This window comes from Paenibacillus sp. FSL R7-0313 (assembly GCF_037969885.1).
Taxonomy (GTDB): Bacteria; Bacillota; Bacilli; order Paenibacillales; family Paenibacillaceae; genus Paenibacillus.
The window spans coordinates 5,361,481-5,822,853 of record NZ_CP150219.1 but is presented as its reverse complement, the minus strand read 5'-3'; the positions used below and the strand labels follow the sequence as shown (position 1 = coordinate 5,822,853).

Annotated in this window: 433 protein-coding genes (2 of these 433 cut by a window edge); 383 read left to right on the top strand and 50 right to left on the bottom strand. The window is 45.1% G+C overall.

Annotated features, from left to right (window positions below; translation table 11 throughout):
- Window positions 1–420, top strand: partial view of a hypothetical protein gene (locus NSQ38_RS25275; RefSeq protein ID WP_339784674.1) — the 3' portion only. The gene continues 501 nt to the left of window position 1, outside the view; the window shows 420 of its 921 coding nt (coding positions 502–921); the start codon falls outside the window, past its left edge; the stop codon is at window positions 418–420.
- 156 nt (window positions 421–576) lie between these two features.
- On the opposite strand, the gene NSQ38_RS25270 is transcribed toward NSQ38_RS25275, so the two are convergent.
- A complete protein-coding gene (locus NSQ38_RS25270; protein WP_339784672.1) occupies window positions 577–1,497 on the bottom strand; it encodes an AraC family transcriptional regulator in 921 nt (306 codons plus the stop codon).
- Window positions 1,498–1,669: 172 nt separating this feature from the next.
- Between NSQ38_RS25270 and yicI the strand changes: the two genes are divergently transcribed.
- The 4 genes from yicI (at window position 1,670) to NSQ38_RS25250 (ending at window position 9,423) form a co-directional block, all read left to right on the top strand.
- A complete protein-coding gene (yicI, locus tag NSQ38_RS25265; protein ID WP_339784670.1) occupies window positions 1,670–3,988 on the top strand; it encodes an alpha-xylosidase in 2,319 nt (772 codons plus the stop codon).
- 75 nt (window positions 3,989–4,063) lie between these two features.
- Window positions 4,064–5,074: an aminoglycoside phosphotransferase family protein gene (locus NSQ38_RS25260; RefSeq protein ID WP_339784668.1), complete on the top strand. Its 1,011-nt coding sequence runs from the start codon at window positions 4,064–4,066 to the stop codon at window positions 5,072–5,074.
- 19 nt (window positions 5,075–5,093) lie between these two features.
- Window positions 5,094–8,039 carry a glycoside hydrolase family 3 C-terminal domain-containing protein gene (locus NSQ38_RS25255; protein ID WP_339784666.1) on the top strand — a complete coding sequence of 982 codons (2,946 nt, stop codon included), beginning with the start codon at window positions 5,094–5,096 and terminating at the stop codon, window positions 8,037–8,039.
- An 82-nt stretch (window positions 8,040–8,121) separates the two neighbouring features.
- Entirely contained in the window at window positions 8,122–9,423 is a 1,302-nt protein-coding gene (locus tag NSQ38_RS25250) for an MFS transporter (RefSeq protein WP_338593740.1), read from the top strand.
- A gap of 154 nt (window positions 9,424–9,577) precedes the next feature.
- On the opposite strand, the gene NSQ38_RS25245 is transcribed toward NSQ38_RS25250, so the two are convergent.
- The gene (locus NSQ38_RS25245; protein WP_339784664.1) at window positions 9,578–10,921 is read right to left on the bottom strand and encodes an MFS transporter; all 1,344 of its coding nucleotides are present in this window, start codon (window positions 10,919–10,921) and stop codon (window positions 9,578–9,580) included.
- Between the two features lie 30 nt (window positions 10,922–10,951).
- Window positions 10,952–11,398: a MarR family transcriptional regulator gene (locus NSQ38_RS25240; protein ID WP_338593743.1), complete on the bottom strand. Its 447-nt coding sequence runs from the start codon at window positions 11,396–11,398 to the stop codon at window positions 10,952–10,954.
- Between the two features lie 236 nt (window positions 11,399–11,634).
- Between NSQ38_RS25240 and NSQ38_RS25235 the strand changes: the two genes are divergently transcribed.
- From NSQ38_RS25235 to NSQ38_RS25225, 3 genes are all read left to right on the top strand, one after another.
- Window positions 11,635–12,108, top strand: coding sequence for an RbsD/FucU domain-containing protein (locus NSQ38_RS25235; protein WP_036609525.1), 474 nt, complete (start codon window positions 11,635–11,637; stop codon window positions 12,106–12,108).
- Window positions 12,109–12,128: 20 nt separating this feature from the next.
- Window positions 12,129–12,833, top strand: coding sequence for a GNAT family N-acetyltransferase (locus NSQ38_RS25230; RefSeq protein ID WP_339784662.1), 705 nt, complete (start codon window positions 12,129–12,131; stop codon window positions 12,831–12,833).
- A gap of 77 nt (window positions 12,834–12,910) precedes the next feature.
- The gene (locus NSQ38_RS25225; protein ID WP_339784660.1) at window positions 12,911–13,531 is read left to right on the top strand and encodes a TraX family protein; all 621 of its coding nucleotides are present in this window, start codon (window positions 12,911–12,913) and stop codon (window positions 13,529–13,531) included.
- 114 nt (window positions 13,532–13,645) lie between these two features.
- On the opposite strand, the gene NSQ38_RS25220 is transcribed toward NSQ38_RS25225, so the two are convergent.
- Both NSQ38_RS25220 and NSQ38_RS25215 read right to left on the bottom strand, forming a co-directional pair.
- Window positions 13,646–17,353, bottom strand: a complete 3,708-nt coding sequence (locus NSQ38_RS25220; RefSeq protein ID WP_339784658.1) for an amino acid adenylation domain-containing protein — start codon at window positions 17,351–17,353, stop codon at window positions 13,646–13,648.
- A 46-nt stretch (window positions 17,354–17,399) separates the two neighbouring features.
- Window positions 17,400–19,142, bottom strand: coding sequence for a methyl-accepting chemotaxis protein (locus tag NSQ38_RS25215; RefSeq protein ID WP_264930698.1), 1,743 nt, complete (start codon window positions 19,140–19,142; stop codon window positions 17,400–17,402).
- A gap of 510 nt (window positions 19,143–19,652) precedes the next feature.
- Here NSQ38_RS25215 and rpiA point away from each other — a divergent pair.
- From rpiA to NSQ38_RS25145, 14 genes are all read left to right on the top strand, one after another.
- Entirely contained in the window at window positions 19,653–20,324 is a 672-nt protein-coding gene (gene rpiA, locus NSQ38_RS25210) for a ribose-5-phosphate isomerase RpiA (RefSeq protein WP_047842431.1), read from the top strand.
- A gap of 1 nt (window position 20,325) precedes the next feature.
- Window positions 20,326–20,949 (top strand): GNAT family protein, encoded by a 624-nt coding sequence (locus NSQ38_RS25205; RefSeq protein ID WP_339790698.1) that lies wholly within the window; start codon window positions 20,326–20,328, stop codon window positions 20,947–20,949.
- A 15-nt stretch (window positions 20,950–20,964) separates the two neighbouring features.
- Entirely contained in the window at window positions 20,965–21,426 is a 462-nt protein-coding gene (locus NSQ38_RS25200) for a MarR family transcriptional regulator (protein WP_017689273.1), read from the top strand.
- Between the two features lie 286 nt (window positions 21,427–21,712).
- Window positions 21,713–22,801 carry a cobalamin-dependent protein gene (locus tag NSQ38_RS25195; RefSeq protein WP_339784655.1) on the top strand — a complete coding sequence of 363 codons (1,089 nt, stop codon included), beginning with the start codon at window positions 21,713–21,715 and terminating at the stop codon, window positions 22,799–22,801.
- Window positions 22,802–22,816: 15 nt separating this feature from the next.
- A complete protein-coding gene (locus tag NSQ38_RS25190; RefSeq protein ID WP_339784652.1) occupies window positions 22,817–24,526 on the top strand; it encodes an ATP-binding protein in 1,710 nt (569 codons plus the stop codon).
- Window positions 24,527–24,562: 36 nt separating this feature from the next.
- The gene (locus NSQ38_RS25185; protein ID WP_339784649.1) at window positions 24,563–25,525 is read left to right on the top strand and encodes an alpha/beta hydrolase; all 963 of its coding nucleotides are present in this window, start codon (window positions 24,563–24,565) and stop codon (window positions 25,523–25,525) included.
- A gap of 57 nt (window positions 25,526–25,582) precedes the next feature.
- Window positions 25,583–25,933: a hypothetical protein gene (locus tag NSQ38_RS25180; RefSeq protein WP_339784646.1), complete on the top strand. Its 351-nt coding sequence runs from the start codon at window positions 25,583–25,585 to the stop codon at window positions 25,931–25,933.
- A 17-nt stretch (window positions 25,934–25,950) separates the two neighbouring features.
- Entirely contained in the window at window positions 25,951–26,664 is a 714-nt protein-coding gene (locus tag NSQ38_RS25175; RefSeq protein ID WP_339784643.1) for a class I SAM-dependent methyltransferase, read from the top strand.
- Window positions 26,665–26,731: 67 nt separating this feature from the next.
- Entirely contained in the window at window positions 26,732–27,718 is a 987-nt protein-coding gene (locus NSQ38_RS25170; protein WP_339784640.1) for a BadF/BadG/BcrA/BcrD ATPase family protein, read from the top strand.
- A 63-nt stretch (window positions 27,719–27,781) separates the two neighbouring features.
- Window positions 27,782–28,219 (top strand): GNAT family N-acetyltransferase, encoded by a 438-nt coding sequence (locus tag NSQ38_RS25165; protein WP_036670273.1) that lies wholly within the window; start codon window positions 27,782–27,784, stop codon window positions 28,217–28,219.
- Between the two features lie 216 nt (window positions 28,220–28,435).
- Window positions 28,436–28,894 carry a MarR family transcriptional regulator gene (locus NSQ38_RS25160; protein ID WP_338593757.1) on the top strand — a complete coding sequence of 153 codons (459 nt, stop codon included), beginning with the start codon at window positions 28,436–28,438 and terminating at the stop codon, window positions 28,892–28,894.
- On the top strand, window positions 28,891–32,058 hold the full coding sequence (locus tag NSQ38_RS25155) for an MMPL family transporter (RefSeq protein ID WP_339784637.1): 3,168 nt from the start codon (window positions 28,891–28,893) through the stop codon (window positions 32,056–32,058). Before NSQ38_RS25160 ends, NSQ38_RS25155 begins: the two co-directional genes overlap by 4 nt.
- 202 nt (window positions 32,059–32,260) lie before the next feature.
- Window positions 32,261–32,887: a GDSL-type esterase/lipase family protein gene (locus tag NSQ38_RS25150; protein WP_338593759.1), complete on the top strand. Its 627-nt coding sequence runs from the start codon at window positions 32,261–32,263 to the stop codon at window positions 32,885–32,887.
- Between the two features lie 92 nt (window positions 32,888–32,979).
- Window positions 32,980–34,041, top strand: coding sequence for a phosphotransferase (locus NSQ38_RS25145; protein WP_339784635.1), 1,062 nt, complete (start codon window positions 32,980–32,982; stop codon window positions 34,039–34,041).
- A 120-nt stretch (window positions 34,042–34,161) separates the two neighbouring features.
- Here NSQ38_RS25145 and NSQ38_RS25140 read toward each other — a convergent pair whose 3' ends face one another.
- From NSQ38_RS25140 to NSQ38_RS25130, 3 genes are all read right to left on the bottom strand, one after another.
- The gene (locus NSQ38_RS25140; protein WP_339784633.1) at window positions 34,162–34,839 is read right to left on the bottom strand and encodes a tetratricopeptide repeat protein; all 678 of its coding nucleotides are present in this window, start codon (window positions 34,837–34,839) and stop codon (window positions 34,162–34,164) included.
- A gap of 14 nt (window positions 34,840–34,853) precedes the next feature.
- Window positions 34,854–36,842, bottom strand: coding sequence for a translation factor GTPase family protein (locus NSQ38_RS25135; protein WP_339784630.1), 1,989 nt, complete (start codon window positions 36,840–36,842; stop codon window positions 34,854–34,856).
- A 141-nt stretch (window positions 36,843–36,983) separates the two neighbouring features.
- The gene (locus NSQ38_RS25130; RefSeq protein WP_339784627.1) at window positions 36,984–37,859 is read right to left on the bottom strand and encodes an AraC family transcriptional regulator; all 876 of its coding nucleotides are present in this window, start codon (window positions 37,857–37,859) and stop codon (window positions 36,984–36,986) included.
- A 192-nt stretch (window positions 37,860–38,051) separates the two neighbouring features.
- Between NSQ38_RS25130 and NSQ38_RS25125 the strand changes: the two genes are divergently transcribed.
- Together NSQ38_RS25125 and NSQ38_RS25120 are read left to right on the top strand one after the other, a co-directional pair.
- On the top strand, window positions 38,052–39,569 hold the full coding sequence (locus NSQ38_RS25125) for a tagaturonate reductase (protein WP_339784624.1): 1,518 nt from the start codon (window positions 38,052–38,054) through the stop codon (window positions 39,567–39,569).
- Complete coding sequence (locus NSQ38_RS25120) at window positions 39,566–41,080, top strand: altronate dehydratase family protein (protein WP_339784621.1); 1,515 nt, start codon at window positions 39,566–39,568, stop codon at window positions 41,078–41,080. Before NSQ38_RS25125 ends, NSQ38_RS25120 begins: the two co-directional genes overlap by 4 nt.
- 101 nt (window positions 41,081–41,181) lie before the next feature.
- Here NSQ38_RS25120 and NSQ38_RS25115 read toward each other — a convergent pair whose 3' ends face one another.
- The 3 genes from NSQ38_RS25115 to NSQ38_RS25105 all read right to left on the bottom strand — a co-directional run bounded on the left by NSQ38_RS25115 (window position 41,182) and on the right by NSQ38_RS25105 (window position 45,325).
- Window positions 41,182–41,868: a hypothetical protein gene (locus tag NSQ38_RS25115; RefSeq protein ID WP_338593768.1), complete on the bottom strand. Its 687-nt coding sequence runs from the start codon at window positions 41,866–41,868 to the stop codon at window positions 41,182–41,184.
- A 34-nt stretch (window positions 41,869–41,902) separates the two neighbouring features.
- Window positions 41,903–42,859 carry a WYL domain-containing protein gene (locus NSQ38_RS25110; RefSeq protein WP_339784619.1) on the bottom strand — a complete coding sequence of 319 codons (957 nt, stop codon included), beginning with the start codon at window positions 42,857–42,859 and terminating at the stop codon, window positions 41,903–41,905.
- A gap of 438 nt (window positions 42,860–43,297) precedes the next feature.
- Window positions 43,298–45,325 carry a beta-galactosidase gene (locus NSQ38_RS25105; protein WP_339784616.1) on the bottom strand — a complete coding sequence of 676 codons (2,028 nt, stop codon included), beginning with the start codon at window positions 45,323–45,325 and terminating at the stop codon, window positions 43,298–43,300.
- 128 nt (window positions 45,326–45,453) lie between these two features.
- Here NSQ38_RS25105 and NSQ38_RS25100 point away from each other — a divergent pair, with 128 nt between their 5' ends.
- The 16 genes from NSQ38_RS25100 (at window position 45,454) to coaD (ending at window position 65,417) form a co-directional block, all read left to right on the top strand.
- Window positions 45,454–46,287 carry an AraC family transcriptional regulator gene (locus NSQ38_RS25100; RefSeq protein WP_339784614.1) on the top strand — a complete coding sequence of 278 codons (834 nt, stop codon included), beginning with the start codon at window positions 45,454–45,456 and terminating at the stop codon, window positions 46,285–46,287.
- Window positions 46,288–46,430: 143 nt separating this feature from the next.
- On the top strand, window positions 46,431–47,219 hold the full coding sequence (locus NSQ38_RS25095) for an alpha/beta hydrolase (RefSeq protein ID WP_091031985.1): 789 nt from the start codon (window positions 46,431–46,433) through the stop codon (window positions 47,217–47,219).
- Window positions 47,220–47,300: 81 nt separating this feature from the next.
- On the top strand, window positions 47,301–47,966 hold the full coding sequence (locus tag NSQ38_RS25090) for an SGNH/GDSL hydrolase family protein (protein WP_339784611.1): 666 nt from the start codon (window positions 47,301–47,303) through the stop codon (window positions 47,964–47,966).
- Window positions 47,967–47,978: 12 nt separating this feature from the next.
- Complete coding sequence (locus tag NSQ38_RS25085) at window positions 47,979–48,860, top strand: SMP-30/gluconolactonase/LRE family protein (RefSeq protein WP_339784609.1); 882 nt, start codon at window positions 47,979–47,981, stop codon at window positions 48,858–48,860.
- A gap of 423 nt (window positions 48,861–49,283) precedes the next feature.
- Window positions 49,284–52,334 carry a X2-like carbohydrate binding domain-containing protein gene (locus NSQ38_RS25080; protein WP_339790696.1) on the top strand — a complete coding sequence of 1,017 codons (3,051 nt, stop codon included), beginning with the start codon at window positions 49,284–49,286 and terminating at the stop codon, window positions 52,332–52,334.
- A 271-nt stretch (window positions 52,335–52,605) separates the two neighbouring features.
- A complete protein-coding gene (locus NSQ38_RS25075; protein WP_339784606.1) occupies window positions 52,606–54,153 on the top strand; it encodes a response regulator transcription factor in 1,548 nt (515 codons plus the stop codon).
- Window positions 54,154–54,171: 18 nt separating this feature from the next.
- Complete coding sequence (locus NSQ38_RS25070; RefSeq protein WP_338593779.1) at window positions 54,172–55,941, top strand: sensor histidine kinase; 1,770 nt, start codon at window positions 54,172–54,174, stop codon at window positions 55,939–55,941.
- A 351-nt stretch (window positions 55,942–56,292) separates the two neighbouring features.
- Window positions 56,293–57,576: an extracellular solute-binding protein gene (locus NSQ38_RS25065; protein ID WP_338594901.1), complete on the top strand. Its 1,284-nt coding sequence runs from the start codon at window positions 56,293–56,295 to the stop codon at window positions 57,574–57,576.
- Between the two features lie 141 nt (window positions 57,577–57,717).
- Window positions 57,718–58,608 (top strand): sugar ABC transporter permease, encoded by an 891-nt coding sequence (locus NSQ38_RS25060; protein WP_036610887.1) that lies wholly within the window; start codon window positions 57,718–57,720, stop codon window positions 58,606–58,608.
- The gene (locus NSQ38_RS25055) at window positions 58,601–59,431 is read left to right on the top strand and encodes a carbohydrate ABC transporter permease (RefSeq protein ID WP_062833750.1); all 831 of its coding nucleotides are present in this window, start codon (window positions 58,601–58,603) and stop codon (window positions 59,429–59,431) included. Before NSQ38_RS25060 ends, NSQ38_RS25055 begins: the two co-directional genes overlap by 8 nt.
- Before the next feature lie 157 nt (window positions 59,432–59,588).
- Complete coding sequence (locus NSQ38_RS25050; RefSeq protein ID WP_339784603.1) at window positions 59,589–62,636, top strand: glycoside hydrolase family 2 TIM barrel-domain containing protein; 3,048 nt, start codon at window positions 59,589–59,591, stop codon at window positions 62,634–62,636.
- A 169-nt stretch (window positions 62,637–62,805) separates the two neighbouring features.
- Window positions 62,806–63,111 (top strand): hypothetical protein, encoded by a 306-nt coding sequence (locus NSQ38_RS25045; RefSeq protein ID WP_127543817.1) that lies wholly within the window; start codon window positions 62,806–62,808, stop codon window positions 63,109–63,111.
- Between the two features lie 51 nt (window positions 63,112–63,162).
- A complete protein-coding gene (locus tag NSQ38_RS25040; protein WP_339784601.1) occupies window positions 63,163–63,438 on the top strand; it encodes a hypothetical protein in 276 nt (91 codons plus the stop codon).
- Window positions 63,439–63,565: 127 nt separating this feature from the next.
- Window positions 63,566–64,000: a hypothetical protein gene (locus NSQ38_RS25035; protein WP_339784599.1), complete on the top strand. Its 435-nt coding sequence runs from the start codon at window positions 63,566–63,568 to the stop codon at window positions 63,998–64,000.
- A 300-nt stretch (window positions 64,001–64,300) separates the two neighbouring features.
- On the top strand, window positions 64,301–64,909 hold the full coding sequence (rsmD, locus tag NSQ38_RS25030) for a 16S rRNA (guanine(966)-N(2))-methyltransferase RsmD (RefSeq protein ID WP_036609474.1): 609 nt from the start codon (window positions 64,301–64,303) through the stop codon (window positions 64,907–64,909).
- A 1-nt stretch (window position 64,910) separates the two neighbouring features.
- A complete protein-coding gene (gene coaD, locus NSQ38_RS25025; protein ID WP_085981453.1) occupies window positions 64,911–65,417 on the top strand; it encodes a pantetheine-phosphate adenylyltransferase in 507 nt (168 codons plus the stop codon).
- On the opposite strand, the gene NSQ38_RS25020 is transcribed toward coaD, so the two are convergent.
- Window positions 65,395–66,732, bottom strand: coding sequence for a nucleoside recognition domain-containing protein (locus NSQ38_RS25020; protein ID WP_339784598.1), 1,338 nt, complete (start codon window positions 66,730–66,732; stop codon window positions 65,395–65,397). The two genes, coaD and NSQ38_RS25020, sit on opposite strands and share 23 nt — an antisense overlap.
- Window positions 66,733–67,046: 314 nt before the next feature.
- Here NSQ38_RS25020 and NSQ38_RS25015 point away from each other — a divergent pair, with 314 nt between their 5' ends.
- On the top strand, window positions 67,047–68,087 hold the full coding sequence (locus NSQ38_RS25015; RefSeq protein WP_091031961.1) for a SepM family pheromone-processing serine protease: 1,041 nt from the start codon (window positions 67,047–67,049) through the stop codon (window positions 68,085–68,087).
- A gap of 343 nt (window positions 68,088–68,430) precedes the next feature.
- On the opposite strand, the gene NSQ38_RS25010 is transcribed toward NSQ38_RS25015, so the two are convergent.
- Window positions 68,431–69,663, bottom strand: a complete 1,233-nt coding sequence (locus NSQ38_RS25010; RefSeq protein ID WP_091031958.1) for a nucleotidyltransferase — start codon at window positions 69,661–69,663, stop codon at window positions 68,431–68,433.
- Window positions 69,664–70,195: 532 nt separating this feature from the next.
- Window positions 70,196–71,431: an NO-inducible flavohemoprotein gene (gene hmpA / locus NSQ38_RS25005; protein ID WP_339784595.1), complete on the bottom strand. Its 1,236-nt coding sequence runs from the start codon at window positions 71,429–71,431 to the stop codon at window positions 70,196–70,198.
- A gap of 462 nt (window positions 71,432–71,893) precedes the next feature.
- Here hmpA and NSQ38_RS25000 point away from each other — a divergent pair, with 462 nt between their 5' ends.
- The 21 genes from NSQ38_RS25000 (at window position 71,894) to NSQ38_RS24900 (ending at window position 92,076) form a co-directional block, all read left to right on the top strand.
- Window positions 71,894–72,400 carry a DUF177 domain-containing protein gene (locus NSQ38_RS25000; RefSeq protein WP_338593788.1) on the top strand — a complete coding sequence of 169 codons (507 nt, stop codon included), beginning with the start codon at window positions 71,894–71,896 and terminating at the stop codon, window positions 72,398–72,400.
- Window positions 72,401–72,467: 67 nt separating this feature from the next.
- Complete coding sequence (gene rpmF, locus NSQ38_RS24995; RefSeq protein ID WP_017689233.1) at window positions 72,468–72,641, top strand: 50S ribosomal protein L32; 174 nt, start codon at window positions 72,468–72,470, stop codon at window positions 72,639–72,641.
- A 372-nt stretch (window positions 72,642–73,013) separates the two neighbouring features.
- Window positions 73,014–73,562: a transcription factor FapR gene (gene fapR, locus NSQ38_RS24990; protein WP_047842457.1), complete on the top strand. Its 549-nt coding sequence runs from the start codon at window positions 73,014–73,016 to the stop codon at window positions 73,560–73,562.
- A complete protein-coding gene (plsX, locus tag NSQ38_RS24985) occupies window positions 73,559–74,554 on the top strand; it encodes a phosphate acyltransferase PlsX (RefSeq protein WP_017689231.1) in 996 nt (331 codons plus the stop codon). Before fapR ends, plsX begins: the two co-directional genes overlap by 4 nt.
- A gap of 8 nt (window positions 74,555–74,562) precedes the next feature.
- Window positions 74,563–75,552, top strand: coding sequence for a beta-ketoacyl-ACP synthase III (locus tag NSQ38_RS24980; RefSeq protein ID WP_338593790.1), 990 nt, complete (start codon window positions 74,563–74,565; stop codon window positions 75,550–75,552).
- A 25-nt stretch (window positions 75,553–75,577) separates the two neighbouring features.
- Complete coding sequence (gene fabD / locus NSQ38_RS24975) at window positions 75,578–76,519, top strand: ACP S-malonyltransferase (protein ID WP_339784593.1); 942 nt, start codon at window positions 75,578–75,580, stop codon at window positions 76,517–76,519.
- Between the two features lie 210 nt (window positions 76,520–76,729).
- A complete protein-coding gene (fabG, locus tag NSQ38_RS24970; RefSeq protein WP_017689228.1) occupies window positions 76,730–77,479 on the top strand; it encodes a 3-oxoacyl-[acyl-carrier-protein] reductase in 750 nt (249 codons plus the stop codon).
- A 152-nt stretch (window positions 77,480–77,631) separates the two neighbouring features.
- Window positions 77,632–77,865 carry an acyl carrier protein gene (gene acpP, locus NSQ38_RS24965; protein ID WP_024630176.1) on the top strand — a complete coding sequence of 78 codons (234 nt, stop codon included), beginning with the start codon at window positions 77,632–77,634 and terminating at the stop codon, window positions 77,863–77,865.
- A 177-nt stretch (window positions 77,866–78,042) separates the two neighbouring features.
- Complete coding sequence (gene fabF, locus NSQ38_RS24960) at window positions 78,043–79,281, top strand: beta-ketoacyl-ACP synthase II (protein WP_062833763.1); 1,239 nt, start codon at window positions 78,043–78,045, stop codon at window positions 79,279–79,281.
- A gap of 13 nt (window positions 79,282–79,294) precedes the next feature.
- A complete protein-coding gene (rnc, locus tag NSQ38_RS24955) occupies window positions 79,295–79,999 on the top strand; it encodes a ribonuclease III (RefSeq protein ID WP_091031948.1) in 705 nt (234 codons plus the stop codon).
- A 410-nt stretch (window positions 80,000–80,409) separates the two neighbouring features.
- Entirely contained in the window at window positions 80,410–83,979 is a 3,570-nt protein-coding gene (gene smc / locus NSQ38_RS24950) for a chromosome segregation protein SMC (protein WP_105598192.1), read from the top strand.
- Window positions 83,980–84,087: 108 nt separating this feature from the next.
- On the top strand, window positions 84,088–85,101 hold the full coding sequence (gene ftsY / locus NSQ38_RS24945) for a signal recognition particle-docking protein FtsY (RefSeq protein WP_091031943.1): 1,014 nt from the start codon (window positions 84,088–84,090) through the stop codon (window positions 85,099–85,101).
- A 147-nt stretch (window positions 85,102–85,248) separates the two neighbouring features.
- Window positions 85,249–85,896, top strand: coding sequence for a hemolysin III family protein (locus tag NSQ38_RS24940; protein WP_315936347.1), 648 nt, complete (start codon window positions 85,249–85,251; stop codon window positions 85,894–85,896).
- A 259-nt stretch (window positions 85,897–86,155) separates the two neighbouring features.
- Window positions 86,156–86,506, top strand: a complete 351-nt coding sequence (gene ylxM, locus NSQ38_RS24935) for a YlxM family DNA-binding protein (RefSeq protein WP_339784590.1) — start codon at window positions 86,156–86,158, stop codon at window positions 86,504–86,506.
- Window positions 86,507–86,568: 62 nt separating this feature from the next.
- Window positions 86,569–87,945 (top strand): signal recognition particle protein, encoded by a 1,377-nt coding sequence (gene ffh / locus NSQ38_RS24930; protein ID WP_062833767.1) that lies wholly within the window; start codon window positions 86,569–86,571, stop codon window positions 87,943–87,945.
- 53 nt (window positions 87,946–87,998) lie between these two features.
- On the top strand, window positions 87,999–88,271 hold the full coding sequence (rpsP, locus tag NSQ38_RS24925) for a 30S ribosomal protein S16 (RefSeq protein ID WP_017689219.1): 273 nt from the start codon (window positions 87,999–88,001) through the stop codon (window positions 88,269–88,271).
- Between the two features lie 23 nt (window positions 88,272–88,294).
- Window positions 88,295–88,525, top strand: coding sequence for a KH domain-containing protein (locus tag NSQ38_RS24920; protein ID WP_024630185.1), 231 nt, complete (start codon window positions 88,295–88,297; stop codon window positions 88,523–88,525).
- A 301-nt stretch (window positions 88,526–88,826) separates the two neighbouring features.
- The gene (gene rimM, locus NSQ38_RS24915) at window positions 88,827–89,339 is read left to right on the top strand and encodes a ribosome maturation factor RimM (protein ID WP_091031941.1); all 513 of its coding nucleotides are present in this window, start codon (window positions 88,827–88,829) and stop codon (window positions 89,337–89,339) included.
- A gap of 1 nt (window position 89,340) precedes the next feature.
- Entirely contained in the window at window positions 89,341–90,108 is a 768-nt protein-coding gene (trmD, locus tag NSQ38_RS24910) for a tRNA (guanosine(37)-N1)-methyltransferase TrmD (RefSeq protein ID WP_289391992.1), read from the top strand.
- 189 nt (window positions 90,109–90,297) lie between these two features.
- Window positions 90,298–90,672 (top strand): VOC family protein, encoded by a 375-nt coding sequence (locus NSQ38_RS24905; RefSeq protein ID WP_289391993.1) that lies wholly within the window; start codon window positions 90,298–90,300, stop codon window positions 90,670–90,672.
- A 156-nt stretch (window positions 90,673–90,828) separates the two neighbouring features.
- Window positions 90,829–92,076, top strand: a complete 1,248-nt coding sequence (locus NSQ38_RS24900; protein ID WP_339790693.1) for a hypothetical protein — start codon at window positions 90,829–90,831, stop codon at window positions 92,074–92,076.
- A gap of 3 nt (window positions 92,077–92,079) precedes the next feature.
- Here the strand turns inward: NSQ38_RS24900 and NSQ38_RS24895 are convergent, their stop codons facing one another.
- Window positions 92,080–93,045: a polysaccharide deacetylase family protein gene (locus NSQ38_RS24895; RefSeq protein WP_339784587.1), complete on the bottom strand. Its 966-nt coding sequence runs from the start codon at window positions 93,043–93,045 to the stop codon at window positions 92,080–92,082.
- A gap of 348 nt (window positions 93,046–93,393) precedes the next feature.
- On the opposite strand from NSQ38_RS24895, the gene rplS reads away from it, so the two are divergent.
- The 10 genes from rplS to NSQ38_RS24845 all read left to right on the top strand — a co-directional run bounded on the left by rplS (window position 93,394) and on the right by NSQ38_RS24845 (window position 102,120).
- Window positions 93,394–93,735 (top strand): 50S ribosomal protein L19, encoded by a 342-nt coding sequence (gene rplS, locus NSQ38_RS24890; RefSeq protein ID WP_024630190.1) that lies wholly within the window; start codon window positions 93,394–93,396, stop codon window positions 93,733–93,735.
- A gap of 357 nt (window positions 93,736–94,092) precedes the next feature.
- Complete coding sequence (gene lepB, locus NSQ38_RS24885; protein WP_017689211.1) at window positions 94,093–94,713, top strand: signal peptidase I; 621 nt, start codon at window positions 94,093–94,095, stop codon at window positions 94,711–94,713.
- Between the two features lie 30 nt (window positions 94,714–94,743).
- Window positions 94,744–95,607, top strand: a complete 864-nt coding sequence (ylqF, locus tag NSQ38_RS24880) for a ribosome biogenesis GTPase YlqF (protein WP_062833774.1) — start codon at window positions 94,744–94,746, stop codon at window positions 95,605–95,607.
- Between the two features lie 456 nt (window positions 95,608–96,063).
- Window positions 96,064–96,765, top strand: coding sequence for a ribonuclease HII (locus NSQ38_RS24875; RefSeq protein ID WP_339784584.1), 702 nt, complete (start codon window positions 96,064–96,066; stop codon window positions 96,763–96,765).
- Between the two features lie 30 nt (window positions 96,766–96,795).
- Window positions 96,796–98,847: a DNA ligase gene (locus NSQ38_RS24870; RefSeq protein WP_339784582.1), complete on the top strand. Its 2,052-nt coding sequence runs from the start codon at window positions 96,796–96,798 to the stop codon at window positions 98,845–98,847.
- Window positions 98,844–99,155, top strand: a complete 312-nt coding sequence (locus NSQ38_RS24865) for an EscU/YscU/HrcU family type III secretion system export apparatus switch protein (protein ID WP_289392000.1) — start codon at window positions 98,844–98,846, stop codon at window positions 99,153–99,155. The genes NSQ38_RS24870 and NSQ38_RS24865 overlap by 4 nt, the downstream gene beginning before the upstream one ends.
- Complete coding sequence (locus tag NSQ38_RS24860; protein WP_339784580.1) at window positions 99,149–99,547, top strand: YraN family protein; 399 nt, start codon at window positions 99,149–99,151, stop codon at window positions 99,545–99,547. The genes NSQ38_RS24865 and NSQ38_RS24860 overlap by 7 nt, the downstream gene beginning before the upstream one ends.
- 321 nt (window positions 99,548–99,868) lie before the next feature.
- Window positions 99,869–100,030: a paeninodin family lasso peptide gene (locus NSQ38_RS24855; protein ID WP_139331839.1), complete on the top strand. Its 162-nt coding sequence runs from the start codon at window positions 99,869–99,871 to the stop codon at window positions 100,028–100,030.
- Window positions 100,031–100,159: 129 nt separating this feature from the next.
- Complete coding sequence (locus NSQ38_RS24850) at window positions 100,160–101,287, top strand: carboxypeptidase-like regulatory domain-containing protein (RefSeq protein WP_339784577.1); 1,128 nt, start codon at window positions 100,160–100,162, stop codon at window positions 101,285–101,287.
- Window positions 101,288–101,568: 281 nt separating this feature from the next.
- Entirely contained in the window at window positions 101,569–102,120 is a 552-nt protein-coding gene (locus tag NSQ38_RS24845) for a nitroreductase (RefSeq protein WP_074094554.1), read from the top strand.
- Window positions 102,121–102,377: 257 nt separating this feature from the next.
- On the opposite strand, the gene NSQ38_RS24840 is transcribed toward NSQ38_RS24845, so the two are convergent.
- Window positions 102,378–103,988: a YifB family Mg chelatase-like AAA ATPase gene (locus NSQ38_RS24840; protein ID WP_339784574.1), complete on the bottom strand. Its 1,611-nt coding sequence runs from the start codon at window positions 103,986–103,988 to the stop codon at window positions 102,378–102,380.
- A gap of 478 nt (window positions 103,989–104,466) precedes the next feature.
- On the opposite strand from NSQ38_RS24840, the gene NSQ38_RS24835 reads away from it, so the two are divergent.
- From NSQ38_RS24835 to NSQ38_RS24315, 105 genes are all read left to right on the top strand, one after another.
- A complete protein-coding gene (locus NSQ38_RS24835; protein WP_339784572.1) occupies window positions 104,467–104,922 on the top strand; it encodes a MarR family transcriptional regulator in 456 nt (151 codons plus the stop codon).
- Window positions 104,923–105,165: 243 nt separating this feature from the next.
- Window positions 105,166–106,326, top strand: coding sequence for an ADP-forming succinate--CoA ligase subunit beta (sucC, locus tag NSQ38_RS24830; protein WP_036609384.1), 1,161 nt, complete (start codon window positions 105,166–105,168; stop codon window positions 106,324–106,326).
- A gap of 63 nt (window positions 106,327–106,389) precedes the next feature.
- The gene (gene sucD / locus NSQ38_RS24825; protein WP_036609382.1) at window positions 106,390–107,319 is read left to right on the top strand and encodes a succinate--CoA ligase subunit alpha; all 930 of its coding nucleotides are present in this window, start codon (window positions 106,390–106,392) and stop codon (window positions 107,317–107,319) included.
- 244 nt (window positions 107,320–107,563) lie between these two features.
- A complete protein-coding gene (gene dprA / locus NSQ38_RS24820) occupies window positions 107,564–108,694 on the top strand; it encodes a DNA-processing protein DprA (RefSeq protein ID WP_339784569.1) in 1,131 nt (376 codons plus the stop codon).
- 116 nt (window positions 108,695–108,810) lie between these two features.
- Window positions 108,811–110,910: a type I DNA topoisomerase gene (gene topA, locus NSQ38_RS24815; protein ID WP_124114065.1), complete on the top strand. Its 2,100-nt coding sequence runs from the start codon at window positions 108,811–108,813 to the stop codon at window positions 110,908–110,910.
- Between the two features lie 62 nt (window positions 110,911–110,972).
- Window positions 110,973–112,310, top strand: a complete 1,338-nt coding sequence (trmFO, locus tag NSQ38_RS24810) for an FADH(2)-oxidizing methylenetetrahydrofolate--tRNA-(uracil(54)-C(5))-methyltransferase TrmFO (protein WP_036609377.1) — start codon at window positions 110,973–110,975, stop codon at window positions 112,308–112,310.
- Between the two features lie 26 nt (window positions 112,311–112,336).
- Window positions 112,337–112,879: an ATP-dependent protease subunit HslV gene (hslV, locus tag NSQ38_RS24805; RefSeq protein WP_076208907.1), complete on the top strand. Its 543-nt coding sequence runs from the start codon at window positions 112,337–112,339 to the stop codon at window positions 112,877–112,879.
- A gap of 115 nt (window positions 112,880–112,994) precedes the next feature.
- Window positions 112,995–114,395 carry an ATP-dependent protease ATPase subunit HslU gene (hslU, locus tag NSQ38_RS24800; RefSeq protein WP_076208906.1) on the top strand — a complete coding sequence of 467 codons (1,401 nt, stop codon included), beginning with the start codon at window positions 112,995–112,997 and terminating at the stop codon, window positions 114,393–114,395.
- 981 nt (window positions 114,396–115,376) lie between these two features.
- Window positions 115,377–115,784 (top strand): flagellar basal body rod protein FlgB, encoded by a 408-nt coding sequence (gene flgB / locus NSQ38_RS24795; protein WP_036670359.1) that lies wholly within the window; start codon window positions 115,377–115,379, stop codon window positions 115,782–115,784.
- Between the two features lie 6 nt (window positions 115,785–115,790).
- Window positions 115,791–116,240: a flagellar basal body rod protein FlgC gene (gene flgC, locus NSQ38_RS24790; protein WP_017689191.1), complete on the top strand. Its 450-nt coding sequence runs from the start codon at window positions 115,791–115,793 to the stop codon at window positions 116,238–116,240.
- Between the two features lie 58 nt (window positions 116,241–116,298).
- Complete coding sequence (gene fliE / locus NSQ38_RS24785; RefSeq protein WP_338593804.1) at window positions 116,299–116,610, top strand: flagellar hook-basal body complex protein FliE; 312 nt, start codon at window positions 116,299–116,301, stop codon at window positions 116,608–116,610.
- Between the two features lie 137 nt (window positions 116,611–116,747).
- Window positions 116,748–118,331, top strand: a complete 1,584-nt coding sequence (fliF, locus tag NSQ38_RS24780) for a flagellar basal-body MS-ring/collar protein FliF (RefSeq protein ID WP_249911092.1) — start codon at window positions 116,748–116,750, stop codon at window positions 118,329–118,331.
- An 11-nt stretch (window positions 118,332–118,342) separates the two neighbouring features.
- The gene (gene fliG / locus NSQ38_RS24775; RefSeq protein ID WP_047842476.1) at window positions 118,343–119,359 is read left to right on the top strand and encodes a flagellar motor switch protein FliG; all 1,017 of its coding nucleotides are present in this window, start codon (window positions 118,343–118,345) and stop codon (window positions 119,357–119,359) included.
- On the top strand, window positions 119,352–120,215 hold the full coding sequence (locus NSQ38_RS24770) for a FliH/SctL family protein (RefSeq protein ID WP_091031907.1): 864 nt from the start codon (window positions 119,352–119,354) through the stop codon (window positions 120,213–120,215). The genes fliG and NSQ38_RS24770 overlap by 8 nt, the downstream gene beginning before the upstream one ends.
- Entirely contained in the window at window positions 120,202–121,521 is a 1,320-nt protein-coding gene (gene fliI / locus NSQ38_RS24765; protein ID WP_036609365.1) for a flagellar protein export ATPase FliI, read from the top strand. Before NSQ38_RS24770 ends, fliI begins: the two co-directional genes overlap by 14 nt.
- A gap of 11 nt (window positions 121,522–121,532) precedes the next feature.
- Window positions 121,533–121,985, top strand: a complete 453-nt coding sequence (fliJ, locus tag NSQ38_RS24760; RefSeq protein WP_091031905.1) for a flagellar export protein FliJ — start codon at window positions 121,533–121,535, stop codon at window positions 121,983–121,985.
- A gap of 43 nt (window positions 121,986–122,028) precedes the next feature.
- Entirely contained in the window at window positions 122,029–122,970 is a 942-nt protein-coding gene (locus NSQ38_RS24755; protein ID WP_091031903.1) for a DUF4088 family protein, read from the top strand.
- A 38-nt stretch (window positions 122,971–123,008) separates the two neighbouring features.
- Window positions 123,009–124,391, top strand: a complete 1,383-nt coding sequence (locus tag NSQ38_RS24750) for a flagellar hook-length control protein FliK (RefSeq protein ID WP_339784566.1) — start codon at window positions 123,009–123,011, stop codon at window positions 124,389–124,391.
- A 20-nt stretch (window positions 124,392–124,411) separates the two neighbouring features.
- Window positions 124,412–124,969, top strand: coding sequence for a flagellar hook capping FlgD N-terminal domain-containing protein (locus NSQ38_RS24745; RefSeq protein ID WP_339784563.1), 558 nt, complete (start codon window positions 124,412–124,414; stop codon window positions 124,967–124,969).
- Window positions 124,966–125,349 (top strand): TIGR02530 family flagellar biosynthesis protein, encoded by a 384-nt coding sequence (locus NSQ38_RS24740; RefSeq protein WP_047842481.1) that lies wholly within the window; start codon window positions 124,966–124,968, stop codon window positions 125,347–125,349. Before NSQ38_RS24745 ends, NSQ38_RS24740 begins: the two co-directional genes overlap by 4 nt.
- 81 nt (window positions 125,350–125,430) lie before the next feature.
- Window positions 125,431–126,246: a flagellar basal body rod protein FlgG gene (gene flgG / locus NSQ38_RS24735; RefSeq protein ID WP_074094563.1), complete on the top strand. Its 816-nt coding sequence runs from the start codon at window positions 125,431–125,433 to the stop codon at window positions 126,244–126,246.
- Window positions 126,247–126,314: 68 nt separating this feature from the next.
- Window positions 126,315–126,536: a flagellar FlbD family protein gene (locus NSQ38_RS24730; RefSeq protein WP_076208897.1), complete on the top strand. Its 222-nt coding sequence runs from the start codon at window positions 126,315–126,317 to the stop codon at window positions 126,534–126,536.
- Window positions 126,536–126,997, top strand: a complete 462-nt coding sequence (locus NSQ38_RS24725; protein ID WP_310334365.1) for a flagellar basal body-associated FliL family protein — start codon at window positions 126,536–126,538, stop codon at window positions 126,995–126,997. Before NSQ38_RS24730 ends, NSQ38_RS24725 begins: the two co-directional genes overlap by 1 nt.
- 40 nt (window positions 126,998–127,037) lie before the next feature.
- Window positions 127,038–128,036, top strand: a complete 999-nt coding sequence (fliM, locus tag NSQ38_RS24720) for a flagellar motor switch protein FliM (RefSeq protein WP_017689177.1) — start codon at window positions 127,038–127,040, stop codon at window positions 128,034–128,036.
- A complete protein-coding gene (fliY, locus tag NSQ38_RS24715) occupies window positions 128,026–129,300 on the top strand; it encodes a flagellar motor switch phosphatase FliY (protein ID WP_289392022.1) in 1,275 nt (424 codons plus the stop codon). Before fliM ends, fliY begins: the two co-directional genes overlap by 11 nt.
- A 28-nt stretch (window positions 129,301–129,328) precedes the next feature.
- Window positions 129,329–129,694, top strand: coding sequence for a response regulator (locus NSQ38_RS24710; RefSeq protein ID WP_017689175.1), 366 nt, complete (start codon window positions 129,329–129,331; stop codon window positions 129,692–129,694).
- Window positions 129,695–129,705: 11 nt separating this feature from the next.
- Window positions 129,706–130,242, top strand: coding sequence for a flagellar biosynthetic protein FliO (locus NSQ38_RS24705; RefSeq protein WP_338594905.1), 537 nt, complete (start codon window positions 129,706–129,708; stop codon window positions 130,240–130,242).
- Window positions 130,239–130,994: a flagellar type III secretion system pore protein FliP gene (fliP, locus tag NSQ38_RS24700; RefSeq protein ID WP_133384323.1), complete on the top strand. Its 756-nt coding sequence runs from the start codon at window positions 130,239–130,241 to the stop codon at window positions 130,992–130,994. The genes NSQ38_RS24705 and fliP overlap by 4 nt, the downstream gene beginning before the upstream one ends.
- A gap of 25 nt (window positions 130,995–131,019) precedes the next feature.
- Complete coding sequence (gene fliQ, locus NSQ38_RS24695) at window positions 131,020–131,289, top strand: flagellar biosynthesis protein FliQ (RefSeq protein WP_047842485.1); 270 nt, start codon at window positions 131,020–131,022, stop codon at window positions 131,287–131,289.
- Between the two features lie 10 nt (window positions 131,290–131,299).
- Window positions 131,300–132,088, top strand: coding sequence for a flagellar biosynthetic protein FliR (gene fliR / locus NSQ38_RS24690; RefSeq protein WP_338593817.1), 789 nt, complete (start codon window positions 131,300–131,302; stop codon window positions 132,086–132,088).
- A gap of 23 nt (window positions 132,089–132,111) precedes the next feature.
- Window positions 132,112–133,194, top strand: a complete 1,083-nt coding sequence (gene flhB / locus NSQ38_RS24685; protein ID WP_289392025.1) for a flagellar biosynthesis protein FlhB — start codon at window positions 132,112–132,114, stop codon at window positions 133,192–133,194.
- Between the two features lie 25 nt (window positions 133,195–133,219).
- Window positions 133,220–135,253, top strand: coding sequence for a flagellar biosynthesis protein FlhA (gene flhA, locus NSQ38_RS24680; protein WP_017689169.1), 2,034 nt, complete (start codon window positions 133,220–133,222; stop codon window positions 135,251–135,253).
- Complete coding sequence (gene flhF / locus NSQ38_RS24675; RefSeq protein WP_339784560.1) at window positions 135,250–136,602, top strand: flagellar biosynthesis protein FlhF; 1,353 nt, start codon at window positions 135,250–135,252, stop codon at window positions 136,600–136,602. Before flhA ends, flhF begins: the two co-directional genes overlap by 4 nt.
- Entirely contained in the window at window positions 136,599–137,486 is an 888-nt protein-coding gene (locus tag NSQ38_RS24670; RefSeq protein ID WP_017689167.1) for a MinD/ParA family protein, read from the top strand. Before flhF ends, NSQ38_RS24670 begins: the two co-directional genes overlap by 4 nt.
- A gap of 32 nt (window positions 137,487–137,518) precedes the next feature.
- Window positions 137,519–138,961, top strand: a complete 1,443-nt coding sequence (gene cheB, locus NSQ38_RS24665; RefSeq protein WP_339784557.1) for a chemotaxis-specific protein-glutamate methyltransferase CheB — start codon at window positions 137,519–137,521, stop codon at window positions 138,959–138,961.
- A 32-nt stretch (window positions 138,962–138,993) separates the two neighbouring features.
- Window positions 138,994–141,066 (top strand): chemotaxis protein CheA, encoded by a 2,073-nt coding sequence (locus NSQ38_RS24660; RefSeq protein ID WP_339784555.1) that lies wholly within the window; start codon window positions 138,994–138,996, stop codon window positions 141,064–141,066.
- A 41-nt stretch (window positions 141,067–141,107) separates the two neighbouring features.
- Window positions 141,108–141,569, top strand: coding sequence for a chemotaxis protein CheW (locus tag NSQ38_RS24655; protein ID WP_036609340.1), 462 nt, complete (start codon window positions 141,108–141,110; stop codon window positions 141,567–141,569).
- A gap of 10 nt (window positions 141,570–141,579) precedes the next feature.
- Window positions 141,580–142,200 (top strand): chemotaxis protein CheC, encoded by a 621-nt coding sequence (locus tag NSQ38_RS24650; RefSeq protein ID WP_338594906.1) that lies wholly within the window; start codon window positions 141,580–141,582, stop codon window positions 142,198–142,200.
- Window positions 142,193–142,690, top strand: a complete 498-nt coding sequence (locus NSQ38_RS24645) for a chemotaxis protein CheD (protein ID WP_017689162.1) — start codon at window positions 142,193–142,195, stop codon at window positions 142,688–142,690. The genes NSQ38_RS24650 and NSQ38_RS24645 overlap by 8 nt, the downstream gene beginning before the upstream one ends.
- 4 nt (window positions 142,691–142,694) lie before the next feature.
- Entirely contained in the window at window positions 142,695–143,138 is a 444-nt protein-coding gene (locus NSQ38_RS24640; protein ID WP_076208888.1) for a hypothetical protein, read from the top strand.
- Window positions 143,139–143,153: 15 nt separating this feature from the next.
- Window positions 143,154–143,942, top strand: coding sequence for a FliA/WhiG family RNA polymerase sigma factor (locus NSQ38_RS24635; protein ID WP_017689160.1), 789 nt, complete (start codon window positions 143,154–143,156; stop codon window positions 143,940–143,942).
- A 62-nt stretch (window positions 143,943–144,004) separates the two neighbouring features.
- On the top strand, window positions 144,005–145,414 hold the full coding sequence (locus NSQ38_RS24630; protein WP_339784553.1) for a FapA family protein: 1,410 nt from the start codon (window positions 144,005–144,007) through the stop codon (window positions 145,412–145,414).
- A 52-nt stretch (window positions 145,415–145,466) separates the two neighbouring features.
- Window positions 145,467–145,781, top strand: coding sequence for a hypothetical protein (locus tag NSQ38_RS24625; protein WP_339784550.1), 315 nt, complete (start codon window positions 145,467–145,469; stop codon window positions 145,779–145,781).
- A gap of 65 nt (window positions 145,782–145,846) precedes the next feature.
- On the top strand, window positions 145,847–146,431 hold the full coding sequence (locus NSQ38_RS24620) for a hypothetical protein (RefSeq protein ID WP_339784547.1): 585 nt from the start codon (window positions 145,847–145,849) through the stop codon (window positions 146,429–146,431).
- A gap of 3 nt (window positions 146,432–146,434) precedes the next feature.
- Window positions 146,435–147,061, top strand: coding sequence for a hypothetical protein (locus NSQ38_RS24615; RefSeq protein WP_338593828.1), 627 nt, complete (start codon window positions 146,435–146,437; stop codon window positions 147,059–147,061).
- Between the two features lie 295 nt (window positions 147,062–147,356).
- Window positions 147,357–148,055 (top strand): 30S ribosomal protein S2, encoded by a 699-nt coding sequence (gene rpsB, locus NSQ38_RS24610; protein WP_017689155.1) that lies wholly within the window; start codon window positions 147,357–147,359, stop codon window positions 148,053–148,055.
- A 115-nt stretch (window positions 148,056–148,170) separates the two neighbouring features.
- Window positions 148,171–148,821, top strand: coding sequence for a translation elongation factor Ts (tsf, locus tag NSQ38_RS24605; RefSeq protein WP_124114084.1), 651 nt, complete (start codon window positions 148,171–148,173; stop codon window positions 148,819–148,821).
- A gap of 232 nt (window positions 148,822–149,053) precedes the next feature.
- A complete protein-coding gene (pyrH, locus tag NSQ38_RS24600; RefSeq protein WP_338593831.1) occupies window positions 149,054–149,782 on the top strand; it encodes a UMP kinase in 729 nt (242 codons plus the stop codon).
- Entirely contained in the window at window positions 149,782–150,336 is a 555-nt protein-coding gene (gene frr, locus NSQ38_RS24595; protein WP_017689152.1) for a ribosome recycling factor, read from the top strand. The genes pyrH and frr overlap by 1 nt, the downstream gene beginning before the upstream one ends.
- 89 nt (window positions 150,337–150,425) lie before the next feature.
- Entirely contained in the window at window positions 150,426–151,193 is a 768-nt protein-coding gene (locus tag NSQ38_RS24590) for an isoprenyl transferase (protein ID WP_017689151.1), read from the top strand.
- Between the two features lie 16 nt (window positions 151,194–151,209).
- The gene (locus NSQ38_RS24585) at window positions 151,210–152,004 is read left to right on the top strand and encodes a phosphatidate cytidylyltransferase (protein ID WP_338593833.1); all 795 of its coding nucleotides are present in this window, start codon (window positions 151,210–151,212) and stop codon (window positions 152,002–152,004) included.
- A 70-nt stretch (window positions 152,005–152,074) separates the two neighbouring features.
- Window positions 152,075–153,214, top strand: coding sequence for a 1-deoxy-D-xylulose-5-phosphate reductoisomerase (locus NSQ38_RS24580; protein ID WP_339784544.1), 1,140 nt, complete (start codon window positions 152,075–152,077; stop codon window positions 153,212–153,214).
- Between the two features lie 113 nt (window positions 153,215–153,327).
- On the top strand, window positions 153,328–154,599 hold the full coding sequence (gene rseP, locus NSQ38_RS24575) for an RIP metalloprotease RseP (RefSeq protein WP_091031857.1): 1,272 nt from the start codon (window positions 153,328–153,330) through the stop codon (window positions 154,597–154,599).
- 62 nt (window positions 154,600–154,661) lie between these two features.
- A complete protein-coding gene (proS, locus tag NSQ38_RS24570) occupies window positions 154,662–156,116 on the top strand; it encodes a proline--tRNA ligase (protein WP_091031854.1) in 1,455 nt (484 codons plus the stop codon).
- A 382-nt stretch (window positions 156,117–156,498) separates the two neighbouring features.
- Entirely contained in the window at window positions 156,499–160,818 is a 4,320-nt protein-coding gene (locus NSQ38_RS24565) for a PolC-type DNA polymerase III (protein ID WP_339784541.1), read from the top strand.
- A gap of 256 nt (window positions 160,819–161,074) precedes the next feature.
- Window positions 161,075–161,536, top strand: coding sequence for a ribosome maturation factor RimP (gene rimP / locus NSQ38_RS24560; protein WP_091017262.1), 462 nt, complete (start codon window positions 161,075–161,077; stop codon window positions 161,534–161,536).
- 123 nt (window positions 161,537–161,659) lie between these two features.
- Entirely contained in the window at window positions 161,660–162,757 is a 1,098-nt protein-coding gene (nusA, locus tag NSQ38_RS24555; RefSeq protein ID WP_062833827.1) for a transcription termination factor NusA, read from the top strand.
- A gap of 25 nt (window positions 162,758–162,782) precedes the next feature.
- Entirely contained in the window at window positions 162,783–163,088 is a 306-nt protein-coding gene (locus tag NSQ38_RS24550) for a YlxR family protein (RefSeq protein ID WP_017689143.1), read from the top strand.
- The gene (locus NSQ38_RS24545) at window positions 163,081–163,410 is read left to right on the top strand and encodes a ribosomal L7Ae/L30e/S12e/Gadd45 family protein (protein WP_017689142.1); all 330 of its coding nucleotides are present in this window, start codon (window positions 163,081–163,083) and stop codon (window positions 163,408–163,410) included. The genes NSQ38_RS24550 and NSQ38_RS24545 overlap by 8 nt, the downstream gene beginning before the upstream one ends.
- Window positions 163,403–165,988, top strand: coding sequence for a translation initiation factor IF-2 (infB, locus tag NSQ38_RS24540; protein WP_339784538.1), 2,586 nt, complete (start codon window positions 163,403–163,405; stop codon window positions 165,986–165,988). Before NSQ38_RS24545 ends, infB begins: the two co-directional genes overlap by 8 nt.
- Window positions 165,989–166,013: 25 nt before the next feature.
- A complete protein-coding gene (rbfA, locus tag NSQ38_RS24535; protein WP_017689140.1) occupies window positions 166,014–166,373 on the top strand; it encodes a 30S ribosome-binding factor RbfA in 360 nt (119 codons plus the stop codon).
- 19 nt (window positions 166,374–166,392) lie between these two features.
- Window positions 166,393–167,370, top strand: a complete 978-nt coding sequence (locus NSQ38_RS24530; protein ID WP_339784536.1) for a bifunctional oligoribonuclease/PAP phosphatase NrnA — start codon at window positions 166,393–166,395, stop codon at window positions 167,368–167,370.
- On the top strand, window positions 167,364–168,287 hold the full coding sequence (gene truB, locus NSQ38_RS24525) for a tRNA pseudouridine(55) synthase TruB (RefSeq protein WP_076318528.1): 924 nt from the start codon (window positions 167,364–167,366) through the stop codon (window positions 168,285–168,287). The genes NSQ38_RS24530 and truB overlap by 7 nt, the downstream gene beginning before the upstream one ends.
- An 82-nt stretch (window positions 168,288–168,369) precedes the next feature.
- Window positions 168,370–169,296: a bifunctional riboflavin kinase/FAD synthetase gene (locus NSQ38_RS24520; RefSeq protein WP_339790690.1), complete on the top strand. Its 927-nt coding sequence runs from the start codon at window positions 168,370–168,372 to the stop codon at window positions 169,294–169,296.
- Between the two features lie 47 nt (window positions 169,297–169,343).
- Window positions 169,344–169,478: a hypothetical protein gene (locus tag NSQ38_RS24515; protein WP_256719971.1), complete on the top strand. Its 135-nt coding sequence runs from the start codon at window positions 169,344–169,346 to the stop codon at window positions 169,476–169,478.
- A complete protein-coding gene (gene rpsO / locus NSQ38_RS24510) occupies window positions 169,456–169,725 on the top strand; it encodes a 30S ribosomal protein S15 (protein ID WP_056700672.1) in 270 nt (89 codons plus the stop codon). The genes NSQ38_RS24515 and rpsO overlap by 23 nt, the downstream gene beginning before the upstream one ends.
- A 257-nt stretch (window positions 169,726–169,982) precedes the next feature.
- Complete coding sequence (gene pnp / locus NSQ38_RS24505) at window positions 169,983–172,085, top strand: polyribonucleotide nucleotidyltransferase (protein ID WP_249911080.1); 2,103 nt, start codon at window positions 169,983–169,985, stop codon at window positions 172,083–172,085.
- A 175-nt stretch (window positions 172,086–172,260) separates the two neighbouring features.
- Window positions 172,261–173,256, top strand: coding sequence for a polysaccharide deacetylase family protein (locus NSQ38_RS24500; protein ID WP_339784534.1), 996 nt, complete (start codon window positions 172,261–172,263; stop codon window positions 173,254–173,256).
- A gap of 99 nt (window positions 173,257–173,355) precedes the next feature.
- Window positions 173,356–174,639, top strand: coding sequence for a pitrilysin family protein (locus tag NSQ38_RS24495; RefSeq protein WP_062833834.1), 1,284 nt, complete (start codon window positions 173,356–173,358; stop codon window positions 174,637–174,639).
- Window positions 174,599–175,045: a dUTP diphosphatase gene (dut, locus tag NSQ38_RS24490; protein WP_017689132.1), complete on the top strand. Its 447-nt coding sequence runs from the start codon at window positions 174,599–174,601 to the stop codon at window positions 175,043–175,045. The genes NSQ38_RS24495 and dut overlap by 41 nt, the downstream gene beginning before the upstream one ends.
- A 157-nt stretch (window positions 175,046–175,202) precedes the next feature.
- Window positions 175,203–176,102: a dipicolinate synthase subunit DpsA gene (dpsA, locus tag NSQ38_RS24485; protein WP_076208873.1), complete on the top strand. Its 900-nt coding sequence runs from the start codon at window positions 175,203–175,205 to the stop codon at window positions 176,100–176,102.
- Window positions 176,099–176,695, top strand: a complete 597-nt coding sequence (locus tag NSQ38_RS24480) for a dipicolinate synthase subunit B (RefSeq protein WP_062833836.1) — start codon at window positions 176,099–176,101, stop codon at window positions 176,693–176,695. The genes dpsA and NSQ38_RS24480 overlap by 4 nt, the downstream gene beginning before the upstream one ends.
- 378 nt (window positions 176,696–177,073) lie before the next feature.
- Entirely contained in the window at window positions 177,074–178,291 is a 1,218-nt protein-coding gene (dapG, locus tag NSQ38_RS24475; protein ID WP_017689129.1) for an aspartate kinase, read from the top strand.
- Window positions 178,292–178,338: 47 nt separating this feature from the next.
- On the top strand, window positions 178,339–179,217 hold the full coding sequence (gene dapA / locus NSQ38_RS24470) for a 4-hydroxy-tetrahydrodipicolinate synthase (protein ID WP_124114093.1): 879 nt from the start codon (window positions 178,339–178,341) through the stop codon (window positions 179,215–179,217).
- 476 nt (window positions 179,218–179,693) lie between these two features.
- Window positions 179,694–181,373: a ribonuclease J gene (locus NSQ38_RS24465; RefSeq protein ID WP_076208870.1), complete on the top strand. Its 1,680-nt coding sequence runs from the start codon at window positions 179,694–179,696 to the stop codon at window positions 181,371–181,373.
- 221 nt (window positions 181,374–181,594) lie between these two features.
- Window positions 181,595–182,368 carry an ATP-dependent Clp protease proteolytic subunit gene (locus NSQ38_RS24460; protein WP_338593847.1) on the top strand — a complete coding sequence of 258 codons (774 nt, stop codon included), beginning with the start codon at window positions 181,595–181,597 and terminating at the stop codon, window positions 182,366–182,368.
- Window positions 182,365–182,595, top strand: coding sequence for a YlzJ-like family protein (locus NSQ38_RS24455; protein WP_339784532.1), 231 nt, complete (start codon window positions 182,365–182,367; stop codon window positions 182,593–182,595). Before NSQ38_RS24460 ends, NSQ38_RS24455 begins: the two co-directional genes overlap by 4 nt.
- Window positions 182,596–182,685: 90 nt before the next feature.
- A complete protein-coding gene (locus NSQ38_RS24450) occupies window positions 182,686–185,424 on the top strand; it encodes a DNA translocase FtsK (RefSeq protein WP_339784530.1) in 2,739 nt (912 codons plus the stop codon).
- Between the two features lie 198 nt (window positions 185,425–185,622).
- On the top strand, window positions 185,623–186,450 hold the full coding sequence (sleB, locus tag NSQ38_RS24445; protein WP_047842506.1) for a spore cortex-lytic enzyme: 828 nt from the start codon (window positions 185,623–185,625) through the stop codon (window positions 186,448–186,450).
- A 126-nt stretch (window positions 186,451–186,576) separates the two neighbouring features.
- Window positions 186,577–187,857 (top strand): pitrilysin family protein, encoded by a 1,281-nt coding sequence (locus NSQ38_RS24440; protein ID WP_074094590.1) that lies wholly within the window; start codon window positions 186,577–186,579, stop codon window positions 187,855–187,857.
- A 3-nt stretch (window positions 187,858–187,860) separates the two neighbouring features.
- On the top strand, window positions 187,861–189,141 hold the full coding sequence (locus NSQ38_RS24435) for a pitrilysin family protein (RefSeq protein ID WP_249911077.1): 1,281 nt from the start codon (window positions 187,861–187,863) through the stop codon (window positions 189,139–189,141).
- Between the two features lies 1 nt (window position 189,142).
- Window positions 189,143–189,913: a 3-oxoacyl-ACP reductase FabG gene (gene fabG / locus NSQ38_RS24430; RefSeq protein ID WP_026081137.1), complete on the top strand. Its 771-nt coding sequence runs from the start codon at window positions 189,143–189,145 to the stop codon at window positions 189,911–189,913.
- Between the two features lie 162 nt (window positions 189,914–190,075).
- On the top strand, window positions 190,076–190,339 hold the full coding sequence (locus NSQ38_RS24425; RefSeq protein ID WP_017689119.1) for a DUF3243 domain-containing protein: 264 nt from the start codon (window positions 190,076–190,078) through the stop codon (window positions 190,337–190,339).
- 197 nt (window positions 190,340–190,536) lie between these two features.
- Complete coding sequence (locus NSQ38_RS24420) at window positions 190,537–191,304, top strand: DUF3388 domain-containing protein (RefSeq protein WP_024630282.1); 768 nt, start codon at window positions 190,537–190,539, stop codon at window positions 191,302–191,304.
- 66 nt (window positions 191,305–191,370) lie between these two features.
- Window positions 191,371–192,423: a RodZ domain-containing protein gene (locus NSQ38_RS24415; RefSeq protein WP_339784528.1), complete on the top strand. Its 1,053-nt coding sequence runs from the start codon at window positions 191,371–191,373 to the stop codon at window positions 192,421–192,423.
- 73 nt (window positions 192,424–192,496) lie between these two features.
- Entirely contained in the window at window positions 192,497–192,661 is a 165-nt protein-coding gene (locus NSQ38_RS24410) for a hypothetical protein (RefSeq protein WP_167350848.1), read from the top strand.
- Window positions 192,662–192,816: 155 nt separating this feature from the next.
- Complete coding sequence (locus tag NSQ38_RS24405; RefSeq protein WP_017689115.1) at window positions 192,817–193,308, top strand: YajQ family cyclic di-GMP-binding protein; 492 nt, start codon at window positions 192,817–192,819, stop codon at window positions 193,306–193,308.
- Window positions 193,309–193,628: 320 nt separating this feature from the next.
- Window positions 193,629–194,216: a CDP-diacylglycerol--glycerol-3-phosphate 3-phosphatidyltransferase gene (gene pgsA / locus NSQ38_RS24400; protein WP_062833849.1), complete on the top strand. Its 588-nt coding sequence runs from the start codon at window positions 193,629–193,631 to the stop codon at window positions 194,214–194,216.
- A 107-nt stretch (window positions 194,217–194,323) separates the two neighbouring features.
- Entirely contained in the window at window positions 194,324–195,580 is a 1,257-nt protein-coding gene (locus NSQ38_RS24395; RefSeq protein WP_091017238.1) for a competence/damage-inducible protein A, read from the top strand.
- 244 nt (window positions 195,581–195,824) lie between these two features.
- Window positions 195,825–196,889 carry a recombinase RecA gene (gene recA / locus NSQ38_RS24390; protein ID WP_062833851.1) on the top strand — a complete coding sequence of 355 codons (1,065 nt, stop codon included), beginning with the start codon at window positions 195,825–195,827 and terminating at the stop codon, window positions 196,887–196,889.
- A gap of 281 nt (window positions 196,890–197,170) precedes the next feature.
- Complete coding sequence (locus NSQ38_RS24385) at window positions 197,171–197,908, top strand: regulatory protein RecX (protein ID WP_339784526.1); 738 nt, start codon at window positions 197,171–197,173, stop codon at window positions 197,906–197,908.
- Window positions 197,909–198,218: 310 nt separating this feature from the next.
- Complete coding sequence (rny, locus tag NSQ38_RS24380) at window positions 198,219–199,760, top strand: ribonuclease Y (RefSeq protein WP_036609258.1); 1,542 nt, start codon at window positions 198,219–198,221, stop codon at window positions 199,758–199,760.
- Window positions 199,761–199,914: 154 nt separating this feature from the next.
- Window positions 199,915–200,709 (top strand): TIGR00282 family metallophosphoesterase, encoded by a 795-nt coding sequence (locus tag NSQ38_RS24375; protein ID WP_339784523.1) that lies wholly within the window; start codon window positions 199,915–199,917, stop codon window positions 200,707–200,709.
- A gap of 117 nt (window positions 200,710–200,826) precedes the next feature.
- Window positions 200,827–201,087 (top strand): stage V sporulation protein S, encoded by a 261-nt coding sequence (locus NSQ38_RS24370; RefSeq protein WP_007430104.1) that lies wholly within the window; start codon window positions 200,827–200,829, stop codon window positions 201,085–201,087.
- A gap of 85 nt (window positions 201,088–201,172) precedes the next feature.
- Window positions 201,173–202,168 carry a dipeptidase gene (locus tag NSQ38_RS24365; RefSeq protein ID WP_339784521.1) on the top strand — a complete coding sequence of 332 codons (996 nt, stop codon included), beginning with the start codon at window positions 201,173–201,175 and terminating at the stop codon, window positions 202,166–202,168.
- A gap of 193 nt (window positions 202,169–202,361) precedes the next feature.
- On the top strand, window positions 202,362–202,934 hold the full coding sequence (locus tag NSQ38_RS24360) for a phosphate propanoyltransferase (protein WP_017689107.1): 573 nt from the start codon (window positions 202,362–202,364) through the stop codon (window positions 202,932–202,934).
- 312 nt (window positions 202,935–203,246) lie between these two features.
- Window positions 203,247–204,803: a tRNA (N6-isopentenyl adenosine(37)-C2)-methylthiotransferase MiaB gene (miaB, locus tag NSQ38_RS24355; protein ID WP_339784520.1), complete on the top strand. Its 1,557-nt coding sequence runs from the start codon at window positions 203,247–203,249 to the stop codon at window positions 204,801–204,803.
- A gap of 262 nt (window positions 204,804–205,065) precedes the next feature.
- On the top strand, window positions 205,066–205,515 hold the full coding sequence (locus NSQ38_RS24350) for a YlbF family regulator (RefSeq protein WP_036609251.1): 450 nt from the start codon (window positions 205,066–205,068) through the stop codon (window positions 205,513–205,515).
- 326 nt (window positions 205,516–205,841) lie between these two features.
- Window positions 205,842–206,246: a PaaI family thioesterase gene (locus NSQ38_RS24345; RefSeq protein WP_036670419.1), complete on the top strand. Its 405-nt coding sequence runs from the start codon at window positions 205,842–205,844 to the stop codon at window positions 206,244–206,246.
- A gap of 78 nt (window positions 206,247–206,324) precedes the next feature.
- The gene (locus tag NSQ38_RS24340) at window positions 206,325–207,128 is read left to right on the top strand and encodes an NUDIX domain-containing protein (RefSeq protein WP_062833857.1); all 804 of its coding nucleotides are present in this window, start codon (window positions 206,325–206,327) and stop codon (window positions 207,126–207,128) included.
- Window positions 207,129–207,195: 67 nt separating this feature from the next.
- On the top strand, window positions 207,196–207,753 hold the full coding sequence (locus NSQ38_RS24335; RefSeq protein WP_338593867.1) for an isochorismatase family cysteine hydrolase: 558 nt from the start codon (window positions 207,196–207,198) through the stop codon (window positions 207,751–207,753).
- Window positions 207,754–207,950: 197 nt separating this feature from the next.
- Window positions 207,951–209,405 (top strand): nicotinate phosphoribosyltransferase, encoded by a 1,455-nt coding sequence (locus NSQ38_RS24330; protein ID WP_339784518.1) that lies wholly within the window; start codon window positions 207,951–207,953, stop codon window positions 209,403–209,405.
- A gap of 384 nt (window positions 209,406–209,789) precedes the next feature.
- Entirely contained in the window at window positions 209,790–210,443 is a 654-nt protein-coding gene (locus tag NSQ38_RS24325; RefSeq protein ID WP_339784516.1) for a hypothetical protein, read from the top strand.
- 112 nt (window positions 210,444–210,555) lie between these two features.
- Window positions 210,556–211,575: an oxidoreductase gene (locus NSQ38_RS24320; protein WP_339784514.1), complete on the top strand. Its 1,020-nt coding sequence runs from the start codon at window positions 210,556–210,558 to the stop codon at window positions 211,573–211,575.
- Between the two features lie 116 nt (window positions 211,576–211,691).
- Window positions 211,692–212,204: a hypothetical protein gene (locus NSQ38_RS24315; RefSeq protein WP_339784512.1), complete on the top strand. Its 513-nt coding sequence runs from the start codon at window positions 211,692–211,694 to the stop codon at window positions 212,202–212,204.
- A 75-nt stretch (window positions 212,205–212,279) separates the two neighbouring features.
- Here NSQ38_RS24315 and NSQ38_RS24310 read toward each other — a convergent pair whose 3' ends face one another.
- Window positions 212,280–212,798 (bottom strand): MogA/MoaB family molybdenum cofactor biosynthesis protein, encoded by a 519-nt coding sequence (locus NSQ38_RS24310; protein ID WP_047842524.1) that lies wholly within the window; start codon window positions 212,796–212,798, stop codon window positions 212,280–212,282.
- 171 nt (window positions 212,799–212,969) lie between these two features.
- Between NSQ38_RS24310 and NSQ38_RS24305 the strand changes: the two genes are divergently transcribed.
- From NSQ38_RS24305 to NSQ38_RS24275, 7 genes are all read left to right on the top strand, one after another.
- The gene (locus NSQ38_RS24305) at window positions 212,970–214,088 is read left to right on the top strand and encodes a GTP-binding protein (protein WP_339784510.1); all 1,119 of its coding nucleotides are present in this window, start codon (window positions 212,970–212,972) and stop codon (window positions 214,086–214,088) included.
- A 73-nt stretch (window positions 214,089–214,161) separates the two neighbouring features.
- Window positions 214,162–214,497, top strand: a complete 336-nt coding sequence (locus NSQ38_RS24300) for a four-helix bundle copper-binding protein (RefSeq protein ID WP_036609230.1) — start codon at window positions 214,162–214,164, stop codon at window positions 214,495–214,497.
- 537 nt (window positions 214,498–215,034) lie between these two features.
- Window positions 215,035–216,765, top strand: coding sequence for an arginine--tRNA ligase (argS, locus tag NSQ38_RS24295; RefSeq protein WP_339784508.1), 1,731 nt, complete (start codon window positions 215,035–215,037; stop codon window positions 216,763–216,765).
- 75 nt (window positions 216,766–216,840) lie between these two features.
- Window positions 216,841–217,827, top strand: coding sequence for an ABC transporter ATP-binding protein (locus NSQ38_RS24290; RefSeq protein WP_339784507.1), 987 nt, complete (start codon window positions 216,841–216,843; stop codon window positions 217,825–217,827).
- On the top strand, window positions 217,824–218,534 hold the full coding sequence (locus NSQ38_RS24285; RefSeq protein ID WP_091031789.1) for a hypothetical protein: 711 nt from the start codon (window positions 217,824–217,826) through the stop codon (window positions 218,532–218,534). Before NSQ38_RS24290 ends, NSQ38_RS24285 begins: the two co-directional genes overlap by 4 nt.
- Before the next feature lie 99 nt (window positions 218,535–218,633).
- Window positions 218,634–219,179, top strand: coding sequence for a hypothetical protein (locus NSQ38_RS24280; RefSeq protein ID WP_339784506.1), 546 nt, complete (start codon window positions 218,634–218,636; stop codon window positions 219,177–219,179).
- Entirely contained in the window at window positions 219,176–219,802 is a 627-nt protein-coding gene (locus NSQ38_RS24275) for a YdcF family protein (RefSeq protein WP_249911067.1), read from the top strand. The genes NSQ38_RS24280 and NSQ38_RS24275 overlap by 4 nt, the downstream gene beginning before the upstream one ends.
- Before the next feature lie 183 nt (window positions 219,803–219,985).
- Here the strand turns inward: NSQ38_RS24275 and NSQ38_RS24270 are convergent, their stop codons facing one another.
- Complete coding sequence (locus NSQ38_RS24270) at window positions 219,986–222,076, bottom strand: ABC transporter ATP-binding protein (protein ID WP_339784505.1); 2,091 nt, start codon at window positions 222,074–222,076, stop codon at window positions 219,986–219,988.
- A 12-nt stretch (window positions 222,077–222,088) separates the two neighbouring features.
- Entirely contained in the window at window positions 222,089–223,834 is a 1,746-nt protein-coding gene (locus tag NSQ38_RS24265) for an ABC transporter transmembrane domain-containing protein (protein ID WP_091031779.1), read from the bottom strand.
- Between the two features lie 485 nt (window positions 223,835–224,319).
- On the opposite strand from NSQ38_RS24265, the gene NSQ38_RS24260 reads away from it, so the two are divergent.
- Together NSQ38_RS24260 and NSQ38_RS24255 are read left to right on the top strand one after the other, a co-directional pair.
- On the top strand, window positions 224,320–224,616 hold the full coding sequence (locus NSQ38_RS24260; protein WP_017689086.1) for a HesB/YadR/YfhF family protein: 297 nt from the start codon (window positions 224,320–224,322) through the stop codon (window positions 224,614–224,616).
- Window positions 224,617–224,690: 74 nt separating this feature from the next.
- Complete coding sequence (locus tag NSQ38_RS24255; RefSeq protein WP_339784504.1) at window positions 224,691–225,140, top strand: NUDIX domain-containing protein; 450 nt, start codon at window positions 224,691–224,693, stop codon at window positions 225,138–225,140.
- Window positions 225,141–225,235: 95 nt separating this feature from the next.
- On the opposite strand, the gene NSQ38_RS24250 is transcribed toward NSQ38_RS24255, so the two are convergent.
- The 3 genes from NSQ38_RS24250 to NSQ38_RS24240 all read right to left on the bottom strand — a co-directional run bounded on the left by NSQ38_RS24250 (window position 225,236) and on the right by NSQ38_RS24240 (window position 227,516).
- A complete protein-coding gene (locus tag NSQ38_RS24250) occupies window positions 225,236–225,748 on the bottom strand; it encodes an ADP-heptose synthase (protein ID WP_338593889.1) in 513 nt (170 codons plus the stop codon).
- A 320-nt stretch (window positions 225,749–226,068) separates the two neighbouring features.
- Window positions 226,069–226,512, bottom strand: coding sequence for a DUF441 domain-containing protein (locus NSQ38_RS24245; protein ID WP_036609212.1), 444 nt, complete (start codon window positions 226,510–226,512; stop codon window positions 226,069–226,071).
- Window positions 226,513–226,517: 5 nt separating this feature from the next.
- Window positions 226,518–227,516: a YpdA family putative bacillithiol disulfide reductase gene (locus NSQ38_RS24240; RefSeq protein ID WP_338593890.1), complete on the bottom strand. Its 999-nt coding sequence runs from the start codon at window positions 227,514–227,516 to the stop codon at window positions 226,518–226,520.
- A gap of 178 nt (window positions 227,517–227,694) precedes the next feature.
- On the opposite strand from NSQ38_RS24240, the gene NSQ38_RS24235 reads away from it, so the two are divergent.
- The 6 genes from NSQ38_RS24235 (at window position 227,695) to NSQ38_RS24210 (ending at window position 232,937) form a co-directional block, all read left to right on the top strand.
- On the top strand, window positions 227,695–228,288 hold the full coding sequence (locus NSQ38_RS24235) for a metalloregulator ArsR/SmtB family transcription factor (RefSeq protein WP_091034982.1): 594 nt from the start codon (window positions 227,695–227,697) through the stop codon (window positions 228,286–228,288).
- A 447-nt stretch (window positions 228,289–228,735) separates the two neighbouring features.
- A complete protein-coding gene (rsgA, locus tag NSQ38_RS24230; RefSeq protein ID WP_339784503.1) occupies window positions 228,736–229,845 on the top strand; it encodes a ribosome small subunit-dependent GTPase A in 1,110 nt (369 codons plus the stop codon).
- A 56-nt stretch (window positions 229,846–229,901) separates the two neighbouring features.
- Window positions 229,902–230,240: a L,D-transpeptidase gene (locus NSQ38_RS24225; RefSeq protein WP_036609207.1), complete on the top strand. Its 339-nt coding sequence runs from the start codon at window positions 229,902–229,904 to the stop codon at window positions 230,238–230,240.
- A gap of 113 nt (window positions 230,241–230,353) precedes the next feature.
- Window positions 230,354–230,893, top strand: coding sequence for a GNAT family N-acetyltransferase (locus NSQ38_RS24220; RefSeq protein ID WP_339790688.1), 540 nt, complete (start codon window positions 230,354–230,356; stop codon window positions 230,891–230,893).
- A 170-nt stretch (window positions 230,894–231,063) separates the two neighbouring features.
- The gene (locus NSQ38_RS24215; RefSeq protein WP_339784501.1) at window positions 231,064–232,539 is read left to right on the top strand and encodes an aldehyde dehydrogenase family protein; all 1,476 of its coding nucleotides are present in this window, start codon (window positions 231,064–231,066) and stop codon (window positions 232,537–232,539) included.
- Between the two features lie 245 nt (window positions 232,540–232,784).
- Window positions 232,785–232,937: a hypothetical protein gene (locus tag NSQ38_RS24210; protein ID WP_164783094.1), complete on the top strand. Its 153-nt coding sequence runs from the start codon at window positions 232,785–232,787 to the stop codon at window positions 232,935–232,937.
- 122 nt (window positions 232,938–233,059) lie between these two features.
- On the opposite strand, the gene NSQ38_RS24205 is transcribed toward NSQ38_RS24210, so the two are convergent.
- Entirely contained in the window at window positions 233,060–233,299 is a 240-nt protein-coding gene (locus NSQ38_RS24205) for a hypothetical protein (RefSeq protein ID WP_074094612.1), read from the bottom strand.
- A gap of 422 nt (window positions 233,300–233,721) precedes the next feature.
- Here NSQ38_RS24205 and NSQ38_RS24200 point away from each other — a divergent pair, with 422 nt between their 5' ends.
- From NSQ38_RS24200 to NSQ38_RS24150, 11 genes are all read left to right on the top strand, one after another.
- Entirely contained in the window at window positions 233,722–234,042 is a 321-nt protein-coding gene (locus tag NSQ38_RS24200; RefSeq protein ID WP_074094613.1) for a hypothetical protein, read from the top strand.
- A 54-nt stretch (window positions 234,043–234,096) separates the two neighbouring features.
- Window positions 234,097–238,101: a type VII secretion protein EssC gene (gene essC / locus NSQ38_RS24195; protein WP_339784499.1), complete on the top strand. Its 4,005-nt coding sequence runs from the start codon at window positions 234,097–234,099 to the stop codon at window positions 238,099–238,101.
- Between the two features lie 16 nt (window positions 238,102–238,117).
- Window positions 238,118–238,948: a hypothetical protein gene (locus NSQ38_RS24190; protein ID WP_074094615.1), complete on the top strand. Its 831-nt coding sequence runs from the start codon at window positions 238,118–238,120 to the stop codon at window positions 238,946–238,948.
- A 6-nt stretch (window positions 238,949–238,954) separates the two neighbouring features.
- On the top strand, window positions 238,955–239,503 hold the full coding sequence (locus NSQ38_RS24185; protein ID WP_017689072.1) for a WXG100 family type VII secretion target: 549 nt from the start codon (window positions 238,955–238,957) through the stop codon (window positions 239,501–239,503).
- Between the two features lie 186 nt (window positions 239,504–239,689).
- Window positions 239,690–239,965, top strand: a complete 276-nt coding sequence (locus tag NSQ38_RS24180) for a WXG100 family type VII secretion target (protein WP_017689071.1) — start codon at window positions 239,690–239,692, stop codon at window positions 239,963–239,965.
- Between the two features lie 158 nt (window positions 239,966–240,123).
- Entirely contained in the window at window positions 240,124–242,199 is a 2,076-nt protein-coding gene (locus tag NSQ38_RS24175) for a hypothetical protein (RefSeq protein WP_339784497.1), read from the top strand.
- A 39-nt stretch (window positions 242,200–242,238) separates the two neighbouring features.
- Entirely contained in the window at window positions 242,239–242,991 is a 753-nt protein-coding gene (locus tag NSQ38_RS24170; protein WP_076330724.1) for a vWA domain-containing protein, read from the top strand.
- Window positions 242,992–243,001: 10 nt separating this feature from the next.
- Window positions 243,002–243,844, top strand: coding sequence for a protein phosphatase 2C domain-containing protein (locus NSQ38_RS24165; RefSeq protein WP_338593902.1), 843 nt, complete (start codon window positions 243,002–243,004; stop codon window positions 243,842–243,844).
- A 223-nt stretch (window positions 243,845–244,067) separates the two neighbouring features.
- The gene (locus tag NSQ38_RS24160; RefSeq protein ID WP_017689067.1) at window positions 244,068–244,874 is read left to right on the top strand and encodes an SDR family NAD(P)-dependent oxidoreductase; all 807 of its coding nucleotides are present in this window, start codon (window positions 244,068–244,070) and stop codon (window positions 244,872–244,874) included.
- A 153-nt stretch (window positions 244,875–245,027) separates the two neighbouring features.
- Window positions 245,028–247,547, top strand: coding sequence for an ATP-dependent helicase HrpB (hrpB, locus tag NSQ38_RS24155; protein WP_339784495.1), 2,520 nt, complete (start codon window positions 245,028–245,030; stop codon window positions 247,545–247,547).
- 521 nt (window positions 247,548–248,068) lie between these two features.
- Window positions 248,069–248,671, top strand: coding sequence for a general stress protein (locus NSQ38_RS24150; RefSeq protein WP_339784493.1), 603 nt, complete (start codon window positions 248,069–248,071; stop codon window positions 248,669–248,671).
- A 177-nt stretch (window positions 248,672–248,848) separates the two neighbouring features.
- Here the strand turns inward: NSQ38_RS24150 and NSQ38_RS24145 are convergent, their stop codons facing one another.
- Entirely contained in the window at window positions 248,849–249,241 is a 393-nt protein-coding gene (locus NSQ38_RS24145) for a DUF202 domain-containing protein (RefSeq protein ID WP_339784491.1), read from the bottom strand.
- A 72-nt stretch (window positions 249,242–249,313) separates the two neighbouring features.
- Here NSQ38_RS24145 and NSQ38_RS24140 point away from each other — a divergent pair, with 72 nt between their 5' ends.
- The 7 genes from NSQ38_RS24140 to NSQ38_RS24110 all read left to right on the top strand — a co-directional run bounded on the left by NSQ38_RS24140 (window position 249,314) and on the right by NSQ38_RS24110 (window position 255,739).
- On the top strand, window positions 249,314–250,462 hold the full coding sequence (locus tag NSQ38_RS24140) for an acyltransferase (protein WP_339784489.1): 1,149 nt from the start codon (window positions 249,314–249,316) through the stop codon (window positions 250,460–250,462).
- A 515-nt stretch (window positions 250,463–250,977) separates the two neighbouring features.
- Window positions 250,978–251,352, top strand: a complete 375-nt coding sequence (locus NSQ38_RS24135) for a helix-turn-helix transcriptional regulator (RefSeq protein ID WP_017689061.1) — start codon at window positions 250,978–250,980, stop codon at window positions 251,350–251,352.
- 2 nt (window positions 251,353–251,354) lie between these two features.
- A complete protein-coding gene (locus NSQ38_RS24130) occupies window positions 251,355–252,362 on the top strand; it encodes a Gfo/Idh/MocA family oxidoreductase (protein WP_339784487.1) in 1,008 nt (335 codons plus the stop codon).
- A gap of 269 nt (window positions 252,363–252,631) precedes the next feature.
- Window positions 252,632–253,072 (top strand): ribonuclease, encoded by a 441-nt coding sequence (locus NSQ38_RS24125; protein WP_339784485.1) that lies wholly within the window; start codon window positions 252,632–252,634, stop codon window positions 253,070–253,072.
- Between the two features lie 14 nt (window positions 253,073–253,086).
- Window positions 253,087–253,362, top strand: a complete 276-nt coding sequence (locus NSQ38_RS24120) for a barstar family protein (RefSeq protein ID WP_339784483.1) — start codon at window positions 253,087–253,089, stop codon at window positions 253,360–253,362.
- Window positions 253,363–253,623: 261 nt separating this feature from the next.
- Window positions 253,624–254,913 carry an MFS transporter gene (locus NSQ38_RS24115; RefSeq protein ID WP_338593913.1) on the top strand — a complete coding sequence of 430 codons (1,290 nt, stop codon included), beginning with the start codon at window positions 253,624–253,626 and terminating at the stop codon, window positions 254,911–254,913.
- A 133-nt stretch (window positions 254,914–255,046) separates the two neighbouring features.
- Window positions 255,047–255,739, top strand: coding sequence for a helix-turn-helix domain-containing protein (locus NSQ38_RS24110; RefSeq protein ID WP_339784481.1), 693 nt, complete (start codon window positions 255,047–255,049; stop codon window positions 255,737–255,739).
- Between the two features lie 191 nt (window positions 255,740–255,930).
- Here the strand turns inward: NSQ38_RS24110 and NSQ38_RS24105 are convergent, their stop codons facing one another.
- Window positions 255,931–256,497, bottom strand: coding sequence for a TraR/DksA C4-type zinc finger protein (locus NSQ38_RS24105; RefSeq protein ID WP_036609176.1), 567 nt, complete (start codon window positions 256,495–256,497; stop codon window positions 255,931–255,933).
- 198 nt (window positions 256,498–256,695) lie between these two features.
- On the opposite strand from NSQ38_RS24105, the gene NSQ38_RS24100 reads away from it, so the two are divergent.
- The 25 genes from NSQ38_RS24100 to NSQ38_RS23980 all read left to right on the top strand — a co-directional run bounded on the left by NSQ38_RS24100 (window position 256,696) and on the right by NSQ38_RS23980 (window position 279,414).
- Window positions 256,696–257,073 carry a DivIVA domain-containing protein gene (locus NSQ38_RS24100; RefSeq protein ID WP_017689054.1) on the top strand — a complete coding sequence of 126 codons (378 nt, stop codon included), beginning with the start codon at window positions 256,696–256,698 and terminating at the stop codon, window positions 257,071–257,073.
- Between the two features lie 42 nt (window positions 257,074–257,115).
- Window positions 257,116–257,550, top strand: coding sequence for an Rrf2 family transcriptional regulator (locus NSQ38_RS24095; protein WP_017689053.1), 435 nt, complete (start codon window positions 257,116–257,118; stop codon window positions 257,548–257,550).
- Between the two features lie 36 nt (window positions 257,551–257,586).
- Window positions 257,587–258,084, top strand: a complete 498-nt coding sequence (locus NSQ38_RS24090) for a metallophosphoesterase (protein ID WP_339784479.1) — start codon at window positions 257,587–257,589, stop codon at window positions 258,082–258,084.
- 345 nt (window positions 258,085–258,429) lie between these two features.
- Complete coding sequence (locus NSQ38_RS24085) at window positions 258,430–259,344, top strand: sugar phosphate isomerase/epimerase family protein (protein ID WP_339790685.1); 915 nt, start codon at window positions 258,430–258,432, stop codon at window positions 259,342–259,344.
- Window positions 259,341–260,513, top strand: coding sequence for a Gfo/Idh/MocA family oxidoreductase (locus NSQ38_RS24080; protein WP_339784477.1), 1,173 nt, complete (start codon window positions 259,341–259,343; stop codon window positions 260,511–260,513). Before NSQ38_RS24085 ends, NSQ38_RS24080 begins: the two co-directional genes overlap by 4 nt.
- A 247-nt stretch (window positions 260,514–260,760) precedes the next feature.
- Window positions 260,761–261,858 (top strand): Gfo/Idh/MocA family oxidoreductase, encoded by a 1,098-nt coding sequence (locus NSQ38_RS24075; RefSeq protein ID WP_339784475.1) that lies wholly within the window; start codon window positions 260,761–260,763, stop codon window positions 261,856–261,858.
- 298 nt (window positions 261,859–262,156) lie between these two features.
- The gene (locus tag NSQ38_RS24070) at window positions 262,157–262,816 is read left to right on the top strand and encodes a hypothetical protein (protein WP_339784473.1); all 660 of its coding nucleotides are present in this window, start codon (window positions 262,157–262,159) and stop codon (window positions 262,814–262,816) included.
- Window positions 262,817–263,062: 246 nt separating this feature from the next.
- On the top strand, window positions 263,063–263,533 hold the full coding sequence (locus tag NSQ38_RS24065; RefSeq protein ID WP_339784471.1) for a hypothetical protein: 471 nt from the start codon (window positions 263,063–263,065) through the stop codon (window positions 263,531–263,533).
- A 120-nt stretch (window positions 263,534–263,653) separates the two neighbouring features.
- Window positions 263,654–264,484 (top strand): hypothetical protein, encoded by an 831-nt coding sequence (locus tag NSQ38_RS24060; RefSeq protein ID WP_339784469.1) that lies wholly within the window; start codon window positions 263,654–263,656, stop codon window positions 264,482–264,484.
- Between the two features lie 191 nt (window positions 264,485–264,675).
- Window positions 264,676–265,647, top strand: a complete 972-nt coding sequence (locus tag NSQ38_RS24055) for an HNH endonuclease (protein WP_339784467.1) — start codon at window positions 264,676–264,678, stop codon at window positions 265,645–265,647.
- Between the two features lie 191 nt (window positions 265,648–265,838).
- Window positions 265,839–266,711, top strand: a complete 873-nt coding sequence (locus NSQ38_RS24050; RefSeq protein WP_339784465.1) for an aminoglycoside phosphotransferase family protein — start codon at window positions 265,839–265,841, stop codon at window positions 266,709–266,711.
- A 430-nt stretch (window positions 266,712–267,141) separates the two neighbouring features.
- Window positions 267,142–267,582, top strand: a complete 441-nt coding sequence (locus NSQ38_RS24045; protein WP_339784463.1) for a hypothetical protein — start codon at window positions 267,142–267,144, stop codon at window positions 267,580–267,582.
- A gap of 567 nt (window positions 267,583–268,149) precedes the next feature.
- A complete protein-coding gene (locus NSQ38_RS24040) occupies window positions 268,150–268,611 on the top strand; it encodes a toll/interleukin-1 receptor domain-containing protein (protein WP_339784461.1) in 462 nt (153 codons plus the stop codon).
- A 688-nt stretch (window positions 268,612–269,299) separates the two neighbouring features.
- Complete coding sequence (locus NSQ38_RS24035; RefSeq protein ID WP_339784460.1) at window positions 269,300–269,767, top strand: M23 family metallopeptidase; 468 nt, start codon at window positions 269,300–269,302, stop codon at window positions 269,765–269,767.
- Window positions 269,768–270,144: 377 nt separating this feature from the next.
- A complete protein-coding gene (locus NSQ38_RS24030; protein ID WP_339784459.1) occupies window positions 270,145–270,864 on the top strand; it encodes a ferritin-like domain-containing protein in 720 nt (239 codons plus the stop codon).
- A gap of 237 nt (window positions 270,865–271,101) precedes the next feature.
- Entirely contained in the window at window positions 271,102–271,746 is a 645-nt protein-coding gene (locus NSQ38_RS24025; protein WP_339784457.1) for an HAD hydrolase-like protein, read from the top strand.
- A gap of 254 nt (window positions 271,747–272,000) precedes the next feature.
- Window positions 272,001–272,639 (top strand): hypothetical protein, encoded by a 639-nt coding sequence (locus NSQ38_RS24020; protein WP_339784455.1) that lies wholly within the window; start codon window positions 272,001–272,003, stop codon window positions 272,637–272,639.
- 203 nt (window positions 272,640–272,842) lie between these two features.
- The gene (locus NSQ38_RS24015; protein ID WP_339784453.1) at window positions 272,843–273,319 is read left to right on the top strand and encodes a GNAT family N-acetyltransferase; all 477 of its coding nucleotides are present in this window, start codon (window positions 272,843–272,845) and stop codon (window positions 273,317–273,319) included.
- Window positions 273,320–273,592: 273 nt separating this feature from the next.
- Window positions 273,593–274,219 carry a Type 1 glutamine amidotransferase-like domain-containing protein gene (locus NSQ38_RS24010; protein ID WP_339784451.1) on the top strand — a complete coding sequence of 209 codons (627 nt, stop codon included), beginning with the start codon at window positions 273,593–273,595 and terminating at the stop codon, window positions 274,217–274,219.
- 179 nt (window positions 274,220–274,398) lie between these two features.
- A complete protein-coding gene (locus tag NSQ38_RS24005) occupies window positions 274,399–275,235 on the top strand; it encodes a Cof-type HAD-IIB family hydrolase (protein ID WP_339784449.1) in 837 nt (278 codons plus the stop codon).
- Window positions 275,236–275,433: 198 nt separating this feature from the next.
- Window positions 275,434–276,204, top strand: a complete 771-nt coding sequence (locus NSQ38_RS24000) for a nucleotidyltransferase domain-containing protein (protein WP_339784446.1) — start codon at window positions 275,434–275,436, stop codon at window positions 276,202–276,204.
- A gap of 117 nt (window positions 276,205–276,321) precedes the next feature.
- Window positions 276,322–276,780: a VOC family protein gene (locus NSQ38_RS23995; protein WP_339784444.1), complete on the top strand. Its 459-nt coding sequence runs from the start codon at window positions 276,322–276,324 to the stop codon at window positions 276,778–276,780.
- A gap of 184 nt (window positions 276,781–276,964) precedes the next feature.
- Window positions 276,965–277,597: a hypothetical protein gene (locus NSQ38_RS23990; protein WP_339784442.1), complete on the top strand. Its 633-nt coding sequence runs from the start codon at window positions 276,965–276,967 to the stop codon at window positions 277,595–277,597.
- 155 nt (window positions 277,598–277,752) lie between these two features.
- Window positions 277,753–278,553 carry an inositol monophosphatase gene (locus NSQ38_RS23985; protein ID WP_339784440.1) on the top strand — a complete coding sequence of 267 codons (801 nt, stop codon included), beginning with the start codon at window positions 277,753–277,755 and terminating at the stop codon, window positions 278,551–278,553.
- Between the two features lie 207 nt (window positions 278,554–278,760).
- Window positions 278,761–279,414, top strand: a complete 654-nt coding sequence (locus NSQ38_RS23980; RefSeq protein ID WP_339784438.1) for a lysozyme inhibitor LprI family protein — start codon at window positions 278,761–278,763, stop codon at window positions 279,412–279,414.
- A 239-nt stretch (window positions 279,415–279,653) separates the two neighbouring features.
- Here NSQ38_RS23980 and NSQ38_RS23975 read toward each other — a convergent pair whose 3' ends face one another.
- The gene (locus tag NSQ38_RS23975; protein ID WP_339784436.1) at window positions 279,654–279,869 is read right to left on the bottom strand and encodes a hypothetical protein; all 216 of its coding nucleotides are present in this window, start codon (window positions 279,867–279,869) and stop codon (window positions 279,654–279,656) included.
- Window positions 279,870–279,894: 25 nt separating this feature from the next.
- On the opposite strand from NSQ38_RS23975, the gene NSQ38_RS23970 reads away from it, so the two are divergent.
- The 19 genes from NSQ38_RS23970 to NSQ38_RS23880 all read left to right on the top strand — a co-directional run bounded on the left by NSQ38_RS23970 (window position 279,895) and on the right by NSQ38_RS23880 (window position 291,935).
- On the top strand, window positions 279,895–280,116 hold the full coding sequence (locus tag NSQ38_RS23970; protein WP_179086413.1) for a helix-turn-helix transcriptional regulator: 222 nt from the start codon (window positions 279,895–279,897) through the stop codon (window positions 280,114–280,116).
- Window positions 280,117–280,302: 186 nt separating this feature from the next.
- Window positions 280,303–280,704, top strand: a complete 402-nt coding sequence (locus tag NSQ38_RS23965; RefSeq protein ID WP_076330751.1) for a GNAT family N-acetyltransferase — start codon at window positions 280,303–280,305, stop codon at window positions 280,702–280,704.
- Window positions 280,705–280,807: 103 nt separating this feature from the next.
- Window positions 280,808–281,020: a helix-turn-helix transcriptional regulator gene (locus tag NSQ38_RS23960; RefSeq protein ID WP_017689032.1), complete on the top strand. Its 213-nt coding sequence runs from the start codon at window positions 280,808–280,810 to the stop codon at window positions 281,018–281,020.
- A gap of 367 nt (window positions 281,021–281,387) precedes the next feature.
- Window positions 281,388–281,945 (top strand): HAD-IIIA family hydrolase, encoded by a 558-nt coding sequence (locus tag NSQ38_RS23955; RefSeq protein ID WP_339784434.1) that lies wholly within the window; start codon window positions 281,388–281,390, stop codon window positions 281,943–281,945.
- A 55-nt stretch (window positions 281,946–282,000) separates the two neighbouring features.
- On the top strand, window positions 282,001–282,402 hold the full coding sequence (locus NSQ38_RS23950) for an NUDIX hydrolase (protein ID WP_339784432.1): 402 nt from the start codon (window positions 282,001–282,003) through the stop codon (window positions 282,400–282,402).
- A gap of 299 nt (window positions 282,403–282,701) precedes the next feature.
- A complete protein-coding gene (locus NSQ38_RS23945) occupies window positions 282,702–283,229 on the top strand; it encodes a YfiT family bacillithiol transferase (protein WP_339784430.1) in 528 nt (175 codons plus the stop codon).
- Between the two features lie 31 nt (window positions 283,230–283,260).
- Window positions 283,261–283,656, top strand: coding sequence for a VOC family protein (locus NSQ38_RS23940; protein ID WP_339784428.1), 396 nt, complete (start codon window positions 283,261–283,263; stop codon window positions 283,654–283,656).
- Between the two features lie 79 nt (window positions 283,657–283,735).
- Complete coding sequence (locus NSQ38_RS23935) at window positions 283,736–284,290, top strand: helicase (protein WP_339784426.1); 555 nt, start codon at window positions 283,736–283,738, stop codon at window positions 284,288–284,290.
- A 40-nt stretch (window positions 284,291–284,330) separates the two neighbouring features.
- Window positions 284,331–284,987 (top strand): DUF4367 domain-containing protein, encoded by a 657-nt coding sequence (locus tag NSQ38_RS23930; RefSeq protein WP_339784424.1) that lies wholly within the window; start codon window positions 284,331–284,333, stop codon window positions 284,985–284,987.
- A gap of 29 nt (window positions 284,988–285,016) precedes the next feature.
- Window positions 285,017–285,499, top strand: coding sequence for a DinB family protein (locus tag NSQ38_RS23925; RefSeq protein WP_339784422.1), 483 nt, complete (start codon window positions 285,017–285,019; stop codon window positions 285,497–285,499).
- Between the two features lie 54 nt (window positions 285,500–285,553).
- Window positions 285,554–286,093, top strand: a complete 540-nt coding sequence (locus NSQ38_RS23920; RefSeq protein ID WP_339784420.1) for an AAA family ATPase — start codon at window positions 285,554–285,556, stop codon at window positions 286,091–286,093.
- An 85-nt stretch (window positions 286,094–286,178) separates the two neighbouring features.
- Window positions 286,179–286,976, top strand: a complete 798-nt coding sequence (locus NSQ38_RS23915) for an AAC(3) family N-acetyltransferase (RefSeq protein WP_339784418.1) — start codon at window positions 286,179–286,181, stop codon at window positions 286,974–286,976.
- Between the two features lie 33 nt (window positions 286,977–287,009).
- Window positions 287,010–287,489, top strand: coding sequence for a DinB family protein (locus NSQ38_RS23910; RefSeq protein ID WP_339784416.1), 480 nt, complete (start codon window positions 287,010–287,012; stop codon window positions 287,487–287,489).
- Window positions 287,490–287,573: 84 nt separating this feature from the next.
- The gene (locus NSQ38_RS23905) at window positions 287,574–288,509 is read left to right on the top strand and encodes an acetamidase/formamidase family protein (protein WP_339784414.1); all 936 of its coding nucleotides are present in this window, start codon (window positions 287,574–287,576) and stop codon (window positions 288,507–288,509) included.
- A 65-nt stretch (window positions 288,510–288,574) separates the two neighbouring features.
- Window positions 288,575–289,402, top strand: coding sequence for a methyltransferase domain-containing protein (locus NSQ38_RS23900; RefSeq protein ID WP_339784412.1), 828 nt, complete (start codon window positions 288,575–288,577; stop codon window positions 289,400–289,402).
- A 34-nt stretch (window positions 289,403–289,436) separates the two neighbouring features.
- Window positions 289,437–290,375 carry a hypothetical protein gene (locus NSQ38_RS23895; protein ID WP_339784410.1) on the top strand — a complete coding sequence of 313 codons (939 nt, stop codon included), beginning with the start codon at window positions 289,437–289,439 and terminating at the stop codon, window positions 290,373–290,375.
- A 182-nt stretch (window positions 290,376–290,557) separates the two neighbouring features.
- Window positions 290,558–291,004, top strand: coding sequence for a GNAT family N-acetyltransferase (locus NSQ38_RS23890; RefSeq protein ID WP_339784408.1), 447 nt, complete (start codon window positions 290,558–290,560; stop codon window positions 291,002–291,004).
- 45 nt (window positions 291,005–291,049) lie between these two features.
- Window positions 291,050–291,373, top strand: coding sequence for a hypothetical protein (locus NSQ38_RS23885; protein ID WP_339784406.1), 324 nt, complete (start codon window positions 291,050–291,052; stop codon window positions 291,371–291,373).
- Between the two features lie 37 nt (window positions 291,374–291,410).
- Complete coding sequence (locus NSQ38_RS23880) at window positions 291,411–291,935, top strand: GNAT family protein (RefSeq protein WP_339784404.1); 525 nt, start codon at window positions 291,411–291,413, stop codon at window positions 291,933–291,935.
- Between the two features lie 453 nt (window positions 291,936–292,388).
- Here NSQ38_RS23880 and NSQ38_RS23875 read toward each other — a convergent pair whose 3' ends face one another.
- Genes NSQ38_RS23875 through NSQ38_RS23865 form a run of 3 tightly spaced genes read right to left on the bottom strand, consistent with a single transcriptional unit; the run spans window position 292,389 to window position 296,753 of the window.
- Window positions 292,389–293,354, bottom strand: coding sequence for a substrate-binding domain-containing protein (locus NSQ38_RS23875; protein ID WP_339784402.1), 966 nt, complete (start codon window positions 293,352–293,354; stop codon window positions 292,389–292,391).
- A complete protein-coding gene (locus tag NSQ38_RS23870; protein ID WP_339790682.1) occupies window positions 293,347–294,936 on the bottom strand; it encodes a response regulator in 1,590 nt (529 codons plus the stop codon). Before NSQ38_RS23870 ends, NSQ38_RS23875 begins: the two co-directional genes overlap by 8 nt.
- A gap of 5 nt (window positions 294,937–294,941) precedes the next feature.
- A complete protein-coding gene (locus tag NSQ38_RS23865; RefSeq protein ID WP_339784400.1) occupies window positions 294,942–296,753 on the bottom strand; it encodes a sensor histidine kinase in 1,812 nt (603 codons plus the stop codon).
- A 243-nt stretch (window positions 296,754–296,996) separates the two neighbouring features.
- On the opposite strand from NSQ38_RS23865, the gene NSQ38_RS23860 reads away from it, so the two are divergent.
- From NSQ38_RS23860 to tnpA, 31 genes are all read left to right on the top strand, one after another.
- Window positions 296,997–298,019: an ABC transporter substrate-binding protein gene (locus NSQ38_RS23860; RefSeq protein ID WP_339784398.1), complete on the top strand. Its 1,023-nt coding sequence runs from the start codon at window positions 296,997–296,999 to the stop codon at window positions 298,017–298,019.
- A gap of 85 nt (window positions 298,020–298,104) precedes the next feature.
- Window positions 298,105–299,616 (top strand): sugar ABC transporter ATP-binding protein, encoded by a 1,512-nt coding sequence (locus tag NSQ38_RS23855; protein WP_339784396.1) that lies wholly within the window; start codon window positions 298,105–298,107, stop codon window positions 299,614–299,616.
- Window positions 299,617–299,620: 4 nt separating this feature from the next.
- On the top strand, window positions 299,621–300,664 hold the full coding sequence (locus NSQ38_RS23850) for an ABC transporter permease (RefSeq protein ID WP_339784394.1): 1,044 nt from the start codon (window positions 299,621–299,623) through the stop codon (window positions 300,662–300,664).
- Window positions 300,654–301,628, top strand: a complete 975-nt coding sequence (gene yjfF / locus NSQ38_RS23845; RefSeq protein ID WP_339784392.1) for a galactofuranose ABC transporter, permease protein YjfF — start codon at window positions 300,654–300,656, stop codon at window positions 301,626–301,628. Before NSQ38_RS23850 ends, yjfF begins: the two co-directional genes overlap by 11 nt.
- Window positions 301,629–301,736: 108 nt before the next feature.
- The gene (locus NSQ38_RS23840) at window positions 301,737–302,789 is read left to right on the top strand and encodes an ABC transporter substrate-binding protein (RefSeq protein ID WP_339784390.1); all 1,053 of its coding nucleotides are present in this window, start codon (window positions 301,737–301,739) and stop codon (window positions 302,787–302,789) included.
- 218 nt (window positions 302,790–303,007) lie between these two features.
- Complete coding sequence (locus tag NSQ38_RS23835; protein WP_339784388.1) at window positions 303,008–304,072, top strand: polysaccharide deacetylase family protein; 1,065 nt, start codon at window positions 303,008–303,010, stop codon at window positions 304,070–304,072.
- A 193-nt stretch (window positions 304,073–304,265) separates the two neighbouring features.
- Window positions 304,266–304,796: an AAA family ATPase gene (locus NSQ38_RS23830; RefSeq protein WP_339784386.1), complete on the top strand. Its 531-nt coding sequence runs from the start codon at window positions 304,266–304,268 to the stop codon at window positions 304,794–304,796.
- 29 nt (window positions 304,797–304,825) lie between these two features.
- The gene (locus tag NSQ38_RS23825) at window positions 304,826–305,176 is read left to right on the top strand and encodes a DUF952 domain-containing protein (RefSeq protein ID WP_339784384.1); all 351 of its coding nucleotides are present in this window, start codon (window positions 304,826–304,828) and stop codon (window positions 305,174–305,176) included.
- Window positions 305,177–305,250: 74 nt separating this feature from the next.
- Complete coding sequence (locus NSQ38_RS23820) at window positions 305,251–305,736, top strand: N-acetyltransferase family protein (RefSeq protein WP_339784382.1); 486 nt, start codon at window positions 305,251–305,253, stop codon at window positions 305,734–305,736.
- A gap of 12 nt (window positions 305,737–305,748) precedes the next feature.
- Entirely contained in the window at window positions 305,749–306,279 is a 531-nt protein-coding gene (locus tag NSQ38_RS23815) for an AAA family ATPase (protein WP_339784380.1), read from the top strand.
- 47 nt (window positions 306,280–306,326) lie between these two features.
- Window positions 306,327–306,794: a DUF2691 family protein gene (locus NSQ38_RS23810; protein ID WP_339784379.1), complete on the top strand. Its 468-nt coding sequence runs from the start codon at window positions 306,327–306,329 to the stop codon at window positions 306,792–306,794.
- 374 nt (window positions 306,795–307,168) lie between these two features.
- Entirely contained in the window at window positions 307,169–307,693 is a 525-nt protein-coding gene (locus NSQ38_RS23805) for a GNAT family N-acetyltransferase (protein ID WP_339784377.1), read from the top strand.
- 2 nt (window positions 307,694–307,695) lie between these two features.
- A complete protein-coding gene (locus NSQ38_RS23800; RefSeq protein ID WP_339784375.1) occupies window positions 307,696–308,238 on the top strand; it encodes a GNAT family protein in 543 nt (180 codons plus the stop codon).
- On the top strand, window positions 308,235–308,804 hold the full coding sequence (locus NSQ38_RS23795) for a hypothetical protein (RefSeq protein WP_339784373.1): 570 nt from the start codon (window positions 308,235–308,237) through the stop codon (window positions 308,802–308,804). The genes NSQ38_RS23800 and NSQ38_RS23795 overlap by 4 nt, the downstream gene beginning before the upstream one ends.
- Window positions 308,801–309,259 (top strand): GNAT family N-acetyltransferase, encoded by a 459-nt coding sequence (locus NSQ38_RS23790; protein ID WP_339784371.1) that lies wholly within the window; start codon window positions 308,801–308,803, stop codon window positions 309,257–309,259. Before NSQ38_RS23795 ends, NSQ38_RS23790 begins: the two co-directional genes overlap by 4 nt.
- A 155-nt stretch (window positions 309,260–309,414) precedes the next feature.
- Window positions 309,415–309,882, top strand: coding sequence for an NUDIX domain-containing protein (locus NSQ38_RS23785; RefSeq protein ID WP_339784369.1), 468 nt, complete (start codon window positions 309,415–309,417; stop codon window positions 309,880–309,882).
- Window positions 309,883–310,034: 152 nt separating this feature from the next.
- Window positions 310,035–310,568, top strand: coding sequence for a GNAT family N-acetyltransferase (locus tag NSQ38_RS23780; RefSeq protein WP_339784368.1), 534 nt, complete (start codon window positions 310,035–310,037; stop codon window positions 310,566–310,568).
- The gene (locus tag NSQ38_RS23775) at window positions 310,565–311,200 is read left to right on the top strand and encodes a hypothetical protein (protein WP_339784366.1); all 636 of its coding nucleotides are present in this window, start codon (window positions 310,565–310,567) and stop codon (window positions 311,198–311,200) included. The genes NSQ38_RS23780 and NSQ38_RS23775 overlap by 4 nt, the downstream gene beginning before the upstream one ends.
- A gap of 51 nt (window positions 311,201–311,251) precedes the next feature.
- Window positions 311,252–312,280 carry an alpha/beta hydrolase gene (locus NSQ38_RS23770; RefSeq protein WP_339784364.1) on the top strand — a complete coding sequence of 343 codons (1,029 nt, stop codon included), beginning with the start codon at window positions 311,252–311,254 and terminating at the stop codon, window positions 312,278–312,280.
- A 26-nt stretch (window positions 312,281–312,306) separates the two neighbouring features.
- Window positions 312,307–312,723, top strand: a complete 417-nt coding sequence (locus NSQ38_RS23765; protein ID WP_339784362.1) for a hypothetical protein — start codon at window positions 312,307–312,309, stop codon at window positions 312,721–312,723.
- A gap of 207 nt (window positions 312,724–312,930) precedes the next feature.
- Complete coding sequence (locus tag NSQ38_RS23760; protein WP_339784360.1) at window positions 312,931–314,118, top strand: glycoside hydrolase family 5 protein; 1,188 nt, start codon at window positions 312,931–312,933, stop codon at window positions 314,116–314,118.
- A gap of 204 nt (window positions 314,119–314,322) precedes the next feature.
- Window positions 314,323–314,862, top strand: coding sequence for a GNAT family protein (locus tag NSQ38_RS23755; protein ID WP_339784358.1), 540 nt, complete (start codon window positions 314,323–314,325; stop codon window positions 314,860–314,862).
- Between the two features lie 175 nt (window positions 314,863–315,037).
- A complete protein-coding gene (locus NSQ38_RS23750; RefSeq protein WP_339784356.1) occupies window positions 315,038–315,313 on the top strand; it encodes a hypothetical protein in 276 nt (91 codons plus the stop codon).
- Between the two features lie 11 nt (window positions 315,314–315,324).
- Entirely contained in the window at window positions 315,325–316,125 is an 801-nt protein-coding gene (locus NSQ38_RS23745) for a phosphotransferase (RefSeq protein WP_339784354.1), read from the top strand.
- Between the two features lie 237 nt (window positions 316,126–316,362).
- Complete coding sequence (locus NSQ38_RS23740) at window positions 316,363–317,244, top strand: AraC family transcriptional regulator (RefSeq protein WP_339784352.1); 882 nt, start codon at window positions 316,363–316,365, stop codon at window positions 317,242–317,244.
- Window positions 317,245–317,266: 22 nt separating this feature from the next.
- Window positions 317,267–318,538, top strand: a complete 1,272-nt coding sequence (locus tag NSQ38_RS23735) for a sugar ABC transporter substrate-binding protein (protein WP_339784350.1) — start codon at window positions 317,267–317,269, stop codon at window positions 318,536–318,538.
- Window positions 318,539–318,629: 91 nt separating this feature from the next.
- Complete coding sequence (locus NSQ38_RS23730) at window positions 318,630–319,535, top strand: sugar ABC transporter permease (RefSeq protein WP_338594050.1); 906 nt, start codon at window positions 318,630–318,632, stop codon at window positions 319,533–319,535.
- Window positions 319,535–320,359: a carbohydrate ABC transporter permease gene (locus NSQ38_RS23725; protein ID WP_339784348.1), complete on the top strand. Its 825-nt coding sequence runs from the start codon at window positions 319,535–319,537 to the stop codon at window positions 320,357–320,359. Before NSQ38_RS23730 ends, NSQ38_RS23725 begins: the two co-directional genes overlap by 1 nt.
- A 53-nt stretch (window positions 320,360–320,412) precedes the next feature.
- A complete protein-coding gene (locus NSQ38_RS23720; RefSeq protein WP_339784346.1) occupies window positions 320,413–322,920 on the top strand; it encodes a hypothetical protein in 2,508 nt (835 codons plus the stop codon).
- Window positions 322,921–322,955: 35 nt separating this feature from the next.
- Complete coding sequence (locus NSQ38_RS23715; protein ID WP_339784344.1) at window positions 322,956–324,026, top strand: glycoside hydrolase family 88 protein; 1,071 nt, start codon at window positions 322,956–322,958, stop codon at window positions 324,024–324,026.
- A 203-nt stretch (window positions 324,027–324,229) separates the two neighbouring features.
- A complete protein-coding gene (gene tnpA, locus NSQ38_RS23710) occupies window positions 324,230–324,703 on the top strand; it encodes an IS200/IS605 family transposase (RefSeq protein WP_307536646.1) in 474 nt (157 codons plus the stop codon).
- 143 nt (window positions 324,704–324,846) lie between these two features.
- On the opposite strand, the gene NSQ38_RS23705 is transcribed toward tnpA, so the two are convergent.
- Window positions 324,847–327,096 (bottom strand): FAD-dependent oxidoreductase, encoded by a 2,250-nt coding sequence (locus tag NSQ38_RS23705; RefSeq protein ID WP_339784342.1) that lies wholly within the window; start codon window positions 327,094–327,096, stop codon window positions 324,847–324,849.
- A gap of 152 nt (window positions 327,097–327,248) precedes the next feature.
- On the opposite strand from NSQ38_RS23705, the gene NSQ38_RS23700 reads away from it, so the two are divergent.
- From NSQ38_RS23700 to NSQ38_RS23640, 13 genes are all read left to right on the top strand, one after another.
- Window positions 327,249–328,016, top strand: a complete 768-nt coding sequence (locus NSQ38_RS23700; protein ID WP_339784340.1) for a helix-turn-helix transcriptional regulator — start codon at window positions 327,249–327,251, stop codon at window positions 328,014–328,016.
- Between the two features lie 247 nt (window positions 328,017–328,263).
- Window positions 328,264–330,084 carry a histidine kinase gene (locus NSQ38_RS23695; protein ID WP_339784338.1) on the top strand — a complete coding sequence of 607 codons (1,821 nt, stop codon included), beginning with the start codon at window positions 328,264–328,266 and terminating at the stop codon, window positions 330,082–330,084.
- Between the two features lie 31 nt (window positions 330,085–330,115).
- Window positions 330,116–331,120, top strand: coding sequence for a helix-turn-helix domain-containing protein (locus NSQ38_RS23690; protein WP_339784337.1), 1,005 nt, complete (start codon window positions 330,116–330,118; stop codon window positions 331,118–331,120).
- Between the two features lie 168 nt (window positions 331,121–331,288).
- Window positions 331,289–332,605, top strand: coding sequence for an ABC transporter substrate-binding protein (locus tag NSQ38_RS23685; RefSeq protein WP_339784335.1), 1,317 nt, complete (start codon window positions 331,289–331,291; stop codon window positions 332,603–332,605).
- 266 nt (window positions 332,606–332,871) lie between these two features.
- Window positions 332,872–333,753 (top strand): sugar ABC transporter permease, encoded by an 882-nt coding sequence (locus NSQ38_RS23680; RefSeq protein ID WP_339784333.1) that lies wholly within the window; start codon window positions 332,872–332,874, stop codon window positions 333,751–333,753.
- A 16-nt stretch (window positions 333,754–333,769) separates the two neighbouring features.
- Window positions 333,770–334,666 carry a carbohydrate ABC transporter permease gene (locus NSQ38_RS23675; RefSeq protein ID WP_339784331.1) on the top strand — a complete coding sequence of 299 codons (897 nt, stop codon included), beginning with the start codon at window positions 333,770–333,772 and terminating at the stop codon, window positions 334,664–334,666.
- Window positions 334,667–334,794: 128 nt separating this feature from the next.
- Window positions 334,795–335,274: a GyrI-like domain-containing protein gene (locus NSQ38_RS23670; protein WP_339784329.1), complete on the top strand. Its 480-nt coding sequence runs from the start codon at window positions 334,795–334,797 to the stop codon at window positions 335,272–335,274.
- Window positions 335,275–335,379: 105 nt separating this feature from the next.
- Window positions 335,380–335,928, top strand: coding sequence for a glutathione peroxidase (locus tag NSQ38_RS23665; protein ID WP_076216217.1), 549 nt, complete (start codon window positions 335,380–335,382; stop codon window positions 335,926–335,928).
- Window positions 335,929–336,008: 80 nt separating this feature from the next.
- Window positions 336,009–336,857: an AraC family transcriptional regulator gene (locus NSQ38_RS23660; protein ID WP_339790680.1), complete on the top strand. Its 849-nt coding sequence runs from the start codon at window positions 336,009–336,011 to the stop codon at window positions 336,855–336,857.
- 136 nt (window positions 336,858–336,993) lie between these two features.
- Complete coding sequence (locus NSQ38_RS23655; RefSeq protein WP_133384427.1) at window positions 336,994–337,248, top strand: hypothetical protein; 255 nt, start codon at window positions 336,994–336,996, stop codon at window positions 337,246–337,248.
- Between the two features lie 147 nt (window positions 337,249–337,395).
- A complete protein-coding gene (locus tag NSQ38_RS23650; RefSeq protein ID WP_036670536.1) occupies window positions 337,396–337,995 on the top strand; it encodes a nitroreductase family protein in 600 nt (199 codons plus the stop codon).
- A gap of 154 nt (window positions 337,996–338,149) precedes the next feature.
- Window positions 338,150–339,721, top strand: a complete 1,572-nt coding sequence (locus NSQ38_RS23645) for an S-layer homology domain-containing protein (RefSeq protein WP_339784327.1) — start codon at window positions 338,150–338,152, stop codon at window positions 339,719–339,721.
- A gap of 181 nt (window positions 339,722–339,902) precedes the next feature.
- On the top strand, window positions 339,903–340,814 hold the full coding sequence (locus NSQ38_RS23640) for an NAD(P)/FAD-dependent oxidoreductase (protein ID WP_339784325.1): 912 nt from the start codon (window positions 339,903–339,905) through the stop codon (window positions 340,812–340,814).
- Between the two features lie 127 nt (window positions 340,815–340,941).
- On the opposite strand, the gene NSQ38_RS23635 is transcribed toward NSQ38_RS23640, so the two are convergent.
- On the bottom strand, window positions 340,942–341,151 hold the full coding sequence (locus NSQ38_RS23635) for a hypothetical protein (protein WP_339784323.1): 210 nt from the start codon (window positions 341,149–341,151) through the stop codon (window positions 340,942–340,944).
- Between the two features lie 246 nt (window positions 341,152–341,397).
- Between NSQ38_RS23635 and NSQ38_RS23630 the strand changes: the two genes are divergently transcribed.
- From NSQ38_RS23630 to NSQ38_RS23610, 5 genes are all read left to right on the top strand, one after another.
- Window positions 341,398–341,751, top strand: coding sequence for a DUF3243 domain-containing protein (locus NSQ38_RS23630; RefSeq protein WP_338594080.1), 354 nt, complete (start codon window positions 341,398–341,400; stop codon window positions 341,749–341,751).
- Between the two features lie 654 nt (window positions 341,752–342,405).
- Complete coding sequence (locus NSQ38_RS23625; RefSeq protein ID WP_036609022.1) at window positions 342,406–342,972, top strand: hypothetical protein; 567 nt, start codon at window positions 342,406–342,408, stop codon at window positions 342,970–342,972.
- A 156-nt stretch (window positions 342,973–343,128) separates the two neighbouring features.
- The gene (gene cyoE, locus NSQ38_RS23620; protein ID WP_339784321.1) at window positions 343,129–343,986 is read left to right on the top strand and encodes a heme o synthase; all 858 of its coding nucleotides are present in this window, start codon (window positions 343,129–343,131) and stop codon (window positions 343,984–343,986) included.
- 196 nt (window positions 343,987–344,182) lie between these two features.
- A complete protein-coding gene (locus tag NSQ38_RS23615) occupies window positions 344,183–344,665 on the top strand; it encodes a tetratricopeptide repeat protein (protein ID WP_091031530.1) in 483 nt (160 codons plus the stop codon).
- Window positions 344,666–344,697: 32 nt separating this feature from the next.
- Window positions 344,698–344,895 (top strand): hypothetical protein, encoded by a 198-nt coding sequence (locus tag NSQ38_RS23610; protein WP_339784319.1) that lies wholly within the window; start codon window positions 344,698–344,700, stop codon window positions 344,893–344,895.
- Between the two features lie 1,559 nt (window positions 344,896–346,454).
- Here NSQ38_RS23610 and NSQ38_RS23605 read toward each other — a convergent pair.
- Both NSQ38_RS23605 and NSQ38_RS23600 read right to left on the bottom strand, forming a co-directional pair.
- Window positions 346,455–347,441, bottom strand: a complete 987-nt coding sequence (locus NSQ38_RS23605) for a hypothetical protein (RefSeq protein WP_339784316.1) — start codon at window positions 347,439–347,441, stop codon at window positions 346,455–346,457.
- Between the two features lie 20 nt (window positions 347,442–347,461).
- Window positions 347,462–348,493 (bottom strand): hypothetical protein, encoded by a 1,032-nt coding sequence (locus tag NSQ38_RS23600; protein WP_339784315.1) that lies wholly within the window; start codon window positions 348,491–348,493, stop codon window positions 347,462–347,464.
- Window positions 348,494–349,050: 557 nt separating this feature from the next.
- Here NSQ38_RS23600 and NSQ38_RS23595 point away from each other — a divergent pair.
- From NSQ38_RS23595 to NSQ38_RS23515, 17 genes are all read left to right on the top strand, one after another.
- Window positions 349,051–350,412, top strand: coding sequence for a nucleotide sugar dehydrogenase (locus NSQ38_RS23595; protein WP_339784313.1), 1,362 nt, complete (start codon window positions 349,051–349,053; stop codon window positions 350,410–350,412).
- Between the two features lie 18 nt (window positions 350,413–350,430).
- Complete coding sequence (cysC, locus tag NSQ38_RS23590; protein ID WP_339784311.1) at window positions 350,431–351,009, top strand: adenylyl-sulfate kinase; 579 nt, start codon at window positions 350,431–350,433, stop codon at window positions 351,007–351,009.
- A gap of 15 nt (window positions 351,010–351,024) precedes the next feature.
- A complete protein-coding gene (locus NSQ38_RS23585; protein WP_339784309.1) occupies window positions 351,025–351,486 on the top strand; it encodes an ATP-binding cassette domain-containing protein in 462 nt (153 codons plus the stop codon).
- A gap of 179 nt (window positions 351,487–351,665) precedes the next feature.
- Window positions 351,666–352,253 carry a polysaccharide deacetylase family protein gene (locus NSQ38_RS23580; RefSeq protein ID WP_339784307.1) on the top strand — a complete coding sequence of 196 codons (588 nt, stop codon included), beginning with the start codon at window positions 351,666–351,668 and terminating at the stop codon, window positions 352,251–352,253.
- A complete protein-coding gene (locus tag NSQ38_RS23575; protein WP_339784305.1) occupies window positions 352,235–353,053 on the top strand; it encodes a glycosyltransferase family 2 protein in 819 nt (272 codons plus the stop codon). Before NSQ38_RS23580 ends, NSQ38_RS23575 begins: the two co-directional genes overlap by 19 nt.
- A gap of 12 nt (window positions 353,054–353,065) precedes the next feature.
- Entirely contained in the window at window positions 353,066–354,115 is a 1,050-nt protein-coding gene (locus NSQ38_RS23570; RefSeq protein WP_339784303.1) for an Ldh family oxidoreductase, read from the top strand.
- An 89-nt stretch (window positions 354,116–354,204) separates the two neighbouring features.
- On the top strand, window positions 354,205–354,576 hold the full coding sequence (locus tag NSQ38_RS23565) for a VOC family protein (protein WP_339784301.1): 372 nt from the start codon (window positions 354,205–354,207) through the stop codon (window positions 354,574–354,576).
- A 3-nt stretch (window positions 354,577–354,579) separates the two neighbouring features.
- A complete protein-coding gene (locus tag NSQ38_RS23560) occupies window positions 354,580–356,040 on the top strand; it encodes a class I adenylate-forming enzyme family protein (RefSeq protein ID WP_339784299.1) in 1,461 nt (486 codons plus the stop codon).
- Between the two features lie 16 nt (window positions 356,041–356,056).
- On the top strand, window positions 356,057–356,323 hold the full coding sequence (locus NSQ38_RS23555) for an acyl carrier protein (RefSeq protein ID WP_339784297.1): 267 nt from the start codon (window positions 356,057–356,059) through the stop codon (window positions 356,321–356,323).
- Window positions 356,323–357,552, top strand: a complete 1,230-nt coding sequence (locus NSQ38_RS23550; RefSeq protein ID WP_339784295.1) for a hypothetical protein — start codon at window positions 356,323–356,325, stop codon at window positions 357,550–357,552. The genes NSQ38_RS23555 and NSQ38_RS23550 overlap by 1 nt, the downstream gene beginning before the upstream one ends.
- A gap of 57 nt (window positions 357,553–357,609) precedes the next feature.
- The gene (locus NSQ38_RS23545) at window positions 357,610–359,346 is read left to right on the top strand and encodes an ABC transporter ATP-binding protein (protein ID WP_339784293.1); all 1,737 of its coding nucleotides are present in this window, start codon (window positions 357,610–357,612) and stop codon (window positions 359,344–359,346) included.
- Window positions 359,346–361,073: an ABC transporter ATP-binding protein gene (locus tag NSQ38_RS23540; RefSeq protein ID WP_339784292.1), complete on the top strand. Its 1,728-nt coding sequence runs from the start codon at window positions 359,346–359,348 to the stop codon at window positions 361,071–361,073. Before NSQ38_RS23545 ends, NSQ38_RS23540 begins: the two co-directional genes overlap by 1 nt.
- Before the next feature lie 48 nt (window positions 361,074–361,121).
- On the top strand, window positions 361,122–362,051 hold the full coding sequence (locus tag NSQ38_RS23535; RefSeq protein WP_339784290.1) for a Gfo/Idh/MocA family oxidoreductase: 930 nt from the start codon (window positions 361,122–361,124) through the stop codon (window positions 362,049–362,051).
- Window positions 362,051–362,776, top strand: a complete 726-nt coding sequence (locus tag NSQ38_RS23530) for a hypothetical protein (RefSeq protein ID WP_339784289.1) — start codon at window positions 362,051–362,053, stop codon at window positions 362,774–362,776. The genes NSQ38_RS23535 and NSQ38_RS23530 overlap by 1 nt, the downstream gene beginning before the upstream one ends.
- Window positions 362,777–362,789: 13 nt before the next feature.
- The gene (locus tag NSQ38_RS23525; RefSeq protein WP_339784288.1) at window positions 362,790–363,638 is read left to right on the top strand and encodes a sugar phosphate isomerase/epimerase family protein; all 849 of its coding nucleotides are present in this window, start codon (window positions 362,790–362,792) and stop codon (window positions 363,636–363,638) included.
- Entirely contained in the window at window positions 363,638–364,420 is a 783-nt protein-coding gene (locus NSQ38_RS23520) for a sulfotransferase (protein WP_339784286.1), read from the top strand. Before NSQ38_RS23525 ends, NSQ38_RS23520 begins: the two co-directional genes overlap by 1 nt.
- 127 nt (window positions 364,421–364,547) lie before the next feature.
- Window positions 364,548–365,588 (top strand): hypothetical protein, encoded by a 1,041-nt coding sequence (locus NSQ38_RS23515; protein WP_339784284.1) that lies wholly within the window; start codon window positions 364,548–364,550, stop codon window positions 365,586–365,588.
- Between the two features lie 1,493 nt (window positions 365,589–367,081).
- On the opposite strand, the gene NSQ38_RS23510 is transcribed toward NSQ38_RS23515, so the two are convergent.
- Entirely contained in the window at window positions 367,082–367,957 is an 876-nt protein-coding gene (locus NSQ38_RS23510; RefSeq protein ID WP_339784281.1) for a LysR family transcriptional regulator, read from the bottom strand.
- A 165-nt stretch (window positions 367,958–368,122) separates the two neighbouring features.
- Here NSQ38_RS23510 and NSQ38_RS23505 point away from each other — a divergent pair, with 165 nt between their 5' ends.
- The 10 genes from NSQ38_RS23505 (at window position 368,123) to NSQ38_RS23460 (ending at window position 380,134) form a co-directional block, all read left to right on the top strand.
- On the top strand, window positions 368,123–369,070 hold the full coding sequence (locus tag NSQ38_RS23505; RefSeq protein WP_339784279.1) for a DMT family transporter: 948 nt from the start codon (window positions 368,123–368,125) through the stop codon (window positions 369,068–369,070).
- 189 nt (window positions 369,071–369,259) lie between these two features.
- Entirely contained in the window at window positions 369,260–370,291 is a 1,032-nt protein-coding gene (locus NSQ38_RS23500; RefSeq protein WP_339784277.1) for a LacI family DNA-binding transcriptional regulator, read from the top strand.
- Window positions 370,292–370,538: 247 nt separating this feature from the next.
- Entirely contained in the window at window positions 370,539–373,088 is a 2,550-nt protein-coding gene (locus NSQ38_RS23495) for a glycoside hydrolase family 2 protein (RefSeq protein WP_339784275.1), read from the top strand.
- A gap of 166 nt (window positions 373,089–373,254) precedes the next feature.
- The gene (locus NSQ38_RS23490) at window positions 373,255–373,698 is read left to right on the top strand and encodes a stalk domain-containing protein (protein ID WP_339784273.1); all 444 of its coding nucleotides are present in this window, start codon (window positions 373,255–373,257) and stop codon (window positions 373,696–373,698) included.
- 77 nt (window positions 373,699–373,775) lie between these two features.
- Window positions 373,776–374,480: a response regulator transcription factor gene (locus NSQ38_RS23485; protein WP_339790677.1), complete on the top strand. Its 705-nt coding sequence runs from the start codon at window positions 373,776–373,778 to the stop codon at window positions 374,478–374,480.
- Window positions 374,477–375,517 carry an ATP-binding protein gene (locus tag NSQ38_RS23480; RefSeq protein ID WP_339784271.1) on the top strand — a complete coding sequence of 347 codons (1,041 nt, stop codon included), beginning with the start codon at window positions 374,477–374,479 and terminating at the stop codon, window positions 375,515–375,517. Before NSQ38_RS23485 ends, NSQ38_RS23480 begins: the two co-directional genes overlap by 4 nt.
- A gap of 43 nt (window positions 375,518–375,560) precedes the next feature.
- Complete coding sequence (locus NSQ38_RS23475; protein ID WP_339784270.1) at window positions 375,561–376,277, top strand: cytochrome c biogenesis protein CcdA; 717 nt, start codon at window positions 375,561–375,563, stop codon at window positions 376,275–376,277.
- An 18-nt stretch (window positions 376,278–376,295) separates the two neighbouring features.
- Window positions 376,296–376,877: a redoxin family protein gene (locus NSQ38_RS23470; RefSeq protein ID WP_338594096.1), complete on the top strand. Its 582-nt coding sequence runs from the start codon at window positions 376,296–376,298 to the stop codon at window positions 376,875–376,877.
- 16 nt (window positions 376,878–376,893) lie between these two features.
- The gene (gene msrB / locus NSQ38_RS23465; protein ID WP_339784268.1) at window positions 376,894–377,988 is read left to right on the top strand and encodes a peptide-methionine (R)-S-oxide reductase MsrB; all 1,095 of its coding nucleotides are present in this window, start codon (window positions 376,894–376,896) and stop codon (window positions 377,986–377,988) included.
- A gap of 235 nt (window positions 377,989–378,223) precedes the next feature.
- Window positions 378,224–380,134, top strand: a complete 1,911-nt coding sequence (locus NSQ38_RS23460; RefSeq protein WP_339784266.1) for an AraC family transcriptional regulator — start codon at window positions 378,224–378,226, stop codon at window positions 380,132–380,134.
- Between the two features lie 134 nt (window positions 380,135–380,268).
- Here NSQ38_RS23460 and NSQ38_RS23455 read toward each other — a convergent pair whose 3' ends face one another.
- Together NSQ38_RS23455 and NSQ38_RS23450 are read right to left on the bottom strand one after the other, a co-directional pair.
- Window positions 380,269–380,940, bottom strand: a complete 672-nt coding sequence (locus tag NSQ38_RS23455) for a hypothetical protein (RefSeq protein WP_339784264.1) — start codon at window positions 380,938–380,940, stop codon at window positions 380,269–380,271.
- 44 nt (window positions 380,941–380,984) lie between these two features.
- The gene (locus NSQ38_RS23450) at window positions 380,985–381,506 is read right to left on the bottom strand and encodes a hypothetical protein (RefSeq protein WP_339784262.1); all 522 of its coding nucleotides are present in this window, start codon (window positions 381,504–381,506) and stop codon (window positions 380,985–380,987) included.
- A 228-nt stretch (window positions 381,507–381,734) separates the two neighbouring features.
- Here NSQ38_RS23450 and NSQ38_RS23445 point away from each other — a divergent pair, with 228 nt between their 5' ends.
- From NSQ38_RS23445 to NSQ38_RS23425, 5 genes are all read left to right on the top strand, one after another.
- Window positions 381,735–382,412 (top strand): SOS response-associated peptidase, encoded by a 678-nt coding sequence (locus NSQ38_RS23445; protein WP_091016984.1) that lies wholly within the window; start codon window positions 381,735–381,737, stop codon window positions 382,410–382,412.
- A gap of 186 nt (window positions 382,413–382,598) precedes the next feature.
- Window positions 382,599–383,729, top strand: a complete 1,131-nt coding sequence (locus NSQ38_RS23440; RefSeq protein WP_091031500.1) for an NADH-dependent flavin oxidoreductase — start codon at window positions 382,599–382,601, stop codon at window positions 383,727–383,729.
- Window positions 383,730–383,866: 137 nt separating this feature from the next.
- Window positions 383,867–384,634, top strand: coding sequence for a DeoR/GlpR family DNA-binding transcription regulator (locus NSQ38_RS23435; protein WP_339784261.1), 768 nt, complete (start codon window positions 383,867–383,869; stop codon window positions 384,632–384,634).
- Window positions 384,635–384,654: 20 nt separating this feature from the next.
- On the top strand, window positions 384,655–385,113 hold the full coding sequence (locus NSQ38_RS23430; RefSeq protein WP_076216163.1) for an OsmC family protein: 459 nt from the start codon (window positions 384,655–384,657) through the stop codon (window positions 385,111–385,113).
- A gap of 58 nt (window positions 385,114–385,171) precedes the next feature.
- Entirely contained in the window at window positions 385,172–385,762 is a 591-nt protein-coding gene (locus NSQ38_RS23425) for a DUF2062 domain-containing protein (protein ID WP_339784260.1), read from the top strand.
- Here NSQ38_RS23425 and NSQ38_RS23420 read toward each other — a convergent pair.
- On the bottom strand, window positions 385,740–386,669 hold the full coding sequence (locus NSQ38_RS23420) for an AEC family transporter (protein ID WP_339784259.1): 930 nt from the start codon (window positions 386,667–386,669) through the stop codon (window positions 385,740–385,742). The two genes, NSQ38_RS23425 and NSQ38_RS23420, sit on opposite strands and share 23 nt — an antisense overlap.
- Before the next feature lie 214 nt (window positions 386,670–386,883).
- Here NSQ38_RS23420 and NSQ38_RS23415 point away from each other — a divergent pair, with 214 nt between their 5' ends.
- The 13 genes from NSQ38_RS23415 (at window position 386,884) to NSQ38_RS23355 (ending at window position 403,032) form a co-directional block, all read left to right on the top strand.
- Window positions 386,884–387,966 (top strand): lactonase family protein, encoded by a 1,083-nt coding sequence (locus tag NSQ38_RS23415; RefSeq protein WP_339784258.1) that lies wholly within the window; start codon window positions 386,884–386,886, stop codon window positions 387,964–387,966.
- Between the two features lie 375 nt (window positions 387,967–388,341).
- A complete protein-coding gene (gene hxlA, locus NSQ38_RS23410; protein ID WP_036670570.1) occupies window positions 388,342–388,974 on the top strand; it encodes a 3-hexulose-6-phosphate synthase in 633 nt (210 codons plus the stop codon).
- A gap of 4 nt (window positions 388,975–388,978) precedes the next feature.
- Complete coding sequence (gene hxlB, locus NSQ38_RS23405; protein ID WP_339784257.1) at window positions 388,979–389,542, top strand: 6-phospho-3-hexuloisomerase; 564 nt, start codon at window positions 388,979–388,981, stop codon at window positions 389,540–389,542.
- 271 nt (window positions 389,543–389,813) lie between these two features.
- Window positions 389,814–390,173 (top strand): helix-turn-helix domain-containing protein, encoded by a 360-nt coding sequence (locus tag NSQ38_RS23400; RefSeq protein ID WP_036608849.1) that lies wholly within the window; start codon window positions 389,814–389,816, stop codon window positions 390,171–390,173.
- A gap of 462 nt (window positions 390,174–390,635) precedes the next feature.
- The gene (gene pepF / locus NSQ38_RS23395; protein WP_339784256.1) at window positions 390,636–392,438 is read left to right on the top strand and encodes an oligoendopeptidase F; all 1,803 of its coding nucleotides are present in this window, start codon (window positions 390,636–390,638) and stop codon (window positions 392,436–392,438) included.
- A gap of 110 nt (window positions 392,439–392,548) precedes the next feature.
- On the top strand, window positions 392,549–393,064 hold the full coding sequence (locus NSQ38_RS23390) for a DUF2500 domain-containing protein (protein WP_339784254.1): 516 nt from the start codon (window positions 392,549–392,551) through the stop codon (window positions 393,062–393,064).
- Window positions 393,065–393,300: 236 nt separating this feature from the next.
- The gene (locus tag NSQ38_RS23385) at window positions 393,301–394,794 is read left to right on the top strand and encodes a rhamnulokinase family protein (RefSeq protein WP_339784252.1); all 1,494 of its coding nucleotides are present in this window, start codon (window positions 393,301–393,303) and stop codon (window positions 394,792–394,794) included.
- A 1-nt stretch (window position 394,795) separates the two neighbouring features.
- Window positions 394,796–395,557 carry a DeoR/GlpR family DNA-binding transcription regulator gene (locus tag NSQ38_RS23380; protein WP_339784250.1) on the top strand — a complete coding sequence of 254 codons (762 nt, stop codon included), beginning with the start codon at window positions 394,796–394,798 and terminating at the stop codon, window positions 395,555–395,557.
- A gap of 271 nt (window positions 395,558–395,828) precedes the next feature.
- Entirely contained in the window at window positions 395,829–396,557 is a 729-nt protein-coding gene (locus NSQ38_RS23375; protein ID WP_133384450.1) for a (Fe-S)-binding protein, read from the top strand.
- Window positions 396,554–398,074, top strand: a complete 1,521-nt coding sequence (locus NSQ38_RS23370; RefSeq protein WP_339784248.1) for a LutB/LldF family L-lactate oxidation iron-sulfur protein — start codon at window positions 396,554–396,556, stop codon at window positions 398,072–398,074. The genes NSQ38_RS23375 and NSQ38_RS23370 overlap by 4 nt, the downstream gene beginning before the upstream one ends.
- Window positions 398,064–398,789 carry an LUD domain-containing protein gene (locus NSQ38_RS23365; protein WP_339784246.1) on the top strand — a complete coding sequence of 242 codons (726 nt, stop codon included), beginning with the start codon at window positions 398,064–398,066 and terminating at the stop codon, window positions 398,787–398,789. The genes NSQ38_RS23370 and NSQ38_RS23365 overlap by 11 nt, the downstream gene beginning before the upstream one ends.
- 216 nt (window positions 398,790–399,005) lie before the next feature.
- The gene (locus tag NSQ38_RS23360) at window positions 399,006–399,560 is read left to right on the top strand and encodes a glutathione peroxidase (protein WP_339784244.1); all 555 of its coding nucleotides are present in this window, start codon (window positions 399,006–399,008) and stop codon (window positions 399,558–399,560) included.
- Window positions 399,561–399,858: 298 nt separating this feature from the next.
- Window positions 399,859–403,032: a bifunctional cytochrome P450/NADPH--P450 reductase gene (locus NSQ38_RS23355; protein WP_339784242.1), complete on the top strand. Its 3,174-nt coding sequence runs from the start codon at window positions 399,859–399,861 to the stop codon at window positions 403,030–403,032.
- Between the two features lie 199 nt (window positions 403,033–403,231).
- On the opposite strand, the gene NSQ38_RS23350 is transcribed toward NSQ38_RS23355, so the two are convergent.
- A complete protein-coding gene (locus NSQ38_RS23350; RefSeq protein ID WP_036608832.1) occupies window positions 403,232–403,654 on the bottom strand; it encodes a hypothetical protein in 423 nt (140 codons plus the stop codon).
- 123 nt (window positions 403,655–403,777) lie between these two features.
- Here NSQ38_RS23350 and NSQ38_RS23345 point away from each other — a divergent pair, with 123 nt between their 5' ends.
- Window positions 403,778–404,122 carry a hypothetical protein gene (locus NSQ38_RS23345; protein ID WP_339784240.1) on the top strand — a complete coding sequence of 115 codons (345 nt, stop codon included), beginning with the start codon at window positions 403,778–403,780 and terminating at the stop codon, window positions 404,120–404,122.
- A gap of 179 nt (window positions 404,123–404,301) precedes the next feature.
- Here NSQ38_RS23345 and NSQ38_RS23340 read toward each other — a convergent pair whose 3' ends face one another.
- The 7 genes from NSQ38_RS23340 to NSQ38_RS23310 all read right to left on the bottom strand — a co-directional run bounded on the left by NSQ38_RS23340 (window position 404,302) and on the right by NSQ38_RS23310 (window position 413,978).
- A complete protein-coding gene (locus NSQ38_RS23340) occupies window positions 404,302–405,957 on the bottom strand; it encodes a hypothetical protein (RefSeq protein WP_339784238.1) in 1,656 nt (551 codons plus the stop codon).
- Between the two features lie 23 nt (window positions 405,958–405,980).
- A complete protein-coding gene (locus NSQ38_RS23335) occupies window positions 405,981–407,306 on the bottom strand; it encodes an extracellular solute-binding protein (protein WP_339784236.1) in 1,326 nt (441 codons plus the stop codon).
- A 38-nt stretch (window positions 407,307–407,344) separates the two neighbouring features.
- Window positions 407,345–408,184, bottom strand: a complete 840-nt coding sequence (locus tag NSQ38_RS23330; RefSeq protein WP_047844271.1) for a carbohydrate ABC transporter permease — start codon at window positions 408,182–408,184, stop codon at window positions 407,345–407,347.
- A gap of 5 nt (window positions 408,185–408,189) precedes the next feature.
- The gene (locus NSQ38_RS23325; protein ID WP_339790674.1) at window positions 408,190–409,104 is read right to left on the bottom strand and encodes a sugar ABC transporter permease; all 915 of its coding nucleotides are present in this window, start codon (window positions 409,102–409,104) and stop codon (window positions 408,190–408,192) included.
- Window positions 409,105–409,220: 116 nt separating this feature from the next.
- Entirely contained in the window at window positions 409,221–410,780 is a 1,560-nt protein-coding gene (locus NSQ38_RS23320; protein ID WP_339784234.1) for a response regulator, read from the bottom strand.
- The gene (locus NSQ38_RS23315) at window positions 410,752–412,569 is read right to left on the bottom strand and encodes a histidine kinase (protein ID WP_339784232.1); all 1,818 of its coding nucleotides are present in this window, start codon (window positions 412,567–412,569) and stop codon (window positions 410,752–410,754) included. The genes NSQ38_RS23320 and NSQ38_RS23315 overlap by 29 nt, the downstream gene beginning before the upstream one ends.
- Before the next feature lie 119 nt (window positions 412,570–412,688).
- Entirely contained in the window at window positions 412,689–413,978 is a 1,290-nt protein-coding gene (locus tag NSQ38_RS23310) for a Gfo/Idh/MocA family oxidoreductase (protein WP_339784230.1), read from the bottom strand.
- A 127-nt stretch (window positions 413,979–414,105) separates the two neighbouring features.
- Here NSQ38_RS23310 and NSQ38_RS23305 point away from each other — a divergent pair, with 127 nt between their 5' ends.
- From NSQ38_RS23305 to infC, 17 genes are all read left to right on the top strand, one after another.
- Entirely contained in the window at window positions 414,106–415,008 is a 903-nt protein-coding gene (locus NSQ38_RS23305) for an AraC family transcriptional regulator (RefSeq protein ID WP_339784228.1), read from the top strand.
- A complete protein-coding gene (locus NSQ38_RS23300; protein ID WP_339784226.1) occupies window positions 415,005–415,451 on the top strand; it encodes a RidA family protein in 447 nt (148 codons plus the stop codon). Before NSQ38_RS23305 ends, NSQ38_RS23300 begins: the two co-directional genes overlap by 4 nt.
- 8 nt (window positions 415,452–415,459) lie before the next feature.
- Window positions 415,460–416,050: a GNAT family N-acetyltransferase gene (locus NSQ38_RS23295; RefSeq protein WP_339784225.1), complete on the top strand. Its 591-nt coding sequence runs from the start codon at window positions 415,460–415,462 to the stop codon at window positions 416,048–416,050.
- The gene (locus NSQ38_RS23290) at window positions 416,037–416,897 is read left to right on the top strand and encodes an aminoglycoside phosphotransferase family protein (RefSeq protein WP_339784224.1); all 861 of its coding nucleotides are present in this window, start codon (window positions 416,037–416,039) and stop codon (window positions 416,895–416,897) included. Before NSQ38_RS23295 ends, NSQ38_RS23290 begins: the two co-directional genes overlap by 14 nt.
- A gap of 25 nt (window positions 416,898–416,922) precedes the next feature.
- The gene (locus NSQ38_RS23285) at window positions 416,923–419,148 is read left to right on the top strand and encodes a class I SAM-dependent methyltransferase (protein WP_339784223.1); all 2,226 of its coding nucleotides are present in this window, start codon (window positions 416,923–416,925) and stop codon (window positions 419,146–419,148) included.
- A complete protein-coding gene (locus NSQ38_RS23280) occupies window positions 419,145–419,723 on the top strand; it encodes a histidine phosphatase family protein (protein ID WP_339784222.1) in 579 nt (192 codons plus the stop codon). Before NSQ38_RS23285 ends, NSQ38_RS23280 begins: the two co-directional genes overlap by 4 nt.
- Window positions 419,724–419,784: 61 nt before the next feature.
- The gene (locus tag NSQ38_RS23275) at window positions 419,785–420,447 is read left to right on the top strand and encodes a 3'-5' exonuclease (RefSeq protein WP_339784221.1); all 663 of its coding nucleotides are present in this window, start codon (window positions 419,785–419,787) and stop codon (window positions 420,445–420,447) included.
- A 22-nt stretch (window positions 420,448–420,469) separates the two neighbouring features.
- The gene (locus NSQ38_RS23270; protein ID WP_339784220.1) at window positions 420,470–420,844 is read left to right on the top strand and encodes a hypothetical protein; all 375 of its coding nucleotides are present in this window, start codon (window positions 420,470–420,472) and stop codon (window positions 420,842–420,844) included.
- A 178-nt stretch (window positions 420,845–421,022) separates the two neighbouring features.
- Window positions 421,023–422,021 carry an ABC transporter substrate-binding protein gene (locus NSQ38_RS23265; RefSeq protein WP_339784219.1) on the top strand — a complete coding sequence of 333 codons (999 nt, stop codon included), beginning with the start codon at window positions 421,023–421,025 and terminating at the stop codon, window positions 422,019–422,021.
- A 299-nt stretch (window positions 422,022–422,320) separates the two neighbouring features.
- A complete protein-coding gene (locus tag NSQ38_RS23260) occupies window positions 422,321–423,787 on the top strand; it encodes an AraC family transcriptional regulator (RefSeq protein WP_339784218.1) in 1,467 nt (488 codons plus the stop codon).
- A 138-nt stretch (window positions 423,788–423,925) separates the two neighbouring features.
- Entirely contained in the window at window positions 423,926–424,243 is a 318-nt protein-coding gene (locus NSQ38_RS23255; RefSeq protein WP_339784217.1) for a hypothetical protein, read from the top strand.
- A 251-nt stretch (window positions 424,244–424,494) separates the two neighbouring features.
- On the top strand, window positions 424,495–426,768 hold the full coding sequence (locus tag NSQ38_RS23250) for a putative PEP-binding protein (RefSeq protein ID WP_339784216.1): 2,274 nt from the start codon (window positions 424,495–424,497) through the stop codon (window positions 426,766–426,768).
- Window positions 426,769–426,883: 115 nt separating this feature from the next.
- The gene (locus NSQ38_RS23245; protein ID WP_339784215.1) at window positions 426,884–428,821 is read left to right on the top strand and encodes an LTA synthase family protein; all 1,938 of its coding nucleotides are present in this window, start codon (window positions 426,884–426,886) and stop codon (window positions 428,819–428,821) included.
- Between the two features lie 235 nt (window positions 428,822–429,056).
- Entirely contained in the window at window positions 429,057–430,064 is a 1,008-nt protein-coding gene (locus NSQ38_RS23240) for an LLM class flavin-dependent oxidoreductase (RefSeq protein ID WP_036670607.1), read from the top strand.
- A gap of 99 nt (window positions 430,065–430,163) precedes the next feature.
- Complete coding sequence (locus NSQ38_RS23235; protein ID WP_339784214.1) at window positions 430,164–430,916, top strand: metallophosphoesterase family protein; 753 nt, start codon at window positions 430,164–430,166, stop codon at window positions 430,914–430,916.
- 256 nt (window positions 430,917–431,172) lie between these two features.
- The gene (locus NSQ38_RS23230; RefSeq protein WP_339784213.1) at window positions 431,173–432,105 is read left to right on the top strand and encodes a manganese-dependent inorganic pyrophosphatase; all 933 of its coding nucleotides are present in this window, start codon (window positions 431,173–431,175) and stop codon (window positions 432,103–432,105) included.
- A gap of 120 nt (window positions 432,106–432,225) precedes the next feature.
- Window positions 432,226–432,717: a translation initiation factor IF-3 gene (gene infC, locus NSQ38_RS23225; RefSeq protein WP_091031425.1), complete on the top strand. Its 492-nt coding sequence runs from the start codon at window positions 432,226–432,228 to the stop codon at window positions 432,715–432,717.
- 183 nt (window positions 432,718–432,900) lie between these two features.
- Here the strand turns inward: infC and NSQ38_RS23220 are convergent, their stop codons facing one another.
- Window positions 432,901–433,725 carry a protein-glutamine gamma-glutamyltransferase gene (locus NSQ38_RS23220; RefSeq protein ID WP_339784212.1) on the bottom strand — a complete coding sequence of 275 codons (825 nt, stop codon included), beginning with the start codon at window positions 433,723–433,725 and terminating at the stop codon, window positions 432,901–432,903.
- Window positions 433,726–433,997: 272 nt separating this feature from the next.
- On the opposite strand from NSQ38_RS23220, the gene NSQ38_RS23215 reads away from it, so the two are divergent.
- The gene (locus NSQ38_RS23215; protein WP_339784211.1) at window positions 433,998–436,745 is read left to right on the top strand and encodes a PAS domain S-box protein; all 2,748 of its coding nucleotides are present in this window, start codon (window positions 433,998–434,000) and stop codon (window positions 436,743–436,745) included.
- An 83-nt stretch (window positions 436,746–436,828) separates the two neighbouring features.
- On the opposite strand, the gene NSQ38_RS23210 is transcribed toward NSQ38_RS23215, so the two are convergent.
- Window positions 436,829–437,041, bottom strand: coding sequence for a hypothetical protein (locus NSQ38_RS23210; protein WP_076249592.1), 213 nt, complete (start codon window positions 437,039–437,041; stop codon window positions 436,829–436,831).
- A gap of 118 nt (window positions 437,042–437,159) precedes the next feature.
- On the bottom strand, window positions 437,160–437,807 hold the full coding sequence (locus tag NSQ38_RS23205) for a hypothetical protein (RefSeq protein ID WP_339784210.1): 648 nt from the start codon (window positions 437,805–437,807) through the stop codon (window positions 437,160–437,162).
- 709 nt (window positions 437,808–438,516) lie between these two features.
- Between NSQ38_RS23205 and NSQ38_RS23200 the strand changes: the two genes are divergently transcribed.
- The 16 genes from NSQ38_RS23200 to NSQ38_RS23125 all read left to right on the top strand — a co-directional run bounded on the left by NSQ38_RS23200 (window position 438,517) and on the right by NSQ38_RS23125 (window position 459,240).
- A complete protein-coding gene (locus tag NSQ38_RS23200; RefSeq protein WP_091031416.1) occupies window positions 438,517–440,211 on the top strand; it encodes a M3 family oligoendopeptidase in 1,695 nt (564 codons plus the stop codon).
- 246 nt (window positions 440,212–440,457) lie between these two features.
- On the top strand, window positions 440,458–441,609 hold the full coding sequence (locus NSQ38_RS23195; protein WP_339784209.1) for an iron-containing alcohol dehydrogenase: 1,152 nt from the start codon (window positions 440,458–440,460) through the stop codon (window positions 441,607–441,609).
- Between the two features lie 321 nt (window positions 441,610–441,930).
- Window positions 441,931–442,137, top strand: a complete 207-nt coding sequence (locus NSQ38_RS23190) for a hypothetical protein (RefSeq protein ID WP_338594174.1) — start codon at window positions 441,931–441,933, stop codon at window positions 442,135–442,137.
- Between the two features lie 39 nt (window positions 442,138–442,176).
- Entirely contained in the window at window positions 442,177–443,346 is a 1,170-nt protein-coding gene (locus NSQ38_RS23185) for a glucose-1-phosphate adenylyltransferase (RefSeq protein ID WP_339790671.1), read from the top strand.
- Window positions 443,347–443,372: 26 nt separating this feature from the next.
- On the top strand, window positions 443,373–444,476 hold the full coding sequence (gene glgD, locus NSQ38_RS23180; RefSeq protein WP_339784208.1) for a glucose-1-phosphate adenylyltransferase subunit GlgD: 1,104 nt from the start codon (window positions 443,373–443,375) through the stop codon (window positions 444,474–444,476).
- Window positions 444,477–444,833: 357 nt separating this feature from the next.
- Window positions 444,834–447,266, top strand: a complete 2,433-nt coding sequence (locus NSQ38_RS23175; RefSeq protein ID WP_339784207.1) for a glycogen/starch/alpha-glucan phosphorylase — start codon at window positions 444,834–444,836, stop codon at window positions 447,264–447,266.
- Window positions 447,267–447,531: 265 nt separating this feature from the next.
- Window positions 447,532–448,401 carry an effector binding domain-containing protein gene (locus tag NSQ38_RS23170; RefSeq protein ID WP_339784206.1) on the top strand — a complete coding sequence of 290 codons (870 nt, stop codon included), beginning with the start codon at window positions 447,532–447,534 and terminating at the stop codon, window positions 448,399–448,401.
- A gap of 41 nt (window positions 448,402–448,442) precedes the next feature.
- Window positions 448,443–448,901, top strand: a complete 459-nt coding sequence (locus NSQ38_RS23165) for a VanZ family protein (RefSeq protein ID WP_339784205.1) — start codon at window positions 448,443–448,445, stop codon at window positions 448,899–448,901.
- A gap of 329 nt (window positions 448,902–449,230) precedes the next feature.
- Window positions 449,231–450,922 carry an alpha-glucosidase gene (locus NSQ38_RS23160; RefSeq protein WP_339790669.1) on the top strand — a complete coding sequence of 564 codons (1,692 nt, stop codon included), beginning with the start codon at window positions 449,231–449,233 and terminating at the stop codon, window positions 450,920–450,922.
- 97 nt (window positions 450,923–451,019) lie between these two features.
- Entirely contained in the window at window positions 451,020–451,712 is a 693-nt protein-coding gene (locus NSQ38_RS23155) for a metal-dependent hydrolase (RefSeq protein ID WP_339784204.1), read from the top strand.
- Between the two features lie 238 nt (window positions 451,713–451,950).
- Complete coding sequence (dctA, locus tag NSQ38_RS23150) at window positions 451,951–453,306, top strand: C4-dicarboxylate transporter DctA (protein WP_133384482.1); 1,356 nt, start codon at window positions 451,951–451,953, stop codon at window positions 453,304–453,306.
- 284 nt (window positions 453,307–453,590) lie between these two features.
- Complete coding sequence (gene treC / locus NSQ38_RS23145) at window positions 453,591–455,312, top strand: alpha,alpha-phosphotrehalase (protein ID WP_339784203.1); 1,722 nt, start codon at window positions 453,591–453,593, stop codon at window positions 455,310–455,312.
- Between the two features lie 28 nt (window positions 455,313–455,340).
- Window positions 455,341–457,359, top strand: coding sequence for a PTS system trehalose-specific EIIBC component (gene treP, locus NSQ38_RS23140; protein ID WP_339784202.1), 2,019 nt, complete (start codon window positions 455,341–455,343; stop codon window positions 457,357–457,359).
- A gap of 228 nt (window positions 457,360–457,587) precedes the next feature.
- Window positions 457,588–458,436, top strand: a complete 849-nt coding sequence (locus NSQ38_RS23135; protein WP_339784201.1) for a chemotaxis protein — start codon at window positions 457,588–457,590, stop codon at window positions 458,434–458,436.
- A gap of 259 nt (window positions 458,437–458,695) precedes the next feature.
- The gene (locus tag NSQ38_RS23130) at window positions 458,696–458,959 is read left to right on the top strand and encodes a YkgJ family cysteine cluster protein (protein ID WP_017688873.1); all 264 of its coding nucleotides are present in this window, start codon (window positions 458,696–458,698) and stop codon (window positions 458,957–458,959) included.
- Between the two features lie 77 nt (window positions 458,960–459,036).
- Entirely contained in the window at window positions 459,037–459,240 is a 204-nt protein-coding gene (locus NSQ38_RS23125) for a hypothetical protein (protein ID WP_017688872.1), read from the top strand.
- Between the two features lie 129 nt (window positions 459,241–459,369).
- Here NSQ38_RS23125 and NSQ38_RS23120 read toward each other — a convergent pair whose 3' ends face one another.
- Entirely contained in the window at window positions 459,370–460,485 is a 1,116-nt protein-coding gene (locus NSQ38_RS23120; RefSeq protein WP_339784200.1) for an AbrB family transcriptional regulator, read from the bottom strand.
- Window positions 460,486–460,633: 148 nt separating this feature from the next.
- A protein-coding gene (locus tag NSQ38_RS23115; protein WP_338594202.1) for an MFS transporter crosses the window boundary here: on the bottom strand, window positions 460,634–461,373 show its 3' portion. Its footprint extends 571 nt past the window's final position; only the last 740 of its 1,311 coding nucleotides appear in the window; its start codon lies beyond the right edge, outside the window — the gene reads right to left on this strand; the stop codon is at window positions 460,634–460,636.

Genomic DNA, 461,373 nt, shown 5'->3' with positions numbered 1-461,373 from the left:
CAGTGGCAAGGAAATGTGGAGTACATTGTTGAGCGAGCATCACGGATGAAGATGCCGGTAGCGGCTGATCTGCCTTTCTGGCTCGATAACTACAAAATTCCGGGTTCCACGATGGCCGTAAGCAGTTGGATGATTCGCAAGTTTGATTCCATCACCATTATGGCTTACCGCGATACAGCTGCTGCAATCTATAGTGTAGCGAAGGATGAACTTGCAGAAGCAGCTCTGCTCGGCAAGACGATCTCGATCGCCGTGGAAACAAAGCAAAGCAAGGAAGGCGACTTCATTACTTTTTATGAAGAGGGATCTGCTTATATGGAAGCACAGTTGAAGTTGGTCGAAAAAATGGCTTCAGTACATGCATCCTTTAACGGTTTCTCCGTACATGAGTACACTTCATGGAAGACGCTGAAAAAGTGAGACACCAATAACTCCTTAGCGGAATGCTTGAAGTAGCAAATGAAATGAGTTCAAACGGAGAAAACGTGCCTCAGAACCGTATCTTGTTAGTTCTTGGGAATTGGAAGTGGATAAAGAAGGTGTTTGCAGCTGAGTAGCTGTGAGCACCTTCTTCTTTTACACCTGAACCAGGGCAGACTCCATTCCTACGTTCTCATAGAACATTTTGCGATACTGTGAAGGTGTGGTGGCTTTATGCTTCTTAAATGTAGTGATGAAGTAGCTTAGATGCTCAAAACCCACATCCATGGCGATATCAACAATCTTGTGGTCCGTATTCTCAAGCTGAACACAGGCCTGTTGAACGCGGTAATAGTTAATGTAATCAACCGGGGTTTTCTGCACCATCTGTTTGAAGAAACGGCAGAAGTGCCCTTCACTCATATTGGCCTCATCGGCCAGTTCTTTCAGCTTTAATGGTTCAGGATACCGTTTGTGAATATAACTGAGCACGGATTTCAGGCGCTCTACCTTGTCATGACTCCCTGTAGCTACGGTACCTTTGAGCGGAGCAGGTCTCATATGTTCGAACATTCGGGCAAATATGAGGTACAGGTACGCTTTTGTTGACATTTCACACGTTTCGGTTCGGGTAGCATGGTCCGCAAATATACGTTTCAGGAGATCCAGAATTTCTTGTCCCCAATCCTCATCTGCCTTGATATGACTGGGGGGAATCACCGTTTTGCGTACCAGTGGACCGATGAATTTCTCTTGGACCGTATCGAAGGTACGGCTGCCAAGCAGCTCGGGATTAAATACAATGGAAGAGAATACGCAGGGAACATCACCCTTCAGATACCCCGCATGAATCTCGCCTCTATTGATGAAAATGGCTTCTCCAGCTTGAACCTCAACGGTGTTCATATCGATCTGAAAGACGGCGCAGCCCTGGGTCACCATGGTGAACTCCATCTCATCATGCCAGTGGCAATCGAGAATGCTATCCCCGTTCAGTTGTTGAATATCCGGGTACACACTGACGGGATACATGGCATTGCCGTGAATCCGGTCTTCCCGTAATCGTTCACGTTCCATATCAGAGTCTCCTTTTGTATCATTATTAATGTAATCGTTTCCATAGATTGGTGGTGATGTTCAAGAATCGGATGTTTATTATCAAAATCGTGATATATTTGGTCAAAATAAGAAAAGAAATTCGTTATTAATATCAATATTATTATAATATAACCAAAGGGGGAAAGAAAACATGAAATTTACTGATGGATTCTGGATGACTCGTGAAGGGTACCAGATTCAAAACCCGACTGACATTCGTGATATTGTGCAAAAAGAGAATTCTGTGACCGTATATGCGGCAACTAAATATATTCGTACCAAAGGCGACACATTGAACGGTACATTGCTGAAAGCAACGTACAGCTCACCTATGCCTAACGTTATCCGTGTAACCTTGAATCACCATAAAGGCGGAGTGAAAAAAGGCCCTGTATTTGAGCTTAATACGCAAGATGCAAACGTTGAGATCTCGAAAAATGAACAAGGCGCTGTTTTGAAAAGCGGCAATCTGGAAGTTCAAATCGATAAAACAAACGGTTGGGACGTCAGCTTCCTATATGGAGGAAAACGGATTACAGGTAGCGGTCAAAGAGCTGCTGGTTATATTACAGGTCCAAGCAAGGAAGCGTACTTCCGCGAGCAGCTTGATCTCGGTATTGGTGAATACGTTTACGGACTCGGTGAGCGCTTCACACCGTTTGTTAAGAATGGCCAAATCGTAGATACCTGGAATGAGGACGGCGGTACAAGCAGTGAACAGTCCTATAAGAACATTCCATTCTACCTGTCCAATAAAGGATATGGTGTATTTGTAAACCATCCTGAACGCGTATCATACGAGATTGCATCTGAGAATGTATCAAAAGTGCAGTTCAGCGTAGAAGGAGAGACTCTGGAATACTTCATTATCGGCGGTGACAATCCTAAAGATGTACTTGATAATTATACAAAATTAACAGGTAAACCAGCGCTTCCACCGGCATGGACTTTTGGTCTGTGGCTGACAACTTCATTCACAACGGATTATGATGAAGCAACGGTTAACCATTTTGTAGATGGTATGGCTGAACGTGATCTTCCACTGTCTGTATTCCATTTTGACTGCTTCTGGATGAAGGAATACCAATGGTCTGATTTCGTATGGGATGAAGCAATGTTCCCGGATCCGGAAGGCATGCTTGCACGTCTGAAAGAAAAGGGTCTTAAAATCTGTGCTTGGATCAATCCATATATTGCAGAAAAATCCTACTTGTTCGATGAAGGTATGGAGAACGGTTATCTGGTCAAAACAGCCGATGGCAGCGTATGGCAATGGGATATGTGGCAAGCAGGCATGGCTCTGGTTGATTTCACGAATCCGGATGCTGTGAATTGGTATAAGAGCAAGCTGGAAGTCCTGCTGGATCAAGGTGTAGATTCCTTCAAGACCGACTTCGGTGAAAGAATTCCGACAGATGTTGTATACTTTGATGGTTCTGATCCGGTTAAAATGCACAACTATTATACACAGCTCTATAACAAAGCTGTATTTGAATTGCTCGAAGAGAAGATTGGCAAAAACGAAGCTGCCCTGTTTGCACGCTCTGCAACAGCAGGTGGTCAACAGTTCCCGGTTCACTGGGGCGGTGACTGTTCTTCCACTTATGAATCCATGGCTGAATCGCTTCGCGGTGGTCTCTCACTGGGGCTTTCCGGTTTCGGATTCTGGAGCCATGATATCAGTGGTTTTGAAAGCACAGCGAGCCCTGACGTATACAAACGCTGGGTACAATTCGGACTGTTATCTTCACACAGCCGCTTGCACGGAAGCACTTCGTATCGTGTGCCTTGGTTGTTTGACGAGGAGTCCGTGGACGTTGTTCGTGACTTTACCAAACTCAAAATCAGCCTGATGCCGTACCTGTACAATTCTGCGGTAGAGTCAACGGTAAAAGGTATTCCGATGATGCGTGCTATGCTGCTGGACTTCCCAGAGGACCCAACAACATACAGCCTGGATACTCAATACATGTTTGGTGACTCGATTCTGGTGGCTCCAATCTTCAACAAGGAAGGTGATGTGCGTTATTACCTGCCTGAAGGAACTTGGACGAACTATCTGACAGGAGCGAAAGTACAAGGTGGACGCTGGATCAGTGAAAACCATGACTTCAAAACACTGCCAATGATGGTTAAACCAAGTAGCTTGATCGCTGTGGGTGCGGTGGATAACAAACCGGATTACGACTTTGCGAATGATGTGTCCTTGCACTTGTTCGAACTGGCTGATGGTCAAACGGCTCAAGCTGTCGTTGTGAACCAAGCGGCAGAGCAGGAGCTGACAGTTAACGTTACACGTAATGGATCAGTGCTGGATGTTCGTGCTGAAGGTGCAGGTAAACCTTGGAACATCGTACTTCGCGGCATTGAAAGTGTATCCAGCGTTGAAGGTGGTTCCCAAGTGTCTGGTGCAAATGGTGTTGTCGTTACGGCAGCAACAGGCGCAAGCGCGCTTACAATCCAACTGTAAAATGATATAGTAAAAGAAAAGGACGGTGCCGAAAGGTGCCGTCTGTTTGTCTACGATGATAGGAGATTGAATGAAATGAGTACAATGAATTCCGGTTTGCACTGCACGATATCAACAGAGATGCTGCATCATCTGGTAGAACTTAATTTTGGAAGCGATACCAAAGTAAAGGCGTTTGGTCTCCTGCAAGGTGGACTTTTTAATACAACCTATCGGATTCACCTTGAACATACATCCTATACGGATGTGATTTTACGTTTGGCTCCAGAGCGGGGTGAGATGGCGGCTGGTTCTGTGAGTGATCCCCTATTTTCGTTTGAACGCACCATGATGGCGGCTGAACCGATTGTGTATGAATATTACCGTAAAGCAGGCATTCCTGCTCCAAACATTATCGCCTGTGATGATAGCGGATCCATCATTCCAAGAACGTACATGTTTATGGAGTTTATTCCGAGTAAGCAGCTGGATCACGCATCGATTTCAGACAGAGAAAAAGAGCGATTGTATCATCAGCTTGGCGCGTATACCGCCATCATGCATCAGATACAGGGTGCATCGTTTGGCTGGCCGCAAGGAGATGGGACGATTAAAGGCTCGGATCAATGGTCCGAGGTGCTGCACTCTTTTGCAGAAGAAACGGCACTTAAAGCTGCACAAGTCGATTATATGTCAGGTGTGGGAGAAGAAATCGCAGCTATTTTCATCCAAAATAAAGACTTATTTGATCAAGTGACCCGTCCGGTACTCGTTCATAATGACCTGTGGGAAGCCAATGTACTTGTTCATGAGGAAAATGGTGAGCTGAACATTGCAGCCATCATTGACGGAGATCGTTCCATGTTTGCCGACAGGGAGTTTGAAGCCGTATTGTCGTCAGAATCGGTGGCTTTTCATGAAGGATATAATCGTCCACTGGACTCATCCGCTGAAGGACAGGCACGCAGGCTTGCCTATCGAATACTGTCTTCATATTTTAATGCCTACGTTCATGAACATCAGGTCAATCAACCTGAAGATGGTCAGAAGTATCACCAGCGCACGCTGGATTTACTGGAGCATTGGAAGCAACTTGGACTTAACTAATTCGCAGGGGGAATGAAGGATGAAGGAGTATCATCAATACCCGATGTGGGATGTGTCACTTTCACTTGAGGAAAGGTTGGATGACCTGATTGCACGATTGACAACGGAGGAGAAGATCAGACTAATTCCTACACGCGAAGCAGCTGTACCAAGACTGGGCATTCCAGCCTACAACGTTGGGGGTGAAGCTGCCCACGGGGTTGCATGGAAAGGGGAGGCAACCGTATTTCCGCAACCTCTCGGTCTATCAAGTACCTGGAATACGAGGCTCATGCGGGAGATTGGTTCCGTCATTGGCGATGAAGCGAGGGCATACCATCACCGTAATCCTGAGGTTCATGGGTTAACCTTGTGGGCACCAACGGTTGATCTGGAACGTGACCCACGCTGGGGCAGAACGGAAGAGGGATATGGCGAGGACCCGGTCCTCACGGGAGAAATGTCGGCAGCTCTCGTCAAAGGTATGCAGGGAAATGATCCTTTTTATCTGAAAATGGTCGCGACATTAAAGCACTTTTTTGCCAATAATAATGAGAAAGATCGGCTGAATTGTTCATCCAGCATCGATCCGCGCAATCTGCGGGAATATTATTTAAAAGCATTTGAGACACCATTTGTGGAAGGCGGAGCCTTGTCCATGATGACAGCTTACAATTCCATCAACGGTACACCTGCCATTGAGAGTCCGTATGTGAATGATGTGGTTAAGGGCGAGTGGGCGATGCCAGGTTTTATTGTATGTGATGGAGGAGATCTGTCTCAGACGGTAGACTATCACGGTTATCATACCAGCCATGCTGAATCAGCAGCAGGTGCGTTGAAGGCAGGAGTGGATTGTCTTACGGATGAAGTTGATCTTGTCGTATCTGCTCTGGAGGCTGCTCTCGATCAGAATCTCTTGGAGATAGCTGATTTGGACCGAGCGATTCGTAACATCTTTGGTGTGCGGATGCGACTTGGACAACTGGATCGGTCTGGACTCAACCCCTATGCGTCTATTTCCGAGTCGGTATTATGTGCACCCGAGCACGCTAAACTCAGTTATCGTGCAGCTGCCGAATCCATTGTTTTACTCCAAAATGATGGATTGCTTCCTTTGAAGCCAGAGGCATTACAGAAGATCAGTGTCATTGGACCACTTGCCGGTGTTGTCTATACCGATTGGTACAGTGGCACACTGCCTTATCGTGTATCCGTCCTTGATGGACTGCGTAATCGACTACCCCAAACAGACGTAACGTATACAGATGGGAATGACCGTATTCAGTTGAAGACGGCAGACGGACAGGTTATAACCTTGGGTGCGGAAGGTGCACTCGTCGCTGTACCAGAGGCCAATGCACCTACGGTCACCGAATTTATACATCAGGATTGGGGTTGGGGAAGTCATACGCTGAGAAGTTTGAACAATAATCGATACGTTAGTTTAACCGAGCAAGGCATCTATCAGGCAAACGCCCCAGAGATTGGTGGCTGGTTTGTGAAGGAAGTTGTTCAATTTGATCCCCAAGAGGATGGCAGTAACATCTTGCGGACGTGGAACGGTATTCCCATTGGATTGAGCGAATATCAGGGACATTCTGCTTTAGCACCACTCCTGCCACAAGGAGAACAAGCCACGGGTACAAATCCGAATGATATTGGTGACTCTGGACACGCAAGTCAATCACCAGGCAATACACAGATACCTTCTGCATTCAATATTGATATTGTGACCAGCGGAATACAACAAGCCGTAGAAGCTGCACGTAGCAGTCAGGCATCTGTCGTTGTTGTTGGCAACAGCCCATATATCAACGGCAAAGAAGAAATTGACCGCCCAAGTCTGCTGCTTCCGCCGAGTCAGGTCGAGCTTGTCAAAGCTGTGTGTGAAGCCAATCCCAATACGGCGGTTGTGATTGTGGGCAGTTATCCATTTGCTTTGCAGGAGTTGAAAGGTATTGCCCGCGCAATCGTGTATATGACACATGCAGGTCAGGAATTGGGGAACGCTCTTGCAGATGTGCTGTTAGGTCATTATGCCCCGGCAGGCAGATTAAACATGACATGGTATGAAGATGAATCACAGCTTCCTGACATGATGGATTATGACATTATTCAGAGTGGCATGACCTATATGTATCATGAAGGACCTGTTCAATATGCATTTGGTCATGGCCTGACGTATTCTGAATTCGAATACGAAGCGATTCGTGTAAGTCGCAGTGCTCCGGCGGAAGCCACCACCACAGATCAATTGAAGATTGAAGTGGAGGTACACAATACAGGTGAACGTGACAGTGATGAAGTTGTACAGATCTATGGATCTTCACATACCTCGCGTGTGAAACGCGCTCAGAAGCAACTGCTTGCTTTTCGTCGTATCCATCTGAAAGCAGGGACGCGTGTTACGATACGTTTCGAGATTCCTGTTCAGAAGCTGGCGCTATGGGATGTTACCCGAGATCGATACTGCCTGGAGACAGCGACCTGGGCCATTCTGGCAGGGCGTTCTTCCGCAGATATCCGCCAGTCGGCTGATATTGAGATTGAAGGTGAGACGATTCAGGACCGTCCGCTGCACTTACTTACCTTTGCCGAGAATTACGATGCTTGTGCAGGTGTTCTGTTGGATGAATGTCTGGAAGGACGTTCGGCAGTTCGGGCAATCACTCAGAAAGAACCCTTATATCGAGATGGTCAGTCATCCTGGATCGCTTTTCACCATAATGCTGTTCAGGAAGTAAAAGGATTTGAAGCCAGAGTGGCAGCTTTTGGGGAAGAGGGCAGACTGGAGATTCGTTCTGGAGGACTGGAGGGCGAACTGCTCGGTGTGTGTGAAGTATCTGGACCTGGAGGGAGTGTGAACGGGAAAGATATCAAGTGGACAACGGTCCAGTGTTCGCTTGAGGCGTCACATAAGGTGAATGAGCTATATATTATTTTCAAAGGTGGAGCAGCGTTACGGCACTTTAGATTGTTGTAGTTGTAGCATGTCCTGCATAATCAACCTCCGAAACAAGCACAATAATGCTGTTGTGTGTAGAATCTGTAAAGGTGGTTGTGGTATGAACGATAAAAAGTGGGACCTCGTCGCACTTGCTTCCATCCCTTTAATTATGACCTTGGGTAATTCCATGCTTATACCGATCCTGCCACAGATTGAACGTGAGTTGAAGGTATCTGCATTTAAGGTCAGTATGCTCATTACAGTCTACGCTGTAGTTGCCATCCTGCTTATTCCTCTTGCAGGGTACTTGTCGGATCGTTTTGGCAGAAAAGCAGTTATCATTCCCAGCCTCGTTATTGCAGCCGTCGGAGGTGCTGTCGCTGGTGTGGCAGCATGGATGCTGAACGGAAACATAGCCTACTGGACCATTCTGGGTGGCAGGTTATTGCAGGGAATAGGTGCTGCCGGCGCATTTCCTATCGTTATCCCGTTGGTTGGGGACATGTTCAATGATGAAAACGAAGTTAGCAAAAGCCTGGGTATCATTGAGACCTCAAATACGTTCGGTAAAGTCATAAGTCCGATTCTGGGTGCAGCGCTGGCGGTCTGGTTGTGGTATGCGCCATTCATGGCTATTCCTATACTTTGTGTGCTTTCGCTGGTTCTTGTTATTTTTCTGGTGAAGACTCCCCGGAAAAAAGAAAAGCCTCCCACCTTTCCTGAATTTGTGGCATCGATTCGTGACGTATTGAAAGAAAAGGGACGCTGGTTGTATGCGTTGTTTGCAATCGGCGGTATTTGCATGTTTGTCATCTTTGGTGTGTTATATTATCTATCCGAGACACTGGAGAGCGAATTCGCCCTGAAAGGTGTTCTTAAAGGACTTGTCCTTGCGATTCCGCTGGCAGCGTTATGTCTGTCTTCTTTCCTGGCAGGGAAGTGGATTGGCAAGAACAAAACGCGGATGAAATGGCTTGGCTTCACAGGACTTGCGCTTCTGACGGTATCCCTTGGCGTTATAGGTTTATTCGATAATATCTATGTTGTAGTAGGTCTTTTCACATTGGGAAGTGCCGGAATAGGTGCCACGTTACCATGTCTGGATGCATTGATTACAGAAGGCGTGGACAAAAAACAGCGGGGCACAATCACGGCTCTGTTCAGCAGCATGCGATTCATTGGGGTATCTCTCGGTCCACCTGTCGTTTCTTTGCTGATCGGTTCTCATCATTTTTTGCTTTTTGGTGTGCTCGCTGCGTCTGGCGCAGTGGGCGGATTGCTCACATTATTCGCAGTTAAGCCGGATAAGGGAGACCAACCTACTTCAGGAAGCAAGCAGAAACAGGATGAAACATCTATGGATGTGATCGAGACGAGTAGAGGGTATGCTTCCATAGGTCGCAAGAGAAGTCCATTTTAGATAGATGGTGCTGTATGCTACATTCATTTCCATGGTGTCTTCACTTTAACATTCAGATCTGTTCCAATAAAAAAACGCGTTTACGCCTAAGAAAGCGGATGAATTTGCTTTCTCGGTGTAAACGCGTTTTTATGTTCAGAATGACGTTAACCAATCATTCGTGTTTGCTTATATTCGACTGGCTAGTTTCGGTGTTGTCGGCTCCAGATTCTGAATTCTTGAATTGATCTTGAGGTGGTTCCGTTGCAGTGATATGAGTATGAGCGAGCAGAGCATGAGGTTCAATGGAGAAGCTGCCGCTTCGTTTTCCCTGAATCAGATATATAAGCAAGAACAGAATCATAAACATTACGGAATATCGATACATATCGGTGTAACTGGTTATGGCCGCAATGGCGCCAAGAAGAAGGGCGCCGGTTGCAATACCCAGATCCAGCGAGTTCAAAAACATACCGTTAGCCATACCCCGCTGAGTAGGAGATACAACTTGAATCATCCAGGTCTGCAGAGACGACTGCATGGAACCATAACCGATCCCGTAGACAAAGGCAGCAATGAACAAGACGGACATGGAGGTTGCATACGAGAGCAGAATGAGGCCTACAGCAACGAATATTGCCCCTGGAATGAGCAGTGCTTTTGGACCTTTATTGTCATAGATCCGTCCTGCAAATGGTCTAACCAATAACACGGCGAGTGCATTGAACAAAAAGAACAGCGCAGGATTGGCCAGATTGGCTTCCTTACCATACAAAACGATGAATCCGACAAGCCCACCATAGGTGATGGATAACAGGCAGTTCAGTACACTTGGCAGAATCAGCTTACGATTGAAAGGTGTCTTCTGTTTTGGATTGGACTCTGAAGCACTTGTTGTAGCTTGTGGCATGATATTTTCACTGTTATCGGTTCTGACTGCTTTTTTGCGTGTCAGCGAATAACTCAGTGGATAGATCACAGCGAGTACACCCGCAGTACATAACATCAAGGTTACAAATCCAGCACCTTGTAGCAGAGTGACCCCAATGATTGGACCCATAGACATAGCCAGGCTAGTCGATAGACCAAAGTAACCCATACCTTCACCCATTCGTTTGACGGGCACAATGTCCGAGGCCATCGTTGGAAAAGCAGTGCTGCTCATACCAAACCCGATACCAAACAACATTCTCAGCAATAAAAGCACGGCTATGCCCGCAGCAAAATAATAGCCGAGCGTTGCCAGCAGGGCTACGGACAGGCCGATATAGATCATGGCGTTACGAAGGCCCTTCTCCAGTGCTTTCGCGGAATAGAGACGGGCTGCAATGGCACTTAGTGCAAACAGACAGGTGAATAAACTTACTTCAAATGCATTGGCGTGAAATCGCTCCTGAACGTAGGACGGAAGCGGAGAGACGATCATGTGCAGTTGCAAGAACAACAAGAAGTTGCACAGCATCAGCAGTATAAAATCGGTGGTCCATAGTCTAACTTGTCGTGTAGATTGTTCTTTCATGATGATGTATTCCCCCTGAGTTGTGATTCATTACAAGTTGCGGTTAATGAGGGAAAGAGTATGTTTAAATGCTTCCATCTGGTCTTCAGATATACCTTCAGCAAGTTCTTTATTCATTTCTCTTTCAATCGGAACGAGGATATCAATTAACGCTTTGCCTTCCATGGTGAGATATAACAGGTAGGCTCTGCGATCCTGTTCGCTGGTCCGGCGTTCTACCCAACCTTTTTTCTCAAGCAGATCAATAATCCGCGCAGTGGTGGGTTGGTCTTTGAAGACACGTGCAGCGAGCTCCTTCTGATTCACACCTTCACCGCGGTCAACATTAAAGAGAACAGAAAATTGCTCTGTCGTAATATCATAAGGTTTGAATCGCGTCGCAAGTAAAGCTACAGCTTTACGATGTGTGAAACCCAGCATGAATCCAACAGATTGTTCCAGTGTATAGTCCATGTGATTGCTAGACCTCGCTTCCATAATAAAATGTCCCAATTAATTAGTTGTTATAACAACTATATGTCAAACAAGTATTTTTGTCAAAATGAAATATTCTCATATCGAACGTACGTGTGCGCTGTGCAATGATCTAAAAATACTGTTAGAATGGTAATGAAATCGCTTTTATAGAATCAATGTCTAGCGTGCTTGAAGAATGGAGAAAACCAAACCAATTTGCTCTAACTGATGTTGGAGATGAACAAGGAGAGCTGTGTATGCTAAAGAATATACCCGCAATAATACCTCCAGAGTTACTCAAAATCATGTCCGAAATGGGTCATGGAGACGAGTTGGTTCTGGCGGATGGCAATTTCCCCGCAGCCAGTCATGCCAAGCGACTGGTACGCTGTGATGCACTGGGAGTCGTTGAACTGCTGGATGCCATCCTGCAATTATATCCACTGGATACCTATGCTGAGCGTCCCGCTGCTGTCATGCAGGTTGTGAAAGGGGATCAGGTGATCCCGATCATATGGGAAGACTACCGCCGGTTGATTGAAGAATATGAAGGCATCACGGATGCTTTTGATCATGAAGAGCGATTTGATTTTTATAAACGTGCTTCGAATGCCTATGTGATTGTTGCAACTGGTGAGCGCGCGCAATATGCCAATCTGATTTTGAAGAAAGGCGTCATTTTCCCCGATGCTGATCCTGGTCAGGAACAGCAGAATGCTGAATCAAACTGAATAATTACGGCGACGGAGCAGTGGATGCTTTGGTCGCCTTTTTATTTTTACCAATACGAAGTCAATATAACAAAACGTACAGAATTGGTATGGACTTAATAGCAAGAAGCATACTGGAAGCGCTCATGAACGAATGTCAGCTCACTGCTCAAGATACTACAAATTTTGATGCAGATGATGAATGGGGAAATGGAAAGGACTGTTATACAATTGAAAGAAATACAAACGAAGAGACGATGGTCTCCATTCCAGAGGAGTTGAGTGAAATGCAGCACCCAATCAGACAAGCGGATCTTCCTGATTGTAACGAAGTGGGACGTTTGTTTAATGAGTACAGGATGTTCTACAACCAAAATGCTGACATTGAGGCAGCACGTCAGTATATTAGAGAACGAATGGAACGCCATGAATCGGTGATTTTGGTAGCAGAAAAGCCAATCTCGAATGACTTAATTTGCACCGGATTCGTTCAGCTGTATCCCAGTTTCAGTTCAGTATCGATGGGGCCTGTCTGGGTGCTAAATGATCTATATGTGCATCCGGATTATCGTCAGCAAGGCATTGCCAGGAAGCTCTTGCAAGCAGCCAAGCAATTGGCATCTGAGCGAGGGGTTCTTCATATATCACTCTCAACTGAGTTAAGTAACAAACAAGCGCAAGCTTTATATGAATCCGAAGGATATGCACAGGATACCAAATTCATGTATTATGAACTTAATGTATAAGAGGTTGCTCAAAAAGACGCACTATATGAATGAATGGCACACTCGTGTCGTCGGCAACAAGGGAGGGGAGTCGCAACATGATGCAGTGGATTGCCATGATCACGATGTTAATTGATCATATAGGGGCTGTCTTTTTTCCACATATTATAGAACTGAGGATCATAGGTCGTATCGCTTTTCCAATCTATGCTTTTGCAGTGTATATCGGTTATAAACATACACGAGACGTACAAAAATACATATGGCGGCTGTTCTGGATCGCGATCATATCACAGGTGCCGTTCATGGCTGCGTTTAATCATTATTCTCTGAACGTGGTATGGACATTGTGGTCAGCCCTGTTGGTATTATTCGTTATTGATAAATTGCCATCCAAACTACTGGGGATTCCGATTGTAATTGGAGCAGGTTGGTTCATGGAAATTAGCCATATGGATTATGGGATGTACGGATTGTTATTGGTTCTGTTATTCCGTTATTTCCAGGGTCCTGTACTTGTCGTGGCACATGTATTGTTAAATGCACTATATCTTCTGCTGCATAACAGCTCTGTGCAAATGTATAGTGTGCTCGCAACCGCCGGCATTGCTATTGCTCAGTATTACCAAGCGGGATTCCGTATGAAGGGGCCACGTTGGGTCTGGCGTTATTTCTATCCAGCGCATCTTGCCATCATTGCAATTATCCGATGGGTCTAAAAGAATGATCCAAAAATGCAAAGAAAAGAAGCCATCTTATCGTCAGTGAATGACGATAGATGGCTTCTTTTCGTGTGACCTTATTTATTAATAAATGCTGATGATAGAGTGAACTTACTCCATTGCTGTAGAAGTGCCCTTATGGTCCCGAATTGCGGCGGGGAAGTACCCAATCTGAACAGCGTAGTCCAACATGGCGGAGATGAAGCGATCATCTGTTCTCGCACATGAGATACCGGCTGGTTCCACATAAGCCGTTGTGACAGGGCAGGCATAGACATAAGCTGAATCCTTCGCACCGTCGCCTTCAAGCTGTGCAATAGCCAACTGAAGAGCCTCAGGCTCCTTGCTAATGCTCGCATCGAACAACCAACGTGTGTAATCCGCAAAAGGTAGCGTTTCGACTTCATAACCAGCCCGATTCACAGAACGGATCAGCTCATCATAACGGATGGGCTCCGGATTACAGATGTGGAATACACGGCCGGCTGTATCCTGACGTAAGGCCAGATGAACGATAGCTTCACTTGCATAGTTAATCGGTGTAAAATCAACCATCCAGTCAGCCGCAGGAGCCTTGCCGAGCAATAACATCGCTTTGATCATACGATAGAAGGCGTTGCTATCAATATTGGACTGAAAACGTCCAGTTTCGGAGTGGCAAGTGAGATTACCTGCACGATAGATGCTGACAGGTACACCTTCCTCTGCCGCAATCATGAGCACTTTCTCGGCTTCAAGCTTGCTGTCCGAATACAGGTTGTCCACATGCAAGTCAGCCGGGAACCGATCATATTGCAGGGAGGATTCCCATTGTCCGCTGAGTGCCAGATCTTCCGGAATACCCATCGTGGATACATGGTGGAAGGAAGCACCCGGTTTGCTGCGAATCAAGTCTAACAATGCGACCGTTCCTTCCACGTTTGTTTTGGCGAACTGATCGGCATCGCCGAAATGACGTACGTCTGCAGCGCAGTGGATGACACGGTCAATTCGTTCCTGAACATAAGCCGTTTGTTCAGAGGACAGACCGAGATTAGGTTGTTCGAGATCCCCTTCAATAATTTCCACGCGAGTGAAGAGTTGGTCAGTCAGTTGTTTGCCGAAATAACCTTCCAGCACGTTAGTCAAACGTTCCATTGCAGTTATTCCATTGGATGGTCGACGAACAAGGGTGTAGATTCGTGTACTGGAATTCAGAATTAACTGTTGCAGCACATGAGAGCCCAGATAACCTGTTGCTCCGGTCAGTAACACATGCTCAGGTTCACGAATGAGCGGGTACCCCAACTGGGATGTTAGCTCCACAGGATGTTCGGATAATTGTGTAATCATACCGTCGGTCACCACTGAATTCGTAACTTCTGCAGCACTGAGAGACAATACTTCCACACGACGAGCGAGAGCGCGGACTGTTTTCTCGGCAAAGAAATCGGCAATTTTCAGCTGTGGATAATGTGGCTTCAGAATAACAAGTACATGAATGACCCGGAGTGAATCACCACCGATATTGAAGAAACTGTCTTCGACACCAAAGTCATCGTGCTGAAGGATTTCTTTCCATGCATCCAGGATAATGGATTCCGTCTCCGTCTCAGGCATGACCCGATCAGGACGATCTTCATGTCGTTCAACATGAGGCAGGGATACCATCGCTTTGCGATTGATTTTTCCAGTCGGTGCAATCGGCATTTCATCCAACTGACAGATCCACTTTGGTACAAAATAAGAAGGAAGTTTCTCCGTCAGTTCTGCCTTGATGTCCGAAACAGAGAGGGTACTGCCATCTTTCGATGTAAAGTAACCAACCAGCATATTTTGTCCATCGGATTCTTTCTTCGGAATGACAGCAACGTTCTGGATCTGATCAAGCCGTGCAAAGTGATCTTCAATCTCCCCGATCTCAATTCGGTGACCACGAATTTTTAGCTGAGAGTCACTGCGACCGACATATTCCAGCAACCCGGTATCCAGCAATTTGGCAATATCGCCAGACTTGTAGATTTTCTCACCCATCGCAAACGGGTTCTCAATGAATGCTTGCTCAGTACGTTCTGGCTGATTCAGATAACCTTTGGCCAGTGCAGGGGTAGCAATATATACCTCACCAGGTACACCTGCCGGACAGAGTTGTTGTTCTTCATTCACAATGTATACTTTGTAGTTATGAATCGGTTTACCGATAGGGATGTTCACCACATGTTCCGGAACCTGCTCACTGATGCGGTGAGTAGCTGTGGCTACTGTACATTCGGTAGGTCCGTACACATTAACAATATCAATCTGGTTTCCAAATTTGCGCTGGAAGGCACGAACCTGTTCTCCATATAACGCTTCTCCGGCTACAGTAATGATTCGGACTTTGGCCAGCTTGTGGAAACCTTCATCGGATAAGTAGGAAGCAAGCTGATTGAAGAAAATCGTAGGCAGTATCGTAATGATGTTTGTTCCTGTTCGTTCAATTGCACTTGCGAATTCTTCAACGGATACACGTTCTTCCGCAGACAACAGATATAATTCTGCTCCATAGAACAAGGCTCCAATCGTATCCCACACGGATGCATCAAAGCTGTATGTAGCAAACTGGGTTAATACATCACCTGGTTGAATGTCACAATCACGCTGAACCACACTGCCAAGATTGGTTACACCTCGGTGGGCAATCAGTGCACCTTTGGGCTTACCGGTCGACCCTGACGTGTAGATAATATACGCAAGATCGTCTGGCTGAATATCCATATTGGGGTTACTTGCTGCAAATCCGGCTAAACGACCATCCACAGCGAGAATCTGACGGACCGTAGCTATACTGGAGAACAAGCTGGAAGCTTGGGCATAAGAAGCCTCCGTTGTCAGCACGAATGAGGACGCCGTATCTTCCACGATATAACTGTTACGTTCTTGTGGATGCTCAGGGTCGATCGGAACATATGCACCACCTGCCTTCAGAATACCAAGCAGGGAGATGATGGTCTCCAGACTTCGATCCATAAAGATACTGACGAATTCACCTTTCTGTAATCCATTGGATAACAGAACACGTGCAACCTGATTAGCTCGTTCATTCAATTCCCTGTACGTATAACTTTTGGATGGCGATGTTATCGCCGGTGAATCGGGATATGCCGCTGCCGTTGCTTCGAACCAGCCATGAACCGTCTGATTCTCTGGTTCGAGAACAGAAGTATCATTCATTTCACGGTAAAGCAATCGATCTGAGGCGGAAAGAATATCTACCGTACCGATTGCTTTCTCACCGTCACGCACAAGGGCGAGTAGAAGAGTCTGATAATATTCTGCATATCTCAGCACGGTAGACTCTTTCAACAGTGAACTATCATAGAACAGATCGAGGATGAGCATGTTCTGATCATCTCGAACGTTCCAGTTTAATATTTGAGGAGCTTGAGGCAACTGTACACTATTCAGCATAAAAAACGATTCAGGGTATCCACCGTTTTGCAACGTGTATTCAATCTTGAGCTGCTCTGACACCTGATGACATAGTTGGCTGAAGGTCAATTTTCCCTGAATCTGTAATGAAAGATAGGAAGCTGCCTGATCGGGGGAAAGTATACCTATGGCAAGTTCCTGTTCAGCTGACAATCGGAATAACAAGGCTGCATAAGCTGAGAGGAGTACCGGGTACACCATCTGTTCTCCATACTTCTGTTTAAGTTCACGGCTCAGAGAAGCATGTAATGTGATTTGAGCAGACTGATAAGAGAATGATTGTTGACGTCGCCCAAAATCCAGTGGAATCTGCAGAACTGGCAAGCTAGATTCCATGGAATGGGAAGAAGATGGTTGGTTTTCAATCACTTCAGTTATTCCTCCTTGGTTCAAACCGAATGTTTGTGGATTTGAATTATTGTTTGCTTACATTGAAATGAGAGATCAGTTCTTGGAGTTCCTCAGACATGCTGTTAAGGCGTGTGGAGGAGTCTACCAGTGTTATCAAAGATGCTTTTTGCTCATCAACAGATGAGGAAATTTGTTCACTGCTGTTTGCTGTCTTACTTACGCTTGAAGACAAGTCATCTGCTGTAGCGGTCATTTCCTCCGTACCCGCAGAGATTTCCTCCGTCGCGCTTGATACTTCCTGAATCTGATTAGATACTTTTTTCGCTGCTTCTAGAATATCTTCGAACAGTTGTCCTGTTTGATCGGCTACGCTGAGCCCTGTATCTACTTCTGACGTACCTTGTTCCATAGCACGTACAGCTTGTTTAATTCCAGCTTGAATCTCTTGGATCAATACGCCAACTTGGCTGGTTGCTTGTTCAGACTGCTCGGCAAGTTTGCGTACTTCACCTGCAACTACTGCAAATCCTCTTCCTTCTTCACCAACACGAGCTGCTTCAATGGATGCATTAAGAGCAAGCAAGTTGGTCTGGCTGGAGATTCCCGAGATGATATTGAGAATATCGCCGATTTCCTGTGAACGACTCTCCAGAACCTCAATGGCAGAAGCGGTATTCTTAACCGATTCCGTAATCAGATTCATCTGTTCAGATACCTGACGGACAACGCTGTTACCTTGTTGCGAACGACGTTCCATCTCATAGGCTTCATCCGCTACACTTGCCGAGCTGCTGGCAATCGTCTGGATTACGGTAGCCATCTCGGACATGGCACGCGCACTATCCCGGGTTGCCTGTTCCTGTGAACGAATGTTGGAAGTGATTTGAGTCACATTATTATTGATAGAATCTGCATTCTCACTGTTGCGCTCGGAAACTTCATATAGTTCTTTGGCAGACTGATTTACTTCTTGTGATGTGATTTGCACTTTAACGATAGTATCGTTGATTTTGCGAACCATGGTGTTGAACTTCTCGTTAACGAGTCCCAGATCGTCTTTGCCTGTCGGAATGTTGACATTCAAATTACCCCGACTGACGTCATCAATTCCTTTGATCAAGTGACGGATAGGGGAAAGTGTGTTTTTAACTACAAGGTATTGGATAATCAGGAATAACAGCAAGAAGGCCACAAGGATGATAATTCCGTTTTTGAGCAAGGAGTTTAGTCCTGCGGGTACGGCTGATGCATCTGCATCAATGGCAAAATATGAGAAAATCTTACCGTTGCTGTCTTTGATTGGATATGCAATGGTTGTCCATGTTCCGAAATCATCGGAATAAAATGTTGTGAATGTTGGGCGATCCGTATTAAGCATTTCTTTCAGTGCATTGGCTACAACGACCGGCTGCTCATACATGTCACCAATATTTACGTTCTCACTTTGAAAAGCCTCTCTTAGGTTGGTCGGCATCGCTACAAGGGAAGTTAATCTCTTGTTATCGCCACCGAGCTCAACACCGAAGATGTAGGCTTGTGCAATGTTAGGATAATATTCTTGCATCTCATCGAAATACGCTCGTAATTTCGTTTGTGTTGCTCCATCATAACTACCTTCCGCAATAGCAGCTTGTACCTCGGTAGGATTGATATCTTCAGCCCACTTTTTGGTAATTTGTTCCACCTGTCCATGCAGCTGATCAACAAGAACTGTTTTTTGAAAATAGTAACTGCTTGCGATAAGTGCTACCCCGATGATAATGATATTAGTAAATGAGAGTAACAAATTTTTGGAGAAAAACGACATGCTTTTCCAACTTAATGATTTCACTAAATTCCACTCCTGATCTTCTTTAAATTAAGAAACTTTAGGGTTGCTTTGGTACAGTGAACTAGATCATTCCGTGATCCCCTCCAAAGGAAATTTATGCGACCATGGTCTTGGTTTATCAGTCGCTTTCGTAGAGACTTATGTACCGTATGAACCATAGGTGTCTAATTATTAAAACACATCTATAATTAATATGTCGTATAAAATGTCGTTAAATTGAATAGTATCGTTAAATTTTTTTTAATATTTTACGTATTTATGGACATATCAGATGTATTATAGGTATTTAGAACTGTTTATTTTAAAATTTCCCATTTTTTAGCTTCATTCTGTATTCTATAACATGGTGGGTAAAAATACATCCTTCAACTAAACAAAAATATGATGGCAAAGATGCAACAGAAGGCACGGATATACATCGGAAGCGGTTTTATCTATAATAACTACATATGCATTTCTCAAATTATGAGCAGCGGGGGTTTATAGATGAATCTTAAACAGATAGCAGCAGAGCGTGCGGCAGAATATGTTGAAGATGGAATGAAGGTTGGATTGGGTACAGGTTCAACAGCTTATTATGCCATCTGCCGGATCGGTGAGCGGGTACGTGATGGATTGAACATTCAAGCAGTTGCCACTTCAGAGGCTTCGGACAAGCTTGCCCGTGAATGGGGGATTCCCATCGTCCCATTTGACCAGATTGGACGTCTGGATCTGACCATTGATGGCGCTGATGAAGTAGATCCCGAATTTAACCTGATTAAAGGGGGCGGCGGGGCTCTTTTGCGTGAGAAAATCGTGGCAGCCAATAGTGACAAATTGATTATTGTAGCGGATGGCAGCAAAGCCGTGCAAAAGTTGGGGAAATTCCCGCTTCCAGTTGAGGTTGTTCCATTTGCTTCTGAGTGGACCTTCCAGGCGCTCGAAAAATTGGGGTGTCAACCGCAATGGCGGATGGATGGACAGCAACGTTATCTGACAGACAACGGAAACCTGATAGCAGATTGCCACTTGGAGGCGATTGATCACGCTGCGGACCTTAATGTTCAATTGAACATGTTACCAGGTGTTGTTGATAACGGACTATTTGTGGATATGGCTAGTACAGTCATTCTTGCCAATGCGGACGGAAGTATTGAAGAGCTTCATCGTTCTTAATATGGAAGAGGGTGCTTTTCATCGTATGAAAGAACTGCCAATCGTTGATGGTGAACTTGTACTCAGGTGTGTGGAGAAACAGGATCTGAAAGAACTCTATGAATTGATCTACAGTGATGACGTACCTGAATGGAAGCAATGGGATGCACCCTATTACCCACTTAAACACGAAAGTTATGAAAGTTTTGAACAAGATATGCTCAAACGTATGAACGTTGATCCTGGTGATACCAAACCCGTATCAATCCGTATTATTGAATCCGACAGACAAATTGTGGGTACAATCAGCTATTACATAGAAGATGAGTTATCCATGTGGCTGGAAATGGGGATTGTAATATACAGATCTGTCCAGTGGGGACGCGGGGTTGGCACACGCTCACTTGTCATGTGGTCAAGTCATTTGTTCGAACAGATGCCTTTGGTTCGGGTTGGATTGACTACTTGGTCTGGTAATGAACGTATGATGCGTGCGGCTGTGAAAGCCGGATTACAGGTGGAGGGACGAATGCGGAAGTGTCGTATCGTTCGCGGGCAGTACTATGATTCAATTCGTATGGGGATGCTCCGTGAGGAGTGGGAGCAGAAGCTGGCCCCTCATACGAGCCGAAATGTAAACAACTGATGGAGGATTATTGAAATGCTGAACACGGAGGACAACCGGGAACTGTCTTTACAATTATTCGTAGTTCTTGTTCGGGCCTACAATTCTGTGACCTCACGTTCCAATCGGGACATCCAGAGTCACGGACTGAATACGACAGAATTTGGTGTGCTTGATTTGTTATATCATAAGGGGCCGCAGGCATTGCAAAAGATTGGTGAAAAGGTGTTAATGTCCAGTGGTAATATTACGTACGTTGTAGATAAGTTGCAAAATAAAAATCTGCTGTTTCGTCGACCATCCAAAGAAGATCGGCGTGTCATTTACGCTGAGTTAACCGAGGAAGGAAGAGAATTGTTCACACAGATATTTCCTCAACACCATCAGGTCATCATTGATGCTTTGGAAGGACTTGACCCTTCCGAGAAAGTGGATGCGATTAAGATGTTGAAGAAGCTGGGATTGGCGGCAGAAGGGAAAACTGACTTGCGTTCATAACGCAGGTCAGTTTTTTTTGTGGATCTCGAAAAGTACAGGCGTATACTGGCTGACTGGCTTGCAAGGCCCTCCATAATATAGGAAGATTGTTCTATACATTCATCGTGTGTAAAACATGATCATCGAAAGTTCATGTATAATAGAACAGAACGATTAAGAGCGGAATGGATGGATTGGATCAAGTAGAAGAACCTATCCCGATTGCAAGTTAGCTAACATCGATCTCATTCTGGATTAGTCACGAATGATGATGGAGATGTGATGCGGGTAGAGGAGAGGTGCATCTATGAGTCATCAAGAAGCAGGAGAACGATTGCTCCAAGAATCTGCGAACTTAGCTGATAAAATAACGGAGAAACAGTATCTCAGACAGCCCGATTTACTTGAGCGATTTGGCGAGAATGGAAAAATGCGAACCAAACAGGATTCGGAGTATAGCTTGAACTATTTGGCAGAAAGTGCACTCGTACAGAGTCCAGGCCTGTTTACTCATTATATTACCTGGCTGAAAGTTCTACTTGAGGGTTATAAGGTATCACCAGAAGACCTGGAAATTAATCTCAATCTGATCAAAGAGACATTGGAAGAAGAATTTGACCATCCGTCAAAGGCACTTTTGCTCGAGTATCTGGAGATGGGAATATATAGAACAACACACATGGAGTCACAGGCGGGTTACATCAACGAATCCATGCCATATGGAGATGCCGCGCAATCGTACTTGCAGTGTTTGCTTGAGAATAAACGGAAAGAAGCCTTCGAGATCATTGAAGCCCAGTTAGAAGCTGGGGTGACGATTCGTGATATTTATCGATATATCTTTCAGCCCACCCAATATGAAATTGGACGATTGTGGCAATGCCATCGTATCAGTGTGGGGCAAGAACACTTTTGTACGGCAGCGACCCAGTCATTCATATCACGTCTCTATTCTCGCTGGTTGATTCATACAGGTCAGGATAAAAAACTAGTGGCTACCTGTGTAGGCAGTGAACAACATGAGATCGGACTGCGTATGCTCACAGATGTGTTTGAGATGGAAGGTTGGGATACGCACTATCTGGGAGCCAATGTTCCCAATGGAAGTGTAATAGAGGCTATAGAGCGGCATCAGGGCGATGTTGTTGCGATTTCAGTTACGATGACGTATCACCTTCATCTGGCCAAAGAGTTGATTCATCTGATCCGTCATCATCCGGCAACGGCACATGTGAAGATTATGGTTGGGGGATATCCCTTTAATATTGATCAGGAGTTGTGGAAAACGATAGGAGCTGACGGTTATGCTCCAGGAGCCGATGAAGCGGTAGCGGTTGCAGAACAATTACTGGCTCAGCCAGCTACATGTAATCAGCTTGATATGGTTAGGGATTAAGAGAGGGATGATGTGATGTCTAATGAGAGCGGAGAGATACAGAGGCTACGCAGAACGATTGAGCAGTTATCGGATCAGATGATTCGGAGTAAAGAGCAAGAGGAACGGACACTTGCAGAATTCTCGGATATGAATAATGAACTGGTGACACTCCAGCGTCTGCTTGCAAAGAACAATAACAGTCTTGAAGCTGCACGTCAGCAAGCAGTAGATGCAGGTGATTCAAAAATCGCATTTATTGCAGGTATCAGTCATGATTTTCGTACACCATTAAATGGCATATTGGGGATGGCTGAGATGCTTAAGTTGTCTCCCTTGTCTGAAGAACAGGAGAATTCCGTTTCCGTTATACAAGATGCTGCCAAACTGCTGCTTAAGCTGATTCAGGATCTTCTGGATCTGTCCAAACTTGAGGCGGGTCAGATGCGACTTGAACTGGGAGAAGTGGATCTGCAAGAGACGATAAACTATATTGTTCGTTTGCTCGAACCCCAAGTCAGAAAGAACGGAAATCAGTTATCCATAGACTGTGACCCCAGAATCTCTACTCCTCTTGAAGGGGATCCAACGAGGATTACACAGATACTGATCAATCTAATTCAGAATGCGAACAAATTCACATCAGAAGGTACGGTGCGGATACGAGTTACCCTTATGGAAGATGATGAGAGCAAACAAATGATCCGCTTTGAAGTCGAAGACACGGGGATTGGTATCTCGGAAGAAGATCAGAACCAGTTATTTCAACCCTACATGCAGACTGAACGAGGACGCTCAAGTGAGTATGGAGGAACGGGCCTTGGATTATCGATCTGCAGGTCGCTCGTTACACTGATGGAAGGTCAGATTGGAGTAGACAGTCAGGAGGGTGAAGGATCAACATTCTGGTTCGAACTTACACTTGGTAAGAAAGACGGTAACCAGTCCGCTAACCAGTCTGTTGCTTCCGCTCAAGAGCATCAGGGGCAGGACATGGATGATAAAGCTTCTTCTGTATCTGTATTGCTGGCTGATGATAATGTCATCAACCGACAGCTTGTTATGTTACAGCTCAAAAAACTGGGAATAACCCAAGTGGATGCTGTAGTGAATGGGGAAGAGGCGATAGCTGCTTTTCTCAGCAAAAAATACAGTTTGATTCTCATGGACTATATGATGCCATTGATGGACGGTTTGGAGGCAACACGCAAAATCCGCTCGATAGAAATGGATGAAATGCGCCATACCACACCCATTATTGCAATGACAGGTAATGTCATGCAGGGAGAGAAAGACAAGTGTATGGAAGCCGGGATGAATGACTTTATTGGCAAACCCTTCACGCTGGAAATTCTGAGTAAGATGATCGAGAAGTGGCAGCAATCCTCCGAACCGACAGAGGTACTAAATATGAACATCGTACATGAGATTGCGGAATTAAACACCGATGGCGATCGTACCCTCCTCGGTATGTTGTTGGACATGTATCGTACCGAGACACCCGGCAAGATTGAGGTGCTGCGCAGACATATTGTGTCCGGCGACCATGTTGCTGCAACCGAAGTAGCCCATGATCTGAAATCAGGGAGTCTGAGTCTTGGGATTCGTTATTTATCAACTTTGTTTGCCCAGATAGAGCAGTTTGCGAAGGAAGGTCAATCACGGAAAGCAGAACCTTTGCTGGATGCTTTGTTACCTGCCTATCAAGCAGCATGTGTGTCACTTCAACGAGTAAGTAAAGATTGAACATATCTTAATAAGGAAAGAGGGTAGAACTCGTTCATGTTATTTTACGTACTTGCAGTACTGGTACTGATCGTTCTTGCTCTTTTGTGGGCAGGTGGGCTTTATTTTTTCAAAACGGCCATTCGCCGTACGCCAAAAACGTTTTTGGTGGATAACCCGAATCTGATGCCTGAACCGGACAATGAAATCATCAGCAGTGCTTCCGATCTGAAGTGGCTTGATGGTCAGCCTACAGAAGAGATATCTCTTCAATCACATGATGGATTAAAACTGCATGGTACATGGCTCAGTTCCAATAAAGGGTCGGATCAGACGGTTATTCTGGCACATGGTTATTCGGGGAGAGGCAGAGAAATGGCTGGTTTTGCCCGATTCTATGCTGAAAAGCACGGCTATAACGTACTCATGCCAGATGATCGAGGTCATGGACAGAGTGAAGGTGATATCATCGGTTTTGGCTGGTTAGATCGGAAGGATTATGTCCAGTGGACCAACTGGGTGCTTGAAAAAGTGGGTACACAAGGGGAAATCGTATTGCACGGCATATCCATGGGAGGAGCAACCGTACTGATGACAGGTGGTGAAGCTCTGCCGACTCAGGTTAAAGCGATTGTGTCTGATTGTGCGTATACATCCGTGGAAGAAGAACTGACGTTCCAGTTAAAGCAATTATACAAGCTACCTGCATTTCCGTTTATACCTGTCACAAGTCTGATCTCCCGGTGGAAAGCAGGGTATTCCTTCAGAGAGGCTTCGGCTCTCAAGCAACTTGCCAAAGTCAACGTTCCTGTGCTGTTCATCCACGGTGAGGCTGATACGTTTGTACCAACGGAAATGGTGTACAGGTTGTATGAAGCTTGCCCAACCAAAAAGGAATTGCTGACCGTCCCTCGTGCGGGTCATGGCACAGCGTTTCAAGTTGACCGCACCGGATATGAGGCGGCACTGGAATCCTTTATGAAAAAGAATCTGTCGCAACCAGAATCCGTAATCAATTGATTCTCGTATTGTATTATGGGTATTCATTGATAGGACAGATGTGTAAGGAGGCGGAAGATGGCGCGCACACAAAGGAAATGTTCTTACTGCCATGAAGGAATGGCAGAAGATGAGTTTAAGTGCAAATCTTGCGGTAATCTGGTTGCCACCAAAACGGCATTGCCTGAACAACCTTATATGATCGAATATGAAGAATCGGTATTGGATCGTTATTCCATCATTTTGCTTGTACTGATTACACTTTTTCTCGCTCCGGTGGCTATTTCCATTGGTGGAGTTATGTTATTTAACGACAGTTCATACAAGAGGGATACGGGTAAATTGCTTGTAACGGCTGGATTCGTCATCATGATCATTTTTTCAATCATTCTATTCGCCGGTACTGGGACATTGACGTTTAACTTCTAAACGATGGGGGTGCTTTGATGGGAAATGAACAATTTGAGGCTGCACGAAAAGCAGAGGCAGGTTATCACTCCAACTTCTATCAGAACAATGAATTATTCGCCTCTGGTACCTGGATGTCGAGGCCCATGCCTATGGTGATGGATATGCTGGAACGTTTACTTGCTCATAAGAAGGACTTGCGTGTTCTTGATCTGGGATGTGGAGTGGGAAGGCATACGATACCGATTGCACAGCGTCTTGCAAAAACGAACAGTGAAGTCATCGGCGTGGATTTGCTTGACGAGGCTATAGATGGACTTCGCAAGTATGCGAAAGAATATCAGGTTGATCATCTCGTGCAGGCAGTGAAAGCAGATGTTGAACATTATGCTGTTGAGAAGGATTATTTTGATTATATTGCTGCTTGTTCTTGTCTCGAACATGTCTCAAATAAGCAAGCCTTCATGGAAGCGATAGAACGATTACAAGCGGGAACTCGAACAGGCGGCATTCATTGTATTACGATGAGTACCAATGTGGAGGAAAAGGAAATTAACACAGGTCGTGAGATTGAGCCGTTAATTGAGCTGAACCTGCCCACAGCGGAGGCGATTGCTATACTGGAGAATGCTTACAAAGGCTGGAATATTCTGCTTCAGGAACATGTCACACAGACGATTGAAGAGGAAAAGTATGATGAACCGACACAATTTCGTTGTGAACTGCTTCGTTTTGCTGTACAAAAGCAATAAACTCTCTGCCGGGACCTGACATGGACCCGGCACTCTTAATGTGTGGTCTGAAGGGAGATCGTTAAGGATGAATACATATGTAATAGGGATGGATGGAGGAGGGAGCCACACGCGTGTGGCTGTCGCAGATCAGAACGGGAAGATTTTATCCTATGTGCAAAAGAGTGGTTGCAACCGTTATCACGATACCAATGCCGAGCAAAATGTGCTGGAAGCTATCGCCGAAGCGATAACTCAGGCTGGACTCCAATCAGATCAGATCGCCTCCATCCAGGCAGGAATGGCAGGTCTGAATCAGCCTGAAGATACGATTTGGGCGGAGGCATTACTCGCTCGTACGGGGATTACAGGCAGGATCAGTGCGGTAAACGATACGCACATCGCACATACAGCGGCCTTCGATGGTGAGCCAGGTATTGTCGCTATTGGAGGAACAGGATCTCTGATCCTTGGCAGAACCGAACAGGGAGCTTGGCTCCGCAACGATCAGTTCGGTCATTATGCGCCGACAGCAGCACGTTTTCTGGCTTACGACACCGTGCATTCAATCCTCGCAGGACGTTATGGGCCGCATGACCAAGCTTGGATTGAGCAGGTGTTGAGATATTGGAATGTTGCCTCAATTCGAGAACTCGCTGCGCTGGGAATAGCGGGTTTTGCCGAAAATAAACAGGCGACCAACCGGAAATTTGGTCAGATGGCGTCTATGGTGACTGAAGCTGCTGATCGGAATATTCCCCTCGCAGTTAGGGTGTGCGGCTCGGCAGCCGATACGGCTGTTGTGGGCATACTGATGCTGGCATCCTGTTTCGATCAGCCCACAGTGTCAATGACGCTTACCGGAAGTTGTCTGAGTTCACCATATATGGTGGAGGCTGTTCAGAAAGGACTGGATGCTGCCAATATGCGCGAAGGGAAAAAAATTCAATACATATCCAGTAACTTGCCGGCAGTTGGGGGCGCACTGCTGGATGCCTATCATTTGGCGCAGATCAACGTATCGGAAAACATCTCAACTATGCTTCAATCGGAGCTGAATCGGCACACGACTTGAACTTTTAGAGGCTAACGACTACAATACGATAACGGAAACAAGCAAGGTATAGGAGGAATCAAGGTGTTAATTAATCTGAAATCACGCATACAGGAGCCGGAAGTACAGGAACTATTGTCCTACTCGGTCTTTCCTGATCCGGATCACTTGAACCGTGCGTTGCAACAATATGTAGAGAAAGACGAATTGCAAATGGGCGGTTACGAAGATGAGGGACAATTGATCGGTCTGATTGGATATGAGAAGACAGGAACAAGTGAGGTTACCATTCATCATATCTCGGTTTTGCCTGAAAACCGCTTTAAAAATTATGGACGTGGTATGATCTCACAACTGTTGGCAACATACAATCCTGATAGACTGATTGCTGAGGCCGAGCTGGAAGCCGTCGAGTTTTATCGGAATACGGGGTTTGTGGTATATAGTCTGGGCGAACTGTATCCAGGTGTAGAGCGATTCCGTTGTGTGCTTGAAAAAGAGGAAGATACAGACGAAGAGTAGCACAAAGGCTTTTTATTACTTTAAGAAATATATGAATTATAATCATTACAGGATGTTGGATTTGGCAATGAGCTGAGTCGGACGTCCTGCTTTTTTTTGTCGTTTTCATCAAAAAAACAGGAAAAAAGTATTGCTTTGTGAGATTGTTTCATTATAGAATAGTTTCACAGAAGAATAGTTCGTTAAGTGAACTATATTGCGAAAGGAGAATGATGAATGAGCACACCGGATGCTAAAAGTCTTATTAATCGCTATTTGGATGCATCTTTCCTGATGACTAAACGATTTGATACCAGAATACGTGAACGTGTAGGGCAGATTTTGACGATGGATCAGTTCTGTTCACTTCGACTCATTAATGAGAAGCAGTCTTGTACACCCTCTGATCTTGCAGAACTTCTGTGCATAGGCAAGAGCAGTATTACTGCTTTGGTCAACAAGCTGGTGGATCGGGATCTGGTCCATCGAGCCGGAGATGAACGTGACCGCCGGGTCGTATATTTGACGCTGACAGAGACCGGAAGTCAGGTGTACAGGGAGACAGAGCAGGAAATACAGCAGATTCTGGAGCCGTATCTGGTTCATTTTACACCGGAAGAGGTTCGTAATTTCATTGAATCTTTTGAGAAGCTTGCAGCTTTGTTATCGCATGAAGGAGGACGGGAGAACGAATGAGAACGATATTGAAAGCACGATGGTGGTTGATGGGGTTATGGGTAGTTGTAGCTGCCGTATTGATGTTTACTGCCCCTAACATGAGTGAACTGATTCGGGAGAAAGGACAGATTTCGGTTCCTGAAGGATACTCGTCGACCAAAGCATCGGCGATTTTGGATGAAGTTGCAGCACAAAAAGGAGAACAGCAGGGCAGCCAGATTGCCCTTGTATTCTATAATCCCGATGGTCTGGGTACCACGGGAAAACAAGAGGCAGAGAAGGCTGTTAAGCAATTGGAGGCCGACAAAGAGAAGCTCGGCATTCTGTCCATTCTGGAACCTTTCTCTCAGCCTGAATTGTCCGAGAAGATGATCTCGGCTGATGGCAAAACGATTCTAACGTCGCTATCCATTGATCTGGGAGATCGTACGGTCAAGGAAATGCGGGAAGACCTGAATGAAGCATTGAAGTCCGTCAATGTGGAGCACTACATAACCGGTAAAGGTCTGATTGACGAGGATACCATTGAAAGTTCCCAAGAGGGGCTTAAGAAATCGGAATATATTACCGTTGTCTTTATTTTACTCATTCTGTTCCTGGTGTTCCGTTCGTTTGTAGCTCCGTTTGTACCGCTGCTGACGGTGGGCATCAGTTACATTGTATCGCAACAGATTGTTGCATTCCTGGTGGATGGGTTGGACTTCCCGATATCCACGTTTACACAGATCTTTATGGTCGCCGTCATGTTCGGGATTGGTACGGATTACTGCATCCTGCTGATCAGTCGGTTCAAGGAAGAACTGGCTCATCATGAGAATACGTGGGATGCCATCATTGCTACCTATCGTACTGCTGGTAAAACGGTACTCTTCTCAGCACTTGCCGTGCTGGTTGGATTCATTGCGATCGGCTTTGCCCAGTTTATCTTATACCGTTCTGCGGTAGCTGTAGCTGTTGGCATTGCAGTTATGCTGCTTGCACTGGGAACCATTGTACCGTTCTTCATGGCCGTGCTTGGCAAAAAGATGTTCTGGCCATCCAAAGGTTCACTGGAACATGCCGAGAGCAAGATCTATGGTGCGGCTGGTCGCTTCTCGCTGAAACGTCCATGGGCTGCGTTGCTCATCATTGCAGCAGTATGTGTTCCTCTTCTGGCAACCTATGATGGCAAACTGTCATTCAACAGTCTAGATGAGATTGGTGAGAAGTATGATTCAGTAAAAGCATTTAACATTATCTCCGACAGCTTCGGTCCGGGCGAATCACTTCCAAGTCAGATCGTCATTCAGAACGATGAAGCGATGGATAATGCGAAGTATATGGCCGTAGCTGAGAAAATCAGCCGGGAAGTTGAGAAAGTACCCGGGATCTCCGGTGTCCGTAGTATGACACGACCTACGGGTGATGAGATCAAAGATTTTGAAGTTACACAGCAAGTGGGAACATTATCGGATGGACTGGGTGAAGGCAAGACGGGTCTCGACAAAATCCGTGATGGTCTGAGTGAAGCCAGCAGTCAGCTAAGTAAAAATGAACCACAATTAAAAGAAGCTGCCGCTGGAGCAGGGGAACTTACCAAAGGGACCTCCCAGTTGCAATCAGGTATCACGCAACTCAGTGAGGGACTTGGGCAGATTGAAAAAGGGATTCGAGATGGTTCTGCAGGTGCGGGTGATCTGAAAGCCGGACTTCAGCAAGCCAAAACGAGTGCAGATCAACTTGCACAAGCGAACAATCAGTTACTTGAAGCCTATCGTCAGGCGGGAGCTGGTGTCGCTGCACTCGGGGAAGGAACTCGTGAACTGGAGCAACAGCTGAGCGGGGTTTCAACGGCTTTGACCAGTCTCACGGAATCCTTCACAGCACTTGAAGAACGTTATCCTGAATTACAGCAAGATGCTGACTACCAGCGTATCAAAGGTACGATTGGTGAAACAGGTTCTGGTACAGCGCAGCTCGCCCAAGGTTTGGGGCAGATTCAGACCAAGCTGGGAGAAGCCGCTGCTGGAATTAATCAGGCCAATGAAGGTTTTGCCTCCGCAGCAGCCGGACAGAAGGCTCTTGCCGATGGTCTGAGCCAAATTGTGACGGGAATCGGTCAGTTGCAGTCCGGTCTCAACCAGGCTGCTGATGGTCAGGGTAAAGTGATCAGCGAAATCCCTTCCATCCAGGATGGTCTTGGTCAGCTTCAGGGTGGACAGGAGAAAATTCAGCAAGGTTTCTCAGATCTGAGTGGTCAGCTGACACAACTGACAGATGGACTGAACCAGAGTGTCGATGGCATCAAGCAAGTTTCGGGAGGATTGGATTCGGCACAAGATTATCTGACCGAGCTGCAGAATTCACCTGATTCGGATCTGGCAGGCTGGTACGTTCCTGAAGAAGCATTGAACAACAAAGACTTCAAACAGGTATTTGATACGTATCTGTCCAAAGATCGTAAAACGATGACGATTGACGTTATTTTCGCCGAGAATCCATACGGAACAGAAGCCATTGATCGTGTTCCTGACATTGAGGCGGCAGTACATCGTGCGGTACAAGGCAGTGCGCTTGAAAAAGCAGACATAGCTGTAGGTGGCGTTACGAGTACGTTTGCAGATTTGCAGGAAATCTCGAATAACGACTATACACGTACTGTAATACTGATGCTGGCGGGTACATTTATTATTCTGGTTGTGCTGCTTCGCTCGGTCATTATGCCACTGTATCTGATCGTTTCCTTATTACTGGCTTATTTCACATCGATGGCGGTAACTGAAGTAGTCTTTGTTAATATCCTTGGGTTCGCAGGCATCAGCTGGGTTACTCCATTCTTCGGATTTGTCATGCTGATTGCACTTGGTGTGGATTATAGCATCTTCCTGATGGACCGTTTCAATGAGAACAAAGGCATGAAAGTACAGGATGCCATGTTGTACGCGATGAAGAACATGGGAACTGTTATTTTATCTGCCGCGGTCATTCTGAGCGGTACATTTGCTGCCATGTATCCATCCGGTGTTCTCTCGATGATGCAGATTGCCACAGTAGTCCTTAGCGGACTGATCTTGTACTCTCTGCTGTTCCTGCCATTCTTCGTTCCAGTGATGGTGAAGATGTTTGGCCGGGCCAACTGGTGGCCATTCCCGAACAAGGAACAATCAGATTCCGTTGATTCGGATCGGACCATAGGCATGTAATGCATTGCAATAAATCAGGCTCTGCCGCGTTATGCGGCAGGGCTTTTTTCTTTTTTTACCTCTACAGAGAAGAAATATAGTTTTATGCAAAAGAAAGGTGCATGCCTAAGGACACCATCCCGCGCCTTGTCTTGCCACTCATCATAAGATATAGAGCAGTTCATTATGGTTCAGAGAAATCACAGCAGAGAGGGGCGACGGGATGGTATATCGATATGTGGCTATAGGCGATTCATTAACGGTAGGTACAGGAGCGTTGCTGGGCACCGGCTTTGTTCCTTTATATCGGCGAATGGCAGAAATGAATGTTCGTACGTTTGTATCCATGGAAAATATGGGCGTGAATGGACTGACGTCGGGGGAAATGTTGCAGATGATCTCTTCGCATCCCCGAGTGCGGCAATCACTCCGTGAAGCGAATATCATTACCATATCCATTGGCGGGAATGATCTGATTCGTACGTTTAAAGCAAGTAACGGCATTCCAAATGCCAGCAAAATGACACAGGTGCTCGGAGAAACCCGCAGTAATGTATCCCAGATCATGCGGCACATTCGGCAGTTAAAGGGAAACAGTGAGTATATGGTCCGATCCATCGGATTGTACAACCCGTATCCACAAGCGACGGAAGCTGCGTACTGGGTGCGCCAATATAATTCTTTTCTGAATGGAGCGGGATCAGGCAACTATGCGTGTGCTCAGGTCTATGACAGGTTCGAAGGTCGTGAGCGTGAACTGTTGTTCTGGGACAGAGTGCATCCTAATGCAAGAGGGTATCGTGTCATTGCGGAGCAGCTTAATCGAACGGGATATTATCCGTTCTCTTGATCACTTTGGAACAGAACTAGACCAAGCGATGGACTTCATTTAAGATAAATAGAAGACAGTTCCATTTTGTGAGATAAAGGGGTTAATTTTTGGTGCAAAACATCGATTCCGGTTCCCTCCATCCTTCAGAGCAGCAGCGTATATCCGAAGTGTTGGCCTTATACGGTTTCACATCGGATTGGAAAGGCGAGCGTGGAAAGGGTGGGATGAATAATTCTACTTACATGCTCCATGTAGACGGGACTAATTACGTCATGAGACAATATGAAACACATAATGATCCGATGAAAATCACCTTTGAACACGAGGTGCTGGAAGCCCTCCAACGTTCGAACTTTAAGCTTGATACACCTTCACCTGTAAGGCGGTTATCTGGTGAGGCAGGTACATTCCTTCCTGTAAAAGAACCCCTCACAGGTCATACCAAAATCGTGACTCTGTTTCATTATAGGGAAGGCGTCAATCCTATCTGGCATACACCAGATCAATTGATAGGGCTCGGTAAAGCAGCGGGGGCCCTGTCTTCTGTTATGGCTACGTTGGATATAACAATTGAACCTGTATACCCACCGTACTATCAAATTCAGGATGCGTATCCGCTCTGTTCACCAGAACGATTATTACAGTTATGCACATCGCCGCCGGAGCAATTGGCCGCATGTGCAAATGAGTTGAAGCAACTGAGAGATGCGCTGCCAGATCTGTTTGAAGCTCTGCGGGGAATGGAACATCTGCCTCATCAATTGGTTCATGGGGACATGAATGCCTCGAATGTATTGGCAGATCAGCAGGATGGTGAAATCTGTGCCATTTTGGATTTTGAATTTGCGACATGGGATTTGCGGATAATGGAGCTGGCTGTTCCGATGTCCGACCTCCTTACCATGGACAAGAGTGAAGAATGGATGTGGCAGGCACAAGAGGGACTGATCAGGGGATTTCGGGAACATGTCAGCCTGGAACGGGAAGAGTTGTTAGCTATACCTCGATTAATTCTGCTGCGCAGTCTGGATGTGGTCATGCATTTCATCAGCCGGATGTTTGAGGGTACAGATGAGCCGGAAGTGGCTGTGGATCAGATTGTGAAGCTCAAACAGCGGATTGACTGGATGTCTCTTCATGAAGAACGACTGCGTGAGATATTGGTATATTAATGTTGTTGTTAAGAATAAAGTGCACTGTTTCTGCTCATACGAGGGCAGAGATCAGTGCACTTTTATTGGTTAGAAGAGTGATATATGAAGATTACAGCGTATAACGGATGACATTACGCATTACAAGCCACGTTTGCGGAACCAACTGCGCACAGCCCAGCGGCGCTCCTGACGTTTTTTGTATTTGGGCAACGAACGATACACGTCCAACGATTGCTCGTAAGCCTGTTTCGCATCAGCATTGCGTCCGAGGGAACGATGAACCGTGCCGAGCAGATAATAAGCTTCACTGGAAGAGGAATGAATCTCCTGAAACTGATGCACATAATCCAGCGCTTTGTCTTCATGCGTATCTTTGAAGGCTCCAGCAAGGGTTAGGTACGGGCGTCCGTACTTGACTCTGGGGTTGATCTCAAGGGCTTGCAAAATATGACGTTCGCCTTTTTCGATGTTGCCCAAATGAAGCTCAGTTGTCCCCAATGCCTCCCAGTACTCAGCCGATTGTTCGTATGGGCGCTCCAGTTCAAGCAATAAGGCATGTGCCTCACTATACCGCTTGCGTTCAATTAACAGACGAGCCAGTTCCAGCTTGGAAGAAACTTCATTGGGACTCATGGCAAGCTGCTGCCGAAGCCGGGAGATGTTACGCATACGCTTGAGAGGTTTCGTGAAGCTTGGGAACACCCCAACGTAACGACGATCCAGAAAATACAGTATAACGAGTAAAATAAGGATGGCAATGAACGGATTACCTACAATCCGCCATAGAAGCCCAAAGATAAGAAATTTTATAAGCACAGGTTCAACTCCATTTATGATGTAATCGCGTTTCGTACACTTAAAATATATTTCGACTGATCCAGCGGGTCAACTCCTCTGCGTTTGCGAGCATGATTCACATCCGCAGGACAATCTTGGTATCCGGCAAACGAAGTCGTAAGCACCCCGCGGCCGCTTGTCTCGGAACGCAGTTTCACCGGATAATCCATTGAGGTGGCAAGAGGCATAACTCCTTCAATAATACAACGTCCGCTACCAATGACGGGGGCTTCGAAGGTTGCCCGCATATGTACCAGATCACTAAGGGCCTTACCGCCGTATTCTTCCGGGACCGTCAGCCGGAACTGAAGAAGGGGTTCCAGTAACGTGGTACCTGTTCTCGACAATCCATCCATGATTCCCATAGGCGTGGCTACGACAAAATCCAGCGGATGCGTATGCCAGACATGATGTTCCCCTTCAACCAGCGTGATACGCAGATCAGTTACTTCCCAACCGAGCATACCTTGAGACAAGGCTTCCGGAATTCGTCGTTCAACTTCATTCTGATAACGTAGCAGCAGATCATCTGTCCTTACGGTTGAGGAATATACCAGACCGCTTCCGCGAGGCAAAGGTTCAATCTTGAAGCGGAGGATGGCCCAGCAGGGCTTAGGCATCGTATAGGCGATGTAACCTTCTCCGGCTGTACGGGGTGTCTCCTTATAGATGACGGATGGCGGATCAAACACGACATCCAATCCGAAACGACTCAGCAACAGGCTGGATAAAATCTCAAGCTGAATGGTTCCCATGACCTTGAGATGCAGTTCTCGTTCCTCCGGTAACCATTGCAGGTCGAGTAAGGGGTCTTCATCCGTCAATTCTTGCAATGCTGCGACAAGATCGGGGTAACGTGCCGGGTCCTTGCCATGTACTTGTACGGTCAGCAAAGGTACAGCCATCTGTGGAAGAGGAGGTACACCCTCAGGATTGCCGATAATGTCACCCACATGTGTGTCACTCAGTCCGTACAGCATAGCAATCTGCCCCGCGTGAACGGCACCGGTATCCGCCCATTTCCGTCCATCCATGCGGCGAATCTGCGTCACTTTCTCTTCAAGCTCCCGCGTCGAATTATGGATGGTATCCCGATTGTGTAAGCTGCCACCATACATACGGACGTAAGCCGTGCGTCCCATCGTGCGATCACGTTCAATTTTGAACACAACACCGGATACGGGAGAGTCCACTGGTTGTGCAGGTGCAGGCAGAAATGCAAGGACCGCGTCCAGCAATGCCGTGACGCCAATTCCTTTGCCGGAAGCGCCATAACACACAGGGAACATCTCACCCTGATGCACATACCGCAGGAATGCTTCATTCAGATCCTTTTGCGATAACGGAGTCTCCTGAATGTAGGCTTCCATGACCTCTTCGTCCAGCTCGGCAAGTATCTCGACCAGACCTGGAATGGAAGGTGTGCCATCTGACAGAGAATCTTGATTCGGGTTCCAGAGGGAGTCGATGCCATGAAATGAACCTTCATGGATATGGCATGTTTGGATTTCGCATGCGAAAGGGGACAGGGTGGAACGAATCTGCTCCATTACCGCTGGGGCAGATGCGCCAATCCGATCCATTTTATTAATATAGATGATGGTTGGGATGCGAAGTGAACGAAGGGCATGCCAGATGGCTTCACTCTGGGACTGAATTCCTTCTACTGCCGACAGAATGAGAATAGCGCCATCCATTACCCGTAGCGTTCGCTCTACTTCGGAGCTAAAATCAATGTGACCAGGCGTATCAATGAGGTCAATGATGGTGTTCTTCCAGATCAGAGAGGTCATGGCTGCCTGAACGGATATGCCACGTTCTTTCTCAATGTCCAGGGAGTCTGTGGCTGTTGTTCCGTCATCTACACGTCCCGGACTGCGGACGACACCACTCTCAAATAACATATGCTCGGTGGTAGTTGTTTTCCCCGCATCCACATGGGCGAAGATGCCAATATTCCTGCGATTCAATTCGTTTAACATGGAATGCTAAGCTCCTCTGACAACGGAATGCAATGTTTCCGACAAGTAATAATCCAGATTATCATACCACATCTTCCATATGGAAGAATATGTGGATATATATGATTAGACCCAGGAACCTACGTCCAGTCTGGTTCTATTTTAACGAGAACTGTTCATGGTTCTGCGATAAGCTGCGGGCGTTGTGCCGGTTAATTTTTTGAATTGACGGTAAAAGTGGGGCAGGCTGTCGAACCCGCAAGCATCGGCAACGGCTGCCATCGTCTCATCACCTTGTACCAGATGCTCTTTCGCCATAATGACCCTTCGCGCTAATGCATAATCCGTTAGAGTCATACCCGTGTATCGTTTAAATGCACGACTGAAATGGGCAGGGGATACAGAGGCGTACTGTGCCAGTTCAGGGAGGGACAGGCCATTCCGAAGGTTATCGTCAATATGAGAGATCGTAGAAGAGAGCCATGAGGGACCCGGAGCGGATTTACCCGGATTCGCAGGTCCTGCAGCTTCCAGACGTTCCAGAAAAATAAGCAACAGTTGCAGCCTTAACAGGGCCGCATGTGCGCTTAGATGATGACCGAGCTGGAATTCGGTCTGAATATCATCAATAAGGGAGGCCACCTGTGATTGCTCCTCTGTGTTCAGATGCCTCTTATACACGCGTTGTTTACGACAACGTTCAAACAGGCTTAGCAAAGAAGAAGCAGCACCTCCGGCGGTGGATGCCAGCAATCCCGGGCTGAAGAACAATGCGGAAGATGTGACAGGATTGCCTGCATCCGGCAAGGCTCGATGAACCGTGCTGCCAGGAATGATGAACAGATCTCCTTCTTGCATATTCTCAAGTCCAGTATCAATAAAGATGCTTCCCTGTCCTCGATATACATAGATAATTTCATGCCAGTCGTGAAGATGATCTGGCAATTCGTTCTGAGGGGATTTGGTGTCGCTGTACACCAGGCGGAATGGAATACCGGATTCTGCCTGAATAGTCGTACGAACAGGTGAACGTTCCATAAAGACTCCTTTCCAGACGATCGTCTTCAACGAGATGTTAAGCCTGGTCATTAGAGAGTATATTTACCGCAATAAAAGCAATTTAATTTCCTTTTATTGATGATACAATGAATTTAAAGCGTTTACAATAAAAGGATGCAGAGCCTATGAGCTGCATTCCGACAGTACAAATAATCGATGAGGTGAGTGTCCATGTCGGCAAGCACAAAACGGCCAAGATTGAAGCTGAATTTACTGGGGAGCGATGGTCAGCGCAAGTGCAAGGAGATTATGGAGCGTCCCGTGAAGGTTTTGCAGATTGGAGAAGGTAATTTCTTGCGGGGATTTGCAGACTGGATGCTTCATGAGAGTGCCAGACAAGGCAAATTCCATGGAAGTGTAGCTGTTACGCAACCACGACCGGGAGGCAAGGCCAAGCTGGAGCAGATTCGTGATCAGGACGGGTTATACACGATGATTACGCGAGGGCTGTCTCAAGGAAAGCCGGTTGAGCGGACAGAGTTGATCTCCATTTTCTCACAGTGTATCAATCCGTATGAGGAATGGGATGCCTTTCTGAACTTGGCGGAACTGCCTTCACTTGAGTTCGTTATTTCCAATACAACCGAATCAGGATTGAAATATACGTATGCGGACTATATCGAGGGTGAACCCGTACAATCATTTCCGGGGAAATTAACGGTTTTTCTGCATCAGCGATATTTGAAATTTGATGGTGATCCATCCAGAGGTTTGATTCATCTGCCATGTGAGCTGCTTGAAGGCAATGGGGATGTGCTGCGCAGTTGTGTCCTCCGTCATAGTGAGGATTATGGGTATTCGGATGGCTTCCGTTCATGGATCGAGAACCATAATCACTTCTTGAACAATCTGGTAGACCGAATTGTCACAGGTGCGCCGACCCAGGAGGAAGCCGATTCCCTGACGAATCGTTGGGGTTATGAGGACCAGTTGATTAATACGGCAGAGCCATATCATTTTTGGGCCATTCAGGGTGATGAATCATTGGACAAAAAACTTCCACTCAAACAGGCAGGACTCAATGTACATTGGGTGAAAGATCTGAAGCCTTTTCAGGTACGCAAGGTTCGTATTTTGAATGGGGCACATACCTTAATGTCATCCCTCGGCATTCTACAAGGCAAGCAACATGTGAGAGAAACGATGGAAGATCCACATTTTGGCACATGGATCAGGGAAGCGGTGCATCAGGAGATCGTCCCTGCTCTGGATATGCCCGATTATCAGCTGGACCAGTATGCGGAAGAAGTGCTCGAACGGTTCCTTAACCCGTATATTGATCACAAATTGCAAGATATTGCTTTGAATACGATTGGTAAATTCAAGGTTCGTGTGTTGCCTACACTTTTGTCTTACGAGCAAAATCACGGAAGATGGCCAGAACGTTTAATTCAAGGGTTTGCTGGATTATTGTGTCTCTATCGTCCGGTAAATACGCCAGAAGGTTACAAGGCACAACGACTGAATGGGGAAGATATTCTGCTGCGGGATGACCCGGATGTCCTCGCTGCTTTGGCCGCACACTGGGAAGGTTATGACACGCATAACAGGAATCAGAACCAACTGGATAACCGAGTAGCGGCTGTGTTGTCGGATACCCTGATCTGGGGCGAAAATCTGGATGCAAGAGAAGGGCTGCGTGCAGCACTTGTTCGTGAAATCGGATTGTTGGAAGGTGAAGGGAAATGAACACAACAAGTACAATCAATGACTGGATTGCCATTCAACCGCAGGATGATGTTATTATAGCGCTTCGGGATTATGCCAAAGGAGAATGTATTACCCTGTCAGACGGTGTTTCCTTTACACTACTCGATGACGTGCCGAAGGGGCATAAGATTGCTGTGCATACGCTGGCCCCAGGTGATGATGTAATGAAGTATGGTTTCTCCATCGGCATTGCCCAAGAGCAGATTGAGCAGGGAAGCTGGATTCATAGTCACAACCTGAAGACGGGGCTGCACGGATTGCTTGAATATGAATACCAACCGGGGGCCCAGGTTCAGACGGACATGCCACCGGAACATCTGCGCTCATTCGATGGATATTTACGTCCCAATGGTGAAGCAGGTATCCGTAATGAGATCTGGATTGTGAATACGGTTGGATGTATCAATAAAGTGTGTGAAGCATTGGCACGTATGGGGCAGTCCCAGTTTGGAAGCCGGGTAGATGGTGTATTTCACTTTCCGCATCCATTCGGGTGTTCACAGCTTGGTGATGATCTGAAGTATACACAACAGTTGCTGGCTTCCTTGGTGGAGCATCCGAACGCAGGAGGCGTGCTTGTCATCGGTCTGGGCTGTGAGAACAATCAGGTCGATGAATTCCGTGAGTGTATTGCTCCGGAATACCGCGGCAAAGTACGGTTTCTCAAAGCACAGGAAACGGATGACGAGCTTGAGGAAGGGCTTCGACTGATGGAAGAACTTGTGGAGATCGCTGAACATGAACAACGGCAGCCGCTTCCGCTCAGCAAACTCAAAATTGGTTTGAAGTGTGGCGGTTCCGATGGTTTATCTGGCATTACAGCCAATCCGCTGGTCGGTGCAGTTGCTGATATGCTGGTTGCTGCCGGGGGTACGGCTATTCTGACGGAAGTTCCGGAGATGTTTGGTGCGGAGACAATCTTAATGAACCGGGCTGCCAATGAGCAGGTATTTCATGATTTGGTGGACCTTGTGAACGGTTTCAAGCAATATTTTGTGAACCATGGCCAGAACATCTATGAGAATCCTTCCCCTGGTAATAAGGCTGGTGGCATCACAACGCTGGAGGAAAAGTCACTTGGATGTACGCAAAAGGGAGGACGTTCTTCCGTAGTTGACGTTCTACGCTATGGCAAACGTGTAACTCAAACCGGTCTGAACATTGTAGAAGCACCGGGTAATGACCTGGTATCTGTAACGGCACTGTCTGCAGCGGGTGCACATATTGTGCTCTTCACAACAGGGCGGGGGACTCCCTTCGGAGGTCCGGTACCTACCGTCAAGATTGCGACCCAATCCGATCTGGCTAATCGCAAAAAACACTGGATTGACTTCAACGCAGGCCAGTTGTTGGAGGGGCAGACGATGGATGAGGTCAAAGTACAGCTGTTCGGCCAGCTGATTGACATTGCTTCAGGACGGTCACATACACTCAGTGAGCAGCATGGATTCCGGGAGATTGCCATATTCAAGGATGGCGTGATTCTCTAAATTCATTCTGGCTGGATGTTGTTTATCGTCTACGATGCATTATAGGGTGAACCACAGCCAATTCCGGTTGAAATTTGCACTACAACCGGGATTGGCTTTATTTAGATTGCACGGATGCCAAGTGCTTTGAAGATGCTTGATAATGCGGCGGGTGAAGCATGTTGCTGTAGTTGCGCAGCCAACAGTTCACGCGCCTCTTCTACGCTGCCTTCGAATGGCTTAATGCCATGACGCTGCATCCAGTGATCTGCGGTCTCATATGCGGAGCTGTTCCATGCGACTTTGCCTTCGGCGAGTCCCTCTTTTTCTTTGGTTCCACTGATCACAATGGCTGCACAGCCCTGAAGGTCCAGAAGTCCACGGTCAAATGTTTTTTTGTCCTCTTTTGCCCCGAAATCAGCTTGTGATCGCAAGGCACGTCCATCGATGCCTTCCTGTTCTGCAACTAAGGCATGGAGTTTGAACGCTTCACGGGAGAGCAGACCCGCTTCATACTGTTCCTTGATGGTTTTGGAGTCGGCAAGCAGTCGGTGTACCCAAGGGAAGTACTCAGATGAGACAAGAAGCGCTTTCTTTTTAACAAATTTTCCATATGCAGCAATGCCCTCTTCAGCCAGGCGTGAACGCCATAACCAGGGATCGAGTTCATCATCCTTGTGCCAATGTTCTTTGGGGGTTAGCGATGACAGCGAAGGATAATCGGCAAATAGTGGTGCCAGAGGCAGCAGCCCTATAGACTGGATACGCTGTACTGCTTGTTCGTACGTTATAACGGCTTCATATGTCATGATATCAGTAGGCTCCTTTTTGTGTGTAGTCAAGCTACGACTTGGTTGAAGCAAGGTATCTCCGGCTCACTTCCTCGGCATGCTGACGAATCTCACTGCGAAGTTGGAGGGGTTCAATCACTTCGGCTTCACGTCCCAATCGGTAAAAGAATCGTACGGCCCAGTCCCATTCCCCTGGTGGACAAAGGAATGATAATTCCCAGAGGTCCGGGGCAATTTCAATCATCTTTTCACCAATATGCTCGTCTTGTTCAGCTTCAATCATTCCCCGGTAACTCAGTTGTGCCTTAACTAGTGTTGGCGGCTGTTCTGGAGGGATCGGCTTGCTCTGCTGTTGCTCCGCCTGTTCGTGAAACACCAGTGCATCCTGAGGTTCGATCGCCTTGACATCGATAATTTGGTCAACCCGGAATAGACGCTGTTCACCATGTTCGATCGAATATGCTTCACAGTACCAGAAGCCGGAGGAAGCATATACCCGTGAGGGACAGATATGCAACCACCGCTGACGTGTTGCGGAGCGATATAACACACTAAGCCACCCGTGTTCGGGTATGCATGCCAGCAGTGCGTCCAGATGAGGAAGAATGTAATTGCGGTCTGGAATATGATGATGCAGCTGTTTGAGCATGGGATCAATTCGCGACATGATATCATCCGGAATGATGGCCTTAACTTTGTTCATCAGGGTCCAGCGTTTCTCATGAAAGGGTGTATCCGCGTAGCGACTTAGACCTTCAAGAGCGAATATGAGCGTCGCTGCTTCTACCGGGTCCAGCTGTAATGGGGGTAATACGTAACCCTCCATAAGTCTGAAACCGCCTCCCGGACCGGAAATGGCAATAATGGGCACATTCATCTCGGAGAGGGACTGAATATCCCGAAGAATCGTGCGACGGGAAACCTCAAATTTCTCGCCTAATGAGTGTGCCGTTTCGTGACCATGCTGTAATGCCATTACGATGGCAGCAAGCCGATTTGTTCTGTTCATGTCAGCCACTCCGTTTCGATCTGCGCCGCCGGAAAGTGATGTCGTAGTAATATTTCTATTGTAACAACGAATAAGTGACATCATGAGTGTCACCAATATTTCAACTGTTCATTATTTTATAATGGATCAGCATCAGGATTCACAAGCATGTTCCGGCAGGCTTTGTTAAAATGTGTTTCTCGTCCAATTCGCTTTACATACTGATATTTCCTTCTATCAAAAAGACCACAGATCATGCCAAAAACCCGCATCCGGTGTAGACGGATACGGGAAGTAGCAGCTTTTGGCTTACAGAGGACGATAAAGGTCTGAAATCTATACCAATATGCTCGCTGAAGACAATAACAAGCATAAAAGGAATGAATATGTGACACTTTGTATCACGGGTATTTCTATCACAGTGTTTCATTCCGAATGATTCCAATTAAGCGAAATCCCTTATTTCATTTCGAGCAATTGCACCCCACGGGCTTCAATCTCAACACTTCCCGAAAGCTCACGATTGGTGAGCAGATCATGTGCCTTAGCTGTTCCCAGATCATAGGATTGCGTGGTTGCGTTATGGTTCATGACAAACAGGTAGGGTTTGCCGTCTTTGGTTCGTGCGCTTACTTCAACACCTTCTGGTGTCTCAAGCAAGGACTCTACGTTCTTGGCTGCTGCAAGCTGTCCCAGCAAACCATCCAGGAAGCGGTCATCCGGGTCGGATGCAACGTACCAGGCTTCACCTTGACCAAAGGTATTACGTGTCACAACAGGCATGCCTTTATAAAAGTCGTCTCCATACTCTGCGATGACTTCGGCTCCTTCACTGTGCAGCAGGTCACAAAGCATGCCGCAGCCATACTCTCCTTGAAGGTCACCGTAGGTTTCTTTGAGGACTATGCTGTTCTTTTGCTCAGGCAGCAGGGCATCAATTTCTTCCACCCAGATTCCGAGCAGCTTACGTAACTCTCCCGGATATCCACCTGTAGTCACGAGATCGTTCTCGTTGACAATGCCGCTGAAGAAGGTTGTCAGGAATGTTCCGCCTGCTTCAACATACTTCTCCAGTTTGGCGGCAAACCCCGGTTTAACCATGTAAAGGACAGGCGCGAGAACGATGTCATATTTGCTAATATCCGTATCCACACTGACGATATCTACCTGTATGTTGCGGCGGAAGAAAGCGGCGTAATATTTATGAATCTGATCCACATAATTCAGGGCAACCGTAGGTCCGCTTGATTTTTCGATGGCCCACCAGTTATCCCAGTCGAACACAATCGCTACTTTGGATTCAACAGATGCATCCAGTGTGGTATCTCCAAGGATCTGCAATTCCTTGCCCAGCTCAGCGACTTCGCGGAATACACGTGTATTCTCGTGTCCAACATGCTCAATAACTGCACCATGATACTTCTCACAGGCACCAATGGAGCGGCGAAGCTGGAAGAACATAATGGTATCGGCCCCGTGCGCAACAGATTGATAACTCCACAGACGCATGACACCTGGACGTTTCAGTGAGTTATATGGCTGCCAGTTCTGCTGACTTGGTGTTTGCTCCATAAGCATGAACGGTTGACCATCTTTCAGTCCGCGCATAAGGTCATGAGCCATTGCCGTGAAGCTGACGGGTGTTGCGAGACCGGGATAGCTGTCCCAGGATACAATATCCAAATATTTTGCCCATTTGAAATAATCCAATTGCTTGAAAAATCCCATCAGATTGGTAGTCACAACGGAGTCCGGAATGTGTTTTTTGATCGCATCGTACTCCATCCGATAACAGTCCAGCATGCTGTCTGAGTTGAAGCGGGAGTAGTCCAGCGAGATTCCCTGGAACGTTGAATTGTTGTTACCCCAATGTTCACTCAGGTTGCTCGGCAGTACAATCTCGTCCCAATCGTAGAAGGTATGCCCCCAGAAATTTGTGTTCCATGCTTTGTTGACCTGTTCCAGAGTCTGATAGCGTTCTTTCAGATATACGCGGAATGCTTTCTCACAGTTATCACAGTAACACTCACCGCCATATTCATTGGAGATGTGCCATACGAGAACAGCGGGGTGATCCTTGTATCGTTCAGCCAGTTTATCTGCAATCTTCTCGGAATATTTGCGATAGGTCGGGCTGTTGGGACAGGAATTATGGCGCCCACCGAATTTGCGTTTGCGTCCATCGGCATCTACACGAAGCACGTCTGGATATTTCTTTGCCATCCAAGCCGGATGGGCAGCAGTGCTTGTTGCAAGGCATATATAGACACCATTTTCATATAAACGATTAATGAGTTGGTCGAGTTCTTCAAAATGGTAAGTAACTTCATCAGGCTGAATTAGTGCCCATGAAAATACGTTAATTGTGGCAATATCAATGCCTGCCAATTGGAACATGCGCAGGTCTTCAAGGTGGGTTTCGTGATCCCACTGTTCCGGGTTATAATCGCCCCCGTAGAACATTTTGGGCAGTTTGCTGCTAATCAATGTGTTCACCTCTTGTATAAGAATAATCCTATACTATATGATACATATGACTTTTAAAATATAATAAAAGTAATGACTCATATAAGAATACGGAACTCTATTTCAGCGTATACCCAAGGAGGCATCCCATGTTTATCTCCCCCCGACATCAACGATATTTCATGACATCACGTGATCAGCCGCTGCCCCTTTATATTGAGAGCCTAGGTTATAACGGCAATCAGGAGAAGGTGTCCAGACCTGTGGGGTATCCATGTTACCATTGGCTTCAGACAGTAAAGGGAGCCGGAGAATTCAAGTTTGCCGGGTCCACGGTCGTTCTAGGGGAAGCATCAGGTATTTTGTTACCGCCGAATGAACCGCATGAATATGTGCGCGCCCAAGGAGAGTGGGAGACATTCTATATTACATTTGGCGGTTCCCAGTGTCCGGCAATCTTGGAGTCACTTAGTCTGGGTGAAGCGGCGTTCTATCAGTGGGAGCAGTGCAGCCCGTTCAACGATTACGGCCAGGAAGTGCTGGATTCAATCAGAAGTGATCAGGATTTGTCGGGGCTTGAGGCGTCAGCGGATATATATCGATTTCTGATTTTGCTCAAAAAACATGGGATGACGGGCAATCGGTCTTCGATCTCTCATGCTGTGGAGAGACTCGCTCCGCTCATTGCATTCATGGAACAGCAATATGCGAATCCCGAAATTGGGCTCGAACATATGGCTACTGTGACGGGGATCTCATCCAGACATTTGAACACCTTGTTCAAGCAGTCCTTTGGCATGACAGCCTACAGCTATTTCATTCTGCTGCGTATTCGCAAAGCCAAGGAAATCATGACCGCAGACCATAGACCCACGATTAGGGAAACGGCAATTCGGGTTGGCTTTCGGGATTCAAGCCATTTTGTTGCTACCTTTCGCCGGATTGAAGGGGTCACCCCTGAACAGTTTCGTAATTTGTACTAACATGTACCCAAATGAACAAAAAGTGATGCCAGGAAGGTATTGATGCCTTAGGGGCATTACCGTTATGATGGTATCGATTCCTGAGATTCGAAAACGTTTAAACGGACCCATGGTTCCGTTCTACTTGGAGAGGATGATTGAAGATGACAACAACGATACCCTTATGGGATCATGCTGCACCTTATGCAGCCCAGGGCCATGAAGACGAAATGCCACATTTGATTCCATTTATTCAGCCCGGTTCCGAGAGCGCTGTCATTGTGTGTCCAGGAGGCGGCTATGGATTTTTGGCTGATCATGAAGGTGCTCCAATAGCCGAATTGTTGAACCGTGCAGGCATTAGTGCATTTGTCCTGAAATATCGGGTGGCGCCTCACCAGCATCCTGCACCGATAACAGATGGTCAGCGTGCCATACGTTATGTTCGTGCTCATGCTGAGCGGTATGGCATCAACCCTGCCAAGATTGCAGTACTTGGTTTCTCCGCAGGCGGACATCTTACTGCAACACTGGGAACGCTGTATGACGAGGGACAACCAGATCATGAGGATCCGATTGAACGTCAAAGTTCACGCCCGGACCGAGTCATTCTCTGTTATCCGGTCATTACGATGGAGTCCTATGGACATGCCGGTTCCCGTGAGAATTTGCTTGGATCTGACGCGACTGCCGAGCAGATTAAGGCTTTTAGCGCGGAGCAGCAGGTAAGAGCGGATGCTCCTGAAGCGTTCATCTGGCACACCAGCGCTGACCAGGCAGTGCCTGTAGAGAATAGCTTGCGTTACGCACTTGCATTGGGCGAGCATGGCATTCCCTATGATTTGCACGTTTTTGAGAAAGGTTCACATGGTCTTGGATTGGCTGAGGACAACCATGCGATTCGGGTATGGTCGGATCTGTGTCTCACATGGCTCAAGAATCAAGGCTGGTAATCACTGAATGATAACAAGTTAACGGTCCTGACTAATCAATTATTCTTATATTAGCGCTTTAGAGCGAAGGAGAAAATGAAGATGAAATTGCAGAAAAATGACAAGCTTCTGTTTATCGGAGATTCGATTACGGATTGTGGTCGGGAACATCCTGTAGGCGAAGGCAGTTCAGGTCTGGGCCATGGTTACGTAGCGCAAGTCTATGCGCTCTTGCGCTCCATCTATCCGGAATTGATGTTGCGTGTCCAGAATGTGGGTAATGGTGGAAATACGATTCGTGATCTGAAACAGCGCTGGGATCGTGATGTGCTGGACCTTAAACCGGACTGGCTGACGATCATGATCGGCATTAACGATGTATGGCGTCAGTTCGACAACCCATTGTCAACAGAATCACATGTGTTTCTTGAAGAATACGAATCGACATTGCGTGAACTGGTGGCTTCGGTTCGTCCCAACCTGAAAGGTCTGGTACTGATGACTCCTTATTATCTTGAGGCCAATCCGGAAGACCCGATGCGGGCAACGATGGATATCTACGGAGAAGCGGTACGCAGGGTAGCCAGTGAGTATGATGCGGTGTATGTGGATACACAGGCTGCATTTGCTCCATTTTGGGATCATTTCTATACGTCTGTGCTGACTTATGACCGGGTACATCCGGATGCAACGGGCCATATGGTACTGTCCAAAGCATTCTTGGATGCCATCGGATTCGAATGGTCAGGCGGCGTCAAATCTGAATAAGGACGTGATGGCATGAGCGACGTAACTGTAGCAGTACAAACCCCGGCATTACTGGGGGAAGGTCCAAGCTGGGATGCGGAGAACAATCGATTATTGTGGGTAGATATTGAAAGTTTTAAGGTGCATGTGTATGATCCGGCTACAGGGCAGGATCAGGCTTATGATGTCGGTGAACATGTCGGTGCTGTTGTTCCCTATCGTGGTGACGAAGTTTTGGTTGCTTTACGCAGTGGATTCTACACTTATAACTTGCTTACGGGTGCGCGTCATGCCATTGAGGACCCCGAACAAGATAAGGATACCAATCGTTTTAATGATGGCAAGTGTGATGCGCAGGGCCGCTTCTGGGCAGGTACGATGAGCATGAATAATGAGAGCAAAGCCGGATCACTGTATTGTTTGGAGCAAGGACACCCCGTTCGCACAATGGTACAAGGTGTATCTACATCCAACGGCTTGGGCTGGAGTCCGGATCGGCAGACCATGTATTACATTGATACCCCGACACGTTCTATTGACCGGTTTGATTTTGATCTGACGGCAGGTACGATACAAAATCGGACAAGTGTCATTCACATACCGGAGGAATTTGGTTTTCCGGATGGGATGACGGTTGATGCTGCGGGCATGCTGTGGGTTGCGCACTGGGGCGGAGGAAGAGTCACTCGCTGGAACCCGCATACATCAGAACTGTTGCAACAGATCGAGGTGCCAGCAGATCAGGTAACATCCTGCTGTTTTGGTGGACCGGATCTCGAAGAGTTATACATTACAACAGCACGCATTGGGATTAAGGAAGAACGCCTGAAAGAGACACCGGATGCTGGCTCACTTTTTGTCATCAAACCGGGAGTTAAAGGCCAGGAGACTCATCCCTATGGTAGCTCGAAATAAACAGGTGCCAATCATGTAGTTAAACTCTATCTGGTTTGCCAGGTAAGAAACGATTCCATTTTTTATTCGTATATAAAATGTCGAAAGATGCTGTTCTAACAGCATCTTTTTTTGTTGCATAAACGATTTTAAACACTGAAAATATTTTACAAAAAACGGAATTTCGACAGAGGGGTTTGGGGATTTCCATCGAATGTTATTTATTGAAAGTATTATCCAGATAACCGCGAATCAAGAACAATTATGTAAGCGCTTAACAACATGATTGGAAGGGGGTGAGGCTTCTTGTATCAAGAGATGCATTGAATCGTCTGGCACGCCATCATCAGCACGATGAGACAGCGGGGATAGACCGAAATGCAGTAACGAAGTAGAAGAGGAGGATAAGTTGATATGAGAACGTTTATGGGGAAATTACGAATGATGAGTCTGACGGTTGCCGTAGTAACCGCTTCGCTGGGAGGACTTGCTGGAACGACAGCGGCGGCACCAAGTGAAGCCTATGAGTGGAAAAATGTAGTGACTGGTGCAGGTGGCGGATTTGTGCCGGGCATTATTTTCAACGAGTCGGAAAAGGATCTGATCTATGCCCGTACGGATATCGGGGGAGCCTATCGCTGGAATGCGGCCAACGAGAGTTGGATACCTCTAACGGATTTTGTCGGCTGGGATGACTGGAACAAGAATGGTGTGGACGCACTGGCTACGGACCCGGTTGATCCCGATCGGGTGTATATGGCAGTTGGGACGTATACGAATTCGTGGGACCAAAATAATGGCTCCATCTTGCGCTCTACGGACCGGGGAGATACATGGCAGACCACAACACTTCCGTTCAAAGTGGGCGGCAACATGCCGGGACGTTCAATGGGAGAACGCCTGACCGTGGACCCGAATGATAACAGTATTCTGTATTTCGGTGCACGAAGTGGTCATGGGTTATGGAAAAGTACCGATTACGGTGTGACCTGGAACGAAGTCACAAGCTTCCCGAATCCGGGAAATTATGTGCAAGATCCTTCGAATGAATATACCAGTGACATCGTAGGTCTGGCATGGGTTACGTTTGACAAAACAACAGGTTCGGCAGGGCAGGCAACCCAGACAATCTATGTGGGTGTTGCGGATAAAGATCAAAGTGTATATCGCAGCACAAATGGTGGCCTGACTTGGTCAGCTGTTGCTGGTCAACCTACAGGTTATATCCCGCATCATGGTGTGCTCGATTCAGACGGAAGCCTCTATATTACGTACAGCGATGGTGTTGGACCCTATGATGGGGAAAAAGGTGATGTGTGGAAACTGAATACGTCGACAGGTGTCTGGACCAACATCAGCCCTGTTCCAAGCAGCAGCACGGATAATTATTTTGGATATGGCGGATTGGCTATCGATGCACAGAATCCCGGTACATTGATGGTTGCGACATTGAATTCCTGGTGGCCGGATGCCACCTTGTTCCGCAGTACAGATGGCGGAGCAACGTGGACACGCATATGGGAATTTGAAGGATATCCGAACCGCAAGTTACGTTATACACAGGATATTTCGGCAGCGCCATGGCTCACATTTGGCACCAATCCTGCCCCACCCGAAACAACCCCAAAACTGGGCTGGATGATCGGTGATCTGGAGATTGATCCGTTTGATTCGGATCGCATGATGTATGGAACAGGTGCTACGATCTATGGAACGAAGAACCTGACAGACTGGGATGATGATGAAAAAATCAATATTTCAGTGATGGCGAAGGGGGTTGAGGAGATTGCCGTACTGGATCTGATCAGCCCGCCAAGTGGTGCACATTTGATAAGCGGAGTGGGGGATGTCTCCGGATTCCGTCATAACAATCTGGATCAGGCTCCAGCTACCATATTTACGAGCCCGAACTATTCTTCTACAGAAAGTCTGGATTTTGCAGAGTTAAGTCCAAATACGATGGTTCGCGTAGGTAAAGCAGATTATGCTGCTGATCCAAATGCAAAATCCATTGGTTTGTCCAGTGACGGAGGCACTACGTGGTATAAGGCCAATGCAGAACCTGCTGGCACAACTGGAGGGGGTACCGTAGCCATCTCTGCGAATGGTAACCGACTCGTATGGAGCACATCAGATAAAGGCGTACATTATTCGACTGGCGGCAATTCATGGACGGCAAGTACGGGGATACCTGCACAGGCAAAAGTGATTTCGGATCGTGTCAATCCAAACAAATTCTATGGATTTGCAGCGGGTAAAATCTATGTGAGTGTGAATGGTGGTGCTTCCTTCACGGCATCACCTGCGACCGGACTTCCGATGGAAGGGAATTCTGATCTGGATGCCGTTCCAGGTGTTGAAGGGGAACTCTGGTTTGCAGGTGGAAGTGAGGAAGAAGGTCCTTACGGATTATGGCATTCCACAGATTCAGGAGCGACATTCACGAAGCTTGCCAATGTAGAGGAAGCAGACAGTATCGGATTTGGTAAAGCGGCCCCTGGGCAGAGCGTTGTAGCATTATACACGGTTGCACAGATCGATGGAACACGTGGATTCTTCCGCTCCGATGACGGTGGTGCCAATTGGGTTCGTATCAATGATGATCAGCATCAGTATGCTCGTGTAACTACAATTACGGGTGATCCTCGTTTGTATGGAAGAGTATATCTCGGAACCAATGGCCGGGGAATTTTGTATGCTGACCGTGTTGGAGGTAACAATGGCGGAGGAGACGGCGGGGGTACACCAGTGACCAACTCTGCGATTACACCGATTACAGCCGAATTTGATCGCAAAGCAGGCAATCAGGTGAATATTCCAGTCACGTTAACACTTAACGGCAATACACTTACATCCATTCGTAACGGGAATGCAACGCTGGTTTCAGGTACAGATTACACGTTAACAGGTAATGAGGTCGTATTAAGTAAAAACTACCTGGCTTCACTGCCAAATGGCACAGCGGCGCTAACCTTTCAATTCAGCGCAGGCGCTCCTGCGACCTTGAATCTGCTCATTAAAGACACGACAGCTGCACCTGTTGGAACCATACGCATTGAGATGTTTAACAGCAACACTTCAGCGACGGGCAGCTCGATTAGTCCCAAATTCAAACTGACAAACACGGGTACTACAGCCTTGAATCTGTCTGATGTAAAGATCAGATACTACTACACGATAAACGGTGAACAGCCTCAGAACTTCTTCGCTGACTGGGCAACAGCTGGCAGTTCGAATGTAACAGGCACGTTCAGTGCGCTCAATCCAGTTCGGACTGGTGCTGACCACGTGCTTGAGATTGGATTCTCAGCTTCCGCTGGAACTCTGAATGCGGGACAAAGCACGGAAATCCACACTCGCATCTCCAAGAACAATTGGACCAACTATACGCAAACGGATGATTATTCTTTTGCAGGTAGTCAGACTTCCTATGCGGACTGGACCAAAGTTACCGGTTATGTCGCGGGAAGTCTCCAATGGGGAATTGAACCATAAGTGAGTGATTTAACGAAATAAAGGATTGAAATAGGGGGCCTGATTCGCCAAATGATCGAATGGCGAGTCGGGGCTTCTTATTTTGTCGAAATATAGTGTAAAATATAGATAGTTACCATTGCTTAAAGGATCGTTTTAGGATATAAAAAGATGTACAATCAATTTTAAATTAATGTAACCGCTAACACTGGAAAGTGTTTATAACCGATATATAATAGTTGGTATAGCCTGTACAGATATAGAGGAAAGATTAGACAAGGGGGTCGCGATCATGAACCGGTTGTGCAAGGTGCTGATTGTTGACGATGAGTTTCTGGTAAGGCAAGGCATAAAGCACCATATGAACTGGGAAGCGGAAGGATTTATCATTGTGGGAGAAGCTTCCAACGGTGAAGAAGGATTACAGCAGGTGAGTCTGTTAAAACCGGATATTGTGATTACCGACATTGTCATGCCTGTCATGGATGGCGAAACGTTTGTCCGTACACTAAAAGCCAGTAATCCGCAGATTGAAGTTATTGTACTTAGCAGCTTCAGTGAATTCGAGTATGTACGTTCAACGCTTCAGCACGGGGCAGCCGATTATATACTGAAACCCAAGCTGGATACGAATGAATTATTGCAAGTCCTTCAACGCACAGCGGGTAAAATTCCCGAGCTACAGTTCGAACCTTCGCACGATGGCTGGAGGCTTGGGCAACTGATGGAGAAGATGCTGTCCGGATTTACACTGGATGAAGATAGCGAAATGCCGATGATTCGAGATACCTTTCCGTATGAATCCTTTCGCTTGCTGGTGTATAAACCCGTGGGTGCTGGAGGGAATCCACTGAAGATGGATCAGGAACAGATTGAATCCAAGCTCCGCAGTGATCTGCCTGAAGTAGAATGTGCAATGGTTCCCGCAGAGGGTACATTACCTGTGATGCTTCTTAATGTCGATCCTGCGAGAGATCAATGGATGCTTGAACGGATCAGACAGTTGGCCAGTGAAAATGCAGCAGGAGAAGGCAGTCCTGGTTGGGTGCTTAGTGAAAGCTTTACTTCATTTGAACAGATGGGTGTTGTTTACCGGGAACGCCTGGTTAAGCTGATTGAATATCGCTTCTATTATAAGGATCGACCAATCCTGGTGTATGGCGAACTGCCTCCAATGCATCCCGCAGGTTACCAGTTTAATGTGAATATGTTTTTGCAGCATGTGAAGCGTAACAGGGTCGAAGCGGCAAGGGAGTATTTACAGGATCATGCGGCAACACTTGGACGGGATTATATTGCCGATGTGTTTGAGATCAAATCATTTCTCGGTAACTTGATCTTTAACGTGACCATTACCCTCGCGGATATGGATGTCCAATCTGCCGGGCTGGAAGAGAGCAAATATACGTATTTTAAAAATGTGGACGGGGCTTCGAGTCTGGACGAAGTTATGACTGTGCTTGACCAATTCATGACCGAAGTTCAGGAGTGCACCGTTGGTGCGGGTGGAAAACGAAGTGATCCCAACATGAAGATGCTGCTGGATTACATGCATGAGCACTTTGATCAGCCGCTCGGGCTTGCTGAAGTAGCCAAGCATTTTCATTTTAATCCATCGTATTTATCCAGTTATTTCTCATCGCACAAAAAAGAAGGATTTAATGAATACTTGAATAAAATTCGGATTGAAAAAGCCGAGGAACTGCTCCGATCCGATGATGTAACGATCTCTGAGATTAGCAGTATGGTAGGCTATTCCGATCATAGTTACTTTTGCAAAGTGTTCAAAAAATTCACCGGATTATCACCAAGCCGATACCGGCGCAAATTCTGGGCATAAAGTCAGAAGGATAAGATCATGAAGAAATGGATGAACCAATTATCTCGTCTCGGATTGTTTCCCAAGTTGTTTCTGGTTATGGTGGTCAGTATTGTCCTCGTTGCTGTACTCATCTTATGGACGACCATTCACATGTCAACCAATCTGTTTACTGAGACGTTCAGTATCACAAACTCCAAGGTGCTTAATCAGATCAAAACAAATTTTGAATCCTTTAATGAGGCCATTGCTGCCGTATCGAATAATGTGACGCAGAGTGGATCGATCCGAGGATTCCTGTCCGAAGGAGATGCCGATTCCCTCACGATGGCCAAATCCTTCTATAATATGAGGGAAACGATGGATCGAATTCAATCCATCACAGAATCCTACGAAGTAGGGATAACAATTATCGGGATTAATGGACGGAGCTATTCCACGAATCGTGCTCACCTTCAGTTGTCCGTGGATGAATTGAAGCAGGAGCCAATTACGATGGAAGCAGCTGAGACGCCGAGTCGTCTTATCTTTGATGTTTACCAAAACGAGGCGACGCTCGGGAGTCAGCAGATGATCTCTGCGACGAAGGCGTTGACGGACCGAACACGCAGCCGGATATACGGTACGCTCTATGTCACGATGAGAGAAGACCTATTCCGGCAATTTTACAGCAGCTTTACAAGTCGTGGCAATGATGTGGTCATTATGAATGAAAAAGGTGAGATTGTATCATCGAATCGTGAAGACTGGATCGGAACAACTCAGCTGGATTTGCTATCGTATGCCCGAGAAATGAACAACAACTCTCCGAGAAGTATTAATGCTCGTGTGATGGATCAGGATAGCGTTGTGTTATCCGAGTATCTACCGTTCTATCGGTTTTATATTGTCAATGTAGTGGATAAGGATCTGGCGATGGGTCAACTTATCGACATGAAGACGGTTGTCCTGATCTGTGCAGCTATCGTTGTGGGGGCACTCATCCTCGTGTTTCTCATCACCAGCCAGATTACCAAGTCACTGCGCAGACTTGTGAGGCAGATGTCCAACATTACAAAAAGTGATCTGGACAACTACATTCCGGTGAGTGGAAGCTACGAGAGCAGGCAGCTTGGCCATGCTTACAATTACATGCTTGATGAACTGCATGATTATGTGGATCAGTTAGTACAGACACAGCATGAACAACGTAACGCAGAGCTTGCGGCATTACAGAGTCAGATTAATCCTCACTTCTTGTACAATACACTTGCATCTGTCAAAGTTCTGGTACAACAAGGCAACAAAGACAGGGCTGCGGAGACCATTAACGCATTAATTGGATTGCTGCAAAATACGATCAGTGATGTGAGTCAAACTGTTACAGTGGAGCAAGAAGTCGAGAATTTGAAAAATTATGTCTTCATTAATCACGTCAGATATGGTGGCCGGATTAAAGCAGCTTTCTACGTTGCTCCGGATTGTACACACTATCATGTACCCAAACTGGTGATCCAGCCGTTTATCGAGAATGCGTTTTTCCATGGATTTATCAAGAAAGAAACGGGTACGATTCATGTCATGGTTTCCAGAGCGGGAGAATCACTCATCTGTGAGATTATGGACAATGGTGATGGAATTGAAGGGCTTGTCATGGGAGAAACATTGCCCAATCCAAAAAACAATCGTCAACTATTCAGTGGTATCGGTATTCGCAATGTACATGACCGTATTGAGTTATTATATGGTTCACCTTACGGTGTCACGATTATGAGCAATGTCGGTGAAGGGACGAGAGTAACGGTTACATTGCCTTTAATCACGAGTTGAATCGAAACCCGATTCGATTGAATACACTTAAAATCGAGATCCCTCGCTTCTGTTTTCTACAGAGGCGGGGGATTTTCACGTGTCAGAGGTAAAGTGGGTGAAATCATTTTGTACTATTTCAAGATCAAGAAATTACAAAATCAAAAGAAATTACAAAAAACCAAATTTAATGCAAACGGTTTCTGTAAAGGTTTTCATTGTGGCAATAAGATGACAAATCCGCACAAAATTATTACTAACGAATGGAGATATGGGAATGATAAGATGAATACATCGAAAGCAACCGCTTTCAGAAAACGCAAACAAATTACACACAAAGAGGTCGAAGGGGAGTTGAATATTTTGAAAAAAATGTGGGTATTGATGCTCGTTACAGTACTGCTGTTGTCCGCATGTTCATCCGGTGGCGGAGGTAATTCCGCTAGTGGTGGTGACGAAAAAACAAACGAAATTACGGTCTGGGCTTGGGACAAAGCTTTTAACGTAGCTGCAATGGAAACAGCAAAAGAAGCATATCAAAAAGCAAATCCTGATGTGAAAATTAACATCATTGAATATGCTCAAGCTGATATCATTCAGAAACTGAACACAGGTCTTAACTCCGGAACTGCCAGCGGTCTTCCAAACGTAGTTCTGATTGAAGACTATCGTTCACAAAGCTTCTTGAATGCATATCCTGATGCGTTCAAAGATCTGTCTTCCAGTATCACGGCTTCCGATTTTGCAGATTACAAACTCGGACCAACAGCGTTTGATGGCAAACAATACGGAGTACCATTTGACTCCGGTGTTGCTGGTTTGTACTACAGAACAGATCTGCTGGAGCAAGCTGGCTACAAAGCAGCTGACCTGCAAGACATCACTTGGGATGACTACATCCAAATTGGTAAAGACGTAAAAGCTAAAACAGGTAAAGAGCTTCTTTCTCTTGACCCGAATGACCTTGGTTTGATTCGTATGATGATCCAAACTGCAGGTAAATGGTATTCCGCAGAAGATGGTAAAACACCTGACATTGCTAATAATGCTGCTCTGAAAGAAGCGTTTATTACTTACAAAGCAATGATGGATGCCAACATTGTTAAATTGCACTCTGACTGGAGTCAATTCGTTGCCAACGCCAATAACGGTAGCGTAGCAACAATTCCTACAGGTAACTGGTTCTCACCATCTGTACGTCAAGAAGCTTCCCAATCCGGTAAATGGGCTATAGCTCCAATGCCGAAAATGGCTGGTCAACCAAACTCTGTTCACGCATCCAACTTGGGTGGTAGCTCTTGGTATGTTATGAACAACGTTCCTGGTGCAGATCAAGCAGCTGATTTTGTAGCAAAAACATTTGGTTCTGACAAACAATTGTATCAAGATCTGTTGAACAACATCGGCGCAATTGGTACGTACAAACCAGCAGTTGATGGTGATGCGTATGCCAAAGCAGACGAGTACTTCGGCGGACAAAAAATCTTCACAGACTTTGCGAATTGGACGAAAGAAATTCCAAGCGTAAACTATGGTATCAACACATATGCCATTGAAGATATTCTGGTAGTAGAAATGCAAGCATTCCTGAACGGTAAATCAATCGATGACGTTCTGGCTGATGCACAAAAACAAGCTGAAGCACAATTAAACTAAGATACCCAAGGTAACTTATAGAACCCTAGGAAACATCGGAGCCGTCTCCCATGTCCGGCGCAAGTCGAACCGGATATGGCGAGAGGCTCCGTGGGTTCTACCCATGTTCCATGGAGAGAGAGGAGCCATACTGTGAAAGCCATGAATACAGGAGACAGTCTCCAAAAGAAAAATAATTTGACTGGATGGGCTTTTGTTTTGCTGGCTGTTGTCGGGATTGTTGCATTTTACTTCTACCCGATGATCCAAGCGCTGCTCTTATCGTTCAAGTCTGGTGTAGGAGCCAATCTTGAATTTTCGGGCCTTTCTAACTACAAAAGATTGTTAGTTGATACAACGTTCCGTACAGCATTATCGAATACATTTATCTACTTGATCATTCAAGTGCCTGTAATGATTATTCTCGGTTTGTTTATTTCCGTATTGCTGAATGACAGCACACTACGCTTCCGGAGCTTCTTCCGTACAGCGATTTTCTTGCCTTGTGTAACTTCATTGGTAGCGTACTCTGTTGTATTCAAATATTTGTTTGCACCAGATGGAATGGTGAATCAATTCCTTATGGGCTTGCACATTATTGGCGATCCAATTCAATGGATCACAGACCCGTTCTGGGCTAAAATTACGATTATAATCGCCGTTACTTGGCGTTGGACCGGATATAACATGATTTTCTATCTGTCATCCCTGCAAAACATCGATCAATCGATCTATGAAGCTGCAAGAATTGACGGAGCGAATGCTTTTACACAATTCTTCAAAATCACAGTACCTTTGCTTAAACCGATTATCCTCTTTACTTCGATCACATCAACGATTGGTACATTGCAAATCTTCGATGAGATCATGAATATTACCAAAGGTGGTCCAGGTAATGCGACCATGTCGATTTCACAATACATCTACAACCTTTCGTTCAAATATTCACCGGACTTCGGTTATGCAGCAACAGTATCGTATTCCATCGTAATCTTGATTATTGTATTGTCCATCATCCAGTTTAAAGTGGCAGGTGATAATAAAAATGGCTAAAGCTAAAGCAAAACGGATTTTCACGTATGTGTTCCTATCCATCGTCGCCTTTGTATCCATTTTCCCTTTCTTCTGGATGCTGGTCAGTTCAACAAATGCATCAGTCGATGTCACCAAGGGTAGACTGCTGCCGGGTTCAGCTTTCATTGATAACTTTAACAAACTGATTGATTCGACAAATCTGGTACAGGCTCTCGGAAACTCGGCGATTATCTCTGTAATCTCCACTGTCTTGGCACTGTTTATTGGTTCCATGGCAGGTTATGGCTTCGAGGTATATCGGACGAAGTCCCGTGATGTCGTGTTTAATATCCTGTTGTTATCCATGATGATCCCGTTTGCAGCGATCATGGTACCACTGTATCGTATGTTTGCAACAATCTCGGGAGTTGCACCGGTTATTGGAATCAACACGATGGCAGCAGTGATCCTGCCAACCATCGCAACAGCGTTCCTGATCTTTTTCTTCCGTCAGAACACCAAAATGTTCCCGAAAGACTTGCTGGAAGCTGGACGTATTGATGGTTTGAGTGAACTCGGTATCTTCTTGAAGATCTATATGCCAACCATGAAAACAACATATGCAGCGGCAGCAATCATTACATTCATGAGTAGCTGGAACAACTATCTGTGGCCACTCATTGTATTGCAAACACCTGACCAACAAACGATTCCACTGTTGATCTCAAATCTGGGTGCTGGTTATTCTCCGGATTACGGAGTAATCATGACAGCAATCGTGATTGCAACACTGCCTACAGCAATCGTTTTCTTCATCATGCAGAAACATTTTGTTGCAGGTATGGTAGGTTCCGTGAAGTAATGAAAACAGCATAATCCGTGCAAATGACGGGTGCAGGAAAGAAGAGAGGGCGCTGTTATGGCGTACCTCTGTCTTTTTTGTTTATGTAAAGCAAAAGGAAACCCAGAATAAACCTTGAATAAGTCAAACTATAACGTTTTAAAGGGAGAGAGAGCCGATGAAAGCAACAAAGGCAGATATCAACTGGTTGGGGGACGTAAGTGTATTTGAGGTGAACCGTCTTCATGCCTATTCCGATCACCGTTATTACCAAACAATGGACGAGGCTGTAGGTTCAGGCGCGATGTCCATGCGTTATGATCTGAATGGTACGTGGAAATTCAACTATGCAATTCGTCCAGACAGCCGTTCTGAGTTTTTCTATACATCCGATTTTTCCAGTGAAGGCTGGGATGATATTGAAGTTCCGGGGCACATCCAGCTACAAGGATACGGACAGATTCAATATGTAAATACACAATATCCTTGGGATGGACTGAATGAAATTCGTCCGCCGGCATTGCCGCAGGATAAAAATCCGGTTGGAAGTTACATTCGCACATTCCACCTGCCGACAGGTTGGGAGTCGAATCCGGTATATATTTCTTTCCAAGGTGTAGAGTCTGCATTCTATGTATGGCTTAATGGACAATTCGTAGGATACGGGGAAGACAGCTTTACGCCATCTGATTTTGACCTTACGCCATTCCTACAGGATGGAGAAAACAAACTCGCGGTTGAGGTGTATCAACGCAGCACAGGCAGCTGGCTGGAAGATCAGGATTTCTGGCGTTTCTCCGGTATTTTCAGAGATGTGTATCTGTATACGGTCCCAACTGCACACGTACGTGATGTTCATGTGCGCACTGATCTGGACAAGTCCTATACGAACGGTACACTGCAACTAGATTTGAAACTGGAAGGAAAAGCGGTTGCTGGAGCACGTGTAGAGGCTGAACTTCGTGATCGTGAAGGCAATACCGTTAAAACGTTTGAATCCAAGGTTAACGATGGACAAGTAAGTCTTCGTGAAGATATTGGTACAGTGAATCTGTGGAGCGCAGAGATTCCATACTTGTACCGCCTTTATATTCGTGTATATGATGCTGCGGGTACACTGGTTGAGGTTGTTCCTCAAGCCGTTGGTTTCCGTACTTTTGAAATGATCGATAAAGTGATGCACATCAACGGTAAACGTATCGTATTCAAAGGTGTGAATCGCCATGAGTTCAACCCGCGTCGTGGACGTGCAGTTACGAAGGAAGATATGCTGTGGGATGTTCGTACGATCAAACAGAATAATATGAATGCTGTACGTACGTCACACTATCCAAACCAAAGTCTGTGGTATGAGCTGTGTGATGAATATGGATTGTATGTTATTGATGAGATGAACCTGGAGACACACGGATCTTGGCAGAAACTTGGTGCCGTTGAGCCTTCATGGGTTATTCCAGGTGACAAACCGGAATGGCATGATATCGTTATGGACCGCGCTGTATCCATGGTGGAGCGTGACAAAAACCATCCGTCCATTCTGATCTGGTCTTGTGGTAATGAATCACATGGTGGTGAAGTCATCTACAAAGTATCCCAATACTTCAAATCAGCTGATCCAACACGTCTGGTACATTACGAAGGTGTATTCCATGATCGCCGTTTCGATGAAACAAGTGATATGGAGACTCGCATGTATGCCAAACCGGCGGACATTGAGGAATTCCTGAATGCAAACCCGACGAAACCTTATATCAGCTGTGAGTACATGCATGCCATGGGTAACTCTATTGGCGGTATGCACAAGTATACGGAGTTGGAAGATAAATATCCGATGTATCAAGGTGGTTTCATCTGGGATTACATCGACCAATCCATTTATAAAAAAGATCGTTACGGCAAAGAGTTCCTCGCTTATGGCGGAGATTTCGGTGATCGTCCATCAGACTATTCGTTCTGTGGCAACGGTATTGTCCATGCTGACCGTAAAGTAACTGCGAAAATGCAGGAGGTCAAATTCCTTTACCAGAACATCAAGCTGTTCCCGGATCGTGAAGGTGTTAAAATCGTGAACGGTAACCTGTTCGCAGATACGTCTGCGCTGGAACTGGTATACAGCCTGGAGCGCGAGGGACATGAAGTGCTGCGTGGAACATTGGAAGTGAACGTGGATGCACAAAGCGAGACGGTAGTGAAACTTCCGCTGGGTGCAGAAGCTCTAGCGGGCGGCGAGTACGCTGTGAACACTGCATTTGTGTTAAAAGAAGCTACACTGTGGGCTGACAAAGGTGAAGAAGTGGCATTTGGACAGTTTATTTTCACAAAGGATCAGGTAAATGATGCAGTTGAAGTCGACTTGAACCTTGTAAGTGATGTACAGGTGGTTGAAGGTGACGTTAATATCGGTGTTCGTGCTGGCAAGACACATGCGCTGTTCTCCAAACAGTTTGGGACACTGGTTTCCCTGAAATTGTCCGGTCGTGAGACGATTGCTGTGCCACCTGCACCGCTCTTCTGGCGTGCAATGACGGATAATGACAAAGGCATGGCGATGGGCTTCGAACTGGGTGCCTGGTATGCAGCGAGCCTGATGCCACGTCCTGTAGAGTGGAAAGCGGAACAGAAACCGGATCAATACCGGATCGAGTTCACGTACAAGCTCAACATTTCGGCGGATGTACAAGTAAAAGTGGTATATACCGTTCATGCAGATGGAAGCGTACGTGTGCATAATACGTACAAAGGTACAGCCGGATTGCCAAACCTGCCAATTCATGCATTGTCCTTCAGAACATCACCTGACTTCGAAAACGTGGAATGGCTCGCGATGGGACCCGAGGAAAACTATGCAGACCGCGCATTTGGCGCACGTCTCAGTATCCACGGCAGCAAGGTAGCTGATACCATGGCTCCATATCTGGTACCACAGGAATCAGGCAACCGTACGGGCGTACGTTGGGCCAAATTGACAGACAATGCGGGACGTGGCTTCAAAATTGAAGCATCCGGAACCCCGGTTGAGCTAAATGTATCACCATATACGGCATTTGAGCTGGAGAACGCACAACATGCGTACGAATTGCCCCCTGTGCACTATACTGTCGTGACTGTAGCAGGTAAACAAATGGGTGTTGGCGGTGATGATAGCTGGGGTGCTCCGGTTCATCCGGAATACCTGATCCCTTCGGACGGCGAACTAACATTTGAATTTGTCATTCGTGCACTGTAATTAAAAGACGTACAGAATAAAGAATGTATCCTATAAAGAACAGAGGTCTTCGCTCATCGAAGGCCTCTGTTTTGTTATGTCAACGAACAGCTTGAGAGGCTTTGTATGAAACCGTTCTCTCTCCAACCTCGTAATGTACGAGACAGGAAACATAAGAGGGGGGTTCAAGATGAGTAAAAAAGCAAAGACAGGTATATGGGTGACGGTGTTGGTCTTCTTGGGTATCATTGTTGGATGTTTCATATGGTATTTCAATACCGCTTCAGGTGAACGTGCACTCAAAACGATGAGGTCCAATAACTCGGGTGGCCTGGAGAGGATTGTTAAAGTGTACAGCAATAATGGTGAATTGATTCAGACCTATGATGGCAAAATTGACGTGGAAGATACGGAATACGGCAATAAAGTATTATTTGATCTCAATGGGAAACGCGTTGTGATCTATAATGCAACGATTGTTGTTGAAGAGAAGTAAGCAAAATTAAGGAAATGATATAAGGGTCGGGTGAGATTTTTTATGGTGGATATGTACCTCATAATCCTTGTTGCTATCTTGGGAATGATCCTGTTCTATAGCTTGATCGCTTATTTCTTAATTCGTTTCATTTCAAAAAAAGCATTCAAGCTGACGTTAACCAAATATGAAATGACGGAGATTATGACTTGGCTCGCCGTGTTGTTTATTACCTTCATGATGATTAAGAATGGTTCGATAAATCTTCTTTTGCCGGTTGTTTTGCTTATCATTCCATTGATCAATTTGCGGATTTCCAATCGGAAACATCGAGAGCTGAACTCGTAAGGTCTTGCTACGTTGGGGTAATGAACAAGGAGGATGAACATAGGAAAGGTTGACGGAGATTACATCACTAGTCAACCTTTTTTAGTTTCATTACGAATGTTGAAAATGAACAAGGAGGAGTTTAGTGATGATTCTGGGCCGATCAACTGACACTTCAGGTTTAACGAAAGTTGCCAATCTTTCGGATGAGTTGCAGTCTGTTTTTGATCAAGCAGAAAGCAAATATCAAATAGTTGATATTGAACTATTCTTTGTTTTCAGGTGTCTCCCTGAAGAATACGATAGAAGATCCACCGTTAGGCATGTGAAGAAGGAGAATGTCATCTATTTTGATCTGGTGTTCAATGAGGATCGGTATAAGACATTAAGCAAAAGCAAACAACGGTATGCATTAAGCCATGAGTTTTATGCGTTTTTGAGTGAAAAGATCCAGAAATACAAGATTGAACATCTAAAAGTGAATGAGTTTATCGCAGATATGGGCATGTGGCTGAGGGAGATTGGATGGTTGCAGACCGAAGAGCAAGCCGAAATAAGTGAATTTGAAGAAAAGTATAACTAACTAAATAATGTGATATAAACAACAAAAATAGGCCCTCTTTCGAGGGCCTACTTTTCATGGGAGAGGAGAAACCGGACGAAGAGCTTATGGGGAAACGTAAGTCTTCTCCGCGGTTGTCTACGACACTTGTGATGTCGATAATTATAGAATCGCCCGATTGTTTCCTTTTTATACATATGCGTCAACAATTCGTCAACAATTTTCCAAGGGAAATGAAGACCGCACATTTTTCAAACTGAACCGGAGTGTGGTACGATAGTCGTATCAATAAACTTACATAGAGAAAAGGTGACTCGTCAAGTGAGAGTGGTATCTGGGAGTGCAAAAGGCAGGCCGCTGAAGGCTGTTCCTGGCACGGGTACGCGGCCGACCACCGACAAGGTGAAGGAAGCGTTATTTAGCATGGTTGGTCCTTATTTTGAGGGCGGCACAGCATTGGATCTGTTTGCAGGCAGTGGAGGTCTCGGTATTGAGGCGCTGAGCCGCGGCATGGACAAGGCTGTTTTTGTTGATTTGGAATCAAAAAGTATTGAAGTTATCCGCATGAATCTGAAGGCGACCAAGCTGGAAGACCAGGCGGCCGTATATCGTAATGATGCTGGTCGGGCATTGAAGGCACTCGCCAAGCGAGGCACAACGTTTGATCTGGTATTTCTCGACCCGCCATATCGCATGAAGAACGGGCACGAGTTGATGTTAACCATGCACGAACTGGAACTTCTGGAACCCGAAGCAACCATCGTGCTTGAATATGAATCCAAACATGATTACCCTGAGCAATTCGGCCCGTTTGAACAAACGCGCAAGGCATTGTATGGGGAGACGGCAGTATCCATCTATTATTATGCACCTGAAGCAGTTGAAGATGGAGAATCCATTACACCGGAAGAGGAGGCTCCTCATGACTGAAATGATACATCGACAGGAACGGATCGCCGTATATCCTGGAAGTTTTGATCCCGTAACGATGGGGCATCTGGATATTATCGCCAGAGCGTCAAAGCAATTTGATCGCGTCATTGTGGCTGTGTTGAACAATATGAGCAAAAATCCACTGTTTACGGTGGAGGAACGCAAAGAACTGATTACGGAAGTAACCCGCCATCTACCAAATGTGGAGGTAGACAGTTTCCGCGATCTGACGGCCAATTACGTTCGGCAAAAGGAAGCTCAGGTCATCGTTCGTGGTATACGCTCGGTAACTGATTTTGAATACGAGTTGCAATTGGCATCGACCAACAGCAAGTTGAATCCGGATGCGGAAACGATATTTATGATGACGAATCCCAAGTATTCCTATTTAAGTTCCAGCATCGTCAAAGAAATCGCTCATTATCATGGAGATGTTACAGATCTTGTCTCACCTGAAGTGGAAGCTGCGCTCCGTCAGAAAATCAGCGAGAAAACCGGCGGTTAAACCAGAAGGTAAGACCCGATAGACTAACCATGACTGCAAGAAGTAACGCAAGACCCATGCATGCAGCAGGGAAGACGCTCCAAACGGTGTTGATCGTGTATGTGTTACCAGGACTATGTATGAGTAGCCAACCAAATGGTGTTGAGAGGTCCTGCTCTGCATTCGTCTGTAATGTGGTCCAGACTTCTGTGCTATAACGGCTGAACGGCATCCATAGGAACAGACTGATGAAAAAGGCAATTAATCCATGAGTCAGACGAACTCCGGCAAAATACAACATCGATTTGCTGCTTGGACCAGTTGTTCTCAGGACAGCAGAGACTTGCAGATGGGAGCATAATCCACCCCATCCCAGAACGGCTGCAAGTAGAGATATGAGCAGCATGGGTGTAAGTGAAGTCTGGCTCAAATGATAGGTGCCCAGATGAAGCTCAAAGAAGGCTGGCCACAGCGCAGCAGAGGACCCGGGAGTCAGATATAGGGAGACCAACCGGATAAACACGGCAAAACCGATCATGTATCCACCAGTCATCATCAAGGTCTGTACAGCTTGAGATACGGTGTCACCGAGCAGTTTGCCAAATCCTCTTCCATCACGACGATGGGCTTCTCTGGCTGCGATCATCATATCAGACCATACACTGCGTCGTTTGAACGTTGCGTGGTGGGGTGCAGATGAGCGACTTGTGGAACTTGCAGGACTTGCAGGCTGAGAATCAAGAGAGCTCTTATCTGCTTGTACGGCTGTCGAGCCAACCCTGTCTTTCTGGTTACCCGGTGCAGGCAGGAGACGCGTGGCAAGAATGGCAGCAATCCAGCCGCTGATCCAGTGGACCATGAGTAGAAAATATCCGGCTGCTGGCTGGTGGAGAAAAGCAGCACCAACGACCAGTATGATCATCATTGGATTGGCAAAATGAGATGCCGCCGCAAGGACAACCGCCTGCTTGGCGGTAATTTGTCTATCCTGAAATAAACGGGATACTGCATCTGCTCCTGCGGGGAATCCGCCGCACATGCCAACGGCAATCGCCAGACCTGCGTTGCCTGGAAGCCTAAACCAGCGTTGCATTAACGGTCCGAGCAAGGCGCCGATCGCGTGGGTGAATCCAAACGCAGTGAGCATTTGGGATAACATGAGGAACGGGAGCATGGCAGGGAAGATGATTTTCCACCATATATCCAGACCTTGAATAGAGGCATCAAACGCTTCTTTGGGGGAAGCAACTACCGCAATGACCAACATTAAAGCGCCGGTACTTAGGATTATCGTTCGTAACGGGCCAGAATCTCTAACCTCGCTCTGTAATGTCATCGTTTCACCTCATATCAGATAACGCCGATTTGGCATCTGAATCGTTATGGACGGCCGAATGACGCCCGAAGGGCGGTTCGGCCTTGACCGGACAGGCTATTGTATACAGCGGCCTATCCGGCCTGTACCATTGTATGCACAAGGACCAGAGTGTTAGACTTGAAAAAAATGATTAAACAAGATGAGCTGAGTATCTGCATTATAAGGAGCGTGAATCTAACCGACGAATGGAAGTATTCACAAGGTGGAATTACGATCGCTGATTAGTGTAGAGTTCAGCTTATATAGAGATACAAAGAACGGAGGCTCATGCGATGAATCGGATTCGGAAATCTGGCGGATTCAGAGCTTCGATCTTTGTGATCGTGGTGGCTCTGGTCGTCTATGTTGCCGTGTACATGCCAACGCCGTATATCATATATATGCCTGGCAGTGCAGACGAAGTAAAACCAATGGTAACCGTTAAGGGTGGAGACCAGGAAGAACGCGGTGTGTTCATGATGACGACCGTGTCGGCAACATATGCCAATGTGTTTTTGCTAGGAACCTCTCTGTTCAATAAAAATGCTCAAGTGGATAAAAAGGAAGACCGACTGCGCGGCAAAAGCGAAGCGGAATATTCTGCCGAACAGGTGTGGTTCATGAGTGACTCACAATCCTCCGCAATGGAGGCTGCATATGAGCAGGCTGGTGTGACTTATTCTATTGTACCTGAACATATCTTTGTATTTGGACTGTCCGAAGATCCAAAACCGGAAGGAGATATTGCTCCGGGAGATATCATTCTGGGAGTGAATGGAACAGCTACGCCGGATAATACGGTGCTTTCTGCCCAGTTAAAAGATAAAAAGGTTGGAGATACAGTCGAAATGCAACTGGAACGTGGTGGAGAGACCATTAGCCGGGACGTGAAACTGATTCAGGTAAAAGATAGTAAAACGGGTGAAACCCGCCCGGGATTGGGCGTAATGATTGGTGCAGTTCAGAAGGTGAAAGCCGAAGATCCGGACAAACAGATCTCCTTTACCGATACCCAGGTTGGTGGTCCGTCTGCCGGATTGATGTTTACTTTGGAGATCTATAACCAGTTAACACCTGGAGATCTGACCAAAGGTCATCGAATTGCGGGTACAGGTACCATTACCAAGGACGGTGTGGTGGGTGCCATTGGTGGTGTAGTGCACAAGATTGTAGCTGCTGATCGAAAAGAAGCGGAGATCTTCTTTGTGCCGAAGGATAACTATAAGGAAGCAGCAGCCAAGGCTGAACAGATCGGCACCAAAATGAAACTTGTGCCTGTGAGCACGGTGGATGATGCGTTGGCTTATCTGAAAACCTTATCCGTGAAATCATAGGTTATAATCGGGCGGGAAGAGATCGAGCCAACGTTGAACCGGATGGATAAGTACGGATGAAATCGGAATAATTGATTAAAGTGGAATGAAGTGTGATCAAGAGATTTGAGAAGATCAATAGACTCACTAGACCCACAAGACTCAAAGGGATTAAAATAACTAAAAGAATTAAGAGAACAAGAGAAGTGAATAAGGAGATCCCCTTGTTGCGAGGTGCCTGAGCGGCGCGCAGCAAGGGGATTTTTTAATTGTATAGTTGAGTAACGAATAGTGGACATCAATGATCTGTTTGATGATGGAATAAAAAGCTCCATAGAGATGAAGCCTTATGGTCAAAAGCGGATTACAGTCTCACCGGAGACTCATAATAATCACTGAACATCTTGCGTGTGTCCCTATGCTCGCAAGCGAGCCCATACGCAACCTGAGCTTGTATATCCAATTCCAGCTGGTTGTGTGTGAACGTCGACGGTTTCAGCACAACTGGAAGCGATGCAGTTTTCTTCATTTGTTTAAGCAGGCTCTGCCCTTGAGCATTAAATCCGAGGACTCGGAGATATCCGGGTCCGGCAGCCAATTGCTCTGGTGAACACTCGGCTTTGGTGTGATTCAGGAGCAGGTGGGCGAGCATACGCTGGAGTTTGGTGCGTGTGTATCGTTTGGTCTTCAGTGCATTCAGGAGTGCTTCGACTGAAGGCTCCGGGAGCTGAGCGAGTGCACGGCTCAGCCGGTGTTCCAGGCCTTCCGTGACTTCGGCGATGCGTTCCAGCTCGGAGGCACGGCGGGTGGCCGCAAGGTGCAACAGCGGCTGTGCAAAGCGCTCCCAGTGTATGGGAGCGCGCCCTTCCTGCCATTCGCGATGCAGAATGGCAAGGGTCGCCGCCGGCACGTATGGCGCGGCGGCGTTGGGCCCGTCCGCCATCAGGAGGCGGCGGACGGCTGTGGCACTGGCGATCGCCCCCGGCCCGGGCGTCGCCTCATGATACGCGGCACCGGTACGCGCCGCCGTAAAGGGCTGGATCGCGCTGCCAAGTCGTTGCAGCGCGATCAGGTAGTGCAGCCCAAGCGAATTGTTGGGCTGCTCCAGCAGTGCAGCGGCGTCGTGAGCATCGACGCCGCCGGGCGCCAGCGCTGCCGCCGCGCCTGCGTACGCGGCGGGATAGCTGGCGCCTTCCCGCAGGCGGCGCGCGATGTCCTCGCGCATCCCTGCGGGCTCCACAGCCAGCACGCGCGCAATGCGCTGCAGGCTGTCCAGGTCGCCGGACTCGCTGCCAAAGCAGAGCGAGTCCACAATGCCGGTGCGGTGCAGCAGGGATACCGCACCGAAGGCAAACCACTCCGCCGGTTGTACCGCGTACGCAACCGGCAGTTCAAGCACGAGATCGGCGCCTGCGTGCAGCGCCATCTCGGTGCGCGCCCTTTTACCCACGATGGCGGGTTCGCCACGCTGGAGAAAAGGGCCGCTCATGACTGCAACAACGGCGTCTGCGCCGCTTAGCCGCCGAGCTTCTTGCAAATGATAAACATGCCCATTGTGCAAGGGGTTATATTCAACAATGACGCCTACGGCTTTCATGATTAGAGGTACTCCTTTCGATTGGATAACCGAGTATGTATAACATCCATTCCATCATAGGGGATGTCATGTATTAGATCAAATCATGCACCAATTCAGACAAGAAAAAGGGGCTGTATCAAAAGGAATTCCGCCTCGCTCCAAGCGCTAACGAATCTACCGCACCTTAAAAGGCGGATCGTTAACGTTTGTAAGATTTAACGAACCTCAGTAAGGCTATTTCGTCATAAAACGTCACCAAAATCGAAAAATTGACCGAATAGACGAAATAACATCTCTGTGATTCGTTAGATTTCAGATTTGGGCAAATGGGAGCAAATAGCGTGTCTCAGGATCATTAAAACAAAGTAACACAAACAAGGGATATCCCCTGTCATATTCACGACTTATGGGACATCCCTGTAAGTGTAGAGAACAACTTCTTCATCTTTAATAAGTCATCTTAATAAATCATCATAATAGGACACTTACCCATACACTTATATACATTAGTAAGAAGTTAGGCTAATCACATCTCACATTCTCAGAACGTTTAGACACTCTCCGGCACGGGAGAAAGACTTGCTTTAGGCCCGAAAAATTCATAATGAATATTGTCCGCTGCAACACCAAGCGCCTGAAGTTCCGTATACACTGCCCGCATGAACGAAACGGGTCCGCACAGATAATAGGTGGCATCCAGTTCATCAATCACTTGGCGAAGCCAGACCACATCCATATAACCTTCCTTATGAAAATACTCATTTTCATGATCAGAATCCTCAGGTTGAGTATAACAATAATAAGCTTTAACGCCCTGATTACGTTTGGCCAGACTGTTCACATGATCACGGAACGCGTGCGATTGACCATTGGGACTTGCATGCAAAAATGTAATGGTACGATTCTCATTCAAGTTAACCAGCGTATTTAACATGCTGATCATGGGCGTCAGACCGACACCGCCACTCAGGAGAACAACAGGTCGTTTATCGTCTGCATTCAGCGTGAAGTCGCCAGCAGGAGCGGATAGCTCCACCAGACTGCCTTCTTCAATGTGATCGTGGAGATACGTGGATATAACTCCATCAGGACGTTCTAATCCACCCAGCTCGCTTTTAACGGAAATGCGATAGTAAGGTTTACCCGGGGTATCTGAAAGGCTATACTGACGAATCTGGGTAAATGACTGTGCTTCTGGTTTGATTCTGATACTGATGTATTGTCCTGGTTCATAGGTGGCGATAGGCTGACCATCGTCTGGAACGAGGTAAAAGGACGTGATGACTTCACTTTCCTGCACTTTCTTGGCAACCTTGAAGGTACGAAACCCTTCCCAGCCACCCGTCTGGTTTTCTGCTTCCGCATACATGTCCTGTTCGATCCCGATAAAGGCGTCTGCAATGACATTATAGGCTTCACTCCATGCGGTGATAATTTCATCCGTTGCCGCGTCTCCAAGGACATCTTTGATGGCTTGTAGCAGATAGGTGCCGACAATCGCATATTGCTCCGGAACGATACCCAGGCTGCGATGTTTATGTGCAACTTGCCGGACGGCAGGCAGGATGGAGGACAGATTATCGATATGCAGGGCAGCGGTGTATACCATATTGGCGAGGGCAGCTTGCTGTCGTCCCTGTTTCTGATTTGCGTGATTGAAAATATTCAGCAGATCCGGATGAGCTGCGAACATCGTTTCATAGAAATGGCGTGTGATCGCTTCGCCGTGGACTTCAAGTACGGGGACTGTAGACTTAATGACTCTAATGGTGTTCTCACTTAACATACATTTTCCCTCCCGATATGATATGAAATAGTTGGATAATAAATCGGTCATGGAGCTGATCGTGCTTTGGTTTATAGCAAGTATAGATAGGGGGCAAGCGGGTCTGTGTGATATAGATCACACTAAACGTTAACGAAATGTGACCGCTGTTTGCAAGGAACTACAACTAAAATGACGACTTGTGATTTATCTTGAAGTGAGTCTATAATAGACCAGATGGAGTAAACGGTTCTGAGCCATTGGTTTTAAAAAGGGTGTAAAGTTAAAAGTGTTGACAAACGTCTTGAAAAATCGGTATAATGATTTTTGTTTGTTAAGTCAATTTCATAATACTTTTAACGGTGAATCGTCAGAATACATACAGTCAGGATATATTGCTTTACAAAAGCAGGCTTGACCTGTATAACTGTCGTGATACGTTTGACATGAATTATGAAATTGGTTTCGTTTGGAGTGATGGAAATGTTAATGCCATTTCGCAAAGTGGCTACCAGTGATGGTCCCCTGAAGTTTAACGAACAGTGGGATATCAAGGAACTGGTTTCTAACCGACAAGATATCACAGCCGTTACCCCGCTGACTGCGGACTTATCTGCAGAATTCAGAGAAGGTGACGTTGTGGATGTTCATGGCAAGCTGACAGTAGGAATGGACATGTTGTGCTCCCGTTGTCTTAAGCCGATCAATGAACATTTTCATATTGATTTTCATGAGCAATTCAAGCAGGGAAAACAGCCAGAGGAATTACACGAAGACGACGATACGCTCTATGTGGATGGGGATAGCGTTGATCTGAAAGGTTATGCCGAGGAAGCTTTTCTGCTGGATCTTCCGTTTATACCGCTATGTAGCGATACATGCAAAGGGTTATGCCCCAAGTGTGGCCATGAGCTGAACGAAGGTGACTGCGGTTGTGATAACCAGGTTATCGATCCGCGGCTTGCAGGGCTCAAGGATTTTTTTAAATGAGCATGATTGAAAATCGAACATTTTAAGACTACCTGCAAAGGTTGATTTTGATAAGGAGGTGGGAATAATGGCAGTACCTCAACGGAGAACGTCCAAGACGCGTCGCGACAAACGTCGCACTCACTTTAAATTGGCTGTACCGGGCATGGTGAAATGTGAACAATGTGGCGAACTTAAACTTAGTCACCACGTGTGCAAAGTGTGCGGAACGTACAAAGCAAGAGAGATCATCTCTCAATAATAGTTGGACATTAAGTAGCACTTCATTTCGATGAGGTGCTACTTTTTTTGGATTAGAGAGTGTAGGTAGAGTGAGCTAACTAGCATGAAATCCTTGCTCCACAAGGGTGAATTGTTTTTGTTAGGCCAGTCTTTCTTTTTGACACGGGATGAGATATACTATAGTTTAGTACCAGGTTCTAAGATTTGACGTTACATATAGAAGAACCATAATCCGTTTGAGAACGACCCTGGTGACCAGGGATGCAACTATAGAAGCAACACGAAAGAATGGTTGAACTGGCCGGACGGGACGGTTCCGTAAACGATACAGCGGGGGGTGTCAGGCATCGAACGTGTACCGAAGAGACAGAGGCAACAGCAGTTAACCAAAATGATAGAAGAGAACCCGTTTGTGACGGATCAGGAACTTACACGCCAATTGAAGGTGAGTATTCAGACGATTCGTCTTGACAGGCTGGAACTTGGAATACCCGAACTTCGGGAGCGGATGAAACTGATGGCAGAGCTCTCGTATGATCAGGTACGCTCGTTGCCCTTGCATGAGATAATCGGTGATATTGTGGATCTGCAACTGGACAAAAGCGGGATTTCCCTGTTTGAGATTAAGGAAGAACACGTGTTTTCCAGAACAGGCATTGCACGTGGACACTATGTCTTTGCGCAGGCTAACTCCTTGGCTGTAGCGATTATTAATGACGAGATCGCGTTGACTGCATCAGCAGACATTCGCTTTGTCCGTTCGGTTCATTTGGGAGAGAAATGTATTGCAAAGGCTTATGTGAGATCGATTCCGGGTCAAAAGGGCAAAGCCAAAGTGGAAGTATTTACTTATGTAGGTGAAGAAATGGTGTTTCAAGGCAACTTTGTAATCTACCATTCAGGTGGAGAAGACAGCGGAGAAGGAGGTCATTTGGAATGAAAATCGTCATTGATGCCATGGGAGGCGACAATGCACCTGCATCAACGGTAGAAGGTGCAATTGCCGCAGCCACGGAATGGGCGGATACACAGATCGTCCTGATCGGCGATGAAGCCAAGCTGGAGCCTCTTTTGAGTCAGTCAGGTGTGAGACCTGCCAATCTTACGGTTCGGCATGCTTCCGAAGTTATTGGTTCGGATGATGAACCCGTCAAAGCAGTGCGTCGCAAGAAGGATGCCTCCATGGTGGTCGCTGGCCGCATGCTGAAAGAGGGCGAAGCGGACGCGATGATCTCGGCGGGAAATACTGGAGCGTTGATGACAGCGGGTTTGCTTGTTGTAGGTCGCATGGAAGGCATTGAACGTCCGGCGCTAGCGCCTATGATTCCAACGATTGATGATGTAGGTGTGCTTGCGCTGGATCTTGGAGCGAATATGGATGCCAAACCGGAGCACCTTGCACAGTATGGCCTGATGGGCAGTTTGTATCGGCAAAAAGTACAGGGCATTGAGTCCCCGCGAGTGGGCTTGCTCAATGTAGGAACAGAGCCAGGCAAGGGAAATGAGTTAACCAAACATGCATACCCTTTACTGGAACAACTCCCAATTCGGTTTGTCGGTAATGTTGAGGCACGTGATGTGCTGACTGGTGCTTGTGATGTGCTTGTATGTGACGGTTTTGCAGGGAATATCCTGCTGAAATCGCTAGAGGGCACAGCAGGTGCCATTTTCGCCTTGCTTAAGGAACAATTTTCATCTTCTCTCAAAAGTAAACTGGCTGCAGCTGTACTAATGCCTGAGCTGCGTGGGTTGAAACGAAAGCTGGATTATACGGAGCATGGCGGAGCGCCGCTCCTCGGTTTGAGCAGACTGGTTGTGAAAAGTCATGGATCTGCTGATGGCAATGCCATCAAAAATGCTGTGCGCCAAGCTCGGATTGCAGTGCAGAATCAGCTGGTAGAGAGTATATCTAAGGAAATTAGCGGGAAGTGAGTGACGATATGAATAATTTGCGCCCAGTAGGGGTTATTGGTACAGGGAAATATGTGCCTGAGAAAATTTTGACAAATAGCGACCTGGAGAAAATGGTCGATACCAATGACGAGTGGATCGTCAGTCGTACAGGAATCAAAGAGCGTCACATCGCTGCACCCGATCAGGCAACTTCTGATCTGGCATATGAAGCGGCTATTAAAGCCCTTGAATCTGCAGGCATGACAGGCAGTGATCTTGATCTGATCATTGTTGCAACCATTACCCCGGATTCTTCGTTCCCATCGACAGCCTGCATCTTGCAGGACAAATTGGGTGCAAAAGGTGCCGCGGCATTTGATCTGTCGGCTGCTTGTTCCGGATTTGTATACGGTTTGGCTAGTGCTACGAGCTTCATCCAAAGCGGTATGTACAACAATGCACTTGTGATTGGTGCGGACTGCTTGTCTCGTATTACGGATTATACAGACCGTAACACTTGTGTCCTCTTTGGTGATGGAGCAGGCGCGGTAGTTGTTGGTGAAGTTCCGGAAGGTCGCGGATTCAAAGCATTCGATCTCGGTGCCGAGGGTGCTGGCGGTAGTCTTCTTCAGATGGAAGGCGGCGGTTCCCGTCTGCCTGCTACTGCAGAGACCGTTGAAAATAAAAAGCATTACATCAACATGAACGGTCGTGAAGTGTTTAAGTTTGCGGTACGTGTCATGGGGACGGCTACCATTGAGGTATTACGCAAGGCTGGTATGGAGCGTACGGATGTGGATCTGTTTGTTCCTCACCAAGCGAATATTCGGATTATCCAATCTGCGATGCAACGACTTGAACTTCCTGAAGAAAAGGTTGTAGTCAACGTGGATAAGTATGCAAACACATCTGCTGCTTCCATCCCGCTTGCTCTGGTAGAAGCAGCAGAGGAAGGTCGCATGAAAGCCGGAGATACCGTTCTGATGGTTGGATTCGGTGGCGGTTTGACATGGGGTGCATCGGTACTCGTTTGGTAAAATAGACATCTGGGAGATGAATGAGATGGGTAAAATAGCATTTGTATTTCCCGGACAGGGATCACAGGCTGTAGGCATGGCCAAGGACGCGTATGAGTCCGTGCCTGCGGCAACCGAGATTTTTCGCACAGCAGATGAAACATTGGGTTTCTCGCTGAGCAACCTTGTATTTGAAGGACCGGAGACCGAGTTGAAACAGACATCAAATACACAACCGGCTCTGTTGACAGCAAGTATTGCCTTGCTTGAAGCTTTCAAAGAAAAAGGAATTCAGCCTGACTATACGGCTGGACACAGTCTGGGAGAATACAGTGCACTGGTGGCAGCGGGCGTTCTTTCGTTTGCTGACGCAGTGAGCACTGTGCGGGCGCGTGGTCAGTATATGGAGCAGGCAGTACCGGGTGGACAAGGAGCGATGGCTGCTGTGTTGGGTGCGGATCGGGAAGCGCTGGGGGTGCTTTGCCGTGACGTATCTGAAAGTGGTCATGCGGTTGAACTTGCCAACATGAATTGTCCGGGACAAATCGTCATTTCTGGTGTAAAGGAAGGCGTAGCTGCAGTTGCGGAGCGAGTGAAAGAAGCAGGCGGTAAACGCGCTATTACACTTGAAGTAAGCGGTCCGTTCCACTCTTCATTGATGAAGGGTGCAGCTGAGAAGCTGGCAGAGAAACTGAAAACCGTTACGTTCTCACCGGCAGCGGTCCCTGTAGTCGCTAATGTGACTGCAAGACCTGTAGAGGATGGACAGGTTCAGGATTTGTTGACAGCTCAGGTCTATTCTCCTGTATTATGGGAAGACAGTGTGACATGGCTTATTGAGCAAGGCGTGGATACGTTCATCGAGATTGGATCTGGCAGTGTATTGACCGGTTTGATTAAAAAAACAGATAAAACCGTAAAACTGTACAATGTGAACAGTCTTGAAACGCTCGAAGCAACGGCAAGTGAATTAGAAGGAATTATATGAGTTAAACTAAACTTTTTACACGAGAACGGAGAGGACAGAAAAAACCTGAAGAAGCGGAGTGTTCGCCTTTATCACCGGATTTTCCCTTTAGAAAAGGGAATCAAAAAATCTGGGGATAACAGCGATCGGAAGGTTATTCTGTCATCGGAGTGGCAAGTGTAAACATTCTTTGGTTGAACTGATATAGATTTGGGGAAAGGAGGAATGATTATGTCTAAACCATTAGAAGGTAAAAATGCACTCGTTACCGGGGCATCCCGGGGCATTGGGCGCAGTATTGCACTGGCACTTGCAGAAGCTGGAGCGAACGTAGCCGTGAATTATGCGGGTAGCCAAGCGGCAGCTGAGGAAGTGGCGGAAGCGATTCGTGCCAAAGGAGTCAAGGCGATTACACTTCAAGCCAATGTTGGTCTGATGGATGAAGCTGAACAAATGGTCAAAGCTACTCTCGAAGCATGGGGTAACGTTGATATTCTGGTGAACAATGCTGGAATTACCCGTGATAATCTGATCATGCGTATGAAAGAGGAAGAATTCGATCAGGTTATTGAAACCAATCTCAAAGGTGTGTTTAACTGCCTTAAGGCGGTTACACGTCCAATGATGAAACAACGGTCGGGAAGAATTATCAATATCTCCTCGGTTGTAGGTGTGCTCGGTAATGCTGGACAAGCGAACTATGTTGCTGCCAAAGCAGGAGTCATTGGCCTGACAAAGGCATCTGCTCGTGAACTGGCTTCTCGTGGAATCACAGTTAACTGTGTTGCACCAGGTTTCATTGAGACAGATATGACAAAAGAGTTGTCCCAGGAGCTGGTGGACGGTATGCTAAGTGGTATTCCGTTGTCCCGTTTGGGTCAGCCGGATGAAATTGCCGGTGTAGTCACGTTCCTGGCTTCACAGGCTTCATCTTATATGACAGGGCAGACGCTGCATGTCGATGGTGGCATGTACATGTAATTCTTCCCGGACTTGAACAATAGTCGGGGAACAGGCGCTGGACGATCCGAAATGCCGGAAAAAGGCCGGGTTCCCCGGCCGGGAGCCGCATATGTCTTCTATGGCATTTTGCCTGCGATTCTCGTATAATACCAAAGAAGGAGGTGAACCGGATGTCCGATGTATTGGAGCGTGTAAAACGCATCGTCGTCGACCGCTTGGGCGCAGACGAAGCTGAAGTTACACTTGAAGCATCTTTCAAAGAAGATTTGGGTGCTGATTCTTTGGATGTAGTGGAATTGGTCATGGAATTGGAAGATGAATTTGATTTGGAAATCTCTGATGAAGATGCAGAAAAAATCACGACCGTAGGTGAAGTTGTAAACTACATACAATCTCATACCTAAAGTCATTTTTAGTCCCGCACATGTTTTCGAACAGGCGGGACTTCTCATCATTCATTGGTTTTTCTCATTCCGCAAGCAGCTCTACTTAAGCAGGCCTATCTTGGTTGAGTAGATGTCTGTTTGCGGATATTCCCACAAAATACTTGCGTAATGCAGTCGATATAGAGGTGACTCGGTTTGAAACAAAGAGTAGTAATTACCGGAATGGGCGTAATGACATCGCTCGGAAAAGATTTGGAAACGTTCTGGGGCAGTTTAATGGCAGGAAAGTCCGGAATTTCTCAGATTGAGGCGTTTGATGTTAGTGAGTACACGACACAGATTGCAGCCGAGATCAAGGATTTCAACCCGGAAGAATATATGGATCGCAAGGATGCTCGCAAAATGGACCGTTTTGTACAGTTCGCTGTGGCAGCCGGTTTCAAAGCCGTTGAAGACAGTGGTCTGAAAATTAACGAGAATATTGATGCAGAGCGTTTCGGAGTATCCATCGGATCAGGTATTGGTGGATTGGGTACATGGGAGGATCAACATAACGCATTGTTGCAAAAAGGTCCAAAACGGGTAAGCCCATTCTTTATTCCCATGATGATCTCCAACATGGCTTCAGGCCAAATGTCCATTTCTCTTGGTGCCAAAGGTCCTAACATTAACGTTGTTACCGCTTGTGCAACAGGTACACACTCTATTGGAGATTCCTTCAAGTTGATTGCCAATGGTGATGCAGATGCCATGATCTGTGGTGGTGCGGAAGCAACAATCAGACCAACGGGTCTTGCAGGGTTCTGTGCGATGCGCGCAATGTCTACACGTAATGATGATCCTGCGAAGTCAAGCCGTCCTTTTGATACAGAACGTGATGGTTTTGTTATGGGTGAAGGCGCTGGTGTTCTGATTCTGGAATCCCTGGAGCATGCTCAAAAACGTGGTGCACGCATTTATGGTGAAGTGATTGGTTACGGTCTGACAGGTGATGCACATCACATGACAGAACCAGATCCGGATGGAGCAGCACGTTGCATGAAGATGGCACTTCGTAATGCGGGTATTGAGCCTGAAGAAGTGGACTACATTAATGCACACGGAACTTCGACGCCTGTAGGCGACAGATCCGAAACGCTTGCGATCAAAAAGGCGTTTGGTGATCATGCGTACAAGCTCGCCGTGAGTTCCACTAAATCCATGACGGGTCACATGCTTGGCGCTGCTGGTGGTGTAGAAGCGGTCATCTGCGGATTGTCCCTGACACATCAGACACTGGCTCCAACGATTAACCTGGAAAATCAGGACCCGGAATGTGATCTGGATTATGTACCAAATGTTCCACGTCAAACCAAAGTTAATATTGCCATGTCCAATTCATTTGGATTCGGCGGTCACAATGCCACCATTATTCTCAAAAAATTTGAAGCATAAGGGGCTAGTTCGTTTGAGTGAAGATCTGAAGCAGTTACAACATAAACTTCAAATCAAATTTGACAACAGGCAGCTTTTAAAACAAGCGTTTACCCATGCTTCCTATGTAAACGAACACCGGTTCAGTCAGCATCAGGACAACGAGCGCCTGGAGTTTCTGGGCGATGCCGTGCTGGAACTGACTGTATCGGAGTACTTGTATCATTTGTATCCTAACCGTCCGGAAGGCGAATTAACTAAGCTGCGGGCATCCATTGTCTGTGAGCCTTCCCTCGTCAAATTTGCTGAAGCGTTGGGTTTTGGGCAGTATGTACTTCTTGGTAAAGGTGAGGAACTAACTGGAGGACGGACACGGCCGGCTCTGCTGGCAGATGTGTTTGAATCTTTCATTGGTGCATTGTATCTGGATCAGGGGCTTGCGCCTGTCCGGGCATTTCTCGATCAGCATGTCTTCCCATTAATTGTATTGGGTAGCAAGCTGCAAATGAGTGATTACAAAACGGAACTGCAGGAACTTACTCAGCATCACAATATGGGAGCTTTGGAATACCGTATCGTTGAGGAACGGGGACCTGCCCATGAACGTGAGTTTGTCTCGGAGGTCCATATGGGTCAAGAAAGGCTCGGCAGAGGTACAGGACGTTCCAAAAAGGAAGCGGAACAACAGGCTGCATCTGCAGCACTTGATCGACTGAAGCTTCCGGAAGCCGGAGCTTAACCGATAGCGTATAGACAAACGAAGAGCAAAGAGCAGCCCGCGGGTCCGCCCCGGCGGAAGTAATCGGCCGGACTGCTTTTTGCTCTTTTTTTTGTAAAGAGGTTCAGGAGAAGGTTACCTGATCGTTAACTAAATAAGTGAACCTTATTTTACACAAAACGAAGAGTGCAGAACCAATCTGAAGAAGCGAAGCTAAAAGCTTTCTGAAAGAAAGCTACATCGGAAGCATATGCTCCGCATTTATCAACGGATTTTTCCCTTGGATAAGGGAATCAAGAAAATCTGGGGATAAGAGCGATCGGAGGATGGTACTGCAATTGGAGTGATCATGTGTAATGACAATGGTTCAATTTATTTAGGCGCTTGAATGCAATACTTGAAATTTGCAAGAGGAGGTGACGAGAAACCCTATGTTTTTAAAACGGATCGAATTGGGTGGATTCAAGTCATTCGCCGACAAAACGGAGATGGAATTCGTTCGTGGCATTACGGCTGTTGTAGGTCCGAACGGAAGTGGCAAGAGTAATATATCGGACGGAATTCGCTGGGTTCTGGGGGAACAAAGTGCCAAGTCGCTGCGTGGTGGCAAGATGGAAGATATCATCTTTGCAGGCAGTGACGCACGGAAAGCTGTTAATTTCGGTGAGGTGTCGCTAACGCTTGATAACGAGGATCACGCACTTGCATTGGATTTCGGTGAGGTGACGGTGACTCGTCGTGTACATCGCAGCGGAGATAGTGAATATTTTATTAACAAGCAATCTTGTCGTTTGAAGGATATCACGGAGTTGTTTATGGATACCGGCATTGGTAAGGAAGCGTACTCGATTATTGGACAGGGGCGAATCGAAGAGATTCTGAGTACCCGTTCGGAGGATCGCAGAGGTATCTTTGAAGAAGCTTCAGGTATCGTTAAATATAAATCCCGCAAGCGGGATGCAACGCGCAAACTGGATGAGACAGAGCAGAATTTGCTGCGTATTCATGACCTGGTGACTGAACTGGAAGATCAGATTGGACCGCTAAAAGAACAATCAGAGAAAGCGATCCACTATAAGGAACTTCGTTCTCAGCTCAAATCACAGGAAATTTCCATGTATGTGTACCAGATCGAACAGATTCATGCTTCCTGGAGTAAGGCGAATGAGCGCCTGCAATCGCTAAAACAGGAAGAGGTTGGACTCGCAGCGATTGTCTCTACGCATGATGCCAAGCTGGAAAATGATCGGAATGCGCTGCGTATCCTGGAAACAGAGACAGAGCAACTGCAAGCCGCCTTATTGCAATTCAGTGAAGCGACAGAGAAAAGTGAAGGGCTTGGAGAATTGCTCAAGGAGCGTTCCCACCATCTGCAAACAAATCAGGAGCAGCTCAAAGTAACACTTGCTGCGAGTGAAGAGAGACATCGCGAACGGGAAACCGAGCTGCTTGCACTACGTGAGAAGTTTGGCAAACTTGAGCATGAACTGAATGATGTGAGAAATCAGTTGTCCCAGGAAGAAGCCAAACTCATCGGTGTTACAGGTGGCATTAGTCAACAGCAAGAGGAAAGCCTCAAAGGCAACTTGCTGGAACTGATGAATCAGATGGCTCAGACACGCAATGAAATTCGTTATGTGGATCAGCAGAAAGAAACGCTGGAGCGCAGAATGAATCGCGCGGCTGAAGAATCAGGCAAATGGGAAGAGCAGAAAGAGACACTGGAAAGTCGCAAAGCGGACATTGAGAAAAAAGTTGTTCGCTTGGGCAAAGAAATCAGTGATCTACGTGGTGGTTACATTACGGAAAGTGAACGACTCCAGTCGCTGCAGAAGCTGCTCGAAGAAAGTCGGGGCACAGTTCGTAAATGGGAACAGAAGCGTGAAGCTCAGGTCTCCCGCCGCGATACGATGAAAGAGATGCAGGATGATTTTGACGGATTCATGCTGGGTGTCAAGGAGGTTCTCAAGGCTTCGCGTAAAGGCACGCTTACCGGTGTTCATGGAGCTGTGGCTGAACTCGTTAAAGTTCCCGAAAAGATCGAGCTTGCGGTAGAGACAGCAATGGGAGCATCCTTGCAACATGTGGTCATGGAAAATGAATCAGTTTCCAGACAGGCAATCGCTTTCCTGAAGCAACGCCAGTTGGGGCGTGCAACGTTCCTGCCTCTGGATGTCATTCGTCCTCGTGCCATTGGAGCGGCTGAACGTTCCATGATCGAAGGTATGGAGGGTTTTGTGGGGATCGGTGCTGATCTCGTACAATTCGAATCCAAGTATGCTTCGATCATTGGCAGTCTGTTAGGTAATGTTATTATTGCTGAAACGCTGGAGGTCGCCAATAAAATTGCGGCTCGCTGCCAGTATCGTTTCCGGGTCGTGACGCTTGAAGGTGACGTGGTCAATGCGGGTGGTTCCATGACGGGTGGTAGCCAGCACAAGAAAAATGTGAGTCTGCTCAGCCGGAAACGGCAGCTGGACCAGCTCGACCAGGATATTTTGGACACCGAAAATCAGATCGTGAAACTGCATCGCAGTGTGGATGATGTAAAAGTTCAACTGGAGCAGTGTCAGGACAAACTGGATGAACTTCGTCAGTCCGGTGACGATACCCGAAATGCAGAACAGCAGGCTTCGATGGAAATGAAGCAGGTAGAGCATGAGCTTCGCCACGTGCTTGAACAGGTGGCCGTTGCCGGGCAGGAGAAGAGCGGGTTTACCGAAGAGATCAAAGAGCTGGATACGGCTCGCATCGTTGCTGTGAAGAAGCTGGAGCAGCTTGAAGAGGAAGAAAAAGCGACTCATCGTGCCATTCATGCAGCTGAGTTTGCCCGAAAAGCCAATGAATCCGCGAAGGAAGAATTGCAGAGCCAACTCACCGAATTGAAAGTGCGCGAAGGCAAGCTTGATCAGGAGCGATTCTCCAATGGAGAACAATTGCGGCGTCTGGAGCGTGAAGTGGAGTCGCTGGTCAAAGATCTGCGTCAGAATCGCACGTTGCTGGCTTCGATGGAAGCAGATCTCAAGAAAACACAAACCGAGAGTGTTAAGCAGATTGAAGATCTGAACCAGTACAAGCTGAAAAAAGCGGAAGCTTCCCAGGAGCTGGACTTCAAACGTGCTGCCCGGAGTGAGTTGTCGAAAAAACTTGAGCTTGCCGAGAGCGAAACGAAGGAACAGCGCACGCAGTTAAAAGCTGTGGAAGAGCAGATGCGACAGACGGAAATTTCCGTGAACCGGTTGGATGTTGAGCTGGAAAATATATTGCGAAAGCTGACGGATGAATACGAACTGGGTTATGAACTGGCCAAAGAGCGTTATCCTGTGCCGGAAGACGTGGAGCATACACAGGCAGAGGTACAGAAGCTGAAGCGCAGCATATCCTCCCTGGGTGATGTGAACCTGGGAGCGATTGAGGAGTTCCAGCGAGTCAATGAGCGATACGAGTTCCTGAGTGAACAGAAGAATGACCTGGTGGAAGCCAAAACAACGTTGTATCAGGTTATTCGGGAAATGGAAGACGAGATGGCGAAGCGGTTCAAGATCACGTTTGATGCAATCCGCCGTGAGTTCGGTACCGTGTTTACCAAGCTGTTTGGCGGGGGACGTGCTGACCTTGTTCTGATGGACCCGGAGCGTTTGCTTGAAACGGGAATAGATATTGTGGCTCAGCCACCAGGCAAGAAACTGCAAAACCTGCAACTGTTATCCGGTGGGGAGCGGGCTTTGACGGCGATGGCTTTGTTATTTGCTATTCTGCATGTCAAACCTGTACCATTCTGCGTGCTGGATGAAGTAGAGGCAGCGCTGGACGAAGCTAACGTGGTACGTTTTGCCCAGTACTTGCGTGAATTCTCCGAACAGACACAGTTCATCGTTGTTACCCATCGTAAAGGTACGATGGAAGAGGCTGATGTGCTGTACGGTGTTACGATGGAAGAGGGCGGAGTATCCAAGCTCGTTTCGGTTAAACTGGAAGATGAGGAAGCAGTAATTGCCTGATCTGATCCAAACCTGTGAGATAAATGAACTCATTGTAATTATTGAAAATCATTCAGATTGAGCATTTTTGCAAAAGCGCTTAGATTATGTACACGATGGAGGGGCTTTATGAGTTTTTTTAAAAAGCTGAGAGACAGCATTGCAAGCAAAACGGAGTCGGTCACCAAACAGTTCAAGGATGGATTGGAAAAGACACGTAAAGGGTTAGTGGAAAAAGTGTCAGATCTCGTTATCCGCCGTAAAAAAATCGATGAAGAGTTCTATGAAGAACTGGAAGAGATTTTGATCGGAGCAGACGTTGGCGTGAATACAGTCATGAATCTGATCGAAGACCTGCGCGTTGAGGTGAAAAAACGCAAAATCGAGGACGCGGCTGAGCTGCAGCCTGTACTGTCTGAGAAACTGACGGATCTTCTTCGCGGTGAACAGAATAACGAACTGAAAATGAATCCGGATGGCATTACCGTTATTTTGTTCGTTGGTGTTAACGGTGTTGGTAAAACAACAACGATTGGCAAGCTGGCGCATCGATTTAAACAGCAAGGTAAAAAAGTCATCATGGCAGCTGGAGATACGTTCCGTGCCGGAGCCATCGAACAGCTGGAAGTATGGGGACAACGTGCCGGTGTCGATGTTATCAAACAGCAATCTGGTTCTGATCCAGCAGCGGTTATGTATGATGCGGTACAGGCAGCTAAACAACGGGGTGCGGATGTTCTCCTCTGTGATACAGCAGGTCGTCTGCAAAACAAATCGAACCTGATGGACGAGCTTAACAAGATATATCGTGTCATTCAGCGTGAAATTCCGGATGCTCCGCATGAAGTACTGATGGTACTGGATGCAACAACAGGTCAAAATGCTTTGAATCAAGCCAAACTTTTCGGTGAGAAAAGCGGCGTAACTGGCCTCGTACTGACAAAACTGGATGGAACAGCCAAAGGTGGGATCGTTGTTGCGATCCGTCAGGAGCTGGACTTGCCAGTGAAACTCGTGGGGCTGGGTGAGAAAATTGATGATCTGCAGCCGTTTGATTCGGAGCAATTTGTGCATGCTTTGTTCGCCGGATTGATCCAGGAACAGCCAGCTGAGAGTGCTGAAGAAGAGGAAGCTAATTCCTAGAAGCATTAATTAATAGGTTGAATTTAATAGCGTTAACCGTAATTGCCAGTGATATACGTGATAAGTGTCACGTGTAATGTCACTGGCAATACGTGTATAATGAGAATAAAGCAGGCAATGCTAAAGGGTTAGAAAGGACGGTTGAAAATGGCCAATACTCATACCTATTCTCGCCGTGAAGAAGTCGCCAATGCGGTGACACATGGAATCGGTGCTGCACTCAGTGTAGCTGCACTGGTGATATTGATTGTATTTTCAAGTATGAAAGGCACAGCTTGGCATGTGGTCAGTTTCACGATCTACGGGATCACCATGCTGCTGCTCTATACGAGTTCTACACTCGTGCATGCATGGAAAGATGGAAAAGTGAAAGATTTATTTGAGATTTTCGACCATTCTTCCATTTATTTGTTTATTGCGGGATCGTACACTCCGCTTTTGTTTATTGCTGTTCGGGGTACACTTGGATGGACCCTGTTCGGTATAATCTGGGGAGTCGCATTATTCGGCGTGATCTTTAAGGCGTTTTTCACGAAAAAGTTTTTATTCATGTCGACGATTTTCTATATTGCGATGGGCTGGCTCATCGTTATTGCCTGGCAACCGCTTATGGCTGCCATTCCTACAGGTGGAATTGTGCTGCTGGTTGCTGGAGGCCTGATGTATACACTGGGTACGCTTTTTTATATGTGGCGTGGATTTCCTTACCACCATGCGATTTGGCATCTCTTTGTGCTAGCAGGCAGTATTCTTCATTTCTTTATGGTACTGCTGTACCTGACACCACTTCGCTAGAACACCGTAAACGAATGCATCTCCACGAACTGAGAAGCATTCGTTTTTCTTCTACATAGGTGGATCGTAGAGATACAGACAGGATTTGCTTGTAGTGAAAAAGAGTATAAACCACCCGTTAAACATCGAAATAACATATCATCAGAGCTGTTTTTATTGTGACAAGTATTTTTGCTTGACAACCTGATTTGTTTTAGGTATTATTAGGAACGTTGCAAGAGTGTAAAGTGTTTTTCCTTGACGAAGGGAGTGCCCCGATGTGAGTCAAGAAAACCGGCTTGAGAAGACAAACCGGATTAACTTGCTGTTTGCTTTTTATGAATTGTTACTTACCGAGAAACAGCAGACTTTTCTAAAGTATTACTTTCATGACGATTTCTCACTTGGTGAAATTGCAGCCGAGTTTGAGATCAGCCGCCAGGCGGTATACGAGCATATCAAGCGTGCCGAACAAGTGCTGGAAAATTACGAAAGCAAGCTGGGCTTGCTGGGAAAGCATGAACGGCGTAATCGCAATCTTGAAGATTTGCAAAATGCATTGGAACGCGCAGGCGTCTCCATTGATAACAACAAACAAATACACGATATCGTTGCTCAGCTTAGTGAATGAAAATTGGCTGAGCGGAACGTATCGGTCTTGAAAACAGTATTAAAGCTTAAGGAGGTGGGATCATGGCATTTGAAGGATTAACGACCCGATTACAGAATGTGTTCAGCAAGCTGCGCGGCAAAGGCAAGGTGTCTGATGAAGATGTAGCCGAGGCTATGCGCGAGGTACGTCTGGCATTGCTCGAAGCGGATGTAAACTTCAAAGTGGTCAAGGAATTCATCGCCAAGGTGAAAGAGAAGGCTGTTGGCAAAGAAGTGATGGAGAGCTTCACGCCAGGAATGGTCATCATCGACATCGTTAACAAGGAACTAACGGATTTGATGGGTGGAAGCCAGGCCAAACTGGCTAAAGCAAACAAACCGCCTACGGTGCTGATGATGGTTGGTTTGCAGGGTGCTGGTAAAACAACCACATCGGGTAAACTGGCTAAAATGCTGCAAAAGCAAAACAGCAGACCATTGCTTGTTGCAGGAGATATTTATCGTCCGGCAGCGATCAAACAGTTGCAAGTACTTGGCGAGCAGATCAAAGCGCCGGTATTCACACTGGGAGATCAGACAAGCCCTGTTGAGATCGCACGTCAAGGTCTTCAACACGCCAAAGATAACGGTAATGACTATGTTATTATCGATACAGCTGGACGTCTGCATGTTGATGAAGAGCTGATGGAAGAACTTCGCCAGATTCACAGCGTAGTGAATCCGGATGAAGTACTGCTTGTCGTGGACAGTATGACAGGTCAGGATGCGGTTAACGTAGCAGAACACTTTAACCAGCAGCTTAATCTGACCGGTGTTGTCCTGACAAAGCTGGATGGCGATACTCGTGGTGGTGCTGCGCTTTCCGTCAAAGCAGTTACGGGTTGTCCAATCAAGTTTGCTTCCCTTGGAGAGAAACTTGACGCTTTGGAGCCGTTCCACCCGGAACGTATGGCTTCACGGATCCTCGGTATGGGTGATATGTTATCTCTGATTGAGAAAGCACAATTAAACATTGATACCGATAAAGCCAAGGAAATGGAACGGAAGATGCGTAATGCAGAATTCACGTTTGAAGATTTCCTGGAGCAGATGGATCAGGTGAAAAAGCTGGGACCAATCGACCAGATCATGGATATGATCCCCGGCATGGGCAAGATGAAACAAGCCAAGGACCTGAAGGTTGATGATAAACAGATGGGCCGGATCGAAGCGATCGTTTACTCAATGACGACCGAAGAGAAACGCAACCCGGACATGATCAACCATAGCCGCCGGAAGCGTATTGCTACCGGAAGCGGAACATCTCTGGCTGAAGTAAATCGTCTGATCAAGCAATTTGATGAGATGCGCCGCATGATGAAACAGTTCTCGGATATGATGGGACCTAAAGGCGGCAAAAATAAAGCGATGAAGCAGCTTAAAGGTATGGGCAAAGGAATGAAGTTTCCTTTCCGTTGAATTAAGCGAAGCTGGATCATATACAGATTTCATTGAAGGAGGTGAATTTTCAAATGGCAGTTCGTATTCGTCTGAAACGTATGGGTGCTCACAAAGCTCCTTTCTACCGCGTAGTGGTATCGGATTCCCGTTCCCCACGTGACGGTCGTTTTATCGAGGAGATCGGTTACTACAACCCGGTTGAACAACCGGCTGTTGTTAAGATCGATGAAGATAAAGCATTGGCATGGCTTCAAAACGGTGCACAAGCATCTGACACTGTCCGCAACTTGCTTAGCAAAGCGGGCGTGATGAAGAAGTTCCACGAGTCTAAATTATCTAAATAAAGTGCTGATTCGGAGGGTCATCTATGGAAGAATTAGTAAGCATAATTGCTAAGGCTTTAGTCGATCATCCGGAAGATGTGGCGGTTCGGACGGTTGAGAAAGACCGGCTTGTCGTTTATGAGTTAACCGTTCATCCTGACGATGTCGGGAAAGTAATTGGTAAACAGGGACGAATCGCGAAATCACTTCGTACGGTCGTCACATCAGCAGCAGTTAAGATGGATAAACGGGTTACCGTTGATATCATATCTTAAAGATATACGAAAGGGGGTTAGGATGCATGTCCTAGCCCCTTTTCGTGCATGCTGAACTTAATATGTTGGATTAGATATTGAATTAAAATATTTTTGGGTATGAGTGACTTCGGAGCAGTGCAGGGGACGGGATCGATTCTGGAGAAGCGTTAGCGTTCGCCTTTATCACCTCATTTTCACCTTTTAAAGTAAGTTCAAAAAATGAGGGGGTAACAGCGATCGAAAGAACGAACCGTCGCCGGAACGACCGTACGAGAGTCGAAGTAGCTGTTTATTTTGATTTAATTTCGTAGGAGGATTTATGGCAGAGTTTATGAATGTAGGTAAAATCGTTAATACGCATGGAATTCGCGGTGAGGTGAGAATCATGCCTTTAACCGATTTCCCGGAAGTGCGTTTCGCGAAAAACGCAGAGTTGTTTTTCTTTACACCAGATAATCATCCAGTCATGGTTAACGTGGAATCTTCACGTTTGCATAAAAATATGTATATTCTTCGTCTGAAAGAGTACGGCAACATTAATGAAGTAGAAAAGTTTAAAGGCGGCATGGCCAAAGTGTTAAAAGAGAACCTGGCTGAGCTGGACGAAGGTGAATACTACTTCCATCAAATCGTTGGGTGTTCAGTCATCACCGAAGAGGGTGAAACGCTTGGAACCATCTCTGAAATTTTGACGCCGGGTGCCAATGATGTGTGGGTTGTCAAAACGCCAGCTGGTAAAGAAGTGCTGATTCCCGTTATTGATGATGTAGTACTTGATGTGGACATCGAACAGAAGCAAGTGAAGATTCACCTGATGGAAGGGCTGCTATAACATGAAAGTGGATGTATTAACGCTATTCCCGGAGATGTTTGACGGTGTGTTCGGAGCAAGCATTCTGGGCAAAGCTCAAACGAAGGGACTCGTTTCCCTTGGTGCAACCAACTTCCGAAATTATGCGACCAATAAACATAATACAGTAGATGATGCCCCTTATGGCGGAGGCGGAGGTATGGTGCTGAAACCAGATCCGATCTTTGCTGCTGTAGAAGATGTTCTGGAGCAACGCGGAGAAGCCTCGGCAACGATGAAAGCTCCACGTATCATTCTAATGTGTCCGCAAGGTGAGACGTTTACACAGAAAAAAGCAGAAGAACTTGTGCAGGAAGATCATCTGATTTTTATATGTGGACATTATGAAGGTTACGATGAGCGTATTCGCGAATTTCTCGTGACGGATGAACTATCCATTGGTGATTACGTACTCACGGGTGGGGAGTTGCCTGCTATGGTTGCCATTGATAGTATCGTACGTCTTATCCCTGGTGTGCTTGGTAATGAGACAAGTGCTGTGACGGATTCATTCAGTACTGGACTCCTCGAATATCCACACTACACACGTCCACCCGAGTTTAGGGGCATGAAAGTACCGGATATGCTGTTGTCGGGACATCACCTTAACATTGAGGCATGGCGCAGAGAACAGTCGTTGCTTCGTACGCTGGAGCGCAGACCGGAGATGTTGGAAACGGCCGATTTGACGGATAAAGAGCGAGTTTGGCTGAAAAAGATGCGCTCAAACCGTGAAAATAGCACAGAGTAAGTATTTGTATCGTATAAACACGTAAATATTATTTTCCAGAGTTCGAAAGGGCCAACCTTGATACTAAAGGTTGGCTTTTTTTTGTGTACATTGAAAAGAAAACTGGATTTTCATTAGTTTATTTTATAAAATACAAGTATAATTAAATGAAACTGAGTTTCATTTAATGAAACAATAGGCGGTGTATGAATGACTTACAATATTATTGGTCTTGATCATATTCAGCTCGCAGCACCAGAAGGTTGTGAAGCGGAGGCACGTCATTTTTTCAATAACGTGTTAGGCTGGACGGAGATTCCCAAACCTGAAATTCTGAGAAAACGGGGTGGTGTATGGTTCGAGTGTGGCAGACACCAAGTGCATATTGGGGTACAAAAAGATTTTATTCCCGCCACAAAAGCTCATCCGGCATTTCATGTACAACATTTGGATCAGTTACGTGATCATCTCATTCATAACCAAATTCATATTGTCGATGACGAAGCAAGAGCAGATGAAGGTGTACGACGATTCTATATAAATGATCCTTTTGGCAATCGTCTTGAGTTTTTAGAGTGGGTTTAAATCATTCCTTTAAATTGGTTATTGTTGACCGAGGTACTTTTTTGCAGCTTTGAACATTTTTGCATGAGCACATAATAGGGTTGTAAAAATCAGGGGTTTTCTTTATGTTGAACTCAGCTGTAATGGAATGTTAACGATACGCTGAGGAGGAAGATGATGAGCAATCAGCCTTATGAAATCGCCAGAGCAGATATTAGCGAAGCTGGAGAACGCTGCAAAATGCTTTTGGGAGATCTGAATGGGGATGGCAGACTTGAAATGTTGCTGGTACAGGCAGATGGGGGTATAGACGATCGGTATGTCCCGCATCAGGTATGTTGTTTGACTGCGTTTGATCTGGAAGGAACATTACTATGGCAGGTCGGAACTCCTGATCCTGATGCAGGTGGTCCGGGTTCAGACTATCCCGCTCAGATCGCAGATTGGGATGGAGATGGAAATAATGAAGTATTGTGTGTCATGGACAAACAATTTCTCGTGTTGGATGGCCGGACCGGAGAGATCAAAGAAACACGTGATCTGCCAGGTGATGAAGCACATGACTGCATTATTCTCGCCAACCTGACGGGCAACCAACAGAAAATGGACATTATACTGAAAGACCGCTATAAGACGTTATGGGCACTTGACCATGATTTTAATTTGTTGTGGAAGCATGAGGGAAACCCAGGACATTTTCCATGGGTATATGATATCGATGGAGATGGGAAAGATGAAGTGATGGCGGGATATGACATGCTGGATCATGATGGGACGTTATTATGGTCTTGTCATAATCTCGATGATCATGCTGACTGTATATGGTTTGGAGACGTTGACGGTGATGGGGAAGTCGAGGTTGTTATCGGTGGCAGTGTGACGGTCATGATGGACCGCTATGGTAATGAGAAGTGGCGTTATGAAGATTCGATTGAATCACAACATATTGCACTGGGCCATTTTTGTTCTGGAATGAAAGGTTTACAGATTGCAGGTCTGGACCGGATTGTCCGAGGGGATGAGAATGGTAAGGATGGAATGTTCATGCTGGATAGTACAGGCCAAGAAATTTGGAAAGAAAATCGCAAGACTCGTGGCTGGTTAACCATTATAGAGCCTGTATGTAACTGGGATGAGGGTGGACTCGATTATATTTTGGCGTATCGCCGAGGTGGAGATGTATTGCCTTCTTTGGTAGATGGAGACATGAAAACGGTTACTGAATTCCCGAAAGAGGGATATGCGGTGCATGCAGACCTGGTTCAGACGGGGAAAGAACAGATCATCATCTATGACGCAGAGGAAGCAGTGATTTATTCCAGCTCCCCGATGACATTATCACTTACCGATGCAAAAAGAGCCAAGCCACAGCCCAAAAGGCTGTATAGCTCGACTCTGTATCCGGGCGGTGAAGTTAAAGTGTAGATTTTACTGGTCATTCTCCGATGCAGATGATTCGTTCTGCGGACTGGATTCGGGTTGAAGCAAGGTCGCCAAATCAGTACCTGTGGTGACCGTCAAGCGAGGCAGCTTCATGGGATGATCTCCTGGATGCACAAATCCAGACTTTACGGTAAAGGCCATGCGATATCCATGTTGTTGTAACTTGTAGATCATCTGTGTACTGGTATAACCAAAAGGATATGCCAGATAAGGTGTGTCTATTCCGGTTTGCTTCATACGCTGGATATCATCATCCAGAAGACTGGTGTCCAGACCGACAGGCACACTGTTACCACAGCGCATAAATCCCTTGTGATGCAGGTTATAGGTATGGCTGTTGAATTCAAATACGTCGGTTGCCACCTGCATCTCTGGCTTGGAGATGAAACTGTTAATGGCGGGCTCAAATTCCGAAGGTTGCTCCTGAATTTTACTGCCTATGACAAACAGCGAGGCATGAAAATTATATTGCTGAAGCACAGGGTAAGCTAATGTATAATTGTTCTGGTATCCGTCATCAAAGGTAATTACAATGGACTTCTGTGGTAAGGATAACTTTCCATTAACATATTGTTCAAGCTGATCCAGTGTAATTGTTCGGTAGCCTTCATCATGCAGGTATTTCATATTTTGCTCAAAATCCTCCAGATTAATGATGGATTTATTATCTGTCTCATGATTATTCAATTTGGGCTCTATGTAATGATACATCAGCACAGGAACTTCTGTAGCAGTACCTTGTTCAATCTTGAAGTTAGAACGATCCAGCGCAGATTGGTTAGAGAAGTCAGTGTGTGACAGCTCGAATGCTTTACGTTTGACTATGTCCCAGGATGTGCAGGCTTTGTGTGACAGTGCATTCGTTGGATGAGTTACGGCATATGCATACAGTGTAATGGAGCATATGAGCATGGCGAGTAGGGCAAGTGTGATCTTTTTCCAATATTTCATGAGTCTTGGGGTTCTCCTTTTAAAGTGGTCATTAAGTTATATCATAGACGATATTTCTACACGGGAAGTTACAGTATTTTTTCCTGTATCAGCTTGACTTGCAGTTGAGAGCGTTGATTCACGGTCCAATGAGAGAATGTATTTTAGAATGAAGTCAACATGTGATGGATGAGTTTCAGAGCGGCAGATTGAACAATAGGCATTTGTTTAATTTCTCTTGTGTTTTGATATGCTGCGTGATACAATAAGTCTGTTATGTGGAATACGGCGGTCCTCTATGGATAATGAAGGAGACAAGGTGATCTCTGGAAGAAGTATGAACGCCTGTACGGAAGGAGGGAGTCATAGATGAATATCGTTCAAGCGATTACACAAGAACAACTTCGTAAGGATATTCCGAGTTTTCGTCCTGGTGACACTTTGAAAGTGCACGTTAAGGTAATCGAGGGAACTCGTGAGCGTATCCAATTGTTCGAAGGTGTTGTGATTAAACGCCGTGGTGGTGGAATCAGTGAGACTTTTACAGTTCGTAAAATTTCTTACGGTGTAGGTGTGGAAAGAGCTTTCCCGCTTCATTCCCCAAAAATCGATAGAATCGAAGTGGCTCGCCGTGGTAAAGTGCGTCGTGCGAAGCTTTATTATCTTCGTGAACTACGCGGTAAAGCAGCGAGAATTAAAGAAATTCGTTAATATAACGGATACCGGGAAGGGCTTGGAGACAAGCCCTTTTCGTTTTTGTCCGGGAAAAGTTGAACCGGAGGTACACTTCCGAGTAAAATGGTATGGCAACACATGCGGGGAATAGTCCGGGAGGCTTGTGAAATCAGTTATTGAAGTGCGTGTTCAAAAGACCGGTTTTAGTACCGACTTTTTGAACAACCTCTTGAAGGCATTTGAATTGTGGATTAAATGTACTGTAATGCTTGGTGAAAGATTACATAACTGATGTGAATGTTTTGTATCCATCCATGGAGTTATTGGAACGATACAGAATGCTGGATGTGTGTACTGCTATAAACATGTACTGTGAAGAGAGGAAGATCTTGAATGGAACAAGAAGTTCAACATGACCGGGGCAATCCTGCCGAAGAGAAAAACAGTCGATCCAAAAAAGCCAAAAATGAAATTGTTGAATGGCTTAAAGCCATTGTTATCGCATTAGTTCTCGTCATTCTGATTCGGTGGTTGCTCTTCAAACCGTTTGTTGTGGACGGTCCTTCCATGCAGCCGAATTTTGAAACGGGTGAACGTGTGATCGTCAACGAGATCTTATATGATATCAGAGAACCGAAGCGTGGTGAAGTTATCGTCTTCCACGTACCATCCGAAGGTCGAGATTTCATTAAACGTGTTATTGCTGTAGAAGGTGATACAGTTGAGGTTCAGGACGATACCGTGATGGTTAACGGCAAAAAGGTTGATGAAACGTATATTCAAGGAGCCATTGATGCAGCTGAAGCAAATGGTGGAACCTATAACGTGAAGGATTTCCCGAATGAGCAGTTCCCTGATGGCAAAGTGCCGGCAGGTCACGTGTTTGTAATGGGAGATAACCGTCCAAATAGTACAGACAGCCGTATGATCGGTTATGTTTCGTTAAAAGATATTATTGGTCGTGCAGATGTGATTTTCTGGCCGATCGGTGAGATTAAGTGGATCAACCACTGAAACTGAAGTAAATAATGAGGTGAAGACAAGGTGACGATACAATGGTTTCCAGGTCATATGACTCGAGCCAGACGCCAGATTCAGGATAAGTTAAAGCTCATCGACGTGGTCATCGAACTATTGGATGCCCGTCTGCCTGTCTCCAGCCGTAATCCGATGATTGACGAAATATTGCTGGATAAACCCCGGATGATTTTGTTGAACAAATCGGATTTGGCAGATGCCAAAGTGACGCAAGAATGGATTGAATATTTCAAAAAAGAAGGAATTACCGCTTTTCCTGTAGATGCTTCGACGGGAACCAATGTTAAAGATATTCCCGTGCAGGCCAAGCTTCTTCTTAAAGAAAAAATTGACCGTCAAATTGCTAAAGGGATTAATCCTCGTGCGGTTCGCGGATTGATCGTAGGGATTCCCAATGTAGGTAAATCAACACTGATTAACCGACTGGCTGGACGGAGTATTGCGTTAACAGGAGATCGTCCTGGTGTGACGAAGGGGCAACAGTGGATCAAGGTAGGCAAAGAAATGGAGTTATTGGATACTCCGGGTATTCTGTGGCCTAAGTTCGAAGATCAAAATGTAGGTTATCGTCTTGCCGTAACAGGTGCAATCAAAGAGGAAATTCTGAATGCAGAGGATATTGCCTTTTTTGGAATCAGTTACCTGATGCGTTATTACTGGGACGCTTTGGAAGAGAGATACGGACTTCAGGAGTTCTCCAAGGATGCAGATGATTCAGACAGTGTTATTGCGATTATGGAACAAGTCGGCCGTGTCCGTGGATGTGTTGTAAGCGGTGGACGCATTGATCTGGAAAAGGCATCACGAGCATTTCTGCGTGAACTGCGCGCGGGTAAAATGGGACGTTTTTCTATGGAAGCTCCCTATTAAAAAAATGGACTCTACACGATGAAGATCTTTATCTGTTCATTTCATATATACAAGTGCCGAAAGAAGCGGCCGTTACGGGATTACCCGGAGCGGTCGTTTTTGGTGTATACAAACGCGGAAGTAGCGCTGGAACATATGTCGAAACGATAAAATGGAAGAGGATTGAAGAACAGTACGCTTTATGGAATTGGCTGGCCTATATATCAGGTGCGTCTAAATCGTGCTATGATGAATGGTGGTGCAATTTAGATTAGTCGAGGTCTGATATATTCAATTTAAACCATCAAATACCGATAAATGAAGACATCACTATCTTTATATTGTAAATCTCAAGGAAAAGTTTTGCTGAGAGTGACAGGTTGTACAGAACAAAAGACAGAGGATCTACGTCTATATTATAAAAAAGTTGTAAGTGATACGCATGCTGAAAAAGCGTGGGTAGAGGAGATGAGCGTTATGGTTGAAAATAATGAAGTGATCGGGTTGAATCTACTGGATACCCCGGTTGGACCGAAGAAGAAAAAAGAAGCCAGTGAACCTCGAGACCTGCTGATCTACGAGCGGGAGTATTGGGACAGTGGATTTGAACGTATTGCTGGTATTGATGAGGTAGGACGGGGATGCTTGTTTGGGGATGTTGTCGCAGCGGCGGTTATTTTACCGAAGGATCTCATTCTGGAAGGTGTGAATGACTCCAAGAAATTGACGGAGAAAAAACGTGATGCACTATATGACGTCATTATGGAAAAGGCGCTGGCGGTAGGTATCGGGTACGCGGATGCAGAGACAATTGATCGGCTTAATATCAAGCAGGCGGCGAGACTCGCGATGAAACGAGCTGTTGAAGCATTGGGAGAAACGCCTGATTATATGCTGGTGGATGCCGAGAAGGTGGATCTGAATGTACCTCAACTGTCCATTATTAAAGGTGACGCCAATAGTCAATCGATCGCAGCGGCATCGATTATTGCCAAGGTAACGCGAGATCGACTATGTAAGGAAGAATGGGATACGTTATATCCGGAATATGGTTTGTCGATACATAAAGGATATGCAACAAAAGTTCATCGGGAGCAAATTATGGCATTGGGGGCAACCCCGATGCATCGACGCAGTTTTCTCGGCAACCTGCTTGGAGAGCAGCAATCTTTGTTTTAACACAGGTTTGAAGGAAGGAGGGGGAGAGATTTGAATATCGGTTCCATGATAAAGGGGTTAATGGGAGATAGTAAGCCCGGCAATGCCAAACCGCTTGAATTAAAGGAAGGTCAGGTGGTTCGTGGCTCCGTCGTTAGTGTATCCGATGATGGAGGAGAAGCAGTTCTGCAGATTCAAGGTGTGCAGGTACGCGCCAAGTTGGAGACTCCACTCCGTCCGGGTGAGACCACGTTGCTTCAAGTGCAGCCTCCAGGTGAAAATGGCATAACGGTAATGAAACCTATGGCTGGAACACTTGCTGAGCTGCCACAAGCTTCGCTGAACAACCTGCTTAAGGATGTAGGACTGCCGGATACAAAAGGGAACCGGGAACTGTTACTTGCCATGCAGCGTAGCGGTTTGCCGCTCACGAAGGATAATGTGGCTATGGTCCAGAATATGATGACTGCCAAACCTGCACAGGTCCCTGTGGAAGAATGGGTGCAGGCGACAGGGATTGCTTTTCAACGTGGGCTTCCGGTTACGGCGGAAACAGTAAAAGGATTACACCAGACGGTGTTTGGCCCCCCTCTGCATCAGTTGTTAAGCGGGTTGGCTGATCAGTTGGAAACGATGCTGACACAAACAACAGGTAAACCGGTATTGCCTGGAGAACAATCTGCTACGTTGAAACCAGCAGTCATGGCTGGTGCACCTGTAGTACCAAATGCATCACAGACGGAAGAAGGATTGGCTGCATCAGGCAATGGTCGTCAGGTGACTGGAACCGGAACACCTGCTTTGTCAACGCAACAAGGACAAGGGGCGTTGGCAGGAGCTATATCCATGACAGATGGCGGGGCAGAGGATGCAGGTACTGCGGTGAAAGGAAACCAGCAGACCGGCGCAGGAAATGCTGAAGCCGGGGCAAAGGCAGTTGCAAGCAACGTTGAAACGGCTGGCAAAGGGGCTGCGGGTATTCCGTCTGGAAGCGGAATACCTGGCGAGAGCCCGCGCGGGACTGATGCGGGCCAAGCTGGGAGCCGCCCGGGTACACCAGGGGCGGCAGCTGAATCTGTGCCTGGCCGTGTAAGTGCAGGCCAGCCAGAAGCAGGCGCGGCCGGTCGGACTGACGGCCGCGCTGAAACGCCTGCTGCTGCGGGGACTCCGTCCGCAGCAGGCCAGGCGGCGCCAGCAGCGCCTACGGCAGCGCAGCTGGCGCCCAAGCTGCTGGCGCTGCTGGACGCCCTGCGCAGCGCGTCCACTGCCGCACCGGCACAGCCTGGTGCGGCAGCACAGGCCGCCCCTGCATCGCAGGGCGGCCAGGCGGCTGCGGCTGCCGTAGGCGTGCCGCAGCCGTTGCCAGCCGGCGCTGATGCGCCGCCGGCTGGCGGTAGTGCCGCAGCACCTGCGGGAGCTGCGGCAGTGCACGCGCCTGTCACCCACGAGGGGGACCCGTGGGTGGGGCGCGTGCTGAAGCTGCTCGGTGCGGAGCACGAGCAGCAGGCCGTTCACGGCGCGGCTGTGCAGCCGCGCGTGGGGGATGCGGCGAGTCCGGCAAATGCGGACACGCTGAAGGGCTTGCTGCTGCAGCTTGCCAGCAGCGAAGGTGCACCGGCGGCGCTTAAGGATGCCGCCGGACAGGCCGTGCAATATCTGACAGGTCAGCAGTTATTGCTGACGACAGATCGCAGTGCTACCTTTGCACAGATGCACTGGTTTATTCCGATCACTGGACCGGAGGGGGAAGAAACGGCGTCTGTTCAGATTCAGTCACGTCGTGGACCACGTGGAGAGCTGGATGCGTCCAACTGCCGTCTATGGTTTGATCTGGACATGAAAAGTCTTGGGCCAACTCTGGTAGATGTACATGTGGTTAATAACATTGTCAGTCTGCGTGTATTAAATGATCGGGAAGGGATGGGGCCGCTTCTGGAGAGCGGACGAGAGGTAATCCATCAGGCATTGGACAAGTTGGGCTATCAACTGCTGACCTTCAAGGCGGAACCGTGGCCTGCGGGCCAGGAGCCGGGCGCGGAACGAAAAACGAGGGCCTCGGACTATAGTCCTGAACGATACAAAGGGGTGGACTTGAAGGTATGAAAGACGAGTCGTCACAACCGGACCTGCTCTCCAAAAAGGCGGTTGCCCTAAAATATGTTCCTGGAGAGAGCGAAGCACCTGTTGTTGTAGCCAAGGGGCGCGGCAAAGTGGCAGAAGCCATTTTGGATAAAGCCAGAGAAAACGGTGTGGCTGTTCAGGAGGATGCAGCACTTGTGGAGGTGCTCTCCAAGTTGGATCTGGATGAACAGATTCCGGCAGAACTGTATCAATTGGTTGCAGAGGTTCTAACCTACGTCTACCGTGCAGATCGACTGGCTTCAGGACGTGAGGAAGACGAGTCATGGTAGAACATAGATCAGGCAAGGAGCCGGGACTGAAGCTTACACGACAGCAGAAGGGTCGATTAGGTGAAGAGGCTGCCTGTCAATGGCTGCGAGAGCACAATTATCGGATCATTAGACAGAACTGGCGTTGCCGTAGTGGTGAGATTGACATCATTGCTTCCTACGAGGGCCTGATTGTCTTTGTAGAAGTAAGGAGCAGAAGTGGAGCCACTCAGTACGGTACACCTCAGGAATCGGTGGATATGCGTAAAATGCAGCAGGTGCGCTCAACCGCATCCGTGTATTTGCAAATGAAGGGAGAGACGGAACTTCAGATCCGCTTTGATGTTATTGCCGTAATGCTTGATCAAGCAGGAGAGACTGTCTCTGTGAATCATATTGTTAATGCTTTTTAAGAATTACACTAAAAAGTTATTGCTGTATTTATTGATACGAAATGTATCTTTTTAATGTGGGTCGGTCAGTTATTTCGAAGTACAAGTTTAATTATGTCTTATCTTTTCATTTGTTTTAGTTTTGAAATTAGTTAATATAATAAAGTCGTAGTTCCTCTTCATACAGGAGCTGCGGCTTTTTTTGTTTTAACTATGAAGTCACCAAACAGAGGATAGAGCATTGATAATAAAATCAGTGTATTTCATAAATTTATAGATACAAAATGTATCATTTGTAATAAACTAAGAAAGTTGAAATTTAAAGAGAGGTTGGTGGGATGTATGAAAGAGCTTCAGAATACTTCGAACAACACAGTAAAACAAGTATGGGAGTGCCCTCGGATGGAAGTGCTGGATATCAGCGAGACCATGAACGGTGGACAGGGGATTTGGCAATATGTTTGGGACGGAGAATTCTGGAAGCTTGAACTTATGGTAAGTTAATTTAAGAGGTTAAAGAGGAATGTTTGATCAATAAAATAAATGGTGAGGTGTAGTGAGAAGATGCAGACAAGTATCAAATGGATAATTCGACTAAGTACACTATCTTTATGTTTCATTTTGTTTGGAATCATGTATTCCGGAGTTTCTTATGCAGCCGATCCATCTAGCCAGGCAACTGTATCAGGTAAAGTTATTGATCGTCAGGGATTACCTGTCAAGGACGCTACTGTCAAGTATTGGCTTAATTATCGTGGGGATACGTCAGAGAAAAGCGTGAAGACGGATGGGAATGGGCGGTATAGTATTATAGAGTCCGTTGAAGACAATACGGACATTACTTTTGTAGTTGAAGCAGAGGGTTATGTGACGTACAGACACTATGGCTCCTACGGATTGTCCGGTGGAGAACAAATACAGCTAGATTTTCGTATTTATGAACCTTCCACAATTGTGGGAACAGTCAAAGATCAGGCAGGCAGACCTGTTCCAGATGCTCGTATAAAAGTAACAAGTGTCTTTGATCGTATAGTGAAAACTGATCAGCATGGTCGATATGCGGTTACAGGAATTGATTACGCTTATAATCCGAACATTGCAATATGGGTAGATGCCGATGATTATATGTTATATGAACAGGATCGCTTGGGTGTCCGGGAGGGAGGAACCTTGAGAATGGATGTTGTTTTGGCAGAGGCGGCACACGTGCGGGGAAAAGTTGTAGATGAATCGGGCAATCCAGTAAATGGGGCTAAAGTTAATGCTGGAGGTTCGGCAACAACAGATGCTCAAGGCAACTATTTAATAAAGCGCGTACCAACAGGGGCTAGAACGATAACGGGAGAAGCAGCAGGGTATTTAAAAACGAGCCTGAGCGTTACTCTTGTAAAAGGAGATCATAATACGTTTAATATCGTACTTAAGAAAGATGCAGATATTACACCTCCAGTAACCAAGTACAGATTAGTTCCTATTACAGATACTGTGAACGGGAAAATATACATCAAAGGATTTACATTCAGACTTCAGGCAACAGATGAAGTCAAAGGTTCGGGCGTAAAAACAACGCAATATCGAATCAATGGGGCAGAATGGAAAAACTATGAAGGACCCGTCAAGTTTTATGCCCCTGATGTCAAGGTGGTAGAGTACTATAGTACAGATGTTGCAGGTAACCAGGAGAAGTACAACAAAATGGATTTTGTTAATGGCACATTTGAAGGGAATGGCACGTTTGAAGGGGCGAGTTACGACGATTGATTACTCGTTGATATGATATGTGAATAAATAACATGAGAATAAAAGACGGTTCTGACTTTATGATCCCTCGTGGTGAATCAAGATTCAGAGTCGTCTTTTCTGTTGTAATGACCCTAACGGTACTGACCGTTGCCTCCCCTTTGAATCTCGTGATCAGATGGGTGTATAATCAAGAAGGTAAACTGGTATTTTATTATGTCATAAAGAAATTATATTGAATGTACAAGGCCGCGAATCACTATTGCGGTTGCAAATGATTTTATAAACAGGAGGTACTGCCGATGAGTAAAGCTACGAAAACAACAAATGAAGTCAGAAATGCGATTCAAAACCGTCGTACGGTGAAAAAGTTTAAAAAAGAAGCTGTTCCTACACAGCAAATCATAGAATTGCTGGACACTGCAGTCTGGGCTCCTAACCATAAACTGCGTGAACCTTGGAGATTTTTGTTGTTTACCGGGAATGGACGGAAGAAACTGGCTGAGGCTATTGACGCAGAAATGGGAGAAGACAACAAATTCTCAGCCAATATTATGCAAGTTCCATCCGTCATGCTTGTCGTGCTGGAAGAAGATCCAAGACAGAATATCTGGGACGAAGACTTCGCTGCGGTCAGTGCATTGGTTCAGAACTTTATGCTTGCAGCCTGGAGTGAAGACATTGGAACGTTCTGGGTGACCAAGCCATTTTTGTACGCTCCCAAATTCCGCAAACCGCTGGGAATAGAGGCGGGAGAGAAGATTGTAGGTATGATTTATATGGGATATCCTGATGTTATTCCTTCTGCCAAAGAACGCACACCAGCCAAGGACAAACTCACTCTTTTTGAATAATAAATTATTGTAGTCCTTAGCTATATAAGATCCCCTTACGTTTACAGGGAAATCTACGTACAAGTACCTTTCTTCACAGAAGAGAAGGGCTTGTACGTTTTTTGTCATGTTGGCGTATCCGCATTGTAGAATCTGCATAAGAAATCCTTCTCGATCTTTCTCTGCTGTCTACATCTGCTGTCTACAGTTTCATGCCCATTTCACTGCCTTTGGGTAAATAGGCCTGTTCTTTCCTCCATACGCTTCTTAAAATAGCTTCAAAATAAATTAAGATCCAACTGACGATACTGGATGGCTTCAGCCACATGAGCTGTCACAATTTCACCTTCATGGTCCAGATCGGCAATGGTCTGTGCCATTTTGATAATTCGATCATGTGCACGCATGCTCAGGTTTAACGTTTGCAGCGTTTGCTCTAACAGTTGCTCTGCCTCTTGGGGGAGATGGATCGTTCGTCGCAAAAGCGTGCCCGAAAGCTGGCTATTCCAACGAACCGAACTTTTGGCATAACGTGTAGCCTGAATTTGATGAGCGTGGATCACTTTTGCCTGCATTTCTTCAGAGGAAGGGGAAGCAGCAGACTTGCGCCACTCGCCTGGTGGAGGAACCTCAACCTGAAGATCAATGCGGTCCAGCAGTGGTCCTGAAATTTTGGCTCGGTACGCGGCAACACGGGCTGGACTACATATGCAGCGTTGCTCCTCCGAATGAGCGGACAAATATCCGCAGGGACAGGGATTCATGGAACATGCAAGCATGAATTGGGCCGGAAAGGTGAATGCTGCCCGCGCCCGGCTAATTGTCACTGTGCGATCCTCTAACGGCTGCCTTAATACCTCCAGCACTTGGCGCTGGAACTCAGGTAATTCATCCAGAAACAATATACCTCGGTGGGCAAGGCTCACTTCACCCGGTTTCGGAATACCACCGCCTCCAATTAGACCAGAGGTGGATATTGTATGGTGAGGCGAGCGAAAAGGTCTATCTGCAATCAGGCCTTGAGGCGCTTCTTTCAACTTGCCTGCGGCACTTAATACTTTGGTTACTTCTAACGCTTCATCTTCTGACAAAGGTGGAAGGATGGTAGGCAAACGTTTGATTAACATCGTTTTGCCCGTGCCTGGCGGTCCAACGAGCAGTATATTATGCATGCCGGCTGCAGCAATCATAAGCGCGCGTTTTACATGGTGCTGCCCCAGAACATCACTATAGTCATCTGCCAGTAATGAAGACTGTCTCGTCTTTTTATCCATTATCTTCTGTGGCCTATCTGTTATAGGAGCAGCGAGGTGAGCATAATTTTTCAACACGACTGGTCCTGCATTTGAATTATTTAGTATTCCCACTGAACTAGCAGGTTGATCTGGGTTTTTCGGAGCAATATCCTGTAAATGACGTATGCCAAACACCTGGATACCTCGAATCAGTGACGCTTCCTCCACGTTATCCAAAGGCAGGAGCACGGACGTAAAGCCTTGTCGTTTGGCCAGATCCACCATGGATAAAATGCCGGGCACGGACCTGATCGAACCATCCAATGCCAGTTCGCCAACCACTAATGTCCGTTCCTCGGGAGGAAGTACAAGCTGGCCGCTTGTCATGAGTAAACCAATAGCAATAGCTAGGTCAAAGGAAGATCCTTCTTTGCGCAGATCAGCGGGGGCCAGATTGATTGTGATCCGCTGTAACGGATACTGATATCCGCAGTTTTTGATCGCTGCACGAACACGTTCAACGGCCTCTCGAATGGCTGAGTCTGGTAACCCGATGATGGACGTCTGTGGCAGACCATTGGATAGATCGGTTTCCACCTCGATCAGAACGCCATCGATTCCGTACAAACACGCACTGTGTAATTTTCCGTACATGACAAAGAAACACCTCACTCGATTCTTGACTCCGCATAATACGGGCCAGTCTACGAATTAAGGTGCTTCCTCAGCTTCTACTAAGCATTTTATATAAAAGGAATCATGGAGTCAACCTGTCATTATCATTGCTGTAGTCATCTTTCCTGATCCCTGAATTTTATTTCTGGAAGGAAATCATTAAATAGCTTTGGCGAAAATGGTTACGTATAAATTTTCATTATGATTATTAAATTTGACCCGAGAAAGCGTGAATCTGTTCGCGGGACTTATCTATTATTGTTGTTAAATCATGGGGATGTACTGCTGATTATCTATCTGTAATTATGTTTTACACAATCTAATTTATCATAATTAAATTGAATAGTAAAATCATTTGTGCTCAATTATTCTGTTTTTTTGCTAATTTGTGATAAGATAGATTTATAGTTCCTTTTTATAAGGAATAGAATGCACAATAGGCAGGTGAGAAAGATATATGCAGACGGACAGTTTGAAGCTGGATAACCAATTATGCTTTGCCATATATGCTTGTTCACGTGAAATTACGAAGATGTACCAGCCTTATCTTGAGGTGCTCGGCGTAACGTATTCACAGTATCTGGTTCTGATGGTATTGTGGGAACGTGAAGAATGTACGGTTAAGGAGATCGGGGAGGCACTTTATCTCGATTCGGGAACGTTGACACCACTTCTCAAACGGTTGCAGTCAGCAGGACTTATTAATCGCGAACGCTCTGCTCAGGATGAACGAAAAGTATTAATTACATTAACCGAATCCGGCCGTGAGCTGCGGAACAAGGCATTGTCCATACCTGAATCCATTCAGGGAGATGCGTGTCTGAACAGTACAGAGTTTGAAGCTTTACTGGGTCAGTTCAAAGGGTTGCTGGAGAAAGTTCACCAAACCAACACTAACGCAGCCAAAAAATAAAATGTAGTTTTACATCAAGGAAACCTTAGCTTTTAGCTGAGGTTTTTTCCATATATACCCAAGCATTCACAATATGGGATCATACTCATATCAAAATACTGTCTATTAACCATTAATTTTTTAAGGAAAGCGTTTTAAAAACGTGTTACAATGAATTGGGTTTAAGTGAAAATAGTCAACATTTGTCTTTTGTTAGTCTACCAACCCGCCTTGTTGCAGTCATGTTGATAGGAGGATTCGAGAATGAATATCCATGAATATCAAGGAAAAGAAGTACTGAAACAGTATGGAGTTACCGTTCCAAACGGAAAGGTTGCTTATACAGTCGATGAAGCGGTTGCGGCCGCAGAGGCACTGGGCAGTCCGGTGACTGTTGTTAAAGCGCAAATTCACGCAGGTGGCCGGGGTAAAGCCGGTGGCGTAAAAGTGGCGAAGAGTACGGATGAAGTTCGTGCCTATGCTTCCGAAATTCTGGGCAAAGTATTGGTAACACACCAGACTGGACCAGAAGGCAAAGAAGTGAAACGTCTTCTGATTGAAGAAGGATGCGATATCCGCAAAGAGTATTATGTGGGTGTTGTTGTGGACCGTGCCACAGGCCGTGTAGTTATGATGGCTTCCGAAGAAGGCGGTACTGAGATTGAAGAAGTAGCTGAAGCTACACCTGAGAAAATTTTCAAAGAAATTATTGACCCTGCCATTGGATTGCAAGTGTTCCAGGCCCGTAAACTGGCTTACAGCATTAAGATTCCTAATGAACTGGTGAACAAAGCTGTTAAGTTCATGCTTGCGCTGTACACTGCATTTGTCGAAAAAGATTGCTCTATTGCCGAGATCAATCCTCTCGTTGTTACCGGAGATGGAAACGTTATCGCGCTAGATGCGAAATTGAACTTTGACTCCAACGCCCTGTTCCGTCACAAAGACATTTTGGAACTGCGTGACCTGGATGAAGAGGATGAAAAAGAAATCGAAGCTTCCAAATACGACCTCAGCTACATAGCACTTGATGGCAACATCGGCTGTATGGTCAATGGTGCGGGACTTGCGATGGCAACGATGGACATTATCAAATACTACGGTGGAGACCCGGCCAACTTCCTTGACGTTGGGGGCGGTGCAACAACAGAGAAGGTGACTGAAGCATTTAAGATCATCTTGTCCGATGCCAAAGTAGCTGGGATCTTTGTTAACATTTTCGGTGGCATCATGCGCTGTGATGTTATCGCCAATGGTGTTGTTGAAGCCGCGAAGCAGCTTGGCCTGACCAAACCGCTGGTTGTTCGTCTTGAAGGAACTAACGTGGAGCTTGGCAAACGTATTCTGGGTGAATCTGGCCTGAATATCGTTCCTGCTGATTCCATGGCCGATGGTGCACAGAAAATTGTTGCCCTCGTAAAATAAGTTCATTCCTTAGTACCGGAGCTGTCCGGGAATTGAAAAATAACCGTAAGGATGTGAAGCAACGTGAGTATTTTGATCGATAAAAATACAAAAGTCATTACGCAAGGCATTACGGGTTCAACGGGAATGTTCCACACGAAGGGCGCATTGGACTACGGAACCCAGATGGTAGGCGGAGTTACACCGGGTAAAGGCGGAACTAATGTGGATATCACGTTGGAAGATGGTACAGTAGCTAGTCTGCCGGTATTCAACACTGTGCAGGAAGCGAAGGAAGCTACAGGCGCAACAGCGAGCGTCATTTACGTTCCTCCTGCATTTGCAGCAGATTCCATTATGGAAGCTGTTGATGCTGAGCTGGACCTCGTAATCTGTATTACAGAAGGTATTCCGGTTCTTGACATGATCAAGGTTGACCGCTTCATGGAAGGTAAAAATACCGTCCTGATCGGACCAAACTGTCCAGGTGTCATTACACCAGGCGAATGTAAAATCGGTATCATGCCTGGTTATATCCATATGGCAGGGCACGTAGGCGTTGTTTCCCGTAGTGGAACACTTACCTATGAAGCCGTTCATCAACTGACGACACGTGGCATTGGACAATCTTCTGCTGTAGGAATTGGGGGAGACCCTGTAAAAGGCTCCGAGTTCATTGATATCCTCAAACGGTTCAATGAAGATCCACAGACTCATGCGGTCATCATGATTGGTGAGATTGGTGGTACAGCTGAAGAGGATGCTGCAGATTGGGTACGTGAAAACATGACCAAACCGGTTGTTGGCTTTATCGGTGGCGTAACAGCGCCTCCAGGCAAACGGATGGGCCATGCTGGCGCTATTATCTCTGGCGGCAAAGGTACAGCCAAAGAGAAAATTGCGAAGCTGGAATCATGTGGAATCAAAGTAGCACCAACTCCTGCTGAGATGGGTTCGACTTTGGTGAGTGTACTTGAGGAACGCGGTATTTTGAATTTGTGCACGACACATTAATTCTTTTTCGTTATAATAGAAGAAACGGCTCGGAAATGATCTATTTCTGGTAGACCGACTATTATGGTTACGGAAAAGGTAAGCAACCTTTTGTCCTTGAACAGGGCGAAGGGTTGCTTTTTTGCGTTTTTTTACGGGAAAAGGGTGAGGAATTGTCTCTCATCTGCGTAAACGCTTGCATTCCGTGGTCACTTAACACACAATATGAGGGAAGATACTCTTCCCGCTCTGGGAGGTTTATGGTATGGAAGAACGATGGATCTTGTTTGGGTTGCATGAGATGGAGGGTATTGGCAAGAAAACAATCTCGAAACTGATTCTGGGACAACATGAATTACCCGATCTATTGAATTATGGGGAAAGCGACTGGGTCGCAGCAGGATTGCGCAAAGATCAGGCTGCACGTTTGACTAGCCAATTTACTATCGACTGGATTGAGAGTAAAAGAGAACACGTTTACAATCAGGGGATAGAGGTTATTACTTATCTGGATCAGAATTATCCCATATTAATGAAGGAAACCGTTCAGCCTCCCTGGGTAATGTATGCTCGAGGGGATGTTGGTTTGCTACACAATTCGTCTATTGCCATGGTGGGAACTCGTATGCCAACCGTGTATGGGCGTAAAGTTGGAGAAAAGCTGGCAGAGCAATTATGCAATGCAGGTCTGACGATTGTAAGCGGGCTTGCCCGCGGTATTGATAGCGTGTGTCATGAGGCAGTACTACGTGCTAAAGGAAAAACGATTGCAGTATTCGGAACCGGGATTGATAATATATACCCACCCGAAAATACAAGCCTCGCCGAGCGAATTGCGGAGACGGGTCTGCTTTTGTCGGAATATCCTCCAGGTACGAGAGCGCGCCAGGGATTATTTCCGGAACGGAATCGAATCATTGCCGGTCTGACACTGGGAACATTGGTTGTTGAGGCTGACATTCGCAGTGGTTCACTCATTACAGCAGATGCTGCGCTTGAAGCAGGCAGGGATGTGTTTGCAGTCCCTGGACCTATTACATCGCCGAAAAGTCGGGGAGCACACAATCTTATCCGTCAAGGGGCCAAATTGGTCACTTGTGCAGCAGATGTATTGGAAGAGTATCGATTGGGCTTGCCAAATGCAGAACAACTTCCTTACAATAGAGGACGTTCGACCGAAACAACCGAGCCTTCCGGGCGAGGGATATTCGCTGAGGTTAAGCTCTCTCCAGATGAACAACGCGTGATTTATCTGTTGGAACAGGGAGAACAATCATTGGATCAACTGGTTGAGCTGCTTGGTTGGGATTTTGGACATTTGCATTCAGTTCTGTTATCTTTAATCATAAAAAAGCAGATTAGCCAATTACCAGGCACTAAATACGCGAGGGTATGACGAAGCTACAACCTACGTAGTGCGTGGAAATATATAATTAGCAGAAGTTATTAACTATGCATAAGCTTACAGAAACAGTTTCATGACAGTTTCATGACTGAGAGGAGGATGAACCTATGGCGGATGCACTCGTAATCGTGGAGTCACCCTCAAAGGCGAAGACGATAGGCAAATATTTAGGCAGCAAGTTCATCGTAAAAGCTTCGATGGGGCATGTTCGCGATTTGCCAAAGAGTCAGATCGGCGTTGAGGTAGAGAATGATTTTAATCCGAAATATATTACGATCCGCGGCAAAGGTTCAATTTTGAAAGAACTGAAGGATGCACGGAAGAAAGTGAAAAAAGTGTATCTCGCAGCTGACCCGGATCGCGAAGGTGAGGCTATTGCATGGCATTTGGCCCATGCCCTTGAACTGGACGATACGGCAGATTGCCGGGTTGTATTTAATGAAATTACAAAACAGGCGGTCAAAGATGCGTTCAAAACGCCGCGGAAAATCAATATGGATTTGGTTAACGCGCAGCAGGCAAGACGTATTCTGGATCGGCTCGTTGGATATAAAATTAGTCCGTTATTATGGAAGAAAGTGAAAAAAGGTTTGTCTGCAGGCCGGGTTCAGTCCGTGGCTGTTAAAATCATTTTAGATCGTGAAAATGAAATTGATGATTTTGAGCCGGAAGAATACTGGAGCATTACCGCCAAACTGACAGCAGACGGCAATCCGTTTGAAGCCAAGTTTCATAAACTGAACGGGGCCAAAACAGAGCTGGGCAGTGAAGCGGAAGTGCAAGCGATCCTGAAACAGATCGAAGGTGCAGACTTTACGATCAAGGAAGTTAAAGAGAAAGAACGGAGCCGTAACCCTTCCGCCCCGTTTACGACGAGTTCTTTGCAACAGGAAGCGGCGCGTAAATTGAATTTCAGAGCTTCCAAGACGATGTCGGTCGCCCAACAACTATATGAAGGTGTAGACCTTGGAAAAGAAGGCACAGTAGGTCTCATCACGTATATGCGTACGGACTCCACACGAATTGCGGCATCTGCACAAGAAGAAGCCAAAGAATATATCGTTGGTAAGTATGGTGAGCCATTTGCACCTGAGACTCCACGAAACTATTCCAAAAAAGCAGCTAATGCTCAGGATGCGCATGAAGCGATTCGTCCAACTTCAATTCTGCGTGATCCTGACTCAATCAAGTCATTCATGAGTCGCGATCAGTTCCGGTTGTATAAACTGGTATGGGAACGTTTTGTAGCGAGCCAGATGTCTTCGGCTATCCTGGATACACTCTCTGTAGATATTGCTGCGGGGGACACCATTTTCCGTGCAGCAGGTTCGAAGGTACGGTTCCAAGGTTTCATGAAGGTATATGTTGAAGGAAACGACGATGGTACCACCGATGAAGATCGTCTGCTGCCTCCGCTGAAAAGTGGAGATGTACTTGAGAAGCAGGAGATTGAGCCAAAACAGCATTTTACACAACCGCCACCACGATATACGGAGGCAAGGTTGGTTAAGACGCTTGAGGAATTGGGTATAGGGCGTCCGAGTACATATGCGCCAACACTGGAGACCATTCAGAAGCGCGGATATGTTGCAATTGAGGAAAAGAAATTCATGCCGACCGAGCTGGGTGAACTGGTCATCGAACAGATGGAAGAGTTTTTCCCGGAAATCCTGAATGTAGAGTTCACCGCAAACATGGAAGGTGATCTTGACCATGTGGAGGAAGGTTCCGAGGATTGGGTCAAAGTACTTGCAGAATTCTATGAATCTTTTGAGAAACGCCTTGAGTTTGCGGAAGAAGAAATGAAAGAAATCGAGATTGAAGACGAAGTATCGGATGAGATCTGTGAGAAGTGCGGCAAACCGCTGGTTTATAAACTCGGACGTTTTGGCAAGTTTCTTGCGTGCTCTGGCTTCCCTGATTGCCGGAATACCAAACCGATTATCAAGGATATCGGCGTGACTTGTCCGAAATGTAAGGAAGGTCATGTAGTTGAGCGTCGTAGCAAAAAAGGACGTATTTTCTACGGTTGTGACAAATATCCTGAATGTGATTTTGTCTCATGGGACAGACCTTCAGCCAAACCATGTCCAAGTTGCGGATCGCTAATGATTGAAAAGCGGAACAAAAAGGGAGCACGATTGCAGTGTACTTCATGTGATCATCAGGAGCCGGTGGATGAACCGGATGACGAATCAGCAGATTAGTATAAATGTGAATCAATTCAATTATAGTGAAATATGAAATTGCTTTATGGGGGTAAATGATTTTGACAAATGAACAACAAGTAACCGTTATTGGTGCCGGGCTGGCAGGAACAGAAGCGGCCTGGCAGATTGCAAGTCGCGGCGTACGCGTAAAATTATACGAGATGAGACCTGTTGTGAAAACGCCAGCTCATCATACGGATAAATTTGCAGAGCTGGTATGTAGCAACTCGCTGCGTGCGAATGGATTGACCAATGCAGTGGGTGTGTTAAAAGAAGAAATGAGAATGCTCAATTCTCTTGTATTGTCAGCAGCAGACAAACATGCAGTTCCTGCAGGTGGGGCACTTGCTGTGGACCGGGATGGATTTTCAGGTGAGATTACATCCACGTTGCACCAGCATCCGCTCATCGAAGTGGTGAATGAGGAACTAACTTCTCTGCCGGAAGATGGCATCGTTGTTGTTGCAACGGGGCCGCTGACTTCACCTGCATTGTCTGAGCAAATCAAGGCACTAATGGGTGAAGAGTATTTCTACTTCTATGATGCAGCTGCACCGATCATCGAAAAAGATTCAATTGATATGAACAAGGTATATCTGGCTTCCCGTTATGATAAGGGTGAAGCGGCATATCTGAACTGTCCGATGACAGAAGAAGAGTTTGATGTCTTCTATGAAGCTCTCATTACTGCTGAAGTCGCTCAATTAAAAGAGTTTGAGAAAGAAATCTACTTTGAAGGCTGTATGCCAATCGAAGTGATGATGAAACGCGGAAAACAGACGGCTCTGTTTGGTCCAATGAAACCGGTAGGTCTGGTTAACCCTCATACAGGAGAGTTGCCACATGCGGTTGTTCAGCTTAGACAGGACAATGCAGCTGGAACCCTGTATAACTTGGTGGGCTTCCAGACGCATCTGAAATGGGGAGAACAGAAACGTGTCTTTTCCCTTATTCCTGGACTTGAAAATGCAGAGTTCGTTCGTTATGGCGTAATGCACCGTAATACATTTATTAACTCTCCTAAACTGCTTCTTCCGACGTATCAGTTTAAAGAGCGTCCAAACCTGTTCTTTGCAGGTCAGATGACGGGTGTAGAAGGATATGTGGAATCTGCTGCATCAGGGCTTATTGCCGGCATGAACGCAGCCAAAGCAGCACTTGGGCAGGAACTGGTAGTATTGCCGGTAGAAACAACACTTGGCAGTATGGCTCAGTATATTACAACGGCTGACTTCAAGCACTTCCAACCAATGAACGCAAACTTTGGTTTGTTGCCGAAGCTTGAAACGAAGATTCGTAACAAAAAGGAAAAAAATGAAGCTCTTGCACAGCGTGCCCTGGATGGCATCACCAGTTTTGCTGCGGCAGAAGGTCTAACTGTTCCGGAACGCGTATAAATTATTCGTGGGAGGATGCTGATATCATGGATATGTCATTTCATGCTACAACGATCTGTGCTGTTCGTCATAATGGTAAGGCTGCAATCGCAGGAGATGGTCAGGTGACCATGGGCCAAAGTGTTGTGATGAAGAATACAGCCAAGAAGGTAAGACGTTTGTACCGCGGACAGGTTGTTGCTGGCTTTGCTGGTTCTGTGGCGGATGCGATCACCCTGTTTGAGAAATTCGAAGGTAAGCTGGAGGAGCACCATGGTAACTTGCAGCGTGCTGCTGTAGAGCTTGCCAAGGATTGGCGTCAGGATCGGATCTTGCGTAAGCTTGAGGCGCTGTTGATTGTGATGGACAAATCAGGTATGCTGCTCATTTCAGGCGGCGGGGAGATTATCGAACCGGATGATGACGTTATTGCTATCGGATCAGGTGGCAACTTTGCCTTATCTGCTGCGCGTGCGTTGAAACGTCATGCAGTAAACCTGGAAGCGAAAGATATTGCGCGTGAATCACTTCAGATTGCCTCGGAGTTATGTGTATATACCAATAGTAATATTATTGTAGAAGAGTTATAAGCCAAAGAAATCTCCCGTAGTGGAGCATGATTCTGTAATCTGCTCCAGGACGTCTAGGGGATTCTTTGTCCTTGTTAGGTAAAATAATTCAACATACTGGTAGGAGGGAAGCAATATGAATACTCAAGCGTTAACACCGAGACAGATTGTTGCAGAGCTTGACAAGTATATTGTAGGTCAAAAGAAAGCTAAAAAATCGGTAGCCGTAGCCCTTCGTAATCGTTATCGGCGTAGCCTTTTGCCTGAGCACACCCAGGACGACATTGTGCCTAAAAACATCTTGATGATTGGACCTACCGGTGTGGGTAAAACGGAAATCGCCCGTCGCCTTGCTAAACTGGTAGGTGCGCCATTTGTGAAAGTGGAAGCTACCAAATTCACCGAAGTAGGTTACGTTGGTCGTGACGTTGAATCGATGGTGCGTGATCTGATTGAGACATCACTGCGGATGGTGAAGCTGGAGCGGACTGAAAAAGTGAAAGACAAAGCTGAAGAAGCTGCCAACGAACGAATTGTACATATTCTGGCTCCTTCACAGTCTAAGTCCAAGAATCAGCGTAATCCCTTTGAGATGATCTTTGGTAATAATGGCAACAACGTTCAGGAACAGGATGAGCCAGAACCGGATACTGGGGTTGCCGAACGCCGCCGTAAGATCAAGTTTGATCTGTTGTCCGGCAAGTTGGAGGATGACATCATTGAGATTGATGTTGAAGACACTGCGCCTAACATGATGGACATGTTTGCTGGACAAGGTAATGATCAGATGGGCATGAACATGCAGGAGATGTTTGGCAGCCTCTTACCTCGTCGTACGAAAAAACGTAAACTCGCTATTAAAGAAGCACGTAAAGTATTGATCCAGGAAGAAGCAGGGAAATTGATCGACATGGATGATGTTACCCAAGAGTCCATTCGCCGGGCGGAGCAGACAGGTATCATATTCATTGATGAAATCGACAAGGTTGCCAGTCAAGGACGCGGTAGTGGACCCGATGTATCCCGGGAGGGTGTTCAACGGGATATTCTGCCTATCGTAGAGGGCTCTACAGTAATGACGAAGTATGGTCCTGTCAAAACCGATTATATTCTGTTTATGGCAGCTGGAGCATTCCATGTTGCCAAACCTTCTGATCTGATTCCTGAGCTTCAGGGGCGCTTCCCAATTCGTGTGGAACTAAGTAGTCTTACACTGGAGGAGTTTGTATCCATTCTGACTGAACCGCAAAATGCATTGACCAAGCAGTATGTTGATCTACTGCGCACCGAGAATATTGAGATTGAGTTCTCGGATGAGGCCATTCGCGAGATTGCCAAATTGGCCGAATCCGTCAATCAAAATACAGAAAATATAGGTGCACGTCGACTGCATACGATTCTTGAGAAGCTTTTGGAGGATTTATCCTTTGAGGCACCTGAGCTTACACTGGAACGTATGGTGATCACTCCGGAGTATGTCCGGGAGAAATTAAATGATATTGCGCTTGATCGTGATTTGAGTCAGTATATCCTGTAACATGGAATTAGCAATGTAGTTGTTAAAATGATGCTATAAATGAACGGTATGCAAGAAAGTAGAGAACATTTATGTGATCCACAAAGGGAAGCGATCCTTTAGCGAATCACAAAGGCCCTCTTACTTGACGCATATCGTTTATTTTTGTTTCTATCTAAAGGATTTCGATGTTACAACCGATAAAAGATGTGGGGTTGTTATAAGGATCGACAAAACCTAGGACTTGTGCCGCATGTATACGGATTTAAAACCTATCGGAGTGGTAGTTATTCTTCGTTTCCATAACCAATGATTCCCATTAAAAGAATTTTTCTTATTCCAAGTCTGGTCATCGGTTTAGTCGATGGATTGGTAAATGTTGCGTAAATGCGCAAAATGATGAATTGTAGAAAAGTGTGAAGCCACTAATTGTTTTCTTAAAATTAAAATATATAGACTCCACTTAATTGTTAAGAAAGTGTTGTGTAGGAAGGACGAGTTTTCTTCATCATTGAAAGATAACTTGTCAATTGATTAATATATAGCTTTGTATGTATACCTATCATATTGTCCTTAAACCCTTAGTACAACGGCAAAAAATTCTAACATTATCAATTATGAAATATTCGAAAATATACATAATTACGGGCGTTGTAAGCTCATGTTGAGGCTTGAAAGTTTTTTTTAATTTAAAGAATGTTTAAGAACAATAAGGGAGAGTATTAACATACTTTTGTTTTGGGCCCGAACATTTACGAAAAAATTCATAATTTGCAGAAAATACACAAAAAGCCCCGTCTTTCAGAAAAGATAGGGCTTTTTTCTTATTGTAATAAATCCCAAACTCGAAGAAACTTATGTTATACGACAACATCAGAGTTAATTCTACTTAAGTCCTAGAAAACCGTGTAAAGACGAATGTTTTTGTCGAAAAAAACATAAGAATTTTCAAGGGAAAAGATTCAATCTTTTTCCATTACTTCTAAAGAGAGGAGGGGGATTGTGAATCTTTTAAACGATATCAGCTTTAAAAGATTGCAAGGTGCACTCGATGCGTCCAATATCAGACAACGAACGATTGCTGACAACATCGCGAACGCCGATACCCCGTATTTCAAGCGCTCGGACGTTTCTTTTGAAGAAATGTTGCAAGGGCAAATGAATGGAGATATGCCTGTTCTTAAAGGTAAAGTAACTGATGCAAGGCATTTTGTCATAGGTCCTTCCTCTTCCGTACCAACGCCAGTAGTTAATATGGACCAGTCAACCTCCATGAATAACAACGAAAACAATGTCGATATCGACAGAGAAATGAGTCTTCTGGCGGAGAATCAGTTGCGTTATAACGCTTATATTCAGCAAGTGAACGAACAAATTAAAATTATGCGTGTTGGCGTGGAAGGGAGATAACCTAAATTGAACATTAGTAATAGTTTTAGCATCAGTAGCTCAGCTCTGACAGCCCAACGGTTGCGGATGGACGTTATATCTTCCAACATTGCCAACGCAGAGACGACGCGCGCGAGCGTATCCAATGGTGAAGCAGTTCCTTACAAACGTAAAATGGTTGTGCTTGAGCCGAATAAAACGTCATTTGGTACGATGCTGCAAAATCAGATGAGAGGTAGCGGTTCAGGAGATGGCGTGAGAGTAACGGAGATTCGCGAGGATCAGTCACCTTTGAAGCCTGTATATGACCCTTCTCATCCGGATGCCAATGCAGAAGGATATGTATTTATGCCTAATGTGGATATTGCGAAAGAAATGGTTGACATGATCTCTGCTTCGCGTTCCTATGAAGCAAACGTAACAGCACTGAATTCAACCAAAGCGATGATCTCCAAAGCTTTGGAGATTGGAAGATAATCTGCTTTGAAATGAAAATAAGAAAAATACAAACCAGGGATGAAGGGGAGGGACATTAATGATTCAGAACAACATGTTTAGCACACAGGGGATACAACCGCTACAGATGAAGAGTGCAACCGAAAGTAAGCCTTCTACACCAGCCGAAACCATTCAGAGCTTCGGTACATACTTACAGAATGCATTAGGGTCCGTCGCAGCACAGGAGACTCAATCGCATGAAATGTCGAATCAATTTTTGGTCGGCAAAGCGAATGTGGATCAGGTGATGATTGCTTCAGAACAGGCCTTGTTAAGCCTACAACTCACAACTCAAGTCCGAAACAAAGTGGTCGAAGCATACCAAGAAGTTATGCGAACGCAGTTATAAAATAACCTACTTGCGCTTCGATAATAGCGCTGATCATTACAACAAAGCAGCTGCGATGCTGCTCCTGATCGTCAACCTATGAAACGGCTAGGGTTGAGTAAGGACAGACTAAGCAAAGTTTCGGATGGGGTGACAGAGTGAATGAGAGAATCGCCCAGTACAGGGATAAGGCATCCCAGTATTGGAATAGTTTTAGCAAAAAGCAAAAAGTATTATTTATATCCACCTTCCTGTTCCTGATTTTGGCTGCTGTTGTACTCACGATGCAATTGTCCAAAACGGAATATGAAGTTGCTTTTACAGATTTGAATGCAAGTGATTCAGCGGGCGTTATCAGTTATCTCGATTCATCTAGCATTCCATACAAATTGAGTTCAGATGGCAAGACCATTTCCGTACCGAGTACAAGTGTTGCAATTGCAAAGGTGAATGTTGGATCTCAAGGGATTATACAGAATGGTTCATTAGGATATAAGTCATTCGAGGAGTCATCATCGCCGATCGGGATGACGGATAAAGAGTTTGATGTAAAGTACAACAACGCTATAAACGGAGAAGTTGAACAGTTACTTCAGCGGATGCAAGGGATACAGGATGCTAAAGTACTCGTTAATATGCCGAAAGATAACATCTTTGCTGGTTTAGAAGAACAAGACAAAGCATCAGCATCGGTAGCTCTCCAATTCAAACCGGGTTATCACCCCAATCAGGCAGCGGTAGATGGCTACTTTAACTTGGTTAAGACTGCGATTCCTAATCTGCCTGTTGAGAACATCACGATTACGAACACAGATGAAGCAGAATTGATTCCAACTGCCCGAGGTGGCAGTGGCGGGTTGTCTTCCGAAGTCCAAGAGAACATGGCATTACAGAAAAAGTTTGAAAACGATGTCCGTAATAACGTAAAGCAATTCCTTTCCCAGATTGTAGGCGAAGACAAAGTTAATGTTTTGGTAGCCTCCAAGCTTAATTTTGACAAAGAAACACGTAAGGAAAATCTGGTCACACCTGTTGATGTAGATAATATGAAAGGCATCGAGATCAGTGTGCAGGAGATTCAAAAGAGCTACACTGGCGCAAGCAACCCAACAGGTGGAGTTGCTGGCACAGGACAAGAGGAAGTTCCGGGTTATCCATCATCTGATGCAGCCGGTAACTCTACCTCCGAAGAATCATCAAGCACTATAAACTACGATGTTAATCGAATCGCCAAGGATATTATTTCCAGTCCATATACTGTAAAAGACTTAACCATTAACGTTGCAGTTGAACCACCGAATGGAGAAACAGAATTACAGGGACCGGTTCAGGACGCAATTGAAAACATTTTGGTTAACATTGTTCGTGCTTCACTGGCAGACTCAGGCACTGTAATAAGTGACGCCGATCTGACAAAGAAAGTTTCAGTCATGTCACAAGGATTCCAGACTGCCTCTGCAGACAATACAGGTTTCCAGCTTTCCTCAACGATGATGTGGGGTGGAGGCGCACTCATAGCGGCATTGATCGCAGCGGTAGTTATTTTGTTAGTACGCCGTCGCCGCAAACAAAACGAAGTCGAAGAAGAAGAGATTCCTCTTCCAATAGCAACAGAGTTCCCGTCCATTACGCTGGACAGTGTAACGAACGAAAGTCAGGTGCGCAAACAATTGGAGAGTTTGGCCAAGAAAAAGCCAGACGAATTCGTCAATCTGCTGCGTACATGGCTGGCTGACGAATAGAGGTGAACGCATTGGCGAAGGCAAGCAGTCAAGGTTTGACTGGAAGACAAAAAGCAGCAATTTTGTTGATTACATTAGGTCCGGAAGTATCGGCTCAGATCTTCAAACATCTGCGTGATGAGGAGATTGAGCAACTTACGTTGGAAATTGCCAACGTGCGCAAGGTTGATTCTTCCGAAAAGGACATGATCATGGCCGAGTTTCACCAGATCTGTCTGGCGCAGGAATATATTTCTCAGGGCGGTATCAATTATGCGAGAGAAATCCTGGAGAAAGCTCTGGGTTCTTCAAAAGCACTTGAAGTCATTAACCGTTTGACAGCTACGCTGCAAGTCAGACCATTTGACTTTGCACGCAAAGCAGATCCGAACCAAATTTTGAACTTTATTCAGAATGAAAGCCCGCAAACGATTGCCCTGGTTCTGTCTTACCTGCAATTCGAACAGGCAGCAGCGATTCTATCATCCTTGCCACAAGAGAAACAGGCAGATGTCGCTCGCCGGGTGGCTGTTATGGATAGTACTTCGCCGGAAGTCATCTCTCAAGTGGAGCGGGTTCTGGAACAAAAACTTTCTTCTACCGTAACGCAGGATTACACGAATGCGGGTGGTATTGAATCGATCGTTCAGATTCTGAACGGAGTCGATCGTGGTACAGAGCGTACCATTTTGGACTCGCTTGAAATTCAGGATCCTGAGCTTGCAGAGGAAATCAAAAAACGCATGTTTGTATTCGAAGATATCGTCAATGTGGATGATCGTTCGATTCAGCGCATTATTCGGGATATCGACAACGCAGATTTGCAGCTGGCACTCAAAGTGGCAAGCGAAGAAGTTCGGGATGCCGTGTTCCGGAATATGTCGAAACGGATGTCCGAGACATTCAAAGAAGAGATGGAGTTCATGGGACCTGTTCGATTGCGTGATGTTGAGGAAGCTCAGACACGTATCGTAGGAACGATACGCAGATTGGAAGAAGCCGGTGAGATCATTATCGCACGCGGTGGAGGAGATGATATCATTGTCTAATTTGATTAAATCTTTCCAGTATGTACCCGTTGATGACCGCAAAAAACTTGAAAATCATCATCATTATGGTGGTACTGAGGAGTCTGAAACGGAATTATACGGTGACAGTGCTGAAGGTTCTGAAGCAGAAACGCTTCAAGCACGCGTGGACGAAGAAACACAACGTCTTACCGCAGAAATGCTGGAAGATGCCAAGGAGTTTGCAGAAAAGCAAGTACGTGAAGCTTCAGAAGAGGCAGAGCGCATGCTTCAAGAGGCCCGTGAACAGATCGACAGCTGGTGGCAGGAACAACGACAACAGGATGAACATCTGACTGAAGCGCTTCGTTCACAAGGTTTCCAACAGGGTTTTGAAGAAGGCAAAGTACAAGCTGAACTGGATCTCCAGGTGCAGATCGAAAAGATGATGATTGAAGCCCAGGAAGTGCTCAAGGAAGCTTATGTAGCTAAAGATCAGATTATTCAGGAAGCCGAACCGTTCCTCGTGGAGCTCGCTTGCGGGATCGCTGAGAAAGTCATTGATAAGCAACTTACCATTGAACCCGATCATACATTGGAACTGATTCGTCAGAGTTTGTCACGTAAACGGGAGCAGGGTTTGATCACACTCTGTGTGGCACCTGATCAGTTTACATTTGTACAGGCAGCTCGTGAAGAATTGTCTCTGTCCATTGACTCTCAAGCAGAATTGCAGATTTTGCCTGATTCAACGGTCAAAGATAAGGGATGTGTCATTCGTTCTTCGTTCGGAAGTGTAGATGCGAGAATTGATACACAGCTTGCTGAGATTAAAAAAGAACTGGTCCGCATAGCACTTGAGGATGAGGAGCGGAGAAATCAACATGAAGGTTCTTAGTTCACAGCGATATATGGAACATTTGCGCCAATTCGATCCTGTTCGTATTAACGGCAAAGTTACTCAGGTCATTGGTCTTATGGTGGAGTCAGAAGGGCCAGATGCAAGTATCGGTGACGTATGTTATATCTATCCTGGTAAATCGGCCAAGCCTCTTCAAGCCGAAGTTGTTGGGTTTCGAGATAACAAAGTGCTGCTTATGCCATTGGGTGAACTTCAATCCATCGGTCCTGGTTGCGATGTAGTAGGTACGGGTAAACCACTCGGCGTTCAGGTAGGCTCCGAATTGCTCGGTAAAGTATTGGACGGACTTGGACAACCGCTGGACGGTTCCCTCCTTCCATCAAGAATGCCAATGTACTCTACCTCCAATACGCCGGTCAATCCAATGGATCGTCCACGTGTACTTGAAACGATGGGTGTTGGTGTAAGAGCTATCGACGGATTGTTGACCGTAGGTAAGGGACAGCGTGTAGGTATTTTTGCCGGTTCTGGTGTTGGTAAGAGTACATTGATGGGCATGATTGCTCGTAATACAGCAGCAGATGTCAATGTCATCGCGCTTGTGGGTGAGCGTGGACGTGAGGTGCGCGACTTTATTGAACGGGATCTGGGTCCGGAAGGACTGGAACGCTCCGTAGTCATTGTTGCAACTTCAGATCAGCCTGCCCTGATTCGGATTAAGGGAGCAGTTATTGCGACCACTATTGCAGAGTATTTCCGAGATCGTGGAATGAACGTGATGCTCATGATGGATTCGGTAACCCGATATGCTATGGCACAAAGGGAAGTGGGTCTTGCCGTAGGTGAACCTCCGGCAATGAGAGGATATACGCCATCGGTTTTTGCAAGCTTGCCCAAACTGCTTGAAAGGGCGGGTACAGGACCTACCGGTTCGATTACAGCCTTTTACACCGTTCTGGTCGATGGGGATGACATGAATGAACCAATTGCGGATGCGGTAAGGGGTATTCTGGATGGACACATTGTGTTAAATCGATCCATTGCAAATAAAGGTCATTTTCCAGCGATTGATGTGCTAGCCAGCATAAGTCGTGTTATGAAGGATATTGCTCCGGAAGAGCAGCTGGAAGCCGTTAATAATATGAAACGTTTGATGGCTGTGTATAAAGAATCGGAAGATTTGATCAATATTGGAGCTTACCAGCGGGGATCAAATGCAGCCATAGATGAATCGATAGACCAGATTGATAGTATATGGAACTTTACCAAGCAGAAAGTCGACGAGAAAGTCACTTTAAGTGAAGTACAGGAACGTTTGATTCTTGAATTTGCAAGGAGATGAATGGGTAAACGATGAAATTTCGATATCATTTCCAGAAAGTTGTTGACCTGAAGAGTAATGAAAAAACACAGGCAGAGTGGATGTTATCCACAGCGATCGGCAAACTTCAGACGGAGGAAGAACATCTGATACAACTTCTGAACGACAGAAGTAATCTGATCGGCATTATCCAATCTGCTACGGAAAATACAGCGTCTGTAAACAGTCTGCAGGAGATGCAGCGTTATGTACATCACCTTGACGAGTGCATTTCACGCAAAAACAGTGATGTTAAACATGCTCAGGTCAATGTGCAGCGGAATCAGACGTTTCTAAACGGTAAGATGATTGACGAAAAAGTATGGCTTGGAGCGAGAGACAAGGCCAAAATCAAATTTCAGCAGGAGATGCTCCTCCGGGAACAGAACGATCTGGACGAGATGGCTACTGTACGCTTCGCTGCCAAAGCCGGACGCGCGAATTGATGTGAGCCGGACGCGAAGTTGTCTCGTGAAGGAGGAATGAACGATGGCTGTTAAAGATGATAGCGACATGGAAAAAGAGTCGGGAGGCGGTTGGGAAAAATTTCTCATGATTTCAATCCCGATTGTATTCACCGTAGTTTTGCTAGGTGTATTACTTACGCTATTTAATGTAGATATTCGTAATAATTTGTTTGAATTCGCCAACAAGATACCGGTAGTCAAGGAATGGGTACCTGATCCTGTTCTGGATCCTGAGAAGGAGAAGCTGGATAAGAGTGAACAGCAGGTTGAAAGTGCTGAAGCCACAATCGAAAAGCTGAAATCCCAGGTAACTGCCAAAGAAACAGAGCTCAAGGCAGCACAGGAAGCAACAACAACCGAAGCGAAGAAGGCCACTGACCTTCAGAAGAAGTTGGATGATGCGGAAAAAGCGGCTGAAACGGCTACGGCAACAACGCCGGAAACGGAATCCGATTATCAAAAACAAATTAAAGATTTGGCTAAAATGTATGCTGACATGAGTCCAAGTAAAGCTGCACCTATTTTGCAAAATATGACGAATGAGGAAATGGTATTGTTGTTGAATGCCATGCAGTCATCCGCTCGGACCAAGGTGCTTGAAAAGATGGACCCGAAAACAGCAGCCGATGTCACCATGATGATGAAGGATGCCAAACCGTCCGGGGATCTGGCACTGGATGCGCTGCAATCCAGATTGAAGAAAGAAACCGCAGCAACTTCAACTGCATCCACAACGACAAGCAAAAACCTGGATAAAAACCAGCTTAGTCAAACATTTGCTTCGATGTCTGCTTCAAGTGGTGCCAAGCTATTATTGGAAACATACAAGTTAAGTCCTGACAAAACATTGACCATCCTGAATTCAGTAGATGATGCAACACGCTCTCAATTGCTTGAGAACATGTCTTCAGAGGACTCGGTTGAAACTGCAAAAATTTTGAACAGATTAATGGGCAACAAGTAGAAATGATTAAACTGTATAACCGAGAGGAGGTGAAAAAAATGTCGATTGTATATCAAATGGCATCCACAGCATCTGCAACAGGAGCAGGTCAGACAACCGGAGCACAATCGAAAGGTTCAGCTGCAGGGGCTAGTGGTGAATTTCTCCAAACTCTTGCACAGTCATTATCCGGAGGAAACACAGAAGGTGATAGTTCAAGCGCTACTGGAAGTTTAACAGCCAATCCATTGGTGTTTTCCTTTGCTACAAGTGAAGAAGGAGAAGCGACATCAATCACGGATATACTGAATTCATTGTTCACGGACTTGGATTCGCTTGACGAAGCTTTGGAAAATGACCCAGCTCTACTTGCAGGTTTGCAAACGCTGATTCAACAGATGTATACACAATTAAGTAATCCTTCAGGTACTAATGCAGAAGGTTCCGACGAGTCTTCGAACGGAGCGGAAAGCGTAAAAAAAGTACCCGCAATTGAACTGTCGCAGCATCCGGCAGCAGTACGTTTTGTTCTGCAAGATATGCTTACACAATTACTAGCTGGAATGAATGATTCTGAGAGTAACGTTGCGAAGAACGCTCCTGAATTCAAACATTTGTTACAATCTCTGCAGAGTCAGCTTCAAGAGGCTGGAGTGGATACCACTAATAACAAAGGATGGACTGAACTGAAATCCATACTGGATACATTGACTGCAGTTAAGGATCAGACTGCACAGGTCGCTCCAAGTACTTCGCTTCAAACATCCAAACAGGATTCGGTCGTACCACAAGTTCTTGTTGCCGCAGTGGCGAATTCTGGAACCCAGGTGAAAGCTGAGGCTGAGACAACATCTGTTTCAAATGCAGGTGGAGAAGTGGAACACTCAACCATCATTACTGCAGGAGAGCTCTCCTTGCGTTCATCAGGTACAACAGCAGGCAAACCGGCTGAACCTGTAATGCAAACATCACAGTTTGCCAAGGAAATGACACAGTTTGTTGTTAACAAGCTGGATATTGTCCAGCAAAAAGGATTTTCCGAGGCGACCATCTCACTTCGACCTGAGCATCTAGGGAAGTTGGATGTTCAAATTACCTTGCAGAACGGGCAGTTGGTTGCACGGTTTATGACTGAGCATACGATGGCTAAAGACATGCTTGAACAACAAATGACGCAGCTGCGTTCTTCACTTCAAGCCCAAGGAATTCAAGTGGAACGACTTGAGGTTACACAGAACAGTTCAATCGGATCACAGATGTATCAGGACGGAGGCCGTCATCCGGGAAGTAACTCTCAGCAACAACGCCGTTCGCGCGAGCGTGAGGAACAATCGGATGATGCTATAGCTACAGCAGGGATTCAAGAAGAATTGCGTAACTGGCGTAGCGAGCAAGTCGAAGGAACTGAATTACAGAGAGATACGTTTAGTGCTAAGGCTTAAACAGAAATGAGGTGAACAATATGGCTAATGAAATTGTTTCAATGAATAATACCTGGCCGAACTATTCGGCAGCCAATAAAGCAACCACAAGTGCTGCAACAAAAGAATTGGGTAAAGATCAGTTTCTAAAAATCCTGATTACCCAGCTGCAAAATCAAGACCCGATGCAGCCGATGGAGGATAAGGAATTTATCGCTCAAATGGCACAGTTCAGCTCAGTGGAACAACTGGTCAATATTTCTACCCAGCTTAAAACATTGAACCAGTCCCTTGGTGCTGTATCCGGTATGATTGGCATGGAGGTAAGTTGGCTTTCTTCTAATAAAGATGATAACGGAATTCTTCGTCAGGGTATTGTAGATTCCATCATTGTAAGAGATAGCGTTCAATACGCAAAAGTGGGCAACGACGAGATTAAGCTGGATGAGATCATTCAGGTGAATTATCCAAAACAGGCAGAAGAGAGTCAAACTCCGGTACAGAACGTTCAGGATGTAACCCCAGAAACGAACGAGAGCCAGGAAGTTGAATCATCCGCTGAAACAGGTGATACGGAAGATAGCGGGAAAACGATATGAGTGATCGCATAACGGTTGGACAATTATACGCAGGCCCGATTACACCGAATATGCTTCAAAGACCTAAAACGGGAGAAGCTTCGGCTATACCCGAAAAACCTTTTGCAAAAGTGCTGGAAGATAATCTTCTGAAATTGAGCAATCATGCTGCCAAACGTTTGGAACAACGTGGCATTGAACTCAAGACCGAGCAAATGGAACAGATTGGTTCTGCTTTGGACAAAGCTGCTGCTAAAGGAGCCAAAGAGTCATTGATTTTAATGCAAGATATGGCTTTTATCGTCAATGTCAAAAATCGTACTGTGGTTACAGCTATGGATAGTGAGAGCATGAAGGATAATGTGTTTACTCAGATTGATAGTGCCGTAATCATTTCTTGACCGGCTGGCCCTTCTCGGGAGCCGGAATGCCGCTGACCGACTGATGCGGTAACCAAATGAAGACTGGGAGGATTTTTAAAAATGTTGAAATCAATGTACTCAGGCGTTTCCGGGATGCGGGGTTTTCAAACCAAACTCGACGTAATTGGTAACAATATTGCGAACGTAAACACGGTTGGCTTCAAAGGCAGTCGGGTTATGTTCAAAGATATTATGAGCCAAACCACTTCAGGTGTGACTGCGCCTGGTGATGCAACCGGTGGTGTGAATGCAAAACAAATTGGTCTAGGTGTATCTGTAGGATCTATTGATACATTACATTTGGCGGGAAGTCCAATGACAACAAACAACCCAACAGATATGCGGATTAATGGAGATGGATTCTTCTTGGTACGTTTAAGTGAAGATCAGGAAGTACCTTACCTGACTCGTGCGGGGGATTTCCATGTGGATGCTGCACGTAACCTTTTGACATCCGATGGATTGTTTGTTCTGGATAACGGTGGTGGAAATATTACGATACCTGATGATGTTGTTTCCTTCACGATTGGTCAGGATGGTACGATCAATCAAACTATGGCGGATGGAACAGTTGAAGCGGGAGCACAACTTGGAATCGGAAAAGTGGTCAATCCGGAAGGTTTAGAGAAGATCGGCGGTAATCTATACCGTATGACAGCAAATGCCAATCCCGATGGTGAGCTTGAAATTTTGACAGCGAATGATGCCGAAAATGGAACTGGCTCTATTATCACAGGACAGCTCGAAATGTCTAATGTGGATCTGACAGGAGAGTTTACTGAGATGATCGTAGCTCAGCGTGGATTCCAGGCAAACTCCCGGATTATTACAACGTCGGATGAAATACTTCAGGAAGTTGTTAACCTGAAACGTTAATAGCTGATTAATGAATTTTTAAAACGTGGGGGAGCTTGCTCCTCCCACTCTGATCAAGGGGGCTTAGCATGATTTCGGTTACGCGGTTAAATGGTTCTCCCATGTGGTTAAATGCGCTGATGGTTGAAATTGTTGAAGAAACGCCGGATACGTATATTACTCTGGTAACTGGAAAGAGACTGATTGTGCTTGAAAAAGCTGATGACGTTATTTCCAAGATTAAAGATTACAACCGTGAAATCGGGGTTCAGGCAGCCACTATTAAAGTGCAGCAAACGGAGGAATCCTGATGAAAAAAATGATGCCCTGGCTTGCAACAATGTTGCTGGCAATAACACTCATTGTGGTGGTTGTGTTTGTATTTATGCAAGGACAGAACGGGAATAAGGACGACACACATACGGCGGCAGCTTCAGAAGCCAAGAAGATGACTGCGGATGAGATTGTAGAGGTTTCCTCTGAACTTGGAGAAATTAAAACCAATTTGGCTGATACGGATCATGTTGTAATTGTCAGCTTCTCTTTCAAGTTGACTGACAAAACTGCAAAAGAAGATTTTGAGAAAATCAAAGAAATTGTGGTAAAACCAATCATCATTCAGACGCTTGCAGATACGAAATCTGAGGAACTGGCTACAGCGAAGGGCCGGATATTATTTAACGAGAAATTGACCGGTCTTATTAATGAAGCTTTACCAGAAGGTAATCTAAGTAGTACGAGCTTTTCATCTATTGTGATAGCAACGATGTAAATGAACAGAACATGCTGTAGACCTGTAAGGGGGTGAGAACATGGTGGATGTATTATCACAAAATGAGATTGACGCCCTATTAGCAGCCCTTTCTTCTGGTGAAATGGACGCAGAAGAATTGAAGAAGGAAGAAACTCAGAAGAAAATCAGATCGTACGATTTTAAGCGGGCAGTGCGTTTTTCCAAAGACCATATCAGAAGCTTGACTCGTATTCACGAAAACTTTGCACGCTTTCTCACCACTTATTTTTCAGCCCAACTGCGGACGTTCGTTCAAATCAATGTCGTTCAGGTCGAACAGTTGCCTTATGATGAGTTTATCCGTTCTATTCCTAAGATGACGATATTGAACATTTTTGAAGCGGAGCCACTACAGGGACGAATGGTGATGGAAGTCCATCCGAACGTGGGATATGCGATGTTGGATCGCCTGCTTGGTGGAACCGGGAGTGCTCCAACAAAGATTGCATCCATGACGGAGATTGAAACGACCATCATGGAACGAATATTCAGCCGTGCATTTGAAAGTTTGCAAGAAGCATGGAAGACCGTGTTGGATATTACCCCGAGGATGGAAGCACTCGAGACCAATCCGCAATTTATGCAGATTGTATCTCCCAATGAGACCATTGCTCTGATCTCGCTCAGTACCAAAATTGGTGACACGACAGGCATGATCAATCTATGTATACCGCATGTCGTTCTTGAACCTATTATGTCACGGTTGTCAACTCATCAGTGGTTTGTTTCGGAGAAGAAAACGAGAGCTCCGGAGGAGTATGATGCTCTAAAAGAGCGTGTGAACAAAGCCAAGTTACCAATCGTTGCGGAATTGGGAGAATCGAGAATTTCAATTGCAGAATTTCTGGGTCTGTCCGTTGGTGATGTCATTACGTTGAACAAACCAGTTGATGAGGGACTTTCCATTAAAGTGGGTGACAAACTGAAATACATGGGCAGTCCGGGGACAATCAAAGACCGTGTGGCTGTGCAAATAGACAAGATTGTCACCGAAGGAGTTGAAGAATTTGACGAGTAAGGATTATTTATCCCAAGAAGAAATCGATGCTTTGCTCAGGCAATCGGAATCGATAAACAGCTCGGAACCCGCTGAAAAGACGGTTGATGATTTTTTGACCGAGCTGGAGCAGGATGCCTTGGGGGAGATCGGTAACATTACATTTGGTAGCGCGGCAACAGCATTATCCACGCTATTAGGCCTCAAAGTAGATATTACAACACCTAAAGTTTCTATCATTAGTCGAACGCAGTTTGAAGAAGCTTTTCCTAAGCCGCATGTTGCCGTTCATGTCAATTACGTGGATGGATTCGAAGGCATTAACTCACTTGTTATCAAGAAGAGAGATGCTCAAGTCATCGCTGATTTGATGCTGGGTGGCGAAGGAAATCCGGTCGATGAAGAACTGAATGAAATCCATATTAGTGCGGTACAGGAAGCGATGAACCAGATGATGGGTTCCTCTGCAACCTCAATGTCCACGATTTTTAATCGTTTTGTGAATATTTCCCCTCCGGGAATCGATATTCTCAATCTGGAGAGTGGAGAGGGTGTAAGTAATCTTCCAGCAGATGAGACCCTCATTCAAGTTTCATTTCGTTTGTTGATCGGGGATCTGATCGATTCCAATCTGATGCAGTTGCTTCCAGTGCATTTTGCCAAAAACATGGTAGATATGCTGATTGGAGGCGCTCAGGAGTCAACTGCCAGCGCACCAGTGGCATCAACACCTGAACCTGCGCCAGCAGCTGTACCAGCAACGCCACCACCGGTTGCGGAGCAGCCGCCCGTTCAGCACCAACAGGCTCCACAGGCTCCACAACAGCCTGCTCAGGACTATAACGGATATGGACAGGTCCCGATGGGTATGCCTCAAGGAATGCCGCCACAGCAGCCGTATGGCATGCCACCGCAGCAACCTTATGGTGCACCTCAACATTACGGTGGAATGCCAAATAGGAATGTTAACGTACAACCAGTTCAATTTGCCAATTTGCAAAATGGGGCGTATGGGCAGGTAGACGAAAACAATTTGAATTTATTGATGGACATTCCCCTTAAAGTCACCGTAGAATTAGGAAGGACCCAGAAGCAAATTAAAGATATTTTGGAACTGTCACAGGGTTCGATTGTCGAACTGGATAAGTTAGCCGGGGAACCTGTCGATATTTTGGTGAATAACAAACTGATCGCCAAGGGAGAAGTTGTTGTTATTGACGAAAACTTTGGTGTTCGTGTTATAGATATCGTTAGCCAATGGGACCGAATTCAGAAATTACAATAAGCACAATTTAGGGAGGACTTGAATCAAGATGGCAAACCGAATTTTAGTCGTAGACGACGCTGCATTTATGAGAATGATGATCCGGGACATTTTGTCCAAAAATGGATATGAGGTTGTTGGTGAGGCACAGGATGGCTCACAAGCAATTGAGAAATTTAAAGAGCTTCGTCCGGATCTGATCACAATGGATATTACGATGCCTGAGATGGATGGCATTGCAGCTTTGAAAGAAATCAAGAAGATTGATGCTAACGCTAAAGTAATTATGTGCTCCGCGATGGGTCAACAAGCGATGGTAATCGACGCTATTCAAGCAGGTGCTAAAGACTTTATTGTTAAACCGTTCCAATCTGATCGGGTTATTGAAGCGATTAGCAAGACACTGGGCGTTTAAGAGACATGATGATGGCTCAGGGTGATTTTCCAGAAACAGCTGGCGCGGGAGCCAATTATTATTTACAGCTTGTATGGGTGATTGTTGTCCTGGCCGTCATCCTGGTCCTTATTGTTTATCTGATCCGGTTCTTAAACAAACGGAATCAGCAAATGTTCCGGCACGGCACAATTCGTACTCTTGGCGGGGTTGGACTGGGACAAAACAAGTCGCTGCAAATTATAGAAATTGGTGGGAGTGTATATCTGCTTGGTGTAGGTGAAGACATCCAGTTGATAGATAAGGTTTCGGATCTGGAAGAGGCGCAAAGAATCATTGATTCCTTCGAACGAGATGCTGCTGCACAACAAGGGAATCTGTCACCTCTCATTGCCAAGCTCACAAAACGCTTCCGTAAAGATGAACCGCCGCGGGAAATGGAACTGGAGGACACAACTTCTTTTCACGAAATGTTTGAATCCAAACTTCGGCAGATGCCTAACCGTAAAGAGAAGATGGAGAAGCTCCTGGATAAAGACAATACTACAGATCGGTCGAGGGATTCATGAAGAAAAAGATTTGGTTAGCGTGTTGTTTGCTAGGACTTATCAGTCTAGCTTCTGTTACAGTTGCCTTTGCCGAGCCCATTCCGAATATTGATATTCAAATCGGAAACGGTGACGGAGGGACACCAAGCACAAGTTCATTGTCCATCATTCTGTTAATTACTGTGCTTAGCATTGCACCAGCAATGCTTGTACTGATGACCAGTTTTACTCGGATTGTGATTGTGCTCGGTTTTGTACGTACATCTTTGGGTACACAACAAATGCCACCCAATCAGGTTTTGGTTGGCTTGGCACTATTTCTGACACTTTTCATTATGTCGCCGACGTTGTCTTCCATAAATCAGGTAGCGCTTCAGCCCTATCTTCAGGGAGAACTTACACAAACCGAGGCACTTGAAAAAGCAGCGGACCCGATAAAGAAATTTATGTTTAGTCACACCAGAGAAAAAGATCTGTTACTGTTTATGAAGTACAATCAGACTGAACAACCAAAGACCTATCAGGATATCCCAATTACTGTTATGGTGCCGGCATATGTAATCAGTGAGTTGAAGACAGCATTCCAGATGGGGTTTATGATTTTTATTCCGTTTCTGGTTATAGATATTGTTGTCGCGAGTACACTCATGGCAATGGGGATGATGATGCTTCCGCCGGTCATGATCTCATTACCTTTCAAAATACTGCTCTTTGTCCTTGTCGACGGGTGGTATCTGGTTGTCAAGTCACTGTTATTGAGTTTTAACACTTGATCCGGAAAGTTAAAGGAGGACGGTCATGACTTCGGAATTTATTATCGGTCTGGCCGGGAAAGCGGTATACACGTCATTGCTGGCCAGCGCACCTATGCTTATACTAGCTCTGGTTGTAGGACTTGCAATCAGTATTTTTCAAGCGACAACTCAAATTCAGGAACAAACATTAGCTTTTGTGCCCAAGATTGTTGCCGTACTTCTGGCAGTACTTTTGTTTGGACCTTGGATCTTGAATATCTTGGTCGATTTTACGTTTAACATTCTCGATAATCTATACAGATACATAGGGTAGGCTTTAGCAGATGGAGACATTGTTGCAAAGTTTCCCTGTCGCTCTGCTTATGTTTTGTCGAATCGCATCATTTTTTGTAACTGCGCCAGTTTTTTCGGCTCGAAATGTGCCGGCTTCAGTTAAAATTGGTATCTCTGCATTTGTCACATTGTCTGTCTATCTGATTTATGGAATAGACCAGACCGTACCCACAGACCTGAGCTATGTCTTATTGATCATCAGAGAGATTTTAATTGGCCTGCTTTTAGGTTTTGTGGCTTATCTGTTGATGACAGCTGTTCAGACTGCGGGGACCTTTATCGATCTACAAATCGGTTTTGGTATGGCTAATGTATACGATCCAATGACAGGTGCTTCAGCGCCACTTACGGGAAACTTGAAGTATGCATTTGCTATGCTTCTGTTTCTGACGATGAATGGACACCATTATTTGCTGGATGCGATAGTTTACAGTTACCGGTGGGTACCATTATCGAATGTGTTTTTCCTACGGTTGGCAGATGGAAGTATTGCTGAATTTTTGATTCAGACCTTAGGTCAATCATTTATGCTGGCTTTTCAGATGTCGGCTCCGATTGTAGTTGCGTTATTTTTGACGGATGTTGGATTGGGTTTTTTGGCCAAAACAGCTCCTCAATTTAATGTATTTGCAGTTGGGTTGCCGCTTAAGTTACTCGTTGGTCTTGCTATTTTGCTTTTGCTGGTTCCCAGTTTCTCCTTTGTATTTAGTCAGTTGTTCGAAGCGATATTCAGATCGATGGAAAAATTGCTTGGAACCATTGGACAAAGGCCCGGCTGAGTGAAACGGAGGAAAAGACACGGATGAAACTTCAACTCGACCTCCAGTTGTTTTCAGGGGAGAAGACGGAGAAAGCTACCCCGAAAAAGAGACAGGATACACGAAAAAAAGGACAGGTCGTCAAAAGCGCTGAACTATCTGGCGCATCCATTCTCCTAATCGCGTTTTTGATCATGATGGTATTCAGCAATTTCTATAAAGAACGTATAGTTCGTCTGTTTACAGATATCTTCATCAATCGATTGAGTATGGAAATCACCGGAGAGAATGTGATGGCGCTTATGATGCGCTATGGCATTGAAGTTTTGTTATTGATCGCTCCCGTTTTGCTGGGTGCGTTACTGGTTGCTTTGATCGTTAACTATATGCAAGTTGGTTTTCTTCTTGTAGGGGAAGGTTTGAAGCCAAAACTTGAGAAATTGGACCCGATTAAAGGTTTCAAAAATATATTCTCTCTCCGCTCATTAGTGGAATTTGCTAAATCCATTTTGAAAATGTCGATTATCGGTTATCTCGTTTACAGTACAATTAAGGGCTACCAGTCAGATATTGCTTCACTTTCTCATTTTTCATTGGATGCTATTTTACATTTCGCTGCGTCGATCACTTTAAGTCTTGGTATCAAGATTGCAGTGGCATTAATGATACTTGCGATATTTGATTACATGTATCAGAAGTATGATCATGAGAAGAAGATCCGTATGTCCAAGCAAGACATTAAGGACGAGTACAAAAAAATGGAAGGTGATCCGCTGATCAAAGGCAAAATCCGGGAACGCCAGCGTCGTATGGCTATGCAGCGTATGATGCAGGAAGTGCCGAATGCGGATGTTATCATCACGAACCCGACCCACTTTGCGGTTGCGCTAAAGTATGAAGGTTCCGAGATGGAGGCACCGCAGATTATTGCCAAAGGTCAGGATTATGTCGCCTTGCGTATTAAGGAAATTGCCAAAGAAAACGGTGTTATTACGATGGAAAACAAGCCGTTAGCACGGGCGTTGTTCCAGAGAGCCGAGATTGGTGACGCCATACCGGCCGATTTGTTTCAAGCGGTAGCCGAAGTGCTGGCTTATGTATATAAACTAAAGGGCAGAACGAAATAAAAGGGGATCGGAGGCCGTACATTCATTGAAGATTAAAGATATAGCTGTCCTTGCGGGTATCATTGGCATTGTGTTGATGATGATTCTTCCGATCCCGACCTGGCTGTTGGACTTGTTGCTGGTCGTCAATATTTCAATTGCTCTGATGATACTACTTGTTGCCATGAACAGCAAAGAAGCGTTGCAGTTTTCTATTTTTCCAGCTTTGCTGTTGATCACTACACTATTCCGATTGGCACTGAACATTTCGACAACCAAGCTAATCCTTGGTGATGGGGATGCGGGAGCCGTAGTTGCTACCTTTGGTAGCTGGATTGCTGGAGGGCAAATTGCGATTGGATTTATCGTGTTTTTGATCCTCGTTGTCGTTCAGTTTATCGTTATTACAAAGGGGTCTGAGCGAGTAGCTGAAGTTGCTGCCCGATTCACCCTCGATGCGATGCCTGGTAAACAAATGAGTATTGATGCGGATCTGAATGCGGGTTTGATCAACGAGCAACAAGCTCGTGAGCGTCGTTCCAAAATTGAACGTGAAGCTGATTTCTACGGAGCGATGGATGGAGCAAGTAAATTCGTAAAAGGTGACGCAATTGCAAGTATTATCATCCTCCTGATCAATCTCATTGGTGGATTTATAATCGGTATGACTGTGCATGGGATGGCTTTTGCAGATGCAATGTCAACGTACTCTGTACTGACTATCGGAGATGGATTGGTAAGCCAAATCCCTGCTCTGCTTATTTCCACAGCAGCAGGACTTATCGTCACCAGAGCTTCATCAGAAGGAAACTTGGCAGATGATATTACGGGGCAACTGTTTACATATCCAATACTAATTTATATCGTAGCTTTCGTTATTGCCATGCTCGGTTTCTTCACACCAATTCATGTTATTACTACGCTTCCGTTGGCAGGTGTGTTGGCATATGCCGCGTGGCGTATGCAGAATAATCTGAATTTGAAACAAGTAGCGGAAGAACAGTTGGAAGAAGAACAGCAGATTGAAGAGGTTAGAAGTCCTGAAAGTGTAATTAATTTGCTTCAGGTGGACCCTATTGAGTTTGAATTTGGTTATGGTTTAATACCACTTGCTGATAATCAGCAGGGTGGTGACTTATTGGATCGGATCATTATGATTCGGAGGCAGTGTGCTCTGGAACTGGGGTTAGTCGTTCCGGTCATACGGATTCGAGATAATATCCAGCTCAGACCCAATGAGTATGTTATCAAAATCAAGGGTAATGTGGTAGGCGGCGGAGAACTGTTGTTGAATCATTACCTTGCCATGAGTCCTGGCTATGATGAGGAATCTGTGACAGGTATTGAAACGACAGAACCTGCTTTTGGACTTCCGGCACTATGGATTGATGAAGTAACCAAAGACAGAGCCGAACTTGCAGGATATACGGTCGTTGATCCGCCTTCCGTTGTGGCTACACATCTGACGGAACTGATTAAGAAACATGCGCATGAGTTACTTGGAAGACAAGAAACAAAAGCACTTGTGGATAATCTCAGAGAGAACTATTCTGCCCTTGTGGATGAACTGATCCCTTCTCTACTTTCCATTGGTGATGTACAGAAAGTGCTTGCCAAGTTATTGCGTGAGAAAATATCTATTCGGGATATGGTGACCATCTTCGAGACACTGGCTGACTATGGTACGTATACGAAGGATCCTGATGTGCTTACTGAATACGTCAGACAATCCCTCTCACGTCAGATTACTCAGCAGTTCTCACAGAAAGGTGAGACACTTCGCGTGATCACGGTTGGACCTGGTCTTGAGAAGAAAATTGCTGAAAGTGTGCAACAATCGGATCAAGGCAGTTATCTCGCGCTAGACCCTGTATCTACACAAAGTGTGTATCAGAAGCTGAGTGAACAAGTGAACCGTTTGATTCAATCAGGTCAACAACCTGTTGTATTAACTTCTCCAACCATTCGGATGTATCTGCGTCAGGTTATTGAACGTACAATGCAGGACATTCCTGTGCTTTCCTACAGCGAGTTGGAGCCGAATGTTGAAATTCAAAGTATCGGGGTGGTGAACTTATGAGAGTAAAACAATACGTTGTTGAGACCATGCCCGAAGCTATGCTTCAAATTCGCAAAGACCTGGGAAGTGATGCCGTTATTCTGTCCACCAAAGAGATTAAGGTGGGCGGTGTGATGGGAATGTTCCGCAAAAAACGGATCGAAGTTGTAGCTGCAGTGGATAAGGAAGAAAACAAGCAAACAACAAAGCCAGTACAAAATCAATTCACACCTGTACCTCGTGCATTTGTACCTGAGGCTTATCGGCAAACAGCTCGTTCGTTTGTTGCGGCTTCAGATGAGTCGGCGACAACGAATATAGCTGATCAAAGTGTACAGGACCAATCTGCGGCTGCGTCGTCTGTGTTTGAATCGCGTAATATCGGTTCAAACATAGACAGCGGCTCAGGTTCTTCGAGCACGGATCATAAACCGCGACCGCAAGGGGCGGATTTTTCGGGTTCAACAACTGGTCCGAAGCCAACAGGTTCAGACCTGCAGCAGGATAAGTTGATGACTGAATTACAGGATCTTAAACAGATGGTGACCAGGCTTTCAAAGCAAGGTACTTCTGCGGACCCTGTGCCAGAGGAGCTGCATTCGATCCGAGAGCGTTTGACAGAACAAGATGTTTGGCCTGAAGTATGGGAATCCTGGTTTGATTCAATTCAAGCAAAATGGTCTGAGGATGGATTGAAAGAACAGGATGTAGAACAAGTGGTGAAGCTTGAGGTCATGCACTTTTTGGAGCAACGGATTGAAGAAGGCATTCTTCCTACCACGCGAATCGTCTATGTAGCTGGACCAACCGGTGTAGGGAAAACTACGACAATTGCAAAATTGGCTGCTGAACAAATGTTCAAAAAACAGCGTAAAGTTGGATTCATTACATCAGATACGTATCGGATCTCGGCGGTAGAACAGCTTAGAACGTACGCATCTATACTGAATGTTCCACTTGAAGTGGTGCAATCGCCCGGTGATACACAACGTGCCATTTCTCGATTAGAGAATTGTGATTTGATCTTTATGGATACAGCGGGTAGAAACTACAGAAATGAATTACTTGTTTCGGAACTGCAAAGTTTGCTTGCTCCTGTGGAGAATAGCGAAACCTTTCTGGTCATGAGTATGACTTCCAAAAGTGCTGATATGGTGCAGATCACGGAACATTTCAGTAAATATGGTCTGGATAAGGTGATTTTCACCAAAATGGATGAGACTGGGAGCTGCGGTCCGCTATTTAACTTGTTACACCGTTTTCCACTCAAGCTCGCATATGTGGCAAATGGACAAAATGTTCCGGACGATTTGTTGAAGCCGGATGCAGATTCGTTGTCTAAACAGTTGCTGGGAGAATGGTCACAATGAAGGATCAGGCAGCTGCACTTCGAAGTATGGTCTCCGCGCCATTGGAATTGGAAGGCATTGAGCGAGATATTCGATCCTCGAAAATCATTACTGTGGCCAGTGGTAAGGGAGGTGTTGGTAAATCCAATTTTACACTGAACTTTGCCTTGGCATTGCAGGCTTTGGGGCAAAAGGTACTTGTATTTGATGCCGATATTGGAATGGCTAATATTGATGTTCTTATGGGTACGTCTTCTTCCTATAATCTTTACCACCTATTGTACCGACAAAAATCCATAAGGGAAATCATACAACTGGGTGCCAGTGGCTTGCCTTACATTGCTGGAGGATCGGGCATGAAAGAGTTGTTCTCATTGTCTGATCGTGATCTCGAGTTCTTCGCCAGTCAAGTCGAGGATATTGCCCAGGAAATGGATTATGTCATCTTTGACACTGGGGCAGGACTCTCCAGAGAGAATATGAAGTTCATCGGTGCTGCCGATGAATGCCTGATTATAACCACACCTGAACCGACTTCAATAACCGATGCTTATGCTTTAGTCAAAGTTATGCACGGCCAGGAAAATGCTACGCCCTTTCGGATGATCGTTAACCGGGTGGAAGACGAACGAGAAGCGGAACGGGTGGCAGAAAAAATAGCTGGAGTGGCGAGGCGGTTTTTGCAGACGGATATTCCGCTGCTTGGGTATATTTCAGAAGACGCCCAGGTAGTCAAAGCGGTTAAAAGGCAAATGCCCTATAGTCTGGCGTATCCCAATGCCAAAGCCTCCAAAGATATAGAGAAACTTGCTCTTCGTTATCTGGCTGTACCTGCAACTCCGGGATCCGGAACCTTGACAGGAATCAGGGGATTTATGAATAAGTGGCTTAAACGGACAACATGATTTCTGAATAAAGGAAACAGGGGTGACACAACATGGCGGCGTATCAAGTATTGGTTGTCGATGATTCCGCTTTTATGCGTAAGATTGTTACGGATTTGATCCAAGCGGATCCGGAATTCAAGGTTACGGCAACGGCATCAAACGGTAGAGAAGCGATTCAAAAATCACTAGAATTGAAACCCGATATTATTACAATGGACGTTGAGATGCCCGAAATGAATGGGTTGGATGCATTAAAATCAATTATGAAGGAATCTTTCGTTCCTGTGATTATGCTCTCTGGTATCAATGAACAAGGCATGAAAGAAACCATTATGGCGCTTGAAGCTGGGGCATTTGACTTCATTCGCAAACCATCTATTTCACATGACCAGGATATTGCTCAAGTTGGTAAAGCCTTGGTTGAGCGCATGCGAGCTGCGATGAATGAGATCAAACGAAAAGCTGATCGTGAGTTATCCATGAAAAATAGAGACATGTTGCTAGGAGCAGTTGTTCCCCCAACTCAGCCAGTGCAGAAAGAACTGCCGGCCAGGGATCGAGCGGAGCCTGTGAAAAAAACGATCGACCCTGTCGAGACGATTCAACGCTCTCTTCGAGAGCGGACTGAAGCCTTTCAGGCCAAAGCAAAGAAACCAATTCAACCATTGTCACCTTCAAAACCAGGTCGCGTAGAGAATAAACCTGAGCCTTTGCCAAAGGCTGAGCGTAATTTGGGGACGAAGGCAGAAAAAGCAGTGAGGTCAGCTAATCCAGTACAGACTCCAAAGGAAGTTCGACTACCTAATGCAGCTAGAGTGGCAGCTGATCAAATAGCGGCAACCTCTGCCTCTGCAAAAGCCAAGGATGTAATCAAGCCTAATCCTGTTCCCAAAGGTGGAGGGGGGCTGGAAGGACCATTCAACAAACTTGTGGCAATAGGTTGTTCTACGGGTGGGCCGAGGGCTCTCAAGACATTGCTTGAGCAGTTGCCTGCTGATTTGCCTGCACCGGTCATTATTGTGCAGCATATGCCGCCCAATTTCACACGTTCTCTGGCTCAACGATTGAATACATTCAGTCCACTGCATGTGGTTGAAGCTGAAGAGGGCATGGTTCTGAAGAAAGGAACCGCCTATATAGCACCCGGCGGATTCCATGTGAAAGTTAACAAAACAGCAGACGGGAAGTTTATTGTGAAGTTGACTGAAGATCAACCAGTGAATGGACATAGACCTTCAGTGGATACGATGTTTGAGTCACTTCTGCCGTTTACATCTTTACAAAGACATCTTGTTTTGCTAACGGGAATGGGAAGTGATGGAGCACGTATGATGAAGAGATTATACGAAGCTGGAGTTACATCAACCTTTGCCGAGAATGAAGAAACATGTGTTGTATATGGTATGCCGCGTTCTGCTGTAGAGCTGCAATGCGTTCGTCATCTTCTGCCATTGCAGGAGATTGCTTCTAAACTTGTTCAAGCAGTGAAATAACGGAGTGTAACTCACGGAGGAGGTGCCTCACAATGGACATGAACCAATATTTATCCATGTTTATTGATGAGTCTAATGATCATCTGCAATCGCTTAACGAAAACATGCTTCAACTTGAAGGCAATCCGGAAGACCTGGGCATAGTTCAGGTTATATTCCGCTCGGCTCATACCTTGAAGGGTATGGCAGCAACTATGGGCTTTGAAGATTTGGCATCACTGACACATAAAATGGAAAATGTGTTGGATCTGGTTCGTAATGAGAAGTTGAAAATGCAGGATTACATTTTTGATACCATGTTCAAGAGTCTGGACGCTTTGGAAACCATGGTTCAGGATATTACCGAAGGTGGACAAGGTAAAGCAGATGTGTCGTCAATCGTAGCTTCACTTCAAGCCATTGAAAATGGTGAAATGACAAACGGAAATGGACCTGCTACAGAAACAAACAAGCCGGCTAACGCTTCAATCTCTTCGGCTGTGGAGCTGGATGAATTCCAATATTCAGTGCTGGATCAGTCGATCGCCGAAGGTCATCGTGTGTTCTACGTGGATGTGCTTGTTAGCGAGCATAGCCAGTTAAAAGGTGTACGGGCTTATATGGTCTTTGATATGCTGGAACGTTCAGGTGAAGTCGTTAAGGCTTACCCATCTGTCCAGGATATTGAGCAGGAGAAGTTTGAGCGCAGTTTCTCGTTGTATTACATAACAACTAAAGAGGCGCACGAACTGGAAGAAGGCATCATGAGTATCTCTGAAATTGAAAGTGCGAAGCTCATTCAACTGGATCAGGAGACTCTTCAGCAGATGGCCAATCAGGTAGCAGCTACAGTTGAAGCGCCACCCGTACCAACAGCTGTAGCTGAGGTTGCTTCGCCGGATAAGAATTCTGTACCCAAAGAAGAAACCACAACGGCACCAGCAAAAACTGCTGCACCGAAGCAAGCTGCTGCACCTTCGCGTACCATTCGTGTGGATATTGAACGTCTTGACGTATTGATGAACCTGTTCAGTGAATTGTTGATTGACCGTTCGCGTCTGGAGCAACTGGCCAGTGAAACAGGCAACAATGATTTATCCGATACAGTAGCTCATTTAAGTCGAGTTAGCACAGATTTGCAAAATATTGTACTGAAATTGCGGATGGTTCCGGTAGATACCGTATTCAATCGATTCCCGCGCATGATCCGTGATCTGGCTAAGACACTTGATAAAAAAATCGATCTGGTGATTACAGGTGCTGAGACGGAACTGGATCGTACGGTAATTGATGAGATTGGTGATCCGCTTGTGCATTTACTGCGTAACGCGGTTGACCATGGTGTGGAATCCATTGCAGAACGTGTAGCTGCAGGTAAACCAGAGATGGGTATAGTAAACCTGCGTGCCTTCCACAGTGGAAATCACGTATTTATCGAGATTGAAGATGATGGTAAAGGTATCTATCGCGACAAGCTTTTGAAAACCGCGATCAAACGTGGTGTTGTAACCGAAGAACAAGGTGCCAAGATGAGTGACGATGAAGTGAATCAACTGTTGTTTGCACCTGGATTTAGTACTGCTGATATTATCTCGGATATCTCTGGCCGGGGTGTTGGATTGGATGTAGTAAAATCGAAGATCACTTCGCTTGGCGGTAATGTAACGATTCATTCAACTCCAGGCAAAGGCACGAACTTCTCTGTTCAGCTTCCGTTGACTCTATCCATTATTGCTGCAATGCTTGTACGACTTGGTTCAGAGAAATACGCTGTTCCGTTGTCCTCCATTGTAGAGACGGCCATTGTACAACGTGAGCAAGTTCGTAATATTCACGGCAATAAAATGATCACGTTCCGTGAGTCACTGATTCCGTATTTGTCCTTGAGCGAAGTTTTCTCGGTACCGGATTTCAACGACGCTGATGAGCAAGAAACAGAAATAGTCGTGATTCGCAAAGGCGACCGTCTTGCAGCCGTAGCTGTTGAAGAATTTATTGGACAAAGTGAGATTGTTCTCAAATCAATGGGAACCTATCTTCCTGCTATTGAAGGAATCTCTGGAGCAACCATTCTCGGAGATGGACAAGTAGCCCTGATTCTTGATCCTAATGCATTTATTAAATAAGCATAGAGCTAAGTCTTACATTTAATAGGGAGGTTTTTTACATGGAAGAAGAGTTGAAAGTCATCGTCTTTAAATTGGGTTCCGAAGAGTATGGTATTGAGGTAGACAAGGTTCAGACGATTGAGCGTATGATGCCAATTACCCGTGTTCCCAAGACACTTTCCTTTGTAAAAGGAGTTATTAATCTACGTGGTGTTGTAATTCCAGTCATTGATCTACGCGGTCGTTTCTCCCTTCCGGAAACGGAATACACGGATCAGACTCGTATTGTTATCGTAGGTGTAGACGACATGCAAGTTGGCTTTATCGTAGATTCTGCCAATGATGTTATTGATATCAAGAGCAGTGCGATCGATAGCCCGCCAGAAGTGGTTGGTGGCGTCAAGGCGAGATACCTGCGAGGTGTTGCTAAATTGGAGGATTCACGTTTGTTGATTATGCTCAACCTAAACGAAGTATTAAATAAAAGCGAGATTGTACAGCTGGAAAGTGTTGAGGGCTAGTACCGTGGAGATGTTCAACCGATTTGAGGTATTCCAGATGGATGTGCTCAAAGAGGTCGGTAACATTGGAGCAGGCAACGCCGCAACGGCGTTGTCTCAACTCCTCAACAGACCGATTGACATGGGTGTACCTAAAGTACAAATGCTCCCTTTTGAAGAAGTTGCCGAAAAAGTGGGCGGAGATGAACGCATCGTGGTTACCGTGTTTCTTCGTGTAGAAGGCGAAGCACCGGGAAATCTTTTCTTTATGATGACACCAGAGGCTGCTAAAATGTTGTTGAACAGACTTGCCGGGTTCGATCTGAAAGAAGGACTCGCTTTTACAGATATGGAACAATCAGCGCTTTCCGAGATTGGAAATATTTTAGCTGGATCCTATCTTTCTTCTTTGGCAGATTTTACGAAGTTGTCTATGTATCCAACCGTTCCTGGACTTGCCATCGACATGGCGGGTGCCATTCTAAGTTATGGCTTGCTGCAATTTGGCGAGATGGGTGACGCTGCATTGTTAATTGACACATCTTTCTTTGAAGGTGAAGATCAAGTCGAGGGTCAGTTTTTCCTCATTCCGGATCCACCATCCTTTGCAAAGATATTTGAATCGCTAGGGGTGCCACTGAGCCATGATTGAGGACAAAAGCGTCGTTAAAGTCGGTATGGCGGATTTAAACATCGCTCATCTTCCTGGTGTAATCCGTACGACTGGCTTGGGTTCGTGTGTGGGATTAACAATGTATGACCCACATTTGAAGCTGGCTGGAATGGCGCATGTCATGCTTCCTACTTCAGAGATCGCCCGTGAAGGGAAACTGAACACTGCGAAATATGCGGATACGGCGTTGCCTGAGCTTTTGGAAAAAATGATAAAACTAGGCGCTTCTCACTCACGTATTGTGTCTAAAATGGCCGGAGGCTCTCAGATGTTTGCCTTTGCTGGCGCTGGAGATACAATGCGCATTGGACCAAGGAATGCAGATTCATGTCGAGAATGGCTTCAAAAACTCAATATCCCTCTTCTAGCAGAAGATACGGGTGGGAATTATGGACGCACGATTGAGATGGATTGTGAAACTGGACTTTTGACTATTCGAAGTGTACAAATGGGTGTAAAGGAACTATAAGACTATGATAGGAAACTACCGCATTAATCTTGGAGCAGGCATCGTTGGGTTTATTCTTACTTTTTTTGTAGCATACAGCAGCAATGTGCTGATGACCAGTTTAATTCGCGGATTGATCGGATTCGTAGCCTGGTTTGTCCTTGCATATGGTTTACGCTGGGGATTGGGATTGCTGCTGAACCCTCAGATCGAGGGAAATGGGTATGGTTATGATTCACCAAATGCTCAAGATCAAAGAGGTTCACAGGTGGACATTAAAATCGAAGACGATGGACAAGAGCTGAATGATTTGCTCAAGAGTGGACAGAACGCTTCATCTGGGGACGATCTTCCGCCATCTGAGACGAAAGCTCCAACGGGATTCGCCCCTTTGGATCCGCCTAAACTTGTCCGGACCAAGGATCCGGAGGAATTGGCGCAGGCCGTTCGTCACCTGACAGACAAATAAGGAGGGTGAAAGCAATTGAACGAGCGTAAAGCTTCACATTTGAACCATTCTGATCTGTGGGAAAAGTGGAAAGAACATGGAGATCTTGAAGCCAAGAAAACTTTGATTGAAAAGTATCTTCACATTGTAAATTATGTATCCGGTCGACTGGCTGTTGGTTTGCCCAAAAATGTTCCCAAGGATGACTTGGAGAGCAATGGCGTTATGGGGTTAATTGATGCATTGGAGAAGTTCGACTATGAACGTGGTCTGCAATTTGAAACTTATGCATCATGGAGGGTCCGCGGAGCCATTCTTGACGGTCTGCGTCAAGGTGATTGGGTTCCGCGTTCTGTGCGGGAGAAGGCCAAACGAATCGAAGACGCCTATCAACAGCTGGAACAAAGTTATCTCAGGTCCGTTAGTGATGAGGAAATGAGCGAGTATCTGGACGTGTCCACTAAAGATTTTCAACATATGCTTCAGGAAGTGGCAGTCATGTCACTTTGCTCGTTGGAGGACCCAATTCGTGAGGAAGAGTCTGAGACTCGTCTGTCTTTGATGGTGGATGAGAAAGCCAAAAATCCGGATTATAAAGTGAATGAGTTTTATTTGAAGGAAGCTTTGGTGCAAGGGCTTGACAAGTTGACGGTAAAAGAGAGAACGGTTGTTTCACTCTTGTATTACGAAGATCTTTCTCTTAGTGAAATTGCTGAGGTTATGTCTCTTTCTCCGTCTCGTATATCCCAGTTACATTCCAAGGCAATATTACGATTACGCGGCACGTTGGACAAACAGAAAGATTTGTTGATGCGTAAAGATTAATAGAGAGAAGTAATATCATTGGAGTTTGGGGAGTGGAAAGTCTAAAAGGGGGAAGAATTGCAGTGACACAGCGGACTGCTTTGGAACAATGTTTAAACATTGTTTTATCGGACGACAAATGCACAGCCTACCTTGAATTTTCCAAAGAGGAAGAAGGCTTTGCCTGCACGATCGATGAACTTGAACAATTTGTGGCGGACAAGGGCATCAAACAAGGTGTATCGCGAGAAGCATTGTTACTTTTTGTGAGTAACCCTGAAACCTATTTGAAAGATAAATACAAGATTGCAGAAGGTGTCGCTCCCATTCAAGGAACAGATGGCTTCATCAAGATTCTGGTTGGAATGGACGATACGAATGAACGACGACCACTGGAATCGGAAGATGGAACTGTCGATTACAAAGAAGTGACCCGGTTAAATAATGTCCGTAGTGGTCAGATCATTGCAGAGCGGATCGCTCCTTGCGATGGTATACCCGGCAGGGCAGTGACGGGCGAGGAAATTCCTTATCGTCCGGGAAAAGAAGCTCGGTTTAAAGTAGGGAAAAACGTTGTGATTAACCCGGATGGTTCTGCGATGTATGCTGCACTGGATGGGCTGGTTACCAAAACAGACGGTAACAAACTGAATGTGTTTCCGGTCTATGAAGTCAATGGTGACGTTGATTACAATAATGGTAATATCGACTTTGTAGGCACAGTTGTCATACGAGGCAATGTACTTACCGGATTTAAAGTAAAAGCAGCAGGTGACATTCGCGTCGTCGGAGGTGTCGAAGGAGCTGAACTGGAAGCAGGCGGCTCAATCGAAATTACCGGTGGTATTATTGGTTATAACAAAGGACTGGTACAAGCAGGCCATAATGTTAAATGTACTTTCATTCAAGAAGGCAACGTGGATGCCGGTGAAGATGTTCTGGTTTCCCAAAGTATTATGCATTCCAATATTCGTGCTGGCCATGGTGTCATCTGTGCGGGCACCAAAGGTCTTATCGTTGGTGGCTCGATCCAGGCTGGTCAGAACGTCTCAGCGCGTGTTGTGGGCAACAGCATGTCCACGGTCACTTCCATTGAAGTTGGTGTGCTGCCAAAGCTGCGTAACGAACTCAATGATTTGCGCAAGGAAGTCAGAGAGCAGATGGATTCCTTGGACAAAACGAAGAAAGCTTTGACATTGCTGGATCAATTAGCTGCCGCTGGACAACTAACTCCAGATAAGATGTCGATGCGAATCAAGCTGAATGCTACGCAGAAATCCGCTCTTCGTATAAGTGAAGAAACGAAAATGCGTATCTTTGAAATTGAGAAGGCACTTGAAGATACAAGTAAGGCTCGTGTTGATATTCTGAAGATGATTTATGGAGGCTCTAAAATAGTTATCGGCAGATACACGAAATTTATTAAAGATCCAGTGAGTCGAATTTCATTTTATTATCACGATGGTGATATTACGATGGTTCCATACGTTTAAGTACAGCATTCAGGCACAGGAAGAAATCCATTCGAAACCGTGAGGTGAGCGTATGAGTTTCAAAGCAGTGGAGTTGCAGATTGCGGTACCACGAACAAGTGAAGCGGGACGTTATCAAAGTGAAGCCCAGCAGCGACCGATTACGGATCAAAATCTTTTGGCAGAGCAAACGTCGAAAGAAGCAAATGAAGCAAGGCAACGAAGTGAAGCAATGGACGAAACTTCACAGACTTCGGTGCGTGATGGTCATACCCATGATGGGGATCAGCAGAGTGGTTCCGATGGACAGGAGACTGCTCAGGCTCAAGAAACTGTTAAACCTGCAGAGCACCCGTACAAAGGAAAACACATAGATCTGTCTTTATAATAAATGGTTGTTATGGACATGCAGTCTTTCGCACCGATGGTTGAATCAGAAGGAGAGAACCCAATTTGTCACCATGGATCATTATTGTCATATTAGGGGCTTGCGCCATCGCCTACGCTTATATTATGCCTCGTAAAAACAAGGCGCAAGAGTCCGGGCATCAACTGGTGCAGGAGATGGAATCTACGCTTGAACACTACATGACCGAGATCGAAAATGATAATGATGCTCTTATTCAACGTGTGGCTGAAATGAAGGGAGAAGCGACAGCAGCCGATCAACGCATGCAATTGCAACTTCAGGAATTACAGCAGCGGTTGGATCAGCTGGAACAGAGCAAAAAAAACGAACCTGTCGCATCACCTGTGCCACACTCAGGTAGTGTACCGGTACAAGCTTCCGAAGGTTTGCAAGCACAAGCGCTTGTGAAAAGTGTACAAGCAGAGGCTGCCCAGCAGGCGTTAGAAGCAGACGTACAGACCAGTGAAGTCGAATCTTTGCCACAACGTGAGTCGATTAAAGATAGATACGCAGAACTCTTTACTCTACATGCTGAAGGTAAGTCGATGGATGCCATATCCAAGCAGACAGGCATTCAGCGTGGTGAGGTACAGTTAATACTGCAATTGGCAGAACGGGAGGAAAGCTAAGTCATGGACAAGCGATCCTTATGGATTGGCCTGGGGAGCGGCATGATTATTGGTGCAGTTTTGCTTCAACTGGCCACAGTCGGACAAAATGCATTATCCGATAGTAATCTGGACCCCGAGCAGACTGCCAATATGACCAAAGAACAGCTTGAAACGGCCGCAAAAACCTTGGATATGAAGTTGGTCGGTTCTGAAGAGGAACTATACACAGAAGCAGAGTGGGTAGCAAAGAAAAAGCAGGAGAGCAGTGAGTTGCAGGGGAATACAGCAACGCCACCTGAGACAGTAACCTCTACGGAGACACCTGCAGAGCCTGAGAACCCACAAGAGCCTGCTGCAAGTGAAGTTGAAGGGCAGAAAGAGATAACTGAGCCGAAGACAACAGAACCTGTAACGCCGAGCAATCCGAAAGGCGCAACAGTATCATTCAAAGTACGTTCAGGCAATAGTCTGGCGATCGTTGCAGCAAATCTAAAAACCGCGGGAATCGTAGATGATGCTCAAGCATTCATAAAGGCTGGCAAAGCTGAGCGAATCAATACCAAAATCCAAGTGGGTACTTATGCGCTTGAAAAAGGTGAAAGTTTCAAATCCATTATCGCAAAAATTACGAAAGAACCGTCAAACTGAGCATGCTCGGACAGGGCGGTTTTTGCGTATTAAACGGTGCATTTTCAAAGCTTGATAATAATTAGTGTTGATTTACATATCAAGTTTAAAATGATTCGATACTAGCAAAAAGTAAAAAGTAGATTTTAGCTTCAAAGACTGTTGCATCAGACAATCAGTTGTGATATATTAGATAACGGTGTTAAAACACACGCATGTGCTAATTTTGTTGAGGGTGCTTTCCTTATGGAGAGTCTTGGCGAAAAATGATGCCGGCGGAGGACACAATAAAAACCATATTAGGAGGTGTGTGAAGATGGCAGTAATCTCCATGAAGCAGCTTCTCGAAGCTGGGGTACACTTCGGTCACCAAACTCGTCGTTGGAACCCAAAAATGGATCGTTATATCTTCACTGAAAGAAACGGAATTTACATCATCGATTTGCAAAAAACGGTGAAAAAAGTCGAAGAGGCTTACAACTTCGTTAAAGGAATCGCAGGAGAGAATGGTAAAATTCTTTTCGTGGGTACTAAGAAACAAGCTCAAGATTCCGTTAAAGAAGAAGCTGAACGTGCTGGTCAATTCTACATTAACCAACGCTGGCTCGGCGGTACCCTGACTAACTTCCAAACTATTCAAAAACGTATTGATCGTTTGAAACAGTTGGAAGCTTGGGAAGAAGACGGTACATTCGCTGTATTGCCTAAAAAAGAAGTTATCTTGCTTCGCAAAGAAAAAGATCGTCTGGAGAAATTCTTGGGCGGTATTAAAAATATGAAAGGCCTGCCAAGCGCCTTGTTCATCATCGATCCACGCAAAGAGCGTATCGCTGTTGCGGAAGCTCGCAAATTGGGTATCCCAATTGTTGGTATCGTTGATACTAACTGCGATCCGGACGAGATCGATTATGTTATCCCAGGTAATGACGACGCGATCCGCGCTGTTAAATTGCTGACAGGTAAAATGGCTGATGCTGTAATCGAAGCTAACCAAGGCGAAGAAACTTCCGCTTAATAGATTCGAACATATGTTATAAACTAAATGAAAAGGGTGGTTGGCAGGTGGATAACCTCTCACTGCCCTTTTTTTAGAGTGTACGTACAATACTTAATTTTGGAGGGAATTTATAATGGCAGTTAATGCGAGTGCAGTAAAAGAACTTCGCGAAAGAACGGGCGCTGGTATGCTCGATTGCAAAAAAGCACTGGAAGAAGCAAACGGTGATGTAACGAAAGCAGCTGAATTGTTGCGTGAGAAAGGTCTTTCTGCAGCAGCAAGCAAAGCAGGCCGTGCAGCAACCGAAGGTGTTGTTGAATCTTACATCCACGCTGGTGGACGTATTGGTGTCTTGGTTGAAGTTAACTGTGAAACAGACTTCGTTGGTAAAACGGATCAATTTAAGGATTTTGTTAAAGATGTAGCTATGCAAATCGCTGCAGCTAATCCTAAATTCGTTACACGCGAAGAAGTTCCTGCAGATGAGCTGGAAAAAGAAAAAGAAATCCTTAAAGCTCAAGCTCTTAACGAAGGCAAACCAGAGAAAATCATTGAAAAAATGGTTGAAGGCCGTATCGGTAAATACTACGAAGAGTACTGCCTGATGGAACAAACTTTCGTTAAAGATCCAGACAAAACGATCTCTCAATTGCTGAACGAAAAAATCAGCCAAATTGGTGAAAACATCTCCATCCGTCGTTTCGTTCGTTACGAACTGGGTGAAGGTCTTGAGAAAAAAGTAGACAACTTCGTAGAAGAAGTAATGTCCCAAGTAAACAAATAAGACGGTTCTTATAAACCGGCGAGCAGAATTGATTTTCGAAGATATAAGAATGATGAAACTTCGAAGCGTAAACTCCCTTATATCTCAGGAAAACAGTGCCTTACCGGTTAAACGTTTTTCCTAAAAGAGCGGAACACAACTGTGTTCCTTTCTTTTTAAGCAGGAGGCCATGCGCGAGAAGTTTTGTTGGTTGAACACCAAGCGTGTTCGATTCAAAGTGGAGGGTGAATAATTGGAACAGCCAGTATTTAAACGTGTTGTCTTAAAGGTCAGCGGAGAGTCTCTTTCCGGTCAAAACGGCTACGGTATTGATGCAGATACGATCTCGTCGATTGCCCAACAGGTAAAAGAGGTTGTTGCACTTGGTGTACAGGTTGCTATTGTATGTGGCGGCGGAAACATCTGGCGTGGAATTGCCGGTAGCGAAAACGGCATCGATCGTGCAACTGCCGATTATATGGGTATGCTGGCGACAGTAATGAACTCGCTGGCACTGCAGGATGCTTTAGAGCAGATTGAAGTGCCTACGCGTGTTCAGACATCTATTGCGATGCAACAGATTGCAGAGCCTTATATTCGTCGTAGAGCTATTCGCCATCTGGAGAAAGGCCGGGTCGTTATTTTTGCAGCAGGTACAGGTAACCCGTTCTTTTCCACGGATACAACAGCAGCACTGCGCGCAGCGGAGATTGAAGCAGAAGTTATCTTGATGGCCAAAAATAAAGTTGATGGTGTATACTCAGCAGATCCGTTTAAGGACAGCTCAGCTGTGAAATTTGATCAGTTGACTTACATGGATATTCTTAACAAAGACCTTGGTGTAATGGATTCGACGGCATCCTCGCTTTGTAAGGACAACAACATCCCGTTGATCGTATTTGCCATTACGGAACAAGGTAACATCAAACGTGTTGTTCTGGGCGAACGTATCGGAACAATCGTTAAAGGGAGTGTAGATTAATGCCACAAGCGGTTAAACAACACGCCGAAGAGCGTATGGAAAAAGCAATTCAAGCATTGCGTCGTGACCTGGCTACTTTGCGTGCAGGCCGCGCAACTCCAGCTCTTCTGGACCGAATTCAGGTAGAGTATTATGGAGCAATGACGCCATTGAATCAACTCGCTAATATCAGTACTCCGGATTCCCGTACACTGATGATTCAGCCTTGGGACAAATCTTCCATGGGTGACATCGAGCGTGCCATCATGAAATCGGATCTGGGTCTTACTCCAGCCAATGATGGTAGCATGATCCGTCTGTCAATTCCGGCATTGACGGAAGAACGTAGAGCGGAACTTGTTAAGCTGACGAAGAAGTTCGGTGAAGAAGGTAAAGTAGCGATTCGTAACATTCGCCGTGACGCGAATGATGACATCAAGAAAATGGAGAAGTCAGATATTTCCGAGGATGAATCCCGGAGACATCAGGACGATATCCAAAAATCGACCGACAAGTTTATTGCTGAAGTCGATAAGGTACTCGCTGCCAAAGAAAAAGAAATCATGGAAGTGTAAGACAAGCGCAGCCCCTCCAATACGGTGGGGTTTTGTCTCTTTTTCCAAGCTTCAGATAAAGAAACTTCAGGGATTTTGGAGGAACAGGAATGATCAAACGGGTTCGGTCGTGGTGGAATGGGGCTGACAAGCAGGAAACGCTGACTATATCCGAGGACAATATCCCGCAGCACGTCGCCATCATCATGGACGGCAATGGACGATGGGCCAAACGTTTGGGACTCCCGCGTATAGCCGGGCACCAAAATGGCATGAAGGCGGTCAAACGTGCGACCATCGCGGCGGATGAACTGGGCATCAAATATCTGACGATGTACGCTTTTTCGACAGAAAACTGGACGCGTCCAAAAGAAGAAGTGGATTTTCTGATGCGACTTCCGCAAGAATTTCTGGCCATAGAGCTGGATGAACTTATAGAAAAAAATGTGCGCATTCGCATGATGGGTCAAGAGGAACATTTACCTTCTCATACCATTAATGCCTTGCGGGAAGCCATTCGTCTTACGGAACATAATACAGGTCTCGTTTTAAACTTTGCAATGAACTATGGAAGTCGTCGTGAAATGACGGACTGTGTTAAACAGATCGCTCTGCAGGTGAAATCGGGGGAACTATCGGCAGAGGACATAACACCTGAACTCATTGATAGACATATGCTGACGGTTGACATGCCCGATCCGGATCTGCTGATCCGGACGAGCGGAGAGTTGAGATTAAGCAACTTTATGCTCTGGCAGCTTGCATATAGTGAATTATGGTTTACGGATATATACTGGCCCGAATTTGGCAAAAAGCATTTGCTTGAAGCAGTAGCCGAATATCAGCGCAGAACAAGGCGTTACGGCGGTTTGAAATAGATGGAGGATGAAGCCGTTGAAACAGCGATTAACGACAGGAATCATAGCAGGTGTGTTGTTTTTAGGTTTTTGCATGCTGGGCGGACCCTGGTACCATGGTTTGGTATTGCTTATGGCTCTCATCGGTTATTATGAATTTGTTAAAATGACCGGGGTGATGCCTTTTTCAGGTGTGGCCCTGATCGGATATGCTGGTGTTTTTGCCATTGTGTTTCCTTGGGAAATGCTTTGGGAGGCAAGACCGCTATCCTTATTTCAGGTCATCTGGATAGTAATGCTTGTACTGATGACAGCTTCGGTTGTCACCAAAAATAAGGTTCCCGTCAATACAGTGGCGATGCTTTTCCTTGGCGTGTTGTATATAGGGATCGGTTTCTATTACATTGCAGAATCCAGACATCTGCTTCATGGGTTGTTCTGGACATTCCTGTTGCTGGGCTCCATATGGGCCAGTGATGCAGGAGCTTATTTTGTAGGGAAACTAATTGGTAAAAACAAACTGTGGCCTTCCATCAGTCCAAACAAAACCGTGGAGGGTGCACTGGGTGGCATCGTGATTGCAATTGTTACTTCTGTTATTTTTGCATTAGTATCAGATGGTTTGCTTTCCTGGCAGAGAGCGATTGTGATCGGAATTGCCTGTGCAGTTGTAGGTCAGATGGGTGACTTGATCCAGTCTGCATACAAACGTGTATATAATATCAAGGATTCAGGCAGTCTTCTCCCAGGGCATGGAGGCATTCTTGATCGGTGCGACAGCTGGATTGTTGTTTTTCCATTCGTACATATACTAATGCTACTGCCCTACTAAAGAAGAACATGAGTCTGAGATAACAGCATTGTTCGCCGTAGGCATTGGATAATTTAAGATGAGGTGCAGCATGAAAAAAATTGCGATTCTTGGGTCAACCGGTTCCATTGGAACCCAGACACTGGATGTAGTTGACATGCATCCAGAACTCTTTCAAGTGGAGGGACTGGCTGCCGGAGGCAATACAGACCTGCTGATCGAACAAACCAAACGCTATCGACCGAAGAAAGTATCGGTGGGGTCCAAAGAATTGGCGGAGAAGGTAGCTCCACATTTGCCTGCAGGAACGCAACTATTTTATGGCACAGAAGGACTCGTAGAAGTTGCGGCAGGAACTGATGCGCATACGGTTGTTACAGCCGTGGTGGGGAGTGTTGGATTGGAGTCAACGCTTGCTGCCATAGACGCAGGCAAACAGATCGGGCTGGCGAACAAGGAGACATTGGTTACGGCGGGGCATATTGTTACTACAAGAGCTGCTGCCAAAGGAGTCTCTTTGCTGCCCATCGATAGTGAGCACTCTGCGATATACCAATGCTTGAATGGTGAAAACAGAGAACGCTTGGCAGGCATTACGCTCACCGCTTCAGGTGGATCATTCCGTGATCTTACCCGTGAACAGTTGAAGAGCGTGACTATAGAGGATGCGCTTAAACATCCGAATTGGTCAATGGGGTCCAAAATTACGATAGACTCGGCAACGATGGTTAACAAGGGACTTGAGGTTATTGAAGCACATTGGTTGTTTGGTCTTCGATATGATCAGATTAATGTATTGCTTCACCCAGAGAGTGTTATTCATTCCTATGTGGAATTTGATGACACCAGCATCATCGCTCAACTGGGGAATCCGGATATGCGAGTTCCAATTCAATATGCATTGACTTACCCTGACCGCTTGCCATCACCAGCACAGCGTCTGTCTCTTGCTCAAGCTGGGAAATTACATTTCCGTGAGATGGATATGGAACGGTTCCCGTGTTTAAGAATGGCATATGAGTGTGGTAAAATGGGAGGAACCGCAACAACGGCGTTTAATGCAGCCAACGAGGTTGCTGTATCCCGTTTCTTGCGTAAAGAGATTTCATTCCTTAAAATAGAAGATATTATTGCTTCTGTGCTGGAAGCACACGACAATGTGGACGAGCCTGATCTGCAGGAGATCGCCCGTTGTGATCAGGAGAGCCGTAAGCTTGCGTCCAGTCTGTAATCTCTTTTTTCATAACAAATTGGAAGAAGTGATTCTCTTGTGCGGCATCAGAGAATAATGATAATCTAGAGGGACAGACTGCGGTATGTGCCGTGAAGGAGGATGGATAGGGATTGGAAACCATACAAGTGGTATTTCTAACGGTGCTCATGTTCTTTGTCATCGTGACGGTTCATGAATGGGGGCATTATTATTTTGCCAAACGCGCCGGTATTCTTGTACGGGAATTTGCGATCGGTTTTGGTCCCAAATTGTTCTCATATAAAAGAAACGAGACCCAGTTTACATTGCGTTTGTTGCCTTTTGGTGGATATGCACGGATGGCAGGGGAAGATCCGGAACTGGTAGAGATCCAGGAAGGACAGACCATTGCGGTAAGATCAGCGGATGACCAGGTGAAGATGATCTATCTGGATCAGTTGGATAACCGTAAAAATGTAATACGTGGTGAAGTCATCTCCATTGATATGGAGAACGCCCTGAAGCTTCAACTGGATGTAGATGGTGAGATTCAGGAGTATCGTATTCATCCTCAAGCAATGTTGGTAAGTCGTGGCAAACAAACGCAGATTGCACCGAAAGATCGTCAATTCGGCAGCAAAACCGTTGGACAGCGTGCATTGGCTATTTTTGCGGGCCCACTCATGAACTTTATCTTGGCCTTTGTGCTGTTTGCTGTATATGCGCAGATGGCAGGAGTTCCGGTAGAAAACCCAAAAAATCTTGAAATTGGTGAAGTGCTTGAAGGTGGGGCAGCCGATCAGGCGAACCTGCAAAAAGGGGATATTATTGAGACGATCAATGGTACTGTTATTGGTACAGATTCACAAAAAATGGTGTCGATGATTGCCGATTCCAAAGACAAGCCGATGGAATGGACGCTGCGCCGGGGTTCGGATACGTTTAATATAACGATTACTCCACGTGCTGTAGAAGGACAAGAGGGCGGTAAAGTGGGAATTGTACCTACGTTACCAACCCGATCTGTTGGATTTGTAGAGACATTTAAAGTCTCGGGCGTGGCCATGGTTGATACAACCAAAGTGATATTTGAAGGTTTTAAACATCTGATCAATCAATTCAACATGGATGATATTGGTGGTCCAGTTCGTACATTTGAAGTGACAGGGCAAATTGCTAAACAAGGGATTGAGCAGTTAACGAGATGGGCAGCGATTTTGAGTCTATACCTTGGGATTTTCAACCTGCTACCAATACCTGCACTGGACGGCAGTCGTCTGGTATTTTTGGGAATTGAAGCGCTGCGCGGCAGACCTGTTGATCCCAATCGCGAAGGCATGGTGCATTTCATCGGATTTGCAATGTTGTTTGTGTTGATGCTGGCAGTAACTTACAATGATATATTACGTTTAATTAACGGATAATTACGGTTGGACTACGCTCTGGACATTCAGAGATAGTCGTTATGGGAGGACGCTGGAGTCTTATGTCAAAGGAAAATGATAAACAGTTCGTGACTGAAATCACACCACAGGGTGAGGATTTCTCACGCTGGTACATTGATGTTATCAAAAAAGCTGATCTCATGGACTATGCACCCGTACGCGGTTGTATTGTGTTCAAACCAGATGGCTTTGAAATCTGGGAACATATTAAGGATGAGTTGGATCGTCGTTTCCGGGAAACGGGTCATCGCAATGCGTACTTCCCGATGTTCATTCCTGAGAGCTTCTTTCAAAAGGAAAAAGAGCACGTGGAAGGTTTTAACCCTGAATTACCATGGGTTACGGAAGCTGGCGGAGAGAAGCTGGAAGAACGTCTGGCAATCCGTCCTACATCCGAAACGATTATTGGTCACATGTATTCCAAGTGGATTCAGTCTTATCGGGATCTTCCCGTACTGATTAACCAGTGGGCTAACGTAGTTCGTTGGGAAAAAAGAACGTTGCCTTTCCTTCGCACAAGTGAGTTCTTGTGGCAGGAAGGTCATACTGCGCATGAGACGGAAGAAGAAGCACGTGAAGAAACGATGAAAATGCTTGAGATTTATCGTGAAGTAGTTGAGGAATATTTGGCTATTCCTGTAATTGTGGGTCAGAAAACCAAATCCGAGAAGTTTGCGGGTGCGGTGGATACGTACTCGATCGAAGCCATGATGAAGGATGGACGTGCAGTACAAGCAGGTACATCTCACTACATGGGGACGAACTTTGCAAAAGCATTTGAAATCCAGTATCTTAGCCGGAATAATGTGCTGGAGCTGGCTTACACTACTTCATGGGGAGTAAGCACACGTTTGATCGGTGCATTAATTATGGTTCACGGAGATGACCGTGGTCTCGTACTTCCTCCTAAAGTCGCACCAACACAAGTGGTCATGATTCCAATTGGACCTCCGAAAACGCGTGATGCTGTTGTTGGGCGTGCGGATGAGTTGTTCACTGAGTTGAAAAAAGCTGGAGTCCGTGTGAAAATGGATGATCGCAGCGATGTTCGCCCAGGTTGGAAATTCAATGAATACGAGATGCGCGGTGTTCCGATTCGTCTGGAGATTGGTCCGCGTGATATGGAAAATGGCGTTTGTGTACTCGTATCACGGATCACAGGTGAGAAGAAAGTGGTAGAACAAGCAAACCTGGTAGAAGAAATCCAGGCTATGCTGACACAGATTCAGGTAGATATGTTAGAGCGTGCTCGCACATTTATGTCGGATAACTTCTACTCCGTGGATACACTCGATGAGATGAAAGAACTGATGGAAAATAAACGCGGGTTTACACTGGCTGGGTGGTGCGGTTCAGAAGCTTGCGAAGATAAAGTAAGAGAAGTTACAGGTGCAACAAGCCGGAACATTCCGTTCCAGCCTGCGGAAGAAAAGCATACGTGCCTGGCTTGTGGTGAACAGGCAGAACACACGGTTGTGTTTGCAAGAGCATACTAAGTCAGGATCACTTGACTATATACATTGAACTAAACATTTACATGAGAACGTAGAGAACAGAAATAACCTGAAGAAGCGGAGCTAAAAGCTTTCTGAAAGAAAGCTACATCGGAAGCATACGCTGCGCCTTTATCCCCGGATTTTCCCCTTTCTAAAAGGGAATCAAAAAATCTGGGGATAACAGTGATCGGAAGGTTGTTCTGTTATCGGAGTGGTAAGTGTAAATATCTTTTTGTTCAATGTATATAATGGCACGTACGGACTGTAAGAGTAATGAATGGAGAGCTTCTGTCGGATAAAATGAGTCGGTGCGAGTTCGGATCGGTGACATTTTTGAATGCAGGGGCTTTTCATGCTTTAAGGGGGTACAAGGAGGAACACGATGAGCGGATTCGAGGAGAAGAGAAAACGGTTTGAGTTGTTGATGAAACAGGCAGAGCTTCCGGCTGGTCTATTAGAGCCCTATTTTTTGGATGGATGGATTGAACAAGTAGAGACCAATCGAAGTAATCGGGAATGGAATATTCTGATTGCGAAGGATACGTTGGTACCTGCTCCAATCTATCGCACATTTTGCCTGCATATTCAAGAGAAGATGAATCATATCGCCAAAATTTCATTTGGCTTCAAATACACGGACAAGGTACAAAATGGTGATATCGTCAGTGAATATTGGAATCTGTTTCTGGAGTGGGTTACCCGTGAGATTCCGTCTGTAAATGGCTGGATGAACCGGACAACCTTTGAATGTGAAGAGGATCTCCTACAACTGACAATGAGTGATGCAACGTCGATGGAATTGGCTCGTAAGAAACAGATTGATCAAGCTATTACAAAATTCTATGAAAAATACTTTCATCTACCTCTTCGCATCAAGATGCAAGTGGGCGAAGTGGGAAGTAATAAAGAGGCTATGGAACAGTTCCAGGCCCAAAAACGTGTAGAAGAACTTGAGGTCATCGAGAAGATGATGAGTGAAGTGGACACGGAAATCCCGGTGGATGAGGAGCAGGGTGATCTGCGTTTGCAGATGGGTTACGACATCAAGGAGCCAGCAGTACCCATGCAGGAAATCCAGGATGAAGAGAAGAAAGTCACGCTTCAAGGTACGGTATTTGGTCTGGATCGTAAGGAACTGCGAAACGGAAATACGTTGTTTACCTTCTACCTGACCGACTTCACGGACTCCATGCAAATGAAGATGTTTGCCAAAACAAAAGAGGATGTTAAAATTCTCAGTTTGTTGGCTAACGGTAAATGGGTAAAAGTACGTGGTCGTGTAGAATATGACCGGTTTATGCAAATTCCTGAACTCGCGATGATTCCATCGGATCTGATTGAAGTCAAAGCACCGCCATCTCGTAAAGATAATGCACCAGAGAAGCGGGTGGAGTTCCATTTGCACTCTACGATGAGTACGATGGATGCTGTAACTTCAATTGACAAATACGTGAAAATGGCAGCGGAGTGGGGACATAAGGCGATTGCTGTCAGTGATCATGGTGGGGTGCAGGTATATCCCGAGGCTTCAAAGGCTGCTAAGAAAAACGGGATTAAAATGATCTACGGCCTTGAGGCGAATGTTGTGAATGACTCTGTTGCCGTTGTAATGGCTCCTCAGCCATTGGATCTGCAAACAGCAACATACATTGTATTTGATATCGAGACCACAGGTCTGTCGGTAACACAGAACAAAATCATTGAGATTGCAGCCGTGAAGATGCAAGATGGTAAAGAAATCGACCGGTTTGCAACGTTTGTGAATCCGCATGAACGCATTCCCTACAACATTCAGCAGTTGACCAATATTAATGATGACATGGTAAAAGACGCACCTGAGCTGGAGCCTGTTATCCGTGATTTTGTGCAGTTTGCTGGTGATGGTGTGCTTGTTGCGCATAATGCACGTTTTGACATGGGCTTTATCCAGGCTTCCCTGAAGCAAATTGGAATGCCAGAGCTTCCTAATCCAGTCCTTGATACGTTGGAACTGGCGAGATTGTTATTTCCAAAAAATAAGAACCACCGTCTTAATACGATGGCGGATAAATATAAGGTTGGACTCGAAAGTCATCACCGTGCCATTGATGATACGGTTGCACTCGCGGGTATCCTGATCGGATTATTAAATGATGCTGCCCAGATGAAAGGTTTGACGAGGCTTGATCGCTTGAATGATTATGTGGGTGTCGACTTGTCGAATACAAGACCTTTCCACTGTGGAATCTATGCACTGAATGATGTGGGTAAGAAAAATCTATATAAGCTGGTCTCTCTCTCTCATACGGAACATTTCAAGCGGGTACCGTGCATTCCCAAATCGAAACTGATTAATTTGCGTGAAGGCCTTGTTGTTATATCAGGCTGTGAAAAAGGTGAATTTTTCGAAGCGGTGCTTAACAAATCGCTCGAAGAAGCGGAAGAGATCGCTGAGTTCTATGACATACTGGAGATCCAACCACTTACAATGTATATGCATTTGGTGGATAAAGGGTTGGTGGCTACACCCGAAGAAATCAAAACAGCAATCCGTAAAGTCATTGATATAGGTGCAAAACTTAATAAACCGGTCATAGCCACAGGTAACGTGCACTATTTGGAACCGCGTGACAAGTTATATCGGGATATCACCATTCACGGTATTACAGGATTTAGTCCACTGAAAGATCAACGTAAACCGGATGCACATTTTAGAACGACAGAGGAAATGCTGGAAGAGTTCCAGTTCCTGGGCCAAGATAAAGCTTACGAAGTCGTTGTTACAAATACGGTGGAGTTATCTGACCGCTTTGAGGAAATTAAGTTATTCCCGGACAAACTGTTTACTCCGATTCTGGAAGGTGCAGACGAAGAAATCCGTAATACCTGTTATAACACTGCCAAGTCCATCTATGGCGAGGAATTACCAGAAGTAATCGTGGCACGACTAGAGAAAGAGCTCATTCCAATTATTAAATACGGTTTTTCTGCCAACTATCTGATCTCGGAACGCTTGGTTAAAAAATCGAATCAGGATGGTTATCTCGTAGGTTCACGGGGATCGGTAGGCTCCTCTGTTGTTGCTACATTCCTGGGTATATCCGAGGTTAATCCACTACCTGCTCATTATATTTGTGTGAATTCGGAATGCAAACACAGCGAGTGGTTCCTGGACGGCAGTGTTCGGAGTGGATTTGACCTTCCAGAGAAAGAGTGTCCGGATTGTGGTGGCACACTTAAAGGAGAAGGCCAGGATATTCCGTTTGAGACCTTCCTTGGATTCAAAGGAGATAAAGTTCCCGATATTGACTTGAACTTCTCTGGTGATTATCAGCCTCATGCTCATAACTATACGAAAGTACTATTTAGTGAGAAGAGTGTTTTCCGTGCGGGGACCATTGGTACGGTGGCTGAGAAAACAGCATTTGGTTTTGCCAAGAAATATGAGGAAGAACATCACAAGAAATGGCGCGGAGCTGAATTGAATCGTTTGGCTTCGGGATGTACAGGGGTAAAACGGAGCACTGGACAGCACCCTGGCGGTATTGTCGTTGTACCTGATTATATTGAGGTCGAAGACGTTACACCTGTTCAGTTCCCAGCTGATGACGTTAATGCGGAGTGGAAAACAACACACTTTGATTATCATGCTTTTGAAGAAAACTTGCTGAAACTTGATATTCTGGGGCACGATGATCCGACTATGATGCGGATGTTACAGGATTTGACAGGAGTCGATCCAACGACCATTCCGATGAATGATCCCAAAGTCATGAGCATGTTTAACTCAACCGAAGCTCTGGGTGTTACACCAGAACAGATTAGGTCGCCAGTCGCGACGTTTGGTGTGCCAGAGATGGGCACGAAGTTTGTACGTCAGATGCTTGTTGAATCCCAGCCGACGTCTTTTGCCGATTTACTGCAAATTTCCGGATTGTCCCATGGTACTGGGGTATGGCTCGGTAACGCTCAGGATCTGATTAAGAACGGAACGTGTAACATTAAGACAGTAATTGGTTGTCGGGATGATATCATGTTGTTCCTGATCTATAAAACGGGAATGGACGCAAGTCTTGCCTTTAAGATTACCGAGAGTGTTCGTAAGGGACGGGGTCTGCCACAGGAATGGATTGACGAGATGAAGAATTGTAAAGTGCCTCAATGGTACATTGATTCGTGTCTGAAAATCCAGTACATGTTCCCGAAGGCTCACGCGGCCGCTTATGTTATTTCAGCAGTACGTACGGCGTTCTTCAAGCTTTATCATCCGATTGAATATTACGCAACTTACTTTACCGTTCGGGCGGATGAGATTGATATCGAACTGATGTGTCAGGGATATGACGCGATCTATCGCAAAATTACGGAAATTGAGCAATTAGGTTTCCAGGCACCTCCGAAAGAGAAAAACATGTTACCTGTTCTGGAAATGGGTCTGGAAATGGCAGCGCGCGGATTCTCGCTGAAATCCATTGACTTATACCGTTCGGAAGCGACAAAGTTTATCGTTGACGGAAAATCACTAATCCCTCCATTTTCGGCGTTGGCAGGAATCGGGGATAATGCTGCTCGCAATATTGCTGCAGCAAGAGATCATGGTGAGTTTCTATCGGTTGAGGACTTCCAGCAGAAGTCGAAAGCAAGTAAGACCATTGTTGAACTCCTGTCGAATATGGGATGTTTCCGTGGCTTGCCAGAGAGCAATCAGCTTTCCCTTTTCTAGGATTGAATTTGGATCTAAAAAGAGCGATTGTTGGAGAAACGTAATTTTTCCTTCATTAGTAAGTAAACTGCCTGAACCATCGCTTACTTGTCACTATTACCAGACTATGTTATAATTTTTGAAGTGAACGAGATAGTACGAATTTCTAAAGAGTGGGGAAACCCACTCTTTAGTCTTTGGTATACAAGAATCTTGGGTATTGAATAATCTGCCAGTGCTTTTTTGCTGGTGTAACCTAAGTTGGAGGTTATTGGTTTTGAGCACAACGAACATTAAATCTACCGTGGAAGAAATGATCCAACCCTACTTGAACGAACAAGGCTTCGAGCTGGTTGACATCGAATACGTCAAAGAAGGCAGCAACTGGTTTTTACGGGTGTATGTCGACAAAGAGGGTGGCATCGACATCGACGATTGCGTCTTGATCAGCGAAAAGCTGAGCGCCAAGCTGGATGAGAACGATCCGATTCCAACCATCTATTTCCTTGAAGTGTCTTCTCCCGGTGCGGAGCGTCCACTGAAAAAACCTGAGGACGTTACCAAATCTGTAGGCAAAAATGTTTTTGTTACAACCTACGAACCGGTGAACGGATTGAAGGAATTTGAAGGCAAGCTGCTTTCCTTTGATGACGGGGAACTCGTGATCGAAGCAGGCAAAAAACAGCATGCCATTTCTTATGATAAGGTTGCCAGTGCGCGCCTAGCTATTTTGTTTTAAGTGCCTTGTTCACTTTATTAATGAAAAAGACACATCTCACGATAACGGCAAGGTGCTCATGAGTTCAGAGCCTTTCGCCGTTTTACGTATGAGATGCCATGTTTGAAAGGGGGATCAACATTCATGAGTATGGATTTTATTGAAGCAATGAATGAATTGGAACGGGAAAAAGGGATCAGCAAGGATGTGCTGTTTGAAGCGATCGAGGCTGCACTAATTTCCAGCTACAAGCGGAATTTCAACACGGCCCAGAATGTGCGTGTTGACATGAACCGTAATACGGGAGTTATTCGGGTGTATGCCCGTAAATTGATCGTGGAAGAAGTCCTGGATTCACGTACCGAAATTTCATTGCCTGCTGCACGAGAAATCAACCCACACTTCCAGCTGGAAGATATTGCGGAGATTGAAGTTACGCCGCGTGATTTCGGACGTATCGCGGCACAAACTGCCAAACAGGTAGTGACCCAGCGGATTCGTGAAGCCGAACGCGGCCTGATCTACAACGCTTTCGTAGATAAGGAAGAAGATATCGTTACGGGAGTGGTGCAGCGTCAGGATTTGCGCAATATCTACATCGATCTGGGCAAAATCGAAGCGGCTTTACCGCTGACCGAATTGATGCCGAACGAGAAGTTTGTTCATGGTGACCGTATTAAGGCGTATATCACCAAGGTCGAGAATACGACGAAAGGGCCGCAAATCATTTTGTCCCGTACCCATCCGGGCCTCTTGAAACGTCTCTTTGAACTGGAAGTGCCTGAGATCTTTGACGGTGTAGTTGAAATTCGCTCCGTCGCTCGCGAAGCAGGGTTCCGCTCCAAGATTGCCGTTCATTCCCGCAACGAAGAAGTTGATCCAGTTGGATCATGTGTAGGTCCTAAGGGAATGCGCGTGCAGACCATTGTGGGTGAGCTGCGCGGTGAAAAAATCGACATCGTTCGTTTCTCCGATCAGGTAGACGAATATGTTGCTAATGCACTGAGTCCTTCCAAAGTATTGGAAGTTCATGTATTTGAGGAAGAAAAGATGGCTCGGGTTATCGTTCCGGACTATCAACTTTCGCTCGCAATTGGTATCAAAGGCCAAAATGCCAGATTGGCAGCCAAATTAACCGGCTGGAAAATCGACATCAAGAGCGAGAGCCAGGCGGAACAGGAATTCGGCAGAGAAAAAGATTCTTCTTCTGAAATGCATCAGGATTCCGTCTCCGTCGACTAAAGTAAAGTACGGGGGGCGCTGACGTATGAAACCAAAAAAAGTGCCGCTGCGCAAATGTGTGGCATGCCAGGAAATGATGCCCAAAAAGCAGCTGATTCGCATTGTTAAAACGCCAGAGGATGAAGTGCTGATCGATTTGACTGGCAAAAAATCCGGACGTGGTGCCTATTTATGCGGCAAAGAGTCTTGTTTTAAGCTTGCACTCAAAAACCGGGCTTTGGATCGGGCGTTAAAAGGCAAAGTCTCACCTGAAATTTACGAGCAATTAGCAGCTGACTTCATCGCGGTTGAGGATGAATTCAAAGCAGCACAGGAGCGTGAACATGACTAATATTAAAACGCTGTCTTATCTGGGACTCTCTATGCGTGCAGGTAAACTTGTAACAGGTGAAGAAATTGTACTTAAAGCGATCCGTTCTTCCGAAGCTAAAATGGTTATTGTTGCGGGTGACGCCTCAGCCAATACACAAAAGAAATTTCGCGATAAATGCGGAACTTATAAGGTTCCTCTGTTGATCGGATTTGACCGGGATAGTCTGGGTTCAAGTATCGGTAAAGACACGCGTGTTGTTCTTGCAGTAACGGATCGAGGGTTTGCAAAAATGATCTCCAAGCAAGTCGGTATAATGTCGGAGGTGGAGTATATTGAGTAAACAGGAAAACAAGGATAAATTGCGAGTTTATGAATATGCGAAGTCCCTTAATATGAGTAGTAAAGAAATTATAACCATTCTTAAAAAGCTGGAAATTCCCGTAAACAATCATATGAGTGTCATGGAGAATGGTTCAGTCGGTAAGGTGGAACAATTTTTTAAAGATATAAAATCCACTGCTGCTTCGAAACAAGGCAACGATGCAAAACCAGTTGCTACTTCGGCAGTGCGCAGTGACAAACCAGTGGACAGCAACAAGCCGGCCGGCGGAGTGAACACGCCGAAGAGCAGTAACCCATCCGGTAGTCCCGTACAAACAAAAATACAACAGGAAAAGCAGGTAGGTATGAACAATAGACCAAATTCCAACAATAACAATGGCACCCAAAGACCCAGCGGCCAAGACAGCCGCAACAGAACGAACTCTTCCCAAGGCACAAGCCAAGGAGGACAATCAACTAACCGTCCAAGACCAGCTCAAGGTGGACAAAGCAGTACTGCATCCCGTCCGCAAGGAACGGGTCAACGTCCGAATAACAGCGGTGGCGGTCAAGTAAGAACTACAGGCCCTAACAGCGGTGGTAATACAGGTACTGCTGGCAACCGTAGCGGTGGCCAAGGTCAGAGCCAAGGGCAAGGCCAACGCAGAAGCGGACCAGGTGGTACTACTGGCAGCAACAACAATAGTGGTAATCGTTCGAACAGCGGTGGCGGTGGACGTCGTTATGATGACAACCGTGGAGGCAACTTCCGTGGTAACCGTGGTGGCAAGAACAACCGCAACAGAAATCAACAACAGTACCAACAACGTGAGAAAATTGATAACACACCTAAGAAAATCATCGTTCGTGGTGATATGACCGTGGGTGAAACAGCGAAGTTGCTCCATAAGGATGCTTCCGAAGTTATCAAAAAGCTCATCGCTATGGGCGTTATGGCAACAATCAACCAAGAGCTTGATATCGAAACGATCCTTCTGCTTTCAGGTGAATTCGGTGTTGAGGTTGAAGTGAAGATTGTGCTTGAAGATGACCGTTTCGAAACACTGGAAGAGAATGATGATGCTGCTGACTTGCAAGCTCGTCCTCCAGTAGTTACAATCATGGGTCACGTTGACCATGGTAAAACAACTTTGCTGGATGCCATTCGTTCCACGAATGTAACAGGCGGCGAAGCAGGCGGAATCACGCAACATATTGGTGCATACCAAGTCGAAATCAACAACAAAAAAATTACGTTCCTGGATACTCCGGGTCATGAAGCGTTTACAGCAATGCGTGCACGTGGAGCACAGGTTACGGATATTACAATTATTGTCGTAGCTGCCGATGACGGTGTTATGCCACAAACAGTTGAGGCAATTAACCATGCCAAAGCTGCGGGGCTTCCAATTATCGTGGCTGTCAATAAAATTGACAAACCGGGCGCTGATCCGGATAAAGTAAAACAAGAATTGACTAACTATGAACTCGTTCCGGAAGAGTGGGGCGGAGATACCATCTTTGTTAACGTATCAGCGAAACAAAGAATGGGTCTGGAAGGTCTGCTTGAAATGATTCTGCTCGTTGCAGAAGTGAACGAATACAAAGCGAACCCGGACAAACGTGCCCGTGGTACAGTGATTGAAGCCGAGCTCGATAAAGGACGTGGCCCAGTTGCACGTATCCTCGTACAGCACGGTACATTGAAAGTCGGCGATGCTTTCGTAGCAGGTAACTGCTTCGGTCGTGTCCGTGCGATGGTCAATGACAAAGGTCGTCGTCTGAAAGAGGCTGGACCTTCAACACCTGTAGAAATCACAGGTTTGACTGAAGTTCCAGGTGCGGGAGATCCATTCATGGTGTTTGAAGATGAGCGCAAAGCGCGTTCCATCGCTGACAAACGTGCGATTACGCAACGTGAATCCGATCTGGGTACACATACTCGCGTAACGTTGGATGATCTGTTCCAGCACATCAAAGATGGCGAGATCAAAGATCTGAACGTAATCATCAAAGGTGACGTACAAGGTTCGGTTGAAGCATTGAAAGGTTCCCTTGCGAAGATCGAAGTTGAAGGTGTACGCGTGAAAATCATTCATAGCGGCGCTGGTGCAATCACTGAGTCCGACATCATTTTGGCAGCAGCATCCAATGCCATCGTGATTGGTTTCAACGTACGTCCTGATAACCAGGCGAAAGCAACTGCAGATCAAGAGCAAGTAGACATTCGTCTGCATCGCGTAATCTACAGTGTTATCGAAGAAATTGAACAAGCGATGAAAGGTATGCTTGATCCGATCTACAAAGAAAAAGTTATCGGTCATGCTGAAGTTCGGAGCACGTTCTCCATCAGTAAAGTGGGTACCATCGCTGGTTGTATGGTTACCTCGGGTAAAATTACGCGTTCTGCGGAAGCACGCCTGATTCGTGATGGCATTGTCCTTTACGAAGGTAAGCTGGATTCCCTGAAACGTTATAAAGATGATGCCAAAGAAGTAGCACAAGGTTACGAGTGCGGTATCACACTGGATAAATATAATGATCTCAAAGAAGGCGACGTTATCGAAGCTTTCATTATGGAGACAGTACAACGATAAGCAAGGAAGCATGAGGTGAACAACGATGGCTAAGATTCGTACAGGTAGAGTGGGCGAGCAGATCAAGAAAGAAATCAGTCTGCTCATCCAGTCTGAACTGAAAGATCCACGTATCGGCTTTATTACGGTAACGGGAGTCGAAGTGACAGGAGACTTGTCGCAAGCCAAAGTTTATCTGAGTGTCTTCGGTGAACAGGAACAAAAAGATAACACGCTCAAAGCTCTGGCAAAAGCAAATGGATTTTTGCGTTCCGAGCTGGGTAAACGTATCCGGTTCCGACATGTTCCCGAATTGATATTTAAGATTGATGAATCCATCGCTTATGGCAGCCGAATTGAGAAGCTGCTTGGCGATATTGGTTCCGACAAGAACGAATCCCAGTAACAGAATAGAGGAGACGGCAATGCACACTTATGAACAGGCGCTCCAGGCGGGAAAGCAATTTCTGCTGGAGCATGATGATTACCTGGTCGTGTCGCATGTACAGCCGGACGGTGACGCAGTCAGCTCGACGGTAACGGTGGGCTGGCTGCTGTCATGTCTGGGTAAGACATTCACGATGATTAATGAAGGTGAAATCCCCGGGCGCATGCAATTTTTGTGGGAAGCAGGCAACATTGTGAACATGACCGAACAACCACCGCAGCGAAAATACAAAGCTGTTATCTGTGTGGATTGTGCAGACTTTTCCAGAGTAGGTTTGACACGTCATTATTTCGAAGACGATGCTGTTATTTTGAATATTGATCATCACCCTACAAATGACGCTTATGGTACAGTCAACATCATTAAGTCAGATGCTGCTGCAACGGCTGAAATATTGTTCGATTTTCTTAACCTGTTCCAAATAACATGGGATAAAGATGTTGCGACGGCAGTTTATACAGGATTGCTTACGGATACAGGTGGGTTCCGCTATGCCAACACCAGTCCAAATGTAATGACAACGGCCTCCAGACTGCTTGAACATGGCGTGGATGGACCCTATCTCGCCCAGACCTTGTTAGAGCAGGTGACTCTTCCACAAGTACGGATTTTGCATCAGGCACTATCAAGCCTGCAGATGACAGATGATGGAAAGATAGCCTGGGTTGTTATTACACCAGATGATATGGTGGCTTGTGGAGCAGCTAATGAAGATATTGAAGGGGTAGTGAACTATCCGCGCAACATTCAGGGCGTGGAAGTTGGTATCTTTTTCAAAGTCATCAACGAGAATGCAGTCAAGGTTTCTTTGCGTTCAGCTGGGAAGATTGATGTTGCTGCACTAGCACAGACCTTTGGCGGAGGCGGGCATGTGCTCGCAGCCGGATGTCGTCTGGAAGGAAAACTTGATGATATTGTCGCAAAAGTACTGAAGCAGGTGAATTCACAATGGTAAAGCCATTTGAAGGTGTACTTCCGGTATATAAACCGGCGGGATTTACTTCTCATGATGTTGTAGCCAAAATGCGTCGCATTCTCAAAATGAAGCGCATTGGGCATACGGGCACACTGGACCCACAAGTTACAGGCGTTCTGCCGCTCTGTCTTGGACGGGCGACACGTGTGGTGGAGTACATGCAGGAGCTTCCGAAGGAATATCTGGCTACGCTCAGATTGGGACTGTCTACTGACACAGAGGATATGACAGGGGAAGTTATTGAGCGGGCTGAAACGACTGTGGAAGTAACACAGGAACAGGTTCAACAGGTGCTTGAGCAATTTTTGGGCACGATCTCACAGGTACCACCTATGTATTCTGCGGTAAAAGTAGACGGCAAACGTCTTTATGAGCTTGCTCGTGAAGGTAAGACGGTAGAGCGTAAAAGCCGTGAGGTCACAATCTATGAGCTCGAACTTACAGGGATTGAGACTCAGGGTGAGACCACCGATATATCCTTCCGGGCCTTATGTTCAAAAGGTACCTATATTCGGACATTGTGTGTAGACATTGGCCGGCAACTCGGATATCCATCGACCATGGTTCAACTGGAGCGTACGATATCGGCAGGTATCTCTGCAGATCGTTGTCTTCGTATTGAAGAAGTGGAACAACTTATGGCTGACGGGACTTTGGCGGAGGCGCTGATTCCTGTTGACGAGGCTATTGCTTCAATTCCGGCCCACAAGGTTGGAGAAGAACAGGCCAAAGGAGCACTTCAAGGTCAGAAACTGTCTGCACGTCTTCTGGAACCGCCTGTAGAGCAACCTGGTTTATTGCGGTTGTATGCTCAGGATGGTACGTTTCTGGGGATATTTGAACGGGATGAACTAAAACCAACGGTGAGGGCAGTTAAAGTCTTTTTGCCGGAATAAAGAGGTTTCGGGCTTGGAGTTGTGGTGATGCTCAAGCTTGGCCTATCTAGTGAAATGCAGGTGAATGATTGTGAAAACCGTAATGCTAACCTATCCGCAGACGTTACATTCGACTGAGCTGAGCACACTGCCCCAAGTGCTTGCGATTGGTCAATTCGACGGACTGCATCTCGGACATGCAAGTGTCATTTTATCAGCTGTCCGCATTGCGCGGGAAACGGGCATGCAGGCAGCGGTCATGACCTTTCATCCACATCCGAAGGAAGTTATGCGCAAAGGGGATTACGAGGGTTATTTAACTCCCTTGAGAGATAAAGAAGACATCTTGGCAGGAATGGGCGTTGATGTACTCTACGTGGTGGAGTTCAATGAAAATTTCTCACGGTTGACGCCACAACAATTCGTACACGACTTGTTGATTCCTCTTCAGACACGAACAGCGGTGGTGGGTTTTGACTTCCGTTTTGGTCATAAGGGTGCAGGGGATGAACAACTTCTTCGTACTTTGGGAGAAGGAGAGATGACGGTGGAGACCGTTCCTCCATTCCTTTTAAATGGTGAAAAAGTGAGCAGCTCTCTCATTCGTGGCCTGTTGAAGCGTGGGGAGATGGATGAGGCCAGTCAGTGGCTTGGCCGACCTTACAGCATCAGAGGAACCGTCATTCACGGGGAGAAGCGTGGACGAACGATTGGATTTCCTACAGCCAACCTTGAACTCACGGATCATTACGTTACCCCGTCGAAGGGGGTTTACGCTGTTCGTGTGCAGTATGGCGAACAGGAACTGCATGGCGTAATGAATCTCGGTGTGAAACCTACGTTCCACGAAAGCGGGATGAAACCTACGTTTGAAGTGCATCTGCTTGATTTTGATGGACACTTGTATGACCAGGAACTAAAGGTTGAGCTCGTTCACTATATTCGTGCAGAACGAAAGTTTGACTCCATTGATGCATTGATTAGCCAGATTCGTGAAGATGCATTAACTGCCGGCCGCCTGTTATCTTAAAGGTTCAGGATTAAATGTATGTTTACATTTACTTTAACTAGGCAATTATGATATACTGTACTACGTTGTCGATTGAGACAACATTAACCTTGGCTTGGTTGCTTGCTCTCACCGGCGGTGACGAGGCTAATGGCGATTATATTGAAGGAGGTGAACAGGATGGCATTGACTCAAGAACGTAAACAACAACTGATCGACGAGCACAAAACTCACGAGTCCGATACAGGATCTCCAGAGGTGCAAGTTGCTATCCTTACGGAAAACATCAGAAGTTTGACAGACCACTTGCGTACGCATAAGAAAGACCACCACTCACGTCGTGGACTTTTGAAAATGGTAGGTCAACGTCGTAAGCTTTTGGCTTACGTGAAAAACAAAGATGTTAAACGTTACAGCGCACTGATCGAAAAACTCGGATTGCGTCGTTAATTATCGTACATGTTTTCAAAACCAACCTGGCTGTTATCCGTCATTCTTTTGTCTAAAAGGACAAGCGGAACTTACAGCCGGGTTGTTTTGTAGATGAACATGTTGCCATATATTTGTAGATGGGGCTCCGTGAGGAGCTTTTGTTGTGCAGATTAGCATGTTGCTAGATCTTACATAGCTAATGAATGCAGGACAAGCAGGAAATACTGTGAATATGCAGAATCCATTGAGTTAGGACGAATAAAAGGAGGAATTTCATGGAACAGCGTGTTGAAATGCAGCTTGGCGGAAGAAAGCTTACGTTTGAAACCGGGCGTTTGGCCAAGCAGGCTAATGCTGCCGTTAAGGTAACATACGGGGATACCGTGGTATTGTGTACCGTGACAGCATCAAGTGAGCCGAAAGATTTGGACTTTTTCCCATTAACGGTGAACTATGAAGAAAGATTGTACGCCGTAGGTAAAATTCCGGGTGGATTTATTAAACGTGAAGGCAGACCGAGTGAGAAAGCTATTCTTTCAAGCCGTCTGACAGACCGTCCAATTCGTCCATTGTTCCCGGAAGGTTTCCGGAATGATGTACAAGTTCTGAATATCGTTATGAGTGTGGACCAGGATTGCGAACCGCAAATCGCTGCAATGATTGGTACATCAGCAGCATTGAGCATTTCGGATGTTCCATTCAGCGGACCGATTGGTGGCGTGAAAGTTGGACGTATTGATGGCGAGTTCATCATTAACCCAACGATTGCACAGCTTGAAATCAGTGAACTTGAGTTGGTGGTTGCAGGAACCAAAGATGCCATCATGATGGTTGAGGCTGAAGCTAATGAATTACCGGAAGAAGTAATGCTTGAAGCAATCATGTTTGGACATGACGAGATCAAGAACATTGTTGCGGTAATCGAACAACTCGTGCAAGTTGCTGGTAAAGAAAAAATGGCTGTTAAGTTGCATGCCGTTAATGCTGAAGTCAACAGCAGTGTGCGTGATTTCGCAAGTGCTCGTCTGGTTGAAGCCGTTAAAATTGCCGAGAAGCATGCTCGTCAAGATGCAATCGATCTAGTGAATGACGAAACGGTTGCTCACTTCGAAGAGAAATATATTGAAAGTCCTGAATTGCTTAAAGACGTGAAGGAAGTCCTGCACGATATCGTTAAAGAAGAAGTGCGCCGTCTGATTACGCATGATAAAGTTCGTCCGGATGGACGTGGACTTGCTGAGATTCGTCCAATTGAATGTGATACTTCCCTGCTGCCACGTACGCACGGTTCAGGTTTGTTCACACGTGGACAAACACAAGCACTTAGCATCTGTACCCTTGGTGCACTGGGCGACGTTCAGATTTTGGATGGAATCAGCCTTGAAGAAACGAAACGTTTCATGCATCACTATAATTTCCCACCATTCAGCGTAGGTGAAGCTCGTCCATTACGTGCTCCAGGCCGTCGCGAAATCGGACATGGTGCTCTGGGTGAGCGTGCGCTTTCCAAAGTCATCCCTTCCGAAACAGACTTCCCATACACGATTCGTCTCGTATCTGAAGTTCTGGAATCCAACGGTTCAACTTCCCAGGCAAGTATCTGTGCCAGCACACTAGCTATGATGGATGCAGGTGTCCCAATCAAAGCTCCAGTTGCGGGTGTAGCTATGGGTCTGATCAAAGATGGAGATCATGTATCCATTCTGAGTGATATTCAAGGTATGGAAGATCACCTCGGTGATATGGACTTCAAAGTAGCCGGAACACCTGAAGGTGTAACCGCGATTCAAATGGACATCAAAATTGATGGTATTGATCGTCAAATTTTGTCTGAAGCATTGGCTCAAGCCAAAGAAGGTCGTTTGCATATCTTGAGCAAAATGACTGAAGTGATGAATACGCCACGTGAGCAGTTATCACAATATGCACCTAAAATTACAACGATGCATATCAATCCGGACAAAATCCGTGATGTGATCGGTGCAGGTGGTAAAATTATCAATAAAATCATCGAAGAAACCGGTGTTAAAATTGATATTGAACAGGATGGACGTGTCTTTATCGCTTCTTCCAACCAGGAGATGAATGATAAAGCCAAAGCTATCATCGAAGGTATTGTGCGTGAAGTATTGGTCGGCGAGATTTATGTCGGCAAAGTAAAACGCGTTGAGAAATTCGGTGCATTCGTTGAAGTACTTCCGAACAAAGAAGGTCTGGTACACATCTCGCAACTGTCAACTGAACGTGTTGCCAAAGTGGAAGATGTTGTAGCTATCGGTGATTCCATTACGGTAAAAGTAACGGAAATTGACCCACAAGGTCGAATCAACTTGTCCCGTAAAGCAGTTTTGACTGCTGAAGCTCCGGCTCAATCCTAGGATACCGAAGCGACAAGTTATAAATGGATAGATTGAATGAAGAGACAGAATGTGAATTTCTGGCTCTTTTTTTAACGTTTAAATACGTAAAGCAAGGATGAAACCATGGTTTAGCATTCATATTTTTGCCCTTGTCCTCATATGATGGGGACAAAGACGGCGGGAGGATGGAGCTGTGGGAAACCAATCCAAAAAGCTGGCGGCTGTTCTGGCGGGTGTGACTGCGGTCATATTGATCGGACAAGTTGGCAGTGTACGTACATACATTACGGAGATCCGTGATGGGCCAGGAACGCAAAATGCATTTGACATGTTTAAGGAGGCAACTGGAGAAGATGCGCTGTTGTCTGCGATTCGGGATAAAGCGGCTGAAACGAAAATTGCTCCGGTGAATGCCAGAGTGGATCGGGTATGGAAAGCGATTCCTGGTTATAATGGCATGGAGATTGATGTGGAAGCGACATACCGTAAAGCGCTGAGTGGAACGTTGAATACCAAAATTGCTTATGTCTACCGTCAGATTGAGCCGGAGATTCAGCTTAAAGATTTGGGAGCACATCCGATCTATCGGGGGAATGCGAACAAACCGATGGTTTCTTTTATGATTAATGTGGCCTGGGGGAACGAATACATTAAACCGATGCTGGATACGCTCGATGCTGAGAATGTGAAGGCTACTTTTTTTCTGGATGGAAGTTGGTTAAGCAAAAACGTTGAACTGGCCAAAGAAATTCAGAAGCGTGGGCATGAGATGTCCAATCATGCATATTCTCACCCTAATATGAGTCGATTGAGCGCAGAACGGGCCAAGCTGGAAATTAGCAAAACCCAGGATCTGCTCCATAAAACACTGGGTGTAGAGAATCGTTGGTTTGCTCCGCCTTCCGGTGACTTTAATCAGAAGACCGTTGACATTGCTTCATCCATGGGACTGCAAACCGTGTTATGGACAGTAGATACTGTGGATTGGCGTAAGCCAAGCCCGGATGCCGTTGTTGCCAAAATTGCTAAAAATACCGAGGCAGGCACGTTAATTCTAATGCACCCTACTGCTTCTTCTTCGGGAGCTTTAAAGGGTATGATTCAATCCATTCGGGCCAAAGGTCTTGTGCTCGGAACGGTAAGTGAGACGCTGTCTTCGGAACGTGTAAATACCTCTGCGGTTGAGTGAACGTTGTTTTTTTGTTAATATCAAACAGTTGGAACCAAATGTCGATTTCAATTTCAAGGTTGAGATCAAGGCAATTATAGAGATGTAGGAGGGCCAACCATGAAAAAAATTCAGCTGGGCAATGGCCTCAGAGTTGTCATGGAACAGATACCGACCTGCCGTTCTGTGTCTTTCGGAATATGGGTCAAGACAGGTTCGCGCAATGAGCAACCTGCAAGTAACGGAGTATCACATTTTATTGAACACATGTTATTCAAAGGAACAGATCGTTATGATGCCAAGGCGATTGCGGAGCAGTTCGATGCGATTGGCGGTAACGTGAACGCGTTCACTTCCAAAGAATACACGTGTTATTATGCTAAGGTGTTGGATGAACATTTGCCGATTGCGGTTGATGTATTGTCTGATATGTTTTTCCGCTCCAAAATGGATGATGGTGAATTGATCAAGGAGAAAAACGTCATTCTGGAAGAAATCTCGATGTATGAAGATACGCCTGATGATATGGTTCATGATCTGATGGCCTTGGCCGCCTATGGTGAGCATCCACTCGCATACCCAATCCTGGGTACGGAAGAACGTCTCAAAGCGATGGATTCCAGTCATCTGCGTGCATATATGAAGGAGCACTACACGATTGAGAACACGGTCATTAGTATCGCGGGTAATATTGATGACAGTGTAATCGATCTGATGGAGAAACATTTTGGTGCTTTTGATGTAAATGGAGTAACGGAAGCAGTCACGATGCCAGCCTTCCAAAGCGGACAGCTCTTTCACAAAAAGAAAACGGAACAGAATCATATCTGTATCTCGTTCCCGGGCTGTAAAATCGGAGATCCGCTGCAATTCGCTATGGTTGTTCTGAACAACGCCATTGGTGGAGGCATGAGCTCCAGACTGTTCCAGGAAATTCGTGAGAAACGGGGTCTTGCGTACTCCGTGTATTCCTATCATAGCTCTCATGCGGACAGTGGACTTTTCACGATATACGCGGGTACAGCACCGAAACAGACCAAAGAAGTGCTCGATCTGACCAAAGAGGTTCTGCGCGACCTGGCTGTAAACGGCTTGTCCGAAGATGAACTTCGTAAAGGAAAAGAACAGCTGAAAGGTAGCTTGATTCTGAGCTTGGAAAGCACAGGCAGTCGCATGAATCGTCTGGGTAAAAACGAGCTCATGCTGGGCAGACACCATACGCTGGATGAGATGATCACCAAAATTGAGCAAGTTACCATGGACGATATTAATGCGGTACTTGATCTGATGTTTGCTGAACCTTTTGCACTTGCTATGGTTGGCGCTTCAGATAAAACGATCGCTGGATTGAGAAGGGATGATTTTGTTGCATTACGTTCAAATACAGAAACTGCCGGGCAATGAAGATATTAAACTGCCTCAAAAAATGTCGGAGCTGGCATCCGGCTTTGATGTAGTAGCTGCACTTCAGGAAGACGTTGTTTTGCAGCCGGGTCAGCGTACGCTGATTCCTACCGGACTTGCGATGGCAATGCCAGCTGGATTGGAAGCACAGATCCGTCCTCGGAGCGGACTGGCTTTCAAACATGGAATTACCTGCCTCAACACACCGGGTACCATTGATGCGGACTATCGCGGAGAAGTTAAAGTTCTGTTGATTAATCTGGGTCAGGAACCGTTCACGATTGTACGGGGAGAGCGCATCGCACAGATCGTCTTCCAGACCGTGCCTGCGGTTGAATTGACGGAAGTGAATGAGCTTTCGGAAACGGTACGCGGTGAAGGCGGATTCGGTCATACCGGTAAATAATCAGCGTAAATATACCTATTCTTAAGAGTCGTCCCTGACAGGGGCGGCTCTTTTTTATATTCGAGAATCGGACGGTGGAATGCAATTATTGTTTTCACCCCGCTGTGGGCCCCTGCATACGATAAGGCATACATGTGGTGAAAGGAGTGACGTCCCGATGCTGACCGGAGTCCGGATTGTAGTCCTGGGCGGAGATGCGCGGCAGCTTGAAGTCATTCAAAAGTGCGCTGAGCTGGATGCAACGGTAAGTGTGGTGGGTTTCGATAAAATAGAGCGTTCCATTCCAGGGATCGAGCACCAGGAACTGGAGGACGAAGTGTTTGCTTCCGCAGATGTACTGGTACTGCCTGTCGTCGGTTGCGATGACCAGGGAAAAGTAAGTACTTCATTCAGTGACACACCGATCTATTTGAAAAAGGAACATATTGCAGCATTACCGGAGCATTGTATTGTGTTCACAGGTATGGCAAAGCCGTTCTTGCGCGAACTTTGTCTTGAAAATGGGCTGCGACTTGTTGAAGTACTTGATCGTGATGATATTGCACTTTATAACTCTATTCCAACAGCTGAAGGAGCCATCGCCATAGCTATTCGGGAGACGGACTTCACAATCCATGGTTCGGAATGCATTGTGCTTGGCATTGGTCGAACAGGATTCACAATGGCCAAAACACTGCAGGGACTTGGAGCAAATGTACGGGTGGGAATCAGGCGGGAAGAGGATGCTGCCCGCGCTACAATAATGGGCTGGAAGCCTTTCATGACAACGGATTTGGCCGCTCAGACCGGGGAAGTTGACTTGCTTTTTAATACGATACCGACTATGATAATCACAGCACAAATCCTGTCCAGAATGCCGCAAAAGGCTGTCATTATCGACCTCGCATCCGCTCCTGGCGGCTGTGATTTCAGGTATGCCGACAAACGCGGTATCAAAGCGCTACTTGCGCCTGGCCTCCCCGGCATTGTTGCTCCCAAAACGGCTGGCGGCATTATTGCCGACGCGTTGATCCGTTTGCTTTTGGAAGAACAGAACGCACGGGAGGTTAAATCATGAACTGGCAGGGAAAAACGGTAGGTTATGCAATTACGGGTTCTCATTGTACGTTTGAAGAGGTTATGCCGGTAATTAGCCGCTTCGTAGCTGAAGGTGCCAACGTCATTCCGATTATTTCGAATTCGGTTCTGACGACAGATACACGCTTCGGTACGGCGCAGAATTGGCAAAAACAGTTGAAAGATATAACAGGTAATGATATCATTTCTACAATTGTTGAAGCGGAGCCATTAGGGCCTTCCAAGCTGCTTGATGTGCTGGTGATTGCTCCATGCACAGGGAATACAACAAGCAAGCTGGCTAATGCGATGACCGACAGTCCAGTGCTAATGGCAGCCAAAGCGCAAATGCGCAATCAGCGTCCGCTTGTGCTCGCGATTTCCACGAATGACGGTCTGGGCTTGAATGCTGCGAATATCGCCAAATTGCTCGTGGCCAAATACTTGTATTTTGTGCCATTTGGGCAGGACGATCCAGTGAAAAAACCAAACTCGTTAGTCGCCAAAATGGAATTGATTCCAGAGGCTTGCTGGAGTGCTCTTGAGGGCAAACAGTTGCAGCCGATGATTGTGGAGCGTTCTTCACAGGCTTGATGGAACAATGATTCGGTGACAACGTTTATGCGCTTGGAGAAATGAAGAAGGGTTCGAGAGACAAAGAAAATCATGGGGGACGATATGCTGGATTGAACAGCTACTCTGTCCACGTTCCTGTCTATAAGGCATTCCTGCTTGCGGGCAGTAAAGGTTAAGCAAGCGGGAGAGGTCTATTGTGAATGTATGCATCATGACCTCGATAACAACCGCGACCTTTGATTTTGCGATTGTCCCAGACAATTACAAAAAACAAGGAGCGGCATGGAATGCCGTATAAAATGCTGAAATTATCGCATCAGAACGCTCCCTAGAGTGATCCATTTGTTGATTTGACCCGTGTCCAGTCTTCTTGCGTACACAAATGGAGGAATAAAGATGCGTATCATGGTACAGAAATTCGGAGGCACGTCTCTCTCCACTGTTCAGGCGAGAGAGCATGTGCTCCGTCACGTTAAACGTGAACTTGAAGCAGGATTGAGTCTGGTCATCGTTGTGTCTGCAATGGGGCGCCGCGGCGAGCCATATGCGACTGATACGTTGCTGGACTGGGCTGCACAGAACGGAAACGCACTATCCGCACGCGAAAAGGATTTACTGCTGTGCTGTGGTGAAATCATATCTGCGACAACGTTGAGCAGTTTACTCGAACATGAAGGCATTCCAACTACAGTGCTGACCGGTGCACAAGCAGGTTTTGTGACGGACGACAATTTCGGGAATGCCCGGATATTGGATGTCCGTCCTGTTCGTGTGTTGGAGCAGCTTCAGCTTGGCCGTGTCGTTGTTGTAACCGGATTCCAGGGGCAGACAGAGAACGGAGACTTCACGACACTGGGTCGTGGGGGAAGTGATACGTCTGCTACAGCTCTCGGTGCAGCATTACGTGCTGAAATGGTGGATATCTACACAGATGTGAACGGGATACTCACCGCTGATCCGCGAATTGTTGAGGATGCACGTCCACTGACTGTTGTGAGTTATGCAGAGATCTGTAACATGGCCCACCACGGGGCCAAGGTAATCCATCCACGTGCGGTTGAGATTGCGATGCAATCCCAGATTCCAGTGCGGGTAAGATCTACTTTTGCAGACACGGAAGGAACGCTGGTTACGCATCCGGAAGGATTCCAGGATGTGCAGACAGGCATTGTTGACCGTTATGTAACAGGCATCGCCTACGTGAGCAATGTAACGCAAATTACGGTGGATGTGCCTGGTGGTGCAGATCGATTGCAACTAAAAGTGTTCAAAACCATGGCTGAGAATTCAATCAGCGTTGATTTTATTAATGTTACCCCCTCGGGAGTTGTCTATACGGTTTTTGACAGTGATTCCGAGAAAGCCATACAGGTATTGCAGGAGATAGGTCTCAAGCCACAAAGCCTGTCCGGTTGTGCCAAAGTGTCCGTCATTGGCGGAGGCATTAATGGTGTACCTGGAATTATGGCTCGAATCGTAGAGTCCTTGACACTGGCTGACATTCAGATCCTGCAATCAGCAGATTCGAATACAACGATCTGGGTACTCGTAAAAAAAGAAGATATGGTTCAGGCCCTGAGGGCACTTCACGCCTCATTCGAACTTCATTTGTAAATAACTGAAGTTAGAGGAGCCAAACCTGTTTTGAAGGAGGAATCGAATTGGACTTTGGAAGATTGATTACAGCAATGGTCACTCCGTTCAATGAACAAGGAGAGATTCATTGGGAGGAAACGGCACGTCTAATCGACTATCTGATTGTAGATCAAAAGTCGGAGACGCTTGTGGTTTCTGGAACAACAGGGGAGTCTCCAACACTTAGTGATACTGAGAAAGTTCAATTATTCGAATTTGCAGTGAAACATGCGGCCGGTCGGTGCAAAATTATAGCCGGAACGGGAAGCAATAACACGGCACATTCCATCCATTTGACACAGGAAGCTGAACGTGCCGGAGTGGATGGCATATTGTTGGTTGTTCCGTATTACAACAAACCTAGCCAAGAAGGTTTGTTTAAACATTTTGAAGCGATTGCAGGCTCCACCAAGCTGCCAATTATGCTCTATAACGTGCCTGGGCGCACAGTAACCAGCCTGTCAGCAGCGACAACGCTTCGTCTTGCGCAGATTCCTAACATCGTCGCTACGAAAGAATGTGCGTCTATGGAGCAGGTTACGCTGATTGCAGCAAGTGCTCCAGAAAATTTCAGAGTTTATTCCGGTGATGATGCTTCAGGCTTACCAGCGATTGCGGTTGGAGCACATGGAATTGTCAGCGTGGCCAGTCATGTCGTAGGGGCAGAAATGAAGAAAATGATTGACGCCTTCTATGGCGGAGCACCTCTTCAGGCTGCTCAGATTCATCAGCAGTTGTTCCCGGTGTTCAAAGGCCTGTTTGAGTGTCCACAGCCTCTACCGAACCCGGTAGCGGTGAAATATGCGCTGACATTGCGTGGTCTAGACGTTGGGTCCGTACGTTTGCCCCTTATTCCGCCAACGGAAGAGGAGCAGGTTTATATCAAAGGTTTGCTTAATTTGTAATCATTTTGGTTGTATATGGACTAATTTATTAATCATGGGAATATCCTTCAGATCAGCAAAAGAACCGCTCCTCTTCGTAGAGGCTGCGGTTCTTTTTTTTACGAGTAATGTGAGGTTTCTTTTCCACTGCTAAGGGGAAACCTACAGGTTAACGAGAGAGTGACTTGTTTTTTTTGTTTTTAATCATGTATAATGATGTCAAGTGACTGGGTGCGGTATTTTTTTGAAATTGAAAGCGACATCGTTTCGTGGTGTAGCTTTGCGGTGAAAAAGGAAGGAACGGCTAAGAGGGAATTTCAAATCCAACTTGTTGGTCAAAGGGAATAACTTCGAAGAACTTCTTCCAAATATCGTGAATAAAGGTGTTCTTTTGCATTCATACCGATAGGTGGGTATGTGATGTATGGACTACTTTTCTTAACTTACAATAAATAATAAGGTACGACGTCCAACTACCATAGGAGGTTTAGATTCATTTGTCTAAGAAAAATAATAACGATAAACTGATGATTTTTGCTTTGGGCGGCGTAGGCGAGATTGGTAAAAATATGTACGTCATCCAATACGCCAACGACATTGTAGTCGTAGATGCTGGTCTTAAATTCCCGGAAGAAGATATGCTTGGTATTGATATTGTCATCCCTGACATTTCTTACCTGACTGAGAACCGTGACAAAGTAAGAGGAATCATCCTTACTCACGGACATGAAGATCACATTGGTGGTCTGCCATATGTTCTCAAACATCTGAATGTTCCTGTATACGGAACAAGACTTACGCTTGGACTTGTAGAAAACAAGTTGAAAGAAGCGAATTTGCTGGGAGAAACAAAACGTATTCTGATTGATGCTGATTCCGAGATCCAACTTGGATCTGTTCTGAAAGCATCGTTCTTCGCTACTAACCATAGTATTCCGGATTCTGTTGGTGTATGTGTCGAAACACCGGAAGGTGCAGTTGTTCACACAGGTGACTTCAAATTCGACCATACTCCAGTCAATGGTCAATATGCAGATCTTCAGCGTATGGCACAGATCGGAACAAATGGCGTGTTAGCGCTGTTGTCCGATAGTACAAACGCTGAGAAACCTGGATTCACACCATCGGAGAAAAATGTGGGTATCGTTCTGGAAGATATCTTCCGTAAAGCTAGTCAACGTGTTGTTGTAGCGACATTTGCTTCCAACGTACACCGTATCCAACAGGTGATCAATGCAGCAGAAGTGACTGGACGTAAAGTTGCAGTTATCGGACGCAGCATGGTGAACGTGGTGGGTATTGCTTCAGAACTGGGTTATCTTGAGATTCCGGATGGCATGATCATTGAACCTGAAGAAGTAGGCAAGATGGCAGCTGATCGTGTCGTGATTCTCTGCACAGGAAGTCAAGGAGAGCCAATGTCAGCATTGACACGTATGGCTCGTTCCACACACCGTAAAGTGGACATCCTGCCAGGTGACACCGTCATTATCGCAGCAACACCGGTTCCAGGTAATGAAAAATATGTAGGCCGTACGATTGATGAACTGTTCCGTCTGGGTGCTAACGTGCATTACAGCGGTGCTAACAGTGGCGTCCACGTATCTGGTCACGGTAGCCAGGAAGAGCTGAAACTGATGCTCAACCTGATGAAACCGAAATTCTTCTTGCCAATTCACGGTGAATTCCGTATGCAGCGTCGCCACGCGGTTCTTGCTGAATCTGTAGGGGTAGAACCTGAGAACATTTTCATTACGGATATCGGTGAAGTGATTGAAATTCAAGGTGGAGCAGCACGTAGAGCAGGTAAAGTTACTGCAGGTAATGTGTTGATCGACGGCTTGGGTGTAGGCGATGTGGGTAACATTGTACTTCGTGACCGCAAATTGTTGTCACAAGATGGTATCCTTGTTGTTGTGGTAACACTGAGCAAACAGGATGGAAAAATTGTTTCCGGTCCTGACATCATCTCTCGCGGATTTGTGTATGTACGTGAATCGGAAGGACTACTGGATGAGGCCAACCGGATCGTTAGCAGCACATTGCAGAAGTTGATGAGTGAGAACGTTAACGAGTGGGCTTCACTCAAAACGAATGTTAAAGATGCACTGGGACGCTTCCTGTATGAGCAAACTCGTCGTAGACCGATGATTTTGCCAATCATTATGGAAGTTTAAAATAGGCTAAACAAAAACATATATTCAGGCACACAGTCGCCCCTTCTCTACGAGTAATATTGGACGGTTCCTCGTAGAGAAGGGGCTTTTTTTGCGTTTTCAGGAAGATCTGCAATAGGGCCAATATGTGAAGCAATTTGATGTAGCGGGTATAAGGCGGTTGGAAAAATCCCCATACTAAGGAAATACATTAAATGTTTCTGGAGAAGGGGATTATTGAAATGAATGAACGTATGAATGACAAGCAGGCGTCAAGATCCAATCAACCGGAAGTTGAAGCGCCGGAGATTCCGATTCAGGAGGACAAGGCCATCTCTCCCGTGACAGAGACTATTCAGCAATTTGGGCAGACACAGTCGCCTGCTGGTGAATCAAATATTTTCTGTATGACCATTATTGGACAGGTCGAAGGGCATTTGATTTTGCCACCACAAAATAAAACAACAAAGTATGAGCATATCATTCCACAGCTGGTGGCCGCAGAACAGAATCAGCGTATTGAAGGTATTCTGATTATTTTGAACACGGTGGGTGGAGATGTAGAGGCGGGTCTGGCCATTGCTGAGATGATTGCTTCTCTAAGCAAACCTACGGTTACTGTGGTCATTGGAGGCGGGCATAGCATTGGAGTACCGATTGCTGTAGCTTCAACGTATTCCCTGATTGCCGGAAGTGCAACGATGACGATCCATCCGATTCGGATGAACGGCCTTGTCATTGGTGTACCTCAAACGTTTGAGTATATGGAGAAAATGCAGGAGAGGGTTGTTCGATTTGTGACTTCGCATTCGAATATCTCTGAAGAGATGTTCAAAGAGCTGATGTTTAAGACCGGTGAGTTGAATCGGGACATCGGCACAGCTGTAGGAAGCGCAGATGCAGTGAAATATGGATTGATGGATGCAGTAGGCGGAATTGGACAAGCCATTGCTCAGTTAAATCAGCTCATAGGAGACAAGAGACAGACCCTGCAGGCGGGAGGTTATACCCAATGACATTATATACAGTGATGCCCCCGGAACAACTCTGGTCGGGAATGTGGAAAGAGGGCGAAGATACAAAGGAGATCAAGATGAATGGTTTATTGATGCAGGTGAGACCTGTTAATGACAATGAAGCCGTTATTGTACGTTTGCTGGATTGTCCACTTGAAGCCTATCTCAATCCTGCAAATATGCCCGGTTCGACCATTCGGCTTTCGGGTAACTTGGGATCAGCATAACGCGACGAATTCAGACAAATTGAGCAGAAAAAGAACATATGTACGGATTATATTTGTATGGTATAATATTCTTCTGGGGGTGACCTGATTTTGGCCAGAAGAAAAAAGAGGAAAAAAAAGGGCGCTGGTTTTAGTGGCGTTTTAAAATATGAAATTTACGGGATTGTGCTTATTACTCTTGCTGTCATAGCATTATCGGGTGAAGCCACCGTTGGACGTTCGCTTTCCAAGATGTTCGGACTGATGCTTGGTAAGTTTTATTTTGCGATTCCACTTGTTGGTATTTATTATGGTCTCATGGTGATGATTCACCGGAAATGGCCGAGTGGCTGGACTACTCGCAAAACAGGACTGGTATTGCTGGTCTTTGCCTTAACCCTGATGAGTACTGTCTCTGCAATGCACCAGAAGCTCATTCCGGTTGGTGCGCTTGAGCCTGGTGCTGTGATTACGCAGGTACATAATGATATGCAAACCGAGTTGCTAACCCCTGCTGCGCCAGGGGAGAGGGACTCCATGCTTAACAAGGACATTAGCGGTGGTTATCTCGGAGCTGGGCAATTTGCTCTTTTCCTGTGGCTGTTCGGCAGCCTTGGGGCGAGACTCATCATGATTGTCATGTTTATCATCAGTTTTATGCTGATTACGAGTCTATCTTATGTGGATTTGATTCGAATATTCCGTACAAAGATTTGGGATGCCGGGAGTTCGATGTACAAGAAGCTGGAGTCGAGGCCCTCTGCACGTTCTGCTTCAGCATCTGATGGAAGGAAGAAAGGTAACGCTCGTAAAGTGGTGCCTGTTCCTGTTGAAGATGACGAAGACGAGTATGAGGATGAATTAGAGGAACAGCATCTGCCAAAACGAAAATCGCCCATATTCTTCCAACTTTTTGGGAAATGGGGAGCTAATCGGGAACAGGCGACATCAGGACGTGAAATGGATGAGGTCGATTCGGCAGAAACAGAACAGATTGTGTACCGCGCCGAACAAGATCACAATGTAGAGGCGTGGCAGGATGCGACCGAAGACGTAGTGAACAAATCAGCTTCATCACGTGTTCCTGTTCAGGCTAAACCTAACTCAGCGCCAATCATTCGAGACTTTTTCGAGCACGTTAGAGCAGAAGAGGCAAGCATTGAAGATGATCTGGACGATGCTTATCCTTTCCCGGATGATCTGGCCGATCCAAACGTAGTACAACAGGGCGAGCATGCCATTAAAATAACGGATGAACTGGTAGAGACAGCGTGGTCTGCATCCGATGCGGGTACGAACGGGTTGAATGCTGTGGATGAGATTCAGAGTGGAGAAGAAGTCCCTAATGATGCAATGCAGGGAACAGATACTCCTACTCCTGAAGGGCAGGAAACACAACCGGTGAAACCACCACCGCCACCTCCTAAGCCGTACAAGCTGCCGTCATTCCGTCTCCTTGCCAAGCCAAACAATGGGGGCAAGGCGGGTGACCAGAAGGATTATATGCAGACAGCACGCAAGCTGGAAGCTACACTGGAGAGTTTCGGTGTTCGCGCCAAGGTGCTTGAAGTGGTCCGGGGGCCTGCCGTTACAAGGTATGAAATTCAGCCTGATATTGGTGTTAAGGTCAGCAGGATTGTCAGCCTGACTGATGATATCGCGTTGGCTCTGGCGGCAAAGGATATTCGGATGGAAGCACCGATTCCCGGAAAGTCTGCTATAGGTATCGAAGTACCTAATGGCGAGGTATCGGTTGTAACGATGCGTGAGGTAATGGAAACAGCAACGTTCCAGGATGCAGAATCCAAAGTGACCATTGCATTTGGCCGAGATATCTCGGGACAGACGATTATTGGTAACTTGGCTCGTATGCCCCATTTGCTGGTCGCGGGTGCTACAGGTTCCGGTAAGTCGGTGTGTATTAACGGAATTATTACCAGCATATTGTACAAAGCCAAGCCGGATGAAGTGAAGTTCCTGATGGTTGATCCCAAGATGGTTGAGTTGAACGTATATAACGGAATTCCACATCTGATGGCACCAGTAGTAACTGATCCTAAACGAGCGTCACTTGCTCTCAAAAAGATTGTGGTTGAGATGGAGAAACGATATGAACTGTTCTCCAAATCAGGCACACGTAACGTCGAGGGTTACAATAATCTGATGAAAGATAATCCTGCGGCTGTTCTGCCTTATATCGTTGTCATTGTGGATGAGCTTGCAGATCTGATGATGGTTGCAGCCGGAGATGTGGAGGATGCCATTGCACGACTCGCTCAGATGGCTCGTGCAGCCGGAATCCATCTGATTATTGCCACACAACGTCCTTCGGTTGACGTTATTACCGGGGTAATCAAGGCCAACATACCGTCTCGTATCGCCTTCGGTGTATCCTCACAGGTGGATTCTCGAACCATTCTGGATATGGGTGGGGCCGAGAAACTGTTGGGTCGTGGAGACATGTTATTCATGCCAATGGGCGCATCAAAACCGGTTCGCGTACAAGGTGCATTTATGAGCGATGAAGAAGTCGAGAATATTGTGAATTACGTACGTGGTCAAGGTGAAGCTCAGTATGATGAGTCCCTTGTACCTGAAGTGGATGATTCCATTCAGGCAGCAGATGAAGTGCAGGATGAGTTATATGAGCAAGCTGTACAGATTATTTTGGAGGCAAAACAAGCTTCAGTCTCCTTGTTGCAACGTCGTATGCGGGTTGGCTACACACGTGCAGCGCGTTTAATTGACTCCATGGAAGCCCGGGGTGTAATCGGTCCTTACGAGGGCAGCAAACCAAGGGAAGTACTGGTTTCACTTGAACAGTATCAGCAGAATAAAATAAGCTCGTAGTGTAATATGTAACATGGTTACAACGAATCGTTTAAGCCCTCAACCTTATTGGTTGAGGGCTTTTTGCTTGCTCAGGAGACTGAAGTTTTGCCATCTACTCCAAAGATCGGATGATTTGGTGCATAGGAAACAAGCAGGCTTGTCATAATAACCTTAGCGATTCTGTTAATCCCACAAGAGAAAGGTAGAGCACAGTCGATGCGAAAAATGAACCTATGGCTTTTCACTGCTATTTTGCTGATATCCGCATTGGGAATTCGTTATTTGCTTCCTGGGAATACAGCAACTGAAAGTTCAGCCGAGCGTACACCACAGGTAGAAGAAAAGGCCTTGCCTACGTTTAGCAGCAATACAGTGAAATATGGAAGTTACGGTCAGGATGTATATGAGCTTCAGGGGCGTCTGAAGTATCTGGGATTTTACAATGGTAAAATCGACAGTAATTTTGGCAGCAGCACGCTGAAATCCGTCAAATGGTTTCAATCCGAGTTTGGCATGAAGGCAGATGGTGTGGTTGGAGCTGAGACCAAGCTCAAGCTGTACAATGCGTCAACCAAATGGTCCCCAACAGAGCCGCCACTACACAAGGAATCCTCAGGTGGGGGTGGAGGCAGCAACAATACGGCAGATAAAGAGCAAGACAATATGGGATCTGCCAATGCCCTTGGTCTCTCAGAGAATGAACTCAAGATTATGGCTAACGCAGTATATGGTGAAGCCCGGGGTGAACCGTTTGAAGGTCAAGTCGCAGTAGCAGCAGTAATTTTGAATCGCGTAAATTCACCTAGCTTTCCAAGTACGCCTTCTGGTGTGATTTTTCAACCAGGTGCATTTACGGCTGTAGCGGACGGACAGATCTATCTGGAACCAAACGCACAAGCCAAAAAGGCAGTTGAGCAGGCCCTGAATGGTTGGGATCCGTCCGGTGGATGTCTCTATTATTTTAACCCGAAGACAGCAACATCCAAATGGATCTGGACCCGCCCACAAGTGAAAACAATCGGACAGCATATCTTTTGTATGTGATGATGTTGGAAGCAACCAGAAGGCGTGACTTCGGTTGCTTCTTGCCTTTTGAATGGGTTAAAATGGTTGTTACGTTTAGCTTAATACGATTGCATGATAAATGACGCCGTAAAGGGGTTTTGACATTTGAATACATCAGGATTCGAACGAGGTAGCAAGAGAGAGTTTCGTATACATGTGCTTCCGACTAAACGTTTCAAAACGTTTGCTATATCGCTATATGCAGGAGTTCCCTTACGGGAAGATACAGTAACCAAAGTAGCGCTGACCCCTTTTGTTCTGCGACGCGGCACGGAGTCCTATCCGGAAACAACGCAATTTCGTGAGCAACTGGAGCATCTGTATGGAGCAGGTTTTGGTTTTGACGTCTATAAACGCGGGGATTACCAGATTGTGCAGTTCCGAATGGATACCATTAATGATTCATTTGTTGGAGGGGATGAGCAGCTACTGGATCGTTCATTTGCCTTCCTTGGAGAGGTTCTTACACGACCTGCACAGGAGAATGGACATTTCAGGACGTCTTATGTACAAGCAGAGCGAGAGACGGTTCGTAAAAAGCTGGAGTCCATCGTGAATGATAAAATGCGCTATGCCGCTGAACGCAGTATCGAGGAAATGTGCAAGAACGAGCCGTACCGTCTTCACCCACTGGGTGAGCGAAAGGATCTGCCCGGGATTGAGCCCGACACACTGACTGCATCTTATCAGGAGTGGCTGCAGCAGGCGAGTATGGATCTGTACGTGGTAGGGGATACGACACTGGAGGAGGTCGAGAACCTTGTTCAGCGTCATTTCAATGTAGATCGAACGTCCTCCTCTGATTACCAGACACAGGCAGCGGTTCGAGGAGATAAGGAAGTAGAGACCGTTGTTGAGCGACTGAATGTGAGTCAGGGAAAACTCAATATGGGACTCCGTACATCTATCACTTATGGAGATCCTCAGTATGCCGCAGCACTAATGTACAACGGGATTCTCGGTGGGTATCCTCATTCCAAACTGTTTGTCAATGTTCGTGAAAAAGAAAGCCTGGCGTATTACGCATCTTCGCGATATGACGGACATAAGGGCATTGCAACGATTCAATCCGGGATTGAAATCCCGAATTATGAGAAGGCCGTCACGATCATCAAGCAGCAGCTGGAAGAAATGAAAAGCGGTACAATCAGTGACCTTGAAATGTCCCAGACCAAAGCGATGATCCGTAACCTGCTTAAGGAAATGCAGGATTCTGCTTTTGAGATGATCGCTTATGACTTCAATCGACAGTTGTCTGGCAAAGAAAGAACGGCTGAAGAACTGTTGGCTCAAGTAGAACATATTAGCAAGGAAGATGTGCGTGAGGCGGCAGAACAATTCCGTCTGGATACGATTTATTTCTTGCGGGATGAGAAGGAGGAATAATCGGTGGAGAGCATTCGGTATGAGCATTTGCAGGAGACACTATATTACGAAGTAATGGATAACGGACTGCATGTCTATATTTTGCCTAAACCGGGATTCCAGAAAACGTATGCTACGTTTGCAACCAAGTATGGATCGGTGGATAATCATTTTCAGGTTGAAGGGCAGGAAGAAGTGAAGGTCCCGGATGGGATTGCTCATTTCCTGGAGCATAAAATGTTTGAAGAACCAACAGGTGATATTTTTGCAACATTTGCGTCTCATGGTGCTTCAGCTAACGCGTTTACGAGCTTTGATCAGACGGTTTATTTGTTTTCAGCGACCGAATATGTGAATGAAAATATACAAACATTAGTCGACTTTGTGCAAAATCCTTACTTCACCGATCAAAACGTGGAAAAGGAAAAAGGCATTATTGGACAGGAAATTGACATGTATGCTGATAATCCGGATTGGCGTGTTTATTTTGGATTGATCGAAGCCATGTATCAGAAACATCCGGTGCATATCGATATTGCAGGAACGGTGGAATCCATCCGTACGATTACCAAAGAGATGTTGTATGAGTGTTATAACACCTTCTATCACCCGAGTAATATGCTCTTGTTTGTGGTGGGTGGTGTAGATCCACAAGAAGTCATTGATATGGTTCGATCGAACCAGGAGCAGAAGGATTATAAGCCACAGGGGAGCATTCAACGTTTCTTCGAACCGGAGCCTGAGCAGGTAGGAGAAGCCAGACGGGAATCAAAACTGGCTGTTTCACTGCCCAAATGTCTGTTTGGATTCAAGGAGACGGACGTTGGACTTACCGGGGAACAATTGTTACGGCGAGATATGACAACACAACTGATGATGGATCTTTTATTTGGCTCAAGCACACGTTTATTCCAGAAGCTCTACGATGAAGATCTGATCTCGGACAGCTTTGGACATGAGTATAACAGTTCGCCGCAATATGCGTTTTCAGCCATTGGTGGTGATACAAAAGACCCGGATCAACTGCTCGCGCGTATACGTGAAGAAGTGGATGCCATTGTAGAAAAAGGGTTCGAATCCACGGATTTTGAACGTGCACGCAAAAAGAAAATAGGCGGATATTTGCGTATGCTCAATTCTCCGGAGAACATTGCGCATGAATTTACACGTCAGCAATTCCGTGGCGGTGATTTTTTCAATATGCTCCCGCTCTATGAATCGATTACACTGGAAGATGTAAATCTCAGACTGAGAGAGCATATTCGCTGGGATCAACTGGCTGTATCGCTAGTCGTGAGTCCTTGATATGGAGAGGGGAACGGGACAATTGAAGGCAATCGGGGAAATGACTGTACTGGTAACTGGCGCAAGCGGTGGTATTGGAGCGGCTATCGCAGAACGCTTCGCCAGAGTGGGAATGAACGTTGTTATACACTATATGAAATCGCATGAGGCAGCCAATGAAGCCGCCAGACGGTGTATGGAACAGGGCAGTGGAAAAATCATGACCGTGTCTGCGGATCTTCGCAGCCGGGAACAGATTGAGCGCATGCGTGAGAAGCTCGAGTCGCATAATCTCATGCCAGATATTCTGGTGAATAATGCAGGAATCTCGCACTACGGGATGTTGTCTGATGTTACAGAGGAGATCTGGGATGAAGTGATGGCGATTAACCTCAAAGGCACGTTTATGTGTACACAGGAAATGATGCCTCACATGATCTCCCAAAGGTATGGCCGAATCATTAATGTATCGTCGATCTGGGGACTGTCTGGTGCTTCTTGTGAGGTGCTGTATTCCACAACCAAAGGTGGGGTGAATGCATTCACCAAGGCGCTTGCGAAAGAACTCGCACCTTCCGGAGTAACCGTAAATGCCGTTGCCCCTGGCGCCGTTCAGACATCCATGCTGAACCATCTGGATCAGAGTGAACTGAAGATGCTGGAAGAGGAAATTCCAGCAGGAAGACTTGCTCAACCTGATGAAATCTCATCACTGGTTTATTTTCTGGCACTCCCTGAATCGGGTTATATCAATGGGCAGATTATCAGTCCGAATGGCGGTTGGTTAACGTAAAACAGCAAGAAAACTTGACTGGTTGTAGACGAAACAGGTGAAGATTGCCTGGAAGCAACCGTCTCTAGATTATTTTCAAATTGCTCGTATATAAAATGTCTCGAAAGCACATATTACAACTGTTGATTTTAAATCTCATGCGTCATCTAAGGAGGATTTATCATGTCAACAGAAAAAACAGTGCTCTCCAGTTTTGACACATGGAAGAAGTTCCTGGGTGACCGCGTACTGCAAGCAGAGAAGATGGGGATGAGTGAAGAAACCATCAACAAACTTGCGTATGAAATCGGCGATTTCCTCGATGAGAAAGTCGATCCGGCGAACCATTCCAACCGGGCATTGAAAGAGTTATGGGATGTCGGCGATGCAGATGAGCGTCGTACGATTGCGTGCCTGATGGTCAAATTGGCCAAACAAAACGCATAAGATTAAAGATGAAGAGCTCCCGCAAGGGGGCTTTTCTCTAATGATTACAAACGGATTACAGAGCTGTTCTTGTAATTCATTTTCATTTTATATATCATTAACGTGACCCATTTTTAGAAGATGTCTCAGATTGTTGTCCAGTGGACACGTTCTGTTGCTGTCGAATAATGTGGAATAATGCATTACGGGGTGTTGAAATGGAATCTAAACAATGGTACATGGAATATAAAATACATAAGAACAGACCCGGTCTGTTAGGCGATATTGCCTCTATGCTGGGGATGCTTGAAGTGAATATATTGACCATTAACGGTGTTGAAGGCAAAACTCGAGGCATGCTGCTTGAATCGGATGATGATGAAAAAATCCGTTTGCTTGGTGAAATGCTTGGCAAAGTAAACAGCATCACCGTCTCGGCTTTGCGGCAACCTAAATTGGTGGATATTTTGGCCGTGCGTCATGGCAGATACATTGACCGTGACTCGGATGATCGCAAGACATTTCGTTTCACACGAGATGAACTTGGGTTACTTGTGGACTTTTTGGGTGAAGTATTTAAGAGGGAAGGTAATCAGGTCATCGGTTTGCGCGGAATGCCTCGTGTTGGCAAAACGGAATCCATTATTGCGGGTAGCGTATGTGCAATGAAGCGATGGACGTTTGTTTCCTCCACACTTCTCCGTCAGACGATAAGGAGTCAAATGTCCGAAGACGAATTGAACCCGAACAATGTGTTCATTATCGACGGTATTGTTAGCACGATACGCTCCAGTGAGCGGCATTACAACCTGTTGCAGGATATTATGACCATGCCTAGCACCAAAGTTATTGAACATCCGGATATTTTTGTACAGGAATCCGAATATGATTTTAATGATTTTGATATTATTATTGAACTTCGCAACAATCCGAATGAAGAAATTATTTATGATACGTTTACGGCTAGCTACACCGACGAATTGTAAGGAACCGTACGGAATCATGAAATAGATTAGCAACAACTCAAGAGATAAACATAAGGAGGAGATGGCATGTCTGAACTGGGTCAGCAGTTAAGGGAGGCCCGGCTGCAAAAAGGGATGAGTCTTGACGATGTACAGGAAATGACAAAAATTCGCAAGAGGTATCTGGAGGCCATAGAAGCAGGAGACTATAAAGTGCTGCCGGGTAGCTTCTATGTGCGTGCTTTCATCAAAACCTATGCGGAGACCGTGGGACTGAACCCTGATGAGCTGCTGGAGGGACACAAAAAAGACGTACCCGCAGAAGAGGCGGAAGCAACGATGGAACCGGTTATACAGAAGCGTTCCAGCCGTCCGGTTGAGCGTAGTAATCGGTGGATGTCTGTCGCGCTGATGTGGACATTCCCTGTTTTGATCGTAGTACTGTTGTATGTATACGTGGTGTATAACAATGGTGATGAATCAGATAATCCGGGGCTTGATCAGGTCAAAATTACGGACAGTCAACAACAGCCTGAGGATAAACCGGATCAACCTGCCGACAACGGACAGGCATCTAATCCGCCTGCGACAGATTCAGGTACTGACGGTACTGGTGAGGGCGAAGCTGGCGGTAACGGCGGCGGTACAGACACGGAAGGACAGACGGATGGTCAAACTGATGGCCAAACGGACGGACAGACGGATGAAACTGAGGAAGAACCAACTGACAATTCACCGTCTAATGTGACTGTTGCGGAAGATGGGAAATCAGGAAATATTACGAACTTTAAAGTTAACGGTAGTGCAGGGCAACCTGTAACGGTTACGATCAAAGCAACAGGTCATAGCTGGCTGGAAGTGTACAAAGGCGAAAACTCCAGTGGAGAGAAGTTGGAGTATGGTAACACAGCCGAAGGTGACAGCTATACCTTTGAGTTGGATAGTGCAGGCATGTATATTAAGTCCGGTTACGCTGCAGCGACCACGATTGAGGTTGGCGGGCAAGTTGTAACGGATGGCAAGGCGACCAATCGGATCCGTTTGAAGCTTGGTGAAGACAGTAGTAGTACTACTACTTCTTCTACAGGTGTTGAAAATGGATCAACGGACGGTACAGGGGGTACCACGGGGAACGAATAACCGGGTCAACTGCAGGAGACAATAACCGTGTCTTAACTTGCAGTTAACTTTTGGTGAAGTGAGGTGGATGGCTGTGACAGTCAGCTGGATCGTAACAGGTTTAGGGATCATTGTCAGCCTCCTGGGTTATTACCTGACTCCAAGTGCTTGGGGTTACGGAATATTGGGTTTTGGACTTGCACATGTGCTTTTGGGTGTGCTCGATATGTTCAGACAGCCCAACCGCAGCCGCTATTAGGTTGGAAGCTGGACCAGCAAGCATTTTTGGCAGCCACTTCAAGTGGAAGCCAAAAATGCTTTTTTCTTTGTGTAAAACAGCTTGAAATTAGACTTTTGCTTAAGGTATCCTCTATAATGTTACAGAACATACGATTAACTGAAAGGGTGACTGGTTTGAGCTCAGAAAATTCATTTGATATCGTGTCCAAAATGGACTTGCAAGAACTGACAAATGCCGTTACACAAACCGAGAAGGAAATTGGCACTCGTTATGACTTCAAGGGCAGCAAGAGCAGCCTGAAACTGGATAAGGATGCGTTAACGATCGTATCTGATGATGAGACCAAACTCAAGGCTGTCATTGACGTGCTGCAATCCAAAATGGCGAAGCGTGGTCTACCATTGAAAAACATTGATTATGCCAAAGTAGAGCCGGCGTCTTCTGGTACAGTCCGCCAGCGTTTGAATTTTAAACAGGGGATTGATCAGGACATCGCCAAGAAAATCAATATCCTGATTCGGGATTCCAAGATGAAGGTGAAGAGCCAGATTCAGGGAGACCAACTCCGGGTAACTGGTAAGAGTAAAAATGATTTGCAAGCAGTTATGCAGTTGCTAAATGGTGCTAACCTGCCTCTGGATTTGCAATATACAAATTTCAAGTAATATGGCCTTTTTGTAGCAAAAGTGTTTTTTGACACGGTATTGGGCGTATATTATACTAAGTGTGCATTGCTGGCAGTCATGCATCAAGTCCAGTCCTCATCGTTTGCTGACTTTGTGAAAAGCAGTACATCTTCTGGAAGTCACCGGAACGTTTAAAGCGGTTTTGCTTTTGAGCGGTTGACTTTATTTTTTGCGTTTCTACATAGTGGGATCATGTTAATACGGATTGACATTGAAACTGTACATTTCATGTTCCGGATGATGATAACGGGATTATGATGATTGTTTGGAGTAATGGAGGATATGAGGGAGGGCGTCTTGTGAATTTACCCAACCGGATTACGCTTGCACGAATTTGCTTAATCCCTTTTTTGATGGTGTTCCTGCTCGTGGATTTTCCATTTTATCCAGAGCCGTTGCAGCTTGGAAGTTTTTCGCTTCCGTATAATCAACTGATTGCTGCTGTTATTTTTATCATCGCCGCAAGCACAGATGGAATTGACGGATACCTTGCGCGGAAAAATAACATGGTTACCAATCTGGGGAAACTGCTTGATCCGCTCGCAGACAAGCTGCTGGTTACTGCAGTTTTGATCTCGCTTGTGGAGATGGGCAAGCTGGATTCCTGGATTGCAGTTGTTATTATTAGTCGTGAATTCGCAGTTACCGGCTTGCGTCAAATTGCATTGCTGGATGGTTCGGTTGTTGCCGCTAGTGCTTGGGGCAAGCTGAAGACTGTAGTGCAGATTGTGGCGATTGTGCTGTTGCTGTTGAACAATTTCCCGTTTTCATACACGGGTATTCACGTCGATATTATTGCGGTATGGGCAGCAGCGCTTATTACCATCTGGTCGGGTATCGATTACTTTATCAAAAACAAAAATTTGCTTCATTTAACAAAAGCATAATGGTTTGTTCTTAAATGGGTAATCATGAAGGAAGCATTGGGTCAGGGGCAATAGGAAATTATCCTATTGCCCTTTGATCACTCACCACGTGTACAGGAGGATGCTCAATGAAGGCAGAAATCATTGCAGTTGGCACAGAGCTACTGCTTGGACAAATCGTCAATACTAATGCCAGATACCTATCCCGTGAATTGGCTGCGATGGGGATCGATGTATATTTCCAAACGGTGGTTGGGGATAACCTGAACCGTCTTAGTGAAGCTATTCGCATTGCGCAGGGCCGTGCAGACGTTATTTTGTTTTCCGGTGGCATCGGACCTACCCAAGATGATCTGACCAAGGATGCGCTCGCAGCTGTTCTTAACCGGAAACTGCATACAGATCGAATGGCAATGGACAAAATTGAGAGCTTTTTCAGAGATCGTAATGTGGACATGACAGAGAATAACCGACGTCAGGCGATCGTTATTGATGGCGGAACACCTCTGGCCAATGAAACGGGCCTTGCGGCAGGAAATGCGATTTCTGATAATGACAAATATTATGTTGTGATGCCTGGACCACCTAAAGAGCTGATTCCAATGTTTGAACAGGAAGTCAAGCCCTGGCTGTTCCAGCATGTACTCACGGAAGAAATGCCGATCTATTCCCGAATGCTGAAATTCGCAGGTATTGGTGAATCTGCTCTGGAAGATCGACTATTGGATCTGATTGACGCGCAGACAGACCCTACGATTGCTCCTTACGCGAGTGAAGGCGAAGTTACGGTACGTGTCTCCACGAAGGCTGCGAGTGAGGGAGAGGCGAAGCTGAAGCTGGATGCGATGGAGGTTCAGATTCGGGAGCGATTGACAGAACATCTCTACGCGAACGAGGATGTGCCTATAGAGTACACGATTGTAACCATGATGTCTGACATGGGGTTGACGCTCAGCGCTGCTGAGAGCTGTACAGGAGGGCTTGTCATGCAAAGTCTGACCTCTGTACCCGGAAGTGCGTCAATGCTCAAAGGTGGAATTGTTTGTTACTCCAATGAAATTAAAGAAAAGTTGCTGAATGTGCCTCATGATTATCTGGAAGGTGAAGATGCACCAGGGGCGGTAAGTCCTGAGGTTGCAAAAGTGCTTGCTGAACAGATCCGTATGATTGGCGATGCTGATTTTGGCCTGGCTGTTACCGGTGTAGCTGGACCGGGATATTCGGAACGTAAACCACCCGGACTTGTCTTCATCGCTCTTGCTGAACGTGGAAAAGAGACGGAAATTCATGAGCTGCGTATTAATGGTAATCGTGAGACTGTTCGCATTCGTTCAGCCAAAGCGATTCTCTATCGCTTATGGCAAAAACTTGTGGCGATGGATTGATTAGTTAATAGCTTCGATTGCATTTACAGTTCCAAGCAAGTATAATTAAGGAAGACGGAAGAACCGTAGAATTAGGCTTTACAGCCTTATTTACGGTTCTTTTTTCTGTTTAATGGAAAGTTTCCTTGAGGAAGAGGCGCCTCGGCCTTTACAAAAAAAAACGAATGTATGTTCGAAAAAAAGCTTGGCAAACGTGTTAAAACAAGGTATCATTATCTTATAAACAGTAAAGGGTGTGAGCTTATTGTCAGACCGTCGTGCCGCGCTTGATATGGCGCTCCGTCAAATAGAGAAGCAATTTGGTAAAGGATCCATCATGAAACTGGGTGAGTCCACTCATATGAATGTGGAAATTATTCCCAGCGGTTCCTTGGCTTTGGATATTGCATTAGGAACAGGCGGCTTGCCTAAAGGCCGTATTGTTGAAATATATGGACCTGAATCCTCAGGTAAAACAACTGTCGCATTGCATGCGATTGCCGAAGTACAACGTGTTGGTGGACAAGCAGCATTTATCGATGCCGAGCATGCTCTTGATCCTCAATATGCAAGCAAATTGGGCGTTAACATTGACGAATTGCTTCTATCTCAGCCAGATACGGGTGAGCAAGGGCTGGAAATTGCAGAAGCTCTTGTGCGCAGTGGTGCAGTAGATATCGTCGTTATTGACTCTGTAGCCGCATTGGTTCCAAAAGCAGAGATTGAAGGCGAAATGGGAGATTCACACGTTGGTTTGCAAGCGCGTTTGATGTCTCAGGCGCTGCGTAAATTGTCTGGTGCAATCAGCAAATCCAAAACAATCGCAATCTTCATTAACCAGCTTCGTGAGAAAGTCGGCGTTATGTTTGGTAACCCGGAAACAACACCTGGTGGTCGTGCTCTGAAGTTTTATTCCACAGTACGTCTGGATGTGCGTCGTATTGAGAGTATCAAATCAGGCAATGACATGATTGGTAACCGTACTCGTATTAAAGTTGTGAAAAACAAAGTGGCACCTCCGTTTAAACAAGCGGAAGTGGATATCATGTATGGCGAGGGTATTTCGAGAGAAGGCAGTATCATTGACATTGGTACAGAGCTGGACATCGTTAATAAAAGTGGTGCATGGTACTCCTACGAAGGCGAGCGTTTAGGACAAGGCCGTGAGAACGCGAAGCAGTTCATGAAAGAGCATAAAGATATTGCTGAAATCATTGAACAAAAAATTCGGGTAGCTAGTAACTTGACTACCGCAGTCCCTGCGCCAACTAGTGAAGAGCAACAAAAAGAAGCAGAAGAAGAACAAGAATTGTTTGAAATCAACGAGTAATCTCTCAAATCCTCCCTTGTAGGGAGGGCCCTGAGGGTGTTTCCCACTGGACTCCGTAAACTTATCTGATTGAGCTTGGATCAATCTGGATAATGGATTGTAGTGGGGGAGTGCTCATGCTGTCCAACAGCCCCTGTCCCAATGGACAGGGGCTGTTGGCACGCTAACTGTGGAGTAAAGGCCGGGCAGAGTCCCCGGCCTTTTGTATTAGCGTTCTCTGTCTTATGTGAAGATGTGCTTGGCGTAATCAGAATGAAAATGTTATGAAAGGGGAGACCTGAATGGATCAACATGACGAGGATTTATATGAAGAAGCAGAAGAGGACGGCCTATCCCAATTTCCGGATAACGAAGAACTTATTATTACACGTGTAGAACGAACGAAGAGCAGGCAAGCTCGTTATCGAATCACTTTTGGCATCCACTCCATTACGGTTCTTGAAGATGTGATGATTAAATACAGGATGACTCAAGGCAATACGTTTATGAAGAAGGACCTTGAAGAAATTGTTGTAGCTGATGAGCGACAGCGTACGTATTCACAGTCTCTGCGCTTTTTGGAACATAAGCCGCGTACACGCCATGAATTAAGTCAGAAACTTCGTCAGAAGGAGTTTGCTGCACCATTAATTGAAGAGACGCTGGATCGACTTGAACGGGAGAAGTTAGTGGATGACGATCTATTTGCGAAGGAATGGACAAGACAGCGTATGGAGGGCAAGCGGAAGGGAAAACTGTGGATAAGGCAAGAGCTGCGTCAAAAGGGCATTGCCAATGATCTCATCGTTGAGGCACTAGAAGGTATTAGTACAGATGCGGAATTTGAGACTGCCTTGAGTGCCGGACGCAAAAAATGGAATCAGGTCAAAGGGGACGTTAAAGAGAAGAAAAATAAAACGCTTCCCTTCCTAATGAGACGTGGTTTTTCAATGGATATGGTGCGCCGTGTCGTGAATTGTTTAATTGAAGAAGATGAGGCTGGGGGCCCTGAAGATGACGAAGCGTTGTTATGGGATTAGCAGACTACAGTCTCTATACTGCATTCTCTTGACAATTTCTTTCGTCAAATACTAAAATGGACATGAGTCTGTAAGAAATGGACAACCCTTTTTCCTTCCAAAAAAGCGGTTTCGGTTTCTTAAGATTTATACCATTCTTAATTATGGGTTCGCTGGAAACAGTGAATAGTACGTGGAAACATGTACATGTGAAATGAAAATCGGCGGGGGATCGCCGTGAGTATTCGTTATTCCCAAACATATGTAAGGTTTGAAAACTGCAAATTGACCCAAGGAATGCCTTGGAGGAACCAACGAGGAGGTGAACAGTATGAATCCTGCAATCACGATCGCTCTCGTTGTGGCCGCGCTAATCATTGGGTTCGGAGTAGGGTATTTTATTCGCAAATCTCTTGCAGAGGCTAAAATCTCTAGTGCGGAACAAGCTGCCGTACAAATCGTGGAGAACGCGAAGAAAGAGGCAGAGGCACTGAAGAAAGAAACGGTGCTGGAAGCGAAGGATGAAATCCATCGCATTCGTGCTGAAGCTGAAAAAGACACTCGTGAACGTCGGAATGAAATTCAACGACAAGAAAGACGATTGTTGCAAAAAGAAGAGTCGCTGGATAAAAAATTGGAATCACTCGAACGTAAAGAAGAGCAAGTGGCTAACAAAGAGAAACGAATTGATGAGACTCAGCAGCAGATCGAAATGATTTACAAAAACCAGGTGACAGAGTTGGAACGTATATCCAACCTCACCATGGAAGACGCACGCAGTATCATACTGTCCAACGTAGAACAGGAAGTTCGTCATGAGACGGCTCAAATGATCAAGGACATTGAACAACAAGCGAAGGAAGAAGCGGACAAAAAGTCCCGCGAGATTATTACACTCGCCATCCAACGTTGTGCGGCTGACCACGTAGCGGAAACAACGGTTTCTGTTGTTACCCTGCCAAATGAAGAAATGAAAGGCCGGATTATCGGTCGTGAAGGACGTAACATCCGTGCGCTTGAAACCCTTACAGGGATTGACCTCATTATCGATGATACGCCAGAAGCTGTTATTCTGTCGGGCTTTGACCCGATTCGCCGTGAGATCGCCCGTACTGCCCTGGAGAAACTGGTGGCTGATGGACGTATTCACCCGGCACGGATTGAAGAGATGGTTGAGAAATCCCGCAAAGAAGTGGATGAGCGCATCCGTGAATACGGTGAGCAAGCTACCTTTGAAGTGGGCGTGCATGGTCTGCATCCGGATCTGATCAAAATTTTGGGCCGGTTGAAGTTCCGTACAAGTTACGGTCAAAACGTCTTGAAACATTCCATGGAAGTCGCTTATCTGGCTGGACTGATGGCTGGCGAACTCGGAGAAGACGTAACTCTGGCAAGACGTGCAGGTCTATTGCATGACATCGGTAAAGCGCTGGATCACGAAGTGGAAGGATCACACGTCGAAATTGGCGTGGAACTGGCGAAGAAATACAAAGAACATCCGGTTGTAATCAACAGTATCGCGTCCCATCACGGAGATTGCGAAGCGACTTCGGTCATTGCCATGTTGGTTGGCGCAGCAGATGCGCTATCCGCAGCAAGACCAGGCGCACGCCGCGAAACGCTGGAAACGTATATCAAACGACTGGAGAAGCTGGAAGAAATCTCAGAATCCTTCGAAGGTGTCGAGAAATCGTACGCCATTCAGGCCGGACGCGAAGTTCGCGTTATGGTACAGCCTGAGAAGATCGATGATGCTGAAGCCTTCCGCTTAGCCCGTGACATCACGAAGATGATTGAGAATGAACTCGACTATCCGGGTCACATCAAAGTCACCGTCATCCGGGAAACCCGTGCGGTTGAATACGCAAAATAGAGCATTACGGAAAAGTGGCCGCAGTAGTGGGCCACTTTTCCTGTTGATAGCCTGTTAAATGGCAACTACACATCATGGAACATGAGATAGAGTCCTGCAAAGGTTCAACATTTGAAGTAAGAGGACTTTGCAGGAATTGAGGAGGCAGTAATCAATGAAAGTTTTGTTTATTGGTGACATTGTAGGTAACGTGGGACGTAAGGCATTAAAGGAAAATTTACCGTACCTAAAATCGAAGTATAAGCCACATGTGGTGATTGTGAATGGTGAAAATGCGGCAGCAGGTCGCGGCATTACCGGTGCAATCGCGAATGAGTTTTTCAACTGGGGTGTACATGGTATTACACTTGGTAATCATACTTGGGACAATAAGGATATTTTTGATTTTATAGATGATGAGCCCCGCATGATTCGTCCAGCAAACTTTCCACCAGGTACACCAGGACGAGGATACACGGTTGTCAAAGGTGAAGGGAAAGAGCTAGCGATTGTCAATCTTCAAGGAAGAACGTTCCTGCCTGCTCTGGATTGTCCATTCCGTGTGGTTGATGAGATTGTAGACGAGCTACGCCAAGACCATAAATGTATTCTGGTCGATATGCATGCTGAAGCGACGTCAGAAAAGATTGCCATGGGATGGCATCTGGATGGACGTGCGTCTCTCGTTGTAGGTACACATACACATGTACAGAGTAACGATGATCGGATTTTGCCTGGAGGAACAGCTTACTTGACGGATGCAGGCATGGTAGGACCTCGTGACGGCATATTGGGTATGGAGCGTGAGGCTGTGTTGCGTAAGTTCTACACCCAGCTACCTGTACGTTTTGTTGTGGATGATGGCAAATGGCACTTCCATGGTGTTTTTGTTGAAATTGATGAAGCCACAGGCGCGGCAACACGCATCGAAAAAATTCGTCTGACGGAGGACGAGTGGCGCATGGAATAGGGGTATTGTCCCATTTTGCAGGGAAACCCGTCTAAAAAGAAGGAATTTTTTTGCCTCCCGCGAATAACATCTAGTAAGTGGAAACAAACTTTCAACATTCCCAGGGAGGTACTTACCATGGATGTATTAAAAGTTTCAGCAAAGTCCAATCCTAATTCTGTAGCCGGCGCTCTTGCAGGGGTTCTTCGTGAACGTGGAAATGCTGAACTGCAGGCAATTGGAGCGGGAGCACTGAACCAAGCCATTAAAGCGGTAGCGATAGCCCGGGGATTTGTAGCACCAAGCGGAGTTGACCTGATTTGTATTCCAGCTTTTACAGACATTGTGATCGACGGCGAGGACCGAACGGCCATTAAGCTGATTGTGGAGCCCAGATAATACATGCAGTATGCATTGAACCTGTTTACGATGTAGACAGGTTTTTTTGCGTTTTTTTGCAATGAAATATGGAGGAGGGTTTAAGATGTCCATGTCGGATTGGCGTGTAGCCGATTTTCACTGTGATGCACTGAGCAAAATTTTGATGCAGCCTGCTTTTTCTTTTGAAGATGCTCCACAACTGGATGTGAATTTGCAACGCTTGAAAGAGGGTAGAGTTGGGTTGCAGGCGTTTGCCATCTATTTACCCGAAGTTCTTGGAAGAGGCAAGTTTGAACATGTTATGGGGCAATTGGAGATATATCGTAGACGTGTAGAGAGAAGTCAGGAGCGGCCTGGCGGTACACAGACGTTGTTATGGCGTGAACAGGTGGCTCAGGTGGGGCAAACAGAGGGTCCCTGGGGATTAATCACACTGGAAGGTGTGGATGGTCTGGAGGGCAACCTGTTCTATCTGGAGTTATGTTATCAGATGGGTGTTCGAATCATTGGACTAACGTGGAACTATGCCAATTGGGCGGCTGACGGAGTAATGGAGAAGCGTGGAGCAGGTCTGACCGAGAAGGGGAAAGAACTGGTGCGCCAGTGTAATGAAATGGGAATGCTGTTAGATGTGTCACATTTGACGGAGAAAGGTTTCTGGGAGCTGGCTGATTTGAGTAAACGTCCTTTTATCGCCTCCCACTCCAACAGTTATAGCGTATGTCCCCATGTGCGTAATCTGAAAGATGATCAGATTCAGGCCATCATTGCCCGGGAAGGGCGGATCGGACTGACGTTTGTGCCCTGGTTTGTAAAACAGGAGGGTGAGGTACGTATAGAAGATCTGCTTCCTCATATTGAGGAGATTTGTTCTCTGGGCGGGCAGAACCATCTGATGATGGGGTCTGATTTTGATGGGATCTCCACGTATATTCAGAGACTTGAACACTCAGGGCATTATCCGAGACTGACGGAAATCCTGCTCAAACATTATGATGAACATCTGGTTCGTGGCTGGTTGTGGGGGAATGCGATGAGTTATCTGGGGGAACACTTGCCAGAGAGCAATCCGAAGATAAAGGGGAATTCCGTGAAATAGTGAACTGGTGTGTGCGCTGAATGTGTTGAATTGAAACTAGTTTTCCAAATAAAGGACGGGAATGATGGTGAAATAAGTGTATTTCATGAATTTTCACCAGTTCGTTTTCATTTCACTCCAAAAAGGGGTATAATACCATTGGATTGGTAAGAGCCTGAGTACAGGCCATAGATAAACAAGGAGTGAATTTACAATGAGTAAAACAGTACCTGTGGGCGTATCTGCCCGTCACATTCATGTATCCCAAGAGCACGTTGAAATTTTGTTTGGTAAAGGTTATGAACTGACTGAATTTAAACCTCTGTCCCAGCCTGGCCAATACGCTGCTAACGAAACTGTAGCGGTAATTGGTTCGAAAGGACAGTTTGATAAAGTGCGTATCCTTGGACCTGTTCGCCCTGAAACGCAACTGGAGATCTCCATGACAGATTCATTTGCGATTGGTGTTAAAGCACCTGTACGTGAATCTGGAAGCATTGAAGGTACACCAGGAATCACAATTAAAGGTCCTGCTGGCGAGGTAACGATTGATAAAGGGGTTATCGTTGCTGCTCGTCACATTCACTTCCATACTTCTGATGCTGCTAAATGGGGTATCGAGGACAAACAAATGCTGAAAGTTCGCCTCGGCGGAGATCGCGGTCTTGTACTGGAAAATGTACTGGCTCGTGTATCCGATTCTTTCGCACTGGACATGCATATTGATACAGATGAAGCTAACGCTGCTGGCGCTCGTAATGGCGACACTGCTGAAATCATCGATTAATTACATGTAATAGCTTCAGCCCCCAATTATGGCGGTCTGAATAACATATAAACCTGAGCACAGCCAACAGGGGCCGGTTAATTCCACCCCTGATGGCAAGGCTCAGGTTTTTGTATTTTCTGAGTGTTCTTCTGAACATGGCATGTTACGGATTAGACGAAGGGACATGTGCTTTGGATGTGGAACTACAGCCCAATTCATGCTATAATTTGCTGTAATGCTCTTTTAGTGTTCCAAGCAAGAAATTCACCTGGAACAGGGATGAATGAACGATTTTTTATTAATAGAGGCTGTAAGGAGTGACCGAAGGAAATGGCTAAAGACTCAAAAAAGGATTACTCCCAATATTTTGATTTCTCCGATGCCAAAGTAATTTCGCAAGATGAATTCAGCAAAAAGATAAGAATCCGGGGCCGGGAGATTAACATCAAATCGGAACCCAATCATCGTCAGGAGAAACAGCGGGGCAAGGAAGACGTCCAGGTGCTTTACGAAAATGCCGTTCCCGATGAACTGAAAAACATAGGGAAAGGCAAACATTATATTGTATATACGTATGGATGTCAGATGAACGAGCATGACTCGGAAACCATCAAAGGACTGCTTGAGTCTATGGGATATCAGGCTACAGAGAATCGCAAAGAAGCTGATATTATTCTGCTCAATACGTGTGCCATACGGGAAAATGCGGAAGATAAAGTATTTGGTGAGCTGGGTCACCTGAAAACGCTAAAACTCGAACGTCCGGGATTGTTACTTGGCGTATGCGGGTGTATGTCCCAAGAAGAAGGCGTCGTCAACCGAATCATGCAGAAGCATGGATTTGTGGATATGATCTTTGGTACACATAACGTGCATCGACTGCCACATCTAATCCAGGAAGCGTTGTTCAGCAAAGAAATGGTTGTTGAGGTATGGTCCAAGGAAGGCGACATTATTGAGAACCTGCCGAAGAAACGTGAGGGTATGCGCGGCTGGGTGAACATTATGTATGGCTGCGACAAGTTCTGTACATATTGCATCGTTCCGTTTACACGGGGCAAAGAACGCAGCCGTCGTCCGGAAGATGTCATTGCCGAAGTTCGGGATTTGGCACGACAAGGCTTTAAGGAGATCACGCTGCTTGGTCAAAATGTGAATGCGTACGGCAAGGATTTCACCGACCTGAACTACAGTTTTGGTGACTTGATGGATGCCATTCGCCAAATTGATATTCCGCGAGTAAGGTTTACAACCAGTCACCCACGTGACTTCGATGACCACTTGATTGAAGTGCTGGCCAAAGGTGGAAATCTGGTGGAGCACATTCATCTTCCGGTGCAATCTGGCAGTTCGGAAGTGCTCAAACGTATGAGCCGCAAGTACAGCCGGGAACACTATCTGAAACTGGCTGACAAAATTAAAAAGGCCATTCCGAATGTGGTGTTAACAACGGATATTATTGTTGGTTTTCCGGGGGAAACGGAAGAACAGTTTGAAGATACACTTTCCCTTGTCCGTGAAGTAGGGTATGATTTTGCCTATACCTTTATTTATTCCCCACGGGAAGGTACACCGGCTGCGGTGATGGAAGACAACGTACCGATGGAAGTGAAGAAGGAACGTTTGAAGCGCTTGAACGAAACGATCAACGAATACAGCCACCGAAGCAATGAAGAGCAACGCGGCAAAATCGTTGAAGTGCTCGTTGAAGGCGAAAGCAAGCGGAATTCCGAAGTTCTTGCAGGACGTACGCGCAGCAACAAGCTGGTGCATTTTGAAGGACCCAAAGAATTGATCGGTACTTTTGTACAAGTGGAAATCACCGATCCGATGACTTTTTATATTCGGGGCAACCTGCTCTCCGAGCCGGTAGCTGCCAATCAGTAATACACACACCAATAAGATGAATGATTTTTGCACTTAGCGGGGGTTGCGCCGAGCGTAGCGAAGGTGACGGAATCGATTCTGTAGAAGCGAAGCGTTCGCCTTTGTCTCCGAATTTTAACCTTGAACAATCTCAATCGAAAAAATTCGGAGACAACAGCGATCAAAAGAACGATCCGGCACCGTAGCGGTCACTGAGCAGTCAACTGAGCTAGGGCAACATGAATATTCATCTTATATCATCTCATAGAATGGAGCGATTTCAGTGGCGCAGGAAGAAGTGCAGTACAACCATTATGGAATGCCAACCTACGATACGCGCAATCTGGTCATACGCGACGACATTATGGGAAAAGCCAAAGAATTGGCTGATATGCTCGGAACGAGTGAGGAAGTTAGACAGTTTCAACAGGCTGAAACCAAAATTCGGGATCATGAGCGCATCCAGCAGTTGATTGCAACGATCAAGAAAAAACAAAAAGAGATTGTTGCTTTTGAAAGCTTCAAAAATGTGGAGATGGTCAGCAAAATTGAACAGGAAATTGAAGATCTGCAAAGCGAACTGGACAGTATTCCATTGGTTACGGAATTCCAGCAGAGCCAGAGCGACATCAACTACTTGCTTCAACTAGTGATCTCTGTAATCCGGGATACGGTTTCTGAAAAAGTAAACGTGGAGGCTGGAACGGATTCACCTCCGACCAGTTGCGGTTAAATGACGGAAGGGTGCGGACGCTGTCCGCGCCTTTTTTGACGATTATAGAATTATAAGTTTTCAGCGGAGCTGAAGGATTCGATAATCGCAAGAAAAGCAACTGCTAAAACACGAATGTGGCATCATCGTTAAGGCTTCGAGCGGAAGCTTTTCTTACATTACATAACCGTAAACGTGGAGTGGCTATCGCCAAGTACTCGGAATATAATTCCAAGCAAAGCTCCACGCTGTGGGGTTATTTTGTGTGGCGCAGCTGATTTTTAATGATAAAGGCACATGACATCAAGAGAGCTTGATACGTACAGTGAATAAAGGAGAAATGAATAATGAGTATTTTGGACAAAATGGTGGAAGACGGAGACGGACGATTCTGGGGATTTCTCGGCTGTCGTTATATTAAAGGAGACGGAAAAGAAGTTAAGATTGCGTTGACAGCAGGCGAACATCATACGAACTCCATGGGGATTATTCATGGGGGTGTATTGACTTCACTGATGGATCAGGCGATGGGGATGGTCGCAACAGCAGCAATGGAAGTGGACGGCTGTGTGACAACGAATCTGAACGTGCATTTTCTTGCACCAATGAAACAAGGGGAGTTAACGGTGACAGCTACGGTACTGCATCAAGCAGGACGCAGTGTGACGACTCAATCGGAGGTTCGTGATGCATCGGGCACGTTGGGATGTATGGCAACGGCGACATTCCGCATAGCACGCCCGAGAACGTAACGCAAGAATCCTGCGGTTGACAAAAGATATTATTATGTCATAATGAAATTATCAAAATGAAAATAGTCGGTGGTGCCCATGAGCGAAAACTACGAACACTTTAATGCAGAGAGCGACGAACAAGCAGCACGTGCTTATAGTTCCAAAAAATATCGTACCCCCGATGGTGTTCCTGCGGATATCGTTATGTTCACCTTAACCAAGCGGGAGCGCAAGACGGTGACGAAGACACTTCCCATTCGGGAACTGAAAGTGATGCTGATCAAGCGCAAAGGCTGGCCTTTTGCAGGCAGATGGGCATTACCCGGTGGATTTTGTCAGGAAAATGAATCCATCTATGGTGCAGCAAAGCGTGAGCTGATGGAAGAGACAGGTGTAGACGGTGGACATCTGGAGTACTTAAATGTATACAGTCAGCCGGGTCGTGACCCGAGGGGCTGGATTATCTCTCACGCATTTTTTGCGCTTGTGGAAGAATGGATGCTGGATCAACGCCAAGCAGCAGATGATGCTGAGGATGTTGGATTGTTCACCATTCAGGAGGCGCTGCAAGAACTGGAACTGGCCTTTGATCACAGAACAATCATTGAAGATGCTTATCGACGTATTCAACAGCAGATGCTGGAAACGACGATTGCTCGTCAGTTCCTGCCACGTGATTTTACATTAAGTGAATTATATCAGGTTATTCAAAGTGTTGTACCGGATTTTGAAGAACCAAACTTCATACGCAAGATTACGTCTACCCGCAGCCGTAAAGGCATTGTGGAAGAAGTAAGAGATGAAGAGGGGAACCTGGTGAGTTCCAATCAGTACTCGCAGCGACCGGCGCAGTTATATCGTTTTACAGAACTTGTACCACGCCTGTCCATCTATACGTAATAAGGTGTAGATGTGTCCACCTGATTGAATCAGGATCAACCATTTCTGGGCTAAGGGAGTGTTGACGATGAAAGCACTGATTGTCATTGATTTCACGAAGGATTTTGTGACAGGTTCTTTGCCTGTAGGTCAGCCGGCAGTAGAGATCGACGAGACGATTGCAGCTGTAACCGAGGCCTATTGTAAGAACAAACATGAGGTAATCATGGCTGTGGATCTGCACGAAGAGAATGATCCGTATCACCCGGAGACTGCACTTTTTCCACCTCATAACATCAGAAATACGGAGGGAAGACAGTTATATGGTCGTCTTGCCCAAGTGATGGAAGAACGGAAAACAGATATACAGTGGATGGATAAGACGAGATATAGTGCATTCTGTGGGACCGATCTGGAACTCAGACTGCGTGCACGTGGTATTACGGATATTGCACTGATTGGGGTATGCACGGATATTTGCATATTGCATACCGCAGTGGACGCTTACAATAAAGGTTTTCATATTACGGTATATGAAGATGCCGTTGCCAGCTTCAATGCGGCAGGGCATGAGTGGGCACTTGGACATTTTCGTTCCAGCCTTGGTGCTTCGGTGGTTAAGGCGAGCGAGACAGTCTTGGCTTAATTTACTCCATAGTCATGTTTGGTTGGCCTCATGTTAGGAACTGGATGAATGTGGTGAATGGTGTATAGAGTTTTTTACGGGAGACTTGTTTGTTTAATACGGATGAACAGAATCATGAAGAATAAGTCTCCATATGTTAACCCGTGTTCACAGATCAAATCTGGGGACACGAGCGGAAGTCAGAGAGGATGAGACAAATGCAGACAACTAGCCTGGCTTTACATACGGATAAATATCAGATCAATATGATGTACGCCCATTGGGTGAATGGTACTCACAAGCGGAAGGCGGTATTTGAAGCCTATTTCCGTAAGCTTCCTTTTGGCAACGGATATGCGGTATTTGCCGGATTGGAACGGATTGTGAACTATATCAGCCAGCTTCGGTTTACGATGGACGACATCAAATTTTTATCCAAACAAGAGGAAAATTACGATCCGGTCTTTCTGGAAGAATTGCTCCAGTTTTCATTTCAGGGGACGATTCATTCCATGAAGGAGGGTGCAATTGTTTTCCCTGACGAACCGCTCATTCGGGTAGAAGGCTCCATTATGGAGACACAATTGGTGGAGACGGCGATACTTAACTTCATGAATTATCAGACGTTGATTGCAACCAAGGCTTCGCGGATCAAACAGGTAGCGCAGCAGGATACGTTGCTCGAATTCGGCACACGGCGTGCACAGGAAGCGGATGCTGCCATCTGGGGCGCACGTGCCTCGTATGTAGCAGGGTTCCATGCAACGTCCAACATGCTGGCTGGAGAGCGCTTCGGAATCCCAACAGCAGGTACACATGCCCATTCCTGGGTACAGAGCTTTATGAGCGAACAGGAGGCGTTTGACGTGTATGCCAAAGTGTTGCCTGATCAGGTTACACTGCTGGTTGATACCTTTGACACGTTGAACAGTGGAGTACCTCACGCCATCAAGACAGCCAAGAAGTTGGAGAGCCAAGGCAAAAAGATGAATGCCATTCGTCTCGACAGTGGTGACCTAGCGTACTTGTCGATTCAGGCACGTCAGATGTTGGATGAGGCTGGTCTGGATTATGTGAAAATTGTAGCATCCAATGATCTGGATGAAAATACGATTTTCAACCTGAAGGCTCAAGGAGCACGGATTGATACTTGGGGTGTTGGTACACAGTTGATTACCGCTTCTGACCAGCCATCTTTGGGTGGAGTGTACAAATTGGTGGAGCGTGAAGTGGACGGTGCCATGCTGCCTACGATCAAAATATCTGCCAATCCTGAAAAGGTGTCCACTCCAGGTAAAAAGGAAGTGTTCCGGATCATTGATCCGAAACATGGCAAAGCGATTGCAGATTATATCTGCTATCCAGATGAAGAGCAGCCGCTACAGGGCGGACCGCTCAAGCTGTTCAACCCGCTACACCCTTACCTGAAAAAGACGGTTACCCGCTACGAAGCGATCAATATGCTGGAGCCGATCTTTGTGAATGGACGCAAAGTGTATGATCTGCCTAATCTGGATGAGATTCGTGCGTATCATAAGGAACAGATGAATCTGTTCTGGCCTGAATACCAGCGGAAGCTCAACCCCGAGATCTACCGTGTGAATATCAGCCCTGCGGCATGGAATATGAAGCAGAAGCTCATTGCGGAACATGTGAAATCCACAGAGGAATGATCTACACACAAGAATTACAGAGAGGCATAACCAGTGAGGAATACTGGCTTATGCCTTTTTGATGCTCATAAAATTTCTGCGTTTTTAGCGGAGCCGAACAATTCGATGACTGTAAGAAAAACTTTAGCTAAATGCGGTCTGTCTTCTATGAAAGACCTCGATAGACTTTTTCTTATATGATCCCGATGAGATGGACCAGTGATGTAAGAAATCTCATGGACAGACTGCCGAGGTAGCAGGCTATACTGGAAATAGCCATGCCCAATTCAAGATGTAGGGGAAAAGCAGTAATTATTTCTCGGGAAAGCGCAGGAGCCGCCAAATTCTGAAACTATTGATTCAATCCAGCAGCTGTAGGGGATGAAAGTAAGAGGAGGTGCAGATATGAGATGGATACTAGGACTGGTCTGGATCGCTTTTATTGCCTATGCATTGTTGTTGGCACCGGGGCAGTCACCTGGAAGTGATCCGATATTCAAAGAACTGATCACAATGCAAAGCCAAGAGCCTTGGTTACTTACGGTGTTTTCGTGGTTAGGTATTTTCCCGGCAGTTTATGCCTGTATGCTGTTAAGAACATCTGTGAAAGAACGAGGTGGCCGTGTACAGGCTTGGCCTTTTGTTATACTTTCTTTTGGATTAGGTGCTTTTGCTTTGCTTCCCTATTATGCATGGTCATCGTCCGCGAATAGATCTTCGGGTTACACAAGCTTGCACTTTGGTCGTCAGCGGAAGTCGGGAATTGCACGGGTAGCATCCCACAAGCTGACGCATGTTGTCCTTCTGCTGTTGACGCTGGGGACAGCATTCTATGCCGTGACGAAAGGTCATCCGGATGTATATATGGAAGCATTCAATCAATCTGCCTTTGTACATATCATGACGATTGATTTTGTACTGCTGACCTTACTTTCCATGATTGCGATATACAGGGATACTGAAGCGAGTCGACGTTCACCAGCTTGGGCAGTGACAGGCATTATCCCCATCGTGGGTCCACTAATCTATCTGTTGACGCTCAGGAGAGACAGAGCTTGATCATTAACATGAGGAAGAATCCAAAAGTAAAAGGTAGCCGTTAAGCCGAAATACGAAAAATTCATGTGCTTAATGGAAAAATATACAAAATTCAAAGAAGGAGTGGCTATCAATGAAAAATCAATTTAACGCATACGTTGTCCGTAAAGAAGAACAGGGCGGAGTGAACGCTTCTATAGAGCAACTGAAGAAGGAAGATCTGCCAAATGGAGATGTTACGGTAAAGGTGCAATATTCCAGTGTCAATTATAAAGACGGACTCGCGACGCTTGAAAAGGGTGGTGTCGTTCGTGAATATCCGATGGTACCGGGAATTGATCTGGCTGGAACAGTAGAGGAGTCGGTCAGTGGACGTTTTGCACCAGGAGATCGGGTGATCAGTACAGGATTTGAACCTGGTGTATCCCATTACGGAGGGTACAGCGAGTATGCTCGTCTGCGCAGTGAATGGCTGGTGCCTCTGCCACCGGGTCTCAGTGAGAAAGAAGCCATGGCGATTGGAACCGCAGGATTTACGGCTGCACTTTCGGTAGATGCGCTGTTACAGGCTGGAGTGAAACCGGAGATGGGCAAGATTCTGGTTACGGGTGCAACAGGTGGCGTTGGAAGTATGGCAGTTGCGATTCTGGCGAAACTTGGCTTTGAAGTAACAGCCAGCACAGGCAAGAAGGATCAGGAGGAGTCATTGCTCCGAAACTTGGGTGCCTCAGAGGTTATTACTCGTGAAGAAGCTGATGCTCCAGCCAAAGGAGCCATGGGGAAACAGCTATGGGCGGGAGTTGTTGATCCAACAGGAGGACCAGCACTTGCGGAGCGATTAAAACAGATTCAATACGGAGGTGCGTTAGCGGTATCCGGCTTAACAGGCGGCACAGCTTTTGAATCCACGGTACTTCCGTTTATTTTGCGTGGCATCCAGCTTATTGGTATAGACTCTGTGTATTGTCCGATGGAACGTCGGGAACGATTGTGGAAACTGCTTGGCGGAGAATGGAAACCGGAGCGTGCGCTGGAACTGGGAATCCGCGAAATTTCTCTAGACCAGTTGCCTCATACGCTGGAGACGATACTCCAAGGTGGTGCAGTAGGTCGGACTGTGGTCAATACGATATCAGATCTGCCATCCGCATAAGATTCTAAGTCCTTAGACATGCTAATTCTACCTGATTGGGTCACAGTACACGTGGCTGGAAAGGAAGGATTGGCATGTGGTTTGGTAGAAAAGAGCGAAATATAGTTCGAAGAACAATGAAGTCGGTACTTGTAAGTGGCTTGTTGATCACGAGTGTCTGGTCCCTGGTGGCTTGTTCGGCATCATCCATTGAGCAGGAGCGAAAGGTCTACACCCGCGAAGCGACAGATGAAGGAAATATGAGAGCACAGAGTCAAGGACACGGATTAAACGGTGAATTGGTGAGTGAGATCAGTAAGAGTTTTGAAGCAAAAGGCATTCAGCTGATGAATAACATGTCTGCCGATGACGGCCATGGTGGGATCTCTTATATGTATTTGTTGAATGGAAGTGGCAGACACATCGTGAAAGTCCATATTTTCAGTGATGCGACAACCCGGGCTGCCAGCATGAAACAAATGTATAGTGAGAATCGTGATGAAGCTGTCTTGGAGAATGCGCTTGGCCGAACAACGATTCGCAGCAAAGGAAACGTCTCACTCGTGTATACGGCTTCTGGTGGGGAAAAGGACGAGTATGAGCAGGACGTTATGCAGGTGTTCCAACATGTGCTGGAGCAATTAACGTAGGTAGAGCTGACAGCATCAAACCTTTCAATTCATATCGTACAGCTGAAAATAAACCCGAAAAACCCGTCTGATCTTTCAGACGGGTTTATATATTTCACGCATCACATGCCGCAGCTCGGGCAAAATGAGTTTTTCCATGGCCAATTTGACGGCTCCTTTGGAACCCGGCATGGAGAATACGGCTGTGCGTCCGATCGTTCCAGCGACGGCTCTGCTCAGGATGGCAGCGGAACCGATATCTTCGGTGTAACTGAGAAAACGGAAGATCTCACCAAAGCCCGGGAGTTCCTTGTCGAGTAGTGAGGATACAGCTTCATAAGTTGTATCTCGGGGTGCAATCCCTGTTCCGCCGCTAAGCAGCACGGCTTCGATATCATCACGAACGGCTGCATCTTGCAGGATGCTTCGAATGTTCTCCGTTTCATCTGGTGTGATGATGTATTCAACAATCTGATAACCCGCTTCATTCAGAAGCTGGTGCATGAGCTGGCCACTGGTGTCAGTGTCTTTAGTGCGTGTGTCCGATACTGTAACAATCATGCACGATACCGTGGTCGGAGCTTCCTGGCGATGTTGTTCCACTGAATTAGTCATGAAACTTCCTCCTTCAATCAACATGTCCTCATAGCATAGACCATCCGGTAGAATCAGGCAATGTACTGGGGAAGAGTTGAACATTATTGCACAACGAATGCGGGATGGTGTACACTCGCTAGATATAGATAGATCAGGTTACAAGAAGGACAATCAGAGAGGTGTTTAAGGATGAACGAAACGATTTTAAAAGAACAATCCATACCTGTATATATACTGTCAGGTTTTTTGGGAAGTGGCAAAACAACACTGCTTGTTCAGTTGATCGAACATTGGCAACAGCAGGGTTTGCGTCCCGCAGTGGTGATGAATGAGTTAGGCGAAGTTAATCTGGATGGTCAGATTGTGGATTCCACCGTTCCGATGACAGAGATGTTAGGTGGATGCATCTGTTGTACCGTACGTGGTGACTTGGGATTGCAACTTGCTGATCTTGTTCAGGAGGAATCACCTGATGTGATCATCATCGAAGCAACCGGTGCGGCGAATCCCATGGAGATTCTGGATGCGGTAACGGAGACCTCACTCTACATGCGACTGGAACTGAAAAGTCTCATTACCGTTGTGGATGCAGCACATCTATCTGGCCTATATCAGGAGCAGAAGGGGCAGACGTTCAAACTGATGCAGGAGCAGATTCGCTGTGCGTCTGTGCTTCTCTTGAATAAAACGGATCGGGTGAGTGCACAGGAACTGAAGGATCTGGAACAGCTTTTGGCAAAATGGAATGGCTTCGCACCTGTAATTCCTACAGTGAAATGTGAGGTGGAGATGGATCTGCTGCTTCGCAGCGGGGCAGACGTACACGTACGTGATTCAGCTTCTGAAGAAAGGAAGCTGGCTCAGGAAGATCATCATGTGCACACAGAAGCCTGTGGTACACATGGATGCAGTCATGCTCATAAAGATACAGATCACATGGTCCAAGACGATACTACGAATACTAACGCATCCCATAGCCATGTCCATGACCACAGTCACGAGCATGTTGCTCCTCATGCCTCACACGAACATGTCATGGTATATACGCATTATTTCAGTCATCCGGTGAACAGCGAGGCGTTTGAAAAATTTGTATCCGCATTGCCACGGGATGTGTATCGAGCAAAAGGCATTTTATCGTTTAGTGACACGGCGAGCCGCTTCTGGTTCCAGTATGCCTACCGTGAATCGGACTACATGAAGATCACACCTCAGGGAGATGTCCCTAATGTTGCTGTGTTTATAGGTGAACATTTTGACCAAACTGTCATTCGTGACCAATTACTGGAATTGGAAGCGATAAAGTAGGTTAGATGATTCAATATTCCTCCCAACTGGGTATTAAGAAGCATAGCAAACTTTGCCTGGGAGGTAACTTTAAATGACACAACAACAATATCAACAATGTATCGATGCTTGCCTGGAGTGCATGAATGCTTGCAACGTATGTTACATATCGAGTCTGAAAGAATATGATCTGGCGATGCTGCGTGATTGCATTCGTTTGAATCGGGAATGTGCGGAGATTTGCAGTTTTGCTGCACAAGCGATGACACGTGGAAGTGATTTTATTGCTGAGATATGCGAATTGTGTGTGAAAGCTTGTGAAGCTTGCGCCGCAGAGTGTGGCAAACATCACCATGATCACTGCCAAGCATGTGCAGAGGCTTGCCGCAGATGTGCAGAAGCTTGCCGATTGATGGCAGCAGTAGCGTAATTATTTTTTCTCTGGAATATATATAATTAAAACCGATAATGACCGTTGTCCCCTAAGGGAAGGCAGTGAACACAGGCATCTGAGAAGATGTGCCTATGTGTTGCCTTTCAGTAGGGGATTTTTAATGCGGGTTGCCAAGTCTGATCGTGGTATGTATAATGATGGCAATGAATTGAAACGAAGAATATCAATGATCGGGAGAGTAACCAGATCCATACATGACAGCGAGCCGGGAGAGGTGGAAGCCGGTATGATATGACCTGAGTGAACCGCACCCGTGAGATGGTTATCCGAAAAGATGTATGCATCCTAAGTGTGGGTGTACTATATCTGTCTGAGGGTAATTCGGCTTGCGACCGTTATACGCATCGAGCGGAACAGGTTCTACTGGTATGCATGTTAATGCATATTAAGAGTAGCTGTTCACCTAGAGTGGTACCGCGGGAACTGTTAAGTCAGCTCTCGTCTCTTATGTAGAGACGAGAGCTTTTTTGTGTTAATTTTCACCCAATAATGAATGGATAAGGAGTGTCCGACATGTTGATGAAGCAGGCTGCGGCCGATATTGCCCCTTTAACGGGATTGAATGAAGAAGAGGTTCTGAGATTACTCGAAGTCCCACCGCAGGCGGAGATGGGTGATGCAGCCTTCCCTTGTTTTGTATTAGCGAAGTCATTAAAAAAAGCACCGGCAGTCATTGCGACCGAGCTCGCAACGGGATTGCAGGCAGCAGGACTTGAAGCGACTCCCGCCGGGCCGTATGTAAATATCCGTTTCAACCGGGAGAAGCTCGCGCCGAATCTGCTGAAAGAACTGGGGAATGCCACATTTGGTAAGCTTCAGCTTGGTCAAGGTTCACGTGTTGTGATTGATATGTCTTCCCCTAACATCGCAAAACCCTTCGGAATCGGACATTTGCGTTCTACTGTAATCGGTGCAGCACTGTATAGGTTGTATAATGAAGCGGGTTATACCTCCGTAAGTGTGAATCATCTGGGAGACTGGGGAACCCAGTTTGGCAAGCAGATCGCAGCGTACAAGCGGTGGGGCAATGATGAAGCCTTGCAGGCAGACCCGATCCGTACTTCTCTGGAGCTGTATGTGCGTTTCCACGATGAGGCGGAGAACGATCCTTCTCTGGAGATTGAGGCACGGGAGTGGTTCCGCAAGCTGGAGCAAGGGGATGATGAAGCACAGCGGTTATGGGCGTTCTTTGTGGAAGTGAGCATGAAGGAATTCAACCGGATGTATGAACGTCTGAATGTACAGTTCGACCATACGCTGGGGGAGAGCTTTTACAATGACAAGATGGGCGCGGTGGTTGAAGAACTCAAGGAGAAAGGTTTACTTGAAGAGAGTGATGGAGCACTCGTGGTACGTCTGGAGGACGAGAACATGCCCCCGTGCCTGATTATCAAAAAAGATGGAACAACAATCTATCCTACACGGGATTTGGCTACGGCGGTTTATCGTCATGAGGTGATGAAGGCAGATCGGTTGTTATATGTGGTCGGAGGCGAGCAGAAGTTACATTTCCGGCAGGTATTTGCGGTCCTATCCCGGATGGGTCATGAATGGTCTGCGAAGTGTGAACATATCCCGTTTGGATTAATGCGTTTTGAGGGACGGAAAATGTCTACACGTCGTGGTAAAGTCGTCTTTTTGCAGGAAGTGTTGGATGAGGCAGTTGCTCGTGCACTACAGATTATTCAGGAGAAAAACCCGAATCTGGAGAACCCTCAGAAAGTGGCCGAGGCTGTTGGTGTAGGTGCAATTGTCTTCGGTGATCTACGTAATAATCGGTTAAACGATGTGGACTTCTCACTGGAAGATGCGGTGAGTTTTGAAGGGGAGACCGGACCCTATGTGCAATACACCCATGCTCGGATTCAAAGTGTGCTTGCCAAGGCAGAAGAGGCGAACCGCGTGGAAAATGAAAACCCTTTGACTAAGCCCAACCTTGCGGAAGGTGAGAATAACACAGTAACCACTCCATCCCTTATCGGAGATACCTCATGGGCATTGCTGAAACTGCTTGGTGAATATCCCGAGTATTTGGAAAAAGCAATTCATCGGAATGAGCCTTCGGTCATTGCCAAATATACAATAGATGTCGCTCAAGCATTCAACCGCTTCTATCACGCCGAACGGATTGCGGATGCGTCATCTGATGTAAGATCCTTCCGGGTGGCATTGGCCAAACGGACTGCCGAACGCCTCGCGTACAGTTTACATTTGCTAGGTGTGCAAGCTCCAGAGCGGATGTGATCCCAGGTGATATGGAGTACACGTGGACTTTTCAAGAAAGCCGATCAAGATGTAGCAGACTCATCAGGTCGAGGTATGTTGCTTCAACAAGTGAGCAAGCGATTAGGCAGTACTCAGGTACTGAATCAAATTAATCTGGAAGTGAAACAGGGCGAATGTTCTGTGCTTGTTGGCAGAAACGGCTCGGGCAAAAGCACGTTGCTACGTATGTTGGCAGGTATTTTGTTACCCGATACAGGATCGATCCAGCGCACAATGAAGGGTTCTGATGGGTATGCAGTAGATGGTCTGCCACGTTTACCCTTTACCTCTGGAGAGTACTTGTGGGACATGGGTCGGATTCGGGGCATTCGCCCCGAAGTACTGCGTGGGCGGATTAGAGAACTTAGTGAACTTTTATATCTCGATACCGCGATTGATCAGAAGTTACCCTTATTATCGAAGGGCACACTGCAAAAAGTAAATTTGATTCAGGCCCTGTTACCTGAACCGGGTGGTCTTTTGTTGCTGGATGAACCTTTATCAGGCTTGGATATTCCAGCTCAAGAGGCAGTTGTATCCTTATTGGGGCAATGGAAGGATGAAGGGACATCCATCGTTACAGCGTGCCATGAACCGTTGCTTATTGAACGTTTGGCAGACCAGGTGATTGTGTTGAAGCAAGGCCGCATCCTCCGTTACTGGAGTCGTGAAGATATACTACAAGCTGGCGAACCCGTTGTATGTATTCAAAGTCTGACGGAAGCTGGAGAGGATCTGGCCAAAAATCCATCCGTTGTACAACAACCGGGAGTACTGTCTTTAGTTCGTAATACGAGCTCGGAGAAATCCAAGTCTTGGTTGTGGGATTGGAAAGTGGTTCAACAATCAACTGATGATGTACTCAGAATGATTCTGGCTTCCGGAGGTTCGGTTGTGTCCGTACAACAGGAAGAAAGTCAATTACATATGGAAAGTCTGCTGGAAGGACAACATCCAGCTGTACATGCGAGTCGTGGAGATGTCACAGAATCTGTGGACTTAAGCTCTTCCATGGATGATGCGGGGGGAGAAGCCGAATGATCTATCTGACCCGATATTTGTTAAGGCATCACATTCGCTCACAGAAATATTTTGCACCGGTTATCTTTTATATCATCGCCATGCTGCTAATCTATTCCTACAAACCCAACCCTATTGCGGACAGTTACAGTGTTACGGCTATGCTGTTATTTCTGGCAGCTGCTTGGCTCGGAGTAATGGTGATGAATACGGAACCTGCAAAGCAGTATCAATTGCTCGTCCTTCATACAGGAAGCAGGCGTAAGGTTGTAACAAGTCAACTCATCTGTGCCTGGATAATGCAATTCATGCTCACCGTAATCACTGTGCTGTATCCCGTGTTCGCTGGAATGTTCGAGAGACAACCCACAGGTGAGGAGTGGATGATGACTTGGTTAGGACATTTGGGGTTATCACTGCTGGGATTAGGCATCAGTGTATTTTTTCAAAAATCGTACATTCCCTTGCTTAGTCGAAGTATGCCTGCCCTCATTATTGTATTATTACTATCGTTTATCCAAGGTTCCTTAAGTGAACGTTTGCCTGAATCATTAGAATGGCTTGGCCGCATTCTTCCGCCAGCTTTTTATCTGGTTCGTGAGATGATGTTATTTGATGAATCAAAGATGGACTCTTTTGTTTCGGTTACGCTGTGGACTGTGCTCTACGCAATGGGGTTACTAATCATCCATGTGTGGCTGTCCGGTAGAAGAGATCTGCGGAGTTAGAAGACGCGCTTCCCGATAACTTGAATGTTGCTCTTGGTTTGGTTAGGATAGAGGAACATGGAATGGTTAACATTGTACGGTTGAAGGGGGCGCTCGCATATGCAAAATACAGATATCCAGAATGGTGACATGCTGGACAGCGAACACTCCAGGGAATTGTTTGCCTATTACGGATTGGCCGTGTACTACGGGCAGGCGCTTGAACAGCAGCTGGTCAATCTGATTTTATTAATGAAAATGTCTCAGGGCAAAGCCGTGTCTGAAGAGGATCTGGAAGATCTGTACGAACGAAAGATGAGCAGTTCACTGGGGCAGCTCATTCACGAAGTGCGCCATCATTTTACATTCTCTGAGGAAGAGACTCGCCAGTTGAATGAATTATGGCAGCAACGTAACCGTATCGTACATCATTATTTCAAGGAACGAATTCACGAGACATTCAGTCCGGAAGGACGATCACGCATGATTAAGGAATTGGAGGATTTCAAAGACCGTGCACAGGAGTTGGAGATCCGTCTTCAGCAATATACGGGTGCCTGGATTGCAGAGCTTGGTCTGGATGCCGAATCCGCAGCAGCTCTGCAAACGCTGGAGCGGATTCATAGCGAGAGTATGCAAGCAAGGGCTTTGGAAGAGGATGAATGACAAGCAAACGGATAACGAAACGCTGGATATTAATGACGGTTCTGGCTGTAGTACTGGTTGGAATCCTGTGGACCGTGGTTACCGCAATCCGTATATCTGCATATACGGATGAGGATTCATCCAGGATATCGGATGCAGCAATCATTCTGGGCGCAGCCGTGGCGGGGGATAACCCTTCACCTGTATTTCGCGAACGTATTGAACACGGGATTGAATTATACCGTCAGGGTACCGTTCGTAATCTGCTTTTCACAGGTGGCTCAGGTGATGAGGGAGAACATACGGAAGCTGAAGTGGGTCAGAAGTATGCCATCGCACATGGAGTAGATCCTGCGGACATTCGCATAGAGACCAAATCCAGAATTACCGAGGAGAATCTAGTCAATTCAATTCCAATTGGTGAACAGGCCGGTTATCAAACCTATACGATTGTGAGTGATCCATTACATATGAAACGGGCCATGAAGCTGGCTGCCGGTCTGGGTATGGATGCCGTACCCTCTCCGACACGAACTACGGCGTATCGAACCTGGCGCAGCAAGTTTCCTTTTCTCGCAAGAGAGACCGTGATGTACATGGGATATACGATCAAAGGATGGATAGACAATCCGCAGCAGCCATAAGGTTGCACGCGGATTGTTTTTTTGACTGGAGGAAATAAACAGTATCGGAATTTGAATCCCGATGAAATACAAAAAACCGATCTACACAGCTACCTCAGGGTTTGCGGTGTAGATCGGTTTTTGTGTTGCCGTCGAGTACATCATTTTTGATTGGTTACTTAAAGAACTTTCAGTTTTACTCTGTTATGCATTGCCTCCGGCAAAGGAGGTTGAGGTTGGAACGGAATCACCTGACGGATTCTCGAGAGTTGCGACGGCTGCTGCTTGCGCACCTTGTTGAAGCTGATACATCTTATAATAGCGGCCTTTAAGCTCCATCAGTTCATCATGTGCACCTTGCTCAACGATACGTCCACGATGCAAAACCAGAATCTGATCTGCCGAACGAATAGTGGAGAGACGGTGAGCAATGATGAAGGTGGTACGTCCTTTTTTGAGGACTTCGAGTGCGTTCTGAATCAAAGCTTCTGTTTCCGTATCAATATTGGCAGTTGCTTCATCCAGAATGAGGATGGCCGGATCAAACGCCAGTGCACGAGCAAAGGAGATCAACTGACGCTGTCCAGCAGACAATGTGCTTCCTTTTTCGATGACGGGTTCGTCAAAGCCTTGAGGCAAATGAGCCAGTATACGTTCAGCGCCTACATCACGCAGCGCCTGTTCAATTCGTTCACGGGAGATCTTCTCATCGCCGAGACTGACGTTGGAAGCAATGGTGCCTGTGAACAGATAGGGGTCCTGCAATACAATCCCCATATGCTCGCGAATCCACTGTTTAGGCAGATCTTTGACGTTCTGACCGTCAATCGTGATCTTGCCTTTTTGCGGATCATAGAACCGGAATAACAGGTTGATGATTGAGCTTTTACCCGAACCGGTATGACCGACCAGAGCGACCGTCTGACCTTGGGATGCTTTGAACGAGATATTGTTGAGTACGAAGTCCTTCTTATAGGCAAAGGATACATCGTCGAAGACAACATTCCCTTTGTATCTTGGCATAGAGCCATCGGTTACAGCTTCTCCCTTTTCATCCATCAGCTCAAAGACGCGACCAGCGGATACGAGGGAGGAGTCCAGGTTGGCGAGTTGATTCACCATGCCGGTGATTGGCTGGAACAAGCGACCCAGAACATCAACGAAGGCATACAGAACACCCAGGGAGATAATACTTGTGCCATCCAACACGCTGGAACCGAAGTACCACAGGACCACCGCAAAGGCGATATTCCGTAATACGTTAACCAGGTTGTGTGAGGTGAAGGCATTCAGGTTGAGCATTTTGTTCTGGTGTTTCATATAGTCATCATTCAGATCTTCGAATTCTTGTTTGGTTTGTTTCTGATGGCGGAATACGCGGATAATGGACATCCCCTGAATGGACTCGTTAATGATGGCATTGATCTCACTCAGTCGTGACCGAATAATCGTGTTGTAACGAGTGGCGAATTTCCGATAGAGCACAATCCATGTAACGAGCATCGGCACAACGAATAATGAGATCAGACCCAGGCGGACATCAAGCAGGAAGAGTGCGACATACACACCCGTAATTGTGATGATACCTGAGAAAAAGTTCGAAAGAACGGCAACGAACAGATCCTTGACGGCTTCTGTATCGTTTGTGACCCGAGATACAACTTTACCTGCGGGCAGGTTATCAAAAAAGTGCACCGGCAGTCGCTGAATGTGGGCATACACATCGTTACGCAGTCTTTGAATGACCTTGTTGGCCGAGGACTGCAGCCAGAATGTTTTGCCAAACTCCATAATGACCGAGATCACGAGGAAGATCATGTAATACACAATTAATTGATAGATGCTGGGCATCTCCGGTTTGTAAAAAGCAAACAGTTCACCTGCTGACAGGGGGGTTGCCGCATATTGACCTGTTACCTCACCTGCACGTATAACCGTGAGGGTTCCATCCGCATATGTGCGGTCCCCGTCAGGTGCGCTTACCGGTTCGCTTACAAAATAAAAACTTCTGCCGGCCTGTAATACCCGGACCTCGGAACCTTTGTTTTCATCCGGTTCGAACAAGCCTTCGCGTTTGTAGTTCTTACCGTTGTAGACTGCGGCTTCATCTGAAGCTGTTGTCTCATAGAAAGGCTGCTCAATCGCGAGCAAGTGATTGTCGATCATGGATTTGGCGATGAACGGCCCGGCAAGCTCGGCCGCAACACCAATGGTAAGCATAATTAATGCAGCGATAAATGTTCCTTTGGCTTTCAAGGCGTAATCAAGCAGCCTTTTGCCTGTATTAGACTTCAATGAATTGACCTCCTACGTGGACAGATTGGACTCGACCTGTTGCCGTTCATACTGTTCACGGTACCAGCCGTTCATGGCTAACAATTCCTGGTGAGTGCCTTCTTCCGTAATTTTCCCGTGCTCCAGTACGATGATTCGGTCAGCATGTTCAATAGCAGACAGGCGATGAGTCGAGATCAGCGTGGTTTTGCCCGAGCGTTTGTTGCGTATATTTTCAATAATTTTGGCTTCAGTACGTGCATCGACAGCAGATAAGGCATCATCGAGGATCAGAATATCAGGATTAGCAATAAAGGCACGCGCCAGCGATACACGCTGCTTCTGTCCGCCGGACAGAGAGATTCCTTTTTCACCAACAAGTGTATCCAGTCCATCGGACAAGGTTCCCAGATCCCCGTCAAAAGCGGCGGTACGAATGGCTTCCATGATGACTTCATCACTGGCCCCAGGTTTACCGAATTGAATGTTCTGACGAACTGATTTGGAGAACAGAACTTGTTCCTGTGGTACGTACCCGATCCAGCTGTGCAAGTCATCTTTGGCGATATCCTGAATCGGATGACCCGAGATGCTTAATGTGCCCGAACCGGCAGGGTATTCATGAAGCAGTTGTTTGAGCAAAGTAGACTTACCGCTACCCGTACGACCCACAACACCCAACGTTTGACCCCGTCGTAGCGAAAAGCTGATATGACTGAGATTGTCGACAGTGGAACTTGGGTAACGGAATGTAACATCCTGCATCGCAATTTCTTCCGGATTCGTAACGTGAGCAGGTTGCTCCACATCTTGTACGGCAGGTTCTACCGATAAAGTCTCGTTGACTCGATCAAGCGAAGCGCTACCACGTTGCATCAGGTTAATTAATTCGCCGATAGCAAACATGGGCCAGATCATCATCCCCAGGTACATGTTGAACGATACGAGATCCCCCAGGGTAATTTCATTATGAAATACAAGATATATGCCGTAGGCAAGTGCAATCACATAACTGAGTCCAACGAAGAGGCGGATGGTGGGTTCAAATAGGGCATCCATTCTGGCAACAGCCAGGTTTTTGCGATACACATCTTCGGTCACATCGGCGAACCGTTTCTCGTCCAGACGTTCCTGCACATAGGCACGCACAACACGGATCCCGGCGATGGATTCCAGCACCTGGTCGTTCATATCTCCGAATGCATCCTGTGCTAGGGTATAACGTTGATGTACAGCTTTACCATAGATCATCATGGCAATGGCGATAAAAGGTAATGGCAGGATTGCCGCCAAGGTCAGTTTCCAACTAACCAGGAAACCCATGGCGAACAATACGGTGGCCAGAAAGGCTGTAGAGTCTGTTAAGGTCAGCATGCCGAAGCCTGCTGTAGTAGCAATGGAACGAAGATCATTGGTGGCCCGAGCCATCAGATCTCCTGTTCTGTTTTTCTCAAAAAAGGGAGGAGTCATCCGTAACAAGTGGTCCATAAAGCGTGAACGAAGCAGCCGCTCCACCAGATTGGCACCACCAAACAGTTTGTGCATCCAAACGTATGTAACGAGATAGATAATGATGACTGTTCCCAGAATAAGCAAAATATAACGGGTAAGTGAGGTGCCGGTAATGGAACCGCGCACAATCTCGTCGATGGCATTGCCAAGAAGACGAGGGGGCAGCAGTTCGGCAATGCCCACCAGAATAAGCAAGATGACACCGGTTAGGTATCGTTTGCGTTCCAGCCGGAAGAACCAGGCCAGGTTTTTAAGTACAGAGAACAAGTGTTATCCCTTCCTTTCGATGTCCGAGAAATGCAGATTCCGTTCATGTATGCCGAAATGTACCCACAAAAAAAGACATACCGCACGCAGGCGGTATGTCTTCATATGATCATACGGCAGCATGGCTCCGAGAACAGAGCCGCCACCATACATAAGTTCGATTGTGAGTAAACATCACAGAGGTTCTAATGAAAGAACGCCTTGTCATGCCGACTTATGAACGGAATAATGATTTCGGGTGTGCTCCGGTATTTAATTGTGTGCTGAATTGACCTATCATATCTTTGTTAAACACCGTAATCACCCTTTCTTTTTTGGAAATAAATACAATGTAGACCTCGTATGTTTGCATCTTAACACCAGCTTTTACAATCTGTCAAACATTTTTCACAACTTAATTTGTCTTCATATGCTCTCTCGGGTTTGTATTCAAGTCCCTGTCGAGATATGATGGAACATATATATACAGAAGGAGCTGACACCAAATGAGTACCATACATGTATCCGATCAAGCTGCTCGCTGGTACAAGGAAGAACTGAATTTGAACGAGGGAGACAGCATTCGATTTTTTGCCCGTTATAGCTCTGGCGGAGGTCTTCACCCTGGATTTTCGCTAGGTATTGCTGTGGAGAAACCAAGACATCCTGCGGATCAAACCGAAGTGTCGGGGATTCAATTCTTTATGGAAGATCACGATTATTGGTATCTGAAAGGGCACCAACTGCATGTGGATATCGTTGATGAAGGTCAGGATATCGAATATCGTTATACGGAAATCTAATTTTTGAAGTCTTGCTAAGCAATAGATGGATTACAGGTCGCCACCGGCTTCCGAGTAGGAGGAGGGGATAAGCAGTGAATCTGCCACCACGAGATTTGGCCCAGTATATCGCAAAACGCTCTCATATTGTTGTAAAAGCGGCGGTGCGGGCTGAGAACGAACAAGGTGAATTACTGCTGATTCAGCATGCGGGGCACGGTCATTGGCGGTTGCCAGCCGGTGAGATGCGCCCGGGGGAGGCCATTGAAGATGCTGCACATCGGGAGTTATGGGAAGAGACAGGTTGGACTGCTGATACGATGACTCTGGAAGGTCTGTATTCGGGGCCTGACCTGCGGTATCTGCATTCAAGCGGAGATGAAGAGTATTATGTCATTGCCCTGTTCCGGACAGTGATTATTCAGGATGACCTTGTGGAGTCGCGTGTAAATAGCGATGCGGGTCTGAAGTTTTTTGCTCTGGAGTCGTTACCAACTCTGAATGAGATTAGCCGAATTCTGTTAGCGCGGGATATTGCCGAATAAAATAAGTGTTAACGCAAAAAATGACCTTGGCATCCACGTTAAAGTGGGTACTGAGGTCATTTTTTTGAAACTTACTTACGTATTCATTGAGCCATTTATACCTGATCGAGAGGTTCATCATCCATCGCAAAATCAAAATCATCAATGTCAAATACCTGTACAGGTGATTCGGACTCAATTATGCGTGCGATCAGTTCAACCTGATCGGTGAGAATCGGGATACTCAGGCGATGAGATGTCAGCAGCAGTTCTGTTTCAATGGGATCGAAATACTCCCCGTACTGTGCCGTATCTATTGCATTGATAATGGCAACGGATACTTGGTCACCGAATAAAATGGAGGGGCTTTTGGCCCATGGAATAAGTAATGCACGCTCTATTTTTTTCTTATTCAGCGGTTCCTCGAAATAAGAAATCATTTCATTGATTTTGGATTTCACATGCTGATCATCTGCCGGGTTATCCATCATGGGATCAGGACTGGTCTGGAATTCATATAGCTCAAGGATGGTGGTATAAGGAACAATATATTCAACAGGCGCGGGCGGCGCTAGCAATTGACCGTAAATGGCCACCATCACGGCTTCTGTAATAAACTGACGTGACATGGTTCCTTAATCCTCCTGCGCCATTAATAGTTGCAAAGTGAATCTATACGTTTATGCAACAGCATAACCATAATAGTACGTGTTCAAATAGGACGGTTTTCAGTACCGAGAAGACATTTCGGCTGAATTCCATATTCGATGCTGAGGATGCCTCTAGGCATCCTTCGTAATCAAAAGCGGACTTTTTGAACAACCTCTAATATGCATTATTCTGCTGTAGACTCGTGTACATAATTTGCATGAATAGAAGTATATCACACAACGGTGGGAAATACAGCCAATCTGCATAGCATGTCAGGTCACAACCTTCACAACTTGAATCAGGATTTGCCCAGTAGCAATGATAAAATTCCCGCCGCAATCAATGGACCCACAGGTACACCCTTGAACAGGGCAACGCCAAGTACCGTTCCGATTAACAGCCCTGCAACGACAGTTGGCTGTGTACCCATCAGCGTAGCACCACGTCCTCCGAGATATGCCACGAGTAATCCTACGCCAATGGCGAGCAGTGATTTCCAGTGCAGGAAAGACTCACCGATCGTCTGCAGACTCATCTTGCCACTGGCAAGAGGTGCCATCACGCCAATGGTCAGAATGATAATGCCCAGTGTAAGTCCGTATTTTTCAAGCCATGGAAATGCCTGATTCAGGTTCAGGACTCGTAGCAACAGCAGAAATACCATCGCTACGGTCACAGGTGTGTTGCTGCTGATAATCCCGAGAGCCGCAAATACGAGCAACAGCAGGGAAGTCATATCCATGGTTTTCATTTCCCTTCAATCTGTCCACGTTGTTTGCTAACGATATGTTCCGCAATGTAACGTCCATGCCAGCGCCCGGATTCAATAAAGACTTCATTGGCATTACGCCCCGAAGCGATGACTCCGCCCACATATACACCAGGTACGCTGCTTTCCATCGTTTGTGCATCATATAGAGGTTTATCCATATCATCAGACATTTCCACACCTACCGATGTGAGTAGTTGACGATCTGGACGGAAACCGGTCATTGCCAGTACAAAGTCATTATCCAGTTCCCGAGTGGAACCATCCGTGTGTATCAGACGAATCGAATCATCCAGTATTTCATTCACGCGTGATTCCAGGTGCAGTGTGATACGACCTTTTGTCACCATGCTCTCGAATAACGGACGTACCCATGGTTTAATATGCTGGGACAGACCGTTGCCGCGATAAACCATATCAATATGAGCTCCGACCCGAACCAATTCCATGGCCGCATCCACGGCGGAGTTGCTTCCGCCAATAATGGCGACACGTGTACGGGTATAAGGGTGGGCTTCCCGGAAGTAATGAGTTACTTTATCTTTATCTTCTCCAGGGATACCCAGATAGTTAGGATGGTCAAAATAACCGGTAGCCACAACTACATTGCGTCCAACATGTACGATGGCCTCCCCGCGGCGATTGAGCGTATGTACCTCAAACGTACCATCATCCTTGCGTTTAATTTCACGGGCTTCTTCATAGTTATGAACACGCAGACCAAAATGTTCGGCTACCCTGCGATAATAGGCAAGTGCTTCATAACGAAACGGTTTATCATTAGGTGTGCTGAACGGAACGTTTCCGATCTCAAGCAGCTCGGCTGTGCTGAAAAACTGCATATGGGTTGGATACAGATAAATAGATTGAACGATATTGTATTTCTCAACGATCACAGCGGACAGTCCCAGCCGCTCACATTCAATGGCAGCAGACAGACCGCATGGGCCTCCGCCAATAATAATGACATCTTCCATGTTCTTAATCCTCCTTATTTCAAGCAATATAATCCTACCGTAAATAACGAGCCAATGCCAGTTCAAGCGTGAGTTTAACTCAGACAAGTTTAATTGAATCCAAAGGAGTTGACGTAGAGAGAGGAAAAGATTAATATCAAATTAGATATTTATCTAATTGAAAGTGAGATGAACGATGATGCAGCTGGAGAAAATTGTGGCTTATCATAAAGCGTTGGCTGACCCGACCCGGCTCCGCATGCTGCTGTTGCTGGCACAGGGTGAACTGCACGGACAGGCACTTGCCGAACGGCTGAATCTGTCACAGCCAACCGTGACACATCATGCATCCAAGCTGAGAGAGGCGGCGCTGATTAAGGAACGACGGGAGAAAAATACAGTGTATTTCACACTCAATCCTTCGTTTATCCGCGAGAATGCACAGGCTTCGGTTGATTTTATTTTTAAGCGAGAGGAGGTTACGGATATGAGTGATGTGAACGAAACATTGAAAGCGTCGGTCATGAGAAATTTTTTCTCCAAAGATGGGCGACTGCGTCAGATTCCGGCTCAATACAAGAAAAAACTGATTGTACTTGGTCATCTGGTCGAGCAGCTTGAATTTGGTCGGAAGTATACGGAGAAAGAAATCAATACATTTATAAAACAATACCATGAAGACTTTGCCACGATTCGGCGGGAATTTATCATGCATCAGTTCATGTATCGGGAAGAGGAGATCTATGAATTGAATCCGAAGGAGATGTGGACACGCTGGGATCAGGTCAAATAAAGTAGACGGGTAAAAATAGTTTGGGCTTGACAACTGCAAAGCTCAGTGTGTAACATAATGGATAATTCTACAAGGGAGGCGATTGTTTATGACAAACTTAAATGCAGTATACGTTAATTTGAATATGAACAGCGTCTCCGGAACGGATCAAAGCATGTAATTTTGCGTTAGCTGGATAGCAGTATCCATTGTAACGTGAAGTATGACATGCTCAGATGAAGCCACGGGTGACGCACCCGTGGCTTTTTTGTTTGCCAATAAAAGGGTGTTCCTGAATTGTTTATTATCGGAGGGTTAAGTACTCTATCCGGTATATCTACGAGAAGGGATGATCTTTATTCAGCTAACTACTTATTGCCGCGGGTGTACTTCTACTCGTGGTTTTTTGTTTTGATCTGGACCGGAGATAATTGTTCACTCGGCTTGAATGAAGTAAACAAACTTATTTTGGGAGGAATTTTTATTTTAGATAATCATATTGAGAAGTACGGCTGGTCTGCAAAGTGGCAGAAACTGTGGCAAGAGACAGGAATGGAAGAGCAGGAGAAAAAGCCAGCCAGAATTATCGCAGACCATGGACATCTGCAACGTTTGGTTACAGAAGAGGGCGAATGCTGGGGAAGAATATCGGGCCGAATGCGTCATGATAGTCTGGAGACCAGCTTGGTACCAGCGGTTGGAGATTGGGTGGCGATTACAGGTCAGGCAGGTGAAGAAGCAATTATTCACAATCTGGTGCCACGTCAGAGCAGGGTATCAAGGCAGGCGGCAGGTCCGGTGACCAAGGAACAATTAATCGCCGCAAACGTAGATACACTGTTAATCGTGGCTGCACTTAATCATGATTTCAACCTTAGACGACTCGAAAGATACGTGATGATGGCTTGGAATGGTGGCGTAAGGCCGGTCATTGTCTTGAGCAAAAGTGATCTATGCAACAATGTGGAAGAACAGATCCGAAGTGTAGAAGGAATTGCTCCAGGCGTTGAAGTACTTGCAATATCTGCAGTGGAGGGGCAAGGAAAATCCTTACTGGAACGATATTTGCAGCCAGGGTTGACTGTTGCGCTCACAGGATCTTCTGGCAGTGGCAAGTCTACGCTGGTGAACTGGATGATGGGTGAGGATGTGCAGCTTACACAATCCGTCCGCGAGGGAGACAGCCGTGGGAGACATACGACAACACACCGGGAGATGTTTGTTCTTCCACAGGGAGCCGTATTGATCGATACTCCAGGAATGCGGGAGCTTAATCTCTGGGATGAAGGCAATGATGGGCTGTCGCATGCGTTTGGAGAAATTGAGGAGCTTGCGGCCACGTGCAGATTTCTGGATTGCAGTCATACACGGGAAGCCGGATGTGCAGTGAAAGAGGCCATACAGGATGGTTCATTGGATGAAAAAAGACTGAATAATTATCTGAAAATGCAAAAGGAATTGCAATATCAGCAACGCAAGGAAGAAGTGGCATCGAGAAGACGTACCGCCTCCAGCAAACCGGCCAATAGTCGTAAACCCAAGCACTCCCGTAGTGTGAAAGAGTGGGAGGAAGCCTGAAATCAGGCGGGCATCATCCGGCACCTTGCATAAGATAGGTCAGGAGGGATGTCATTATGCCGGATTACAGGATTATTGTAGATCTGTCTGACCACATGTTATATCTTCTGGATGGCAATCAGGTGATTAAGGGATATCCCGTGGGCACTGGCAAGATGCTCACACAGACTCCAAACGGGGAGTTTACTATTATTAACAAACAATCCAATCCAGGTGGGCCGTTTGGCGTGTTCTGGATGGGACTGTCTGCTCCCCATTATGGCATACACGGAACCAATGAGCCTTGGTCAATTGGCAAATCCGTCTCCCATGGTTGTATACGCATGTACAACTCGGATGTACTGGATCTGTCTTCCAAGGTATCTGTAGGTACGAGAGTGACGATCCGGCCGTAGGGCCGGATTTTACTTTATAAGAGGTAGTTCGATGGATCAATTTGGAATTATAGAAAGAAGAACATATAATATGGTAAAACTATGGCAGTTACGAGAGAAAGCGAGTGATAGCTATGCTGATCAGGCTGGCGCGTGAAGGAGATGCGCAAGGTATAGCCCATGTACATACAGAGAGTTGGAAGACAACGTATCGGGGAATTGTGCCCGACAATTTTTTGGATCATTTGACTATAGAATCAAGATTGTCCCAGTGGGAGAAGACCATTCGTTCTGGCGAAAAGGATCAGATTCTGGTGGTAGCTGAACAAGATGATGGGAACATTGTCGGATTTGCGTGTGGGGGTAAGGAGCGTGAAGGCAAATTACCTTATGATGGAGAGTTGTACGCTATATATTTGCTGAAGGAAGTGCAACAAACGGGGATAGGTCAGCAACTGGCGACACATGTCGTTCATCATCTGCAGACCCACAATATGAAACGTTTGATCATATGGGCTTTGGAGCGTAATTCAGCTTGCCGCTTCTATGAAAAGATGGGAGGCACACCAGTCCATAGACAGTCTATCCGCATCGCTGGTCAAGATCTGATCGAAGTTGGCTACGGATGGGAAGACTTAAACCTCTTTGGAGAGAAGAGACTACCCGACTGTTGAAAGACGTCCAGATGCTGAGAGAATAGTGGGAGTTGTATTGTTTCCCTTAAGCTTAAAGAATGGAAGAGCTAATTCAGGTCTTCACGTTTGCGTAATTCTGAACAAGGTTAATGATGTAGTACACCGTTGTGCAGGTGTGACATTTAATCTTAATCAGGAGGCGTATTCACATGACTTTAATGGACACTGAACATACAACATGGACGAAACAATATATTAATGGCAGCTGGGTAGATGGCTCCGGTGAGAAAACAATGGAGAATATCAATCCTTATACGGGAGAAGTCATTGCTACATGGCGCTCTTCCAATAAGAATGACATAGATAAGGCTTATGAGTCAGCTCAGAAAAATTCGATTGAATGGGCGAAGTCTTTGCCCGCTGCGAAAGAAGAGGTATTGCGTAAAGTTTCATCCCTGATGACAGAGCGAAAAGAGGAGATTATTCAGCTGCTGATCACGGAATCCGGGAGTACCCGAATCAAATCGGAGGCGGAGTTTGCAGCGGCTAAACGCATTGTGGATGAAGCAGCATCTTTTCCTTATCGCATGAAGGGTGAGATTATTCCGTCCAATACTCCTGGCAAAGAGAACCGTGTGGTTCGCGAGCCGAAGGGAGTGATTGGTGTTATCGGGCCATGGAACTTCCCTTTGCATCTATGCCTTCGATCTGTAGCTCCAGCGATTGCCCTTGGTAATGGTGTGGTGATTAAACCAGCATCGGACACTCCAATTACGGCAGGTTGGCTCATTGCCGATTTGTTTGAACAAGCCGGTCTGCCTGAAGGCGTGTTGAATGTTGTTGCCGGAAGTGGCAGCGAGATCGGGGATTACTTTGTCGCTCATCCGGTTCCCAAAGTAATTTCATTTACGGGTTCCACAGAAGTTGGACAGGGGATCGGTAAACTGGCGGGTGAACATTTAAAAGAAACGGCACTCGAACTAGGCGGCAACAACGCCATGGTTGTGCTGGAAGATGCGGACATTGAACGTGCTGCCGAAGCCGCGGTCTTTGGCAAGTTTCTGCATCAGGGACAGATCTGCATGGCTTTGAATCGTATCATTGTGCATGCCGATATTTACGACCAATTCGTCGATTCATTTGTTGCCAAAACGAAGAATGTCCAGACAGGTGATCCGGCGGATGCCAAAACACTCGTGGGTCCTCTCATTCGGGAAAAAGAGGTAACACGATTGCTGGAGCTTGTGAACAAAGCCAAGGCCGAAGGTGCACGGTTATTGCTCGGGGGGACCAGTAAAGGCAGCGTGCTATCTCCTACTATACTTGCCGATGTTAAACCTGAACAAGATATCGTGCAGCAGGAATTATTCGGCCCCGTGGCAGTGATCATGAAGGCTCGAGATGAGCAGGAAGCTGTACGTTTGGCGAATGATACTCCTTATGGACTTAGTGGTTCCGTATTCACCAAAGATCTGAATCGGGGATATGAGGTTGCCCAGCGCATTGAATCTGGTATGGTGCATGTAAATGATCAGTCTGTGAACGATGAAGCGCATGTGATGTTTGGCGGTGAAAAAGCTTCGGGGATTGGACGTTTCGGTGGGGATTGGGCCATTGAGAAGTTTACACGTACTCGTTGGATCAGCATTCAGCACCAATATCGGGAATATCCGGGAGTGAAATAAGTCGAAAAAGGGTGAACTGGCAGAGGCATTTATGAATGATTAGAATGGGCTGCAAAAAGATCGACAAATCATGCGAAAGTCCGTCTCCAGCTTGGTGGGACGGGCTTTTTGCACAATTTTACACCGCAGCAAAATACGGCTTAATATAAGAACGGAAAAGCTGTTTGGGGCTGACGCTATCTGGTTATTTATGGATACACGGAAGAATCGATCCGTAAATCCAATGGCAAAGGGGCTTTAAATTCATGTCCATTGACCGCTTTATTCTGAGGAAACTGAATACCTGTCAGGAAGAACATACACGTGCCAATTTGGTTCGGCTGTTTGTCATTCGTATTCGTAAAGCCGAGATTGCGGAAGAACATGATGCCGCCTATGTCCTGAGCAAACTGCACTGAGTGATGGCTGATAATAATTGCGATCCGCTGTTAACGTGTATACAACTCAAAAAAGGAAGCTTGTCTATAACGACAGCTTCCTTTTTCATGTCTTGTAATGAATGTGTCTTGGGTGACTCCTTTTAATATAAGGATAAAGCAAGGGAGTCGTTTTCACTTCGACTGTGGAGAATGGCTTCTCCATTAACAATCTCAATACTAATTAAAGAATGCAGACATTTTTGAATGGCGCGTTTACCGTTGCTAATTTTATGCTCCAGAGCACTGCTAAGCAATCTTAATGTCTTCTGCATAGGTTGTTTGTTTTCTTGATTAAAATATACAGGGATTGATTTGTTTTGAAAGGTTATTAGGGTTCTCACTTGAAATCACCTCACGGTTGTTATTTCATACAGCTAATATTAAATTCCAATGCTTAAAATTACCTTAAAATCAGCTTATGAAAACATAAAGGTGGGTAATGTTTGAAAAGTGTTCACAATTCAATTGTGAGCGAAGGAATAAAAGTCCTGAAAAACGAAAATTAATTACCATTTAAATGGAACAAAAAACGAAAATTTTCGTATCCTCGCAATATTTAATTGCATAACTGCCACGAAAGTTCTGAGTCGAATGTACGATATTTTAATATATACGTGGGTCATATGTAACAAAATTACAGGTGGTACATTGCAAACAGGGTGTTTATGTAAGAAAATAGGGTTGATATAACGATTCATTCTCTTTTTTTTGATTTAATCTGACATTAGGACAATTTACATATGAGACCATGGGAGGGATTCGGATGATTCTAACCGTGTATTCCGGCCGCGAGGAAGGAGAATGGTTCGACATCGATGTTCCGGACGAATGTACCATTGAACATTTGAAGACATTACTCGGCGTTCGCATTTTTGGACAGGCACCAGGCGACGGCATTCAGTACATCCTTGAAGCCAAGTTTCCGGAAGGTCTGTGGTTTTCTCCACAGAACGCACAGCAGTTAATGGAAACAGGGCTGCGACAAGGCAGTTGCGTACGTGTCCAGCGGGCTTTTTCAACGACTTCGGAAGAAGCGCCTGTATATGGAAGACGTTCATTGTTTCAACAGGACAGCAACGAATAGGGCTTTTGAACGTATACATTCATTATTGAACGAACTAAAGGAGGTCTTCTCTTCGTGAATGTGTTATATCAGCGTTCTCCAAGAATGACACCGGTTCTCAAGGAAGAGAGACTCGAAATACTCAGGCCTCCAACAGAACCGAGCAAACCCACGTTTTCCATGATATCCATTATTGTGCCGATCATGATGACCATGGTCAGCATTGGTTTCTACGTATATATCAATATGACCGGCAAAATGGGCAACAGCAATTATATGATGTTTCAGATGATGACGGTCATGATGATGCTTACTTCTTACACCATTCCATTCTTCGTGTATCTGAGCAACAAGAAATCATATCGCAAAAAATTGGAAGAACGAAAAACAATGTATCTTGCCCAACTGGACAAACACCGGGAAGAACTGAAAGAAGCTCAGGCGGAGCAAGTGAAGAGCCTGTACGAAATTCATGGTGATCCGGGTGTGTGTCTTCAAGTGGTGAAGAACCGGAACAGTTCCTTGTGGGAACGTTCACCAGAGGATGATGATTTCCTTCAGGTTCGCATTGGTACGGGAGAGATTCCATTCCGCATCAAACTTCAGGTACCGCGGATTGATGGATACGAGAAGGACGAGCTGATTGAAGCGGCCCATGAACTTGCGGCTGAATTCCAGACGGTACCGGATGCTTCCATTACATTGCCTTTGTTCCAATCGAAGGTTATGGGACTTGTCGGTGATCGGGAGGAAGTGCTTGCTTCCCTGCGAGTCATCATCTCACAGCTGACGGTACGCCATTCCCCGGATGAATTGAAGCTTGCTGCTTTCTATGAAGAAAAGGACAGCAAGGAATGGGATTGGCTTCGCTGGATGCCCCATATCTGGGATGAAGACCAAGGACAACGCTATATGGCCGACAGGCACAGCGGTGCGCATCAATTAGCGGACAGCTTGTTTTCCGTGTTGAACCGGCGTCGTAACAATAAGGAAGACCGTTACAAGAAAAGCGTACAAACGCCATGTTACGTTGTAATTCTCTCCGATACGCAATTGATTGAAGAAGAACCGTTACTCCCCTTGCTGCTGGAATCGGCTCAGGAAATTGATGTATGCACTATCATACTGGCTAATCGCAAGGAGTCTCTGCCGATGCATTGTCAGTTGATTATGGATGCCTCCAAGGGCAAAGGGGTGTATATCAAAAAAACGGAAGATGCAGATGTTATTCAACAAACGTACAAGCCTGATGTGATCTCGAAGGAGATGGCAGAGGCACTTTCCCGTTATATGTCACCGATCCGGTTAAAGCGGTCATCTGCTTCAGATATCCCACAAGTGCTTCCATTATTCGATATGCTGAGCACATCACGCGTGGAAGATTTGGATGTGGTGTCCAGGTGGGGACAGACGAGATATCCTGATACGCTGCCTGTACCAATGGGTGTACGCGCTGGCGGCAAAAAAATTGCGATAAACCTGCATGACAAAATTGAACGTCAGGGTCATGGTCCCCATGGTCTGATTGCAGGTACAACCGGTTCAGGTAAAAGTGAAGTCATCCAGTCCATCGTAGCTTCACTCGCTGCTGAATTCCATCCACATGATCTGGCTTTCATGCTGATTGACTATAAAGGTGGCGGGATGTCCAATACATTTGTTGATCTGCCTCATGTGGTGGGGACGATCACCAATCTGGATGGAAATCTGATCGAGCGGGCAAATATCTCACTTCGGGCCGAACTGGTCAGAAGGCAAAAAATATTAAATGATGCGGGAAACCTCCAGCATATTGATGAATATTACAAGATTCTGCGTTCCAGACATGAACAGCCACTGCCACATCTGGTTATTATCATTGACGAGTTTGCTCAATTGAAGCGGGACCAGCCGGAGTTCATGGATGAATTGATCAGTATAGCGGCCATTGGCCGGACACTTGGGGTTCATCTAATTCTGGCAACCCAAAAGCCAGCTGGTGTTGTAGACGATAAAATATGGAGTAATTCGCGCTTCCGGATCTGCCTTCGCGTACAAAGTGAGGGAGATAGCAGGGACATGATCAAGATTCCAAATGCTGCCTGGATTACAAAGCCTGGTCGCGGATATTTCCAGGTTGGTAGTGATGAAGTGTTTGAAGAAATGCAATTTGCCTGGAGTGGTGCACCTTATAACCAGCAGGAGGATTCAACAACGGTATTACCTGTTATGGAGGTGCGCCTGAACGGTAAGCGGGAGCCTCTGTTAACCGGAGAGCGCAGAGCCGTTCTCAAAGGTGAAGATGTTCCGAAACAGCTCCAGGTATTTATTGATTATGTTGCGAAGTCTGCAGCGGATGCGGGTATCCGTCGTTTGCCAGGACCATGGTTGCCACCTTTACCAGAGACACTGGAATGGGAAGGTCTTCAGGAATGGCAGGAAGAAGAGAATCGGGATCTGCTGCTTGATGGCGGGGCGAGTGGTCTGAAACCACTGGTAGGTTTGCTGGATGATCTCCCGAATCAGCGCCAACAACCGCTTGCATTGCCTGTAGATCAAGGCCATCTGGTCGTGTACGGTATGCCAGGACTGGGCAAAACAACATTTGTTCAGACCTTGCTTATGTCTCTGGCCCGTTCCCACAGAACTGAGCCTTGGCATGGTTACATTATCGATATGGGCCGTATGATGAAGGACTTTGCAGCACTACCTCAGATCGGTGGCGTGATGATGGCTGAAGAGGAAGACCGGATCAAGCGGTTATTCCGCTATATTCTCAAGCTGTCAGCACAACGCAAAGATATCATCTCGGAGGCGGGTGTTAAAACGATTTCGGCGTACCGCCGGACAGCTCACGCGGCTGTACCGCAGGTTGTGGTCGTTATTGATGGTTATCTTTCATTCCGCAATGCCTATCCGGAAGAAAATGAACTTCTGGAGACGATCCTGCGTGAAGGCGGAAGTTTGGGTATCACCTTTGTGCTCACCGCCAATCGGGTAACCGATGTATTTGAAAAATTCAGAAGCAATATTCCCAATGCGGTTTCATTTGAGTTATCCGATCCAAGCGATTATTATTATGCCGTGGGAAGACCTTCCAAGGCGCCAAGCCAACTTCCGCCAGGAAGAGGTCTGGTCAAAGGCCAAGTGCCTCCATTAATGTTCCAGGCGGCATTACCTTCTTCCGGGGCAGATGAGGGCAAGCGTTCATCGGCACTGCGCCGTACGATTGCTGAGATTCGCCAAGGCTGGACAGGGGAAGAAGCGCCGCAGATTGCTCCACTTCCGGAAGAGATCAAACTCAAGGATCTGCTCATTCGGACAGGGTCATATGGTCAGGCTTGGGATACATCGTCTGTAACTGTTCCAGTGGGACTACTTACGGATGATCTGGAACCATTCCAGCTTAATCTGCGTGAAGGTCCGCATTTCATGGTAACGAGTCCGATGGAAGGCGGTAAAACAACATTTTTGTTGACATGGATGTTATCACTGGCTTATCATGCTTCTCCGGAAGCTGTACAAATATACACAGTAGATATGCGTTATGGCTCAGGTGGGCTGGGGGAAATCAGCAGTTTGCCCCATGTCCGTGGACATGTATCGCGAGAAGAACAGCTTGCACCTGTCATTCAACAGTTGTACGATGAAGTTCTGAAAAGAGGCGAGATTTCCGGTGGACCGGAACTTGTGCTCGTCATCGACGATGCGGACACCTTGTCCAAGCAGCTAAACGATTTTAATGTAAAAGATCAATTGGGAGCGATTGTTCGTCAAGGAAGGGATCGCGGTGTACACGTGATTCTATCCGGAGTTCCGGCAGACTTTCCAACCTTTGGTTCTGACTGGGTAACGGATGTGAAGGCTTCCCAGAGCGGAATGCTGTTCGGGACTTTAGACCCTAACGATCTCTCGTTCTTCCGTATACCTTATTCCGAATCTGGAGGTAGTTCAGGTGGGCTGAAGGTACTGCCTCCGGGTCAAGGTTATTATGTAAAACGTAAATATTCCAGGGTTAAAGGTGCAGTTCCATGTGATGACAGCTGGAAAATGACCGATTGGATTTCTGAAATTCGTGACCGATGGCATGTTGTAGTTTGAGGGGAGGTGGCTCATAATGTTGACGGTTCATGATTCTAAGCAAAAGGTAGTCACGTTGCAAACAAAGGAACTTTTTTTCCTGGCTGGTATTCTCGGTTCAGACCGACTGCTTGGTGTGGAAGATCCGTTTCGCGGCTATATGGCGGAGGATATCGCGATGGAGTGGGAGCGTGTCAAAACCTCCCTGCTTGACAAAGGATATCTGATTCGGGATCAGGATACCGATGAGCTGATCATGACACCGACCGTTTTCTCGAGGGTAGCCATTGCCGGATTGTCCGACAGAGCTTGTTGGATTCGCTACACGATCAACAGCAAGTCGTATGAGAGTTATATCCATTGCACGGATGAGCGGGTCGTTGAAGTTTCCCGTGTTGACGACGTACCGGACTCGTTCCGGCTCAGCGATCTGGGAAGTGTTCGTGAAGCCATTGATGTTCTGATAGAGCGGATGAAATGGAGCGGCCATTCTCCTGCGGAGAAACCGGCCCTAATGTGCTCCAAGAAAAAATTTTATGATGTCATGAATGAGCTCGAAAACAGCGGGGTACAGACCGTAGCAGAGGAACTTGAACAGGAGACAAGTGATCCTGAGGGCTCACTTGCACTGGCACGCTGTCTGGTGGGTAAGGAGTCAGACGGGGAGCTTAGGTTGCTCGTATGGAATGAAGATGGGTGGAAGTCGCAGTCCGCAGCGTTTGCTGCAAGTGCGGTATCCAACTGGTTGTTCCGGATGAGCACTGCGGCTTCAGATGATTGGCTAGTTGCAGCACTGACGACTAGAGAACAGTTTCACGAGATGCTGCTGGACTGGCTTAAACAGCCTGCAGGGGAAGAGGAAAGGTGATGGTAAATGCGCATTCGTGTGGAACCGGATGTGCTTCGGGCACTGAGCAAGCAGATTCAGTATGCAGCGGAGCAAATACAGCAAAAGATGACAGTGTTGGATCAGGCGATTCATTCGCTGGAGTGGGAGGTTGAATCCCGCGCAGCGGTGATGAATGAATGGAATCACAGTAAACGACTGGGCGAGGATGCGCTGCGTCGATTAATGGACTTAAGCGTACAGCTGGGACGCAAAGCGTTGTTATTCCAGCAGGCAGACATGGAGTATCGTTCCGTGCTGAGTCATGTGAACACAGCCTATGGTAATGCGGTCAATATGCTGAATGTTCTTCAGAACAATCGTACAGGAGAAATCATGCCTGCACATTCTGCAACTGTAGCTGTAGTATCCGATCCCCTTTCCGCAATGGCGGCCGTATATCGTGTACAGGATGCCGCTCCGCCTGATGGCTCCCCGGCTACATTAGTCCAGGCTATGCAGCCTGAGCCTGTAGCTTGGAGATTCACAGATCCTTCCTTTCGGGGAAGAAGAGGGACCGAGCCTGTGGTTTCCTGAACAGGGTGAATAAAAGTAACAGCAGAAAGTGAATCTTTTTTTGTAAATAGGCTGTTAGGAGAAGTTTCAAGTGCTGAAAATGGGGTAAATAGGATTAGGTCCTTCGGCTTTTGTCCGATCGATCCTGGTATAGTACAATTTGAACAAGTAAAAATTTAATTGCACAAACCAAGGAGGAATTTACCAATGGCAGGACGTATTTTAGTTACCCCAGAGCAGCTTGATCAGGTTTCCAACCAATTTAAACAAAGCGGTGAGCAAAGTCAGCAAATCGTATCTACATTGACTCAATCCATCACAAGCATGGAAGGACAATGGGAAGGTATGACAAAGCAACGCTTCTTCCAGGAGTTCCAAGAAGCTAGCAAACAAATGCAATCATTCGTTCAAACGCTGAACAGCATCAGCGCTGAACTTACAGCTATTGCTAACAAATTCCGTACAGCTGACCAAGCTCGTTAATCTGCTTTACATAGATCAGGCCGATGTGAAGTCTGAATTCGCCCTGAATTATAGGTGGATAGCAAGCTGAAGATGTACAACTACAGCAAAAACCGGGCGTTGTCACAACACCCGGTTTTTGCTGCAACTATGACACTAGGACAGAGAGAGGGATAAGCATGTCTTTTCAACCAAATCCCGGGGATGAAGTGGTGATTAACGACATTGCCTATACGATTGGGCAACATCCGGCTGCGCCGGGTCTGGCTTATGCCCAAGCCGGAAGGCAGGGGATTGTTTATCAGTTGTTACCCCGAAATGGTTCCCTTCATGGGGCCAAAGCACTAAAAGTCTTTTTTCCTAAATTCCGTATTCCGGCTATGGTATATCAGTCTGAGCATATGGAGTCCTATAGTGAACTGCCAGGTTTGCAGGTATGCAAGCGTGATGTGCTCACTCCGGAAAGAAACGGAGCGCTCATTGGAAAACATCCCGATCTGTTATATGCGGTGTTGATGCCATGGGTGCAAGGTCAGACCTGGTTCGATGTGATTAGTGATCAGAGACAGTTGACGGCTGAGGAAAGCCTGAAGCTGGCCAGAGCGCTTGCTGGAACGGGTTCGGCTATGGAACAACGTGGACTGGCTCATTGTGATATGTCCGCTCCCAATGTAATGATTCCGTTTTTTTCCGAAGTGGAGAACCTGGGGAAGACGTCTGCGGTAGAACTTGTGGATGTCGAGCAGATGTACGGTTCCAAGATGGATCGTCCGGATGCCCTGCTTGCCGGGTCGCCCGGTTATGCAGCCCATCGAACAGTGCACAGCGGTTTGTGGAGTTCATATGCTGACCGATTTGCCGGAGCTGTTATCATTGCTGAAATGTTAAGTTGGTCAGACCCCGTGATTGTAGAGAAAGCATGGGGCGAAAGTTATTTTGACCAGCATGAAATGCAAACGGTAAGTGAACGGTATTATGCGATGCGGGAGTCCCTCGAGAAACGTTGGGGTTCCAAACTGTCCGATCTGTTCATTCGAGCTTGGGAAAGTCACGATCTGAGCAGCTGTCCGACGTTTGGCGAGTGGTATGTTGCATTGGCTGCGGTAGACGTGGATCAGGCCAATGCGGCTGCTGCTGTGACGTCGGAAGAAGAAGCTGCCAATCCGTCCGAAGCTGATGTGAATCTGAAAAAGAGCTCAGAACCAGTAAATGAATCGGTGAATACGCAGGACGGGAACATTCCTCAAACGCCGCACTCTCCCGATCAGGAAGCGGTTGTGAACCGTCTGTTCCTGCAAGCAAGAGCCCTGGAGGATGAAGATAAACCGGCTGCAGCACTGGAAGTGTACCGCTCGCTTTATCATTTTATTCCTCATAACAGCGCGATGCAGATGGAAGTTGAGGCTGCAATTAAGGAACTGGATGCCAAGCTTAATCCAAAAGAAGACACAGACAAGCCTGTACATGTGCCATTCTACAGATCCAAAAAGTTCATGATTTCCTCCGCTGTGCTTATTGTATTGCTGGCAGGTGGCGTGCCAACGGTCAAAATACTCGCCGATCAGGCAGAGGTGAAGCAGAAAGAACAGCAGGAAGCCACACGACTGGCAGATATCAAAGCTGCGGAAGAGGCTGAAGCTGCAAAGGCAGCTGCGCTCAAACAGCAGGAAGAGCAGGAGAAGCAAAAGGCCGCTGAGGCTGCGAAACTGGATGCAGAGGAAAAGAAAAAGCTCGCTGAAGCCAAGCAGAAGGAAGCGGAAGCAAAGAAAAAAGAAGAAGAACGCAAGGCGCTACAGGCCAAGTACGACAAACAGGCGAAATATGAGGCCTATCTGGTGAAGCAGGAACAGCAGAAAAAAGAAGCCGCCAAGAGAGCGCAGCAAGAGAAGTACGATAAACAGGCAAAATATGAAGCTTATCTGGTCTGGAAAAAAGAGAATGATGCCAAGCTTGCAAGACAGGAAGCGGAGCGTAAAGCGGCTGCTGAAGTTAAACGTCAACAGGAGATTGCTCAGAAAGCCGCGCTCAAGAAAAAACGAGCCCAGAATGTAGTCACGCTGATTGCTCATTACAATAAAACGTATAACGCACAAAAAGGCAGAAAGATTGAAAATGCGGAAGCGTATGCCCGTGATTTCAAAAATCTATATAATACCGATGCTGCTTATTTCAAAGGGGTCGGTAAAGTGGCAGCTCGAATGAGTGCCATTAACAAATTCCTGAGCAACACCAGTTATACGTTGCCCAACTTATAAAATAACACGTGAATGAATGACGGAGGTGACTCACCCTAGATGAACTACACGATTCAAGCATCACAGCGTACACCTGCACTTATCATATATTTAATTGATATTAGCGCCTCCATGAATATGGTTCTGGAAAATCGTCGACGGATTGACGTTGTCTATGATGCCTTATCTCTTGCGATCCGCCAAATGGTATTTCGCTCTACCAAGGGTAATCGTCTGACACCTCGCTATCGTATAGCCATATTGGCATACAGCGATGATGTATATGACTTGTTAAACGGTATCAAAGGAATTGACGAGATCGCTGCAGTTGGTTCTCTGCCTGACTTGACACCGAAACGGTTTTCGGATTCTGCGAAGGCTTTCTTGCAGGCTGAAAAGATTCTGCAGGCCGAAATTCCGAATATGCAGGATTGTCCTGCACCACTTGTGTGCCATATGACCGATGGGGTAGCCACAGGTGAAGATCCCGAGCCCATTGCGAAAAGAATCATGGGCATGAGTGTACCTGATGGCAATGTGCTGGTGGAGAATATTTTTATATCGGATCATCTGCTGGAAGGGCCAATTGCTGAACCTAGAAGATGGAAGGGAATCTCTTCGGAAACAAATCTACAGGATGAGCATGGAGAGAAGCTGCGGAATATGTCATCCGTCCTGCCCGAAAGTTATCGGGAAATGCTTGTTGAAGCTGATTATTTGCTTGCACCCGGTGCACTCATGATGCTGCCAGGTACATGTGCAGAATTGGTATCAATCGGGTTCCAGATGTCCGCTGCTACGCCTGTGAGATAGGAGGGGAATCATGAGAGCGATGCGTTTGGCAACATTGTCTGCTGGAGATAAGGGGGGCCATGCCGAGCAACGGCATGGCAACTTTCGCTATGTGAGTGTACAGACGGGAGAACAGCCACTAACCCGCTATCAGGGCACAATTAAGTGCAGATATGGTTATGGCAGAGCGGCTGAGACGGTACATCAGGGAGATACCGGACAGGACTTTGCTGCGGTACGTATGAAAGGAAATGTCTGCAATTTTGTATTGTGTGATGGCGTAGGCATGAGTTACCTGGGCGATTTTGCAGCGCGTTTTCTGGGGAATGCTTTGCTGGATTGGTTGGAAACGACGCAGAATCCGACGGAGGATGCCGTGGAGCGTCTTCTTCATGACCTGACCCTTCCGGCATCCGAGCAACTGGAGAAATTACAGCCACTGGAAAGTTCCCCTTTGCTTCTACGTGAAGTGTTGATGGAAAAGCGAAGTCGAGGCAGTCAAGCCATGTATGTATGTGGACGGATTGAGCTTACGGGAGGTGGTCGCAAAAGTCGGGTGTGGCTTGCGTGGCAAGGAGATTCCCGCATTCGTCTGTGGCGTAATGGCCAGGAACAGTCTGAATTATTTCAGACTCACTGCAAGACAAATGAGCGTTGGTCTACACTTGAAGGACCTGTTGGTGGTAAGCCGCACATCTACGAGATGAAAGGATCCGCAGGAGATTCATTACGTCTTCAGTTATATACGGATGGATTAAATGATCTGGATGCCATTCAAGCCTATGTCCCGGATGAACACATTCAGGTACTGCTGGATGCCACACATACCGGCGGTCTTGAAGATGATGCCGCTTTCATTGAGCTGGAATGGTGAGTGCCAGTTACAAAGTTGTGGACCGATCCTGATATTGCTGTGACGTTGGTGTTGATCAACGGTGAAAAAACTTGCTGGTGTTGATTTAAAAGACACTCTTTTTGGGTAATCTTGTGAAGAATTGATTTTAAGTGCGTGTTCAAAAAGGTCGGTTTTCAGTACCAATGATGAGCTTGAACGTACATTCTTACATAATTGCTAAATCAAAGGAGTGGAATGGATAATGACACAACATAACGGCAAGTCACGTTTCCAAGGCAAGGTTGCGATTATTACCGGAGCAGGCTCCGGTATCGGGAAGGCCACTGCGGTTAAGCTGGCTAAAGAGGGTGCACATGTTGCATTGTTTGATCTGGTGAATGATCGAATCTCGGAAACGGAAGCAGAGATTAATGCGCTGCACCCTGGTGCGGCAAGAGCATTTGATGTAGACATTTCCGACCCGGCACGTGTGGAAAAGGCTGTGCTGGAAACGGTTGAGTTATTCGGCGGTTTGGATATTGTTTTTGCCAATGCGGGCATTAACGGTGTATCGGCACCCATTGAGGAGATTCAGGTTGAAGATTGGCAGCAGATTATTACAACCAACCTGAATGGAACATTTTTCACCATTAAGTATGCATTGCCTCACGTGAAAAAACGGGGTGGAGGCAGTATCATCATCACGAGTTCGATTAATGGCAATCAACGCTTCTCAAGCTTTGGCATGTCGGCGTACAGCACGTCCAAGGCAGGGCAGGTTGCTTTTGCGAAGATGGCTGCGCTGGAGCTGGCGAAGTTCAAGATACGTGTAAACGTGATCTGCCCAGGAGCGATTGCGACAAATATCGATCAAAGTACGGTCAAAACGGATGATCTGCAACAGATCATTATTCCGATGGAGTTCCCGGAAGGACAGCAGCCACTTGCGGACGGGCCGGGTCAGCCGGAACATGTTGCCGATCTGGTAAGTTTCCTCGCATCTTCCGAATCCAGACATATTACCGGAGCAGAGATCGTTATTGATGGTGCCGAATCATTGCTCAGCTAAGTGAGCACTCCGGATAAATTTCATTTTTGCTTAGGCGTGTCTTAGGGTGTGTCTGCGATAGTCGTTCCTCTGGAACGGCTTTTTTTGTTATAATGCTAACATTCGATTAAAGATACTGAAGAGCAGTAGGGTACATTCATTAGGAGCGATAATATGCATATAGAGTTACCGATACAAGAGATTATTCCGGAGTTAAGACAGTTATTTCGGGATCAAGATACAGGTGTGTTAATTGCAGAGCCGGGGGCGGGAAAAACAACTGTTGTACCGCTGGCTTTGCTGGAGGAGCCGTGGGTTGCGGGACGGAAAATCATAATGCTGGAACCCCGAAGGCTGGCTGCGCGTTCGGCTGCATCGAGACTGGCGGCTACGCTTGGGGAAAAAGCGGGGCAGACCGTAGGATACCGTGTACGCATGGATACCCGGGTGAGTCAGGCGACGCGCATTGAAGTTGTGACGGAAGGGGTATTGACCCGGATGTTGCAGCAGGACCAGGGGCTTGAGGATACGGCGATGATTATATTTGATGAATTCCATGAGCGTCACCTACACGGGGATTTGGGTCTGGCTCTGGCATTGGAATCGCGAGCGATGTTACGTCCAGATCTGAAATTGCTGGTGATGTCGGCGACCCTTGATCCTGTTCCCGTTTGTGGGTTGCTTGGCGAAGGTACAAAATCAATTCATTGTCCGGGTCGCACGTTTCCGGTGGAAACACGATATGTGCCGAGACCAGCAGCCATGCCGCTGGAACAATTCACGGCTCAGACGGTGACGAGGGCATTAGCCGAACAGGAGGGAGACGTGCTTGTTTTCCTTCCTGGCGCAAGAGAGATACACCGTACAGAGCGAGAGTTATTAAACAGTTCTCTTCCTGCGCATGTGAAAGTTCATTCCCTGTATGGCAGTATGCCGGTGGAACAACAGGATGAGGCCATACGCCCGGCGGCTGAGGGCTCACGCAAAGTTGTGTTGTCGACCTCCATTGCGGAATCCAGTCTCACACTCGCTGGAGTTAAGATTGTGGTGGATGCGGGGCTGAGCCGAGCATCGGCATTCTCGCCGCGCACGGGCATGAGCCGGCTTGTTACCCTGCCGGTGTCCAAGGCGTCAGCCGATCAACGGCGGGGTCGTGCAGGGCGAATTGCCCCAGGGGTGTCTTACCGGCTATGGAGCGAAGAGGTTCATGGGGGGCTGCCTGAGGCAGCTCGCCCGGAGATCACCTCCGCGGATCTTGCGCCGCTTGCGCTGGAGCTTGCCGTCTGGGGTGTCCAGTCCCCAGCAGAGCTGCAATGGCTGGACACTCCGCCTGACGCCGCCTACGGCCAGGCACAGGCGCTGCTGCGCCAGCTGGGCGGCCTGGACGACGCAGGCCGCATCACGCCCTTCGGGCGGCGGATGAACACGCTTGGCGTGCATCCGCGACTGGCCAGCATGCTGCTCCGCGCGGCGGAGCTTGGGCTGGCCAGCTACGCCAGCATGCTGGCGGCACTGCTGCAGGAGCCTGCGGGCCTCCGCAGCAGTGCCAGTGCAGGCGCGGGCACGGACCTCCGCCCGCGCGTAGAAGCGCTGCTGACCGCTGACAGCAGCGGCATGCCGCAAGCGGCAGCAGCTGTCGCAGACGGCGCGGCCGTGCGGCGCATGCTCCAGGAGAGCCGCCAGCTGCGCTCGGCGCTCGGCCCGGCGGCCGATCCGGTGCGGCCGGATGAGGACAGCTGCGGATTGCTGCTGTCCTTCGCCTATCCGGACCGGATCGGGCAACGCCGGGAGGACGGCCGCTATCTGCTGAGCAGCGGCCGCGGCGTACGGCTCGCAGCGACAGAATCGATGAGCCGTTCAGCGTATCTGGTCGCAGCCGAGGCAGACGACCAGGGCGCAGATGCGCGCATCCTGCTGGCTGCGCCGTTGCAGGAGCAGACATTGTTGCAGGCAGGTCAGCACTTGCTGCACAATGAAGTGCAAGTGGCATGGGATTCCAATACCCGCAGCGTGCGCGCACATAAGAGACTTCATATTGGAGCCCTTGTGATTAAAGAGAGCAGTATTGCACAGCCACCTGAAGATCAGGTGCTGGAAGCACTGTTAACCGGAATACGAATGGAAGGGCTGGATTGTCTGCCCTGGACAAAAACATCCAGACAACTTGCGGACAGGCTGCGGTTCCTGCATCTCCATCTACCTGATTGGCCCGACCTGATCGAAGATGATCTGACCGAAGAGCTGGAAGAACATCTTACCCCTTATCTGACAGGCATGCGATCGGCAGCCGACCTGAAGAGATTGTCGATGCAGGATGTATTACTGGGTGGATTGAGCTGGACGCAACGACAACAACTGGACGATGAGGCTCCGACGCATATACAGGTGCCCAGTGGTTCACGTATTCCGGTGGACTACAGCCGTCCAGAGGCCCCTGCTTTAGCGGTGAGATTACAGGAGATGTTTGGACAACAGGAGACACCGCGTATAGCGGGTGGGCGAGTCCCGTTGACCATCCACTTGTTATCGCCAGCTCAGCGACCTGTACAGGTTACACGAGACTTGGCCAATTTCTGGCGAGAGACGTACTTTGACGTCAAAAAAGATCTGAAAGGTCGTTATCCGAAGCATTACTGGCCGGATAATCCACTTGAAGCGGTCGCCACAAATCGGGCCAAGCCACGGGGGAAATAGATGAATTATTTCGTTTTTTCAGATATCAACGACACGTGTCTGGAGCACAACGTGAAGCGGGAGCGCTAACGAACTTGTGACGTCTTATTCAGCGATGTGAAGCGCCGCAGCAATCTAAGGAATCTGAAACACCTTATATCTGAATAACCAGCTGTTTACAACGGGTTTGTCAGGTAATTTTGGTAAATAACGTGTCTCATGTTCCTTACAAACTTAAATGAAGACCCGAAGGCTAAATAAGACGTCCTCGGTTCCTTAGAAAATCGTCTGGGACAATCCGCCAGGATCAGCCACCCTGTACTTCAAGATGTTCTGGACGCCGATGTCCTTCCACGTAAGAGTATGCCTGACAACGTATCACATGCCTGAGTTTGAATGCACAACCTGATGAGGATTAAAAGCAATGAACATCAGCAATTTTTTACTATCAACACATAGTATATTGACTTGCAAACGTTTAAAAGAAACTTAGGCGGGTAATAACATAGCGAACCACTCAATAATATGAGGAGGGATTCACTATGCAGAAGAAAATCGTAGGTGTGTTTAATACAGAACGTGAAGCATCGCAGGCTATCGAGGGTTTGAAAGCACAAGGATTCACTTCAGATGAAATCTCCGTTGTTACACAAGATCGAGATGAACTGAAGGCCATTCGGGAAGAGACAGGTACCAAAGCCCCTGAAGGCGTGGCTGCGGGTGCAGCAACAGGTGGTGTACTTGGTGGCGTGGCTGGTCTGCTTGCAGGTATCGGTGCACTGGCCATACCCGGCATAGGACCCATTCTGGCCGCAGGCCCCATTGCAGCAGCATTTACCGGTGCAGCTGTAGGTGCGGGAGCTGGCGGATTGGTGGGTGGTCTGGTCGGTCTCGGTATTCCGGAAGAGGATGCTAAACAGTATGAGGAGTATGTACAGAATGGCAAAATTCTGCTGCTCGTAGACTCCACAGATCGGGACACCGATGTGTACGATGTGTTTAGCAGCAACAGCCAACTTAATCGGGACAGAGCGCAAGTTCATGGTGCAGATGTACCTGCTGAACGTCCGGATCTGGATATGGAAGAACGCAGATTGGAAGCCCAAAACAAGGCAGCGCGATTCGGTAACAATACATTCCTGTAATCTTGCCGTGAATTTAATCGATATGAAATAAAACCCAATGACTTATTATCTGCAAAATGGAATGACATATATGATCCACCAGATGGTCATTAGCCGGTTTCCTTAAGGGAAGCCGGCTTTTGTCCCTGTGTTGCATATGGGTGGGTGTCAATAATATCGGATGGTGTTTTTACCCAGTCAAGCAGGGAATAACAATACATATAACAGAACAGCCAAAGCGAGTCCAATCACCAGTAGCATCATGGTAAGAAACCGGATTAATCCGGTCGATGCCTGAAACTTCTGTTCATTGATTTGTGTACGCTTCCGATGATACGCTGCTGCCGAATACACAATGATGGATATGCCGCCAATCAGAGAAGTTATACCCGTAATAATCGCCGCAATATGTGCAAGCCGATCATACGCCGACGAATTGAAACCAAATCCGGCAGCAAGAAAGCCGATGCCCGCCATGGCAATACCGGTGCGTACCCAGGCCAGAAAAGTTCGCTCGTTAGCCAGATGTTGCTGGACATACTTGGAATCGGTAGTGGTTACGTCTTTGTCTGTTAAAGAAATGTTTATCAACTCCGTTCATTAAATCTACGGCTTCATTGTACTTTGTTTTTATCGCAAAACCAAGAAAGGATGGCTGAATGTATGCCTCGCAAAGAACGAATTACAGAAATAGAGAGCTTAAGGGGAATTGCCTTTGGAGCGGTGGTTCTTCAGCATTCCATCGCACATTACTCTTTAGTCCCGGAGACGAGACTGGAGGATGGTGTGTTACTGGCCATACTGCTGATGCTCTCCAAATTTGCAGTTCCTTTATTCATATTCATAACAGGTATGGTGCTGTTTTATAACACGGGAGACAAGCTGCATTATGGCCAGTTCATAAGAAAAAGAGTAAACGACGTCATCGTGCCTTATCTGATCTGGTCACTCATTTATTTTACACTTGCACCGCGTGGCTGGACCGGATTTGGATGGAATGACATCCCGGACCTAGGTTTGAAGTTGATTACTGGCAAAACGACTTCACACTTTTGGTACATTATTATGCTGATCCAGTTTTATCTGTTATTTCCGCTCTTCTTGCGTGCAATTCGTTATGTATATAACCGATATGAGGCCAAGGGGCGTATGATCGCATTATTGATTTCTGGTGTAGTGTATCTTGTACTTGCGGATCAATTAAGAAACATCGCCAAGTTCATGGAATGGCTGAATATCCCGGTGCTGACAGATGCTTTTACAACGTATGCAGACCGCAATTTCCTCTATTTCTTTATTTATTTTGTGCTTGGTGCAGCAGCGGGGTTATCCGTCCAGCATTGGAATGAATGGATTCATCGATTGCGCTGGATATACTGGACAGTGTTTATTGTTCTGGGTCTGCGGTTTACTTATTTATTAATGCTGGAGTTTCAGAAGCCGGAGGGAATCAAAATTACGTTCTATACGGTCAGCCTGATCCGCCCGGATATGGCACTCTTTCTGATAGCCTCTATTATGGTCATGTACCAGCTGGCCGGAAAACTGCATAACCTCAGAGTTACACGACTGCTGGGATGGATTGGTGGTGTATCGTATGGCGGTTATCTGATGCATATGTTGATGCTGCGGTATAGCTACATTCCGGATGAGTTGTTTTACGTTGCTATGGGCTGGAACCCTGTCGTTCGGATGATCATCACCTGGTTGTTGGCTCTTACATTATCCTGTGTAGTGACATGGCTTATCTCTCGTGTAAGCTGGGGCAAATGGATTGTGGGAATCGTACCGAAGTCTGTTCGCGATAAATGAATCCATCAACATATGAAAAATTCATAATAGATCACCACAGCCGCACAGAAGTGTACGGGAGTACGAGAGTAAACGAACACAAGATACAGGAGCACAGGTAGTACAGCTTTTACAGCTTGTGCACAGTCTTTCTTATTATTAAAATTCGATCTCACGACTCCCTGAGCCCTGAAATAAACAACTTTTGAATCAATTTCATAACTCACTAAAAATGGATTTCTGTAACTGGATATAGACAAATTGAACCGTTTCAATCTATATCCAGCCTTGATTGAAGCAGCTAAAGGTATTATGAAATTGATTATTTTGAATAAAAATTAAAATTTCATTACATGAAAAATTCACAACAGAAAACCTTTTTCCGTGCTTCCCCCAAGTTACCGCGTATCCACACGATTTCTTTCTCACCTTCTTTGAAGATGGACAAAAGGGAGGCAAAGCGGAGAAAGATGGCAGAACCCGAACATAAGTTTTATAATACTAGATATATAGGTTCTGACAGGAGGGGAATGAACGTGGCTTTTATGATTGCACAGCGGGCATTTATCAAGCTGTATCTGATTACAATGGTTGAACAGCACAGGGGGTATGGTTACGAGATGCTGGAGGCGATGAAGCAGGAATTCAAAGACTACGGTTACGTACCACCCCAGAGCGAGGTATATCGGGCACTGCATGAATTGGTACAGCAAGGTGTTTTTTATCGGACAAAGAAACTGAAGGGCAATGATCCAAAGGTCGATTTTCAGGAAATCGTTTTATATCATTTCACGGATGATGGTGCGGAAAAAGCTGAGTTATACAAGAAACAGGTCAAAACGGACCTGGATCGTTGTCTCGGCATGTTACACAAGGCAGAAGAGGACAATTACGGTATGAAAGGAAGATGAGCATGAACAGACAGTTACAGTGGGGGGTACTCGGTACGTCAACCATTGCCAAAAATGCAGTCATTCCGGCAATCCAGCAGTCTGAACGTGGTGAGGTGTTGGCGATTGCCAGCCGCAGCAAAGAAAAGGCGGAAACCCTTGCCGAAGAACTCGGCATTGCCAGATCGTATGGCAGTTATGAAGAGCTCATCGCTGATCCGGACATTGAAGCCGTCTATATTCCTTTGCCTAACCATATGCACAAAGAATGGACCATCAAAGCGGCACAGGCTGGCAAACACGTGTTGTGTGAGAAACCAGCTGCCCTGAATGCAGATGAATCAGCAGAAATGATTGAGGCGTGTGAGCAGCAAGGTGTTCTTTTTGCAGAAGCAATTATGTATCGTTATCATCCCAAGCACAGACGTGTGCAAGAGATTATAGCTAGTGGGGAGATTGGTATCGTTAGAGCCATCCATGGTAACTTTACGTGTAATACCGCTGATGACAAGGAAAATGTAAGGTTCAAAAGAGAGATGGGCGGCGGATCATTATTCGATCTTGGCGTGTATCCGATCTCGGCAGCCCGGATGTATCTGGGACAGGAACCGGAAGCGGTGACCGTACACGCTTTATTCTCGGACGAGCATGATGGAGTGGATATGATGGCGTCGGGACTGGTCGAATTTCCGAATTCGGTAGCCTTAACTTTTGACTGTGGCATGTGGGCTTCAGGACGAGCGGAGATGGAGATTCTCGGGACGGAAGGGCGGATTGAACTGCCAAAAGTGTTTGGCTGGGAGAACAGTGATATTCCACCTCAGATTATTGTGCACACCGATTCGGTTAGCCGTGAGGAGCGTGTGTCGGTGTCGAATTCCTATGTGCTTCAGGTGGAGACATTTGCAACGGCTGTGCTTGATGGAGCAGCTCTACCTTTCAGTCCGGAAAATACCATTCAAAACATGCGCGTGATTGATGCGTGCCTGGAATCGGCTCGAACTCGTCAACGTGTGCAGCTGATCGATTAGATTAGGTCAAGTCAGTTTACACATACTAGTAAATGCAGACTCCATCTTCAGGGATGAGAGTCTTTTTTTCTGTCTTAAAATGTTACAATTATAATATTTTACAATTAAAACGTCTGAATTTGATATTTCTACCAAATTGATGTGATATAAATAGTCATGAGATGACTTGTTTACTATAATCTAGCAGAACGCACAACCAGAAAGTTACAGCTTGCAGGATGCATGTCGTGACAACGTTCATCTACTTTGAAGGATCGGGAGGCCGGATTATGAAAAAGTTGATATCCACCGCATTACTGGCATTGTTGTTAACGTTTGTTTTCCTCACAGGTTCACAGTTCACTCCAGTTGGACAGCAGAAGGCATCTGCTGCAACATGTACCATCATCAATACGTTTACAGGTGTAGCTAACTATTTGAGTGCAAACGGAACGTTGCCATGTAACTTTATTACCAAATCACAAGCAACAGGACTCGGCTGGGTAGCTTCACAAGGAAACTTGGCTGTAGTGGCTCCTGGGAAAAGCATTGGTGGAGACGTATTTGGCAATCGGGAGGGGCTTCTGCCTTCAGCAAGTGGACGTACATGGCGCGAAGCAGATATTAACTATACTTCCGGCTTCCGTAATTCGGATCGGATTGTGTACTCCAATGATGGACTCATCTACAAAACGACAGATCACTATGTATCATTTACACGCATGAAATAGAGGAAGGAGCAGTCATGAACACCGTGATTCTGGATGGAGAAGACTTTGCTAGTAGCGCTGAACTTCATCAGCAATTAAAGGTTAAGTTGAAGCTGCCGGATTTTTATGGGGGTAATCTCGACGCTCTATGGGATTGCCTGACGGGTACGGTTGAACTTCCACTAGAGCTAAGATGGACCAACTACCGAATCAGCGAAGAACGACTGGGGAATGCAGCAGGCCGGGTACGTGATTTGATGTTGGAGGTACAGGCTGAACAGGCTGGATTTCAATTGCGTGTTGAGAAGTAGGCAGCAAATAAAGGCAGTTCAAATATAATCCGTCCAGCCGAGCAGACCACATGTGGTCTGTTTTTTTTGTGTTATAGGAGTTGTTCGAAAAGGTTGTTCAAAAAGTCTTTGTGTTGATTACGAATCATCTGAAAGTAGAGCGAGATTTTACTTTGCTTACTTGTCGTTAAAATTATTTTCACGAAGGTATTGATTTCTGCATAACTTACGTTAAAATAAAATTAACATGAAAAATATTTTAACGTTAGGGAGTGGAAAGTCATGAACGATAACACAGCAGTTGGCAAGCAAGGTATGGGTGAGTTAATACGAATCAGACCGTACATGCAATTTATGCTTAGTAAAGTTGTATCCAGATTTGGTGATTCGATTGATTCGATTGCTTACAGTTGGATGGTGTACATTCTGACCGGTTCGAAAGTGCTGATGGGCACGTTGCTGGCGGTGAATTTTTTGCCCAATATCCTCCTGGGTCTGTTCGCCGGGGCTTTGGTTGATCGCATGTCTCCCAAAAAAGTCATTGTGATTACGAATACTGGCCGCGGGTTGTTTGTGGGGATTACAGCTCTGCTGTTTGGATTGGGTCAACTTGAAGTCTGGCATCTGTTTGTCATTACAATTCTGAATTCTTTGCTGGAATGTTTCACTACTCCTGCGGAAGTGTCCAGTGTCCCCCGATTGCTTCCCCAATCGATGCTACTTTCGGGTAATGCCATGTCCTCTTCCGCAACCAGAGTGGCCGAACTCGCAGGACTTGCAGTGGCGGGTGCCCTTATTGCTACAATAGGCATTGCCTGGACGATCCTGATTGATGCTGGATTGTTTGCGCTAAGTGCTTTAATTATGAGCCGAGTCGGCTATCCTGAAACCTCAACATCTGCTAACAATGATAGTAGGACATCGATTGAAATAGATTCTCTTCCATCCGAAAAAAGTAGTATATTCTCCGAAATGGCAGAAGCTTTTCATTTTCTTCGTAAACATTCCTTATTGTTAATTGTCTCTATCCTGTTTGCCTTCATTAATTTCTGCCTGATGCCGTTTAATGTTCTCCGTACACCCTATGTCATTGAAACGCTGCATGCTGGCGCTGGGGGATTGAGTCTGCTCAGTGGGCTGATGGTGGGAGGCATGTTACTTAGCGGTGTATGGTTGACACAAAGGGGAGCGAAATATCGTAAAAGTGTGCTGGTCATCAGTGGTATTGTCATGTTGGGTCTCAGTTATGCGATGACGGCATTACCCGCTTATATGACTTCCTTCCAACTGCCGGTTGCAGCGGCCTTTTGTCTACTGATGGGTATGGGGATTCCGCTGGCTACAACACCGCTTGGTACCTATCTTATGGAAGTTACCCCTTCGGAGATGCTGGGCAGAGTGTATGCCCTTCAGACTATGCTTGTCTTGAGTGTTGCACCACTTGGGAGTCTGGTTTCGGGAGCACTTGCAGATTGGCTGACCATGCCGGTTCTGTTTATCGTTTTTGGTGTTATGCTGGCCATGTCAGCAGGTATGCTGTTATTTAGCAAAAGTTTTCGAAGTGCTCTGTGAAGATATTCAGAAGTGATCATTAGCCGATTTTCTGTATCAAGTCATTTCCGGCTCGTTTTGACCGAAGTCCTGACGCAGCGGTATAATAGAGACATCGATGGACAACAGGTACCCCGGAAATGAGGATACAGGGATGGAGCACAAGGTTCTTTCAACAATTGAAGAAATTAAAATTTACTCCGATCCGTATCGGATACAGATTATGAATATGTTTAACAAGCAGGGCAGACCATCCACGGTTAAAGAGATCGCCGATCAGATGGGTGAGGTGCCAGCCAAAGTTCACTATCATGTAAAAAAGCTGGAGAAAATCGGTCTACTGACGATCGTTTCCACGCGTGAGATTAATGGGATTATCGCAAAATACTACGAACCGTTTACCGGAGAGATCCATCTCCGTCACGAAGATGAAGACAAGGAAAACTCACCATTGAAACAGGTGTTTCGATCCGAGACGCTCAAATTGTTAAATGAGATGTTTGAACAAAGTCGTCAGCGATTCATGTATCATGCGGAAAACGAAGATCGGATGTTTCTCTCGGATATCACGCTGTACGCAACCCGTGAGGAAGTAGAGCAGTTGTATAAAAACATCATAAAACTCTGTGAACCCTATACAACAAAAGAGAATCAACAAGGGGAACAGGAGGTCTTTCAGTTATTCTCTGCCCTCTCTAAACCTGTAGTGAAAATGCCTGTTTCTAAGACAGATGCAAAAGAGAAAAAGAAAGCTACGTCTGATAAGGGCAAATCAACTCCAAAAATGCCTCGATCTGTGTCTAAGCGGCAGGAGTCTGCAGCATCTGATAGTGAATCGAAAGAATAAATGGATGGAATCCAAGTGTTCAGCGTTATCGCTGGAAGCAAGTAACGGCAAACGTGAGAGTCTGCTTAGGAGAAAACTAGAAAAAGCCGCCCAATGGCGGCTTTTTAATGCGTGATAAGGAAGGCTAATGGTGGAGCAGCCTACGGAATCCAATTCAATTTTGTCGCTTACCGTTTCATTTCATAACGAAGTTACATGTTCTCATCGTAGCCCTTCACATCACGTTTGGCTGCGGTTGCGGGGGAATTAGATGTACCATATTCTTCGACCGCTTCCCAGGCATCTGCGTTGTCGAACTTGCCGGCCCGCTGCTGTCTTCCTTCTCCAGCACCACTCGGAGGCATGGTCATTACTTCTTCTTCAACGGGCCGATCGTTGCTGATCTCCCGATTAGGCGTGTCGTCAATACAGTAAGCGGTATAAGGGATAGCCTCAAGTCGTTCGAAGGGAATATCTTCTCCGCACGTTACACAGGTTCCATATGTACCTTGCTCCATACGTTCCAATGCGTCGTTCACTTGATTGAATTCGTCTGTTAATGTATCGTCAATCGCCAGATCACGGCTACGTTCGAATGTTTCTGTACCCGCATCTGCCGGATGATTATCATAGGAGGACAGTTCACCAGTTGAATCTTTCAGCGACTCGACTGGAGCACCGTCTTCCATGCTGGATTCAAAATGACGCTGCAAGTTTTCACGTTGCTCCAAAAGGGCGTTTTTCAGTATTTGATGTTGATCTTTAGTTAATGTACTCATAAGGGCATGCTCCTTTCCCGTTGTGGGGTGTAGTGAGTCTTTACCCGAATTGGGTGAAAAGCAATCATTTCGTGAGGAATAGGGCTGTATCGTTTTATATCTGACGGATTATGTGTTATAAAAAATAGAGAGAGAAAATGCCGTATGTTCTTTACAGGAATTAGAACCACGGCTTGGCTTATAATGGAGGTTGTCAATATGGATGAACATATGAAACGAAGATTGGATAAACAGAGACAATTGTTCAAACAATTGGGTGTGCAGCTAGATGCGTTATCGATTCATGAAAAACAATTTAATTATAAACTTCGTGGTTATGATCCGGATGAGGTAGATGCTTATCTTGACCTGGTCATCAAAGATTACGAACGTTTCTATGCCAATATTGCAGATCTGATGGACAAATGGCAAGAACAGCAGTTAACGATCCGTGATCTCAAGTCGTCTGCAAAACCGGTGGAAGATCCGACCAAGATTGATCGCAAACAGCTGGATGATATTGTGAAACAACTGGAGTACAGTGTGCGACAGCTCAAGATCAGAGCACGTCCCGAAAAGGATCTGTTCTCTGAATAACGGCAGCATGTCCTGGATTATATTAAATAAAGGTGGTTAATCATGAGTACTCATTTTTCGGTCAGTGTGCATTGTTTGTTGTTATTGTCTCTCAGCGCGCCTGAACGAATCACGTCTGCACATATTGCAGGTAGCGTGAATACCAACCCTGTCGTCGTCAGACGTATTCTGGGCGGGCTGAAAAAGGCGGGATTGGTGAACTCCTCTCCTGGAACAAGAGGTTTCTACTTAGCGAAGCCATCAAGTGAAATCACATTAGCCATGATCTATCAGGCTGCCAAGGACGAAGGTCCATTGTTCCCGATTCATGGCAATTGTAACCCGGATTGTGAAGTGGGCTTGCATATTGACAGCTTGCTGACCAATCTGTATCAGGTTGCCGAGGCGAAGGTGGAGCAGTTCTTTGCATCCATTACACTTGAAGATATGGAACGTTCCTGTACTCAGATGCAAGCTGTTCCATCACAGACAGAGTAGATTGTAATCAGAGGTAAAGGAAAGGTGGGTTGTTATATGAAAATTGTAGTCATCTCTGACACGCATTGTTCACGTAAATCACAGATATTACCGGTTAGGCTCCTTGATGTACTGCCGAGTGCCGATCTTATTCTTCATGCCGGTGACTGGTCGGATTGGAGCGTATACCCATTGCTTAGCGAGTATGCACCTGTTGAAGGCGTAGCTGGTAATACGGACCCGTCCGAAATCGCGGAAAAACTGGGGTATTCCCGTATTGTTGAAGTGGAAGGACTTCGTCTGGGGCTTGTGCACGGGCATCTGGGATCAAAGGGTACGGAGCAGAATGCAATTCATACCTTTGCAGGCCAGCATCTGGATGCTGTGATCTACGGACACTCACACATCCCAGTGATGCATACCGTGGACAACACGCTGGTATTTAATCCGGGGTCGCCTACGGATAAACGTTTTCAGAAGCAATACTCATTTGGCATCATGACAATAGATCAGGGGAAAATACAGGCTGAACACGTATTCTTTGATCGGGATTAGAGAGATATACGCTGGTTGCAAGTTGGACGAGTACAAGAGCCAGAACCAACTACTGAAGTGGCGACTGGATAACTGATAGGGAACCTTTTCCTCAAATTTCATCTTATAGATAAAAAGATTATTGTACAAGGCATCTTTGAGCAGAATTCAAATCTGTTCCAAGGATGTCTTTTTTGATTTGAGATCACATCATTCTCTTGGGAAGTTATCTCTGAATGGGGAATGTGCTCAGTTCGTTATCTGTCATTCATCTGTTGGCGTTTTCCCCTATGGTGACGTTCAGTGGAGTGATACAATGCCTTTACGACATGAAATGAATACGTTTACATAAGGAGATGGATCATGATGAAACTGTCTGTATTCACGGTGGCTACCCCTGATCTGAATGCAGAAGAATTGGCATCGGCTGCGGCAGCAGCGGGGATTGATGGAATTGAATGGAGATTCCGTGGAATTCCTGAAGATGCTATGTCTGAAGAGCCTTCATACTGGAGAAATAATCGATGCTCCGTAGATCCGAGCCGCTGGGAAGAACAGGTTCCTGTTTTTCGTGAAGCAGCGGTAGGGCAAGGTAGAAAATCCATCGCACTTGTACCGTATCTGGACTGTGGAGATCTGTCTGCCACCGAACAGGCGTTTCAGGCTGCGGCTGGTTTAGGAGCATCTATGATGCGTGTGGGTGTTCCTGGATATGATCGCAAGACCAGTTATCCTGAGTTGTATCGTAAAGCCGTGGATTACCTGAGTGAAGTACAAGATCTGGCCAAACAGTACAACATCAAGGCGATTGTAGAGACACATCATCAGACGATTGCTCCGACCGCATCGCTGGCCTATCGGCTTGTGCAATCGCTCGACCCGCAGCATGTGGGTGTATTGTACGATCCAGGCAATATGGTGCATGAAGGATATGAGAATCATCGGATGGGACTTGAGTTGTTAGGCCCTTATCTGGCTCATGTACATGTAAAAAATGCCGGGTGGTTTGAAGCAGAAGGGAAAGATTCGCAAAAGGCTAATGTGACTGAGAAGAGCAGCGGAGTGACTCTGAATACAGCCTGGAAATGTCACTGGACGCCGCTGACTGAAGGCATGGTCGATTGGGTACAGATGGTGCGGGATCTTCGTGCCGTCGGGTATGACGGATACTACGGAATAGAGGACTTTTGTGGTGCCTTGGAATCCAAGGCGATGTTACAGCATTTTGCAGACGTTTTCGAAGAAATTGAGCGTCGTGTGGACGAGGAGGAGCAGTCATGAGTATCGTACGAGTAGCGGTTATTGGTATAGGAAACATGGGAGCAGCACATGCCAGAACGTTGGTGGCTGGAGAAGTACCCGGTGCAGAGCTGGTCGCCGTATGTGATGTAAGAAGAGAGATGGAGAGCTGGGTATCCAGTCACCTTCCGGCAACGGTCACCTATTGGCAGGATGCAGAGCAGATGATGGCTTCGGGTACGATTGATGCAGTCATTATTGCAACGCCGCATTATGATCATCCGGAACAGGCCATTCAGGCTTTCAAGCATGGCTTGCATGTCATGATCGAGAAGCCGGCCGGTGTATATACGAAACAGGTACGCAAGATGAATGAAGCGGCCGCAGCCAGTGGCAAAGTCTTTTCCATGATGTACAACCAGCGGACCAATCCACTCTACATTAAGCTGAGAGACTTGATTGCTTCGGGCGAACTGGGTGAGGTACGGCGTACCAACTGGATTATTACGAACTGGTATCGATCCCAAAGTTACTATGATTCCGGCGGCTGGCGGGCAACATGGGCAGGTGAAGGGGGCGGTGTACTGATTAACCAGGACCCGCATCAACTTGATCTGTGGCAGTGGACCATCGGCATGATGCCGGTGCGAATGCGTGCTTTCTGTTCGTTTGGCAAGTATCGGAACATTGAAGTGGAAGATGATGTAACAGCTTATGTGGAGTATGAAAATGGAGCAACGGGTGTCTTCGTAACGACTACTGGAGAAGCACCGGGTACCAATCGATTTGAGGTCAACGGAGACCGGGGTAAAATCGTTATTGAAGATGGAAAACTTACGTTCTGGCGACTTCGGGAATCTGAGCCTGAATTCAATCAGCGGTTTACCGGAGGTTTTGGGCAGCCAGAATGCTGGAAGTGTGAGATTCCGATTACAGGTGTGGAAACGGGGCACCCGGGTCTGATTCGTAACTGGGTTGATGCGATTCGTACAGGCGTACCACTTATTGCTCCCGGTGAGGATGGTATACACGGATTGACGTTATCCAATGCGATGCTGCTGTCCACTTGGACGGATAACTGGGTGGATCTGCCGATCGATGAGGATCTGTTCTACGAGCATCTGCAGGAACGCATTGCTGGTTCAACGACAAAGAAAGAAAAGGCATTCAGTGGCAGTCAACCTGCTGATCTGAGTCAGACGTTTAAATGAAGACGATTTGTTATATAAGTTGAACTAATCATTTACACGTAACGGAGAGGACAGAAAAAACCTGGAAAAGCGAAGCGTTCGCCTTTATCCCCGGATTTTCCCCTTTGGAAAAGGGAATCAAAAAATCTGGGGATAACAGCGATTGGAAGGTTATTCTGTCATCGTAGTGTCTGTGTGAATAATCTCTAGTTCAGCTTATATAGACGAGTTCATTGTAATCAACATTTTATAATAAGGATGGGATGACATGGCTAAAGACGGGATGTTCTATGCACCAAAAAGTGTTACAAAAGAGGTCGTATGTGGTCCGGGTGAGTTCACGATTGCTGCTGTCGCGCTGGATCATGGACACATCTACGGCATGGTTGGGGCATTGTTGGAGGCTGGTGCTACCCTCAAGTGGGTGTATGATCCGGACCCGGCGAAGGTAGCGGCATTTCAGAAGCAGTTCCCACAGGCTCAAGTTGCTGGATCTGAAGCCGAAGTGCTTGCAGATGATGAGGTGTTATTGGTGGCAAGTGCAGCGATCACTTCAGATCGTGCGCCGCTTGGCATGAGAGTTCTGGCCGCAGACAAGGATTATTTTACAGACAAAGCCCCATTTACCACGCTGGAGCAATTAAAGCTTGCACGAGAAGAAGTGAAGCGAACGGGCAAAAAGTACATGGTGTATTACAGTGAACGACTGCATGTAGAAAGTGCGATCTATGCGGGGCAGCTTATCGAACAAGGGGCAATCGGCAAAGTAGTGCAAGTTATGGGCACAGGCCCGCATCGCCTGAATGCCGGAGGAAGACCCGACTGGTTCTTCAAGCATGAGCAGTATGGCGGCATTCTATGTGATATCGGGAGTCACCAGATCGAACAATTTCTGACGTTTGCATCATGTACGGACGCTGAGGTAGGGTTCAGTCGTGTGCATAACTTCAATCACCCACAGTTCCCGGAACTGGAAGACTTCGGCGAAGCTTCTCTGATTGGTGATAACGGAGCTTCCGGTTACTTCCGAGTGGACTGGTTCACACCGGATGGTCTGGGCACATGGGGCGATGGGCGTACGGTTATTCTGGGAACGGACGGTTATATCGAGCTGCGGAAGTATATCGATGTTGCGAGAGAACCTGAAGGAGATCAGGTCTATCTGGTAAACCATGAAGGCGAGTTTCGCTACAGCGTGAAGGGCAAGGTCGGTTACCCGTTCTTCGGCCAACTCATTCGCGATTGTCTGGACCGGACCGAGACAGCCATGACACAGGAACATGCATTCAAAGCAGCAGAACTCTGCCTGATTGCACAGCATAAAGCGATGAGCGAGCGCGTGGTGTGGAGTAGCGGAGCGAAGTAAATGTTTTAGGTGAAGGGGAGCAAAGGTTGATCACTAAAGGTTATCCGTAATTCTTCTTTTGTTAAGTGAAGAAAGAGCAGCTCAAATGTTAAACTGCATCCAACAGGTTAGTTATGTCTAACGAATGGAGTAGTTCACACTGGGGCTGCTTTTTTTGAGTATGTTCGTGACTTCGCATATGGATTAATTTGGGTTATATTATATGTAGTTCGGATATGGATTGATAAGAGAGGTATTTACGAAGTTCGTAGATATGATGTTATAAGAAATGACCAAAATAACAAAAAGGAGTCTTCTAATGAATAAAGCAATAGATCCAGTAAGTGGTAAACTCTTAGAGGTACAAGAATGGTTAAAGGTATGTAGCAATCGCAGAGAGGGATTATGTCCCGTATGTGATGAAGAGATTTCTTTACGAGCTGATAAATCGGAAAATACAAGAACACATTTTACACATAGAAAAGGATCACAGTGTCCTACAATTGAAAAAAATCATAAGCCATTTGAACATTTAGTTGCTAGTGATATTGATAATGAGAATGGAGAGTACATTAAATCACTGACCATTGCTAACTCATATTCAATTTATGAAAAGTGTAAGGGTTTGGCTGATAATTTGAGTGTAAAAGAGTTTAGAGAATTGATTGATTTTGCAACATCGAAGGGAGTTTGGAATTTTAAAGGACTAACATTTATGTATGTACCATATATTCTTTTGACTTGTAGAGAGAGATTCATTAAGAAAGATAGTGATTATAGAAAAAAAGATTTTTATTTTGTATTAGATCCAAATTTAAATAAAGTTGATGAACTGTGGAACGATACTAAGAGCAAAAAGCAGAAATTATGGAAAATAAATGTTGATAATAATAGCGTTGAAGAATATTCTATTAACGAAATTCTTGTGCCAGAATGGTTTACATATACAAAAGAATATATAACTAACAAACTTTCTTGAGTTTATTCAAGGATGCTGGTCACATCTCATAACAATATATCTATGCAGTGGGACTTTCGTCCCCTGGTCTGCTAGAAGCATTTCAAGGAGAATTGTTCAGGCAGACAACCCTGCAAGTCTAAGTGGCGAAGCCACCCAGTCGCTGCGCTCCTTTAAGCCTTTCCGGTTCATAGATAAAAACGTTATGTGCAATTGCCAAGAGATTTTATGTATCATCAATCATTAAAGAAAAATGGAGTTGTATATATGGACGTGATTCATTTCACTATGGAATATTCCGAAGAGCAAGATGCTCAAATCTTAGGTGTTTATATAAATGGCGAGAATCTGAACGAATTAATGAGAAGATATGAAATCCAGTTTGAACCTTCAATTGCTGGGGGATATGAGGGTTTGAATATAGAATATTTAAAAGACATTGAAGAACATTTTTTTGGGAAACTTAATGAAAATGATATTTACAATTACGATGGGAAAACATTAGTGCTGGGATGTAACTGTGGCGAGCCGGGATGTTGGCCTTTGATAGTTAGAATAACTGAAGAAGATGAGGTTATTATTTGGAGTGAATTTGAACAACCTTTTAGGGATGAAGAATCAGCTGGAGGTTATTGGGATTATACTAACTTCAAATCATTAGAATTCAATAAACAGTTGTATGAAGAACAATTAAAGGCCATTTGTAAGAAATTCAGGGAAGTTGGCAACAGCACATAACATAATATTAACGCTGCGGACATTCGTCCTTGGTCTGGCATTCGCCAGACACCCGACATATGTCGGGTCGTGAATACAGAAACGTTAGGCGAAATTACCTGTAAGATTAGGAGGTTTATTATGTCAAACCTTAATTTGGAATTGCGTTTAGAGAAAATGAATTGGAGTTCCAATTATTCAAAACGAGAAATCACACCTTCTCAAAAATATAAGTTTGAAAATATTCGGTTAACTGAGAGTATGATTGATGATTTACATACACTAATTCTTCAAATTAAAGAGGATTGGATGACTTTAAAAGTCAGTATAGTAGGAGAAAATTATTACATCTATATTACTCTAATCTTTGATGATACTGATCCAGCAAACGAAATAGATAGAACTCTTAATAGAGTAAAAGAAGCATGCGAGTCATATTTTAAGGATTTACAAGAATTGGGTTTAAAAACAACCTCAAATAATTTTGATTTATTGAATGAAATAATGAATGAAGATGGGTTCGTGTTTAAAGCGCATCAAATTGAAGAATGGGGAGTAGCGGAAGAAATAAAGCAGCTATTGGCTACTCAAAATCAAGACTTTAAGGTCATACAGCATTATCAGTCGAGATTTGATGGAGGATTATCTGGAGGAGCCGAAGACTTTTTGTTTTTCATCGGCAGCTCAGTTTTATCAGGAGTTACTTGGGATGTTTTGAAAGGGATCTTGGCTAGTAAATTTGAAGATGAACGTACAAACATTAAAAGTACTTCTATAAATAATGAAAAATTTAAAGAACTTAGAAGAGAGGTAGCTGAAAGAACAAGAGAAGATTATAGAGAATTAGTACTGACTGATTTTTATAAGAACGAGAATGAGCTTATCTGTGAATTTAAAATTTATGAACCTACTATGAAAACAATAATGATTTTATGTGATCTAGAGTACCAAATTAAAGAATTAAAGAATTAAAGTATGAAAGAATGTAACTTCGCCTAACATAATATTCACGCTGCGGGCATCCGCCCTTGGTCCGGCAGGAGCCGGACACCCAGCATACGCTGGGGCGTGAATACAGGAACGTTATCCGAAAAAACTTAAATACTTATTAATAACAAAAGTGAAGCGAAAGCTATATCAGCTTGGATTAGGAGCAGAAGATTATGATGTGGATTGAAATGTCAACAGAGGAAACACATGGAGGAAAAGGATGGGGATTTTCTCAATGTCTATGGTCTCCAGCATATAAGATCGTTAAGAACTCTAGAAGACCTTGGCCGTATTGGAATAGCTTGATACGTGTTAAAGAGGGAGACGTTATTTTACATCTTAAAGGTAATGCAGAGCCTGGATTTGTAGGATATTCTATTGCTGAAGCTGATGGCTTTGTTACAGATCTCAGACCGCCTAATCCCGGAAGCCAATGGGATTATGCAGAAATGTTTAACAGAGTAAATTTAAAAGACTTTGAATTATTTACTGAAAAAATTTTGCTCAGTAAATTATTCAGTCAAAAGGAAAGTCAGCTTAGATACTATTTCAATATAAATAAAATCAAGAAAGGCAATGAAAAAAAACTTTTGTTTTATGTAGTTCAAAACGATAGTTTACGTAGGCAGAATGGAGCTTATTTGTCAGAGTTAGATAGGATATTAAGTGATATTCTATTTGATGAAATTACAAGCTATACAAACGTTAAAGAAACTAATATCAGAAAACAGGTAAAAGCATATGAAAGTCAATCAAGTTTAGCAATTCGAATCGGACAAAATGAATTTTCGAAAAATGTTAAAGAAAACTTTCACAATAAATGTTGCTTTCCTAGTTGCGAAATTAGCGATAAAAACTTTTTGATAGGGTCACATATAGCACGATGGTCGGACAGACCGGAATTAAGAGGAGAAATAGATAACGGTTTGTGTCTTTGTTTAATGCACGATAAAGCTTTTGAAATGGGCTTATTTACTTTTGATAGTGATTTGCTAGTATCAATAAATACTGAGCGCTTAGCCAATTATGGTAATCCAATAAATCGAATAAAAGAATTTAATGGTTATCCTATCAAGCAAGCGCAAACATGCGTTAACACTGATTATTTAGAACATCATTGGACAAGAATTGGTTTTAGACCTTGAACAAAGAAGTATAGCGGTTTCAAAGAAGCCTGTTTCTTGGGATAACATAATATTCACGCTGCGAGAATTCGCTCTTGGTCCGGCCTTCGCCGGACACCCGACATAGGTCGGGTCGTGAATACAGGAACGTTATAGGAAATCAGCTAAAATTCAAGAAAGTAAAACATTCATTATCGAAGGAGCTTGTATATATGATCTCTACTTATGTTCGACGCATTCAAGAAGTTTACTCAGATTTACATATTCAAGATGTTAAACAAAACGAGATCGGTCAGAATAATAACGTATTTATTCTTAATGAATCTCTCGTTTTTAGGTTTCCTAAGTATAAGGAAGGATTAGAGAAATTAAAGCGAGAAACCGAGATGTTAGAAACTATTAGTAAGACTGTAACATTGCAGATTCCCTATCCAGCCTATAAATCCATTGATGAGATGGAGGTAGGTAAGGCTTTCATGGGCTATGAGCTGATTGAAGGTGCTCCTTTTTGGAAGGAAGAATTATTAACCATCAAAAGCCAAGACCTAATGGTTACAATTGCCTCACAACTTGTTACTTTTCTTATTGAACTCCATTCTATGGACATACCGAAAGCAGTTGTTATTCAAAAACAACATGAAAGTGTACATAGAATTATAGAAAATCTGTTTATTAGAATAAGAGAGAAACTCTTTCCATTTATGCGTGTAGATGCGCAAGAAAAAGTAGTAGATAACTTTAATACATTTTTAAATAATACTCATAATCAGAATTTAGAGAAAACCTATATTCATGGAGACTTTGGAGCAGGCAATATCATATGGAATCGAAAAGAAAACCGAATTGCAGGAGTTATTGACTTCGGAGGCTCAGGACTTGGGGATCCAGCATACGATTTCGCAGGAATTCTCTCCAGTTACGGAGAAGAGTTTTTTGAAATATGCACTAATCTGTATCCGGGTGGAAAACAAATTTCAGAACGAGTTCACTTTTATAGAAGCACCTTTGCTTTACAGGAAGCTTTACATGGGATAGATCATAATGACCAAGAAGCTTTTGAGAATGGAATTAAAGAATTTAAATAGTTCAAAGAGGGTTGACATCCTATAACATAATATCTACGCTGCGGGCCGTTCGGCCCTTGGTTCGCGAGAAGTGGAAAGCGGAGAAGTTGAATCAGCGAACAACCCTGAGAGGCTAAGTCCGTCGGACCCGGTCGCTGGTGCTCCCTTAAGCCTCTCGAGTTCGTAGATACAGGAACGTTATACGCAACCCCTTAAGAATGTTAAACCATGCAACCAATTAATAACAAATAATAAATATAGGTGAAAGAATACATTTACAACGTAGCAGTTGAAAACCAGGATGAACGGAATATTAGAAGGTGTACCATATAACAATAAATTTCCACATCGTTAGTTATGCTCCTTGGTCATCAAGAGGAATACCAGAGAAGCGGATTCATAATAAAGTGCAAACTAAAGAATATTTCTATTATGCGAAAGAGAGGATCAAATGAATTATCATTTTGGTTTTTCATGGAAGGGTTTGATAATCTTTTTATTGCCAATGATACCAAATATATTTTATTTTTTAATTCCTGCGTCAGATATATCAGGAAACAATGCAAATAGCCATTTGATTTTAGATGTTTTGGAGCACGGAAGTCAGGCGATATTTTTCTTTCTTCTGATATTTGTTGTAAGAAAACAAGCATCTGAAATGCGATGTCCGTATATAATTGGTATGGCAATAATGTTGATTTTTTATTATGGGCTATGGATATTGTATTTTACAGGCAACGCAAACTCGATTATTTTTTTGGGGATGGCCTTTCTCCCGGTAGTATATTTTATATTAGCTGAGATTTGGCTTCAGAATTATCTGGCTATTATACCAACAGTACTTTTTGGTATTGTGCATGTCATTAATACATATTTGTCTATTGCGACTTAAAGGGAGGACAACAATCCTCTTAAATTTTAATTGTGCGTTCAGCATGTATTCTATATCAAGGATTAAGTCCCGAATGGTGAGGGTAGAAGTAAGCCATAGTTTAAGGCAGGGGTGTCCAACGTGAGCAGGAATCTGAATGAAGCCATCGGCAAATCTCCGGTCCGAGGAACACGAGCCTCTTATAAGGCTAGCGTTCATTGGATGAAGTTACTACACAAACCAAAGTTGATACTGCTGAAGGCGTACGAGAGTAAATGAGGGGATCTTTCCTATGCGGAAACGGATTTGATAGAACCAAAAGATAGAACCAGAAGATAAAACGTAAAGACATATTAAATACATAAAACACACAAGACATATAAGGATGTGGAATCGAAGAAAAAGGGGCAGCATATAACAATGCATTTTTGCTTCGTCGCTGACGTTCCTCGGTCTTCAAGAGGAATTTCGGACACATCCAACCAGCTAAGTGGCAAAGCCACCCGGACCTCCGGTCCTTAAGCCGTTTGGACGTCAGAAATGCGCAACGTTATCTGAAATCAAGGCGAATAAAAAAGGAGCGACAATATGGAGCTTTATTATGGTTGTCCTGTGTTCATAACAGAAGGCACATTTAAGGGACGAATTGGGTATTTTGATGATGTTGAATTAGATAAAAATGGCTTGACGATTGGGTTTGTTAGTCTCGGAAATCCTCTTTATTCAAGTGAATACGAGATGCCAATAACATATCTCAGAGAAATTAATACAGAAGATTTATATAAACGTCAGGGAGACATTCAAAATGAATTGATGAAAATAAATTACTCAACGAGGAGAGCCAACCACGAAAAAATAAAGGTAGACTTACTGACGGAATTTATTTATATAGAAACCTTATTTTCTGATAAATATTTCAATGCGAGACTCTTACATAATAAGAGTGGTAAGACCGTGTTTATTTCTCATTCTTCAATGGATAAGCCGCTTGCTAGATTATTAGCAACGGACTTAGCTGAAGCAGGACATAGTCCATGGCTAGATGAATAGCACATAAAAATTGGTGAATCAATTCCAGGTAGTATTTCTCAAGCTCTACAAGTAAGTGATTATGTCCTTGTCTTACTCTCGAAGAACTCAATCAAATCTGCATGGGTTGAACAAGAATGGTACACAAAATATTGGGATGAGATTACTGAAAGGAAAGTTAAAATACTTCCTATATTAATTGAGGATTGCAACATACCTGAATTGTTAAAAACAAAAAAATATGCTGATTTCAGAGAAGATTATAATAGAGGGCTTAGAGAGTTACTTCTTGCTTTTGACTGATTGTGAATTAATGTGAAAAGTTAAGGCGTTAGTAGTATTTAGTAGGAAAATTCTTAGATGGCCTTGACCTCAGATAACAACATATTCAAGCTGCGCCTCCTTGCGGAGTCTTGGTCTGTTGGTTGGATTTCGAAGAGGCGTTACAACAGACAACCCTTTGGGTTCGTGAATACAGAAACGTTATGCGTAACTTCCTAAATCCGTAATAATATAGAGAGCAATAATTAATAAGCAATATCAATCAAATGGCTGCACAGTCGTATTTTCTATTTACAATAAGGTAAACGTTACGGCAGAATCCAATAGTTTCTCTGGTAATTTAGCCTTTCCGGACTTGTTAATATAAAGCGAAATACTCAATCGGTGCAATATCTGGTAATAGATTAATGAAGAGGGGATGAAAAGTTTGAATATTTTTGAAGTGACTATACACCCTATATTTCATCATATTTTTCTAACGATTGAACATCCCGAAGGACAGTATCAGTACATAGGTGACGCATTGGGAAGAGATTGCATGATTGCTCGATTTAAAGACGGTTGGATGCGAATGTATGACGGTGATGGTACAAAAAATGCGGATTGGTATACTTGGGAGGCTGAGGTGCTGGCCCCATTTGATGGAATGGTGAAATCTATATTTATTAATCCGATTACTAATAAGCCTGGGGAAATCACACCGGGAAGAGCAAGTTCTATTGAGTTTGCAAGAGAAGATGGTGTTATTGTTACATATGCCCATGTAATGGAGATATGTGTTGAAGAAGGTGACATTATAACGGCTGGTCAAGAAGTTGCCAAAGCAGGAAACAATGGGTATTCAAGACATCCACATATTCATGTAGGTGCATGGATCAATGATTCTCCATTATAAATTCGATTTGACTTACAGGCAATGGGAACTCAACTAAATGAACTAGGAGAGAGGATATATTTATGTTAATAAAGATTTCACTTTTGTAAAAGATCTATATAGATCTTTTACAAAAGTGAAGAGCTATCAAAGGGTTATGCAAGATTAATAATTGTAAGTGGAGCGAAGAAATTGAAAGCAACGCATAACACCATGTTCACGTATTGGCGCGTCCGCTCCTCGGTCTGGTAGAAGTTGAGACGCCAGGAGGTAGGTTCAGAAGGACAACCCTGCAAGCCTACGTCTATCGACCCGTTCCCTTTGGTCACTTAAGGCTTTCAGGCTCGTGAACACAACACGTTATCTGACATAAAAATATTACATTTTAGGAGCCAATAATGAATATCACTTTCACGAAATGGGTGCAATATTATCGAAGAAATAATCAAAACCTCAAATATATTCATTGGGATGACAACTATAAATTAACAACTAATGAAAGAGAAATAATCATTAAGTCAATTCAACAGTTTCAATTAGGAGAAAACTCTGAAGGTAAATATCTAATTAAACGTGCACAAGAATATGTACATCAGACACAAGATCAGGATTACTATGAAGCGCTTATAGAGTTCATTAAAGAAGAACAAAGGCACGCTAGAGATCTGGGCAGATTTATGAAGGTACAGGGAATCCCACTCCTTCGTACACATTGGGTGGACAATGTATTTAGAAGATTACGTCGATATGCGAGTTTAGAACAATCAGTCATTGTTCTATTAACCGCTGAGATCATTGCTAAGTTGTACTATAAAGCTTTGCAAAAATCTACAAAGTCAGAAGTATTAATAGATTTATGTAATCAGATTTTAAGTGATGAGGAGAAACATGTTCAGTTTCAATCCGAAACACTTCATAAATTTGCTCAGAATAGAAACGTTCTCTTTAACAGAATAGTTTATATCCTTCGTAGAATCCTTTTTGAAGGAACGCTAATTATAGTGTGGTATCAACATAAACCTGTATTTAAAGCTGGGGGATATAAACTCAAAAGTTATTACTATGAATGCCGTCATGAGTTTAACTTAACGAAGAAGATTATAGCTAATTCACAGTAGAGGTTTACGTCAGATAACATCATATCCAAGCTATGGGTTCTGACGCTCCCAGGGTCAGCCCGGAGGGAATTGGCAGGGAAGTGGAATCTGGCTGACACATCCGCACCGACTAACCGCATCGCGGCCGTCTTTTGACGGAGCCTTAATTCGGTGGGACGTCGTGAATACAGAACTTTATAAATCAGCGTAAAAACAATATAACAATTCATTATTTTATTTTTGAATAGGAGTGAAATCATGCTGGAAGCGGTTATTTTCGATATGGATGGTACACTATTTCAAACAAACAAAATCTTAGAGTTATCGTTAGAAGAAACGTTTTCTGTCTTGAGGTCTCGTAATGAATGGTCGAGTGAAACTCCAACTCAAAAATATCGTGAAATTATGGGAGTTCCTCTTCCAGTAGTTTGGGAAACGTTACTACCGAACCATTCAAACGAAATCAGACGAATTGTGGACGAAATCTTCTTGGAGAAGTTAATTGCAAATATTAATTATGGCAACGGTGCACTTTATCCGCATGTCAAAGAAGTTTTTGATTTTTTAAAACAGGAAGGTTGCTTAATTTTTATTGCAAGTAATGGACTAATCGAATACCTCAATGCTATCGTTAACTGTTACAAGTTAAATAATTGGGTGACAGAAACCTTTAGCATCCAACAAATAGAGACTCAGAATAAAGATGAATTAGTTAGATATATCCTTATGAAATATCACATCAACAATGCTGCTGTAGTTGGCGACAGGATCTCTGATATCAATGCAGCAAAAAACAATGAATTGAAGGCTTTTGGTTGTCGATTTGACTTTGCCCAAGAATGGGAGCTTAAACAAGCGGATTATATTATTGATGATTTACTTGAATTGAAAAAATATATTTAACATCATGGGAAGTGGAATATTTGTGTAAGTGTTATGGAAGAAGACGCTGACATCTTATAACATCATATTCAAGTAGCGGCGCCTTACGGAGCCTTGGTTCGCCAGAAGAGAACGGCAGAGAAGCGTGATCAGGCGAAGCACCTGCGAGGCTAATTTCGTTGACCCGGCAGCTTCGCTGCCTTTAGCCTTTCGATGTCGTGAATACGGGAAAGTTATAGGAAATTGCAAAACCCGAAAATACAAAAGGAGGATATATGTCTAAATTACTAATGGATATAATTCAGGTATCTGCAAATATTGCGATTGTATTAACTTTTATAATTACAATTTATATTTTCAGAGAAAACATCTCTTCCCGAAAAACCTCAATTAGACCTTTGTTGATGCCAGGTAGAGTTAATCAATTTTTTAATGATGATAATTTGTTTGCTGGAAATTACGAATATCCACTGACTGATGATGTAGGAACAACCGCTTTAGTTCATTTTGGAATAAAGAATGCAGGAAAAGGAGTTGCGAAAAATGTAAACGTGCTTAACTTTAGAAGTGAAGAAGAAGAACCTATTGAATTTAGAGTGGGGAACAATTCAATTAGTATACCTGAGGGTGAACATGTACCATTTGTAATTAGAATTGCGAGGAAAGATCCTACTGATTATTTCTTCATTACATACAGTACAACGATTTCTTACGAAGATATTTTCGGGAAAAAATTCTATATAAGTATAAGACTATGGGTTCAAGAAAGTGGCGTAATAGTCATTGAATACAATGATGCTCAAATACCACAATGGAAAGAATTTATGACTGTTGTATCAAGAGAAGTTGAGTTAAATGGATTTTTTGAAATGAGGCAATTAGAAGAACGTATCAATGATAATAAAAGAGAGTAAATAAGAACAAGCAACATCCTATAACATAATATTCACGCTGCGGCTCCTTTGGAGCCTTGGTCTGCGGGAAGGATCTCAAAGAGGGATTTCAACAGACAACCCTTTAGGGGTTCATGAATACGGGAACGTTAGATGAAATCCCCGAAATCAATAAAGACTAAAAATACTTTTGAGTGCATTTCATTTTTAAGGGGGAAACATAAATGATAGAACTTAGGAAAATAACATTTGATAATTTTTCAGAATGTCTGGACTTAAGAGTTGAGGAAGATCAAGGCAGATTTGTAGCATCTATTATATATACTCTTGCGGAATTGTATGTTGTTATAACAAATAAAAGCAGCTTTATTCCAATGCCATATGCGATTTATTGTAATGATAAGATGGTTGGATTTATCGCAATGTCATATGTCATTTCTGAGAGTGAAGATTCTGAAAATTATTATGACACATATAGATTTATGATAGATAAACGATATCAGAGCAAAGGATATGGCAGAAAAGCAATAGAAAAGTCAATTGAGTTACTTCGAACTTTGCCGCATGGAAAGGCCTCGGAAGTCGTGATTCTTTATTCGCCCGAGAATAAGGTAGCAAGGAAACTTTATTCTTCTCTTGGTTTTGTAGAAACAGGGGAGTTAGATGAAGAAGGCGATATTTTGGCAAAACTGATCTTATAAAGCAAGCAGGATTTCTATGTAGTAATTCGAAGAAGTAAGATGAATCATCTAACAACATATTAACGCATCTGGTATTCGCCCTCGGTCGCTGGGAGGGATACCGAGGGAGATGGGTCAGGCGACAATCCTGCACTGACTAAGTCCGTCGGACCCGCGCTGTCGCGCTTTAAGTCAGTGAGTGTTCGTGAATACAAGAACGTTATAGGAAATCAGGGGAATGCTTAATTAAATTATAAAGATTAGATATACTATTATTAAAGGACGGGGATTTCAATGAGTAGCTTGTTACTAACCTCTTGTGGTTTTTATACTGAAGATATTAAAAATCAATTTTTGGAATTTATTGATGGAGATATTTCTCAATTAAAAGTCTCAATTATTACAACAGCATCCCCTAGAAAAGAAACTAATAGATATGCACAAAGAGCAATGCAAGAGTTTAAGGATATGGGATTTCAGCATATCAATTTTGTAGATATAGAATTTGATGACCCGCAAATTCTCTTACATAGAGATATTATATATATTAATGGTGGAAATCCATTTACACTATTGTATTGCGCTAAGAAAAGTGGTGCTGATGAAATTATCAGAACACTGGCCGCACAGAATGTAATTATAGTTGGAGTAAGTGCAGGAACGTTATTACTGGGGCCGAATATTAACATTGTCGATTTCTTTACTCCGCAGATGAACACAATAAATTTAACGGATTTAAAGGCATTAGGTGTAACCGACAAGCTTATTTTTCCTCACTGTGATCGAGAGGACATATTTAAAGATCGTACTAATAAAACAATTGAAGAGAGAATAGTAGAATTTGAATCCAATGAGAACTGTAAGGTGACAAGGCTTAAAGATGAAGAATATATCTCAATCTTAATAAACCAAGCACATTGAAAGTCGTGAATTTATTGAAAGTTGCTCGGAAAAGCTCCTGAAATTTACTAACACTTTATTCAAGCTGCTGGGCTCAGCCCCTTGGTCTGTCAGTGGGGTTTCGAGGAAGTAGTATCCAGTAGACAATTCCTGTGAGGCTAAGTCTTCGACCCAGTCGCTCCATTAAGTCTCTCGGGTTCGTGAATACAACAACGGTAGATAAAATAACGAAGAAGTTTATATTGGGAGTTGATTCATTGAAGTATTCAACTGTAGTTCTTGACTTGGACGGAACATTATTAAATTCAAAAAAAGAAGTATCTAAGAGAAACGTAGATGCGGTCTTATCTTGTTATCAGAGAGGAATGAGAATAATATTTGCAACAGCTCGACCGCCGAGGGCGGTTAATTGGTTGCTTCCACAAGGATTAGTAGATATCGGGGCTTTTGTATATTATAACGGAGCTCAAGTGATATGTAAGGAAACAAAGATAGAAATTAATGAATCGATCCCTGCTAATGTAACTACAGAAATTCTTGATTACTGTTTGAAGTATGACCCTCAAATTGAGCTGACTATGGAAGTGAAGGATGAGTGGTTTAGTTTAAGAGAGCTAGATTATATTAGATCAATGAACACACAATCAAATCCCGTAGTAAAACCTTTAAAAGAATTAAAGCAATATGATGCTACGAAGATACTCCTTTCTGGCAATAATCACAGTTCTGGATTGATTGAAAAATTCCAGGGTAGAGTGAATATACTAATTACGGATAATAATAAACTAGTACAAATCATGCCTCTTCTGGCATCTAAGGAAATGGCAATTACTAAACTCTGTGAATTATATAATGTAGAATTGGATTCCGTCATTGTGTTTGGTGACGATCATAATGATGTAGGCCTCTTTAAGATGGCGGGATATTCTATTGCTATGGGAAATGCGATTAGGGAATTGAAAGAAATCGCTGATGAAATAACCGTTAATAATGATGAAAACGGTGTTGCTGTAAGTCTAGAAAGATTTTGTGGGTAACTCAAGGTTACTTTAACAGTGCATTCATAGATCGTCGCACTTAATCCTCGGTCCCCAAGAGGGATATCTGAGAAGTTTGATTAAGGCGACACATTCAATCAGTTAAGTCTATTGACCCGTTCCCTACGTTAAGCTGCTTGAACGTCAGGAATACAAAAACGTTAGCCGAAAGAAGTTCTTATTTTAGGAGGAGTCTATATGATATTAGAAAAAGTTATAAATAGAATTACAATACAAAGTGAATATAAGGATTTGGTTGATAAGTATGTGGATCATATTCTTAACGAATTCAAAGATAAGATTCATAGCATTTATATGTGTGGCTCGATTCCCAAAGGAACGGCTCAACCTTTTAAGTCAGATGCAGACTTTACTATTGTATGTGCAAATCCCGAAGATATTGATTACGAAAGATTGTCAATGATTAAAGACAGGCTTTTGGAAGAATATTCATTCGTCACTAAGATGGATACGATCATTTGCTCGATTGATGATGTATTAAGTAGACCGAACGATTGGGGTTTTTGGGTTAAGATCATTTGTGTGTGCATACATGGGGAGGACATTGGTGAAAAAGTACCCCCGATCATAATTTCTCCAGAATTCATTTTAGACTTAAATACAGATACCAAGGAGGAAGTAGATCGTGTACATCGATCACTTTCTAATGTTAGTGATCACTCAATGAAAACTAGATATATTAAAGGTTACTCTAAGAGATTAATTCGTGCATTATACTCTTTGGTTTTAGAAGATACAGGGGTATGGGAAGATGAAATCATTAAGATGAAGAATGCCATATTAAACTATTGTGAGATTAACGCCGCTTTAGTTGAGTATCTATATGCTTGTTACTTGGATTGCAGCAATGTACTTGTTGAAGAGTTTTTGAGAATTGCAGATGAAGTGTATCGCTATTTTGAGAACGCTCTAAATACAATGGCTGCTTCCAGAAATTCATTTGGCTAACAACATATTTACGCTCGTAGTCACTCTGAGAAGCGAGAGAACACATCCAGCCCCTAAGGCTATTGGACGTCCTCAATACAGAAAGTCTGAAACTGGCAAGTTCGAAAGGAGAAAAGCATGATACTTGGGTTGTATGAAGCACATTTACCAGTGAGTAACTTACATCAATCAATCGAATTTTATTCTAAATTAGGATTAGAGCTGGCCTGGAGAGATGAAGATACAGCTTTCTTCTGGATTGAAAAAGAAAAGAGTTGGGTCGGTCTATGGCAAGGTGCAGAGTATCTCACTTCTTATCATCCATCATTAAGGCATATAGCATTTCGAGTGAGTTATGAAGATCTTAAAGACAGTGTGAAATGGCTTCAAACTATTGAAATAGAGCCTGTCCCATTTGGAAAAAGAGATTCAATAAACCCATTTGTAAGGCCTAATCAGGGAAATGCTTCAGTCTACTTCAATGATCCAGATGGAAATAGTTTAGAGTTAATGTGTTTTGTAAGTGTCCCTGAGAACTTAAAGAATATTTCCAATAAATTATCAATCGAAGAATGGGAAGACCTTTTGAAGAGATAAAAACTAAAGAATGTATTTGGGGATTTAAAAGAAGTATCAGCATCAGATAACATAATATTCAGGCTGCGGCTCCTTCGGAGCCTTGGTCTACCGAATGAAAGCGCTTCATAAAAATATTAAACTACGTTGAACGTATGAATACAGAAACGTTAGGCGAAATAATTGCTAGTGGAAGGAGATTTAAATGCATATTAGAGGAATAATTCTTGAAGGATACTCAAATGCCGGGAAGACTTCAGTATTAAAAGCAATTAAACGTTATCAATCACAAGAAGAATCCTCAGAACGGAGCGTAGTTATCCTTGGAGAACATTATACTCAAATTTTGAATAATAAACATGGAGAATATGTGAGTCTAACGCGAGAAGAACACATTGAGTTACTTAAAGAGCGGGTTGACATGCTAAAGAAACTTAACGAATGGGCAATTCAACTTGGTCCTGCATCTAGAGGATCTAGGGGACTATTTTATGTTCTGGAGAGGTTTCACTTAAATCATAGAGCTGCATTTGTAGATCCGGATTTGGAAGAGATAAATAAAATAGAAGAACAGCTTGAGTCTTTAAATGCCAAGTGTATTTTGCTTACAATCTCGCCCGAAGTTGTAGAAGAAAGAATTAAAAGTAGACAACCCGAAGAATGGATCTATAAAACAGAAGAAGATGTAAGATCGTCGGTATGTGAATTATTAAAAATCCAAAATGTATTAAGACATCAAGCTCAAATCTCAAGAGTGCCAACACTAGAAATCAATACAGACGGTAAGGATTGGGATGAGTATGTAAGGGTAATCATGGAGGGCAACGATATCGCCTAACCAGATGTTCAAGCATCTTCGCTAGTGCTCCTTGGTCGGATAGAAGCTATAAGCAGAAGAATGTATTTAGCCAGACGTATCAGCATTCGCCGGTCGTCGTGAACACAAAATGTTAGATGAAATCAGTTAAAATCAAAATCAATATGAGGTGCGTAATGGATCGTAAGATTGTTCAAACCGCAAAAGAGATAGCAATAAGAATTATTCGCGAAGCAGGTCTAATCTCTAAAGAGAAGTTTGATAACTTTGTTGAACTGAGATCTAAAGATGAATTTGGGGATGTGGTTACTGAAGTAGATCATATCTGTGAAGAAATCATTATCAAACAAATACAAGACGTATTTCCAAGTCATCAGATACACAGTGAAGAGGCAGGGCTTATCGGAACTAAGCACGATTGGTTATGGTTAATTGATCCTTTAGATGGAACTAATAATTTTGCGATTGGTTTACCTGTTTTTGCGATATCAATTACCTTAATGTACAAAAGAGAGCCTGTGCTTGGAGTGGTCTATGAACCTCTAACAGAACGTTTATTTGTATCTGTTATTGGTGAAGGGACAAGCTGCAATAATCGACAAATACAAATGAAGAGTAACCCGAATATTTTCAAAGGAAATATAGCTTGGATTCAAGGTCACAGAGTACAAAACGACCCACAAGCAGTAAAACTAAGACAATACATTGATATTAAATTTAAACGAATGTTAAGATTATGGGCTCCAACGCTTCAATGGTGTATGTTGGCCAAAGGAGATATTGATGGAATTGTTCTGTACAATTCTGAAGGTGATGACTTGTATTCAGGTATTTTAATGGTTAAGGAAGCAGGGGGACTTGTTATAGATTTTGATGGAAATAAGTTTAATGGAATGAAAGAAGAACCTTATTTAATTGCATGTCACCCAGACCACAAAGAAGAATTATTGCAAATTGTAAGAGAAGGATTGAGTTAACGCTAAAAGCAACTGACATCATCTAACATTATATCCACGCTCCGGAGCTTGACAGCTCCTCTGTCCACGAGAAGCGATCGGCAGGGAAGAGAATTCAGCGGACACATCCGTACGACTAACCGCATCGCGGCCGCTCCAATTGGTCGCTTAAGTTGGTGGGAGGGTCGTGGATACAGTAACGTTATGCGCCATTAAAGGAGATAATTTATGAAAGGTCAGATACTCTTATTAGTTTTTATTACAATAGTGTTTTCATCTTGCCAAAATAGTAGTCAATCGACTACCTTGAACAGCGAAACTAAATCAAAAATGAATTCTGAACTGCCTCCTGATGAAGTGAGTACAGGTAATGGAACAGAACCGAAAGAAATAACTGAAGGTCGATCAGATGCTTCTAACAATGAAGTGTTATCCATGAGCATTGGGAACTATGAATTGAAAGGAGAATTTTATGATGAAATGCTTCGAAATCCTATAGATCATGATTATGAAGTGGAATTTAATGAGGCTCAAAATTCAAAAGAGATTATTACAACAATGGGATGGGGGGCGTTGGAAAGCAAATATACAGAGATTTGGGATAAAGAGTTGAATCAAATATATAAAAAGCTTCGTTCTAAGTTGGATAGAGAACCAAGAGAAGCACTAATCGAATCGCAGAAAGAGTGGTTACAGTATCACTTAAAGGAAACAAAATTTGTAGAGAAGGCATTTATTAATAATGGTTACCTTGGATCAAAAGGTTCGGTAAGCCTAGGCACGGTTATACGGGAGAGAATTAGGGAAAGAACAATGCAATTATTTGAATATCGATATTTGCTAGATGGTGAAGTTGAGTTTTTATACCAAAGTAAAAAATAGAGTTGGAATCTGGATCAAAGGTTTTTAGGTGATGCATCGAAGCAGTAACGGCACATAACAATGTATTCAAGCTGTAGGGATACCACCCTTTGGTTGTAAGATGTATAATCATGGAAGAACTCTCAGAAAACACGACTCAGCCTAAGATAAGAGCTATCTAAGGCTGGGTATTTTCGTGAACGTGCAGGACGTTATACGACAGAATCAAAAACAATAGAAAAAGAGGGTCATATAACCCTCTAAATACTAGAATTCTGCAATTCACTAAATAGTTGTAGGGCATCTTTGAAACCTTGTATGTAGATACTTCTTTCTAGGATGGATTGGAGTGAGATTTGTGCGTCTTCGTAAAGAAAAACTGTATGTTGAAGTTGATCGGGCAAAGCATCACGAAGTGTTTTAAAGTATTGATCTGTCTCCGCAGAAAGCTGAGTGGGCTCCCTATGACACTCCATAAGATAGAATTACGGAGGGGAAAAGATGAACATAATCAAGTGTAATATACGAGAACTCATGGCAGAACATCGAATAGATGATATAACAGAATTGATGGCAAAATCGGGCTTAAGCCGGAATTCGATCAATAAGCTCTATAGGGAAACAAATATAGAAACAACAAAGCTGGAAACCTTATTCAAGCTATGCGATACATTTAATTGTAAATTATCTGATTTAATTGAATACGTACCAGGAGAAAAATAAATAATGAAGGTCAATTCGAGAAGCGATTCAGTCCTATAACATAATATTCAAGCATTGCTCCTTCGGAGCCTGGGGCTGCGGATGGATTTCGAGAAGATTTTCAGCGGACACACCCCTTTGGGGTTCGTGATTACAGAAACATTATCCAATACTCTCAATCAAAACAACAAGCATAGGAGCAATATTATGACAATCATGTTCAAAGAAATAAAAGACATTGATACACAGGCAATTCAAGAACTGTTTCATTCGGTGGACTGGAAATCAGGAGATTTCCCAGAAGATCTTAGACAAGCAATAAACAACTCGCATACGGTTATTACTGCATGGGATGATACCAAATTAGTTGGCTTAATAAATGCATTGTCTGACGGCGTGATGACAGTATATTTTCATTACATGTTAGTACACAAAGAATATCAATCATTAGGAATTGGAAAGAGAATGATGGAACAAATGCTTAGTCGATATTCTAATATCAAAACAAAAGTGCTTATATCCTACGATAGTGCAGAAAAATTCTATGGATTATTTGGATTTAAGCCAGAAGAAGGCACAAAAGCCATGTTTATTTCAGATATGGTATAGCATTGAAGTAAAGATTCCGATCAAATGAGAATTGATTATAGATGGAGTTGTTTTTAAGAAGGTCGCTATATAAAACTTCAATTCGGATATGAAGGGATACCAGATGATAAGTTATAAACCATTTCAAAAATTATTGATTGACAGGGAGATTAAGAAGCAGGATTTATTGAAAATGACGGGGATTTCATCGGCAACGATGGCAAAACTTAATACGAATGAGTATGTATCGTTAGAAGTAATCGATAAATTATGTACGGCATTGGGATGCCAGCCTGGAGATCTATTGGAGCATATAGCAGATTCGAAACTCAGTTGAAGAAATAAATAATATGTTAGTCAAATCAGAGAAACGATTCCGCCGTATAACATTATATTTATGCTGTGGCTCCTAACGGAGCCGTAGTCTGCTGGAAATGTATTTTATGGAAGCGCTCCAGATTACATATTTAAAAATGAACGTCGTGAGTACGGGAACGTTTTGTGAGATTATCGCTAATGTTAAAAGCAGGGAGGAATAACAGTGGTTTGAAGACAAACTTTAGCTAGATTTAGAATCAATCTTAGATGTTTTCCAAGAGATAACCCGAATGTTGGTTTCGAGTGGTGATTACAGAAACGTTATCGGAAAGTCTAGCGAAGATGTATTTATAAATGATCAAAATCCGATAATTTGGAGGTTAATTATGAGAGCGTTCAATGTAGAAGCAGTTTTTATTGATCGTGATGGAACGATCGGTGGTTCAGATGAAGTCCTTTACCCGGGGGAATTTGAATTGTTTCCATACACTAAAAAATCTCTGGAAAAATTAAAAACACTTGGAATTAAACTGTACGGATTTACGAATCAGCCCGGTATTTCAAGAGGTGAAGCTACAAAAGAAGCATTTGTAAGAGAAATGATAGAATTTGGCTTTGATAATGTTTTTATATGTCCGCATCAACATACTGAGAGATGTGAATGCCGCAAACCGAACCCAGGAATGTTACTTGACGCTGCTAAGAAAAACAATTTAGATTTAAGTAAATGTATTGTAATTGGGGATCGATGGTCTGATATTTTAGCAGGTCATCATGCTGGATGCAAAAAGATATTAGTTTTGACTGGAGCAGGGAATGAAGCTTTAAATAAATACAGACATAAATGGTTAAACACAGAAGCGGATTTTATTGCAAGTGATTTCGAAGAAGCAGTTAATTATATTATTAGTCTGGAAGGAACGATTGAAGCGGACCTAAGATAGGATTAACTAAGGTAAGATAAATTTTTAAAAAATAAATTTAATAGGAGGAATTAGAATGAAATTTATCGTTTCTGCAAGTGTAATCGTTCTCAATGAACATAATGAGATTTTACTCATGAAAGGTCGAAGAGGTTGGGAAATGCCTCAAGGTTGTGTTGAAGAAGGAGAGACGATTAGGCAGGCAGCAGTTCGAGAAGTGAAAGAGGAAACTGGGATTGACATTGAATTAATTAAATTTTGTGGATTGTATCAGAACATAACGCGTGGCGTATGCAACAATATATTTACTGGAAAACCGATTGGTGGATCTTTAACTACCAGTGATGAAAGTGAAGAAGTGGGCTACTTTACTTTAGAAGAAGCTCAGCAAATGATAACATGGGGAAATTTTTATGACAGAATTCATAATGCATTAGATGAGCAAAGCCATCCATTTTTGATTGAATTTTCAGAATAAGGTCACTCATTATGGTAGACTCCACCTTAAAGTCGCTCCTCTCTTGGTTAGCGATGTTCTAGACGAACACCATTCGACCCAAGATAGGGGCGATTTTTATTTGCTTGTGCCTTCGTAACTCAGGTTTAATTGCGCTAGTTTTCTAATCAAAATACAGATATGAGAGTAGTTTAATATAAGGAGCAGCCCGAGAACAAAGGTTGCTTCTTTTTTTGATTTTACACTTCGCAAATGGAACATTGTGGGTTATATTGGATATGATTTGGTTCTATAGTAGAGAAATGGAGAGGTAGTCAACTTTGGATGAAAATGTACGCTTTCCGATAGGACACTTTGAGCCAAGTCTTAAATTCTCTAATGAGGACCGAATCCACAGCATAGGTCGAATTCCCGGAATTACGAAAACCTTAAGAGAGATTACACTACATCTCAATGATGATCAACTTTGTACTCCTTATCGTGATGGCGGTTGGACGTTCACACAGATTGTGCACCACCTTGCGGACAATGACATGAACGCTTATATCAGATTCAAGAGAGCGTTAACTGAAGATGAACCGATGGCAAGCTCATATCGAGAGGATTTATGGGCATCATTACATGATTACAGGAATACGCCCATCGAAGATTCAATTTTGCTGATGGAGATACTACACAAGCGATTTCTCACGCTGTTGTATGGTTTACATCCCGATCAGTTTAGACGAAAACTCCAAACAGAAGTGTTAGGTACAATTACATTGGATATCGCGATTCAAAGATTTGTATGGCACGGGCAGCATCATATTGCTCAAATTAAATCTTGTATAACATCGCAGGGGTGGTAGGTCTTATACATCTCAAGTGTGGAGGTAACATATGGGGAATGGAAGGATTCTGGGCATAGCATATAATGTAATTCCAGTGAAAGATTTAGAAGTGTCAGCCGCCTGGTTTGTAAAACATTTTGGATTTAACATTCGCCACCAACGCGAAGGATATTTGAGTTTATTTCGGGGTGATCGCCCAATTTTGGACTTGATCCAAAGCGATAATGAAACACGAGCGACATTTGAAGTACATCAGAAAAAGAGATGGGTCATTACATTTTTCACCGATGACATTGGTTCTTTACATAACTATTTAACATCAGAGAATGTGAAAGTAGGGGCTGTTAGTGATGAGGGACAGTATGGGAAGTTTTTTGTGTTAGAAGATCTGGACGGTAACTTATTTGATGTGTGGGAACACCATGATTGTGAATTGAATTTTTAATGAGGAGCCTTGGTCTGCTGCTATCACTTACCTAGGATCTGTATGTAAACGAATTCAGAACTAGATTAGGGGGATACGGATGTTGATCGAAGATGAGAACGTATACCCTGACTGTTCATTTGAAATAAGAACGGTAGACGTTGGCGGCTTAACAAAGCCACAGCTTATTCAGAAACTGGACCAATACTCTATTTCATTGAATAAATATGGAGAACAGTTGTTAAATGATGAGAGATTTATAGTTTCCAGTAGAAAGCAAAGCTTGCAAACGATTGAGTTAACCGTCAAACAACTTGGATTTTCGGATGGTGCTACGACTTTTCAGCTCTTTCGAAGAGCAAATGCTCTTGGGCTAGAATGTTGTCCGGTTGAGTTAGGTCCATATCTAAGAATGCAATATTTAGATCAGCCTGAGATATGTTCTACCAATATTTCAGAGGGTAACAAAGCTCCGTCCGGCTCGATTACTATAGCATCTGAAGCCCTTACGGAGGATATTGATTTTCCAAAAGGTTTTTATCTCAGACGAATAAACGATAAGTTATGGTTACGAGGATATCTTGCCGACCATTTGCATATTTGGAGTCCTTATGATCGTTTTATCTTCTGTAGGGCTCGGCTTTCTATTGTATGAGAATCAGGAAGATGTTTTGAAAGGAAAGGAGTGAAGATCAATGGATATCAAAAACAAAAGCGGAGATGTGCTTGGAAAAATTCAATTTGAATCCTTACGCAATGATAATGCGATTGACCGAATCGTCATTGACTTAAAGCCTGGTGAAGGGAAGGCGATATACACCTCAGATGTTATAGAGAACCATTTCACGCAACAGACCAATTATGCACCCATTTCATGGGAAGACGGTTTGGAACAATTGCAACGACATTATTCTCCATGGCAGCCGAAATTTCCGATTGATTCTGATATAGATGCCATTCATGTATTTTATGGATTTGATAATTTAACTCCGCAAGAAATCGATGAAATGATTGAAGAAAGTAACAGGTCAGGCAGAAATGTAGTGATACGAGACCTGAAGCCCAATAAGAAGGTTGTGGGCATCAGCATCACATATAAAGAATACGGTGGTTATAAACTTAATATTTTCGGGACAACGAAGAGCCGGATCGCATTGCCTGATCATGGTGGTACTACGGTTAAACAAACAGCTATACGCGGCGTTCAAGCATTTTATATTTTCGATAATGAAACTTCCCAATTGATATGGATCGAAGAGGACATGCATGGGAAGGCACTACAATACGAGATCATTGGCAGAAACATGTCAGAAGATCTTGTGATGAAGATTGCGAAGTCAATGAACGGATAAATTTTATATTATCTGAGTGAGGTGCAACGATGAGTTACAAAACTATTCTCATAGACCAATTAAATGCCTGTTATCATGATAAGAGCTGGTTTATACCGCTTCATGATATTTTGACAGACCTCAATGCGGCGGAAGCCTCTTATGTAAAAAATGAGGGGGAGCACTCCATCTGGGCGATCGTCAATCATCTTATTTTCTGGAATGAGAAGTGGCTTGAGAGATATATTGCCGAACAGGTCGACGGGCAGAATTCAGTGAATAATGAGGATACATTCGACATAGATCTGTCTAACTTGAATGATGTGGAATGGCGCAAGACATTACATAGACTGAAAACCGTCTTTAGTGATTGGAACAGGGCACTCGAAGATAGCGAAGAACATAAATTGACCCGTGAAATCCCTTCCTATTTCAACGCGCCATGGTGGGGAGTTGTATCAAATCTATGTATTCATAACGCCTATCATATTGGCCAGATCATGCTGCTCAAAAAATCAATGAAACACACGTAGTACACGCTATATTACATTTATAAAATTATACTTAAACAAAGGAAGATGACTATCATGGAAAAAGGCAAAATTATATTTTTGAACGGTGTAACCAGTTCTGGTAAAACTTCAATTGTAGAGGCGATGCAATCATACGATGATCCGTTTTTCTATGTTGTGGCTAATGATTTATTTGAAAATACGATTGGTGATAAACATCTACAGACGAATTACTGGAAGTATCTGAGTGAAGCGATTGTAATGATGTATCATACGGCAAAAGTATTTTCAGACCATGGCAAGCATGTTCTGATCGATGGCATACTTGTGGAAAGACCAGAGCTCGCGCCGCATTATGAACAAGTCAAACAGATTTTTGAAGGGTATCCACTGGATATCGTTGAGTTATATTGCCCTCTCGACATCTGCCGTCAGCGGAACATCGAACGTGGGGATCGAAGAGAAGAGCAATCGGATGAGCAGCATCAAATCATGGCCCAAAACATCAACTATAGCTACTCCATTGATACAAGTATGAACACACCGGAAGAATGTGCAGAGAAGATTATTGTAGCGCTGTTCAAGCCCCATCATGAACCATCGAAAAATATGTGAAGATGATATTACGAAGCTGTAGTGGAATCGATATCAAATAAACAACTTTGTCCGCTTTTGTCTAGAGGGTGAAATGAGGAATCCAATGGAGTCACAAACAAGAAAAAGTATAGTTAATGATTTAAAGTCAATGGGGGTAAGGGAGGGCATGACGGTGATCGTACATTCCTCCTTCAAAGCAATAGGTAAGGTTATAGGCGGCCCGGTAAGTGTTATTTTAGCGCTGGAAGAAGCCGTAGGAACCAATGGAACCATTGTCATGCCCACTCAAACAGAACATCTTTGTGAACCTTCAGAGCATGATACGAACCTGTCTTCAGAGGAAATTGAGTTCATCAAAGACAACATGCCTATTTATTATCCTGATTTAACACCAACCTCGTATATGGGAATCATTCCTGAGGTGTTTCGGAGGCAAGATGGTGTGTTTCGAAGCTCACATCCGCACATGTCTTTTGCTGCCTGGGGGAAAGAGGCCAAACGGATAATGGAAGATCACAACTTGCATTATGCATTAAATGAGAAATCTCCGTTAGGAAAAATCTGTGATTTGAGTGGATACATTCTGTTACTTGGTGCGCCTACAAATAGTAACACCTCCTTGCACCTGGCCGAGTATAAACAGCAGAATACATTTGTTAAGCCAAAAGTCTGGGGAGTAAAAATGCTGGTGGATGGAATTGAACAATGGACTACATACGATGATATTAACAATGAATCAGATGATTTTGAATTGATTTTTAATGAGTTTAAGATCCAGACTAACGCTGTTACCGAAGGAATGGTAGGGGAAGCTGTGAGTTATCTGATACCCCAAAGAGAGATGGTTGATTATGCTTTGGGATGGATGAATCGAAACCGAAGAGAACATATAGAGCAGTGAATCATCTCAAAAAGAAAGACGGGAAATGTAATCATGACTAAAGAGATTGAACATTTGCTTCAAAATTTTGAAGAATGGGCGTTGTTTGTCAAGACGATGAATCATCTTGAAGAGAAGACCTGGAATTCCAGCATGGAAAAAGGGAAATGGACTATAAAATCCATCGTCAGTCATATCATGTTATGGGACCGATATTTTTACAAGGAAACGATTGAGAAGATTGCTCTGAAGCAGCCAGTTACGTTGAAACATATGAATTTTGAAGAGTTTAATCGCAAAGCTATTGAATTTGGTAACCGCACAGAGACGTCCGAAATCGTAAACAAGGCTATCACGTACCGCCATAAAATTATGAATGACATTCGAGGGTTATCGGAGGAACAGCTTCATCAGACGTATTTGGACGCAGAGGGTAACGTATTTTATATTCCCCAATACCTTAAAGATTTTATATGGCATGACCAGCATCATATGGAACCGTTGAAGAAATATCTTGCCAACCTTGAAGCGTAAAGGGGTTAGTAGGCTGGGGACGGCACGGAATGCAGCATGTGGCTTGCTTTGATAATACGTATTCCAAACCAGGGAGGGATTGTAGTGAGTAGTCATACGATTGAATTAACTCAGGAAAATCTGATTGGTTCATTTACCAATGAGGTAACTCCCATTTTGAGCGTGAAATCTGGTGATTCTATTCGTTTTCAGACGCTGGATGCGGGCTGGGGAACGGGTGTGAGTTATACGGAACGCATGAAACCTTTTGATCGACAAGGTGAAAAAGATGGAGGTCATGCCTTAATCGGTCCGATCTATATCGATGAGGCGAAGCAAGGACAGACGTTGGAGATTGTTTTCAATGAGATCGTACCGGGGAGTTACGGGTTTACTTCCGCTGGCGGATATCCGAACTGGCAGAACCATAAGTTACATCTAACAGAGGTTGAAGAACTGTCGCTGAATTGGACACTTGATCGTCAAACGATGAGTGGAACTTGTGAAATACACGGAAAATCCTTTACGGTGTCTCTCTCGCCGTTTATGGGTGTAGTGGGAATGCCACCAGAGTCACGAGGGATTCATACGACTTGGCCACCTCGCTATTGTGGAGGGAACATCGACTGCAAGGAACTGGTGCAGGGAAGTAAATTATATTTACCTATTCCCGTAGACGGAGGTTATCTCGCGATTGGTGATGGTCATGCACGGCAGGGAGATGGTGAAGTCAGCTGTCAGGCTATTGAATGTGCAATGGAGCTTGTCGATATCACGATCAACGTGATTGAGGATATGATTTTGACCAATCCTCGTGCACATACGCCATCCGGCTGGATTACCTTCGGTTTTCATGAAGATCTGAATGAGGCTACCGTTCAAGCATTAGACGGCATGTTAAATCTGATGGGTGAGTTGTACGGACTAGATCGAGTGGAAGCGATTGCACTTGGAAGCGCGGTAATTGACCTGCGTATCACCCAAATTGTGAATGGCGTGAAGGGTGTGCATGCTGTCCTTCCACATGATGCTTTTAAGTAACTTGAGGCCTGTTATACGTTCTATTAGATGTTTTTATTTTTCCACAGAAGAACAGGAGGGAATATATGAGTGATCCGCGTTCAACATACAGTATCCAAACGGCAGTGTTAAGTTTACAAGAGGAATTAGAGAGGTTAAAGATGCAGGCGGTAATGGGGTGGTCCAAAGAATTCCGAAATATAGAGTGGTATGGGTTGAAAAATGGAATGCGTGTATTGGAGGTCGGAAGCGGACCAGGTTACATTACAGAGCAACTATTGAACAGTTTGCCGGACAGTGAGCTTACCTCTCTTGAGATCGATCGTTCACTGCAAGCACAAGCCAAAGAACGGCTGAAAGCTGTTCCTTCCAAGCGATTACAATTTGTAGAGTCTTCCATCTACCAGATGGATCTGCCGGATGATTCTTTTGATTTTGTGGTGGCAAGACTTATCTTCCTTCACTTGAACAATCCTGACGAAGCTGCAAAAGAGATATATCGTGTACTGAAGACTGGCGGCCGTCTTGCCATTATTGATGTGGATGACGGCGTTTTTGGAGCAGTGAATCCTGATGTTCCTGCTTTGCATACGGTATTAATGAAGATTTCGGACTATGTGGCACAACACGGCGGTAATCGTTTAATTGGCAGAAGTCTGCCGCGTCTCCTTTCTGGGAACGGATACATCGATGTTGACATTGATTCTGTCCTTCAACATAGTGATCTGTTAGGTATTGAAGGGTTCAAGCAGCAGTTTAATCTTAATCGTTTTGTACATTTTGCTGAAAAAGGTGTGATCAGTTCGGAGGAATTTGCTCAGCTGCAACAAGCTTCTGAAGCGATAAATCATTCGCGGGAAGCCTATGCCATGATGAATTTCATTACAGCTTGCGGCAAGAAGCCATTGATATAGCTGAATTGAAACTAATTAAGGACGGAGGATGGGGATGAATATCGTTCATTCTTTTCAGGAATTAGTAGTTCGAGGGGATCATCAGGGTATGATTGAGTTACTAAAAAACTACGAACAATCCAGAAAGTTGTCTGTTAATGAACGAGGCTGGGTCTACTGGAATGTTTCCGACGGTTATGCCTTGTTAAGAGAGCCGGAACTGCTTTATGCCAATCACCGGGCATTCTTCGAATGGGGGAAAGAAAATCTCGCTCCGGAGCAGTTACACTGGATTGTTTCGGATTCAACACAAGCGTTGTCATTATCTCTGGGAAACTACTTTGACCATTGGATGGATTGGTACCAATATGCCTGTGATCATGCCCCGAAGTTGGATACCAACCGAGGTGTTCGATTCGAGAGCCATCGGGCTTTGGGTGGTTCGCTTTGGGTTTTGGAGAGGTACAGTGAAATGGACAGTGTGCTTGACAATATGAACCAACTCATACAAGAAGATGAGACATGGTCCAATATTCTTTTTGCCCGAATTACGTATAACAAACAACGTCTGACTAGGCTTTATCATGCCGGGGATTTTGCGGGAGTCGAAGCTCTTGTAAACGAAACGATGGACTGGATTGATGAAATCAATGATGGAGCAATGCCTACTTCAAGAAAAGATGAAGTGGTCGGTAGCTGGGAGGATATTAATGTCTCTAGAAATTCGCAGAGAGATATCAACATTGCGTTGAACAATTTGGCCTGTATTTTAAAGGATATTGAAAGGTATGAGGAAAGTGTGAAATTGTTTATGCAGATACAGGAACGGGGTCACCACATGAATACATATGGTTTTTCCAAGTGGATATATTCGATCTGGAAGACAAGAGGGACAGAGGCAGTTAAAGATGCATTAGCAGTTAATGCATCTTATGAAATAGCTGACCTTGTGACACATACTCCTGAACTATTAGAGATCAAAGGTTTAGCATAAATTAATTGAAGTTGGGAGAAGTTTACACAACAACGTGAAAGGAGTGATGTGATATGAGAAACAATACGAATCTGAGTAGAAGAAATAAAGTTGCCAGAGGTGTTTTTGTCTAGCGCAGAGGACCCAAGAAAGGGTTCCGAGGGATTCCTCTGTGTAATTTTCACGAGGAGGAATTTCAATATATGATTCATTTAAAACGTGTATCGGTGGATAATTGGTATGCATGTACTCATCTGAATGTAACGGAAGAACAGAAAAAAAGTTTTCCCGCTCCGGTTGTATATTGGATTGCTGAATCCAAAGTAGTGGAAGACTTTCAACCCATGGCCATCTATTTTGACTCGGATCTGGTTGGATTTGCTGTGTACTCAGATAAGCCGGATCATGAGGATAACTACTGGCATTTTGCTCTAATGATAGATACAAAATATCAGGGCAGAGGTTATGGAAGAGAAGCATTGAGGAAGTTAATTGATCTAATGAAAGAATCGCAGAATTGCAAACGCATCATGATTGGACACAGGCCGGAAAATGGTATCGCCGGAAATCTGTATGAATTACTTGGTTCTCACAGCGTAAGTGAAGGGCTGATTGATGGCGAAGTCGTTCGGCTTCTAAGATGCAAGTAGTGCCAAAACACACGCGATGTGGATTGTAAAGGAGGTAGCTTGTCTTTGAAGCATGTACACATTATTTTCTCATTACTCTTTATCATGTTAGGAATTGTGATTATTACGATCTCGAAAATGATTGAAGAGGTGATTCCCAAGCTAGGCTATGCAGCATTCCAGTCAGCAGCAGCTGGCAGTTATACTCCGAGTGATTATCAAGTGAATTTTGCACTGAATTATTGGATAGGCGCGATATGCATTCTGGGTGGAGTTATCTGTTTAATTAGTACAATGAATTGGGTTCAGAACTCCATCCGTGAAATGAATATAAGAAACAAAGCGTTTGATGAAACTCATAATTATGACGACACAAGAGAACTGAAATAGGTTATGATATGACATAAAAAAGAAAGGGAAGATTGATATGATTACATTCCAATACTTTGAACCGGAAGATTTTGAACAACTAATCGAATGGAGTGGGGATGAAGCATTTCTGCTCCAGTGGGCCGGTCCTCAGTTCCAATATCCACTTTCCAGAGAGCAGCTATCGGATTATTTGCATGGTGCCAATGATAAGAACACTTCAAACAAGTTCATTTATAAAGTGATGGATGAATCGACTCAGGAGATTGTGGGACATATTGCTCTTGGCGGGATTGATCGATATAATCGTTCAGGGCGTATCGGTAAGGTGCTACTTGGCAAGCCATATCAGGGTAAAGGTTATGGGAAGCAAATGATCGATGAGGCACTTCGAATTGGATTTGAAGAGGAGAAGTTACACCGGATCAGTCTGGGCGTATTTGATTTTAATGTCTCAGCCATCCGATGTTATGAAAAAGCGGGCTTTGTACAAGAGGGACTTATTCGTGATGCGAGAAGATATGAAGATACCTTCTGGAATCTTATCGAAATGAGCATATTAGAAAATGAATGGAAAAAATAGCATCTCAAAAGCGATCATCATACTTGAGAGGAGGTTCTCCCACTCGTCATGCTGAGCCTACTGAAAAAGCTGACTTTTTGGTTTGTTATTTTCTCGCTAACCGTATGTTTCATTAATCTATCAGGAAATGATGATAAGAATATTCTGATTTACCTAACGAATCCTATAAATCCGTTGCTGAATGACTGGTTGATCAAAATAAATACAAATCCAGAGACGAACTCATTGTTCAGGCCTTTAATATACTTGTTACATTTGATTTTTTGGGGCGGAGTGGGGTTCATCCTGGATCGGCTCATTATGAAGCTTAAACGTAAAGGATAGATATGAGCAACTCTCAGAAAAAGGTCATATTTCATGAGAAACCCTTCGATGAACGGATGTAATAACTACGTGTACGAAAATTTAAAAGGGGATGTCCTCCTGTCATCAGAATGACAGGAGGACATCCCCTTAATTAATTGCTTCCTGGTTTATTTCAATGATCCCCGTATCAATAAATTCCTTCACAGGCACACCGTCGCTTGCAAGTAACAGAGTCTCCATCATTTTGGCACCCCAGACTCCTTCATTCTGCGAAATAACGGCAGACAATTGACCGTTGAGCAACCCGTTTTCACTGGTCGGGCTATCACCGAACGCGATTAAATGCCGGTTAAGGCCTTTTGCTTTCCAGATCAGGGTAGAAGCAGAGACAGAAACAAAATCGAGCCCGATAATCGCATTGAAGTGAGGGTGAGCTTGAATCATGTTCTCCATATCGGACATGGCTTGATCTTCATTCCCTTGATGATAACGAACTTCCAAGATTTCGATGTCTGTTTCACTGCGGATATAATCAATGAATCCATTAAGCCGCTGCTGCAAACCTTGCATCTCCTCCAAACCATTCTCGACAAGAATCATGCCTTGATTATGCAGAAGTCTTGTAGTTGTCATCGCGAACTGCTGGCCAGTGCGATAGTTATCGGCGCCCACATAAGCGATTCGATGACTGGATGGGACATCTGACTCAAATGTAATGACAGGAATACCCGCAGCTTGGGCTGCATCAATAACGGGTGTAAGTGCAGCAGCATCCACAGGAGATATAGCGATTCCGTCCACATGCTGTTTAATCATATTCTCCATGATACGGATCTGTTGTTCGGTATTGGCTTCATCAGGAGCGTTTACAATTAACGTGATATTGTGTTTCCCTGCATACTCCGTTGCATCCTTCGTGATCATCTCATAGGTTGGATACGTCATTGGATAGATAATACCGAAAGTTTTGCTCGCTGCAGATTTCTCTACAGGTGAAGTTGCAGGAAGTGTTGCAGCCATTTGTTGTGGACGAATGTGTGCAGAACCGGATGAAATGATCATCGGGAACAGCAGTATTAGTGTAAGTAAAAGTGCAAATCTGGCTTTATTCATACATGGGCTCTTTTCTCATATCTGATGGTCTGGCTTGCGATTCCTCGGTTCCTTGAGTTCGGTATTCTCTTGGTGTAAAGCCTGTTGTTTTCTTGAATATATTTGAAAAATAGTGAGAGTCGTTGTAACCAACTTTGTAAGCAATCTCAAAGGTTTTGTTGTTGGTTGTTTTCAGTAACTCCTTGGCTTTACCGATTCGAATCTGGGTTAGATATTCCGTTATCGTTTGACCGGTTTCCTGACTGAAAATCTTGCTTAGATGACTTGGACTGATTCTGACGTGTGCAGAAATCATCTTCAACGAGACCTGTTCGTTATTGTATTCACGGGATACATAGGCTTTCACTTGATCAATGACATCACTGTATTTTCCGGAGCAAGCTGCTCTTCTCTGCCATAACAAGTTAAGTAGGGAACACAGGTATTGGGTGCAATCCTCCCAGCTCGTAATCTTCCGAATCGTCTGTTGCAGGGAAGTAATGTTCTCATCCGAATGGTCACTCATGCGGAACAGCTGATTCGCAAGCCGGAACGACTCCAGCGTAAGATCATTCAACAGATAGAAGCCATACGAGGAGGACTTCCAGTCCAAGGATTGTAATGGAGCGGCAAACTCCTCCACAAAATGGTCACGCTGATTGGGGCTGCCGATTTTGAGAAATTCAAGAAACGAATTCCTGTCGAGAAAAAGAGTCGTTTGCTCATCCAGGTTATTTTCATGTAGAGAAGCTCTGTTCTGAAGGGTGAGTCGATTAATATATTTATCCTCCTCCGCTTCCAGATATGAGACATGAATTCCTTGCAGCCGCTCCTGTTGACTGCCAATGCCCAGAATAATATTACATTTGAACGTATGCTCAAGTTCAATACGAACCCGCCCGCGAAGCTGCTCCAGATATACGGATATGCTGTCATCGGAGTGATACTTGAGCAGAAGCACGAGCTCTGTCCGGCTTCGAATATAGGGAAGAAGTTCAACGTGGGGATCACGAGTTTCCTCCAGTATGGGAATCAGCTTCTTCATCAGGGATTCTGAATCCCGGGATTCATCTGTTAATCGAACGTCGATAATGACAATCGTATAAAACCTGGCCGAGAGAGGAAGTGAGAGTTGTTTGGCTGATTCAATCGCATCGGTTGTACCGATGAGTCCTCCGCACAGATCGGCCAGCAGTTTTTCTTTGGTGATCGTCCGGTTTGTCATGCGTTGATGTTCTTCATCCATTTGTTTGCTGACCTTATGCAGCATTTGGATTAGCTCTGCTGCACTAATGGGCTTTAGACAGTACTCGGTCACACCAAGACGGATGGCCTCCTGGGCATAGCTGAATTCATCATGACCGCTCATGATAATGATTTTGATATCAGGTTGTTGAGTGCGAACGATGGAGGTCAGTTCCAATCCGTTCATAAATGGCATTTTGATATCCGTAATCAGAATATCCGGAGCCCATTCATGAATTAAAGGTAACGCAAGCTCGCCGTCGGGTGCATCCCCGCAATAGTGAAAACCTTCCTTTTCCCAATCAATGCAGCTACGTATATTCTCCCGAATTCCAATTTCGTCATCCACGATCATCACCTTTTTCAACGGTTAACCTCCTTGCTTTTGGGGATACGAATCATAAATGTGCTGCCTTCCATATGCGTACTTTCCATTTCAACGCCATAAGCTGTTCCAAAATAGAGTCGAATCCGGTGATGTACATTGAGCAGACCGAATCCGCCTTCCTGCTCGTCATCTTGGGGTGAACGGGAACCGGCCGGCTTCTCCAGCTCTTCACGTAATTGTGCCAATCGATCCGCAGACATGCCAATTCCGTTATCCTGTACGGTCAGAATGATGCTATTGTCCTCTACATATCCGTGTATGGATATCAGCCCTTGACCGCGTTTGTTCTTGATCCCATGGTAGAGCGCATTCTCAATCAGGGGCTGCAGCGTCATTTTCAAAATGGGATAATCCTGAAGCTCACGATCAACGCTGATCTCGTAGGTGAGAATATCGTGGTACCTCATCTGTTGGATAACCAAGTAACTCCGCGCATGTTCAAGCTCGGTTTGAATGGATACCCAGTCGAATCCTTTGTTCAGACTCAAACGAAAGAACTTCGAGAGGGCTTGCACAAGTTTGATTACATTTTCCTTTTTCTCTGCTTCAGCCATCCATAGAATAGATTCCAACGTGTTATAGAGGAAATGAGGGTTGATCTGAGCTTGCAGCGTGCGTAGTTCAGCTATTTTCACCTGTTCATTCTCTCGAATGCTCTTTTCAATTAGTGTTTTGAGCTTATCCAGCATCACATTGAAGCTTTTGCCCAGATCAGCAATTTCGTCCGAGCCGTGTGGTGTGACTTTGGCTTCCAAGTAACCGTTTGCAGCTTTACGCATCTTGTTCATCAGAATTCGGATGGGCAGAATCAGTCGATTATTTAGGAAAAAATATAACGATATTGCAAAGAACGCACTTAACAAAACGGTAATGATGATCAATTGGCGAATGCTATTGGCCTCTGCAATGATTTCCTGATAAGGAGCTACCCCGATCATTTTCCATCCGGTCTGTTTTGAGGTGCTGTATACAACAAACTGGGGCTTGGATCCTGCAGACAGGATAAAGCTGTCGTGCTGTAGCTGTAAAGGAATCGATCGGATCTGATCCATCATGGTTATGGATGCCGGGGTGGCATCCGGCCTGAAGAGTGTATTTCCGTATTGATCACTAATATAGAAAAAACCGGAATCCTTAATGGGGGTATTCGTCAAAAAATCATCAATGAACGAATCATTCAAATCAATTACGATGAACCCGATGACCTCATGCGTAATCCGCTCTTTGACCGTGGTTATAATTGAAAGCGCATTCTGTTTAGGGTAAGCAAACCCATCCAGCCTGTTATATTCGGCATAGGCTGCAGAATGAGGGATGCGCAGAATGGCATCCGGATACTGTATCAGATACTTGAAGTACGGGTTACGCAGCGGATTTCGTTCCAGCTTGAACACGCCTTTTCGTTCACTTATGCCTTTTCCATAGAAATTCACGAACGAGATATTAAGTACCTTGTCATACTTGTAGGTTTCCCGATAAAGATTGTATGTCTGAAGGATGGCTTTGGCTTCCGGGTAGGACTCCGATTGAGAATACAGGTATTGAAGCACTTGCGGGTTCTTGCCCAGTTCAAGCAGCCGTTCCGTATCCTCAAACAAGATGTCAATATTCCTGGCAAGCTGGTCGGCAACCAGTTGTGTCGATGCCTTGTTATGATTGGATACGACCGTATAGGATTTGTGGTAAGAAATCAATCCAACCACGATCAGTGGTACTGAACTGAGGATGATAAACATGCTGAGTAATTTAAGCCTGAGGCTTGAAGCAATCCATTGAATGAGTTTCAACGTATTCCACTCCATCTGAAGGGATCAAAAATGTATCATTAGTATAACATGATTTTCTAATATGTAAGAGAATCGCTAAATACTACACAATTAAACAAAGAAATTACACTTTTTAAACTCCATTTTTTGAAATTACTAAATTATTACATAAATAAAGTATGAGACTCCATATAAGCTCGGAATGAAAGCGTTCTATAATGTGGTCACACCATAAGGTGAAACGAAAAAAGGGAGGATCACAACATGCGAACCAAAAAAAAGTGGGGACTTGCCATAACATTGGCTATGGTGATGCTGGTCAGCACGGCATGTAGCAGTACCAATGGAGCAGCAGGCTCCGATAATGAAACTTCAACGAGTCGGAATGGCAGTACACCTGCCAGCGCCAAAACAATTACGCTTGGTTTTTCGCAGGTTGGTGCGGAGAGTGGCTGGCGTTCGGCGAATACCAAGTCGATTCAGGATTCAGCCAAAGAAGCGGGTTATGATTTGAAATTCTCCGATGCGCAACAGAAGCAGGAAAATCAAATTAAAGCTTTGCGATCCTTCATACAACAGAAGGTGACGGTGATTGCTTTTTCCCCTGTTGTAGAATCCGGTTGGGATACTGTATTGAAGGAAGCGAAGGATGCAGGCATTCCCGTCATTTTGACGGACCGAGCTGTGGATTCGCCAGATAAAACCCTCTACAAAACCTTTATTGGCTCCGACTTTGTAGAAGAAGGACGCAAAGCAGGTCAGTGGCTTAGTGACCAATACAAGGACACACAAGACGAGATCAATATCGTTGAGCTGCAGGGTACAACAGGCTCCGCACCAGCGAATGACCGTCAAGAGGGCTTTATGGAATTGATTGCTTCCAATTCGAAGCTTAAAGTGATTGCTTCACAATCAGGTGACTTTACACGTGCCAAAGGCAAAGAAGTCATGCAAGCTTTCCTCAAAGCACATAAAAAAATAGATGTTCTCTATGCACATAATGACGATATGGCACTTGGTGCAATTCAGGCCATTGAAGCGGCAGGACTGAAACCAGGCGTAGATATCACCATTATCTCTGTGGATGCCGTGAAGGATGGGATGCAGGCTGCTGCTGATGGCAAAATCAACTTTATCGTTGAATGTAATCCGTTGTTAGGACCTCAATTAATGGAAGCGGTTCAAGCGGTAGTGGACGGGAAAGACATCGAACCCCGAATCGTTACGGATGAGACAACTTTCACATCGGAGCAAGCCAAAGAAGCATTGCCAACACGCGAATATTAAAAGCAGATTCGTATAACACCGAAAAGTCATTTTTCGACCAGGCTGTCGCTAAATGACTTTTTTCCATAACAAAGGAGAGGGTTATATGGCCGAGCAAGCACCGATTTTGCAAATGACAGGCATCACCAAACAATTTCCCGGGGTTAAAGCGCTATCCAGCGTCAGCTTTCGCTTGTTTCCGGGCGAGATTCATGCCTTGATGGGTGAAAACGGAGCGGGGAAGTCGACGCTTATTAAAGTTCTGACCGGCGTTTATTCCATTGACGAAGGAACGGTAACCATGGATAACCGTGATCTCTCGATCTCCGGTCCGCTTGAAGCGCAAAAGGCGGGAATCAGTACCGTTTACCAAGAGGTCAATCTCTGTCCGAACTTAACGGTTGCTGAGAATATTTTCATCGGGCGGGAGCCGATGCGATTTGGCAAAATCAATTGGAAGCAAATGAACAAAGATGCGGAGAACCTTCTGCGAGACAGATTACATCTGTCCATCGATGTTAAGGCTCCTTTACAGACCTACTCCGTCGCGATTCAACAACTGATTGCAATTGCAAGAGCACTCAGCATCTCGGCAAAAGTGCTCATATTGGATGAACCCACATCCAGTCTGGACAAAAACGAGGTTCAGCAACTGTTTCGTATTATGCACAAATTAAAGAGTGAAGGTCTCGCGATTCTTTTTGTTACTCATTTTCTTGATCAGGTATACGAAATGTCGGATCGTCTCACGGTGCTCCGTAACGGGGAATTGGAAGGAGAGTACATAGCCGCAGAACTTCCACGCATGGAACTGGTGCTCAAGATGATCGGCAAGGAGCTTGAGGTGCTTGAGGAGCTTCCGAAGGAAGCGGATGCTGCCCAGGCGGAGTCGGGAGAACTGTTAATTACCGCTAAGGCACTTGGACGCAAAGGAGCAATTGAGCCGTTTGATTTGGACATTCGCAAGGGAGAAGTCGTCGGCTTGGCTGGGTTATTGGGGTCTGGTCGTACCGAGATCGCTCGCCTTTTCTTTGGTGCAGATCGTTCAGATGAAGGCAAACTACTCGTTGTAGATACAGGAAGTACGGTTAAGTCGCCGCGTCATGCAATTGATCAGAATATTGCTTTTTGCTCCGAGAACCGTAAAACCGAAGGCATAATCGATGATTTGACCATTCGGGAGAACATTATTCTGGCTTTACAAGCGACACGAGGCTGGTCCAAACCAATCTCACGCAAGAAACAGGATGAGATCGCCGAAAAGTACATCAACCTGTTAAATATCCATCCGAAAAACCCGGAGCATTTAATTAAAAATCTGAGCGGCGGTAATCAGCAAAAGGTGTTGCTTGCACGGTGGCTGCTGATGAACCCCGATCTGTTGATTCTCGATGAACCTACGCGTGGAATTGATATCGGTGCCAAGACTGAAATACAGAAGCTGGTGCTCTCTCTGTCGAAGCAGGGCATGGCCGTGCTGTTCATTTCGTCCGAGCTGGAAGAAGTGATTCGTGTCAGCCACCGGATTGCCGTAATCCGGGACCGCAAAAAAGTGCAAGAACTTAGCGGGGATCAGATCCATCAACAGCAAATCATGAAAGCAATGGCAGGAGGTTAAAGAGATGGCGGGCAAGATGCGTAAACATCATTTGTTTTGGCCGTTATGTATGCTTGGTTTACTTTTAATCTTTAATTTGCTGTACTCTCCGGATTTCTTCTCCCTCGTCATGCGTGAAGGGAATCTGTATGGCAGCTTGATTGATATTCTCAATTTTGGAGCGCCTTTAATTCTGGTATCGATCGGTATGACACTGGTGATTGCGACCGGAGGTATTGATTTGTCCGTGGGCTCCATTGTAGCGATCTCCGGTGCCGTGGCTTGTATGAGCATCAGCAGAGGAGTAGATCAGAGTTCGTTCGGGCTTGTGTTGGGTGCACTTGGATTATCTATAGGTCTCTCACTGATCTTGGGCATATGGAATGGGGCGCTGGTTTCGGTCGCCCGAATCCAACCCATTATTGCAACGCTTATTCTGATGGTAGCTGGACGTGGGATTGCGCAATTGATTACGAGTGGACAGATTATTACTGTATCCAACGCAAACTACGCCTATATCGGGGCAGGTTCGCTTGCAGCATTACCTTTTTCCATCTTCATCGTATTAACTGTGCTGATAGTTGCCTCATTGTTGACGAGAAAAACGGCACTGGGACTGTTTATCGAATCGGTCGGAAGTAACGCAAACGCGAGCCAACTGGCAGGTATTCGTTCAAAAACAGTTATTCTCACGGTATATGTCTTCTGTGGTCTGTGTGCCGGCATTGCCGGGCTTATTCTCAGCTCAAATGTATCCAGTGCGGATGGAAATAACGCGGGTCTTTGGTATGAACTTGATGCCATTCTTGCTGTCGTCATCGGGGGTACTTCGCTCAATGGTGGTCGTTTCTATCTAATGGGTACCGTCGTTGGAGCACTCATTATCCAAACCTTAACAACGACGATCTATATGATTGGAGTCCCGCCAGAAGTTACGCTGGTTGTCAAAGCCTTTGTAGTACTTGCCGTATGTTTGATTCAATCCGATTCATTCCGCAATTCCATGGTGATCCGTTGGAAAAAACGGAAGTTTCCAGCCGAACAGGGGGTTAACCGCCATGTTTCTTAATCGTAAGTATCTCCCGGTTTTTGTCACCTTCGGTTTGCTGGCCGTGATGTTTGCCATAGGCTCTTTCCGCTATACGGGGTTCTTTTCTACACAGGTACTGCTTAATCTTCTCATTGATAACGCCTTTCTGATTATCACGGCGATTGGCATGACTTTTGTGATTGTATCGGGAGGAATCGACCTGTCGGTAGGTTCTGTAATTGCGCTGACGACCATCATTAGCGCAAGTCTGGTCGAGAAGCAAGGGTGGTCGCCTGCGATTGTTATACCTATGGTGCTTGTCATGGGTGCGTTGTTTGGCACAGTCATGGGGGCGATCATCCACTACTTCAAAATCCAGCCTTTCATCGTGACATTGGCAGGCATGTTTTTGGCGCGGGGGATGTGTTATGTCATCAGTCTCGACACCATTACTATTACGAATCCATTTTACACACAGGTTGCGCAGGCGAAAATTTCCCTGCCAGGGGGCAGCTTTGTCTCCATTAATGTGATTATTGCACTGGTTATTGTACTACTCGCGATCTACCTGGCACATTACACCCGGTTTGGGCGCAACGTTTACGCCATCGGCGGAAGCGAGCAATCCGCGTTGCTCATGGGACTGCCGGTTGCACGTACCAAAATCCTGGTGTACACGTTCAGCGGTTTGTGCTCCGCGCTTGCCGGTGTTGTCTTTACCTTCTATATGTTATCCGGTTATGGATTACACGCCATGGGTCTTGAACTCGATACCATCGCGGCTGTTGTGATAGGAGGCACCTTGTTAACAGGTGGTGTGGGGTATGTAGCGGGAACCTTTATTGGTGTATTGATCCAGGGGGCTATCCAAACTATAATTAGCTTCGAAGGTACGCTCAGCTCATGGTGGACCAAAATTGTGATTGGTCTGATGCTGTTTGTTTTTATTTTGTTCCAGCGACTTCTTAGCGGGCGGCGAGTATCCTCGAAATCACTGCATTAAATTGATCGAATGAAATGATATTGAACACGGATACCGAAACAATGATATAACAATATGCGCTCTGCATTGGTGAATGCTGAGCGTAACATGGAGATGGGGGATACGTGAGTGAGAAGACATGTGAACGGGTTGTGTTTGTTCATTCTACTGCTGCTTGTCGGCTGCACGACCCCTGAGTCTGAATCTGTTCCTCCTCCCATCTCGTCTAACAACTTGGAAACTCTTCCCTCCGTTGAGGAATGGATGGAATCAGCGGTAGCAAGGGATACCTCTACGAAACCGATTGTCTTGGGTTTTTCACAACTGGGCAGAGAGAGTGCCTGGCGTCTGGCAAACTCCACGTCTATTCGGAATGCTGCGGCTGAATCGGGAATCTCCCTTGTAATAAAAAATGCAGAACAGTCTCAGACGAAACAGTTCGAGGCTGTTCGGTCGTTCATCAGGCAAAAGGTGGATGTCATTGCCATTGCACCGGTCGTGGAATCGGGCTGGGATGGTATTCTTCAGGAGGCCAGGGATGCAGGTATACCCGTGATTATCGTAGACCGGTCAGTTGATGTCAAAGATACTTCACTTTTTGTAACAACGATTGGATCGGACTTTTATGAGGAAGGTGTGAAGGCCGGGAAGTACATTCAGGATCGGATGCGAAATCATCCGGGTTTGATCCGGATTGCCGAACTGCAAGGCACGAGTGGTTCTACACCCTCTATCCAGCGTGGCGAGGGCTTTAGAAGCATTTTTGACACCAGAGCAGATATCATCTTCTCACAAAGTGCTCCTGCCGACTTTACGGAGGACACTGGGAAACAAGTGATGAAAGAATTCCTTCAGGTCCCGGAAGACAAACGGCCGCAGGTTCTTTTTGCCCATAATGATGAAATGGCGTTTGGCGCCATACAAGCGATAGAAGAAGTTGGGCTGAAGCCGGGAGAAGACATTATCATTGTTTCGGTGGACGGCTCCCGCAAAGCACTTGAAATTCTGGCGAGTGGGAAAATCAACGCTGTGGTGGAATGTAACCCGCTGCTTGGTCCTCAGCTTATGCAGGCTACAAAAGAAATTATTGCAGGGCGTACACTCCCGAAGCGCATGGTGCCCCCGGAGGACATTTTTACACAGGAGAGTGCTAAACGGGAGATGTACAACAGGCGATTCTAGAATACGTGAATAAATAGAACATTTTGGATAAAATTCAATTTACTTTAAATAAAGTTATCGTTTATACTGAACTCACCTTGAACTAAAAGTTCTTATCTATGAGAAAGTACGCAGCGGATTGCGTACATTTGAAAGCGCTTTTTTCAAGGTGGGAGTTTGATAAAGAGAGGGAGTGTAGAAGGTAGTATGCTGTGAATATATTATGAGGAGGTAATTTTATGTTTAAAGTAAAGCTAGCAAAGGCGGTAATATCTCTCGCACTTTTCGGTACCTTATTTTCTATCCCGGCGGTGCCCGATGCTCGTGCTGCAGATGCAAGTTGTCCGAATGGTTATGTAGGTCTGACGTTTGATGATGGCCCATCTGGAAACACAACAAACATGCTTAACGCGTTGAAGCAAGCTGGTTTACGGGCAACGATGTTCAATGTTGGGCAAAATGCGCAAAATAATCAATCGCTGGTTACTGCCCAGGTGGCAGCTGGTATGTGGATTGGCAATCATTCGTATACACATCCAAACATGACCACATTAAACAGCTCTCAGATGTCGTCAGAGATTACACGGACACAGCAGACAATCCAGTCCATTACCGGCAGTTCACCTAAACTGTTCAGACCTCCTTATGGTGCGACAAATGCAACCTTGAAATCCGTTGTGAGCCAAAACGGCCTGAAGGAAATACTGTGGAACGTAGATTCCCAAGACTGGAATGGTGCCAGCGCAGCCCAGATTGTAGCAGCAGTGAACACGATGAAAAGTGGTGACGTCATTCTAATGCATGATCAGTACCAGACGACACTTCAAGCCATTCCACAGATTGCACAAAATCTGAAGAATCGTGGCCTTTGCTCCGGCATGATCTCATCAACGACCGGTCGGGCAGTTGCACCCGATAGTAGCACTACGAATCCGCCAAGTAACGGAACCAAAGTGGAAGCTGAGAATATGACCAAAGGTGGGCAATACACCGGCAATATCAGTTCTCCTTTCAATGGCGTGGTCCTTTATGCTAACAATGATATGGTTAAATATACTCAGAATTTTGCAACGAGCACACACAATTTTTCACTTCGTGGAGCTTCAAACAATGCCAACATGGCGAGAGTTGATTTGAAGATTGGCGGACAGACGAAGGGAACCTTTTACTTTGGCGGGAGCTCTCCAGCGGTCTATACCCTGAATAATATCAGCCACGGAACGGGAAATCAGGTCATTGAGTTGGTTGTAACAGCCGATGACGGTACATGGGATATCTATATTGATTACTTGGAAATACATTAACAAGCTCAAGGTTGATTGAAAAATAATGCACGATGATGAGATCCCGTTGGGTTAATCCAATGGGATTTCATCATGTTTCTGGACATTTTGTAACACAAAAGTGGAAGAAAAACATTTATAATGGATGAAATTGAGGATAGGAAGAATTTGGTTTGTATTGAAACTATTTATGGAATAGGAGTGGATTGATCAAATGATCATTATGATTAACGGAGCGTTTGGTTCGGGGAAAACTTCTGCAGCAGAAGCACTTCTACCTTTGATTGCAAATAGCATAATCTACGATCCTGAAGAAATAGGTTATATGCTCAGAAAACTTCTTCCGGAGAATTGTAGAGAGGAAAGGGAACGTACGGATGATTTTCAAGATATCGATCTATGGAAAATTCTAACCGTAAAGACGGCTAAAGAAGTAAAGCAGAAATACAACAGACACTTAATTGTCCCCATGACCATCTATAAAGAGGAAAACTTTAATTACATTTATAACGGGTTGAAAGAGATCGATCAGGACATTCATCATTTTTGCCTAACGGCTACAGAAGAGACGATTTATCATCGTTTGGCTAAACGCGGAGATGAATATGGAGGCTGGCAGTATCAACAAGCACCAAAGTGTGTTGGAGCTTTCAAGGATGAACAATTTCAAACTCGCATTATTACCGATCATTTGGAGACTAGTGAAATCATAGAACTCATTTTGAAGAAGGTCCTATCCAAATAATTATCTTTTTTATTAAGGAGGATTTTAGGATGATGATTGTACATGTACTCTCAAGAAAAGATTGGGAGGCCGCGTTGATCAATGGGGTATACAGAGCAGTATCTTTAGAAAAGGAAGGTTTTATTCATTGCTCACCTGTGGATAAGATCGTAGCTGTGGCTAATTATAATTACCACGGGACAAAGGGGTTAGTATTACTTTGCTTGGATGCATCTAAAATAAAATCAGAAGTTATATGGGAAGATCTGTATAATGAAGGCAGGGAATATCCTCATATTTACGGTGAGTTAAATCTTGACGCTGTATCTCATACATATGATTTTGAGCCTAATGAAGAAGGGAGATTTTCGCTACCTCCTGATTTAGAGAACATGCAGTGATGTCAGATTTCTTGGATAGACGCTGGTTTCGTTGAAGAAATTGAACAGAAGAGGATGGAACCTAATTGACGACTGTGACTTTTGAAGAGGTAACCGAACAGCACCTCCCTGAAATTAGAGAGATTTATAACTATTATGTAATGAATACAACGATTTCGTTTCATACGGAGGAATTAAATCTTGATCAGATTAAATCCTCTGTAATGAACAAAGATACACGGTATAAAACTTATGTAATGCTTGAAAGCAATCAAATGATGGGCTATGTTCTGATCACCCAATATAAGAGTAAACAGGCATATGACATTTGTGGTGAAGTCACAATATATCTAAAGCACGATATTTTGGGAAAAGGCTTGGGGAAACAAGCACTAGGTTTCATTGAGAAGGTTGCAAAAGAACAAGGATTCCATACCTTAATTGCGACAATTTGCATGGAGAATACAAGAAGTAAATCATTATTTGAGAGAAATGGTTATGAACAATGTGCTCTGTTCAAAGAGATTGGATATAAATTCGATAGAAAACTGGATATTGGAAGTTTCCAAAAGATATTGTAAGGAGAATAAGAAATGAGTAAAAACCTATATATTATATCTGGCCCCCCTGGAGTAGGGAAATCTACAACTTCCAAGCTGCTGGTTCAGACTTTAGATAAAAGTGCCTACATTTCTGGAGATGCGGTTAGTCATTTTCCGGTCAAAGGGAGAGGTAAACCCTGGCTTGATAAGGATACAAACGACTTAACTTGGAAAAATATATCTAGCCTAGTGAAAAACTTATTGGATTATAAATACGATGTAGTGCTGGACTATGTGGCCCTTCCGGAAGACATGGATGGGTTAATGACAGAATTGGCAGACTATCATGTTCGCATAATCTATGTTGTATTAATGGTTGATCGTCAAACCATTATTCGTAGAGACCGTCTAAGAGCAGAAGAATATCAAATGAAAGAAAGAAGTTTAATCCTGCTGGATGACTTTGAAAATCATCTGGATTTGAGAAGTGATAACAAGCTGTATACGAATCATTTTACAGAAGAACAACTACCTGAGATAGTAAGTGAAATTATAAATAATGAGAAATATCGGGTGAAATAACTGCACTGTTATTATGCTTCGAATTGAAAATGATAAGAGGTGAACAGATGAACAGAGGAATACGTTTTGAAATACCAAATGCCTATGGTCGCTTTCTTGGAGAGATTTTAAAACCAATGGGGGTATCTAATTTTGATTGGTTTATTGGTGGAGAAGAATCCTATCTCATTGAGGGTGATACGTTAGGGGATGATCTTTTTCCGGATATGATTATTGGTATGAATGGAGAAGAATTACAAAAGATTATTGAGAACAACGAGTATTATTTAATATTTACGAATTTAAAAGCATTTCCAAAAGGCACACAAATAACAGATGTAATCACCTATGAAGATTATGTGGAGAGTGAGTGTCAGATGGTTCTTCTTGTGATCGATAGTATCTACGTCACGGTTTATTGTAAAGATCTAGAAAAAGTCAAGGAATTATATAATCATATAAATAGACAGGGATTTGAATCTCTCGAATATTTAACGGATGAGAATGATACGAGGACAATACTATCGGTCTGGTGATAAAGGAGATTGGGATTAACTGCTAAGGTTTGATAGACCATCCCATGCATACGTTGATATACATTAACATAGCGTTGAGTTTAGGTGTTAGGTGTTAACTCTAACGAACCTGACACGTCTTATTCGGGGATTTGAAACGCCTTTCGAAATCTAAGGAATCTGAGACACGCTATATCAGAAAAAATAGCCTTTTGTAGCCTTTTTGTCAGATGATTTTGGGAAATAAGATGTCTCATGTTCCTTACAATTTTAAAAGAGGACGTGAAGGCCGAATAAGATGTCCTGTGTTCCTTAGAAAATCGTCTGAGTTTGAAGACACACTTTAGTCCGCTTCCCCATGATATGTGAAGGTTTATGAATACGATTACATCTTTATGAATAAAAAAGGAGCTGAGAGAAAGATGGAGACAGAACGACTTAAATTTCGGAAATATACCAAAAATGATTTCGATTTACTTTTTGAGATGACACGCGAGCCGAATATGATGAAATTTATAAGACATGGCGGACCCTGGACGAAGGAAGAAACCATGCAAAGCCTGGAAAAGTTCATCAACTGGAATAAAGACGATAAGGGGTTGTTCCTCGCATTCAACAAAGAGGATAACAAGTTAATTGGAACCTCTGGACTGATTCCTCAAATCATTGAAGGCACTGATGAGCTTGAAGTTGGTTACTGGGTTATCGAGCAATACTGGGAAATGGGTTACGGATATGAACAAGCAAAAGCGTGGAAAAAATATGGCATGGATCACTTGAAGAAGAAAAGATTAATATCTTTAATTCAACATGGCAATGTGGGTTCTATGAAAGTCGCGCAAAAGAATGGCATGAAACACGAGAAGGACGTAGACATCATTGGGAAAAATGTAGCAGTGTACTCGATTGAGGTGAAGTGAATATGACTCCATTTCCTGAACTAGAAACCAAAAGATTGCTGTTAAGAGAGATTAAACAGAGTGATTCGCAAGACATATTTCAATATTTTTCTTCGGATGAAGTTACAAGATTCTACGATGTAGAAAGTTTTACGAATACCAAACAAGCAGAAGAACTTATACAAAGATGGACTGAACGATTCGAAAATGGTCAGGTCATCCGTTGGGGAATTGCTTTGAAATCGGACAACAGAGTTATTGGAACATGCGGATTTCATGGTTGGATGAAACAACATCATAAAGTTGTGATGGGATATGAGTTAGCACCGGAGTTTTGGCGACAGGGTTATATGACCGAGGTAACTCAGAAAATCGTTGAATATGGATTCAAGAACCTTGAATTAAATAGAATTGAAGCATTTGTAGAGCCAGAGAACGCGGGATCAAGAAAGTTGCTTGAGAAAATTGGGTTCAGTGAAGAAGGTATATTGAAAGAGAATTTTATTTGGAAAAATCGATTTGTTGATAATGTCATCTATGCATTTTTGAAGAAAGAATATGTATGAGAATACGAATTATTGGATCTTGTGGTAGTGGGAAATCAACATTAGCCAAAGAGTTGTCGGATAAATACGGTATTCCTTCCTATGAATTAGACAATCTCATATGGGACAGAAGCGCCGAAAATCTGAGATATCCTGAAAGTGTTAGGGATGAATCAGTCCAGTCTATTGTCAGTTCAGAAGCTTGGATCATAGAAGGAGTACAGTGCAAAGATTGGACAATAGCGTCCATCCAGGAAGCGGATTTGATTTTTGTATTAGCTCCAAATGTTTTCATTAGAGATTATCGAATTATAAAGAGGTTTGTATTGTCCAGAATGGGCTTGCAACCTTGGAATTACAAGCAGTCATTCAAGAACTTATGCAAAATGATTGTGAAATGGAACCATCAATATAATATAGAAGAAGTTATATGTTCAATTAACACAAACCGCAAAACTGCAACAATCACAAAGAATAAAAAACAAGTGAACCAGTTGATTGAACATCATTTGGAAGTGGTTGTAAGTGAAAGTGAAAAGAACCTTATAGGTAATCAAGGATTGTCCAAAGAGGAGATACAGTGGTGAATATAAAAATTCAACCAGTCACACGAGAGAATTGGGAAGAAGCTCTGAAGATCTCTTTGTATGAACACCAAGCGTCATTAGTTCCGTCCGTTATTGAGGGAATCGCTTACGCCTATATAAAACCGTGGGATGAAGCATTTGATCCTTACGTACTTGAGATTGATGGGAAGGTATTTGGTTTCTTTTATCTAAGTTATACGCCAGATAGTACAGATAATTACTGGATTGGTGGTTTTCAAATCGATAAATCCTATCAAGGTAAAGGAATGGGAAAGAGCGCTTTAAGAGTCATTCTAGATTACATTACGAAACAGCATCCGGTATGCAAGGTTATTTCATTAACGGTTGAACGGGATAACGAAATAGCACAGAATTTGTATAAGAGCATGTCCTTCTTTAGTGAGAACAGAACCAATTCAGATGATGAAGTGATCTACAGGTTGGAAATAAAATGATAGACTCAGCATTTCAGAGGGCAATATATCTTTGTTAACCAAAAGCGAGGATTGGTTGCGGTATTCACAACGATTATATCCGATGATAGTTTGTTACCACTTCAATGGTTTAACAATTATATATTGACAGAATAGTTGTTTATGGGAGAGATAACATGAGCCACTGGTTTGATCTAGATGAACTTGATCCAGAGTTAATCAAATTTGCAGTTATGATCGCGAAATACAATAATAAATTCATCATTATAAAAAATAGGAAAAGAGGAGGTTGGGAGATACCAGGAGGCAACAAAGAAATAGGGGAAACAATTTTACACACGGCAAGTCGAGAACTCTATGAAGAGACAGGGGCAGTACGCTTCGAATTAATACCTTATGGTGTATATGAATGGAATGGGAGCTTTGGTATGGTTTCTTATGCTGAGGTTAAATTGCTGGAGAGCTTACCGGAGTCTGAAATTGATGAAATAAAGCTTGTGGATGTATTACCTGAAGGTATGAACTTCGGAGATATGTTTTATCATTTCTCGGATAGATGGGATGGACTTGAGAACCATAAGCTTAAGAAATACACTATCGAAATAAATCATTTGAATGAGTTACCTGAAATTAAAATAAGCTAGTTTTAGTTGGAGGAGCTCTGTTTTGAAACTAAAAGAGATGAAAAGAATTAGTGAAAATTTTTTACGAAAATAGTTTTAGATAAATACAGACTTCGATCTACAAAGCCATAGGATCTTAGGAATAACATGGAGAAGGAGAGGTGGCAACGACCATGATAACGTATAGAACGTTGACCCTTGAAGATGTGAACCAACTGCAGGAAATAGATCGCTCGGAACATATTGATCTCATTTATGAAATGAGAGAGAACCGATTGGTTGAGCTTGAACAAAATCATGAGTGCTCCAACTGGGATGAGATGCTTTTAAAAGAGATTCAAAATCGATATGTGTACGAATTAGAACAAGGTGGCATGGCATATGGCGCGTTTGCTGACGATCAATTAATCGGATTTGGAGTGCTGGCACATCAATATAGAGGAAAAGAACGAAATCAATTACAAGTTGACTTGATGTATGTCTCACGCGGGTACAGAAGACAAGGTATTGGAAAACGTATTCTAAACGAGTTAGGTGAAGAGGCTAAGAAACGTGGTGCACAGTATCTGTATATCTCCTCCACAGAGACGAAATCAGCGGTATCCTTTTATAGAAGTCAGGGCAGTCAGATTGCAAGCGAGATTGATCAAGAACTTTATGACAAAGAGCCGAAAGATATACACATGATAAAGGAGCTGGGCACATGACAACGGTTGGGATACTCGGAACCATTCATAATCCAGAACTCAGAGAGCGATATCATTGTTCCCTTTCCCTTTACAAGGATGTGATCACTGAGTTTAAACCAGATCTCATTTGTGGTGAAGTTCATCCGCAGAGTTGGTTGAGGTACCTGAAGGACAAACATGATAGAGGATACTGGGGAGAACCAGCTAGTGAGTATTGGGAATTGGTCTTCCCTTTATGCGAGGAGCATAACATCCCATTTGTCCCTATTGACTGGTTTGAATTGGATGTGTGGAATGCTTTTGATCCATTCAACGGTTATTCGGGCGTGGAACGCAAAGAACTTGAACAACGGGATGATCATTGGTTTGCGGAGCAAATGGAGACGTATCAGTTTGGAGAGATTCCTTTTAATTCAAAGGAGTTTGATCGTGTAACCAGACAAAAGTATGAATGGTTGCATCAGGTAAACGCGAAGGCACAGAACTTTCGCTGGGTGGTCCGTAATCAGATTATGGTTCAAAGAGTCAGAAATACAATTGAAGCTCATCCAGGAAAACGAATCCTCTGTATCGTAGGAGCCGATCATAATTATATTTTCCAAGAAGAGCTGGTGAAAGAACCCGTTGAATTGCTGTATCCGTTACGATAAAGAAATCGCTGGTAGAATGACAAATGAAACTTATCATTTAAGGAGCATTACATGCGAAAAAAAATACGTAAAACACTCAAATACAGCATACTTAGTATTATTTTAATAGTTATAGTAGCAATGATATTTCCAACATGGACACCCAAAATTAAAGGTGAAAACAGCATCAGTATGTTAAAGCAGGTCGAAATTAACGGTGCAGGACACGAAGTCATGATCAGGGGAGTTGACCGGAGTAATCCTATCCTGATTTTTGTGCATGGCGGGCCGGGATGCTCGGAGATTCCGTACGTAAGGAAGTATCAGAAAGAGCTTGAGCAACACTTCACGGTGGTGCATTACGATCAACGTGGGAGTGGGAAGTCCTATCACTTTTTTGAGGATTACTCGAATCTGACAACAGATGTATTAGTAGATGATTTATTAGCGTTAAGGGATTATGTGTCTAAGGAGTTAAATCAAGAGAAGGTTATATTAATTGGTCATTCATTTGGTACATACATCGGGATGAAAGCTGCGGCTAAAGCACCCACTCAGTTTCACGCTTATATAGGCATTGGACAGATGGCTAATACACTTCAGAGCGAACTGGAAAGTTTGGAGTACACGTACGAGCAAGCAAAACAAGCCGGCAATGAAGATGATGTTAAAAAACTGGAGCTAATTCGCAGCTCGATCGAGCAAGGAAAGGAATTTACGCCTAGAATTTTGTTGCAAAAGTACGGTGGTGCAGCCAGACTCATCAACGAGAATAGAGATTATATTTCAGGATTCCTTTTAAATCCCGAATATAATGGGCTGGATATGATTCGCTTTTATACAGGGATGTTCAGTTCACAAGACATCTTACTGAAGGAAGCATTTGATCAAAATTTACCTGATATTGTTGATCATCTGGAGATTCCTACCTATTTTGTAACGGGTAAATATGATTATATGACTACTGCGAATGCAGCACGTGATTATTTTGATGTATTGGATGCACCGATCAAAGACTTCATTGTATTCAACGAGTCAGCGCATTACCCACAGTTTGAGGAGAAAGAAAAATTCGTAAAGTGGTTAAATGAGCTATTTTAAGATGCATTGAAAGGAGCAAGATCATATTGTTAAGTGAATTCATTGAGCTTGAAGAAGAGAGTGATGAGAGTTACCGGTGTTACACTCTGCAAAATACAGTGCAAATATTCAAACATTGCATACAGGATGAGGATTTAAATGACGTCCGAATATATGTGTCCACAAATACACCGTTAGATTCAATGGTTAATAAAATAGAAGACTACATTAAGTGGTTTTCTATTTGTGAGACTGTCTTTCGAGAATATTATGAGAATGAACTTCAGGAAAAGGTACATCAGAATTGGTTTAATGAGATTGAAGTCTATCGTGTGGATATCACATTTAACGGTATAACCGACTACGGCGCAACAATATCTTGCGGAGATCATATTTCGCGCGATCACATCATGATTATTGATTTTGATAGAGAACAAATTCAAGCAATCCACTTAAACGGATAGATGGATTATTTTGTAGTAAATAGTCACAAAAAACAATAAAGATATCGCTTTATTTTCCATAAATGTGTTATTATGTTGGTGTCGGGCGAAAAATTCATTTGTTTGATCGATAGGGAGAGGAGGCACGTATTCTCGAATCATTCAATCTGTATGGATAGATTAACTGCACTGCTTGTTAAAAATAATAGAATAAGCGGAGGTATGGTTATGTTCAAAAAATGGAAGAGATTTGGCGTCAGCAGCTTGGCGCTTGTGTTAGTGGCTGCCGTAGCCTTTACCGGATGGAGCCCTAAAGCATCAGCAGCAGACGCTTCGCAAGTGGTGGCTGAGATGGGTGCAGGATGGAATCTCGGCAATCAGCTGGAAGCAGCGGTGAACGGTACACCGAATGAGACAGCTTGGGGTAATCCTACAATAACTCCAGAGTTAATCAAAAAGGTAAAAGCGGCAGGATTCAAATCCATTCGTATTCCCGTTTCCTATTTGAACAACATTGGAAGCGCTCCCAATTATACAATCAATGCGGCATGGCTGAATCGAATTCAGCAAGTCGTGGACTACGCGTACAATGAAGGTCTGTATGTTATTATCAACATCCATGGCGATGGGTATAATTCCGTCCAGGGTGGATGGCTGCTCGTGAATGGTGGCAATCAGACTGCCATTAAGGAAAAATACAAAAAGGTGTGGCAGCAGATTGCCACCAAGTTTAGCAACTACAATGATCGCCTTATTTTCGAATCCATGAACGAAGTATTTGATGGCAACTATGGCAATCCAAACTCGGCGTATTACGCCAATCTGAACGCATACAATCAAATCTTCGTGGATACGGTTCGTCAGACTGGTGGTAACAACAATGCCAGATGGTTGCTGATTCCAGGCTGGAATACCAATATTGACTACACTGTTGGTAATTATGGCTTTGCTCTTCCTACAGATAATTACAGATCCTCGGCTATTCCTAGTTCGCAGAAGAGAATCATGATCTCGGCACACTATTACTCTCCGTGGGATTTTGCAGGTGAGGAAAACGGTAATATCACACAGTGGGGTGCAACTTCTACGAATCCTGCCAAGAAGTCTACATGGGGACAAGAGGATTATCTTGAATCGCAGTTCAAGTCCATGTACGACAAATTTGTAACTCAGGGCTATCCTGTAGTGATTGGTGAGTTCGGTTCTATTGATAAAACGTCCTACGATTCCAGCAACAATGTATATCGTGCTGCATACGCAAAAGCAGTTACCGCAAAAGCCAAGAAATACAAAATGGTTCCTGTTTACTGGGATAACGGGCACAACGGTCAACATGGATTTGCATTGTTTAACCGTTCGAATAATACCGTGACGCAGCAAAATATCATTAATGCGATCATGCAAGGTATGCAATAATTTACTGTCTGGTTGTATCCATGCAAACGGCGTGTTCCTACAAAAGGGACATGCCGTTTTTTGTGTTACCCGAGATGAGTGTTGAACAACATTTACCAATGCATTTTACATAAGCCACATACAGAATTCATTAAATCCCACACTAGCTTTTATATACTTAATTTGCTTGATATAGCGAACTAAAAGGACTAGGTGGTAGACAGAATGTTAAAAAAGCGTGATTTGCAGGAATGCCTTTCACTGTACAGCTTAATGATGGACCCCGCAGTTTCTCCTTACGTTCGTTATCAATGCCAATCGTATGAAGAATATCTATTCCTCACGAAACAATTGATAGCCGAAGAAGAGCAAAAGACAGTGATTTCCCGAACGATTTTGAATGAAACAGGTCAGCCGATTGGAACCATAGATCTATATCACATTGAGCATCAAACCGGCTTTTTAGCCACATGGATTGGATCACCGTTTTTTGGAAATGGGTATAGCCAAAGAGCCAAATCAGCCTTCTTTGTTGAATTGTTTCTGGAACATGGGATTGAGACGGTATTTATGAAGATACGCAAGCAAAATATAAGATCCAGAAAAGCCGTACAAAAACTGCCTTATGTGAAATTAGCGAATGATGTGTATCCAGATGTATATCAACGGATTAATATGAATGAACAGATGTATGATCTGTATCATGTTGAACGGGCAGCCTTTTTCGAAAATAGTATGGATCTGCACCAAGTGGTAGCCACGTAACTTATTCAGAGAGCGTCAACAGCGGCGTCAGAGATGACGGCGCTATTTGCTATGATGAGATTGGAAATAGAACATATTTGGACATAAATGCAGGAATATGGAATAGAGAATCGAAAGTCACATAAGTAGATAAAGCGTATGCAATATTGTGTGCGGTTAATGTAGGAGGCGTGATATGAACAATATCAACAAGATTTTGGGTGTAGTCCTCATGCTTGGCAGTGTGTTTATTTCGACAATGGAGCGAATCTCAATACGAGTATCTGTCGCTATAGTAGAAGCAGGGTATGCTTCAGGAGGGACTAACGTGCCCCAGTTCGCTCAGACGAACGAGCATCCAACAGGTTTACTTGTATACTTCATGTTCTTCGTTGGATTCATACTATTGGTCGCGGGATTCCCAGGGAGTTATAAGAAAAATCGTAATCATGGGCTTAACAAGGAAGTTTAGCTTGAGGAGGGATGAAGGTGGCCAAAAGGGAGGAAGTGTTATCGGGAGGTAATGTGAATCAGGTTGTCCGAATAGATGAGACGGTTCGCCGGCATGCGAAACCAAATTCATATGTGCATGAATTGCTATTACATCTCGAAAAAGTTGGTTATGATCATGCCCCTCGATTTCTGGGAATAGATGAACAGGGGCGAGAAATTCTTTCTTACCTCGAAGGCATCGTTCCAGGCAATGATTATCCTAATCTAGAAGAATATATGTGGTCAGACGAATCTTTGATTGAAGTCGCGAGACTGTTGAGAAGTTACCATGATGCGACCGTTGGATTTACAACAACATCAGTATCAACGAACAGATATCCAGGCATAACAGAAGATGAAGTTGTATGTCATAACGATTTTGCGCCGTATAATGTGGTGTACAAGGATGGCCGTCCTCAAGGCATTATTGATTTTGATATGGCGGGTCAGGGTCCGCGAATGTGGGATATCGCCTATGTCTTGTATACATCCGTTCCACTCGCAGATTTCTCACCAGAGATGGATGGAAAGGGTGTAATGCCATACGCTAGCCAGGCGCACGGAACTATTCGAAAAGAACGGATTGCCTTATTTATGGCTACGTACGGGCTGAGTGTTCCAGCAGATTTGAAGGATTGGGTCATATCCCGTATCCGTTTCATGTGTATAACACTGACTGATCGTGCGGCGGATGGAGATGTCGCTTTTGTGAAGATGGTCGAAGAGGGTCATCTGGCCCACTATGAGAAAGAAGTCATTTTTCTTGAAAACCATTGGGATGAATGGGTTTGAGAGGTAATGCTAATAGACCGCGTGATAGCCTACGGGCTGGACAGCGGTTTTTTTGTTTTCATCTTTCAAGTCCCTATGAATTCCTTTCTAATCATTTTCAACAATTGTGATCAACAATACAGCAATATAGTTCAGATTAGAACGAAATAACTGTGATACAATTCATTGTAAAGCGCTATCATTGTAAATTATTAAACTATATTGCTTTTTATATTCTGGGAAGGGAGATCTTTACTGATGCTAACCATACACACCCCGACGAATATTGCTTTGCAGGAAAATGAAGTTTATGTGCGATCTGAAGCAGATAATTTTCAGGATGAATGGCCTGTTCATACGCATAATGGGTATGAGATACATTATTTTATTCAAGGAGATGCAACCTTTCTAATCGGTGACCGAATATATAAGCCGCTGCCTGGAGATATGTTTATATTCAGAGGCGGTGTGCCCCACCGAATCAATCCTTCAAGAGAAATCGTGTACAAGCGAAGTTTTGTCAATTTCACGGAATTATTGCTTTTGGACATGCTTGCTGTCAGTCAGTTGGAGAATCTGATGTCCATATTCCGTCATCCCAATGGGTTATTGGTGCATTGGCCTCCGGAGGAGCGTGAGCATATCACAGCTGTATTTAAGGGAATCAAGGAGGAGATGGGGGCAGGAAATACAGGGTACAAAACAATGGTCAAATTAAGTCTTACCCAATTGCTACTGCGGATTTACCGGAAAACAACCAGTGAGCAATCCGCCAATCCTATCTTATGTTCTTCCCAGAAGCAGACAAGCGTGAGCCGGGTTCTTCATTATTTAAACCAGAACTACACGGAGAATGTTTCGTTGGATGAACTGTCCAAAACACTCCATTTGAATAAGTACTACATTTGTCACTCTTTCAAAGAGACGACGGGATATACCATAAGCAATTATGTTATACGGAAAAGAGTTGCAGAGGCCAAAAAATTGTTGCTGTCTACGGATGCACCGATTTTATCCATATCTGAGACGCTAGGTTTTAACACACCTGTATATTTTAGCAGGGCCTTTAAACAATATGTGGGTGTATCACCACAGTTATTCCGTAAAAGTGAATTGCTCAACGAAGCCAAAATTCATTAGACCCTTCCAAGGAGATGTTGATATGACAAGAAGAACAGTATTTAAGCTCACCACTAGCATGGTATTGGTCATGTTACTCATCGTATTAACTGCTTGCGGAAATTCGGGTACCAATGCTAATTCAAAACAAACAACTCTGGATTTCCTGTGGTTCTCTGACGGAAAAGAAGGAGAAGTCATCAAGGAAATCATTAAAGATTATGAGCAGACCAATACCAAGGTTAAAATCAACCTGATTGAAGTTGGCTTCAAGGACATCCAAACCAAATTAAAAACAATGTTATCCGGTGGAAAGCCACCTGCCCTGAGCCGGGTCACGGATACCGGATCATTTGCTAATCAGGCGGTTGATCTGACACCTTACGTGGACAATGCGGACCAATTCGAGGATCAATTTATTGACTCACTTAAACCTTATTATGTTATTAATGACAAGCTGGTAGCGGCGCCTATGGATGTTACAGCGAATGGGCTTATTTATAACAAAACCTTATTTGATAAAGCGGGCGTCAAAGTACCGACCTCTCCTGACCAGGTATGGACGTGGGATGAATATACAGCTGCGTTAAAAGAGGTTATGGACAAAGGCGGAGCACGTTATGGCATGGTATGGGATGTCACACCGCATAGATGGTCCACTCTTTTGTATCAGAATGGCGGAAGCATCTTAACAGAGGATGGCACTGCAGCAGCGATTAACAGTGAAGCCGGAATTCGTAGCATGGAGCAGTTCAAGCAGCTTCATCAAGAAGGGATCATGCCCGAATCCGTATGGCTCGGAGGGGAAAATCCGAACAACCTGTTCCGTTCCGGGACGGTGGCCACCCACTGGGCTGGCAACTGGATGATCAGCAATTACAAGGATATCACCGATTTTGAATGGGGAGTCACCTATATGCCAAAAGGAACACAACGTTCTTCAGTACCAGGCGGGAAGTTTCTGATGGCTTTCAAAGGCAGCGGATATGAGCAGGAGGCAGCAGAATTTATTGAATACTTAACGTCCAAAGAAGTGAATTCAAAATATAACCAGGAATCATTGTTTATGAGTCCGCGGAAGGACAGCTCTGTATTGAATTATGAATTCGGCAAGGAGATGTTTGAAATTTTCGCGGATGAACTGAAGAACAGTTCGCCTCTTGCAGCTAATGACTGGTCCAGACAGACCATTATATCCAAAATTTCAACGGACCTGAAAAATAATATTGTTGAGGTTTTATCCGATAAGGCAACTCCGCAGGAGGCTTTGGATCGAACAGCCAAGCTGATTAACGAGGCTATTGGCAGTCAATAAACGTAAAGTCATTTGGATAATTCGTATAACGGAGGCTTATCGATACCTGTAAAGCCTCCCTCTCGAATAACGATAAGGAAGGGGCAAGCAGATGAGTGAAGAACAACGATTAAACAGGAATACGCTGGCAAAACAGAACAGGAAGCTCGTTATTGCTCCTTATCTGTTTATACTTCCCAACCTCCTGATCTTTGGAACTTTTATCGTATTTCCCTCTTTATTGGGCCTCTATTATTCCTTCCATGTCTATGATGGATTGAACCCGATGAAGTTCAACGGGCTGGACAATTATATCAAAATTATAGGAGATCGGGAATTTTGGTCGACCATCGGACGAACGGGGATTTATGCAGCAATTGTTGTCCCGCTAATATATGCAGCAGCGTTAGGCATTGCTTTGCTACTTGCACGCGAGATTAGAATGCGCGGGTTCTTCAGGGCCGTATTTTACTGGCCGACCATGATTTCTTACATTATCGTAGGATTGACCTGGAAGTGGATTTTCGGAGATTCATTTGGCATTTTGAATCATCTGTTAACCGTGGTTGGTGTGGAACCTGTCGGCTTTTTAACCTCTTCCTTTTGGGCAAATACGGCTGTAATCATCGCGACAGTATGGTCACGTGCAGGCTTTTTCATGGTCATTTTTATCGCGGGTTTGCAGGCTATACCTACGGATTATTATGAGGCTGCCCGCTTGGACGGGGCAACGGGAATGAAGGTGTTTCGCTATATCACGCTTCCGTTGTTGAAGCCCACAAGCTTGCTTGTTGTTATGCTGACTCTGATTGACGCGTTCAAAGCATTTCCACTTATGTTTGCGCTTACAGGTGGTGGTCCGGGCAAAGATACCACCTATATTGTTCAATATATTTATGAGATTGGCTTTAACAGACAGGAGCTTGGTCTGGCCAGTGCCATGTCGGTGATACTGTTTATCCTTATTGGTGGATTCTCGGCTCTGCAATTCCGTCTATCGAAAGGAGGGGCTACGTAATGGTAATGAAGCCTATGATCAAAATCTTCATCTACAGTCTGTTAAGTGTTGCCGCAGTGGTGTGGCTCCTGCCTGTCCTGTGGGTCGTGATATCTGCTTTGAAAACGAATAGCGATTTGTACAGCTTCCCTCCAAAGCTATGGCCGCAGCCAATCACCTTCGAGCATTTCAAGGAGGCATTCAGTAAAGGCGATTTTGGCTTGTATTTTATGAATAGTACGATCGTAACTGTAAGCTCAACGCTGCTACTGTTATTGATTAATTCCATGGCAGGTTTTGCATTGGCGAAGTACCGCTTCCGCGGAAGCTCGATCATATTAATCGCTTTTGTCTCAACACTCATGATTCCGATTGAGGTCATTATGATCCCTATATTCAAGGTGCTGAGCGCACTGGGGTTGTATAATAGCCTACTCGCGATTATTATTCCGCCAGCAGCAACCCCAACAGGTGTATTCCTTATGCGGCAGTATTTGTTGTCCGTACCGGACGAGCTGTTGGAAGCTGCCCGGATGGATGGAGCGGGCGAATGGAAAATTTACTGGAGCATTATTCTTCCGATAGCGAAGCCGATTCTTGCGGTGCTTGCAATCTTCTCCTTCATGTGGAGATGGGATGATTTTGTATGGCCATTAATTGCGATTAGTGATCCATCAAAATATACGATTCAGCTTGCGCTCTCTAATTTTATTGGTGAATACAACGTGGATTGGGGAAGTTTGCTTGCGATGTCCGTCATCACGATGCTTCCGGTACTGATTGTTTTTATGGTTTTCCAGCGATATTTTGTCAGCGGTATGATTACTTCAGGAATGAAAGGATGAGTTGAATGTCAGATACCACCCGGAGTGGGATGGATACCTTGAATTATAAACCTATGAAATTAGGTCACAATCAGGTCATTAATCATTGGATGATCAGCGGCATATATACGAAACCTGTTGCCTTTGTTCCAACAACGATGGAGGGAGATATTAATGATTGGTTAATCGACGGTTTTGCCATTCATGAGAATCCATGCAGAAAGGAATTTGTAGAACATAGGAGGACGCAGCCTCTGAACCGATTTTTTGATCAATGGAGCGAGTTTCCTAGCCCGGGAGACGACTTCGTTGGAGAAGAAAACGGAATGCCTTGGGCACTGTATTCTCCTTGGAATAATCCACGGGTGGAGCAATCAGGATTTTGGTTTGTGCCAACACATCTGCGCAGTTACGCGGCGACAAGACTCATTTCTCCGACTGCTCATACCGCCTCTTTGCGGATTAAGACCTATGGCAGTCTGACGTTGTGGATGAATGGGGAAATGGTGACGGACTTTGCACCACTCACGCGTAACAAGGAACAGGAAATCATTATTAAAGCTGAACTTGTAGCCGGAATCAATGAGATCTATGCCTGCTGGGAGGATCTGGCTGAGCGGGATACGATGTATGCTTTTGCGGTGGAGTACCTAGGAGACGAGGAATTAGTGATTTCTCTGCCTATTGCTCCTCATTTGGCGGAGTCTGTAAAATCCGCAGAGGAAGCCCTCGAACAGGCTTATTTTCCTTCGGATCTTTTCAGAGGTGAGCAGATTAAGCTCAAGCTGCCACTTCCCTTACCGGATATCGTTAGAGAGGTTGATATTCAGTATGGTAATTTTTTTGATGGCACCGAAAATAAAACAATACACATCGCCGAACAGGAAACGGATCTGGTCCTGGCACATACAAATCAACTCGGTCATCATTACGTATATTTCACGCTGACTATTTCAGTATCAAATGTTGTACTAACCAAGAAATTTGGCTGCCAATCCTATGATACCAGCTATGATGAGGCAGCTCAGCAAGCTGTGGATATTGAAGACCGCAAATCCCTGGCACTGCGATGCATTGCCGAGAAAGGCAGTCCCAATATTCATAAGGCGATCGCCATGCTCAAAACAGGAGGTAATCTGCAAGAAGCAGAGAACATTTTGCTTGATGGTGTGGAAGGGATTGAGCAACGGAAGGATTGCAGTGACTTCTATCTGGTGGGGCTGTTCCGTCTATGGAGAGATGAACGAAATAGCGGTTTGTTCAGTGAATCGTTCTGGGATCGGGTGAAAACAAGTATTCTGGGCTATCGATATTGGATTGATGAACCTGGCGATGATGTGATGTGGTTCTTCAGTGAGAACCATGCCTTATTGTTCCATACCAATGAACTGTTAGCCGGACAGTTGTTTGGGGATGAAACGTTCAGCAACAGTGGTGAATCCGGTGCAGTACACCATCAAAAAGCAGAGCAAAGGCTTGCACTATGGTTTGAGCGCTTTTTGGATGAAGGATTGGCAGAATGGAATTCAAGTGCATACATTCCGATTGATGCGGTTGGGTTATTGCATATCTATGAATTTGCCCATAATGAACAGCTCAGACAGCAAGCCAAAAAGGCAATGGACCTGTTATTCTATTATATTACCGTTCAGATGCATCAAGGAGTCTTGTCCACAACGTTTGGGCGCAGCTATGAGAAGGAACTGCTGGGCAGTTATGCAGCGGGAACAACTTCAATGTGCTGGATCGCTTATGGCGTTGGCAATGTAAACAATTATTCAATAAGCAATGTTGCCTTGAGTTTATCCGATTACAGCCCTCCAGCAGCATATCAGGAGCATCTGTTGCTTGGGGACAATCAGCAGTTGGTGTTCGCCAATCAGCAGGGCAAGGGAGGTTACGCCAAGCTCTACCATTGTCGGACCAAGGAATACTCCTTATCCTCCATCATTCGCTTCCGTCCAGGCAAGCCAGGTTATCAGGAGCATGTCCAACATTTATCTCTGTCACCTGAGGCGCTGATCTGGGTGAATCATCCGGCAGAAATATACAAGCATGGGGATGGTCGACCTTGCTTCTGGGCTGGGAATGGAATATTGCCCGATGTTGTTCAACATGAGGGGATCGCTTTGATGATGTTTGATATTCCTGCGGATAACAACTCTGACTGGACACATGCTTATTTTCCTACTCACTCCTTCACGGAATGGGTAAGGCATGAGAACTGGCACTTTGCCCGTTTGGATAAGGGTTATGCAGCTATATATGCGTCCAACGGGATGAGTATGGAGAGCAACGGGGTGACAAGAGAGCGTGAGCTTATTTCCCCTGGCTTGCGTAACGCCTGGATTATAAGAGCAGGAAGCGAACAGCAATTCGGGTCATTTGACGCTTTTATCAAGCAAGTTCGTTCTGCAAGCCCGCAATTCGATAATCAAGCTTTAACTCTCACTCTAACAGACCCGGTATATGGTCCAATTCAATGGGGAATGAACAAGCCTTTTCTTATTAAAGAAGAGGAAATTATACACGAAGGTTATGGAGTGAAGGGACAACTGAAGTTACTGGACATGGAGCGCTGAATCGTGTGCAAGAAACCAAGGGAGTGATAACCAACATGCTGAATCAAATGGTGCTGCAGGAGAGAATAAGCAAGGTATCCCAAGCGATGGAGTCTATGAAAAACACAAGCATCAATGAACAGTTTCCCATTGGACTAATCGACATACATCTATGGGAATGGCCGCAAGGTGTTGGTCTGTATGGCTTGCTTCAACTCCATGAGGCAACGAAAGATCCTAAAGTGCTGGAATTTCTGGAATCATGGTACAATGCAAGGCTGATGGAAGGGTTACCGGAAAAAAATGTGAACACCTGTGCTCCGCTCCTTACTTTGATCTCACTATGCGAGCTGACCGGAAACAGGGAGTACGAACAGGTCTGTGAGGAATGGAGCAGTTGGATCATGGATGGACTGCTGCGAACAGGAGATGGTGCGTTTCAACATATGATCACAGGAGATGCCAATGATGGTCAAATTCTGATTGATACCCTGTTTATGACGGTGTTATTTTTGGCCAAGGCAGGGGTATACTTCAAGAAACCCGACATGGTGGAAGAAGCCAAACGACAGTTCCTTGTGCATATCAAATATCTATATAACAAGAAAACCGGATTGTTCTATCATGGCTGGGATTTCAATGAAAATCATAACTATGGTGCTGTTCATTGGGGAAGGGGCAATGCATGGTATACGGCGGGAGTTATGGATTTCCTGAATATCATTCCGATCGAAGACGGGCTGAAGGCCTATCTATTGGATACAGCAACCTCTCAAGTCAGAGCACTGAGCAAGCTTCAGGGTGAGGATGGCATGTGGCATACTGTGCTGGATGATCCAACCTCTTACAAAGAAACCTCGGCAACAGCAGCGATTGGATACGGCATTCTCAAGGGAATCAGGTATGGATACCTGGATGAATCCTATCGCCATAATGGCTTGAGTGCGCTTGAAGCGGTGTTGAAACAAATTGATGATCACGGAGTCGTACAGCAGGTGTCCTATGGTACTCCTGTGGGGCAGGATGCTCAGTTTTATAAAGATATCGCGATCAGTCCGATGGGTTATGGACAAGCACTTACGTTGTTTATCCTGATTGAGGGCTTGCGGGTCCCAACCGCCGAATAGAAGAAGGCAGACTTGTACGGAGGATGGGGGATACAGTTTCCTGTATCCTCCTTTTTTGTTTTTATGGCTTTAGCCAGTTGAGTGCGTGTAACGTGCGAAACAAAAAACCACCCGCTATGCGGGTGGAGGAATCGAGGGTTTGACCACTAAGACCATTCCGATAAAATTGAGATGTTCAGGCTGGGTGAAAGGAATGGTCTTAGATGGCAAACAAGAGCTATAGCCTAGCTCACACAAAGTGGATGTGCAAATACCACATTGTATTCACCCCGAAGTATAGACGGAAAGAAATCTATAATCAAGTGAGAAAAGACTTAATCGAAATTTTTAGACGTCTATGTAAGTACAAGGGAGTAGAAATTATAGAAGGTCATATGATGCCCGATCATGTTCATATGTTGGTAGCGATTCCACCGAAAATAGCTGTCTCAACGTTCATGGGATACTTAAAGGGGAAAAGTTCGCTAATGATATTCGAGAAGCATGCCCAGCTCAAGTATAAATACGGCAATCGAAAGTTTTGGGCAGAAGGGTACTATGTGAGTACAGTGGGTCTAAATGAAGCAACGGTAAGAAAATATATTCGTGAACAAGAAGCACATGATCAAGCGTTAGATAAGCTGAGTGTAAAAGAATACGAAGATCCATTCAGCAGTAATCGGAGCAAAAAGAAGTAAAACCAGTTTAACTGGTGAGTGAAAGTGACAAACAACACTGAGCCTGAACAGCCCTGCTGTCAGGCTAGCGTCTTTAGGCGCAGTTTGGCAACAGGGGGTTATACCCCAAGAGCAAACCACCCGTTGGACGGGTGGTCCTGATTTTAGTAAGCTCGAATCTCGATTAATTCGGCATATCTGCTGCCATTTGTGGTATCAATTATGATTCTCAGAGCCTGAGCTGAAACAGGGACATCCAGGGAATGAATAACTTTTCTTTTATGGTTTTCTTGAACACTTGCGACTTGTGTCCATTCGCCAGCTGGACTCAATACCTCCACCCGATAATCACGCACAAGTTCAGGCATGACACGAAATACAGTCTGATGGTGATGCAAATTAACCAGGTCCTCGTTCACATCATCATTAAACGTCAAGTGCAATTCAGCCAAGGTTTGTGGCTCTTTCCATGTCAGTTGCACCCATTCCGGCTTGCCAGACTGCATCGGCTGCGACATCCACTGCTGCGGCCCGCCGTAAGGGCGATGGTATCCGTTGATCGTATTGTCCGCTGAATAGGCCGTAGTCTCAGAGAGGGTACGACAGCAGAAAGGCTGACGTGCCAACCCCTGCATGGACCACAATACAACAGGCTGATCCGTGGCGTGATCCTCCAGATTTTTGGACACATGGTTCTCTTCTGTTCTGAAGAAGATCAGCACCCCGCTATGTGCTTCAATCGAATGGTAGAGAGAGACCGCTTTATTGGAGCGGATGATAATAAAAGCATTCTGCGGTTCATCCGGTCGCCATTCGAACGGAAGCTTAACCCACTGCGCAGTTCCTGTTGTAACGTTAACAGTCGCCGTAACTTGTAACGAATGCGGGACGTAGTTCTCCTTACGCCCCGTATCCCACAGCTCTACCGTCAGCGCGGTATCGCTGGATGCATCCAGCAGCAGCTCCAGGCCGCTGAGCAGTGGATGCACAGGCAGCAGCAGGGCAACATCCGTACCCAGCGGGTACGTCTCGCCAGGCTGCTCAAGAGCAATGCCCGTCAGCGTGCTGGAGGCTGTAGCCTTGGCACGCCAGGCCAGATCCAGCTCATCGTGGCTGCGCACCCCGATGATGGAAGCGTCCTGCCGCAGCAATGTCTGCTGCAGCAACGCCAGATGCCTCGCGTGCAGCTCGCGCGGCGACACACCCATGGACGCGCAGAGCGCTGCGCCCGTACCCGCGGCTTCGCCGATGACCGCGCATGTGGCCATGACGCGCGTTGTGCCGAAGGCGACATGTGATGCGCTGATGTCGCGCCCGGCCATGAGCATATTCCGCACATTTGCGGAATACAACGAGCGGAACGGCACGTGATATACGCCATCGGCATGCATATGCTTCGAGCCGCTCGCTTCGGCATACATGCCCTGCGGGGGATGCAGGTCAATGGACCAGCCGCCAAAGGCAACGGCATCCGGGAATTCCCGCTGGCTGATAATATCGTTCTGGGTGAGCACATAGTCACCCGTGAAGCGGCGGTACTCCCTTTTGCCAGGCAGAGAACCAATCCACTCCAGCGTCATATGGTCGGCATCAAACTTGCCGGAATTCTTGATATAGTCCCAGATCCCGTAGATTACGGACCACAGCTCATCACGGATCAGCTCATTGTCATGAACAGTGTCATGTTCACCGCCCCATTCAATCCACCAATAATGACAACCGGAATCCCCGCTGCGAATGACCCGGCGAATCGGAATGCTGGTCTGTGTAATATCCTTGGCAAAAGAAGGCGGGATATAACGGACAGGTGCACCAGCATCCTTGGTATAGAAGAGAAGTGTACTGCCCAGCGTGATCTGATCAGCCACCTCCGGTGCCCACTCTTCGCCATATTCGCTGCGGGCTTCCCGGCCGAGTGCAAACTTGGCTCCAGCCAGAAAGCCGACCAATCCATCACCCGTACAGTCCAGATAGATCTGACTTTCGAATCGGATTTTGCGCTCAGAACCCATCATCCATCCGGTAACGGAGGTGATCATGCGTTCCTCGCCATCCCCAGTCGCCTCAACTTCATGTACATCCGTGTTCAGGTACAGGCTGATGTTGGATTCAGCTCGAACGGCTTCCAGAATGATCAAGTCCCAAAAATAAGGGTTGCCCTCTGGATTACGATACTGATTCTCTACAAACAGTTCCCCCATGATGCCTGTCTCGCGGGCATAGCGGTTAATCCCATGGGCGGTAGCGCCGCAGACCCATACGCGTACTTCACTGCTGGAATTGCCGCCGAGCACAGGACGATTCTGCACCAGAGCGACCTGTTGGCCCAGCCGGGCAGCAGATATGGCAGCGCATACGCCAGCAAGCCCACCCCCAATGACGGTGATATCCGGTTTAACGAGTTCGTGCTTCATATGAACACCTCTCTCATTGAATATGGATGAGCCTAAGCTCAGATTTCATATTTCATATCTATAATTTCATATTAGTTCTATATATTTACTTTTCAAATACACTATATTATCATCGAGCATATACTTTATTTCATAACAAAGGCAGGTGTGTCATGGACCTCCTTAATCACATCTACTGGAAGAAGAAAGCTGAATTTTCTCTGGCAGAAGATATCTACGACGCTTGGGTGGTCTTTGCCGTTGAAGAGGGCGTATTTCGTTACGAGATTGACGGGCAGAGCGGAGAGGCGGGTTTTGCTGATCTGGTGTTATGTCCGCCCCACGTTCCTTTTCGCAGAGAGACGGTAACCCCGCTGACGTTTCACTATATGCTGTTCCGTTGTAACTCCGCAGAGGGTGAGAGTCTCCTGCCGCCAATAGGGAAATCTCTCATTAATGATACAAAGCGTCTGGCTTCAACATATGCCTACCTACGTCTGGCGAGCGAGGACAACGATGAGGCTACAAAAGGATGGAAAACTCATCTGATGTTGGATTTGTGGCGGCTGTATCAATGGGAGCGCAGACAGAGCAGGCTAATGGAAACGAAGTTCACGGAGGATGCTCTCATGGCTGAAGCGGCAGTGTTGTTGGAGGAGTGGGCAGGAGAGGCGGTCAGTCTCCGAATGTTGGCCGAACATTTGGCTTTGAGTCCAGTTCAGCTCACCCGAAGGTTCCGGGAGGCCTTTCAAGAAACACCATCCGATTATCTAAAAGCGATTCGTCTCAAAAAAGCAAAAGCCTTGCTGGCAGATAGCCGTCTGACCCTTACGCAGATTGCCGAGAGATGTGGATACGAGAACGGATTTTATCTGAGTCGTGTATTTTCGTCCACCATAGGAATCAGTCCCTCGGAGTATCGGAGACGACATCAAGTATGAGGTAAAGGGTCTCGTCCATCTAGCCATCCATCCATTCACTCACTCATTCACTCATTCACTCATTCACTCATTCACTCATTCATTCATTCATTCATTTCTTTCCTACACGAATAGAACATATCTGTGTAGTTCACATGGATGTAGGCAACGAATATCACAAATCCATGCAAATCATTCGACTCCGGCTGTGAATGGCAGGTAGGTGCTATAATGGGGTCATTAATTGTAGGGGAGCGAGCACTAAGGAATGAAGAAGCCAAATTGGAAAAGTTGGTTGCCACAGCGGCTTAGATACCGCCTGTTCGGTGCGTTTGTGGTGTTGATTCTCTTGCCGTTCAGTGCATTGAATGTCTACAATTATCAGCAAATTGAATCGCTGGTCGAGCAGAAAATCAGTGAGCAGAGTCATGAGCAGCTAGTCCAGATGTACAGCTCTCTGGAGGACCAGATGAGCATTGCCTTCAAAACGCTCATTTTTCTGGAACAGGATTCTGCGGTAAGAAGTGTGCTAACCTCCCCGAACAGTCGCACGCCGCTTGAGAACAAGTCGTTGGTGGAAGAAAAGTTCAAAATGATCAACAACAGTTTTTTTCTATATAATCCTTCGGTGTACTTTACCTTGCTGGATTTTTATGATAGCGTTTACACTTCGTATTTGCCCAAAAAAGCACTGACTTATGGCCCCTATCTGGAGCAATTCCGCGAACGTCTGGGGGAAATAACCATTCCAAAAGGCGGTGCGGATTCACACTCGCTTCAACCGGAAGAACTCTTCTATCGCTGGGATGCACGGGATTCCAACCCTGTGCTTAGAGAGTTATCCTCCAGCCCATATCTGTTGTCGCTGTATGCTTACATGAAAGATAGCGGCGGCAAGCGATACGGGCTGGCACGAATTAGTATCGATTATTCCTACTGGTTCCAGACCATGCTGAAGGATTCACAGAGTAACCAGGAGTATTACCTTATCACAGGTAGTGGAGAGACCATAGCCAGTTCATCCAAAACAGCGGCGCTTTCCCCGGAAGTTACGCGTGAAATAGCTCTTCATCCGGCACAGGCTTATCTGACCGATCCAGCCTCGGATACGCTGATTAACTACGTGTACATCGAATCACTGGATTGGTATATGGTAAATCGTATTCCCCTTTCCATCCTGTTTACAGAGATATCCGAGCTTAAACAGCGTTACTTTCTGACCTTTTTTGGTTTCACAGGAGCATTTGTAGTGATGGCTTTTATGATCTCGGCAACGTTCACGCGCCCTCTGTCACACTTACAGAATAAGATGAAGGAGGTTGTTCGCAAAAACCTCAAGATTCGTATTCCCGAAGGCCGCAGCCGTGGGGAAGTACTGGAACTGACACGCACGTTTAATACGATGCTGGATGACGCCAATCAGATGATCAACCGACTCAAGGCGGAGGAACGCCAGAAGGAAGCGGTACATTTTCATATGCTCCTGGCCCAGATGAATCCGCACTTTCTCCTGAATACATTGAATACAATGAAATGGAGTGCGATACGCAGCGGGAATGAGGAGATCTCCGAGATGTGTGTTTCCTTGGGCAAACTACTGGAGGTCAGCCTGAATTCACAGGTCGAATTGGTATACCTGAAGGATGAGATCGAGTTGGTTCAAGCCTACCTTCATATTCAGCGGATTCGTTATCGGGATAGTTTTGAGGTGACTTGTGAATTTGACGATAAACTGGAATATGCGCTGGTGCCCAAACTGAGCTTGCAGCCACTGGTGGAAAATGCCATTCACCACGGTGTTGGGCCACTGGAACAGCTTGGTCAGATCCGCATTGGAATTTATAAGCAAGACACAGGAATGCTGATGCTGGAGGTGGCAGACAACGGAATTGGAATGGAGGAATCCCGGCGTCAGCAGACGACCCGCACGCGTCCGGGGATCGGTCTGTCCAACCTCAGGGAACGATTGCGGTTATTGTTCAAAGGCCAAAGTGAACTTGAAGTGATGGATACCAAGCCGGGGACATTAGTGAGGTTCAGTATTCCTTTTTTATTGTCGACGCCTTACGTACAGAAGCGGTCAGACTAGGGCGTGTCTGAAAACTCCGAAGAAGCAGATTTTGCTGAATTTTCGTTCCAAGCAAGGAAGTTTTCCGCAGGCGTGCCGGGGCACGTCAAGGGGAAGTGACGCAGCATGGGGCGAAAAGGCGGTAAAAGATGCACTTCGCGAGTTTTTGAGACATGTCCTACACGACTGGAGAGGGGAATCTGGCATGTGGAAGGTATTGCTTGTAGAAGATGAAGTATTTGTACGTGAGTCAGTACGAGAGATTATTTCCTGGGAAGAGCTGGGCTTCACGGTCATCGGAGAATCCGGTAACGGGACCGAAGCGCTGGCAATGATTATACAGGATACACCCGATCTGGTGCTGACCGATATTGTCATGCCAGGTATGGATGGTCTGGAATTACTCAAACAGACCCGTCAGGCCGGGTTAAAAACCAAATTTGTCATGCTCACCTGTATGGGGGAGTTCGAATATGTACGCCGTGCAATGGAATACGGGGCTTCCAATTATATTCTGAAGCTGTCGATGAGTGTAAATTCACTGCGTGATACTCTGCGTAAAGTAAGTGCGGAACTGGGAGCTTCGGCTGAAGCCCGGACAGAGACAGATCAACATGAAGTGCCGCCTTCCACACCGGTTCTCACATCAACGCCTGCTTTGCCTAATTCTCTTACGGTCTCTTCTGCGACCCCGTCTGATACGGATCTTCCATTTACACCTGTTCGTGAGCCGGTTGTGAAGCATCCGGAGATTAGCAAAATAATTGAGTACATCGGACAGCATTATGACCAGGACATTACCGTCAAATCCATGTCACGATATGTGATGATGGGCGAGAATTATGTGAGCGCTTTGTTCAAAAAGAAAACCGGCCATACCCTGATTCACTACTTGCATGGGGTACGGATGGAGAAAGCGGCTGAATATTTGCGCGAGACGGACCTTCCCGTACAGGAGATTGGTTACCGGGTAGGGTTCGGAAGTGATAATTATTTCATTAAAATATTCAAGCGTTGGACCGGTTGCACGCCCAGCCAGTATCGCCATCGCTCGTGACTCACAGGAGGAGTAGAAGGAATATGTGTACCGAGGGCTCAGGCAAGCAAGGATAAATCCGTATTTTTGTTCAATCCGAATCATGGATATGTATCTTATGAACCCAGCAAGGTCCCTGCTACGATGTAACGGAAGGTACACTTCAATTCAGGGAGGTCATGTGACCAGATGAGAATCAAAAAAGGATTAACGGGGTTAATCGTAGGTGCGCTGATGCTGGGCTTGCTTGCCGGCTGTGTTGGTAAAAATGAGACGAACGGTGGGGACAACGGAGGTGGAGCGGCCGCGGGAAAAGTGAAACTCACCATGTGGGGCGCGGTGCCGCCCGAGAATGGTCCACAGGAAGTGGTGGATACCTGGAATGCGGAGCATCCTGATATTCAGGTGGAATATGTGCGGTTTGTGAATGATGACGACGGCAACCTGAAGCTGGATACGGCGCTGTCCACCGGGCAGAACGTTGACTTATATGTCAATTACACTCTCACGAACCTCGATAAACGCATCAAGGGTGGGACAGCACTGGACCTGGGAGAGTTCACCGATTACAACATTGATGAGAAAATGGGTGAAGATGCGGCTTCCTGGAAAGTGGACGGCAAATATTACGGGATGCCAACCAAGAAAAACGCTGCCTTCTTCGCTTTAAATATGAAAGCGCTTGATCAGGCCGGACTGAGTGTACCGAAAGCCTGGACATGGGATGAAGCCAGTGAGTATGCACTCAAACTGAAGACGGCTGGCTTCAAGTACGGATTGGTTCAGCATACCGCTTCCTATGTAGACCCGCTCGATTCCGTTCTGGTGAAGAACGGCTATGTTAAGGCAGACGGTACTTCTAACCTCGATGATCCGCTTGTCACTAAATGGCTGGAGACGTTGAACGGAATGATGAAGGAGGATGCAACTACCCCTCCGCTCGGAGAGCAGCTGACTTCCAAAATGCCGGTGGAAAACATGTTCCTTGGCGGTGAGTCTGCCATGATTAATATCGGCGAATGGCTGATTCGCACATCAAACAATATGACCGAGTTCCCGCGGGATTGGAAAATCGCCTTTGCACCTGTACCGAGACTGGCTGCACAAGAAGCAGATATGGTGAAGAGTGGAGGACTTGGTGACTTTATCGCGATCAATTCCAAGTCGAAAAACAAAGAAGCCGCATGGGAGTTCCTGAAATGGTACGCCGATGGGGGAATGATGCCGATGGCTGCGGGTGGACGTTTGCCTTCCTCAAATGCGGTTGATCAACAGACTGCTATTGATCACCTGCTGGGCGATTATGCCGATTCTTATGATAAAGAGTCACTGGAATTTGTGTTGTATGGTGACGAGACACCTACGTTTGTCCGCAGCATTGCGCAGGAAGTGGTCGATCTGCGTGCACAGGAGTATGAAAAGTTCTTCCTTGGTAACCAGACTGCCGAAGTTACGGTACAGAACATGGTCAAACGCCATAATGACTGGCTGAAGCAGAATAAATAGAATGCAAAAGTAATGAGTCCAAAGGCCGTCCCCAATGGGACGGTTTTTTCTATATAAGCAATAGAACAATACAGCATTAGATGTATGGCATTAGCTAGGGCTTTCCGGACTAAAGGTAATAGAACAATTCCATGTTGTTTTCCTCCCGAAAGGCACTGCCGAAATACATATATCTGTGATATCAGGTACAGGGTTATGTTCCTTAAATGTTAGAGGACATCTTGTTATGCTTAATTCCAGAACAGATGTTAAGGAGTGGGGAGCATATGTATAAATCCTGGATGAAACGGCAGAGCAGGCTCGGGTATCTGTTTATTGGGCCCAATATGATTGGCGTGCTGTTGTTTTTTATTATACCGGCTGTCTATTCGTTCTATCTCATGTTCACTGATTACAAATTCATGAGCCCGGAGACAAATTTCGTCGGGCTGGACAATATCCGCCGGATGTTGAATGATGATCTGTTTGGCGTGGCGCTGCGAAATACATTTGTATTTCTGTTGGCGGTTCCGGTATCGATGGGGTTGGCTTTTATCGTGGCGGTGGCGCTGAACAAGTCTGTGTATTGGCAAAAAACGCTGCGTGCTCTCTATTTCATGCCCTACATCACCAGCGGTGTTGCCATCGCCTTTGTCTGGATGCTGCTGTTTCAGCCAACATCGGGGCCCATTAATGGCTTCTTGCGGGGAATCGGTATTACGAATCCACCCGGCTGGTTATCAACAACCGAATGGTCCATGTATGCGATTGATATCATCTGGATCTGGTTCATGCTGGGGTACAACATGATTATTTATCTGGCCGCTTTGCAGGAAATCCCGGAGGAGCTGGTTGAGGCGGCAAGGATAGATGGAGCCCGTCCCTGGCAGACCATTCGCCACGTGATTTGGCCACTTGTGAGCCCAACGACCTTTTTGCTGCTGATTACAGGACTGATTATGACGATCAAAAACTTTGGCATTATTCAGGCCATAACTCAGGGTGGGCCGGGTAACAGTACAACCGTGCTGTCGCTGTTTATCTACCAGAATGCCTTCCGCTACTACGAGATGGGATACGCTGCTGCCATTAGCTGGGCGCTCTTTGCCATCATCATGATCTTTACTGTATTGCAGTGGCTTGGTCAGAAACGTTGGGTTCACTACTAGGAGAGGAGGGATCGTTATGGAGAAATTAAATGCTGTGAACCTGAAACCCACAGTTCCACATTCACCTAAAGTGAAAGTCCGCAGGGAGTCCTTGACGCAAATTCGGAGAATCATATTGACACTTCTGATGTCCGGGTTTGCCCTGCTGATGATTATGCCGTTCATCTGGATGATCAGCACGTCGTTCAAATCTCCTGCGGACGTATTCACCTATCCCATCCAGTGGATACCCTCCAGCTTGAACTGGGAGCATCATATCAAGGTCTGGAGCGGAGTGGATACCTTTGCCACGTATTATCTGAACTCGTTGAAAATATCGCTAATTAGCACGATCGGAGCTGTATTTCTCTCGGCGTTTGCAGCCTATGGCTTTGCACGGATTCAATTCAAAGGTCGGGAGACTCTTTTCCTGATCTATCTCTCGATGATGATGGTGCCGCCGCAGGTGCTCTTTGTGCCCAAGTTCCTGATGTTTGAGTGGGTCGGCATATATAATACGCATTGGGCCTTGATCCTGCCTGGAATGTTCACGATCTTTGGGGTGTTTATGCTTCGGCAATTTTTCCTGTCGGTGCCTTCAGAGATCTCGGAAGCTGCGTTCATTGACGGTGCCGGTCACCTGCGTATATTCTTCAGGCTGATTCTGCCCTTGGCGAAGCCAGCGCTGGCTACACTGGCGATCATTGATTTCTCCTGGCATTGGAATGACTATGAGAATGCGCTTGTGTTCCTGATCGACAAAGACCTGTACACCGTGCCGCTCGGACTACAGAACTTTATTCTGGAGAACAATGTGGATTACAACGGCATGATGGCCGCTGCCACGGCAGGTATTATTCCGATGATCATCGTGTTCCTGGTGGGACAGCATTATATTATCCAGGGCGTGGCCGGAAGTGCCGTGAAGGGCTGAAGCTGCTGTCACTGTGATCCCATATCATAACCCTTTTGCTGAACGAAGAGATTTTCGCGGCAGAAGGGTTTTCTGTTAAAAGGGAGAATTAATCCATGATCTGAGTTTATCTATTGGAGGCGATTCTCATGGAAGTGAAAGTCATCACATTGCCTGCTTTTCACGTTGTAGGATATTCAATCGAAGCGACCGTTGAAGAGTTCGAATCAGGGCTGGGCAAAAGCCATTTTCATAAGCTTGTTGAGAGAAATAAGGAAATTCAACATCGAAAAAATGACAACGTCATATTGATGCAGATGTATCCGATACATGAGGATTTTAACGCAAAGGTTGATAAGTTCACACATCTAATAGGATATGAAGTAACTAGTTTGGATAACATCCCATCAGAGATGATAAGTCATGACGTGCCTGACAGCCAGTATGTAACGTGCACGCATCGAGGAATTGAGTCAGAGATTGGTGATACATACGATTATATATATGGACAGTGGTTTGGTGAGACGGGACATGAACCGAAAGATTATGATTTTGAAATTTGGGATGAGCGTTACCAACCCGAAAGTCCCAACAATGAGATTGATATATATGTAGCTTTGCAATCGTAAATCTCGGCAATCTTTCCCCAATACAATAGTTCAAACTTCGTATATAATTAACAATGACATATGATGCTGTATGACTACATAACTATCGCGAGGTGCACTAGACTTATGCCAACCATCTACGACTTTACCGTAACCAGAACCAGTGGGGAGCGTTTCCCACTCTATCAATATGAAGGAAAACCTGTGCTCATCGTAAACACGGCAAGTAAATGTAAATATACGCACCAGTTTGATGACATGCAGAAGCTGTATGACCAGTACAAGGATCAAGGGCTTCAGATTATTGGTTTCCCGTGTAACCAGTTTGCAGAGCAAGAGCCTGGAAGCAGTTCGGAAGCGGAATCGTTCTGCCAGATTAACTATGGTGTGAAATTTCCGATGTTCTCCAAACTGGATGTGAATGGAGAAGCGGCACACCCGCTCTACGACTTTTTGAAAAGATCAGGGCCTTTTGCTGGCTTTGATGAAACAGATATACAGGCCAAATTATTGAAATTAATGGTGGCTGAGAAGGCACCAGAATGGTTACACGGCGATGCAATCAAATGGAATTTCACGAAATTCCTGATTGATGCAGAGGGGCGTGTGGTCAGACGCTTCGAACCTATCGACTCCATCGACGAGATTCAAGAGAGTATTAAACAGCTTCTATAATTTCACTTTCATATATCCTACAGGGGCATGACACAAATCGTTTCCCTCTTCCGAACAGGAGGTGCATGAATGTGCCGAGCATGATGCAATTTAGTGCTTCACTGGAGTATAGTTACCGTTCCACCAGCACGTTTGACCCGGGCAAGTCAGATGGATTCCATTCCCATCCACATTATGAGATTTATTATTTTCATGATGGAGAATGTACCTATATCATAGGAGACCGGGTATATAACCTGGAGCCGGGTGATCTGGTGTTGATGCATGGCTTGACTCTTCATCGACCACATCCGAAACCAGGCAGTGCTTATGAGCGAAGCACACTGCATTTTGATCCGTCTGCCATTCGCAGCAGCCTGCATCCGGACCGTATGGTTGAGGTCTTGAGGCCATTTGAAGAACTAAGAAATTGCCGGGTCAATCTGATGGGTGATAGCCGTTCTGAATTCGAAGCTCTATTGCATGATCTTCATCGTCTGTCTCAAAGTCAGAGCAATTTCAGGCAGGAGCGAATGAATGTCAGACTGTGTGATCTGTTGTATTTTGTAGCAGAGATCTGCCAGGGCGATGTCGAAGAACAACTTCCCTCATCGGAGAGGGAGCGGCATGTCCAGCATATTATTCGTTATGTGGATACCCATTATATGAAGGACATTGGTCTGGATGATTTGGCACTGGAATTACATCTATCCAAGCCATATCTGGCAGGCATGTTTAAGGAAATGACAGGTTTGACAATATTCAAATACCTGTATGACCGTCGCATCAATCAGGCGAAGCTTTTGTTTCAGTTCCAACCAGAGATTACTGTGACAGAAGCAAGTCGATTGTCCGGTTTCAAACGCCTTTCGCATTTTAGTCGGATGTTCAAACAAAGTGTGGGATGTTCGCCTGATCTGTACCGTACCCAATTGCATCGCCAATCCTAGAAGCCCTCTGTGAGCTGACCAGCTTGTCTGGTCGGCTTTTTTTGTTGATTTTCGTTTGAGGAATGCATACCACTGTGTTTAGAGGACACGCAGAACAGGTAAAGAAAGGTAATGAACCCAGAGGAGGCGAATATGAATGAAACAGCGCACACCGGATCAAAATAACAGCGATACCCATCAGGAACAATCCCATGACAATCCTGAACAATATAAGACAGAGCACGAAAGTCTGCTTGACCGACATGAAGAAGAACAGACTGTAGATCCAATTCCAATGGAAGATCTGAATATGGAAGCTCAGGAAGAGAAGAATAAAGATCAGACAAAAAGTAACTCGTCTACGGAAGAGAAATACCGGGCGGATTATCGCAAAAAGACGGGCGAAGGATAATTCCAATTGCTGTTGTGGGCAAACTTGTTGAAATGTTTTCGGTGAATGTATATTTAGTGAAAATAAATTAGTTTGTTGACTAATGTATGTTACTATATTATAGTTACTATGTTGGCAATTGAAAAAAAATTTGGGAGGCGAATAAGAATGACAACTTTTTTTGATGCGTTGAAAAACAGAAGATCTTATTATGGAATCAGCAAGGAATCTACAATTTCGGATGCTAAAATCCAGGAAATCGTAGAAGAAGCGGTGAAATATACACCAACTTCCTTTAACTCACAAACATCCCGTGCCGTTGTATTGCTCGGTGAACAACATGATAAATTGTGGAATCACACAGAAGAAATTTTGCGTGAAGTGGTAGGCAATGAAGAAGCTTTCAAATCCACAGCAGAAAAAATGACTGGATTCCGCAGCGGATATGGTACGGTTCTCTTCTTCGAAGATAACAATGCGATCGCACAGCTTCAACAAAATTTTGCAGCTTATGCAGATAACTTCCCAATCTGGGCTAACCAATCCAACGGTATGTTGCAACTGGTAATCTGGACTGCTCTGGAACAAGAAGGTCTGGGTGCATCTTTGCAGCACTACAATCCGTTGATTGACGAGAAAGTGAAGCAAGAATGGAACATCCCTGAGAACTGGAGATTGATCGCTCAGATGCCATTTGGTAAACCAACGGCAGCACCGGGTGAGAAAGAATTCCAACCCATTGAAGAGCGCGTAAAAGTACACAAGTAAGCTTCGCATTTCCCAACATTTAACCACATACGGCCTCGCTTCAATTTGATACGATGATAGTTGATCGTAATCCAATGAAGCGAGGCTTTTTAATGTGAACAATAGATTAAAAGACATAACGAACCAACGGATATGGAAAATTGCTTTATGCGGAATGTTAGCACTTGGATCGGTGGCTGGATACAGCAATACCATTCAAGCTGCAACCGTACAGCAACAATTTCAGGATACGCGTACGAGTTATGCGAAGGATGCCATTACACATCTGGAGGACAAAGGCATTGCTGCAGGTACGTCAGAGACTACCTTTGAACCGAAGAAGGCCGTTACTCGTGCAGAATTTGCGACGTTTGCGGTGAGATTGCTAGGTTTGAAGCCCGTTAAAAATAATATAAATCCCTATCAGGATATAAGCATGAATGCTTGGTATTACGGCAACGTTGCTGCCATGACGAATCTTTTTATTCTGGAGGGTAAGGGTCAGGGAACGTTCCAGCCTAATGCTTCCATTACACGTGAAGAAGCGGCTGCCCTTCTTGTGCGAATGTTGAAACAACAACCCGTAGAGACCGCACTCTTATCTTCAACGTATTTCGACGCAGCGGATATCTCGGACTGGGCACGTCCCTATGTGCAGACGGTATACCAGCTTGGACTGATGCGGGGAAGTGGAGGCGTGTTCCGACCGCATGACCAGGTAACGCGAGAAGAAGCAGCCGTAATGCTCGATGCCATTTTACAAAAGAAAACATGGTCTGAGCAGTTACAACGTGGGGATGAACTTGGCGTTCAGTTGGGCTGGCAATACAACTCCACTACAGCTGAATTCAAGAAGCAAGTGGAACAGTCTGAAGTGAATACGCTTGTCCCGCGCTGGTTTTTCCTGAACAGCAGTATGAAAGTAACAGATCACGCGGACCCTGCATTGATCTCTTGGGCATCCGCCACAGACAGGCAGTTATGGCCATTACTTGGGAATCGTTCCGATTCGGCACTTACCCATCAGATGTTATCAAGCTCAGCCAACCGAGCGGCAGTGATCTCACAGGTAGCCGCTTATGTCAAAACCTATAAACTGGACGGCATTAATGTGGACTTCGAGAATGTTGATCCTGCGGATCGTGAAGGGTTAACGACATTTGTGACCTCTTTGACGGCTACGTTGCACGCACTCGGTGCTGTGGTGTCCGTGGACGTTTCGCCAGACCTGGGTACTGATTGGACGGATGCATTTGATTATGCCAAACTGGGCGCTGTATCGGATTATATGGTGCTGATGGGATACGAGGAACACTGGAACGGTGATCCGACAGCAGGATCAGTGGCGTCTCTTCCATGGGTGGAAAAGGCACTGGATACCATGCTCTCCGAGGTGGTACGTGCCAAAACTATATTGGCCCTTCCGCTATATACACGGGACTGGTCTTCAGTGAATCCGGCAACCAGCTCTTGGGACATTACACTGTCAGAACAGGGAACGCGTGCGCATACCACGGGATCTGTAAGACGGTGGGATGCAAGTCTGGTTCAATATATTATTGGGTACAACAGTAACGGTATGCCAAGATATATATGGGCAGAGGATAGTCGTTCTTTATCGGCCAAAGTGTTGATGAGTGAGCAGCGGCAGATTGCCGGACTGGCTTACTGGTATATGGGCGGCGAAACAGCTGATGTATGGAACGCCATTTCGAATGCTTCGCGATTTGAATCGTATAACTTCTAAACATTCATGAATCTTATAGACTCAAGCGGACCGGGATACAGCCGGATGGTTTGGGTCTGTTTGTTTTGGTATAAGATAAGCAATATGAGGAATCGTTTAAGCTTGGCTGAACGGTTTAATGTATATAAGGACAAACTGTTTAATTAAATTAGATAAATGGAAGTTCAGGAGGAGAAGGAGCATGCGAGAGGTTGATTGCATAATTGTAGGTGGAGGGCTCGCAGGGCTTCAGGCAGCCATTCAGCTTGGACGTTATTCAGCTCATCAGGTGTTGGTAATCGACGCGGGAGAAGGCAGATCGACGTTGTGCAGGACTTATCATAATATCCTCGGTTTCCCCGATGGGGTATCCGGTGAAGAGCTCAGAGCCCGAGGCAGGATGCAGGCAGAGCGGACGGGTGTATCTTTTGAGAAAGACCGTATTGTTAAAGCGGGCCGTCATGGAGAGAAGATTCAATTGTTCGGTACTTCAGACGCTGAATATAGGAGTAAAACCGTGTTATTGGCAACAGGGCTTTCAGATAGAGTGCCAGATATTCCAGGACTAACCCCAACGCTGGGCCGAACAGTCTATGTCTGCCCTGATTGCGATGGTTATGAGATTCAGGATCAACGTACGGTACTATTGGGATCTGGCGAAGCAGGTGCCAATATGGCGATGATTTTAATTCAGCGTACGAATGATCTGTTATATATCAATCATGAGCAGGCCCCCATATCTGCAGAGCTTCATCGCAGCATGAAAGAGGCGGGCGTTCGTTATCTGGAAGCGGCTGTTCAGGAAGTACAACAGATTGAGGATGGCCATATCACCGGTGTTCTGACCGAAGATGGACAGATTTTTGAGTCTGAGCGTGGGTTTATCGCATTTGGAGGCAATCGTGTCCACTATGAACTGGCGGAGCAACTGGGAGCTGTAATCGCAGATAATAAACATGTGGAAGCTGATCCACGTAGCTTGCAGGCAGCGAATAATGTATGGATAGCCGGGGATCTGGGACTGCACGCAGAACAAGCAACCGTTGCGATGGGTGAAGGTTCCATTGCCGCGATCTGGATTCATAAGGCGTTACAGCAGATGACCAAGGATTAACGTTGAATTTCACCTCCAGATATGAGTTTGATTATTCAATCGTTCATTACCAAAAAGTCCTCCCAAGCCATGCATGTGGCAGGAGGACTTTTTGAGTTGTCTTTTGCTAGGGAGAAAAGGATTACACTTATTTGTCTGATGAATCCTGTGACTTGGAAGAGGACGTCTTGTCCTTCGATTCATGGGAGAAATCTTTGCGAATGTTGTCCACGATATCGCCAACCACGCCTTCGATCATATCGGTTGGTCCGGGATTATTTTTGTCTGGATGGATAACGGTATTCACTCCTGGTTCAAGTTCATCGTTTGTCTTTTCATGTTTGGTTTTATCACGCATGGGAAATCCCTCCTGGTTCGATATTGTATAAGGTGTTCATTAACATATCCAAACACCGTTACGTATATGTAAACGATTAACCGCTGTAGTTCTTTTGAAACGCGTACTTGTTCATATATAGAAGATATATACAGAATTGAACGTACTGATTAAACTTCTGCAATACGTTTATATTATAGATAACCAATGAGTATTAAGTTTAAAGCTTAAAACCAATAAACAACTATTATACAGGAGGTTATTCAGATGAATGAACAAAATCATGTAATCCATAAAGATGGCCAAGTTTCAACTGACAAGGTGGACAATGCAATCGAGAAGATTGCGCCGGAAGAAAGAGAACAGATTTTACAGAACTTTGATGCGTTCAAAGAATACCTGGGTAAGCGAATTGCGATGGGTGAATCGATCGGACTAAGTGAGGAGCAGATGGCTAAAATTGCCGAGAAAGTAGCGGATCATCTGGCAGCTCGGGAGGAACCCCGTAATCGTGAAGAAAAACTGCTGCAGGAGCTGTGGAATGTCGGCAAGGAAGAGGAACGTCACATGTTGGCTCACATGCTCGTTCGATTGGCACAAAGCTCCACACCAAATCATTAAGATCAACATCTATGCGTAAGCATAAGAAATATTTTGAGCAGGTCTTCAAACCTGTCAAATACCCTGCATAAGCCGGAGTGTAACTCTGAACGTGTCTGGAGCAGGGCATAGAGCGGGGCGCTAACGAACCTGTAACGTCTTATTCAGGGGTTTGAAAGCCCCGCAGCAATCTAAGGAATCTGACACACGCTATATTGGTATAAACAGCCGTTGCTAGCGTGTTTTCAGGGAATTCTGGAAAATAACGTGTCTCATGTTCCTTACAAAATAAAAGGTGCGCCAGAAGGCCAAATAAGACTTCCTCGGTTCCTTAGTTGTATGGATCAACCGTCAGGACTAGGCAGCTTGGACTTCAAGATGTTTGGGACACAGACATCCTTCAACGTATCACTTGCCTGAGTTTAAAAGACACACCCTAGTAAATAACCTCTGAATGGCGATGCCTTCAGGGGTTATTGCCGTTTACGGAGACTACAGACAGGAGTGATGACGCACATTGTAACTATTTTTAATCTGGCTGATACTTTTATAATCCCTGTTCGAAGTATGATAGGAAAAGAAAGAACGTTGGAATCGATAGTTCACATGAGCGTTTGAGAAGCAAGACTTCCGGTTAAGGAATAGTAACGTTCATATTAAGGAGAGATGTTACCTATGAAGAACGCGACAAAACAATGGAAACTAGGAATGATCGGTGCAGTTGTTGCTTTACTTGGTATGATTGTGCTGACTACATATTTACTTACCCCTGCGAATGCTCAAGGTAGTACGGACGCTCAACAACCTTCTGCGAAAGAAGCTCAAGTTGCAAACTCCGAGATGTTTACAGCCTATGTTGAAGGTATGCATATAGAAGACGGCAAATTGTTTATGACAGTGGACAAGATTGGCTGGTATCAGGGTGAAGAAGCCGATGCGATTTTTGCACAGCGCAATCCGGAAGCTGGTATAGATGGTGCTCCAGATGGTTACTATATTGTCAACGATAGCAAAGAGCAGGAACAAGTTGAGGTTAGTGCCAATGCTGAAGTGTTGATGCAGTTGTATGATCGGGATGGTACGATGCAGGGCGCAGACATTCAGTGGAATGAACCTGTGACATTATCCAAGTTCGAATCATTGTATGAGAATACCCGTATTCTTGATCTGTCCGTATTCCCGTATCATCTGACGGTGCAGGACGGAAAAGTTACTAAAATTGTGCAACAATACATCCCATAAAATAAGATGAAATTCATCATTCAAGCATTCCTCCTGTTCATTGAACGGTGAGGGATGCTTTTTGGTTATGACAAATTCATGAAAGCGATTGTAATTAATGGTAGGTACATGTATCATTATTGGAATGGCGTTTTTACATAGTTCAGGAGGAGCCTCATGCTTAAAGACATGATTGCATTAACTAAGCCCGGACTTCTAAGGTTAAATGTGTTTGCGGTGGCGGTAGGATTCTGGGTAGCTTCAAAATGGGATATCAACTGGTTATCTCTTCTCATGGTCGTGATTGGATCAACCTTGGTTATTGCTTCAGCTTGTGTAATCAACAATTATTGGGATCGTGAATTGGACCAAAAGATGGAGCGCACCAAAAAAAGGATGGATTACATTAACCATCTGAAGCCAGGGTTTGTACTTGGCTATGGCATTATCCTTGGTGTTGTGGGACTAGCAGTACTGTATCTACTGGTGAATCCGTTATCAGGCTGGATGGCACTGCTTGGATGGTTCGCTTACATCATGATTTACACGATGTGGTTGAAACGCAGTTCAACGTGGAGCACGTCGCTCGGTGGAATTGCAGGAGCGATGCCGCCTGTCATCGGTTATACGGCTGTAACCAATGAGATTGATGCAGGTGCCTGGTTGCTGTTTGCACTATTATTCTTGTGGCAACCACCACACTTCTGGTCATTGGGTATTCGCCGGGTAGAGGAGTATCGTGCTGCTGGCTTCCCGTTGTTGCCAGTGGTTAAAGGGGTGAAACGCACCAAGTTTCAGATGATTCCTTATGTTTTTCTGCTGCTTCCTGCTGTATTTCTGTTGTATTATTACGACTACGTTGGTCTGGTATTTCTGATTGTATCTCTGGTCGGTGGACTGATCTGGTTCGTGCATACACTTAGCGGACTGAAGACACAGGATGATGAGAAGTGGGCAAAAGTAAACTTTCTGATCTCGGTTAATTATCTCATGCTCGTATTTATTGTCATGGTAGCGAATACGACATGGTCTTAATTAAGTGATGAACAGATCATTTTCAGAGAGATTTCACCTTAAGCTAGCTGGCTGCATTGAATGAAAAAGCACACGATGGAATAGCGTTTGGACAACCTTGAGTTGTTACAACATATTCTTCAGTGTGCTTTTTTGGTATAATAAAACAATTGAATCATATATGTGGAAATTATAATGCAAGATGGGAAGTGACATCATGAGTGATTTGGAACAGGCCGTACGATGGAGACAAGAAGGCAAGGTGCAGGAAGCGATTGAACTTTTGCAAGAGATTACAGTCCAGGAACCCGAGAATGCGAATGTTTGGTATCAGCTGGCTTGGGCACATGATTCGCTTGGATTGGAGCGGGAAGCTGTTCCGTATTATGAGAAGGCACTGAGTCTTGGACTTTCTGGGGAGGACAGAGCAGGTGCAATACTCGGATTAGGCAGTACATACAGAACGCTTGGACAGTACGAGCAGGCGAAAGTTTGGTTTGAAAAAGGGATGAAAGAATTCCCGGCGTACCGGGAATTTGAAGTTTTCTATGCCATGGTGCTCTATAATCTGGGTGAACATGCAGAAGCGATGCAAAGACTGCTCGTGCAACTTGCGGACACATCAAGTGACAAGAGAATCAATGACTATAACAGAGCCATCCGTTACTACGCAGATCAGCTCGATCGGGTGTGGGAATAGATCGAATACACAGAAAAGGGAGAGATGGATGAATGAACTCCAATCAAGATCTGAAACAGGTAAATGAAAGGTTGGATCAAATTGATAAAAAGCTGGATAACCTGGGAGGCAGCCAACAGGGCAAACGCTCACCTGGCGTGCGCTTCCTGATTGGTTTTGGCATCACGATTGCGATTATATCTGTACTGCTGCTGACTCTTGGTGTTATCCAATTTGTTAGTAACGGATAGTGTGCGTTGTCACAATTAGTGATAATATTTTCATGATTTATGATAAAACTTTTTCAAAATTAATGAGAAATGTATGTTTATGCGCGTAAATATGTATGTTTTTGATGGCATTGCACCCTTGAAAAATATTCTGTTGTTAATCTAATGGATCAGAGGAGTATCATCGTGATTGGTGCAGTTCACTCCCTAGGTGATGATAGTATTTTGAACTTGCTGGAGGGATAAAGGATATGTAGTGAGAAGAAAGTAGGATTGTGCAAGGAGTCTTATGATTGATTAGGTAGTACAAAGAGGTCGAGAGAAGCTATCTCGATCTTTTTTTATGGGATTCAATAAAAAAAGGAGGTTTTACGGTTCGCATGGAAAAATTAGTTTCTGGAAAGTGTTTGATTTAGTTGAACAAATCGGATTTAATGAAATCGGACGTCACTTCAGGGTGATATGATGAAAAGTTATTATAATATAGACGGCACCTTAATCCGTATTGCAGTCGGAATACTCGCTAAGTTAAGCATAGAATGCTGCATGAGAATCAAACTTTTCTTAATCATCAACTTCTAAAACCATCGAACCCACCACACCCATTTTATAAGTGAAAGATACTTAACACTTGAATTTTTTTCAATTTAATTAAATGGAGAAGACTTATTAAACAAGTCGAGAGACACTTTCAGTTACCTTCATTTATAATAAACGCGTGGGATCATTCTTACTCCAATCCTCTCTGTGACAAGAGAGAAACTCCTGAATTGCTAGTGGATGCCCATAGATTTATGATCCTAAAAGAATTTATTGAATTCTCAAAGATATTGGTGAAATCGGAAGATACATACAGCCAAAAGAGATTAGCGAAGCTGGATTGGTATAATCTACTGAGATTCGCCCGGTGGTACGCCAAGAAGAGACAACGCAGGAGATGGATGAATTCAATATCTGAGGTCAAGTATATAACCAAAATGTATGGACTAAAAACGTTATTGTGATCTGCATGCCCATGAAAGACGAACATCGGAAAGCCGTATGAGGGAAAACCTCACGTACGGTTTGATGAGGAGGGGCTGGGTTTTCCCCAGCCTTTTACTCTAGAGAAACCAAGTTCTTGTCACAAGCTAAGGACAAGAACTTGGTTCCAATGCCGAAAAGGACAAGAACAATGTGTCATTTCGGAGTAGATTGTTATCTAAGTATTATCATGACAGAACTTATGTGGCCAGATAAAAGTAAAATTCGTAAAGAGCCAATTTTTATATGAATGGTGTTTAGTAAGTATGGAGGTCATGCTAGCATGCAGGGGATATCTGGGAACTTCTGGTTTGTTAATATACAATTTCCTATCCAGGTTTATCACCCTTTTAACTATGTTTTATTGATACATAAAATGAATAATTTCGTTGTAAAAAGCGAAGAAGTTATTAAAAGTGAAGTGAATAGGATTATGGGCGTGGTGATAAGGGAGTAATATAGAAGTATTTGATTAGAGATTAATTTAGGTACAAAAACAAAAAATCACGAAAATACCTCTACGAATTTGTTGAGAGCAAGTATCCATTTTCCTGAAATTATTGTATTTTACCAAGTATGTTGTATATAACTTCTTTTTCCTTGTTAATATTACTTTTTAAAATTTCGATAATTTGTTCGCACAAAGTATTTTTTTTAGATATGTTGTACTTAATAACTAAATTTCTTAACATCAAATACCGTGATTCTAGCTCTTTGTAGCTACTGATTAACTCGAGTCCATTCGGGATTAATGACAATTGGTACATATACTCTAAACGTAGGGTCATCATTTTTTTGTGTTCCCAAAACAGATGGAATGCTCTTTTATCAAAACGAAAACTAGATGGATCGGAGTTAACGGCAGATTTTATAGTTAAATTTAATGCATCTATTCCAAATATTGACTTTTCTTTAAATGACATATCAATTGTAGGTTTGGAGTAAACGTAATTCTCTAATGTTGAGGCTACCTGCTGTAAATTAAATTTGTACTCATGCTCCTCTTTTATACCCAATAAATGGACGTTATGAAAAAATTCATTGTCAGAGTTCATAGCATTATAGCCTTCATTTAATTCGCTAAATGAGCATTCGGCATGGATATATTTCCCTTCCTGTATATTATCCGCTACATGAAAGGTACCCTTTTCTAAGTCGTACCCGAAAATAAATATTTCATGCCAATTGTGATTTTTTTGATAGGCTTTTGAAGCCGATATATAGTAGCGATCAACATATAGATACACATAACGCGACTCGTTAATCGCATCAATAATAAACTCATGTAAAGAAGTCCATTTATTCTTTAAAATTGTTTCAGGAATTACATGATGATTGATCCATGGGCATTGATCGAAAATCTGATGATGATTGTCAAAAAAATATGTATGCCAATCATAGACATAACGAATCTGGATAAAGTTATTATATAACCAGGGTGAGATATTGATATTATCTCTGCCAATAATGGATAGCACACTAGCATATACATTGAAAGTATTTATCAATGGATTATTATTCATGAATAACTTTTTTGAAGACATGTATCCTCGCTCCTTTGTAGTTAATGATAGAACTCCTGTTCAGCAGAAAAATTAAAATTAAAGTTGTGAATTAGCGAATAGAAGAGTATGTGATATTCCCGTTCTAATTTAGATATCCTGTGTAGAATAATTCTAGAGTTATCGATTAACTTCTTGCCGTAATTGCGGGTATAAATGGCTTTAATTGATAATGCTCGGAGCAACAACCAATCATCAAGTACCTGATCCATTTTTTTGATTATGCTGTTTTTGATTGAATTACTATCATTATTTAAATTAAGAAGTTTGAGAAGTCTGTACCTTTCAGAGCATTTTCTATAAATTGTACTACTTAGAGTTTCAATTAAATCCTCATGTTTAAGTGCAAAAGGGTAGATATCGGCTAATTGAAGGATGTTTGAGATAGAATCAAACAATTCGGATTCCAACAATAACAAGTTACTTACAAAATTTTGAATGACCTTTTCATTTATATTGCTTGAATGTGAATGCTTCAAAACATATTGTGTAATGGAGTTATCAGTGATGGCTTCGTTTTCTGTAAAATATTCTAAGAATTCAGTAAAAGGAACACAATACTCGGTATACTCTGAGATATCATCAACAATATAGATATTATCTCTTGAAGGATCGTAACCATGAACTAACACAGGATGAAGTCCGTGTTTTTTACCAAAATAAAACTCCCGCCCATTTTGATAAAATAAATCAATTTTAATTCTGATCGGGTTACCATCAAGGATACATGATGTAATTTGTTCGCGCAGAGCATCTATCATAATAGGTTGTGAATTAGTCTTTATCCCTAACTCCTCAAGTAATTCTTCTTTCTTATTAAATTCAGTAACTTCATATTTGAATTTGTCTGTACTGTCTATTCTATAAATACTGATAGGATTACATAATATGGATAATGTGTTTTTTTGATAATATTCACCGAGTGTTAGTAATGCATTGTAACTGCAATTAAAGTAAGGAAAGTTATAGTCAGGATACATTTTTTTCATTCCATCGAACGCTTTAAAACCTACTAATTTAACAGTTTTGTCCATATAGTTGCTCCTTATAATATTCGAAATATTAAACTCTTTCTTGTATGAAAATGTTGATCAATACTTGATCAATACATAGTTTTTTTTGAAAACGTTGGGATATTTCAAGAAAACATTTTAGAATAATGTCGATTATTTTTGATGTAATATTGTAATTTTGCATTAGACTCATAATAACCCCATTCTCAATTTAGTCAATATTTTGAATTAATTTAAAATATTTTATTTTTATAGTAAGTTGCAAAAATCACATGTTTTTTTATTTTTGACAAATTTCCCCTTACTTCGACATAAGGAATGCTATATGCTACAACATGTAACCGCCTTCATCACTTAACATAATAGAGAAAATTTGTAATATTGGGGAGTCTAGTACGATTACGATATGTACTTGAAAATTAAGTAAGAAGACTACCGATATATAAGCGCGATTTATGGAAAAATTGTATTAAATTATGTTGATATAAGGTGGCGAAGCTATTGTAATGTACAGATTTTAAGTGTTTTAATTCTGCCTTAATACTTTATCGCATTAACGGAGAGGGGCGTCACAGGGGTTGAGTGATAATACAACACAAGCTTTATTAGAGGATATGAGTTCGGTTGCACATGAATTAACCAACAAAATTAAAACGAAAAATGCAAAAATAGCAATAATTGGAGCTGGATACATCGGGCTTACGCTTGCTGTACAACTTTCTAAGGCTGGATTCATTGTATGGGGTCTAGAAGATGATCAAAAGAGAGTTGAAATGATCCAATTGGGAATTAGCTATATTGAAGACGTATCCACTGATGAACTTTCTGGTTTAGTTAGAGAAAAGAGGATCATTGGAACATCTGATTTTCAAGTTTTAAAAGATGCAGACATAGTGATTATCTGTGTCCCAACACCATTATCAATTAATAAAGAACCGGATATTTCAATTATTCGGAGTGTCACGGAGAAGATTGCTGGCTCTCTACACTCTGGACAATTAGTTATATTGGAGAGCACTACATATCCGGGGACAACGGACGAGGTGATTTTGCCTTGCTTGGAAAGAACGGGTTTCCGTGTAGGGGTTGATTATTTTTTAGCACACTCGCCAGAACGAGTTGATTTTGGAAATATAAATTACACACGTTCGAATGTCCCTAAAGTTGTTGGTGGAAGCACATCAGTTTGCACGAAAATAGCACAAGTATTTTTTGAATCAGTGGCACTAGTTGTCCCAGTATCATCTGCACTTGTTGCAGAAATGGTAAAGGTATATGAGAACACTTATAGGATGGTCAACATTGGCTTGGTAAATGAAATTACTTTGCTATGTGATCGAATGGGTATCAATGTTTGGGAAATGCTCGAAGCTGCATTCACTAAACCTTATGGATTGCAAGAGTTCTATCCTGGTCCAGGGATAGGGGGTCACTGTATTCCGATAGATCCTCACTATTTAGCGTGGAAGGCCAAGGAATACGATTTTCCCGTAAAATTTGTAGAATTAGCTAGCGATGTGAATTCTAGAATGCCTTATTTCGTTATCGATAAGACGATTAAAGCCTTGAATAATAGCGGTAAACCGTTACGTGATTCTCGCGTATTAGTTCTAGGAGTGGCGTACAAAAAAAATATTGCAGATTACCGAGAGTCTTCTTCATTAAAAATAATAGAATTGCTCCATAGTGGAGGAGCTTCAGTGATGTATCATGATCCAAACATAGCAAGTGTTCAATTCGATCACAGGTCTGGTATAGACAAGCTTTATTCTGTTAAATTGACCGAAAACATTCTGAGAAATTTAGATGCAGTTGTCATTGTTACAGATCATAGCTTTATAGATTATGACAACGTTGTTAAATATGCCCCCATAATCATAGATACTCGAAATGCAACGAAAAATGTAATGGAGAATAGGGAGAAAATTATACTCCTTTAAATATTGGAGGGATATTAAATGTCACAACGCGGGGTGACAGTTTGGTTTACTGGTCTTTCCGGTGCAGGAAAAACTACGATTGCTTCATATGTTACTGGAATACTACAAGAACGAGGAATTGCAGTTGAAACACTGGATGGAGACGTTGTTCGCAATTCGTTATGCAAAGACTTGGGGTTCTCCAAAGAGGATAGAATCAAAAATATTGAGCGAATCTCATTTGTCGCTAAACTATTAACTAAAAATCAAATTGTTACGCTAGCTTCATTTATTTCTCCTTATAACAACATGAGAGAAATGGCTCGCCAAGAGATTGGGGAATTTATCGAAGTTTTCGTCGATGCACCACTCTCAGAGTTAATTAAACGGGATGTAAAAGGTCTCTATAAAAAGGCAATTGCAGGTGAAATTAAATCTTTTACTGGAGTTAATGATCCTTATGAGCGTCCTAATAATGCTGATTTGGTACTAAGAACAGATTTAGAAACAGTTGAGCAATGTGCAGTGAAAGTCGTGGCATTACTGGAACAACGTCATTATATAACTTTTCAAGATGTCCACACAGAAGCAAAACACAGTACCAGTTTATTATCCTAATTTGGAGGGATATAAGTGTTACTTGCGAGAGATATCGTAGTTTCATACGGCAAGAAAGGTGGAGAAGTGGTTGTACTGAGAGCTCTAAACCTTGATGTTTCAGCAGGCAAGGTAATAGGAATTGAAGGTGATTCTAAATCCGGTAAGTCAACTCTTGCGTCTGTATTAGTAGGAGATTTGCAACCAAAGTATGGAGAGGTACAGAAAGGTAAACTGAAAAGCATATTGATAAACGGTACTAAACGTACTTCCAATATGTCTCCGCTGCTTATCGCCCTTGAACAGAGAAATCTTGGCTTACTTATCATTGACGATGCAGAGACTTCTATTAATAGGGAAAACATATCATTGGTTCTCAATCAAAAGTTATTTGCAAATCGAATAACAATTCTACTCTCATCCAATTTGGAGATCTATAAAGACTGTCTTGATACTACTTTTCGGCTTGAGAGTGGACGATTAGTTCTTAAGAAATGAGCATTAGTTAATGGAGGAGTTGTTTTCACATTTTTGATCCAAGTATTGGTTCAGCGCCTGGTTGGCCACTTGTTTTATATTACCATCACATTCATCCGAAAATTGACCATTATACATCACTAACACCTGATCAATTTGCTCGTTCACTTGAGATTGTTCTGAATGAAGTCGGAGGAAGTGTGGATCCAAAGATTGTATCCAATGAGTGCGATAAATGGTTACCCAAAGAACCGTCTGTTCTCATAACTTTTGATGATGGATATAAGGATAATATCGAATATGCAGTACCAATATTGGAGCAATTCGGAGTAAAGGCAATGTTCTTTGTTATTACCAATAATATGGAGTTAAATGCTGAAGACTGTAACCATTCGGACGCTTCACATCTTTTTATGAATTGGAGAAACCTTGTTGAAATAGAAACCGCTGGACATGTGCTTGGTGCGCATACCTTATCCCATCCGAGAATGCATGAGATTTCAATACAAACTTCTCAATGGCAGATGGAAGAGTCCATAAACAAAGTAAAAGAGCACTGCACTAATCCCGAAAATCCAATACATTTTGCATACCCCTATGGATTCATCCCTCAACAAGTATTGAATTTTCCAAAAGGATGTTTTGCTTACGGGACAGTCAAAGCGCCTCCAAATCCCTGGAATGAAGTACCATTTAATATACGTCGTACGTACTTACCAACAGGACAAATGAATATCTGGCCAGCAATGGCTAAAAGTTGGAGGGAACAATGGTTCGAATTACGGTGATAATTCCGACTCAGGATCGTCCTCAAGATCTGCATCGGTGTATTAAAGGAATTCAAGATAATGATTTAAAGTTACTCCATGAAATTATTGTGGTTGATGACGGCTCAGAAACAGCAATTGCTCCGTTAGTTGAGAGTTTTAACTTACCGATTAGGGTTATTCGTAACGAAGAACCAAAGGGAGCCGCCATCTGTCGTAACATTGCCGGAATGTTAGTTGAGTCTAACGTAATCGCATTTTTGGATGATGACGCTGTCCCAACAGCGGACTGGCTATCCGTGATTGAAAGAGAGCTTCTCCAAAATAGAGGAGGAATTACAGGAAGAGTATTACGTTTTGATAGTGGTATCGTATCTGCTGCACGTCAAGCAAGGTACGATATGAGATATTTGAGTGTTTCACGTGAGCAACCTGTCCAGTTTTTTTCTGGTGGTAATTCTGCTGTATGGACTACATTGTTTAAAAAAGTAAATGGTTTTAATTCGTTGGGAAGTGGTGGAGATAATAACTTTGTTATAGATATCGAAAATCAGGGTTATAAAATTCATTTCATTCCAGAATTAATTATTCTACACCGCAATAGCAAAGGTTTGATGAAGGCTATAATTGAAGCCTACAATTCAGGGAAGTTTCATCCCAAGCAAGTCAGTCTACGAGATTCAGTGCGAAATCTAGCGGCAGTGAAACAGAGTGCAATTGGAAAGACTTTTTGGATAGCATCTTTAAACTGGAGTTTAAATGCCATTCATCTTCTTGGAAGAATCCAAAAACGTGAGATACAGCTTAAAAATATGAAATGAGGAATCATTCTTATGAATACAAAAACCATGTGCATTGAAGAATTAACGGAACTTGTCGTATCTGCACTTATCGCTTCAGGTATTGAGAAGGATGAGTCAGGTATTGTAGCAAACGTATTGATTAATGCAAATTTAATGGGGATGGATTCCCATGGTGTAGATCTACTGCCAACCTACCTGCGTAGAATTGAACAAGGAGGTATTCTTAAAAATCCCCAAAAACAGGTGATCTTTGAAACATCGTTCATGAAAATTATAGATGCTGATGGTGGTATCGGACCAGTCACAGCTTGTGAGGCTGCAACAGAGGCCATAAATCAAGCAAATGAGAATGGTATATCGATTGTTATGGTTAGAAATAGCAATCATATTGGAATGCTAGGGTATTATACTAGGATGATTGCGAGTAAGAACCAAGTAGGGATTGTTCTAACAAATTCTGGGCCCAACGTTGCTGCTTGGGGAGGGAAAGAAGCTGTTCTTGGGAATAATGCTCTATCAGTTGCTTTACCGAATGATGGAGGTATTCCGTTTGTGCTGGATATGGCTACCGGAGAGGTGGCTTGTGGAAAAATTAGAGATTTAGCTGAGAAGGGAATTAATGAGATGCCTAAGACTTGGGCACTTAATGCAGCAGGACAACCTGCTTCTCATCCACAAGAGTTTATCGATGGGGGAGTTGTACTTCCTTTCGGTGGTCATAAAGGGTTTGGTATTGGAATGGTCGTAGATTTACTTACAGGGGTTTTAAGTGGTGGTTCGTATTCCGTGAATGTAAAGCGTCAGAGAGCACATGCTGATAAGATTTCTGAATCTTGTCATACCTTTATTGCGTTGGATGTTTCCAAGATTGCTCCTTTGGAAGAGTTCAATGGAAGAGTCCAAGATTGGCTAGAAAGCATTAAGAACAGTTTGAAGGCTGATGGGGTGGAAGAGATACTGATACCTGGAGAAAAAGAGAAAAAAGCAATGGAGGACAGGAAAGATGGTATTCCGATAGCAATGGGCACGTACAATAAATTAAAGTTAATTAATGACCAGTTACAGCTTAGCCTGATATAGCCTGGAATTGGACTTGTAAGTAAACATATAGAGTAGCTACTGTCAGAATAAAGCGTGTATTTATTTAACTAATACGAGGAGGATCTACTATGAATTATAATTTTGTTGGAATTGATCATGTACAACTTGCAGCATCTGAACAATGTGAGGATCAAGCTCGTCAATTCTTTGGGGAAGTCCTAGGTATGCAGGAGATTGAAAAGCCAGTAAATTTACAGAAGCGTGGAGGGGTTTGGTTTCAATGTGGTCAACATCAATTGCATATTGGAGTACAAGAAAGTTTTGTTCCTGCTAAAAAGGCTCACCCTGCCTTTCACGTTAAAAATGTATTGGAGTTAAAAGAACATATAGAGCGTTCTGGGATAAAGACTAAAGATGATGAGCCACTTGAAGGAGCAATTAGATTTTATGTAAATGATCCATTTGGAAATCGGTTGGAATTTTTAGAATGGTTAATCTAAGTTATGAAAGACTGGACAGTCCCAACAACAATTCACGAATCCATCCTACTTGTTGCAGATAAGTATCGTGATAAAAAGGCCATTATTACCTTAAATAAATCCGTAACATATCAAGAATTGGTTAACCGAGCAAGGGATTTAGCCAAACGGTTCACTAGACCATTGCGCGTTGGTATCTGTATAAAAGATCCAATACAATTCGCAATAGTCTATTTAGGATCCTTGATAGGCGGAGGGCAAAATTTATTGTTGTCAGCAAGTTCATCACAATCTGAAGTTATTACCATGTTGGAGGAAGCAGATTGTGATGTGTTATTTACCGATAGGACAGATCTTACCAACCTTTTTGGGAAAATCTTTGTTTATTCTATTGAGCAGGGTAATTTTGATCTTCTGCAATCGGATCAACAATTAATAACAAACGACAACACAGCAGTCATGATTCCAACGTCGGGAAGTATCTCAAAACCCAAAATAGTAGAGTTATCCCATAAAGCATTGATCTGGAACGCAATGACTCACAATGAACACTTAGATATGGAGAATGATGATATTGCGCTTGTTATTCTACCTCTAACCTCAAGTTTTGCACATACAACACAATTTTTAGCACAGCTTTTAATTGGAGGAACGTGTGTAATACACAATGGCGTTTTATTCCCGCGGGATATCTATCAGACTATTCATAATTACCAGATCACTAGTATGGGTTGTGTATCTACTCACCTTAAGTTGTTTGTACAAAATCCACCTTCTCCTGATGATGTGAAAACGCTTAAGCTTATGGTTTGTGCTGGAGCCCCTACAGACATAGAGACAATCAGCCAAGCAAGAGAGATGTTTAAACATACGGATATTTTAAGAGCATATGGACTAACAGAGGCAGGACCTAGGGTCTCATGTGGACTGAAAAACCAGATCGTGTCTAATGATTCATCAGGGGTTCCACTTAAGGGTGTACAAATTAAGGTGATGCGAGAAGAAAACGAAGGAACAGAATGTCTATTGTTCGAACCAGGAGAGATATGGGTTAATAGTCCATCCCTATATAATGGATATTATGAAAAAGGAAAAAAACAAAAACCTAAAGAAGAGTGGTTGAAAACGGGGGATATCGGATATATTGATGCCGAGAATCAACTCTTTATTATAGGAAGATCCAAAAATATTATTATAGTTGGTGGTATGAATGTATACCCTGAAGAGGTGGAAGAAGTACTTTGTCGTTTTCCTGATATCTCAGATGCCTATGTTTATGGAACAGAGGATTCATTGACAGGTGAACAGGTAGTCGCAGAGGTTGTAGTACGTTTAGGTGAAGTTAAGTTGTCTAATATTCGTAAATTTTGTTCAGATTATCTTTCAAAATATAAGATTCCGAAGTCTGTTAATGTAGTGGACTCAATCAAGAGAACAGAAAACGGAAAAGTTCAACGTGGTTCAAGAGTAAATTCTAATTCATAGAAGAGGGGTACTGAGAATGAGTGACTTTGAGCTGGAAGTACGTAACAAACTGAAAGAAATTGTAGGAGGTCTTACAACGGTAGATGTGTCTGAAATTAATGACAATGTCGATTTAATTCAAGATGCTGGCTTAAACTCAATTGATATGATTCAGTTAATCGTTATTGTAGAACAACGGTTTCAAATAGAGATTCCAGCTGAAGATATGATTATAAGTAACTTTCAAATTTATGGGAAGGTTGTTGAATATATTCTTGAGAAAGTAAAAGGAGGGGAAGTATAGTGGATGAAAAAAAAATCGTAGATCTGTTGCAATATGCAGAGAATCATACGGAGTACTATTCAAAGCTGTTTTCAAATAATGGAATTAACACTCGTGATATCAATGAATTTACAAAAATCCCTTTCTTGTCGAAAGCTGGTATCCAAGTCAATGAGAAAGAGATCATTTCAGATGAATATGATATTAATTCTCTTTTATTAGAAAGAACGAGTGGATCGTCAGGAATTCCTTTAAACTGTAGGTATGATAAAAATGAAAGAATCAGAAGATCGTTAGCTCTTTGGGGAGAACGAAAAAAGAATTCTTCTGATATTATGGGGAAGAAAATGGCAGTTTTTCATGCAGGTAATCGCAGGCATGCAAATTCCGCTCGTAATGGATTGATTGCGCGTGACGGTAACACACTCTACATTAACTATTTAAATGTTGGTGACACTTACGTTGAGAAAATCTATGACGCTTTAATCGAATTCCGCCCGTATATGATACGCTGCCAACCTTCGATTTTATTTGAACTGGTTACATATTGTAAAAGAAATAATAAGAGTACTATGGATATTCAAGCACAATACATCGAGCTAGGGAGTGAGTATTTGTTTGAGTATATACGAGATGAAATCATTGAGGCATTTCCTGGTGCAGTTGTAGCCAATAATTATGGTACCCAAGAATTTTTTTGTGTAGCATACTCTTGTCCAAACCATAATCTTCATATTGTTTCTGAACAACTACATGTTGAGACTGTGAATGAAGATGAAGAAGGATATGGAGAGATTATTATTACAAGTCTTCATAACTACGCTATGCCATTTATACGTTACAAAATTGGAGATATCGGAAAAATTGAAACGAAACGATGCAGTTGTGGGAGGAAAGAACCTGTTCTTCAGTTAAAAAGCGGGAGAACATCAGAATTTTTTATGTATGGATCGAATAAAGTACACGCGCACATTTTTAAAAATTGTATTGAAAGTTTTAACGTCCTGAAACTGAAGACATTTATTAAGCAATTCCAAGTGATACAGCTAAAAGAACACCATTTCGAGTTTAAAATTGTAAGTGATTATACCTCTTTTCAAGAAGAACTTCGCACACATATAAAATCATTCTTTCTAGATAAGCTTGGGATTGAGCTTGAAATTACAGTGAGTCTGCAGAAACAATTAACTATTGATGAGAAAAGTAATAAATTGAAAGTATACAATTTTTTACAATACGACAAGGTATAATTTATTGTTAAGGTGACCATTCTATGGTCTCCTTTTTCAGGAGGGGGGAATCATTCTTTGAAGGAACGCCCGATTCGTAATTTTTACTCTGTATGCTTTTTGGAATGGTTTACTCTAGCCATTTGTGTACTTTTTATGATCGCTAAGGTCTTTGTAGGGATTTCAGAGGCCTACGTTATTCAGCAGATGATTGACCTCACCTTAGGTGGGCAAATAAGTGCAATTTTCGATTTTATGATATATGTAATTCTATTTATTGTAATCGCTATATTTGTAGAGTACATGGAAGTTACGTTTAGTGGTAGATTTTCAGTTCAAACACTGAAGAAATTAAGGATTTATATTGCTAAACAAATTTCCGGCATGCCCATTTCGTATGCTGAAAGATTTGATTCAGGTAAGGTCTCATCAGTAATTACAAATAACTTACAAGTTGTGAGTAATTATTTAAGCTCTACATTCATCAATTTATCAAGAACTCTAATTCTCTCAATAGGTTTTGCTATTTATTTGTTGGTGCTTGATTGGAAGCTCTTTTTAATCAGTATCTCCATTACCCCAATTATCCTTTTGATAACCAGAATATTTAAAAATTCTACACAGTCTTTGAGCAAAAAAGAGCAAGAAATTGTGTCTAAGTCAAACACAATCGTTTTAGATAGTATACGTGCCAGAGAAATTGTTAAATCGTATAATCTGGAAAATCATTGGTTTAAGAAGTATGCAAGCTACATTGATAGAGCACTTGAAAAGAAAATCATATTTGAAAGAAGAAAATCTTGGATGGGAGCAATGAATTATTTCGTTGATTTTATTCCTATGTTAATCTGCATAAGTTATGGAGGGTTTCTCACCTCACAAGGTTCTATGAGTGCCGGAGAACTGTTAGCTTTTTTACAAATACTGAGAAGATTAACTGGATTTCTGGGTACTCTTCCTGAAATGATAATTGATACTTACAGTATGCAAGGGGCATGTCAACGTTTACTTGAAGTTGTCAATCAAACTAAAGAGAGAACTTCCGGTGATCGTGATTTGAAAGAAACAGAAGACAATTTAATTTCTGCTAGTCGGCTTACCTTTGGATATGATGCTCAAATAAGGTTAAATGAATTGTCTCTCCAGATTGAAAAAGGTGAGAAAATTGCTTTGGTAGGCGAAAGTGGGAGTGGTAAGAGTACATTAGCTAAGTTGCTTTGTGGATTTTACGATGATTACATGGGGTCTCTAAAAGTAATGGGGCGCGATCTAAAGCAATGGAATTTAGAGTCATTAAGAAGTCGTGTTGCATACATTTCTCAGGACGCGTATTTGTTTTCAGGCACAATTTTAGAAAATATCGCATGTGGGAAACCTGATGCTTCACTTAAAGACATCATGGAAGCATGCAAATTATCCAATGCTCATGATTTTATTATGAGTCTTCCAGAGGGTTACAACACGTATTTATCTGAATCCGGAAACGGGCTATCGGGAGGCCAGAAACAGCGGATTTGTATTGCAAGAGCTCTCTTAAAGGATTCTGATATCATTATTATGGATGAGTCAACCTCAGCCTTAGACTCCGAGAATGAAAGACAAATTTTTCATAATATTCTCACCAAGCTTGAAGGCAAGAGTGTCATTATTATTTCGCATCGATTTTCATCTATTACATATGTGAACTCCATATTCGTACTTCAAAACGGACATCTGGTGGAAAAAGGGTCTCATGAAGAACTCATTCTGCAAAGAGGAGTTTATTATCATTTATTTGAAAAACAATCCATTCAATTAAAGAGGGTTATACAGTAATGGAACAAAAAAATCGAAGTGTATTCTCTCAGTTATATGCATTTATGAAACCTAGAATTGGCTGGTACTTAATTGGTCTATTTGGATTAAGTATGACTCACGCAATTGTACCTGTTATCTTGGCTTTCGGGATGAAGTTCGTAATCGATTTCTCGGTCAATGGCCAAAGCAATTTGCTCCGTACCAGCGTGTATATACTCGGTTCGGGTATGATATTGCTCGTAACTATGTACGTATTTTTCAGTTATACCTTTCGAACAAGTATTAGAAGGACTATGACTGATGTGAAGAAAAAAATCTTTCGACAAATACAACTGGTGCCCGTCGACCATTTTGATAAGATCCACAGCGGGGACGCACTTTCTATTCTAAATTATGATCAGTATTTAATGGAGATGGTATATGGAGGGCACTTACGTAATGTAATTACATCTGTCATGACCGGTATGTATTCTGCTATTTTCATGATGATTCTTGATTGGAGAATTAGCGTTTTCTTAATTATCTTTGCATTACTCGCTACAGCTGTGAACTCTAAGTTTGCACGTATTGGGAAAAAGATCGCCAAAGAACAATCGGAAAACAATGCTGTGCTTGCAAAAGTAATGTTAGAGGTTTTCCATGGTCTGTCAGTATTTAAATTCTATTCTAACTTTATTTATCCGAAGTTTGAGAAGACAAACAGTGTTTTAGTCAACTTGGGTATGAAGGCAACTCATGAAGGAGCAAAACAACAACAATTTAATACACTTATTCATTGGTTAAATTTCACGACCCTATTGTTTATTAGTGCTTATATGGTAGTGAACAATCTTACTTCTCTCGGTAATGTAGTTGCTATCATGCAACTATATGCTGGTGTAAGTATTATGTTTAACACCTTAGGCAGGTTAATCGTGCAGCTCCAGAATAGTATTGTTGGCACAGAAAGAGTTCTAAAAATGCTTTCGATTCAAATTGAAGGAGAAGAACAAGTATCAAGATCGGAAAGACAATCAGAAGAGCTAACTGAATGTATCATTAATTTTAGAAGTGTAACTTTTAGCTATGGTGATAAAAAAATCTTAGACAATGTGAATGCATCTATCTCTAGAAATCAAAGTATAGCTTTGGTGGGAACAAGTGGTTCTGGAAAAAGCACTTTAGCCAAATTGTTGATGCGTTTCTACGATACAGATTCCGGAGATATTTTATTATTCGGAAAATCTATAAGTCAATATAATCATAAAGATTTAAGAGATTTAATTGCATATGTGCCTCAAGATACTTACCTATTTAATACCACTATAAGAGAGAACATACGAATGGGATGTCTAAATGCTACCGATCAAGAGATTATTGAGGCTGCAAAGCTTTCCCAAATTCATGATTACATCACTACCTTGCCAGATCAATATGATACTAAGGTAGGAGAGAAGGGGATAAGACTTTCTGGTGGACAACGCCAAAGGGTCGGAATCGCAAGAGCTATTCTAAAACCTTCTCCCATCTTTGTACTGGACGAAGCAACTTCAGCATTAGATTCAGAAAATGAATCGAAAATTCAGGATATCATTCAAACCCTATCACAAAGTAGAACAGTAATCATTATTGCTCATCGTCTTTCTACAATTGTTCAGTCCGATAAAATTATTGTTATGGAACGAGGGCAAGTAGTGGAGGAGGGTACACATGAGGAATTGATAAGCCAAATGGGTAGCTACCGTCAGCTGTATTTAGTTGGTTAGGGATTGAATATTAAAATTCGTTTTAATTATAAAGGAGGTCTTTAAGATATGGCGGTAAATATAGCTATTGTTGGCTATGGGTCTGCAGGACGTCAACATGCAAAGACTCTATTGGATATGGATCATGTTTCACTTTATGGTATTTACGAAAAAAATTCGATGGTCGATACAGATAGTGTCTATCGATTCACCTCGTGGGAGGAGTTACTGTCCAATCCTGATGTAAACGCTATAGCATTGTGTCTCCCACCTGGCGGAAGAGCGAATATGGCATTTGAGGCATTGGAAGCAGGAAAGTCAGTCCTTCTTGAAAAACCACCATGTACGACGGAAAAAGAACTTGATCAGTTACTGAAAGCTGCAAACGATGCACATCAAACCATCGGAATCATGTTCCAGCATAGATATCGTCTTCCTGAGGAAGCATTTAACGTTAAGTGGGATCACCAAACAACAGCTATTTTGGAAGTTTCGCGGCCGCGTGTTATAAATAGATACTTCAATGACTGGAGACAAGATCCTACTTTATCTTTTGGCGGGATTACAGCTCATCTTGGAATACATTATTTAGATTTAGCTTGCCAAATGCTTGGAGAACCTACTTCGTTTCACCAAGCAGGAACAAGAGAATTTTCTCCTGGCATTGATTTACGCACGGTAGGAACAATTGAATTTTCCACTGGAGCCGCAATGTCATTTGTGGTTACATGCGAGGCAGAAGCGCGTAAAGAGCGCTTGTCCTTGTATGGACCGGATATACGTCTAACTATCGAAGATGGAAGGTCTACCGTAGAATCCAAAGGTGATCTAAGACAGTATCCTGTCCACTCTACGCATGAGATGCGAAAACAACTTTATATGGATTTTGCCTCTTCTATAAAAAATAAAGTACAACCGGAACGCTGTCATTTACAAGGTGGGCGTGGAGTTACACGTTTATTAGAACAAATCGCGATGAATGGAGGCATACGTATTTAATGTCACTACGAATCGGTTTATCCTCTGGTAGTATGCCGGATCTTACTGCAAAAGAGTTAATTCAGAAATTAAGTGAGACTGGTTGCAATACGGTCGATCTAAGGGTGGGAAAAGGGCATAGATGGGAAGAAGAGGGTCTTACTCCCTTGCGGCAATCCGGTATTGACATTGCTTTTATTGGTATAAGTTTAACACTTGGCGATGACAGATTTGATAAAGAAACTCTTATCAAATCAATAGCTCCTTATGCTGATATTCCTCTAAAAGTTTTTTCAAAACCCGGATGTACTACAACCCAACAGATCGAATCAACATATGAGCAAGTGCAAGTGTTAGCAAGCATTGCAGGAGGGAAGGATAGGATCTGGGTCGAGACTCACAAAGGAAACTGTGGTGTAGATGAACTTGTTCGAATAAGTGAATTGCTTGGCACCCGCATATTGTTGGATACTTTGGGATTTGCATGTATTTCTGAGGATCCTCTCAAAGCTATGAAGAGCCTTATGCAATTCATTTCTGGGGTGCAAACTAAAGGATTTAATTGGGATAAACCATTTGAAAGTATGCACGTTCCACTTTCCGAGACTGACATAAATAAAACTTATCTCATATTGCAGATGCTGGTGGATACTAATTGTTCAGTTACAGTTGAAACTAGGTCAGGAAGTGCACCGGAGGATATCAAGATTTTGCAGTCACTCTTAGCATTAAAATCTGAATATTAAGGGGAGATCAACAATGAAACTAGCTATTATTGGTGATGAAATAGATCAAGATTTGCATCGAGTAATTCATGCAGTTCAGGAGAATACATTCCATGGTATTGAAGTGCGTTCCGTCTGGAATACACGTCCGGACCAATTAAGTAATGAACAATTAGAGCTGATCCGTGATTCCGTTCGTTCTGCAGGACTAAATATAGCTGGCTTTGATTCCCCTTGTTTTAAAGTAGAATTCCCGACGACAGATAAACTATTGGAGAGTTCTCGAAAAACTTTGGCAAAAGCTATCGACCAGGCTCGTTTGTTAGATTCCGGTTTTGTTAGGGTATTCACATTTTATCGAGAAGGAGAAGCACAACCCAAGCTAGCTGCAAGAGCTGTAAAACAAATTGTTGATGGGCTTGTTCCAGATGATATTCAAATTTATGTGGAGACTGGTATGCGAACGAATACACCCACAATAAAGCATATGCTTGATTTTCTAGATGAGGTCGCTGATAACCGATTAGGTATTGTTTGGGATCCTGGAAATTCGGTATTTTCCGGACAACACTTGAATCCGTTTCCAGAAGATTATACCTTGGGGAAAGAGTTCATTAAACACATACATATTAAAGATCCGCAAGGTCAGAGTCAATACGTCAGATTTGGTGATGGTGATGTCCCATGGCGGGATATCATTCAAACATTGAAGAACGATGATTATCAAGGCTATGTCTCTCTAGAAACTCATTGGAGAAAAGGACGGGTGCTTGACCAGAAACAACGGGACAATCCATGGTTTGATTCTTTTTCTATGGATGGGTATGAAGCTTCAGTAGAATGTATGCAGCGACTGCTATCTTATATCAATGAGGTGTCCTAATGAAAAAAAATAATGAAAATCCTATAATTTTGCTTGGTTTTCAGAGATCTGGGACTACGGTGTTTGCGCATAAGTTAAGCGAAGCGTTTGATGTAGATAATGGGTTGTTTAGTGTAAATGGAAAATTGATGTATTATTTACAGCGATGGCTCACTATGAAGGATATTGATTATCGTCACTTACGTGTGGATGAAATATTATTTTCATTGAAACGACGTGTCCCTGGTGGAATCGGTATAGAACGATATTTATACCAGGTTGAGAAAGTGTTGCGAGAAGTTGCGATCGATGTTGCCGAGGGATATCAAGGCAATGAACTTGAGTTAGGAAGGAGAATTGTTTCCGAAAGCTATAAAGGTTTTACAAGATGGGGAGATAAATACAATGAATATCTTCAGATATTTTCTTATCTTAACAACGTAGTACCTGACGCCAAATATATTCTGATGTTTCGAGATCCATATGATGTTGCTTCATCTGTAATCGAGTGGGAAGGAGATCGCCCATGGCGTCCTCTTTCCGTTCCTGGAAATCTAACAAAGTGGGTGTCGTGGCATTCCGAAGCGATTGAGCAGATTACTGCTTTATCTAAGGAACGTTACCTTGTTGTTGAATATCAGCGCCTCTGTGAAGGCATTGAAAATGATCGGCTTTCTAATTTTATTGGAATTGAGATAGCGCCATATTTAAAAGAACTTGTTCCACGCCGTAAAAGAGTGGAACACCCTCGTCTAACCGAGGAAGTAAAGGAAGTTTGGGATAAACTCCAACGTATAAATTAGTCTGCAATAAGTACTTACAAGCATCACGCATCACCTCTTGCTATATCTACAAATTTTTAGGTGATTACTAATCCGTATTAAACCATTATATACAAATATGGGGAATTTGGTTGAAGGGAGAAAATATATGAATTACAGTGTTAGGGGCAATTTAAAGCCATATAATGAGATTTGGCTAGACTGTATTCAAAATAATTTGATGTCTATACTAATTTCATATGATAGTATTTTTGAATTATTACCTGCAACAATGAAATTCGAATATTGGAAAAAAAAAAAATCACAACAATTTGATTCACGGGATACATATAAGAGTTTATTGAAGCAAGGCTTATTTATTCCCAAGATTATTTATCAAACTGATCAGATAAAATCCTTCTTTAATATTGAAAAAAGGATTTTCCAGAATTCGAAAATTAATGGGATACATGAATTAATATGCGATGCATTCTCAGAAAATAAGTTTGTTTTTTTACACGTTGATCGCTTTTTTTTCTCATCAGGCAGAGAGACAGGAAAGTTACACTTTGTTCATCCGACTTTTTTATATGGATACTCTAAAGAACAGGGGACTTATACGGCAATAGAGGACTGTTTATCACCTGGTCATATGCAAAGCTATCAGATTCCAAAAGAAGTTGTTACAGAGTCGACGAAGTTTTTGTTACAACAAGGAAGGCAAGTTTGTTTCAGTGAAGTAACACCTCTAGAAAATAAAATCAAAAATAATGATTTTGGTAACTATGATCTAATGTTGGAAGAAATTAAAGATACGATTTCTTTAAGTGAAATAAGGTATGTAAAGGAATATGATCTATATTATCAGGTGGGTTTATCTGTATTAGATCAATATTTAGAAGAATATGAGGAGATTATTGGTAGTTGTGAGGATGTAAGTATTTTCTCGCTTCGGACAACTTCATTTGTACAAAATCACAAAAAAAATGGTCATATGCTGCTTAAAAGAATGCAAGATAAACCGAAATATAGAGATACCGGACTAATAAAATTTGCGGAAAGGTCTTTGGAACTAGCTTTGGAATGGGAGATTTTTAAAAATGTAATGATTAAAAATATGGTTTCCGGGAGTGATAAAAACGATCGTAAATCTAAGGAAAAGCTTCGTACTATTATTGATTTGGAATATAAACTTTTTCAAGGGATTTAAATAGTTGGTTTGAATGACATTGTGATAAATGACATTTAAGAATCAAGCTTAGGTGAGGTTAAAAAATATGGAGGTTTAGACGTAGTACTTTATTTTATATTTTTGTACCAGTTTAAAACGGACTTCACGAGCAAGTCATAAGTAAGGGAACTTTACTAAACTGATCATCTCAAAATGTGCAGCCGAGTATGGCATTCTATTCAAAGGCAGAGAATATGCTTATTAAGTTTTTTAAAACCCGTTAATCTGTGTGATTTGATTAGATTAACGGGTCTAATCGAGCTGCAAAATTATTAGACAAGATCATAGTATCTGTCTTGAACCGTCCTTTTTATGTGTTTAAAAGTTAATTTTTATGACCATACTAAAGATACCCCAACCATGGCAGCCAGTCCAAGATTTGTTTCCACCTGAACGGAAACCTCAAGGAGACGCTCCGTTTTGGACAACCGAAATCATGTTAAATTCAATGCTAGGGTTTCACGTTCAGGCGCCCCATGTCGTGGTCTCCCTGGTTACTTTCCCCATTGGGAATCTGTCTAACCCGCTTTCGAGGCTGGCAGAAAGCACAAGGTACCAGTGAAGAAAGGGTCATGATTGATGCCACAATTGTGCGCGTTCATCAGCATGGATCGGCACAAAAGGGCGGCAGAGCAAGCAAACGATCGGACGATCCTGTGGTGGATTAAGCACCAAAATACATGCCTTTGTTGATGCGTTAGGCAATTTGCTTCGTTTCGAATTAACAGGCGGTTAAGCTCATGACTCCGTTAAGGGCTATGAACTTCTTCGATGAAGCAAGTATTGGCTAATCGAGCATATTGTACCAAGCGGTTCGAGCTTTTAGACGAGTAAGAAGCAATTTCAGTGATTCCAAGCAGAAGAATCGCCGAGAGATTCAACCTTATGATTGAGTTATATACAGAGAACGTCATTTATTAGAATGCTTTTTCAATAAAGTGAAAAATTATCGTCGTCTGGCCACTCGCTATGCTAAAATAGCGTGTACGTTGATTCTTAAAGGTATAAATTTGTATGTTGAATCTACTAAATTTTAAGTTTAACAATATTTGAATATCTTAAATAATTCAATAAAAAGTCTGAGTTAAACTAGCTTATGGTGCTATATGTTTAATGCTACATAATCTGGATTTAAGTATGATGTTTCTGTAGAAGAGTAGAAGGCGAAATGATTTTAATTTAAGTGAGTAGAGTATGTTAAATTTGAGACTGTTATCTAATACTAGATAGTGGTTTTTTGTTGTATAATCAAGATTAAGATATTCATGCATAAAGATGCAAAGTGAGTTTCCGCTTTTTATCACTCATTATGAAAATCATTGAGCAATTCAAATTGAATAATAAATTTCTCTCAATAATTATGAAAATTTTTATTCATACATAAGTTTTTTTGATGAATCACTCTTACTAATTCTGACAACGCACAGATAGGAGCGATCGATTATAACGACAAACGTAGTAATTCTCCAAATTTACATAGCCTGGCTGAGCCACTGTTGCACCTCTTCAATGAAACGCCGCGTAGCTGGCGATAGATTAACCAAAGACGGGCAGGCCATGCCAATCGTGCGATAAGGATCTCCAGTGAGTGGCACGAGCGCGAGCGAATCAGTATGATTTTGAAGTACCATTTCCGGCAACAAGCTGATACCCAGACCATTACGGACCATCGCCATGATGGCTTGATCTTCTGCGACTTCATAGACGACATTGAGCTTGGCTGCATGCTGCCGGATCAGCCGTTCAATCTCGTTGTCTCCGCCCCATTTGGGCAGAATAAAGGGTTGCTCCAGCAGATTATCAAACGAAACAGATTCCTCTGAGGCAAGAGGATGGTCCAGAGGCAGGATGCACATCATCCTGTCTTTTTGCAATGGGATCGTCTCAAAAGGTGATGAATCGCCGAGGGACAGAAATCCGAGATCGATGGCACCTCCAGCCAGCCAGCCCTCAATCTCAGCATAATCGCCCTCCCACAGCTTGATCTCAATTCCTGGATGACGCAGGCGAAATTGTTTCAGGATGCCTGGCAACCATTGTGTGGAGACACTGGCGAAGGTGCCAATACGCACCGTACCAATCTCCGCGCCGCGAATGAGGGAGATTTCCTGGTTCATCAGTTCCGTCCAGCGCAGAATCTCACGTGTGTATCCCAGAATACGTTCGCCTTCAGCGGTAACCCGCACCCCGGAGCGGCCGCGATGGAGCAGTGAAAAACCACATTCTGTCTCCAGACTGGCGATGGCATGGCTGACGGCGGATTGGGTGATGTTTAATGCTTCTGCTGCTTTGGTGAGACTGCCATATTCCACAACGGTATTCAATATTTCGTATTTGATCAGTGACATGAACGGTTCCGTTCCTTCCCTCATTTAATGTATGAGTTTATTTCATATAATACATTATAAATATTCATTTTTATAATGCAAAGAGATCGTTTATACTTGCCAAGGCGAGTTAGTTTGACGCACGATCACACAGCTCAGAATACATAGAATGAAGGTTGAAGCAAGATGAATGGTGTACATGTTAATCAAGGTCAGGCAACAAGAAGAGCGGACATACAGATGCTGCTCGCAACGGTTATATGGGGATCATCCTACCTGTTTATGAAATCGGGCCTGGAGTCCATGCAAGAATTGAATCTGGTCGCATTTCGTTTTGGAATTGCCTTTATTGCGGCAGGACTTCTTTTTCATCGGCGGTTGTTTAACATGGATCGCAGAACACTTGTGGCAGGAGCTATTATGGGGACAGCTTTATTTGCTGCATTTGTATTCATCACCTATGGTGTGCAACGAACAACGACATCCCAAGCGGGATTCCTAATAAGTTTGGCCGTTATTTTTGTACCGATCCTGACGACCATCCAGCATCGTCGTATGCCGGACAAACGATTGACGCTCAGTATCCTGGTTGCAGTTACCGGGCTTGGCTTGCTGACGCTTCAGCATCAGCTGAGTCTGCACACGGGAGATATTCTGTGCATACTAGCAGCACTTGTGTATGCCATCTATATAATGATTGCTGGCAAGTTCACACCGAAGCATGATCCATTAACATTGGGGACAGTTCAATTAGGTGTTGCAGCGATGTGGGGAATTGCAGCTACATTTATACTGGAAACGCCACGTATGCCCGATACGGCTGAATCCTGGGCAGCGATTCTCGGCTTAGGTGTTTTATGTAGCGGCTTGGGGTATATTCTGCAGACACTCGCGCAGCGTCATGCCTCTCCTACAAGAACAAGTCTGATTTTTTCACTCGAACCACTGTTTGCAGCAGCATTTGCATTTACCTTTCAAGGGGAATCGCTAACGTTACAAGGATATGCAGGAGCAGCTTTGATGTTGGTTGGTGTTCTGATCACAGAGATCAAACTTCCACAGCCTATCTTCTGGCGTAGAAAACGCCCGGTTTTACAGTCGGAACTTGGGGATCAGGGAGCACCAGGCGTATAATTTGGGGATAAAAGGTCCTTTCGTCATCTTCTATGGAAGGTGGGGAGAGGGCCTTTTTTGGTTATGTCGCACACCTAGTGTAACTGATAAACAACTACCTAACAAAAACAGAATAACATAACCTTGTTTTGTTGATTTTTGTTTTTTATGCTACACTGAATGGAAAATTAGGAAAAACGGGTGAGTAGGATGGCCAAAAGAGTAACGATGCAGCAAATTGCGGATGCTGCGGGGGTGTCCAAATTCGCAGTCTCCCGTGCGCTGACGGGCAAGCCTGGTGTGAGTGAGCATACACGCGAGATGATTGTCAGAACGGCGGGGCAGCTTGGGTATTTCAGAACCGAACCGAAGCGTTATCCGGGCGAGACACAGATATCAGCGGCGATGAAGCCAGAAGCGGAGCGACAAGGTACGATATTAATTTTGTTTCCCAACATTCGTTCTCAGAATCGAGCTTCCTTATACTGGGGGCCTGTGTTTGATGGCATTTCTGAGAGGCTGAATGAGAAGGGTATGGATATTTTAACGCTGACAGAACCCTCTTCAGATCGGATGTTCTCGGTTCTTAATCCCGACGCAATTAGCGGAGTCATTACCGTGGGCACCATCTCGACATCGGTATTGCTGGAGATTTACAGGCTGCGTATTCCGCTTGTCATGGTGGATCATGAAGACCCTGCCATATACGCAGACTCGGTTTTTACGGACAATATGAAATGTATGAAAGAACTGGTTCTCATGCTCATTGGAAAAGGGTATAGAAGGTTCCAGTTTGCCGGGCAACTGCCCGATGCAGCAAGTTTTAGAGAACGCTGGCTTGGATATCGTACGGTGCTGGAAGAGAAGCAGTTGGAGGGGTCCCAGCAAGAAGGCTTGCTGGGACCAGAGTATGATCAGATTCGGAGATCCGTTGCTGAAATGGAGCTGGAGGATATCCCTGAAGTTATCGTGTGCGCAAATGACCATACAGCTGTCATTGTCATTCAGGCACTCCAAAGTCGAGGCATTAAGGTGCCTGAACGCTGTGCCGTAACCGGATTTGACAATACCCAGACGGATGAACCCATTCTTGCTTCGGTACATATTAACAAAGAGAATCTGGGAACAAGAGCAGTAGATCAGCTATTGTGGCGGATCAAACACCTGGATGAACCTTATGAACGCAAGCTGATCTATTCGGAATTAATTATTCGTGATGAATATAACGCCAGTATACAGTAATGGGATATGAACTTATGGGCTCAATTTAACAATGATCATTAGGGTAAATGAAATTAGGTGAAAGACATGGAGAGGTTAGAGCTTCATGTCTTTTTGTTATGCAGAGATTGTTTAACAAATTAAATTACAAAACAGATTGACTATAAGAAGCATATCGTGTTAATTTTGTTTTGTAAGTTATTTGTTTTTATAATAACAAAACCTAACAAAATAATGTTTACCAACTCTAACAACAATGGAGGCTGTCATGAGCACAATACAATCACATGTTTTTCAGAATTGGACGTTCAAGGCTTGCGAAGATCAAGAGTGGATGCCGGCTCAGGTGCCCGGCTGTGTGCATACAGATTTGCTGAAGCTGGGCAAGATCCCAGATCCTTTTTATGGAACAAACGAGAAGGAAGTACAATGGATTGATAAGATAGATTGGGAATATCAGACGGAATTTGATGTGGCCGAAGGGTTGTTCTCGCAGGAACATCTGGAACTGGTGTTTGATGGTCTGGATACATATGCGGATGTGTATGTGAATGATGTGCATGTGTTATCAGCAGATAATATGTTCCGGGTATGGAAGGCGGATGTGAAGGCCGTATTAAAAGGGAACGGCAACATTCTCCGAATACGTTTTTGGTCTCCGATTCAGGAAGATCTGCCGAAGCTGGAGAAGCTCGGATATGCATTACCTGCATCGAATGATCAGTCCGATGTTGGCGGACTTGGCGACAAAAGAGTAAGTATTTTTGCACGTAAAGCCCCGTATCACTATGGTTGGGACTGGGGTCCGCGTTTTGTAACCAGTGGGATCTGGCGTGAAGCACGTCTTGAAGGTTGGACACAGGTACGAATCAATGATGTGTATATCCAGCAAAATGAAGTAAGCGCTACCTCAGCTTCATTAACTGCTGTTGTGGAAGTCGAGACATCCCAAGCGGTAGATACGATTATTCGTATCGGCGCAGATGGACAGAGATGGGAAAGATCCGTATCGCTACAACCTGGAACTCAGACTGTGGAGATTCAAGTCTCCATTGATGAACCGAAACTGTGGTGGAGCCGTGGGCTTGGTGATCCGCATATGTACACCTTCCTTACCGAAGTGCTTCAAGGTGAGCGAGCTGTGGCTGAATCTACAGTGAAGACTGGGCTTCGTTCCATTCGCTTGGTACGTGACAAAGATGAAGCAGGAGCATCCTTTTACTTTGAATTAAATGGTGTTGCGGTCTTTGCCAAAGGGGCCAACCACATTCCGAATGATAGCTTCATCACTGAAATTACTCATGAACGTTATCGTCATGAGATCGTATCCGCAGCCGAGTCTAATATGAATATGCTGCGCGTGTGGGGTGGCGGAATCTATGAGCAGGATGTGTTCTACGAACTATGTGATGAATATGGAATCCTGGTATGGCAAGACTTCATGTTTGCTTGCAGCATGTATCCAGGAGATGAAGCGTTCCTGAACAGTGTAAGACATGAAGCCATTGATAATGTGAAACGTCTTCGCAACCATCCAAGTATTGCACTCTGGTGTGGGAACAACGAGATTGATTCGGCTTGGGCGCACTATGTTGAGAATGGTGGCTGGGGTTGGAAAAAGGAATTTACTGCCGAGCAGCGTGAAAGTATCTGGGCCGATTACGAGGCCATCTTCCATGATCTGCTGCCAGAAGTGGTTGAAGCGTATGCTCCAGGTGTGGATTACTGGCCTTCTTCACCACTGGTATCCCTGACAGGGGATGAGACGCAACATGCGCACCCATCCACAGCTGAAGGGGATATCCACTACTGGGGCGTGTGGCACAATGTAGAACCATTCGAGAACTATAACGTGCATGTGGGTCGTTTCATGAGTGAATATGGATTCCAGTCTTTCCCGGAGTACAAGTCAGTACGCACTTACGCGGAAGAAGAGGATCTTGCTCTGGAATCGGAAGTCATGCTGGCTCATCAAAAGAATGGGGCAGGCAATCGTCTGATCAAACAGTACATGGATATGTACATGCATGAATCGAAGGACTTCCCATCGTTCCTGTATATGAGCCAGGTGCTTCAGGCGGAAGCGATGAAGACAGCCATTGAAGCGCACCGTCGCCGCAAACCATTCTGCATGGGCACACTTTACTGGCAAATGAATGATTGCTGGCCGGTAGCTTCATGGGCAGGTATGGACTACCTTGGTCGCTGGAAAGCATTGCAATATTATGCGAAACGCAGCTTCAGCGATGTGTTGGTATCGGTAGATGGAACAAAAGAAGATACAACAAATATATATATCATCTCGGATCAATTACAACCTGTAAAAGGGCAGTTACAGATTCGTTTGCTCGGGTTCGATGGAACGGTGCATCGTGATGAAACACATGACGTGACCCTGGCACCTAATACAGGTGAACGAGTGCTGTCATTACGTAACGCGGAGTGGCTTGAAGGTCATGATACAGCTAACACGCTGCTGCGCCTGGATCTGAAACAGGAAGGTGCGGCGAATATCGTACAGGAACACTATTTTGTACCGTCCAAAGACCTTGCTCTGCAGCCTGCAAACATCAATGTAAGCGGGGGAGCGGATGAGAACGGCGTTCATCTGGTACTGGAAAGTGATGTGCTTGCTAAACAGGTATGGCTATCTTCGGATGTGGAGGGTGTCTTCTCGGATAACTTCTTCGACTTGATTCCTGGCATTCCGGTGAAGGTGCAGTTCACTTCCAGAGAGGGATTGCAGTCTAATGATGTGATATCAAATCCGGGACCGATCGAGGTTCGATCCATGATTGATTTTATTCGTTTGACCTAGAAGACACGGTTGGAGTCTCTCGTAAGAGAGATTTCAACCGTTTTTTTATTGAGACCTGACCTCATTTATATATCGTAATGGTTTCGTAATACTTCGCTTAGAGAATCGTAAGCAATCTTGCTTATTGTAATCCATGTAAGTAATAAACGAATGGAGAGTGATAAGAATGATGAAAACAAATAAGAGCAAAAAAGCGATGGTAGCAGCGGTATTGATGATGTCTATGGCCTTTTCTGGATTGGCAAGTGCTGCAGATATGAAAACGATTAAAAAGGATGGCATGGAGCTTGTTCAATTGAGACAGGCAGCCAAAATGTATGATTACAGCATTATGTGGGACAGCAAGGACAGATCTGTAACTCTGATGTATATGGGCAAAATGGACGACAAGATGATGGAAGACGACATGATGATGAAAGATGACAACATGATGGAAGACACGATGATGCCTGCGGGAAAAACGATTAAATTGTGGATTGGATCGAAAAAAATCATGGTAGACGGTATGCAAGTTAACTTGAAATCGATGCCTGTCATCCATGAAGGGAATTCGTATGCGGCTGAATCTGTAATTAAACAGTACATGATGCCAGCCATGGGAATGAAGTAATTTAAGGGCTAAGCATCGCCATCACCATATGATATGATTGGCTCAAATGTATTTTCTGGAATATGGGGTGGGTTCGTTTGAATGAATGTGTACTGGTTGCTGATGATGATACAAATATTACCGACGTTTGTCGCAGGTATCTGGAACGGGAAGGTTATCTCGTCGTGACGGCCAAGGATGGTCTGGAGGCTATTGAGCTGTGGCACAGCCAAACGCCAAGCTTGATTGTGCTCGACCTGATGATGCCACATAAGAATGGTTGGGAAGTTTGCAACGAGATTCGGCAAACTGAGGATGTGCCCATTGTAATGCTGACGGCCCGGGGTGAGGAACAGGATTGTCTGATGGGACTGACGATGGGGGCGGATGATTATCTGACCAAACCTTTTAGTCCGAGAGAACTTGTTTTGCGTGTGAAGGCAATCCTGCGGAGAATGCGAATTGCGCAGGCATCACCTGTTACAACATCTGAATATACGATCAATTATGAAGGGCTTACCATTGATTTTACCAAGCGGGAAGTACACATCAGCGGGCAGGCCATTGAATTGACAGTTACGGAGTTTGAGATGTTGTATTTGTTGGCAAGTCACCCGGGCCAGGTATTCTCCCGTAACCAGATGTTAAGCAAGATTTGGGATTTTAGCTATGAGGGAGATACAACAACGGTGACTGTACATGTTCGGAGATTACGAGAGAAGATCGAACAAAATCCTTCTGATCCAAAATATATTAAAACAGTTTGGGGTATAGGCTACAAGTTTGCGGGTGGCAGTTCATGAAACTTCGCACGTACTTGGTATTGTCCAGTCTCACAGGCATTGGCGTATTATTAATTTGTTTGTTCATCAGTTATTCCAAAATGCTGCTTACGATCGAACAATTGTATTGGTTATCGGCTATAACGGCAGGGGTAGGCTTACTTTCGTTTATTCTTCAATATTTGCTGACCAAGCCATTAGAGAAATCAATTGCGCGAATTACACAGCAGACAATACGCATTGCCGAAGGGGATTTCCATACGGAAGTCCCTCTCATCGGTACGCAGGAATTTAAGCTCCTGGCACAGCAATTTAACGAGATGAGTTCCGAGCTGAAGGAAAGCTTTGATCATCTGCATCACTCAGAAACCGCGAGACGAGAGTTGATCGCCAATGTTTCCCATGATTTACGGACTCCATTGGCATCCATTCAGTCATTCGTCGAAGCGTTGGAGGATGATGTCATTCAGGATAAAGAAACCTTTCAACGTTACCTGAACACGATACGACTTGAAACGAAGCGTTTGGGAGGGCTTATTCAAGATTTGTTCGAATTATCCAGCCTGGAAGCGAAAGGGGATGTATTTGACCCTCAGCCTTGTCACGTCGATGAGTTGCTGCTCAGTACGTTGGAGAGTTTTTCGTTTCATCTCGCTGAGAAAACGCTGAACGTTGAAATCGATTTGCCCGATAAATTACCAGCCGCGGTCATGATGCCTGCACAAATGAAGCGGGTCCTTTCCAATTTGCTGCAAAATGCCATTCAATACTCTCCTGTTGAAGGAAAAATCATTTTGGCTGCCGAAGAGAAGGGGCCGTTTATACGAATTTCAGTTACGGATGAAGGGGAAGGCATTGAAGCGGAGGAAACTTCGCGGATATTTGAACGTTTTTATCGAATTGACAAATCACGTAGCAAGAGTAATGGTGGGGCCGGGCTTGGCCTTGCCATCGCTCAATCGATTGTGGAACTCCATGGTGGCGAGATCGGGGTTCAGAGTACAAAAGGAGAAGGAAGCTGCTTCTGGTTCACGCTTCCGATCTACGTCAGTCGTTAACCTTGGTTAATCAAACGTAGTATTTATTCAGGTGGTGAATGACTTGACCAGTGATTTGGTTTTTCTTTTCGGGGTTTTTGGTGCAGGATTGTTATCGTTTTTTGCGCCATGTATTCTGCCGCTGATCCCGGTATATGTGTCTTATCTATCCGGAAGCATGGTCAACGGTACGAATCAGCAGCAGCCTGACACCCATTCGGTTCGGTTGCGGTCCACACTTGTTTTGCGGACATTTTTATTTGTTCTTGGGCTGTCCCTGGTATTTGTTTTACTCGGTTTTGGTTCTGGCATCGTTGGTAATTTGATCTCAAGTCCTGTGTTTATTGCGATCTGCGGAGCCATCGTAGTGCTTTTTGGGATTTATCAAACCGGGTTGATCCGACTATCCTGGCTGGAACGGGAGAGAAAGCTGTCAAACGATCATGCCAGACGAGGAGGGTATGTCGGAGCGTTCCTGCTGGGTCTGACGTTTAGTTTTGGCTGGACGCCTTGTATCGGGCCTGTGCTGGCGGCCATTCTTGGTATCGCCGCAGGAGAAGGCTCTCCACTGTATGGCGGGTTTCTCATGTTCCTGTATACCCTTGGGTTAGCGATTCCTTTTCTGATTCTGTCCGTTTTTTCGGAATATTTTATGAAGCGGATACGTCATTTATACAGGTACATGGGTGTCATCAAAATAACCTCCGGCTGTATTCTTATTGTAATGGGACTATTGTTAATGACAGACCGACTAAACAGCTTGGTGACCTGGTTTCAATAATCATTGGAGGAATTTGGTATGAAGATGGCACGGAAATGGATGGTAACTGTAATCGTATTTGCTGGAGTCCTGTTGATCTTGAGCGCGTGTGGATCACAGCAAACTGAATCAAAACAAACGGGGTCAACATCAACCCCAGCATCAACATCTGATATGAGTTCGTCAACCATGATGAACAAGGGAGAGACGGCTCCTGAATTTTCATTGCTTGATCTGAAAGGAAACACGGTTGGACTTTCTGATGTTCAAGGCAAGAAAGTGTATGTGAAATATTGGGCTTCCTGGTGTTCCATCTGCCTTGCGGGTTTGGAAGACCTGAACAATCTGGCTGGTCAAAACAATGATTTTCAAGTTATTACGATTGTGACGCCGGACTACAAAGGAGAGAAATCCTCCCAAGCGTTTACCGAATGGTTTGACCAACAGCCATATGATAACATAACTGTTCTTTTGGATGAGAAAGGTGTATGGGCCAAGGAATTTGGTGTAAGAGCATATCCTAGTTCCTTTTATATTGGCTCTGATGGTATTTTAGCGAAATCGCAGCCAGGGCATGCATCCAATGAACAGATCATGGAATCATTACAAGAGATTTTGTGAGAAGGGAGGAAGTGTCATGAAAAGGACGCTGCTTGGCCTGTGCCTCCTTGTTATAGCGATAATTGTGTCTGCTTGTGGAAACAGGGCTGAGAGCCATTCAGCTGCATCTTCATCTTCGATATCCACTCAACCTGTCAAGGCATCGAGTGTCTCCGAGGAAAACCTGAGTAACCTGTACTTGGCAGGAGGCTGTTTCTGGGGTGTGGAGGCATATATGGCTCGTATTCCGGGGGTTCAGGATGTGACTTCCGGTTATGCCAACGGGGAAGGAGAGAATCCAACCTATGAGGATGTTATTCGCGGGGACCAGGGATTTGCGGAGACCGTTCATGTAAAATATGATCCGCAGCAAGTATCTTTGAAGAAATTGCTTGAATCTTATTTTCGAGTTATTGATCCTACCAGCTTGAATAAGCAGGGCAATGATCGTGGCATTCAGTATCGGACAGGAATATATTATACGTTGCCTGAAGATGCCAAAATCATTGAGCAAGCTGTAGAGGCAGAGCAAGAAAAATATGACCAACCCATCGTAACGGAAGTAATGCCTCTGCAGAATTATTATTTGGCGGAGGAGTACCATCAGGATTATTTGGAAAAAAATCCGAACGGATATTGTCACATTGATATGACTGTCCTGGATGACCTGGAGATTGGAATTGATCCCGCTCAATATCCACGTCCAACAGATGAACAATTAAAGGAACGATTAACAGACGAACAGTATGCGGTTGCGGTAAACAATGATACGGAGCATGCGTTCAGTAACGAATATTGGGATAATGAGGAGCCCGGTCTGTATGTGGATATTGCAACGGGAGAGCCGTTATTCACCAGCCGGGATAAGTATGATTCCGGTTGCGGGTGGCCGAGTTTTACAAAACCGATTGTACCTGAGGTTGTTACCTATACAACGGATACGAGCTTTGGTATGGATCGCACGGAGGTACGAAGCCGGGCAGGTGACATCCACCTCGGTCATGTGTTCGATGATGGTCCCGAAGATCGCGGCGGCAAACGTTACTGTATTAACAGTGCATCGATCCGGTTTATTCCGTTAGACAAGATGGAGGAAGAAAGATACGGGTATTTACTGTCATTTATCGAGTAGAGAAGGGCAGCTGACTTTATCAAAACATAATAAGGCCATAATTTTAGAACGGTTGAGATCTCTCTATAAGGGTTTTCGACTGATTTTATTTTGCGGCATTCAACAAAAACGGAGGTAGGCTTCTAAGATGGTTCCATCATTGTTATAATTGATAATCATTATCAATTATAGGTGGGTTTTTAGTCACAATGCCAAGGTATTGTGCATGTTTGAGCGCTTAGGAGAGGGAGTTTATATGGGAATTCAGAATGACATCAAGCTGTGGGATCAGGTACAGGTTCGCGTGCTAGATGTGCGTCTTATATCACTCGCAACACACGAGTTCATACGCAATTATGTGTTACCGACGAGTGCATTTGTGTATGTTCAAGGCAGGGGGCAGGTCTGGCTGGATGAAGAGGTATGGACTACAAACCAGTTCTTGCTGCTGCATGGGGGAAAAGGAGGACGTCTGACACTTGAAGCGACAGGGGTTATGGAGGTACATCTGATTTTGTACAAATCAACCTTGCCCTCCAACGTGCTTGTGGAGTACCGAATGATGCTTAACCAGCGTAATCCGTTTGAAGAGTCCTGGGCGACAGTGCCTGATCATACACTTGAGCTGCGTGAGCTTGTGCGGAATATACATGAATGCTGGTCAGGGCAGGAGCGAGTGGGCAAAATTCAGGTCAAAGTGTATTTCTTTCAACTGGTACAACTTGTCTTGTTACAGCGGAGTCGCATGTTTAACGAAGTTCAACAGCCTTCGCTTACCGATCAGGTTTTGCGATATATCAAAGCTCATTACCGGGAATCGATCTCACTTGATTCGCTTGCCCAGTCCCTGAGTTACAGTCCGCAATATTTATCACGCAAATTCAAGGAACAGACGGGATGTACACCGACAGAATATGTGATTCGGTTACGAATGAGTGAGGCAAGGAGTCTGCTTACGTCCACAGAAGCTTCATTACAGGAGATTGCCGCGTATGTGGGTTATATGGACCCGTTTTATTTCAATCGTATATTCAAAAAAGAGACCGGTATCACACCGGGGCAATATCGGTTGAAGCAGCAGGATAACTCGAAATCAGTTTCAGAAAGTACATTAAATGAAACAAATGAATCCATTGTAACAGGAGGGGATGAACGTTATCCTTTAATTGATGATGATAATCATTATCAATATACGGGAGATGAGGAAATCAACATGTTTAACCATTTTAAATCAGCGATCATGTCGCTTGCGCTTGTACTCACATTGAGTGCTTGTGGAACAGCCCAGCAGGGGGCTGAAACATCCGAAGTTGCGGCTGAACCCGAACAACCGGCAGTCGTGGAAACGCAAATGGTAAATACGACTTTTGGTGAGGTAGAAATTCCTGCACATCCGGAGCGAGTTGCTGCCATTGATTATCTGGGAACGGTGCTTGCTCTTGGTGTAAAACCGATTGGTGGAGGCCAATTTCTAATGAACAGTCCTTACCTGGAAGGTCACATGGATGGTCTTGAAACGATAGGGGATTCCGTTGAACAATTGATGGAGCTGGAACCTGATCTCATTATTACATTGAATCCGGACAAGGCGGCTTATGAGAAATACAGCAAGATTGCTCCAACCGTTTCGATCGCATCCATCACTTTTCCAACACTCAAGGACGAAGTGAATTATTTCGGTAAAGTCCTTGGCAAAGAAGCGGAAGCAGAGAAGTGGCTGGCTGATTTTGATGAGGAGATTGCCAAAATCAAGCAGGAGGTGCAGAGCGTTGTTCAAGCTGACGCTACATTCTCCGTTATGCAGGAATATGATCGCCAAGTCTTCATATTTGGCAATCAGTCAGGTCGGGGAGGGCGTAACATCTACGAATTGCTTGGATTGCAAGCACCAAAGAACATTCCATCCGAGTTGATGCAGGGCGCCTATCATGAATTCTCCATAGAACTGCTCTCCAAATACGCTGGAGATTACATTGTGCTGACCAGCAAGTCTCAGTTGAAAGACCTTCAGGCAGATCCGATCTGGGGTTCATTACCTGCAATCAAAAATGGAAATGTGTACATTTGGACGGAAGAACAATCCTGGTTCCGTGACCCTATCGCCTTGTTGAAACAGACACAGGATCTGGCTGAATGGATTATTGGACTTAATACACCGTCTAAGTAAGATACTCCAAAAAAACCGTGCTACCCAGTTTGCTGAGCAGCACGGTTTTCATATTTCTATGTAGGACTGAACAGTAGAAGGGGATTAGCTGCCTGCAGGGAGATGAAGTAGCAGTGTGATTACCGTATAAGAGTTTATTCGTTCTTTTGTTCGTTCTGAATTTCTTGCAGATCCTCCAGTTGCAGTGTGAGGTCATTCTCGGGGTTTGCGCTCACAATGACTTCTGACGGTGATTGTTGCTGACCTGGCTGATTCGACTTGGTGGCAGGTTTGATCACGTAGAGACTTTGAACGGAGTTGAGCAGGCTGGCAGGGGTGTCTTCATACGTTTCCAGGAAGAGTACATAGTCTTTGGTAGGAATCAGCTTGAGGTTGTCATCATTAATAATCTCGGTGTTGCCTAGTTGTCCGCCAAGTTGCTTCACTTCAAGTTTTTCCCCGGCAGTGTAACCGCCCTTATAGGATTCAGCGACCTGAATCGTGTGGATCGTATAGATTTTGTCAAAAGAAGATGGCTCTCCGCCCGGATCGGACGCGGGGTTTAACTCGTTTTCATTGGCAGCATCAGTAATTTGTACAATATCGTTTAAAGCTTCCACACGAGTCTCAACAACACTGCCTTTCACAATGGTATTTGCTCTCTCGGTCAGGTCGCCAATGCTGCCATAACTCGGGTAATCTTCAGAAGCAATAATGGTCATGGGTGCATCGGATGGGGAGGCGGTAGGTGTAACAGAAGAACATCCAACAGCAGATAAAATGAAAATGGAAGAGAGAAGCAGCGTTAATACTCGATTTTTGTTCATGGACAGGAATCCTCCTTGGATTTTTGGGATAAGTTCGTAGCGGATTAGTACTTGGATTTTACGTTATTGATATCAAAAGTTTGAGGTTGGGTCATGGAATTGCGGTTGCGGGTGTAAGACATAATGGAAGGACTGCTTGTACTCGGGTTGTCGCCGAGCCAGATGGAGTGTCCGAGTTCGTGGACAAATACGCTTTGAATGAAGTTGGATAAGTTGGTCGCGTCAGGGGTGATTGTGGATGCATTGAGTTCGATGCGGAAGCTTACGACTTGACTGCCGGATACGGAGGCGTAGTTGACACCATATGCTGTATTATTGAAGTTTCCTGCGGTGATGGTGTTTGGGGAGTTACTTGTTTTGGTGAATTTAACTTTGGCACCTGCATTGTTCCAGTTGGTAAGGGAAGCGTCCATGGGAGTCTGCCATGAGGAGGCGTAATTATACGTACGAATGGGAATGGTGGTGCTGGGATAACCGTAGGTCAGAAAGGTTGCCGCATAGATGGTACTGCCAAACATCGCAATCGCTGAGAACAACATGATGCTCATCAAAAACTTCCTTTTCATACTTAAAACCTCCAATAAATGTATTTTATTCTCTATTATAGTAACAAGTAATATTTGAGTTGAAATGAGTCCGAGGTCGTTGTTTTTGTCGTGAAAAACATAAAATATATATTGATTCGACCATAATGGTGTCAAAATAAGTCATTTTCTGTTTGATATGCATGCATAATTTCCCTGAAATAACAAACAATACGTTCAACTTCTCACAGGGAAAGGTAGTGCTTGAGCATGTGCAACCGTTTTTCATTGGCAGCCGATTTGGATGAAGTCAGAGATCATTTCAAGATTCAGCGAGTGATGTATTATTACAAAAACCGATACAATATCAGCCCAACCCAGCATACGCCGATTATTTTGCATCAGGATGGTGAGCGTGTATTGGATGAGTTTAGATGGGGGTTCATTCCATTCTGGGGTCGTGATGCCGTTAACGCGAATCTCATGACGGTGCATGAGAATCCTTCCTATTACAAACTGGTAGAGACCAAACGCTGCGTAATTCCTTGCAACGGATTGTATTACTGGCGGCAAGAGGGCAAAAAAAGTTATGCGGTTCGTGTTGTTATGCCGGATCGTGGTCTGTTCGGCATTGCAGGGTTATACGAAGTGTGGAGAGATACACGGAAAGAGCCGCTTCGTACCTGCACGATGCTTATGACAGGTGCAAATATGGTTACACGTGAGTTTGGCAGTAAAATGCCGGCCATTCTCTCCGAAGAAGAGATCAACACCTGGCTGGACCCGGCTAATACACGGGTGACTCAGTTGCTACCGTTATTGAAATCGTATAACAGTACAGAGATGAATCTGTATCCAGTCACCCCAATGGTCGCTAACGATGAACATGATTGTTACGAATGCGTGGAAGAGATGGATCAGAAGCTGGCTTACGTTCGGAGTTTCTGAATATCCTTTGGATGATGTGAAGAAGATGAAGAGGGCTGAGAGTCTGGAGACACTCTGCTCTTTTTTTCTTTCAGAAAATGAAAAGTTGCAATTGCAGTGAAACGTAACTATAATCATTACAGTAAGTGAACGCACATATCCATATATCTATTAAAAGAGATATTTATAATCAGGAGGGAACCACGAATGAATCCAAAGTTTAACCAGATGTTTGAACAAGTTTCACTGCCGACTGGTATTACACTGAAAAACCGTATCGTGCTCGCTCCCATGACTCATATGTCCTCGAATGCTGATGGTACCATATCCGATGCAGAACTTGCTTATTATGCACGTCGCACCGGTGGTGCTGGCATGTCGCTTACGGCTGTAGGGCATGTAACAGAGCATGGCATTGGTTTCCCAGCTCAGTTTGGCGTATATGATGATCGCTTCATTCCTGGCCTGAAACGATTGGCTGACACCATGAAACAACAGGGTTCCGTTGCCGTGTTGCAAATTTTCCATGCGGGCCGTCTGACACCTGAACAAGCTGTACCTGCGGGTCAAGTGGTTGCTCCTAGTGCGGTTGCGAGTGAACGTCCAGGATCGCCTGAACCTAGAGAATTGACGGATGCCGAGATTACTTCCATTATTAAAGACTTCGGGGAAGCGACACGTCGTGCAATCGAAGCCGGATTTGATGGTGTTGAGATTCACGGTGCTAATGGTTATCTGATCCAGCAATTCTTCTCCCCTCATTCCAACCGACGTGAAGACCGTTGGGGCGGTAGCGTCGAGAAACGTCTTACTTTCCCGCTTGCTGTAGTGGATGAGATTCAGAAAGTTGTTGCCGAACATACCAAACTGCCGTTCATCATTGGATACCGTTTCTCCCCGGAGGAACCGGAAACACCGGGACTCACAATGGAAGATACGTATGCACTGGTGGATGCGCTTAAAGATAAAAACCTGGATTACCTGCACGTTTCCCTGAACGAATTCTGGTCCAAGCCAAGACGTGGCGAGGCAGATACACGTTCAAGAATGGAATTCATCCTGGATCGTGTGAACGGCAAATTGCCTGTGATTGGCGTAGGTTCGATTCATACGGCAGATCAGGCCGCTGAAGCGCTCCAAACGGGGGTACCTCTGCTGGCTATTGGACGTGAACTGATTATCGAGCCGGATTGGGTCGAGAAAATCGAGAGCGGACGTGAAGAAGATATCGAGACGATTCTGACCAAATCGGATCAGGAACGTCTGGTTATCCCTGACGGATTGTGGAATGCAATCATCCACACGCCAGGCTGGTTCCCTATGGCAGAAGATAAATAAGATACACTTCAGAACTGGAATGGAGGGGGCGAAAGCTCCCTCTTTTTGCACATGGTCCAGATTCTTCTTGTCATCGCTCTGTGGTATGATGGATGAACAGGATCAACTGGATAATCAACGGTTTGGAGTGAAGGAATATGCTCGTAGCTGAACGGTATGAGAAAATAGTGGAATGGGTGGATACGCAAGGCAGCATGCGTGTGACCGAACTTAGTGAGCGCTGCGGGGTGACGGAAGAGACGATTCGTCGTGATCTGGACAAGCTCGAACAGGCGGGCAGGCTCAGACGGTCCCATGGCGGGGCGGTCAGCGTAAAATACAAGGATGAGTTACAGTCGGAGATTCCGTATCCGGAACGGGCTGTAGCCCATGCAGAAGAGAAGCTCAGAATTGCAAGCGAAGCGGTGAAAATGGTGGAATCCGGCGACCGGATCGCCTTGGATGCAAGTACAACGGCGTGGTATATGGCGGCAGGATTGCCAAACATTCCACTGACGGTATTAACCAACTCGATTAAGGTCGCCGCTGAGCTGAGTAACAAGGAGCAGATTCGTGTGATTGCCACAGGTGGGCAATTGGCTTCGAAGTCACTGTCTTTTGTAGGACCACTGGCGGAACGTTCGCTTGATGCCTATCATGTGGATAAAGTATTCCTGTCTTGTAAAGGTGTACATCTGACCAAAGGTATCAGTGAATCCAATGAATTACAGGCTTTGGTGAAGCAGAAAATGATCCATATTGCGGATGAGGTCATTTTACTTGCAGATTCCAGCAAATTTAACATACAGGCGTTTACCAGAGTTGCTGAGATGAGCAGTGTGGGCAAAGTGATTACAGATCAGGGCGTAGATGAAGAGCACGTTAGCGCATTGATTGAGCAGAATATTACGTGTATACGTGTGTAAACAAGAAAGGAATGAATGTCATGAAACATCCTTTTCATCTGAAAGCGGTATGGAATGGTGGGCGTAACAGTGAGGGAACAATCGATGCAGGTGGGTTAAAAACGGTCATATCGATTCCGCAGGAGATGGGCGGACCCGGTACGGGAACTAACCCGGACGAGATGCTGCTGGGTGCAGCCTCCACTTGTTACCTGATCACGCTGGCAGCGATGCTGGAGCGTTCGGATATTACGCCGGATGAATTGACGCTTGAATCGGAAGCAACGGTAGATGTTACGAATAACGTATTTACGTACGAACGGATCGTACATAGACCCCGGATTGTACTCAGCCAAGATGCTTCAGAGGCGGATCTGACCAAGGCTGAGCGCTTGGCTCATAAGGCTGAATCTTCCTGTATGATCTCCCGAGCGGTGGCAGGTAATGTCCAGATGGAGACACAGCCGGTCATTGTTACTACAGGAGCTAACGCGGTGTGATATACTGAAGAATAGACAATTCAAATTGTCATTTGTGTAAAATAAGGAGTAATTCGGTATGAACACACAGAAGCGCAAGACTAACCGCTGGGCACGTTTAACACGTGCTATGAAGCTGAATTTTCTCAAATTGTTACGTGCTCCCGGAGGTGCCCATAAAGTATCTACCGGATTTGCCATAGGGTTCGGACTGGAACTGATCGTGATCTCGACCGCTTCCCTGATATATCTCGTATTTTATCCGATTGTGCGACTGTCTGGGGGTTCGATGCCAGCAGCGATTGTTGGTAATGTGATCGGGAAACTTACGTTTTTACCTATTATCCTGATGCCGCTTGCCAAACAAATTGGCTCATGGATACTGCCTGCTCACAGCATGGGACAGGGACTGGTACACGAGAGTGCATTCATGGAGCTGTTTCGTGGGAACTGGTCGGCCGTGAGTGAATTGTTGCTTGGTGGACTGGATATTCTGGCAGGCATGTCCGTGTTTGGTGTCATTCTGGGTGTGATTTCGTACTTTGTCGTGAAATTCTTCTACGTCAGAGCGCTCAACCGGCGTTATGAACGCCGGCTGGAGAAACGCCGACAAGCGGATATTGCTTCGGTATCACCTCAGGTATTAATTAGGAAGACATCACAATCATAATGGGCAGCATCAACATGGATGCAGCGGTGGTCCACAGAATGCAGCGGGATACAAACTGCGGAGAAGCATTGAACTGTTCAGCCAAAATAACGGCGTTCACTGCGGTCGGCATCGATGCGAGGATCAGCAGCACACTGAACAACGTGCCTTCGACCTGAAGCGCGGTCAGTATCAGCCAGGACAGGATTGGCGCAGCTGCGAGACGGACCACAAGTCCGGTCCAGAAGGCTCGGCGTACATTGGGCAGCCAAGGTGCCGTTGCACCTTTGGGTCTGAGCATCTGTGCTCCCAGAATGGCGAGAACGACAGGCGAGTAGCCCGCAGCCAGCATGGAGATGCCTCCATCGAGTGCGTCAGGCAGGCTCAGATTGGACGCACGCAGGGCAATGGCGATGCCAGCAGCATAGATGGATGGCATGCGGAAAACGGACAGGATCGCATCTTTCACCGTGAATTCGGATCGCGCGGCAAAAAAGATACCTACTGTATTAACAATGATCATCTGTCCAATGACGTAGACGGAAGCCTTGTCCAGTCCAAGTTGACCAAAGGCAAGCAGTACAAGCGGGAGCCCGTAATTCACGCAGTTTGTAAACGTGGAGACGAGGGTGAGACCCGCTTTTTCGCTTGCACCCAGACGGAAAATCCGGCTTAACAGCTCGGCGAGTGCCCACAGAGCAATCAGATTAATAATAGAGAACCAGAACGTGCTGGTGACGTCCGTCCAGGTAATCTCGGCATGCAGCAATGTATTGAAGATGAGCGCAGGGCTCAAAATATAAAGGGAAAAGGTCGAGAGCGACCGGGTATCCCAATTCTTGAAGCGTTTTAACAGAATACCTCCGATCACGGGAAGTGATATCGGCAGGAACACATGATATAACGTGAGTAAAAATGAGTGAAGCAATGCAACTCAGTCCCTTCTGGATGAAAAACCTATCTTATCATAGCAGAAGATGCACCTCATATGAATGGATTTCAGTATGATGATGTGTAGTAATCGCCTTGCTTAACTAAGGATTTCCCTGATGTGCAGCGACAGCGGATTGCTATTTTGATATGGCAGATTTATTATAGAAGAGGTGCAACAAGATTACATACACATAGAGGAGGAAACTGTAATGAGTGAATCAAAACGCTTGCTCGTACTTGCTGGCTCTTACGCCGAAGCGGAAAATGAGGGCATTTATGCATATGAATTGAATGAGGATACAGGCAGCTTGTCCAAGCTTGACGGCATCGCGGGCGTGAAAAACCCAACGTTTGTCAACGTGGATGCTGAAAGAAACAAACTGTATGCGATTGGTGAAACAGCGTCAGCTGAAGGCAACAAAATGTCTGAAGCGGTAGCTCTGAGCATTGATCCTTCTACAGGAAAATTAACGTTGCTGAACCGGAATAACTCCATTTCAGCTCCACCATGTCATATCCAGCGTGATCCTTCCGGCAAATACTTGATCCTGTCCAGCTACCACGGTGGTCTGGTAGGTCTGCAAGCCTTGACGGATAACGGTGAAGTTGGAGCGCTTCTGGACGAGAAGAAACATGAAGGACAAGGTGCGCATCCTGAGCGTCAGGACAAGCCACATGTTCACTCCGCATTCTTCAGCCCGGATGGTAAATACATGATGGTACAGGATCTGGGCGCAGATAACATCGCGATCTATTCCATTGATGCAGACAAAAATGAACTTGTGCTGCACAGTGATACCAAAACGCATCCGGGAGCTGGCCCACGTCACTTGGCGTTCCACCCGAATGGTCAATTCGCATATGTCATCAATGAAGTGGATTCTTCCATTACTTCGTTCAAATATGATGCAGCAGCGGGCACGTTGACTGAATTGTCTACCGTATCCACACTGCCTGATGGATATGATGGCAAAGAGAATACAACAGCCGAAATCACGGTTTCCAATGATGGACGTTATGTATATGGTTCTAACCGTGGACATGACAGCATCGTTGTATTTGCAGTAGACGCAGACAAAGGTCACCTGACACTGGTTGAGCATGTATCTGCAGAAGGTGAGCACCCGCGTCACTTTGCGCTGACACCTAACGGCAAATTGCTGATCGCAGCTAACCGCGATACCAACAACCTCGTGACATTCACGGTAGATCAGGAGAGCGGACGTCTGAAATACACAGGTCACAGCACAGGTGTATCCAAACCGGTATGCGTGAAACCTGTATATCTGTAAAATGATAAATTTCTAAACCAGCCCTGGCTGGATTGAAAATGATAAAGATAACGACCCTGCCATGTGGCGGGGTCTTTTATATTGAATATCTAATGGTATGATTAGGCTGTTGTTCTGCTTAAGCGTGCGGATTGGAACACAGGATTAATCCTATATTTGATTCACCTAACAACGAATAATTATCAATAGTATCGCCCAGGTAACTACCCCACTTCAAAGTGCGTACTTCCTGAATGGATAGTCAGGGTCTACAATGAGTGAGTAGCCAAAACAAACACTGCATGCATCTGAACAGACAAATAGGTGCAAGCTAAATATCTAATTATTATTTTTACAGGAACGACTCATACTTGAACAACAAAGGAGAAATAAATAATGAAATTGCAATTGGCGCTCGACTTGGTAAATATCCCTGAAGGTATCGCACTGGTTAAAGAGGTTGAACAATATATTGATATCGTTGAGATTGGTACTCCAATTGTTATTAATGAAGGTTTGCACGCGGTAAAAGCGATGAAAGAAGCATTCCCTAATCTGCAAGTTCTTGCAGACCTTAAAATTATGGATGCTGGTGGTTATGAAATCATGAAAGCAGCTGAAGCTGGTGCGGATCTGATCACTGTGCTTGGGGCAACCAATGACAGCACGATCAAAGGTGCAGTAGCAGAAGCGAAGAAACAAAACAAACAAGTTCTTGTGGACATGATCAACGTGCCTAACCTTGAACAACGTGCTCGTGAAATTGATGCGCTTGGCGTAGATTACATCTGTGTACACACAGGTTATGACCTGCAAGCTGAAGGACAAAGCCCGTTCGAAGATCTGCAAACGATCAAAGCAGCTGTGAAAAACGCTAAAACGGCTGTCGCTGGTGGAATCAAGCTGGAAACATTGCCAGAAGTAATCAAAGCACAACCGGATCTGGTTATTGTAGGCGGCGGTATCACAGGACAAGCAGACAAAGCCGCAGTTGCAGCTGAAATGCAACGTCTTGTTAAACAAGGGTAAGCAGATGAGCAAAACACAGTACGCAGCTGACATCTTGAAGGAGCTGGAACGTACGTTAAGCCAGATCGACGATGCAGAGATGCAAGCGATGGCTGAACACATTCTGGCTGCGGAACAGATTTTTGTGGCTGGAGCAGGTCGGTCAGGTCTTATGGGAAAGGCTTTTGCCATGAGACTGATGCAGATGGGGCTTCGTGTATATGTGGTGGGTGAGACCGTTACACCTGGGATCAGCTCGAAGGACTTTCTCTTGTTATGCTCAGGCTCAGGAGAAACAGGCAGTCTGGTAGCGATGGCTCAGAAAGCTAGTAAGGCAGGTGCACCTGTCGGTCTGATTACGATCAAGCCAGATTCCACGATTGGACAATTGGCAACTACGGTAGTACGTCTTCCGGCTTCAGCCAAAGAGGACACAGCAACTTCCGGAGCGGATGTAACCATTCAGCCGATGGGTTCGTTGTTCGAACAGGGACTGTTGATCGGCATGGATGCACTCATCCTTACGATGATGGAAATGAAGGGAATGACCGGAGCGGATATGTTTGGCCGCCACGCGAACCTGGAATAGCGATTAGATGAAAGAAAGACCGGAATCCTTTGATTGCAAAGGGTTCTGGTCTTTTCTGCGATGCACAGTCATTTATGTGTATAGGTTTTATTCGTAATTTTCACTTAAACTTTGCATCCCGACCAGGCTGTAGTAGAATTAATAGATAGCTGTATCGAATGAATGTACTTATTACATCATGCATGGAGCGGAAAGCTTACTTCGTGTGAAGTGTCCCCGTGATATGCGTAATATACGCGATATAAGATTGAAGATGAGGGGGCTCGGAGCCATGGCATCCGAAGTGAAGGAACGGATTAATCTGAAAGAAATCAACTGTGAGAAGGAACTGACCCTTGCGGTGATCGGTGGCAAATGGAAACTGATTATTTTGTGGCATTTGGGTCTGGAAGGCACCAAACGTTTCAGTGAGCTGAAACGCCTAATCCCTCATATTACTCAGAAGATGCTGACCAACCAGCTACGTGAGCTGGAGGAAGACAAGTTGATTGAGCGCAAGGTGTATGCAGAAGTCCCTCCTCGGGTGGAATATACGTTGACCGATCACGGTCAAAGCCTGATGCCCGTGCTGCACGCAATGTATAACTGGGGTAAAAATTACGGTGAAAATGTAATATGGAAAGAAAGCTAAATAAGTTATAGTTAGAACGACCGCTAGGTAAATGGATTCTTCCATTACCCGGCGGTTTTTTGATTTACTTTCAGACCATGGTCACATGAGCAAAAGTTTATACGAAACGTAGAGGACAGAAATAGCTTGAAGAAGCGAAGCTAAAAGCTTTCTGAAAAAAAGCTACATCGCAAGCACATACTGGCCTTTATCTTAGATACCCCTTTTGTATAGATGGAACTAAACATTCACACGAGAACGTAGAGGACAGAAAGAACCTGAAGAAGCGGAGCGGTCGCCTTTATCACCGGATTTTCACCTTTGAAAAAGGGAATCAAAAAATCTGGGGATAAGAGCGATCGGAAGGTTGTTCTGTCATCGGAGTGGTAAGTGTGAATAATCTTTAGTCCAATCTATACTCCCTTGCACTGGAATATGATACGATGAGAGATATTGGAAATGCAAGGAGGATGACATATACAGATGGAAAAAATACGTACACGTGCTGAGGTAAACCCAGAAACCACTTGGGATCTGAGAGACTTGTTTGTAACCGATGTAGAGTGGGAGCAGGAGCTTCGATCACTTCCTCGGGCTGCTGCCCAGATCGAAACGTTCAAAGGACATTTGGGCGAAGGAGCTGAACAATTGCTGGCTTGTCTGGATGCGCGCGAAGCTTTGCAGGAGCGGATCGCCAAGACGGCTTCTTATGCCCGCTTGAAGCAGTCAGAGGACAGCACCAATCCGGTGAATATTGAGAATTCAGCTAAAGCAGGAGATATCCTATCAAATCTGTCGTCATCCTTGTCTTTTGTCAATTCGGAGATCGTTGATCTGCCGGAGGGGACCGTTGAACGTTACCTTGAAGAACTTCCGGGATTGGAGCCGTATGCGCGCAGTTTGGAGCGTTTGATTCGAGAAAAAGCACATCGGCTCACGCCAGAGACCGAGAAGGTACTCGCTTCACTCGGAGAGGTACTGGATTCGCCATACCGTATCTATCTGCGCGGTAAACTGGCAGACATGACGTTTGACGATGCTCTGGATGGAGAGGACAATAATCGTCCACTGTCCTGGTCATTCTATGAAAATAATTATGAGATGTCGTCCGATACAAAGCTGCGCCGTTCTGCTTATGCTGCATTCAGCTCGACATTAAATGATTACAAAAATACGTTCGCAGAAGGTTATGCAACCGAAGTGAAGAAACAGGTTGTTTTATCCAGGCTGCGTGGTTACGACGATGTTACAGATATGCTTCTCAGCCCACAGCAAGTGAGCAAAGAGATGTACAATAATATTCTGGATATTATCCAGCAGGAACTCGCACCTCATATGCGCAGACTGGCGGCTCTCAAGAAACGTGAGCTGGGTCTGGACAAGCTAATGTTCTGTGATCTGAAGGCGCCGCTTGATCCTGAATTCAGCCCTGCCATTACATATGATGAGGCGTGCACACTCATTCGAGAAGCACTTGATGTGCTTGGGCCGGAGTATGGCGAGATCGTAGAGCGCGCATTCAGTGATCGCTGGGTGGATTACGCAGATAATGCAGGCAAATCCACAGGGGCATTTTGCTCCTCTATATATGGTTCACACTCCTATATCTTAATTTCATGGGCAAACAATATGCGTGGAGCATTTACACTTGCCCATGAAGTGGGGCATGCAGGCCACTTCATGCTTGCGGGACGTTACCAACGGCTAACGAATACACGGCCATCTCTTTATTTCATTGAGGCACCATCGACCATGAATGAAATGCTGCTGGCCGATCATCTATTGAAGCGTTCCGATAATCCGAGAATGCGTCGCTGGGTCATTTTGCAACTGTTGAACACGTATTACCATAACTTCGTTACACATCTGCTGGAAGGTGAATTACAGCGCAGGGTGTATGCACGCGCAACCAATGATGAGCCCATTACGGCGAAGACGTTATGTCAGCTCAAAGGAGACATCCTTTCCGAATTCTGGGGACCTGATCTGGTAATTGATGAAGGGGCCAAGCTCACGTGGATGAGACAACCTCATTATTATATGGGACTTTATCCATATACCTATGCGGCAGGTTTGACGGCTTCCACAGCGGCAGCACAGCAGATTCGGGAAGAAGGACAGCCGGCGGTAGATCGCTGGCTTGATGCACTCAAAGCTGGTGGAAGTCTCACACCACAGGAGTTAATGAAGCTTGCGGGAGTGGATATGTCCGGACCTGAGCCGATTCGCTCCGCGGTTGCTTATGTCGGCAGTCTGGTCGACGAACTTGAACGTCTGTATTCCTGATCTGGTTCATATAGTATACGGACAAGGCAGAACGGGTTGTCTGCATGCACCGCCTTCCTTGAGTGGGGGGCGGTGCATCTTATTTTGCAAGGGGAAAGGAACGATGATGAATGGCGTTAACGAGCGTGTCCTCATCGATGGGCCGATTAAGCGTAGACGGCTTTGGTGTGTTTGACGACATGAATGGAGTACCAGGTTTTGAAGGCAATCAGGGTGGTTTTTTTTCGGGATTTAGTGAGTTTGCTGCAATGAATGCATTTGCTTCGATTTTCATTGGTGCCATATTTCTCATCATTGCGGGAGTTATTGTTTTTGTTATTATTTCAGGCATACGCTCAGGGATGTCAAATAACGCAGCAGCCTTGTTAAACCTGCACTCAACGGTGGTGGCCAAACGAACGGAAGTCTCAGGTGGCAGCGGCGATAGCAGTGCGACGACCCGGTATTATGTTACATTTGAATTCGACAATGGGGAGCGCACTGAACTGATTGTTGGCGGAAACCATTATGGCATGATGGTGGAAAATGATCGAGGGATGCTGACGTATCAGGGGACACGATTCAAGCATTTTGAGAGAGATGTACAGCCCCAGTCGGGGGTAAGCAAAGGTCAATTTTATACGTAAAAAGAGAACTGCGGCTCCTCCCAGGCGGGAGAGAGTCGTTTTTGGTATAGACAAAAGAAAGAAAAACCGAAGGGTATTCAAACGCTTACAATGGTGATATACTCGTAAAATAAAGTAAAACAGTATTAAACAAAAACAAACAAACAATAAATACAGAATAAAGTACAGGGTTACGGACTGAATTCAAGAGATGCCGTTTGGAAAATAGGATGGGTTCGAAAGGTTGGTGAAGCGCGGTGAGTGTGCTGGCTTATGATTTGGGCGCTGGGAGCGGGAGAGCGTTACTGGGACATCTGAATGATCGTGGGATCGAAACGAGCGAAATTCATCGGTTCAAGAATGAACCGGTGAAGGTTGGCGAGCGGATGCACTGGGATATTCTGCGATTACATCATGAATTGTTGCAAGGGCTTACCCTTGTGAAACAGCAGGGAGAAAAGCCGGAGAGCCTGGGGATCGATTCCTGGGGCGTTGATTTTGGTTTGCTTGGCAGTAATGGTGAGTTGCTAGGTAACCCGTATCATTACCGTGATACACAGTTTAACGGCATGATGGATCAGGTACGCCAAGAGCTGACCTCTCAGCGGATCTTCGAACGTACAGGGATTCAGTTTCTTAGCTTTAATACCTTGTATCAATTGGCAACGCTTCAACGCAGCGGTTCCCCGTTACTTCATGAAGCAGAGCGTTTTCTCATGATTCCGGATTTGCTACGTTATTTCCTGACAGGGGAAGCGGTGAATGAGTTCACGAATGCAACCACAACACAATTATACAATCCATCAGCAGGGCAGTGGGATAGTGAGTTGCTGGCGCATATTCGTATTTCGGAGAAACTGTTTGGTGAAGCCGTGCTGCCAGGTACCCGTGTTGGACAATTGCGAAGCAGTATCTGTAACGATCTGGGATTGTCCCCGATCCCCGTGATCGCTGTTGCGGAGCATGATACGGGTTCAGCCGTTGTGGCTGTTCCTGCAACGGAACGTTCATTTGCTTATCTGAGCTGTGGAACCTGGTCCCTGATGGGTACGGAGATAGATCATCCTGCGATAAGTAGCCAAAGTCTGGCTTTGAACTTCACGAACGAAGGCGGGGCGGGGGGAACATTCCGTCTGCTGAAGAACATCATGGGACTATGGATTTTGCAGGAAAGTATGCGGGAGTGGGATCGTCAGGGGCAGGGAATTAGCTACGATGCGTTGTTGGCGCAGGCGGAACAGGCAGCTCCATTTGCCAGTTTGTTTGATCCGGATGATGAACTGTTCATGCCAGCAGGAGATATGACGACCCGTATACGCCAGTATTGTCGTGATACAGGGCAAGTGGTGCCAGAGGATCAGGGCGCTAATGCCCGGGCAATTCTGGAGAGTCTGGCATTGAAGTATAGAAGAGTTCTGGAATGGACGGAGCAATTGTCGGGTCAGACGTTCAACGGATTGCATATGGTCGGTGGAGGTATCCAGAACCGCCTGTTATGTCAGTGGACTGCAAATTCCATTGGCAAACCGGTATGGGCGGGACCGGCAGAGGGAAGTGCCATCGGGAATATGGCTGTGCAATGGATGGCAAGCGGAGCTTTTAAGGATATCTGGGAAGCCCGTAAGGCCATTCGTGATTCATTTCCGGTAACTGCGTATGAGCCGCAGGACAGGTCAATCTGGGAAGATGCTTACGGCAGATTTCTGCGTGTGACGGCTTCATCTAATTCACAAGCGGGGAGTGAGGTGTAACATGCTGGCAGCCGAGCGATATGACCGGATTGTGGAGATGGTGAACGTAAAGGGAAGTATGCGTGTATCCGAGCTTAGTGAGCGCTGCCGGGTGACAGAGGAAACCATCCGGCGGGACCTGGATCGGCTGGAACAGGCAGGACGACTGCGCCGATCTCACGGTGGTGCAGTGAGTGTGAAGGAAGATCAACCGGAGATCCCTTACCGGATCAGGGAGACAACCCATGCGGAAGAGAAAAAGCGGATTGCACAAGCGGCTCTGGCGATGATTAATCCGGGTGATCGCATTCTGTTGGATGCGAGCACAACGGCAGGTTATATGGCAGCGAATATGCCGGATTTCCCGCTGACAGTCTTAACCAACTCGATCCAAATTGCCACTGAACTCAGCAGCCGTGACAAGGTTGAGGTCATCTCAACAGGGGGCCAGTTGGCATCGCGCTCGTTGTCTTTTGTTGGGCCACTCGCGGAGCGTTCTCTGGAAACATATCACGTGGATAAAATGTTCATGTCGTGCAAAGGTGTACATCTCGAAGGTGGCGGAATCAGTGAATCCAATGAACTTCAAGCAAGGCTGAAGCAGAAGATGGTTGGCATATCCGATCAGGTCATCTTACTTGCAGATGCCAGTAAATTTGGTGTCCGTGCTTTTGCCCGAGTATCCGGGTTAAATGCAGTCCATACGATCATTACCAATCAGCCATTGGAGGCTGAACAGACAGAACGTTTGAGCGGATACGATATTGGTATCATCACGGTTTAATCTTTCAGATTTAATCTATATAAATTGAACTAAACATTTACACGTAACGGAGAGGACAGAAATAACTTGAAGAAGCGAAGCTAAAAGCTTTCTGAAAGAAAGCTGCATCGGAAGCATATACTGCGCCTTTATCCCCGGATTTTACCCTTTAAAAAGTAAATTAAAAAATCTGGGGATAACAGCGATCGGAAGGTTATTCTGTCATCGTAGTGTCCAGTGTAAATATTCTTAGTCAATTTATCTACTAATCAGTTAATAGGAGCGTGTAATTATGAAGGTCTCCTTATTCATTACCTGCCTCAGCGATGCCATCTATCCCCGAGTGGGGGAAGCCATGGTTAGATTGCTCGCCGCTCATGGCGTTCGGCTGGATTTTCCGCCGATTCAGACCTGCTGTGGTCAGCCTTCCTACAATAGCGGGTACTGGGATGAGACTCGGGTAGCGGCCAAGACGATTCTTGAAGCGTTTGACGACAGTGATTTTGTAGTCTGTCCATCCGGATCATGTACGTATATGATTCATCATTATCCCGAACTGTTCGCAGATGAACCAGTCTGGCTGGAGAAGGCAAAACGATTGGAAGCCAAAGCTTATGAGTTTACTCAATTCCTTGTTCAGGTACTCGGGATAACCGATCTGGGCGCACATTTTCCGCACAAAGTAACCTATCATCCATCCTGCCACGGCAGCCGTCTGCTGGGTGTGAAGGATGAGCCGATGGCGCTACTGTCCCAAGTAAAAGGTCTGGAATTGGTTCCACTTCCATTCGCTGAGGATTGCTGTGGGTTCGGGGGTACGTTTGCCATTAAAATGTCCGATATTTCAGGAGCGATGGTGACGGAGAAGGTCGATCATGTCAAAGAGACACAAGCCGAAGTGCTGGTTGGGCTGGACATGGCCTGTCTGATGAATATTGCAGGTAATCTGCGTTATCGGAATGAACCGGTGCGTGTGATGCATTTGGCGGAGCTACTGTATGAGGGGGTGCAAACAGGATGAGCCAACCGGGAGTTATGGATACTACGGTCAAAGAACGTGCCGGACTGGCCTTGAATGATGATTTTCTGCGTAAAGCGGTCAAATTTACGACAGAACGATTGCGTAACGGGAAGAAGTCTGCCTCAGAAGAACATGGAAACTGGGATGAATGGCGGGAGCGTGGCCGTCAGATTCGTCTGCATACGATTGCGCATCTGGATTATTATCTGAATGAATTTGTGAATAACGCCCGTGCGAACGGGGTTCATATTCATTTTGCAGATACATCGGTGGAAGCAGCGGCGATTGCGCTGGATATTGCGGCGCACAAGCAGGCTTCTACGGTGGTGAAGTCCAAATCGATGGTGTCGGAGGAAGTACATCTAAATCATGTGTTGGAGTCGGCGGGGATTGAAGCCATCGAGACTGACCTGGGTGAATATATCATTCAGTTGGCAGGCGAAGCCCCTTCTCATATTGTCATTCCAGCCATCCATAAGAACCGCTATCAGATTGCAGAGTTGTTATCGAAGGAAGCGGGTGAAATTCTGGAGCCGGACACAACGGTGCTCGCTGGATTTGTACGTAAAAAGTTACGCGAGAAATTCCTGGAAGCAGATATCGGCATGACCGGCTGCAATTTTGCGATTGCAGAGACGGGTTCCATGGTTTTGTTCGAAAATGAAGGCAATGCCCGTATGGTATCCACTGTTCCGAAAACGCAGATTACACTGATGGGCATGGAGCGGATTATCCCGTCGTGGACGGATCTGGAGGTCATGGCAACCTTGTTGCCGCGCTCCGCAACAGGTCAGAAACTAACGATGTACATGTCAGGCATCACAGGTCCGCGTCGTACAGCGGATGCTGATGGGCCGGATGAAATGCATATTATTATCGTGGACAACGGTCGATCTTTACAGCTCGGTGATCCTGAATTCCAGGAGTTGCTGAATTGTATTCGCTGTGGTGCTTGTCTGAATGCTTGCCCGGTATATCGTCATATTGGAGGTCATGCCTACGGCGGAACATACAGTGGTCCGATTGGCGCGGTACTGACACCTGCACTCAATGGCAACATTGATGAATGGAACGATATTGCGGGTGCTTCAAGTCTGTGCGGAGCCTGTTATGAAGCATGTCCAGTTAAAATTCCATTGCATGATATGCTCGTTTATCTACGCAGGCGTAAAGTGGAAGACGGCCATGGTAACAAAATGGAAAGCATGGGCATGAAGGGATTTGCCGCTGTTGTATCCAATTCCAAACGTTTCAGTGCGGCCATACGTCTGGGACAGATCGGGCAGAAGGCAGTTGTACGCAACAACGGCATTTCTCTCAAGTTGGGTCCTCTCAAAGGTTGGAACAATTATCGGGTTGCCCCAAGTCTCGCCAAGAAATCCTTCCGGCAACAATGGAACAAGCTGGATCAGGAACTGAACCAGGAGCAACCCGCCATGGATTCTTCCGTTCGCAGCCGTATGGAGAAGATTATTCGTGAACGAGAAGAAGGGGAGGGTACTCAGCATGGTAACTGAACATCAGCAATGGCTCGCGCAATTGGAGAAGAAGTCCATGGAGAAACAGGAGCAGTTCATGAATGACATTGCTTCGAAATTGAGAAGACCAAGGCAACGACATGCGCCGACCCAACCCTTTCGGGGAGCACCCGACTTTTGGACTGGGCTGGAATGGGATGAAGAGAAGCGTATTCAAGCATTTACAGATAACTTTGTGAGTGTAGGCGCACACATTGCCCGGGTTCAAAACCTGGAAGAAGTGTCCCGATTTATTGCCACCAAATCTCATGAGCTGAGTGCCAAATATATCATTCGCCAAAATGAACAGGCGTTACAGGATCTTGGATTGGAAGAGCAGCTTCCGGATGTGCAGATCTCAGTGTGGAATAGTCAGGCGGATGAGAACTGGAAGGCTCGGGCAGCTGAGGCGGATATCGGTGTGGTCATGGCGGATTATGCGACAGCATACACAGGCTCGGTCACTGTACTTTCTTCACCGGAAAAAGGTCGGTCAGTGAGTCTGTTGCCTACGGTACTCATCATCATTATTCCAGTAGATCGACTGTACACCAGACTGGGTGAGACGCTGGATCGATTTGACGAAGTGGGGAGAGAGAATCTTCCGGCAGGCATCCACTTTATTTCAGGGCCAAGCCGATCTTCCGATATTGAAAATGATTTAACCATTGGGGTACACGGACCAGGCATTGTATATGGTTTAATTATGGGTTAACGGTGTGTTGAACGTGATGGCGCATCATGATTTTGATAACTGTCCGAGATGCAGAATTCGTCTGCTGAGGGCAGTTTTTTTATTTTGTCAACTATAGTCAGAAACTATTAAGATTATATTAATTATATATTTAACCTATTAATAATGGAGGTGTATAATCCATCTCAAGATAGAATTCATATGAGATACAAAAGAGAAAGAGGATGATGAATACAGATGAGTATATTTTCTTACCAAGTTCCGTTTATGGGTGGCCACGAAGGTGATTTTTCTGCTTTTAAAGGGAAAGTTCTGCTTATAGTGAATACAGCAAGTCGGTGTAGCTACTCCCGCCAGTTCAATGAACTTCAGCAGATGTATGAGAAATATGGTGAACAGGGGCTGGAGATTCTGGCGTTCCCGTGCAACCAGTTTAACGAGAAAGAACCTGGCAGCAGCGTTGAGATTGCCGAGTATTGCAGAAGTCAGTTTCAGATATCCTTTCCGATCTTGGAGAAGGTTGAGGTTGTGGGGCAATCGATCCATCCTTTGTTCCGTTATCTGATTGAAGAAGCGCCGTTTGAAGGCTATGATCTGGACACGAAGGAAGGACAGTGGATGGACACTTTTGTGAAGGAGAAGCATCCAGAATTGTACCAAGGAGACGGGATCAAATGGAATTTCACCAAATTCCTGATTGACCGCAGTGGGAACGTCCATGGCCGCTATGAAACGACAGTTGCTCCATTAGAGATGGAGTCGGCTATTCAGATTCTGTTAAAGAAATTATAAGTATACCTAAATCACTGTCCTGAGGTCCTATGACTTTGGGACTGTTGAAGATTAGAACTGGAAATGTTAGGGTAAAAGAAGATAACGAAGTCCTCCATTTTTTTTAATCAAAAATGACCAATATACCATTTCGGTCAGTTAGTTCTTTGATGGTTTTATCGTTATCTGGATGAAATATGAAAATGTGCAAAAAATAACTTGAATCTGTTGATCTGAAGAGTAAGTGTAATCGCGTCTGTAAATCAAGTTATTATTTTTAGTTGTAGAACTCTTAACTTGGAAAGAAGGAGTGAGCGTCATGCCACCAATTTCAGTGCCTCAACCAAAAACATTTGGTCCACTGGGCAATTTGCCGCAATTGAACTTTGAAGAACCAGTGCAATCCTTGGTGAAACTGGCTGAAGAATATGGACCGATCTTTCGTATGGAGTACCCCGGGCGAAGTGAATTGTATATTTCCGGTCACGAACTGGTCGCCGAGGTAACAGATGAATCCAAATTCGACAAACGTGTGTGGGCACCCCTTGCGAAGGTTCGTGCTTTTGCAGGAGATGGACTATTTACGAGTTGGACCGAGGAGCCGAATTGGAAAAAAGCCCATAACGTACTGCTGCCAAGCTTCAGTCAACGTGCCATGCAGGGATATCACAACAAAATGATTGATCTGGCTGTGCAGCTGGTTCAGAAATGGTCACGGTTGAACCCGGATGAGACGGTTAACGTTCCGGATGATATGACACGTCTTACGCTCGACACGATTGGCCTGTGTGGGTTCAACTATCGGTTTAACAGCTTCTACCGGGAAGAACCACATCCATTCATTACAAGTATGGTTCGTGCGTTGGATGAATCCATGAGTTCATTGCAGCGACTGCGTCTGCAAGACAAGCTGATGATCACCAAAAAGAAACAGTTTGAACAGGATATCCGTTCCATGTTCTCGTTGGTGGATCACATTATAGCTGAGCGTAAAGAGAAACCGCAGGAAGGTGCAGACGATCTGTTGTCCCACATGCTCAGCGGCAAGGACCCGGAAACGGGAGAAACACTGGATGATGAGAACATCCGTTATCAGATTATTACATTCCTGATCGCTGGACATGAGACCACAAGTGGACTGTTATCCTTCGCCGTTTATTATCTGATGAAGAATCCGGATACGCTGGCTAAAGCCCAAGCAGAAGTGGATCAGATTCTGAAAGATCCGGTTCCAACGTACAACCAGGTTCGCAATCTGAAGTACGTTCGTATGGTTTTGAATGAAGCATTGCGGTTATGGCCGACGGCCCCGGCATTTTCTCTGTATGCAAAAGAGGACACGGTACTTGCGGGTCAATATCCTTTGCAAAAAGGAGACAGCGTCAGTGTACTTATTCCCAAGTTGCATCGTGACCGCGAAGCATGGGGAGACGACGTAGAGGAATTCCGCCCGGAAAGGTTCGAAGATCCGAGCAAAGTGCCGCATGATGCCTATAAACCTTTTGGTAATGGTCAACGGGCCTGCATTGGTCAGCAGTTTGCACTTCAGGAAGCAACGCTGGTACTGGGCATGGTGTTGAAGCATTTTGACTTCATAGATCATTCGGATTATCAGTTAAAGGTGAAAGAAACGCTGACGCTTAAACCGGATAACTTCACAATTCGTGTACGTGCGCGTGGGGGGCAGCCAGTCATGGCCGTTCCGGGTGTAGCGGTCGAAGAACCAAAGCCAGTTGCCAAAAGAACGGAGCCGGATGCAGCAAATGCCCACCACACACCGATGCTTGTTCTGTACGGTTCCAATCTGGGTACCGCTGAAGGCATTGCACGCGAAATTGCGGATACCGCCAGATATCAGGGTTTCCGGAGTGAGGTCGCTGCGCTGGATGATCGTGTTGGCAAACTGCCAAAGGAGGGTGCCGTCATTATTGTCAGTGCATCCTATAACGGTCAGCCGCCAAGTAATGCCAAGATGTTTGTCGAGTGGATCGAACATGCGGATGCCAATGAATTCAAAGGTGTGCGTTTCGCCGTTCTTGGATGTGGTGACCACAACTGGGCAAGCACCTATCAGCGTATCCCGCGTTTAATAGATGAACAGTTATCTTCCAGAGGAGCAGAGCGGTTATCACCGCTGGGTGAGTCAGATGCTAGCGGAGATTTTGAGAAACAGGTGGGGGATTGGACAGAGCAATTATGGCCAGATCTCGCACGAACGATGGGACTGAAGCTAAACACAAGCTCCAATAGCGAACGCAGCTCACTATCTGTACAGTTTGTCAGTGGGCTCGCCGTAACACCGCTTGCGGATACGTATGATGCCCATGTGGCAGAAGTACTCGAGAACAGGGAGCTTCACGACGCGGGCAGTGAACGCAGCACACGTCACCTGGAGATCCAATTGCCTGAAGGCATAACCTACAAGGAAGGGGATCACCTGGGCATTCTGCCTCAGAACCCACCGGAGCTGGTGGAACGTGTATTGCGTCGTTATGGATTCACCGGAACGGAGCATCTCGTTCTTGATGCATCCGGTCGGAGTGCCGCGCATCTGCCGCTGCATCAACCGGTTAACCTGTATGATCTGCTCAGTCATAGCGTTGAGCTTCAGGAGGCGGCAACTCGTGCGCAACTGAGAGAAATGGCAGCATACACCGTATGTCCACCGCATAAGAAGGAACTTGAAGCGCTGCTTGATGAATCTGTGTATATGGATGAAGTTCGGAATAAACGGATCTCCATGCTGGATTATCTGGTGAAATATGAGGCATGTGAACTGCCGTTTGAGCGCTTCCTTGAATTATTGCCTTCACTGAAAGCCAGATATTACTCGATTTCCAGTTCACCGCGTGTTCAGCCCGATCAAGCGAGTATTACGGTCAGTGTTGTGCGTGCCCCGGCATGGAGTGGGCAGGGAGAATACAAAGGCATTGCGTCCAACTATCTGGCTAACCTGAAAGCGGGTGACGAGATCGTCATGTTCACGCGGACACCGGAATCGGGTTTCCAACTGCCGGAGGATCCACAGGTTCCCGTCATTATGGTAGGGCCGGGTACGGGTGTTGCTCCATTCCGAGGTTTCTTGCAGGCAAGGCATGTATTGAAGGAACAAGGTCAAGAGGTTGGCGAAGCCCACCTGTACTTTGGATGCCGGAATCCCGAGCATGATTATCTGTACAAAAATGAACTGGAAGCAGCCCAGCAAGAAGGGCTTGTGAAGCTTCATACGGCCTTCTCCCGTGTAGACGGGGAGGAGAAATGTTATGTACAGCATCTGATGAGAGACGATGCTCGTTACCTGATTCCTTTGTTTGAAGAGGGTGCGCATCTGTATATCTGCGGTGATGGCAGCAAGATGGCACCTGATGTGGAAGCTACACTCCAGCAGGCATACGCTGATATTCATGGCAAGTCCGCAAAGGAAGCAGAAGATTGGCTTAATCAGCTTCAGCAGGAAGGTCGTTATGCCAAGGATGTATGGACAGGCATCTGATATAGACATGTGAAGGGTCAGCTTGATCCGTAACTGGCTGAGCGGTGAGATACAGAAGCAGTTCTGTTCTCACCGCTTTTTGACATAAAATGATTCTTCAGCAGATAAGTGGTTGCATGGGTTATAATTATATATTGGAAGGGAGCACCCGTATGCAGACATTCGGGAACCATTATATGGCTTGCGAAAAGAACCAGCTTTACTTCCGCCTACAAGGCCGTTTCAGGTTTTTTCTTCCGGTGGTTGGCCGATAGATTGACTCGACGCTGGAGAGAGGAAATAATATACGGGAAGGGACTCTGCCTTTTCCCTGGAGTTCAAGATAATCCAGTCCCACACCCACAAGTCTGATATTGTTAAATGCATTCCTGGAAGGGAAAGTCGTGCGGATTCCCACTCTGACACCTCGCCGTGTTCGAGGAATATCGAATACCCGAATGGAATTCAGACTAAGTGGAATGAATAATTGACGGTTTACTTTGATAAACTGCCTTGGATAGACACGACGAATACGTCCCGGTTCCAACCCGGAGAGTGGAGTATTCAGTTCTGCAAGGTGCCCCTGGAGTTCTGCCAGGCGCTGCTGAAGTGTTTTTCCGGTATGGAGATGCTGCCAGCTCATAAGTATTCCTCCGTTCGCCATTTGTACCTAGTATATGAAGGCACGGGGTCGGAAGGTGTACGTTTGATAGCCCATGTTCGCTAAGGCTAACGGGGTTTCTTTTATAATAGAGGAGTGATTCAAATGATCGTAGAAATGTATAAAGACCTCATTAAGGATGAGCGTGGCAATTATTATATGGCAGTGCAGATGGATGGCAATGAGCTTACGCTCGTTAATGCATTCGTTGAAGCGGCATTCACGCCTGAACTGATCTACAATGAAGAGTTCCGTGCCAAACATAAAGAGATGGAAGGCGGGTTTGTAGGCAAAATTGCGATGGACCTGTTAAGGCATGATGTGGTCATGGGGATGAAGCAAATCGACCGCAAACTGTTGAACTTGTCGGATGTGGAACAGCAGTTCACGGTAAATTATATTGATACGATTGAATTTTATCGTCACCCGGCGTGGAACCGGAAGGTGTAAGGCGAAACACAACACATCTCTTCTGTGTAACCAGAGAGAGAATGATTTCCGCAGTGGTCGTCAATTTCCATCTTGTGTCCTTATGAATAAGAAATAAAGAAATATAAACGCGCAAAAGGGAAAAGCGCAAGTGCAGGGGAAGTATACCTCGGCAACTTGCGCTTTTTGCATACAAACAATTAACGATACGTAGGATGGATGATGCCAATATCGCGCTCGGTGCTCAAACTTCCATCAGCGTAACGCTGCATTTCATTTCCTTTGACCCGAATCGGAATGCGCTCTCCTTGATAGAAAAGTTCTCCCTCAACGGTGCGAACGGTCATTCCGATGACTGCCTCCAGATGTCCACTATGATCCGTGACAAGCCGAATCCCTGACGGGCCGTCCAGATGAACCTTGCCTTCCAGATATACCGTCATACGATCCGAGGTGTTCACCAATTCATATCCTATTCCATGGACCTTCCGGCTATAAGCGGTGTTGCCAGATACGACCTCACCATGATCCATGTCGATGGGGAGCAGTCCGGTAAACCAGAGCTGATTCCATCCAACAGGCATAATTCCGCATAATCGCTCCACATAATCAAGGAGACAGAGGATGGAGGGGGAGTAGGTCTCGGTAAAACCTTGTTCTCCGGTCCATGGGCTTAGTACCTGACCAAATCGTTTATCTTTGGATAGGGCGGACAAGATAGGCTGCATTACCCATGTTAGCTCCACATAACGATGATGATACTCAAATGCGTGTGGTGCCCGAATCAGACTCAGGAAATTGGATGCCCCTCCCCAGCTGTTATAGGAGGAAGAGGGGTCAAATCTGGGATCATCCATTGAAATTGATGTAAAGGGGTATTTAGCGAAAAACTTACTTGTATTCAACAGGTAGCGACGCAGCAGGTTATCGAACAATTCACGGTCTCCCACCTCGCAGGCCATCACGCGAAGCAGCACATCGGATTGGACTCTGACGAATTCGTCATTGCGGTCCCGATCATAAAAGAACATATCCTGTTCGTTGTAACAATAACGGAAGAGACTTTCCAGGCTGGACTCGGCTTTTGCTTTCCAATCCGTTCCTGATTCCCCCAGTTCTTCAGCTATGCGGGACAGATACATGCGCTGACAATAGATATTGGCAGTTAGATCAGGTGCCAGAAAAGGCAGAATCGGAGAATCCGGGTGATAGGCAGAAGCATCATTCATGTAAGGTGTATCCGGAACATGCCAGAATCGCGGGGATAAGTCATGTCCGGTGTCAAACGTACTGAAGGCTTCTACACAGCCGGTTCCTCGGGTATTACGGTTGTGGGCAATCCACTCATCGTAACGAACCATAGCCTTATACATGGTGTTCAGGAAAGGCGAGTGCTTGCCATGATTGCCGTGAAGCTGATAGTGGTTCCACACACTGCGTGCCAGCGGAGTTACCAATTGGATTTGCCGGAAAGAGGGCCCGTTTGCCGTGAGTTTATACGGAAGCAATCCATCTTCTCTTTGCTGTTTGGCAAATGCGAGGTACGTTGTTTCGGACACAGAAGGCAGCAGGCGAGACAGCAGCTCTGCATTGATGGTACCTGTGCTCTCTAACCAACATCCCAGATAGATTCCACCTTCTTGTAAAATAGGATTGCTGTCTCTTATGGGCAGGATGCAAGCAAGCAATTTCTCCACAGCTGCATAATACGTAGCTTCCATTTGTCCGCCCGATGCCGCAAACCGGATACCCGACGCATGCCATTCTTGTAATAACTGCTGATCTTCCGATTTTACAGGCTGAACTTGATCCATAATCGAAATGTTGCGCAGCCGATTCAGTATCTCTTCTGTCATATGTTCCTCCTCACAGCATCTGCTTATTGATTCGATTCAAAAATACGAACGGTCCCGTTATAGAAGTCGGAGACAGCTTGCTCCACACTTTTCCGTCCAAATCCGATCTCCTGATTTGTCGTCTGAGCTAACTTGGAGAACTCTGCAAATCCAGGAGGATTGTAACTTACGTCAAAAGGTTCAGTCTTCGTAGCTTCGGAGACAAGGCTCGTATAGTTATAGACAATCTCCTCCACAGGGCCTGCACCTTCCTGAAGAAGATTTCGATTGGCTTCCGTAACGGGCACCCCGCGGTCATTACCGAGGATTTTGGCTGCTTCAGGATCATGAATCCAGAAGTTCATCAACGTCGCCACTTCCTTCGGGTGTTTCGTATTGGCATAACCTGATAATCCCTGACTGGATTCAAATACAACACCCGTTCCCTTAGGGCCTCGTGGTACAGGGAGAAGTACTAGCGGATCTTCCGTCAAGCTCTGGAATGCAGCCAGCTGGTTGGATGGCAGGAGGGTCATGGCTGCTTTACCTGTGATTAACAGAGACTTACTGGTGTCATCATGCGGGTTGGATACCTGCAATTCCGGTGTAACTACACCGCCGGATGCCGAAGTCTTTTCCCAATACTGGAACCATTCCAGAATGTCTTCCCTGGCAAATCCGAGTGTGCCGTTTTTCATGTCATACAGTTGTTTACCCCGTTGTTTTAGATAAATATCCATCCCGTCGACGGTAAAGTTGTACGTTCCATAGAAGCCGTCTCCGAGCTTGTCGGACAATTCTTTGCTAATGGCGGCATAGTCCGCCCAGTCCCAATCGGATGCTGGCAAAGGCACGCCGGCTTTCTCAAAGAGTGCCTGATTCACAACAATTCCCCGTGCGTTTGCACCGGCAGAGATATGTTGCAGCTTCCCGTCGAGACGTCCGTATTCGATCATGGTTTCATCCATCCCGTCCAAATTCAGTTCGTTGCCTACATACGGGTCCAGATTGAGCAGGACATCTTTTTTGGCATAGTCCACGACATTTCCGCCAAGGAAAAAGATATCTGGTGCTGTGCCTGATGCCAGCTGGGTATTCAGTTTGTCGAAATATCCGGAGGAGGGTGCAAATTCACCTACAATTTTAATATCCGGATGTTTAGCCTGAAAGATCTTCAAGGCTTCATTCGTAATATCTGCCCGTTTCTGGTCACCCCACCACATGATGCGCAGTTCGACCTGTCCGCCCTCGGTAGTACCATTATCATTACCATTACTTGCATCATTAGCACCCGTATGGTCTGTTCCGGAGCAAGCGGTTACGAATAACAAGAGTGAAGTGATCATACTGATCATGAAACGTTTGAACATGGTAAATCCCCCTGTCTATGGATAATGAGAACGTGTTGTTACTTCAGACCTGTTGTTGCAATGCCCTCAAGGAAATATCGTTGAAACAATAAAAAGATGATGGTCACGGGAAGCAGTGACAGGGTGGACATAGCGAGCAATGCGCCCCAATCGGATTGTCCTGATGGATCAAAGAGAGATCGAATGCCCAACTGCACTGTGAACAGATCAATTTTGCTCAGATAGATCATCTGGCTGAAAAAGTCATCCCAGCTCCACAGGAAGGTGAAAATCGCTGTTGTAATCAGTGCTGGAACGAGCAGTGGCACTACGATCCGGAAAAAGATCTGTGATTGTCCGCAACCGTCAATGGTTGCACTCTCGTCCAGCTCCCGCGGTATACCGCGTATGAATTGAACCATAAGCAAGATGAAGAAGGAATCCTGCGCAAGCCACTTAGGCAGAATCAGCGGGAAATACGTATTAATCCATTGAAGCTCATTATAGAGAATGTACTGAGGCACAAGGGTAACATGGTAAGGCAACATAATCGTGACCAACATCATGCTGAACCACAAGCCTTTGAATCTGAACTTTAATCTGGAGAAAGCAAAGGCAGCAAGGGAACAGGAGATCACATTACCCAGCACACTCATGACCGAGATCAGCACGGAGTTGCCGAAGAAACGGCCGAAAGAGATGCCCTGCAGACCTTTCCAACCATTAATATAGTGCTCCAGCGTGAAACTGGTTGGGAAAAGACTACCACTGGTGAAAATGAGATGGTTTGGTTTAAACGAACTGAGTATCAACCATAGTACTGGATATAACATCAGCAGACCGAAGAGTATAATGGCAGCATGCCTCCCGGCCTGAACCAGTTGTCGTTTGATTGGCATATGCATTACCTCCCCTCCTGATTGTCCCCGTAGAACACCCAAAATCGGGATGTAACAAAGACGATTGCGGTGAATACCCCGATAATGACCAACATGATCCAAGCCAGAGCCGAAGCATAACCCATATCAAAGAACGAGAAACCTTTCAGATACAGATACAAGGTATAGAACATCGTTGCGTCGAGAGGACCCCCGCGGCCATCTCCGATTACGTAAGCTGGTGTAAACGCCTGGAATGAATTGATCATGCTCATGATCAGGTTAAAAAAGATAACGGGGGAGAGCATGGGCAGGGTGATTCCGAAAAATTGACGTATTTTTCCCGCTCCATCGACATCGGACGCTTCATATAAGTCTGCCGGGATCTGTTTCAGACCTGCAAGAAAGATGACCATGGCAGACCCAAATTGCCACACGGATAGTGTGATGATGGTATAGACTACATAATCCGGATGCGCAATCCAGGATGGGCCTGAGATACCAAACCAGCTTAAAAACTGATTGACCAGTCCATTTCCCTCAAAAAGTTGACGCCAGACGATTGCAATCGCGACGCTGCCGCCCAAGAGGGAAGGGATGTAATATACAGTCCGGTAGATGCCGAGGGCTCGAATACCTTTGTTCAGCACCATTGCCACCAATAGGGCGAAGGCAAGCCTTAGTGGAACAGATAGAAAGACATAATAAAACGTCAGCCCGAGGGACCTGCGAAAGGTATCGTCCTCGGTAAAAATGTGAACATAGTTGCTAAGTCCAGTCCAAGTCGGTGATGACAGCAGATTGAATTTGGTCATGGATAAGTATAGGGACGCAACCATCGGTCCCAGTGTCAGACAGAAGAGTCCGATCAGCCAGGGCAGAAGAAACAAGTAGGCTGTGGTATTTTGCTGACCGTATAAGGGCTTGGTCTGTTTTTTCATCATATGCCTCCCTTCTGAATGGGTAAGAATAAAAGTCGCCAATTATGAATCCGCTTACAACATACGGGGTTCTCTTGGTAACCACATCATACCGGGGAAGGGGAGAAGCTTGAATCTTATTTCTTCGGATCATGGCTATCGATTTTTTCGGAATGCAGCAAGCGATATTCTGATGGACTCATGTTGAACATTCTTTTGAATTTCGAACTGAAATAACTTGGTGAACTGAAGCCGGTCAGTTCTGTAATATCCCACACGGTTAATTGGGTTTCCTTCAACAGTTGCAAGGCGTGTTTCATCCTAACTCCCGTCACATATTGAATAAAAGAGGTACCTGCCCCTTCCTTAAACAATTCGGAGAAATAGGTAGGATAATAGTTAAATCGTTCAGCGAGCAACGTCAACGTTAGCTCCTGCATGTAGTTTTCCTCGATATATCGTTTGGCTAAATCAATAACCGTCCCATCCCCATCTTCTAAAGGAAGTTGTCGACTCAGGAAGTCTTGAGCCCATTGCATTAATAAGCGTTCTGCTTGATCTGGCGTCTTAAGCCACAGTATCCATTCCGGGGCTATAGGACAACCCATCAACAGTGAAATTTGAAAAATGCTTCGAGTCATTCGGGAGGGAGAGAGCTGGAATGCCTCGTGAAGTTCCTTGTGGATGATGCTGCGGAAGGAGTCCAGTTCCCCTCGAATGAGGAAACGATGCAACGTTCGGGTAGTCTCCTCAGGCAGTAATGGACTATAATCTGTTCCTGCCATTGGGTTTGGATCGCCGCCAGCCCGTTCAGCTGAATTCCAAGCCAGAAGGGAATGGATGTAACCTTCTTTCCAATGCTCAAGTCCAGAACCAGAAAGTCCCACCCCAATCTTAAGTTTCATGGAAAAAACAGATGCCGTATGTCCCGTGAGCTGTTGGATGAATTCGTGCTTCATACCGTCTTGTACCATGAAATGCATGATGCCTGCGTATGCCGAATCATGAAAAACCTGGACATTGTCTGAATCAGACTGGGCGATTTCATAACATACCATCTCGAAAGGAAGATGCATCTGCTCGTGTGAGCGATCTTTTCGAATATTCTGCTTGTCCGATTGACTTATACTGGCGGTGATGAAACAGACCTTCTGATCCTGCCATGATTCGAGATGGAATAATCTGAGCCGTTCTGGCATGGAGGAAGGCGGTAGGCGATTACCTTTGACGAGATCAAGAAGGAAACGTTCCTTCATTTCCCGGTAATACTGAGAGAGTCGCCATTGCATCCATTCGGAGTCGCCTTGCACTTTACGTTGTTCATCCAGATCCGCTTTGATTTTGCCTAATGTGGCCTTCAGTTCATCCCGGGTTACAGGCTTCAGTAAATAATCCATGACCTGGCTGCGGACACCCGCTCTGGCATATTGAAAATCTTCATAACCCGTGATTATGACAATCTGGATAGAAGGATTATAACTGCGGCAGACATCCAGTAATCGGACACCGTCCATGACAGGCATGTTCATATCGGTAATCAGCAGGTCGAAATGTTCAGATTTCAAAAGTTCGTCAGCTTCAATCCCGTTAGATGCTTCCCCTGTTATAACAAAGCCCATGCCGTGCCAATCGACCTTTAATTTTAATCCTTCGCGAACTTCGAATTCGTCATCTGCGATTAATACGTTGTACATCATATTCCTCCTGTACGGGTAGAGTTAGTTCAATACATGCGCCTCCGCTTTCATCGTTCTCCATATGAACAGTGAACAAGGCACCATAATGCAGACGGCAACGAGCAATGACATTGCCTAGTCCAATATGCCAGCCTTCGTTATGTAATATGGATTCCAACGAGGGGGGAACTACGGGATGTTGCAACTTGTGTATTATTTCTGCTGGAATACCTGGTCCATTATCTGAAACACTGATATGCAGACGATCATGCATCCGGTTGATCCGTATCTGGACCTGGGCTGTCGTCTGATGTTGAAAACTGTATTTCACTGCATTTTCAATAAGCGGCTGAAGAATGAACTTGATGATGACCAAGGTGTTCAGTGTGCCTTCCTTCGTTATCGAAATGTTGAGTTTATGACCGAAACGGGTCTGCAAAATGGAGATATAACGTTGTACATAATCTAGCTCTTCGGTCAGGGGAACACGGTCGTCATTAGTGTTTATGGAAAAGCGCATCATTTTACCCAAATCCTCAATGACCTGAACCGTATCATCCGTTCGGCGCTGAATGGCAAGGCTGCTCACCAGCTCCAGAGTATTAAACATAAAATGTGGATTAATCTGTATGAGAAGTGCTTTGTACTCTGCTTGCTGGCGAAGAAGTTTCAGTTCAAATTCATTCTGGATATGCTGCCGCAGCTGACTGATCATATAACGGAAGGTGAAGATCACATAACTGATTTCGCTCTTTACATTTTTATCCGGAGGCAGAAGTGAATCCGCTTGGTCAAAAGCACCTCGTTGAACCTGCCTCATCGCCAGCACCAGTCTGGTCAAAGGTTTGGTTACACCATAGGATAGCCATGCAGCAGCCAAGAGGGAGACCAGAATCAGGGCAATCGTCATCACCACAATCGTGCTTTGGAGTTTATGGAGAGATAGGTACATTTCCTTTTCCGGTGCCAGACCCGCCAACATCCAGCCGGTACGTCCCAGTTTCTTGTATACAAGGATGTCTCGCTGTCCTTCATGGTTTGTGAGATATGTGACACCGGATTTGAGTGGGCTATTACGAATACGATCGATCTCTGCGGTAGCTATAGCACCCAACGCGTCTACCTGCTGTGAGAGAATAGGATTTCCTTGCTCACCCAGCAGAAAAATAGTGCTATTTTCCGCAAGATGTATGCGCCGGAGCGGCTCCAGAAAATAAGATTCACTGACATTCACCTTCATGACACTCTGCGCTGCAGCAGGATGAAAGGTGCCAATAGGCATCAGCAGGCTGACCACCGGATTGCCATGATCTCTGACACGTTCATGTTGATCCGTGTGTGCAGGTAACCAGCGTTCCCCGAGCGTGTAGAAATTCGTATACCAGGATTCTTGTACAAAGGCACGGTCATATGTTACCTGATTCTCGCTGCCAATTCGCAGTCCATTCCGTCGATAAATGGATACATCTGAGATACTGGTGTAACTGTTGGTTGCCTGAGTGAGAAAACGGCTCATCGCAAGGTTGGCCAGCATCTTTTCTCCTTCGGGAAGGTTTGGATCACCGATCGCGTTATCCCAGTTTTTGCCCATATCACTATTGAAAACAAGAGAGGCGACATCATAGATCTGCATCTGCACCATGTCTACGTATGAACCGTACTCCTCCATTTTCTCAAGAGCAGAGGATTCGATGTAAGAGCGAATGACCGTGCGTGATTCCTTGAAGAGCAAGTAGGAGAGTGTGCCAAAAGCGAGGACAAACAGGACAATGATAAAGGCAATCAGGCGATTTTTTAAAGAGAAGAACATGGATTTCCTCCTTCTATCGAGTCAACTTGCGTGCAGGTTATTGTTAAAAATATAAAAAAGACTGCGAAATATGCGCAGCCTTTAAATGAAATTATTAATGTAGTGCAGACCTGAGAGACTTAGAAACGAACCAGATTATTGACGTTGACAGGCAAGCCTGTGGCGATGGCGCGATTGGCAGCAATACCCGTCAGAATGGATCTGGCACCGTCCACATGGTTAGCAGCGCGATGATACGGATCTTCAACAGGCTCTCCAAACAGATCATTCAGCAGAACCGGGTCACCTCCGCCATGTCCACCTGCTTTCTCTTCCACTTCAACCTCATATGGCGCATCAAACATTGGAAGAACCCGCAATGTTTTACCGATCAATGCACCTTCCTTACTTTTATCACCCAATGAATTGACATAGGATTGCTCCACAATGTTCATCTCAATCCGACCTTTGGTGCCATTAATGGCAATGCGGTAACCTTCCCATGGCTGGTAGGCGACGAGGGAGTACGTCAGAATCGCTTTGTTCCGATACTTCACAAGAACGCCCATCGTATCCTCAATGTTGATGCCATCCCCAAATACGCTCTGATCCCGCTGATAACCATCTTCTGATTCAGCATCCAGATACATGGACTTCATATGAGCATCCGAATCCAAATGCAGTGCAAAAGGATCTTCCTTTGCAATCGGGTTACCGGTTGCCCGGTTGTAGAACTGCGTTACACCGCGTTCTTCTGCGTTTTCTCTGCCGTAATACATCAGATCACCAAATGCGAACACGGTATCCGGTTGCGAGCCAATCCAGAAATTCACCAAGTCGAAGTGATGCGTGGATTTGTGAACGAGCAGTCCGCCGCTATTACGCTTGTCCCGATGCCAGCGGCGGAAATAATCCGCGCCATGGCGGGTATTCAGCAACCATTCGAAGTGAACGGAAGTAACTTTCCCGATAGTGTCATTCAAAATAAGTTCCCGAATCTTAGTATGGTGCGGTGCATAACGGTAGTTAAAGGTTACTCTGACGTTCTGGCCAGTCCGCTTGACGGCATCCAGAATCTCCTGACATTTCTCCTCATCGATGGTCATCGGTTTTTCGGTGACAACGTCACAACCCAGTTCCATCGCACGAATGATGTACTTGTGATGGGTGCGGTCAACACTCGTTACGATGACATAGTCAGGCTTCTGGTTTTCAATCATCTGATCAAATTGATCTGCAGTATAGGTGGGTACCTCGGGATAATTGTACTTTTCCTTTAACAGTTGATTCGCGTAGTTCATACGGACTTGATTTATATCACAAAAGCCGACAAGCTCGGATGTATCCCTGTAATCCCGGGTCAAAGCACCATAAAAAAATTCGGCGCGGCCGCCAGTTCCGACTAATACATAACGTTTCTTGTTACTCATGTCTATCGCCTCCTTGAATATAGCTCTAGACTATAACAAGGGAGTACTTCTTTCGCCGCATTTTATGCGTAACCGCTTTCAAATGCCGCATATTTTGCTATAATTTATGGAAAGGAGAGAGGCCGACATGATAGAACCTTTCAGTGCAGATTTTCATGATCCCACGGATTTACTACATATCGAATATGATCGTCGCATTGGATATTTCTCGATGACGGATGACCACCTGCATGATCATTATGAGTTGTATTACCTGTTGTCTGGCGAGCGTATCTATTTCATTAAGGACCGGACCTACCGGGTAAAGGCTGGTGATCTGGTGTTTGTTGACCGAAATACGGTTCATAAAACATTGGAGAGTGGCATGCCTGACCATGAGCGGATGGTGCTGTATTTGAAGCCTGAGCTTTTTGCAGCCATGGCAATTTCAATGGAGTTAGTTGAAGCCTTGAAGGAGCCCTTCAGCTGGGAGATTCCAATTGTAAGGTTTCCTTCCCAGGTCAAGGAAGTTTTGGAGCGGATGGTTAGCGAAATGGTGGATGAAATGCTTTGTCCTCAACCTGGAAGTAACCTGCTGCTTCGTCACCGGGCTATTGAATTGTTGCTGCATGCCTATCGTAATCAACACCTGGGCAGGTTAAGCTCCGATGATCGTGAGCCGGTTCTTCATCCCAAGACACAAGCAGTTGTACGTTACCTGAATGAGAACTATCAGAAACCACTGACATTACCGGAGGTGGCGGGCATGTTTCGTATTAGTCCGCATTATCTGAGTCGATTGTTCAAACAAACGACGGGGTTTACCTTCAGTGATTATCTGAATCTGTTACGGGTGAAGGAAGCACAGCGTTTACTGCGAGAAAGTGAAGAATCCATCACGGACATCGCCTGGCTTGCGGGGTTCAGTAACTTCTCTCATTTTGGCAAGATGTTCAAACGTACCGTTCAGGTATCACCAAGAGTCTATCGACAGGAATACAAGGAATCGGGTTCCGTGAGGACCATAAAAGAGGGAGAGAATATAAAATGATTGAAGCAAGATTAAATGAACTGGGGATCATTTTGCCACAGGCCAGCGCGCCCGCAGCGAAATATGCCAATGCCGTTATAGTTAATGGAATCATGTATGTATCGGGGAAAGGACCGGATACCTCCGAACGTGGCAAACTGGGATCAGACTTCACAACAGAGCAGGGATATGATTTTGCCCGGAACGCTGGACTGGAGGTGCTTGCTGTCGTTCGAGATGTGTTGGGTTCACTGGATGGGGTGAAGAGAGTGGTTAAAGTGCAGGGCTTTATCAATGCGTCCGCTTCATATCAGGAGCATCATAAAGTGCTGAATGGGTTCTCGGATCTGATGATGGAGGTATTCGGGGAACAGGGAATCCACGCACGTTCAGTATTCGGTGCAGTATCCGTAAGGGATAATTTGCCACTGATCATTGATTCTATTTTTCAGGTAGAGGAGTAGGTATAACGATGACAGAATCGTCTTCATTTAATCCGATCATGTTAACGATACCCGAGAGCTTCCATACGGAACGCCTTACGATTCGAGCACCGCAGTGGGGGGATGGCCAGGCCATGAATGAAGCGGTTCGTGAAAGTGTGGAGCAACTGCGGTTGTGGTTGCCTTTTGCCGAGAAAATCCCTTCATTGGAAGAGTCTGAAGTGACTGTTCGCAAAGCAAGGCTGAAATATCTGGAGCGTACCGACATGATGTTACATTTGCGTGATAGACATACGGATGAATTCGTAGGCAGCAGCGGGTTACATCGCATCGACTGGAATGCACGCTGTTTTGAGATCGGTTACTGGATTCGCACATCGCGAGCTGGTGAGGGGTTGATGACAGAAGCGGTGAGAGGCATTGAGCAATTTGCCATTACTCATCTGAAGGCGAATCGACTGGAGATCCGCTGTGATGCCCGCAATGTGCGAAGTGCCAAAGTAGCCGAACGAGCGGGTTATACGCTGGAAGGTATACTGCGCAAGATGCGGCGGAACAGCACAGGTACGCTGGTTGATTATATGGTTTTCTCCAAAGTCAGAGGCAGTGAGTTCGAGTAAAGAGAGGGTAGATATGGAGCGAATTGGTCAGGGAAGAACTGCGGAGATCTATACGTATTCGAACGAGCACATTATGAAGTTATATCGAATGGATTTTCCACTCGAAGCAGTTCAAAATGAATTTAGAATAAGTGAGTTGGCATACAAAAAAGGACTCCCCGTCCCACAGGCAGTATCCTTGATAGAACATACTACGTCGCGTGCTGGCATTGTTTTTGAGCGGATCCAGGGGATTACCCTGTTATCACTTATCATTCAGCAACCGGAGTTGCTGGAGCAGCTGGCCTTTAAAATGGCTGACTGCCATTACAGACTTCATTGCGAGCGAGATGCTGAAGGGACGCTCCCCTTACAGAAGCAGATTTTATCGGGAGCGATTCGCAATGTTCGATTATTGTCGGAGGATGATCAAGCGCGAGTCCTTTCTTACTTAACAACATTGCCTGATCAACAGCAGATCTGTCATGGCGATTTTCACCCTGATAATGTTATGCTCAGTGAGGCCGGCGATCAATACTGGGTCATCGATTGGATGACTGGTATGTCCGGTGATCCTGCGGGTGATGTGGCTCGAAGCTGGGTAATATTAATGAGCGGCACATTACCGGAAGATACAGATCCTGCTATACGAATGGGTTTTGAAACGGCTCGTGAATCGCTGGTCCAATATTACATCCATCATTATATGCAACTTTCCGGGATTACACGTGAAGCAATAGAGTCCTGGATGCTGCCAGTTGCTGCCGCGCGTCTTGACGAGGATTTGCCCGCTCAAGAGGTGGAACAGCTGCTAAAGTTTGTTCAGGAACGAATTCGTCGGTTGAACGAATTTAATCATTTTATATAAGGGTAGAGAAAGAGGGGACTTATTCATGCTGCATTCATTAAAGGCCATACAATCATACAAGTCAGGAAACACGCCGGAAGACCAGCAGCAATGGCTGCAACTGCTGGCAGCAGCGGAGAAGCCCCATATTAACCTCGAACGCATTCATTCCATCGCCGAACTTGAGGGAACAAATCCGGTACTGGACTACACCGAGCGTACACTTCACGTGCTGGAGAAGCTTCAGGTTTCTTTTTGGGTGCGAGAAATTCTGGAGGATGTATTAATCTGGTCAGAGACGGCGAAGGCCGGATCTCGGGAGCAGCGGCGGGTATGGCAAAAGCAGGGCGTTAACCTGTTTGTACATAATGTGGGGTCCGCTCAGTTATATGATCTATATGCAGGGGCAGAGCACCTGGATAATGACATCGGTAAGACCAAGGAGACGAGTATATATCAACCTGCTTCTCCGAGTGGTGCTCAAAGTAACAATGCGGATATAAGCGAGCATGATGCGCTGAATACACATACTCCAAGGCATGAGATTATACGTACTCTAGTTGCTACACATGGACTTATTGGTCAATACATACGCGGTGAGATTCCATTTGCCGAGAATGCTCCGCTTCACGCCTTGATCGTCAAAGGATGGCTTACTACAGATGAACTGCACACCATACTGATGGCATTAAATGAATGCATTATTGCAGGCGTTGATGCAGCAGCGTTATGGGTTCAGGTTCAGGCTGAGGTACAGCGAATTGTAGGCTGGATTATCGCTGGACCGGATCATGAGGATTGGAGCGTGAAGGAACGGTTATCCCGCTTAAGAAGTTCATCCATTCGGCAGGGAGAAGCTATGGATAAGGCTTACGCCAAGCTCCAAACGGAACTGGATGTAGAACAGGCGCTGGCTCCGCTGGCTCATCGTACTCTGTGGTATGTGGAGTCTGCCATGCAGGATTTTTCGTTGCAGGAGATGGTAAAAGTGTTCCTGTTGACACTTCACAGCGAGAGCATGCATCCAACATCCATGGAGAGTCGATCTGAAATCGTTCGCCATATCAGCTTCGAACCATTGATGAATACGATGTATTACGACTACAAAGGCGTCAAGAAGCTCAATATTTACAAGAAACGAATGATTGAAAAATATTTGGAACAGTATTCGTGGGAACAGATTGTGTCAGGGGAGCAGATCGTCTATCCCCATCTAACCCATCGCATTGAACGTCATACGGATCTGCCCGATACACTGTTTGTGACCTTCGAATTTTCCCCAGCGGCTGAGAAGCTGATTGCATTCTGTATTGAAGCAGAAAAGTCGCCGTTATACGAGAAGGCTGTACTGCTGTTATTTGACCTGTTCGGATTGCGCCGGGATGCCTATGACCGTTTCCACAACGAAGAGACGTATTTATCCGATATGAACAGCTCCGGTGATTACAAAAAAGTACTGCTTGACTATATCGTTGGTAAACGGGTACTGGATATTGGTCCAGGTGGAGGAATTCTGCTGGATCTGATTGAGCAGGAAAAACCGGAAGTGGAGCCTATCGGTATCGATATCTCAGCCAATGTCATTGAAGCGTTGGAACGCAAAAAACAGCGTGAGGGACATCGCTGGCAAGTGATGAAGGGCGATGCCCTGCAACTGGAGCAATATGTGCAGCCGGGCACCGTGGATACGGTTATTTTTTCATCCATTCTGCATGAACTATATTCCTATATTGAACTGGACGGTCGAAGATTTAATTCCGATACGGTTGTGGCAGCGCTGAGAAGTTCATTCCGTGTGCTGTCACCTGGAGGAAGAATTCTGATTCGGGATGGCATCATGAGTGAACCGGAGGCACAGAAGCGCCGGATTCGTTTTCTGGAACCGGATGGGATGCGCTGGCTGGAGCGGTATGCAGAGGATTTTCAGGGACGTGCAATTCAATATGAGCGGGTCTCAGACAATGAGGTCGTATTGCCGATCAACGATGCGATGGAATTTCTCTATACCTATACATGGGGTGAAGAGGCATACGTGCATGAAATTCAGGAGCAGTTTGGTATATTCACGCCAACAGCCTATGAGAACTGTATTCGAGAAGCGCTGGGTGAACAAGCCGAGATTATTACGCTCCGACATTTCCTTCAGGAGGGGTACACGGAGGCACTTGGTGAACGAATGATCTTCATGGAGGAAAATGGTGAGCCTGCGCCTTTGCCAGACAGTACCTGCCTGATTGTCATTGAGAAGAAGAAAGGGTTGGCGGATGGATGATGAGCGAAGCCAGTACGTTTTTGTATTTTGTCAGACATGCGGAGTCTCGATATGTTGAAGGACAGGAACGCAAGCGTGGACTGACAGAGCAAGGTCATCAAGATGCGGGAACGGTTGCCAGTCTGCTCCATGGGGAGCAGATTCAACTGTTCTATTCTAGCCCTTACAGGCGAGCGGTGGATACGATTCAGATTCTGGCAGATCGGTCAGGTGGAATTGTGGTGACAGAGGAAGATCTGCGTGAACGCCAGTTATCGAGTTCGGATGTGAGGCATGATAATTTTCGTGAAGCCAAGCAACGATTGTACCGTGATCCTACGTATGCGTATCCTGGAGGAGAGTCTGGTGAACAGGCTCGCTTAAGAGCAGTAACGGCGATCGAGAAAATTTTGGATAAACATGTGGGTCACAAGGTAGTCATCGGAACCCATGGAGATGTCATGACGCTTATTTTACAACACTATGATTCTTCCTACGGTTATGATTTCTGGGAAAGTACTACGATGCCGGATATCTATAAGTTGCGGTTTGATGGAACGCGCAAGTTGGTCCAGGTCACCCGATTGTGGGAGTGACAGAGTTATATATGAGAAATGTATTAACCAGAATGATAGTGGAGAGGAGTGAGTTGGACGGATGAAAATTACGCTGTTGCCTGATACATACTTTATTGAAAATCTAAGCGTATCTTCATTACAGGATAGAATGTACTGTATATTTGATCTCGAAGGGACAGGCATTAATCCTGTGGTGGAGAATGTGACTCAATTTGGTGCGATGCATTACCAGAGAGGTCAACAATGTAATACAACATTTTCTTCACTTGCACGTGCGAACAAACCTATACCAGAACCTGTGGCCAAGTTAACAGGCATTTCGAATGAGGATATGTTGGAAGCTCCGTCGTTCGTAGAAGCATTTCAGACCTTTCAGGAATTCATAGGGGATAACGTCCTGGTGACACAAGCCGGATATGAGTATGACCTGCCCATCTTGAAGCGGCATTGTGATGAGTATGGCCTCCCGATGTTGACCAACCCGGTGCTGGATACAAAAGCGATGTTTACCTATATTCATCCTGAGATTACGGAGGTCGTCTCAACGGATTTTCTGATTGGGTATTATGATCTGAATACAGATGGAATTCACAGGCACAATGCTTTGGCAGATTGTAGTGTGATCGCTGATATCTTTGAATGTATTCTTAGCGAATATGAGAAACTTCAATTGAATCATTTTACTGCCGATCCCAAGCAGATGATGAAACGTTTCGTTATACCAGAGATGTATCTGACATGATAAGGAACTGGAGGAGAGATCAATGAGCAGAACGGATGTGGAGAAGCTACTGTTGGATCTTAACGAGGGACGGATTCTGACCCAGCAGACATTCGAAGGACTGGATGTGGAAGTTTACCTGGACGAAAGGGATGCCTCTGTATTTGCTGACGAGTGGATGCAAGCTTTTGAACGATGGGCTCGAGTTACAACGGTGGCTGAAGAAGAGGTGCTGCGCGCATGCAGGGAACAGGCGTTTAAACAGACCTTGGCTCTTACCGGCGAACCTGAGTTAGCGGGGTATGTGAGTGATGATATTGGTTTAATTGGTGCTGCATTGTTACAGGGTACGGTGAACGATTCCTTTGTGGATCAGCTGTTGGAAAGTTATCGTCAAGGCAGGTTGCCCCTGCGATAAGCGGGGGAGGACCAACAGGGCTGTTTTCGTTTGTATAAAAAAACAGCATCAAATGTACATTGTGGGTCGGCTGAGGCATAAGGTACAATTCACCTAAGCAATCGATGAGAATGATAATCATTATATGTGAAACATTCTCACGGTTACATCAACAGATCACATAGGGGTGAAGGGTAACATGGTAGGTTTAGTTAAAGGTTTCAAAGGGTGGACAATTACATTACTGCTCATGGGTCTGGTTATTTCAGGATGTAGTACAAATACCGCTACGAATGCGGAACAGACTCCTGCAACTGAAAGTGCAGCTTCTGGAGAAAATACTACTGGAACCGAGACAGAACCTGCTACACGGGTTGTACAGGATGAATTTGGAGATGTGACGATTCCGGTTCAGCCACAGCGGATTGCTGGAATATATGTGGAAGATTATCTGAAGGCGCTCGATATTACACCTGTCGTGCAGTGGTATCATCCGTTGTGGGGTGTACAGGATTATTTAGAATTGGATGTCCCGCAATTCGATACTACAGGGAGTATTGAGGCTTTATTGGAATATAATCCGGATCTTATTATTGTAGATGGTGGAGCGGATGCGGAGAAATATGAGATGTATTCCAAGGTGGCACCGACGTATCGTTTGCCTGAGAGCGTGTTGCAGGATTCGAATCAAATTTTGAAAACCATTGCCGATGTTGTGGGTAAACCGGAAAAGGGTGAAGAAGTTGCTGCGGCATTCGGAGCCAAGGTTGCAGATGCTAAGGCGAAGTTGCAGGAAGCGGTTGGAGACGAGACCGTCGCAGTTGTCCGATTGAATGTTAACGATGATACATTGGCGTTGTTCGGTGTGAAGAATCGATTTACCGGATTTATTTATTCGGAGCTTGGTCTAACACCTCATCCACTGGTTAGCAAGATGGAAGAATATCAGGAAATTCTCTCTGAAGAGGCCGTGCCGCAACTTGATGCGGATCATCTTATTATTTTCCCTTCCAATGGAGAATGGTCTTCTCCTGAGAACAAGGAAGCCTTGAAGGTACTTGACAGCAAATTGTGGAACTCCCTTCCGGCGGTTAAGAACAATCAGGTGTACATCATGGAAAGAGCACATTGGCAATCAGGTGCGATTACAGCGAATTCGATGAAAATTGATGATCTGTTGGAAAAAATGACTCCATAAGTAGTATCCCATAAGAAAGTTCTTCAGCCAGGGTTGAAGAGCTTTCTTTTTTCGTATACACTGTTTTAAATGATAACAATTCTCAGTTAAGGAAGATGAACATGTGCCCCACGATAATACAATGGATTCCCAAGCCCTGGCTATGCACGCTTCAGCATATGGAATACGTAGATCACAACACATCACATATTGATAAACGTTTGCTATACAGAATGTCGTCTTCCCACTCTCTATTCGTTGTAACGTCTGGGAAGGGTTCAATGCTTTGCTCAGATCGGGAAGTTCATTTGGAAAAAGGAATGATTATGTTTGTTTCGGCTGGAACATCCGTTAAAATAGAAGGTTCGCCTTGGACAGAAAGTGAATTGCAGTACTATAAGCTTGATCTGATGGTGGCTGAGTTAAGCGAAGAGACTTCGAACGCTTTGTCTAGAAGAAACACGGAGGAGCAGCAGGAACTTTCCCAAAGTCCAGATTCTCCGACATTATTACCGCTTATGCAACTCAGCTACAGTCCGTGGAGTTCCTGTCTGGAAGCCTTGGAACAAATACTGCGTCAACAGGTCACTGACGATTGGCTGGAGCAATGGGAGGTAGAGCTTCGTTTCCAGGAGTGGTTCCGTGCCTTGCTTCGCCAGAGTGTCCCCGAAACAGAAGTACCCGATGACCGTGCCCGTCTTCAAAGTTCAATTCGTTATATTGGCGATCACTATGATCAGACCATAACCGTGGATGAGCTCGCAGCAGATATTGGTCTAACAAGAGCCAGCTACACTCGGCAATTCAAAAAAATTACGGGTAAGCTCCCGCTTGATTATGTGAATACGGTTCGGTTGGAGCGCTCGAAACAACTATTGCAGCTGACGGATGACCGTATCCATGAAATTGCACAAAATGTGGGGTTCAGTAGTGAGTATTATTTTGGTCGCCGTTTCAAGCAATATGCTGGTATTTCACCTGGATTGTACCGCCGTCATCACCGTCAAGAGGTTCGTGTCTTTGCTCCGTATCTGGAAGACTTTGTGTTGGCTCTAGGCGTAAAACCCGTATTGCAATGTTCACATCATTCCTGGGGCAGACAGCAATATTTGGGGTTGGATGATGTACCCGAATTTGATGTGAGCCAGCAGGATGCGCAATTTAATCTGGGCCATGTACCTGATTTTATCATGCTGGATAAGGGATATGATCGATGGAATCTGGACCGATTTGAGCAGGTAGCACCTACGTTTTACGTGGAACACCTGGGAGAAGATTGGCGCTCCATTTTGAGATCGACAGCCGATGTGTTAGGGAAGGTGAATCGGGTTCAAGATGTAATTGGTGCGTATGAGGACAAGGCAATGGAAGCTAAGAGTCGGTTAGCACGTTATATGCGTGGTCAGACGGTAGCTTTTTTGCGTATATCTGCGTCGGATATTACTCTCTATGGAGATCAGCAGGGCTACGTTGGACCTGTAATTTATCAGGATCTTGGACTGACTCCGCATTCCCGTGTGCAGCAATGGACAAGACACGAGCGGAGGATTTTCATTGGATTGGAGCAGTTAAGTCAACTTAATGCGGATCACTTGTTGATTACATTTGACACTGGAAATTCTGCCAAACCTGGAGATGAGCGCGAACTGCTCGACAGGGACGAATGGAAACGTCTGCCTGCGGTGAAGAGTGGCAATGTGTACGAGGTGGATTTCATGTCGTGGATGAACTACGGTGTGATCTCTCATGGGAAAAAGATTGAGGATGTATTGCGGTTCATGGCTTGATAATGAATGGGAGCTAAAACTAACTTCAAACAAGCTGGTTTCAATAATTAAATTAAAATCGAAGAAAATGAAAAAAATACTCTATTAATCGGATTTACTGTATGATATAGGAAAAATGAATTGGAGAATAGACATCCTATGCATAAAAAAATCTGGGCCTCGCTTTTAGTAATAGCTGTTATTGGGATGATTCCTGTTACAGCAATATCGACGACTGCGGTCGCCGAATCGCATGAAATTTCGGGTGAAGATCTTCCTGAAAGCTTAAGATATGATTCTAACCATCCAGATATAATTTATGTGAAGGATTGTGGGGTCTTCGAGAAAGTGGATTCGAGTTTAGTAGATTACGGTGAACAAGAAGTTGTGTTCGATGATTTACAAAAGGTAACAGATAAAACAAATATAATTGTTGCTTATGATGCAACTTACGTTAAAAAAGGTGAATGGGAATAGGAGATTGTTTAGATTTATAACATGGTGCTCAAGGAGAGATTTGTTCTTCTTGGGCTCTTTTTATATCCATTTAAAAAAATGAAGGGCAAACGTATACGTTAAGATAGAAAATACGTTTTACATTCCGAACACAAATGTCGAAGCAAATGTCCTTGACTGCCTCATTGCAACATACCATTAACTAAAGGGCAATTCGAAAGGTTGAGTTGCCTTTGAAGCATAGCCATGTAATGGCAGATGGGAGCGCTGTAATGACGAAACGGGTAGTTCTGTTGGAAGAAGGTACGGCAGAGATGAAAGGGCTGATGGGCAGTAAAGGGGCTGGACTTGCAGTGTTGCTTCAGGCAGGTTGGCCCGTTCCGGCCGGGTTCATTGTAACAAGGGAAGGCTGTCGCGCGTTCTGTACCCGTCTTGGACATCTTTCCACAGAAGAAGTTCAAGAGATTGGCAGCGCAGTTCGGCACTTGGAAGGGAAAACAGGCAAATTCTTCGGCGATGCTTTAGCACCGTTGCTACTTGCCGTGAGGTCAAGTGAAGCGAGTTCCCATGATATGGAATCCCTTGCTTTGCTTCATGTGGGATTGAATGATGTGACGGTTGAAGGGTTCGCCAGGCAGACCAATGATCGACAGTATGCGCTTAATTGTTATCGAATTTTATTGCAGGATTATGGTCAGCTAGTACATGGCATCTCGTATTCCCTATTTGAAGAGAAATTGGGTGACTTCTCGATCCTCGATGAAGCGAAGCTGGAATTCGCCATTGCAGAATATAAGCAATTAATAGAAGATATAGGGTTTCATCCATTCCCTCAAGATGTTCAATTACAATTAAAAGAAGCGATTCGTGCGGTTTCTCATACACAACGTGCACCACGACTTAACTCCCAGCAAGAACTTCTTCTCCAATCTACTCGACACTCAGGGGATCATCAAGGAGCTCCGGCTCTTATTCAGGTGATGGTTAATGGTGAGCAAGGTGAACGCAGCGGCAGCGGCACGGTATATTCCCGTCATCCGGGTACGGGCGAAAGAGGCATGACAGGCGAGTACTCTGCATCTGCTTTCTCCCAATCTCAGGATGAAGGACTGGATCAGTTGCGGAGAGAAGAACCTGGATTATATGGTCTTCTGTTGGATGCTTGCAGTTATCTGGAGCGCTATATGGAGAAAGTTCAAAAAATCCAATTCATTATCGATTCAGGGGAGCTGTGTCTTCTGCATGTCAGTCCAGCATGCTTGAGTGCTAAGGCCGCCTTGCAGAGTACTATTGATTTTGTGCATGAAGGGGTAATCACCAAAGCGGATGCGCTGTTACGTATTGAGCCGTGGCATGTGACGGAGATGTTGAAAGGGTTCTCAAGTGGTACACCGGAACTACAGCTTCTGCTCGAATGGTCTGATGAAATAAAGGAACTGACGATACTGTCCAATATAGATCATCCGCAGGATGCCATGACATCACGGCTACTAGGGGCTGAGGGAATTGGTTTGTGTCTTACAGAACATATGCTCATGTCTGCTTCAAGGCTTCCTTTTGTACAAAAAATGATCCTGGCAGACAGTGAATCCGAACGCAGGCGTGGTTTGGAGCGTCTGTTGCCGATGCAGCAGTTTGATTTTGAACAGATATTCGAAGCGATGGATGGATACCCTGTAACGATACGTTTGCTCGATTCGCCGTTGCATGAACTGTTACCGGATCTGGAAGTGTTGGAGAAACGACGTGAGTGGTTACAAGCAGAGGAGTGGCAGGAGCAAAAAGACCATCAGATTGAACTGGAGGAACTGGAACGTGTAATTCGCAGAGTCAGTGAATTGCATGAACATAATCCGACATTGGGGCAACAGGCTTGTCGGCTGAGTACGGTGTTCCCGGAGATCGTTGATATGCAGCTTGAAGCGATTTTTCGCGCAGCGGTGAAAGGCATCCGGCAAGGCTGGTGGGTACGTCCCGAGATTATGATCCCGCAGATCGGTCATGTGCATGAACTTCAGGTGATGAGAGATCTGGTGGATCATGTGGCTGACCAAGTGCTTGGTGACGAGAAGCGGCATTGTCTCTATAGAGTGGGGGCGATGATCGAAGCTCCGAGAGCGGCGCTGACGGCGACTCACATTGCTCGCCAGGCTGACTTTTTCTCGTTTGGCACGGATGAGCTGACAGAGATGACATTTGGATATAGTCGCCATGAATCCGAGAAGCGATTCATTCAACTGGATACGGACTCTCGTACGGTAATGAATAATCCATTTCATGTGCTGGACATTGAGGGAGTTGGACAACTGATTGAGATGGCGGTAGTCCAAGGTCGAATTCGAAAACCTCATCTGAAGACAGGGATCTGCGGAGAAAATGTTGTGGATCTAGAGTCCATAACCTTCTGTCACCGCATTGGTATGGATTACGTAAGCTGTTTGCCTGAACAGATCCCTTATGCACGAATTGCTGCTGCACAAGCAGCCATTAAGGTACAGAGAGAGGGAGCTAACACGCAGAACACGGATATATCTACAATTGCGTAACGCTAACCCCGTCCTACACGGAACTTCCATGGAATAGCAACCAGAAAACTGTTATACTGAAATATGCGTTTTGTAAAAGGAACGTAAAATTTCAGGGTAAGGGTTGAAAGCGACCATGTATAATTCCAAAAATGAACGAACTTCATCACGGACTTTATTCGCCGTGTTATTCATTCTTATGCTGCTGAAGCTGTCACTGTTGCGGTATTTCTTTTTCCAGGGTCTGTCCGGCATCGGTCTGTTAACTGACGCATTAGGTGCACTAACTGTGGTATGCCTGCTGGATCTGATCGTGCCCAAAGGCTGGAAGCGAGCAGTATACGGAGGCTTCAATATTCTGTTTTCTCTGGTTCTGTTCGCGGCTACGCTGTATAACGTTCATTTCAGTTCGGTACCCACCTATACCGCGCTAAGTGAGCTGGGGCAAGTTGCCCAAGTGCGGGGAAGTATCGGACCACTGGTTCGACCTGAGCACTTTCTGTTTTTTGCAGACATCGTACTGGCATTGCCAATATGGTTGATTATGCGCAGACGTGCTGGCGGGCGTAACCACAGCAGTTACCGCGATAGCGGTTTGACGTTTGGCAGAATTCGCAGACGTTACTGGGGCAAGCTCGGCGTTGCGCTTACCGCTGCATTCTGCATCGTGCTGTCTGGCAGTTTTATTGTCAAAGGTGAAACGATTGATAACGAGTTGGTTCGGGCCGAGAATCTTGGTTTCCTGAACTACCAGGTATCGTCTGCCATTCTGACAAGCAAAGAGAATGAGGCCATTGCGAATGGTAACATTAACGAAACAATTGCCAAGATCAATGAGCTGGTTAGCCAGTATCCGTATCAGGATAAACCAAGTGATGGTACAGCCGTGAAAGCCAAATATTTTGGTCAGGCCAAAGGCAGCAATCTGATCGTACTGCAACTGGAGTCCTTTCAGAATTTTCCGATTAATGCTTCATTAGACGGTCAGGAGTTAACGCCGGTACTGAATGATCTGGCCAAAGAAAGCTATTATTTCTCTCATTTTTTCCAACAGATCGGACAGGGAAACACATCAGACGCGGAGTTCATGTCGAACACGTCTATCTATCCAACCGGAGTTGTTCCCATGTCAGCAGGGTATAGTGACCGCGAACTGCCGAGTCTTCCCAAATTATTGGGGAAAGAGGGATATGAGTCAGAGACGTACCACGTCAATGACGTCACCTTCTGGAACCGGAACAAAATGTATCCGGCACTCGGATTCACTCGTTACTTCGACAAGCCCAGCTTCACTAACGACAGATTCAATGACTTTGGACCATCGGATGAAGAGTTGTACCGTGTAGGTGTGGAAAAAATGACTGCGCATCAGGCTGCGAATCAGCCGTTCTATGCTCAGTTCATTACGGCATCGAGCCACTCGCCGTTTACGGTTCCCGCTGATCGTGCACGAATTACGATTCCTGCGACCATCACGAATAAACTGCTTCACGATTATCTGCAAGCGATCAACTATACGGATTATGCCATCGGTCAACTCATTAATGAGTTGAAGGCGAACGGATTATGGGATAATACTACTTTAGTGCTCTACGGAGACCACTTTGGTCTGCCTGCTGACGAAGAGATTACACAGCAGATTCAGGCCAATCTGGGCGTCCCGTATGACGGTAAAGTAAGTCGATTTAACATCCCGTTCATGATTCACACGCCGAAACAGACCAAAGGGCAATTGATTGAGCAGCCAGGCGGTCAGTTGGATATGTTGCCAACGATTATGAATCTGATGGGAGTTTCGCTCCAGGATGAGAAATTCACTGCCTTCGGACATGATTTGCTCAACATGGACCACAATGCCTTCGGTATCCGGTATTACTTGCCGACGGGTTCATTTGTCAACGATGACATTATGTTTATCCCGGGTGCGGGCTTTGACGATGGAACAGCCTATTCGCTGAAGACATACGAGCCGGTAACGGATTTGGAACCGTATCGTGCCGATTATGAACATGTGCTCAGCCTGATGAAACTGTCTGACGAGTATGTGAAATTGTTACCGAAACGTGCACCATAAATCAATTTTTCTGCAATAGGTCAGATCAAAAACGTCACCAGTTCAAAAGCTGGTGGCGTTTTTTTGCATGTTTCTTGCACAAGTGTTGTAATAAAGAGGATAACTAAAGTTTGAAACTGTAATAATTAATGTTACAATGGGATGAGCAAGAATGAAGTGAGCAAAAGCGCGTAATATTCGCAGATCTCATATTCAAAGTACTTATGAACCTAACAGACGAGAGGATTGAATATATATGAAACTGAGTGTACTCGAACATGGACATATCAACGAAGGACGAAGTGTACAGGATACGTTGCAGGAAACGGTGAAACTCGCACAACATGCGGATCAATTGGGGTACTCCCGCTTCTGGATGTCGGAGCATCACGGTAGTGGTGCGCTGTCTTTCTCCAGTCCTGAAGTTATGATTGCACATGTGGCTGCACATACGGATCGAATTCGCGTAGGTTCCGGTGGCGTTATGTTACCTCACTATAGTGCCTATAAGGTTGCAGAGAATTTCCGTCTGCTGGAAGCTCTGCATCCGGGACGGATTGACCTTGGGATTGGCAGAGCACCGGGAGGCATGCCAATTGCCAGCAGAGCGCTGAATGAGGGGAAATCATCGAATGTACAATTCTTTCCGCAACAGATCGCGGATCTGGGCGGATACTTCCACGAGCAGTTGCCTGAGGATCATCGGTTTGCATCTCTGGTAGCCGGACCATCGGTTCCCACGGTACCAGAAGTGTGGTTGCTGGGTTCCAGCTCTGAAGGTGCAAGAATTGCTGCGGCACAAGGGACATCGTATGCGTTTGCCCAATTCTTCGGAACACCAGGCGGCGAAGAAGCGATGAAACATTACCGCAGACATTTCAAGCCGTCCATCCTGAATGACAAACCACATTCAATGATTGCTGTCTCGGCATTCTGCGCGGAGACAGAGGAAGAAGCGGCTGAACTTGCGCGCAGCAATGAACTTTTCTTCTTACGCCTTGGACGAGGTCTTGAACAAAGTTCCTTCCCATCTCTGGAGACGGTGAACAACTATCCGTACACAGCGATGGAGATGGAACAGATCCGTCAACGTCGTTCTTTTTCCATCGTGGGAACACCAGATCAGGTGAAAGACAAAATTACCGCAATGGCAGAACGCCATGAAGCAGATGAAGTCATTATTGCATCAGCGGTTCATTCGTTTGAAGCACGTCTGCGCTCATTTGGCTTGATTGCAGAAGCCTTTGGACTCAAGCAGGACTAATGGTAAGCAAGCGGGAATAACTACTCTAAACAGACTGGAATCTTGCGCATGCAAGGTTCCGGTTATACTCTTGCGTGATCAGGGAGAGGAGAGATTCACATGCGCAGATGTGTCATTAGTGATATTCATGGCTGTTACGATGAATTTAATGCACTGCTTAAGCTTGCAGATTATAATCCGCAGCAGGATGAATTGATTTTACTTGGTGATTATGTGGATCGCGGTCCAAGTAGCAGACAGGTCATCGAACAGATTATGCAGCTTCAGCAACAGCACCATATTATGGTGATCAAAGGCAATCACGATGCCATGATGGTGAAGGCGCTTACCCAGGATGTTGAGCAATATGATCAACACTGGATTCGTAATGGTGGACTACAGACGATGGCAAGTTATCTGGATCTGGAGCTTACTTATGATGAGCAACAGATAGATTGGGAAGCTTATGCTGAGGCCAAAAAGTGGATACGTACACACTATGAACATCATCTTCGTTTCCTGGAACAGCTTCCGCTGGTGTACGAAATTCCGGGTTATATTTTTGTGCATGCCGGGATCAATCCGGATATCGAGGATTGGAGAAGCCAGTCCGAGCGGGACTTTATTTGGATTCGTGAATCATTCTATTCCAGACCAACGACGATTAGAGAGACGGTCGTATTTGGACACACCCCCGTGAAGCATTTGCATGATGAGACAGGCATTTGGTTTGACCCGAGCGGAGACAAAATTGGCATTGATGGTGGTTGTGCCTACGGAGCGCAATTGAACCTGCTGGAGATTAGCGAAGACGGCAGTCTACAGACCTTTTTTGTACGACAAGGGCAGAGCGCGGAAGAGCCTGAGATTTAATGTTTTCGTTGCGTATCAGGGTTTCGTATGCTAATTTTATAAGGTTGTACGATGAATAAATACGATACATATCATATCGACTTGAGGGTAATGAACCAAGTTTGGCTATTTTCCAAAATGACTTACCTGAGAATGATTTGCAATCAATTCGCTGTAAAAGGATTGGAATTAAGCCTTATTAGCGCTATAATCAGTAGGGTATGATTAAAATATGACATGTATTATTCTAAATGAGAATTGACGGAGGGCTATAAATATGGAGAAAGCGTTAATCTTCGGTCACAAAAATCCCGACACGGATACGATCTGTTCGGCAATCGCCTATGCGGATCTGAAAACAAAGTTGGGTCAGGACGTTGAAGCTGTGCGTCTCGGCGAAGTCAATGGTGAAACCCAGTTCGCACTGGATCAATTCAAAATCGCAGCACCGCGTCTGATTAAAACAGCTGCAAATGAAGTAAATAAAGTCATTCTGGTTGACCACAACGAGCGTCAGCAAAGTGTAAGCGATATTGAGGAAGTGACTGTCGTTGAAGTTATTGACCATCACCGTATTGCTAACTTTGAGACAAGCGGACCTCTGTATTTCCGTGCAGAGCCTGTAGGTTGTACAGCAACCATTTTGAATAAAATGTACAAAGAAAATGGCATCGAAGTGAGTGCACCAATTGCTGGCCTGATGTTGTCTGCCATTATCTCCGATTCCCTGTTGTTCAAATCCCCGACTTGCACAGAGCAGGACGTAGCCGCTGCGCGTGAACTGGCTGTTATTGCTGGTGTAGATGCAGACAGCTATGGTCTGGACATGCTGAAAGCCGGCGCGGATCTGAGCAAAAAAACAATTGCTGAACTAATTTCCCTGGATGCAAAAGAATTTGTAATGGGTCAATCCAAAGTGGAAATTGCACAGGTTAATGCCGTTGACGTGAATGATGTTCTCGTGAAGCAACCTGAGCTTGAAGCCGCTATTGATGCAATCATTTCCAGCAAAGGTCTCGACCTGTTTGTATTTGTCGTAACAGACATTCTGAACAACGATTCTGTAGCTTTGGCATATGGTACATCCACTAAAGCCGTGGAGAAAGCCTACAATGTGACGCTGTCTGATAGCAGAGCTATCTTGAAAGGCGTAGTATCACGCAAATCACAAATTGTACCGGTTCTGACGGAAGTATTCAACACGCTGTAAATCAAACCGATTGGCATATTCATACGCTGATATGTATTACAAATAAGTAGCAACACCATCCTAGCCTGCTCTGATCCGTAAATGGTCAGGACAGGCTTTTGATGTAGAGGAGGAAGAATCATGATTAAAAATGAAAAGATCAAAGCGGCCGAAGTGCAGCTCACCGGCCTAAATGGTGAAGATCTGGGTGTGATGTCAACGCAGGAAGCACTTCTACTTGCGAAGCAACATAAAGTAGATCTGGTGTGCTTGTCCTTGATGACAAGTCCACCGCCATGCAAGCTGATTGGAGCTGGAGCGGCCAAAGCAGAAGCGCAGCAGGCGAAGAAAAAAGCGAGTAAATCCCCCGATAAACGTAAAGTAAAGGAAATTCGCTTGAACCTTGCGATGGAGGATCACGACCGGGATACGAAGCAATCTCAGGCGGAGCGCATTCTGAAGAAGGGTGATTCGGTAAAACTCGTCATCCAGGTGCATGGAGCCAAAGAAGGAGTTGCAGGCAAGGAGTGGGCTGAGCAACTGAGCAAATCGCTGGCTGAATTCGGTAGCAAAACGACAGGTGTTCAGGTAAGTGGTAAACAGGTTGTTGTGCAACTGGACCCTAATGCGTAAACTGCCTGGAGCGATCCTCGATGTAGCACAAAGGTAACGAATGTCGATACAGTAATGATTTTTTGGATGTAAAGAAAGCCCAATGAGGTGGCAGGTTAACTGCTGCTGTATTGGGCTTGTTTGTCATCACTTGGATTGAGGTGTCGTCCAATTTAATGCAAAAGCCGTTTCTGTTCCAGTAGTTCAGCTGCGTAAATAACGGCTGCCACCAAGACGTACATATAACTGCCCAGGTAATACAGGCGTGGAACCAGCGGCCATATTATTCTGGCTGTTTTTGGCGAATCGGGATAAATAAAAGAAGTCCGGATAGATCACCATATCCATTAAGTAGGCGGAGACCTGGCTACCTGGAACGCGGAACTGGTTCAGGGTACGTATAATTTCTTCGCCGCGTGCAATACCAATGCCATGACCATAATACCAGTTCTCACGCAGCATGAACGTATTCTCTCCCTGCCACTCGGGGGTTTCCGGAGAAACATCCGGATTTTTGAAATACAGCACATCTCCTGGAAGGGCGGTTTCACTACCGTTTTTTTCGGTTAATCGCAGGTCACTGTCATAATGCCAGTCGAAGAGTAACAGATTTCGAAACAGGGAATTAAAGGCGTCTTCGCGAATGCTTCCCAGCACGCCACCATACAGCACAATAACGGTAGCTGTTGCACATTCAAAGGCATATAAGTGTCCATTCCTCCAGATATCTCGGATACCGTCGGCGGGTGTCACGTTTGATCTTAGCTCGAACCCACCTTCCGCATTACGATCCCAGTAGGCAGGATTACATCTGGATTTCTCAAAGGATGCAAAACTCACACCGCTTCGATCCAATCCTTCCGCTGCATCCACGAGAGAGCCCCTCAAGTCCCACTCAAAACGAAGATGATCCATGGATTGGTACACATACCTTGTAGGCCGATTCTGGAGTTGCTGTAACCAATGCCATTCAAAAGCAGACCATTCCAAGCGGTTCAGTTCGATGGGTTGATTTGCGACAATGATCATAATCCTTAACCTCCGTTCCTATTCAAACATTCAACATTGTATAATCGGGAGAGCACGAGTATTGTGTAGTATATGACGTGATGTGTTCGAATTGGTATGTACACAATGAAAGTCGTCAGCATCCAAAATTAAAAATGTCGATTCATGCAGGGATTTTATCCGATCTCGTTTATCAATCATGGCATTTGGGGTAGTACTCTATAGATGAAGTTATGTTCAGGTCGATCTATTCATACGGAATACATTCAGATTCTCATAAAGGAGGACATGTAATGTCGAAATCCATTACAGAGAGCCGATCTCTGTTCGAACAATTGTATACGCACGCACCAATCGGCATTGCTGTCGCATCGCATGTAAATGGACGGTGGTTGCAGCTTAATCCTGCATTTTGCGAGATGCTTGCATACAGTGAAGATGAACTGATCGATACTTCGGTCATACATATGATCTACGAAGAAGATCTGCACATGGAGAAATTCCGCAGCAAGTTCTGGGCAATGACTCATGAAACAAGTTCGATGTACGAGACGGAGGTTCGTCTGAAACGAAAGGACGGTTCGTTATTATGGGCAACCATCAGAGCTTGCATCGTGAGGGATGAAACGAATGGTGAACCCTTGTATCTGCTCGTCCAAGCTGCTGATATTACGAAACAAAAACATGCAGAGCAAATCCTCATTGTGCAACGTAAACAATTGGAAGAGAGCAGTCGCATCTCTCGCCTGCTGGCGGAGTCTTCACTAGACCTGATCGCAATACATGACGCTGATTCTAGTCGTACATTTAAATATGTATCGAATGCATGTAAAAGCATGTTGGGCTATGAGTTGGAAGAAGTTGTAGGTAAGCCGGGAACATTTGTTATCTATCCAGAGGATGTGCCTTTGGTTGAAGCGTACGTGGAAGAGCAGAGAAAGGGTCTGGCTCCCAAACGGCTCAGTTATCGCCTGCTGCATAAGGATGGATCTACGGTATGGGCAGATACGATCACACACTATGTATATGACGATTCAGGTGAGTTGATGGAGATGGTCGCCGTAACCCGGGATATGACAGCCAGCCAGCAACAACAGTTAAGCATGCAGGAGTACAGATCGTTATTTGACTGTAATCCCCTAGGTGTGGCTTCTCTTGACCTGGAAGGCAATCTGCTGAAAGCCAATATGGGTCAGGAACAGTTGACAGGACACACCAAGGAGGAACTGCTGAGTCGACCTTTTGATCACCTCATTGATCCTGTAGATCTGGAGAAGACTCGATATCATTTTGAGGAAACGGTGAAGGGCAATGCACAGAGCTACGAGATAGGCTTAATTCACAAAAATGGGCAGCGAATTGAAACAAATGTGATTAATGTTCCTATTATACTTGAGGACAAAGTTGTTGGGGTCTACGGAATTACCAGTGACATTACAGAGTCCAAACGTTACGTCGAGGAGATCGAGAATCTTAGTTATGAACGGGCATTGATTTTGAATGGCATGTCTGAGGGTGTTATTGGACTGGACCTGGATGGGAATCTGAACTTTGCCAATCCAGCCGCCGCGGAGATCATGAACTTCTGTCCAAGTGAAATGAATGGCAAACCATTAGAGCAGATGATGATCCAAATGCAGAGCGAAGGCATTCCCTACCCATCCAAGGAAACACCAATTCTACAGGCTGTTCGTGAGGGACGAGGTCTGCCACGTACCGAATCCGTATTCTGGAGACAGGATGGGTCCAGTTTCCTGGCGGAGTTCCAATTGAAGCCAATTATGGATCAGGGTAGAACCCGCGGGGCAGTGTTGGTTTTCCGTGATATGTCATCTGTTAAGGACATCATACGTGCCAAGGAAGCAGCAGAGCATGCAGACCGAGCAAAGTCTGAGTTTCTCGCTATCATGAGTCATGAGCTTCGTACGCCATTAAACGGCATCATGGGCATGGCACATCTCTTAATGGAAACCGAGCTGGATGATGAACAGAAAGGTTTTGCGGAAATCATGATTGATAGCGGCGAATCCCTTTTGTACATTTTGAACGAAATTTTGGATTTCAGTAAAATCGAAGCTGGCAAAATGGATCTTGAGCGCGCACCTGTAGATATTAAGGCGATGCTGGGTGGGGTTATGGAGCTATTTGCACTGAAGGCATCAGAGAAAAATATTGAACTCTATTGTGAAGTGTCAGATCGTATTCCTGAACGCATTCGAGGGGATGAGACACGAATCCGGCAGATTTTGATTAATCTGGTGGGTAATGCCGTTAAATTCACAGAGCAGGGCCGTATTATGGTGAGCGTAGGTGCTGATTTCTCAGATGAGCATGGTCAGGATAACCTGATGTTGACCTTTAAGGTGAGAGATACGGGGATTGGCATTCCAATAGAAAAGCAGCATCAGTTGTTCCAATCCTTCTCACAGCTTGATCCGGCCATCAATCGCAAGTTTGGCGGGACAGGTCTAGGCCTTGCGATCAGCAAAAAACTGGTAGAATTAATGGGCGGAGCGATTGGCGTACAGAGTGAGATCGGTGAGGGGGCAGAATTCCAGTTCACCCTCGTAGTGGAGCGGTGGTTAGAGGAAAGTAATGACCCGATTGAAATCACTGCGAATGAGGAACTGCAATTGGATCGAGCTAGTCTTGCCCATGACATCAAAATTTTGATTGCTGAGGATCAAGCGGTCAACAGTCATCTGTTGGAGGAGATGCTGCGCAAGTTTGGCGGAGTATGTGATATCGTTGAGAATGGTGCACAGGCCGTCGATTCATTGAACAAGATTCAATATGACCTGGTGTTTATGGATATTCAAATGCCAGTTATGGATGGGATTGAAGCGACCTGCCAAATCAGACAGACCCACCCGGAAATACCGGTTATTGCAGCGATTACAGCTTTTGCGGGCGCCGGTGACCGTGAGGAGTGTCTGAAATGTGGGATGCAGGATTTTATCAGCAAACCGTTTCATTCCACGGAGATTAGCCGCGTACTGAATACATGGGTTCCATATATCCGCTCTCAAAGGGTAACGTAACGGAAAAATAACCTGCGCCTTGATATTCAAGGTACAGGTTATTCTGTCATTTACTCAAATTAGTAGGCACCTGATAACTAAACTCAGGACCAGCCTCCGATTAACCCGGAGAGGGTTACGCATTCGTCATCTTCCAAATCTGCAATCAGAGTGAGTTCTTCGTTGTCTTGTGGATCAACGGAGAATAATTCACGGCGTCCGTCCTCATGTACAATGATGACTAACTGCTGGCCGCCCTTTGTATCAAACTGGTACTTAACTCCGATACCAGGTAGTGGGCATTCGCGGATATTCATGAAACCTGTCACCTCTTTAGCTTTGCTTAATAAAAAATTAACCGTTCACACAGTACGGATGTATTCTACTATCCATAACACCGTTTGGCAAGTCACAAATAAAATTGGTGTGAAGGAATTAATTTTTTCCGCGATGTGATCTTGCACTATGGCGCTGTCTGGCCCGTCTGCGACGAACAAAAAACCAAATGAGCAGAGCAGCGATTAATAATAGGCCAATGACTGCAATTATGATGATATTCCGGATATTGGGAACCTGTACAGTCAGATCCAGTTTATTCATCTGGAGGGGTGAAACGTGCCAAATGAGTGTTTTTCCGCCATCCTCCACCTGATCTGCATTGGAATCGGCTGCCTTGATGGGTAAAGACAACTTAAAGTCAAAGTTAACATCTTTTAACAAGAGGTTTTTAAGAAAGCTAGGTACCTTGTTAATCTGATTTTTAATCTCACCATCTGGCATGGACTCCATGAGGTCGGCTTCTGCTGTAATGTGCATCTTGGAAGTGAAGAAGCCGGGTGAAGTTGATTGTTCAACCTTGATCCCTTGTGGTAACTTAGACGTATCAAAGCTGGTTTTATTGCTTTTTTCATAATGGGTGGTCGCTGTGAGTTGCTTCTGATCTCCCTGTTCGGTAACCTCTGCCTGGAAGTTATTTCGATTCAATGCATCTGCGATCAGAGGCATGAGATTGTCTTGTCCAATTTTTCCAAGAGCAGAGTTCTTTACGTTGAGATTGAGATCCAGATCCGTTGATCCATCCATATTCACCGTAAGATGGGCTTCTCCATCAGCACAGGCGGATAAAATACATAACATAAGGGCTAATAAAACAGTAAGAAATAACTGACGTAAGGGGATGCGAGTTGACATGTCTTTCAACCTTTCTGCGTAAAAATCCAAATTCCATTTCATAGAAGTATAGTATACACCGTAAGCATGGCGGATGAAACTTTGAACCGTGCAATGAGGTACGTATGATTTAGTGTGATCGGGGAAATAATCCATTTATTAAAATTAAAGATTTCGTATTTTTGTCAATGTTCGGTCAATTCAAACGGCGTTTCACCGTGTACACTAGTAGTAGTGTGATGAATATACGGAAGCAGGGAGGTTACATTCATGACATATATCATTATTATGGCTGTTATTATGGTCGTGGGCATGGTCGGAATGGGCTGGTTCTATCAGATTATGGATAAAGACCAAAGCTAGTATTTTTCATGTGAAAAGAAGAGACAACCTATAAGCTGGCTTCGCTAACGCGAGGCGGGCTTATTTGTGTGGGGAAAATTTTGAGGCACTGACCTTACATAAGCACGTAATATATGTAACCATTCATGTTGTACAATTTGACCGATGGACAAATATTTTTCGTAATTATGGGATTTTTTAGCTGCTCTTTTGTATAATAGGGGGTAGTTTAACTCGGGATACTCCCGAAATTCTGCCAAACAGGAAAGGGTGTACATAAATGAAATTTAGTGAGTATACGTATACACGTCCGAATCTGGAACATATCAAGACATCTTTCCGTGAGCTGTTGAGCGGTTTTGAAGCTGCGGCAACGGTTGAAGAACAGAGCGGATTCATGGATCAGATTAACGCGCTGCGCAGTGATTTTGAGACGCAAGCCCAATTGGTCTACATCCGTCATTCCATTGATACCAATGATGAGTTTTACAAGGCGGAGAACGAATTTCTGGATGAGAATGCTCCAATTGTGCAGGAATATATTACGGATTTTTACCGTGCACTTGTTAACTCCAAATTCCGCAATGAGTTGGAACAAAAATGGGGTTCACAGCTGTTCCAGCTGGCGGATCTTTCACTGAAAACTTTCAGCCCGGAAATTATTGAAGAACTCCAGAAGGAGAACAAACTTTCCACAGAATACAATCAATTGATCGCATCGGCCAAAATTCCGTTCGAAGGTGAAGAGCGCACGTTGCCACAGCTTCATCCATTTGAACTGTCCACGGATCGCTCCATGCGGGAGCGTGCTTCGGAAGCCAGATACACTTTCATGGCTGAACATGAAGCTGAATTCGATCGCATTTATGATGAACTGGTTAAAGTACGTACACAGATCGCGAAGAAACTGGGTTATCCAAGCTATGTGGAACTCGGCTATGATCGCATGAACCGCACGGATTACAACGCAGAGATGGTTGCTAACTTCCGGGCACAAGTTCGTGATTATATCGTACCTGTGGCGACCAAGCTCAGAGAGCGTCAGCGTAATCGGATTGATGTGGATACGCTGTATTATTATGATCAGGGCTTCAGCTTCAAGACGGGTAACCCGACACCTAAAGGTGACGCGGACTGGATTATTGAACATGGTAAAAAAATGTATGCTGAATTATCACCAGAGACAGATGCATTTTTCCAAATGATGACCGAAAACGAGCTTATGGATCTGGTAAGCAAAAAAGGTAAACAGGGCGGCGGATATTGTACGTTCCTGAACGATTACAAAGTGCCGTTTATCTTCTCCAACTTCAACGGTACATCCGGTGATATTGATGTATTGACGCATGAAGCAGGTCATGCTTTCCAAGTGTATGAGAGCCGTGATTTTGCAGTGCCTGAGTACAACTGGCCGACATATGAATCGGCTGAAATTCATTCCATGAGCATGGAGTTCTTCACATGGCCGTGGATGCAGTTGTTCTTCAAGGAAGATACGGACAAGTACAAGTTTGATCATCTGTCTTCCGGTCTGTTGTTCATTCCGTATGGTGTAGCTGTGGATGAATTCCAGCATTTTGTGTATGCGAACCCGGATGCAACTCCAACGGAGCGTAAGCAGGCATGGCGCAACATTGAGAAGACTTATCTGCCACATATCAATTACAAAGATAATGCGTATTTGGAGCAAGGTGGTTTCTGGCATAAGCAGGGTCACATTTTCTCATCGCCATTCTATTACATTGACTATACGTTGGCACAAATCTGTGCATTCCAGTTCTGGAAACGCAGCAACGAGGACATGAAGTCTGCATGGGCCGATTATCTGACATTGTGCAAAGCGGGAGGAAGCCTTTCCTTCACCGGATTGGTTGAATTGGCTGGATTGAATTCGCCATTTGAGGATGGCTGTGTGTCCTCCGTAATTGGAGATATTGAGGCATGGCTTGACGGTGTGAACGATAAGGCGCTGTAAGCCTTCGTACGTATACTTTTAGTGAAAGTACCTTAGGTAAGGTATAAGTAGTGGATAATGCTTTAAGATAGATAAGTAAGACGGCTTGGAGACCTGCGGGTGTCTGGGTCGTCTTTTTCATTATGGGTAAAAATCAACCTCAAGTGTAACATTTATCGGACTCATTGTGATTTATTTCACTATATCTGAAAACGGATTCAGTTACAATGGAGATAGTAAATCAGGGGTTACAGGAGGCTGGTTCAAATGGCAACACATGCATATTATGTTCCGCCCGTGAACTTGATGGGTAGAGGATGTTTACAAGAAGCAGGTCAGATGATTGAACAGATGGGTATCTGCAAAGCGCTGGTTGTAAGTGATCGTCAATTGATTACTTCAGGCGTTGCTGAACAGGTACTGTCTACATTACGAAAAGCTGGGTTAGACTATGTTGTATATGATGAGGTTCAGCCTAATCCAACATGTCAGAATGTACATGACGGACTTCGAGTATTCCAGGATCATGGCTGTGACGCCATTATATCGATAGGTGGAGGTTCACCGCAGGATGCTGCCAAAGGGATTGGCATTGTAGCTACGAACGGTGGGCATATCCGTGAATATGAAGGATTGCATCAATCGAAACATAAGTCCGTGCCACTTGTGGCTTTTAACACAACGGCTGGCACATCGAGCGAGGTGACAATTAACTACGTGATTACAGATGAGGAACGTAAAGTGAAGATGGTGATGGTGGACCGCAATAGTCTGGTCTCCCTGTCGGTTAATGATCCGGAGCTGATGCTCAGCAAACCTGCAAGTCTCACAGCGGCCACAGGAATGGATGCGTTGACACATGCCGTAGAAGCGATGGTTACACCGGGTGGATTTACAGTGACAAGTGCGACAGCTGCAGCAGCTGTTGAACTGATCTTTGAATATTTGCCTAGAGCCGTGAGAGACGGCAGTGATCTGGAAGCGCGGGAACATATGACGTATGCGTGTTTCCTTGGCGGGATTGCTTTTAATAATGCAGGATTAGGTTATGTCCATGCGATGGCGCATCAACTGGGAGGCGTATATGATCTGCCGCACGGTGTATGTAACGCAATGTTACTCCCCTATGTGGAAGAGTTGAACGCCAAGCATGTACCTGGAAAATTCCGTCATATTGCAAAAGCGATTGGTATGGATGTGAAGGGTAGAAGTGATGAAGAGTGTTCGGATTACGTCATTGAGGCCATCCGTCAGCTATCGAAGGAAGTAGGCATTCCTGAGAAACTGTCTGAACTGGGTGTAAAAGATCCCGATGTGGAACTGCTTGCCGATAACGCGATGAAAGATGCCTGTGCACCAGGCAACCCATATCAACCGTCCAAGGATGAAGTGATGGAGCTGTTCCGTAAAATTATATAGACTGTTTCAGAAACGGATACACCAAAGTACGATCCTTTTGAAGCTAGAGGATCATGGACCAAACATGGTCAGAAAATAACAGACAAAATGAGCCGGGATCGAAAGTCGGCTTTTTTGTCATGTGAACTCATTTTTTTTACTTATTTTTCCATTTAATGATTGCTCAAAAACTAAAGGATTTTGCTTCTCTATTATCGAATACAATATAAATAACAGCGGCACGAGAAAGGGTAATTTCACCCAAAACTTGTTGTCGATGTTTTCCAGTAAGATTCCCCAGTCCGTTTCGTGTTTAATGTTAAATAGGAGTAGTCTATTTCATTGGCACGAGCTACACCTGAAGTTCTGCATCTAACATTCACCTCTGTAAGACAGTCAAGGCAATTCTACACCAGCATCATCTCTATTTCAGGTTTTACAATCCAAGAAGTTCAACTGCAACAAGATTCACCGGTTACACATCTGTACAGCATGCTCCTAATCAAGACAACAGTGTCCACACAACAGAATATCGATTATGGGCTCTGAAATGAATCAGAACGAATGCACGTGGAGGAGGCTGTAATGATGGCGAAAAAAGAAGTTGTAGCGATGCTACTTGCCGGAGGGCAAGGTAAAAGGTTAAAAGGATTGACCAAATCACTGGCTAAACCAGCTGTATATTTTGGCGGCACGTACCGAATCATTGATTTTCCGCTGAGTAACTGCTCTAATTCTGGTATTGATACAGTGGGTGTATTGACTCAATATGAACCACTTGTCTTACATTCCTATATTGGCATTGGCAGTGACTGGGATCTGGATCGAAAAAACGGCGGGGTATATGTACTTCCTCCACATGAACGTGAAGACGGAAGCAGCTGGTACCGTGGCACAGCAGATGCCATCTTCCGTAACCTGAACTTTATTGAACAATTCGATCCTGAGCATGTGCTCATTCTGTCAGGGGATCATATCTATAAGATGGACTACGAAAAAATGCTCCAGTATCACAAAGATAAAGATGCGGATTGCACCATATCGGTCATTGATGTCTCATTGGAAGAAGCCAGCCGATTCGGGGTGCTGAACACCAACAATGACTATAGCATCTATGAATTTGAAGAAAAACCTCCTGAGCCCAAGAGCACACTCGCTTCCATGGGTATCTATCTCTTCAAGTGGGATGTACTGAAACGTTTCCTGATCCAGGATGAACAACAGGCATCCACCTCCTATGATTTTGGTAAAGATATTATTCCTTTGTTACTTAAAAACGAAAAATCCTTATATGCGTATCCATTCGAAGGGTATTGGAAAGACGTTGGTACCATTCGCAGTCTGTGGGAATCCAATATGGACCTGTTGGACGAAGACACACCGTTTAATCTGAATGATCCGGACTGGCGTATTTTCACACGTAATCCGAACCAACCTGCACAATACATCTCGCCTTCGGGTAAGGTGCGGAATTGTATTATTAGTGAGGGCAGTGTAGTACATGGAGAGGTCAATCATTCTGTTCTGTTCTACGGGATTGAAGTTGGTGAGAACAGTGCTGTCATCGATTCGGTAATCATGCCACGAGTGAAAATCGGGCAAAATGTACGCATTTACCGAGCTATTATCGCAGAAGGATTGGTTATTCCTGATGGAACACAGATTTCGCCTGCACCGGGAGATGAGAGTGATATATTGCTCGTGGATCAGGAAGAACTGGAACGTCAGCTTCGCCAAGGAATAACTAGCAAGGCCTAATTGAAGTTAAAAGGACGGTGCATGCGATGAAACAATTGATCGGAGTTATTAACCTTGACCATGAACTTGAAGAATTGAAGGAATTGACGTATTTTCGCTGCGGAGCCGCGGTGCCTTATGCCGGGCGTTACCGTCTGATCGATTTTGTTCTATCCAATATGATGAATGCAGGAATTGAGAGTATTGGTGTATTTGTAAGGCGAAAATATCGCTCATTGATGGACCATCTTGGTGACGGTAAACCTTGGGATTTGGATCGCAAGCATGGGGGCATGTTTATTTTGCCACCAGACTGGAACGATCCAACAGATACATCACAAGGGGACTTGCAGCATTTCCATAACAATTTGGACTTTTTCCACAGAGGGGCAGGACAATATGTTGTGCATGCGGGCAGTCGCCATGTGACCAAAGCAGACCTCCAGGATGTCTACAGGTATCACATCAGTAAAGGGGCGGACGTTACACTGGTATGCAAAAAGGTAGATCAGCTGCTGCCAGAACATGACGCCTGTGTCAAAGTTGATCATGACGGGGACGGTAACGTGGTGGACATTCACCAAAGCGCTAATCACCCGAATATATATACAGAAATTTTCATCATGGAAAAAGAATTGTTCTTGCGCCAGGTGCAACGCTGCATTGATCATGGCGAGAGCCATTTCTTCCGGGATGTGATTCAAAAAAATCCGGATGGATTGAATATCGCTGCGTATGCATATGATGGCTATCACGCAGTCATCAACTCCATTGACAGTTATTATCGCAACAGTATGGATCTGCTGAACACAGGGCAATATGAACAACTGTTCAAGGAAGATCCGATCCAGACCAAAATTAAATACGAAGCCCCTGCCAAATACCTAGATACCGCAGATGTTAAACATTCACTTCTCGCGAATGGCTGCATCGTAGGTGGAGAGGTGGAGGACAGCATTTTGTTCCGTGGTGTACAGGTGGCCAAGGGTGCCAAAATAAAAGGTTCCATCATCATGCAGAAATGTTACATTGGTGAGGGGACGGTCCTTGAGAACGTCATTCTTGATAAAGACGTGAAGCTGACCGGAGGACAGACGCTGATCGGTGTCCCGTCGAATCCATACATTTTAGCAAAAAGCACTATTATCTAATCCCCACCCGTAACCGATATCTTCTATAAATATATAAAATAAAAATCCTGTAGGATGGATTTAAGGTTCATACATTTTCTAAGCATCGGGGTGCTACTGTAAAGGCTCCTTCATACGTGCAAACGTAGTGGAGGGGACGAAATCGATTCTGAAGAAGCGAAGCGGTCGCCTTTATCCCGGATTTTTCCTTTTAAAAAAGGAATCAAAAAAATCTGGGGATAACAGCGATCATAAGAACGATTCGTCCCCGGAACGGGCTTTCAGTCGAAAGTGTAGCATTTATAGCTTTGACACTCACGCGCAAAATTTGTATGAACCGCCACCATCCTGCAGGATTTCCCCGGGAGGAACCTACTTTTGTTTGACAACAAGGAAACGTTCAAGAGTATATTTACACGGAATCTGGTCAGCAAATTGGGCAAACCGATTGAAGAAGCAACACAGGAAGACGTGTACCATGTACTGGGAAGCATGATCCGTGAATATGCAGGCCAGGATTGGGCAGCGTCGAATCAGGGGTTTAAGCAGCGCCAGGATAAACAGGTCTATTACTTCTCGCTGGAATTCCTGATTGGACGTCTGCTCGGCAACAATTTGTTGAATGTAAATGAATTGGAATTGGTCCGCGACAGTCTCGCTGAACTGGGTTTCTCCTTGGAAGAGGTAGAAGAACAGGAGGCGGATGCAGGACTTGGTAACGGAGGTCTGGGACGACTTGCTGCCTGTTTCCTGGATTCACTCGCATCACTCCGATATGCAGGACATGGTTGCGGCATTCGATATAAATACGGGTTGTTTGAGCAAAAAATCATCAATGGTAATCAGGTAGAGTTACCCGACAATTGGCTGGATAAGGGCAATGAATGGGAAGTCCGCCGTCCAGACAAAAAGGTGGAAGTACAGTTCTGGGGCCGGGTAGAAGCTCACGAACAGGATGGAGAATATCAGTTTGTTACAAAAGATGCCGAATCGGTCGTAGCCATTCCCTATGACGTGCCTGTCATTGGTTATGGTCAAACCCATGTAAATACATTGCGACTCTGGAGTGCCGAGCCAAAGCGCGAGACTTCACTCGACACCCCTTCGAACTACTACGGTTATCTGGATTATAGCCGTTCGGTTGAATCAATCTCGGAATTCCTGTATCCGGATGATTCCCAGTACGAAGGAAAGCTGCTGCGCTTGAAGCAGCAATACTTCATGTGTTCAGCAGGTGTACAGAGCGCCTTGCGTACGTTCAACAAGCTGGAGCTACCGTATGATCGTTTGCCTGATAAAGTGGCCTTCCACATTAATGATACGCATCCAACCTTGGTTATTCCAGAACTGATGCGCATCCTGATTGATGTGAAGGGGTACGGCTGGGATGAAGCATGGGATATCACAACCCGCACAGTATCGTATACCAATCATACAACGCTTAGTGAGGCGCTTGAGAAATGGCCTGTATCCATGATCAGCAGGCTGCTGCCACGAATCTACATGATCATTGAAGAGATCAACAAACGCTTCTGTGGCATGCTGCTGGACCGGTATCCGGGAGATCAGGATCGCATAGGGCATCTGGCGATTGTTGCAAACGATCAGGTACGGATGGCGCATTTGGCGATTGTAGGCAGTCATAGCGTGAATGGTGTTGCTGCATTGCATACCGAGATTTTGAAAGAGCGTGAGATGGCTCCGTTCTATGAGCTGTATCCAGAGCGTTTCAATAACAAAACCAATGGTATAACCCATCGCCGCTGGCTGATGCATGCCAATCCGAAACTGTCGGATCTGATTACGGATACAATCGGTAACGAATGGATAACAGAGCCGGGCAAGCTGGACCAGTTGGCAGGCTTTGCGGATAATACATCATTCCAAGAGCAGTTCCGTTCAATTAAGCGGCATAACAAAGGGCGACTTGCTGCGTATATTCTGGACCATACCGGGACAGCAGTGAATCCGGATTCCATCTTTGATGTACAGGTGAAGAGGCTACACGGGTACAAACGTCAACTGTTAAACATTCTGCATGTGATGCATCTGTATAACCGGCTTAAGAATGATGCTTCGTTTGATATGGTACCACGTACGTTCATCTTTGGTGCCAAGGCAGCGCCGAGTTATTATTTTGCCAAGAAAATTATTAAGCTGATCAACACCGTGGCTGACACAGTGAATCGGGATGCGGCCGTGAATGACCGCTTGAAGGTATTTTTCCTCGAGAACTATTCCGTCTCTCTTGCTGAGAAAATCATTCCCGCTGCGGATGTTAGTGAACAGATCTCAACCGCAGGCAAGGAAGCTTCCGGTACGGGCAACATGAAATTTATGATGAACGGTGCTTTAACGATTGGCACGATGGATGGAGCCAACGTGGAGATGGCGGAGCAGGTCGGAGAAGAAAATATGTTCATTTATGGTCTGCGTGCAGATGAAGTGCTTGAATATTATCGTTCTGGAAGCTATCGTCCGAATGAAATTGTGCAGCATGATGAACGCATTCGCGAGGTTGTGGAGCAATTAGTACATCCAGGTGCATTCTGTTATCGTGATGGGGAGTTCTGGGATATTTATGACTCCTTGCTGGCTCATGGTGACGAATACTTTGTATTGCGTGATTTTGCTGCTTATGCAGATGCGCATGCTGCCATTGACCAGGCGTATCGGGATATTCCGGGCTGGACTCGGAAAGCGATATTGAACACGGCTCATTCCGGCATATTCTCCAGTGATCGTACCATTAGTGAGTATGCTACAGATATCTGGGGTATTCATCCCGTGTCCGGGAACTGGAAAGGTTAAGAATAGATTGTTAGACAAACATGTCCCCTTGTTCACAAGAGCCATCTCTGCTGGTTAATTAACCAGTGTAGAGAGCATCTCCTTGTAGAACAAGGGGATTTTTGGCATACAGTGAATCATAGTGTCATTCAACATGAAGAGAAGCGCAACTCACGTATCTTTCATCATATAAGTTCGCACACAAAATCAAAAAAATGATCTGGATCTCAGTCATACTACATAAGAAATCGTTTGATATTTCGAATTAGATAGGGGACTCGGCGCTATGGATCATTACACACGAATTCAGCTTGCTATTGAGTATCTGGAACAGCATTTGCAAGATGAGTTTAATATCAGAGAGACGTCTGCTGCTGCGAGCTTTTCGGCGTTTCATTTTCAGCGTTTATTCCAGGCGATCACCGGATTAACGGTACTGGAATATGTGCGCAGACGCAGATTAACGGAAGCTGCAGGGATGCTGCGGGACACGTCGGAAGGCATATTGGACATTGCGATGAGCTTCGGCTATCAATCTCAGGAGGCATTTACCCGTGCATTTTCAGCCTACTTTGGAATGACACCCGCGAAGCTGCGCAAGCTGGAAGCGGATCAAATGTCTCTTTTGAAGATGCAACAGAGCATTGATTTTAATGATTATCGAACTTCGCTTGGTGGAACATTCCACATGAACACACCCCATCTAGTCACATTGGCACCAAACTGGATCATCGGCTATGAATATAAGACCGACCTGAATGACAATCAGCATTATGCTGAAATACCCGGATTTTATCAAGATTTTGGATTGGAACAGAAATTCATGGCGATCCCGGAGAGGACACGCCCTGATATGGCTTACGGTGTGGCCTGTCATTTTGAAGAGGATGGAGAATTTTCTTTTATTGTGGGTGAAGAAAGCAGTGGAGCATCTCAGGTACTTGAACTCGGTTTTACCTCGATTGAAATCCCGGGTGGCTTGTATGCAGAATTCACCGTGGAAGGCTCCGGGCAGGATATTCGGAAAATGATCTATGGCAGCTGGCTGCCGCAGTCGAACTATGAACGGAGGGAAGGGCCAGACTTTGAAGTGACGGATGTCTGGAAATCGACCCCTGAACAATTGGACATGAAGATCTATATCCCGTTAAAATAGACCTACCGCTTCGCGGAAATCAAGGTCGGAGGACGGGATGAATGAACGAAAAGTCATGGCTTCACTCCAAGTGGATGTTATTCATTGTTGCTTGCATGGCAGTGCTTTACCTACTGATTATGGGCAATTTACTGTTTGTCAGTGGCCGAACACCAGGCATGTATTATCAATATAATCTCGTGCCCTTTGAGACCATTCGCCCACTTCTATTGGAGAGGGAGAGGTACCATACAGATGCCTGGGTCAAGAATTTGTTTGGCAATATCATATTGTTCATTCCGCTGGGCATCTGGATTCCGTGGTTGTTTCGGAGGTGCCGTTCGTTCCTGACTTTTACATCCACAGTGGTTTTGCTTCTGCTTGGTGTTGAAGTCACACAATTGATTACACGTGTAGGTTCGTTTGATGTGGATGACATTATTCTGAACACGATCGGTGCCTGGATCGGATACGCCGGATTTAAGTTAATCGTATGTTCATTAAGAAGGACTCGGAATTGAACCGCAGATCGCGGTCCATGACCGGGTCTTTTTGCATAAGATACCTTTCAAATGTTTACAAGGGAATCTTTTCGGATAAAACATATTAACGGCTTAATACAGTGAGCAGAGATTATATATATAAATTGAACTAAACATTTACACGAAACGGAGAGGACAGAAATAACCAGAGGAAGCGAAAGCGTTCGCCTTTATCCCCGGATTTTCCCCTATAAGGGGAATTCATAAAATCTGGGGATAACAGCGATCGGAAGGTTGTTCTGTCATCGGAGTGTCCAGTGTAAATATTCTTTAGTTCAATTTATATATTGGACAAAGATGAGAGCGAGGTGGGCGATATCGTTTGGTGGAAAGAGAGTGTGGTATACCAGATTTACCCGAGCAGCTTTAAAGATTCGGACGGAGATGGATATGGCGACTTGCAGGGGATCTATGAGAAGCTTGATTATTTGGAGAATTTAGGCGTAGATGTGATCTGGCTCTGTCCCATTTATGATTCACCAGGACATGATAACGGATATGATATCCGGGATTACTACGGCATTTTACGCAAGTATGGCACGATGGAGGATTTTGATCGCTTATTGGCAGAGGCACACAAACGTGGTCTCAAGATCATGATGGACCTGGTGCTGAATCATACGTCAGATGAACATGCGTGGTTTGCTGAATCGCGTTCATCAAAGATGAATCCGAAGCGGGATTATTATATTTGGCGTTCAGGTAAAAATGGGCAGGTTCCGAATAATTGGGAGTCCTATTTTGGAGGTTCGGTGTGGAAGCATGATCCCGAGACAAATGAATATTATCTGCATCTGTATTCCGAACAGCAACCGGATCTTAACTGGAACAATGAACAGATGGCAGAAGAGATGTATGAGATGGTGCATTGGTGGCTGGAAAAAGGGGTAGACGGATTCCGCTTTGATGCAGTGGCGCATATCGCCAAGGCAGAGGGCCTGCCAAGTGCCCACAATCCGAATAATCTGCCAGTGGTTCCAGCGTATCAGCTCTTTTCCAACTTGGAACAGGTACACTCGATCTTGAAGAAACTGAATAACATGATCCTGAAACCCTACGGACCCATGACAGTTGGCGAGACTTCAGGACTTGGACCTGAGCAGGCCTTGGCTTATGTGGGGACGGATCGTGATGAGCTTAATATGGTATTCCAGTTTGAGCATATGTTCATTGATGCTAAATCCTCCGGAATTGGTAAGTGGAACTATAAGGAATGGAAATTGACCGATCTCAAAGAAATCATGAGCCGGTGGCAAACGGTTTTGCATGGTAGAGGCTGGAACGCCAATTACATGGGCAATCATGATCAGCCCCGCCCGGTTTCCCGTTTTGGTGATGATGGTAAATATCGGGTGCGTTCCGCTCAGATGTTGGCGACATGGATGCTTACTCTTGAAGGAACGCCATACATCTATCAGGGAGAAGAGATTGGCATGACCAATGTCGCATTCCCGGACATCGAACAATACCGGGACATCGAGACCAAAAATTATTACAATCATTACATTAGTCAAGGTAAGTCGAAGCATGAAGTCATGCAGGCAATCTGGCTGAAGAGTCGTGATAATGCCCGCACGCCGATGCAATGGGATGATACGGAACACGCAGGGTTTACCAAGGGTCAGCCATGGATACAGGTGAATGATAATTATTCCGAGATTAATGTAGCCGATGCCGAAAGTGATCCGCAATCCATTTTGCATTATTACCGTAAGCTAATTGCGATTCGCAAACAGCATAAAGTGCTTATCTATGGTGCGTATGAACTGCTGCTGCCGGATGATCCGGATATCTATGCCTATACACGAACGCTGGATGATGAGCAGATGTTGGTCATTCTGAATTTTCGTGGGCATGAGCCTGAGATGCACTGGCCAGAAGGCTGGAATGCTGAGAAAGCCAAACTGATCATCAGCAATGTAAGCAGACGTTATTCTACCGATGAAGGTGCCATCCAGCTTCAGCCGTATGAAGCAAGGGTGTATCGTAAGCAACGGTGACACGGAGGCTATCGTAATTTTGCGTTGGTGAAGAGGTATGATTTATAATAAATAGTGGTTTCAAAATAATCAAAACATATGTCGGGAGGAATCCAAGTTGTTGAATATTACGTTCCACGGTCACTCCAGTGTACAGCTGGGCACAGAAGAGAAGTCTCTGATCATTGATCCCTTCCTGCGTGGCAACGAGCTTGCTGTCACGAAGCCTGAAGATATTAAGACAGATGTTGTGTTGCTGACACATGCACATATGGATCACATCCTCGATGCTGAACCTATTGCTAAAGCGAATAACGCCAAAGTTGTCGCTATTGTGGAATTGGCTACATATATGTCCTGGAAAGGTCTGGACACGCTCGGCATGAACATGGGCGGAACGGTGGATCTTGGCTTTGCTCAAGCCAAAATGATCCAGGCGTTCCATACTTCCGGGATTGTGCTGGAAGAAGAACAACGGATCATGTATGCAGGTTTGCCTGCTGGATATATCATTACTATTGGTGGCAAAACGATTTTGCATGCCGGAGACACAAGTCTCTTCGGGGATATGAAAATGATTGGTGATCGCCATGATATTGATGTAGCTTTCTTGCCGATTGGTGGGCATTTCACTATGGGACCTGAGGATGCGCTACAGGCGGCGGAATGGTTCAATGCCAAACTGACGATTCCGGTCCATTATGATACATTCCCGGTGATTCGTCAGGATGCGGAACACTTCGTGCAACAATTGGCTGCCAAAGGGTTGGAAGGCCGTGTGCTGGCCCCAGGAGATTCCATTACCCTGTGATGCACATTTAACCCCTGTTCAATAATAAATGGATTGATGGATAAAGACGAATATCACGTCAAGATAACTGACGTGGTATTCGTCTTTTTTCGGTTTCAGGTTCAATTTTCACCAATAGAGTTGGTACAAATGACAAAAACATTGAAATTCCATTGTTGAACTCCCGTTTAGAATGATATAAAAAGTTACACGGAAACCAAACGGAAATCCGAATTGACCGCAAACAGGGGGAGCGTTCATGTCATTTATGAAATCATTATTTTTTCAAATTATTGTAGCGGTAATCATCGGGATTGGTGTAGGCATCCTGTGGCCGGATCTGGGTAGCTTGCTGCAACCGCTCGGAACAGGTTTCATCAAATTGATCAAGATGATCATCGCACCACTGATTTTCATGGTCATTGTGACAGGCATTGCGAAGATCGGTGATCTGAAGTCGGTAGGTCGCATTGGACTGAAAGCTATCGTGTGGTTCGAGATTGCAACTACAGTGGCGCTGGTACTTGGATTGGGAACAGCCAATCTGCTTCGCCCCGGTGCCGGAATGAACGTGGACCCTTCAACCATAGATGCAAGCGGCATTGAAGCGAAAACCAATGGTTCCGAGTTACCACATACGGTAGACTTTATTATGAATATTATTCCGACAAGTGTTGTAGATGCCTTTGCACAAAATGCACTTCTGCAAGTACTGCTCGTGGCATGCTTGTTCGGGGTTGCTCTGGCAGCAACAGAGAGCAAGGCAAAAGAGAATGTACTGACGCTGATTGAGAACTTGCTCAGCATTGTGTTCCGCATCATCGGTTATATCATGAAACTCGCGCCAATTGGTGCATTTGGAGCCATGGCTTACACGGTAGGTGCCTATGGGGCTTCCACATTATCGTCCTTTGGTCTGTTAATTCTGGCCTGTTACGGCGCAGCGCTGCTGTTTCTGGTCATGCTGGCACTGGCTGCCTGGTGGATTACCGGGCTGAATTTCCTGCAATTTGTGAAGTATACCCGTTCTGAAGTGATGCTGGCGATTGGAACCGGATCATCAGAAGTGGTGATGCCGCGCATGATGGACAAACTAACCAAGGCGGGTTGTGATCGTGCGGTTGTGGGTCTTGTAGTGCCGACGGGGTACTCGTTTAATCTGGATGGCGCTTCGATCTATTTATCCTTGGCAACGGTTTTTGTTGCTCAGGCCGTAGGGATTGAACTGACATTGATGCAGCAGATTACAATTTTACTGGTGTTGATGTTAAGTTCCAAAGGCATGGCAGGAGTACCTGGCTCCGCATTTCTGGCCCTGTCCGCAACGGCAGTGGCCGTCAATGCTTTTCCGGTAGCAGCGGTTGCTCTGCTGCTTGGTGCAGATCGATTCATGGATACAATGCGTGTCTTCACAAACCTGATGGGCAACTGTGTTGCAGCATTTGTGGTTGCAAAATGGGAAGGTCTGCTGGATCAGAAGCGAATGCGTGCCGTACTCTCTGGTGAGATCAGTGCTGCTGAACTGGAAAGGGAAGAACAGGCTGCACTATCTTTATTGAAGTTAAACATGCAGGAAAAACAGGGAAAAGCCGTAGTTTCACCCGAGATGTCATAAGAGGCGTTTTTAAAAAGTTCAACCAAGTAGACCGTCTGTTGCCCACCCAATCGTGGGAAGAACAGACGGTTTCTTGTTGTCCCAATACAGATATCATGGAGTTTACGAACGCAGGTTCCAAAATAAATGTTACAGAGGAAAGATTTATGGGGAATGTGTAGAAGAGGCGAAGAATATACATATTATAGTTTCAACTTGTATATACATGTTTACTTATGTAATATAGATATGAAGTTAACCGAGAACATCACATAAGAGCATTACAATTTATTGGAGGCGTTAACATGAGTTCTAATAACACAACTCCGTCATCTTGGTGGAAGACATCAACGGTGTATCAGGTATATCCGAAGAGTTTTAATGATACAACCGGATCGGGTACGGGAGATATTCGTGGATTAACCGAGAAGCTTGATTATTTGCAGCATCTGGGTATCGATATTGTATGGTTGCAGCCGGTATATGTATCCCCACAGCATGATAATGGATATGACGTAGCGGACTATTACCGCATTAATCCGGATTATGGGACGATGGAGGATTTTGACGAACTGCTGAAAGGTCTGAAGGCTCGTGATATGAAACTGATGATTGATATCGTAGTGAATCACTCCTCGACAGATCATGAGTGGTTCCAGCAATCCCGTTCTTCCAAGGATAATCCGTACCGGGATTATTATATTTGGAAAGATCCTGCTCCGGACGGCGGTGTGCCGAACAACTGGCAATCCAAGTTCGGTGGGCCTGCATGGCAGTACGATGAACAGACGGGACAATATTTCTTGACTTTATTTGATAAAACGCAGGCAGATCTGAATTGGGAGAATGAAGAAGTACGCAAAGCTGTGCGGGATATGATCAAGTTCTGGGCCGAAAAAGGTGTAGATGGTTTCCGTATGGACGTGATCAACCTGATCTCCAAAGACCAGCGTTTCCCTAATGATGATGGCAGCGTGTCACCGGGTGATGGGCGTAAATATTACACGGATGGACCGCGTGTCCATGAGTACATCACCGAGATGTACGATGAAGTATTCGGGCCTCACAACATGGTGACAGTAGGGGAAATGTCCTCTACAACACTGGAACATTGCATCCAATATTCGAACCCGGCTTCCCGGGAGTTTTCGATGACGTTTAACTTCCACCACCTGAAAGTGGATTATCCGAATGGTCAGAAATGGGAACTGATGCCGTATGATTTCGAAGCGATGAAGCAGCTCTTCAGTGAGTGGCAGACAGGCATGCAGGCCGGTGGAGGTTGGAACGCGCTGTTCCTTAATAACCATGATCAGCCGCGGGCACTATCCCGATTCGCCGATGATGGTGATTATCGTGCCGAGAGTGCCAAGATGCTTGCAACAACGATACACGGAATGCAAGGTACACCTTATGTCTACCAGGGTGAAGAGATTGGAATGCCGAATCCAGTCTGGAATGACGTTAGTGAGTTCCGCGATATCGAATCAACGAACATGTACCGCCTGCTTCAGGAAGAACGAGGCAAATCCGCTGAAGAAGCTTTCAACATCGTAAAAGAGCGTTCCCGGGACAACTCCCGCACACCGATGCAGTGGGATGGCAGTAAGAACGCCGGATTTACTACCGGAACACCTTGGCTGAAAGTAGATGAAAGGTATCCGTCCATTCACGTGGAACAGCAACTGGCTGATCCGGATTCAATCTACTACCATTACCGCAAATTGATTGCCCTGCGTAAAAAGGTTAACGTGCTGATCGACGGTCTGTATGAACGATTGGACGATGCACACCCGGATGTATTCGCGTACGCACGGACCAATGGAAATGAAACTCTGATTGTTGTATCCAACTTCAGTAAACGAGACGTCACGTTCTCGCTTCCGGAAGCAGTCTGGAATGATCACATTGCAGGCAAATCAGCAGAGTTACTCATAGGAAATACGGAGGCAGCCCCTGCGCTGACGCAGGAAATCTCTCTCAGTCCGTATGCTTCCTATATGTGGCTTGTACCACAACAGGACTAATCACATTTTATAAATAGGAAGTGACACTATGGCAATTGATAAAAAACAGGTTGAGGAGATCGTCCGGGCAGTTGGTGGCAAAGAGAATATTGAAGCTGCAACACACTGTGTTACACGACTCCGGTTTGCCTTGTACGATGAGAGTAAAGTGGATACTGAAAGTCTGGATCAGAATGATCTGGTCAAAGGACAGTTCTCTTCCCAAGGACAATTCCAGGTCGTTATTGGGCCTGGTCTGGTGGATAAAGTCTATGATGAGATGATTCAGATTACCGGGGGAGATCGTTCTTCCAAAGATGATGTGAAGGCGGTTGCTGGTAAAAAGCAAAATCCAATCCAGCGAGCGATTAAAACACTCTCGGATATTTTCATTCCAATCTTGCCTGCAATCATTACGGCAGGTCTATTGCTCGGGATTAACAATATTCTGACAGGTCCAGGCATTTTCTTTGATGGAAAATCACTGGTGGATGTCTATCCAGCCTGGAAGGATCTTGCGTCCATTATTAATACAATCGCAAGTACAGCCTTCACGTTCCTGCCGGCTCTAATTGGTTGGGCAGCTGTAAAAAGGTTCGGCGGCAGTCCGCTGCTCGGGATCGTGCTTGGTCTCATTCTGGTACATCCCGATCTGCTGAGTGCATATGGTTACGCTGATGCTGTGAATAATGGCACGGTGCCAACATGGAATCTGTTCGGTTGGGAGATTGAGAAGATCGGTTATCAAGGGCAGGTTCTGCCAGTACTGGTATCGGCATATCTGCTTGCGAAGATGGAAATTTTCCTGAACAAAAGAGTGCATGATTCAATTAAACTGCTGGTTGTTGCACCAGTTACGTTGCTGATTACCGGTTTCCTGGCATTTACGATTATTGGACCGGTTACATTTGCTATTGCAAATGCAATTACATCTGGCTTGATCTATGTATACGATTCCTACGCGGCGCTTGGCGGTCTGATCTATGGTGGTCTGTACGCTTTGCTTGTTATCACCGGTATGCATCACACGTTCCTCGCGGTGGATGTTCAGCTCATTGGTAGTCAGGGCGGTACGTTCCTGTGGCCGATGCTGGCATTGTCCAATATTGCACAAGGTTCAGCGGCACTTGCGATGATGCTTGTCTTGCGTGAGAAGAAAATGAGAGGACTTGCGGCAACGTCTTCGGTGTCAGCCTTCCTCGGGGTAACCGAGCCGGCGATCTTCGGAGTGAATATCCGTTACCGTTATCCGTTTATCTTTGGTATGGTCGGTTCCGCGATTGGTGGTGTGTTGCTGACGATGAATAATGTTCAGGCAACCTCCATCGGTGTAGGTGGCGTACCGGGATTCCTGTCGATTTTCCCTAACAAGTGGGGTGTCTTCTTCATCGGCATGGCGATTGTCCTGGTTGTACCATTTGTACTGACTGTCCTTTTTGGCAGAGCCAAACTGAGAAAAGAAGATCGTAGTGCAAGCAATGAAACCGTTGCTGAGCCTAAAGCGTCTACATCGCAGTCTGCTTCAGGTGTTACTTCTTCAACTGCAAAAACAGATCCAAACCAGCGCACACGTAGTGCAGCTCAAGTAGGGGACGAAGCCGTGAATACACTGGAAATTATGGCGCCATTAACAGGCCAGGCCGTATCGCTGGAGCAAGTACCTGATCCGGCTTTTGCCGAGAAACAGATGGGTGAGGGTGTAGCGATTGAACCTTCCGGCAACGTTGTTGTTGCCCCGTTTGATGCTCAAGTCGCTCATGTGATCAAGAGTAAACATGCTGTGATTCTTGAACACGCGAGTGGATTACAGGTTCTGATCCATGTCGGGATCAATACGGTATCGCTCAAAGGTGAAGGCTTCAACATGCATGTCGAAGCTGGCGAGCATGTAAAGGCTGGACAAAAGCTGTTGGAGTTTGATCGTAAGGTCATTGAAGATGCGGGATACCCGCTGATTACACCAATTATCATTCCAGATGGTCAGGATATGGTTGAACGGGTGGAAGTCACCACAGGTGATGTTACATCTAATCAAAATGGTGTGCTGAAGGTTCATTTGATAGGTTAATTGAATACAACAACAAGAAGGGGCTGCGTGATGTGCAGCTCCTTTTTGTTGTATGATCGTTATTTTCATGACGATCATGGTAAACTGTATATAAAATGGAAGAATCACATTTTTAAAATAATGGTGGTTGGAAAGGTTTTTCTGACAAAGCAAGCTTCAGGCATGTTCGAGTCGTGGCGTTCATATGGTGGAGAAAGAGATCCTAGTCAATCGATGAGGAGGAGAGCCATGACACGTATTGCGGTGATGGTCATTCATGGGCTGGGTATGCGGAAGGAAGGGTATGCGGACAAGCTGATTGCTTGTTTGCATAAGGAATTGGACAAGGTAATGGTCTTGCCTGGAGCCTCCAAACAGATGCTGGATATCGAACCTGTATATTGGGCGGATGTATTTGAGGAGCGGGAGGAGGCACTCTTTCAACAACTCGTCAGCTCTCCGGGATTGAACTTTCAGGCGTTGCGCCGATTTGTTATCCATTACCTGGCTGATGCGGTTGCTTATCAACCGGTGGAAAATCAAGGCCATAACTATGATGCCGTACATCGAACGTTGAATCAGGCGATGCATACCCTTGCACAGCGTAATGGACCGGAAGCTCCGCTCTGTGTGGTTGCCCATAGTTTGGGTGCCGTAATCGCGAGTAACTTCTTCTACGATCTGCAATATCCGTCCAGTCGTGTACCTGAAATTGTGGATGTGAACTCGGCTCTGGAGCGGGGGGACACGTTGACCAATTTTTACTCGTTTGGTACAACATTGCCCTTATGGAGCTTGCGTTACCATGACTTTAGTTGCCCAATTCAAGTGCCCTCTTCCCATGTGAATCAGTATTATGCAGGGCTGGAAGGGGAATGGGTGAACTTCTACGATCGGGATGATATTCTCGGTTATCCATTACGTCCCATTGATCCTGCTTATGAGAAAGCGGTCAAAGAAGATATTGAAGTGAACTCTGGCGGCGTGGCTATGAGTTGGAATCCGCTAAGTCATGGGGGGTATTTTTCAAATCGAAGTATGAATCGGAGAATTGCTCAGGGGCTTGCTCGAACCTGGACCTGGATAAATCGTTCATAAATAAGAGGTAGTTCAAAAAGTCCGCTTTTGATTACGAAGGATGCCTAATGGCATCATCAGCATCGAATATGGAATTCAGCCGAATAAGCATATGCTTACGAAGTATGTTTCCTGCGGAAACATTGTAGTTGCTCACGTAGCTCTATCTACGCTCCGCTACTCCATTTCTAGCTTCATCCCATCTTCTTGGTACTGAAAACCGATCTTTTTGAACACGTATTTTAAGTACTATAGTTATTGAAATTAGGAGGTAATATGTATGGAATGCAGGACAGGCTGTGCCGCATGTTGTATCGCGATTTCCATATCATCACCGATACCGGGCATGGCTCATGGCAAGCCGGCAGGTGTACGGTGTGTGCAGCTTACCGATGATAATCGCTGCGGAATTTTTGGCCAAAAAGATCGTCCTGCGGTATGCAGTGGATTGCAAGCTGAGGAAGAGATGTGTGGTAGCACCGATCAGGAAGCATTTGATATTCTAACCTGGTTGGAGCAAGAAACTGCACCGAAGGTAATATGAGTAGGTTGTTTTAATGAATTGGGATAATTATACTTAATATGGAAGAAGGTTGATTAGAGAGAGGAGACGCGAATACAATGGGGCTTGTTAAACGTTTTGTATTGGTTGTTGTGAATATGATCGGAGAGTTATGGATGGGATTTTATCGACGTAACTCGGATTATTATGACCATCAGACTTCGGAGTCCAAAAGTAAGATTGGCTATTATGCATTTATTATTGGGGCAACAGTGGTTACGGTAGGCATTGTGGGCTGGATGTACAACCGAATATATTCATAATTAGTCATTATGCTTAAAATTGAATGAGGCAAAATGCTGAAGCAGAGTCTGTACAAATAAAAGAGGGTATCCGCAGGATGTGACATCAAATGGATACTCTCTTTGGCATGGGATCAGGTAGGAATATGATCATTGAGGATAGGGTTTAGCTTTCTTTTCTTTCAACATATGTACAAGAATCATCTTCAGTACGGAAGAGACGATGAAGAAAATAAATAGAATCCGAAACAATTGATACCCGGATACAACCGAAAGATCGGCATTCACTTCATGTGCCATGATACTCATCTGATCCATCCCGCCAGGGGCCATACTGAGTAGTGAGGTTGCCGCAGAGAGGGAGAACACACTCATTAACAGATAACTCAATCCAAGCGCACCAACAATGAGCAGTACACTACTCATCACCGCTAGCGTGACTGTTTGTGTCTTGCGTTGCAACTGTTCCGGCTTGAGCATCAGTCCAACGTGACTGCCAATCATCAATTGCGATACGTTTAAGAGGGAGGTTGGCAGACTGGGTGTGTGCAGCGCTGTGCTTAATTGAACAACACACATGACAATCATGGGACCCAACATAAAGGCCGTCGGAAATCGGAGTTTGCGTGCAACCCATGCACCCGCTACACAGAGCGGAGCATAGAGAAGAATCTCAGGGAAAAGGGTACCCCATGTTGCTACGTCAATGAAAGGCTGATCTGTTCCACCACCTACAGTACCTCCAATCCAAGGACTAAATAGCAGGAACGGAACACAGAAGACAATCATGATCAGCCGAGTCACCTGCAAAAAAGTAACCAGCGTCAGATTGATGGATTTCATCTCTTCTGCAAGGGACACCATCTGGGACAGCCCTCCTGGAATACTGCCAACCAGCAGGGAGGGAAAATCAAAATCGGTTACCTTTGAAGCGATGTAGGCTGTAATTACACACAATGCAATTAACAGCAAGGTCATCAGCAGCATCATGGGAAGTTGTTGCAGGATGCCTTGCAGTGCCTCTTCTGTTAAGGTGAGACCAATTGAATAACCAACAATGAGAATGCCATAGTCCCGGATGGAGGTAGGCCACATAAGTGGCCATTTGGCGACTTGGGAACCAAGCAGCATGAATACCATTGGCCCGAGCAACCACGGGATCGGTGTATGAATGACTGTGAACAGCAATCCGCCAAGAACAGAGACACCCAGACTAAGAAAAAACCGAAAGACAACGTGGGAACCGAGCTTATGCATCAGTTCCATCCGTTTAGCCTACCGGTTGAATGAGGTGGTATGAGATTCAGGTATACATTCAGGTTTAATGAAAGATTCATGTTCATGTGTGATCACTCCTGATGATGAGATACGTTGCGTTATCTGCGGAACAACCAGGCTACTTTTGTTTAACTCATTAAGATCCTGCGAGAGCCGTAGCGGAAGGTTTGGGTTCTCTGAACATTACAAAGTACATCAGTGATGAAATAACGTATAGACAGCCTGTGATGCTGAATGTGATTGCATAACCCCAATACGTTCCGTACGTGGTGACCAGATAGGATTGGACAGGTCCCATGGTAGCCCAACCAATCATGAACGAGGTCTGCATCAGTGAATTGGCAATGCCGCGGCGTTTGTCAGAGATCCGATCCACCAGTATGGCTGAATGAATGGGATTGGCTGCGTTCATCAATGCTTGTCTGAATAAGAAACTGAGCGAAGCAATGAACAACAGATTGGTGAAGCCTGTTAATAGAAGGAAGGGCAGCGACATGACCTGGAAAATGACAACGGCTCTTACGCTTCCGACCTTTGCCGCCAGGGTAGGACCAATCAGCATGGATACAATCGTCATAATCTGACCAAGTGCAATCAGTAAGCTCATACCGCTCAGAGAAACCGAGAACCGATTGGTGAAATACAGATTCAGATACGGTACAACCAGTCCAGAACCTAATCCAATTAACAACTGAGTCACTATAAACTGACCAATCAGTCGGGAATCTTTTTTCTTGGTGATCGAATCGTCGTTGCTTGGGTTATTTGTTGAACTTTCTTTTAGATCCGCATTGGGTTGAAGAACGGGTTGCGCCGGAATTGTTGTCTGCGGAGCAGCCTTGCCTTCGGTTACAAATAACAGTGGAATAAATGCAG

Excerpts from the sequence above, each read along its gene's own strand:
- NSQ38_RS25010 (WP_091031958.1), bottom strand. The coding sequence starts at position 69,663 with ATGAAAGCCGTAGGCGTCATTGTTGAATATAACCCCTTGCACAATGGG.
- fliQ (WP_047842485.1), top strand. The coding sequence starts at position 131,020 with ATGACTTCGGAATTTATTATCGGTCTGGCCGGGAAAGCGGTATACACG.
- NSQ38_RS24980 (WP_338593790.1), top strand. The coding sequence starts at position 74,563 with ATGAATAATTTGCGCCCAGTAGGGGTTATTGGTACAGGGAAATATGTG.
- NSQ38_RS23285 (WP_339784223.1), top strand. The coding sequence starts at position 416,923 with ATGCTGCATTCATTAAAGGCCATACAATCATACAAGTCAGGAAACACG.
- frr (WP_017689152.1), top strand. The coding sequence starts at position 149,782 with ATGCCACAAGCGGTTAAACAACACGCCGAAGAGCGTATGGAAAAAGCA.
- NSQ38_RS23295 (WP_339784225.1), top strand. The coding sequence starts at position 415,460 with ATGACAGAATCGTCTTCATTTAATCCGATCATGTTAACGATACCCGAG.
- NSQ38_RS25150 (WP_338593759.1), top strand. The coding sequence starts at position 32,261 with ATGGTATATCGATATGTGGCTATAGGCGATTCATTAACGGTAGGTACA.
- NSQ38_RS25065 (WP_338594901.1), top strand. The coding sequence starts at position 56,293 with ATGTGGGTATTGATGCTCGTTACAGTACTGCTGTTGTCCGCATGTTCA.
- NSQ38_RS23170 (WP_339784206.1), top strand. The coding sequence starts at position 447,532 with ATGGATCATTACACACGAATTCAGCTTGCTATTGAGTATCTGGAACAG.
- glgD (WP_339784208.1), top strand. The coding sequence starts at position 443,373 with ATGAAACAATTGATCGGAGTTATTAACCTTGACCATGAACTTGAAGAA.
- NSQ38_RS23720 (WP_339784346.1), top strand. The coding sequence starts at position 320,413 with ATGAAATTAGGTCACAATCAGGTCATTAATCATTGGATGATCAGCGGC.
- coaD (WP_085981453.1), top strand. The coding sequence starts at position 64,911 with ATGATACATCGACAGGAACGGATCGCCGTATATCCTGGAAGTTTTGAT.
- fabG (WP_026081137.1), top strand. The coding sequence starts at position 189,143 with ATGGAGAGGGGAACGGGACAATTGAAGGCAATCGGGGAAATGACTGTA.
- NSQ38_RS23390 (WP_339784254.1), top strand. The coding sequence starts at position 392,549 with ATGGCGTTAACGAGCGTGTCCTCATCGATGGGCCGATTAAGCGTAGAC.
- flhF (WP_339784560.1), top strand. The coding sequence starts at position 135,250 with ATGAGAGTAAAACAATACGTTGTTGAGACCATGCCCGAAGCTATGCTT.
- NSQ38_RS24520 (WP_339790690.1), top strand. The coding sequence starts at position 168,370 with ATGCTAACCTATCCGCAGACGTTACATTCGACTGAGCTGAGCACACTG.
- NSQ38_RS23205 (WP_339784210.1), bottom strand. The coding sequence starts at position 437,807 with ATGGATGGATCAACGGATCTGGATCTCAATCTCAACGTAAAGAACTCT.
- NSQ38_RS24920 (WP_024630185.1), top strand. The coding sequence starts at position 88,295 with ATGGAAGAATTAGTAAGCATAATTGCTAAGGCTTTAGTCGATCATCCG.
- NSQ38_RS23925 (WP_339784422.1), top strand. The coding sequence starts at position 285,017 with ATGAGTTACAAAACTATTCTCATAGACCAATTAAATGCCTGTTATCAT.
- NSQ38_RS25060 (WP_036610887.1), top strand. The coding sequence starts at position 57,718 with ATGAATACAGGAGACAGTCTCCAAAAGAAAAATAATTTGACTGGATGG.
- NSQ38_RS23990 (WP_339784442.1), top strand. The coding sequence starts at position 276,965 with ATGCATATTAGAGGAATAATTCTTGAAGGATACTCAAATGCCGGGAAG.
- NSQ38_RS23250 (WP_339784216.1), top strand. The coding sequence starts at position 424,495 with ATGACGAAACGGGTAGTTCTGTTGGAAGAAGGTACGGCAGAGATGAAA.
- NSQ38_RS23695 (WP_339784338.1), top strand. The coding sequence starts at position 328,264 with ATGAAGAAGCCAAATTGGAAAAGTTGGTTGCCACAGCGGCTTAGATAC.
- NSQ38_RS23505 (WP_339784279.1), top strand. The coding sequence starts at position 368,123 with ATGAATGGTGTACATGTTAATCAAGGTCAGGCAACAAGAAGAGCGGAC.
- argS (WP_339784508.1), top strand. The coding sequence starts at position 215,035 with ATGTTGATGAAGCAGGCTGCGGCCGATATTGCCCCTTTAACGGGATTG.
- NSQ38_RS23165 (WP_339784205.1), top strand. The coding sequence starts at position 448,443 with ATGAACGAAAAGTCATGGCTTCACTCCAAGTGGATGTTATTCATTGTT.
- NSQ38_RS24740 (WP_047842481.1), top strand. The coding sequence starts at position 124,966 with ATGAGTGATCGCATAACGGTTGGACAATTATACGCAGGCCCGATTACA.
- NSQ38_RS25110 (WP_339784619.1), bottom strand. The coding sequence starts at position 42,859 with ATGAACAGAACAAATCGGCTTGCTGCCATCGTAATGGCATTACAGCAT.
- NSQ38_RS23680 (WP_339784333.1), top strand. The coding sequence starts at position 332,872 with ATGTATAAATCCTGGATGAAACGGCAGAGCAGGCTCGGGTATCTGTTT.
- NSQ38_RS24120 (WP_339784483.1), top strand. The coding sequence starts at position 253,087 with ATGAACACCGTGATTCTGGATGGAGAAGACTTTGCTAGTAGCGCTGAA.
- NSQ38_RS24370 (WP_007430104.1), top strand. The coding sequence starts at position 200,827 with ATGGATGTATTAAAAGTTTCAGCAAAGTCCAATCCTAATTCTGTAGCC.
- rpsB (WP_017689155.1), top strand. The coding sequence starts at position 147,357 with ATGGCAGTAATCTCCATGAAGCAGCTTCTCGAAGCTGGGGTACACTTC.
- NSQ38_RS23210 (WP_076249592.1), bottom strand. The coding sequence starts at position 437,041 with ATGAATATCCGCGAATGCCCACTACCTGGTATCGGAGTTAAGTACCAG.
- NSQ38_RS24905 (WP_289391993.1), top strand. The coding sequence starts at position 90,298 with ATGACTTACAATATTATTGGTCTTGATCATATTCAGCTCGCAGCACCA.
- NSQ38_RS23975 (WP_339784436.1), bottom strand. The coding sequence starts at position 279,869 with ATGGAGTGTCATAGGGAGCCCACTCAGCTTTCTGCGGAGACAGATCAA.
- NSQ38_RS25075 (WP_339784606.1), top strand. The coding sequence starts at position 52,606 with ATGAACCGGTTGTGCAAGGTGCTGATTGTTGACGATGAGTTTCTGGTA.
- miaB (WP_339784520.1), top strand. The coding sequence starts at position 203,247 with ATGGCTAAAGACTCAAAAAAGGATTACTCCCAATATTTTGATTTCTCC.
- NSQ38_RS23995 (WP_339784444.1), top strand. The coding sequence starts at position 276,322 with ATGATACTTGGGTTGTATGAAGCACATTTACCAGTGAGTAACTTACAT.
- NSQ38_RS24415 (WP_339784528.1), top strand. The coding sequence starts at position 191,371 with ATGTCTGAACTGGGTCAGCAGTTAAGGGAGGCCCGGCTGCAAAAAGGG.
- NSQ38_RS24480 (WP_062833836.1), top strand. The coding sequence starts at position 176,099 with ATGAACTGGCAGGGAAAAACGGTAGGTTATGCAATTACGGGTTCTCAT.
- NSQ38_RS23600 (WP_339784315.1), bottom strand. The coding sequence starts at position 348,493 with ATGGACAAAACTGTTAAATTAGTAGGTTTTAAAGCGTTCGATGGAATG.
- NSQ38_RS23400 (WP_036608849.1), top strand. The coding sequence starts at position 389,814 with ATGGCATCCGAAGTGAAGGAACGGATTAATCTGAAAGAAATCAACTGT.
- NSQ38_RS25035 (WP_339784599.1), top strand. The coding sequence starts at position 63,566 with ATGATTCTGGGCCGATCAACTGACACTTCAGGTTTAACGAAAGTTGCC.
- fliI (WP_036609365.1), top strand. The coding sequence starts at position 120,202 with ATGAAGGTTCTTAGTTCACAGCGATATATGGAACATTTGCGCCAATTC.
- NSQ38_RS23495 (WP_339784275.1), top strand. The coding sequence starts at position 370,539 with ATGAGCACAATACAATCACATGTTTTTCAGAATTGGACGTTCAAGGCT.
- NSQ38_RS24260 (WP_017689086.1), top strand. The coding sequence starts at position 224,320 with ATGAGTACCATACATGTATCCGATCAAGCTGCTCGCTGGTACAAGGAA.
- NSQ38_RS25135 (WP_339784630.1), bottom strand. The coding sequence starts at position 36,842 with ATGTTAAACGAATTGAATCGCAGGAATATTGGCATCTTCGCCCATGTG.
- NSQ38_RS23365 (WP_339784246.1), top strand. The coding sequence starts at position 398,064 with ATGGTAACTGAACATCAGCAATGGCTCGCGCAATTGGAGAAGAAGTCC.
- NSQ38_RS23980 (WP_339784438.1), top strand. The coding sequence starts at position 278,761 with ATGAAAGGTCAGATACTCTTATTAGTTTTTATTACAATAGTGTTTTCA.
- NSQ38_RS23640 (WP_339784325.1), top strand. The coding sequence starts at position 339,903 with ATGCGAGAGGTTGATTGCATAATTGTAGGTGGAGGGCTCGCAGGGCTT.
- NSQ38_RS24375 (WP_339784523.1), top strand. The coding sequence starts at position 199,915 with ATGAAAGTTTTGTTTATTGGTGACATTGTAGGTAACGTGGGACGTAAG.
- NSQ38_RS23625 (WP_036609022.1), top strand. The coding sequence starts at position 342,406 with ATGAAGAACGCGACAAAACAATGGAAACTAGGAATGATCGGTGCAGTT.
- NSQ38_RS23750 (WP_339784356.1), top strand. The coding sequence starts at position 315,038 with ATGAACAATATCAACAAGATTTTGGGTGTAGTCCTCATGCTTGGCAGT.
- NSQ38_RS23740 (WP_339784352.1), top strand. The coding sequence starts at position 316,363 with ATGCTAACCATACACACCCCGACGAATATTGCTTTGCAGGAAAATGAA.
- NSQ38_RS24550 (WP_017689143.1), top strand. The coding sequence starts at position 162,783 with ATGAAACCAAAAAAAGTGCCGCTGCGCAAATGTGTGGCATGCCAGGAA.
- NSQ38_RS23785 (WP_339784369.1), top strand. The coding sequence starts at position 309,415 with ATGAGCCACTGGTTTGATCTAGATGAACTTGATCCAGAGTTAATCAAA.
- NSQ38_RS24900 (WP_339790693.1), top strand. The coding sequence starts at position 90,829 with ATGAGCAATCAGCCTTATGAAATCGCCAGAGCAGATATTAGCGAAGCT.
- NSQ38_RS24860 (WP_339784580.1), top strand. The coding sequence starts at position 99,149 with ATGGTAGAACATAGATCAGGCAAGGAGCCGGGACTGAAGCTTACACGA.
- NSQ38_RS24865 (WP_289392000.1), top strand. The coding sequence starts at position 98,844 with ATGAAAGACGAGTCGTCACAACCGGACCTGCTCTCCAAAAAGGCGGTT.
- fliM (WP_017689177.1), top strand. The coding sequence starts at position 127,038 with ATGGTGGATGTATTATCACAAAATGAGATTGACGCCCTATTAGCAGCC.
- NSQ38_RS24015 (WP_339784453.1), top strand. The coding sequence starts at position 272,843 with ATGATAGAACTTAGGAAAATAACATTTGATAATTTTTCAGAATGTCTG.
- cyoE (WP_339784321.1), top strand. The coding sequence starts at position 343,129 with ATGCTTAAAGACATGATTGCATTAACTAAGCCCGGACTTCTAAGGTTA.
- NSQ38_RS23200 (WP_091031416.1), top strand. The coding sequence starts at position 438,517 with ATGAAATTTAGTGAGTATACGTATACACGTCCGAATCTGGAACATATC.
- NSQ38_RS24055 (WP_339784467.1), top strand. The coding sequence starts at position 264,676 with ATGATGTGGATTGAAATGTCAACAGAGGAAACACATGGAGGAAAAGGA.
- dapG (WP_017689129.1), top strand. The coding sequence starts at position 177,074 with ATGCGTATCATGGTACAGAAATTCGGAGGCACGTCTCTCTCCACTGTT.
- NSQ38_RS24025 (WP_339784457.1), top strand. The coding sequence starts at position 271,102 with ATGCTGGAAGCGGTTATTTTCGATATGGATGGTACACTATTTCAAACA.
- NSQ38_RS24000 (WP_339784446.1), top strand. The coding sequence starts at position 275,434 with ATGATATTAGAAAAAGTTATAAATAGAATTACAATACAAAGTGAATAT.
- NSQ38_RS25115 (WP_338593768.1), bottom strand. The coding sequence starts at position 41,868 with ATGACATATGAAGCCGTTATAACGTACGAACAAGCAGTACAGCGTATC.
- NSQ38_RS24750 (WP_339784566.1), top strand. The coding sequence starts at position 123,009 with ATGTCGATTGTATATCAAATGGCATCCACAGCATCTGCAACAGGAGCA.
- NSQ38_RS23275 (WP_339784221.1), top strand. The coding sequence starts at position 419,785 with ATGAAAATTACGCTGTTGCCTGATACATACTTTATTGAAAATCTAAGC.
- NSQ38_RS25205 (WP_339790698.1), top strand. The coding sequence starts at position 20,326 with ATGGAAGAGGGTGCTTTTCATCGTATGAAAGAACTGCCAATCGTTGAT.
- NSQ38_RS23735 (WP_339784350.1), top strand. The coding sequence starts at position 317,267 with ATGACAAGAAGAACAGTATTTAAGCTCACCACTAGCATGGTATTGGTC.
- NSQ38_RS23480 (WP_339784271.1), top strand. The coding sequence starts at position 374,477 with ATGAAACTTCGCACGTACTTGGTATTGTCCAGTCTCACAGGCATTGGC.
- NSQ38_RS24180 (WP_017689071.1), top strand. The coding sequence starts at position 239,690 with ATGGCAGGACGTATTTTAGTTACCCCAGAGCAGCTTGATCAGGTTTCC.
- NSQ38_RS24850 (WP_339784577.1), top strand. The coding sequence starts at position 100,160 with ATGTATTCCGGAGTTTCTTATGCAGCCGATCCATCTAGCCAGGCAACT.
- NSQ38_RS23645 (WP_339784327.1), top strand. The coding sequence starts at position 338,150 with ATGTTAGCACTTGGATCGGTGGCTGGATACAGCAATACCATTCAAGCT.
- smc (WP_105598192.1), top strand. The coding sequence starts at position 80,410 with ATGTTTTTAAAACGGATCGAATTGGGTGGATTCAAGTCATTCGCCGAC.
- NSQ38_RS23835 (WP_339784388.1), top strand. The coding sequence starts at position 303,008 with ATGTTTAAAGTAAAGCTAGCAAAGGCGGTAATATCTCTCGCACTTTTC.
- fabD (WP_339784593.1), top strand. The coding sequence starts at position 75,578 with ATGGGTAAAATAGCATTTGTATTTCCCGGACAGGGATCACAGGCTGTA.
- NSQ38_RS23370 (WP_339784248.1), top strand. The coding sequence starts at position 396,554 with ATGAGCCAACCGGGAGTTATGGATACTACGGTCAAAGAACGTGCCGGA.
- NSQ38_RS24175 (WP_339784497.1), top strand. The coding sequence starts at position 240,124 with ATGTCTTTTCAACCAAATCCCGGGGATGAAGTGGTGATTAACGACATT.
- NSQ38_RS23450 (WP_339784262.1), bottom strand. The coding sequence starts at position 381,506 with ATGAAAAGGAAGTTTTTGATGAGCATCATGTTGTTCTCAGCGATTGCG.
- NSQ38_RS25250 (WP_338593740.1), top strand. The coding sequence starts at position 8,122 with ATGAACGATAAAAAGTGGGACCTCGTCGCACTTGCTTCCATCCCTTTA.
- NSQ38_RS24755 (WP_091031903.1), top strand. The coding sequence starts at position 122,029 with ATGGCTGTTAAAGATGATAGCGACATGGAAAAAGAGTCGGGAGGCGGT.
- NSQ38_RS23125 (WP_017688872.1), top strand. The coding sequence starts at position 459,037 with ATGGGGCTTGTTAAACGTTTTGTATTGGTTGTTGTGAATATGATCGGA.
- NSQ38_RS24330 (WP_339784518.1), top strand. The coding sequence starts at position 207,951 with ATGCAGACAACTAGCCTGGCTTTACATACGGATAAATATCAGATCAAT.
- NSQ38_RS23970 (WP_179086413.1), top strand. The coding sequence starts at position 279,895 with ATGAACATAATCAAGTGTAATATACGAGAACTCATGGCAGAACATCGA.
- NSQ38_RS23135 (WP_339784201.1), top strand. The coding sequence starts at position 457,588 with ATGACACGTATTGCGGTGATGGTCATTCATGGGCTGGGTATGCGGAAG.
- NSQ38_RS23930 (WP_339784424.1), top strand. The coding sequence starts at position 284,331 with ATGGATATCAAAAACAAAAGCGGAGATGTGCTTGGAAAAATTCAATTT.
- rplS (WP_024630190.1), top strand. The coding sequence starts at position 93,394 with ATGAATATCGTTCAAGCGATTACACAAGAACAACTTCGTAAGGATATT.
- NSQ38_RS24240 (WP_338593890.1), bottom strand. The coding sequence starts at position 227,516 with ATGGAAGATGTCATTATTATTGGCGGAGGCCCATGCGGTCTGTCTGCT.
- NSQ38_RS23445 (WP_091016984.1), top strand. The coding sequence starts at position 381,735 with ATGTGCAACCGTTTTTCATTGGCAGCCGATTTGGATGAAGTCAGAGAT.
- NSQ38_RS23375 (WP_133384450.1), top strand. The coding sequence starts at position 395,829 with ATGAAGGTCTCCTTATTCATTACCTGCCTCAGCGATGCCATCTATCCC.
- NSQ38_RS23255 (WP_339784217.1), top strand. The coding sequence starts at position 423,926 with ATGCATAAAAAAATCTGGGCCTCGCTTTTAGTAATAGCTGTTATTGGG.
- NSQ38_RS24225 (WP_036609207.1), top strand. The coding sequence starts at position 229,902 with ATGCCGGATTACAGGATTATTGTAGATCTGTCTGACCACATGTTATAT.
- NSQ38_RS24395 (WP_091017238.1), top strand. The coding sequence starts at position 194,324 with ATGAAGGCAGAAATCATTGCAGTTGGCACAGAGCTACTGCTTGGACAA.
- plsX (WP_017689231.1), top strand. The coding sequence starts at position 73,559 with ATGAAAATCGTCATTGATGCCATGGGAGGCGACAATGCACCTGCATCA.
- NSQ38_RS25260 (WP_339784668.1), top strand. The coding sequence starts at position 4,064 with ATGAGTACAATGAATTCCGGTTTGCACTGCACGATATCAACAGAGATG.
- msrB (WP_339784268.1), top strand. The coding sequence starts at position 376,894 with ATGAAAAGGACGCTGCTTGGCCTGTGCCTCCTTGTTATAGCGATAATT.
- rny (WP_036609258.1), top strand. The coding sequence starts at position 198,219 with ATGAATCCTGCAATCACGATCGCTCTCGTTGTGGCCGCGCTAATCATT.
- NSQ38_RS23330 (WP_047844271.1), bottom strand. The coding sequence starts at position 408,184 with ATGCCAATCAAACGACAACTGGTTCAGGCCGGGAGGCATGCTGCCATT.
- NSQ38_RS24495 (WP_062833834.1), top strand. The coding sequence starts at position 173,356 with ATGAAAAAAATTCAGCTGGGCAATGGCCTCAGAGTTGTCATGGAACAG.
- fabG (WP_017689228.1), top strand. The coding sequence starts at position 76,730 with ATGTCTAAACCATTAGAAGGTAAAAATGCACTCGTTACCGGGGCATCC.
- sucC (WP_036609384.1), top strand. The coding sequence starts at position 105,166 with ATGAATATCCATGAATATCAAGGAAAAGAAGTACTGAAACAGTATGGA.
- NSQ38_RS23965 (WP_076330751.1), top strand. The coding sequence starts at position 280,303 with ATGACAATCATGTTCAAAGAAATAAAAGACATTGATACACAGGCAATT.
- NSQ38_RS25190 (WP_339784652.1), top strand. The coding sequence starts at position 22,817 with ATGTCTAATGAGAGCGGAGAGATACAGAGGCTACGCAGAACGATTGAG.
- NSQ38_RS23610 (WP_339784319.1), top strand. The coding sequence starts at position 344,698 with ATGAACTCCAATCAAGATCTGAAACAGGTAAATGAAAGGTTGGATCAA.
- truB (WP_076318528.1), top strand. The coding sequence starts at position 167,364 with ATGGTAAAGCCATTTGAAGGTGTACTTCCGGTATATAAACCGGCGGGA.
- NSQ38_RS24345 (WP_036670419.1), top strand. The coding sequence starts at position 205,842 with ATGAGTATTTTGGACAAAATGGTGGAAGACGGAGACGGACGATTCTGG.
- rpsP (WP_017689219.1), top strand. The coding sequence starts at position 87,999 with ATGGCAGTTCGTATTCGTCTGAAACGTATGGGTGCTCACAAAGCTCCT.
- dpsA (WP_076208873.1), top strand. The coding sequence starts at position 175,203 with ATGCTGACCGGAGTCCGGATTGTAGTCCTGGGCGGAGATGCGCGGCAG.
- NSQ38_RS24085 (WP_339790685.1), top strand. The coding sequence starts at position 258,430 with ATGAAACTGTCTGTATTCACGGTGGCTACCCCTGATCTGAATGCAGAA.
- NSQ38_RS24425 (WP_017689119.1), top strand. The coding sequence starts at position 190,076 with ATGTCAACAGAAAAAACAGTGCTCTCCAGTTTTGACACATGGAAGAAG.
- dctA (WP_133384482.1), top strand. The coding sequence starts at position 451,951 with ATGTCATTTATGAAATCATTATTTTTTCAAATTATTGTAGCGGTAATC.
- NSQ38_RS23470 (WP_338594096.1), top strand. The coding sequence starts at position 376,296 with ATGAAGATGGCACGGAAATGGATGGTAACTGTAATCGTATTTGCTGGA.
- NSQ38_RS24845 (WP_074094554.1), top strand. The coding sequence starts at position 101,569 with ATGAGTAAAGCTACGAAAACAACAAATGAAGTCAGAAATGCGATTCAA.
- NSQ38_RS23320 (WP_339784234.1), bottom strand. The coding sequence starts at position 410,780 with ATGATGTACAACGTATTAATCGCAGATGACGAATTCGAAGTTCGCGAA.
- NSQ38_RS23825 (WP_339784384.1), top strand. The coding sequence starts at position 304,826 with ATGATGATTGTACATGTACTCTCAAGAAAAGATTGGGAGGCCGCGTTG.
- NSQ38_RS24030 (WP_339784459.1), top strand. The coding sequence starts at position 270,145 with ATGAATATCACTTTCACGAAATGGGTGCAATATTATCGAAGAAATAAT.
- NSQ38_RS24050 (WP_339784465.1), top strand. The coding sequence starts at position 265,839 with ATGATCTCTACTTATGTTCGACGCATTCAAGAAGTTTACTCAGATTTA.
- NSQ38_RS24460 (WP_338593847.1), top strand. The coding sequence starts at position 181,595 with ATGAATGAACGTATGAATGACAAGCAGGCGTCAAGATCCAATCAACCG.
- NSQ38_RS23920 (WP_339784420.1), top strand. The coding sequence starts at position 285,554 with ATGGAAAAAGGCAAAATTATATTTTTGAACGGTGTAACCAGTTCTGGT.
- NSQ38_RS23120 (WP_339784200.1), bottom strand. The coding sequence starts at position 460,485 with ATGGAACTGATGCATAAGCTCGGTTCCCACGTTGTCTTTCGGTTTTTT.
- NSQ38_RS24730 (WP_076208897.1), top strand. The coding sequence starts at position 126,315 with ATGATTTCGGTTACGCGGTTAAATGGTTCTCCCATGTGGTTAAATGCG.
- NSQ38_RS24125 (WP_339784485.1), top strand. The coding sequence starts at position 252,632 with ATGAAAAAGTTGATATCCACCGCATTACTGGCATTGTTGTTAACGTTT.
- NSQ38_RS25130 (WP_339784627.1), bottom strand. The coding sequence starts at position 37,859 with ATGGAACGTTCACCTGTTCGTACGACTATTCAGGCAGAATCCGGTATT.
- NSQ38_RS24615 (WP_338593828.1), top strand. The coding sequence starts at position 146,435 with ATGGACAAGCGATCCTTATGGATTGGCCTGGGGAGCGGCATGATTATT.
- NSQ38_RS25240 (WP_338593743.1), bottom strand. The coding sequence starts at position 11,398 with ATGGAAGCGAGGTCTAGCAATCACATGGACTATACACTGGAACAATCT.
- NSQ38_RS25050 (WP_339784603.1), top strand. The coding sequence starts at position 59,589 with ATGAAAGCAACAAAGGCAGATATCAACTGGTTGGGGGACGTAAGTGTA.
- NSQ38_RS24105 (WP_036609176.1), bottom strand. The coding sequence starts at position 256,497 with ATGAGTACATTAACTAAAGATCAACATCAAATACTGAAAAACGCCCTT.
- NSQ38_RS25235 (WP_036609525.1), top strand. The coding sequence starts at position 11,635 with ATGCTAAAGAATATACCCGCAATAATACCTCCAGAGTTACTCAAAATC.
- NSQ38_RS23755 (WP_339784358.1), top strand. The coding sequence starts at position 314,323 with ATGTTAAAAAAGCGTGATTTGCAGGAATGCCTTTCACTGTACAGCTTA.
- NSQ38_RS24165 (WP_338593902.1), top strand. The coding sequence starts at position 243,002 with ATGAGAGCGATGCGTTTGGCAACATTGTCTGCTGGAGATAAGGGGGGC.
- NSQ38_RS23940 (WP_339784428.1), top strand. The coding sequence starts at position 283,261 with ATGGGGAATGGAAGGATTCTGGGCATAGCATATAATGTAATTCCAGTG.
- NSQ38_RS24160 (WP_017689067.1), top strand. The coding sequence starts at position 244,068 with ATGACACAACATAACGGCAAGTCACGTTTCCAAGGCAAGGTTGCGATT.
- NSQ38_RS25155 (WP_339784637.1), top strand. The coding sequence starts at position 28,891 with ATGAGAACGATATTGAAAGCACGATGGTGGTTGATGGGGTTATGGGTA.
- NSQ38_RS23530 (WP_339784289.1), top strand. The coding sequence starts at position 362,051 with ATGTCACTACGAATCGGTTTATCCTCTGGTAGTATGCCGGATCTTACT.
- NSQ38_RS24070 (WP_339784473.1), top strand. The coding sequence starts at position 262,157 with ATGAATAAAGCAATAGATCCAGTAAGTGGTAAACTCTTAGAGGTACAA.
- NSQ38_RS24020 (WP_339784455.1), top strand. The coding sequence starts at position 272,001 with ATGTCTAAATTACTAATGGATATAATTCAGGTATCTGCAAATATTGCG.
- NSQ38_RS23345 (WP_339784240.1), top strand. The coding sequence starts at position 403,778 with ATGATCGTAGAAATGTATAAAGACCTCATTAAGGATGAGCGTGGCAAT.
- NSQ38_RS25255 (WP_339784666.1), top strand. The coding sequence starts at position 5,094 with ATGAAGGAGTATCATCAATACCCGATGTGGGATGTGTCACTTTCACTT.
- NSQ38_RS24725 (WP_310334365.1), top strand. The coding sequence starts at position 126,536 with ATGAAAAAAATGATGCCCTGGCTTGCAACAATGTTGCTGGCAATAACA.
- NSQ38_RS23810 (WP_339784379.1), top strand. The coding sequence starts at position 306,327 with ATGAACAGAGGAATACGTTTTGAAATACCAAATGCCTATGGTCGCTTT.
- NSQ38_RS23890 (WP_339784408.1), top strand. The coding sequence starts at position 290,558 with ATGATTCATTTAAAACGTGTATCGGTGGATAATTGGTATGCATGTACT.
- NSQ38_RS25090 (WP_339784611.1), top strand. The coding sequence starts at position 47,301 with ATGAAATTGCAGAAAAATGACAAGCTTCTGTTTATCGGAGATTCGATT.
- NSQ38_RS24855 (WP_139331839.1), top strand. The coding sequence starts at position 99,869 with ATGAAAGAGCTTCAGAATACTTCGAACAACACAGTAAAACAAGTATGG.
- NSQ38_RS23310 (WP_339784230.1), bottom strand. The coding sequence starts at position 413,978 with ATGAGTAACAAGAAACGTTATGTATTAGTCGGAACTGGCGGCCGCGCC.
- NSQ38_RS23570 (WP_339784303.1), top strand. The coding sequence starts at position 353,066 with ATGAATACAAAAACCATGTGCATTGAAGAATTAACGGAACTTGTCGTA.
- NSQ38_RS24200 (WP_074094613.1), top strand. The coding sequence starts at position 233,722 with ATGATTCTAACCGTGTATTCCGGCCGCGAGGAAGGAGAATGGTTCGAC.
- NSQ38_RS24115 (WP_338593913.1), top strand. The coding sequence starts at position 253,624 with ATGAACGATAACACAGCAGTTGGCAAGCAAGGTATGGGTGAGTTAATA.
- NSQ38_RS23715 (WP_339784344.1), top strand. The coding sequence starts at position 322,956 with ATGCTGAATCAAATGGTGCTGCAGGAGAGAATAAGCAAGGTATCCCAA.
- NSQ38_RS25040 (WP_339784601.1), top strand. The coding sequence starts at position 63,163 with ATGTACCTCATAATCCTTGTTGCTATCTTGGGAATGATCCTGTTCTAT.
- NSQ38_RS25225 (WP_339784660.1), top strand. The coding sequence starts at position 12,911 with ATGATGCAGTGGATTGCCATGATCACGATGTTAATTGATCATATAGGG.
- fliP (WP_133384323.1), top strand. The coding sequence starts at position 130,239 with ATGAAGAAAAAGATTTGGTTAGCGTGTTGTTTGCTAGGACTTATCAGT.
- NSQ38_RS23800 (WP_339784375.1), top strand. The coding sequence starts at position 307,696 with ATGACTCCATTTCCTGAACTAGAAACCAAAAGATTGCTGTTAAGAGAG.
- NSQ38_RS23355 (WP_339784242.1), top strand. The coding sequence starts at position 399,859 with ATGCCACCAATTTCAGTGCCTCAACCAAAAACATTTGGTCCACTGGGC.
- NSQ38_RS23955 (WP_339784434.1), top strand. The coding sequence starts at position 281,388 with ATGAGAGCGTTCAATGTAGAAGCAGTTTTTATTGATCGTGATGGAACG.
- NSQ38_RS24245 (WP_036609212.1), bottom strand. The coding sequence starts at position 226,512 with ATGGATATGACTTCCCTGCTGTTGCTCGTATTTGCGGCTCTCGGGATT.
- sleB (WP_047842506.1), top strand. The coding sequence starts at position 185,623 with ATGCGAAAAATGAACCTATGGCTTTTCACTGCTATTTTGCTGATATCC.
- NSQ38_RS23315 (WP_339784232.1), bottom strand. The coding sequence starts at position 412,569 with ATGTTCTTCTCTTTAAAAAATCGCCTGATTGCCTTTATCATTGTCCTG.
- proS (WP_091031854.1), top strand. The coding sequence starts at position 154,662 with ATGTCAAAGGAAAATGATAAACAGTTCGTGACTGAAATCACACCACAG.
- NSQ38_RS23605 (WP_339784316.1), bottom strand. The coding sequence starts at position 347,441 with ATGTCTTCAAAAAAGTTATTCATGAATAATAATCCATTGATAAATACT.
- NSQ38_RS24705 (WP_338594905.1), top strand. The coding sequence starts at position 129,706 with ATGGCTCAGGGTGATTTTCCAGAAACAGCTGGCGCGGGAGCCAATTAT.
- NSQ38_RS25085 (WP_339784609.1), top strand. The coding sequence starts at position 47,979 with ATGAGCGACGTAACTGTAGCAGTACAAACCCCGGCATTACTGGGGGAA.
- NSQ38_RS25100 (WP_339784614.1), top strand. The coding sequence starts at position 45,454 with ATGTTTATCTCCCCCCGACATCAACGATATTTCATGACATCACGTGAT.
- tnpA (WP_307536646.1), top strand. The coding sequence starts at position 324,230 with ATGGCAAACAAGAGCTATAGCCTAGCTCACACAAAGTGGATGTGCAAA.
- NSQ38_RS25080 (WP_339790696.1), top strand. The coding sequence starts at position 49,284 with ATGAGTCTGACGGTTGCCGTAGTAACCGCTTCGCTGGGAGGACTTGCT.
- NSQ38_RS24515 (WP_256719971.1), top strand. The coding sequence starts at position 169,344 with ATGATATACTGTACTACGTTGTCGATTGAGACAACATTAACCTTGGCT.
- NSQ38_RS23760 (WP_339784360.1), top strand. The coding sequence starts at position 312,931 with ATGTTCAAAAAATGGAAGAGATTTGGCGTCAGCAGCTTGGCGCTTGTG.
- NSQ38_RS24875 (WP_339784584.1), top strand. The coding sequence starts at position 96,064 with ATGGTTGAAAATAATGAAGTGATCGGGTTGAATCTACTGGATACCCCG.
- NSQ38_RS23430 (WP_076216163.1), top strand. The coding sequence starts at position 384,655 with ATGAAACATCCTTTTCATCTGAAAGCGGTATGGAATGGTGGGCGTAAC.
- NSQ38_RS23300 (WP_339784226.1), top strand. The coding sequence starts at position 415,005 with ATGATTGAAGCAAGATTAAATGAACTGGGGATCATTTTGCCACAGGCC.
- NSQ38_RS24895 (WP_339784587.1), bottom strand. The coding sequence starts at position 93,045 with ATGAAATATTGGAAAAAGATCACACTTGCCCTACTCGCCATGCTCATA.
- NSQ38_RS23335 (WP_339784236.1), bottom strand. The coding sequence starts at position 407,306 with ATGTTCAAACGTTTCATGATCAGTATGATCACTTCACTCTTGTTATTC.
- NSQ38_RS23775 (WP_339784366.1), top strand. The coding sequence starts at position 310,565 with ATGACAACGGTTGGGATACTCGGAACCATTCATAATCCAGAACTCAGA.
- NSQ38_RS24530 (WP_339784536.1), top strand. The coding sequence starts at position 166,393 with ATGCACACTTATGAACAGGCGCTCCAGGCGGGAAAGCAATTTCTGCTG.
- NSQ38_RS24250 (WP_338593889.1), bottom strand. The coding sequence starts at position 225,748 with ATGTCACGTCAGTTTATTACAGAAGCCGTGATGGTGGCCATTTACGGT.
- dprA (WP_339784569.1), top strand. The coding sequence starts at position 107,564 with ATGGAAGAACGATGGATCTTGTTTGGGTTGCATGAGATGGAGGGTATT.
- NSQ38_RS24080 (WP_339784477.1), top strand. The coding sequence starts at position 259,341 with ATGAGTATCGTACGAGTAGCGGTTATTGGTATAGGAAACATGGGAGCA.
- NSQ38_RS23635 (WP_339784323.1), bottom strand. The coding sequence starts at position 341,151 with ATGCGTGATAAAACCAAACATGAAAAGACAAACGATGAACTTGAACCA.
- NSQ38_RS24655 (WP_036609340.1), top strand. The coding sequence starts at position 141,108 with ATGGAAGAAGAGTTGAAAGTCATCGTCTTTAAATTGGGTTCCGAAGAG.
- NSQ38_RS24095 (WP_017689053.1), top strand. The coding sequence starts at position 257,116 with ATGAGTACTCATTTTTCGGTCAGTGTGCATTGTTTGTTGTTATTGTCT.
- NSQ38_RS24065 (WP_339784471.1), top strand. The coding sequence starts at position 263,063 with ATGGACGTGATTCATTTCACTATGGAATATTCCGAAGAGCAAGATGCT.
- NSQ38_RS24670 (WP_017689167.1), top strand. The coding sequence starts at position 136,599 with ATGAAGGATCAGGCAGCTGCACTTCGAAGTATGGTCTCCGCGCCATTG.
- ftsY (WP_091031943.1), top strand. The coding sequence starts at position 84,088 with ATGAGTTTTTTTAAAAAGCTGAGAGACAGCATTGCAAGCAAAACGGAG.
- NSQ38_RS24835 (WP_339784572.1), top strand. The coding sequence starts at position 104,467 with ATGCAGACGGACAGTTTGAAGCTGGATAACCAATTATGCTTTGCCATA.
- NSQ38_RS23915 (WP_339784418.1), top strand. The coding sequence starts at position 286,179 with ATGGAGTCACAAACAAGAAAAAGTATAGTTAATGATTTAAAGTCAATG.
- fliR (WP_338593817.1), top strand. The coding sequence starts at position 131,300 with ATGGAGACATTGTTGCAAAGTTTCCCTGTCGCTCTGCTTATGTTTTGT.
- NSQ38_RS23935 (WP_339784426.1), top strand. The coding sequence starts at position 283,736 with ATGTTGATCGAAGATGAGAACGTATACCCTGACTGTTCATTTGAAATA.
- NSQ38_RS23795 (WP_339784373.1), top strand. The coding sequence starts at position 308,235 with ATGAGAATACGAATTATTGGATCTTGTGGTAGTGGGAAATCAACATTA.
- NSQ38_RS23440 (WP_091031500.1), top strand. The coding sequence starts at position 382,599 with ATGAATCCAAAGTTTAACCAGATGTTTGAACAAGTTTCACTGCCGACT.
- NSQ38_RS24170 (WP_076330724.1), top strand. The coding sequence starts at position 242,239 with ATGAACTACACGATTCAAGCATCACAGCGTACACCTGCACTTATCATA.
- nusA (WP_062833827.1), top strand. The coding sequence starts at position 161,660 with ATGAGTATGGATTTTATTGAAGCAATGAATGAATTGGAACGGGAAAAA.
- NSQ38_RS24840 (WP_339784574.1), bottom strand. The coding sequence starts at position 103,988 with ATGTACGGAAAATTACACAGTGCGTGTTTGTACGGAATCGATGGCGTT.
- NSQ38_RS23245 (WP_339784215.1), top strand. The coding sequence starts at position 426,884 with ATGTATAATTCCAAAAATGAACGAACTTCATCACGGACTTTATTCGCC.
- NSQ38_RS23500 (WP_339784277.1), top strand. The coding sequence starts at position 369,260 with ATGGCCAAAAGAGTAACGATGCAGCAAATTGCGGATGCTGCGGGGGTG.
- NSQ38_RS23435 (WP_339784261.1), top strand. The coding sequence starts at position 383,867 with ATGCTCGTAGCTGAACGGTATGAGAAAATAGTGGAATGGGTGGATACG.
- NSQ38_RS25270 (WP_339784672.1), bottom strand. The coding sequence starts at position 1,497 with ATGGAACGTGAACGATTACGGGAAGACCGGATTCACGGCAATGCCATG.
- NSQ38_RS23665 (WP_076216217.1), top strand. The coding sequence starts at position 335,380 with ATGCCAACCATCTACGACTTTACCGTAACCAGAACCAGTGGGGAGCGT.
- NSQ38_RS25020 (WP_339784598.1), bottom strand. The coding sequence starts at position 66,732 with ATGACATTACAGAGCGAGGTTAGAGATTCTGGCCCGTTACGAACGATA.
- NSQ38_RS24100 (WP_017689054.1), top strand. The coding sequence starts at position 256,696 with ATGGATGAACATATGAAACGAAGATTGGATAAACAGAGACAATTGTTC.
- NSQ38_RS24335 (WP_338593867.1), top strand. The coding sequence starts at position 207,196 with ATGAAAGCACTGATTGTCATTGATTTCACGAAGGATTTTGTGACAGGT.
- NSQ38_RS23700 (WP_339784340.1), top strand. The coding sequence starts at position 327,249 with ATGGACCTCCTTAATCACATCTACTGGAAGAAGAAAGCTGAATTTTCT.
- NSQ38_RS24210 (WP_164783094.1), top strand. The coding sequence starts at position 232,785 with ATGTCCATTGACCGCTTTATTCTGAGGAAACTGAATACCTGTCAGGAA.
- NSQ38_RS24645 (WP_017689162.1), top strand. The coding sequence starts at position 142,193 with ATGATTGAGGACAAAAGCGTCGTTAAAGTCGGTATGGCGGATTTAAAC.
- rpmF (WP_017689233.1), top strand. The coding sequence starts at position 72,468 with ATGGCAGTACCTCAACGGAGAACGTCCAAGACGCGTCGCGACAAACGT.
- NSQ38_RS24385 (WP_339784526.1), top strand. The coding sequence starts at position 197,171 with ATGGATCAACATGACGAGGATTTATATGAAGAAGCAGAAGAGGACGGC.
- NSQ38_RS23950 (WP_339784432.1), top strand. The coding sequence starts at position 282,001 with ATGAAATTTATCGTTTCTGCAAGTGTAATCGTTCTCAATGAACATAAT.
- NSQ38_RS23215 (WP_339784211.1), top strand. The coding sequence starts at position 433,998 with ATGTCGAAATCCATTACAGAGAGCCGATCTCTGTTCGAACAATTGTAT.
- NSQ38_RS23675 (WP_339784331.1), top strand. The coding sequence starts at position 333,770 with ATGGAGAAATTAAATGCTGTGAACCTGAAACCCACAGTTCCACATTCA.
- NSQ38_RS23325 (WP_339790674.1), bottom strand. The coding sequence starts at position 409,104 with ATGAAAAAACAGACCAAGCCCTTATACGGTCAGCAAAATACCACAGCC.
- NSQ38_RS24710 (WP_017689175.1), top strand. The coding sequence starts at position 129,329 with ATGGCAAACCGAATTTTAGTCGTAGACGACGCTGCATTTATGAGAATG.
- trmD (WP_289391992.1), top strand. The coding sequence starts at position 89,341 with ATGAAAGTGGATGTATTAACGCTATTCCCGGAGATGTTTGACGGTGTG.
- NSQ38_RS23490 (WP_339784273.1), top strand. The coding sequence starts at position 373,255 with ATGATGAAAACAAATAAGAGCAAAAAAGCGATGGTAGCAGCGGTATTG.
- NSQ38_RS23195 (WP_339784209.1), top strand. The coding sequence starts at position 440,458 with ATGGCAACACATGCATATTATGTTCCGCCCGTGAACTTGATGGGTAGA.
- NSQ38_RS25045 (WP_127543817.1), top strand. The coding sequence starts at position 62,806 with ATGAGTAAAAAAGCAAAGACAGGTATATGGGTGACGGTGTTGGTCTTC.
- treC (WP_339784203.1), top strand. The coding sequence starts at position 453,591 with ATGAGTTCTAATAACACAACTCCGTCATCTTGGTGGAAGACATCAACG.
- NSQ38_RS24300 (WP_036609230.1), top strand. The coding sequence starts at position 214,162 with ATGACACAACAACAATATCAACAATGTATCGATGCTTGCCTGGAGTGC.
- rpsO (WP_056700672.1), top strand. The coding sequence starts at position 169,456 with ATGGCATTGACTCAAGAACGTAAACAACAACTGATCGACGAGCACAAA.
- NSQ38_RS24325 (WP_339784516.1), top strand. The coding sequence starts at position 209,790 with ATGAGATGGATACTAGGACTGGTCTGGATCGCTTTTATTGCCTATGCA.
- NSQ38_RS24650 (WP_338594906.1), top strand. The coding sequence starts at position 141,580 with ATGTTCAACCGATTTGAGGTATTCCAGATGGATGTGCTCAAAGAGGTC.
- NSQ38_RS23880 (WP_339784404.1), top strand. The coding sequence starts at position 291,411 with ATGATTACATTCCAATACTTTGAACCGGAAGATTTTGAACAACTAATC.
- acpP (WP_024630176.1), top strand. The coding sequence starts at position 77,632 with ATGTCCGATGTATTGGAGCGTGTAAAACGCATCGTCGTCGACCGCTTG.
- NSQ38_RS24090 (WP_339784479.1), top strand. The coding sequence starts at position 257,587 with ATGAAAATTGTAGTCATCTCTGACACGCATTGTTCACGTAAATCACAG.
- yicI (WP_339784670.1), top strand. The coding sequence starts at position 1,670 with ATGAAATTTACTGATGGATTCTGGATGACTCGTGAAGGGTACCAGATT.
- flhB (WP_289392025.1), top strand. The coding sequence starts at position 132,112 with ATGAAACTTCAACTCGACCTCCAGTTGTTTTCAGGGGAGAAGACGGAG.
- NSQ38_RS23240 (WP_036670607.1), top strand. The coding sequence starts at position 429,057 with ATGAAACTGAGTGTACTCGAACATGGACATATCAACGAAGGACGAAGT.
- NSQ38_RS23415 (WP_339784258.1), top strand. The coding sequence starts at position 386,884 with ATGAGTGAATCAAAACGCTTGCTCGTACTTGCTGGCTCTTACGCCGAA.
- NSQ38_RS24285 (WP_091031789.1), top strand. The coding sequence starts at position 217,824 with ATGATCTATCTGACCCGATATTTGTTAAGGCATCACATTCGCTCACAG.
- tsf (WP_124114084.1), top strand. The coding sequence starts at position 148,171 with ATGGCAGTTAATGCGAGTGCAGTAAAAGAACTTCGCGAAAGAACGGGC.
- hxlA (WP_036670570.1), top strand. The coding sequence starts at position 388,342 with ATGAAATTGCAATTGGCGCTCGACTTGGTAAATATCCCTGAAGGTATC.
- NSQ38_RS24075 (WP_339784475.1), top strand. The coding sequence starts at position 260,761 with ATGGCTAAAGACGGGATGTTCTATGCACCAAAAAGTGTTACAAAAGAG.
- ffh (WP_062833767.1), top strand. The coding sequence starts at position 86,569 with ATGGCATTTGAAGGATTAACGACCCGATTACAGAATGTGTTCAGCAAG.
- NSQ38_RS24130 (WP_339784487.1), top strand. The coding sequence starts at position 251,355 with ATGAACAGACAGTTACAGTGGGGGGTACTCGGTACGTCAACCATTGCC.
- NSQ38_RS25195 (WP_339784655.1), top strand. The coding sequence starts at position 21,713 with ATGAGTCATCAAGAAGCAGGAGAACGATTGCTCCAAGAATCTGCGAAC.
- NSQ38_RS25215 (WP_264930698.1), bottom strand. The coding sequence starts at position 19,142 with ATGTCGTTTTTCTCCAAAAATTTGTTACTCTCATTTACTAATATCATT.
- NSQ38_RS23360 (WP_339784244.1), top strand. The coding sequence starts at position 399,006 with ATGAGTATATTTTCTTACCAAGTTCCGTTTATGGGTGGCCACGAAGGT.
- NSQ38_RS24565 (WP_339784541.1), top strand. The coding sequence starts at position 156,499 with ATGAGCGGATTCGAGGAGAAGAGAAAACGGTTTGAGTTGTTGATGAAA.
- hrpB (WP_339784495.1), top strand. The coding sequence starts at position 245,028 with ATGCATATAGAGTTACCGATACAAGAGATTATTCCGGAGTTAAGACAG.
- NSQ38_RS23630 (WP_338594080.1), top strand. The coding sequence starts at position 341,398 with ATGAATGAACAAAATCATGTAATCCATAAAGATGGCCAAGTTTCAACT.
- NSQ38_RS25175 (WP_339784643.1), top strand. The coding sequence starts at position 25,951 with ATGGGAAATGAACAATTTGAGGCTGCACGAAAAGCAGAGGCAGGTTAT.
- fliE (WP_338593804.1), top strand. The coding sequence starts at position 116,299 with ATGATTCAGAACAACATGTTTAGCACACAGGGGATACAACCGCTACAG.
- fliJ (WP_091031905.1), top strand. The coding sequence starts at position 121,533 with ATGAAATTTCGATATCATTTCCAGAAAGTTGTTGACCTGAAGAGTAAT.
- NSQ38_RS24185 (WP_017689072.1), top strand. The coding sequence starts at position 238,955 with ATGCGCATTCGTGTGGAACCGGATGTGCTTCGGGCACTGAGCAAGCAG.
- NSQ38_RS24315 (WP_339784512.1), top strand. The coding sequence starts at position 211,692 with ATGAAGTCGGTACTTGTAAGTGGCTTGTTGATCACGAGTGTCTGGTCC.
- NSQ38_RS24455 (WP_339784532.1), top strand. The coding sequence starts at position 182,365 with ATGACATTATATACAGTGATGCCCCCGGAACAACTCTGGTCGGGAATG.
- NSQ38_RS24580 (WP_339784544.1), top strand. The coding sequence starts at position 152,075 with ATGAAAAAAATTGCGATTCTTGGGTCAACCGGTTCCATTGGAACCCAG.
- NSQ38_RS25200 (WP_017689273.1), top strand. The coding sequence starts at position 20,965 with ATGCTGAACACGGAGGACAACCGGGAACTGTCTTTACAATTATTCGTA.
- NSQ38_RS23510 (WP_339784281.1), bottom strand. The coding sequence starts at position 367,957 with ATGTCACTGATCAAATACGAAATATTGAATACCGTTGTGGAATATGGC.
- NSQ38_RS23535 (WP_339784290.1), top strand. The coding sequence starts at position 361,122 with ATGGCGGTAAATATAGCTATTGTTGGCTATGGGTCTGCAGGACGTCAA.
- NSQ38_RS24290 (WP_339784507.1), top strand. The coding sequence starts at position 216,841 with ATGTTGCTTCAACAAGTGAGCAAGCGATTAGGCAGTACTCAGGTACTG.
- NSQ38_RS23850 (WP_339784394.1), top strand. The coding sequence starts at position 299,621 with ATGGCGGGCAAGATGCGTAAACATCATTTGTTTTGGCCGTTATGTATG.
- NSQ38_RS24590 (WP_017689151.1), top strand. The coding sequence starts at position 150,426 with ATGATCAAACGGGTTCGGTCGTGGTGGAATGGGGCTGACAAGCAGGAA.
- NSQ38_RS23855 (WP_339784396.1), top strand. The coding sequence starts at position 298,105 with ATGGCCGAGCAAGCACCGATTTTGCAAATGACAGGCATCACCAAACAA.
- NSQ38_RS24640 (WP_076208888.1), top strand. The coding sequence starts at position 142,695 with ATGATAGGAAACTACCGCATTAATCTTGGAGCAGGCATCGTTGGGTTT.
- NSQ38_RS24275 (WP_249911067.1), top strand. The coding sequence starts at position 219,176 with ATGACAAGCAAACGGATAACGAAACGCTGGATATTAATGACGGTTCTG.
- cheB (WP_339784557.1), top strand. The coding sequence starts at position 137,519 with ATGGCGGCGTATCAAGTATTGGTTGTCGATGATTCCGCTTTTATGCGT.
- NSQ38_RS24660 (WP_339784555.1), top strand. The coding sequence starts at position 138,994 with ATGGACATGAACCAATATTTATCCATGTTTATTGATGAGTCTAATGAT.
- NSQ38_RS25125 (WP_339784624.1), top strand. The coding sequence starts at position 38,052 with ATGTCGGCAAGCACAAAACGGCCAAGATTGAAGCTGAATTTACTGGGG.
- NSQ38_RS23455 (WP_339784264.1), bottom strand. The coding sequence starts at position 380,940 with ATGAACAAAAATCGAGTATTAACGCTGCTTCTCTCTTCCATTTTCATT.
- NSQ38_RS23860 (WP_339784398.1), top strand. The coding sequence starts at position 296,997 with ATGCGAACCAAAAAAAAGTGGGGACTTGCCATAACATTGGCTATGGTG.
- NSQ38_RS24220 (WP_339790688.1), top strand. The coding sequence starts at position 230,354 with ATGCTGATCAGGCTGGCGCGTGAAGGAGATGCGCAAGGTATAGCCCAT.
- NSQ38_RS23985 (WP_339784440.1), top strand. The coding sequence starts at position 277,753 with ATGGATCGTAAGATTGTTCAAACCGCAAAAGAGATAGCAATAAGAATT.
- NSQ38_RS23960 (WP_017689032.1), top strand. The coding sequence starts at position 280,808 with ATGATAAGTTATAAACCATTTCAAAAATTATTGATTGACAGGGAGATT.
- NSQ38_RS23575 (WP_339784305.1), top strand. The coding sequence starts at position 352,235 with ATGGTTCGAATTACGGTGATAATTCCGACTCAGGATCGTCCTCAAGAT.
- NSQ38_RS24420 (WP_024630282.1), top strand. The coding sequence starts at position 190,537 with ATGGAATCTAAACAATGGTACATGGAATATAAAATACATAAGAACAGA.
- NSQ38_RS23520 (WP_339784286.1), top strand. The coding sequence starts at position 363,638 with ATGAAAAAAAATAATGAAAATCCTATAATTTTGCTTGGTTTTCAGAGA.
- fapR (WP_047842457.1), top strand. The coding sequence starts at position 73,014 with ATGATAGAAGAGAACCCGTTTGTGACGGATCAGGAACTTACACGCCAA.
- NSQ38_RS23260 (WP_339784218.1), top strand. The coding sequence starts at position 422,321 with ATGATTATGTTTGTTTCGGCTGGAACATCCGTTAAAATAGAAGGTTCG.
- rimM (WP_091031941.1), top strand. The coding sequence starts at position 88,827 with ATGGCAGAGTTTATGAATGTAGGTAAAATCGTTAATACGCATGGAATT.
- NSQ38_RS23280 (WP_339784222.1), top strand. The coding sequence starts at position 419,145 with ATGATGAGCGAAGCCAGTACGTTTTTGTATTTTGTCAGACATGCGGAG.
- NSQ38_RS24745 (WP_339784563.1), top strand. The coding sequence starts at position 124,412 with ATGGCTAATGAAATTGTTTCAATGAATAATACCTGGCCGAACTATTCG.
- rpiA (WP_047842431.1), top strand. The coding sequence starts at position 19,653 with ATGAATCTTAAACAGATAGCAGCAGAGCGTGCGGCAGAATATGTTGAA.
- NSQ38_RS25015 (WP_091031961.1), top strand. The coding sequence starts at position 67,047 with ATGAATCGGATTCGGAAATCTGGCGGATTCAGAGCTTCGATCTTTGTG.
- NSQ38_RS23230 (WP_339784213.1), top strand. The coding sequence starts at position 431,173 with ATGGAGAAAGCGTTAATCTTCGGTCACAAAAATCCCGACACGGATACG.
- NSQ38_RS23830 (WP_339784386.1), top strand. The coding sequence starts at position 304,266 with ATGATCATTATGATTAACGGAGCGTTTGGTTCGGGGAAAACTTCTGCA.
- rbfA (WP_017689140.1), top strand. The coding sequence starts at position 166,014 with ATGGCTAAGATTCGTACAGGTAGAGTGGGCGAGCAGATCAAGAAAGAA.
- NSQ38_RS23185 (WP_339790671.1), top strand. The coding sequence starts at position 442,177 with ATGGCGAAAAAAGAAGTTGTAGCGATGCTACTTGCCGGAGGGCAAGGT.
- NSQ38_RS23805 (WP_339784377.1), top strand. The coding sequence starts at position 307,169 with ATGAATAAAAAAGGAGCTGAGAGAAAGATGGAGACAGAACGACTTAAA.
- NSQ38_RS24150 (WP_339784493.1), top strand. The coding sequence starts at position 248,069 with ATGCAGAAGAAAATCGTAGGTGTGTTTAATACAGAACGTGAAGCATCG.
- NSQ38_RS24305 (WP_339784510.1), top strand. The coding sequence starts at position 212,970 with ATGAACGAAACGATTTTAAAAGAACAATCCATACCTGTATATATACTG.
- NSQ38_RS24545 (WP_017689142.1), top strand. The coding sequence starts at position 163,081 with ATGACTAATATTAAAACGCTGTCTTATCTGGGACTCTCTATGCGTGCA.
- NSQ38_RS23220 (WP_339784212.1), bottom strand. The coding sequence starts at position 433,725 with ATGATCATTGTCGCAAATCAACCCATCGAACTGAACCGCTTGGAATGG.
- NSQ38_RS23425 (WP_339784260.1), top strand. The coding sequence starts at position 385,172 with ATGAACACACAGAAGCGCAAGACTAACCGCTGGGCACGTTTAACACGT.
- pnp (WP_249911080.1), top strand. The coding sequence starts at position 169,983 with ATGGAACAGCGTGTTGAAATGCAGCTTGGCGGAAGAAAGCTTACGTTT.
- NSQ38_RS25180 (WP_339784646.1), top strand. The coding sequence starts at position 25,583 with ATGGCGCGCACACAAAGGAAATGTTCTTACTGCCATGAAGGAATGGCA.
- NSQ38_RS23780 (WP_339784368.1), top strand. The coding sequence starts at position 310,035 with ATGATAACGTATAGAACGTTGACCCTTGAAGATGTGAACCAACTGCAG.
- infC (WP_091031425.1), top strand. The coding sequence starts at position 432,226 with ATGATTAAAAATGAAAAGATCAAAGCGGCCGAAGTGCAGCTCACCGGC.
- NSQ38_RS23380 (WP_339784250.1), top strand. The coding sequence starts at position 394,796 with ATGCTGGCAGCCGAGCGATATGACCGGATTGTGGAGATGGTGAACGTA.
- NSQ38_RS24060 (WP_339784469.1), top strand. The coding sequence starts at position 263,654 with ATGTCAAACCTTAATTTGGAATTGCGTTTAGAGAAAATGAATTGGAGT.
- NSQ38_RS23265 (WP_339784219.1), top strand. The coding sequence starts at position 421,023 with ATGGTAGGTTTAGTTAAAGGTTTCAAAGGGTGGACAATTACATTACTG.
- NSQ38_RS24215 (WP_339784501.1), top strand. The coding sequence starts at position 231,064 with ATGACTTTAATGGACACTGAACATACAACATGGACGAAACAATATATT.
- NSQ38_RS23130 (WP_017688873.1), top strand. The coding sequence starts at position 458,696 with ATGGAATGCAGGACAGGCTGTGCCGCATGTTGTATCGCGATTTCCATA.
- NSQ38_RS24235 (WP_091034982.1), top strand. The coding sequence starts at position 227,695 with ATGCAGCTGGAGAAAATTGTGGCTTATCATAAAGCGTTGGCTGACCCG.
- NSQ38_RS24040 (WP_339784461.1), top strand. The coding sequence starts at position 268,150 with ATGGAGCTTTATTATGGTTGTCCTGTGTTCATAACAGAAGGCACATTT.
- NSQ38_RS25245 (WP_339784664.1), bottom strand. The coding sequence starts at position 10,921 with ATGAAAGAACAATCTACACGACAAGTTAGACTATGGACCACCGATTTT.
- NSQ38_RS23670 (WP_339784329.1), top strand. The coding sequence starts at position 334,795 with ATGGAAGTGAAAGTCATCACATTGCCTGCTTTTCACGTTGTAGGATAT.
- NSQ38_RS23770 (WP_339784364.1), top strand. The coding sequence starts at position 311,252 with ATGCGAAAAAAAATACGTAAAACACTCAAATACAGCATACTTAGTATT.
- NSQ38_RS25095 (WP_091031985.1), top strand. The coding sequence starts at position 46,431 with ATGACAACAACGATACCCTTATGGGATCATGCTGCACCTTATGCAGCC.
- NSQ38_RS25120 (WP_339784621.1), top strand. The coding sequence starts at position 39,566 with ATGAACACAACAAGTACAATCAATGACTGGATTGCCATTCAACCGCAG.
- NSQ38_RS23555 (WP_339784297.1), top strand. The coding sequence starts at position 356,057 with ATGAGTGACTTTGAGCTGGAAGTACGTAACAAACTGAAAGAAATTGTA.
- NSQ38_RS23685 (WP_339784335.1), top strand. The coding sequence starts at position 331,289 with ATGAGAATCAAAAAAGGATTAACGGGGTTAATCGTAGGTGCGCTGATG.
- NSQ38_RS24010 (WP_339784451.1), top strand. The coding sequence starts at position 273,593 with ATGAGTAGCTTGTTACTAACCTCTTGTGGTTTTTATACTGAAGATATT.
- NSQ38_RS25055 (WP_062833750.1), top strand. The coding sequence starts at position 58,601 with ATGGCTAAAGCTAAAGCAAAACGGATTTTCACGTATGTGTTCCTATCC.
- cysC (WP_339784311.1), top strand. The coding sequence starts at position 350,431 with ATGTCACAACGCGGGGTGACAGTTTGGTTTACTGGTCTTTCCGGTGCA.
- NSQ38_RS23655 (WP_133384427.1), top strand. The coding sequence starts at position 336,994 with ATGAAACAGCGCACACCGGATCAAAATAACAGCGATACCCATCAGGAA.
- NSQ38_RS23650 (WP_036670536.1), top strand. The coding sequence starts at position 337,396 with ATGACAACTTTTTTTGATGCGTTGAAAAACAGAAGATCTTATTATGGA.
- NSQ38_RS23725 (WP_339784348.1), top strand. The coding sequence starts at position 319,535 with ATGGTAATGAAGCCTATGATCAAAATCTTCATCTACAGTCTGTTAAGT.
- flgG (WP_074094563.1), top strand. The coding sequence starts at position 125,431 with ATGTTGAAATCAATGTACTCAGGCGTTTCCGGGATGCGGGGTTTTCAA.
- lepB (WP_017689211.1), top strand. The coding sequence starts at position 94,093 with ATGGAACAAGAAGTTCAACATGACCGGGGCAATCCTGCCGAAGAGAAA.
- yjfF (WP_339784392.1), top strand. The coding sequence starts at position 300,654 with ATGTTTCTTAATCGTAAGTATCTCCCGGTTTTTGTCACCTTCGGTTTG.
- NSQ38_RS23815 (WP_339784380.1), top strand. The coding sequence starts at position 305,749 with ATGAGTAAAAACCTATATATTATATCTGGCCCCCCTGGAGTAGGGAAA.
- hslV (WP_076208907.1), top strand. The coding sequence starts at position 112,337 with ATGGATATGTCATTTCATGCTACAACGATCTGTGCTGTTCGTCATAAT.
- treP (WP_339784202.1), top strand. The coding sequence starts at position 455,341 with ATGGCAATTGATAAAAAACAGGTTGAGGAGATCGTCCGGGCAGTTGGT.
- NSQ38_RS23515 (WP_339784284.1), top strand. The coding sequence starts at position 364,548 with ATGAATTACAGTGTTAGGGGCAATTTAAAGCCATATAATGAGATTTGG.
- NSQ38_RS23910 (WP_339784416.1), top strand. The coding sequence starts at position 287,010 with ATGACTAAAGAGATTGAACATTTGCTTCAAAATTTTGAAGAATGGGCG.
- NSQ38_RS23745 (WP_339784354.1), top strand. The coding sequence starts at position 315,325 with ATGAAGGTGGCCAAAAGGGAGGAAGTGTTATCGGGAGGTAATGTGAAT.
- NSQ38_RS24320 (WP_339784514.1), top strand. The coding sequence starts at position 210,556 with ATGAAAAATCAATTTAACGCATACGTTGTCCGTAAAGAAGAACAGGGC.
- NSQ38_RS23525 (WP_339784288.1), top strand. The coding sequence starts at position 362,790 with ATGAAACTAGCTATTATTGGTGATGAAATAGATCAAGATTTGCATCGA.
- NSQ38_RS25185 (WP_339784649.1), top strand. The coding sequence starts at position 24,563 with ATGTTATTTTACGTACTTGCAGTACTGGTACTGATCGTTCTTGCTCTT.
- hslU (WP_076208906.1), top strand. The coding sequence starts at position 112,995 with ATGAATACTCAAGCGTTAACACCGAGACAGATTGTTGCAGAGCTTGAC.
- NSQ38_RS23565 (WP_339784301.1), top strand. The coding sequence starts at position 354,205 with ATGAATTATAATTTTGTTGGAATTGATCATGTACAACTTGCAGCATCT.
- NSQ38_RS23305 (WP_339784228.1), top strand. The coding sequence starts at position 414,106 with ATGATAGAACCTTTCAGTGCAGATTTTCATGATCCCACGGATTTACTA.
- NSQ38_RS25000 (WP_338593788.1), top strand. The coding sequence starts at position 71,894 with ATGTTAATGCCATTTCGCAAAGTGGCTACCAGTGATGGTCCCCTGAAG.
- NSQ38_RS24190 (WP_074094615.1), top strand. The coding sequence starts at position 238,118 with ATGTTGACGGTTCATGATTCTAAGCAAAAGGTAGTCACGTTGCAAACA.
- NSQ38_RS25170 (WP_339784640.1), top strand. The coding sequence starts at position 26,732 with ATGAATACATATGTAATAGGGATGGATGGAGGAGGGAGCCACACGCGT.
- NSQ38_RS23350 (WP_036608832.1), bottom strand. The coding sequence starts at position 403,654 with ATGAGCTGGCAGCATCTCCATACCGGAAAAACACTTCAGCAGCGCCTG.
- NSQ38_RS23560 (WP_339784299.1), top strand. The coding sequence starts at position 354,580 with ATGAAAGACTGGACAGTCCCAACAACAATTCACGAATCCATCCTACTT.
- NSQ38_RS23900 (WP_339784412.1), top strand. The coding sequence starts at position 288,575 with ATGAGTGATCCGCGTTCAACATACAGTATCCAAACGGCAGTGTTAAGT.
- NSQ38_RS23895 (WP_339784410.1), top strand. The coding sequence starts at position 289,437 with ATGAATATCGTTCATTCTTTTCAGGAATTAGTAGTTCGAGGGGATCAT.
- NSQ38_RS24280 (WP_339784506.1), top strand. The coding sequence starts at position 218,634 with ATGCAAAATACAGATATCCAGAATGGTGACATGCTGGACAGCGAACAC.
- NSQ38_RS23875 (WP_339784402.1), bottom strand. The coding sequence starts at position 293,354 with ATGAATAAAGCCAGATTTGCACTTTTACTTACACTAATACTGCTGTTC.
- NSQ38_RS23460 (WP_339784266.1), top strand. The coding sequence starts at position 378,224 with ATGGGAATTCAGAATGACATCAAGCTGTGGGATCAGGTACAGGTTCGC.
- NSQ38_RS23235 (WP_339784214.1), top strand. The coding sequence starts at position 430,164 with ATGCGCAGATGTGTCATTAGTGATATTCATGGCTGTTACGATGAATTT.
- hmpA (WP_339784595.1), bottom strand. The coding sequence starts at position 71,431 with ATGTTAAGTGAGAACACCATTAGAGTCATTAAGTCTACAGTCCCCGTA.
- pepF (WP_339784256.1), top strand. The coding sequence starts at position 390,636 with ATGGAAAAAATACGTACACGTGCTGAGGTAAACCCAGAAACCACTTGG.
- NSQ38_RS24110 (WP_339784481.1), top strand. The coding sequence starts at position 255,047 with ATGGAGCACAAGGTTCTTTCAACAATTGAAGAAATTAAAATTTACTCC.
- NSQ38_RS24365 (WP_339784521.1), top strand. The coding sequence starts at position 201,173 with ATGTCCATGTCGGATTGGCGTGTAGCCGATTTTCACTGTGATGCACTG.
- NSQ38_RS24940 (WP_315936347.1), top strand. The coding sequence starts at position 85,249 with ATGGCCAATACTCATACCTATTCTCGCCGTGAAGAAGTCGCCAATGCG.
- NSQ38_RS23340 (WP_339784238.1), bottom strand. The coding sequence starts at position 405,957 with ATGACAGAAGAGATACTGAATCGGCTGCGCAACATTTCGATTATGGAT.
- NSQ38_RS23705 (WP_339784342.1), bottom strand. The coding sequence starts at position 327,096 with ATGAAGCACGAACTCGTTAAACCGGATATCACCGTCATTGGGGGTGGG.
- NSQ38_RS25070 (WP_338593779.1), top strand. The coding sequence starts at position 54,172 with ATGAAGAAATGGATGAACCAATTATCTCGTCTCGGATTGTTTCCCAAG.
- hxlB (WP_339784257.1), top strand. The coding sequence starts at position 388,979 with ATGAGCAAAACACAGTACGCAGCTGACATCTTGAAGGAGCTGGAACGT.
- NSQ38_RS23615 (WP_091031530.1), top strand. The coding sequence starts at position 344,183 with ATGAGTGATTTGGAACAGGCCGTACGATGGAGACAAGAAGGCAAGGTG.
- NSQ38_RS23270 (WP_339784220.1), top strand. The coding sequence starts at position 420,470 with ATGAGCAGAACGGATGTGGAGAAGCTACTGTTGGATCTTAACGAGGGA.
- NSQ38_RS25160 (WP_338593757.1), top strand. The coding sequence starts at position 28,436 with ATGAGCACACCGGATGCTAAAAGTCTTATTAATCGCTATTTGGATGCA.
- NSQ38_RS24140 (WP_339784489.1), top strand. The coding sequence starts at position 249,314 with ATGCCTCGCAAAGAACGAATTACAGAAATAGAGAGCTTAAGGGGAATT.
- NSQ38_RS23540 (WP_339784292.1), top strand. The coding sequence starts at position 359,346 with ATGGAACAAAAAAATCGAAGTGTATTCTCTCAGTTATATGCATTTATG.
- topA (WP_124114065.1), top strand. The coding sequence starts at position 108,811 with ATGGCGGATGCACTCGTAATCGTGGAGTCACCCTCAAAGGCGAAGACG.
- NSQ38_RS23660 (WP_339790680.1), top strand. The coding sequence starts at position 336,009 with ATGATGCAATTTAGTGCTTCACTGGAGTATAGTTACCGTTCCACCAGC.
- NSQ38_RS24625 (WP_339784550.1), top strand. The coding sequence starts at position 145,467 with ATGAGTTTCAAAGCAGTGGAGTTGCAGATTGCGGTACCACGAACAAGT.
- NSQ38_RS23730 (WP_338594050.1), top strand. The coding sequence starts at position 318,630 with ATGAGTGAAGAACAACGATTAAACAGGAATACGCTGGCAAAACAGAAC.
- NSQ38_RS24310 (WP_047842524.1), bottom strand. The coding sequence starts at position 212,798 with ATGACTAATTCAGTGGAACAACATCGCCAGGAAGCTCCGACCACGGTA.
- NSQ38_RS24360 (WP_017689107.1), top strand. The coding sequence starts at position 202,362 with ATGAGTAAAACAGTACCTGTGGGCGTATCTGCCCGTCACATTCATGTA.
- NSQ38_RS24340 (WP_062833857.1), top strand. The coding sequence starts at position 206,325 with ATGAGCGAAAACTACGAACACTTTAATGCAGAGAGCGACGAACAAGCA.
- NSQ38_RS24045 (WP_339784463.1), top strand. The coding sequence starts at position 267,142 with ATGAATTATCATTTTGGTTTTTCATGGAAGGGTTTGATAATCTTTTTA.